This is a genomic window from Mucilaginibacter xinganensis, assembly GCF_002257585.1.
In the GTDB taxonomy this organism is placed as follows: domain Bacteria; phylum Bacteroidota; class Bacteroidia; order Sphingobacteriales; family Sphingobacteriaceae; genus Mucilaginibacter; species Mucilaginibacter xinganensis.
This window is the reverse complement of the sequence record NZ_CP022743.1, coordinates 1,326,445-1,787,817: the sequence shown is the minus strand read 5'-3', so window position 1 is coordinate 1,787,817 and position 461,373 is coordinate 1,326,445. Positions and strand designations below refer to the sequence as shown.

410 protein-coding genes and 4 tRNA genes (2 of these 414 cut by a window edge) are annotated in these 461,373 nt (G+C 43.1%); 185 read left to right on the top strand and 229 right to left on the bottom strand.

From position 1 onward, the window contains the following. The 4 genes from MuYL_RS07785 to bglX all read right to left on the bottom strand — a co-directional run. Window positions 1–3,332, bottom strand: the 5' portion of a protein-coding gene (locus MuYL_RS07785; protein ID WP_094569998.1) for a VCBS repeat-containing protein. 250 nt of this gene lie to the left of the window's left edge; only the first 3,332 of its 3,582 coding nucleotides appear in the window; its start codon is at window positions 3,330–3,332; its stop codon lies off the left edge, out of view. A gap of 79 nt (window positions 3,333–3,411) precedes the next feature. Next, the gene (locus MuYL_RS07780; protein ID WP_094569997.1) at window positions 3,412–5,271 is read right to left on the bottom strand and encodes a RagB/SusD family nutrient uptake outer membrane protein; all 1,860 of its coding nucleotides are present in this window, start codon (window positions 5,269–5,271) and stop codon (window positions 3,412–3,414) included. A gap of 19 nt (window positions 5,272–5,290) precedes the next feature. Then, window positions 5,291–8,506 (bottom strand): SusC/RagA family TonB-linked outer membrane protein, encoded by a 3,216-nt coding sequence (locus MuYL_RS07775; protein WP_157740685.1) that lies wholly within the window; start codon window positions 8,504–8,506, stop codon window positions 5,291–5,293. An 866-nt stretch (window positions 8,507–9,372) separates the two neighbouring features. Continuing rightward, window positions 9,373–11,682, bottom strand: a complete 2,310-nt coding sequence (bglX, locus tag MuYL_RS07765) for a beta-glucosidase BglX (protein WP_094569994.1) — start codon at window positions 11,680–11,682, stop codon at window positions 9,373–9,375. Between the two features lie 193 nt (window positions 11,683–11,875). Here bglX and MuYL_RS07760 point away from each other — a divergent pair, with 193 nt between their 5' ends. The 13 genes from MuYL_RS07760 (at window position 11,876) to MuYL_RS07700 (ending at window position 33,394) form a co-directional block, all read left to right on the top strand. Further along, a complete protein-coding gene (locus MuYL_RS07760; protein WP_094569993.1) occupies window positions 11,876–12,637 on the top strand; it encodes an NUDIX hydrolase in 762 nt (253 codons plus the stop codon). 33 nt (window positions 12,638–12,670) lie between these two features. Next, entirely contained in the window at window positions 12,671–13,897 is a 1,227-nt protein-coding gene (locus MuYL_RS07755; protein ID WP_094569992.1) for a dicarboxylate/amino acid:cation symporter, read from the top strand. Window positions 13,898–14,379: 482 nt separating this feature from the next. After that, window positions 14,380–15,366, top strand: a complete 987-nt coding sequence (locus tag MuYL_RS07750; protein ID WP_094569991.1) for an exonuclease/endonuclease/phosphatase family protein — start codon at window positions 14,380–14,382, stop codon at window positions 15,364–15,366. Window positions 15,367–15,378: 12 nt separating this feature from the next. Beyond that, a complete protein-coding gene (locus tag MuYL_RS07745) occupies window positions 15,379–16,545 on the top strand; it encodes a hypothetical protein (RefSeq protein WP_094569990.1) in 1,167 nt (388 codons plus the stop codon). Window positions 16,546–16,568: 23 nt separating this feature from the next. After that, window positions 16,569–17,054, top strand: coding sequence for a hypothetical protein (locus MuYL_RS07740; protein ID WP_094569989.1), 486 nt, complete (start codon window positions 16,569–16,571; stop codon window positions 17,052–17,054). A 12-nt stretch (window positions 17,055–17,066) separates the two neighbouring features. Next, entirely contained in the window at window positions 17,067–20,297 is a 3,231-nt protein-coding gene (locus MuYL_RS07735; protein ID WP_094569988.1) for a DUF6603 domain-containing protein, read from the top strand. A 27-nt stretch (window positions 20,298–20,324) separates the two neighbouring features. Beyond that, on the top strand, window positions 20,325–21,773 hold the full coding sequence (locus MuYL_RS07730) for a hypothetical protein (RefSeq protein WP_094569987.1): 1,449 nt from the start codon (window positions 20,325–20,327) through the stop codon (window positions 21,771–21,773). A gap of 2 nt (window positions 21,774–21,775) precedes the next feature. Then, the gene (locus MuYL_RS07725) at window positions 21,776–22,717 is read left to right on the top strand and encodes a hypothetical protein (RefSeq protein WP_094569986.1); all 942 of its coding nucleotides are present in this window, start codon (window positions 21,776–21,778) and stop codon (window positions 22,715–22,717) included. A gap of 4 nt (window positions 22,718–22,721) precedes the next feature. Continuing rightward, the gene (locus MuYL_RS07720) at window positions 22,722–27,056 is read left to right on the top strand and encodes a hypothetical protein (protein ID WP_094569985.1); all 4,335 of its coding nucleotides are present in this window, start codon (window positions 22,722–22,724) and stop codon (window positions 27,054–27,056) included. A gap of 56 nt (window positions 27,057–27,112) precedes the next feature. Further along, window positions 27,113–28,936 (top strand): FISUMP domain-containing protein, encoded by a 1,824-nt coding sequence (locus MuYL_RS07715; RefSeq protein ID WP_094569984.1) that lies wholly within the window; start codon window positions 27,113–27,115, stop codon window positions 28,934–28,936. Continuing rightward, window positions 28,920–30,800, top strand: a complete 1,881-nt coding sequence (locus tag MuYL_RS07710; protein WP_170309733.1) for a glycosyltransferase family 2 protein — start codon at window positions 28,920–28,922, stop codon at window positions 30,798–30,800. Before MuYL_RS07715 ends, MuYL_RS07710 begins: the two co-directional genes overlap by 17 nt. Further along, complete coding sequence (locus tag MuYL_RS07705) at window positions 30,797–32,116, top strand: hypothetical protein (protein WP_094569982.1); 1,320 nt, start codon at window positions 30,797–30,799, stop codon at window positions 32,114–32,116. Before MuYL_RS07710 ends, MuYL_RS07705 begins: the two co-directional genes overlap by 4 nt. 48 nt (window positions 32,117–32,164) lie before the next feature. Further along, a complete protein-coding gene (locus MuYL_RS07700; RefSeq protein WP_094569981.1) occupies window positions 32,165–33,394 on the top strand; it encodes a hypothetical protein in 1,230 nt (409 codons plus the stop codon). A gap of 93 nt (window positions 33,395–33,487) precedes the next feature. On the opposite strand, the gene MuYL_RS07695 is transcribed toward MuYL_RS07700, so the two are convergent. The 10 genes from MuYL_RS07695 to MuYL_RS07650 form a co-directional block, all read right to left on the bottom strand. Beyond that, window positions 33,488–34,213 (bottom strand): hypothetical protein, encoded by a 726-nt coding sequence (locus MuYL_RS07695; protein ID WP_094569980.1) that lies wholly within the window; start codon window positions 34,211–34,213, stop codon window positions 33,488–33,490. 188 nt (window positions 34,214–34,401) lie between these two features. Continuing rightward, a complete protein-coding gene (locus MuYL_RS07690) occupies window positions 34,402–36,195 on the bottom strand; it encodes a glycoside hydrolase family 2 protein (protein WP_211710253.1) in 1,794 nt (597 codons plus the stop codon). 11 nt (window positions 36,196–36,206) lie between these two features. Then, window positions 36,207–37,091: an alpha/beta hydrolase gene (locus tag MuYL_RS07685; RefSeq protein ID WP_094569979.1), complete on the bottom strand. Its 885-nt coding sequence runs from the start codon at window positions 37,089–37,091 to the stop codon at window positions 36,207–36,209. A 145-nt stretch (window positions 37,092–37,236) separates the two neighbouring features. Next, window positions 37,237–40,419, bottom strand: coding sequence for a glycoside hydrolase family 2 TIM barrel-domain containing protein (locus tag MuYL_RS07680; protein ID WP_094569978.1), 3,183 nt, complete (start codon window positions 40,417–40,419; stop codon window positions 37,237–37,239). Between the two features lie 112 nt (window positions 40,420–40,531). Beyond that, the gene (locus tag MuYL_RS07675) at window positions 40,532–41,866 is read right to left on the bottom strand and encodes a vanadium-dependent haloperoxidase (RefSeq protein WP_094569977.1); all 1,335 of its coding nucleotides are present in this window, start codon (window positions 41,864–41,866) and stop codon (window positions 40,532–40,534) included. A 4-nt stretch (window positions 41,867–41,870) separates the two neighbouring features. After that, window positions 41,871–45,206 (bottom strand): VCBS repeat-containing protein, encoded by a 3,336-nt coding sequence (locus MuYL_RS07670; RefSeq protein ID WP_211710251.1) that lies wholly within the window; start codon window positions 45,204–45,206, stop codon window positions 41,871–41,873. Between the two features lie 96 nt (window positions 45,207–45,302). Beyond that, a complete protein-coding gene (locus MuYL_RS07665; RefSeq protein ID WP_094569976.1) occupies window positions 45,303–47,150 on the bottom strand; it encodes a RagB/SusD family nutrient uptake outer membrane protein in 1,848 nt (615 codons plus the stop codon). 10 nt (window positions 47,151–47,160) lie between these two features. Continuing rightward, a complete protein-coding gene (locus MuYL_RS07660; RefSeq protein ID WP_211710249.1) occupies window positions 47,161–50,445 on the bottom strand; it encodes a SusC/RagA family TonB-linked outer membrane protein in 3,285 nt (1,094 codons plus the stop codon). 406 nt (window positions 50,446–50,851) lie between these two features. Beyond that, window positions 50,852–55,012: a hybrid sensor histidine kinase/response regulator transcription factor gene (locus tag MuYL_RS07655; RefSeq protein ID WP_094569975.1), complete on the bottom strand. Its 4,161-nt coding sequence runs from the start codon at window positions 55,010–55,012 to the stop codon at window positions 50,852–50,854. Window positions 55,013–55,343: 331 nt separating this feature from the next. Continuing rightward, window positions 55,344–56,864, bottom strand: coding sequence for a right-handed parallel beta-helix repeat-containing protein (locus tag MuYL_RS07650; RefSeq protein WP_094569974.1), 1,521 nt, complete (start codon window positions 56,862–56,864; stop codon window positions 55,344–55,346). A 362-nt stretch (window positions 56,865–57,226) separates the two neighbouring features. Here MuYL_RS07650 and MuYL_RS07645 point away from each other — a divergent pair, with 362 nt between their 5' ends. The 6 genes from MuYL_RS07645 (at window position 57,227) to MuYL_RS07620 (ending at window position 64,531) form a co-directional block, all read left to right on the top strand. Further along, window positions 57,227–57,934, top strand: coding sequence for an NUDIX hydrolase (locus MuYL_RS07645; protein ID WP_094569973.1), 708 nt, complete (start codon window positions 57,227–57,229; stop codon window positions 57,932–57,934). A gap of 90 nt (window positions 57,935–58,024) precedes the next feature. After that, the gene (locus MuYL_RS07640) at window positions 58,025–59,689 is read left to right on the top strand and encodes a ribulokinase (RefSeq protein ID WP_094569972.1); all 1,665 of its coding nucleotides are present in this window, start codon (window positions 58,025–58,027) and stop codon (window positions 59,687–59,689) included. Between the two features lie 99 nt (window positions 59,690–59,788). Then, on the top strand, window positions 59,789–60,487 hold the full coding sequence (locus MuYL_RS07635) for an L-ribulose-5-phosphate 4-epimerase (RefSeq protein ID WP_094569971.1): 699 nt from the start codon (window positions 59,789–59,791) through the stop codon (window positions 60,485–60,487). A gap of 143 nt (window positions 60,488–60,630) precedes the next feature. Next, on the top strand, window positions 60,631–62,121 hold the full coding sequence (gene araA / locus MuYL_RS07630) for an L-arabinose isomerase (RefSeq protein WP_094569970.1): 1,491 nt from the start codon (window positions 60,631–60,633) through the stop codon (window positions 62,119–62,121). Between the two features lie 84 nt (window positions 62,122–62,205). Then, window positions 62,206–63,912, top strand: coding sequence for a sodium:solute symporter family transporter (locus MuYL_RS07625; RefSeq protein ID WP_094569969.1), 1,707 nt, complete (start codon window positions 62,206–62,208; stop codon window positions 63,910–63,912). Between the two features lie 118 nt (window positions 63,913–64,030). After that, window positions 64,031–64,531: a hypothetical protein gene (locus MuYL_RS07620; protein ID WP_157740683.1), complete on the top strand. Its 501-nt coding sequence runs from the start codon at window positions 64,031–64,033 to the stop codon at window positions 64,529–64,531. A 237-nt stretch (window positions 64,532–64,768) separates the two neighbouring features. On the opposite strand, the gene MuYL_RS07615 is transcribed toward MuYL_RS07620, so the two are convergent. Next, window positions 64,769–65,002 (bottom strand): hypothetical protein, encoded by a 234-nt coding sequence (locus MuYL_RS07615; protein WP_094569967.1) that lies wholly within the window; start codon window positions 65,000–65,002, stop codon window positions 64,769–64,771. 228 nt (window positions 65,003–65,230) lie between these two features. Between MuYL_RS07615 and MuYL_RS07610 the strand changes: the two genes are divergently transcribed. From MuYL_RS07610 to MuYL_RS07585, 6 genes are all read left to right on the top strand, one after another. Then, window positions 65,231–66,007 (top strand): alpha/beta fold hydrolase, encoded by a 777-nt coding sequence (locus MuYL_RS07610; RefSeq protein WP_094569966.1) that lies wholly within the window; start codon window positions 65,231–65,233, stop codon window positions 66,005–66,007. Next, window positions 66,007–67,584: a Mur ligase family protein gene (locus tag MuYL_RS07605; protein WP_094569965.1), complete on the top strand. Its 1,578-nt coding sequence runs from the start codon at window positions 66,007–66,009 to the stop codon at window positions 67,582–67,584. Before MuYL_RS07610 ends, MuYL_RS07605 begins: the two co-directional genes overlap by 1 nt. Before the next feature lie 104 nt (window positions 67,585–67,688). Further along, window positions 67,689–68,861, top strand: coding sequence for a D-alanine--D-alanine ligase family protein (locus MuYL_RS07600; protein ID WP_094569964.1), 1,173 nt, complete (start codon window positions 67,689–67,691; stop codon window positions 68,859–68,861). A gap of 13 nt (window positions 68,862–68,874) precedes the next feature. Further along, window positions 68,875–69,702, top strand: coding sequence for an aminotransferase class IV (locus MuYL_RS07595; protein WP_094569963.1), 828 nt, complete (start codon window positions 68,875–68,877; stop codon window positions 69,700–69,702). A gap of 11 nt (window positions 69,703–69,713) precedes the next feature. After that, a complete protein-coding gene (locus tag MuYL_RS07590) occupies window positions 69,714–69,923 on the top strand; it encodes a hypothetical protein (protein WP_157740681.1) in 210 nt (69 codons plus the stop codon). Between the two features lie 276 nt (window positions 69,924–70,199). Then, complete coding sequence (locus MuYL_RS07585) at window positions 70,200–70,493, top strand: putative quinol monooxygenase (protein ID WP_094569961.1); 294 nt, start codon at window positions 70,200–70,202, stop codon at window positions 70,491–70,493. 622 nt (window positions 70,494–71,115) lie between these two features. Here the strand turns inward: MuYL_RS07585 and MuYL_RS07580 are convergent. From MuYL_RS07580 to MuYL_RS07570, 3 genes are all read right to left on the bottom strand, one after another. Continuing rightward, window positions 71,116–71,763 (bottom strand): ankyrin repeat domain-containing protein, encoded by a 648-nt coding sequence (locus tag MuYL_RS07580; RefSeq protein WP_094569960.1) that lies wholly within the window; start codon window positions 71,761–71,763, stop codon window positions 71,116–71,118. 224 nt (window positions 71,764–71,987) lie between these two features. Further along, complete coding sequence (locus tag MuYL_RS07575) at window positions 71,988–72,959, bottom strand: hypothetical protein (protein ID WP_094569959.1); 972 nt, start codon at window positions 72,957–72,959, stop codon at window positions 71,988–71,990. Next, window positions 72,959–74,386: an MBOAT family O-acyltransferase gene (locus MuYL_RS07570; RefSeq protein WP_094569958.1), complete on the bottom strand. Its 1,428-nt coding sequence runs from the start codon at window positions 74,384–74,386 to the stop codon at window positions 72,959–72,961. The genes MuYL_RS07575 and MuYL_RS07570 overlap by 1 nt, the downstream gene beginning before the upstream one ends. Before the next feature lie 204 nt (window positions 74,387–74,590). Here MuYL_RS07570 and MuYL_RS07565 point away from each other — a divergent pair, with 204 nt between their 5' ends. Further along, complete coding sequence (locus tag MuYL_RS07565) at window positions 74,591–77,158, top strand: FtsK/SpoIIIE family DNA translocase (RefSeq protein ID WP_094569957.1); 2,568 nt, start codon at window positions 74,591–74,593, stop codon at window positions 77,156–77,158. Window positions 77,159–77,286: 128 nt separating this feature from the next. Further along, window positions 77,287–77,967: a LolA family protein gene (locus MuYL_RS07560; protein ID WP_094569956.1), complete on the top strand. Its 681-nt coding sequence runs from the start codon at window positions 77,287–77,289 to the stop codon at window positions 77,965–77,967. 148 nt (window positions 77,968–78,115) lie between these two features. Here the strand turns inward: MuYL_RS07560 and MuYL_RS07555 are convergent, their stop codons facing one another. The 3 genes from MuYL_RS07555 to MuYL_RS07545 form a co-directional block, all read right to left on the bottom strand. Next, window positions 78,116–78,598 carry a DUF4265 domain-containing protein gene (locus tag MuYL_RS07555; protein WP_094569955.1) on the bottom strand — a complete coding sequence of 161 codons (483 nt, stop codon included), beginning with the start codon at window positions 78,596–78,598 and terminating at the stop codon, window positions 78,116–78,118. A gap of 26 nt (window positions 78,599–78,624) precedes the next feature. Continuing rightward, entirely contained in the window at window positions 78,625–79,689 is a 1,065-nt protein-coding gene (locus MuYL_RS07550; protein ID WP_094569954.1) for a polysaccharide deacetylase family protein, read from the bottom strand. Window positions 79,690–80,032: 343 nt separating this feature from the next. Then, window positions 80,033–81,175, bottom strand: a complete 1,143-nt coding sequence (locus MuYL_RS07545) for an acyltransferase family protein (RefSeq protein WP_094569953.1) — start codon at window positions 81,173–81,175, stop codon at window positions 80,033–80,035. 186 nt (window positions 81,176–81,361) lie between these two features. Between MuYL_RS07545 and MuYL_RS07540 the strand changes: the two genes are divergently transcribed. The 3 genes from MuYL_RS07540 to MuYL_RS07530 all read left to right on the top strand — a co-directional run bounded on the left by MuYL_RS07540 (window position 81,362) and on the right by MuYL_RS07530 (window position 82,922). Then, window positions 81,362–81,634, top strand: a complete 273-nt coding sequence (locus MuYL_RS07540) for a hypothetical protein (protein WP_094569952.1) — start codon at window positions 81,362–81,364, stop codon at window positions 81,632–81,634. After that, on the top strand, window positions 81,631–82,398 hold the full coding sequence (locus tag MuYL_RS07535; protein ID WP_094569951.1) for an MBL fold metallo-hydrolase: 768 nt from the start codon (window positions 81,631–81,633) through the stop codon (window positions 82,396–82,398). Before MuYL_RS07540 ends, MuYL_RS07535 begins: the two co-directional genes overlap by 4 nt. A gap of 101 nt (window positions 82,399–82,499) precedes the next feature. Next, window positions 82,500–82,922 (top strand): BLUF domain-containing protein, encoded by a 423-nt coding sequence (locus tag MuYL_RS07530; RefSeq protein ID WP_094569950.1) that lies wholly within the window; start codon window positions 82,500–82,502, stop codon window positions 82,920–82,922. A gap of 18 nt (window positions 82,923–82,940) precedes the next feature. Here MuYL_RS07530 and MuYL_RS07525 read toward each other — a convergent pair whose 3' ends face one another. Beyond that, window positions 82,941–83,426: a hypothetical protein gene (locus tag MuYL_RS07525; RefSeq protein ID WP_094569949.1), complete on the bottom strand. Its 486-nt coding sequence runs from the start codon at window positions 83,424–83,426 to the stop codon at window positions 82,941–82,943. 171 nt (window positions 83,427–83,597) lie between these two features. Between MuYL_RS07525 and MuYL_RS07520 the strand changes: the two genes are divergently transcribed. The 5 genes from MuYL_RS07520 (at window position 83,598) to MuYL_RS07500 (ending at window position 89,299) form a co-directional block, all read left to right on the top strand. Beyond that, window positions 83,598–84,281, top strand: a complete 684-nt coding sequence (locus MuYL_RS07520; protein ID WP_094569948.1) for an SGNH/GDSL hydrolase family protein — start codon at window positions 83,598–83,600, stop codon at window positions 84,279–84,281. A gap of 409 nt (window positions 84,282–84,690) precedes the next feature. Next, window positions 84,691–85,191 (top strand): cupin domain-containing protein, encoded by a 501-nt coding sequence (locus MuYL_RS07515; protein ID WP_094569947.1) that lies wholly within the window; start codon window positions 84,691–84,693, stop codon window positions 85,189–85,191. A gap of 138 nt (window positions 85,192–85,329) precedes the next feature. Continuing rightward, window positions 85,330–85,974 carry a hypothetical protein gene (locus tag MuYL_RS07510; protein ID WP_094569946.1) on the top strand — a complete coding sequence of 215 codons (645 nt, stop codon included), beginning with the start codon at window positions 85,330–85,332 and terminating at the stop codon, window positions 85,972–85,974. Window positions 85,975–86,516: 542 nt separating this feature from the next. Next, entirely contained in the window at window positions 86,517–88,955 is a 2,439-nt protein-coding gene (locus MuYL_RS07505) for a penicillin acylase family protein (RefSeq protein ID WP_094569945.1), read from the top strand. Between the two features lie 2 nt (window positions 88,956–88,957). Then, on the top strand, window positions 88,958–89,299 hold the full coding sequence (locus tag MuYL_RS07500; protein WP_094569944.1) for a hypothetical protein: 342 nt from the start codon (window positions 88,958–88,960) through the stop codon (window positions 89,297–89,299). A 35-nt stretch (window positions 89,300–89,334) separates the two neighbouring features. On the opposite strand, the gene MuYL_RS07495 is transcribed toward MuYL_RS07500, so the two are convergent. After that, window positions 89,335–90,072: a nuclear transport factor 2 family protein gene (locus tag MuYL_RS07495; protein ID WP_157740679.1), complete on the bottom strand. Its 738-nt coding sequence runs from the start codon at window positions 90,070–90,072 to the stop codon at window positions 89,335–89,337. Between the two features lie 332 nt (window positions 90,073–90,404). Here MuYL_RS07495 and MuYL_RS07490 point away from each other — a divergent pair, with 332 nt between their 5' ends. Together MuYL_RS07490 and MuYL_RS07485 are read left to right on the top strand one after the other, a co-directional pair. Beyond that, complete coding sequence (locus tag MuYL_RS07490) at window positions 90,405–92,318, top strand: AMP-dependent synthetase/ligase (protein ID WP_094569942.1); 1,914 nt, start codon at window positions 90,405–90,407, stop codon at window positions 92,316–92,318. 8 nt (window positions 92,319–92,326) lie between these two features. After that, the gene (locus MuYL_RS07485; RefSeq protein ID WP_094569941.1) at window positions 92,327–93,052 is read left to right on the top strand and encodes a CPBP family glutamic-type intramembrane protease; all 726 of its coding nucleotides are present in this window, start codon (window positions 92,327–92,329) and stop codon (window positions 93,050–93,052) included. Window positions 93,053–93,065: 13 nt separating this feature from the next. Here MuYL_RS07485 and MuYL_RS07480 read toward each other — a convergent pair whose 3' ends face one another. Next, the gene (locus MuYL_RS07480; RefSeq protein WP_094569940.1) at window positions 93,066–93,749 is read right to left on the bottom strand and encodes an HAD family hydrolase; all 684 of its coding nucleotides are present in this window, start codon (window positions 93,747–93,749) and stop codon (window positions 93,066–93,068) included. Between the two features lie 131 nt (window positions 93,750–93,880). On the opposite strand from MuYL_RS07480, the gene lysS reads away from it, so the two are divergent. Then, window positions 93,881–95,602 carry a lysine--tRNA ligase gene (lysS, locus tag MuYL_RS07475; protein WP_094569939.1) on the top strand — a complete coding sequence of 574 codons (1,722 nt, stop codon included), beginning with the start codon at window positions 93,881–93,883 and terminating at the stop codon, window positions 95,600–95,602. Between the two features lie 100 nt (window positions 95,603–95,702). On the opposite strand, the gene MuYL_RS07470 is transcribed toward lysS, so the two are convergent. Further along, complete coding sequence (locus MuYL_RS07470; protein WP_094569938.1) at window positions 95,703–96,377, bottom strand: lipid-binding SYLF domain-containing protein; 675 nt, start codon at window positions 96,375–96,377, stop codon at window positions 95,703–95,705. A gap of 177 nt (window positions 96,378–96,554) precedes the next feature. On the opposite strand from MuYL_RS07470, the gene MuYL_RS07465 reads away from it, so the two are divergent. Together MuYL_RS07465 and MuYL_RS07460 are read left to right on the top strand one after the other, a co-directional pair. Beyond that, a complete protein-coding gene (locus MuYL_RS07465) occupies window positions 96,555–97,532 on the top strand; it encodes a LuxE/PaaK family acyltransferase (protein ID WP_094569937.1) in 978 nt (325 codons plus the stop codon). Window positions 97,533–97,592: 60 nt separating this feature from the next. After that, the gene (locus tag MuYL_RS07460) at window positions 97,593–98,273 is read left to right on the top strand and encodes a PH domain-containing protein (protein WP_094569936.1); all 681 of its coding nucleotides are present in this window, start codon (window positions 97,593–97,595) and stop codon (window positions 98,271–98,273) included. Between the two features lie 58 nt (window positions 98,274–98,331). On the opposite strand, the gene MuYL_RS07455 is transcribed toward MuYL_RS07460, so the two are convergent. From MuYL_RS07455 to tyrS, 3 genes are read right to left on the bottom strand one after another with little or no spacing between them, the layout of a single operon-like run. Then, window positions 98,332–98,784: an RES family NAD+ phosphorylase gene (locus MuYL_RS07455; RefSeq protein ID WP_094569935.1), complete on the bottom strand. Its 453-nt coding sequence runs from the start codon at window positions 98,782–98,784 to the stop codon at window positions 98,332–98,334. Beyond that, on the bottom strand, window positions 98,784–99,302 hold the full coding sequence (gene parS, locus MuYL_RS07450; protein ID WP_245845805.1) for a type II RES/Xre toxin-antitoxin system antitoxin: 519 nt from the start codon (window positions 99,300–99,302) through the stop codon (window positions 98,784–98,786). The genes MuYL_RS07455 and parS overlap by 1 nt, the downstream gene beginning before the upstream one ends. A gap of 17 nt (window positions 99,303–99,319) precedes the next feature. Further along, window positions 99,320–100,603: a tyrosine--tRNA ligase gene (gene tyrS, locus MuYL_RS07445; RefSeq protein ID WP_094569934.1), complete on the bottom strand. Its 1,284-nt coding sequence runs from the start codon at window positions 100,601–100,603 to the stop codon at window positions 99,320–99,322. Between the two features lie 265 nt (window positions 100,604–100,868). On the opposite strand from tyrS, the gene MuYL_RS07440 reads away from it, so the two are divergent. The 4 genes from MuYL_RS07440 (at window position 100,869) to MuYL_RS07425 (ending at window position 104,510) form a co-directional block, all read left to right on the top strand. Then, window positions 100,869–101,540 carry a hypothetical protein gene (locus MuYL_RS07440; RefSeq protein WP_094569933.1) on the top strand — a complete coding sequence of 224 codons (672 nt, stop codon included), beginning with the start codon at window positions 100,869–100,871 and terminating at the stop codon, window positions 101,538–101,540. A 214-nt stretch (window positions 101,541–101,754) separates the two neighbouring features. Further along, window positions 101,755–103,728, top strand: coding sequence for a 30S ribosomal protein S1 (gene rpsA / locus MuYL_RS07435; protein WP_094569932.1), 1,974 nt, complete (start codon window positions 101,755–101,757; stop codon window positions 103,726–103,728). Between the two features lie 74 nt (window positions 103,729–103,802). Further along, window positions 103,803–104,111 (top strand): hypothetical protein, encoded by a 309-nt coding sequence (locus MuYL_RS07430; protein ID WP_094569931.1) that lies wholly within the window; start codon window positions 103,803–103,805, stop codon window positions 104,109–104,111. A gap of 3 nt (window positions 104,112–104,114) precedes the next feature. Further along, window positions 104,115–104,510 (top strand): ACT domain-containing protein, encoded by a 396-nt coding sequence (locus tag MuYL_RS07425; protein ID WP_094569930.1) that lies wholly within the window; start codon window positions 104,115–104,117, stop codon window positions 104,508–104,510. 17 nt (window positions 104,511–104,527) lie between these two features. On the opposite strand, the gene dapF is transcribed toward MuYL_RS07425, so the two are convergent. Next, a complete protein-coding gene (gene dapF / locus MuYL_RS07420; protein WP_094569929.1) occupies window positions 104,528–105,313 on the bottom strand; it encodes a diaminopimelate epimerase in 786 nt (261 codons plus the stop codon). A gap of 191 nt (window positions 105,314–105,504) precedes the next feature. On the opposite strand from dapF, the gene MuYL_RS07415 reads away from it, so the two are divergent. The 3 genes from MuYL_RS07415 to MuYL_RS07405 all read left to right on the top strand — a co-directional run bounded on the left by MuYL_RS07415 (window position 105,505) and on the right by MuYL_RS07405 (window position 109,136). After that, complete coding sequence (locus MuYL_RS07415; RefSeq protein WP_094569928.1) at window positions 105,505–107,052, top strand: Do family serine endopeptidase; 1,548 nt, start codon at window positions 105,505–105,507, stop codon at window positions 107,050–107,052. Window positions 107,053–107,258: 206 nt separating this feature from the next. Then, window positions 107,259–108,077, top strand: a complete 819-nt coding sequence (locus MuYL_RS07410) for an SDR family NAD(P)-dependent oxidoreductase (protein ID WP_094569927.1) — start codon at window positions 107,259–107,261, stop codon at window positions 108,075–108,077. A gap of 168 nt (window positions 108,078–108,245) precedes the next feature. Continuing rightward, window positions 108,246–109,136, top strand: coding sequence for a helix-turn-helix domain-containing protein (locus MuYL_RS07405; protein ID WP_094569926.1), 891 nt, complete (start codon window positions 108,246–108,248; stop codon window positions 109,134–109,136). 3 nt (window positions 109,137–109,139) lie between these two features. Here MuYL_RS07405 and MuYL_RS07400 read toward each other — a convergent pair whose 3' ends face one another. After that, window positions 109,140–110,309, bottom strand: a complete 1,170-nt coding sequence (locus tag MuYL_RS07400; protein ID WP_094569925.1) for a DUF418 domain-containing protein — start codon at window positions 110,307–110,309, stop codon at window positions 109,140–109,142. A gap of 100 nt (window positions 110,310–110,409) precedes the next feature. Here MuYL_RS07400 and pdeM point away from each other — a divergent pair, with 100 nt between their 5' ends. Continuing rightward, entirely contained in the window at window positions 110,410–111,075 is a 666-nt protein-coding gene (gene pdeM, locus MuYL_RS07395) for a ligase-associated DNA damage response endonuclease PdeM (RefSeq protein WP_094569924.1), read from the top strand. 20 nt (window positions 111,076–111,095) lie between these two features. On the opposite strand, the gene MuYL_RS07390 is transcribed toward pdeM, so the two are convergent. Beyond that, window positions 111,096–112,235: a TlpA family protein disulfide reductase gene (locus MuYL_RS07390; protein ID WP_094569923.1), complete on the bottom strand. Its 1,140-nt coding sequence runs from the start codon at window positions 112,233–112,235 to the stop codon at window positions 111,096–111,098. A gap of 285 nt (window positions 112,236–112,520) precedes the next feature. On the opposite strand from MuYL_RS07390, the gene MuYL_RS07385 reads away from it, so the two are divergent. The 5 genes from MuYL_RS07385 to MuYL_RS07360 all read left to right on the top strand — a co-directional run bounded on the left by MuYL_RS07385 (window position 112,521) and on the right by MuYL_RS07360 (window position 120,892). Next, the gene (locus MuYL_RS07385) at window positions 112,521–113,306 is read left to right on the top strand and encodes a succinate dehydrogenase cytochrome b subunit (RefSeq protein ID WP_094569922.1); all 786 of its coding nucleotides are present in this window, start codon (window positions 112,521–112,523) and stop codon (window positions 113,304–113,306) included. 72 nt (window positions 113,307–113,378) lie between these two features. Continuing rightward, on the top strand, window positions 113,379–115,313 hold the full coding sequence (locus MuYL_RS07380) for a fumarate reductase/succinate dehydrogenase flavoprotein subunit (RefSeq protein WP_094569921.1): 1,935 nt from the start codon (window positions 113,379–113,381) through the stop codon (window positions 115,311–115,313). Window positions 115,314–115,383: 70 nt separating this feature from the next. Continuing rightward, entirely contained in the window at window positions 115,384–116,175 is a 792-nt protein-coding gene (locus MuYL_RS07375) for a succinate dehydrogenase/fumarate reductase iron-sulfur subunit (protein WP_094569920.1), read from the top strand. A 237-nt stretch (window positions 116,176–116,412) separates the two neighbouring features. After that, window positions 116,413–117,843: a sensor histidine kinase gene (locus tag MuYL_RS07365; RefSeq protein ID WP_157740677.1), complete on the top strand. Its 1,431-nt coding sequence runs from the start codon at window positions 116,413–116,415 to the stop codon at window positions 117,841–117,843. Window positions 117,844–117,991: 148 nt separating this feature from the next. After that, window positions 117,992–120,892 (top strand): DEAD/DEAH box helicase, encoded by a 2,901-nt coding sequence (locus tag MuYL_RS07360; RefSeq protein WP_094569917.1) that lies wholly within the window; start codon window positions 117,992–117,994, stop codon window positions 120,890–120,892. Window positions 120,893–120,938: 46 nt separating this feature from the next. Here the strand turns inward: MuYL_RS07360 and MuYL_RS23125 are convergent, their stop codons facing one another. From MuYL_RS23125 to MuYL_RS07345, 3 genes are all read right to left on the bottom strand, one after another. Continuing rightward, window positions 120,939–121,106 carry a hypothetical protein gene (locus MuYL_RS23125; RefSeq protein ID WP_157740675.1) on the bottom strand — a complete coding sequence of 56 codons (168 nt, stop codon included), beginning with the start codon at window positions 121,104–121,106 and terminating at the stop codon, window positions 120,939–120,941. After that, window positions 121,103–121,633, bottom strand: a complete 531-nt coding sequence (locus MuYL_RS07355; RefSeq protein ID WP_094569916.1) for a hypothetical protein — start codon at window positions 121,631–121,633, stop codon at window positions 121,103–121,105. Before MuYL_RS07355 ends, MuYL_RS23125 begins: the two co-directional genes overlap by 4 nt. Before the next feature lie 389 nt (window positions 121,634–122,022). Beyond that, window positions 122,023–122,685 (bottom strand): hypothetical protein, encoded by a 663-nt coding sequence (locus tag MuYL_RS07345; RefSeq protein WP_094569914.1) that lies wholly within the window; start codon window positions 122,683–122,685, stop codon window positions 122,023–122,025. A gap of 260 nt (window positions 122,686–122,945) precedes the next feature. On the opposite strand from MuYL_RS07345, the gene MuYL_RS07340 reads away from it, so the two are divergent. From MuYL_RS07340 to MuYL_RS07310, 7 genes are all read left to right on the top strand, one after another. Then, entirely contained in the window at window positions 122,946–123,797 is an 852-nt protein-coding gene (locus MuYL_RS07340) for a dienelactone hydrolase family protein (RefSeq protein ID WP_094569913.1), read from the top strand. A gap of 168 nt (window positions 123,798–123,965) precedes the next feature. Then, entirely contained in the window at window positions 123,966–124,940 is a 975-nt protein-coding gene (locus MuYL_RS07335) for a hypothetical protein (RefSeq protein ID WP_094569912.1), read from the top strand. After that, on the top strand, window positions 124,924–126,054 hold the full coding sequence (locus tag MuYL_RS07330) for a glycosyltransferase family 2 protein (protein ID WP_094569911.1): 1,131 nt from the start codon (window positions 124,924–124,926) through the stop codon (window positions 126,052–126,054). The genes MuYL_RS07335 and MuYL_RS07330 overlap by 17 nt, the downstream gene beginning before the upstream one ends. Window positions 126,055–126,246: 192 nt before the next feature. Then, entirely contained in the window at window positions 126,247–127,350 is a 1,104-nt protein-coding gene (locus tag MuYL_RS07325; protein WP_094569910.1) for an ABC transporter permease, read from the top strand. A 41-nt stretch (window positions 127,351–127,391) separates the two neighbouring features. Further along, on the top strand, window positions 127,392–128,627 hold the full coding sequence (locus tag MuYL_RS07320; RefSeq protein ID WP_094569909.1) for a PP2C family protein-serine/threonine phosphatase: 1,236 nt from the start codon (window positions 127,392–127,394) through the stop codon (window positions 128,625–128,627). A 157-nt stretch (window positions 128,628–128,784) separates the two neighbouring features. Next, window positions 128,785–129,381 (top strand): ribonuclease HII, encoded by a 597-nt coding sequence (locus MuYL_RS07315; protein ID WP_094569908.1) that lies wholly within the window; start codon window positions 128,785–128,787, stop codon window positions 129,379–129,381. 188 nt (window positions 129,382–129,569) lie between these two features. After that, entirely contained in the window at window positions 129,570–130,769 is a 1,200-nt protein-coding gene (locus MuYL_RS07310; RefSeq protein WP_094569907.1) for a glycosyltransferase family 4 protein, read from the top strand. A gap of 12 nt (window positions 130,770–130,781) precedes the next feature. Here MuYL_RS07310 and MuYL_RS07305 read toward each other — a convergent pair whose 3' ends face one another. Beyond that, window positions 130,782–130,991, bottom strand: a complete 210-nt coding sequence (locus MuYL_RS07305; protein WP_094569906.1) for a tetratricopeptide repeat protein — start codon at window positions 130,989–130,991, stop codon at window positions 130,782–130,784. A gap of 20 nt (window positions 130,992–131,011) precedes the next feature. Next, window positions 131,012–132,172, bottom strand: coding sequence for a serine hydrolase domain-containing protein (locus MuYL_RS07300; RefSeq protein WP_094569905.1), 1,161 nt, complete (start codon window positions 132,170–132,172; stop codon window positions 131,012–131,014). Window positions 132,173–132,389: 217 nt separating this feature from the next. Between MuYL_RS07300 and gcvT the strand changes: the two genes are divergently transcribed. Both gcvT and MuYL_RS07290 read left to right on the top strand, forming a co-directional pair. After that, window positions 132,390–133,469: a glycine cleavage system aminomethyltransferase GcvT gene (gcvT, locus tag MuYL_RS07295; RefSeq protein WP_094569904.1), complete on the top strand. Its 1,080-nt coding sequence runs from the start codon at window positions 132,390–132,392 to the stop codon at window positions 133,467–133,469. Between the two features lie 71 nt (window positions 133,470–133,540). Continuing rightward, window positions 133,541–134,260 carry a 2-phosphosulfolactate phosphatase gene (locus tag MuYL_RS07290; RefSeq protein ID WP_094569903.1) on the top strand — a complete coding sequence of 240 codons (720 nt, stop codon included), beginning with the start codon at window positions 133,541–133,543 and terminating at the stop codon, window positions 134,258–134,260. A 52-nt stretch (window positions 134,261–134,312) separates the two neighbouring features. Here the strand turns inward: MuYL_RS07290 and MuYL_RS07285 are convergent, their stop codons facing one another. Together MuYL_RS07285 and dtd are read right to left on the bottom strand one after the other, a co-directional pair. Next, complete coding sequence (locus tag MuYL_RS07285) at window positions 134,313–134,639, bottom strand: nucleotide pyrophosphohydrolase (protein ID WP_094569902.1); 327 nt, start codon at window positions 134,637–134,639, stop codon at window positions 134,313–134,315. Between the two features lie 44 nt (window positions 134,640–134,683). Beyond that, window positions 134,684–135,142, bottom strand: a complete 459-nt coding sequence (dtd, locus tag MuYL_RS07280; protein ID WP_094569901.1) for a D-aminoacyl-tRNA deacylase — start codon at window positions 135,140–135,142, stop codon at window positions 134,684–134,686. 177 nt (window positions 135,143–135,319) lie between these two features. Here dtd and MuYL_RS07275 point away from each other — a divergent pair, with 177 nt between their 5' ends. Next, window positions 135,320–136,552 carry a cystathionine gamma-synthase family protein gene (locus MuYL_RS07275; RefSeq protein WP_094569900.1) on the top strand — a complete coding sequence of 411 codons (1,233 nt, stop codon included), beginning with the start codon at window positions 135,320–135,322 and terminating at the stop codon, window positions 136,550–136,552. A gap of 72 nt (window positions 136,553–136,624) precedes the next feature. Here the strand turns inward: MuYL_RS07275 and rsgA are convergent, their stop codons facing one another. After that, a complete protein-coding gene (gene rsgA / locus MuYL_RS07270) occupies window positions 136,625–137,545 on the bottom strand; it encodes a ribosome small subunit-dependent GTPase A (RefSeq protein ID WP_094569899.1) in 921 nt (306 codons plus the stop codon). A 37-nt stretch (window positions 137,546–137,582) separates the two neighbouring features. Then, the gene (locus MuYL_RS07265; protein ID WP_094569898.1) at window positions 137,583–138,164 is read right to left on the bottom strand and encodes a hypothetical protein; all 582 of its coding nucleotides are present in this window, start codon (window positions 138,162–138,164) and stop codon (window positions 137,583–137,585) included. A gap of 280 nt (window positions 138,165–138,444) precedes the next feature. Between MuYL_RS07265 and MuYL_RS07260 the strand changes: the two genes are divergently transcribed. The 6 genes from MuYL_RS07260 (at window position 138,445) to MuYL_RS07235 (ending at window position 145,238) form a co-directional block, all read left to right on the top strand. Further along, complete coding sequence (locus tag MuYL_RS07260; RefSeq protein ID WP_094569897.1) at window positions 138,445–139,008, top strand: hypothetical protein; 564 nt, start codon at window positions 138,445–138,447, stop codon at window positions 139,006–139,008. A 206-nt stretch (window positions 139,009–139,214) separates the two neighbouring features. After that, window positions 139,215–141,662, top strand: coding sequence for a bifunctional aspartate kinase/homoserine dehydrogenase I (thrA, locus tag MuYL_RS07255; RefSeq protein ID WP_094569896.1), 2,448 nt, complete (start codon window positions 139,215–139,217; stop codon window positions 141,660–141,662). 45 nt (window positions 141,663–141,707) lie between these two features. After that, on the top strand, window positions 141,708–142,709 hold the full coding sequence (locus MuYL_RS07250; RefSeq protein WP_094569895.1) for a homoserine kinase: 1,002 nt from the start codon (window positions 141,708–141,710) through the stop codon (window positions 142,707–142,709). A 103-nt stretch (window positions 142,710–142,812) separates the two neighbouring features. Next, the gene (thrC, locus tag MuYL_RS07245) at window positions 142,813–144,123 is read left to right on the top strand and encodes a threonine synthase (RefSeq protein WP_094569894.1); all 1,311 of its coding nucleotides are present in this window, start codon (window positions 142,813–142,815) and stop codon (window positions 144,121–144,123) included. An 11-nt stretch (window positions 144,124–144,134) separates the two neighbouring features. Further along, the gene (locus MuYL_RS07240; RefSeq protein ID WP_094569893.1) at window positions 144,135–144,611 is read left to right on the top strand and encodes a GNAT family N-acetyltransferase; all 477 of its coding nucleotides are present in this window, start codon (window positions 144,135–144,137) and stop codon (window positions 144,609–144,611) included. A 21-nt stretch (window positions 144,612–144,632) separates the two neighbouring features. Continuing rightward, window positions 144,633–145,238, top strand: a complete 606-nt coding sequence (locus MuYL_RS07235; RefSeq protein ID WP_094569892.1) for an HAD family hydrolase — start codon at window positions 144,633–144,635, stop codon at window positions 145,236–145,238. Between the two features lie 21 nt (window positions 145,239–145,259). Here the strand turns inward: MuYL_RS07235 and MuYL_RS07230 are convergent, their stop codons facing one another. After that, window positions 145,260–145,613, bottom strand: a complete 354-nt coding sequence (locus tag MuYL_RS07230; protein ID WP_094569891.1) for a winged helix-turn-helix transcriptional regulator — start codon at window positions 145,611–145,613, stop codon at window positions 145,260–145,262. A gap of 150 nt (window positions 145,614–145,763) precedes the next feature. On the opposite strand from MuYL_RS07230, the gene MuYL_RS07225 reads away from it, so the two are divergent. Continuing rightward, window positions 145,764–146,759, top strand: a complete 996-nt coding sequence (locus tag MuYL_RS07225) for an aldo/keto reductase (protein ID WP_094569890.1) — start codon at window positions 145,764–145,766, stop codon at window positions 146,757–146,759. A 66-nt stretch (window positions 146,760–146,825) separates the two neighbouring features. Here MuYL_RS07225 and MuYL_RS07220 read toward each other — a convergent pair whose 3' ends face one another. Beyond that, on the bottom strand, window positions 146,826–147,821 hold the full coding sequence (locus MuYL_RS07220; RefSeq protein WP_094569889.1) for a fumarylacetoacetate hydrolase family protein: 996 nt from the start codon (window positions 147,819–147,821) through the stop codon (window positions 146,826–146,828). 563 nt (window positions 147,822–148,384) lie between these two features. Here MuYL_RS07220 and MuYL_RS07215 point away from each other — a divergent pair. From MuYL_RS07215 to MuYL_RS07200, 4 genes are all read left to right on the top strand, one after another. After that, the gene (locus MuYL_RS07215) at window positions 148,385–149,542 is read left to right on the top strand and encodes a homogentisate 1,2-dioxygenase (RefSeq protein WP_094569888.1); all 1,158 of its coding nucleotides are present in this window, start codon (window positions 148,385–148,387) and stop codon (window positions 149,540–149,542) included. A 61-nt stretch (window positions 149,543–149,603) separates the two neighbouring features. Next, the gene (gene hppD, locus MuYL_RS07210) at window positions 149,604–150,728 is read left to right on the top strand and encodes a 4-hydroxyphenylpyruvate dioxygenase (protein WP_094569887.1); all 1,125 of its coding nucleotides are present in this window, start codon (window positions 149,604–149,606) and stop codon (window positions 150,726–150,728) included. 88 nt (window positions 150,729–150,816) lie between these two features. Further along, window positions 150,817–151,470 carry a DNA alkylation repair protein gene (locus tag MuYL_RS07205; protein ID WP_094569886.1) on the top strand — a complete coding sequence of 218 codons (654 nt, stop codon included), beginning with the start codon at window positions 150,817–150,819 and terminating at the stop codon, window positions 151,468–151,470. Between the two features lie 205 nt (window positions 151,471–151,675). Next, on the top strand, window positions 151,676–153,157 hold the full coding sequence (locus MuYL_RS07200; RefSeq protein ID WP_094569885.1) for a PAS domain-containing sensor histidine kinase: 1,482 nt from the start codon (window positions 151,676–151,678) through the stop codon (window positions 153,155–153,157). Window positions 153,158–153,200: 43 nt separating this feature from the next. Here MuYL_RS07200 and MuYL_RS07195 read toward each other — a convergent pair whose 3' ends face one another. The 6 genes from MuYL_RS07195 to MuYL_RS07180 form a co-directional block, all read right to left on the bottom strand. After that, entirely contained in the window at window positions 153,201–154,181 is a 981-nt protein-coding gene (locus tag MuYL_RS07195; protein ID WP_094569884.1) for a type I phosphomannose isomerase catalytic subunit, read from the bottom strand. Window positions 154,182–154,244: 63 nt separating this feature from the next. Beyond that, a complete protein-coding gene (locus tag MuYL_RS23840) occupies window positions 154,245–154,433 on the bottom strand; it encodes a type II toxin-antitoxin system HicA family toxin (protein WP_094569883.1) in 189 nt (62 codons plus the stop codon). Beyond that, the gene (locus tag MuYL_RS07185) at window positions 154,433–154,648 is read right to left on the bottom strand and encodes a type II toxin-antitoxin system HicB family antitoxin (protein WP_094569882.1); all 216 of its coding nucleotides are present in this window, start codon (window positions 154,646–154,648) and stop codon (window positions 154,433–154,435) included. The genes MuYL_RS23840 and MuYL_RS07185 overlap by 1 nt, the downstream gene beginning before the upstream one ends. Before the next feature lie 12 nt (window positions 154,649–154,660). Beyond that, a complete protein-coding gene (locus MuYL_RS23835; protein ID WP_394338997.1) occupies window positions 154,661–154,891 on the bottom strand; it encodes a hypothetical protein in 231 nt (76 codons plus the stop codon). A gap of 14 nt (window positions 154,892–154,905) precedes the next feature. Further along, the gene (locus MuYL_RS23730) at window positions 154,906–155,037 is read right to left on the bottom strand and encodes a hypothetical protein (RefSeq protein ID WP_262493667.1); all 132 of its coding nucleotides are present in this window, start codon (window positions 155,035–155,037) and stop codon (window positions 154,906–154,908) included. 110 nt (window positions 155,038–155,147) lie between these two features. Then, window positions 155,148–156,377, bottom strand: a complete 1,230-nt coding sequence (locus tag MuYL_RS07180; RefSeq protein WP_094569881.1) for an NADP-dependent isocitrate dehydrogenase — start codon at window positions 156,375–156,377, stop codon at window positions 155,148–155,150. Between the two features lie 270 nt (window positions 156,378–156,647). Between MuYL_RS07180 and MuYL_RS07175 the strand changes: the two genes are divergently transcribed. Continuing rightward, a complete protein-coding gene (locus MuYL_RS07175; RefSeq protein WP_094569880.1) occupies window positions 156,648–157,361 on the top strand; it encodes a hypothetical protein in 714 nt (237 codons plus the stop codon). A gap of 73 nt (window positions 157,362–157,434) precedes the next feature. Next, a complete protein-coding gene (locus MuYL_RS07170) occupies window positions 157,435–157,860 on the top strand; it encodes a hypothetical protein (protein WP_094569879.1) in 426 nt (141 codons plus the stop codon). A gap of 84 nt (window positions 157,861–157,944) precedes the next feature. On the opposite strand, the gene MuYL_RS07165 is transcribed toward MuYL_RS07170, so the two are convergent. Further along, window positions 157,945–158,781, bottom strand: coding sequence for a DUF2911 domain-containing protein (locus MuYL_RS07165; RefSeq protein ID WP_094569878.1), 837 nt, complete (start codon window positions 158,779–158,781; stop codon window positions 157,945–157,947). A gap of 144 nt (window positions 158,782–158,925) precedes the next feature. Between MuYL_RS07165 and pruA the strand changes: the two genes are divergently transcribed. Continuing rightward, window positions 158,926–160,563 carry an L-glutamate gamma-semialdehyde dehydrogenase gene (gene pruA, locus MuYL_RS07160; RefSeq protein ID WP_094569877.1) on the top strand — a complete coding sequence of 546 codons (1,638 nt, stop codon included), beginning with the start codon at window positions 158,926–158,928 and terminating at the stop codon, window positions 160,561–160,563. A 111-nt stretch (window positions 160,564–160,674) separates the two neighbouring features. Here pruA and can read toward each other — a convergent pair whose 3' ends face one another. The 9 genes from can to MuYL_RS07115 form a co-directional block, all read right to left on the bottom strand. Then, window positions 160,675–161,340 (bottom strand): carbonate dehydratase, encoded by a 666-nt coding sequence (can, locus tag MuYL_RS07155; protein WP_094569876.1) that lies wholly within the window; start codon window positions 161,338–161,340, stop codon window positions 160,675–160,677. Between the two features lie 106 nt (window positions 161,341–161,446). Then, window positions 161,447–162,187, bottom strand: a complete 741-nt coding sequence (locus MuYL_RS07150; protein ID WP_094569875.1) for a YoaK family protein — start codon at window positions 162,185–162,187, stop codon at window positions 161,447–161,449. 211 nt (window positions 162,188–162,398) lie between these two features. Then, complete coding sequence (locus MuYL_RS07145; RefSeq protein WP_094572884.1) at window positions 162,399–163,088, bottom strand: carbonic anhydrase; 690 nt, start codon at window positions 163,086–163,088, stop codon at window positions 162,399–162,401. Window positions 163,089–163,177: 89 nt separating this feature from the next. After that, window positions 163,178–164,782, bottom strand: a complete 1,605-nt coding sequence (locus tag MuYL_RS07140; RefSeq protein ID WP_094569874.1) for a SulP family inorganic anion transporter — start codon at window positions 164,780–164,782, stop codon at window positions 163,178–163,180. 66 nt (window positions 164,783–164,848) lie between these two features. Further along, window positions 164,849–165,181, bottom strand: coding sequence for a hypothetical protein (locus tag MuYL_RS07135; protein ID WP_094569873.1), 333 nt, complete (start codon window positions 165,179–165,181; stop codon window positions 164,849–164,851). A 159-nt stretch (window positions 165,182–165,340) separates the two neighbouring features. Next, window positions 165,341–166,540 (bottom strand): AGE family epimerase/isomerase, encoded by a 1,200-nt coding sequence (locus MuYL_RS07130; protein WP_094569872.1) that lies wholly within the window; start codon window positions 166,538–166,540, stop codon window positions 165,341–165,343. A 106-nt stretch (window positions 166,541–166,646) separates the two neighbouring features. Further along, on the bottom strand, window positions 166,647–167,828 hold the full coding sequence (locus MuYL_RS07125; RefSeq protein ID WP_094569871.1) for a glycoside hydrolase family 130 protein: 1,182 nt from the start codon (window positions 167,826–167,828) through the stop codon (window positions 166,647–166,649). Window positions 167,829–167,865: 37 nt separating this feature from the next. Further along, entirely contained in the window at window positions 167,866–169,698 is a 1,833-nt protein-coding gene (locus MuYL_RS07120) for a sodium:solute symporter family protein (RefSeq protein ID WP_094569870.1), read from the bottom strand. Between the two features lie 163 nt (window positions 169,699–169,861). Then, window positions 169,862–170,737, bottom strand: coding sequence for an AraC family transcriptional regulator (locus MuYL_RS07115; protein ID WP_094569869.1), 876 nt, complete (start codon window positions 170,735–170,737; stop codon window positions 169,862–169,864). 562 nt (window positions 170,738–171,299) lie between these two features. Here MuYL_RS07115 and MuYL_RS07110 point away from each other — a divergent pair. Genes MuYL_RS07110 through MuYL_RS07100 form a run of 3 tightly spaced genes read left to right on the top strand, consistent with a single transcriptional unit; the run spans window position 171,300 to window position 173,894 of the window. Next, window positions 171,300–172,109: an MlaE family ABC transporter permease gene (locus MuYL_RS07110; protein ID WP_094569868.1), complete on the top strand. Its 810-nt coding sequence runs from the start codon at window positions 171,300–171,302 to the stop codon at window positions 172,107–172,109. A 3-nt stretch (window positions 172,110–172,112) separates the two neighbouring features. After that, complete coding sequence (locus MuYL_RS07105) at window positions 172,113–172,886, top strand: ABC transporter ATP-binding protein (RefSeq protein ID WP_094569867.1); 774 nt, start codon at window positions 172,113–172,115, stop codon at window positions 172,884–172,886. An 18-nt stretch (window positions 172,887–172,904) separates the two neighbouring features. After that, complete coding sequence (locus tag MuYL_RS07100) at window positions 172,905–173,894, top strand: MlaD family protein (protein ID WP_094569866.1); 990 nt, start codon at window positions 172,905–172,907, stop codon at window positions 173,892–173,894. A gap of 76 nt (window positions 173,895–173,970) precedes the next feature. On the opposite strand, the gene MuYL_RS07095 is transcribed toward MuYL_RS07100, so the two are convergent. Beyond that, a complete protein-coding gene (locus MuYL_RS07095; protein WP_094569865.1) occupies window positions 173,971–174,702 on the bottom strand; it encodes a peptidase associated/transthyretin-like domain-containing protein in 732 nt (243 codons plus the stop codon). A gap of 183 nt (window positions 174,703–174,885) precedes the next feature. Further along, complete coding sequence (locus tag MuYL_RS07090; RefSeq protein WP_094569864.1) at window positions 174,886–176,796, bottom strand: SPFH domain-containing protein; 1,911 nt, start codon at window positions 176,794–176,796, stop codon at window positions 174,886–174,888. Between the two features lie 284 nt (window positions 176,797–177,080). On the opposite strand from MuYL_RS07090, the gene MuYL_RS23120 reads away from it, so the two are divergent. Then, on the top strand, window positions 177,081–177,239 hold the full coding sequence (locus tag MuYL_RS23120) for a hypothetical protein (protein WP_157740673.1): 159 nt from the start codon (window positions 177,081–177,083) through the stop codon (window positions 177,237–177,239). 37 nt (window positions 177,240–177,276) lie between these two features. Here MuYL_RS23120 and MuYL_RS07085 read toward each other — a convergent pair whose 3' ends face one another. Then, window positions 177,277–177,903 (bottom strand): chloramphenicol acetyltransferase, encoded by a 627-nt coding sequence (locus MuYL_RS07085; protein ID WP_094569863.1) that lies wholly within the window; start codon window positions 177,901–177,903, stop codon window positions 177,277–177,279. Window positions 177,904–178,037: 134 nt separating this feature from the next. After that, window positions 178,038–179,579, bottom strand: a complete 1,542-nt coding sequence (locus MuYL_RS07080) for an alpha-N-arabinofuranosidase (protein ID WP_211710247.1) — start codon at window positions 179,577–179,579, stop codon at window positions 178,038–178,040. 73 nt (window positions 179,580–179,652) lie between these two features. On the opposite strand from MuYL_RS07080, the gene MuYL_RS07075 reads away from it, so the two are divergent. The 4 genes from MuYL_RS07075 to MuYL_RS07060 all read left to right on the top strand — a co-directional run bounded on the left by MuYL_RS07075 (window position 179,653) and on the right by MuYL_RS07060 (window position 181,674). Beyond that, on the top strand, window positions 179,653–180,048 hold the full coding sequence (locus MuYL_RS07075; protein ID WP_157740671.1) for a hypothetical protein: 396 nt from the start codon (window positions 179,653–179,655) through the stop codon (window positions 180,046–180,048). 93 nt (window positions 180,049–180,141) lie between these two features. Continuing rightward, window positions 180,142–180,711: an RNA polymerase sigma factor gene (locus MuYL_RS07070; protein WP_245845802.1), complete on the top strand. Its 570-nt coding sequence runs from the start codon at window positions 180,142–180,144 to the stop codon at window positions 180,709–180,711. Then, entirely contained in the window at window positions 180,692–180,964 is a 273-nt protein-coding gene (locus tag MuYL_RS07065) for a hypothetical protein (protein WP_094569860.1), read from the top strand. The genes MuYL_RS07070 and MuYL_RS07065 overlap by 20 nt, the downstream gene beginning before the upstream one ends. An 11-nt stretch (window positions 180,965–180,975) precedes the next feature. Then, window positions 180,976–181,674, top strand: a complete 699-nt coding sequence (locus tag MuYL_RS07060) for an ATP-dependent Clp protease proteolytic subunit (protein ID WP_094569859.1) — start codon at window positions 180,976–180,978, stop codon at window positions 181,672–181,674. 64 nt (window positions 181,675–181,738) lie between these two features. Here MuYL_RS07060 and MuYL_RS07055 read toward each other — a convergent pair whose 3' ends face one another. Both MuYL_RS07055 and MuYL_RS07050 read right to left on the bottom strand, forming a co-directional pair. Then, window positions 181,739–182,965: a multidrug effflux MFS transporter gene (locus tag MuYL_RS07055; protein WP_094569858.1), complete on the bottom strand. Its 1,227-nt coding sequence runs from the start codon at window positions 182,963–182,965 to the stop codon at window positions 181,739–181,741. A gap of 112 nt (window positions 182,966–183,077) precedes the next feature. Then, window positions 183,078–183,476: a VOC family protein gene (locus MuYL_RS07050; RefSeq protein ID WP_094569857.1), complete on the bottom strand. Its 399-nt coding sequence runs from the start codon at window positions 183,474–183,476 to the stop codon at window positions 183,078–183,080. A gap of 150 nt (window positions 183,477–183,626) precedes the next feature. On the opposite strand from MuYL_RS07050, the gene MuYL_RS07045 reads away from it, so the two are divergent. After that, window positions 183,627–184,943, top strand: coding sequence for a gluconate:H+ symporter (locus MuYL_RS07045; RefSeq protein ID WP_094569856.1), 1,317 nt, complete (start codon window positions 183,627–183,629; stop codon window positions 184,941–184,943). A 29-nt stretch (window positions 184,944–184,972) separates the two neighbouring features. Here the strand turns inward: MuYL_RS07045 and MuYL_RS07040 are convergent, their stop codons facing one another. Further along, window positions 184,973–186,010 carry a sterol desaturase family protein gene (locus tag MuYL_RS07040; RefSeq protein WP_094569855.1) on the bottom strand — a complete coding sequence of 346 codons (1,038 nt, stop codon included), beginning with the start codon at window positions 186,008–186,010 and terminating at the stop codon, window positions 184,973–184,975. Window positions 186,011–186,077: 67 nt separating this feature from the next. Then, window positions 186,078–187,883 carry a DNA polymerase III subunit gamma/tau gene (locus MuYL_RS07035; RefSeq protein WP_094569854.1) on the bottom strand — a complete coding sequence of 602 codons (1,806 nt, stop codon included), beginning with the start codon at window positions 187,881–187,883 and terminating at the stop codon, window positions 186,078–186,080. 206 nt (window positions 187,884–188,089) lie between these two features. Here MuYL_RS07035 and MuYL_RS07030 point away from each other — a divergent pair, with 206 nt between their 5' ends. Together MuYL_RS07030 and MuYL_RS07025 are read left to right on the top strand one after the other, a co-directional pair. Continuing rightward, window positions 188,090–190,771 (top strand): alpha-L-rhamnosidase, encoded by a 2,682-nt coding sequence (locus MuYL_RS07030; RefSeq protein ID WP_094569853.1) that lies wholly within the window; start codon window positions 188,090–188,092, stop codon window positions 190,769–190,771. A gap of 267 nt (window positions 190,772–191,038) precedes the next feature. Beyond that, window positions 191,039–193,378, top strand: a complete 2,340-nt coding sequence (locus MuYL_RS07025; protein ID WP_094569852.1) for a S9 family peptidase — start codon at window positions 191,039–191,041, stop codon at window positions 193,376–193,378. A 145-nt stretch (window positions 193,379–193,523) separates the two neighbouring features. On the opposite strand, the gene MuYL_RS07020 is transcribed toward MuYL_RS07025, so the two are convergent. From MuYL_RS07020 to MuYL_RS06990, 7 genes are all read right to left on the bottom strand, one after another. Beyond that, window positions 193,524–196,865 carry a patatin-like phospholipase family protein gene (locus MuYL_RS07020; RefSeq protein ID WP_157740669.1) on the bottom strand — a complete coding sequence of 1,114 codons (3,342 nt, stop codon included), beginning with the start codon at window positions 196,863–196,865 and terminating at the stop codon, window positions 193,524–193,526. 282 nt (window positions 196,866–197,147) lie between these two features. Further along, on the bottom strand, window positions 197,148–198,620 hold the full coding sequence (locus MuYL_RS07015) for a SusD/RagB family nutrient-binding outer membrane lipoprotein (RefSeq protein ID WP_094569851.1): 1,473 nt from the start codon (window positions 198,618–198,620) through the stop codon (window positions 197,148–197,150). Between the two features lie 13 nt (window positions 198,621–198,633). Further along, the gene (locus tag MuYL_RS07010) at window positions 198,634–201,873 is read right to left on the bottom strand and encodes a SusC/RagA family TonB-linked outer membrane protein (RefSeq protein ID WP_094569850.1); all 3,240 of its coding nucleotides are present in this window, start codon (window positions 201,871–201,873) and stop codon (window positions 198,634–198,636) included. 497 nt (window positions 201,874–202,370) lie between these two features. Beyond that, the gene (locus MuYL_RS07005) at window positions 202,371–204,272 is read right to left on the bottom strand and encodes an AAA domain-containing protein (RefSeq protein WP_094569849.1); all 1,902 of its coding nucleotides are present in this window, start codon (window positions 204,270–204,272) and stop codon (window positions 202,371–202,373) included. An 84-nt stretch (window positions 204,273–204,356) separates the two neighbouring features. After that, entirely contained in the window at window positions 204,357–206,093 is a 1,737-nt protein-coding gene (locus MuYL_RS07000) for a phospho-sugar mutase (RefSeq protein ID WP_094572881.1), read from the bottom strand. Between the two features lie 196 nt (window positions 206,094–206,289). Then, on the bottom strand, window positions 206,290–206,748 hold the full coding sequence (locus MuYL_RS06995) for a PA2169 family four-helix-bundle protein (protein WP_094569848.1): 459 nt from the start codon (window positions 206,746–206,748) through the stop codon (window positions 206,290–206,292). A gap of 135 nt (window positions 206,749–206,883) precedes the next feature. Continuing rightward, window positions 206,884–208,194, bottom strand: coding sequence for a DUF6734 family protein (locus tag MuYL_RS06990; RefSeq protein WP_094569847.1), 1,311 nt, complete (start codon window positions 208,192–208,194; stop codon window positions 206,884–206,886). 163 nt (window positions 208,195–208,357) lie between these two features. On the opposite strand from MuYL_RS06990, the gene MuYL_RS06985 reads away from it, so the two are divergent. After that, window positions 208,358–209,251 carry a DUF6625 family protein gene (locus MuYL_RS06985; RefSeq protein WP_094569846.1) on the top strand — a complete coding sequence of 298 codons (894 nt, stop codon included), beginning with the start codon at window positions 208,358–208,360 and terminating at the stop codon, window positions 209,249–209,251. Between the two features lie 27 nt (window positions 209,252–209,278). Here the strand turns inward: MuYL_RS06985 and MuYL_RS06980 are convergent, their stop codons facing one another. From MuYL_RS06980 to MuYL_RS06850, 26 genes are all read right to left on the bottom strand, one after another. Then, window positions 209,279–209,527, bottom strand: coding sequence for a hypothetical protein (locus MuYL_RS06980; RefSeq protein WP_094569845.1), 249 nt, complete (start codon window positions 209,525–209,527; stop codon window positions 209,279–209,281). Window positions 209,528–209,675: 148 nt separating this feature from the next. Beyond that, entirely contained in the window at window positions 209,676–209,939 is a 264-nt protein-coding gene (locus MuYL_RS06975; protein WP_094569844.1) for a hypothetical protein, read from the bottom strand. Window positions 209,940–210,111: 172 nt separating this feature from the next. Beyond that, window positions 210,112–210,354, bottom strand: a complete 243-nt coding sequence (locus tag MuYL_RS06970) for a hypothetical protein (protein WP_094569843.1) — start codon at window positions 210,352–210,354, stop codon at window positions 210,112–210,114. A gap of 410 nt (window positions 210,355–210,764) precedes the next feature. Further along, a complete protein-coding gene (locus MuYL_RS06965) occupies window positions 210,765–212,333 on the bottom strand; it encodes a vitamin K epoxide reductase family protein (RefSeq protein ID WP_094569842.1) in 1,569 nt (522 codons plus the stop codon). A gap of 110 nt (window positions 212,334–212,443) precedes the next feature. Then, window positions 212,444–213,412 (bottom strand): HlyD family efflux transporter periplasmic adaptor subunit, encoded by a 969-nt coding sequence (locus MuYL_RS06960; RefSeq protein ID WP_094569841.1) that lies wholly within the window; start codon window positions 213,410–213,412, stop codon window positions 212,444–212,446. 2 nt (window positions 213,413–213,414) lie between these two features. Next, a complete protein-coding gene (locus tag MuYL_RS06955) occupies window positions 213,415–215,595 on the bottom strand; it encodes a peptidase domain-containing ABC transporter (protein WP_094569840.1) in 2,181 nt (726 codons plus the stop codon). Between the two features lie 159 nt (window positions 215,596–215,754). After that, window positions 215,755–216,513: a glycosyltransferase family 2 protein gene (locus MuYL_RS06950; protein WP_094569839.1), complete on the bottom strand. Its 759-nt coding sequence runs from the start codon at window positions 216,511–216,513 to the stop codon at window positions 215,755–215,757. Window positions 216,514–216,721: 208 nt separating this feature from the next. Further along, window positions 216,722–217,480, bottom strand: a complete 759-nt coding sequence (locus MuYL_RS06945; protein ID WP_094569838.1) for a 3-keto-disaccharide hydrolase — start codon at window positions 217,478–217,480, stop codon at window positions 216,722–216,724. Between the two features lie 251 nt (window positions 217,481–217,731). Beyond that, complete coding sequence (locus MuYL_RS06940) at window positions 217,732–219,054, bottom strand: vanadium-dependent haloperoxidase (protein ID WP_094569837.1); 1,323 nt, start codon at window positions 219,052–219,054, stop codon at window positions 217,732–217,734. Window positions 219,055–219,138: 84 nt separating this feature from the next. Next, window positions 219,139–221,172 carry a glycosyl hydrolase family 95 catalytic domain-containing protein gene (locus MuYL_RS06935; protein ID WP_094569836.1) on the bottom strand — a complete coding sequence of 678 codons (2,034 nt, stop codon included), beginning with the start codon at window positions 221,170–221,172 and terminating at the stop codon, window positions 219,139–219,141. A 6-nt stretch (window positions 221,173–221,178) separates the two neighbouring features. Beyond that, entirely contained in the window at window positions 221,179–224,439 is a 3,261-nt protein-coding gene (locus MuYL_RS06930) for a VCBS repeat-containing protein (protein ID WP_170309732.1), read from the bottom strand. Window positions 224,440–224,492: 53 nt separating this feature from the next. Then, window positions 224,493–225,401, bottom strand: coding sequence for a hypothetical protein (locus tag MuYL_RS06925; RefSeq protein WP_157740667.1), 909 nt, complete (start codon window positions 225,399–225,401; stop codon window positions 224,493–224,495). Window positions 225,402–225,516: 115 nt separating this feature from the next. After that, entirely contained in the window at window positions 225,517–227,061 is a 1,545-nt protein-coding gene (locus MuYL_RS06920) for a RagB/SusD family nutrient uptake outer membrane protein (RefSeq protein WP_094569833.1), read from the bottom strand. A 24-nt stretch (window positions 227,062–227,085) separates the two neighbouring features. Continuing rightward, window positions 227,086–230,028, bottom strand: coding sequence for a SusC/RagA family TonB-linked outer membrane protein (locus tag MuYL_RS06915; protein ID WP_094569832.1), 2,943 nt, complete (start codon window positions 230,026–230,028; stop codon window positions 227,086–227,088). A 576-nt stretch (window positions 230,029–230,604) separates the two neighbouring features. Beyond that, on the bottom strand, window positions 230,605–232,233 hold the full coding sequence (locus MuYL_RS06910) for a DUF6377 domain-containing protein (RefSeq protein ID WP_094569831.1): 1,629 nt from the start codon (window positions 232,231–232,233) through the stop codon (window positions 230,605–230,607). 271 nt (window positions 232,234–232,504) lie between these two features. Continuing rightward, window positions 232,505–233,362 (bottom strand): universal stress protein, encoded by an 858-nt coding sequence (locus tag MuYL_RS06905; protein ID WP_094569830.1) that lies wholly within the window; start codon window positions 233,360–233,362, stop codon window positions 232,505–232,507. Window positions 233,363–233,498: 136 nt separating this feature from the next. Next, window positions 233,499–236,009 (bottom strand): cation-translocating P-type ATPase, encoded by a 2,511-nt coding sequence (locus tag MuYL_RS06900; RefSeq protein ID WP_094569829.1) that lies wholly within the window; start codon window positions 236,007–236,009, stop codon window positions 233,499–233,501. Window positions 236,010–236,172: 163 nt separating this feature from the next. Beyond that, the gene (locus tag MuYL_RS06895) at window positions 236,173–236,523 is read right to left on the bottom strand and encodes a response regulator (RefSeq protein WP_157740665.1); all 351 of its coding nucleotides are present in this window, start codon (window positions 236,521–236,523) and stop codon (window positions 236,173–236,175) included. 49 nt (window positions 236,524–236,572) lie between these two features. Next, entirely contained in the window at window positions 236,573–240,616 is a 4,044-nt protein-coding gene (gene treY, locus MuYL_RS06890; RefSeq protein WP_094569827.1) for a malto-oligosyltrehalose synthase, read from the bottom strand. Then, on the bottom strand, window positions 240,609–242,429 hold the full coding sequence (treZ, locus tag MuYL_RS06885; RefSeq protein WP_094569826.1) for a malto-oligosyltrehalose trehalohydrolase: 1,821 nt from the start codon (window positions 242,427–242,429) through the stop codon (window positions 240,609–240,611). Before treZ ends, treY begins: the two co-directional genes overlap by 8 nt. Continuing rightward, a complete protein-coding gene (gene glgX, locus MuYL_RS06880; RefSeq protein WP_094569825.1) occupies window positions 242,410–244,551 on the bottom strand; it encodes a glycogen debranching protein GlgX in 2,142 nt (713 codons plus the stop codon). The genes treZ and glgX overlap by 20 nt, the downstream gene beginning before the upstream one ends. 255 nt (window positions 244,552–244,806) lie before the next feature. Then, window positions 244,807–245,376 (bottom strand): YceI family protein, encoded by a 570-nt coding sequence (locus MuYL_RS06875; RefSeq protein WP_094569824.1) that lies wholly within the window; start codon window positions 245,374–245,376, stop codon window positions 244,807–244,809. Between the two features lie 2 nt (window positions 245,377–245,378). Continuing rightward, entirely contained in the window at window positions 245,379–245,870 is a 492-nt protein-coding gene (locus MuYL_RS06870; protein ID WP_094569823.1) for a hypothetical protein, read from the bottom strand. Window positions 245,871–245,874: 4 nt separating this feature from the next. Then, on the bottom strand, window positions 245,875–246,396 hold the full coding sequence (locus MuYL_RS06865; protein ID WP_094569822.1) for a hypothetical protein: 522 nt from the start codon (window positions 246,394–246,396) through the stop codon (window positions 245,875–245,877). A gap of 95 nt (window positions 246,397–246,491) precedes the next feature. Continuing rightward, window positions 246,492–247,598: a helix-turn-helix domain-containing protein gene (locus MuYL_RS06860; RefSeq protein ID WP_157740663.1), complete on the bottom strand. Its 1,107-nt coding sequence runs from the start codon at window positions 247,596–247,598 to the stop codon at window positions 246,492–246,494. An 880-nt stretch (window positions 247,599–248,478) separates the two neighbouring features. Continuing rightward, window positions 248,479–249,219, bottom strand: a complete 741-nt coding sequence (locus MuYL_RS06850) for an SDR family oxidoreductase (protein WP_094569820.1) — start codon at window positions 249,217–249,219, stop codon at window positions 248,479–248,481. 141 nt (window positions 249,220–249,360) lie between these two features. On the opposite strand from MuYL_RS06850, the gene MuYL_RS06845 reads away from it, so the two are divergent. Further along, window positions 249,361–249,930: a Crp/Fnr family transcriptional regulator gene (locus MuYL_RS06845; protein ID WP_157740661.1), complete on the top strand. Its 570-nt coding sequence runs from the start codon at window positions 249,361–249,363 to the stop codon at window positions 249,928–249,930. Between the two features lie 290 nt (window positions 249,931–250,220). On the opposite strand, the gene MuYL_RS06840 is transcribed toward MuYL_RS06845, so the two are convergent. Beyond that, entirely contained in the window at window positions 250,221–250,559 is a 339-nt protein-coding gene (locus tag MuYL_RS06840) for a zinc ribbon domain-containing protein YjdM (RefSeq protein WP_094569818.1), read from the bottom strand. Between the two features lie 98 nt (window positions 250,560–250,657). Here MuYL_RS06840 and MuYL_RS06835 point away from each other — a divergent pair, with 98 nt between their 5' ends. Further along, entirely contained in the window at window positions 250,658–251,047 is a 390-nt protein-coding gene (locus MuYL_RS06835; protein ID WP_094569817.1) for a hypothetical protein, read from the top strand. A gap of 40 nt (window positions 251,048–251,087) precedes the next feature. Here MuYL_RS06835 and MuYL_RS06830 read toward each other — a convergent pair. Continuing rightward, window positions 251,088–251,160, bottom strand: a tRNA-Phe gene (locus MuYL_RS06830). 229 nt (window positions 251,161–251,389) lie between these two features. Between MuYL_RS06830 and MuYL_RS06825 the strand changes: the two genes are divergently transcribed. Both MuYL_RS06825 and MuYL_RS06820 read left to right on the top strand, forming a co-directional pair. After that, window positions 251,390–252,691, top strand: coding sequence for a (Fe-S)-binding protein (locus MuYL_RS06825; protein ID WP_094569816.1), 1,302 nt, complete (start codon window positions 251,390–251,392; stop codon window positions 252,689–252,691). A gap of 175 nt (window positions 252,692–252,866) precedes the next feature. Continuing rightward, window positions 252,867–253,634 (top strand): (Fe-S)-binding protein, encoded by a 768-nt coding sequence (locus MuYL_RS06820; protein WP_245845845.1) that lies wholly within the window; start codon window positions 252,867–252,869, stop codon window positions 253,632–253,634. 68 nt (window positions 253,635–253,702) lie between these two features. Here MuYL_RS06820 and MuYL_RS06815 read toward each other — a convergent pair whose 3' ends face one another. Further along, window positions 253,703–254,185, bottom strand: a complete 483-nt coding sequence (locus tag MuYL_RS06815) for a hypothetical protein (protein WP_157740659.1) — start codon at window positions 254,183–254,185, stop codon at window positions 253,703–253,705. Window positions 254,186–254,231: 46 nt separating this feature from the next. Here MuYL_RS06815 and MuYL_RS06810 point away from each other — a divergent pair, with 46 nt between their 5' ends. The 4 genes from MuYL_RS06810 (at window position 254,232) to MuYL_RS06795 (ending at window position 256,265) form a co-directional block, all read left to right on the top strand. Then, window positions 254,232–254,717, top strand: a complete 486-nt coding sequence (locus MuYL_RS06810) for an ABC transporter ATPase (RefSeq protein ID WP_094572880.1) — start codon at window positions 254,232–254,234, stop codon at window positions 254,715–254,717. Between the two features lie 78 nt (window positions 254,718–254,795). Then, entirely contained in the window at window positions 254,796–255,083 is a 288-nt protein-coding gene (locus MuYL_RS06805) for a YciI family protein (RefSeq protein ID WP_094569813.1), read from the top strand. Between the two features lie 21 nt (window positions 255,084–255,104). After that, window positions 255,105–255,716, top strand: a complete 612-nt coding sequence (locus MuYL_RS06800) for a DUF1801 domain-containing protein (protein ID WP_094569812.1) — start codon at window positions 255,105–255,107, stop codon at window positions 255,714–255,716. Between the two features lie 126 nt (window positions 255,717–255,842). After that, window positions 255,843–256,265 (top strand): hypothetical protein, encoded by a 423-nt coding sequence (locus MuYL_RS06795; RefSeq protein WP_157740657.1) that lies wholly within the window; start codon window positions 255,843–255,845, stop codon window positions 256,263–256,265. 206 nt (window positions 256,266–256,471) lie between these two features. On the opposite strand, the gene mtgA is transcribed toward MuYL_RS06795, so the two are convergent. The 4 genes from mtgA to rpsF form a co-directional block, all read right to left on the bottom strand. Beyond that, window positions 256,472–257,233, bottom strand: a complete 762-nt coding sequence (gene mtgA, locus MuYL_RS06790) for a monofunctional biosynthetic peptidoglycan transglycosylase (protein ID WP_094569810.1) — start codon at window positions 257,231–257,233, stop codon at window positions 256,472–256,474. A 237-nt stretch (window positions 257,234–257,470) separates the two neighbouring features. After that, window positions 257,471–257,914, bottom strand: coding sequence for a 50S ribosomal protein L9 (gene rplI, locus MuYL_RS06785; RefSeq protein ID WP_094569809.1), 444 nt, complete (start codon window positions 257,912–257,914; stop codon window positions 257,471–257,473). Between the two features lie 16 nt (window positions 257,915–257,930). Continuing rightward, complete coding sequence (gene rpsR, locus MuYL_RS06780) at window positions 257,931–258,194, bottom strand: 30S ribosomal protein S18 (protein ID WP_073402091.1); 264 nt, start codon at window positions 258,192–258,194, stop codon at window positions 257,931–257,933. After that, window positions 258,194–258,556, bottom strand: a complete 363-nt coding sequence (gene rpsF, locus MuYL_RS06775; protein WP_094569808.1) for a 30S ribosomal protein S6 — start codon at window positions 258,554–258,556, stop codon at window positions 258,194–258,196. Before rpsF ends, rpsR begins: the two co-directional genes overlap by 1 nt. A gap of 405 nt (window positions 258,557–258,961) precedes the next feature. Here rpsF and MuYL_RS06770 point away from each other — a divergent pair, with 405 nt between their 5' ends. The 3 genes from MuYL_RS06770 (at window position 258,962) to MuYL_RS06760 (ending at window position 261,630) form a co-directional block, all read left to right on the top strand. Beyond that, window positions 258,962–260,422 (top strand): capsule assembly Wzi family protein, encoded by a 1,461-nt coding sequence (locus MuYL_RS06770; RefSeq protein WP_094569807.1) that lies wholly within the window; start codon window positions 258,962–258,964, stop codon window positions 260,420–260,422. A 72-nt stretch (window positions 260,423–260,494) separates the two neighbouring features. Further along, complete coding sequence (locus MuYL_RS06765; protein WP_157740655.1) at window positions 260,495–260,719, top strand: hypothetical protein; 225 nt, start codon at window positions 260,495–260,497, stop codon at window positions 260,717–260,719. 623 nt (window positions 260,720–261,342) lie between these two features. Continuing rightward, on the top strand, window positions 261,343–261,630 hold the full coding sequence (locus tag MuYL_RS06760) for a helix-turn-helix domain-containing protein (RefSeq protein ID WP_094572879.1): 288 nt from the start codon (window positions 261,343–261,345) through the stop codon (window positions 261,628–261,630). Here the strand turns inward: MuYL_RS06760 and MuYL_RS06755 are convergent. Then, on the bottom strand, window positions 261,625–262,461 hold the full coding sequence (locus MuYL_RS06755) for an aminotransferase class IV (RefSeq protein ID WP_094569805.1): 837 nt from the start codon (window positions 262,459–262,461) through the stop codon (window positions 261,625–261,627). The genes MuYL_RS06760 and MuYL_RS06755 overlap by 6 nt on opposite strands. A gap of 156 nt (window positions 262,462–262,617) precedes the next feature. After that, window positions 262,618–263,655 (bottom strand): RluA family pseudouridine synthase, encoded by a 1,038-nt coding sequence (locus MuYL_RS06750; RefSeq protein ID WP_094569804.1) that lies wholly within the window; start codon window positions 263,653–263,655, stop codon window positions 262,618–262,620. 75 nt (window positions 263,656–263,730) lie between these two features. Between MuYL_RS06750 and MuYL_RS06745 the strand changes: the two genes are divergently transcribed. From MuYL_RS06745 to MuYL_RS06730, 4 genes are all read left to right on the top strand, one after another. After that, on the top strand, window positions 263,731–264,795 hold the full coding sequence (locus MuYL_RS06745; RefSeq protein WP_094569803.1) for a DUF6588 family protein: 1,065 nt from the start codon (window positions 263,731–263,733) through the stop codon (window positions 264,793–264,795). Between the two features lie 46 nt (window positions 264,796–264,841). Beyond that, complete coding sequence (locus MuYL_RS06740; protein WP_094569802.1) at window positions 264,842–265,738, top strand: 1-aminocyclopropane-1-carboxylate deaminase/D-cysteine desulfhydrase; 897 nt, start codon at window positions 264,842–264,844, stop codon at window positions 265,736–265,738. 887 nt (window positions 265,739–266,625) lie between these two features. After that, complete coding sequence (locus MuYL_RS06735) at window positions 266,626–268,596, top strand: amidohydrolase family protein (RefSeq protein WP_094569801.1); 1,971 nt, start codon at window positions 266,626–266,628, stop codon at window positions 268,594–268,596. Between the two features lie 156 nt (window positions 268,597–268,752). Beyond that, a complete protein-coding gene (locus MuYL_RS06730) occupies window positions 268,753–270,660 on the top strand; it encodes a class II glutamine amidotransferase (RefSeq protein WP_094569800.1) in 1,908 nt (635 codons plus the stop codon). Between the two features lie 109 nt (window positions 270,661–270,769). On the opposite strand, the gene MuYL_RS06725 is transcribed toward MuYL_RS06730, so the two are convergent. From MuYL_RS06725 to MuYL_RS06720, 3 genes are all read right to left on the bottom strand, one after another. Continuing rightward, window positions 270,770–271,093: a hypothetical protein gene (locus tag MuYL_RS06725; RefSeq protein ID WP_094569799.1), complete on the bottom strand. Its 324-nt coding sequence runs from the start codon at window positions 271,091–271,093 to the stop codon at window positions 270,770–270,772. A 9-nt stretch (window positions 271,094–271,102) separates the two neighbouring features. After that, the gene (locus MuYL_RS23725; protein WP_262493664.1) at window positions 271,103–271,228 is read right to left on the bottom strand and encodes a hypothetical protein; all 126 of its coding nucleotides are present in this window, start codon (window positions 271,226–271,228) and stop codon (window positions 271,103–271,105) included. 282 nt (window positions 271,229–271,510) lie between these two features. Further along, window positions 271,511–272,164 carry a LysE family translocator gene (locus MuYL_RS06720; protein ID WP_094569798.1) on the bottom strand — a complete coding sequence of 218 codons (654 nt, stop codon included), beginning with the start codon at window positions 272,162–272,164 and terminating at the stop codon, window positions 271,511–271,513. A gap of 176 nt (window positions 272,165–272,340) precedes the next feature. Here MuYL_RS06720 and MuYL_RS06715 point away from each other — a divergent pair, with 176 nt between their 5' ends. The 4 genes from MuYL_RS06715 (at window position 272,341) to MuYL_RS06700 (ending at window position 275,555) form a co-directional block, all read left to right on the top strand. Continuing rightward, window positions 272,341–273,975 (top strand): MFS transporter, encoded by a 1,635-nt coding sequence (locus tag MuYL_RS06715; RefSeq protein WP_094569797.1) that lies wholly within the window; start codon window positions 272,341–272,343, stop codon window positions 273,973–273,975. 74 nt (window positions 273,976–274,049) lie between these two features. Then, window positions 274,050–274,508 carry a deoxycytidylate deaminase gene (locus MuYL_RS06710; protein ID WP_094569796.1) on the top strand — a complete coding sequence of 153 codons (459 nt, stop codon included), beginning with the start codon at window positions 274,050–274,052 and terminating at the stop codon, window positions 274,506–274,508. A 55-nt stretch (window positions 274,509–274,563) separates the two neighbouring features. Beyond that, window positions 274,564–274,776, top strand: coding sequence for a hypothetical protein (locus MuYL_RS06705; RefSeq protein WP_094569795.1), 213 nt, complete (start codon window positions 274,564–274,566; stop codon window positions 274,774–274,776). 5 nt (window positions 274,777–274,781) lie between these two features. Beyond that, on the top strand, window positions 274,782–275,555 hold the full coding sequence (locus MuYL_RS06700; RefSeq protein WP_094569794.1) for a hypothetical protein: 774 nt from the start codon (window positions 274,782–274,784) through the stop codon (window positions 275,553–275,555). A 12-nt stretch (window positions 275,556–275,567) separates the two neighbouring features. Here the strand turns inward: MuYL_RS06700 and cmk are convergent, their stop codons facing one another. Then, entirely contained in the window at window positions 275,568–276,239 is a 672-nt protein-coding gene (gene cmk, locus MuYL_RS06695; protein ID WP_094569793.1) for a (d)CMP kinase, read from the bottom strand. Between the two features lie 111 nt (window positions 276,240–276,350). Between cmk and arfB the strand changes: the two genes are divergently transcribed. Beyond that, window positions 276,351–276,767: an alternative ribosome rescue aminoacyl-tRNA hydrolase ArfB gene (gene arfB, locus MuYL_RS06690; protein WP_094572878.1), complete on the top strand. Its 417-nt coding sequence runs from the start codon at window positions 276,351–276,353 to the stop codon at window positions 276,765–276,767. Window positions 276,768–276,831: 64 nt separating this feature from the next. Here arfB and MuYL_RS06685 read toward each other — a convergent pair whose 3' ends face one another. The 3 genes from MuYL_RS06685 to lon form a co-directional block, all read right to left on the bottom strand. Further along, complete coding sequence (locus MuYL_RS06685) at window positions 276,832–277,809, bottom strand: lipid A deacylase LpxR family protein (RefSeq protein ID WP_094569792.1); 978 nt, start codon at window positions 277,807–277,809, stop codon at window positions 276,832–276,834. Between the two features lie 78 nt (window positions 277,810–277,887). Next, complete coding sequence (locus MuYL_RS06680; RefSeq protein WP_157740653.1) at window positions 277,888–278,439, bottom strand: hypothetical protein; 552 nt, start codon at window positions 278,437–278,439, stop codon at window positions 277,888–277,890. A 182-nt stretch (window positions 278,440–278,621) separates the two neighbouring features. After that, on the bottom strand, window positions 278,622–281,096 hold the full coding sequence (lon, locus tag MuYL_RS06675) for an endopeptidase La (protein ID WP_094569790.1): 2,475 nt from the start codon (window positions 281,094–281,096) through the stop codon (window positions 278,622–278,624). Between the two features lie 369 nt (window positions 281,097–281,465). Here lon and MuYL_RS06670 point away from each other — a divergent pair, with 369 nt between their 5' ends. Further along, entirely contained in the window at window positions 281,466–282,095 is a 630-nt protein-coding gene (locus tag MuYL_RS06670) for a tetratricopeptide repeat protein (protein ID WP_094569789.1), read from the top strand. Between the two features lie 7 nt (window positions 282,096–282,102). Here MuYL_RS06670 and MuYL_RS06665 read toward each other — a convergent pair whose 3' ends face one another. After that, the gene (locus MuYL_RS06665) at window positions 282,103–282,603 is read right to left on the bottom strand and encodes a hypothetical protein (protein WP_094569788.1); all 501 of its coding nucleotides are present in this window, start codon (window positions 282,601–282,603) and stop codon (window positions 282,103–282,105) included. A 40-nt stretch (window positions 282,604–282,643) separates the two neighbouring features. Then, the gene (gene gpmI / locus MuYL_RS06660) at window positions 282,644–284,167 is read right to left on the bottom strand and encodes a 2,3-bisphosphoglycerate-independent phosphoglycerate mutase (protein WP_094569787.1); all 1,524 of its coding nucleotides are present in this window, start codon (window positions 284,165–284,167) and stop codon (window positions 282,644–282,646) included. A gap of 191 nt (window positions 284,168–284,358) precedes the next feature. On the opposite strand from gpmI, the gene MuYL_RS06655 reads away from it, so the two are divergent. The 5 genes from MuYL_RS06655 (at window position 284,359) to MuYL_RS06635 (ending at window position 288,197) form a co-directional block, all read left to right on the top strand. Continuing rightward, complete coding sequence (locus MuYL_RS06655; protein ID WP_094569786.1) at window positions 284,359–284,754, top strand: DUF4783 domain-containing protein; 396 nt, start codon at window positions 284,359–284,361, stop codon at window positions 284,752–284,754. 215 nt (window positions 284,755–284,969) lie between these two features. After that, window positions 284,970–285,815, top strand: coding sequence for a carboxylating nicotinate-nucleotide diphosphorylase (gene nadC, locus MuYL_RS06650; protein ID WP_094569785.1), 846 nt, complete (start codon window positions 284,970–284,972; stop codon window positions 285,813–285,815). A gap of 143 nt (window positions 285,816–285,958) precedes the next feature. Continuing rightward, on the top strand, window positions 285,959–286,609 hold the full coding sequence (plsY, locus tag MuYL_RS06645; RefSeq protein WP_094569784.1) for a glycerol-3-phosphate 1-O-acyltransferase PlsY: 651 nt from the start codon (window positions 285,959–285,961) through the stop codon (window positions 286,607–286,609). Beyond that, complete coding sequence (locus tag MuYL_RS06640) at window positions 286,606–287,403, top strand: M48 family metallopeptidase (RefSeq protein ID WP_094569783.1); 798 nt, start codon at window positions 286,606–286,608, stop codon at window positions 287,401–287,403. The genes plsY and MuYL_RS06640 overlap by 4 nt, the downstream gene beginning before the upstream one ends. Window positions 287,404–287,441: 38 nt before the next feature. Next, on the top strand, window positions 287,442–288,197 hold the full coding sequence (locus tag MuYL_RS06635; RefSeq protein WP_094569782.1) for a YqjF family protein: 756 nt from the start codon (window positions 287,442–287,444) through the stop codon (window positions 288,195–288,197). Here MuYL_RS06635 and MuYL_RS06630 read toward each other — a convergent pair. The 4 genes from MuYL_RS06630 to MuYL_RS06615 all read right to left on the bottom strand — a co-directional run bounded on the left by MuYL_RS06630 (window position 288,160) and on the right by MuYL_RS06615 (window position 293,701). Further along, entirely contained in the window at window positions 288,160–289,422 is a 1,263-nt protein-coding gene (locus MuYL_RS06630) for an anthranilate synthase component I family protein (protein ID WP_245845799.1), read from the bottom strand. The two genes, MuYL_RS06635 and MuYL_RS06630, sit on opposite strands and share 38 nt — an antisense overlap. An 81-nt stretch (window positions 289,423–289,503) precedes the next feature. After that, a complete protein-coding gene (locus MuYL_RS06625; RefSeq protein WP_094569781.1) occupies window positions 289,504–290,781 on the bottom strand; it encodes an adenylosuccinate synthase in 1,278 nt (425 codons plus the stop codon). 109 nt (window positions 290,782–290,890) lie between these two features. Next, on the bottom strand, window positions 290,891–291,361 hold the full coding sequence (locus MuYL_RS06620; protein WP_094569780.1) for a Fur family transcriptional regulator: 471 nt from the start codon (window positions 291,359–291,361) through the stop codon (window positions 290,891–290,893). Between the two features lie 117 nt (window positions 291,362–291,478). Continuing rightward, window positions 291,479–293,701 (bottom strand): RelA/SpoT family protein, encoded by a 2,223-nt coding sequence (locus tag MuYL_RS06615; RefSeq protein ID WP_094569779.1) that lies wholly within the window; start codon window positions 293,699–293,701, stop codon window positions 291,479–291,481. A 114-nt stretch (window positions 293,702–293,815) separates the two neighbouring features. On the opposite strand from MuYL_RS06615, the gene MuYL_RS06610 reads away from it, so the two are divergent. From MuYL_RS06610 to bshB1, 3 genes are read left to right on the top strand one after another with little or no spacing between them, the layout of a single operon-like run. Beyond that, the gene (locus MuYL_RS06610; RefSeq protein WP_094569778.1) at window positions 293,816–294,430 is read left to right on the top strand and encodes a DUF4294 domain-containing protein; all 615 of its coding nucleotides are present in this window, start codon (window positions 293,816–293,818) and stop codon (window positions 294,428–294,430) included. A gap of 2 nt (window positions 294,431–294,432) precedes the next feature. After that, window positions 294,433–294,933 carry a glutathione peroxidase gene (locus MuYL_RS06605; protein WP_094569777.1) on the top strand — a complete coding sequence of 167 codons (501 nt, stop codon included), beginning with the start codon at window positions 294,433–294,435 and terminating at the stop codon, window positions 294,931–294,933. A 12-nt stretch (window positions 294,934–294,945) separates the two neighbouring features. Next, window positions 294,946–295,671 carry a bacillithiol biosynthesis deacetylase BshB1 gene (bshB1, locus tag MuYL_RS06600; protein WP_094569776.1) on the top strand — a complete coding sequence of 242 codons (726 nt, stop codon included), beginning with the start codon at window positions 294,946–294,948 and terminating at the stop codon, window positions 295,669–295,671. A 112-nt stretch (window positions 295,672–295,783) separates the two neighbouring features. Here bshB1 and MuYL_RS06595 read toward each other — a convergent pair whose 3' ends face one another. Further along, window positions 295,784–296,227, bottom strand: coding sequence for a hypothetical protein (locus tag MuYL_RS06595; protein WP_094569775.1), 444 nt, complete (start codon window positions 296,225–296,227; stop codon window positions 295,784–295,786). Between the two features lie 210 nt (window positions 296,228–296,437). After that, window positions 296,438–297,769 (bottom strand): L-lysine 6-transaminase, encoded by a 1,332-nt coding sequence (lat, locus tag MuYL_RS06590; protein ID WP_094569774.1) that lies wholly within the window; start codon window positions 297,767–297,769, stop codon window positions 296,438–296,440. Between the two features lie 307 nt (window positions 297,770–298,076). Here lat and MuYL_RS06585 point away from each other — a divergent pair, with 307 nt between their 5' ends. Continuing rightward, window positions 298,077–299,414, top strand: a complete 1,338-nt coding sequence (locus MuYL_RS06585) for an ankyrin repeat domain-containing protein (RefSeq protein ID WP_094569773.1) — start codon at window positions 298,077–298,079, stop codon at window positions 299,412–299,414. An 8-nt stretch (window positions 299,415–299,422) separates the two neighbouring features. Here the strand turns inward: MuYL_RS06585 and MuYL_RS06580 are convergent, their stop codons facing one another. From MuYL_RS06580 to nuoH, 9 genes are all read right to left on the bottom strand, one after another. After that, window positions 299,423–300,730: an ammonium transporter gene (locus tag MuYL_RS06580; RefSeq protein ID WP_094569772.1), complete on the bottom strand. Its 1,308-nt coding sequence runs from the start codon at window positions 300,728–300,730 to the stop codon at window positions 299,423–299,425. Between the two features lie 475 nt (window positions 300,731–301,205). Further along, window positions 301,206–302,717 carry an NADH-quinone oxidoreductase subunit N gene (locus MuYL_RS06575; RefSeq protein WP_094569771.1) on the bottom strand — a complete coding sequence of 504 codons (1,512 nt, stop codon included), beginning with the start codon at window positions 302,715–302,717 and terminating at the stop codon, window positions 301,206–301,208. Between the two features lie 4 nt (window positions 302,718–302,721). Next, entirely contained in the window at window positions 302,722–304,320 is a 1,599-nt protein-coding gene (locus MuYL_RS06570; RefSeq protein ID WP_094569770.1) for a DUF4139 domain-containing protein, read from the bottom strand. Between the two features lie 103 nt (window positions 304,321–304,423). Then, window positions 304,424–306,031, bottom strand: coding sequence for a complex I subunit 4 family protein (locus MuYL_RS06565; RefSeq protein ID WP_094569769.1), 1,608 nt, complete (start codon window positions 306,029–306,031; stop codon window positions 304,424–304,426). Window positions 306,032–306,194: 163 nt separating this feature from the next. After that, entirely contained in the window at window positions 306,195–308,312 is a 2,118-nt protein-coding gene (gene nuoL / locus MuYL_RS06560) for an NADH-quinone oxidoreductase subunit L (RefSeq protein WP_170309731.1), read from the bottom strand. Between the two features lie 157 nt (window positions 308,313–308,469). Continuing rightward, window positions 308,470–308,775, bottom strand: coding sequence for an NADH-quinone oxidoreductase subunit NuoK (gene nuoK, locus MuYL_RS06555; protein WP_094569768.1), 306 nt, complete (start codon window positions 308,773–308,775; stop codon window positions 308,470–308,472). Next, the gene (locus MuYL_RS06550; RefSeq protein ID WP_245845796.1) at window positions 308,772–309,293 is read right to left on the bottom strand and encodes an NADH-quinone oxidoreductase subunit J family protein; all 522 of its coding nucleotides are present in this window, start codon (window positions 309,291–309,293) and stop codon (window positions 308,772–308,774) included. The genes nuoK and MuYL_RS06550 overlap by 4 nt, the downstream gene beginning before the upstream one ends. Window positions 309,294–309,316: 23 nt before the next feature. After that, the gene (locus MuYL_RS06545) at window positions 309,317–309,901 is read right to left on the bottom strand and encodes a NuoI/complex I 23 kDa subunit family protein (protein WP_094569766.1); all 585 of its coding nucleotides are present in this window, start codon (window positions 309,899–309,901) and stop codon (window positions 309,317–309,319) included. A gap of 54 nt (window positions 309,902–309,955) precedes the next feature. Continuing rightward, entirely contained in the window at window positions 309,956–311,026 is a 1,071-nt protein-coding gene (gene nuoH / locus MuYL_RS06540) for an NADH-quinone oxidoreductase subunit NuoH (RefSeq protein ID WP_170309730.1), read from the bottom strand. 195 nt (window positions 311,027–311,221) lie between these two features. Between nuoH and MuYL_RS06535 the strand changes: the two genes are divergently transcribed. Beyond that, entirely contained in the window at window positions 311,222–312,346 is a 1,125-nt protein-coding gene (locus MuYL_RS06535) for a DoxX family membrane protein (RefSeq protein WP_094569765.1), read from the top strand. A 3-nt stretch (window positions 312,347–312,349) separates the two neighbouring features. On the opposite strand, the gene murI is transcribed toward MuYL_RS06535, so the two are convergent. The 14 genes from murI to ubiE all read right to left on the bottom strand — a co-directional run bounded on the left by murI (window position 312,350) and on the right by ubiE (window position 325,179). Then, the gene (gene murI, locus MuYL_RS06530; protein WP_094572874.1) at window positions 312,350–313,183 is read right to left on the bottom strand and encodes a glutamate racemase; all 834 of its coding nucleotides are present in this window, start codon (window positions 313,181–313,183) and stop codon (window positions 312,350–312,352) included. A 66-nt stretch (window positions 313,184–313,249) separates the two neighbouring features. Then, window positions 313,250–313,762, bottom strand: coding sequence for an OmpH family outer membrane protein (locus MuYL_RS06525; RefSeq protein WP_094569764.1), 513 nt, complete (start codon window positions 313,760–313,762; stop codon window positions 313,250–313,252). 48 nt (window positions 313,763–313,810) lie between these two features. Next, window positions 313,811–314,344: an OmpH family outer membrane protein gene (locus MuYL_RS06520; protein ID WP_094569763.1), complete on the bottom strand. Its 534-nt coding sequence runs from the start codon at window positions 314,342–314,344 to the stop codon at window positions 313,811–313,813. Window positions 314,345–314,361: 17 nt separating this feature from the next. Then, window positions 314,362–316,920, bottom strand: coding sequence for an outer membrane protein assembly factor BamA (gene bamA / locus MuYL_RS06515; protein WP_094569762.1), 2,559 nt, complete (start codon window positions 316,918–316,920; stop codon window positions 314,362–314,364). Between the two features lie 63 nt (window positions 316,921–316,983). Beyond that, the gene (locus MuYL_RS06510) at window positions 316,984–317,724 is read right to left on the bottom strand and encodes an isoprenyl transferase (protein WP_094569761.1); all 741 of its coding nucleotides are present in this window, start codon (window positions 317,722–317,724) and stop codon (window positions 316,984–316,986) included. A gap of 353 nt (window positions 317,725–318,077) precedes the next feature. Then, window positions 318,078–318,593, bottom strand: coding sequence for an ExbD/TolR family protein (locus MuYL_RS06505; protein WP_094569760.1), 516 nt, complete (start codon window positions 318,591–318,593; stop codon window positions 318,078–318,080). 226 nt (window positions 318,594–318,819) lie between these two features. After that, window positions 318,820–319,602: a type IX secretion system protein PorG gene (gene porG / locus MuYL_RS06500; protein ID WP_094569759.1), complete on the bottom strand. Its 783-nt coding sequence runs from the start codon at window positions 319,600–319,602 to the stop codon at window positions 318,820–318,822. Between the two features lie 9 nt (window positions 319,603–319,611). After that, complete coding sequence (locus MuYL_RS06495; protein ID WP_094569758.1) at window positions 319,612–320,493, bottom strand: NAD kinase; 882 nt, start codon at window positions 320,491–320,493, stop codon at window positions 319,612–319,614. Window positions 320,494–320,599: 106 nt separating this feature from the next. Beyond that, on the bottom strand, window positions 320,600–321,262 hold the full coding sequence (locus tag MuYL_RS06490; protein ID WP_094569757.1) for a CBS domain-containing protein: 663 nt from the start codon (window positions 321,260–321,262) through the stop codon (window positions 320,600–320,602). A gap of 7 nt (window positions 321,263–321,269) precedes the next feature. Next, window positions 321,270–322,034 (bottom strand): alpha/beta fold hydrolase, encoded by a 765-nt coding sequence (locus tag MuYL_RS06485; protein ID WP_094569756.1) that lies wholly within the window; start codon window positions 322,032–322,034, stop codon window positions 321,270–321,272. A gap of 205 nt (window positions 322,035–322,239) precedes the next feature. After that, complete coding sequence (locus MuYL_RS06480; protein ID WP_094569755.1) at window positions 322,240–322,689, bottom strand: GatB/YqeY domain-containing protein; 450 nt, start codon at window positions 322,687–322,689, stop codon at window positions 322,240–322,242. 110 nt (window positions 322,690–322,799) lie between these two features. After that, a complete protein-coding gene (locus MuYL_RS06475; RefSeq protein WP_094569754.1) occupies window positions 322,800–323,558 on the bottom strand; it encodes an SDR family oxidoreductase in 759 nt (252 codons plus the stop codon). A gap of 158 nt (window positions 323,559–323,716) precedes the next feature. Then, window positions 323,717–324,451 carry a type IX secretion/gliding motility protein PorT/SprT gene (porT, locus tag MuYL_RS06470; protein ID WP_094569753.1) on the bottom strand — a complete coding sequence of 245 codons (735 nt, stop codon included), beginning with the start codon at window positions 324,449–324,451 and terminating at the stop codon, window positions 323,717–323,719. Next, window positions 324,448–325,179, bottom strand: coding sequence for a bifunctional demethylmenaquinone methyltransferase/2-methoxy-6-polyprenyl-1,4-benzoquinol methylase UbiE (gene ubiE / locus MuYL_RS06465; RefSeq protein WP_094569752.1), 732 nt, complete (start codon window positions 325,177–325,179; stop codon window positions 324,448–324,450). The genes porT and ubiE overlap by 4 nt, the downstream gene beginning before the upstream one ends. 188 nt (window positions 325,180–325,367) lie before the next feature. Between ubiE and MuYL_RS06460 the strand changes: the two genes are divergently transcribed. The 3 genes from MuYL_RS06460 to MuYL_RS06450 all read left to right on the top strand — a co-directional run bounded on the left by MuYL_RS06460 (window position 325,368) and on the right by MuYL_RS06450 (window position 328,119). Continuing rightward, window positions 325,368–325,778 (top strand): GNAT family N-acetyltransferase, encoded by a 411-nt coding sequence (locus MuYL_RS06460; protein ID WP_094569751.1) that lies wholly within the window; start codon window positions 325,368–325,370, stop codon window positions 325,776–325,778. 218 nt (window positions 325,779–325,996) lie between these two features. Further along, complete coding sequence (locus MuYL_RS06455) at window positions 325,997–327,364, top strand: Gfo/Idh/MocA family protein (RefSeq protein WP_094569750.1); 1,368 nt, start codon at window positions 325,997–325,999, stop codon at window positions 327,362–327,364. Window positions 327,365–327,441: 77 nt separating this feature from the next. Further along, window positions 327,442–328,119: a 3-keto-disaccharide hydrolase gene (locus MuYL_RS06450; RefSeq protein WP_094569749.1), complete on the top strand. Its 678-nt coding sequence runs from the start codon at window positions 327,442–327,444 to the stop codon at window positions 328,117–328,119. Between the two features lie 76 nt (window positions 328,120–328,195). Here the strand turns inward: MuYL_RS06450 and MuYL_RS06445 are convergent, their stop codons facing one another. Continuing rightward, window positions 328,196–328,681 (bottom strand): VOC family protein, encoded by a 486-nt coding sequence (locus MuYL_RS06445; protein WP_094569748.1) that lies wholly within the window; start codon window positions 328,679–328,681, stop codon window positions 328,196–328,198. Window positions 328,682–328,828: 147 nt separating this feature from the next. On the opposite strand from MuYL_RS06445, the gene yihA reads away from it, so the two are divergent. From yihA to MuYL_RS06410, 7 genes are all read left to right on the top strand, one after another. Further along, window positions 328,829–329,446, top strand: coding sequence for a ribosome biogenesis GTP-binding protein YihA/YsxC (gene yihA / locus MuYL_RS06440; RefSeq protein WP_094569747.1), 618 nt, complete (start codon window positions 328,829–328,831; stop codon window positions 329,444–329,446). A gap of 12 nt (window positions 329,447–329,458) precedes the next feature. Next, window positions 329,459–329,878: an OsmC family protein gene (locus tag MuYL_RS06435; protein ID WP_094569746.1), complete on the top strand. Its 420-nt coding sequence runs from the start codon at window positions 329,459–329,461 to the stop codon at window positions 329,876–329,878. A 254-nt stretch (window positions 329,879–330,132) separates the two neighbouring features. After that, window positions 330,133–330,600 (top strand): response regulator transcription factor, encoded by a 468-nt coding sequence (locus MuYL_RS06430; protein ID WP_094572873.1) that lies wholly within the window; start codon window positions 330,133–330,135, stop codon window positions 330,598–330,600. A gap of 110 nt (window positions 330,601–330,710) precedes the next feature. After that, window positions 330,711–331,253, top strand: coding sequence for a DUF4199 domain-containing protein (locus MuYL_RS06425; protein WP_094572872.1), 543 nt, complete (start codon window positions 330,711–330,713; stop codon window positions 331,251–331,253). An 87-nt stretch (window positions 331,254–331,340) separates the two neighbouring features. Continuing rightward, window positions 331,341–331,994 (top strand): DNA alkylation repair protein, encoded by a 654-nt coding sequence (locus tag MuYL_RS06420; protein ID WP_094569745.1) that lies wholly within the window; start codon window positions 331,341–331,343, stop codon window positions 331,992–331,994. Window positions 331,995–332,170: 176 nt separating this feature from the next. Next, the gene (locus MuYL_RS06415) at window positions 332,171–332,761 is read left to right on the top strand and encodes a DUF4230 domain-containing protein (protein ID WP_094569744.1); all 591 of its coding nucleotides are present in this window, start codon (window positions 332,171–332,173) and stop codon (window positions 332,759–332,761) included. 178 nt (window positions 332,762–332,939) lie between these two features. After that, window positions 332,940–333,458, top strand: coding sequence for a hypothetical protein (locus MuYL_RS06410; protein WP_094569743.1), 519 nt, complete (start codon window positions 332,940–332,942; stop codon window positions 333,456–333,458). A gap of 298 nt (window positions 333,459–333,756) precedes the next feature. Here MuYL_RS06410 and MuYL_RS06400 read toward each other — a convergent pair whose 3' ends face one another. Next, the gene (locus tag MuYL_RS06400; RefSeq protein WP_094569741.1) at window positions 333,757–334,398 is read right to left on the bottom strand and encodes an START domain-containing protein; all 642 of its coding nucleotides are present in this window, start codon (window positions 334,396–334,398) and stop codon (window positions 333,757–333,759) included. A 201-nt stretch (window positions 334,399–334,599) separates the two neighbouring features. Here MuYL_RS06400 and MuYL_RS06395 point away from each other — a divergent pair, with 201 nt between their 5' ends. The 6 genes from MuYL_RS06395 (at window position 334,600) to MuYL_RS06370 (ending at window position 341,202) form a co-directional block, all read left to right on the top strand. Beyond that, on the top strand, window positions 334,600–335,172 hold the full coding sequence (locus MuYL_RS06395; protein ID WP_094569740.1) for a hypothetical protein: 573 nt from the start codon (window positions 334,600–334,602) through the stop codon (window positions 335,170–335,172). A 102-nt stretch (window positions 335,173–335,274) separates the two neighbouring features. Then, window positions 335,275–337,680, top strand: a complete 2,406-nt coding sequence (gene gldG, locus MuYL_RS06390; RefSeq protein ID WP_094569739.1) for a gliding motility-associated ABC transporter substrate-binding protein GldG — start codon at window positions 335,275–335,277, stop codon at window positions 337,678–337,680. 33 nt (window positions 337,681–337,713) lie between these two features. Further along, the gene (gene dnaN / locus MuYL_RS06385) at window positions 337,714–338,838 is read left to right on the top strand and encodes a DNA polymerase III subunit beta (protein ID WP_094569738.1); all 1,125 of its coding nucleotides are present in this window, start codon (window positions 337,714–337,716) and stop codon (window positions 338,836–338,838) included. A gap of 151 nt (window positions 338,839–338,989) precedes the next feature. Continuing rightward, complete coding sequence (locus MuYL_RS06380; RefSeq protein WP_094569737.1) at window positions 338,990–339,667, top strand: DUF4397 domain-containing protein; 678 nt, start codon at window positions 338,990–338,992, stop codon at window positions 339,665–339,667. A 20-nt stretch (window positions 339,668–339,687) separates the two neighbouring features. Continuing rightward, window positions 339,688–340,410 carry a DUF4397 domain-containing protein gene (locus tag MuYL_RS06375; RefSeq protein ID WP_094569736.1) on the top strand — a complete coding sequence of 241 codons (723 nt, stop codon included), beginning with the start codon at window positions 339,688–339,690 and terminating at the stop codon, window positions 340,408–340,410. 144 nt (window positions 340,411–340,554) lie between these two features. After that, window positions 340,555–341,202, top strand: coding sequence for a DedA family protein (locus MuYL_RS06370; RefSeq protein WP_094569735.1), 648 nt, complete (start codon window positions 340,555–340,557; stop codon window positions 341,200–341,202). Here the strand turns inward: MuYL_RS06370 and MuYL_RS06365 are convergent. Next, the gene (locus MuYL_RS06365; protein WP_094572871.1) at window positions 341,197–342,165 is read right to left on the bottom strand and encodes a zinc dependent phospholipase C family protein; all 969 of its coding nucleotides are present in this window, start codon (window positions 342,163–342,165) and stop codon (window positions 341,197–341,199) included. The genes MuYL_RS06370 and MuYL_RS06365 overlap by 6 nt on opposite strands. Before the next feature lie 230 nt (window positions 342,166–342,395). On the opposite strand from MuYL_RS06365, the gene rpsT reads away from it, so the two are divergent. Together rpsT and MuYL_RS06355 are read left to right on the top strand one after the other, a co-directional pair. Continuing rightward, the gene (gene rpsT, locus MuYL_RS06360) at window positions 342,396–342,650 is read left to right on the top strand and encodes a 30S ribosomal protein S20 (protein WP_094569734.1); all 255 of its coding nucleotides are present in this window, start codon (window positions 342,396–342,398) and stop codon (window positions 342,648–342,650) included. A 201-nt stretch (window positions 342,651–342,851) separates the two neighbouring features. Continuing rightward, window positions 342,852–345,059 (top strand): tetratricopeptide repeat-containing sensor histidine kinase, encoded by a 2,208-nt coding sequence (locus tag MuYL_RS06355; RefSeq protein WP_094569733.1) that lies wholly within the window; start codon window positions 342,852–342,854, stop codon window positions 345,057–345,059. Window positions 345,060–345,131: 72 nt separating this feature from the next. On the opposite strand, the gene MuYL_RS06350 is transcribed toward MuYL_RS06355, so the two are convergent. Continuing rightward, entirely contained in the window at window positions 345,132–345,839 is a 708-nt protein-coding gene (locus tag MuYL_RS06350; protein WP_094569732.1) for an ATP-binding cassette domain-containing protein, read from the bottom strand. A 313-nt stretch (window positions 345,840–346,152) separates the two neighbouring features. On the opposite strand from MuYL_RS06350, the gene trxA reads away from it, so the two are divergent. Further along, a complete protein-coding gene (trxA, locus tag MuYL_RS06345) occupies window positions 346,153–346,473 on the top strand; it encodes a thioredoxin (RefSeq protein WP_073402323.1) in 321 nt (106 codons plus the stop codon). A gap of 122 nt (window positions 346,474–346,595) precedes the next feature. Then, window positions 346,596–347,510: a DUF58 domain-containing protein gene (locus MuYL_RS06340; protein ID WP_094569731.1), complete on the top strand. Its 915-nt coding sequence runs from the start codon at window positions 346,596–346,598 to the stop codon at window positions 347,508–347,510. Between the two features lie 103 nt (window positions 347,511–347,613). Here MuYL_RS06340 and MuYL_RS06335 read toward each other — a convergent pair whose 3' ends face one another. Together MuYL_RS06335 and MuYL_RS06330 are read right to left on the bottom strand one after the other, a co-directional pair. Beyond that, complete coding sequence (locus MuYL_RS06335) at window positions 347,614–348,930, bottom strand: sensor histidine kinase (RefSeq protein ID WP_094569730.1); 1,317 nt, start codon at window positions 348,928–348,930, stop codon at window positions 347,614–347,616. Between the two features lie 109 nt (window positions 348,931–349,039). Continuing rightward, window positions 349,040–349,717 carry a response regulator transcription factor gene (locus MuYL_RS06330; protein ID WP_094569729.1) on the bottom strand — a complete coding sequence of 226 codons (678 nt, stop codon included), beginning with the start codon at window positions 349,715–349,717 and terminating at the stop codon, window positions 349,040–349,042. Window positions 349,718–349,946: 229 nt separating this feature from the next. Between MuYL_RS06330 and MuYL_RS06325 the strand changes: the two genes are divergently transcribed. Next, on the top strand, window positions 349,947–351,464 hold the full coding sequence (locus MuYL_RS06325) for a glycoside hydrolase family 130 protein (protein ID WP_094569728.1): 1,518 nt from the start codon (window positions 349,947–349,949) through the stop codon (window positions 351,462–351,464). A gap of 59 nt (window positions 351,465–351,523) precedes the next feature. On the opposite strand, the gene MuYL_RS06320 is transcribed toward MuYL_RS06325, so the two are convergent. The 10 genes from MuYL_RS06320 to MuYL_RS06275 all read right to left on the bottom strand — a co-directional run bounded on the left by MuYL_RS06320 (window position 351,524) and on the right by MuYL_RS06275 (window position 361,947). After that, the gene (locus tag MuYL_RS06320) at window positions 351,524–352,531 is read right to left on the bottom strand and encodes a glycosyltransferase family 4 protein (RefSeq protein ID WP_094569727.1); all 1,008 of its coding nucleotides are present in this window, start codon (window positions 352,529–352,531) and stop codon (window positions 351,524–351,526) included. Then, window positions 352,532–354,811 carry a glycosyltransferase family 4 protein gene (locus MuYL_RS06315; protein WP_094572870.1) on the bottom strand — a complete coding sequence of 760 codons (2,280 nt, stop codon included), beginning with the start codon at window positions 354,809–354,811 and terminating at the stop codon, window positions 352,532–352,534. 414 nt (window positions 354,812–355,225) lie between these two features. Continuing rightward, window positions 355,226–356,413: an aspartate aminotransferase family protein gene (locus MuYL_RS06310; RefSeq protein ID WP_094569726.1), complete on the bottom strand. Its 1,188-nt coding sequence runs from the start codon at window positions 356,411–356,413 to the stop codon at window positions 355,226–355,228. A gap of 135 nt (window positions 356,414–356,548) precedes the next feature. Beyond that, entirely contained in the window at window positions 356,549–357,040 is a 492-nt protein-coding gene (locus tag MuYL_RS06305; RefSeq protein ID WP_094569725.1) for a hypothetical protein, read from the bottom strand. 9 nt (window positions 357,041–357,049) lie between these two features. Continuing rightward, window positions 357,050–357,799 carry a hypothetical protein gene (locus MuYL_RS06300; RefSeq protein ID WP_094569724.1) on the bottom strand — a complete coding sequence of 250 codons (750 nt, stop codon included), beginning with the start codon at window positions 357,797–357,799 and terminating at the stop codon, window positions 357,050–357,052. A gap of 51 nt (window positions 357,800–357,850) precedes the next feature. Then, window positions 357,851–358,405: an RNA polymerase sigma factor gene (locus MuYL_RS06295; RefSeq protein ID WP_094569723.1), complete on the bottom strand. Its 555-nt coding sequence runs from the start codon at window positions 358,403–358,405 to the stop codon at window positions 357,851–357,853. A 111-nt stretch (window positions 358,406–358,516) separates the two neighbouring features. Beyond that, the gene (bcp, locus tag MuYL_RS06290; RefSeq protein WP_094569722.1) at window positions 358,517–358,978 is read right to left on the bottom strand and encodes a thioredoxin-dependent thiol peroxidase; all 462 of its coding nucleotides are present in this window, start codon (window positions 358,976–358,978) and stop codon (window positions 358,517–358,519) included. Window positions 358,979–358,980: 2 nt separating this feature from the next. Continuing rightward, the gene (locus MuYL_RS06285; protein WP_094569721.1) at window positions 358,981–360,699 is read right to left on the bottom strand and encodes a M23 family metallopeptidase; all 1,719 of its coding nucleotides are present in this window, start codon (window positions 360,697–360,699) and stop codon (window positions 358,981–358,983) included. Window positions 360,700–360,775: 76 nt separating this feature from the next. Next, window positions 360,776–361,387 carry a fumarylacetoacetate hydrolase family protein gene (locus MuYL_RS06280; RefSeq protein ID WP_094569720.1) on the bottom strand — a complete coding sequence of 204 codons (612 nt, stop codon included), beginning with the start codon at window positions 361,385–361,387 and terminating at the stop codon, window positions 360,776–360,778. A gap of 116 nt (window positions 361,388–361,503) precedes the next feature. Continuing rightward, window positions 361,504–361,947, bottom strand: coding sequence for a T9SS type A sorting domain-containing protein (locus MuYL_RS06275; RefSeq protein WP_157740651.1), 444 nt, complete (start codon window positions 361,945–361,947; stop codon window positions 361,504–361,506). A gap of 254 nt (window positions 361,948–362,201) precedes the next feature. On the opposite strand from MuYL_RS06275, the gene MuYL_RS06270 reads away from it, so the two are divergent. Both MuYL_RS06270 and MuYL_RS06265 read left to right on the top strand, forming a co-directional pair. Further along, window positions 362,202–364,154, top strand: coding sequence for a KUP/HAK/KT family potassium transporter (locus tag MuYL_RS06270; protein WP_094569718.1), 1,953 nt, complete (start codon window positions 362,202–362,204; stop codon window positions 364,152–364,154). 253 nt (window positions 364,155–364,407) lie between these two features. After that, window positions 364,408–365,202, top strand: coding sequence for a phosphatase PAP2 family protein (locus MuYL_RS06265; RefSeq protein WP_245845794.1), 795 nt, complete (start codon window positions 364,408–364,410; stop codon window positions 365,200–365,202). A 72-nt stretch (window positions 365,203–365,274) separates the two neighbouring features. Here the strand turns inward: MuYL_RS06265 and MuYL_RS06260 are convergent, their stop codons facing one another. Both MuYL_RS06260 and MuYL_RS06255 read right to left on the bottom strand, forming a co-directional pair. After that, window positions 365,275–365,529: a SemiSWEET transporter gene (locus MuYL_RS06260; protein ID WP_094572868.1), complete on the bottom strand. Its 255-nt coding sequence runs from the start codon at window positions 365,527–365,529 to the stop codon at window positions 365,275–365,277. 48 nt (window positions 365,530–365,577) lie between these two features. After that, a complete protein-coding gene (locus MuYL_RS06255) occupies window positions 365,578–367,263 on the bottom strand; it encodes an amino acid permease (protein ID WP_094569717.1) in 1,686 nt (561 codons plus the stop codon). Window positions 367,264–367,340: 77 nt separating this feature from the next. Here MuYL_RS06255 and MuYL_RS06250 point away from each other — a divergent pair, with 77 nt between their 5' ends. Next, a complete protein-coding gene (locus MuYL_RS06250) occupies window positions 367,341–368,000 on the top strand; it encodes a phosphatase PAP2 family protein (RefSeq protein WP_094569716.1) in 660 nt (219 codons plus the stop codon). Between the two features lie 62 nt (window positions 368,001–368,062). Here the strand turns inward: MuYL_RS06250 and MuYL_RS06245 are convergent, their stop codons facing one another. After that, entirely contained in the window at window positions 368,063–368,722 is a 660-nt protein-coding gene (locus tag MuYL_RS06245) for a hypothetical protein (RefSeq protein WP_094569715.1), read from the bottom strand. Between the two features lie 278 nt (window positions 368,723–369,000). Between MuYL_RS06245 and MuYL_RS06240 the strand changes: the two genes are divergently transcribed. Beyond that, a complete protein-coding gene (locus MuYL_RS06240) occupies window positions 369,001–372,531 on the top strand; it encodes a TraB/GumN family protein (RefSeq protein WP_094569714.1) in 3,531 nt (1,176 codons plus the stop codon). A 62-nt stretch (window positions 372,532–372,593) separates the two neighbouring features. Here MuYL_RS06240 and MuYL_RS06235 read toward each other — a convergent pair whose 3' ends face one another. Continuing rightward, the gene (locus tag MuYL_RS06235) at window positions 372,594–374,294 is read right to left on the bottom strand and encodes a M3 family oligoendopeptidase (RefSeq protein ID WP_094569713.1); all 1,701 of its coding nucleotides are present in this window, start codon (window positions 374,292–374,294) and stop codon (window positions 372,594–372,596) included. 166 nt (window positions 374,295–374,460) lie between these two features. Beyond that, complete coding sequence (locus MuYL_RS06230) at window positions 374,461–375,390, bottom strand: NAD-dependent epimerase/dehydratase family protein (RefSeq protein WP_094569712.1); 930 nt, start codon at window positions 375,388–375,390, stop codon at window positions 374,461–374,463. Window positions 375,391–375,654: 264 nt separating this feature from the next. On the opposite strand from MuYL_RS06230, the gene MuYL_RS06225 reads away from it, so the two are divergent. Next, window positions 375,655–375,999, top strand: a complete 345-nt coding sequence (locus MuYL_RS06225) for a hypothetical protein (RefSeq protein WP_157740649.1) — start codon at window positions 375,655–375,657, stop codon at window positions 375,997–375,999. A 6-nt stretch (window positions 376,000–376,005) separates the two neighbouring features. Here MuYL_RS06225 and MuYL_RS06220 read toward each other — a convergent pair whose 3' ends face one another. The 3 genes from MuYL_RS06220 to namA all read right to left on the bottom strand — a co-directional run bounded on the left by MuYL_RS06220 (window position 376,006) and on the right by namA (window position 378,689). Next, on the bottom strand, window positions 376,006–376,611 hold the full coding sequence (locus tag MuYL_RS06220; RefSeq protein ID WP_094569710.1) for a Crp/Fnr family transcriptional regulator: 606 nt from the start codon (window positions 376,609–376,611) through the stop codon (window positions 376,006–376,008). Between the two features lie 77 nt (window positions 376,612–376,688). Continuing rightward, complete coding sequence (locus MuYL_RS06215; RefSeq protein WP_094569709.1) at window positions 376,689–377,543, bottom strand: UbiA-like polyprenyltransferase; 855 nt, start codon at window positions 377,541–377,543, stop codon at window positions 376,689–376,691. A 75-nt stretch (window positions 377,544–377,618) separates the two neighbouring features. Next, the gene (namA, locus tag MuYL_RS06210) at window positions 377,619–378,689 is read right to left on the bottom strand and encodes an NADPH dehydrogenase NamA (protein ID WP_094569708.1); all 1,071 of its coding nucleotides are present in this window, start codon (window positions 378,687–378,689) and stop codon (window positions 377,619–377,621) included. Window positions 378,690–378,710: 21 nt separating this feature from the next. Here namA and MuYL_RS06205 point away from each other — a divergent pair, with 21 nt between their 5' ends. Together MuYL_RS06205 and MuYL_RS06200 are read left to right on the top strand one after the other, a co-directional pair. Further along, window positions 378,711–378,929, top strand: coding sequence for a hypothetical protein (locus MuYL_RS06205; protein ID WP_157740647.1), 219 nt, complete (start codon window positions 378,711–378,713; stop codon window positions 378,927–378,929). Between the two features lie 252 nt (window positions 378,930–379,181). Further along, entirely contained in the window at window positions 379,182–379,754 is a 573-nt protein-coding gene (locus tag MuYL_RS06200) for a hypothetical protein (protein ID WP_094569706.1), read from the top strand. Between the two features lie 385 nt (window positions 379,755–380,139). Here the strand turns inward: MuYL_RS06200 and MuYL_RS06195 are convergent, their stop codons facing one another. The 5 genes from MuYL_RS06195 to MuYL_RS06175 all read right to left on the bottom strand — a co-directional run bounded on the left by MuYL_RS06195 (window position 380,140) and on the right by MuYL_RS06175 (window position 385,142). Next, window positions 380,140–380,886, bottom strand: a complete 747-nt coding sequence (locus MuYL_RS06195; protein WP_094569705.1) for a LytR/AlgR family response regulator transcription factor — start codon at window positions 380,884–380,886, stop codon at window positions 380,140–380,142. Window positions 380,887–380,888: 2 nt separating this feature from the next. Further along, window positions 380,889–381,926 (bottom strand): sensor histidine kinase, encoded by a 1,038-nt coding sequence (locus tag MuYL_RS06190; RefSeq protein WP_170309729.1) that lies wholly within the window; start codon window positions 381,924–381,926, stop codon window positions 380,889–380,891. 131 nt (window positions 381,927–382,057) lie between these two features. Beyond that, window positions 382,058–382,882 (bottom strand): LiaF transmembrane domain-containing protein, encoded by an 825-nt coding sequence (locus MuYL_RS06185; RefSeq protein ID WP_094569704.1) that lies wholly within the window; start codon window positions 382,880–382,882, stop codon window positions 382,058–382,060. A gap of 477 nt (window positions 382,883–383,359) precedes the next feature. Continuing rightward, window positions 383,360–383,719: an endonuclease domain-containing protein gene (locus tag MuYL_RS06180; RefSeq protein WP_094569703.1), complete on the bottom strand. Its 360-nt coding sequence runs from the start codon at window positions 383,717–383,719 to the stop codon at window positions 383,360–383,362. Window positions 383,720–384,236: 517 nt separating this feature from the next. Next, entirely contained in the window at window positions 384,237–385,142 is a 906-nt protein-coding gene (locus tag MuYL_RS06175) for an SAM hydrolase/SAM-dependent halogenase family protein (RefSeq protein WP_094569702.1), read from the bottom strand. Window positions 385,143–385,212: 70 nt separating this feature from the next. Between MuYL_RS06175 and MuYL_RS06170 the strand changes: the two genes are divergently transcribed. Next, the gene (locus MuYL_RS06170; RefSeq protein WP_094569701.1) at window positions 385,213–386,364 is read left to right on the top strand and encodes a hypothetical protein; all 1,152 of its coding nucleotides are present in this window, start codon (window positions 385,213–385,215) and stop codon (window positions 386,362–386,364) included. Window positions 386,365–386,425: 61 nt separating this feature from the next. Here MuYL_RS06170 and MuYL_RS06165 read toward each other — a convergent pair whose 3' ends face one another. Beyond that, window positions 386,426–386,794, bottom strand: a complete 369-nt coding sequence (locus MuYL_RS06165; protein WP_094569700.1) for a LiaF transmembrane domain-containing protein — start codon at window positions 386,792–386,794, stop codon at window positions 386,426–386,428. 79 nt (window positions 386,795–386,873) lie between these two features. Here MuYL_RS06165 and MuYL_RS23720 point away from each other — a divergent pair, with 79 nt between their 5' ends. Then, a complete protein-coding gene (locus MuYL_RS23720; protein ID WP_262493661.1) occupies window positions 386,874–386,996 on the top strand; it encodes a hypothetical protein in 123 nt (40 codons plus the stop codon). Window positions 386,997–387,024: 28 nt separating this feature from the next. Here MuYL_RS23720 and MuYL_RS06155 read toward each other — a convergent pair whose 3' ends face one another. The 5 genes from MuYL_RS06155 to MuYL_RS06135 form a co-directional block, all read right to left on the bottom strand. Then, window positions 387,025–388,047 (bottom strand): agmatine deiminase family protein, encoded by a 1,023-nt coding sequence (locus tag MuYL_RS06155; RefSeq protein ID WP_245845792.1) that lies wholly within the window; start codon window positions 388,045–388,047, stop codon window positions 387,025–387,027. A gap of 35 nt (window positions 388,048–388,082) precedes the next feature. Beyond that, entirely contained in the window at window positions 388,083–388,436 is a 354-nt protein-coding gene (locus MuYL_RS06150; protein WP_094569697.1) for a four helix bundle protein, read from the bottom strand. Between the two features lie 89 nt (window positions 388,437–388,525). Further along, a complete protein-coding gene (locus MuYL_RS06145) occupies window positions 388,526–389,395 on the bottom strand; it encodes a carbon-nitrogen hydrolase (RefSeq protein ID WP_094569696.1) in 870 nt (289 codons plus the stop codon). A 136-nt stretch (window positions 389,396–389,531) separates the two neighbouring features. Then, window positions 389,532–389,894 carry a response regulator transcription factor gene (locus MuYL_RS06140; protein WP_094569695.1) on the bottom strand — a complete coding sequence of 121 codons (363 nt, stop codon included), beginning with the start codon at window positions 389,892–389,894 and terminating at the stop codon, window positions 389,532–389,534. 264 nt (window positions 389,895–390,158) lie between these two features. Continuing rightward, window positions 390,159–390,677, bottom strand: coding sequence for a hypothetical protein (locus MuYL_RS06135; RefSeq protein WP_157740645.1), 519 nt, complete (start codon window positions 390,675–390,677; stop codon window positions 390,159–390,161). Between the two features lie 124 nt (window positions 390,678–390,801). Here MuYL_RS06135 and MuYL_RS06130 point away from each other — a divergent pair, with 124 nt between their 5' ends. Further along, window positions 390,802–391,713 (top strand): hypothetical protein, encoded by a 912-nt coding sequence (locus MuYL_RS06130; protein ID WP_094569693.1) that lies wholly within the window; start codon window positions 390,802–390,804, stop codon window positions 391,711–391,713. 80 nt (window positions 391,714–391,793) lie between these two features. Here the strand turns inward: MuYL_RS06130 and MuYL_RS06125 are convergent, their stop codons facing one another. Next, window positions 391,794–393,395 (bottom strand): gliding motility protein RemB, encoded by a 1,602-nt coding sequence (locus MuYL_RS06125; RefSeq protein WP_094569692.1) that lies wholly within the window; start codon window positions 393,393–393,395, stop codon window positions 391,794–391,796. Window positions 393,396–393,686: 291 nt separating this feature from the next. Between MuYL_RS06125 and MuYL_RS06120 the strand changes: the two genes are divergently transcribed. From MuYL_RS06120 to MuYL_RS23790, 3 genes are all read left to right on the top strand, one after another. Then, a complete protein-coding gene (locus tag MuYL_RS06120; RefSeq protein ID WP_094569691.1) occupies window positions 393,687–396,713 on the top strand; it encodes a glycosyltransferase family 117 protein in 3,027 nt (1,008 codons plus the stop codon). A gap of 151 nt (window positions 396,714–396,864) precedes the next feature. Next, entirely contained in the window at window positions 396,865–397,521 is a 657-nt protein-coding gene (locus tag MuYL_RS06115) for an NAD(P)-dependent oxidoreductase (protein ID WP_094569690.1), read from the top strand. 36 nt (window positions 397,522–397,557) lie between these two features. Then, entirely contained in the window at window positions 397,558–397,773 is a 216-nt protein-coding gene (locus MuYL_RS23790) for a GDCCVxC domain-containing (seleno)protein (RefSeq protein ID WP_094569689.1), read from the top strand. Between the two features lie 6 nt (window positions 397,774–397,779). Here the strand turns inward: MuYL_RS23790 and MuYL_RS06105 are convergent, their stop codons facing one another. Then, window positions 397,780–398,325 (bottom strand): ORF6N domain-containing protein, encoded by a 546-nt coding sequence (locus MuYL_RS06105; protein ID WP_094569688.1) that lies wholly within the window; start codon window positions 398,323–398,325, stop codon window positions 397,780–397,782. Between the two features lie 505 nt (window positions 398,326–398,830). On the opposite strand from MuYL_RS06105, the gene MuYL_RS06100 reads away from it, so the two are divergent. Genes MuYL_RS06100 through MuYL_RS06080 form a run of 5 tightly spaced genes read left to right on the top strand, consistent with a single transcriptional unit; the run spans window position 398,831 to window position 401,716 of the window. Beyond that, window positions 398,831–399,160: an ArsR/SmtB family transcription factor gene (locus MuYL_RS06100; RefSeq protein ID WP_094569687.1), complete on the top strand. Its 330-nt coding sequence runs from the start codon at window positions 398,831–398,833 to the stop codon at window positions 399,158–399,160. Between the two features lie 49 nt (window positions 399,161–399,209). Next, on the top strand, window positions 399,210–399,776 hold the full coding sequence (locus MuYL_RS06095) for a DUF6428 family protein (protein WP_094569686.1): 567 nt from the start codon (window positions 399,210–399,212) through the stop codon (window positions 399,774–399,776). Window positions 399,777–399,786: 10 nt separating this feature from the next. Then, entirely contained in the window at window positions 399,787–400,221 is a 435-nt protein-coding gene (arsN2, locus tag MuYL_RS06090; RefSeq protein ID WP_094569685.1) for an arsenic resistance N-acetyltransferase ArsN2, read from the top strand. Next, the gene (gene arsB, locus MuYL_RS06085) at window positions 400,221–401,306 is read left to right on the top strand and encodes an ACR3 family arsenite efflux transporter (RefSeq protein ID WP_094569684.1); all 1,086 of its coding nucleotides are present in this window, start codon (window positions 400,221–400,223) and stop codon (window positions 401,304–401,306) included. Before arsN2 ends, arsB begins: the two co-directional genes overlap by 1 nt. After that, window positions 401,303–401,716 (top strand): arsenate reductase ArsC, encoded by a 414-nt coding sequence (locus tag MuYL_RS06080; RefSeq protein WP_094569683.1) that lies wholly within the window; start codon window positions 401,303–401,305, stop codon window positions 401,714–401,716. Before arsB ends, MuYL_RS06080 begins: the two co-directional genes overlap by 4 nt. 41 nt (window positions 401,717–401,757) lie before the next feature. Here MuYL_RS06080 and MuYL_RS06075 read toward each other — a convergent pair whose 3' ends face one another. From MuYL_RS06075 to MuYL_RS06060, 3 genes are all read right to left on the bottom strand, one after another. After that, the gene (locus MuYL_RS06075; RefSeq protein WP_094569682.1) at window positions 401,758–402,177 is read right to left on the bottom strand and encodes a hypothetical protein; all 420 of its coding nucleotides are present in this window, start codon (window positions 402,175–402,177) and stop codon (window positions 401,758–401,760) included. Between the two features lie 349 nt (window positions 402,178–402,526). Next, window positions 402,527–402,931: a VOC family protein gene (locus tag MuYL_RS06065; RefSeq protein WP_094569680.1), complete on the bottom strand. Its 405-nt coding sequence runs from the start codon at window positions 402,929–402,931 to the stop codon at window positions 402,527–402,529. Window positions 402,932–403,113: 182 nt separating this feature from the next. Continuing rightward, a complete protein-coding gene (locus MuYL_RS06060) occupies window positions 403,114–405,834 on the bottom strand; it encodes a PAS domain-containing protein (protein WP_094569679.1) in 2,721 nt (906 codons plus the stop codon). A 241-nt stretch (window positions 405,835–406,075) separates the two neighbouring features. Here MuYL_RS06060 and MuYL_RS06055 point away from each other — a divergent pair, with 241 nt between their 5' ends. After that, entirely contained in the window at window positions 406,076–407,365 is a 1,290-nt protein-coding gene (locus MuYL_RS06055; RefSeq protein WP_094569678.1) for a hypothetical protein, read from the top strand. A gap of 116 nt (window positions 407,366–407,481) precedes the next feature. On the opposite strand, the gene phoU is transcribed toward MuYL_RS06055, so the two are convergent. From phoU to MuYL_RS06025, 6 genes are all read right to left on the bottom strand, one after another. After that, window positions 407,482–408,174 carry a phosphate signaling complex protein PhoU gene (gene phoU / locus MuYL_RS06050; RefSeq protein WP_094569677.1) on the bottom strand — a complete coding sequence of 231 codons (693 nt, stop codon included), beginning with the start codon at window positions 408,172–408,174 and terminating at the stop codon, window positions 407,482–407,484. 115 nt (window positions 408,175–408,289) lie between these two features. Continuing rightward, window positions 408,290–409,048 carry a phosphate ABC transporter ATP-binding protein PstB gene (gene pstB, locus MuYL_RS06045; protein WP_094569676.1) on the bottom strand — a complete coding sequence of 253 codons (759 nt, stop codon included), beginning with the start codon at window positions 409,046–409,048 and terminating at the stop codon, window positions 408,290–408,292. Beyond that, on the bottom strand, window positions 409,030–409,875 hold the full coding sequence (gene pstA, locus MuYL_RS06040; RefSeq protein WP_094569675.1) for a phosphate ABC transporter permease PstA: 846 nt from the start codon (window positions 409,873–409,875) through the stop codon (window positions 409,030–409,032). Before pstA ends, pstB begins: the two co-directional genes overlap by 19 nt. 4 nt (window positions 409,876–409,879) lie before the next feature. Beyond that, window positions 409,880–410,794, bottom strand: a complete 915-nt coding sequence (gene pstC / locus MuYL_RS06035) for a phosphate ABC transporter permease subunit PstC (RefSeq protein WP_211710243.1) — start codon at window positions 410,792–410,794, stop codon at window positions 409,880–409,882. A gap of 116 nt (window positions 410,795–410,910) precedes the next feature. Beyond that, a complete protein-coding gene (pstS, locus tag MuYL_RS06030) occupies window positions 410,911–411,960 on the bottom strand; it encodes a phosphate ABC transporter substrate-binding protein PstS (RefSeq protein ID WP_094569673.1) in 1,050 nt (349 codons plus the stop codon). 111 nt (window positions 411,961–412,071) lie between these two features. Then, the gene (locus tag MuYL_RS06025) at window positions 412,072–413,448 is read right to left on the bottom strand and encodes a hypothetical protein (protein ID WP_094569672.1); all 1,377 of its coding nucleotides are present in this window, start codon (window positions 413,446–413,448) and stop codon (window positions 412,072–412,074) included. A 300-nt stretch (window positions 413,449–413,748) separates the two neighbouring features. Here MuYL_RS06025 and MuYL_RS06020 point away from each other — a divergent pair, with 300 nt between their 5' ends. Continuing rightward, window positions 413,749–414,387, top strand: coding sequence for a DUF47 domain-containing protein (locus MuYL_RS06020; protein ID WP_094569671.1), 639 nt, complete (start codon window positions 413,749–413,751; stop codon window positions 414,385–414,387). A gap of 41 nt (window positions 414,388–414,428) precedes the next feature. Here MuYL_RS06020 and MuYL_RS06015 read toward each other — a convergent pair whose 3' ends face one another. The 7 genes from MuYL_RS06015 to MuYL_RS05985 all read right to left on the bottom strand — a co-directional run bounded on the left by MuYL_RS06015 (window position 414,429) and on the right by MuYL_RS05985 (window position 418,445). Then, window positions 414,429–414,791 carry a helix-turn-helix domain-containing protein gene (locus MuYL_RS06015; RefSeq protein ID WP_094569670.1) on the bottom strand — a complete coding sequence of 121 codons (363 nt, stop codon included), beginning with the start codon at window positions 414,789–414,791 and terminating at the stop codon, window positions 414,429–414,431. 161 nt (window positions 414,792–414,952) lie between these two features. Further along, window positions 414,953–415,351 (bottom strand): hypothetical protein, encoded by a 399-nt coding sequence (locus tag MuYL_RS06010; RefSeq protein ID WP_094569669.1) that lies wholly within the window; start codon window positions 415,349–415,351, stop codon window positions 414,953–414,955. 141 nt (window positions 415,352–415,492) lie between these two features. Further along, window positions 415,493–415,993, bottom strand: a complete 501-nt coding sequence (locus MuYL_RS06005) for a GNAT family N-acetyltransferase (protein WP_094569668.1) — start codon at window positions 415,991–415,993, stop codon at window positions 415,493–415,495. Window positions 415,994–416,064: 71 nt separating this feature from the next. Continuing rightward, on the bottom strand, window positions 416,065–416,673 hold the full coding sequence (locus MuYL_RS06000) for a hypothetical protein (protein ID WP_157740643.1): 609 nt from the start codon (window positions 416,671–416,673) through the stop codon (window positions 416,065–416,067). Window positions 416,674–416,720: 47 nt separating this feature from the next. Then, complete coding sequence (locus MuYL_RS05995) at window positions 416,721–417,494, bottom strand: DUF5995 family protein (protein ID WP_157740641.1); 774 nt, start codon at window positions 417,492–417,494, stop codon at window positions 416,721–416,723. 69 nt (window positions 417,495–417,563) lie between these two features. After that, window positions 417,564–418,022, bottom strand: a complete 459-nt coding sequence (locus MuYL_RS05990) for a hypothetical protein (protein ID WP_094569665.1) — start codon at window positions 418,020–418,022, stop codon at window positions 417,564–417,566. An 87-nt stretch (window positions 418,023–418,109) separates the two neighbouring features. Then, window positions 418,110–418,445, bottom strand: a complete 336-nt coding sequence (locus MuYL_RS05985) for a DUF6616 family protein (protein WP_094569664.1) — start codon at window positions 418,443–418,445, stop codon at window positions 418,110–418,112. A 415-nt stretch (window positions 418,446–418,860) separates the two neighbouring features. On the opposite strand from MuYL_RS05985, the gene MuYL_RS05980 reads away from it, so the two are divergent. The 3 genes from MuYL_RS05980 to MuYL_RS05970 are packed head-to-tail and all read left to right on the top strand — an operon-like array spanning window position 418,861 to window position 421,568. Then, on the top strand, window positions 418,861–420,192 hold the full coding sequence (locus MuYL_RS05980) for an ethylbenzene dehydrogenase-related protein (protein WP_094569663.1): 1,332 nt from the start codon (window positions 418,861–418,863) through the stop codon (window positions 420,190–420,192). A 39-nt stretch (window positions 420,193–420,231) separates the two neighbouring features. Next, window positions 420,232–420,630, top strand: a complete 399-nt coding sequence (locus tag MuYL_RS05975) for a hypothetical protein (RefSeq protein WP_094569662.1) — start codon at window positions 420,232–420,234, stop codon at window positions 420,628–420,630. An 11-nt stretch (window positions 420,631–420,641) separates the two neighbouring features. Beyond that, window positions 420,642–421,568 carry a DUF5777 family beta-barrel protein gene (locus MuYL_RS05970; RefSeq protein WP_094569661.1) on the top strand — a complete coding sequence of 309 codons (927 nt, stop codon included), beginning with the start codon at window positions 420,642–420,644 and terminating at the stop codon, window positions 421,566–421,568. Window positions 421,569–421,887: 319 nt separating this feature from the next. Here the strand turns inward: MuYL_RS05970 and MuYL_RS05965 are convergent, their stop codons facing one another. Continuing rightward, window positions 421,888–422,589 (bottom strand): S24 family peptidase, encoded by a 702-nt coding sequence (locus MuYL_RS05965; protein WP_157740639.1) that lies wholly within the window; start codon window positions 422,587–422,589, stop codon window positions 421,888–421,890. A 233-nt stretch (window positions 422,590–422,822) separates the two neighbouring features. On the opposite strand from MuYL_RS05965, the gene MuYL_RS05960 reads away from it, so the two are divergent. The 4 genes from MuYL_RS05960 (at window position 422,823) to MuYL_RS05945 (ending at window position 425,198) form a co-directional block, all read left to right on the top strand. Further along, window positions 422,823–423,011: a hypothetical protein gene (locus MuYL_RS05960; protein ID WP_094569659.1), complete on the top strand. Its 189-nt coding sequence runs from the start codon at window positions 422,823–422,825 to the stop codon at window positions 423,009–423,011. 106 nt (window positions 423,012–423,117) lie between these two features. Next, window positions 423,118–423,540, top strand: a complete 423-nt coding sequence (locus MuYL_RS05955) for a hypothetical protein (RefSeq protein WP_094569658.1) — start codon at window positions 423,118–423,120, stop codon at window positions 423,538–423,540. 72 nt (window positions 423,541–423,612) lie between these two features. After that, the gene (locus tag MuYL_RS05950; RefSeq protein ID WP_094569657.1) at window positions 423,613–424,356 is read left to right on the top strand and encodes a hypothetical protein; all 744 of its coding nucleotides are present in this window, start codon (window positions 423,613–423,615) and stop codon (window positions 424,354–424,356) included. Then, a complete protein-coding gene (locus tag MuYL_RS05945; RefSeq protein ID WP_094569656.1) occupies window positions 424,356–425,198 on the top strand; it encodes a hypothetical protein in 843 nt (280 codons plus the stop codon). Before MuYL_RS05950 ends, MuYL_RS05945 begins: the two co-directional genes overlap by 1 nt. 287 nt (window positions 425,199–425,485) lie before the next feature. On the opposite strand, the gene MuYL_RS05940 is transcribed toward MuYL_RS05945, so the two are convergent. The 6 genes from MuYL_RS05940 to MuYL_RS05915 all read right to left on the bottom strand — a co-directional run bounded on the left by MuYL_RS05940 (window position 425,486) and on the right by MuYL_RS05915 (window position 429,030). After that, on the bottom strand, window positions 425,486–426,058 hold the full coding sequence (locus tag MuYL_RS05940; RefSeq protein WP_094569655.1) for a pentapeptide repeat-containing protein: 573 nt from the start codon (window positions 426,056–426,058) through the stop codon (window positions 425,486–425,488). 216 nt (window positions 426,059–426,274) lie between these two features. After that, entirely contained in the window at window positions 426,275–426,490 is a 216-nt protein-coding gene (locus tag MuYL_RS05935; protein ID WP_094569654.1) for a hypothetical protein, read from the bottom strand. Between the two features lie 19 nt (window positions 426,491–426,509). Beyond that, complete coding sequence (locus tag MuYL_RS05930; RefSeq protein ID WP_094569653.1) at window positions 426,510–426,842, bottom strand: hypothetical protein; 333 nt, start codon at window positions 426,840–426,842, stop codon at window positions 426,510–426,512. A 45-nt stretch (window positions 426,843–426,887) separates the two neighbouring features. Continuing rightward, window positions 426,888–427,583 (bottom strand): CPBP family intramembrane glutamic endopeptidase, encoded by a 696-nt coding sequence (locus tag MuYL_RS05925; RefSeq protein WP_094569652.1) that lies wholly within the window; start codon window positions 427,581–427,583, stop codon window positions 426,888–426,890. A 270-nt stretch (window positions 427,584–427,853) separates the two neighbouring features. Beyond that, a complete protein-coding gene (locus MuYL_RS05920; RefSeq protein WP_094572866.1) occupies window positions 427,854–428,150 on the bottom strand; it encodes an RNA recognition motif domain-containing protein in 297 nt (98 codons plus the stop codon). A gap of 286 nt (window positions 428,151–428,436) precedes the next feature. Beyond that, complete coding sequence (locus MuYL_RS05915; RefSeq protein WP_094569651.1) at window positions 428,437–429,030, bottom strand: hypothetical protein; 594 nt, start codon at window positions 429,028–429,030, stop codon at window positions 428,437–428,439. Window positions 429,031–429,298: 268 nt separating this feature from the next. Between MuYL_RS05915 and MuYL_RS05910 the strand changes: the two genes are divergently transcribed. Further along, the gene (locus MuYL_RS05910; protein ID WP_157740637.1) at window positions 429,299–429,769 is read left to right on the top strand and encodes a terminase small subunit; all 471 of its coding nucleotides are present in this window, start codon (window positions 429,299–429,301) and stop codon (window positions 429,767–429,769) included. Here MuYL_RS05910 and MuYL_RS05905 read toward each other — a convergent pair. Next, window positions 429,764–430,219: a hypothetical protein gene (locus MuYL_RS05905; protein ID WP_157740635.1), complete on the bottom strand. Its 456-nt coding sequence runs from the start codon at window positions 430,217–430,219 to the stop codon at window positions 429,764–429,766. The two genes, MuYL_RS05910 and MuYL_RS05905, sit on opposite strands and share 6 nt — an antisense overlap. Window positions 430,220–430,284: 65 nt before the next feature. Then, window positions 430,285–430,839 (bottom strand): hypothetical protein, encoded by a 555-nt coding sequence (locus MuYL_RS05900; protein ID WP_094569648.1) that lies wholly within the window; start codon window positions 430,837–430,839, stop codon window positions 430,285–430,287. Window positions 430,840–430,888: 49 nt separating this feature from the next. Between MuYL_RS05900 and MuYL_RS05895 the strand changes: the two genes are divergently transcribed. From MuYL_RS05895 to MuYL_RS05860, 8 genes are all read left to right on the top strand, one after another. Next, entirely contained in the window at window positions 430,889–432,109 is a 1,221-nt protein-coding gene (locus MuYL_RS05895; RefSeq protein ID WP_094569647.1) for a PBSX family phage terminase large subunit, read from the top strand. 147 nt (window positions 432,110–432,256) lie between these two features. Further along, window positions 432,257–432,949: a hypothetical protein gene (locus MuYL_RS05890; protein ID WP_094569646.1), complete on the top strand. Its 693-nt coding sequence runs from the start codon at window positions 432,257–432,259 to the stop codon at window positions 432,947–432,949. A 229-nt stretch (window positions 432,950–433,178) separates the two neighbouring features. After that, window positions 433,179–433,583 carry a hypothetical protein gene (locus tag MuYL_RS05885; protein ID WP_094569645.1) on the top strand — a complete coding sequence of 135 codons (405 nt, stop codon included), beginning with the start codon at window positions 433,179–433,181 and terminating at the stop codon, window positions 433,581–433,583. A gap of 49 nt (window positions 433,584–433,632) precedes the next feature. Then, a complete protein-coding gene (locus MuYL_RS05880; RefSeq protein WP_094569644.1) occupies window positions 433,633–434,169 on the top strand; it encodes a hypothetical protein in 537 nt (178 codons plus the stop codon). An 85-nt stretch (window positions 434,170–434,254) separates the two neighbouring features. Then, window positions 434,255–434,872: a DUF6712 family protein gene (locus tag MuYL_RS05875; protein ID WP_094569643.1), complete on the top strand. Its 618-nt coding sequence runs from the start codon at window positions 434,255–434,257 to the stop codon at window positions 434,870–434,872. Between the two features lie 98 nt (window positions 434,873–434,970). Further along, the gene (locus MuYL_RS05870) at window positions 434,971–436,326 is read left to right on the top strand and encodes a hypothetical protein (RefSeq protein ID WP_094569642.1); all 1,356 of its coding nucleotides are present in this window, start codon (window positions 434,971–434,973) and stop codon (window positions 436,324–436,326) included. Beyond that, window positions 436,323–436,757 (top strand): hypothetical protein, encoded by a 435-nt coding sequence (locus MuYL_RS05865; RefSeq protein WP_094569641.1) that lies wholly within the window; start codon window positions 436,323–436,325, stop codon window positions 436,755–436,757. The genes MuYL_RS05870 and MuYL_RS05865 overlap by 4 nt, the downstream gene beginning before the upstream one ends. A gap of 2 nt (window positions 436,758–436,759) precedes the next feature. Continuing rightward, on the top strand, window positions 436,760–438,502 hold the full coding sequence (locus tag MuYL_RS05860) for a G8 domain-containing protein (protein ID WP_094569640.1): 1,743 nt from the start codon (window positions 436,760–436,762) through the stop codon (window positions 438,500–438,502). A 2-nt stretch (window positions 438,503–438,504) separates the two neighbouring features. On the opposite strand, the gene MuYL_RS05855 is transcribed toward MuYL_RS05860, so the two are convergent. Next, the gene (locus MuYL_RS05855) at window positions 438,505–439,245 is read right to left on the bottom strand and encodes an FkbM family methyltransferase (protein ID WP_157740633.1); all 741 of its coding nucleotides are present in this window, start codon (window positions 439,243–439,245) and stop codon (window positions 438,505–438,507) included. Window positions 439,246–439,334: 89 nt separating this feature from the next. Continuing rightward, complete coding sequence (locus tag MuYL_RS05850; protein WP_094569638.1) at window positions 439,335–440,432, bottom strand: acyltransferase family protein; 1,098 nt, start codon at window positions 440,430–440,432, stop codon at window positions 439,335–439,337. Between the two features lie 67 nt (window positions 440,433–440,499). Between MuYL_RS05850 and MuYL_RS05845 the strand changes: the two genes are divergently transcribed. From MuYL_RS05845 to MuYL_RS05835, 3 genes are read left to right on the top strand one after another with little or no spacing between them, the layout of a single operon-like run. Next, window positions 440,500–440,721, top strand: coding sequence for a hypothetical protein (locus tag MuYL_RS05845; RefSeq protein WP_094569637.1), 222 nt, complete (start codon window positions 440,500–440,502; stop codon window positions 440,719–440,721). Between the two features lie 54 nt (window positions 440,722–440,775). Beyond that, window positions 440,776–441,249: a lysozyme gene (locus MuYL_RS05840; RefSeq protein WP_094569636.1), complete on the top strand. Its 474-nt coding sequence runs from the start codon at window positions 440,776–440,778 to the stop codon at window positions 441,247–441,249. A gap of 2 nt (window positions 441,250–441,251) precedes the next feature. Beyond that, entirely contained in the window at window positions 441,252–441,566 is a 315-nt protein-coding gene (locus tag MuYL_RS05835) for a hypothetical protein (RefSeq protein ID WP_094569635.1), read from the top strand. Window positions 441,567–441,617: 51 nt separating this feature from the next. On the opposite strand, the gene MuYL_RS05830 is transcribed toward MuYL_RS05835, so the two are convergent. Continuing rightward, a tRNA-Leu gene (locus MuYL_RS05830) sits at window positions 441,618–441,701 on the bottom strand. A 90-nt stretch (window positions 441,702–441,791) separates the two neighbouring features. Continuing rightward, a tRNA-Leu gene (locus MuYL_RS05825) sits at window positions 441,792–441,875 on the bottom strand. A 204-nt stretch (window positions 441,876–442,079) separates the two neighbouring features. Here MuYL_RS05825 and MuYL_RS05820 point away from each other — a divergent pair. Together MuYL_RS05820 and MuYL_RS05815 are read left to right on the top strand one after the other, a co-directional pair. Beyond that, window positions 442,080–443,018, top strand: coding sequence for a WD40/YVTN/BNR-like repeat-containing protein (locus tag MuYL_RS05820; protein WP_094569634.1), 939 nt, complete (start codon window positions 442,080–442,082; stop codon window positions 443,016–443,018). A 113-nt stretch (window positions 443,019–443,131) separates the two neighbouring features. After that, window positions 443,132–443,204, top strand: a tRNA-Lys gene (locus MuYL_RS05815). A 323-nt stretch (window positions 443,205–443,527) separates the two neighbouring features. On the opposite strand, the gene MuYL_RS05810 is transcribed toward MuYL_RS05815, so the two are convergent. The 9 genes from MuYL_RS05810 to MuYL_RS05775 are packed head-to-tail and all read right to left on the bottom strand — an operon-like array spanning window position 443,528 to window position 452,991. Beyond that, window positions 443,528–444,268 carry a HoxN/HupN/NixA family nickel/cobalt transporter gene (locus tag MuYL_RS05810; protein ID WP_094569633.1) on the bottom strand — a complete coding sequence of 247 codons (741 nt, stop codon included), beginning with the start codon at window positions 444,266–444,268 and terminating at the stop codon, window positions 443,528–443,530. A 40-nt stretch (window positions 444,269–444,308) separates the two neighbouring features. After that, complete coding sequence (hypE, locus tag MuYL_RS05805; RefSeq protein ID WP_094572865.1) at window positions 444,309–445,346, bottom strand: hydrogenase expression/formation protein HypE; 1,038 nt, start codon at window positions 445,344–445,346, stop codon at window positions 444,309–444,311. A 31-nt stretch (window positions 445,347–445,377) separates the two neighbouring features. Then, complete coding sequence (hypD, locus tag MuYL_RS05800; RefSeq protein ID WP_094569632.1) at window positions 445,378–446,481, bottom strand: hydrogenase formation protein HypD; 1,104 nt, start codon at window positions 446,479–446,481, stop codon at window positions 445,378–445,380. Between the two features lie 11 nt (window positions 446,482–446,492). Continuing rightward, window positions 446,493–448,847 carry a carbamoyltransferase HypF gene (gene hypF / locus MuYL_RS05795; RefSeq protein WP_094569631.1) on the bottom strand — a complete coding sequence of 785 codons (2,355 nt, stop codon included), beginning with the start codon at window positions 448,845–448,847 and terminating at the stop codon, window positions 446,493–446,495. 1 nt (window position 448,848) lies between these two features. Beyond that, complete coding sequence (locus MuYL_RS05790) at window positions 448,849–449,358, bottom strand: hydrogenase maturation protease (RefSeq protein WP_094572864.1); 510 nt, start codon at window positions 449,356–449,358, stop codon at window positions 448,849–448,851. After that, on the bottom strand, window positions 449,345–449,854 hold the full coding sequence (locus MuYL_RS05785; RefSeq protein WP_394338996.1) for a cytochrome b/b6 domain-containing protein: 510 nt from the start codon (window positions 449,852–449,854) through the stop codon (window positions 449,345–449,347). The genes MuYL_RS05790 and MuYL_RS05785 overlap by 14 nt, the downstream gene beginning before the upstream one ends. Before the next feature lie 13 nt (window positions 449,855–449,867). Continuing rightward, the gene (locus MuYL_RS23830) at window positions 449,868–450,095 is read right to left on the bottom strand and encodes a cytochrome b/b6 domain-containing protein (protein WP_394338983.1); all 228 of its coding nucleotides are present in this window, start codon (window positions 450,093–450,095) and stop codon (window positions 449,868–449,870) included. Window positions 450,096–450,110: 15 nt separating this feature from the next. Further along, window positions 450,111–451,835, bottom strand: coding sequence for a nickel-dependent hydrogenase large subunit (locus tag MuYL_RS05780; RefSeq protein WP_094569630.1), 1,725 nt, complete (start codon window positions 451,833–451,835; stop codon window positions 450,111–450,113). A gap of 28 nt (window positions 451,836–451,863) precedes the next feature. Further along, window positions 451,864–452,991, bottom strand: a complete 1,128-nt coding sequence (locus MuYL_RS05775) for a hydrogenase small subunit (protein WP_094569629.1) — start codon at window positions 452,989–452,991, stop codon at window positions 451,864–451,866. Between the two features lie 229 nt (window positions 452,992–453,220). On the opposite strand from MuYL_RS05775, the gene hypA reads away from it, so the two are divergent. The 3 genes from hypA to MuYL_RS05755 are packed head-to-tail and all read left to right on the top strand — an operon-like array spanning window position 453,221 to window position 454,718. After that, the gene (gene hypA / locus MuYL_RS05765; RefSeq protein WP_094569627.1) at window positions 453,221–453,562 is read left to right on the top strand and encodes a hydrogenase maturation nickel metallochaperone HypA; all 342 of its coding nucleotides are present in this window, start codon (window positions 453,221–453,223) and stop codon (window positions 453,560–453,562) included. Window positions 453,563–453,598: 36 nt separating this feature from the next. After that, window positions 453,599–454,420 carry a hydrogenase nickel incorporation protein HypB gene (hypB, locus tag MuYL_RS05760; RefSeq protein WP_094569626.1) on the top strand — a complete coding sequence of 274 codons (822 nt, stop codon included), beginning with the start codon at window positions 453,599–453,601 and terminating at the stop codon, window positions 454,418–454,420. A 40-nt stretch (window positions 454,421–454,460) separates the two neighbouring features. Then, window positions 454,461–454,718: a HypC/HybG/HupF family hydrogenase formation chaperone gene (locus MuYL_RS05755; protein WP_094569625.1), complete on the top strand. Its 258-nt coding sequence runs from the start codon at window positions 454,461–454,463 to the stop codon at window positions 454,716–454,718. A 249-nt stretch (window positions 454,719–454,967) separates the two neighbouring features. Here the strand turns inward: MuYL_RS05755 and MuYL_RS05750 are convergent, their stop codons facing one another. From MuYL_RS05750 to MuYL_RS05715, 8 genes are all read right to left on the bottom strand, one after another. Further along, complete coding sequence (locus tag MuYL_RS05750; RefSeq protein ID WP_094569624.1) at window positions 454,968–455,789, bottom strand: alpha/beta fold hydrolase; 822 nt, start codon at window positions 455,787–455,789, stop codon at window positions 454,968–454,970. Between the two features lie 618 nt (window positions 455,790–456,407). Then, complete coding sequence (locus MuYL_RS05745) at window positions 456,408–456,584, bottom strand: histone H1 (protein ID WP_094569623.1); 177 nt, start codon at window positions 456,582–456,584, stop codon at window positions 456,408–456,410. 142 nt (window positions 456,585–456,726) lie between these two features. Beyond that, a complete protein-coding gene (locus MuYL_RS05740; protein WP_094569622.1) occupies window positions 456,727–457,200 on the bottom strand; it encodes a hypothetical protein in 474 nt (157 codons plus the stop codon). A gap of 73 nt (window positions 457,201–457,273) precedes the next feature. After that, window positions 457,274–457,633, bottom strand: coding sequence for a cupin domain-containing protein (locus tag MuYL_RS05735; protein WP_094569621.1), 360 nt, complete (start codon window positions 457,631–457,633; stop codon window positions 457,274–457,276). A gap of 30 nt (window positions 457,634–457,663) precedes the next feature. After that, a complete protein-coding gene (locus MuYL_RS05730) occupies window positions 457,664–458,308 on the bottom strand; it encodes an alpha/beta hydrolase (protein ID WP_094569620.1) in 645 nt (214 codons plus the stop codon). A 2-nt stretch (window positions 458,309–458,310) separates the two neighbouring features. Next, window positions 458,311–459,246, bottom strand: a complete 936-nt coding sequence (locus tag MuYL_RS05725) for a ring-cleaving dioxygenase (RefSeq protein ID WP_094569619.1) — start codon at window positions 459,244–459,246, stop codon at window positions 458,311–458,313. Window positions 459,247–459,512: 266 nt separating this feature from the next. Next, on the bottom strand, window positions 459,513–459,881 hold the full coding sequence (locus MuYL_RS05720; protein WP_094569618.1) for a response regulator: 369 nt from the start codon (window positions 459,879–459,881) through the stop codon (window positions 459,513–459,515). 42 nt (window positions 459,882–459,923) lie between these two features. Next, window positions 459,924–461,373 carry the 3' portion of a PAS domain S-box protein gene (locus tag MuYL_RS05715; RefSeq protein WP_094569617.1) on the bottom strand. The gene runs 1,166 nt beyond the window's last position, so 1,450 of the gene's 2,616 nt are visible here — the last part of the coding sequence; the start codon falls outside the window, past its right edge; the stop codon is at window positions 459,924–459,926.

Sequence of the window (461,373 nt, the reverse complement as noted above, 5' to 3'; positions counted from 1 at the left end):
ATTAAATAATTACCCTTTGCGCCTTTCAATTTTACCAGAGCTTTGCCGTCGCCGGGGATATAGATGCCACTTTGTAATATAGAAAGTGGCTTAAAGCCGCCCTTTCCGTCACCTTTAAGCATCAGCCCGTTAAAAGCATCGTATCTGCCGGTTGAAACCTCGGTACCATAATCATTACCGCTCAGCACTACATCAAGGTTACCATCTCCATCAAAATCATCTACAACAATGCCACTCAGCTGTGATGTTTGCGCCTCAATTGGCAGCGGAACCATGGTAAACTTACCATTACCATTGTTTTGCAGGTAGCACGACTGCAGGATATTTGCTTTTAACCTTATTGCGCCTTTACGCATTTCAGGCGTAATCACAGAATCCATAGTTGCAACGGCAAACGATTTATAATTCTGAAACTTTACACGCATACCAATCATTTGCTTCACAATATCGTCACGGGTTTGCGCCGGGAATTCCTTTAAAACCCCATCCTGATCTTTTAAATAAACCGACGGGAATGCATCATAACTACCGTTGTTGTCAAAATCTTTAGCGGTGATATAAACAGGGTATTTGTCTGATGCCTTATAAAAAGTATTTAAACCGGTGTTGCCCACTATATAATCAATTTTGCCGTCGTGATTGAAATCACCGGCAGCAATGGTATTCCACCAGCCAAGCTTATTGCTTATCCCGGTATTGACGGTTACGTTTTTAAATACGCCATGGTCATTTTTTAAAAATGTAACGGGCATCCATTCACCTGTCAGGATAAGATCGGGCCAGCCATCGTTATCAAAATCACTAAAAACAGCATCGCAAACCATACCAATATTTTTCAGGTCTTTAGCAACCGATGCACTTACATCCGTGAATTTTACATGCCCATCCTTACTGTCATTACGCAATATCATGCTCGAAACCGGTTTTGGATAGCTCCATGGCTCAACACGCCCCGAAACAAACAGGTCAAGCTTGCCATCCTTATTATAATCAACCGCTTTTACACATAATTTACTCGTATAATTACGGGGTAAAGCGTCCTCCTGCAGTTTAAAGTTGCCTTTACCGTCATTAATATAAATCCTATCCTGGTAAAGCGGCGAATTCGGCTCTTTTTCATATCCGCCACTGGCGACATAAAGGTCAAGGTCGCCATCGCCATCTGCGTCAAACAACAACATACCTTCATCTTTTACTATATTGGTATAAATAGGTTTTGGCGCAGCAGGTATAAGATTCCTCTGTATAAATTTACCGTTGGCCTGTTGTAAAAGTAACTGAGCCGGAAATTGCGTGGTACCGCCAACTACCATATCGTCGAAGCCATTGCCGTCAACGTCTCCCACTGCCACTGCCGGGGTGTATTGCGACAATTTATGCGGCAAAAGTTTTTGGATATTAAAGTCGGCCAGGTCGCTTTCTTTATGTGTATAAGTAACTCCTACAGCCGCTGTTACTTCGCGGAACAATGATTTGTTATTTATTGCTGGCTGGTTAAATGTGTAATTTTCAAGGGCATTGGCTATGTTAACCTTAAGCACCTGATTTGCCTTAACACTTTTGACAACCTGTTTTTTACCATTTTGCCACCTGATCACCACAGAGTCCAGCAATGAATCGCGCCCGAGGCCAAAGTGGGCTATGTTTTGGATGGTTGATAAATAGCCGCGGAAAGGTGTGTTCTCATATACCTGCTGCTTGTTATGCCCGTAATAAATATCGGCCCATGCCCCAATTCCATTCTTGTTTAAAGGGCCGCCCTGAAACTGGATCTGAAGATAGTTATTTGTTTTTTTGTCTGTTTCGCGCGAAGTATTTTTATACAGGAATGTTTCATCGTCAATATTATTGACCACCATATCCATATCACCATCATTATCAAGGTCGGCATATGCAGCACCATTTGAAAATGATGGCTCGCCTAGTCCCCAGCTTTTTGTTACGTCAGCAAACTCCAGGTGCCCCCCATTTTTAAATGCATAATTGGGGATTTTAACCGTTGGAATTTGATCAAGTATTTGTTTTTTGCTCGCTATTAAATAAGCCTCCGCCCTGAATGTGGTAAAGTCATGATCCGTAACATCCCTCGGGTAGCCATTTGTTATCACAATATCGCGATAGCCGTCATTATCAAAATCTGTTATTAAAGGGCACCAGCTCCAGTCGGTTTGCGCAACTCCGCTTAAAAACGAAGTTTCGCTAAAAACAGGGGCGCCAATGGAGTCGTTTTGCCCAACCCGCGGACCCTGGTTAACCTGCAGCGTATTCCGGTTATATTGATACTGGTAACCGAAATAGTCGAAATTCTGGTACACCTGGTAAGTATTTGAGCTCATAAACATCTTACGCCTGTAGTTATCTTCGGGGCTCATATCCAGTTCAAAGACGTCGGCAAGTCCATCGTTGTTAATATCCTCAACATCCTGGCCCATAGCGCTGTTAGCGGTATGCTTAAAATATTCCTTTGACCGGTCGGTAAATGTTCCGTCGTGGTTATTGATGTATAAAATATTATTGCTTAAAAAATCATTGGTCACATAAATATCTTTCCAGCCGTCGCGGTTAATATCCACAATACTGGTTGCATGGCCATATCCTTCAATTGTTGTCCCGGCCTGCTTTGAAACGTCGTGGTAAACCCCATGTTTTAATACCGGGTCCCAGTCGTTGCGATAAAGGCGCCCGGTGCTATTTTTTGTTCCATCCTTAATAATAGGCCTGAAACTGCTGGTATTTTCACTTGACGACGCCTCGTTAACCGTAAGATACATATCCAGGTCGCCATCATTATCATAATCAAAAAACGACGCCATGGTTGAATGTACTTTTACATCAAGTCCATATTCTTTCCCCATCTCTTTAAAGTGCGGAACGCCGTTTTTGTCAATCCCCTGGTTTACATACAACAGGTTACGTCGTTTCAGCGAATCGTTTAACAAGGTATAGCAAACGTAAATATCCATTAAGCCATCATTATTAATGTCAACAACGGCTACTCCCCTGCCCCAACCTTTTGACCCTGCTACGCCTGCCTTATCGGTAACATCATCAAATTTCATATCACCTTTGTTAAGGTACAGCTTATTTGAAACCGCATTTCCTACCAGGTAAATATCCTGTAAGCCATCATTGTTAAAATCGCCTATACCAACCCCGCCGCCGTTATAGATATTTAATTTATCCAGGGGGTTAATGGTGTCGGTTTCAACAATGGTGTTACTAAAATGGATGCCTGAGTGCGAGGAAGATACCTTTTCAAATAAGGTATGTTGTTTACATGAAAAAAGAATTACCGGTAAACAGGAAATAAAAAAATAGCGAAGAAGTTTCATTTTATAATTTACGCTAAATGTATAAAATAAAAAAGAGGCGAAGATACTATCCCCACCTCTTTTTTATAATAATTTACGATCAATTATAACCAGGATTTTGTTTGATTTTTCCGTGTGTTATATCAATTTGTGTTTGTGGAATAGGGAACAATTCGCTTCTTCCCTGTATAAAGTGTGCGCTGTTCAGCAACACAGACGGGAAGCCGGGAACTTTAATTTCATGAGCGAAATAATCGTTCAATTGTTTAGCCATAAAACCAGCACCCATTGGGCCGCCGTAAAGGCCATCCCAGCGCTGAAGGTCAAAGAAACGGTGTCCTTCCATACCTAACTCTATCCTGCGCTCAAACTGAACTGCCTTGCGGGCAAAATCTTTACCGTTAGCCGCAAAACCTGAAGCAGGGTTGCTTTGGCCGTTTGAACTGGCATAAGTTCCGTAAAAACCAACTTTGTAATTGGCAGCAGGCGTAGTTGTACGGCCTTTAGTTGGATCATTTGGATCAACATAAGTGTAAACCCAGCCGGTTTTATCGGCTGCGCGATCTCTAACCATGTTCACATATTTTTCAGCAGTTGCAAGGCTTCCAACTTCAATTTCGCATTCAGCAGCCCATAAAAGCACATCTGCAAAACGAATGGCGTTGTAGCTGTTAGCGTTTGACTGGTTTGTTGCCCAACCTTCGTAAGTATCAGCTGTAGTAGCCTGAGCGCCTTTATAGTAAACATTTTTGATCGGGATGTAAGGACCACCGTTTAGCTGGTCACGGGCCCATGATGCGCCCGGCATATTTCCCCAATCAAGGTATGGAATACCACGACGGCCAACTGACCAATCCAAACGTGGGTCAAGTGTACCTGTGTAAGGTGTATAGGCAGCATCAGCTGCAACACCCTGGTCATTTTTAACATCACTGTCATTAAAAGTATCTAACAAAGGCAAACCTGTTGTTGCGTCAACTTTAAATGCGTTAACAAAGCTGAATGAAGGTAAAAAGAAACCGCAGCATGAGGCAGGGCCACCGGCGGCATAGTTTAATGTATTACCTGAGTTACCGTTATCACCGTTTGATCCGTCATGTACAGATGCCTGAATAACGAATACACCTTCAGGGCCATTTTTAGTTGACGGATTGAAGTTATTGGCATATGGCTGCAGTGTATATTTAGCGCCGCTTGGTGTTACACCATTTGCAATCAAATCATTTAAAGCAGTAAGTGCTTCTGCATATTTGTGATCAAACATATACGCTTTAGCCAAAAATGCTTCGGCGGCATATTTGTTAGCACGGCCAACCTGTGGCTGGGTTGCAGGCAATACGGCCATAGCTGCCTGTAGGTCGGCCTCTATTTTGTCCCAAACCGGGCCAGGGTTACCAATGTTGTAGTTACCATTATCATAAGTAACGGTTTCATCAGCATAAGGTACATTCCGCCATAGTTTAGCCAGGTCCATTTCATAAAACGCACGTAAAAAACGGGCTTCAGCTGTCACTTCTTTAGCATAGTCAGCAGACACTGAACCATCTTTCACCAAAGGTAACTCACGCAGCACATCGTTTGCACGTTGTACACCGTTAAACATTACCCTCCATTTCGGGTCAAGGTAACCGTTACTTCCTGTTGCAATAAATGCTTCAATCTGGCCCAGGGGTGCCTGGTCATCAGGAGTTGAGCCTTTGTGCGCATCATCTGCCGCCACGCTACCATAACCCCAGTTGTCTGTACCTGTCATCCAGGTATTTCCAGGCTGGCCGCCATAGGTACCGTCAAGCAATGAATAAGCGCCGATCAATAATCCGTCAACCCCGGCCTTATTGGCGAGGATTACGGTGTTTAATGATCCGGCTGGCGTCCTGTTAAGATAGTCCTTGCAGGAGTATGACAATGCAAGCACCGCCATAACACCGGGAACAATTAGTTTACTATTAAATTTTTTCATAATTATATTTTTTTAACAATTAAAATGTCATATTAACACCAAAAATGTATTTCTTCTCGTTGTTTGGATATGCACCAATGTCAGTGCCTAAGCCATTTGAACCCGTTGCAAGCAACTCAGGATCAAGACCTTTGTATTTTGTTGCAGTAAAGACGTTTACACCCTGGGCAAAGATGTGAATATTATCAACGCCCCATGATTTAAGTGTTGAAGACTTAATTGTGTAACCTAAGGTTAGCGAACGCATTTTTAAGAATGAACCACTTTCAACATACCATGAGTTGGTAGTTGCATCAGATCCGAAACCACCCACAGGAGATGCCTTTGGTGTTTTTGCGTTTGGATTAGATGGTGTCCATGAGTTAAACAACAAATCGTTGCTCTTGTTACCTGCAAAAGTACTTAAAAAGTCAACCCAGTATTTGGTGTAGTTATAGATTTTTCCACCATATGAACCATACAGCACTGTACTAATATCAAAGCCTTTATAGCTCGCACCAAGGTTAATACCATAAGTAAATTTAGGATTAGGATTACCAATAGGGCCGCGGTCAGCATCATTAATAACGCCATCACCATTTATATCCTTATAGTGGAACTCACCTAAAGCAGGACCGCCGTTTGCTGAGTTACCTGTTTGGTAAACTGTACCTTTACCTTTAGCAACGGCTGCTGCATTGGCTGCATCAATTTGCGATTGGGTGTTCCAGTAACCATCTACTGTGTATCCAAAAAACTCACCTATCGGATGGCCTACCTGTTCTTTAACCAACGCGTCATTCTGACGTTGGTAGTTGGTAAAGAAAGAAGCATCTAATTTAGTGATGTTGCTATGGTAAGAGGTAATATTTGCGCCAGCGTTAAATTTAACCTCGCTGCCGATGTTACCATGATAATTAGCAGAAATATCAACACCACTGTTTTGAACTTCACCGATGTTAACATAAGGTGCAGCTGCACCACCCACGGTAGCAGGAAGGGCAACCTGGAATAATAAGTTACTGCTGGTTTTCTTGTAATACTCAGCGGTAACGTCTAAATGGTTAAATAAACTTACATCAAATCCTATGTTAGCTACCTTATCTTTTTCCCATGTTGTTTTCTTGTTACCTATCTGCGAAGCATAAAATCCAACTAAAGCTGAATTAAGTGCCCCGGTTAGTGCGTAAGATGAAGGCGAGAAACCTGTTCCAAATGAGTTATAAGCATTTCCGCCGCTAATGTTACCATTGTAACCTGATGCACCGTAACTTCCGCGAATTTTAAGATCATTTAACCAGCTTACACCTTTCAGGAAATCTTCCTGTGATATACGCCATGCCAATGATATAGATGGGAAAGTACCGTACTGCCTGCCCGGGAAAAATGCTGAGTAACCGTCGCGACGGATAGTAGCACCTAAAATATACCTATCGTTATAAGCATAATCCACGCGGCCAAAAACAGAAAGAGTTGAGTATTCCTGGTTGGCACCACCGTTAGCAATCAGTGTTTTAGAGTCACCCGCATTAATGTTTACGAATGCCGGATCTAATGAGAACAGGGTGTTGATTGTTGCATCAAGATACCTGCTAACATTATCCTTTGCTTCAAAAGCAGCAAACGCTTTAATGCTATGTTTTCCAAAAGTCTGGTTGTAATTCAGGCTATTTGTCCATGTGTAAGTGCTTCCGTAACCGGCACCTTCCTGGAAACCATTTTTGCCTGAGTGTGTTTCACTTCCGTAATACTGATTCTGTAGTGTATTGTCGTAAAAGTAGTTATAGAAATTGATACCAAATTGTGTACGTACATTAAAATGCTTCAGGAAATCAATCTCGCCATAGGTTGAACCTTCCACATTCCATGAGCGGCTGTGATCCAACAGGTTAGCATTTTGGGTAGCTACTGGGTTAATACCATTACCTAAAACGGTTAAGCCATCCCAGGTACCGCCATAATTCCCCTTAATATCATAAACCGGAATCTGCGGTTGCATACGGTAGCTAAAAGATATAGCGTTACCTTCTGCCTGGTTTCCTCCAGGGATACCGCCGCTGCCCTGTGGAGCTTCAGCGTAATAAACCTGCATGTTTTCACCAACACGAACGTGGTCGCTAATGCTGAAATTCGTATTTATACGAGCCTGGTATCTTTTATAAAAAGTACCAATTAATGATCCCTGCTGATTTAAGTAGCCTAATGAAAAGTAGTAATTGTTTTTTTCGTTAGCACCGCTTGCAGAAACAGTATGTGATTGGGTTGGGGCTGATTTAAATAATTCATGGAACCAATCAGTACCTGCTCCTTTTACAAACTTCTGGATCAAATAATCATTTTCCGGATTGTTAGGATCATAAACATACTTTGACGGATCAATTGCAGGGTTACCTGCATTGGCCAAACCTTTAGGCGAACCGGTAACATTAGTACCTGAGTTGTAACCATAATCGGTAAAGTGACCGTTATTGTCTTTTATTAACGCATTACTAGGATCAGCTGTTCTTAACAACGCTTCAAAATTATCAGCGCTTAATACGTTAAACGGATTACCGCCTAATGGCTGTGTAACACCATAAAAAGCATCATAAGTAAATTTAGTTTTACCTTGTTTACCTTTTTTAGTAGTAACAACAACTACACCGTTACCACCAGCTACACCATAGATAGCGGCAGCACCGGCATCCTTTAACACGCTGATAGATTCGATGTCATTCGGGTTAATAGAACCCATTCCGCTTTCCTGAACACCATCAATAACGTAAAGCGGAGAAGAGTTACCAAAGTTACTGATACCACGGATAAACACGTTACCAGAAGCACCCGGAGCGCCTGACTGTATCACTGTAACACCAGCTGCCTGGCCTTGTAGTAATGATTCAGAAGAAGAGGTTGGAATCACTTTCGCAGCGGCAATGTTAACCGTTGCTACTGAACCTGAGATGTCCTTTTTGCGCTGGGTTTGGTAACCTGTAACAACTACTTCGTTAAGTGAAGTGGTTGCCGGCGCTAAAGAAATAGTGAGATACTGATCGCCTTGAACAGTTACCTCTTTTGTTTGGTAAGTAAGATAACTTACAACCAAAACATTACCAGGAGCTAAGGAGAGGGTGAACTCGCCATTAACATCCGTTACAGCGCCGGTGTTGGTGCCTTTGATCCTTACGGATGCACCTACTACAGGTTGTTTGTCATCGCTGCCGATAACCTTACCTGAGTGTTTTGTTTGGGCTGTAACTACCAATGAAGAAATCATGCAGCATAATAGCAGGCATAATGTTCTTCCCTTTAGGAGTAAACTTTTAAACATGAGATTGAGATTTAGTTGATTAATTTATTTGATTTTAAGGCTGTTGTTCTATTGAAATATTATGAAGGAGCACGGGCGTTGCGCGCACCCAGGCAAAACGGGGTGAGATCCTTTTGGAAAGGACCCATGTTGCCGGGATAATTAAAATGGAAAAAATGTAAAAGTTTTATCATGTAAAGTACTTAGAAAATACAAACTGTTGCTACTTAGTTTTCCAAATGCAGCCCAAAAACCAGCGCATCTTTGTTTAATAAAATGTTATAATAATATTGGTTTCGTATAATTCTTTGATGAACCAAAAAATTAAATTGGTATTGACACTAATGTAAATAGAGTGTATTGTTTACACAAGTGAGTTTATAAGAATTACAAATTAATTATTTTAATATGCATACACTAACAAATAGTGATATTCAGGAATGATTTATGTTAACAAATTATTAACAAAATAACATATATTTTGAAAAAATAAAAATGTAACATTTCCGTTATACAACCTAATTATTTAATAATAAATCACTTTAAGGTTACACGGACGCTTAAATCTTTATTTAACCGTGATTTTTAATTCAAAAATATCGTTTCCGCACCCCCGTTTTTCCTGATTTATCAGTGTTAAAATTTCATCACTTTTCATTAAAAATGTCATTATAACACTTATTTTCAGGGGTTTTAAGCACTTTTCACATATTTTTCGTATCACATTGCTTAAATAATATCCTATTTTATTCAAGCAAAAAAGGCGTTCCATTTTGATGATGGAACGCCTTCGATAATGATCGTTTTTCTACCTTAATTGTTAAAAAAACGGGCTATTTTAACCATTGCACGGCGGCCGATTGCACATTGGCTGAATTGGTGCCAATTTGAACAACAAACTGGCCCGGTTCCCAGTCGTAAATAAGCTTGTCATTGTAAAATTTAAGATCGGCAGTGGTAATGTTAAACGATACCACTTTGCTTTCGCCGGGCTGCAAACTTATCTTCTGAAATCCTTTTAATTCCTTTACAGAACGGCTTATGCTGGCCACCGGATCGCTGATGTACAACTGTACCACTTCTTCGCCAGCATATTTGCCGGTGTTGGTAACTGTTACGGTTGCTTTAACCGTTGTGTTTCCTGCAGGATTGGTTTTGTCAAGCTGTACGCCGCTATAACTGAATGTAGTATAGCTTAATCCGTAACCAAAAGGGTAAAGCGGATCGTTTGAAATATCAAGGTAGTCTGATTTAAATTTAGCGCCACCGGTACCGTCAAAAGGCCTGCCGGTATTTTTATGGCTGTAGTATATAGGTATCTGTCCAACACTGCGCGGAAATGTTGCTGTTAACTTTCCGGCGGGGTTATAGTTACCAAACAGCACATCTGCAATGGCATTGCCCGCTTCGGTACCCGGTGCCCATGCGTCCAGTATTGCGCTGGCATGTTTATCTTCCCAGGTTAAGGTTAGCGGCCTGCCGTTGAACAATACAATTACCAATGGTTTACCCGTTTTTGAAAGTGCCTTTAACAGTTCTTTCTGGCTTTCCGGAATATCAATATCGGCACGGCTTGATGATTCGCCGGACATATTTGCCGACTCGCCTACAACAGCCACCACCACATCGGCTTTTTTCGCAGTTTCAACGGCTTCGTCAATCATTTCCTGCGGCGTACGTTTGTCTTTTACTTCGGGGCCGGTTAAGGCAAATGCACGGATGCTTAAAAGTGAGTCGTCCGTAATATTTGCCCCTTTAGCGTACAACACTTTAACGTTTTCACCCACAACATTTTTTATACCCTCGGCTACGCTTACCGATTTGTTCGGATCGCCTGCAATTACCCAGGTACCCAGCATTTCTGAATGGTTATCAGCAAGCGGGCCAACCAGCGCTATGGTTCCTGATTTTTTAAGCGGCAAGGTTTCGCCCTGGTTTTTCAGCAATACAAATGAATGCTCAGCTATCTGCCTTGCAAATTTGCGGTTATCATCGGTAAAAACATCCTGCTTCTCTTTTTCGGCATTAATTGATTTCGCAGGATTTTTAAATAAACCCAATTTATATTTTGCTTCCAGCACGCGGCGGCAAGCCAGGTCAATTTCCTGCGGTGTAACTTTTCCTTCTTTTAACGATTTTTTCAGGGTGGTTAAAAAGCCCTCACCCACCATATCCATATCAAGGCCTGCCTTTAGTGCCAGTGCTGATACTGTTTGCAGGTCGCCAAGTCCGTGATTGGTAACTTCATTTAACGCGGTATAATCAGAAACCACAAAACCTTTAAAGCCCCATTGCTTGCGCAGCAGATCAGTAAGTAACCATTTATTAACTGTCGCCGGCATTCCGTTTATCGTATTAAACGAACTCATGAAACTGCCTGCGCCTGCGTCAACAGCCGCTTTGTAGGGCGGCAGGTAGTCCTGGTACATTTTTATCAGGCTCATATCAACGGTATTATATTCCCGGCCGGCCTCTGCACCGCCATAAAGGGCAAAATGCTTAACACAGGCCATTACCGCATCGGCATCCATCAAATTATTACCCTGGTAACCTTTAACCATTGCTTTGGCAACCTTCGAGCCATACCATGGATCTTCGCCCGAGCCCTCTGAAATACGGCCCCAGCGCGGATCGCGCGCAATATCCACCATCGGCGAAAACACCCAGTTCAATCCTTCGGCCGTAGCTTCTTTAGCCGCTATTTTTGCCGACTGTTGTATTAAGCCCATATCCCAGGTAGCTGATACACCTAAAGGAATCGGAAATATGGTACGATGCCCGTGAATAACATCCAGCCCGAATATTAAAGGAATATGCAGACGTGACTGCTTAACTGCAAGGTCTTGCATTTTTGATACGTTTGCAGTACCATATAAACCAAATATGCCGCCAATTTCGCCCCTTTTCATCTTATCCTCAACCCCTTTGCTGATAACCGTGCCCGTTATCGCATTGCCCATTACTACAAGGTTAAGCTGACCGATCTTTTCATCCAGCGTCATTTTACCCATCAGTTTAGAAACAAACGCATTCATGTTTGCATCGCCGGATGTTGTTTGTGCCGATGCCTTATATATTGGCATAACTGAGGCAAAAAGCACGGCTGCTGCAAATGCAGATTTTACTATAGAGAATTTATTCATCGTTATGAATTATTAGGTTATTATTAAATGATGAAAAACACAGGCTAGCCTATTGAAAATAGCAATCGTTTTAGCTGCCTAATTTTTTTACACTGATTATAATTGGTTTAACACTAAAAAACAATAGTGTATTATTGACACAAGAGTAATATTATAATTTAAATAATCAAAGTATTTTTGTAGAATAGCACAAATGTTAACCAAAAAAGAACTTGAAGCGTATTGCGAAGACGCAAGGGAGAACTATCTGCCCCATATTTCTATTGATTGTGTAGTGTTTGGATTTCATGAAGGGTTATTGAAAGTTTTAATATTAAAGGTAAAAAACGGTGGTGAACACTATTTGCCGGGCGGGTTTTTACTTAAAACTGAACCTATTGAAACGGCAGCTAACCGCATATTGAAAGAGCGCACCGGCCTTGACGAGATTTTTTTAAAGCAGTTTCATGTGTTTGGTGATCCAGAACGGTCAAAGCAGCATTTTGAAACATACAAAGACATGCTGCCTGTTGAAGAAAACTGGTTCACCAACCGCTTTTTAACTATTGGGTACTATGCACTGGTCGACTTTTTTGATGTAACTCCTGCCCCCGACCAGTTTTCAGAAACTTGTTTATGGTGCGATTTAAATGATTTGCCGGAATTACAGCTGGATCACGCGTTGATCCTTAAAACTGCTTTAGATACTTTGCGCCTGCAGCTTAATTACCAGCCGATAGGCTATAATTTAATGCCAAAGGAATTTACAATGCCCGAACTGCAAAAACTTTATGAAACCATATTGGATAAAAAACTTGACCGCCGAAACTTTCAGCGGCGGATGCTTGCCTTTGGCATATTGACCCGGTTAGAAAAACCCCGTAAAGGCGGTGCGCACAAAGCCCCTTATCTTTATGCTTTCGATCTTGAAAATTATAAGGCGGCTTTAACCGAAGGTTTTAATGGCGGATGGTAATAAATTACACCTTTAATTTCGCAACACTGGCAAATGAACAACTGGATTAAAAATTATAGCGGGATGATCTGGCTGATTGCCGGCATTACAGCCGGCAGCTTAGCAGGAGTGATATTTGGCAAACAGGCAGAAATTGTAAAGCCGGTTGGCGATATTTTTTTGAACCTGCTTTTTGTTGCTGTTATTCCGCTGGTTTTCTTTGCACTGTCATCAGCTATTGCAAACCTGCATGGAACGCAAAAGCTGGGCCGTATAATGGGCATAATGGCAGCCACTTTCCTGGTTACGGTGCTCATTGCAGCGCTGGTGACCATTGCTGCGGTTTGGATCTTTCCCGTACACCAGCAGGTTGACCCCGCCGCTGCCAAAGCAGCCTACACCGGAAGCAAGCAACTATCAGGCGATCAGGTTACCCAACTTTTCACCACCGGTGAGTTTTTTGAACTCCTTTCCCGCAAAAACATGCTGGCCATGATAATTTTCGCCCTTCTGGTGGGGTTTGGAACCCTGCGCGCCGGTGAAAAAGGAAAAACATTCGCCGGGTTTTTAAACGCCGGGAACGAGGTTTTTAAACAGGTTTTCATCCTTATTATGAAGCCCGCCCCCATAGGGTTAGGCGCTTATTTTGCCTACCAGGTAGCGGTGTTCGGCCCTTCACTGTTTGGCACCTACGCGCACACCCTGGGTATTGGCTATGGTGTAAGTATTTTTTATTACCTGGTAATTTTCAGCCTTTACGCGTTTATAGCCGGTGGCGTGAACGGGATAAGGCGCTATTGGAAAAACAACATTATCCCGTCGGCAACGGCTGTGGGCACCTGCAGCAGTATTGCCACTATCCCGGCCAATCTGGATGCTGCGAAAAAAATGGGCGTTTCCAGTCTTATTGCGGGCATTGCTATTCCGCTGGGGGGCACCTTACATAAAGAGGGTTCAGGCGTATCATCCATTTTAAAATTCACAGTGGTGTTTGCCATGTTTGGCAGGAGCTTTGATAGCCCGGAAGTAATTTTACTGGCACTGGGCATGACTGTGCTGGTAAGCATTGTGGAAGGCGGCATCCCTAATGGTGGTTACGTTGGTGAAATATTGTTTATATCCGCTTACGGTTTTCCACCCGAAGCGCTGCCCCCAGCAATAATTATCGGCACATTAATTGATCCGGTTGCCACATTGCTTAATGCTACCGGCGATACCGTTGCGGCTATGATGATCAATAGGTTTGTTGAAGGAAAGCTCGTTGAAAACATAGACAATTAAAAAGAGCTGTTACATCTTTTTAATGCATTTTATTCAGGGAAATCAGCGTATCATTTAAAAGTTATTTTTACAAATCCGGTAAAGCCTGCAGGACTAAAGAAATCCTGGATATTGGTGAAAGTACTTTGTCCCAAACAGGCAGCCAAAACTCTCCAATAACTATATTTTTTACACTTCAAGTTAAAATAAATAACCTTTTCTTATTACTAAAATAATTTTAAAACATTGGTTAATTTAATTTGGATTTTAGGATAATTATCCCGAAAATTGATATCAAATCCTAAACGTTATGACAAATATTAACCACAACAACAACTACAGTTAAATTAAAACACAAACGCTATTGAATGCACTAGTGTGTTATTGGATATAATTTGTGTTTAAGATTCCCTCCCGGGATGTGCATTAGCTGAACATCAGTTCATAGTGAACTTTTTGTGCCTTTTTTTTAATAATTATTCAATTTTTTAATAATTACGGCTTTGAAAATAGTTTCGTGGAACCTCAGAAACATCAGCCTGAATAAGTTGGGCAACGCATTTTCTCCCACTTTTAATGCCTACGGATTAGGGAATAATGTGCTGGATTATATGGTTGGCCTGGTTATGGGCACAAACCGATGGAACGCCATTCCTAACCTGTCAACCAATCCTGCAGATGTTTTTGTAATGATTGAGCTAAAAACCGGGGGAAGCCAAAAAGGAAGGGCTGTAAGTGGTAACTGCCTGCCCGCATTAAACGCGGTAACTGCTGCGTTAAATACTTTAGTAGGGCTTCGTTATCCGGGCAACCCAAACCCGCCATACCAATATAATTATGCCGTACCCCTGGTGATAGGGCGCAACGAAACCGTCGGTATTATTTTTAATACGGTAAGCCTTGCGTTGGTAGCCACTAATGCGTTTAGAAACACAACCAATAATAACTGGATCAATCCGCGCTCGCCTTTTGGTGCACAGTTTCGCATTATTGCAAACAATGCAGTTTTCCAGGTGGTAGGGCTTCATGCGCCACCACCCAAGGGTGGTGCCGCGCTCAAATACCGCCCGCCAATTGATTATTGCCGCCTGTTACCTACTACTGCGCCTGCGGCCCTGGCGAACACTTTTTTTATGGGCGATTTTAACTGTAACCCGGGTTCAACCTATACAAATGGCGGCGGGGCGGCGGTTTCACCATTTACGGGGCTTGCCGGTTTCACCACGCAAATACCCAATGGTACCCTATCAAGTGTGCGCACCAAAGTGGCAAACGCCTATGCACCGCCTGCTAATTACCTCAGCGATGCCTACGATAACATCATCTACAACGATCCGATTCCGGTTGCAAATGTACATCAGCTGGTTGTGGATACTATTGGTGGTGCCCGGAATATGAATGTAGTCCCTATAGTATATGCAAATCTTACCGGCGTATTAAACGCTTATAACAAGGTAAGCGATCATTTACCTGTTGCAATGGAATGGTAAAAAAATAAAGATATGGCAAACTGGAAATTTACAGATCAATATGGAAGCACCTACCCGGCACTTCAAAATAGCATACTTAGCCTGCTGGTTTTTGATATAACGGGTACTACGCCTGTTAGTGGCACTACCTTTAACGCCAGTCTGGACCTTGCCGCTACCGGTGCCGCAATGAATGTATTGAGCATTATGACAGGTCTAACCACCATCCCGATGACGGGAGCGGTAACCGAAGCAAACAGCACCCTGAGCGTATCATTAACATCCACCAATGACACAGCGTTAACAAGCGCTATTGCGGCTATTATTCCTATTATAGGGGGCAGCATTTGTAAAAATGTAAGTGTAACCATAGAAAATGTTACACCGGCAAGTTTAACGGCTGATGACTCACCCACTACAGATGAGATCGATTTAAACATTACCATAGCTATTGGCAGCGGTACGGGGGTATTGACAGCGCAGATCCCGATGTCTGACGGTTTCTTTACCGTACAGGCAGAATTCACCAATGTAGGGATTGGCCTGAGCGATCTGGATTTCCTGATCCCGGGGCAAAGCGGGTTCAGTGAAAGTTTTCCGTCAACGCAACTGGGCCCCTATTATAATTCAGGAACATCGCTCAACCTGCTTTCGCTGGGCCTTACCTTTTATGTCAGCACAGCATCCGGTATATCTTTATCGGTAAGCGGGGTGTCTGTTAGCATTGGCATAGTTAATATACCATTATACGAAAAGGCACTTTACATGAACCCGCTTGCCGTATGGGTAAACGTAAGCAGCGTTACCACCAAACCTGTTACCACGTGGGGCCTTGAAGGCGCTATAGTGCTTTGCAATTATGCCACACCGGGCGACACAGCCAACCCCGACTTTGAATTTGATTTTAACATGGGCTTTCCCAACCCGCCGGACACCCCTGATTTTACAGTATCCGGAGAATTTGAAAACCCTTCATCAAAGCCGGTATCACTGATGATCCAGGACCTGCTGGGGCCGGGAACAGATACCGGGATAGGCGACACAATTACTGTTGAAAGCTTTGATTTTTATGCAGATGCCGACGTAACCACCGGGACTATAGTGGCATTTAGTACCGATATAACCATGAGCGGACAGTTTGGCCTTTTTGAAAACTTTACGCTAGAAGAATTTAGTATTTCAGTATCATACAGTTCATAACCATTTACTTATACCGATAAATTATGAGTAGTACAGCCTTCGGTTTTAAAGCAAAACTGCTTATTGGCGAGCAAACGGTGCCGCTTGCATCAGAAATTGCGATTGGCGACGACCAGTCGAGCAACGGCGTACAGAACGGCTTTATTTTTAAGCTGGACAGGCAGCCATCTGATCCGCCGGTTACGGTTTACCTCGGAGACGTGATCAGCTTTATTGAAACAGAGCTTGGCGCAGCCGACCTTTCAAGCAGCCCTGATATGGCGCTGATAACCCAGGCGTTCCCCTCGCTTACACCAGGCAACTTCAACTCCACCAACCAAACCATGATAAACGTTTATGAATTTTCAATAAACTCAAGCACCAGCGAGTTTCTTTTTTCATTTAACCTTGATGTGGAAGGTTCCGATCCGTCAACCGGGCTTATCCCGCTGCCTTCGCAGCTGGCAAGCTGGCTCAATATCCAGAGTTTATCAATAGCATTTTCAGCCACAACCAAATCATCTACCTAAACACTACAGTATATGTCAACAGAAGTAGATATAACGCTCGGCCTGAACCTGGAGATAGGTTCTGTTCCCGTTTCGCTATCGGCAGAACTGGCCACCAGCGCTGCGCAAACGGTATATACCTTTAACGGTTGTATGCAAACAGCGACAATAGATATAGGCTCGTTCATCAGCATGGTTGGTTCGGATTTTGGGGTAGATGTGCAGCTGCCGCCGGAACTTAACCTGGAGGCGATCATTGATTATGTGGCCGGGCAGGTTATTTACACATCGCCAACAACCGGCGCGGCAACAACAGAGCTTGGGGTTTCAGCAAAATTCGACCTGGTTTATAAAAACGGCACCGATACACAGGATTTTACCTTTACGTTTTACGCAGATACCATTATCTCCAGCCCTGCACCTGCAACTGGCAATCCTTATGTTGTGGGCGGATCGGTTGATACCGATTTAAAATTTGCCAACCTGCCGCTGGTGGGCAGCATTCCGGGTTTTAATGAATATACTTTAAAGCATCTTGGTTTTTCCTACACCAACACAGATCCGCAGGCAAACGGCAAACCGGTTAATTTTAACATCCCCAAGGTGGATACATCGGCAAACCCGCTGTTTACCCGCACCAATGCGCCCGATGCAAGAGATAAAAGTAGCTATGCCATCAGCAACCAGGGCGGCCAAACCACGTTTTCGCTGGCGCAAAAGGGATTTTCATTTACAGCAGGGCTAATGAAAGAAGGCTCAACGCAGCCAGAAAACAATTTCGCGCTGCCTATGTCGTTGCCTTCAGCCACGCCCGCCAATACACCTGCCTCCTATTATCAAAGCGGGGCTAAGGTTAATACCAGCCCGCCATCAAGCCCTATCCACTGGATAAACGTTAACAAAACATTTGGCCCCGTAAGTTTTCAAAAAATAGGGTTGAACTATAGCGGCGGCGAAGCCACTTTCGGCCTGTCGGCAGGGCTGGCCATGGGCGGCTTTTCGCTTGATGTGCAGGGCCTTGCCATTACCTTCCCGCTACCGCTGCCGGGTATGCCCGCAGGCGACCAGCTAAGCTTTAGTATTGATGGCCTTGGCATGGAGTTCCAGGAGCCGGGCCTAACCATAGGCGGTGCCTTTTTAAAGGCCCAGGCCGGTGGTTTTACCAACTACTTTGGCGAAGTGATAGTGCAGGTTGGCCCGTTTGGGTTTAAGGCTATCGGGGGATACTCGCCGGCTCAGAACAATGCCCCGGCTGCGTTTTTCCTATATGCAAACCTTGATGTTCCGCTTGGCGGGCTGCCGTTTTTATATGTAACGGGCCTTGCTTTTGGCTTCGGTGTTAATTATGGCCTGGTGTTGCCAACTATGGAAACGCTGCCAACCTATTTATTGCTGCCCAACAACGCGCCTCCCCAGGGTTCGGCACAGGATGCGCTAACAGGCGTTATTACACAATTGGTAAATGGCAGTGTAATTATAAATGAACCCGGTGAATATTGGGTAGCCGCCGGCATCCAGTTCACTTCATTTGATATGGTGACGGCCTTTGCCATGCTCACCTTCTCGTTCGGCGTTGAAATGCAGGTGGCCCTGATTGGCAGCTGCTCTATCGTCCTTCCGCAGGGCGACCCTTACCCTTTAGCCAGCATCCAGGTAAACCTGGTGGCATCTATTACCCCATCTACCGGGCAAATGGGCATTATGGGGGCCCTTACCCCTGCTTCGTATGTATTCGGGTCGTTTATAAAACTAAGCGGCGGATTCGCGTTCTGTTTATGGTTCTCGGGCGAACACCGCGGCGACTTCGTGGTTACCCTGGGTGGTTACTTCCCATCGTACACCAAACCCGCATGGTACCCTGCTGTACCAAGAGTGCAGGTAACTGCTAATCTGGGCCCGCTGCAATTTGCAGGTTCAGCCTATCTTGCGCTTACCCCATCCATGTTTATGGCAGGCTTGCAACTGGCTGCCACTTTTACCGCCGGGCCAATTAAGGCATGGTTTAGCGCCGGGGCCGATTTCATGATCAGCTGGGCGCCGTTCATGTACGAGGCGGATGCCTATGTTAACATTGGCTGTTCAATCAACCTTGGCTTGTTTACGCTGAACATTCATGTAGGGGCCGATGTACAGATCTGGGGCACTCCGTTTGGCGGGGTGGCGCATGTTGACCTTGATGTGGTAAGTTTTACCATCGGCTTCGGATCTGACGCTGTTGCACCGGCACCTGTTACCTGGCAAAACATTGAATTGAACTTCCTGCCGCCGCCAACCAGCTCAACCCCGCCGCAACAGCAGCAAAAGATGATGATGTTTGCCGCTGCGCCTGAGGCTGCAGCCGGGGATACCACAACCACAGCAAACGTAAGCGCATCGGTTGCCACCGGGCTTACCGCAACCAATGTGGTGAGCGAAGACGGGGAAAACTGGGACTGGATTGTTGACCCAAGCAATTTTGTGATTATCACTTCATCAACTGTGCCTTCAAATTATGCAAACTGGACTATTGCAGCAGGCACAACCACCGCACTTAGTAATGACCCAACCCAATACAACCTGCCCGATGTTGACGTAAGCACCGAACCTTATCTGCAGCTTGCTGCCGGAACCGTAAAATATTCGCCCACACAGGTATGGAACCCTACTTTGAACGTGAAGCCGATGAAACTGGCCAACGTAAAATCGCACCATACCATTACGCTGCTTAAACGTACCGATAGTGATAGTAAGGGCCAGTTTAGCGACTACCTTACCGCGGTAAGCATTGAACCTGTACTGGGCAGCAGCAATACCGCCTTATGGGGCGACCCTACAGCAGCCAAGGATGCCAATACGCCTGCGCTGCTGCCTGCCACATTGCTGGGCTTCCAGATCATCCCGCTGCCGCGCAACCCGGATACGGTAAATAATGTACCGCTGATAGACTTATTGTTTACGGCAGGCGAGCAAACCGATTTTAGCTATACCTCGGCGCAGCCCGATGACCAGTTTACCGTTACTTCATCATTTGATAAATCAACAGAAGACCTTTCGATCACAATAACCGGCGGCGTTTCGCAGCAGCTTACCAACAGCGATTATATTCTTTCGTCGCTGATTGACTCGCAGGTGGCAGGCAGGCGCAACCCTATTCTTGATGATATTGCAGCCAACGGCTTCCATACTTACACAGCTGCACAGGTAACCTTAACCATAATGGGAACAACAGAAGCCCTGACAGACTGGCCGGTAGTTGAAATTTTGGGTGACTTAACCGCGGCTTAATAAAGCTGCTATAAATAATTTAACAAGATGGCTAACAACGATAACGAACAATACCTGCTGAATGAACAAGTTTCATTCGTACAGCACTACCTGCCGGGGCTTGATGCCGGTGAATATAAGCTGCAGATAGACCAGCAGATTTTTGAAAGCGATGGTATTACCCCCGTAAGCGGCGATGCCTATACCAACAGTTATACTTTTGCCGTTACCGGCGACAGGTTCAGCATATCAAACCCGGCTACGCTTAATTCAACATTCCCGGCCAATAACGCATCGGGCGAGTATTCAAATGTGCTGCCGCATGTGGTTTTTTCACAGCAGACCTTCCCATGGATCAGGTACCCGAACCTTGACGAACCCTATACGCCGCCGCAGCCGGGCAGCGATGTTGATAGCGATGTACCCACCTGGCTTTGGGTGATGCTGCTTGACGAAGACGATATTGCGGCCTTCCCCAACCTGCAAACAAGCCCCAATAACTGTACTATAGGGGACCTCTACCCACCGTCGGTAGTGGCAGCAAGCACGCTTGGAAGCAATTATTCTTATTTTAATTCAGCTACCGACCTTTCAGGCCTTGAGCCGGGACAAAATACAACAGACAGCATCCAAACCATTGATGTGCCGCTGAGCCTTTTCTGGTCGCTGGCACCGTCACTTGCGGATATGTCATTACTTGCCCATGGCCGGGTGGTTAGTCTGGTAAACCAGCCAACCAGCGGATCGAGTATAGTTGGCGAAGCCACCGGATCATTTTCTATTGTTTTTGGTAACCGCCTGCCTAATACCCAAAAAAAGTGCTTTGCCTTTTTAGTATCGCTGGAAGAGTTGCAGGACTTTTTGCCCCAAACATGCGGGCTTCCGCCTGTTAACACAACTTACCCGGGCACCGCACTTTTGCGCCTGGCTATTTTAAAAAACTGGACGTTTTTCAGCACCGGCGAGAGTGCCACATTTGTTCACCAGCTGGAAAGCCTGAATGGCTGTGTTCCAAGAGGGGCACCGGCTTCAAACACCAATATCAGGATTCCTTACCACGGCAGTAACACCGTTGTAGAGGGCGCATTGGACATGGGCTATGTACCGCTGAACGAAACCATGCGCACCGCCGAAAATAATGTATCCTGGTACCGGGGGCCGCTTGTTCCATATTCCATCCCATCGTCAACAATAACCTTGCCGGTTCCCTCGCCAGATGCCGCCACCATATTTGACCCTACCACGGGCATGCTGGACACCTCCTATTCCGCAGCATGGACCATAGGACGAATGGTAGCCCTGCAGGACGTAGCTTTTTCGACCGGCTTATATAACTGGAAAAAAACACTGGATGCACAGGTGAATAATAATATTGAAAATGGCCTTTTTGACAACGCACTGGGCGTTACTGCGCCATCTGTTGAGCGAATGGCTGAAGTGGGCTTTCAGCCAAGATCACTTTTTAGCCAGGTTGCCTTAACCCTTAAAAAAGACTGACCATGAAAAATAGTTTATCAAGAAGCAGCCTGCAACAAAACCGGGTAGCAGTTTTTTCACAGCCATCGGCAATACTTAACACCATAATTGATCCGATTATACCTGATAACCTGGCTGCCTGGCTAAGCAAACTGGCATTATTGAGCGGCGTTCCGTTTAATTACCTGGTACCCGATGAAAGAATGCTTCCCCTGGAATCAATCCGTTTTTTTTACCTGGATCCCAATTGGATCTCGGCACTTACTGACGGGGCATTCAGCATAGGCCGCAACCTTACAGCCGATACTGAAAACGCTTCGCTAAACCTGGATACGGCTCTTGCACCGGGAAGCATGGCTAAGGTAAACGCATTTAAATCAAACATCAGGTCAACCATCCTCGGCACAGATACACCGCCCCCACCAACTGTTATTTCAGGTTTTTTACTGCGTTCAAAGGTGGTGCAGGACTACCCCGGCTTAGGTGTTAATGTTTACCCTTTAGGCGGCACGCCCGATGACCCTACGCCTAAAATGCTTGACCTTTTACGCCTGGAGAAACTGGCTGCCAATTCAGACACCATGATCTGCCTGATCTCGGGCGATGCCTATCGCGTGGATATCCATGAAGCGCCGCAGGGCCTGCATTACGGTATTGATTGCTATAATGATAACTGCACGGTAAATCAAAAGCCTGCTATGGCAGTAAAAAACCTGCACACATTTACAGTAAACACAACAACAGGGCCTACAGGAACCACTATACAAAGCGTTACCATGAGCCCCGATGTTACACACACAGATATAAGTACCAGTTTTCGCCCGAATAATACCCGGGTAATTGATATGACTACACTGGCGTCAACGATAGCGACTGTAAATTCAGTTAAAACTATCGATTCGGCCGAAATGGGTTTTGAAATGACAGAAGGGGTTGGTATGGTAAGTTTCTTTAAAACAACGTAAGGATATGAATGCAATTGTTCCGTTAAATGTAGCTGCAGCACGCGTAAATCAAAACGACAATAATAAGGTTGTTGGTAATTTCCAGGGCAAAACAACGATGTTTGAAAAAATGCCGTGGAATGATGGCACTGGGAGTTATTCAAAAAGCGCCAGTACCGGCGATAAAATATTCCGCCAGCTTGGCACCGCTCCGGGCGGCAACCCGTTATACAGCCCTTTAAACCAATTAGGTACCGGCATCCATTTACACTGGGAGCTGCCCGATTATTTTAAAAAGGGAAGCCAGACAGACGAAAGTTCGGCCTTTGTGTTTCCAAACGCCCCCAACCGCTGGCTGGTTACCCGGTACCTGAGCATTTACAATCAGCAAACCTCGGCCTATGACGCCGTAACCAGCAAAAGCTGGGTAGTGGAAAGCGACTATATCAGCAGCACCAAACCTGATAGCCGCCCCGCTGTTACCGTACCCCTGCCCGCCACACCATCACCGGGGCAACAACCTTATATGTATATGGGCCGCGTGGTTGATTTTGCCAGCTGGAACCCCGCAACAGAGCCTGCATCAAGCTACCTGCCTTATTACAATGGTATTGATGGGCAGCAGCTTTACCTTACCTCTATCGGCTTTGTTGGCGCTTATTTTAGTTCTTATTACCCGGAGTGCTGCAGTGTATTTGGCTTTTGGGATAATTTTAGCGATGTAAGCGATGTTTACACTGCCATTACTACCGAGCAATCGCCCATACAATTCAAGGCAACCTACCAGGTTATCGGCTGGCTGGATGATCCGTCTGCCGATCCTTTGGCAAGCATTACTGCACAAGTTACCACACAGTACAACCAATATGTTTCAAATTGTACCGCAAACAACACCGACCCTGTACTAACCCCTGTTGATTTTTTTAATACCATCACCACTCAGGATTTAAAGTGGACCTTTAACCTGGCCGATATTTCATACACGCTGGGTAATGATTACCAGGTAGAAACATTAAATGTGCCCACCCAAACGCTTTGCGCCGGCACGGTGCAGGAAGTGGTGTGGAACATGAATGCCAACCTGGGCACTACCTATTTTCTTTCGTCAGGCGACAGCAACCCCTCGGTATGGTCGGCACCAACGGAAGTTGCTATCGGTAATTCAACGGAAGAAGCACTTTCGGCCCTGCTTAAATATGATATGGGGCAAACCACCAATGACCCTGACATAACCGACAATTATGAACTATTACTGGATGCGCTGCAACTGGGCCTGCTGAACGACATTGAGAAGACGCCCAATAAACTGATAGAACTGGAAGAGGCGCTTCACCAAAACGGATTTTCGTCACTGGCGGGCGGTTATGTTTGGATGATAGCTGACATGAGCGAAAAGGACAGTACCTCGGCACAGGATGAAGAGATAACACTGCCACTTGAGCTGGCCGAACAGCTATACTTACTGAACAAGGCACAGAAAGACTACGACATGGGACGCGGCGGACTAAGCATTATGCGGAAGCAGCTATTTATGGACTGGATACGGTATGTTAAGCTTTACATGGGCGAAACCACGGAAAGCTATATCAGCTCATCGGCCATGTCAAGCTTTATATGGACCTCATCAGGCGGCGAACTTAACGCTGTTGTTAACTACGGCAACTCCGTTGGGCTGCTGCAATATACTTTAGATGATGTGAGCCAGGCCGTTAACGGCATTATGCAGCCAGGTAGCACTATAAGCACAAGCAGCCTGGCCTATGCGGTATGGACCAGCTACCAAACTGTGCTTAGTGCGGTAGTTCAGTACAATAATGCTAATCCAAAAGCCAACGTGGTGCTGCAATGCGGCAAGGCGCCTGATTTTTACCTTCCGCAAGAACCTGTTGTACTGATGGAAGGCGATATGATTGAACCACCGCAAAGGAACGGCGACGGCGATACTACCTACGCCCGGCTAAGCCAGGAACTGCTGTCGCAGCTGCAGTTCAGTTACAGCGCAGCCAGCTTTACCGTAAACGCCACCGACCTGGCAAATGTGCCGGTGCTGACTACCAATATGCCTGCTCCCCTGCAACCGGACGTACAAACCCTCATCGGCGAAGCATTTCTGATAACCCCGATGCTGGCTCCTTTTGTTACAACCGCACTGGCCGCAAAAGGCGGCAGCAATAACCCCGCAGTTGCTTCTGCCGGAGATTTTACTACTTCACTGATGTATGCACAGGGTGGATTGAGCCCGCTGGATATTACCCCTAACCCGGGAGGCATTCCGGCGCCGCCTGCCGCCAGTTTATTTGCCACGGTGTATGCAACCGGTTATACCCGGGCCTCGAATGTAAACATAGCGGTGACAGCCCCGCAGGCACTTCAGGTTACATTCACCAACGCAGCAAACGATGGTTGGGTGCCTGACAATATTGGCTGGAACACCCAGCTACTGTATCCCGAATTTACAAGCACCAGGGTTGACCCGTTCCTGCCTATCTTTATGATCTGGAACGTATCGCTTAACCCTTTGCTTTGGGAGGGCGACAATGCAAACCAGGTATATTCGCCCACCAACTTAACTGATTTCTTTTCGCTGGATGCCGACGGGGTTGACTACCTGTATAACATGAACGGCAGCACCGCAGTTGATTTTACTTCGCCTGATGCTGTTGATTACAGCGATGACGCCACCATGCGCACTGGGGCAACCAATGTGCTGTCATACCAGATCACCAATTTTATCAACAATAACCCTAACAGCCCCGATAAGGCAGCCCTGCAGCAAATCTCGGCCCTTTACAGCAACAGGAAAATACTTTCGCAGGGATTAAGCAGCTTTAACATTAACCAGATACTGGCAACCTTTATTCCGCAAATTGCGGTAGAAAACCTGGTTGCAGGCGCAAAAGACAGCATTACTTCAAAAGTAGCAGCGGCAGCTAAGGCCACCCTTAACGACAACTGGTACGATGATGCCTTCAGCAGCCTTGAGCCAATCTCATCGCAACTAAAAGCGCAGGGTAATTTTGGGCCGCTGCGTGCCGGATTTATGGATATCATAAGCATTGAACTTGTTGACGTTTTCGGACAACGGATGGACCTTACCAGCGGCAATGTTCCGGGAATGCTGAGCTGCATTACCTCGTATGCCATGAGTCCGCAGGTTACAGACACCGCCAACCAGGGCAAAATATACCTGGCCCCGCGCATTGAAACCCCTACCCGCCTTTGGTTTAAATGGCTATCGGCCCAGCATAACAGTTTGGTACCGGGCGTAACTGCAGACTTTGTGGAAATGAACAGCCATCCTTCCACCTCGCCGGTTTGCGGGTGGGTAATTCCCAACCACCTGGATAACGATCTTTTCTTTTATGATTTTAACGGAACCGCAATAGGCACCTTTGGCATTGAGCACGTAAATAACCCGGTAACAGTTTACCGTACCCGTGCCGGTAACCTGGCCAACCCTACCAATTCACTGGCGGCAGATATAGGCGAACCGGGAAGCCCCACCGTAAATGAGCATTTGGCTAACTACATGTGGTATATTAACAGCCAGCCCGCAGCTTTTCTGGAAGATATGATGACGGCGATTCAAAATGCTGCAAATTTTATCAGCCCATCAAATTTTGCGCAGGATGTTTCGCTATCTGTACTAATCGGTAGCCCGCTGGCCCTTACACGGTCGATAATTGGAATGGAAACCCTGGGTAACCTGCTGCCGCTGAGCCAGGCAGATACAGGCGCAAGCAGTCCGTTTCCGCAGGATGTGAACAATGCCCGGTACAACTATACCGACCGTATGCCTTACAGCAGCGCAAACCTGGGCAGCGTACAATTCCCGGTAAGGCTGGGCGACCTTGCCAATTTAGATGACGGACTGGTAGGCTTCCTTTTTGAAGGTACCGGCAGCAACCCCTATTCGGGACAGAGTTTTTATACCCCGGCAGCAAAATCAGGGTGGACAAACGGTGTTGAACAGCCAACGGCCACTACATTGCAGCTAACCCTTAATGAAACGCCTGTAAGCATTACTATGCTGATAGACCCGCGCGCCGCAGTACATGCCACCACGGGTGTGCTTGGGGTAAGTGAACTGGGCATCCCGGCTGATCAGTACGCTTCAATTATGAACAACCTGGCGGTAAATTTCACCACCAGGCCAATGCTGCAAATGTCATCAGGCCTGGTAGTGCCATTGCCTGCCGAGAACGGCTATTCATGGTCGTGGATAACGCCGGGAGCTTCGGCTGTCACTCCACTGGCGGCTAACGCTGCAAACCAGGCACCGGCCTACGGCTATTCGCCACAAAGGCTGCTGGAAGGCTGGCTGGCGCTTAATCCTGATGGTACAGGCGGTAACAGCTAATTATTAAGACATCAAAGACAAAGGAATTATTTAAAAAACCTAAACACTTACAAAAGATGGCCAATACACAATCGTCTGTAGATTATATGCCTTTCAGCGCATTAAATCCTGCTGATAGTAACCAACCGGTGGTTTTCATCGGCACAAGCGCTACATTGAATATTGTGATTAACAATGCAACGGGCGGTGATATCCAGGTGCAGCCAGGGACAAATGCATCCACCATGGAAATATTCATGCCTTCTTTTTTCACTCCCGCCGAGGTTCAGCAAATGGCTATAGCTAATTTATCGCAGACGGGCTGGGGCTGGGCTTATAACCAGACCGACAACAGCCTGATGCTTACGTTTACCGGCACGGCTATTACATGGGCAAGTACCTCCAGTTTTACGTTTGATATTACCGGCGCAATATCAAACGGCACCAGTACAATGGATACCATCCAAATCAACCTCAATAACCTGGAAGGCATCAATGTGCAGGCCTCCGTATCTCAAAATCTATCGTTAAACAACCCTGTAGTGATAACCAATAAGGATATCACTACGGTAATGCAATTAAACCTTGACAACCAGGGTTCTGTTTTTGTATCAGTTGCTTCTGATCCGCTTAACAACACCATCTATCTTAATTTAAAAAATACCGGTACTACCCCTTTGTATGATGATTCAAAGATGTGGACGGGCAACCCTATTGTGAATGTTAGCTTTGTGTATGGCAACACTGCCGGCGCACTGGCACCTGATACCAAGGGCCAGGCAAGTTCATTGGGCTCTGCCTGGCTGATCAGTGCAAGCTTATCAACAAACCAGGATTGGGGGTACCAGAACCCGGTAGATACCGGTCAGTCAAACAGTCCCGTATGGCAGTTGTACCCCAACCCTACCAACCAGGATATAATTGGCACCGGAGCTAATGCCAACGTTACGTTCGCCTTTAGCAATATTGCCTCATTTACGCCCACCGGGCATACGCAAATGTATGTGCAGTTCACCAACTTTCAGGCTAACAGCACCACTAATTATAACACGACGGTATATGTGATTGATATAATAAAACAAGACCCGCCGCCTACCCGCGGACTGCTGAATTTTTTCAGTACGGCTGGCTCCATCATACCCCTTACGGGCCCGCAAAACAATATCTCGATCCCGTTGCGATGGTCAATGTTTTATGTAGATAATATCAACATGATCTGTAACGTGCCGGGTGTGCAGTTAATGGCCAAGAATTATTACAGCGCTAACATGAGCCCATTGAATTACGATAGCTACGCGTTGGTGATCCCTATCGAAATATCGCAAAACACACCGGTATTTATCACGCTTCAAGCCTTTGACAATAACGGAGGCTACCTTAACGCTATGCAATTTACGGTGTTTATTTCGGCAAACTTTTTTACCGACCCGGCGGGCCAAACCTATCCCGTAGTATTTATCAATAACCAAAACTGGCTGGCGGCCAATTACAATTACGATTCGGGCGCTGGTTGCGTTTCATACAATAACAATGGCGGCAACCGGGTTCAGTACGGCCTCTTGTACAACGAGGCTACCGCGCAGGCCAATGCGCCCGACGGGTGGCGCCTGCCAACACAAACCGACTGGCAAAATTTATTTAACTTACTGGGCGCAAATGCCTACCAAAGCCTTATTACCGGTGGTACTACCAATTTTAATGCGCAGCTGGGCGGCTATGCCGATAACCAGCTTAACTTTAACAACCTGGCCGCCACCGGCTATTACTGGGCATCAACACAGGACGGTGGCACAGGGAACAATATCAGGGCCCAGTTTTATTCTGCAATGAGTTCTGTGAATGCTACAGGATCTTTTCCTCCGGCTTACTACTTATCAGCACGCTATGTTCAAAACTCATAAACCAACGCTGTGTCTTTGCATGATGGTGAAGAATGAGTCGCAGGTGATCCGCCGTGCGCTTGAATCGGCATTGCCGCATATTGACCACTGGGTGATTTGCGACACGGGCTCGACAGATGGCACACCCCAGATAATAGAGGAGTGCCTGACGGGGATAAACGGTAAACTGCATCATACGCAATGGGAAAATTTTGGCCATAACAGGGCCGAAGTTATCCGCCTTGCGGAGGGTAAAGGCGACTATATTTTGATAATGGACGCGGATATGATCCTGAACGTGAAGGCACCTTTTAAAGAAACACTGGCGCTTGACTTTTACGAGATCCGCTACGAAGGCAGCCTGGATTATACCCAGCCTATGCTGATCAGCAACCGGCACAACTGGAATTACGAGGGTGTAACCCACGAATTTATTCACGCAGAAACTGCCTCCAGCTGGGCATTTTTACCACAGGTAACGCTGACCCATTTTGGTGATGGTGGCAGCCGGCTTGATAAATTTGAACGTGATATAAAGTTGTTAACCGAAGCCCTGGAAGCTGAACCCGGAAACGCCCGGTATATGTTTTACCTGGCGCAGTCATACAAAGACACGGGTAAATGGGCAGAAGCGCTGCACTGGTATCAAAAACGAATGGAAGCCGGGAGCTGGGCCGAGGAAAGATGGTACGCTATGTACCAGGCTGCCGAAATGAAGCGCCAGCTAAATTTACCCTGGCCCGAAATAATGGGGGCTTACCAGGCAGCGTTTGACGAACGCCCTATCCGCCTTGAGCCGGTGTACGCCATTGCTAAACATTACCGGGAAACCTCGCAATTTTACCAGGGATACCTTTATTCGGCAGTTGCGCTGCAGGGTGTGCAATACCCCGAAAATGAAAAGCTGTTTATTGAGAAACCTGTTTACACACACCTGTTGCTTTTGGAGCATATTACCTGCGCCCTGGCCTGCGGCCGTGTATCAGAAGCAATAGAAGGTGCAAACCTGATTTTACGCCGGGAAGAATTACCTGCCGACGTATATGAACATGCCATTAATGCCCGTAGTATGGCTTATAACTTACTTAAAGGGAGTGGTATACAAACAAGCGGGCAGCACAATAAAATTGTAGTTATAGTTCCATTTTATAACGCATCGGTCTTTTTAAATAATTGTGTTAAGAGCCTGCAAATGCAAGACTATGATTGTTTCCGGGTGATATTTATTGACGATGCCTCTACCGATGAAAACCGCGGGTTTGCCTGTCCGCAGAACCTCGATTCTGTCATCATCCGTAATACCATGCAGAAAGGGAGCCTGTTCAATTTTAACTATGCCATAACTGAATATTGCGAGCCTGATGATATTGTGGTTTGCCTTGACGGCGATGACCTGCTGACCTGCCCCGAAGCCTTGAGTTACATCAACGATCGTTACCAGCAGCATGACTGCTGGGTAATGTACGGGCAATACGAAGCTTGTGACGGCACAAAAGGCATTTCGGCACCCTTTGCCTCGCCAAAAGATTTTGGCACTTTACGTACCATCTGGCGTACATCACACATTAAAACTTTCAGAGCCGGTTTGTTTCACTGCATTGCAGAACAGGACCCCGAACTGGCGTGCTTTAAAGATAAAAATGGCGACTGGCTTAACTCTGCGGCTGATGCGGCTATCATGTTCCCGCTAATTGAGATGGCTGGCTTTAACCGCGTACTTTTTAATCAAAAGGTTTTGTACAGCTACAACGCCGCTAATTTACTGAGCCATCACCATAAAGATATGGTTAAACAAACGGAAAATTTCGACTGGGTTAGCAGTATGCGTCCATTTGGCAGGGTTAAATATTATCAACCGGTAAACAATTTATTATTACACTCATGATAGCACAGATCCAACAAAAAATTGAGCATCAACTGTCTGCAGGTAACCTGGATGAATTTATCAGCAGGGCGGGTTTTATGAGCCATAGCAAAGAAAAGCTCATGAACAACGAAGAGATTACTACTTATTTTAAGCTTAACACCTTTGAAACCGCCCGCGCAGTTTTAAGCAGCGCCACGGACGAACAGCGGGAGATAAGGCTCGCCACTTTTTTTAACGAGTCGTTAATAAACCGCAGCAGGCTGGGCCAGGGCAAGCATGACCGCGGCGAGGCTGTTGTTTTTGCAAACGCACCTGTTTCGGACAAGGACAGTAAAGGCATCAACCGCCATTTCCCGGTAAGGGTAAAAGGTATTTCGGTGTTAAATAAAATAGTACCCAAAGGTGAAACATGGGATGTGAGCGTAACCGGTGAATTTTGGGGGATAGACGAAATGGAAGAGCTATACACCGTGCTGAACGTTGGTACGCTGGTGCTTGAAGAAGATGCAAAAGTAGTGATCAGGGGCAACGTATTTTCGATGCTCTGCCAGCAGCTTATCTGCCACGACAGTTCATGGGCATACAATTATCAAATAGGCGTTTTGCCCACTCCCTATTCGGTTGATTTTGGGCATGGCCCGCATAACGGCCCGCACGGGATAGACGGCAGATGGGGCCGCCCGGGCACGGCCGGCACACCCCTGCCTATGCAAAACAGCATTTTAGGGCAAATATTTTTGGATGAGGAAAATACCGGCGGGCTAAGCGGCACCAATGGCGAAGAAGGGCAACCGGGAACAAACGGTGTTAAGGGACGAAATGGCGGGATGTGCAAACTGGCTGAAATAACGATCCGGAACCTAAGCGGGAAACTGGTTGTTTTTTCGCAGGCAGGCGATGGCGGCGATGGCGGCAACGGCGGCAACGGTGGAAATGGGGGTAATGGCGGCGATGCTATGCCGGGGCAAAAATCATTCACTAAAACAGTATCCGGCGGCAACGCAGGCGACGGCGGAAATGCCGGTAACGGCGGCGATGCCGGCAACGCAGGGCATGGTGGCATCGCATCCAACATCTACCTCCGCATTCCGCAGGAGGCTATTTCAAATGTCACCATGCGGTCGTACCCTTCTTTGGGCGGGCTTGGCGGAAACGGTGGCAAAGCAGGAATAGCGGGCATGAGCGGAAATGCGCCATCGCCGGGGGATGAAGCGCTGAATTGCAAAGCAGGCAAAAACGGGATGGACGGTACCAATGGCAAAGATGGGCAGCATGGCAGATCACGCGCAGGCGCTAATTTATATCTCAATGACTTTCCATACCCGGGGGATTAGCGGCGCTGAAAAATTGAAACAAAATACTAAACATTTAAAACAATAATTATGAAAATTGCACAAACCTCTTTCCGTGAGCGGGCTCAACAGCTGGGCCACTCGCTTGAGCTGCTGGATATGGGCCTTTCCGTAACCAGCACAACTAAAGTACAGGACGTAGATCAGCTTAGAGATGTAACCCGCATCTTTAACCCTAATTATGGCCCTGCGCTTACCGAAAAGCTTTTCGGTAATATTCCGCTCACCGATGCTGAAACAGATGGATCAGCCTATGGGACATTGCGCCGGGTGAATGAATTTCTTTATGGGGATGCGCCTTTAGCTGCAAGCGACCGGAAACGGGTAGCGCCATCATTTCCAATACAAATGGAAACTACTTCAGCACAGGCTTATACCCTTACAGGACCAACAATTATAAGCCCTACACAGCCGGCTCCATGGGGAAATAATCAAAACATAGGCGTATTAACTATTAATGATGGCGCTTACCTGTCTGTATATCAAACCGCATTCAACCTGATTACCGACGGCCTTGTACGCATAGGCAGCAGCGGCAGCACAAATTTGGCCGACATCAATATTTTTGGAGCGACAGGCACCTATGGCGGCACCGGCAGCGGAGGTTCTGTTGGCGCAACCGGCTCCGTAGGCACCAACTCCAGCTGCACGGTATCGGGCTCTGAACCAGGCGATGCAGGTGGCCCCGGCGGCACAGGCGGTACAGGCGGAACAGGCGGGCCAGGTGGCCCCGGCGGAACCGGGCTGCCAAGTTACCAGGCTACGATAACCATTAACGGCACGGTTACCGTGGGTAATAACCCGCAGATAAGTATTTGGACCAGATCAGGCACGGGCGGCTCAGGCGGCGTAGGCGGCACGGGTGGCCAGGGCGGAACAGGCGGCAACGGAGCTAATGGCGCCAATTGCGAATGTACCGGCACAAACGGCGGCAACGCAGGCAATGGCGGTTCTGGCGGCACCGGCGGACTGGGCGGTAACGCAGGCGCTGCGACTAATGCATCAGGAAACATTGTAGTAAATGTGCCTTCAGCCTACGCGGGTTTATTTACTTCGGCATCATTTGTTGCGCCTCCGGGAAACTATGGCACAGGTGGCGGGGCAGGCTCGGGCGGCGTTGCGGGCAGTGCAGGTTCTTCCGGTAAACACAGCGACGGCGGTAACGGCGGCAGCAAGGGGGCAACAGGCTCAATTGGAAATAATGGTAATGCAAGTACCCAATCAGGTACCCCGGCTACCATTTCTATCAGCCCTTTCTAACCATATATATATTCCAAATCAGCCCTGCTTTACATAAAGTAAAGCGGGGTTTATTATTTTACAATGTAGCGTTGCAGTTTATTGAACAGCTAACTAAAGCTTTCTGTCCGCTTTTTTTGCCATTTTCGGAAGATCCTGTTGTAGTGCTAACATTAACTCATCAGCAGCACTTTCGCAAAGCGGCAGAATTTTTTCTGGCGTCATAAAAGGGATCCCGGCAACCCGGGCACCTGATTTTTTTGACATCGCATCCTTTTTTAAGGAAAATATTTTATCGCCATTTTTGTTGAAGATAACAATATTGGCGTGCGCATTAATTTTCACAAGGGACAGGTTACCAAAGCTTTTCGCTTCCATGTCGAAATTGAGATAAACCTTCATAATGCCATCGCACTGATCAAACAGAGCCAGTAATTTTTTCTCATTTGCACCTCCTTTTAAAGGCAGGATCACTTTATAGCCTTTGGCCGCCAGGTAACTGTTACCGTTTAAGATATCGTTAAATCCGGCATTTTCAGGCGCAAAATCTTTATAGGCTTCGTTACGGGTCACCTCTTCTTCGGGTAAAATACGAAACGGAAAACTGGCCGCATAACTTTCAAAAAACTGGTCGTGAAAATTTTTCAGCAACGGCCCCATATCAAATTTCGGATCGTCGGCGAGCTTCGCCATAGCTGTGCCGATGGAGCCCGGCGCATAACCGGGTACTTCAATTTGTTTAGCCACATAAAATGTAACAACAGCTACTTTTTTATCCTGAGCGTAGGTACAGGATACTAAAAGTGCCAGAAACAGGAAAGAAAGAATGAATTTTTTCATTAGTAACGGAAGGGGCATATTTCTTTTCAGCCGGCAAATTAATTAAATATTGCTGAACGTTCCGGCAATTGCCCTTTATAACCCCATAATCAGCGTATTGTTGACTTTCAAATTAAAAAAGTTTATTTACGGGCAGTATCTTTCGCATCCAGATCAATTTTCAACACTCAAAATAATATGAGATATCATCAGATTCCGTTCGTTTTTTTAAGCTGATCGTACCATTCTTTCATCACAAACCAGGCCTTCTTTTTATCGCCTTGCTCTGACAGCAGCCCTTTGCGATTCCATCCTTTTTGAAAAGTGGACTGCATTCTAACCGGCGACCTGAAATCAACCAGTACCCACGGACAAACACCCTGCAGGAAGGGAATCCCTTTGAACATTTTTATTTGATTGTTGTAGATGTTCACCACATAATCTTCGCTCCAGGCACTTGCCTTTACCGCCGTGTCTATTTTGTTGTTATAAACGGATTCGCCACCAAATTCAGAGATGATCATAGGTTTATTAAAGTCGGAGAGCCATTGTACCTTTTCAGGATCTTTGGCCCAGTCTGTGTACCAGCCCATGTATTCGTTAATACCTATTACATCTACATATTTCATTACCGAGTCCTTTAATTCCATTTTACCGTCGTGGTAACTAACATTATTAAAGGCGGCAGTTACTAAACGGTCCGGGTCGAGCATTTTGGCTTCTTTTGCCAGCTCAACCAGCGTCCTATCGCGGTCCTTTGAGGGCCCGGTTTCATTGGCAACGCTCCAAAAAATAACGTTACAGCGGTTTTTGTCGCGTTTAATTACTTCTCTCAGCATCAATGCCGCTTTGTTTTTAACGGTTGAATCCGGAAAATCAATCCCCTGGTAAACCGGAATTTCTTCCCAAACCATCAGGCCCTTTTCTTCGGCCTGTTTAATGGTGTATTCGTTATGCGGGTAATGAACCAGCCTTACAAAATTACATCCCAGTTCTTTCGCCCAGTTTATTAAAACCAGTGCGTCGGCATCAGAATAAGCCCTTGCCTTACGCTGCGGAATTTCTTCGTGAATATTAACCCCCCTTAAAAAAACCGGTTTCCCATTCAGCAATATTTGGGTGCCCTCAACCTTAATTGTGCGAAAGCCAATCCTGTCGCTAATGCTGTCTTGGTCAACGCTCAGTCTTGCGGTGTAAAGCCTGGGCTGGTCAGGCGTCCACAGCCGGATCTTTCTTTTCAGGCTGATAGCGGCGTAACCTTTACCATCGGTAGTAACTTTTACATCAATCTTTAACTCCGGCAGTTTTACCGATACCTGCTTCCCCGCTACAGCGCTGTTTAATTTTACGTACCCGGTAATGTGGCTGTTATCTGCGGGATCAAGCTGGAGTTTGTAATCGTCAATAAATACATCATGCGTTTTAATTAAATGTACATCCCTCGTAATTCCGCCGTAATTAAACCAATCGAAACCAAAACCGGGGATACCATTTTTAACGCGGCTGTTATTCACCCGCACCACAACGGCATTGTCTTTTTCCTTTACAAGGCCGGTTATTTCAAATTGAAAAGGCGTAAAGCCACCCTCGTGCCGGCCCAGTTTTTTGCCATTTAAAAACACATCAGCAATATAATTGGCTGCGCCAAAATGAATAAACAGGCGTTCATTTTTACCCGGCTGGTAATTAAATGCTTTTTTATACCATACTGAGCTTTCATAATAAGTTAGTTCCGGCATTTGGGAATTATAATCGCCGGGCACATTTAACGTGTTGTTCTCATCAAAGGAGTATTCTAAAAAATCATTTTTTCCGGTAGGTTTGGCATCCTTATAAATGGCGCGCCAGCCAATACCGGCGTCAAATGGGTCAATAATGGTTTCCCATTTGCCGTTCAACAGCGTACTGTTGCGGCCATATACATTTATCATACTGGTTTGCCCATAACTGAGCGCACCAGCCAGCATTAATAAAACAAAGCCAAGGGTTCCAATTGCTTTCATATAAGCCGGGATTAAAATTTATTATCGGTAAGCCACTTCTCTATAAGCTGCGTGTACACTGATGTTCCGCCTGTTTTGCTCCTTATGCCATAGCCATGGCCACCTGTTGGGTACAAGTGCATTTCTGCCGCAACTTTAGCTTTTTTTAGCGCCAGGTAATAAAACAATGCATTTTCAACCTTAACCGGGTCGTCTTCCGTTTGCATTATAAACGTTGGCGGCGTTTTTTCGGTAACCTTTATTTCGGGTGCCAGCTTTCCTTCTTCCTTTTCATCAGCTAAATAAGCGGGGTAGGTTAGTATGGTAAAATCGGGGCGGCAGCTAACCTCATCCGCCGCATCAACATGCAAGTAGGTTCTTTTATCATAAGTATTACTCACCAAAGCCGACAGGTGTCCGCCTGCCGAAAAGCCCATAATACCGATATGATCTGGATTAATACCCCATTTTTCAGCATTAAAACGCACCAGTCCCAAGGCCCTTTGTGCGTCCTGCAGCGGGGCTTCGTATCTTAACTTGCCAGGCAACGCCGGAACCCGGTATTTTAATAAAATGGCGGTAACGCCAATTGAATTAAACCATTCACACAGCTCGGTTCCCTCAAGATCAAGGGCTAAGATACTATATCCCCCACCCGGGCAAACTACCACTGCGGTACCGTTCGGTTTTTTTGGGGTAAATATCTTTATAGTAGGATTGGTAACATCGGCCAGCCTGATCACGCTCCTGCCGCCCACCAAATCCTGGCCGGGTTTACTAAGGTCGTGCTCAACCAATTTATGCCCGTTAGCAGTATCTATGATCCTGCTTTGCGGCCACAGGCTTATTTCTGCCGGCACTTGTGCTTTTGCTGTAATACTGATGATGGATGCAATAATCATTATATACTTCTTCATATTATTAGGTCAGGATTGGAAAAGGCAAGATACGAGAATAGGCCGGAAGAAAGGAAAAAACGTTTTAGTTGGAAGTCCCGTATCGGGATCAGGGAATTAAAAAACAGGGAAAAAGAAAATTTCCTTATCCCCTGTTTTAACGCGACTATTTTATATGGATAATGTAGCTGAACTTTTGCGACTCTGAAAAAGGAGTGCAGGTAGCCAGCGGCCTTGGCCCGCATGAGTTTGAACCTACGCCAAGCGTACGGGCATCCACACATAATATGGTTGCTGTGCTTTTGGGCAGGTCAATCCGGTACTCCACATGCTCCATTTCCTCATCGCTGTACGGTAATGCCGAAACCTGTAATAGTGAAGTGTCTTTTGCTACCGCAAATGACGACCCATTCCCCGAGCTTAATTTAGCCCAGCGCACATCCTCGTGATTACCGGCCTCCATCGGTTTTTCATAAGGGGTGAGCTGCTGCTTAACAGTACTTTGGTATTGGCCAATATCGAAACCAAGCTTACGATCAGCATAATTTTCCATTGGCCCCCGGCCGAAATAGCTAAACTGGCTGTAATCCTTATCCAGCATAAAACGCACCCCTACCCTTGCCAGCGGCACAGTTGTATTATTAAATAAAATTTCGTTCCCTGCTTTAATAGTTCCGTCACCGCTTATTTCATAATCCACTTTATGGGTTACCACAAATCCACTGCGGCCTTTACCTTCCAGCTCGGCGCGTACCACTACGGTGTTATCGTCTTTTTGCTTAAATGAGGCCTTTAACACGGTCCATTTCAAATTCTTCAAACCGTATTTATCCCACAGTTCATTGGCCCACATATCATCGTTACGGTGCGGCGCGCGCCATAAGTGCAGCATAGGCCCGCCATGATTGGTTAGCACATTACTATTATGACTCTTAATTTCGGTGAAGGTGCCTTTCGTTTTGCTGAAAACGAGGCTGAAATTTTTTCCGGCAACATAAATATTACTGTCGTTATAAGATGCTTTTAAAGGTGCTTCAGCAACCATGGAATTTGCGGGAACAGCCGTGTTTATAACCGGCAACGCAAGTTGCTGCGATGCAATTTCATACTCTTTTTTTGCCCACAGCTCGTCTTTAACAGTAGCGAATGAAATCTTTAAAAAGTATTCGGCTCCCGGTTTGGGTGTAAACTGGTAAGGTATTTTTACATCTGCTGATTTGCCCGCTTCAATATGCCCAACCGTAAAAGTCCCCTTGCTGATCTCAGCGCCATTTTCGGTTAAGCTCCAGCTTGCAGCAAAACCGTCAAGGCTGATGAACTGGTAACGGTTATGGATATTTACCGTACCCGTTGCAAGATCAGCCGGTTTAATACTGATCCACTGGTAAGCATGCTTTAGCTCGGGGAAGTGCGGTTTAGGCGTACGATCAGAAAAAACCACGCCTTTATGAATAAAGTAATGATCGTTTGGTGTTTCGCCAAAACCGCCGCCAAAAGCAATAATAGGATGTTTGGGATCAAATTTATTGTAAATGCCCTGATCCTGCCACTCCCAGATACAGCCACCCAATAAGTTAGGGTACTTGTCGAACAGGTCATTATAGTCGGCCACGCTGCCCATGGAGTTAAACATGGCATGCGCATATTCGCACAGGTAAAATGGCTTTGTAAGCTTCTCATCAGTAGCATATTTTTCAACCCATCCCAGCGAGGTGTACATTTCGCTATCCATATCGGCAGGATTTTTTTCTCCAACGCCAAAGCCCTGGTAATGTGTAGGGCGATCGGGGTCTATTTTCTTGATAATATCCAGCGCAGCCCTGAAATTTGTGCCGCCGCTGCCGCACTCATTGCCCAGCGACCAGATAATTACTGATGAATGGTTTTTAAAATTCTCAACATTAGCTACGTTCCGGTCAATAATTGCCGCTTTTATTCTTGGGTCCTCGTTAAACTCATCCCAGGCACCGTGGCACTCCAGGTTGGCTTCAGCAAGCAGGTAAATACCATACTCGTCGCACAACTCATACCATCGCGGATCGTCTGAATAATGGCAGGTACGTACATGGTTGCAGTTTGCCTGTTTTATCAGCACGATATCCTTTATCATCTGGTCCTCTGTAATGGCGTGGCCCACGTCCGGCCAATTCTCGTGCCGGTTTACGCCTTTCAGCTTAACAGGCACCCCGTTCACCATAAAAATGCGTCCTTTTATCTCTACCTTACGGAAGCCCGTACGCGTTGAAACGGCTTCAATAGTTTGGTCCTTATCCTTTATAGAAATAACAGTGGTATAAAGCGCAGGGGTTTCTGCGGTCCACTTGCGGGGACGCGCTACCGGAATATTTACGGTGAGTGCTACCTCTGCGCCAGGCTTTAACGCCGGGATCTCTGCTGTGCCTTTTGCATTGTCAACAAGCTTGTTTCCGTCGTACAGGTCAACCATTAAGCGGCGGGGCTTTGTTGCTACGGTTCCAAAGTTCTTTATTTTACCTACTACCTGTAAGGTGGCATTGGCGTAACCGGCATCGAAATTCGTTTTTACAAAAAAGTCGCGGACGTGCTGTTGCGGCGAACTCCATAAAGTAACATTCCTGAAAATGCCGCTCAACCGCCACATATCCTGGTCCTCCAGGTAGGTGCCTGTGGTAAAGCGGTAAACTTCGGCAGCAATAATGTTATTACCCGGTTTAACAAAGCTGGTTATATCAAATTCGGCAGCATTGCGGCTATTTACGCTGTAGCCTACCTTTTTACCATTAACCCAAAGGAAGAAACCGGCATCAACCCCATCAAACGTTACAAAAATGCGGCGACCGTTCCAACTGGCGGGCACTTCAAAATTACGCCGGTAGCTGCCTACCGGGTTACGTTCTTTATATGCGGTAAAACTAACCGGCGGGGTAGTCATCACCCGTGGAAAATCCTTTTGAAAAATATAATTATAGTTGCTATAATAAGGTGTTCCATAACCTTCTATCTGCCAGTTTGAAGGCACTTTTATAGTTGCCCATTTATCAACATTGTAGTTAGTTTTATAAAAGTTTACCGGGCGTTGCTGCGGCCAGCCAACCCAGTTAAACTTCCAGAGGCCGTTAAGCGACCGTGCATAGGTTGACGCACGGCGGTTTGCTTTTAAAGCCTCATTTAAATTAGCATAAGGCATTAAAGTAGCATGGGCAAGCTGTTTATTTATGCCAATGCATTCGGGGTCCTCAATCTCTTTTGGGATAAATGCCGTATCAGTTTTGGTGAGCCAGCTTGCTGATTTCATTTGAGCGAAAACAGCGCTGCTGCTAAATGCAAAAATTAAAACCAAAACTATTCCTGCAATTTGTTTTTTAAACATCACTTTGTTGGTTGTTTTTATTGATAATCAGATAGTGTAATGATCCTGGTTAAATGCGTCGCATAACAGCTGTCAACGCTAACTGCGCTTTTGGCTGCCGTGCGGCTGCTAATTATGATGATTTTTTGGGTGCGCTAACTTTATCAACTACCCAGTTACCAATTTTTACGCCCTGGGTAACGCCGTTGTCAATAGCATCCATAAAATGGATGCCGCCCCAGAACCTGGAAATTGCAGCCTCTTTAGCGGCCTGCATAAAAGAGCTAAAATGCCGTGCCGGTACGCCATACCCCACTTCCACATTATCAGTGTATTGAAAATTATCACCAAAGTAATGCGTAAGGATAACGGCTGATGTTGCAGAAACTATGGAGTGCCCACTGATATATTCAGGAAATGGCGGTGTTTGCAGTAAGGGTTTCCAGTTGATATCAATATACCTGCGGATAGCTGTTTCCGGGCGGATCCGGTTGGTGCGGTATTTGTCCTCCCAGCAGGAGATAAACGCGTCGAGCAAACCTGCGGCCACTACCGTGTGCACCTCCATAGCTTTTGAGAAATTTGCTTTTGCCTGTGCGCAGGCTATCCCTGTAATCCCCATCCAGTGTGCCCCGGGAGAAATCTTTTTTAAGCCGATGAGCATGTGCCCGTTATCCTGCAAAGCAAAAGGATTACAATCCCAAAAATTGGCAATTGTTTTTTGCTCCATGGTTAACGCATTGCCGCTTGCCTTATAATTCATGATCAAAAATTTATAAAAGGCAGAATTTTTATCTGTTGAAAAAGGGATAGGCGGACCAGGCAGAAACTGCGTGGACGACTTAATTGTTAATGGCCTTACAGTATTAAAATAAGGCTCAACCGGTGCCATATATGCTGGCGGCGTGGGGTCCCAGGTGCTGTCTGCACCGGCCGGCGAAAAACGTTTGTAATTGCTGATGCGGTTATATTTATCCTTTTTAGCATAGGCCAGTATTTGTTTGCTAATGGCCTGACCGTAATGTTTGGAGCTGTCGATCACTTCGTCAGAAAAACCAATTCTGCGGCACGAATCCAGCAGTTCCTGCTCATATTTTATCATTGAACTGCCGGTGGGCTGCATTTTACCGGCAGTTTCCATCATGGCTACCAGCGCACTTAGCCGGTAATCGTACCCATTTGCAAAGGCTGGTTTCTTAATATCAGGATATTCATTTAACACGCCGTGCATTCCTTTCACGCTTTTGTCATTCTCTGACACTACCTCGTATCCGGCAAGGCAGGTATAGACAAAAAAGCGGGCGGCCAGCGGCGGGTTGGTTACATCGTGCACCATTCCAAGCGTTACCTTATTTATTACTTTGGTAATGTCCAGACTTGTTAGTTCAGGTTGCTTTTTTTTGCTGCAACTGCTATGCAAAATGGTGCCAGCAAACAACAGAATTATTAAAAATACCTTAAATCTCATTTGTTTAGTTTTCTTTATAAGCTTTTACCCCAACCTGATTGATCCCGAATAACAGGGTTTTGTTTATCTCAACCACGCTTCTTACATCTCCCCAAATTTTAAAACCCGACTGGTTTTGCGGAATGTACTGAAAATGGCCTTTACCATCGCCTTTTAGCAAAATGCCATAATTAGCGTCAGATTTGCCCATGCGCAACCGTGCACGGTTGATATTGCCACACAACAGCAGGTCGGGGTTGCCATCATGATCATAATCTAATTTGGTTATGGTATATACCGGCGATGACTGCACCTGCAACGGCAAAGCAGATGCGTGCAGTTTTCCCTTTGCATCGCTTAAAAAGCAAGTTGTTAAAAGGTTATTAGCCGATAAATGCCCTGCTCCCTGCATTTCAAGCGTAGTGAATATATCGTTAAGCGAAGCATCTGAATAGCTTTTATAGTCAGCAAACCTGGACCGCATCATGCTCATTTGGTCAAACAATTCGTCGCGGGTTACGTACGGATAGCTTTTGTTTTGGATATAAAAACAGAAGATTGGGTCAACCGATCCGTTGTCGTCAAAATCCTTATAATACATCTCAGCGGGTTCCTGATCAGAAACCTTGCATTGTGTATTCAGGCCGGTGTTCCCGATGATCAGATCGGGGTGCCCGTCGTGATTAAAGTCATCAACCAGGATCTTGTTCCACCAGCCGCTCTGGGGCTTATCAAAGTAGGTAGTGGTACTGTTTACCAGTTTACCATTGGTATTAATTAAAACAGTAACCGGCATCCATTCGCCAACCAGAACAAGGTCGGGCTTTTTATCGCCGTTCATATCAACCCAGGCGGCATCGCTCACCATCCCTATATGCTGCAGCTGCGCATTGTATTTAACAGTTTCATCGGTAAAATGCCCCTTGCCATCATTTACCAGAATGTAGCTTTGCGGCATTTCCGGATATCTGCCGGGGATAACCCTGCCGCCAACAAACAGGTCGGGGAACCCATCGCCATTGATGTCGGCCACCTTTACACAGCTTTTACTGCTCAGCATTTTGGGCAGGTTACTTTTAGCGCGGGTAAAATTACCCTTGCCATCATTTAAATAAAGACGGTCCTGTAACAGCGGATCACCCGGTAAAAAGTCGCTGTAACCACCTGAGCATACGTACAGGTCAGGTTTACCGTCGCCATTAGCGTCAAAAAAAACACCGTCCGCATCATCGCTCTTTTTATCAGCTTCAAACGCAGGTTGCGGTTTCAGAACAAATACATTGCCCTTTTGCTGCAGGTATAAGCTGCCTGTTTTGCCGTCTTCGCCCCCTACATATACATCTTCCAAACCATCACCATTAACGTCGCCCTTAATTATACAGGGGCCCGAGAATGACAGCGGGTTCACCATCAGCGGCTGCCGTTTAAAATCGTTGGTTTTATTTTTTTCCTTTTTATTGTTAACCGGTGACGTTACTTCTGCAAAAAGCGTTTTAACCGGTGCAGGCGCTTTCCAGCTGCCGGTTGCATTTTTTTCGCTAAGGGTAAGCTGCTGATCGGCGTTTACGCGCGTTATTACCTGCTGCCTGCCGTCCTGCCATATAATGCGTAAGGAATCTACCTGCTTATCTTTGCCCAAACCAAAATGTAATATGGGCGATACGCTCGACTGAAAACCCCGGCTTGGCATTTGCTCCAGGTATTGCAGTTTGTTTTTTATGTAGATGGTAACCTTTGCCCCTATGCCCTGCGTATTTTTTGCAGTGCCTTCCAGCTTAAGTTGCAGGTAATGGTTATTTAATTGCTTATCCGCTTCATTTTGGTAGATGAATGCAGGCTGGTTAATGTTGTTTACTATCAAATCAAGGTCACCGTCATTGTCCAGATCGGCATAAGCCGCACCGTTACTGTTTGATGATTGGGTGACGCCCCATTGTGTGCTGGTATTACTAAAAGTAAGATCACCGTTATTTTTAAAAAAGTAGCTGCTTACCTGTGATGATGGCATTTGCTGCACCAGGTTATAAATATCCTTGCGCATCAGCTTCCTGTCTTTCAGATAATCGCCCATATATTTCATAAAGTCCATATTTGTAAAATCGCGGGTATAGCCGTTGGTTACAAAAAGGTCTTTCCATCCGTCGTTGTCATAATCAGCAAATAAAGGCGACCAGCTCCAGTCAGTATTTGAAATACCCGATAACTGGCCAACCTCGCTAAAGGTGCCATTGCCGTTGTTAATATGCAGCATATTGCGCATATATTGGTAGTAAAACCCGGTACGCAGGGTTAAGTCGAATTTTTCATAATTATCAGGCGCAAACAATAGTTTTTGCCTGTGGTTCCCTTCCGGAAGCATGTCAAGGGTAAAAATGTCGGGTAAACCATCATTGTTGATGTCCGAGATATTATCGCCCATAGAGAACTCGGAAGTATGCCCTAATGACGATTGCAGCTTATTGGTAAACGTGCCATTCCCGTTGTTGATATACATAAAATCGGGAATGCTGTAATCATTGGAGATATAAATATCGGGCAGGCCATCGCCGTTAATATCGGCTATTGCTGCACCCAGCCCGTAGGTAAGGTCCGAACTGCTGATACCGGCCTGCTCGGTTACATTCTTAAATACGCCGTTATCATTCCGGTATAGCCGTACGCCATTTGGCGAATTTGATTTTTTTAAGGCTGCAACGGTGTTCACCTCGTCCAAAACAGGTAGTTGGACTGGGCTGTGATTTAATAAAAACATATCCAGGTCGCCATCCCGGTCATAGTCAAAAAATACTGCCTGTGTACTGTATCCCGCATCGGCCAAACCATATTTACCGGCTTCTTCGGTAAAGGTGGGATTTCCATCCTTATCATTTCCCTGGTTAATAAACAGTTGATTTTCGCGGTGTTCGGCCCTTACGTTGCCTGAGTAACAAACATATATATCTAATTTACCGTCGCCGTTCACATCCACCATGGTAACGCCCGTTTTCCAGGGGCCGGGCCTTCCTGCTACGCCCGCTGTGGCGGTTACATCGGCAAACTGCATGTGTCCCTTGTTAAGGAACAGTTTATTATCCGTCATGTTACCGGTAAAGTACAGGTCCTGTAAACCATCGCCGTTTACATCGCCAACTGCTACCCCGCCGCCGTTGTAAAAGTATTCATACATCAACACGTTGGTATTTAAGCCTTCGGTTAAGGTATTACTAAAGTCAACGTGGGTTTGTTCGGGTGTTAACAGGGTAAATAACGGGGTTCCGTTGCTGTTGTCAGCCTCTTTGTTTTCCGCTTTGTGGCGGCAGCCCATTAATGTAATAATGCCGGCAAAAGCCAGTTGAATAAATATTCTATTGTAAATGTTCACCAAATTTGGGGCTTAATAATTGGATTAAAACTTAAAAGAATGCCGGGGCTTTACACCCGGCATTCTTCACTTTAAATATATAGAATTTATTTCTCTTTAATTAGTATAACCCGGGTTCTGAACTAACTTATTGTTTTTATTCATCTCATCCCTGGCAATTGGCGGGAAGTAAACTTTGTCGTTCCATGAACGGTTTTCAACTCCGGGATCAATTTCCTGAACAATGTAACTATAGCTATAATTATCAGTACTATACCTGTAGGTGTTCACTGTTTTTCCAGCCTTTAACGCACCGGTAATCTTCATTATTCTTACTTTATTTCCAAGTGTTTGCGGCGCAATCATCCAGCGGCGGGTGTCATAAAACCGTTGTTCTTCAAACAATAATTCCAAATTACGTTCGTTCCGGTAACGTTGTACCAGAGCATCGCCGGCATCGGTAATGGCGGGCATCCCCGAACGGAACCGGATCTTATTGAGCCAGGCCTTGGCCTCGCTTTCCTGACCTAAGGCCAGGCATGTTTCCACATAATTAAACACAACCTCGGTGTACCTTAGCAAAGGCGATGGCACTATTGAAGGCATATTATTGTCAACAATAGCCGGGTCTGGGTCCATAAACTTCCTGATGGCATAACCGGTACGGGTTCCGTTCCAGTTTTCCAGCGGTCCGTTCCTGGTGTCCAGGCCAAAATAAGGCGTCGGGCTGCCTGCACTGCCAATTTGATAGGTGCCAAACTGAATCTCGCCGTAAGGGTCAATACCGGCCCCATCAGGTGTACGCGGTTTCCAGGGGGCGCCGTCATACAGAATAGAGGCATAAAAGCGTGGGTCCCTGTTTTGATAAGGTGCTGCTGCTTCTGCCGAATTTTTCCAGTCGAATTTGCTGCCGTCCATCATCTCATAATCATCCACCAAATCCTGGGTGGGTTCGCTCGATGTCCAGCTGTGGTACCCGTTAGTACCATTGTTGCGCGAATAGAACTGCGCATCATCGTATCTGTCGGCATTCAAATAGTGACTGAATATAGATTCGGCTTCGCCACCATTTCTTGACAGATAAGAGTTTTGATAGTTTGTAAACCCATCCGCGGCAGATACGGGAGCTGATAAGGTAAGCTTATAACCATAAGGTAAAGCCAGTGCTGCTTTTGCTGCATCCTGAGCCTTTTGCCAACGGGCGGTGCGGTCACCATCTACATAACCCAACAACTCCGGATGAGCAAATTGAGATATAAGACTTGATTTACCTTTTGCAGTTGGAATGTCGTGCAAATCGCTGGCGGCATATAATAACACTCGGGCCTTTAGAGCCAAACAGGCGTCACTTGTAGCGCGTCCTTGTGCTAACGATTTACCTTTCAGCAGCGCGCTTGCTTTATCCAGGTCGCCTGTTATAAAATCAACACAATCTGAGTAACTGCTTCTTGCAATCGTAAGATCAGTTGAGTTAAGTGTATAAGACGATTTTACGAGCGGAACGCCACCGTAATAACGCAACAGGTTATTGTAAAAGTACGCACGCATAAACAAGGCTTCCCCCGTTAGTCTGTCCACCAATGTTTTATCAATTGGACTCTTAGCCAATTGCTCTAAAGCAATATTAGCAGACCGTATCCGTGCGTAAACGTGATTCCATTCGTATGGGTCATAAATATCGCCAGTATTAACCGGGGTTATATTTCCCTCCATTATCGGCTGTTTTCCAAAATTATAAAGTGCATTATCCGTCCGGACATCCTGATTTTCCTGAGCCATCACACCGGAAGCCAAGCCGTTGTACAGCTCGGTTACATAACTCTCAGAAAGATTAGGATCTGACCAGGTAAGCGCTGCCGTCGGCTGGTTCAATGGCGTTGTATTCAGAAAATCCTTCTTACATGAAGTAAGCAGCGCTCCCGATACAATTGTTATTATTGAGATATTTCTTATAAATGTTTTCATATCGTTCAAATTAAAATTTTACACTTGCTCCCAAATTAACTATTCTTTGTTGCGGATAGTAGTGCCCGTCTGAACTGGTTGATTCGGGATCATATATATGCTGCTTTGCTACTGTAGCGAGGTTAAGCCCGTTTGCATAGAAGCGTAAATTGCTCATCCCTATTTTTTTACCAATTGTAGATGGCAGGGTGTATCCCAACTCAACGTTTTTAAGCCTTATATAATTCATATTAAGCAACCAATAGGTGTTTCCATTTGAGAAATATTGATTATTCCGGTCAACAGTACGAGGGTAAACTGTGCTTGGGTTATCAACAGTCCAGCGGTGATCGTAACTGTACTGTGTAAAGTTACCTATAGTTCCCGACTCTGTTTGAAAATAAAGCTGCGCACCCGTTGCACCCTGGAGCAAAACAGTTAAATCGAAGTTTTTATACTGCACCCCAAAATTTAAACCACCCTGAAAAGTGGGCACGGCGCTTTTATCGTTCCTAACCTGGTCATCGCCGTTAATTTTACCATCACCGTTTACGTCTTTATACATCATGTCGCCCGGGCGAAGTACACTGGCGCCAACGCCGCTGTAGTCAACTTTATTGGCATCAATTTGGGCCTGGGTAGCAAATATACCTGTGTATATATAATACAGACTAGCTCCAATCGGGTGCCCGGTAGATAGTTGCCATGCCGGCGCTCCAGGCGCTTCATCCCATTTATCAATCCTGTTCTTGGTGTATCCGCCATTAGCGCCAATGCTATAGCGTACCTGGCCAACACTGTTGTGGTAGGTAAATGAAAACTCCCATCCTTTATTGGTTACCTTTCCGTAATTTACAGGTGGCAGTTGGTTACTTGGTATAGCAGTGGCAGGAACAGATGCGGTGGGCCGCCATAATATATTGGTACGTTTATTTAAAAACGCTTCCAGCACAAAATCTAAATGTCCATTCAGCGTTGTTCCTTCTAAAGCTACGTCGCTATTATTGGCCACTTCCCAGGTAATGTTCGGGTTCTGTGCTACGTTTTCGGCTAATGATTGAACCGGCACGCCGCCAATTATGTACGAACCAATATTATATAAGGAAAGATATTGATATTCAGCCGGCGTGTTGGTGCCTGGATAAACAATGGCGTCATTACCCAATTGTCCCCATGAACCACGCAGCTTTAAATTTTGAATAAACGTTACGTTGCCTTTGAAGAACTTTTCTTCAGAAATTACCCATCCGGCAGATACACCGGGGAAGAAACCAAAACGATGCGTTTGCGGGAACATATAAGAACCGTCAACACGCCATAAAAACTCAAGCAGGTATTTCTCTTTATAGTTATAATTAACCCTGCCGAAGTAATTTAAGCGAGCCCTTTCCCAGGCGCCGCCACCATCAAGTATCCCTGCATTACCGCCAGCCGATAGTTGATCGATAGCTACAGAAGGATAATATTGACGGCTTGCGTTAAAGTAACTGGCATTTGATTTCTCTTTGGTTATACCTGCAAGCACTGAAATGTTGTGGCTACCAAAACTATGGATATAGCTGGCTATACCTTCCAGCATACTGCTTTGCTCATCATCAGAGCCCTGGCCAAGCTTTGCCTGGGCCGGGCCACGGGCTACTTTTGTAAGCAGCGGGGTTTTACCATCGGCCTGGTAAGTTATATTGTCCCAGCTGTACACATACCATGGCTTTTGCCAGCTCTTTGTCTGCTGCATATATTTATCCAGGGCCACATTGCCGGTAAATTTCAATCCTTCTATACCCGGTACGGTGATCTCAATTTTTCCATTAGTCTGAAGATAGTAGCGTGTATCCTTGCTGTAACCGGTTTGGTCGGTGGTAATGATCACCGGTTGCTGGCCATTTTCAATATCGGGTCCCGGCAATCCATTTGGCCAGAAGGCAGGTTTGTTCGGGTAACCTCGCATCAGCATCCTGAAGATATCACTGGCACCGCCGCCGTTAGGGAAGGCGCGGTTTTCCTGACGGCCTGATACGCTAAACGTACTGGTTACATATTTATTAATTTTGGCATCAAGATTCATGCGAATATCATATTGCTTGTAGCCGGTAGCCGAATTTTTGTAGTCGCCATCCTGGTTTTCATAGCCAATGGAGGTTAAATATTTTACATTTTCGGTACCTCCTGATAATTGCACATTTTGACGCGATTGGGGCGACCATGTTTTTAAAGTGGCTTTAAACCAATCGGTGTTAGGATGCCCCCATGGGTCAGATCCATCAGCAAATTTCTTAAAGTCGGAAGGCTGAAATGAAGCGGTAGAAGTAGCCCCATTATCAGGCCTGGTAAAGCTTCCTGTTGCTTTAAACGCAGCAGAAGCAGCACTCCAGTATTGCGATGGCAGGTTATATAAGTCAATCTCATTATTCAAAGTGGCGTACTCGGTTGAATTAGCCATTTTAGGAAGAGAAGTTGGCTGCGCCCAACCGTGGTTATAAGTATAAGAGATCTCAGGTTTGCCTGTTTTACCGTGCTTTGTGGTAATCAGGATTACACCATTAGCTGCCCTGGCGCCATAAATAGCTGCCGATGCATCTTTCAAGATGGAGATACTTTCAACATCGGCGGGGTTTACACGGTCGATATTGTTTTGACCGGAAGGTGACGGAACCCCGTCAATTACCACAAGCGGATCGTTATTGCCCAACGTATTGGTACCACGGATCCGGATGGTTGAGCCGTCATAACCTGGTTCACCACCTGCGTTAGTGGCCACAACACCCGCCATACGACCGGCTATTGAATTGGACAGGTTAGTTGCCGGCGACTTTATCAATTCAGAACCCTTAACCGCCACTACAGAGCCGGTAACGGTTGCTTTCTTTTGTACACCGTAGCCCACAACCACAACCTCGCCAAGATTTTTTGATGATGGCTGTAAACTTATGGTTATAGCTGTTTTCCCTTCTACCGGAACTTCTTTAGTTTCATATCCAATATATGAAACTATCAGGGTGCCGTCATCAGGTACCGACGAAAGAGTAAAACTTCCGTTCGTATCGGTTACAGTGCCCATTGTTGAGTTTTTAACTTTAACAGATACCCCGATCAGGGTTTCGCCTGTTACTTTATCAACAACCTTTCCTTTTACGGTTATTGAGGCTGCATTCATTTTGTTAAGGCCCGAAGTATTTCCCTCCGTGGTTAACAAAATGCTTTTACCTGCTTTTGCATTTGCAAAGCCGGTAAGCAATAAGAACATTAAGATATGACCCAACCTTATCATTGAGATTTTTGATAAGCTGAGCACCTTTTTAGATAAAAAATGTTGCATAGTTGATTTGTTTGATAGGACAATTAATAGGTTCTAATTCAATGCAATTACTTTATTGCAGTACAATCACTTTTTATGATTACGGGTAGCGTTTCTTTTCCATAGTTTTAATTTTTAGGTGAGTAATTGGTTGGTTATTTATTGGTTTATAATTGCTTTCGTTTATAACCGTACAAATTACATTTATTATTATGTCGATAAACATTTCATCCCCCCCGCCGGCAAAACGATGAGGCAACTGCTTATAATAATTAATTAGTGTAAATAGTACAGGTATTATTGGTGATGCTAATCTGGTTATAATAGCGTATTTTGATGGGGGGCAAAATCGTAATTATAGGGGGTCTATTTCATAATAAAGGCCGTTTTAGCAACTTTTCGGATAGAATAATCAAGAAACTTCGTTTTACCGGCGGGGTTTTGTAACAAAGTGTTTACTTATCTGGTTAAACTGTTCCCGGTATTTTTTTATGTATTCCGAAGGATTAATGCCAAACAGTTTACTGAATTGCTCGCGGAAATATTTGGCATCGTTGATACCTACCTTGTAGGCAGCCTCGGCTACGGTACAATCAGTATTCAACATCATTTCGGCAGCCTTACGAAGCCTTATGTACCTGATAAACTCATTTGCCGATCCGCCGGAGATTGCCTTGATTTTTTTATAAAGATTGGAATGGCTCATTCCTATCTCATCAGACAAGTTTTTAATACTAAACTGCTCATCTTCCAAATGGCGCTCAACAATCGCCATACATTTGTCCAGAAACTCTTTGTATTCCGCCGAAATCTTCAGGTTGTTTGATTTTAGCGTTATTGCATTATAAAAATATTTATGGAGGTTTTCATGACTCTTTATCAATCCGTTAACCCTGGCTACCAGCACTTCCTTTTCAAACGGTTTGGTTATATAATCGTCAGCGCCGCATTCCAGCCCCTTCAGTTTAATTTCGGGCAGCGTGTTGGCTGTTAATAAAATAAACGGAATATGATTTAATGACGCGTCCTGTTTTACCTGGCTGCACAGGTCAATCCCGCTTAAGCCATTCATCATTACATCACTAATAACCAGATTTGGCATCAGCTTGCAGATCATATCATATCCGTCGCGGATATTATCAGCCTCAAATACCTCATACTCCTCTTTAAATATCTGCGTTACATATTGCCGTACCTGGTGGTTATCCTCAACAACCAGCAACACTTTTTTTGAACTAACCAGCGCATTGTAGGCATCGGCAGGGATTTGATTCAGGCTTTCTGCCTTGTTAATGATGGGTTCATCATCCATCAGCTCATCTAAAAACACTGATGGTTCTGCGGTGTCTTCATAAACCAGGCAATTAACCAGGTGCTTTTTACCTTTTAAAAGGGTAATGTTAAAAGCGCTCCCCTCTGCTTCGCGGCTTTCATAACTAATGCTACCCTGGTGCTTGTCAATAAAGGTTTTAACCAGGTAAAGCCCAATGCCGAAGCCACCGCCGTTTGATTGAGTTATATTCTGGATCTGGAAGAACCTGTCGAAAAGCTTTTCACCAACTTCCTTATTGATACCAAAGCCGGAATCCTCTATCGTAACAGTAACACTGCGGGCATTTTCTGTAATACAACCGCTTACTTTACCATTATCCGGCGTAAACTTCAGCGCGTTTGAAATAAGGTTAAAAAAAGCAATCTCCATTTTCTCCCGGTCGGCATATACTTCTATTTCTTCGTTAACACTGCTAAAGCTAAGCTGGATATGCTTCATCCTGGCCTGATGATCAAAGTATAAGAAAACATCTCGGCAAAGGGCCACAATGTTAAGCTTCACAATTTTTAACTGATCTTCACCGCTATCGGCTTTGCGAAACAGCAATAACTGGTCGGTGAGGCTTAACAAGCGCTTCGCATTTCGGTAAACTACTTGCAGGCTGTTCAAATTTTCCTCCGTTTGGCCCTTGCCGGATAAAAGTTCTTTTACAGGATTGATAATGAGGGTGAGCGGCGTACGGTACTCATGAGAGATATTTGTAAAAAACGACAGTTTTTTCTCGTTCAGCTCTTTTTCCTTTTCGGCGGTTATCTGCGCCAGCTTAATATTATACTTAAGTTTCGACTGGTTGCTTTTGTAACGCGAATAGGAATAAACCAGTGCACTAACACCTATTGCACAAAACAAATAGGCGTACCATGTTTTATACCATGGAGGTAAAATGCGGATATTAATGGTGGCATAATCGTTAAACCAAACCCCATCCTGGTTGGATGCTTTAACTTTAAACACATAATCACCGGGCTCCAGGTACCGATAGGTGGCCGATTTTTGTGTTTGCACATAGTTCCAGCCTTTATCGAGCCCTTTAAGCTGGTAAGCGAACTCGCTTTTTTCAGCAAAAGGATAATTCAATGCCGCGTACTGAATAGAAAACACCGACTGATCGGGTTGTAACACAATCTGGTCTGACCGGTTGATCACCTTACTTAAAATGTGATCTTTTTCGCCCACCTCAACATCTTTATTAAATAGCTGCAAGCCTGTTATGATAACTTTTGGCTTAAACGCGCTCCGTTTTACCTCATCCGGAAAAAAAGTATTGTAGCCTTCGGTTCCACCAAAACACATAAAGTTTTGCTTAGCGCAGTACATTGACGAGCCCGGGCTGAAATGACCGCTCTGCAAGCCGTTTGAAACATCGTAATTTAAAACACTTTGCAAACCGTTTTCAATTTTTGAAAGGCCCTTATTTGTACTCACCCAAATATTACCTTTTGCGTCCTGTTCAATTGAATTTATAGTACTATTTGCCAGGCCGTTGCTTTCAGTAAAAGTTTTGGTCTCCCTGTTATCGGTATTATAAATAATTAGCCCGTTGCTTTCGGTACCGATAAGTAATTTATTGCCGTAGTACTTAAGCGAATAAATTACTTTACTGGGTAAAATTTTGTCAATCTGGTTACTACTAAAACAGGTAGAAAATTTATGGCTGGCGCTGCTGTAGCATAATAAACCGGCGCCGTAAGTGCCTATATAAATATTACCATTTTTATCCCCGCAAAGCGCCCTGATATTGCTGGAAGGAAGCGTGCGGTTGTTTAGCGAATAGGTTACAAAGGTGCTTTTTCCTTTTGGCAGCATACTTATGCCGCCGCCGTTTGTACCAACCCATAAATTATTTTCAGGGTCTTCATAAATTGTTCGAACATCGTTTCCGCAAATACTTTTAGGATCACGCGGGTTATGTACATAATTAATAAAACGGTCGTTCTTTTTATCGTACTTAAACAATCCGTTAGCGTATGACCCAAACCACAAATCATTATTTTGCGCCTTGTATGCGGTAAGGATGGCCAAGTTTTTTAACCCTGCATTTTCCCCATCGGCATAATAATGGTGTACCACTTCGCCGTTCAGCTTTTTCTTATATATCCCGTCGCCATCGCTACCCATCCATAAGTAGCCTTCATCATCCATGCACATGCCGTAGTATCTTAAATATCCTGAGCTTGATTGTCCGGGTAATTTATTCTGAAATTTTTTGAACTTTTCCGGAACATTCCCCAGCAGATAGATCCCGTCGCCATAGGTACCGGCCCAAACATTTTTATCCTTATCCAGGTACAGCTTATTTACACTGCGCTCTGTAATGTTATAGTTATCATCAGTTTTTACAGCTTCAATACCCACATTGTTAAAATGTGAAGCTATTGCTTTTTCCAGGTCTAACCTATACAGGCCGCCATCCTGTAAGCCGATCAATAAATCATTATTGTCTTCCAAAAGAGAAGAAAATATATTGCTGCGCAGCTGAAATTGTGCACCGGTGAAGGTGTGAATTTTATTTTGCGCCCGCTCATACACGGAAAGCCCCTTACCGGTGGCAATCCAGATGTTTGCGTAACGATCTTCGATAATGGAATTTATCTTGCCTGCAGGTATTAAGTTTAGCGGAATTCGGCCGCTGATGTCATTTTTTATTACGCCGTTTTGCACTTCATAAACAGCGAGATCACCTTCGGTGCCCGCCCACAACAGGCCTTTCGAATCCTGGTAAATGCCGGCCATTAAGTTTACTGAAGGCTCTTGCCGGTTTTTGGGTTTGTATTTTTTTAACTGTTGTGTTAATTTATTGTAGGAGAATAAGCCGTCGCTGTAGGTAGCAAACCACACTATATTTTTACCGCCTGAGGCAATGCAGCTTACGTTATTTATTAAAGCATTGGCACCGGCCTCAAATTTGGAAAACCGTTCTGTATTGGCATCAAACTGGTAAACGCCACGGCGGGTTGACAGCCAAATATCACCCGACGCGTCTTTGTAAATCAGCTCAATATAATTACTGGGCAAGCCATACGGGTTGGAATTGTTGTGCTTAAAAACTTTAAAATTTATCCCGTCGAACCTGTTAAGTCCGTCTTCGGTGGCAAACCACATAAAGCCGTTATCGTCCTGGATAATATCAGTTAAAAACCCGTAGGAGAGGCCATTTTTAAAGGAATATTTTAAAACTTTTCTGCTGTATGACTGCTGTGCGCATGCAACAAAACCATATATTATGCAAAGTATAAAAAGTAAAACTTTTTTCATAGGCAAGTATAATTGGTTAAATACGCGGCGCGGCACCGCTATTAACTGAACACTAATAAATTATAATTAAGTACGGTTACACTAAATAATTGGAGCTTGTAATGTCGGAATTATTCCGCAAAGTTCTGCACTTAAACTTTTTGTTTTTTTTATCGGCAGGCTGTTCAAAACAAAAAAAGACACTGCTCTCCCCTTCTCCATCACAGTTAAGACTTCTAATATTTTATTTTAAGGCAAAATATAACTTGAAAAACTTAATACTATTTGCACTTAAAAGCAGCCAAAAAAAATGTTCAATAATATTTTTGCCTTTCTTTTTTTTCCAATTTTATTACAGGCTGATATTCTTTATCCCGACGCTACCAGTATATACAGGTGTAGTTCGTAAAATGGAGTTTGCAGGAAGTTGATAATTTATAAAACTTTTCAATTGTGATGCCGACGTAACAGTTGCCCGGCCGGGTTTTTTAAAGTCGGGCCGTATGTTTAAGCCCGTTAATTTCCCGTCCTGCTGCTCTTTACCCGTTTTAACAGACCAGGCACTAAGGCTGTTTATGCCATCAATGTTAAAGCCTTTGGCAATGCTCCACCAATTGTTATAATAGTATAACACATCGCCAATTTTGTCCCAGCCTTTTATGAGCGAGTCCCGGCCTACAAATATGTTATTGTAAAAACGCAATCCGCGGCTTTTGCTTACGTCCGAAAAACAGATAGCGGCCACCTTTGTGTTATAAATAATATTCCCGTACACGCTGCAGTCGTAAAATTGCTTTTCATCACCCGAACTGTTCCACACATATAAACCTGCCTGTGAATCAGATACGGCACCATCATCCTCGCTGATGTTATACCTGAAAATATTATGGTGCCATGGGCTTGCACCCCAATACTGAAAAAGGCAGTAACCGCTGCCCTGATTTTGATACGACAAACAATACTGAACTATTGAATTTGTAACGCCGCCATCCAGGTCAAATCCACCACCATCGGCACCACCTTCTGACGTTTTGTTTTTGTAGGATAAACAATGCTGAATAGTTATACTGTCAGCCTCATAGGCCCAGATACCCACCGGGCCGTTACCTTTACGGGGCATGTCCCAGCCATTGTTTGTTGCTGTGCAGTGATCGATCAGTACGTTTTTACAATTGCCCACCACTATGCCGTTACCGCTGTGATTAGTGAGGTTGGTTGGGTCGCCCGCGTTATTTTCGGCTCGGCAGTTCAGTATGTTGATGTTATTGCTTTCGCGCTTTTGATAAGGCCCTTCAACCGTTATGCCCGCAGCACCATTGTTATGCGCAAATACTTTATTTGTAATTATATTTTGTGAGGAATAAATGAGCAAACCTGATTTTTGAAAGCCTGAAATATCAAGGTCATCTACCCGGATGTTACTGCTGGCAATGATGGCGAGGCCGTGCTTTATATTCCCGCCTTTACGGCCGTGGCCGGTAAGCACCAGGCGCTGTAGCTTTACGTTTGTAGTTTTATAAACACTAATAGCTGAGCTGTCGCCTGCATTAATTATGGCGCGGCCTTTGCCAATAGAAGTTATTATAACCGGTTGTTGCTTAGTGCCGCTTATGTTTTGGGTTAGCAGCAGCGTGCCTTTAAATATTTGGCCCGCTTTAAAATAAATGATATCGCCGGCAGCTAAGTGGAGCCCGTTTATTTTGCCGATACTTTGAAAAGGATGAGTTAGCGTTCCCGGGTTATTGTCAGAACCTGCATTATTTATGTAGTACGCCCTGCCGGCGGCCTTATGCTGCGCAAAATTTTTGCGGGCGCTGCTTATATATAAAGCCAAAACAGCGCAACTTGCTATGGCGTATTTTTTAAGGTTCATTGTATTGGTTTACAGGAATAATAAAAGTACATCTTTTATCAGCACTATGCATGTGCGTAAATGAAATAGTAACCAAAAGAAGGATAGACCTGTATAACCTATTGAAAACCGGTAAAATTTGGCAGAAGGCTAAGCCGGTGTCAACCAATAACTGAAATTCAAAGCGCTAACTTTCAGTTAATCATCCCCGTTCTATTTAGTGGAAACTAAAATATAACATAAAAACCCAGGGCTTTAACGCCAAAAATGCTCCGGCTTTAAACAATTTAACTTGTTGGCACAATGCAAAGCGCAACAGGCACTTTTTTATCTATTAACAATACAATACATTTGCCGGAGTTCAAGGTAAACCATATTAACAAATGCACAAGTATTCGAAACAAACCCGCCATTTATTAGCAGTTGACTGCGTTGTTTTTGGATTTGACGGTGAAACGCTAAAAATACTTTTGATCCAGCGGGCTTTTCAGCCGGAGAAAGGAAACTGGAGCCTGATGGGTGGTTTTGTTGAAGCCAATGAGGGCCTTGATGAAGCATCAACCCGCATCCTGAAGCAGCTTACCGGGCTGGACGGTGTGTACCTGGAACAGCTGCACACCTACGGCGACACCAACCGTGATCCTATTGAGCGCACGGTATCAACTGCCTATTTTGCGTTGATAGATATTAATAAATACGAAACCCAGCTAAGCAATGATTACCACGCAGAATGGTTCCCGCTCACGGCTGCCCCAAAACTTATTTTTGACCATGCCGAAATGGTGGAAGCAGCTAAAAGGCGCATTCGCTACAAAGCTGCGCTGCACCCTATTTTATTTGAGCTATTACCAAAAAAATTCACCATTCCGCAACTGCAAACCCTTTATGAAAGTGTTTTTAATACCACCATTGATAAAAGGAATTTCAGCAAAAGGGTTTTAGCCACCGGACTGGTAATAAAACTTGCAGAGAAAGACAAAGCGGGCTCAAAACGGGGTGCCTATTATTACCAGTTGAACATGGACAATTACTATGCTAAGTTTCAGGCATTTTTAAATTTTATACCTAACCCGGATACCCTGCTGCTGTAATTTTTTATTGCGCTTTCCCGGCAATTTTTATCCAAAATTTCTTTTTATCAAAAAATAAGTGTTATTTCAACACTAAATTATAAACCAGTTATGATTACTGACCAATATGTGATCGGTGTGGACTATGGCACCGATTCTGTCCGCTCTGTTCTGATCAATGCGCTTAATGGCGAAGAAATTGCTTCATCTGTATTTAACTATCCCCGCTGGAAGCAGGGATTATACTGTAATGCCGCCGAAAATATGTTCAGGCAGCACCCGCTCGACTATATTGAGGGGCTTGAAACAACCATTAAAGACGTTTTAAATAAAGGTGGCGTTAATGCTGCAAATGCCGTTAAAGGGATAGCCGTGGACACCACCGGTTCAACCCCGGTTGCCGTGGATAAAACCGGAAAACCCCTTGCCCTAACCCCGGGATTTGAGCAAAACCCGCACGCCATGTTTGTATTGTGGAAAGACCATACCGGCGTAAGCGAAGCTGCACAGATCAATGAACATGCTGCAAAATTTGATACCAACTACCTTAAATATGTAGGTGGCATTTATTCGTCAGAATGGTTTTGGGCCAAGTTGCTGCGCACCCTGCGAACCGATGAGCAGGTTGCAAAAGCCTGTTACTCATGGGTGGAGCATTGCGACTGGATCCCCTTTTTGCTAACGGGTGGCACTGATGCCGCACAAATTAAGCGGGGGCGCTGTTCGGCCGGGCATAAAGCATTATGGGCCGAAGAATTTGGTGGATTACCGCCGGATGAGTTCTTCTCATCGCTCGATCCGCTTTTAAAAGGTTTTACTTCCAGGTTATTTAAAGAAACTTATACATCTGATGAGGCTGCCGGCACTCTGAGCGCTGAATGGGCCGAACGGCTGGGCCTGACTACCGATGTTGTGGTTGGGGTTGGCGCTTTTGATGCGCACATGGGCGCGGTAGGCGGGCAAATAGAGCCTTATCATTTAAGCAAGGTGATGGGCACATCTACCTGCGATATATTGGTTGCGCCCGCTGCTGAAATGGAAGGCAAGCTGATTCGCGGCATTTGCGGGCAGGTTAACGGCTCTGTTATTCCGGGCATGGTGGGGCTGGAAGCGGGGCAGTCTGCCTTTGGCGATACCTATGCGTGGTTCAAAAACCTGCTTGCCTGGCCACTGAGTGCATTATCGGCATCAACACTGATAGACCCAAAAACTGCCGAAGCTTTAAAAGACGAAATGCTGGCACAAATAATTCCGGAATTGAGCAGGCAGGCTGCGCTTTTACCCGTTGAACAAAACAGCGAGCTTGCTATAGACTGGCTGAATGGCCGTCGCACCCCCGATGCCAATCAAACGCTAAAAGGCGCAATAACAGGGCTGGGGTTGGGCAGCGATGCACCGCGCGTATTTAAAGCGCTGGCAGAAGCTACCTGCTTTGGCGCAAAAAGTATAGTTGACCGTTTTGTGCAGGAAGGAATCCCGGTTAAAGGATTGATAGGCATTGGCGGGGTGGCTAAAAAGTCGCCATATATCATGCAAATGATGGCCGATATATTGGGTATGCCGATCCGCATTCACCAGTTTGAACATACCTGCGCACTGGGAGCCGCGATGTTTGCCGCCGTTGTTGCCGGCATTTATCCAAAGGTTGAAGATGCTATGGCGGCTATGGGTCGTGGTTTTGACGCGGAATATCATCCAAACGAAAAATATAAGGCTATTTACCAGGAAAGGTATGAGCAGTATTTAAAACTGGGAGCGTTTATTGAATCGCACTAATTATCACAAATTATTTCGAATTTCACCATTTATGAGGCGCGAATTTTAGTGAATTACAGCGATTAGGAAAAGCGGAAGTTAATTTAGAATTTTAAAGAAATGAGTAAATACCAGCATATTAAACAAAGTGCTTACGAAGCCAACATGCAGCTGCCCAAACTGGGGCTGGTGCTTTTCACTTTTGGCAACGTGAGCGCTGCTGACAGGGAGCTTGGTGTCTTCGCCATAAAACCCAGCGGCGTTCCTTACAGCGACCTTTCGCCGGAAGAGATGGTGATTGTTGATTTTGAAGGGAACACGGTTGAAGGCAGCCTGCGGCCATCATCAGACACCAAAACGCACGCCGTGCTTTACAAGCACTGGAGCGACATTAACGGGATTGTGCACACCCACTCTACTTACGCAACCTCATGGGCGCAATCACAACGCTGCATTCCCATTTATGGTACCACACATGCCGATCATTTAACTGCCGATGTGCCTTGCGCGCCGCCGATGGATGATAAAATGATCAGGGGAAATTATGAATATGAAACGGGTTTCCAGATCATTAATCATTTTGAACAGGAAGGCCTTGATTATAAGGAAACCGAGATGGTGCTGGTAGGCAACCATGCGCCGTTTACCTGGGGCAAAACCGCTGAAAAAGCCGTGTATAACAGCGCTGTGCTGGAAGCAGTAGCGCAAATGGCTTATTTAACGGAACAGATCAACAGCAAAGCGCCCAGGCTAAAAGACTCGCTGATAAAAAAGCATTTTGAACGCAAGCACGGACCTGATTCTTATTACGGGCAATAGTTAGCCGGATGTATGGAAGGAAGTTGTTAAAACTTTGCCGGTTAAAAATAGCAGCAGCGGTAATAAAGCCATAAAAAAATTACCACAACAACAATTCAACAACTAAAAAAATCATTAAATAATTCAATTACCAATAAAAATATATGATCGATCTGAAAGCATTTGAAGTGTGGTTTATAACAGGAAGCCAGCACTTATATGGAGAAGAAACTTTAAAACTGGTTGCGGAACACTCACAGCAAATTGCAAAAGGCCTTGATGCCGACCCGCAAACCCCGGTGCGTATTGTTTACAAACCGGTTGTTAAAACCCCGGAAGAGATTTACGCCACCCTGCAGGAGGCTAATACCACCGAAAACTGTATTGGGATAATTACCTGGATGCATACCTTCTCCCCTGCTAAAATGTGGATCCGCGGGCTTGGCATTCTTCAAAAACCAATGTTGCACCTGCACACCCAGTTTAACCGCGATATTCCATGGAGCTCAATAGATATGGATTTTATGAACCTGAACCAAAGCGCCCACGGCGACAGGGAGTTTGGCTTTATTGTTTCGCGCATGCGAAAAAACCGCAAGGTAGTAGTTGGGCACTGGCAGGACCCTGAAGTTTTAGCACAAATTAATGCCTGGACCAGGGCAGCAGCCGGCTGGCACGACTGGCAGGGTGCCAAATTTGCGCGCATTGGAGATAACATGCGCTATGTTGCTGTTACCGAAGGCGATAAAGTTGAAGCTGAACTGAAATTTGGCTACTCAGTAAATACTTACGGTGTTGGTGATTTAGTGAAGATAATTGACAGCATCAGTGAAGAGGCTGTGGAAGCATTACTTGCCGAGTACGAAGCAACCTATACCATGGCTGCCGACCTGCTTAAAGGCGGGGCCAAACACCAATCTGTTTACGATGCTGCTAAAATAGAACTGGGCCTGAAGAAATTTTTAGAAGACGGCGGCTTTAAAGGCTTTACCGATACGTTTGAAGACCTGCATGGCATGATCCAACTACCGGGCATTGCTGCGCAGCGCCTGATGGCTGCGGGCTACGGCTTTGCCGGTGAGGGCGACTGGAAAACGGCTGCTTTGGTGCGCGCGTTTAAAGTGATGGGCAGCGGCTTAAAGGGCGGCAATGCTTTTATGGAAGATTATACCTATCATTTTGACCCAAACAACCAATTGGTTTTAGGATCGCACATGCTGGAGATTGATGCATCATTAGCCAACGGTAAAGCTGCGCTGGAAGTGCATCCGCTGGGGATAGGCGGCAAAGCTGACCCGGCCAGGCTGGTGTTTAATGTAGCCGGAGGTGCCGCGTTAAATGCATCAATTATAGATATGGGCAACCGTTTCCGCTTACTGATTAACGAGGTAGAGGCAGTTGAGCCACAAAACGACCTGCCTAACCTGCCGGTAGCAAGGGTGTTGTGGAAACCGTACCCGGATATGAAAACCGGCTGTGCCGCATGGATCTATGCCGGTGGCGCACACCATACCGCATACAGCCAGAATTTAACCGCCGAACATCTGCAGGATTTTGCTGATATTGCAGGGTTGGAGTTCATCCGTATTGGCAAAGATACGAGGCTTGACCAGCTGCGCAACGAGCTGCGCTGGAATGATGCCGCTTACAAATAAATAAGACACGAGATACCCGGCGGGCCAGGTGGGAACGGCTGCCGGGTTATAAAAACCTAACCAATTTAAACCAATTAATTTATTATGAATAAGTTTTCAACTATTGATTACATTGTATTCGTCATCTACTTTTTCCTGGTGTCGGGGTACGGGTATTGGGTGTACAGCCGTAAAAAATCGGCAAAAATCTCAGGCAGTCATGATTTTTTCCTTGCCGAGGGTTCACTTACCTGGTGGGCCATAGGGGCATCACTCATCGCATCCAATATTTCGGCCGAGCAGTTTATCGGCGCCAGCGGACAGGGTTTTACCGTAGGTATTGCCGTAGCCGCGTACGAATGGATAGCAGCCATTGCACTCATCATTGTTGCGGTTTGGTTCATCCCCATCTACCTAAAAAACAAGATCTTTACCATGCCGCAGTTTTTAGAAACGCGGTACAACCCAACGGTTAGCCTTATTATGGCCATTTTCTGGCTGTTTTTATATGTGTTTGTTAACCTCACCTCCATCCTTTACCTGGGCGCCATCTGTATCAACAGCCTCGCAGGTGGTGATTCCGCCATGTTTCACTGGATAATTATTGGCCTGGCCGCTTTTTCGCTGGTAATTGCATTTGGCGGGATGAAAGTTATTGGCTTTACCGATGTGATACAGGTACTGGTATTGGTAATAGGCGGTTTAGCTACTACTTATATTGCGTTAACATTGGTTAGCGAACGTTTTGGCCTGGGAAAAGACATCCTGGCCGGCTTTAATGCCATGCTGAAAGACTCGCCCGACCACTTTAAAATGATTCTTGCTAAGCCAGGCCAGAATGCATCGCAGGCAGACATTAACAAATACCTTGCGCTGCCGGGCATTGCCATGTACTTTGCCGGGCAATGGATAGTTAACCTTAACTACTGGGGCTGCAACCAATACATTACCCAGCGGGCGCTCGGCGCCGACCTGCAAACAGCCCGCAAAGGCATCCTGTTTGCAGGCCTGATGAAGCTGGCCATGCCTGTAATTGTAATTTTACCTGGCATTGCGGCTTACGTTTTATATAAGAATGGCGGCTTACAGCACGAAATGAATGCCGGCGGCAAATTTAACGGCGACAACGCTTATTCCGCCATATTGGGCTTTTTACCAAGCGGGCTCAAAGGCCTTTCTATCGCTGCATTAACCGCAGCCATAGTGGCCTCGCTGGCGGGCAAAGCCAACAGCATCTCCACCATATTTACCATGGATATTTACAAAAAGTACCTAAAAAAGGGTGCGGATGAAAAACAAATGGTGGGCATGGGGAAAATAATTATTCTGGTAGCCATGGTGTTGTCTATAATGCTTACCTGGAAAGATCTATTGGGTATTGGCGGCGAGGGCGGCTTTACCTATATTCAAAAATATACAGGTTACTTTAGTCCGGGTGTGTTTGCCATGTTTATTTTAGGGATGTTTTGGAAACGGACCACCGGCCCTGCCGCTATTGCGGGTGTGCTGTCGGGTTTTGCGCTTTCGATATTATTCAACGATTTTGCACCCCGGTTATTTGGTAACGAAACTTTCCTTTACACTGCGTTTCATAAAGCCAACGGCACTTATGAGATCCCGTTCCTGATCTGCATGGGGCTGTCATTCCTGTTCACTATGATCATTATGATTACCATCAGCCTGGCCGGACCTAAAATTAATCCAAAATCATTTGTGCTTGATAAAACCATGTTTAAGGTTGACCCTACCACACTTGCTTTAATTATAACCACACTGTTGTTGCTTGCTGCGCTATATGTGAAGTTTTGGTAAAGGTTTTTTTAAGTGCGGGCCCGGTTGATTTTTATTAACCGGGCCTTTTTATTTGGAAACATTTAAGCCGGAAAGGCTAAAACTTAAAACTTTTAATAATTATAACTGTCATACAGGAATGAAATCGATAAATCTATTGGGCATGGCGGCATTATTAATAGCCTCATGCTCATTAAACGATAAGAAACCGTTTAATGCAGACTCCGTTGCCGTACATACGGCAGATACCGTAAAAACTCAGCCAGCAGTAACTAATAACCCATCTGCGGTCAGTTCATTCTGTTTTTTACGAACCGAAGGAAAGAAAAATACAGACAGCACCGTAATTGAATTGGTGCTAAAGGACCAAAAAGTTTATGGACAAATGAACTGGATGCCATATCAAAAAGATAGCCGCAGAGGCGCTTTGGAAGGTACAGCCAAAGGCGATACAATTAATGCAGTGTGGAGTTTTATGCAGGAAGGCATGCAGGACACGTTGAATGTAAAGTTTGTGCTTAAAAACAATGCCCTTTTTCAAAAGCCACTGAAAATGAATGTGAAAACAGGTCGGGATCAAACTGATGAATCTGCGGGTTACACGGTTACTTACCGGCAAAGCGGCAAATTACCACGCTAAAAAATATTGAATTGTGTACAATAATGATAACGGCGGCATATGTCTATTTACATGCTTCGCCGTTATCATGTATAAATTACTGTTCGTATTATTTTTGCTGGCCTCCTGTCAAAGAACGCCCGTTTTTAAATTTAATAGCAAAGATGTTTGCTATACTTTCCGGAGGTAATTTTGCGGCAAACTAATTTGGGTAATTAATCAATCTTTTTTTTAGAGATACAGTAAGAGTTATGGTTTTTAATTTTCCATCTTCAAATTATATACATCGCAGGACGATATGAAATTGGTTCGATTTTCCTTTTCCATATAAAACTCGGCAGTTCCGTTTATTGCTTCACAATCACCATCGGCTATTACATTCTCCATGGTAAATTTGGTGTTTACCCCGCTAAAATATTTAGCTGTCCTGTTGCAAAAATCAATAAGGGCGGCATTGCCCGTTATCAATTCATTACCGGAGTGTTGAAACACATGTCTTCGGCCAAATGGGGATAACTGAATTCAAAATTTCCTCTGGTAAATTCCAAACTGATATGTTTGTTTAGCAACTGCGTAACTTCTTTTTATAATATTACCAATTATCCTTCTTTTTTTAACACCTTTAAGCGCCATTTTTGTTAGGGCTTTAGGTTAGCATAACCCGTTTCCAACTGTTATTGCTATCAGTTATTTATTATCTTTGCACAGCACAATATACTTATGGAGCAAACCCAACTTATTAAGGGCCTTAATATAAATTTTAACGAAAGCGGCGAAGGAAAACCACTTGTTTTGTTACATGGCTGGGGCTCAAACCTACAGGCATTTACAAAGGTGCAGGAATATTTTGAAACGGATTTTCATGTATTTGCAATTGACCTGCCGGGTTTTGGAAAAAGCCAGGAACCTGCTGAAGTTTGGGGTGTTGAAGAATACACGCAGTTTATTGAAGAATTTTGCCGGGTAAAAAACATCAGCAACCCCATATTGGCGGGACACTCTTATGGCGGGCGCATTTCTATACTTTTCGCATCGCGTAATCCTGTTTTAAAACTGGTGCTGCTGGATAGCGCCGGTATAAAACCCACCCGTTCGCTTGAATATTATATTAAAGTTTACTCCTACAAAGCGGCGAAAAAAACATTGCCGCTGTTTGTTGGCCGCAGCAAAGCCGAAGAAATAATGGAAGGCTACCGCAAAAAAGCCGGATCAAGCGATTATAACAATGCTTCGGGCGTTATGCGGAACATTTTGGTTAAGTCGGTTAATGAAGATCTTCAATCGGTGATGCCAAAAATAAAAGCACCCACTTTACTGGTTTGGGGCGAAAATGACACGGCAACCCCCGTTGGCGACGCCAAAATAATGGAAAAACTTATCCCCAATGCCGGTTTGGTGATCCTAAAAAACGCGGGGCACTTTGCCTTTGTTGAAAAACTGCATGAATTTTTAATTATATTAAATAACTTTCTTCAGGCCGATAAGAAAAACAATTAATGGAGAACCCACTATTTTTAGCTGCACTGGCAGTATTACTGGTTTATGCGTTCGCAAAATTAAGGTTCGAGCTGCACATGATGCAGTTAAACTCGTACCGTAACGACCGCTATTTTAAATGGCTTAAAACCAACGTGCTGCAGGGCACACGCGTATTTGAAGCCATTACTTTAGCAATTACCGGCATACTTTTATTAACTGCGGGCGCCGTTGTTACCGCTGCAGCATTTATATTGCTATATGGCCTTATGGCTTACCTGCTTTTTGTTAAAAAACAGAAAAAGCCTGTGGTATTTACCCAAAGGGCGCAAAGGTTATTCGGGCTCACGTTTGTATTATCAGCGGTAGCTGCGCTGGCATTTTACCTTGCAACCGGTAAAATTATGTGCACACTTTGGGTGGGAGGCTTTGCGTTGCTGCTGAGCTTTGTTTTAATTGCGTTGGCTACCATACTGATAGCACCCGTTGAAAAATCAATTAACAAGTGGTATTATAACGACGCTAAAAAGATCCTGGAGCAACGCCCTGATTTGATTATCATTGGAATAACCGGCAGTTACGGAAAAACCAGCACCAAACATTTTTTATACCGCATGCTGAGCGAAAAATACAATGTTTTGATGACACCCGGCAGCTACAATACGACCATGGGGGTTATTAAAACCGTGCGCGAAGAACTACAGGCAACCCACCAGGTTTTTATAGTGGAGATGGGTGCCAAGCAACCAAACGATATTAAGGAGATCTGCGACCTGGTACACCCGCAGATCGGCATCCTGACTGCGGTTGGAGAGCAGCATCTGGAAAGCTTTAAAACCATCCAGAACGTGCAAAAAACCAAGTTCGAACTGATAGATGCGTTACCTTCGGGCGGACTTGCCGTGTTGAATGCAGACTATGAATTTATTGCTAACCGCCCGGTTGCTGACCGGGAAACAGCATTGTATTCATCAGATAACGAAAAGGTTGATTTTTATATAAAAAACCTGAGCTATACGGCGAGGGGTTCCTCATTTTCGGTTTTTAATAAAGGCAAACACCTGGCTGATTTTGACACCAAGCTGTTAGGCAGCTACAACCTGTCGAATATACTGGCGGGTTATATTGTGGCCCGGCATTTGGAAGTTCCGGACAGCAGCGTTGCTTTTGCTATTAAAAAGCTGGAGCCTGTGCAGCACAGGCTGGAGGTTAAAGTACATGCCAACGGGGTTACCGTTATTGACGATGCATTTAACTCGAACCCGGTAGGTTCAAAAATGGCACTCGAAGTTTTAAAAGGTATTGAAGGCCAGCGAAAGATTATTATTACCCCCGGAATGATAGAGCTTGGCGAAAAACAGGAATATTACAATACGATTTTGGGCGAGCATATTGCAGATACCTGCGATTATGCTATACTTGTAGGGAAAAATATAACTTTACCTATTATGAAGGGGCTAAAAAATAAAAGCTATCCTGACAATAAAATATACGTGGCCCAAAATTTTAAGGATGCCGTAAACCATTTAGGCGGCATGACCCGTGCCGGCGACGTATTGTTATATGAAAACGATTTGCCTGACACTTACGAACTTTAGATAAAATTATTAGCGCATAACGATAAAACCATCATTAGCTGCTGCCTGTAACCGGGAATAAACATCGCCGATGATAGCTGTATCACCATTAAAAAATTAAGTAAATGAAAATTAGAATTGGAGTTATATTTGGAGGACGGTCTGTTGAGCATGAAATTTCTGTAATCTCCGCACAGCAGGCTATCAGTGCATTTGATAAAAACAGTTACGATATTACCCCGATCTATATCACCAAAACCGGTAAATGGTACACCGGCGACGCCCTTTTAAATGTAGATAATTATAAAAATACCGATTCGCTTTTGGCGCAATGCACAGAGATCTACATTTCACCAACTTTTGGTGATTTTACCATCAATGCGGTGCAGTCGTCCATCTGGAAGAGCAAAGAAATCGCAAAAATTGACATCGCCTTTCCTATTATCCACGGCACCAATTGCGAAGACGGATCATTACAGGGTTTACTTGAGCTAAAAGGCATCCCTTATGTTGGCTGCGATGTTTTATCGTCTGCGGTTGGAATGGATAAAATTATGATGAAGATGGTGCTGAAGGAAAGCGGACTGCCCGTAGTGGATTACACCTGGTTTACCGACCGCAGCTGGCACATGGATAAGCAGGCCATTATTGAAAAAATCAACAAAATAGGTTTCCCGGTTATTGTAAAACCATCAAATTTAGGTTCGAGCGTGGGCGTTTCAAAGGCTGCCGACGAAGCGCAGCTGATTGAGGCCGTTGAACTGGCCGGACGTTTCAGCAGCCGAATTTTAGTGGAACGCATGGTGGTTGACCTGAAAGAGATCAACTGTTCAGTACTGGGCGATGTGGCCAACCAAAATGCTTCGGTGTGTGAAGAACCGCTGGGCGCCGGCGACATTTTGAGCTATAAGGATAAATACATTACCAAAGGCAGTTCATCAAAAGGGATGACCAGCACCAAACGCCAGATCCCGGCAAATATCCCTAAGGAACAGGCAATGCTGATCCAGGATCTTGCTAAAGAAACGTTCAGGACGTTGTCCTGCTCAGGTGTATCGCGGATTGACTTTTTGGTGGATAAAAAAGACAACAAAGTGTATGTGAACGAGATAAACACCATCCCGGGTTCACTTTCATTTTACTTATGGGAGGCTACCGATAAGAATTTCGGACAGTTACTAAAAACCCTTATTGACGTTGCATTAAAACGCCAGCGCGAACGCGACAATTTAGTAGTGAGCTACGGCGAAAATATATTTAATATGAGCGCAGGGCTTTCAAAATCGGGTAAATCATAAAAATCGTAATGCTATGGCTGCCAAATATGTTTCTATAAATAATGAGCTGTTTTTAGAAGAAGACGCTAAGATAGGGGTATCTGATTTGGCCATGCACCGCGGCTATGGGATTTTTGATTACCTGAAGGTGATTGATAACCGCCCGATTTTTATCGAGGACCATTTTAACCGGTTTTATAACTCGGCTAAGGAAATGTACCTGGACGTGATGCTTGACCGCCAGCAACTTCGAAAAGCGGTTGAAGAACTGGTTGAAAAAAACGGCATCCCAACATCGGGCATCAAGCTGCTGCTAACGGGCGGCTATTCAGAAGACGGATACCGCATGGGTACCCCCAACCTGGTTATATTACAATACCCGCTAAACCTGCAGGAGGAAAACAAACCGGATACCGGCCTTAAACTGGTAACATATGACCACCAAAGGCAGCTGCCCTACATAAAAACCATTGACTACCTGATGGCGGTAAGGCTGCACCCTTTTATGAAGGAGAAAAACGCCGATGATGTACTATACCACAACACCGGGGTAATTACAGAATGCCCCCGGGCCAATTTTTTTGTGGTGATAGATAAAGAAATCATCACACCCAGGAACAATATTTTGCGGGGAATTACCCGCAGTAAGGTTTTAAATTTTAAAGTAAGCGGCTATACCATTGCCGAAGAAGATTTTAGCGTTGATGACCTGCCCAACGTAAAAGAAGCTTTTATAACCAGCACCACCCAATACGCTTACCCTGTTACAATGATAGACGGGAAAATGATAGGCGACGGCAAGACGGGACCAGCCACCAAACAGATCAGGGAGCAGTTGTTTAAGCTTACCTACGCCCAATAATATCGATTGCAATGCTATTTGATAGCCCCAGGATAATGAAGCCGGTAATCGCCTATAAATACATCGTCGCAATTGGCTTGCTGCTATTATCTGCCAGCCTGGTATTGAAACACTATTTTGTATTGCCTGATTTTGCAGACGGCTTTTTAAAAGGCACGGGCATAGGGGTTCTTTTATTAGCGCTGGTAAAAAAGCAGCGTGTGAAGCAGTCAAATAATTAAAAAAACATATTACAATCTTCTTTTCAATCAGCCGGTTAATCATGGCTAAAACCCTGTTTGCTCTATCCTTTTTTACCATTGGGTGAAGCCGACTTTACAGACAGCTGAGGTTATAACGCTCCGTCAGCTTTACTTCTTATTGGCATGCAACGCGTTACTTATATTATTGCCTATCTGGCCGGCAGCAAATCCTTAAACATCATGTGGAAAGTTTTGTAAAACGTAAGCGGTAAACATCTGTTAACTGTTTTAAAACGTATATAATTAAAAATATTTATGGAAAAGTTTGCATTGTTAGCCCGCGTAGAAGCGAAAGCCGGAAAAGAAAAAGAAGTACTTGAATTTTTAAAAAGCGCATTGCCGCTTGCCGAAGCAGAGCCCGACACCGTAAGATGGTACGCCCTGCAATTAGGTCCGTCAACATTTGGCATCTTCGATACTTTTGAAACAGAAGCCGGAAGAGCGGCCCATTTAAATGGAAAAATTGCCGAAGCCCTCATGGCAAACGCAGCTGAGTTACTAGCTACAGCCCCGGTAATTGAGCAGGTGGAGCTGCTAGCAATAAAGTAAAATAAATGCTGAGCCCGTACCTACTTTCTATCAATTGAAAGTATTGCCGTGGTGGTTTTTAAGAATCTTCAGGCGAATAAACGCGCCTGAAGACCTGACGACAGGTGAATAATCACATGGGATCCCGGACTCAGTCGACGGGATGACACTCCAATTTCAAGTTAAAATGCTCATCAACAGTCATTTTAAAAAAGATCAGCTCATTTTTAAAAATTTAAAAAAAACTGAAACCTTAGAAAATGAATGTCGTATAAGAACACTCATTGAGCGCCCTGCTCATCAATAATTTATCAAATCAAGAAGACTCCTGGCGCGAGGCCGGGAGCCTTTTATTGGATTAAATATAAAAATTAATTTTTATATAAACAATAGCGTATAAATTACAGGGCTTAAGTTTAAATTTAGGTAGTTTATTATAGGTATGGAGTTTTATAGCCGGAAAGTAATTTTCGGCTATTTTTTTGTCGCTTTTAACCGGCGAGCAATATTTAAAAAAATAAGATAATAATCTTTTGGCCTTGTTTCTTAGACTTTTACCATGAGAAATATATTTGAAAAAAGCCTAACATGAGCTCACCTTGGCTTATTTTATCGGCTCCATTCGCAAATTTACGCAGCCGGATCAGTTGAGGGCTTCGGCGATTTCGTTAAAGCCTTTTTCGCGGGCCAGGTCAGCAGCCAGTTTACCACCTTCCATACGGACGGTTACATCGGCGCCGTGTTCCAGCAGCGTAATCAGCAGATCGATATTGCCGTTTTGAGCGGCAGAGTGCAGCGCAGTTACACCGGCCTTTTGTTTTACGTTTACAAGCGCATTGTTTTCAATCAGCATGCGGGCTATCTGGGTAAAATTACCTGCAGCAGCAGAATGCAGCGGATAAACGCTGAATCCATTATTTGACGGCATATTAACATCAGCTCCCTTTAATACCAGGTATTGCGCAATTTCGTAATGGCCAAAATAACAGGCCAGGCCCAACGGCGTAAATCCATCTTCAGCATAAAAATTAACGGCATCGGGGTGTGCGTAAACAAGGTTGGCCACTACATCAAACCTCCCTGCCGCCGAGGCTTCGAAAAGATTGATCTCGTCCAGGTATTTTAAGATTAATGTGGTAACCTCAGGCTTTTTATAATAACAGGAAAGCATCAGCGGCGAAACCTGGTGACTGGTACGGGCCTTTGCCAACGCCGGGTTTTGCGCCAGCAGGCTATCAAGACTTTCCAGGTCGGCCGTGGTAATGTACAGTTCCAGTTTTTCGATGCTCATTCTTTTTACTTTAACAATAGGTAAGGTGTATATTAAGGGTAAATATAATAAATACCTGCTTTTTTTATATTAAGTAAAAAATTCAATAGCGCGGGGCTTTATTACCGTCACAAAAAACATTTACAGCAAATCAATTTGAATAACTTCCTGCCTGTTTTGTTGCGGAACAAGTTAAATTTACTTGACGACGCTCCGAAACAGCTGCTTAAGCCAGGTGTTTAACGCTACAGGTTTGCTTTAATATGTTGTGCTACAATTGCAGAAAACTCTTCTGATCCGCGCTTGTTAAGGTGAAATACGTCGTTAAATTTTTCGGGGTGATAATTAAACCGCGGATCAGTAGAAAAATCCAGGAGGGTAACATTAGGATATTCGCTTGTGATTTTTCCTATGAGGTCTCGCTCGATAGTTTGATTATCCAGGTAAAATGAGTTGTTCAATATGGTAGGCGAGATAATTACCATTGTTTTAATTTTATATTTAGCAGCGTCACTTAAAAACCGTTTAAAATAGTTGACAGCCTTAGTTTCGGGAATCTCAATTTTTTTACGAATTTTCTTTGCTCTATTATTCATTCTCTTAATGTAGTCATCCATCTCGGGCTTTGTCATAAAACCATGCAGTGGCAAATATCCATTATCATCCTTTTCAATAGATTTTGAGAATAAACTATTATTAGCCAAAATAAAGGCAGATGAGTTATAAGGGTACGTTTTGGAAAAAAGTTTTTCCGTTTCAAACTCACTAACCTCTTTAATATATTTTAAAAACTGCGGGTGTTCTTCGCAATAAGGCAATAAAATATCAAGTTTTTCATATTTAGATTTGTCAATACCCAATTCTCTCGGGGTTATATCCAGTATTATAAATTTAGGAAGATGCCTCGCCAACGACACCTCTTCAATAGCCGCTGAATACGGGATCATCAGCCCATCCCTGCCTGAATCATAACAACTTATCCCTGTACCTTTGGAGATGATGGTTGGTGAATAGTGACGGACAGCCCTTGAGCTGCCGAAGATCATAAGATCCTGGCAGGCACTATCAATAGCATAAGTAGTTTGACTAAACTGCCCCACATGCTGATTAAAATATATTTTTTTTAATGCGAAACCTGCTAAGCGGTCCGCTGCAATTAACACAACAGAAAATGCAGCTAACCTCACAAAAAATCTAATTATTACTTTGCTTTTCATCAAAATTGAAAGTATATGAACTGACTGCCATTAAACACACCGAAAACAATTATCCATAATATGGTAAAAACCAGCGCCCCCCATCTTACTACAATATTGGGCGAGCTAAAAAAATTAAATTGATCAGGGTGGTATTCAATTTTATACTCAAGGACAAACAAAAGCAGGATGCCCAGTACAGATTGTGCAAAGTTGCTAATCCCATCTCCTATAAACGGCGCAGCCCCAAAACTCTTCAAATTATGGATCAGCGTAAAAGCATCGTGAATAGTGGCGGCCCTGAAAAAAATCCAGGCAAAAGTTACAAATGAAAGCGTTAATGCAATATTACCCATGCGCATTAAGGTTGCAGCCACTTTATTTGAAGGCGTTTTACGTAAATAAGGCTTAATAACGATATAGATTACTGAGTATAAACCGTGCAGCATGCCCCAAATAACATAGGTGTAGTTAGCACCATGCCAAATGCCGCTCAGTAAAAAAATGACGAATAGATTGAAGCACGTGCGACTGCGGGATCCTTTACTACCTCCCAAAGGAAAATAAACATAATCACGAAACCAGGTTGACAGCGAGATATGCCATCTCCGCCAGAAATCCTGGATATTGGAGGCAAAATACGGTCGGTCGAAGTTTTTCATTAAATCAAAACCCATAGTTCTGGCACAACCTATGGCTATATCTGTATATCCTGAAAAATCACAATATATTTGGATAGCAAAAAAAAACGATGCAATAACAATGGTAGTTCCGTTATGCATATCAGGGTTGTTATAAACGGAGTTTACAAAAATGGAAAGCCTATCGGCAATTACCAGTTTTTTGAAAAAGCCCCATAACATCATTTTCAAGCCCGATTGCATTAAATCATAGTTAAACTCATGTTTTTTGTGCAATTGCGGTAAAATATTTTGCGGCCTTTCAATTGGCCCCGCAACCAGTTGCGGATAAAACATTACATATAAACTGTAGATCCCAAAGTGCTTCTCAGCTTTTTGCTTACCCCGGTACACCTCAATGGTATAACTCATTGCCTGGAAAGTATGAAAAGACAAGCCGATAGGTAACAGTATGCTTAAATAAGGGATTGGGTTATGATAGTTAAACTTATTGCAAAGGATATTAACATTAAGATTTAGGAAATTAAAGTATTTAAAAAAAATAAGAATTCCGACGTTGGCAGCCAGACTTGCCGCAAGCAGCATTTTGCGGCGACGGGGGTTGTGCTCATTCTCTATATAGATGCCGGCAAAATAATCAATAACAATAGTGAAACCCAGTATAAGAATATAAATGGGCACAAACGCCATGTAAAAATAGCAGCTTGCTGCCAGCAAAATTACCCATTTGAGTTTATGGGGAACTACAAAGTACAAGGTAGTTACTATGATGTAAAAAAATACAAAATCAATAGAATTGAATAGCATACTATCTTAAACGGGGTAAAAACAATCCCTAATACGAAAAAGCCTAACGAAAGTTAAACACTGTTCCCTATCATTTTCGTTACATAACTGTTAAAATAATTAGTATGGAAATGCCCCCGGCTATGATTTTAATTAAAAAATCCACCCAAATAAGTTGTTTAATCTATTAACTTTATATTTGCACAATAACAGGGTTACATCAGGATGCCGGTAAAAGGAAATCAGTTTAGGTCAAATAGTTTCAAGCAGGAAAATCAGCCCCGCCAGCCCAATCAAAAGATTGAGAAAGAAAGGCCCGTAAAACAAAGGGAAGAAAGGCTGCGTCCGTCGGACCTGCTCAACAGCAAAGTGATAAAAATATCGGGCTTATTTTTACTGCTTTTATCGGTGTATTTTTTGATAGCATTTACGGCCTACCTGTTTACCTGGCAGGAAGATCAGAGCTATGTATCGGCGGCTAATGGCGGCTGGCACAACCTGTTCCGCACCACGCAGGAACTGATGGAAAACGGCGTTAAAAACCCAATGGTTGATAACTGGGCCGGCAAATTAGGTGCCTTGCTCTCTAACCAGTTCATATTTGAATGGTTCGGCCTCGCATCTTTTGTATTTGTATTTGTATTTTTTATTGCCGGCTACCGCATGCTTTTCAAGGTTCGCCTGGTGCCTTTAAGCAAAACCCTTGCCTATAGTTTTTTCCTGCTGGTATTTATTTCCGTAGCCATGGGTTTTTTCCATGCATTTATAACGGAAACACCTAACTACCTGGAAGGGGGTTTCGGCTACTGGACCAACCGACTGCTGGATGCGCAGATAGGCCAGGCAGGCACTGCCGGGATCCTGGTGTTCCTGGCGTTAGCAATATTGGTGATTGCTTACAATATCGACTTCAAAATTCCTTCACGCAGCGCTAAAACGGTTCCCTCTGCCCCCGTTGACCATATTGTACCTGAACCTGTTGAACTGGAAGAAGAAGAGATCTCACTACCGGTTGAATGGCCGGGCCGCGCTAACCGGCAAAAAGAGAATACAGAAAAAATGGTTAACCCGGAGCCCGTTAAGCAACAGGCATTTGTACAAAACCCGGTGTTTCATGAGCCCGTAGTGTTAATGCCCGATCCGCCAAAAACCGATGAGGCTGAAGAAGAAAACGATATCCCGCTCACCGTTGGCGTTACCCGCCCTACCCCGGTTTTGAATATTGAAAAAACTGACGACGATAAAAAAGCGGAGAGCCTGCTGGAGCAGTTTGGCAAGTATGACCATACACTGGAGCTTTCAAGCTACAAATACCCAACACTGGACCTGCTGGAAAACTACGGATCGAACAAGATAAGCGTAAACTCTGATGAGCTGGAAGCCAACAAGAATAAGATTGTTGAAACGCTGAACCATTATAACATTGAGATTGATAAAATAAAGGCGACTATTGGCCCCACTGTTACCTTATATGAAATTATACCGGCACCTGGTGTGCGCATCTCCAAGATCAAAAACCTGGAGGATGATATTGCGCTGAGCCTGGCAGCATTGGGTATCCGTATTATTGCACCTATGCCGGGTAAAGGAACCATAGGTATAGAGGTGCCCAACCAGCATCCCGAAATGGTATCCATGCGGTCGGTACTGTCAACAGAAAAATACCAGAACACTACCATGGACCTGCCGATTGCGCTGGGCAAAACCATTAGCAACGAGGTATTTATTGCCGACCTTGCCAAAATGCCCCACCTGCTGGTGGCGGGTGCTACCGGGCAGGGTAAATCCGTTGGTATTAACGCCATATTGGTTTCGCTGCTGTTTAAAAAGCACCCCGCCGAGCTTAAGTTTGTGCTGGTTGACCCTAAAAAGGTGGAGTTAACTTTATTCCGTAAGATTGAAAGGCACTTTTTAGCCAAACTGCCGGATGAAGCCGATGCCATTATTACCGATACAAAAAAGGTGGTAAATACGCTTAACTCGCTTTGTATTGAAATGGATCAGCGTTACGACCTGTTGAAAGATGCCCAGGTGCGCAACCTGAAGGAGTACAATGAAAAATTTGTGCACCGCAAGATAGCCGACCCGGAGAAGCACCGCTACCTGCCGTTTATTGTGCTGGTTATTGATGAGTTTGCCGATTTGATGATGACTGCGGGCAAAGAAGTTGAAGTGCCTATTGCGCGGATTGCGCAGCTGGCCCGTGCGGTGGGTATCCACCTGGTAATTGCCACGCAGCGGCCTTCGGTAAATATTATAACAGGAACTATAAAAGCCAACTTCCCGTCGAGGCTGGCCTTCAGGGTGCTGTCAAAAATAGATTCGCGTACCATATTGGACAGCGGCGGCGCCGACCAGCTGATTGGCCGCGGGGATATGCTGCTGTCAACCGGCAGCGACCTGATCCGTTTACAGTGCGCATTTGTGGATACACACGAAGTAGAACGCATTTCGGATTTTATTGGGAACCAGCGCGGCTACGCATCGGCCATGTTACTGCCAGAGTATGTTGGCGAAGGCGAAACCAGCACCAGCAAGGAATATGACCCGGATAACCGCGACCCTATGTTTGAAGATGCGGCCCGCCTGATAGTTTTACACCAGCAGGGATCAACCTCGCTGATACAGCGTAAAATGAAGCTTGGCTATAACCGCGCAGGGAGGATAATTGACCAGCTGGAAGCAGCCGGCATAGTTGGCCCGTTTGAAGGCAGCAAGGCCCGCGACGTTTTATACCCCGACGAGTACAGCCTTGAACGCCACCTGGAAAGCCTTCAGAAAAATAGCAATTAAACCTTTGCCCAAACGTTTATTCTATAGTTTACCCAACACGGTAAACAATAGTTGGATGACTACGTTTATGGTGAAACAATTTTAAAAAAACGATCTACTAAAAACGGATTTATCCGGATAAACAACAAATGAAGAAACTACTTATATTATCCCTGCTAGGCATATTCAGCACCGGTTACACTTTTGCACAAAAGGATGCAGATGCCAAAGCTATTTTAAGCAAGGTAAGCGCCAAATACAAAATGTACGATGGCATTAAAACCGACTTTACCTTTACCCTTGATAACCCGCAGGCGGGCATAAAAGAAACGCAAACCGGCACGCTTGTAGCACGTTCAAAAGCCAATAAGTTCAGGGTTACGTTATACACTCCGCAGTCGGCAGGTAAGCAGGACGTGGCACAGGAGATCATCAGCGATGGCAAAACCCAGTGGACCTTTCTGAAAAAGGATAACGAAGTGCAGGTAAGCAACGTTGACAACAGCGGCGACGGACTTAACCCGGCCAAAATATTCACCATTTATGAACATGGCTATAAATACCTTTATACCGGTGAAAAAAAGATAAGCGGAAATATTTACCAGGAAATTGACCTGACCCCGGAAGACGATAAAAAAGGCTTTTTTAAAGTGCGCCTGGAGATTGACAAGGCAAAAAAACAGATCTACAGCGCATTGATATTTGACAAGAACGGTAACAGGTACACCTATACGATAAAACGCTTTGCACCTAATACTGCAGTAGCCGATAACACTTTCTCTTTTGATACCAAAGCACATAAGGGTGTTGAAGTGGTGGACTTGAGGTAGGGATTAGTGGTTAGCGGTTAGTTAAGTTGGGGGACTTTGCTGGATTGGAAGACAATTTCACGAACTACTGCTGGCGACGCTTATATAGCCCGGCGTTGTTTGATAAACTGAGGGGTTAATTGTTGCGTTCCACATTTACAAAATGTATTCAAAGCGGTAAGTGGAAGTCTTTATATTGATGATTTACCGACAGGCACGTTTCAGCATAGCCAATAACCTCATCCTTTTCCATTTGATCAAGCATGCGTTTAACCGGGATGTAATCAACATTAGCAGGGATTTCCAGGGCTAAATAGCGCTCATTAAAGCCTTCTGACGGGCAATCCATTTCTTCAAATAAGTTAATAAGCCGTTCCATTTCAAGCTCTTCATCCATTATAATGATATGAATGGTTGAATTGCCGGAATATTCAATGGTTTCCAGATAGGTAAGCATAGATTGAGCTTCGTCGTACTCAGCCAGAACAATATCGCCTGATGCTAACCGCGGTACATAAAATGGAATATTATCAATCTTATAAAGCCCTTTTTCTCCATCAATCACTTCGGCCCACATCGTTTCGTTGGTTTGCTCCTCCAAAATATCGCTGTAAAAGTTAAACAGAATCTTTACTAAATTATCGTTTGGCATAAAAAGAAAAATATGTACAAAGATAATTATTCCGCATTCCCAGCCTTCAACCTCCGCTCCATTACTTCGCGCCAGGTGGTTAAAATAAAGCCCTTATCCCTTAAAAACTTGCGCAGGCGCGGATCGGTCATAGCCAGCAGATCGCCTTTGCGTTTTTGGCCGGTATCTGAAATATATTTAAAGGCAGGCGATGGATTGGTGCAGTGCATAATTACCATGGTTAAACCGGGGCTCAGCCTCCCAATACTTTCGATGTAGTGATCGGTGTACCATTTTTGGATCTCGGCATCCGTTTTCTTATTGATACCGGGCATGTTCCAGTCATAGCTGGAGTTGTGGAGATCGTCCAGTACTGGCAGTCCGTTTTTCCAGAGCATCTCTCCTATTTCTTTTGCTTTACCCAATGCGGCAGCCTCAGGGATCGCCATTCCTGCCTGGTATTTTCCCTGCTTTTTTAATTCGGCAATTGCCGCAGCTTTTGCTTCGGAACGGTAAAAAATATCATCCCCGCCGGGAAACATCACCGGGATCTGTTTTTCAATACCCAGCTTTAAATATTTCTCCATGAACGATTCCTTTGCAAACAGGGTCCCCATGTGCGAATCGAGGTGCGTGGGCTTAAAACCCATGGTTAACGCTCGGTCAAGCTGTGCACGGATCTCTTTGTCAACTTCATCGGCCTTAGCTGCAAAGTAAACCGCTTCAACAGAAGGATATAAACACCCTTGTTTATCCGTTAAACCCGGCACTTCCGTTTTACCGGCGAGCGGGCCCCATCGATAGTTTTCCCACTCGGAAGTCAGCGTTAAATGCAGGCCGGCATCGGTATTTGGATTTTTGTCGAGGTATTTTTTAAAGTCGGACACCCAGGCGCAGGGCATCATCACACTGGTTGAGGTGGACACCCCTTTGCTTAAGGCAGTTTCCACGCCTTCGTTGGAGTCGTGCGACATCCCGGCATCGTCCACATGCAGGATAAGTACCCGGGCGCCTTTTGGCCAGCCGAGCCGCTCGGCAAAGGTTTTGGTTTGCTGGGCTGATGCGCCACAGGCAAACCCAATGAACAGGGAGAAGATGGTTAGTTTTTTCATCGCTAAACAGGTGATACCCTTTATAAAAACTATGTTAACGTATAAAATCGATCGCACAATCACACCCGGCGCAGGGTGCTCTGCTGGCACCCCTCAATGCTATTAAGTTGAGGTTACCCTCGTAATTTCGCCTCACCTAATCCTCTCCAAAGGAGAGGACTTGAACTTCGCGCTTTTTTTGCACCCTCTCCTTTGGAGAGGGCAGGGTGAGGCAACTAATATGTCCTTAATTGAATTGGAAAGCCCCTGCGGGGACAGGAACAATTAACAGGCCGATGCCCATATTTATCCTGCCTAAACGTCCCGCGAAGATTCTCCACTCTTTTCATAAGGACAAAGGGACTTACACCCTCAAATAGATCTTGTTCTTATCCAGGATCTTACCGAATGTCCAGCAGATGAGCATGTAAAAAATAGCGAACAGCAACGACCCTACAGCGCCGGGGGCAACAACCTGGAAAAATACCTGGTTGATCCAGCCTGCCGGATTGCCGCCTGGCGTTACCTTTATCATCCAAAGGGTAACTAAAAAAAGTTCTGAAAAAAGATAAACCGGCAGCGGGTTTTTACCCACGGTGGTAAAGAATGCGGTCCAGTTGGCTTTGTTCCATTCACGGATCTCAATGATATAGATCAGCGCTGAAATGATGAGCAGATCCAGGCCAACGGTTAAAAGCGTGAAAGGGCTCGACCATAATTTTTTAGAGATCGGGAACGCCATATTCCAGCAAAGTGCTATAAAGATGAACAGCCCGCCCCAAAGCATTAATTTTGCAATAGTTTCGTATCGCTTCCCTTTTTCCTGTACATACCGCCCTGCAAAATAACCGCAAATAACGTTTACTATGGCCGGCAGGGTACTCAAAATCCCCTCGGGATCAAAAGCCACGCCCTCGCCATGGTACAGGTGGTCGTCGCCCATTACAAATTTATCAAGATAAGTACCCGCGTTGGTCAGCATCCCGTATGGGTTAGCCGGATCGCCAAAGATGAGCAGCAGGAACCAGTAACCAAAAAGCAGCAATACGCTGATCACCACAATAGTTTTTACCGATTTTATAAAGTGCACCATCAGCGAAGCAAACATATAACATAAAGCTATGCGCTGTAAAACACCAAGGATGCGGGTATGGCTTATAGGCGTCAGCTGAAAATGCCAGCCATTTGCATCATGCAAAAAGAAAGGGAACCACGACATCAGGTACCCGAACAAAAAGATCAGCGCTGTACGCTTTACTATCTTCCATACCACGGTACCGTTACTTTGCCCCGCAAATTTTTTCATGGCAAAGCTCATGGCGTTGCCTACTGCAAATAAAAAGGAAGGGAAAACAAGGTCTGTTGGGGTAAAACCAAACCAGGCAGCGTGTTCAAGGGGGGCAAACGGCACTGCTCCGCTTCCGGGCGTGTTTACAATTATCATGAAACAAATTGTCATTCCGCGAAATACATCGAGCGAAAGAAAGCGATTAGGGCTTTGATCCATAGTTTAAATTAAATTGTTTTAGATTTATTGAGGTACAATATAGTTGGAAAGTAGGAAAAGTCAGTAAAGTCATGAAGATTTTTTTTGCCGGCAATGCTTCGTGTTTTTTATGTCTGCGCATTTTTCCGTCTTTCGGACTTTTCCAAGTTTCGGACTTCCCGACTTTTCTTCCTATTTTTGAGCCTCATGTTAACGGTAACCAACCATACGCTCGAAAAACTGGAAATGCTGCTGAAAACCAGCGGCTACCGTGTTAGGTATGAAAAAGGTAATTTTAAAACAGGTGCCTGTTTACTGCTCAACAGCAAAGTGATAGTGGTAAACAAATTTTCGGGGCTCGAAAGTAAAATACTGGCCATAAGCGAGCTGGCCCGCGATTTAGAAATGGACTATAACCTGCTTGATGAAAAACAAATTGCTTTTCACCAGCAGCTTAAACAAACTACACTGGAACTGTGACCATAACTTTTTTAGGAACCGGAACTTCGCAGGGCGTACCTGTTATTGCCTGCAACTGTGAGGTTTGTACATCGGCAGATTCGCGCGATTCGCGCTTGCGCACCTCTATTTTAATTGAAGACAAAGGCAAAGTTATTGTTGTTGATTCGGGGCCCGATTTCAGGTACCAGATGCTGAGGGCAAAGGTGCAACGACTGGATGCTATTGTTTTTACCCACGAACACAAGGACCATATTGCCGGGCTTGATGATATCCGCGCGTTTAACTACCGGCAAAATGCAGCTGTTGAGGTGTATGCCGACCTGCGGGTACAGGCGGCTTTAAAGCGCGAGTTCTATTATATTTTTGATGAATTTAAATACCCGGGCATTCCCCAGCTTAACCTGCATACCATTAACGGGGACCCGTTTGATATAGGCCACATTACCTTTACCCCAATTGAGGTACTGCATTATAAACTACCGGTAATGGGTTTCAGGGTGAATGATTTTACCTATATCACCGATGCCAAAACGGTTTCAGAACAGGAGATAGAAAAAATTAAAGGCAGCAAGGTACTGGTGATCAACGCGCTGCAGAAACAGGACCACATCAGCCATTTTACGCTTGAGGAAGCCCTTGCCTTTGCCGACCTGGTAGGCGCAGAAAAAACTTATTTAACCCACATCAGCCATCGCCTGGGGAGGCATCACGACATCAGCAAAGAGCTGCCCCGCGGCATTGAAATGGCGTATGATGGTTTACAATTACAGCTGCCCGGTTAGGCGATACATCCCCAAACACAAAACTTATTCCGCCAGTGTTTAACAATTTAGTTTAAAATAGCGCTATTTAGTTTTACTTTGCAGTAATATTTTTGCCTGGAATGAAACAAATAGTTTATATCAGCTCTGCTGTCCGATTGATGCAGGATAATGAATTGCTGGCGATCCTTAAATCCGCACAAAAAAACAACAAAGCTTACAACATTACCGGCGTATTGCTTTACAGCGGCGGAACATTTATACAGGCGATTGAGGGCGAGGCTAAAGATGTTGATAAACTATATGACATTGTGGACCTGGACCCGAGGCACAAAAGCCTGATTAAACTGCTGGACAAGTCCCTTACTGAAAGAAACTTCCCCGATTGGTCAATGGGCTTTGCTGCTGTGGACGAAGATAATACCAAAGAAATTGCAGGATTTTTAGGATCGACAGACGAGATCCTGAACAGTGAAAATAACAATGCCGCGGTAAACATTTTAAAAACCTTTATTACCACCAACAACCTGGTAATTACGCATTAATAAAATGTCCCGGAAATTTTACAGTTCAATAAAGCTAACCCTGTCAATTGAACCTTTGTACAAGCCATGGTAGCCGGTGTTGTGCAGGTCTATTTTGCCGCGGATCAGTACTTTTTTATTATTAATGGGCGTAAATCCGTCGTCATTAGCTTCAAAAAGACCGGTGCGGGTCCCTTTTAAATATAGCGGGCAATCCTGGCTAAAGTTGATCCAAAGGGCATGTTTATTGGAGTGGTCAACAAAAAGACTGTCGTTGTATAATGCAGATTGTTCTTTTGCCTCCTTATAGGTTCCCGATACCTCTACATATTGCTGATCGTAACTTTTAATGCTATCCAGCAGGTGGGTAAACGTTACTTTTTTAAAGGCAACATTCACGTCGCAATCGCTTTTGTAAATATTTTTATTGCTGTTGCACGATTGTAAGATGAGTGGGAGAAGGCATAAAAACGTTAAACGGTGAAAAAGTATAACAGAAGTTTTATTTGCATGGGTAGCTGCCATAGCCGGGGATAGTTACACTGTTTGTCAATAGCTTAAAGGCGTTTGACCATAGCCCCCGCAAATGGTTTAATTTTTTTATTATTATTTCCAATTCCGGCTTTATATATTGCAATGCCTTAGCATTTCGCTCAACAGGCAAAACTTTTACTTTTTGATTAATTAATACCAGCTATGAACAAACTACTTTTTATTGCTTTTGTACTTTTTTTTGCCGTTGATGCCCACGCACAGGACTGGGCCAACATTAAACGATATGAGGATGATAACAGCAAAGTACCCGCACCGGCCAAAGGCGAAAAACGGGTGGTTTATATGGGAGATTCCATCACCGACTTCTGGATAAAAAGCGACTCTGAATTTTTTGCCGGGAAACCTTATTATAACCGCGGCATAAGCGGGCAAACTACCGGGCAAATGCTGGTGCGCTTTCGCGAAGATGTGATTAGCCTTAAACCCAAAGTAGTGGTGATACTTGCCGGTATAAATGATGTGGCGCAAAACAATGGCCCCTCAAAGCTCGAAGATGTTTTTGGTAACATTGCTTCTATGGCTGAACTGGCCCGTGCAAACCATATTAAGGTGGTAATCTCCAGCATACTGCCCGCCAACGCCTTCCCGTGGCGGCCTGCCATTAACCCCGTAGCCGGTATAAAGGCAATTAACGATATGCTGAAAGCTTATGCAGCTAAAAACGGTTTTACCTACCTGGATTATTTTACCGCTATGGCCAATGATAAAAGCGGCCTGTCGCCAAACCTGGCCAAAGATGGTGTGCACCCTACCCTTGAGGGTTACCGCATCATGGAGCCGATGGTTGAAAAGGCCATTGCAGAAGCTTTGGTTAGCAGGAATTAGGGGTGGTGATGCCGTGGCTTAGGCGCCGGGCCTGAGTTATTTAAAAAATCCCCGCAGGGTGCCACCAAATTACAGCGGCTATTAAGTTAAGCGGAAATACATAATTAATTCTCCCCACAAACCTGGTTGCCTCACCCTGCCCTCTCCAAAGGAGAGGGTTCTAAAAAAGCGCGAAGTTCAAGTCCTCTCCTTTGGAGAGGATTTGGTGAGGCGAGATTCTGTCCCCGCAGGGTCTCTCGCAGAGGACCCTGCGCTGCAATGAGCTAAATGGCATGAAATATGCCGCTTAACCCCGCCAAATTACAAAATCTTATTATAAGGCACCTCAATCCCATTATTTCCCCCGCCCCATTATTTTATTCCGATTATTCCGCCGAAGTTTGTATTACAAACATTTAGCTGAAAAACTATGGAAAATTCAAAAGCGGCACCTGTTGCAATTGGGGCGAGCGAGGGGCAGAGCCTGTCGGTTGCCGGTGGTAATTACCGCATATTGGTATCGGGTAAAGAAACCGGTGGCGCATTTGCTACTATTGATATGCTGATTCCGCCGGGAGGTGGTCCGGGGCCACATGCACATCCTGATTTCCAGGAATCGTTTTACGTGGTTGATGGCGAGGTTGAAGTTAAAAGTGAAGCCGGTACGTACATAGCCCAAAAGGGCGCTTTTATCAGCATCCCCAAAGGCGGCATAGTACATTGCTTTAAAAACAAAACAGACAGTCTTGCGCATTTGCTTTGCATGGTTGTACCATCAGGCCTGGAAGAAATGTTTTTAGCAATTGGCAAGCCCGTGGAAACCGGCACCTTCCTGCCGCCACCGGTGATGGATGCCGAAGCCCTGCAGAAGGTACAGGCGCTAGCGGCAAAGTACGGACAAACGCTTTATCCGCCAGACTTTTTGGGTTAACCCTTCATTGGCTTTTTTGTGTTGCGTTTGATGTGCCTGCCATTGTGCTATTTTATTTTTAGGTGAACAGAACATTGAAATAGAAAAACTGTTATCAACAACAATTTTCTTATTGCTGCAATCATATACCCCTGTTCCATGAAAATAGTATTTATGCTGCTCTTAATGTTGTCCGCCGCTTTTGTATGGGGACAGGCAACACCGCCGAGGGTGCCGGCAGTTTCAAAAGCGGTGATTGCTGCCGGCCATCGCAGCAAGGCCGGCAAAGACACGGTAATTGAATCGGATACTTCCAAAGAAAACAAGGAGCCGAGGTATTATTACGTAACCGCAAGCGCCAATATTTTTGTGAACACCAAAGGAGGGGCGGCCAAACGGTTTTCGCCATCAGTTGAGTTTGGGAAAACATTTGGCATATTTGATATCGGACTGGCTACGGGCAGGGTAAACTCGCTGAGTTCCGGTGCCGATACTACCCGGTTCGTGGAGTTCAGGCCCACCATCAATATCTTCTCCAAAGGCAGGTTTGCCGAATCGTTGTGCCTGGGCGGGGGCTATATATTTAAAGCTAAACAGGGTTTAATGACCGAGATCTGCAACAGCATCAACTTCAATATCTCCGAAAAACTGGCTGTTGCCGTAGTGCAGGGCTATTATTTTTTTGATGGCACCAACAACAGCCGGAGCACCCAGTTTATGGGTTTTAATTTCACCTACAACCTGCTCAAGAACCACAGCGTAAATAAACAGCGAAAGAAAGCGGCGATCGTGAGCGACAATTAAGAAAATCCTGTTCCACTTGTTCCGTTTGTTCACACTTGTTCCGCGGAACAAGCATCGTTTTAGCTTCAAAAGCGTAAATCTATAGCCGGATTAGAGCACTGAATCTTTGTTCCACCTGTTCCACTTGTTCACACTGTTCCGCGGAACAGGAATCGTTTTAGCTTCAAAAGCGTAAATCCATTGCCGGATTAGGGAGTTGAATCTTGTTCCACCTGTTCCGCTTGTTCACACTGTTCCGCGGAACAATCATCATTTTACCTTCAAAAGCGTAAATCTATAGCCGGATTAGAGCACTGAACCTTTGTTCCACCTGTTCCACTTGTTCACACTGTTCCGCGGAACAGGAATCGTTTTACCTTCAAAAGCGTAAATCCATAGCCGGATTAGGGAGTTGAATCTTGTTCCACCTGTTCCACTTGTTCACACTGTTCCGCGGAACAAGCGTCTTTACGGCTTCGGGCCTTCCCCGGTTCCGATCTTTTTCTTCCTTCTTTACATTCTCCCTCCTATTCCTTATCTTGCCTCAATAAACTTGCCCCGCAATGAAGTTTGTTAAAGCTTTCCTTTCCATCATCATTACCGCATTACTCATCGTAGTACTCGAAATCAAGATCGGGCCTGTTCCGGCTATCGGCGTGTTCCTGAACCCTTCTACCGGTTTCTGGCAAAATGCGGAAAGCAAGAACATCCTGCCTGCGGAAAAGCTGAAGCTTACCGGCTTGCTGGATGAGGTGATCATCCGTTATGATGAGAACCGGATCCCGCATATCTTCGCCAAAAACGATCACGACCTTTACTATGCCCAGGGCTTTGTAACCGCCCGCGACCGACTGTGGCAAATGGATATTCAAACCCGCAGTGCCGCCGGCAGGCTGGCCGAAGTGGTTGGCCCCAAAGCACTTGATATTGACCGTTACCATCGCCGCATGGGCATGGTGTATGGCGCCGAAAACGGCCTTAAAGGCATCATGGCCAACCCGCAAACCCGCACCATGGTAACCGCTTACACCGACGGAGTGAACAACTACATCCACTCGCTGAGCCCCAAAAGCTACCCGCTGGAGTTTAAGCTGCTGAACTACGCCCCCGAGGAATGGAAGCCAATTAACTGTATCTTCTTACTGAAGCTGATGTCTGAAACACTGGCAGGCGGCTCGGACCAGTTCGCCATGACCAACAACCTGCGCCGCTTTGGCCCGCAGGCGGTAAACGACCTTTTCCCTGATTATCCTTTTCATGAATCGCCCATTATCCCCGTGGGTACCAAATGGAACTTTAAGCCGCTGCCTATCCCCAAACCATCAGCAGGGTACCTCGCGCAGATGACCGAAGGGATCAAAACCCGTGAAAAAGTAGATGGCATTGGCAGTAATAACTGGGCGATATCTGGCAGTAAGTCGGCCACCGGCTACCCTATTTTGGCTAACGACCCGCACCTCAACTTAACGTTCCCCGCTATCTGGTATCAAATACAGCTGTCGTCGCCCACGGGCAACGTGAACGGTGTATCGCTGCCGGGTGCTCCTTGTGTGATTATCGGCTACAACCAGAAGGTGAGCTGGGGTGTTACCAACGTTGATGCCGATGTGCTGGACTGGTACCAGGTAAAATTCAGGGATAAAACCAAAAGCGAGTACTGGTACAACAACAAGTGGAACCCTGTTAAAAAGCGGCTGGAGGTGATCAGCATCCTGGGGCAGCAAGCTGAAACAGATACCGTGCTGTACACGCACCATGGCCCCGTGGTTTATGAAACTACAGCCCAAAAACCGAAGGATGAGTTTGAGCATATCCCCGTTGGAGATGCTTTGCGGTGGATAGCACACGATGAGTCGAACGAGTTTTTGTGCTTTTATAACCTTAATCGCGCTAAAAACTACGCAGATTACCGCGAGGCCATCTCTCACTTTACCGCCCCGGCGCAGAACTTCATCTTCGCCAGTAATGATAACGATATTGCTATAACTCCCAACGGGAAATTCCCCCTCAAATACAAAGAGCAGGGTAAATACATAATGGATGGCAGCGACCCCGCCAATGACTGGCACGGCTGGATCCCAGCAGACCAAAACCCGACGGTGAAGAACCCGCCGAGGGGCTTTGTAAGCTCGGCTAATCAATCGTCAACTGACCCTACTTATCCGTATTACATCAACTGGCGCTATGAGCAATACTATCGCGGCAAACGCATAAACGACCGCCTTACCGCCATGCAAAAAGCCACCGTTGACAGCATGAGGCTGATGCAAAGCGACAATTACAGCATCCTGGCACAGGACGTATTGCCTGCCCTGATCAAATACATTGACCCCACAAAGCTCAGCGATGACCAGGCCAAAGCCTTCGGCATGATAAAACAATGGGATAAACACTACGCCGCCAATTCGGTTGGTGCAAGTATCTTTAACAGGTGGTGGGCTAACTTCTATAACCTGGTTTGGTCGGATGAGTTTGGCGCAAAAGGAACCTACCTTAAATTCCCCTCGTACGATCGTACTGAAAAGTTGTTGCTAACCGAGCCAAATTCCAAATGGTTTGATAATGTGCATACTCCGTTAAAAGAAAGTTGCGCCGATATGGTAAGTCATGCTTTTTACAATACCGTTGACGACCTGGTGCGCGGGCATGGCAAACCTGGTGATAAGTGGCAATGGGGAATGGTAAAAGAAACATTCATCAACCACATGGCCAACTTACCAGGCTTCGGCACAGGACTGTTCCCGGCAGGGGGCACAGGTGGGGTTATCAATGCCTTGCGCGGCAATAACGGGCCGTCATGGCGAATGGTAGTGCAAATGGGGCCAACAGTAAAAGGCTATGGGGTGTTCCCAGGAGGTGAGTCCGGCAACCCGGGCAGCTTCTTTTTCCGCAACATGTTTAACACCTGGAAAGATGGCGAGCTGAATGAACTGCTGTTCTTAAAGTCGGCCGATGAAAGTTCAGCCAGGATCAAGTCAACCTTAACGCTTAATAAAAAGTAATTATGCTATTTTTCATCATACTGATATTAACCTTTGGCAGCGGCTACTTTTTACCATGGTGGGTAATAGCCATAGCGTCATTCTTGCCGGCTTTATTTATAGGCAAAACAGCGGCAAAGTCATTTTGGTCTGGCTTTGCCGCTGTGTTTATAGTTTGGACGATACTGGCACTTTTTAAAACCATTCCTAACGATAACATCCTTGCCAAACATGTTGCCACCCTGTTTCAGCTGCCGAACTGGATCCTGCTGTTGCTGATAACCGCGTTAATTGGCGGCATCGTAGGCGGCATGTCGGCATTATCGGGCGTATTACTGAAGAAGGCTTTTAACAGGGAACAATAATGGGTAAGGCTAAAAAGCAGCGCAGTACGTCCGGATTAAAACATCCCGTTGCCGTGTGCCATGGTTTCCGGAACCTGCTGTTCAACGCTCCAGTGTTCCGCAACTTTTCCGCCGGCTACCCTGAACAGGTGCATTTGCGCAAACGATTGCCCTGAGGCCAAGCGTTCAACATGGGCAGCAACAAAATCGCCTTCACCAATAATTCTGTGTACTTTAAATTCACCATTTGTGCTATTCACCAGGCCGTTCGCAACATTGTGTTCTACATAATCATGCGCAAGGAATTTAGCAACTGCATCGTCCCGTTCTGATCTAAATAATTCCCCATAAAAATCCCTGATCATTGTTTTAGAGACTTGCTTATCGGCTGTTTCGTCAATTGCTGTGCGCCCGTTGGTCATTGTAATTGGTTCGTCACCGATTGGGGCAAGGGGTTGTCCTGCGTCCCAATGCTCGGCTATCTTTCCATTGCGCAGGCGAAAAAGGTCAATTACAGCTACATGTTGCGCCATAAATTCAATATCCAGGTGCACAGCTACCAGGTCGCCGTCAGCAATCACCCTTATTATTGGCGAAGGCCCCGGCACTGCCGGCTTTGGAAGCGTTTTAAGAAAGGCCAACATTTCGAGCAAACCGGCCCGGCCGTCTTTCACAGTTGGGCTGTGCTGAATGTAATCCTCATGCACATAGCTATCAACGAGAGAAAGGTCAAGATCGCGGATTATTTTTCGATAACACTCCAGTACTATTGTTTTATTGGATTTTGGTTCCATAAATATATATTTTGATAACGGGATACGGCATAAATTGGCCATAACCCAGATAATTGATCGGTTATTTAAATTAATTTGAAATATGTTTGTTGAAAAAACGGTAATAACAACTCCGTTGCTGCCTAATGAAGCAGCGGTTGACAACCGTTTAAAGGGCCGGATTTTTAACTATCCGTAATTGATATGGAGTGAAAGTAACTATGCCGTAAATGTAATAAAATTATTCGTTCACATCTGCTAAACAAAAGGGGCGTAATCATATTATTGCAATAGCTAAAAAATCAGGTTAATCTTTATAAATTTGTTTCAATTATAAACCTCTTAATAACTGAATGAACACGGCAGCTGAAAGATCAACCATTCCCGGCCTCATCCGCTATATCGTAAAAAACATCCATCCAGACACGCATACTTTTATGACCCATAAAGTAGGTGACGACTGGGTTGAGATCACCTATCGTAAGGCATTGGAAAACATTGATGCCATATCGTCGTGGTTGCTGGAAATCGGTATAAAAAAGGGAGACCGGCTGGCGCTGATCATTGAGAACGGGCCGGATTACGTTTATTACGACCAGGCGCTGCAGCAAATCGGGGCAATAAACACCTCCATTTATCCTACCTTGTCAGAAACCGAGATTGAATATATTTTGAATGATTCAGGCGCGAAAACCATTTTGGTAGGTAGCCCGTTCCTGTTACGCAAAATCGTAAAAATAGCCAATAACTGCCCGGCATTGGTTAGGATAATTCCGGCATTTGATGATTTTGAGAAATCCATAGCTAAATTAAGCCTGAATGCAGGCGTTGTAAGCCTTAAACAGGTGATAGACGAAGGCTTAAAAATGGATGATAAATACACGTCCGCCATTAAAAGTGCACGTGAAGCTATCTTGCCTTCTGATCTTTCCTGCTTGATTTATACTTCGGGCACTACAGGTACACCAAAAGGAGTTATGCTTACGCATTTCAATTTAACCGAAAATGCGCGGGTGAGTCTTATTCAAATCCCCATTATTGAAGCTACAGATATCTTCCTTTCGTTTTTGCCGCTGTCGCACGTATTTGAGCGCACGGCTACCTATCACATTTGCCTGTTCACGGGTGCCAAAATAGCTTTTGCACAAAGCCTGGACCTGCTGGCAAAAAACATGGCCGAAGTTAGGCCGACCGTTATGAACTGCGTACCCCGCCTTTTGGAGCGGATTCATGACCGGGCCATGAAAAATGGCACCAGCGCGGGTGGTATAAAATCAAACATATTTTTGTGGTCGCTTAAAATTGGCAAGGAAGTAAGGCTAGCGCATGAAGCGGGCAAAAAACCGGGCATCATACTTAGCCAGCAACATAAAATTGCCGAAAAGCTGGTATTTAGTAAAATAAAGGAAAAAACCGGCGGCAGGCTAAAGATCATGCTTTCCGGTGGGGGTGCGCTGCCCAAAAATATCGGTGAGTTTTTTGGCGACCTGGGCATAAAGATCCTGGAAGGATTTGGACTTACGGAAACGTCGCCCGTGATGGCCGTTACTGAAACCGACCGGATTATTTACGGAACCGTTGGCCGCATTATCCCGGGCATCGAGGTTGCCATACAAAATATTGATAACCAACACATTTATACCATACAAACCCACGATACTTTCAAAGAGGATTTTCAGTCGGAAGAAGGAGAGATCATCGTTCGCGGGCATTGTGTAATGAAAGGCTACTGGAACAAGCCCGAAGAAACAGCTTCAGTAATTGATGCCGAAGGATGGTTTCATACCGGCGATATCGGCAGATACTTTAAAGGTAACCTGCAAATAACCGACAGGCTAAAAAACATGCTGGTTAACGCTTATGGTAAAAACATCTATCCAACACCTGTTGAAAATACTTACCTCAAAAGCCCTAAAATTGAACAGATCTTTTTAATCGGCGATAAAAGGGAATACATAACAGCAATTGTCGTCCCGGCAAAAGAAACCCTGCAGGAGGCTTTTAATTTAAGCCAGGAGTTTTTCGAAAAACCTGATGTATTTATTGATGAGAAGGAAATTGCTGACTGGATAGGCCAGGATGTAAAGAAATATTCCAGTGAGCTTGCCAAGTTTGAGCGCGTGAAAAATTTCAGGGTAAAACGTAACCCATTCAGCATTGAAGACGGCGAAATAACACCCACCATGAAAGCTAAGCGAAAGGTGATTGAAAAAAAATACGCCAAAATTATTGATGAATTATATTTACAGGAAACCGAAGCAGATTAAATTAAATCGTGTTTAAAGAACTGCTGGCCGTAAACGAATATCCAAACCTTTTGCAGCAACCAAATGCCGCTTTTACAGCAAAGTTGTGGTTGCTGCTCAAAATTTACGGCGTGCTTTTTTTGGCCATTCTGTTTATAGCGCCGCTTATAATCGCTGCCGACAATTTTGTGGTGCATGTGCTGCACTTTAAAACTATAAATAAAGTCCAGCATGACAGTATGCGGCATTTCTTTCAAAAACTGGGCTATTGGAAGGCGTTTTTCTATGTGGGCCTGCTAGGCCCGTTACTGGAGGAAACTATTTTCAGGCTGCCATTGTCATTAAAAAAACGGGACATTGCTTTCGCATTTTCAGCAGCTGCGTTTTTGTTTGATAGTTTTCTATTTAAGCACATTAGCTCGCCGATGTTAAATATTGGCATACGCCTTTCCATATCAGCCATTATTTACCTGGCTTGTATATTTAACATTCCCAACGGACTTTCAATTGTTGACTATCGTTTCCGCAATCAGCTCATTATCCTGTCAATGTGCTTGTTTGGTTTAATGCATATAGCAAACTATTCTCCTATCCAATGGCCAGTCATCTGGATCTATCCGGTATATGTGCTGCCACAGCTTTTAATGGGCTGGGCAATTACCTTTGTCCGCTTTAAAAACGGCTTTTTCTGGGGATTTGCCCTTCACTGTATCATCAACATGGTTTCCGTGATGCTTTCAGCAGGGCGAATTTAACCTGGCTCGTCTGCTATAAAAATCCCAGCAGCTCTCTTATTTCAACCACACTTTTAAATTTTTCACTTTCAATGCTATGCTCAATTTGCTCATGGGCCCACGTGATATGGTAAGGCACATGTACCGCATTGCCGCCGATATTAAGCACAGGCATGATATCACTCTTCAAAGAGTTACCCACCATCAGCAGTTCCTGGGGTGCAATATCAAGGTGCCTGATCAGCTTCAGGTAATTGGCATCGTCTTTTTCAGACATGATCTCGATATGATGAAAATAATGACTGATGCCCGATTTCTTTAACTTGCGTTCCTGGTCAAGCAAATCACCTTTAGTAGCAACCACAAGGCGGTATTTACTTTTTAATGTCCCCAGCACGTCCTCAACGCCATCAAGCAGCTCAATCGGCTGGTTCAGCATTTGTTTTCCCAGGTCCAGTATCGCCCCAACCACTTCTGCGCTTATTGTATTATTTGAGATCCGCAAAGCAGTTTCAATCATCGAAAGCACAAAACCTTTTATGCCATAGCCGTAAAAAGTAAGGTTACCAATCTCCGTTTTCAGTAACTCTCGCTCCAGTTCATGTTGAGTTGAATACCCGCCCAGCAAATTATAAAATTGCTCCTCTGTTTGCCGGTAATAGGGCTCATTTACCCAAAGCGTATCATCGGCATCAAACGCAATTACTTTTAAATTCATATTCAAAGATATATGCTGCGTTCGAAGATTTGTAAACTTTTAAAAAGTTGGCAAATCTGTAACTCAACCTTTCTGCTTTTACCTTTCTCCTTTCACCTCAAAAACGCTATTTTTGCACCTTTATTAAAAATATGAGTACTGCACTATCTGAACAGGAAATTTTACGCCGCGAATCGTTACAACAACTGCGCGCTTTAGGTATTAACCCATATCCCGCCGAGGAATATAAGGTTACTGCTTTTGCACAGGACATTACTGACAATTTCAACCGATTTCCTGATCACTATAAACAGGTTACCCTTGCAGGCCGTATCATGACCCGCCGCATTATGGGCAGCGCATCTTTTGCTGAACTGCAGGATTCAACCGGTCGCATGCAGATCTACCTGAAACGCGATGATATTTGCCCGTGTGAAGACAAAACGCTTTACAATACCGTATTTAAGAAACTGCTTGATATTGGCGACTATATCGGGGTTAAAGGATTTGTATTTTTAACGCAAACCGGTGAAATTTCTGTGCATGTGCAGGAACTGGTTTTACTGGCAAAAGCGTTAAAACCGCTGCCCGTTGTAAAACGCGATGAAGAAGGAAATACGCACGATGCCTTCACTGATCCTGAACTTCGCTATCGCCAGCGTTATGTTGACCTTACCGTTAACCCGGAATTTAAACAGATTTTCCTGAAACGTTCAAAAGTAATCAGCAGCATGCGCGAATACTTTAACAAGCAGGGCTGGCTGGAAGTGGAAACCCCAATATTACAACCCGTGCATGGTGGTGCGGCTGCACGCCCTTTCGGCACACACCACAACACACTGGATATGCCGCTATTTTTACGCATAGCCAACGAGTTGTATTTAAAACGATTGATTGTAGCAGGTTTTGATGGCGTTTATGAGTTTGGTAAGATGTTCCGTAACGAGGGCATGGACCGTACCCACAACCCTGAATTTACCAGCATGGAAATCTACGTGGCCTACAAAGATTATAACTGGATGATGGCCATGGTGGAGGAGTGTTTGGAAATTGTTGCCCGCACCGTTCATGGTATTCCAGTGGTGCAGGTTGGCGCTAATGAAATTAATTTCGCAGGTCCATACGAGAAACTTTCTATGTATGATTCAATCTTGAAATATACCAACATTGATGTTTCAGCAATGGATGAAGCTGCCTTGCGCCAAACCTGCAAAGAACTTGGTATTGAAGTAAACCCTTCAATGGGTAAAGGCAAATTAATTGACGAGATCTTTGGTGCAAAAGTTGAAGCTAACCTGATCCAGCCAACCTATATTACAGACTACCCGATTGAGATGACACCGCTTGCTAAAAAGCACCGCACTAAAGAGGGGCTGGTTGAGCGTTTTGAGTTGTTTGTAAATGGAAAAGAGATCGCTAACGCCTACTCTGAGCTAAATGATGCTATCGACCAGCGCGAACGCCTGGAAGAGCAGCTGATACTGGCTGGCCGAGGTGATGATGAAGCAATGGCTATGGATGATGACTTTTTACGTGCTTTGGAATACGGGATGCCGCCAACATCAGGCTTAGGTATAGGTATTGACCGTTTGGTAATGCTGATGACCAATCAGAGTACCATCCAGGAAGTATTGTTCTTCCCGCAAATGCGCCCCGAGAAAAAAGCAAAAACGGTAACTGCAGACGATTTTATTCATGTGGGTGTACCTGCGGAGTGGGTGCCTGTATTAAATAAAATGGGTATTAACACGCTTGAGGATCTAAAAGCTGCAAACCCTAACAAGGTATTTAACGACCTGGGTGGGATGCGCAAAAAATTGAAACTTGATATCACCATGCCTGCAAAAGAAGTGGTAATGGCCTGGTTTGCCTGATCTGGCAATAAGCTCATGAACTTAAGTCTTCGCTATAACACAGAAGCCGCTTTGTAACTCGTTACAAAGCGGCTTCTTAATTCAATAACCCCGTTTAATTTTACAATGCGTTAAGCGAGGCTTTTAGTGTTTTAACAGCTTCCTTATCGCTTTTTGCAGTATCAAAAATCTCTTTAGAAGTCAGGTCATTCCCGTAAAAACGGGCGTTTGCTGTTTTATCAATTGCCAGGTTTGAACCGTTTATACTGATGCCGGCAAATAAACCGCGACTGCGCGAATAAGAATAAATTTCGGCATCCAGCTTATAATCAGTATTAGCCGAAGTACTTCTGCCAACCGGGCCTGCAGCTGCCGAAGCATCGCCACCAACAGTAAAATCTCCGTTTTTAACTTTGGCAAGCACCCCTTTATGACGGAACATCAAAACCAGGTCAACAGACTGTACGCCAATTTGCGCTCCTATGCTGCCACCTGTTAAGGTAACAAAAACAGGATCGCTCCATTTGCCATCATCCATTTTTACCATAGCCACGCCCCTGCCGCGTTTGCCACCAACAACAAAGCCTGCATTTATTAATTTAGGTATAATAACCACACCCTGGCATTCAGAAATCAGATCATGCGGGATAGATTCCTTCATTTTTCCGAAATCCTTTAACACGTTCGAAGCGGCATGCACACGTTCGGTTTCTTTGCTTCCATCTGTAGTGGCCGAAATCAGCACAAAAAAGATGCTTAACATAACCGGTAGCATCAATAATCTTAACTTTTTCATGAGTTGTTTTTTTAATAGATAGTAATAAAAATTACAAATATGTTAACCTTATAACCTTTAAAAAATTGCGTTGTTTCATAATTTCCGCATTTTTTATTGAGGCCGGTAAAGGTATCTTTTGTGCAACATTTTCAAATCTTCAAATTGTCAAATCTTCAATTCACTATCTTTGTACCAATGGATAAGCAGCAGGTATTTTCAATTAGCAATGAGGAGCAATTCAACGATGTTGCTTTGCAGATCTTCAGGCACCAGGCTAAAAACTGCAGGGTTTATCACGATTTTATATCGGGCTTAAATATCGATGCCGAAAATGTAGGTACTGTACAGCAGATCCCATTTTTGCCAATTGAATTTTTCAAATCGCATTTAGTGCTAAGCGCCGATGTCCCCGCAGAGGTAACTTTTACCAGTTCCGGCACTACAGGAATGATCACCAGTCGCCACCTGGTTACTGATGTCAGCTGGTACACGGAAAGCTTCCGGGCCGCTTTTCGCTTATTTTACGGCGATATTGAGGACTATACCATTTTAGCCCTGCTACCCTCCTACCTGGAGCGCGAAGGCTCGTCACTTATTTATATGGCCGATGACCTAATCAAACAATCAAACAATGCCGGCAGCGGCTTTTACCTGTATAACCATGCTGACCTTTACCTGCAATTAAAAAAAGAGCAGGCCGCGCAAAAACCGACCCTACTGATAGGGGTAACTTTTGCCCTGCTTGATTTTGTGGAGCAATACCCCATAAATTTCCCGGAGTTAATTGTAATGGAAACAGGTGGCATGAAGGGCCGCAGAAAAGAGATGATCCGCGAGGAATTGCATCAGCAGCTATGCGCCGGGTTTGGTGTTAGCGCCATCCATTCAGAATACGGGATGACCGAACTGCTGTCGCAAGCTTATTCAAAGGGCGAAGGTATTTTTGCCTGCCCGCCCTGGATGAAGGTCATTACCCGTGACACCAACGATCCGCTGGAGCTTTTGCAAAATAATAGAGCCGGTGGCATCAACGTTATTGACCTCTCAAACATCAACTCCTGCTCATTTATCGCCACGCAGGACCTGGGAAAGGTTTACCCGGATAACTCATTCGAAGTTTTAGGCCGTTTTGATAATTCTGATATCAGGGGTTGTAATTTGCTGATAGCTTAAAACTTAACTTACTACTAACATAATATTATTATTTTTGCACCTTATTAATAGCGTATTGCCATGATTGAGAAATTTTTGAACGAAGAACAAGACCCGAAAGCGGTTGAAAAAATATATTTCCGCCTTGCCGACCTGCTGACTACCGGCGAAGAGATATTATACATTGCGGTTCAAAAAAAACCAATAGTGAACCTTTTTCCTGATTGCGTTGCTTTAACCAATAAAAGGATCCTGTTTTTTACACCGGCTAACCTTGGTTTAACTATAAAGTTTGTTGATTTTGTTTGGAAAGACATTGTTGATGTTTACACCAAAGAAGAGATCATTGGTGCTATTTTTAGCGTAAAAACCACCAACGGCGCCGAGATGGGTGTTGATTACCTGCCCAAAGTACAGGCCCGTAAGCTTTATCAATACGCGCAGGAACGTAAAGAGTCTGAACGCGAAGCCCGCCGCCTGCGCGACCTGGAAGAAAAACGCGCAGAATCAGGTGCAATCCAGTTCGAAAATGCATCGCGTTTAGCATCGCAACAGCCGGTTACCCCGGTTGAGCTGATGCCTGTATCGGCTCCTGAGCCTGTTCGTACACCTGAGCCAGCCCCTGCTCCTGTTGTGCAGGAAGCTCCGAAACCAGATGAACTAACCGAAAAGTTAAAAAAATTAAGAATGCTGTTTGACAACGGATTGATTTCGCAGGAAGAATATAACCACAAGAAATTAGATTTACTGAGCGACTTGTAATTATTATTAGTCATTTTTTACAAACGGTTTTAATGACTAATGACACAATAACCAATGATTATACCAACCGGCTGTCAAAATCAAAAGGTTCTTTCTTTAATAGCTTAACTTTTTTCATGCCGGGATGTAAGGGGTTTAAAAGGTAATTAAATTCCATCGGCACTATAGATGAAGGCACCTTTAACAGCAAATGTTCACCCGTCTTCAGGAATTGATCACCAATTTGTTTTAATGCAGCCGGAGCAAAAACATCCTGCCAGTGGGGCGGCAGTTCATTAACAGCTACCTGAGTAATGCTGTTATCGGGCACTTCAATTCCAACCAGGCAAAAATCATCGGGAATCATTAACGGAGGCAGGTGTACCAGTACCTCTAATACCGCAAGTGACCTTGAAGAGGCCAGGTAGGTTACCGGCTTGCCTTTGCTGTTCCACCGGCCGCCGTATAATCGGGCCCCGGTGCCGCTCAGGTCGCCTGCGTATTCACACTTTGCGATGCGATATAATACCATCAGGCAAAAATTCCATGTTCAATACGGCCTAATTCGGTAAAAACCATATTAAAACCAGCAGAAGTATCAAGCATTGATACCGGTGCTTCACCGTTAAAAACAATGCTCGGCGCTTTTATCCAAACCTTAAATTTATCAACGGAGCCGAACACCTCCTCGCCGCGGGTGTACAAGCGTGCAAGCTCAACAGCTTTTTCAGCGTATTCAGTTTTTATAATAACATCATCATCATAACGCTGCAGGGTGCGCTCGCTAATGTGAAGTATATTAGCTAACTCCTGGATGTTTAACGAAACCTTTTTTGCCAATGCCAGCAAAGTACGTTTAGAGAACCCCTTACGTGCTATATGAATGAGATCAAAATCATTAGATGCCCTTAATGACTTTGTGGCTCCTAATAAATTATAAAATGAGTTGCCCATGCCTTGTACAGCATAGGCCACCATCGGCTCACTTACGATGTTCGGAGTGTCTTCATGTTTTGATTTATGCGACATACATACAAATATATGTACCATTTGTCGCATTTTAAAATTTATCCGGCAATTATTAAAAAATAATTCTTCTTTCCTTTTTGTGCTACTAAATATTTGCCGCTAATTAAGGTGTCTGTGTTGTAAACATCCTCAATAGAATTGATTTTCACTTTATTAATGGCGGCCCCGCCACCCTGGATCATTTTTTTTGCTTCTCCTTTAGAAGAGAAAACAGCAGTATGAGCGGCTAAAAGATCAACCACATTTATTCCCTGCTGCAATTCACTCTGGCTGATGTTAAAATTAGGCACGCCTTCAAACAAGGCCAACACTTCATCATCATTCAGTTCACTTAAAAACTCAATCCCAATATTGCCAAATAAAAATTCCGACGATTTAATTGCCTTTTCATAAGCCGCTTCACCATGTACCCTAATGGTAATATCTTTTGCCAAAGCTTTTTGTAATACCCTTAAATGCGGGGCGGCATCCTGTTCGGCTTCCAGCGCTTCTATTGTTTCCCTGTCAAATAAGGTAAAAATCCTGATATAAGTTTTAGCATCGGCATCGCTGGTATTTAACCAAAACTGGTAAAATTTATAAGGTGATGTTTTTTCAGCATCAAGCCAGATGTTGCCACCTTCGGTTTTGCCAAACTTGGTTCCGTCAGATTTTTTTATCAGTTGGGTAGTTAAGGCAAAGGCCTCTCCTACCCCTTTCCGGCGTACCAGTTCGGTACCAGTTACAATGTTGCCCCATTGGTCTGACCCGCCCATTTGTAAAGCACAGTTATGGTTTTTCCACAAATAGTAAAAATCATAGCCCTGTACCAATTGGTATGTAAATTCAGTAAATGACATGCCTGTTTCGCCTTCCAGTCGTTTTTTCACTGAATCTTTGGCCATCATATAATTAACGGTGATGTGTTTACCCACTTCGCGGATAAAATCAAGGAAGGTAAAATCCTTAAACCAATCGTAATTATTTACCATCTGAGCGCTGTTGGCTCCACAATCAAAATCCAGGAATTTCTCCAGCTGGCTTTTTATGCCAGCTAAGTTCAGCTGCAACACATCTTCCGAAAGCAAATTACGCTCCTGCGATTTGCCCGACGGATCGCCAACCATACCAGTAGCGCCGCCAACCAGCGCAAAAGGCTTATGCCCCGCGCGCTGAAAATGGATCATGGTCATGATCTGTGCCAGGCTGCCAACATGCAGCGAATCGGCAGTTGGGTCAAAACCTATATATCCTGATACCATACCTTTATTTAACAGGTCTTCCGTTCCGGGCATAATATCGTGCAGCATACCCCGCCAGCGTAGTTCTTCAACAAAATTCATTATATGTTCAATTCAAAAGTGGCAAATATAATAATTGATTTCGCCGATGGAGGAGGATTTTACCGATTATTAGTTTGCGACTACTCATACTATATAGATAATACAGCTATTGGATCTGGTGATTTATTAATATCTACACTGATAAAAACCTTTTCAATAATCAAAGTAACCCTTTTATAAAATCAGTGTAATCAAATTTATAAAATCATCTAAATCATAAAAAAATTGTATTTTGGGTTTAACACGACTTTTGAAAGGGCATTTTATGAATTTTCTCTCGCATTTTTATTTCGACCGGCGTTCTGATAGCTGTTACCATATATTAGGTACGGTGTTGCCCGATCTTTTAAAAAATGCTGATAAAACCATTATCCTCCACCCCGAAAAACTACACCATACCAATGATGCAGTTAATGCTATAATAACGGGCTGGAACAAACACCTGCTGGTTGACCGCTATTTTCATTCTTCTGAATTTTTTCTTCATCATTCGCACCAACTTAAAAAGGTGCTGCTGCCCGCCATGGCAGGCTCCCCTGTAAAGCCCTTCTTTTTGGGCCATATAGCTATTGAGTTGCTTTTAGATAACCTGCTGCTTACCACTAACAAAATTACTGTAGAAGGTTTTTATGATCACCTTAACGGCTGTGAAACCCAAGTAATAAATGAATTTTTAACCTTCGCCGGGTTAAATGACACGGCCAGGTTTTTTAAATTCTACGAAGAGTTCAAAAAAAGCCGTTATTTATCTACCTATACCGAAACGCATCAAATAGCCTATGCGCTTAAAAGAATTTGCATGCGCGTTTGGAAAGATCCTTTTACACCCGGGCACGAGGCTGCAATAAACCAGGTATTGGTGCGCTATCGCGAAAGTTTGTCAGATAATTTCATGTCAGTTTTTAATGAGATAGAGGATAAAATAAAAGCAGCTTAACGGCTGCCGACCTCAAAAACACAACCGCATTTCAACCTAAAACAGGTAGCAGGTCGCGGTATTTACCTGCACAAATTCCAAAAAACTATTGTTTTAGCTGCAAAAACACTTAAAAATCAGCATTTAACATTAAAATATTCTTTTCTAAATAAAATTAATATACCTACCTTTGCAGTCCCAATTAACAAATTGGGAAAAGGAGATAATTTATTTAATGGCAAAAAAACAGGAAGCAGAAAAAGAATTAAAAGCTAAAGAAGCTGAGCTGGACACAATTACATCGTCTGGCGAGAAAGAAACTATTGAATCAGAAGCTGATTCAAATTTCATCAATGAAATCAAATCAAAGATCACAGTAACCCCCGAAGATTTCGATTGGGATGCTGATGAGAAGAAATTTGGCAATTACAGCGACAGCGATCGTGAGAAATTCGAGAAAATGTATGATGGAACATTCAGTTCAATCACCAAAGGCGAAATCATCACCGGTACCGTTGTTAATGTAAACAACAAAGATGTGGTATTAAACATCGGATTTAAATCTGACGGTTTGGTATCAGTATCTGAATTCCGTGATACACCTGATCTGAAGATCGGTGACACAGTTGAAGTATTTGTTGAGTCGCAGGAAGATGCTAACGGTCAGTTAGTATTATCACGCAAGCGTGCAAAAACTCAAAAATCATGGGAACGTATTAATTCTGCATTAGACAATGATGAAATCATCACTGGTTTTGTTAAGAGCAGAACTAAAGGTGGTTTGATTGTAGATATTATGGGCGTTGAAGCCTTTTTACCTGGTTCACAAATTGACATAAAACCTATCAGGGATTATGACATTTATGTGGGTAAAACAATGGAATTCAAAGTTGTTAAGATCAACCACGAGTTTAAAAACGTAGTGGTATCGCACAAAGTGCTGATCGAAGACGATTTAGAAAACCAAAAAACTGAAATTGTTGCCCGCCTTGAAAAAGGACAGGTACTTGAAGGAACCGTTAAAAACATTACCGACTTTGGTGTATTCATTGACCTTGGTGGCGTTGACGGTTTACTGCACATTACCGACATTTCATGGGGCCGCATAGAGCATCCGCGCGAAATCCTTGCATTAGATCAGAAAATCAACGTTGTTGTTCTTGATTTTGATGACGAGAAAAAACGTATTGCTTTAGGCTTAAAACAACTTACACCACACCCTTGGCAGTCATTGGATGAAAACATTCAGATCGGTTCAAAGGTTAAAGGTAAAATTGTTACCGTTGCTGATTACGGCGCATTCCTTGAAATCATCCCTGGTGTTGAAGGTTTGATCCACGTATCAGAAATGTCATGGTCACAAAACTTACGTAACCCTCAGGAATTCCTGAAAGTTGGTGACGAAGTTGAAGCACAAGTGTTAACACTTGACCGCGACGAGCGCAAAATGAGCTTAGGTATTAAGCAATTAACTCCTGATCCATGGCAAAATGCTGCTGACCGTTACGCGGTTGGTACACAGCACATCGCTACAGTTAAAAACATGACCAACTTTGGTGTGTTTGTTGAACTGGAAGATGGAATTGACGGCTTGATCCACATCAGCGACCTTTCCTGGTCTAAAAAAGTAAATCACCCTAACGAGTTCACTAAAGTTGGTGAAAAATTAGACGTGGTTGTTTTAGAACTTGATGTTGAGAACCGTAAATTAAGCTTAGGCCACAAACAACTTGAAGAAAACCCTTGGGATACTTTTGAAACCATCTTCACTATTGACTCAATACATGAAGGTACCGTATTAAAAGTAACTGAAAAAGGCGCTATTGTTGCTTTACCTTATGGTGTTGAAGGCTTTGCGCCTACCAAACACCTGGTTAAAGAAGATGGCAAGAGCTTAAAAGCTGAAGAAGCTGCTGAGTTCAAGATCATTGAATTTAACAAGGAAAACAAACGTATCGTTATCTCTCACTCACGCATTTGGGAAGAAGCCCGTGCCGAGCAACGTGTTCAGGAATTTGAAAGCCGTAAAAAGGAAGCAAAATCTGCAAGCAACGCTGTGAAAAAAGTGAAAGAATCAGTTGAAAAATCAACTTTAGGCGATTTGAGCGTATTAGCACAATTGAAAGAGCAGATGGAAGGTGCTGAAAACAAAGCACGTAAAGCTACAACAACAACAAAGAAAACTTCTGAAGAAGAAGCTGCTGAATAAGCTTTAAATAAATTTAAATCCTTTAAGCCCTCCTGATTAGTCAGGAGGGCTTTTTTATTGCCGATATTTAAATTATGAAAAAAGCATTCAATATACCTCGAAATTATGCGCTGAGCATTATCTTTTGCTTACTGTTTACTATGGTAATGTTGGGCGTAAATTTTAATGAATTTAATATACCTTATCCTGTTTTCATATTCCTGCTGATTGTTTGCGCGATGATCAGTGTATTGAGTTACGCCGGCTATATTTATTGGAAAATACGCGATTGGAACAAATACATTTACAATGTTATTTATAATCTCATGGCGTTCTTTCTTTTAGGTTTGCTGGTGTCCGTTATAGTTGGATTTACTTTTTTGGTTATATTAAATAAAGATTAATTTATGTTTGGCGAAACAAATCTTGCAGCACTATTAGAAACCATGAGCCCAAAGCTTAACGAGGGCGACTATGTTTTTTGCACAGTAAGTACCTTAGATAATATTGACCCAAAAGAAATAATTGGCTTATTTAAAGAAGATGAAGGCTGGACAGTCATCATCAACAAAGAGCAGGCAGATGAGATTAATCTTAACTACACCTACGTAGCATCCTGGATCACGTTAACAGTTCATTCGGCTTTAGAAGCAGTGGGGCTTACCGCCGCATTTTCAAACGCCTTGGCTAAAGAAGGTATCAGTTGTAACGTGTTAGCTGCTTTTTATCACGATCATATTTTTGTAGCGAAACAGGATGCCGAAAAGGCAATGAACGCTTTGAGAAAGCTATCATCTCCTTAATTGACGAACAAACCAAATTACCAGATCTCCATATCACCCTCAAACACCTTTACCGCAGGGCCTTCTAAAAATATGCTGCTGAATTTTTGTCCGTTATAATCAAAGCGAATATTCAGGTTCCCGCCTAAAACTTTTATGGGGGTATTGAGATGGCCGGTTTGGTGGTTATGTTTGGCCATGGCCAACGCTACCGCTGTTACGCCGGTGCCACAGGCATAGGTTTCATCTTCAACGCCGCGTTCGAAGGTCCTAACAAAATAACCGTCGCCGGCGGGTTCAACAAAGTTAATATTGATGCCTTCCTTGCGGTAAGTATCATTATTACGGATGGCGGAGCCTTCGGCATAAACATCTTTATCTTTTAAATCTGCTGCCAGCGTTACATAATGTGGCGAGCCTGTGTTTAACACGTAGGCTTCAGCATCCCGGTTTACCGTTTCAACATCTGTCATTTGCAGGCTCACCCAATCGCCACTTTCTGAAATTTTGGCATAATGAGGCCCATCGACTGCCAAAAAGTTTGTCTCGGTGTCAATTACACCTATATGCTTGGCAAAAGCCACTATACAGCGGCCGCCGTTACCACACATACTGCTGGGCTGCCCGTCTGAATTATAGTAAACCATTTCAAAATCATAACCTTCCACGGCCTGCAAAAACATCATGCCATCCCCGCCAATCCCGAAGCGGCGGTCGCATAAACGGGCAATAAGCTGCGGATTATGATGATTTACAATGCCTTCACGGTTATCAACCAAAATAAAATCGTTCCCTGCTCCCTGGTATTTATAAAAATGGATCATCGCAATAGCTGAATAATATTTAGCAACTTTGTTAGTAATAACATCAGGATGAAATATTTACAAAGCTGCCGTGGTGTTATATTTAACAAATTTTAACAAAAATACATATAACTTACTGTAGGTAATAACGTCTATATGGTATTAAATTTGTTTTACAAGAAAATAACATAAACAGAAAAGTGAGAGATAAAATGAAAAAGTTTGGATTAACATTATTAACCGCCTTTGTTGGCGGGGCCATGGCGTTAGGGACTTATAAAGTGATTGAAAATAAGTACGCCAATAACATGAGTTTTGAAGACAAGCAAAAGGTGTATTATGCGACAAGCAATCATTTAACCCCTGCAACGTCTGCCATCGTATCGTCTGCCGGTGCAGTTGATTTCACGCAGGCCGCAGCTGCCGTTACCCCTGCTGTTGTTTATATCCGTACTACCTATTCAAATCAGTCGGACAACGACAAGCAAAGCCAGCTACAGCAAATGTTTGGTGATATGTTTGGCCAGCGCATGCGCCCTTCGGGCCCGCAAATGGCTTCAGGTTCGGGCGTTATCATTTCGCCCGACGGCTATATAGTAACAAATAACCACGTGGTTGAAAAAGCCGATAAAATAGAAATTGTTACCAACGACCACCGTAACTACAGCGCAAAAGTGGTAGGTACCGATCCCAGCACAGACCTGGCCCTCATAAAAATTGATGGACATGATTTGCCTATCGTAAAATTAGGTAACTCAGATGCTGTAAAAGTTGGCGAGTGGGTGCTTGCAGTGGGTAACCCGTTTAAATTAACCTCTACCGTTACGGCGGGGATTGTTAGTGCAAAGGGCCGCGGAATCGGCATAATTGGCAGTGAAGATCGGCAGGATGAAAACCCATTTGGCCGCACACAATACCAAAGCCAGCAGCCAAAATTGAACAAGGCGATTGAGTCCTTCATTCAAACAGATGCTGCTATTAACCCTGGTAACAGCGGTGGTGCTCTGGTAAACACCAATGGCGAACTGATTGGTATCAACTCTGCCATCGCATCGCATACCGGATCGTACGAAGGTTATGGTTTTGCCATACCTATTAACCTGGCAAAAAAGGTGCTTGATGACATTGAAAAATACGGCGCTGTAAAACGCGGGTATGTTGGGATCAGCTTTGCTGAACTTGACCAGGATAAAGCCAAAGAGCTTAAAGTTGACAGGACATACGGTTTATATGTAAGCAGTGTACTGCCGGGCGGTGGCGCTGAACAAGCCGGTTTAAAAGAGGGTGACATTATTACCAAGGTTGAAGGAAATACCGTTTATGAATCTTCAGACCTGCAAGAACGTGTAGGCCGGTTACGCCCCGGCGATAAAATAAACATAACTGCTTTACGCGGTAGCGACGAGAAAAATTTCGCTATTACCCTTAAAGCAGATGCACCAACACCAAAAATGGCCGTTTCAAAATCAGCTGAAGAAATGTTTAACAGGATAGGCGCTAGTTTTGTACCGCTTAATGCCGCGCAGAAGGCTAAGTTCCATGTTAACGGTGGTGTGCTGGTAACCCAGGTAAGGGAAGATGGCTTATTTGATAATACCGAAATCCCGGTTGGATCCGTTATTACTGAAGTAAACAGGCAGCCAATTTCAAGTGTTGGTGCCCTTGATAAAGCCTTAAGCAATCCACGTAACGGCGTATTGGTAATAGGCGGCCTTTACCCCGACGGATCAAGATTAAGAGTTGCTTTACAGGTTCAGTAATTGAAACTGTTATTAACAGATTAAATAGTTTAACCCGGCCATGTGCCGGGTTTTTTGTTAACCGGCAATTGCAATATTTGTCAGTACACTGTTCCTGATCTGCCGTTCACCAATCCGCCTAAATGTATCTGTTTTACCTACTTTTGTATAAATCTGTTTCCCTGCCCTGCTATAACTTTGTCGTATAAATTTTAACAATTAAAACAATGGCAAAAATAATTTTCATAACAGGCGCTTCACGCGGATTTGGAAAGATCTGGGCAGAAGCATTTTTAAAACGCGGCGACAAAGTAGTTGCTACCGCCCGTAATACAGATACCCTTAACGATTTGGTTACCGATTACGGTGATTCCATTCTTCCCCTGCAGCTGGACGTAAACAACCGCGATGCAGTTTTTGCGGCGGTTGAAAAAGCCAAACAGCATTTCGGTGCTATTGATGTATTGATAAATAATGCAGGTTTTGGTTTGTTTGGCACCATAGAAGAAACTACAGAAGAACAGGCGCGTGCGCAAATTGAAACCAACGTGTTTGGTTTGCTATGGGCAACACAGGCCGTATTGCCCGTGATGAGGGCACAGGGCCATGGGCATATCATCCAGGTATCGAGCGTTTTGGGAATTACCACCCTGCCGGTTTTAGGTCTTTACAACGCAAGTAAATTTGCGGTTGAAGGATTGAGTGAAACTTTGGCTGCCGAGGTTAAAGGCTTTGGAATAAACGTATCATTAATTGAACCAAACGGTTTCTCTACAGATTGGGCAGGCGCTTCGGCAACCAGCACTACACCGATGGAGGTTTATGAGCCAGTTCGTGCTGCATTCCAGGCAGGCTTAACAGATGAAAGCTTTGGCATTCCGGAAGCTACTACTGAAGCAGTTTTAAAACTGGTGGACAGTGAAAACCCACCTTTGAGGCTGTTTCTCGGTAAGGTTGCATTACCCTGGGTAAAACAGGTTTATGCAGGCAAACTGGCTGAATGGGAGCAATGGGCAGATGTTGCCGCTAAAGCACATGGAAAGTAATTAAATTCAATCCCATAAAAACCGCCATTGCCCAAAATACTTGCCCGCAGGTAGTGACCAGGCGGTGGCGGTTTTATTGATTTGAAACACATTCCCTTGTAACTATTACATCCAGATTACCATCTGCATTAACGCAACCCGTAATTTTGAATTAGAAAACTTCTTAAAATGAAACACTTTAAAACCCTGGCCGAAATGCACCGCGCGAATGGTTTTCCGCCACCGGAACATCCGATGCTCAGTTTGTTTATGTGTAAGAACAGCTGCTCGATAGGTGAAACCGAATTTACAGGCGATTTTTATGCCATCGGTTTTAAGAAGTTAAAGGCCGGGTTATTTTTGTATGGACGAACTACGTATGATCATGATTCCGGGTCAATGTCGTTTGTGAAGCCACGCCAGGTAATCCAGTTTAAAAACCTGGAGTTCGAGGAAAACGGTTTTATCATCTTCATTCACGAAGATTTTTTGAACGGGCATGTATTGCACAACGATATCAAAAAATATGGTTTTTTTGAATATGAATTAAGCGAGGCGCTGCATTTGTCTCCAAGAGAGGAAGAAATAGTTTGGGAGCTTTACCGGAAAATTGAAACAGAATATTACAATAACCAGGACGAGTATAGCCGCGAAATCATCCTTGGGCACATCGACTCGATTTTGAAATATTCGCAACGCTTTTATAAGCGCCAGTTTATGAACAGGATGGACCTGTCGGGCAAATTAGTCTCCAAATTTAACGATGCGCTCAACCTGTATTTTGGGTCGGGTTTGCTGGAGCAAAAAGGATTGCCTACCGTAAAAATGATGGCTGATCAATTGAACCTTTCAACCCGTTATTTAAGTGATCTGCTGAAACAGGAAACCGGCAAAACAGCTATTGAACTGATCCACATATTTTTAATTTCAGAAGCCAAGAACATTTTGAAAGGGTCAGACAGCAATATTGCCGAAACTGCTTATACCTTAGGCTTTGATAACCTGCCTTATTTTTCAAGGTTGTTCAAAAAAGAAGTAGGTATCAGCCCCAATCAATACCGCAAACAGGTGGTCAACTGATCTCTAATTCTTAATTTTTATTCCAAGTCGTTTACCGTAGCTTAGCTGCCGCCAAAGCCACTCAACCGGGCCATAGTAATTGTATTTCAGCCACCATTTGCTTAAATATACCTGCAACACATAAACAAGCAAGGCTATCAGGTAATACCAAACCGCAGCTATCCTCTGCGTTAGCGCCAACCCGAAACCAAAGCCCGAAAAAAGAAAAATGCTGATAACATTTTGCATAATATAATTGGTAAGTGTCATTTTACCGATGCTTTGCATAGCGGCAAAAAACGTTTTAAGCGCACCAGCGACATATAACCAGCATAGCGATGCAGTGGTAAACGTCATAGTGACCAGTACCACCCAATAGTCAGGGTTATAATATTTGGCAATTAAAGCCGGCTTGCGCAAGCTGAGGTTGAGTATGATGATTACAATTAACAATGCAAGGCTTACTGCCCATATTTTAATGACTGCCCTTTTGTTAACCATTATATTTTCAAAAAAAGCTGCTTTTTTTGCTGCAAGGCCCATCATAAAACAGCAAAACATTACCGTGTGCACGGTGCCGGTACAATTTAAATTAATAACCTGCCCCTTCCAGGTGCCCAGCAGGCCAAACCAAAATATTTGGAGCAGCGAATGGCTTTTGTACAACGGAAAGTATGGCGCAAGAATCCCGAAGCTTGCCGGCCCGGTAAAATTAATAACCAGCGATGTAACCAGTGGGATAAGCAAAAACAGGAGAGCTGCAATGTAAAGCGAAGTTTTTACTGAACATTTTTGAAACATCAGCAGGATGATACCCAAAAAAGCATAGTCCTTTAAAATATCACCAAAGAAAAACATGCTGTTAAAAAATGCAATTACAAAAAGCCAAAACATCCTTTTTAAAAAAAAACTATTGGTGTCAATCCCCTTGTTGGCCGTGTTCTGCATCAGTACAGCAAAACCATAACCAAATAAAAAGCTTAAAAGCGTCCATGATTTAGATGCAAACAAGATGCTGCCACCTGTAAGTAAAATATTGTTAAAAACATCCGGTTTATAATTATCCGGCGCGCCCATACTGAAAAAATCAGAATAGTTCATTAACACAACGCCCAACAATGCCCATCCGCGCAGCATATCAACTATAGGTACGCGCTTGTTGAATGACACGGGCGCAAAGTCAGTTAAAGTCATCAGGGGATTAATTACCTACGCTAAAATACCATATTAACGTATTAAATTATAGCTTTGGAAGGCGTTTTTTTTACTGATTTACCTTTATTACTTTTGCGCCATGACTACGGGCGGGGGTGTTTCTTTCAATTTATTAAACCAGGATTTATTATTGCTGCCGCAAAAGGCAATTTACTGGCAGCAAAAAAAAACATTGATTGCTGCTGATGTGCATTTGGGCAAGGTTGGTCATTTTCGAAAGGCTGGCATTGCCGTGCCGCGGGATATGGAGCAGAATGATTTGTCCGTTTTATCTGACCTGATTTTTGAGCACAAACCTGAAAAGATCATATTTCTGGGTGATTTTTTCCATAGCGACATGAATGCCGACTGGGATTGGTTTATCCTTTGGCGCAGCCAGTTCCCAAACCTGGAGATTATTTTAGTTAAAGGAAATCACGATATTATTGACGATAGCTACTATCAAAACCTTAACATCCAGCTACACGAGCATTTGCTGGTGGGGCCGTTTCTGATGCTGCATCATCCGCTGCCCGAAAGCAATTTGGCACTGGCCGAAGGTTACGTATTTTGCGGGCATATTCATCCTGGCATCAGGTTAACGGGCAAAGGGCGGCAAAGCCTTACCCTGCCCTGCTTTGCGTTTGGTGCCCGGCAGCTAGTATTGCCATCGTTTGGGCAGTTTACCGGCAGGGTGGCTATCCGCAGCAGCAAAGCCGACCGCATTTTTGCGATAACTAAAGATAAAGTGCTGGCTATAGATTAGGCGACCAGTCGCAGCTTTTATTAGCGGTGTTTTTTTAAATACTGCGACACCTCAAATTCAATACCTTTTGCCTCTACTTTTGGCGCTATAATGTTCCATTGACCATCCAGGATATAATAGGACGGAATTTCGGTGATGTTATAGTTTGCAGCGTTTGGCGAATCGTTTCCTTTAAGATCCGAGATCTGAGTCCAGTTCAGTTTGTCATCCTTCAGTGCACCAGTCCACCAGTCAGATTTTGAATCGAGCGATACGCTGATGAATGCAACGTTCTTTTGCACTTCTTCCTGCACCACCAGCGATTTGATCTGATCGTGATTTTTACGGCTCAATTCGTTGCCTGCTTTCCAAAAATCAACCACAATTACTTTTTTATTAATACTCTTAAGGTCAAATGGTTTACCATCAGGGGTATTGCCCTGTAAAGCTGGTGCCTTTTTGCCGGCTACCAAATTGATCAGGTGCGTTAATTTATCGTCGATATCTTTGCCTTCGTCGCTATTTTGAGCAGCCGGGGTAAGCGTTTTAAAAATAGCATAATAAGTAACCGGGTCGCCCTCATAATCTAATTTCGACATGATGTGTGCACTGATCTCGCTCTGTGGATATTGTTTTAAAAACTGTTTAAAGGCAATTGCATCAACATCGCGCATTTTGGCTTGGTTTTCCTGCAGTTTTGCCAGCAGGTTATTGTAAGCATCGGGCGATAGCTGTGCGTATTTATCGTTTAACTCCTTATTTATTTTTAAAACCTGTTGCCTGGCATCGGCGCTCATGTTACCGGCCAGCACATAAAACGCCGACAGTTGATCCTGGATTTTTGACGGTGAGGTTATCCTGGGGTATTTATCAAGTTTACCGGCCTCCGTTTCAATGTTGTACTTGCCATCGGCAAGGTAAACTTCAAAGGGGTTGTGTTCGTCTTTGTTATCAGCATCGGTAACGTCCAAAGTATAATACCCCGGGTGGTTCAATGTTTTTTGGGCAATGGAAAACTTTCCATCTTTTATGTTTTCGCCAAAAATGGCGCTGTCGCCGGTAGTTTTCACAATAAAAACACCATTTTTAACACCTGTTGCGGTTCCGGTAAATTCAATATGGGCCTTTTTATTGCAGCCGGTCAATAATATAGCAAGCAATACGGGATAAGGGAATTTCATATGATAAGTGTTTTTTTAGTATCGGGAGGCAAAACCGGTATATCAGCGCAAAATAAGTCGAGCGTAAAAAATTCCGGCAACAATTTCATCCTGGCTACCGGATCTTACAACCACGGTTCTGTGTTTTCATCGCTAATATAACAGAAGGATATTTATCTGCAAAAATAAAAGAAATACACTCTATTTTAGATTGTTTCTAAATAGTTAATTGATGCTTATTAAGCTGTTTACCTTTATATCTTTTGGTATATAATAAATACTTTTGCCAAATAAATCAGAATTATAATGAGCGAATTTAAGCAAACCTTTAACTCATCGTTGGGCAAAAAGCTAATCATGGCTTTAACGGGCTTGTTTCTGTGTACGTTTTTAATTGTACACCTGGGCGGTAACCTGTTATTGTTTAAAAATGATGAGGGTTACGGATTTAATTTGTATGCCAATTTCCTGACGCATTTTCCGCCGATAGAAGTAATTGCTTACCTGTTGTATCTTTCAATTTTGGTGCATGCCGTGTATGCATTGGTTTTAACTGTTAAAAACCGCAAAGCAAGGCCTGTGTCATACGCAACGATAAACAAATCACCGGCTACATGGTCATCAAAAAACATGGGCCTGCTGGGTTCAATTTTATTTTTGTTCATTGTTATTCACATGAGCGACTTTTGGTTTGCTTATAAATACAGCAACAAAGTAACTTATAAAGAGTACCGTACTGATCTATCAACCGGCAAAACTACCTCGGTTGATTACCAGCCGGTAACGCCCGAATTTGAAAAAAGCGTATCTGTTGAAAATAATACCGAAGTTATACGGGTGAAAGACCTGCATGCACGCGTGGCAAGCAGTTTTAGCAATTTGCTTTACGTAGCGTTTTACGTTATAGCCATGTTTGCTGTGTCGTTCCACTTGCTGCATGGTTTTCAGAGTGCATTCCGCACGCTGGGCTGGGTACACCGCAAGTACACCCCTATTGTTTATTTTATAGGTACATGGCTGTTTGCTGTAATTATCCCGATAGGCTTTGCAGCTATGCCGGTGGTATATTATTTACAAAGCATAAGCAAGTAGTTAATTAGGTTAGATTAAGTTAGAAGGAGTTGATTAAGTTCACTCAGTCACTCAAAATAAATACAACAAAACATGGGTTTAGATGCTAAAATTCCTGAGGGTCCATTAGCCGAAAAATGGAGCAAGCATAAATTTAACTTAAAGCTGGTTAACCCGGCCAATAAGCGTAAATACGACGTTATAGTTGTAGGTACCGGTTTGGCAGGCGCATCGGCAGCGGCGTCACTTGCTGAGCTGGGTTACAATGTGAAAGCATTTTGTTTCCAGGACAGCCCGCGCCGTGCGCACTCTATTGCTGCGCAGGGTGGTATAAATGCTGCAAAAAATTACCAGAACGACGGCGACAGCGTTTACCGCCTGTTTTATGATACCATTAAAGGTGGTGATTACCGGGCCCGCGAAGGAAACGTTTACCGCCTTGCCGAAGTATCTGTAAATATTATTGACCAGTGCGTTGCACAGGGTGTACCGTTTGCCCGCGAGTACGGCGGCTTGCTTGATAACCGCTCGTTCGGTGGCTCACAGGTATCGCGTACATTTTATGCAAGAGGCCAAACAGGACAGCAGCTATTATTAGGGGCTTACTCGGCGCTTAACCGCCAGATTCATTTAGGTAAGGTAAAAATGTACACCCGCACCGAAATGCTGGATGTAGTTACTATTGACGGACATGCTAAAGGTATTATTACCCGTAACCTGATCAATGGCGCTATTGAAGCCCACAGCGGCCATGCCGTATTGCTGGCAACAGGAGGGTACGGTAACGTATTTTACCTTTCAACCAATGCTATGGGTTCAAATGTTACTGCTGCATGGCGAGCACATAAACGCGGTGCATTTTTTGCTAACCCATGTTACACGCAGATCCACCCGACCTGCATCCCGGTAACCGGAGACCATCAGTCTAAATTAACGCTGATGTCTGAGTCGTTACGTAACGATGGCAGGGTTTGGGCACCAAAAACAAAAGAAATAGCTGAGAAGCTTCGTAAAAAGGAAATAACCGCTGCCCAGGTAAAAGAGGACGATCGCGACTACTTCCTGGAAAGAAAATACCCATCATTCGGTAACCTGGTTCCGCGTGACGTGGCTTCACGAAACGCTAAGGAAATGGTTGATGACGGCCGTGGTGTAGGCGGATCAGGCATTGCAGTATTCCTTGACTTTGCTGATGCAATAAACCGTTTGGGTAAAGATGCAGTGGCTGCCAAATATGGTAACCTGTTTGATATGTACTATCAAATTACTGATGAAGATCCTTACAAACAACCTATGCGTATTTACCCTGCTGTACACTACACTATGGGTGGCCTTTGGGTTGATTATAACCTAAGCACAAACGTACCGGGCCTTTATGCTTTGGGCGAATGTAACTTTAGCGATCACGGTGCCAACCGCCTCGGTGCTTCCGCATTAATGCAGGGGCTGGCCGACGGTTACTTTGTAATTCCATACACCCTTGGCGATTATCTGGCTACCATAGGCCCAAAACCGGTTGATGTTAAACACCCGGCCTTTGAAAAAACAAAACAGGATGTGCTGGCCTATATCAATAAACTACTAGCCTTAAAAGGCACTAAAACTGTAGATGAGTACCACCGTGAGCTTGGCCTTATTATGTGGGAATATTGCGGCATGGCGCGCACCGAAGCCGGCTTAACCAAAGCAAAAGGACTGATCAGCGCTTTAAAGGCTGACTTTTGGAAGAATGCAATAGTTTTAGGCGATAATGAAGAAGTAAACTCATCGCTTGAAAAAGCTGGTCGTGTGGCTGACTTTTTAGAACTTGGCGAGCTGATGGTTGATGATGCCCTGGCACGCAGAGAATCATGCGGCGGACACTTCCGTTTGGAATCGCAAACACCGGAAGGTGAGGCGTTGCGCGATGACGAGCATTTTGCTTACGTTGCTGCCTGGGAGTATAAAGGCGATAACCAGCCCGAAGTATTGAATAAAGAGGATTTGAATTTCGAATTTGTTCACCTTACACAAAGATCTTATAAATAAGTCCTGGGTTTGAAGTTTGAAGCCGCTGACCGGTTTTGAACTTTAAACTTAAGACTCCAGACTTAATAATATGAGTAACGGAAATATGAACCTGACGCTGAAAGTATGGCGTCAAAAGAATGCAAATACAAAGGGCGCGTTTGTAACCTATAAGGCCGAAGGTATTTCGCCTGATATGTCGTTCCTTGAAATGCTGGATGTGGTTAACGAAAGCCTGATCCACAAGGGTGAGGAGCCTATTAATTTTGACCATGATTGCCGCGAAGGCATTTGCGGTATGTGCTCGTTGTACATCAACGGCCAACCGCACGGGCCAAAGAACGCTATTACCACCTGCCAGCTACACATGCGTACTTTTCATGATGGCGAGATCATTGTGATTGAGCCATGGCGCGCCGCCGCTTTCCCGGTTGTTAAAGACCTGGCGGTTGATCGCTCAGCGTTCGACAGGATCCAGCAGGCCGGTGGTTTCGTTTCGGTTAATACCGGCGTTACCGTTGATGCCAACGAGATCCCTATTCCGAAGGTAATTGCCGATGAGGCGTTTAACTCAGCAACCTGTATTGGCTGTGGTGCCTGCGTTGCTGCCTGTAAAAATGCTTCGGCCATGCTGTTTGTGTCTGCTAAAGTTACCCAGCTGGGTATGTTACCGCAGGGGCAGCCTGAGCGTTACAGCCGCGTACAGGCCATGGTAGCTCAAATGGATGCCGAGGGCTTTGGTAACTGTACCAACACCGGCGCCTGCGAAGCAGAATGTCCTAAGGAAATTAAGATGACCAACATCAGCCACATGAATAACGATTATTTCAGCGCTAAACTTTTCCGCGAGGAAATGACGCATGATCACGCATCCGGCGAATAAGATTTAACATTGTTTAATCTGTAAAGGCTTAAGAATTAATTTTCTTGAGCTTTTTTTTTTGAATAAAATTTCGAGTCATATTGCCTCTATTAAGCACCGATGAATTTTAACCAATAATTTGAAGCCATTTTCTTTAAACGCAACCTAACTTATACGTAAAACGTATACCTTTTTAGCCATTTATCTTTTGCAGCTAAACCTGCTGTAAAGACTTTAGGATAGTTAAATTTTACAAATTTGAGAGAGATCCCTAAACCACCTGTATCCCGAATTAAGCTTTTGTTTAAAAAGACTTCCCTTACGCTATTGCTTATTGTGTTTATAGCATCAGCCATAATGATAGTGTTGAATTTTTATACCATCCGCACTTTATCTGCTGCCAGGGCTTACATCAATGGAGAATCGCAATATTCAAAGGGGCAAAAAGACGCTTCGGCCCACTTAATCAATTACATCACGCTGGAAAACAATGAGGATTATGCTGCTTTTGAGCGCGATATCAGTGTTCCTGCCGGCGATCACACAGCCAGGGTAGCTCTATCATCAAACCCCAATAAAGAACTGGCAAAAAAAGGGTTCTTACAGGGTAAAAACCACCCCGCAGATATTGACGACCTGGTTTGGCTTTTCAGTAACTTTCAGCATTTACCCATGTTTCAAAAGGTAATTGGTATCTGGACCGAAGGCGATGTAATGGTAAATAAATTACACCTGATAGGCAAACAGGCGCGCGAACAAATTACCGGTGGCAAAATGTCTGCTGCTGAAAAAAAACAACTCGTACTTGCTATTAATAACATCTCGGCCGATTTGACTATTAAGGAGCAGGCATTTTCTGACACCCTTGGTGTTATTTGCCGGAGTATTAATTTGTATGTATTTATCGGGAACGTTTTCATTACACTGGTGATTCTGGGCAGTTCGCTCTCTTATGCGGGCATAATGCTAAATAATCTGGTCCGGTCGCAGCAGAAGGTAGTGGAACAAAACGACAGCCTCCAGCTAATAAACTCTGGGCTGGATAAATTTGTATTTAATGTAACACATGACCTTAGGTCGCCATTGATTGCACTTATGGGGTTAATATCGCTGATAGATGATGAGTCGGACCCGGTGCAGGTTAAAGCGTATATCAACATGATGAAAGACAGCCTTGAAAAGCAGGATCGTTTTATTAATGAAATGCTGCTGTTTATTCAAAGTAAAAACTCCGGGCTAGTAAAAAAAGAATGCTACTTACTGTCAATTATTGATAACGTGATAGCACAGAATCATTACGGCGTAGGCGGAAAGAAAATTCAGATCTACAAAGAAGTGGAGAAGAACAGAATCGACAGCGATGCACTAAAGCTGCAGGTTATATTGAACAACCTGGTATCGAATGCTATAAAATACAGTGATCCGGATAAGGAACGGCAATGGGTAAAAGTAAAAACTTACGAGATGAACGGGAGCGCCGTAATAGAGGTAGAGGACAACGGTTTAGGGATCCGTAAAAATGACCAGGAACGCATTTTTGATAAATTTTATATGTCTGGCAGCAATAAAAAGAGCTCGGGAATCGGGTTGTACCTGGTTAAAGACGCAGTTACACAAATGGAGGGGAAGATAACAGTTCAATCAGAACCGGGGTTGTATAGTAAATTTATTATCAGTATTCCATTATAAAAGAGGAACAAGTAACTTCCAAAAGCAATGTCCATCCCCCACTGTTAACAACTATTTAACACAAAACATTTCCACTTCAAACAAATTCTGTTTAGGTTTGAATTTTTTGTTGATGTAGCTTCTATTAATTTTTTAATCATATAGAACTATGTTACGTGTCGACAGCAGTAAGCCTTGCCAGATAATTTATGCTATTGCAAAGCATGAATACCTGTCGTACGTTATTGAGCCACATATAGTACAGCTTAACCCAAACGGCGAATTTTCACTTACCTACCAGCGTTTATTTTCAAATACCGCAAAAGAATTTGCCGCATATATTGATGATGTTGATGTTAAGCTGATCAGGATGCTGGAAGAAATGGAGCAGGGCAACCTGATAAAAAAATTCTATAAAAAGCCAATTCGTCCCTTCGAGTTCTTTACCAAAATTTTTAACGAGCAGCTTTTCGATACGCTTCGCCCCAAAATAGAAAAACGGATGGCCGATGCTTTGGGCTTACTGAAAGATAAGCCGCTGTACCAGATGAGCAAAGAGGGCTACCCTGCAGAACGTAAGGTGCAAATAGCAGCCGAGGCGGCAACGGTATTGTTCCATTTCAGGCGCAACGAGGAAGAGATCAGGTACTTTCCCACCATCAAATACCAGGGGATGCGTATTGAGTTTATGTTTAAAAATGCCGAGGTTATTTGCAACCATCCGGCGTGGATGCTGCTTGATGATACCCTTTATCATTTTGAAAAAGAGATAGAAGGTAAAAAACTGGTACCGTTTTTAAATAAGCGATATATCGCTATCCCAAAATCGTCCGAACAATCCTACTTCGAAAGGTTTGTGGCGCCGCTTATTGAAAAGCACCACGTGTATGCCGAAGGCTTTACCATTAATACGGAGAAATATGATGCCCGGCCGGTTATAAAACCCATTTATGTGGAGGGTGGCACATCACAGCTGCAACTGTATTTTAAATATGCCGGTTATGTATTCCCTTATGGTGATGAACGGCTGATTTCGGTGCGGATGGAGCGCAGCGGCGATGATTACACTTTCCACCGCATTAAAAGATCGGTTACATGGGAAAAGAACAAGTTTAGCTACCTGGAAACATTGGGCCTTAAAACAGCATCGTCGCTGTTCAAAAACCTGGAAGTGGCTATAAATGATGAAGATGCCGACCAATCCTTCTCGGTATTTGAGTGGATCAACCAGCATTATGACCAATTGATTGAGCAGGGCTTTGAAATTGAACAGCCAGATTCCGGCAGCCAGAAACGCTATGTTTTTGGCACCAGCAAAATAGACCTCGCCGTAAAAGAAAATAATGACTGGTTTGATATCCACGCCATCGTATATTTCGGTTCCTACAGCATTCCGTTTATCCAGCTAAAAAATCATATCCTGAACCGTAAAAAGGAGTTTCTGCTGCCATCGGGCGAGATTGCCATTATTCCCGAAAAATGGTTCTCGCAATATGGCAACCTGCTGCACTTTACCGAGGGCGGCAACGAGCTGAAACTGCGACGCCACCACATTGGGCTGGTGAATGAACTTGCCGAAGGCGAAATGGCCAGCGTAACCATGACGCGCAAACTGCAAAAGCTTTTGGATTTTGAGGAACTGGAAGATATTGACCTGCCGCAAAATTTTGCCGGTAACTTAAGGCCTTATCAAAAAGCCGGTTATAACTGGTTCCACTTTTTAAAGAACTACCATTTTGGCGGCTGCCTGGCTGATGATATGGGTTTGGGTAAAACCATCCAGACACTGGCGCTGCTTCAAAAACATAAGGAAGATACCGAAGCCGCTGGCGGCAAGGCCACTTCGTTGGTTATTATGCCAACTTCCCTCATCTATAACTGGCTTGCGGAAGCTAAAAAGTTTACCCCGCAACTAAGGTTGATGGTGCATACCGGTACTTTCCGCTATAAATCGCCGGAGGTGTTTGCCAATTATGATGTAGTGATCACTACCTATGGCATCAGCCGCATTGATATTGAACTAATGAAGGCTTACTTTTTTGACTACGTGATATTAGACGAGAGCCAGAATATTAAAAACCCCTCTTCAAAGTCATTTCAGGCGGTAAAGCAGTTAAAATCGCGTTTTAAGCTGATATTGAGCGGTACCCCGGTAGAAAACTCTGTTAACGACCTGTGGACGCAGATGTCGTTCATCAACCCTGGCCTACTGGGCATTCAGCAGTTTTTCCAGAATGAGTTTGTTACGCCGATAGAAAAGAAAAAAGATGAAGACAAGGCGCGCAAACTGCAGGCCCTTATAAAACCCTTCGTGTTGCGCCGTACCAAAGAGCAGGTGGCCACCGAACTGCCACCAAAAATAGAGAACCTGTTCTATTGCCAGATGAGCGAAGAGCAATCGGCGGTTTATGAAAAGGTGAAATCCGAATACCGCAACGAACTGCTGAAAAGCCTGGAAGATGGCACCTATGCCAAAACGCAGATCCAGGTGTTGCAGGGGCTCATTAAGCTGCGCCAGATTGCCAACCACCCGGTAATGATAGACCAGGATTACGAGGGTGACTCAGGCAAATTTGAGAACGTGATCCATACCCTTGCCACCGTTTTGGAAGGAAACCACAAAGTATTGATCTTCTCGCAGTTTGTAAAGCAGCTGAATATTTATCGCGAATATTTCGACAGGGAAATGATTCCCTACGCCTACCTTGATGGCAGCACCCAAAACCGCGGCGACGTGGTAAAACAGTTTCAGGAGGATGAAAAAACAAGGGTATTTTTAATTTCGATAAAAGCCGGTGGTGTGGGACTAAATCTTACAGAAGCGGATTACGTTTTCATCCTCGATCCATGGTGGAACCCTGCCGTTGAACAACAGGCTATAGACCGTACCCACCGCATTGGCCAAACCAAAAATGTGTTCATCTATAAATTCATCACAAAAGATACTGTTGAAGAAAAGATCCTGGCACTTCAGCAACGCAAGCTCAGCCTTTCGCGCGCATTGATCACTACTGAAGAAAGCTTTATAAAGTCGCTTTCAGTAGATGATATTAGGGAGATATTGAAATAGTCCGAAAGTCGGTAAAGACTCGAAGAAAGTTGAATAAGTTTCTTTATTATTTGTCAGATGGCCTATTTGCCTTAGAACTATCTTTTTTTGCATTATTCCAAAAACCATATAACTCATCATTCATTACAAGTGTCAGCCGTAGTCTTTCCTGCAGTGGTTTCGAAAGCCAGATTTCTAACTGCTTTTGCTTTACATGTTCCGGCGTATCATTCATAGCTCAATCAGATTAAAAGTATTCAAATTTAGCTTTTTTATCCAATGGAGTATATATTCAAATTGTAAATCGGGAATTGCCGTCAGGTTTTTAATATCTTCCATTTGTACAGCTGATTCCCATTCCTGTATCCAAATTAATTTCGAAATCAGTAAATCTTCAGGCGAAACTATAGAAATTTCAATCCCATAAAAGTCTGCCGTTTGCTTGCGTTCAAATTCAGCAAGCCTATATTCGTTATTTTTCAGGACTACAAAATCTGCCTTAAAACCAGATGCATGATCTATTACATTAAATATACTTTGGCGATTTACAGCGTCTATAACGGCATCCTTGCTGCAATAATATGCTCCCTCAAAATGAGATACGAAACTATCAATATCCTTCATCTGTAGATGCACCACAAAGTCAATATCCTTAGTGGAACGCGGTTCAATATACACCCCCATTGCAATACTACCCGATAGCATATAAGGAATATGACGCGTGTTAAAATAGTCTATTATTTTTTTGAAAAAATCAAACATCGTTTAAATATATAAATTTACTTAGATACTTTTAATCGCTGATTTTCCTTGAATACGCTTTAATTAGCGTTGTTTTTTTAGATACCAACAACAATGTATTAAAAAGAATAAACCTATTTAAATCCTTCCCGAGTATCTTTTTTTACAGCCGTTTGATAATGACTTCCAAGTGGATTGATAACGAAGTTTTTCAATCATTTAACATTACAAAAGAGTTTAGCATTCAAGTAAAAATTAATGGCAATGTTTCAATTTTCTATACTCCCGCGGACAGGGACATTGATGGTATAAAAGAAGAAATCAGGTACCTAACTCAGGAAATATATTTTAAAATTTGACCCATATTTCAACCTCAGGCTTTAGCAAACTCCACCATGCCCGGTCTCCATTTAATTAATTTCCCAGGTCATTCGGTATATCAAACTAATGGTCAAAACTACTATTGAAATATAAAATATAACGGCACCATGCCACCTGTCCCGTTCCGAATACTCATAAATCCGTTCGCCATTAGGCAGCGTTTTTTTGGATGATTTTAAATACCAGCCAATAAACACGCCCAAAATCCCACCCAGAAGTGAAAATATATAGCCTATAACTATCCAGCCGGTTTGAGGGGGCTCTGCAACTTTCAGCTCCTCAATTCTTTTTTCCTCCAGGTTTTCCAGTTCCGCATCAGTTATTGCTTTGCCCTTATCTGCAAGCAACTTGCGGGCCATTTGCACATCAAAAGCACTCCATTCATCGGCTTTTGCAACAACATCCCGCAGTTCATCCGTACTAAAATCAAAAAGGTAGTAATCCTTTTCAACATCGCCAAGGTGTTCGCCGGCATCCTGCTTCAACAGCTCATTTACCCTGTCAAAATCGCCGGCGCTAATTTTTACCGCATACTGCTTTGAAAGCTCATCATTTAAGTTAAACGACGGATTAAACGTTAGTGCTTCCTCCTCAAACTGGTAATCAACCTTGTGTAGTTGCAGTAAATCAGTAAGTTGATAGGCTAAGGCGATATCATTAAATTTTTGATAAGTTATAAAATCGGCTTCCATTGGTTAATGTTCAGGATTTGAATTCATGACGAATTTACCTTTTATTCCTAAGGTTTCTCCCTCATCGGCAAAGTAAACCAAAAAGTACTGCCTTTTCCAATTTTACTTTACTGTTGGCCTTATTTATAATTTCGCCGGTAAAAATATAGATGCGTACCTGTATCTGCCGCAGCGAAATTTAATGACAGTTTTAAAACAAAACTATCCCGATATTGGTTGCCTGAAAATCTGTTTAGCAAAAATTAAACTAAATAATAACCATGAAAAAATTATTACTCTTAACCGCATTGCTTTTTTTTGGGGTCCTGGCTTTTAGCCAAACTAAAAACAGGGTGGTTTGCCATGGCCCGGCAACTGCCACACAACAATTTGCGATGCTGGCAACCAGCAAAAAATTTGTGTTGTCGCACAAAAGCCCCTTGCCTTTACACTTTCAAAGCAGTATTGGCAAAACTATCACCTACAAAACTGCTGATGGTAAAACTGCAACGGCCTACGAGCTGAAAGCTAAAAAAAACACCAACAATTACCTGCTGGTAATACATGAGTGGTGGGGATTAAATGACTGGGTTAAAAAAGAATCAGAAAAGATCTACAATGACCTGGGCGATGTAACAGTGATAGACCTTGACCTTTACGACGGCAAAATGGCAACAACACCTGCTGATGCAGGTAAACTAATGCAGGGGGTAAACGAATCAAGAGCAAAAGCTATTATAAACGGGGCATTAGCTTATGCCGGCCCAAAGGCACATATTGCTACTATAGGATGGTGCTTTGGCGGTGGCTGGAGCCTGCAAACCAGCCTGCTTGCGGGCAAACAGGCAGCAGGATGTGTAATGTACTACGGGATGCCTGAGCAGGATGTTAACAAACTTAAAACCCTTCATTGCGATGTAATAGGCAATTTTGCCAATAAAGACCAGTGGATAAATGCCAAAGTGGTGGACAAATTTGAGGCTGACATGAAAACTGCCGGCAAAAAGCTAACGGTCAACCGTTACGACGCTGACCATGGTTTTGCCAACCCAAGTAACCCGGCTTATAGCAGTGATGCTACCAAAGATGCTTATGATAAAACCATTACATTTTTAAAAGGAAAACTGAAGTAGTTCAGCGTTCATGGTTGCTGGTTGATAGTAAGAAATTGCAACTTTATACAATAAAGCTGTTATTATTGAATGGTTTACAGCCTTCTGATAAAATTCCCTTAAAGCTGCTATCAACTAAGAACCATCAACCATGAACTTTTTCGTAACATTGCACAAATTATCCTGCTTTTGACTGCCCGCGCTAAAAAATTATTTTCCTACCTGCTCAAACTTGGCATTTTAGTCCTCGCGTTCTGGTTTATTTATCACCGTATCATTAAAAATAATGATAACCTGCATAAATTCCGGGGCCTGGTAGCGCATGTTACCTACAACAAAGTGGTTTTCACCATGGTTTGCGTAGTGTTGCTGATGGCGCTTAACTGGGTGCTCGAGTCGTTAAAATGGTGGCACTTAACGCGCAGGTTATCCCCCATGTCTGTTTGGAAGGCTATTGAATCCGTATTTTGCGGTTTAACCTGGGCGGTATTTACCCCAAACCGAATTGGCGAGTATGGCGGCCGCGTAATGTTTTTGCCAAACCGCAAACGCATTCATGGCGTATTTGCTATGGCCGTGGGCTCTTTCGGGCAAAATGTGATCACCAACGTGTTAGGGGCAGCAGCTTCGGTGTGGTTCCTGTATATGTTTATTCATCCCGCCGACTGGATCATGCTGTGTGTAGTGGTGGTTGCCGCAGTATTTATGGCAACAATGCTTACCTTTTATTTCAATATTAAATGGATGGTGTCGCTGCTTAACAGGATCAGGTTCCTTCACAAGTATCATCGGTTTTTTGATATCATGGGCACCTATAAAACCAGCCAGCTGTTAAATATTATGTGGTTTTGCCTGGCCCGGTTTTGCACATTTACTTTTCAGTATTACCTAATCATACATTTGCTTATCCCGCAGATCCCGCTTTATGAGCTGTCGCTGGTGATGTTTGTCTTTTTCTTTATACAATCAGCAATTCCGTCCCTCGATGTGGTTGACATCGGCGTAAGAAGCATTACTGCCGACAAACTGTTTGGTTATATAACTGATCAGCAAATAGCCATAGTAGTAGCAGTATCGCTTATCTATATTATTAATTTGATTATTCCCGCCATTTTAGGGTCTATATTTGTCTTTAAATTGAAATTCTTTGATCGTAATTCTTAGTACCATATCCTTCCTGCTTACAGGCTTGTTCCTGTGCGTGGTGGCCTTCCTTATTATCGGGTGGAATAATATCAAACGCCCAACAATAAAACCTTCGGGCTTTACCACAAAAGTTACCGTGATGATAGCTGCACGTAACGAGGCAGAAAGTATCCACCTAACCATAAATGATATTTTAGCACAAGATTATCCCAAACACCTTTTAGAAATTATCATAGCAGATGATCACTCCACCGACAATACTTCGCAGATCATCAGCAGTTACGCCGGCAGCGGTGTAAAGCTACTACAGATGAACGAGGATCAGCCGCTCAACTCCTACAAAAAAAAGGCTATAGCCGAAGCCATCAAATTATCAACCGGCGAACTGATGGTGGCTACCGATGCCGATTGCCGCATGGGCAGCAAATGGCTTTCATCAATAGTAGGTTATTATGAAGCCGAACAGCCTTACATGATCTCCTCGCCGGTGAGCTATTTTGAAGAGCAGTCGTTATTTGAGCGCATGCAGGCGCTGGAGTTTTATTCACTTATTGCCACAGGCGGGGCCTTTATAGGCAATGGCCATGCATCTACCTGCAACGGTGCCAACCTGGCTTACCGCAAGGATATATTTTACGAAGTTGGCGGCTTTAAGGGCATTGATGACCTGGCCTCAGGCGATGATGAGTTATTGCTGCAAAAAGTAGCTGCACGCTATCCCGGTAAAATAGGCTTTTTAAAATGGTATGATGCTGTTGTATTTACCCACGCCAAACACAACCTGTCCAGCTTCTTACAGCAAAGGCGCCGCTGGGCCTCAAAATCTGTAAAATATAAAGACAAAAAAGTGGTAGCCCTGGTGGTAGGTTTATGGCTGTTCAATTTATCAGTACTGGCAAACCTGTGCTATGGCCTTTATGATAGTAATTACCTGGTTGTTTCAGCTATCCAGTATCTTATTGTGTTTTTAGCGGAGCTTGCGCTACTGGTACCCGTAACCCTATTTTTTAAGCGGCTCAAATTGATAATGGTGCTGCCTGTCTCTATTCCACTCTATTTTGTGTACTTTGTTTATATCGGAATGCTGGGCAATAAGGGCAAATATCACTGGAAGGGGAGGATGGTGCGTTAGGTATGGTTTGGGGTAATTAAGCTGGATTGGGTTGATTGAGTTAAGTGTGGAGTACACTTATTAATTATCATTTCTAAGTCAGATCTCATCATAAACCACCCAACACCTGCAATAAATTAACTTAATCAACCACTCACCTAATCAACTTAGTCAACTACTCACTATCTTTAGCCAAAGCAATATTAACTTTAATTGACTGATCTTAGCCCCTCACAGCGCACCTGGAAAATATTTAAACGCAATAAAATTGCCGTTGCAGGGCTCGCACTAATTATAATTACCCTGCTTGTTGCCATACTGGGCTATCTTATTATGCCCGATTCAACACCGAAAGCCAATAACATGATCATTCAGCTGAGCATCAAAAAGCCGGGCTCGGAGTTTATGATCCTGCGCCTGCGTAAAGATGAGCCTGTGGACACGGTTAATATTTTTACAAAAATGCTTTTCGGGCAGCCATCGTTTTACCGCGAGATCCCGATTACGGGTTACCGCTTTACTAAAGACTCGGTATTTGTAAATGAATATATTGGCGCCGAAGATAAACCGGAAAAAAAGGCCTATAAATTACCTCACGCCAAACATGGGCCCTCCGCTGCAATTATCCGCAAGAAATTTATTTTAGGTACAGATATTTACGGACGCGACCTGTTAAGCAGGCTTATTTTAGGCACCCGGGTATCGTTGGCGGTAGGTTTAATGTCGGTTATTATCAGTATGCTGCTTGGGGTAACGATTGGGGCCATAGCGGGCTATTTTGGCGGATGGATTGATGCCGCCTTAAGCTGGTTGATGAACATTCTGTGGGCGTTACCCGCCCTGTTGCTGGTAATAGCCATATCATTTGCCCTGGGTAAAGGCCTCTGGCAAATCTTCATAGCTGTGGGCCTCTCTATGTGGGTTGAGGTAGCCCGGCTGGTACGCGGACAGGTACTAAGTTTAAAACAGGTTGAATACATTGAGGCCGCCCGAGCCTTGGGTTTCAACAATACCCGAATTATCACCCGGCATATTTTACCAAACATAATTGGCCCGATATTGGTACTGGCTTCATCGAACTTTGCATCGGCTATCCTGCTCGAGGCAGGGTTAAGCTTCCTTGGTTTTGGAGCGCAGCCGCCAATGCCAACCTGGGGCAGCATGATCAAAGAGCACTATGGCTACATTGTGATGGACTCGGCGTATCTCGCGGTAATCCCGGGCCTGGCAATTATGTTTTTGGTTTATGCGTTCAACCTGGTAACTGTTGGTTTAAGAGACGCTTTTGATATAAAATCACAAAGTACCCGGTTTTAAAAAAAATATCTTTATTTTAGGCAGCCTTTCTAATTTAACTAATGCATAATATTGACGAAATTTCAGCTGAAGACGAATTAATACGATTATTGCTTAAAAGGCAAACGGAATTAAATGCCTTGCTTGAAGTAACCCAGGCTATCAATAAAGATACCGCTACCCCTACCCTAATTCAAATGTTGCAGGTAATTTTAAAAAGCTACCTGCAGGTTGGTAAACTCCGTTTTCTTATTGAAAGAGACGGAAGTTATATTTTAATTTCCAAATATGGGGGTGATATTGAGCCTGTTGGCACCCTGCATACAGCCTGTTTTAAATTAAAAAAATTCAAATGGCCCACTCCAATATCCAATCATGATGACGAGGTGCTGCGTAAGTACGACTACTTTATCCCCATTTACCATAAAAAGAAAGCACTTGCGTTTGCCCTTATAGGCGATTTTAATCCGTCAAGCGAATTGCTTAACAACGATCTCAACTTTATTCAAACGGTAATAAATGTTATTGTTGTTGCGCTTGAAAACAAAAGGCTTTTTAAAGAACGGCTACTATCAGAACGGTTTCAGCGCGAAATGGAATTGGCTGTGGAGGTGCAAAATATGCTGATCCCTATCAAAGCATATAAAGATACCAGCGTAGAAGTTAGCGCACGCTACATCCCTCATCAAAATATAGGTGGCGATTACTTTGATTTTATCCGCCTTAACGAACATGAGTTTTTATGGTGTATTGCCGATGTATCAGGTAAAGGAATTTCTGCTGCCCTGTTAATGGCCAACTTCCAGGCGAGTTTGCGCGCGTGGTCGGTTGTGGAAGATGATTTAACCACCATTGTGGACAGGCTAAACAAAGTTGTGATCAATAACACCAAAGGCGAGCGGTTTATTACCTTGTTCCTTGCTAAATACAATGAAAAAACCCGCAAACTTACTTACATTAACGCCGGCCATAACGCCACCGTATTATTCTCGCAAAACGAGGCCATAACACTAAAGCTGGGCAGCACCATGATAGGTGTTTTTGATGACCTTCCATTCATCAACCAGGGAGAGGTTGACATTGAGCCGGGCACCATGATAGTTAACTATACAGATGGCCTGATGGACCACCAGCAAAGCAACAAAAACTGGAAAGAAGAAAACCTGATCGAATTTATAAAGGCTCATGGCCACCAAACACCCAATGATTTTAATGAGCTGCTGATGGACCACATCAACAGGGTCATCAAAGGGAAACCCATTGATGACGTAACTCTGCTGAGTCTCAGGATTTTTTAGGCAAATGAAAATTAACTTTATAGCTAAAGTTGAGGTAATGCCCCGGTTCAGTTAAAAAAACGACCTCGCAAAGTTGGGCCAAACTTATATTTACATCGGATAATACTTTTATCAACACCCGCAACAACTACCACTAGTACAACGTTTTTAACACTAAATGCTTTTACCCCGCTATCAATTTGAATACCTGGAAGCCGGCTGTGATGAAGCCGGACGCGGTTGCCTTGCAGGGCCGGTTTTTGCTGCTGCTGTAATCCTGCCTGACGACTTTGAACACCACCTGCTCAACGACTCCAAACAGCTAACCGAAGAAATTAGGTACCAGCTCCGGATTGAAATTGAACAAAATGCCATTGCACATGCAGTAGGTATTGTTGATAATGTAGAAATTGATGCCATAAACATCCTGAATGCTTCTTTTTTAGCCATGCACCGGGCAATAGAAAAATTACATTTAAGCCCTCAGTTTTTAATTATTGACGGAAACCGGTTTAATAAATATCAGAATATTCCACATCAATGCATTGTGGAGGGCGACGCCAAATATTTCAGCATTGCCGCCGCATCCATCCTGGCTAAAACCTACCGCGACGACTACATGAAACAAATAGCTGCCGAGCACCCGGAATACGACTGGCATAAAAACAAAGGCTATCCCACTATAAAACACCGCGAAACAGTAATGAAGATTGGCTATACCCCCTACCACCGCCGTACCTTCAGGGTAACTGACCCGCAATTGCAGATATTTTAGCATATTGCATAACACTACACGTTAGTGCAACATACTTTTTGCGTTGGCCCGCTGTGAACCTGCCCCATGGCTCGCAAACACATTAAAATTCATTTATCGTAATTTTCTTCAAAAAAAGAACGCGCACGCTTTTTTCACCCTTTCCAATCCCTCAATTTTTATATTTTTGTTAAAAACCCGGTAAACCATTGAGAATCCTTATTTTAACATATCGCGTCCCGTTTCCTCAAAACGGTGGTTACTCCATTGTGGTGTGTAATACCATCCGCGGGTTGGTTAACCTTGGGCACGAGGTTTCATTGGTGGCGCTTAATGCAAAAAAATATCACCACGAAACTACCGATGATGATAAAGATCTGCTCTCAAAAATAAAGTACAGGGTATTTGACATTGATACCACCGTATCGGTATTTGATGTTGCCGTGAACCTTTTCAGCAAAACCTCTTTTAATATCGATAAATATTTTGACCAGGAATTTGAACGCCTGCTCATCCGCGAGTTGCTTATAAAGGATTATGACATTATCCAGTTCGAGGGGCTCATGGTTTCCCTTTACCTGTCTGCAGTACGCAAGGTTTCAAAGGCCAAACTGATCTACCGCTCGCACAATGTCGAAAACCAGATCTGGCAGCGGCTTTCTGAACAGAAATCTGATCCGTTTAAAAAATCTTACCTTAAGATGCACGCCAAACGGATTAAAAACTATGAGCTGCAGCAGCTTAATAACTTTGACGGCATTGCGGTATTTACCCAACAGGATAAAAGCACCTTGCTTGAATATGGAACCAAAATCCCAATTGAAATACTGCCTGTCGGGATAAACCTTGATCATTACAGCCCTGATTTTAACAAAACGGAATTTCCCAGCTTATTCTTTTTAGGATCACTGGACTGGCTGCCAAATCGCGAAGGGATTGAGTGGTTCCTCGACAATTTCAGTAAAGACCTTACTGACGGCGAACTGCGGGTTAAATTTTACGTAGCGGGTAACGATATTCCGGACCGATTTGATGACTACGATGTAATGGGTAAGATCTTTATCCAGGGCGAAGTTGACGATGCACTGGAATTTGTAAACAGCAAATCAATTATGATTGTGCCGCTGCTATCAAGCGGGGGCATGCGCGTAAAAATTGTTGAAGGTATGGCTATGCAAAAATGCATCATTTCAACTTCGCTGGGTGCCGAAGGCATCAACTATGAAGATGGCGTAAACATACTGATAGCCAACAACTACGATGAATTTTACGATGCCATTAAGCTTTGTATTACTGACGAAGATTATTGCAAAAATGTAGGTATTAATGCCCGAAAACTGATGGAAGAGCAGCACAATGTAAATCACGTCACTAAAAAACTGGTTGAATTTTACGAAAGCGTGGTTTGAATTTTACGTCCTTTACTTCTGCAATTCAGCAATAATATTCTTTGCATTGTCATTTGCCGGGTCCAGTTCTAATGAGCGTTTATAACTAAAAAGCGACCTTTGCTTGTCTCCCTGTTTATAATAGGCCTCACCCAAACTATCAAAAACGTTGCCCGAACCCGGAAACAAAAGGGTATTAAATTCAAAAACAGTTATAGCATCGTTCACCTTGTTTTTGTGCATTAAAAAATAGCCTATTTCGTTTAATGCCGATTCATTATCAAAGCCGTATTCATGTGCATGCCTGGTTTTAAATTGTTATAGAAAGAAATTATCTGCCCGCCGTTCAGTGTATCCAGTGCCTGCTGATAGTATTTCAAAATTGATTTTCTAAGCTGACAATATGGCTTTCCATCCAAAATAGCCTGTATCGCACGGTTTATGTCATATACATTACCTTGCTTGTTATTGGTCATCACTATAACCACCCTGCCTTTTAGCGCATTATCAGTTAGCAAAGCCTGATAATTACGGCTTGAGCCATCGTGTATATGGGTTGCCAGCTTATCACCATCCATACTCCCTCCGCCAAGCCCGGCCTGTTTGTTTGGCCCCACGGGATAAAGAATTTGCCTGGTAGATGCAGGTGTAATTAGTTTAAAGGTTGAGATACAATTGGCCCACTTGTAAAAGTCGGCAAGGGTAAGGCAGGTCCACCCGGATATTGGCACTGTTAAAGAATCCTGCTGGTAGGCATCGTTATATCCTTTAGCTATTAGAACGTCGGCATCCGTCGGATCGATTATAGCCGTGTCCATGCCGCATGGCTTTAGAATTTTTTGCTGCACAAACTGGTTAAATGTTAATCCGCTTACTTTCTCAATTATCCTCCGCTGCAAAAAAACATTGTTATTGTTATAATTATAATCGGTGCCCGGCTCAAAATTAAGCTTGTCCAGCTTTTTAAGATCGGCCATGTTATCCGCATCATTCTTAACGGTGGCCCATTTAACATCAGGTAGTCCACTTGTGTATTGCATCAGGTTTTTAATGCTGATCTTTCCGGCCCATTCCGGCAAGCCAGGCAGGTATTTTGATATCCTATCATCCAGGCTTAGCTTTCCTTGCTCTTGTAATATCATTATTCCGACAGCGTTAAATTCCTTAGCTATTGAGCCAATATGAAAACGATAACTTTCAGTCAGTCCTGTTTTTTTTGAAGCATCTGCAAAACCAATTGCTGTTTTATAAATAATATGATTGTTATCGGCTACTAAAACATTCCCGTTAAAAAGTCCCAGCCGGTTTGCACTTTTGATAAGGGAATCAATTTCAGCAACTTTATTTTCCTGAGCTTTAAGGTTATCTATGGTCGAAATAAGTATTGTACTTAATAAAAAGAATGTTTTAAAAGCCTGTTTCATATAGACTATGACGCATCATAACCATTTTGGTTACGTGCTCTGCAAATATTTCACTATGCATATTTGACTCCGAATAGAGGAAAGGGAATAAAAATCTCTAAAGTCCATAAATCGTGTTATTTTTGCCGCTTATTAATTGAGGAATGAAACCATCGCGAGCTACATACCGACACAGGCTTACATTAGCTTCATTGCCCTTTAAAAACAAATTGCTTTAATGAAAAATACCGCTTTAACCGAGATCCATATAAAAGAAGGCGCTAAAATGGTGCCGTTCGCTGGTTACAATATGCCTGTGCAATATGCCGGCATCAATGCTGAACACGAAACCGTGCGTAACGGAGTTGGCGTTTTTGATGTTAGCCACATGGGCGAATTTATTATTAAGGGCGACCACGCGCTGGCGCTGATCCAGCAGGTAACCAGTAATGATGCTTCAAAATTATACGATGGTAAAGTGCAGTACTCGTGCCTGCCTAACATGGATGGTGGTATAGTTGACGATCTTTTGGTTTACCGGATCGACGAAAAAACTTACATGCTGGTAGTTAACGCATCAAATATTGATAAAGACTGGGATTGGATCTCCAAGTTCAACACCATGGGTGCCGATATGAAAAACATTTCGGACCGCACCTCCCTGCTTGCTATCCAGGGTCCCAAAGCCTCGGCAGCATTGCAAAGCCTAACCGATATTGACCTGGCTTCAATGGAGTACTATACTTTTAAAAAGGGGACCTTCGCGGGTGTTCCCAATGTATTGATATCGGCAACCGGTTATACCGGTGCGGGTGGTTTCGAGATCTATTTTGAAAATGCTAACGCCGAACAAATCTGGAACGCAATTTTTGAAGCAGGCAAGCCGTTCGGCATCAAACCAATTGGGTTGGGTGCACGTGATACATTACGCCTGGAAATGGGCTTTTGCCTTTACGGGAATGACATTGACGATACCACTTCGCCATTGGAAGCGGGCTTAGGCTGGGTAACCAAATTCAGTAAAGAATTCAATAATTCGGCAGCATTACAACAGCAAAAGCAGGACGGCATAAAACGCAGGCTGGTTGGTTTTGAAATGATAGACCGCGGTATTCCCCGCCATGACTATGAAATTGTTGACGCCGATGGCAATAACATAGGCAAAGTAACTTCGGGCACGCAATCGCCGTCATTGCAAAAAGCAATTGGTATGGGTTATGTAAAAAACGAATTTGCTAAAGAAGGCACCGAGATCTTTATCAGCATCCGCGATAATAAAATAAAAGCAAAAATTGTAAAGCCGCCTTTTACAAAATAGTCATTGGGTATTTGTCATTAGTCATTTATGGCTAATGACAAACCCGTTATCCAATTACCTTATGACGCAAAATGACCAGTGATTTAAACGTTTGCCTTTCTCCATCTCTTATTCCCCTCTATAATGTAGCGGATCATATCGTTGTGATCATAGATATTTTCAGGGCAACATCGTCCATTTGCTTCGGTATTGAAAACGGCGCAGCTGCTATTATCCCCGTATCTGAAGTGGAAGAATGCGCTGCGTACCGCGAAATGGGATTTGATTATTTACTCGCTGCGGAACGTGATGGTAAAGTAGTTGACGGATTTGATTTTGGCAATTCGCCTTTTTCGTACACAAAGGAAAAAGTTAAGGGCAAAACCGTTGTACTAACAACAACAAACGGTACCCATGCATTACATTTATCGCGCAGTGCTAAAAAAATAGTTATCGGCTCATTTTTAAACCTTACGGCTTTATGTAACTGGCTAAAAACACAAGACGAAAACATCCTGCTGGTATGCGCCGGCTGGAAAAACAATTTCAACCTGGAAGATACCCTGTTTGCCGGTGCCGTGGTGGATCAGCTCAAAGAAACGGGCCTTAAACTCGATGACGCGGCCATTGCTGCCAACGATCTTTTCCAGGTTGGCAAAAACGACATTAATCAATATCTCAAAAAAACGTCCCACAGCGAACGGCTAAAAGCACTCGGCATTGAAAAAGATATTGAATTTTGTTTGCAGGTTGACATAACAACTGCCATCCCTGTACTTGATGGGGAGAGGTTGGTGAAATTGGTTGGTTAGCGGCAGGACTTAGTATCAGCGGCGGCTAAAACGCTTACTAAAACCGCCACTACTACTTTAGTTTCTCATTATTCCTGTGCCTGTCTTTATCTCTGATACTCTTCTTCTCCATATTCTTTTCCAGCGCATCAGTAAGGTCAATCCCGGTTTGGTTAGCCAGGCAGATCAGCACAAAAAGCACATCGGCCATTTCATCAGCCAGGTTAACTTCTGTATCCGATTTTTTGAACGATTGCTCGCCGTATTGTCTCGCCATAATACGGGCAACTTCCCCAACTTCTTCCATTAAAATGGCGGTATTGGTCAGTTCGTTAAAGTACCTGATCCCGGTTGTTTTTATCCAGTTATCTACCGTTTTTTGTGCCTCTTCAATAGTCATATCTCTTTGTTAAAAACTTACTGCCACTGCTATTATTTCTACCACTAATGATTGTCCTTATCCTTAGTATCCATAATAATAGTTACCGGTCCGTCATTCAGTAAGCTGATCTTCATATCCGCTCCAAAAATCCCGGTTTCAACTTTTTTACCTGTTAAATTTTCAAGTAATTTGATCATTTGCTCATACATGGGGATCGCTTTATCGGGCCGGGCCGCTTTTATAAACGACGGCCGGTTGCCCTTTTTGGTTTGGGCAAACAACGTAAATTGCGAGATCAGCAAAACACCGCCGTCAATATCCGCCAACGCCTTGTTCATCAGGCCGTTTTCATCCCCAAATACCCTTAGTCCGGAAATCTTTTGCGAAAGCCATTGCAGGTCATCATCCGTATCAGCATCCTCAATCCCGAGTAAAACCAGGAAACCCAATCCAATTGACCCGGTTACTTTATCTTCAACTTTGCAGGAAGCTTCCGAAACACGTTGTATTACAGCTCTCATTGAATAATTAGTTTATTATGTTGGATTTAGTGAGTTTTTGATTAAGTTGAATTCAAACATAATCAACTTAATGTAAATCTATCAAGCATTTAAACTGTTAATTTGAGATTTAATTAAAACTCCCTTTCAATTTTGTTAGTTTCGCAATCTGTTTGTTAATACTATTTTCTATACAACATGGCTTCCAGAGGATTTACAACCACTATTTTACATTCCGACCGTTTAGGCAAACCAGAACACGGCGCATTGCATAAACCTATCCATACTTCGGTAACGTACGGTTATGACGATGTGCAGGACCTGGTTGACATTTTCCAGAATAAGAAAAAAGGCTACGCTTACTCGCGCCAGGGCAACCCAACCGTTACAGCGCTCGAGCATAAAGTAACCAATATGGAAAATGGAATGTCCTCTATTGCCTTTTCTACCGGTATGGCAGCTATCTCTGCTACCATATTGGCGCTCATTAAACACGGCGACCACGTACTGGCAAGCTCTTTTTTGTTTGGCAATACCCGGAGTATCTTTCAGTCGTATATAGATATGGGCCTGGATATTACTTTTACCGATGCCACATCAATTGATAACATTAAGGCCGAAATAAAAGATAACACCCGTTTAATTTTTGTTGAAACCATTGCCAACCCGGCAACACAAATAGCAGATCTTAAAGCTATTGGCGAACTGTGCGGGCAAAAAGGCATCATCTATATGGTTGATAATACCATGACCTCACCCTACATTTTCAAACCTGTTAATGTAAGGGCAAGCCTGGTGATCAATTCATTAACTAAATATATTGGCGGCCACGGCAATGCGCTGGGAGGCAGCGTTACAGATACCGGCTTGTTTGATTGGAGCAATTTTCCCAACATCTTTCCGACATTTAAAACCCAGGTTAAACCCGAAGTTTTGGGAATGACGCAGATCCGCAAAAAAGGCCTTCGCGATGCCGGGGGCACGTTATCGCCCGAGGCAGCACACTCCATTTCTGTAGGCTCCGAAACGCTGGCACTGCGCCTTGATCGTGCGTGCAGTAATGCGATGGCTTTGGCCACGTTTTTTGAAGCACACCCGTTAATTAAAAAAGTTTATTACCCAGGCCTGGAATCGCATCCGCAGCATAAACTTGCCGGTGAGCTCTTTTACAAATTTGGCGGACTGATGAGTATTGAACTGGATAACAGCATTGATTGCTTTGCCTTTTTAAATAAACTGAAACTGGTGGTTAAATCCAGCAACCTGGGCGATACCCGCACACTGGCCATCCCGGTTGCACATACCATATTTAACGAATTAGGCGCTGCAAAAAGAGCCGAAATGGGGATCTCGGATTCAATGATAAGACTCTCAGTTGGAATTGAGGATTTAGAGGATTTGCTGGAGGATTTTAAGACTGCGTTAGCATAGAGATCAAAGACCGGAGATCAGAAATTACTTTCTTGCTTTTCTAACTAATTTCCGGTTTCTAACCGCTAATAGCTAAGCACGGGTATCATTTCCATTATAAATGCTCAAATAGCTTTCATAACGCGATAGCTCAATTTCTCCTTCCTGTACTGCTTCTAAAACGGCACAACCCGGCTCGTTGATATGGCGGCAATTGTTAAAGCGGCATTGGTTCATGCGCTGGCGCATTTCGGGGAAGAAATGACTTAGCTCCTGTTTCTCTATGTCGATAACGCCCAGCTCGCGGATGCCGGGAGTATCAATGATGAACCCGCCCTGCGGCAGCTCAAACATTTCGGCAAAGGTGGTGGTGTGCATGCCCTTATCGCTCCAGTCAGATACCTGGTTGGTACGCAGGTCGAGGTCGGGCAGCAAAGCGTTGATCAGGCTTGATTTACCCACGCCTGAATGGCCGGAGAACAAGGTAACTTTATCTTTTAAGATGTCCTGCACCTGGGTGATGTTAGTTCCTTCCAAAGCCGAAACCTCGTAGCATGGGTAGCCTATCTTTTCGTACACCGCTTTATAATCAGCGAGGATCTCTAAACCTTCATCGCTGAACAGATCAAGCTTGTTAAAAACAAGTTTTGCAGGGATATCATAAGCTTCGGCGGTTACTAAAAACCGGTCGATAAACCCTAATGAGGTTCGGGGTGATGCTAAAGTAACCACCAGTATGGCCTGGTCAAGGTTAGCAGCAATGATCTGCCCCTGTTTTGACAGGTTAATTGATTTGCGGATGATATAATTTTTACGCTGCTGTAAGTTGGTGATCACGCCGGTTTCCTGGTCGGGCTCCATTTCAAAGTCAACGATATCACCCACCGCCAGTGGATTGGTTGTAGTTATTCCTTTGATGCGGAACTTCCCCTTTATCCGGCAATCTATTCGTTGTCGGTCGGGCAGTTGCACCTGGTACCAGCTTCCTGTTGATTTTGTAATTAATCCCTGCATATTAACAAGCTTCAAAAGTAATAAATTACTTAGCTTATTAATTTTTCATCGCTTGATTTAATGATGCAATACAATTAATTATCGCTGTATTTACTGCGGACAAGTAGTATCTTATCGTGCTGCCATCAAAGTTGTGCATCAAGCCATAGTCTTTCTTTTTATAAATATCTATTAACCAATCAGCGCTGGTTGGGTGAACGACTACTTTATTAAAAAACCCGCTTTTAGGTCTGAAGTATGCTTCATAAATTTTATAGGTATAATAATCATCCTCACAACTAATTTTAATAGTTATCCGCATGTAATAATTATAGTATACCACTCTCATTGAATTTGGAGGTGCGCGAAATTCAAGAATAGCCCAGCTCAAAACACTACTCCTGACATCCTTATCTTTCGATAAGGTGTCGTTCCAATGATATTTGAAATTATTACTTATCCATTTTTTTGCAGCACTATCCAACACGGATTTATTATGGCCCTTTACCTGTATGCTATCGGCGTACATTAACTTCCCATTAACTACAGGCAATTTATATACAATGGTATCTTTTCCTTTTTGCGCAAGTCCGGTTTTTGCTATAATTAAAAACAAGATTAATATTACAGTTCTGCTCATATAATGAGTAATGATATTAAAAATCGTTGTAGTTACTGCCTGTTTTTATAAAAAATAAAATAACCCTCGTTTATTAAAAAAATATCTACTTACCTTTACGACATTATAATATGATTAACAACAACATCATCACAACATCTCAACAATCACTGGTTTCATTACCGGGGGACTGTGATCGTATGGTGTAAAAAACATAAAAAGCCAAATGAAAGCCTTCCTCCAAAACGGGGAAGGCTTTTTGTTTTAGCGATAATTAAAAAAATCCAAACAGTATAAAATCATGAAAAAAATATCAACCTTATTTAAAAAGGATCCGAATAATTTGGCGGGGGTTATCAATGAAGTTGACCCCGAGAACAATTGGGCTTTACACAGCGGAATCGCAACTAGGAAATTTGATGGTACAGCTTGCGCCGTAATAGAAGGTGAATTGTATAAACGATATGATGTTAAGAAAGGCCGGGAAATCCCAGCTAATGCAATACCCTGCCAAGAACCTGATGGGATAACCGGACATTGGCCACATTGGGTTAAATGTGACAGCAATGATAAGTCGGACAAATACCATTTCGAAGCTTTTGATAAATGCACTGAAAAAATTGATGGGACTTACGAATTAGTGGGGCCAAAAATACAAAGCAATCCCGAAGGATATAATGAACACCGTTTAATAGTTCATGGCGGCCACGAGATTAAATTGGAAGATAGGTCATTCGAAAGCATCCGGGACTTCTTAAGCGCATCACATAACGACATTGAAGGCATTGTGTTTCATGCCAATGATGGAACCGGCAGAATGTGTAAAATACGTAAAAGTGATTTTGATATAAAACGAAAAAAATAAAATAAACCTTGTTTATTAAAAAAATATCTACTTACTTTACAGGCATTAAAGAACATGACAATTAACAACACCACATCAATAACCATTACAACCACCGGCACAAATTCCGGAGGAAAGTAATCGTATGGTGTAAAAAATATAAAAACCAAATGAACGCCTTCCTCCGAAAAAGAGGAAGGCGTTTTTTGTTAATAGCGACCCAATAAATGAAAATTTTAAAATTTGGCGGTACTTCTGTAGGATCAGTTCAAAGTATCCAAACCCTTTTAAATATTTTAAGAGGCGAAGTTGAAAATGGTGAAAAGCCGGTGGTGGTGCTCTCAGCAATGAGCGGGGTAACCAACCTGCTGGTAGCAATGGCCGAAGGCGCAGCAAACGGCATTGAATTTACCGCGCAGCTGGCAGAACTTGAAAAACGCCACTTTGATGTGGTTAAAAGCCTGCTTACCGTTCAAAATCAAAACCCGGCCTTTACCCGCTTAAAGATTTTTTTTAATAACCTGGAAGACTTGTTACAGGGGGTACTTACCCTGCGCGAGCTTACACCTAAAACCCGCGACCAGGTATTAAGCTTCGGCGAACGCTGCTCAACCTTAATGATCTGTAAAATTGCGGCACAACATTTCCCTGAGGCACATTGCGTTGATGCATCGGACCTGATCAGAACCGACAGTTCTTTCGGGCAGGCAAAGGTTAACAGCGAACTGACGGAACAGCTCATCCGCGGTTTTCACAGCGAGCATAGGGATAAAATTTTGTTTGTTACCGGCTTTATAGCCGCAAATGATGCCGGGCAGCTTACTACGCTTGGCCGCGGTGGCAGCGATTACACTGCTGCAATATTTGGCTCGGCATTAAATGCACAGGAAATCCAGATCTGGACAGATGTTAACGGCATGATGACCGCCGATCCGCGTATGGTAAAGAAAGCATTCTCACTACCTGAGCTTACTTATACCGAAGCGATGGAACTTTCCTACTTCGGCGCAAAAGTCATCTATCCGCCAACCATGATCCCCGCATTTTTAAAGAAGATCCCCATCGTAATAAAGAACACCTTCGAGCCGGAATTTGAAGGAACCGTGATCCGTCATGACTGCAAGCCGTCAAACCTGCCCATAAAAGGAATTTCATCCATCAATAATATCAGCATCCTTAACCTGGAAGGCAGCGGCATGGTAGGCAAATCGGGCTTTAGCGGCCGGTTATTCTCTCTGCTGGCGCGCGAGCAGATCAACGTAATCCTGATCACCCAGTCATCCTCAGAACACAGCATTACTTTTGCCGTGCAGCCCGATGATACCGAGCGTGCGCGCGAGGTAATAGAACAGGAATTTGAGCTTGAGCTGCTGGCCAAAAAACTGGAACATGTTGTTATTGAAAAAAACCTCGCCATTATAGCCATAGTGGGCGAAAATATGAAACAAACCCCCGGCGTATCAGGCAAGCTGTTTCATGCACTGGGGCGTAACGGTATAAACGTAAGGGCGATAGCGCAGGGATCGTCAGAGTACAACATCTCGGTCATTATTTCGGCGCACGACCTGGCAAAGGCCCTTAACGCGGTACACGATGGCTTTTTTACCCAGCTTACCAAAACGCTGCATGCCTTTTGCCTGGGCACCGGCAACATCGGACAAACCCTGTTTAAGCAATTAAATGCCCACAGCTCATATTTACAGGAGCACAACGGCATCCAGGTAAAAATTGCAGGTATTGCCAACACCCGTAAAATGATGTTTAACAGCGATGGCATTTCACTGGATAGCTGGCAGGATGAATTACAGGCATCGCACCATACCGCCGACCTGCAGGAATTTGTTGCCCGTATGAAAAGCATGAACCTGCCCAACTGCGTGTTTATTGACAACACTGCCAGCCCCAAGCCGGTTGCATTTTATGAGGAAGTATTTAAATCGAACATTTCGGTTATCACCTGCAATAAAATAGGAAACTCGGCATCATATCAGCAATACAAAACCTTTCATGATGCCGCTCAACAGCATGGTGTGGACTTTTTTTACGAAACCAACGTGGGTGCCGGTCTGCCAATCATCCGTACCCTAAAGGACCTGATGAACAGCGGCGACCGGGTAGCAAAGATCGAGGCTATTTTATCGGGTACTATTTCTTTTATATTTAATAATTTTAAGGGCGACGCCAGCTTTCACGACGTAGTAAAAGAAGCACAGGAAAAAGGCTATACCGAGCCCGATCCGCGCGATGACTTAAGCGGAAAGGATTTTATGCGGAAGATTCTGATCCTGGCCCGCGATGCCGGGTATGCAATGGAAGAAGCAGATGTTAAGATAGAAAGCATGTTACCTCAGAGCTGCCTGGATGCCCAAACTGTTGATGATTTTTACGCGGCGCTTAAAGCCGAAGACGCATTTTTCAGCAACCTGAAAGCAAAAGCTGAAGCAGGTGGCAAAGTGTTGCGCTACATTGGCAAGCTTGATAATGGCAAAGCTGAGATCACGCTGCAAATGGTTGATGAAAGCCACCCGTTCTTCACCCTGTCCGGGAGCGATAACATCATATCCTTTACAACAGACAGGTACAAAGAACGGCCATTGGTAGTAAAAGGCCCCGGCGCAGGCGCCGAAGTAACCGCAGCAGGCGTATTTGCTGATTTAATAAATGTGGGAGCATAAGCCCCGCCCCATAACCCCGTAAAGGGCGAACAAAACTTAATAAAAATGGAAAACAATATCCAGGAAGAAAAAATCCCTTCAGCTATTTCTCCCCTTTCAGGAAATCAGGGAGCTTCGGGAACCATCCACGTCTTCGCCCCGGCAACCGTCGCCAACGTGGTATGCGGTTTTGACGTACTTGGCTTCGCCGTAAACGAACCCGGCGACGAGGTAATTATGCGGGTGACCAACAAACCCGGCATCACCATCAGTAAAATTACCGGCGATGATGGCCGTTTACCCCTCGATCCGGCTAAAAATACTGTAAGCGTAAGCGTTCAGCATTATTTACAAAGCGTTGGGCGTACCGATATCGGGCTGGATATTGAACTGCACAAAAAAATGCCTATCGGCAGCGGGTTGGGCTCAAGCTCGGCAAGCACCGTAGCGGGGTTGTTTGCCATTAAAACACTTTTGGGCGATGACGCCGATCCGGTTAACCTGCTCCCTTTTGCTATGAAGGGTGAGGAAATGGCATGCGGGCATGGCCATGCAGATAACGTGGCCCCTGCCCTGTTTGGCGGCTTTGTACTGGTAAGGAGCTATGAGCCTTTGGATATCATCAGGCTGCCGCATCCTAAAGATTTGTATTGCGCTATTATATTCCCGGATGTAGATGTGCCCACCCGCGAGGCCCGGCAGATCATCCGCAAAAATATCCAGATGAAAGATGCCGTAACCCAGTGGGGCAACATTGCGGGCCTGGTAAGCGGATTGTTTATGAACGATATTGACCTGATAGGCCGCAGCATGAAAGATATATTGGTTGAGCCCGTGCGCTCCATGCTGATCCCCGATTTTTATAAGATGCGAGAAATGGCGATGGAGTTAGGGGCAGTAAGCTTTGGCATCAGCGGCTCGGGCCCCTCCGTTTTCGCGTTTGCCCGCGATGAAGGCACCGCCCACCGCATCACCCAAAAGCTACAGCAGCATTTAACCGCCATCAATATTGGCAGTAATACCTACGTATCAACTATAAATGATAAAGGGCCGAAAGTAATAGGGTGAGTTGAAAGGTAAAAGCTGAAAGGCGAAAGGTAAAACAGCCAAAGCCACGCGCTATTGCGGGAGCAGCGCGTTTTTAAATAAATTAAAAAATCTAAAATCCGAAATGCAACTATACAGCACCAATAATCTATCCAGCCGCGTATCATTTAAAGACGCGGTTTTTAACAGTATGCCGCAGGACAAAGGCCTTTATATGCCTGTAACTATCCCGCGACTGGATGATAAATTCTTAAATAATCTGGACCAGTACACGCTGCCCGAAATTGCTTTTCATGTTGCCAAACACTTAATCGGCGATGACATCCCCGATGCTGATCTGAAAGCAATTGTGTATGATGCCATAAGTTTCCTGGCACCCGTAGTAAAACTGGAGGAAAACATTTATGTGTTGGAGTTGTGGCACGGCCCTTCGCTGGCTTTTAAAGATTTCGGCGCCCGCTTTATGAGCCGCGTGATGAGTTATTTTTTAGAAAAAGGCGAAAAACAACTTAATGTGCTGGTTGCCACTTCGGGCGATACGGGCGGCGCTGTTGCACTGGGGTTCTTAGGGGTGCCCGATACCCGGGTTACTATTCTTTATCCAAAAGATAAAGTGAGCGAGGTGCAGGAGTTACAGCTTACTACCAACGGCCAAAATATCCGTGCCGTTGAAATTGACGGCACTTTTGATGACTGCCAGGCGTTGGTGAAACAGGCTTTCACCGATAACGAACTGAACGAAAAGTTCAGGCTTACATCTGCCAACTCTATCAACATTGCAAGGCTTATCCCGCAAACTTTTTATTACTTTAACGCTTACGCACAGCTATTAAAACAGGGCGTAAGCAAGATCATATTCTCTGTGCCCAGCGGTAACTTCGGCAACATTGGTGCAGGGTTGCTGGCCTGGAAAATGGGCCTGCCCGTTGAACATTTTATAGCCGCAACCAACGTTAATGATACCGTACCGGAATATTTAAAATCGGGCGTGTACCAGCCTAAACCATCCATCGCTACCCTGAGCAATGCTATGGACGTTGGCGACCCGAGCAATTGGGTTCGCATTGCGGACTTGTTTAAAGATGACATGGGCGATTTAAAAGACCTGGTTACCGGCTATCGCTATGATGATGAAGAAACTTTGGCTGCAATAAAGTTTATTAATGATGACTATAACTATGTGGCTTGTCCGCATACGGCAATAGCATGGCAGGCACTGCGCGACTGGCAGCAGGATAACTATAAACCCGATAAAGCAGGTGTATTTTTATCAACCGCCCATCCCTGCAAATTCCCGGATGTATTCCCCAAAAACATCGCGGTAAAAATTGACGTGCCTGAACAGGTGGAAGAATTGGAGAAGAAGAAAAAACAGGCTACCGCATTGGGTAAAGATTTTGAAGGGTTTAAAAGGTATTTGTTAGAAAAAGGCTAAATACAGCCGTCATGAAAATAATAATCACCCCCACCCTTTCAGACCAACAAAAAGAACGCGTTTTACGCATCTGGAACGCAGAATACCCGGTGCGCTTGCAAATGCCGGGCATGGATGAGTTTGATACCTTTTTAAACACGCTGATTAACCCAAAACATTATTTAATGGTTAGTAATGACGATGTGATAATTGGCTGGGGTAATAAGTATTATATTGGTGATGTTACCTGCTTTTTTATTATGCTATCGGGCGAGATACATGGCAAAGGTTACGGAACAACTTTATTAAATGAATTAAAAAAAGGCGAAAACCAACTGTTTGGCTGGGCTATTGACCATGATACTGATGTAAAAGTAAATGGTGAGCCATATCCATCGCCCATACACTTTTACCGCAAAAACGGTTTTACAATAAATATTGATCTGCGTTTGGAAAACGAACAATTATCTGCTGTCAATATTTTGTGGAATGCGAAAACCGGTCAATAGCATTTTTATTATTTTTACCTCATGATCAAGACCATCATCTTCGACCTTGGCGCAGTTTTAATTGACTGGAACCCGCATTACATGTACCGCACCATCTTTTACGATGAAGATGAAATGAAGCACTTCCTGTCCACTGTCACCACTTCTGACTGGAACGAGGAACAAGATGCCGGCCGGTCGTTAGCTGAAGGCACTGAGATCCTGGTCAAACAGTACCCGGAACATGAGGAAAATATCCGCGCCTTTTATTCCCGCTGGGACGAAATGCTGGGTGATGCCTTACACGATACCGTGGAGATCTTTAAAAAGCTTAAACAAAGCGGTAAATACAAAATCTATGCGCTCACCAATTGGTCGGCAGAGACCTTCCCGGTTGCTTTGGAGCGCTTTGAGTTTTTAAACTGGTTTGACGGCATTGTAGTATCGGGTGCCGAAAAAATGCGCAAACCTGAACCGGCGTTCTACCAAATTCTTTTAGACCGCCACGAAGTAAACACAGAAGAGGCTCTGTTTATTGACGATAATTACCGTAACGTTTTAGCTGCTGAAAAAATGGGAATAACTTCCATCCATTTTACTTCGGCGCCGGCTTTAAAGGAAAAATTATTTGAACTAAACGTTCTTTAACTATCCGTTTTGCCGGCAGCATTAAAACGACATCTGAGTTTCTGCAAAATTGCACAGGCCGCCAAGCAGTGTACTTAATTCATCGCCTTTTTTGGTAAGTGAATATTCTGTACGCGGCGGGTTGCCGGGTAAATACAATTTATTGATCAGTTCCTGCTGCTCCAGCAATTTCAGCCGGTCGGCCAAAATATGGTCGCTAATATGTTCCAGGTCTTCTTTTAAAGCAGTAAAACGGGTGTTGCCTTCTTCAATACTGAACAATACTTCCGTCATCCATCTTTTGCTTAACAGGTTGATCAATTCAGTAAGCGCACATTTTTCTTCCAAAAACGATTGATTGTAATAATTAGTGGAACTAAGTTTTCTTTCCGGCATGACTAATTTTTTAATGAGCTACTAATAAAGCGATGAGTTATTGATCCAAAACACCATTAGCTGTTTATTTGTTACCCTAACAACGCGTTTTTTTTAACACGAGCATAACAATATAGGATTGCAGTAAAATTACATTAACAAAAACACAAAATGAAATACAGGAAAATAGCAAATACCGACTTATTATTATCAGAAGTTACCTTTGGTGCGTGGGCAGCCGGTGGCTGGATGTGGGGCGGAACAGAACGCAGCGAGGCAATTGCCGCCATCAGAAACTCTTATGACCTTGGCGTTACCTCAATTGATACCGCACCCATTTACGGGCAGGGCACCAGCGAAGAGATTGTGGGCGAGGCCATAAAAGATATTCCCCGGCAACAAGTTCAAATCCTCACCAAGTACGGCATGCGCTGGGATCTTAAAAAAGGAGATTTTGGTTTCAGCAGTAAACAGAACGATGGCAAGGCTATAGATATTTACAAGTATGCCGGTAAAGAAAGCATTATTAAAGAATGTGAAGACAGCCTGAAAAGATTAGGTACCGACTATATTGACCTGTACCAGATTCACTGGCCCGATTCAACAACCCCCATCTCCGAAAGCATGGAGGCAGTTGGCCGGCTTATTGATCAGGGGAAAGTACGGTATGCCGGCGTTTGTAATTACGATGCCGGGCAGCTGGCAGAAGCATCAAAATACGTAAACGTGGTAACAGACCAGGTGCCATACAGTATGGTAAAACGCGGTATTGAGGCTGAACTTATCCCGTACTGCCTTGAAAATAACAAATCAATTTTAGCTTACAGCCCGCTTGAGCGCGGCTTGCTGACCGGAAAAATGAAACCGGGACACCAGTTTGCGGATGGTGACCATCGTGCCTCCGTATCATTTTTTAAAGATGAGAACTTAAAACGCACCAACAATTTTCTTGATTTAATTAAACCCATTGCTGACGACAAAGGACTAACTATTGGTCAGCTGGTTATTTTATGGACGCTGCAACAGCCCGGGATCACTATTGCTTTGGTAGGTGCCAGGAATAGTGAACAAGCCTTAGCGAATGCAAAGGCTATCGACAGCAATTTAACCCCCGGAGAGGTACAAACAATTTCGGCGCACCTTGCAGCGCTTCAATTGATTTCCTAAGGTAAATTACCTTTCGCTTTTAACTTCTGCTAACCTGCGCCAGGTTACCCCTGGCGCAGGTATTTTTTATTTCTTCAGTGCAAGAATTGAAAAATCGCTGTGCGCCTTTTCTATAATATTTCCCAGCATACCCAGGGCCGTTACTTCCATTTCAACAAGGTCGCCGGGCTGAAGCCATTGGACTTTGTAATTGGGGTCGTTCAATAAGCCGGTTCCATTCAGCTCCAAAAAACAGCCGGTGCCTACCGTTCCTGATCCTATTACATCTCCCGGCAATACATCACAACCATAGGCACAGCGTTCAATAATTTCCGCAAACGTCCATTCCATATCGCTCATATTACCGGCCGAAACCTGCTTTCCATTCACTACGCACTTCATCTCCAGGTTATAAGCATTGCCGGTATGCCCGGGTTTAGGTGCGGTTTTATACTGTTCCAGCTCATCGGGCGTCACCAGCCATGGGCCTATCACTGTGCAAAAGTCTTTTCCCTTTGCCGGCCCAAGGTTCAATAGCATTTCTTCCATTTGCAGGGTACGGGCACTCATATCGTTCATGATCATAAAACCGGCAATTAAGCTATCCGCATCCGCGGCTTTAATGTTGCGGGCCTTTTTGTTAAGCACTACCGCAACTTCCAGCTCAAAATCAAGTTTTTCGAAATGATCAGGCATACACGCTATTTCACCTATTCCCTGTATAGCGTTGTGGTTGGTAAAATAAAACACCGGGTACTGGTCAAACTCCGCTATCATGGCTGCGCCGCGGTTGCGCCTTGCGGTCTCTACATGCTGCCTGAACGCATAGGCGTCTCTGCACGATGTTGGGTGCGGCACGGGCGCCATCATCTCAAAAAATAATTCTTCCTTAGCCTCCGTCTTCCCCGAAATAATATCGGCATTTATGCGCTGCGCACGTTCCATCAGCTCATCGCCGCCCCATAAAAATTCATTCATATTATCGGGGATCAGCTTATCGCACGAATTAAGGTTATAGATATGCCCCTTTATAAAAACGCCTAAATGCTCGTTGTCTTCGGTTTTATAGGATACTAATTTCATACGTTATAATGGTTGGTTATTTCAAAGCTACGTGTTTTTTCAGTTGATTGAGTTAGATCAGGCTGATTAAGTTGGATTAGATTTTCCGGCGTGCAAAGCGTTCCATTTTTAACACGGAACACCCGGAACAGAGTGAAACATACTCATTATCAGCGTATTAAATATTTAACACCAGGTAAGTAACTGATTATCAATTGTTACGCAGTTCGCTTTCGTTAACTCAACAGCCAATCACCCCGTCAGCTTAATTAACCAAACCCTCTCCCCACTTGCAAATCCCACATATTACCTCTAATTTTGAAGAACCAAATGATGAGCATACAAAAGCATTTTCTATTTTCCCTGGGCCTCACTTCAATGAGTGATGCTTCTTCTTTCAGGGATGCTGTGCTCGCTAAGATTGTACTGGCGCAATACTAATTTCAGTTGCAGTTCTTATAACTTTTATAGCAATTATCACGCTTAACAGATAATATCTACAAGGTTTATAACAACGCCCCTATAACTTCTTTAAAACTATTACAACCCCTGCAACGTTTTTAAATTATTAAAACCAATTAAAAATGCCTGTTTATCATTCACTAGGAGCTATCCCGCCTAAGCGGCATACGCAATTCCGTAAACCCGATGGTACACTTTATGCCGAAGAACTGGTATCAACCGAAGGTTTTAGCAGCCTGTATTCGCTGGTTTACCACTGCTATCCGCCCACGCTTGTAAAGGAGTTGGGCGAGCCGTATTCAGTTGAGCCAAAAATTGCACGTGAAAAACACTTGAAACATACCAGTCTTATTGGTTTTAAAATTGAGCCGGAGGACGACTATCTGCAAAGCCGTAAACCTGTGCTGGTAAACAGCGATTTGCATATTTCGCTGGCAGCTCCGCGCAAATCAATGACTGATTATTTTTACAAGAACAGCCAGGCCGATGAAGTGGTTTTTATCCATGAAGGATCAGGGACCTTAAAAACAGGATATGGCAATATTAAGTTTGTTTATGGCGATTACCTGGTGATTCCGCGAGGTACCATTTACCAGATGGAGTTTGATACACCAGACAACCGTTTGTTTATTGTAGAGAGCTTTAGCCCTATCAGGATCCCTAAACGCTACACCAATGGCTACGGACAGCTTACGGAGCAATCACCCTATTGCGAACGGGATATTAAACGGCCGGCCAACCTGGAAACCCATGATGAGAAAGGCGATTTTAAAATCCTCATTAAAAAGCAGGGACTCATTTATCCCTATATATACGGAACTCACCCTTTTGATTTTATCGGCTGGGATGGCTTCCATTATCCATGGGCCTTTTCTATTCATGATTTTGAGCCAATAACAGGCCGCCTGCATCAGCCGCCGCCGGTACATCAAACCTTTGAGGGCCATAACTTCGTGATCTGCTCTTTTGTGCCACGCAAGTTCGACTATCATCCGCTTGCGATACCCGCGCCATACAACCATAGCAACGTTGACAGCGACGAATTGCTTTATTATGTAGATGGCGACTTCATGAGCCGTAAAAGCGTGGTAAAAGGGCAGATTACCCTGCATCCCGGCGGCATCCCGCATGGACCGCACCCAGGCTCGGTAGAAAAATCAATAGGCAAGGAATCAACCGACGAACTAGCCGTTATGATAGACCCGTTTCGCCCGTTAATGTTAACAGATTACGCTATCCAGATAGAAGACGAAAATTATTACAAGAGTTGGGTGAGTTAAAGCTAAAAGCTGATTTTCAAACAGCTAATTCACTTCATCATAAATTTATTAATTGAAAAAAATGGAAACACTAACCATAGATAGAAAACAAAAGACTGCTGATTTTTTACCGCTTAACGGTACCGATCACGTTGAATTTTATGTAGGCAATGCCAAGCAGGCCGCCTTTTATTATAAAACAGCTTTCGGGTTCCAGGACCTGGCGTATGCGGGACCTGAAACTGGTATGCGCGACCGCGCATCGTATGTTTTACAGCAGGGCAAAATCCGCCTGGTTTTAACAACCCCGCTGCATTCAGATCATCCCATGGCAGAGCATATTAAAAAGCACGGCGATGGCGTAAAAATTCTTGCCCTTTCGGTTGATGATGCGTATGATGCTTTTTACCAGACCACCAGTCGCGGTGCCGAGCCGTACCAGGAGCCCAAAACAATAAAAGATGCGCATGGTGAAGTACGCACCAGCGGTATAAAGTTGTATGGGGAAACCGTTCACCTTTTTGTGGAGCGAAAAAACTATACCGGGGCATTTTTACCATGTTACGAACCATTGGATTCGCACTACCACCCAACTGATACAGGATTGTTACATATTGACCATTGTGTAGGCAATGTGGGCTGGCATAAAATGAACGAGTGGGTTAATTTTTATGAAGAGATCATGGGTTTTAAGAACATTTTGACTTTTGATGACAAAATGATCTCTACCGAATACTCTGCGCTGATGAGCAAGGTGATGAGCAACGGGAACGGGTACGTTAAGTTCCCCATCAATGAGCCGGCCGAGGGTAAAAAGAAATCGCAGATAGAGGAGTATCTGGAATTTTATGAGGGCGAGGGCGTACAGCACCTGGCACTGGCTACTGATGATATTGTTAAAACAGTTACCACGCTGCAAAGCCGCGGCATTGACTTTTTAACCGTGCCAACCACGTATTACGATGACCTTATAGACCGCGTTGGCCATATTGATGAAGACCTGGAACCACTGAAAAAGCTTGGCATCCTGGTTGACCGCGATGATGAGGGTTACCTGCTGCAGATCTTTACCAAACCGGTTGAAGACAGGCCTACCCTGTTTTTCGAGATCATCCAGCGCAAGGGTGCAAAATCCTTCGGTGCCGGTAATTTCAAGGCGCTTTTTGAGGCCATTGAAAGAGAACAGGAACTGAGAGGAAATTTGTAAAATTCAGGGAGCCGGATATTCGATAAAGGCTTTCCTAACACACAACTTTAACTACCTTTAAGCCGGGCATACGCCCGGCTTATTTATTATGACAACCGCCGAAGTTATCGACCTTCTTAAGCAAAAATCCAACCCTGCCAACCTTGCAGGAATGAAGCGTTTCGGAATTAATGATGACTTTGCGCTGGGTATCCGCATCCCCGATTTGAGGAAGATTGCGAGGACAATAAAAATTGATCATACGCTTGCACTGGCCCTGTGGAAAACTAAAATTCACGAGGCCCGCATCCTTGCTTCAATGATTGCCGACCCTTTGCAGTTTACCGAAGCACAAGCTGATGAATGGGTGCTGGGGCTTAACTCATGGGACGTTTGTGACCAGCTTTGCGGCAACCTGTTGGTTCGCAGTCCTTTCGTCATCAGAAAAGCATTTGAATACGCCAGCCGGGACGAAGAGTTTGTAAAGCGGGCAGGATTTGTACTGATGGCAGAATATGCCGTACACGGTAAAAAAGCCGCTAATGAGGTATTTTTGGCCTTTTTCCCTGTGATAGAACGCGAAGCCGTTGACGACCGCAACTTTGTAAAGAAGGCCGTTAACTGGGCCTTGCGGCAAATTGGTAAAAGAAACCCCGATTTAAGAATACATGCAATTGATAGTGCCAGACATATCTCACTGCAAATCAGCAGGTCAGCTAAATGGATTGCCGCTAATGCGCTACTTGAACTATCAGGCAAATAAGCTATAACTAATAATTAAGTTTTAGCGATTTTCTGCCCTTGATTTCTTACTGTATTAACATTTTGCATATAATTGCCAACCTATTCAAAGCCAATTTCGTAATAAGCAGGCTTACCGGTTTTAGACCACATCTGTTTTTGGCATAGAATTTTCTATTATAAACTCGTAGCTACTGATTAAATAAAAAAATGAGTCGGATAATAATATGAGCATTGTGGACGGGAACAATTTTTATTCTGATGATGCATCCCATCTTGCTCAAATAATTGATCAATTAAATGCGGGTATCTGGGAGTACAACGTTAACACGAAAGAGGTTAAGTGGTCTGCCGGATTTTATGCCATCCTGGGTTATAAACCCGGCGAAATAGAGTGTTCCTATAATTCCTTCCTGGAAGAGCTGCTTTACCACTACGATAAGCCTGTTTTTTTAAAGTCGCTTCATACCCGCAGTCCCAATCAAACCAATACCGTAGAGGTTAGGTTGCTCACAAAAAACACGGGCTACCAGTGGTTTGAAAGCACTACCAAAAAATGGGAAGATAACGGCGTACCCAAATTTACCGGATCGCTGGTTAATATCAATAAAGCAAAGATCCTGAGTTTACGCTCGGCCCAAAACGATTTTATATTTAACGAAACCGGCAACATAGCCAAAATAAGCGGCTTCGAAATCAATGTACCTACGATGAGCCTTTGGCTCTCAAAAGAGGCTTTCGATATTTATGAGCTGAACGATCAGCTTAAATTAAGCATTGAAGAAGCGGTTAGTTTTTTTGAGCCGCAGCACCGTCCACTGATGAGCCAGGCCATTGACAATGCCATTAAGTTTTGCAAGCCTTATGATCTTGAACTGCTGTTCAGGACGGCCAAAAACAATGTGATCTGGGTAAGGGCAAAAGGGCTCCCTATTATTGATGATTTTGGCAAATGCGTTACCATCAGGGGGATACTACAAGATATCGACAGCAATAAAAAGAAGGGCCTGGTACTACAAGAATCCATCAATTCATTGAACGACCAGAACAAGCGGCTGCAAAATTTCGCCTACATCGTATCGCATAACCTGCGCTCACATTCCGGTAACCTGCAGTTTATGGTAAACCTGCACCAGGAGAGTGATTCTGCCGAAGACAGGGCCGAATTGTTTGCACATATCAAATCAATAAGCCAGAGTTTAAGCACTACGGTTGAGCATTTGAACGAAATCGTAATGATCCACACAGATATAGATAAGGAACGTAAAACCTTATCATTCGAGGACGTATTTAAAAATGTGGTATCTGCGCTGCAAAGCAATGTGGCGGCCACCGATGCAAAAATTGACTATGATTTTACGGCTTGCCCTGTAATAGATTATATCCCGGCCTACCTGGAAAGCATTTTTCAGAACCTGCTTACCAACTCGCTTAAATACCGCCACATGGACAGGCAGCCTGTTATTACCTGCCGCACCATCAAAGATGACAACCATATCTACCTGTTGTTTGAAGATAATGGCATCGGCATTGATATGGATCGCTATGGCGATAAGGTATTCGGCATGTACAAAACCTTCCACCAAAATACAGATGCAAAAGGCATTGGCCTGTTCATTACCCGCAACCAGGTAGAATCAATGGGTGGAAGCATAAAATTAGACAGCACTGTAAATGTGGGTACTAAGTTTACGATCAAGTTGGTGTAGTTAAGTTTAGAGATCAGAGGCTGAAGACCAGAGATCAGTTATACTACTCGATATAGCTTTCCAAAATTTTGAAACCTGTTGTGGTTTCTAACTGAACGTTACTGACTGTCTTCGGTAACAAAATACAATCCCCCATTTTAACAGGATATTCCTCACCATTAGTTTTAACCGTAAACTCTCCTTCAACGCACACATAAATCACAAACGAATCAAGGTTATTATAATCCTTTGTCGTTCCGGTTGTAAAATCAAGCAGGTTGGTGGTAAAATAGGGGCAGCTTACCAAATGGACCGTTTCGTCCTTTTTAGGCTCATATTGAGTTTTATATTCAGGGTAATGTTTATAGTCGATAGCCGCAAGTGCTTCTTCGGTATGCAGTTCGCGTTTGTTGCCTTTGTCGTCAACACGGTCAAAGTCGTAAATCCGGTAGGTAATATCCGAGGTCTGCTGAATTTCGGCAATCAGCAATCCTTTACCTATGGTGTGTACCCGGCCTGCAGGCAAAAAGAAAACATCACCGGCTTTCACATCTTCTTTGTTTAAAATATCGGTTAAATGGCCGCTGTTAAACTTATCAAGGTATTCCTGCTGGGTAAGCTCCTTATTAAAGCCTGCAATTAATGTCGAACCGGGATCGGCCTCAATTACATACCACATTTCTGTTTTGCCAAATGAGTTATGGCGTTTTTTTGCCAGCTCATCATCAGGATGCACCTGGATAGAAAGATCCTCATTGGCATCTATAAATTTGATCAGCAACGGGAAAATATTACCAAAATGCGCATACACCTTCTCGCCTACCAACTCTCCCTTATACTGCTCCAACAGCCCAGCCAATGACTCACCCGCCAATTCTCCATTTTCAACTACCGAAACATCCGACTTTACACCCGAAATCTCCCAGGTTTCGCCGCAGTTCGGCAATGAGCCGAAATCTTTGTGCAGGTAAGTTTTTATTTTATTACCGCCCCAAATTTTGTCTTTATAAATGGTTTTGAATTTTAAAGGATATAATGCTGACATAAGAAAATTTTGAGGTGCTAAGTTAGCGCTTTACATAAGTATAAAAAAAGCACGAATGCACTTTTAGAAAAGAAATGGGATTTCGAGTTGTTTGCAAACCTTTTTACAAAGCATATTATCAAGTTCCTGATGTCTGCCTACTGCCGTTTGTTTTTGATTTACAGGATTGATATAGATAGCATGATTGCCGCCCTCGCGTAACAAGTAGCATCCGTGTTTCTCAAGGTGCTTGACTAAAGCAGAACGCTTCATCAGGTTAGTTCAAGTTCTTCAATAATAACATCTTTCCCGAAATACTCTTTTTCGGTAATTTCCTTATTGGTATCTAATATCAATCTTAGGGCATCCAATAAATTCGATTTCAATTCGTCGATAGTTTCACCTTGTGAAATGGCAGCCGGAACCTCTTCTATCTGCCCCACAAACCAACCGCTTTCTCCTTGTTCAATAATTGCCGTAAACTTCATATTCAAATATAATTAAAATTCTAAAACATCATTGTATGATTGAGTTATCAAATCTGATATGGAACTTATATTTGATTCTGAATTTACATCCACCAATTTATTTAAAGTCCATTTATGTGTTTCCGGCGCCTCTTTTATTATGATGTTGGTAATGTTTTTATACGCTATATTCCTTAGGTGAAGTTCTATTTTTATATTTTGAGGATGAACTTCGACGAATAGTCTTGGTCTCTTATTATCGATTTTATACTTATATCCTATGTAAGGATTAGTAACTTTTTCTTCGACTTTTCTAATTTTGATATTTTTGTTTCTGTTTTTTTAAAAAGATCAACTATCCATAAAGGTTTGTTAAACAGGTGATCCTCAACAGTTTTTTTCTTTATCATATTGTTATATAGGTCTTATTATAAATCTAACAAAAAAAGTCCACATATCTCTATGCAGACTTTCCTATTTTATAAGACGCGAAGCATCGCGTCTCTACGTCAGATTGAAATTACTTACATAATTTCACTTTTAAATTCTCGTCAATCGCTGCTAAAAACTCTTCAGTGTAAAGGTAATCTTTGCCGTGCTCCACTTTTGGTTTTATGGTAATGGCTAAGTCCTTTGTCATTTTACCGCTTTCAACAGTTTCAATACAAACCTCTTCAAGCGCTTTACAGAAGTTGATCAGTTCCTGGTTGTTATCCAGCAACCCACGGAACTCTAAGCCACGGGTCCATGCAAAAATTGATGCAATTGGGTTGGTAGAGGTTGGTTTGCCGGCCTGGTGCTCGCGGTAGTGGCGGGTTACGGTACCGTGTGCAGCTTCAGCTTCCATAACGGTACCATCAGGAGTAACCAGGGTTGAGGTCATTAAGCCTAATGATCCAAAGCCTTGTGCAACGGTGTCTGATTGTACGTCACCGTCATAGTTTTTACAGGCCCATACAAAGTTACCATGCCATTTTAATGCAGATGCAACCATGTCATCAATCAGGCGGTGCTCATAGGTTAACTGGTTAGCTTCAAATTCGGTTTTAAATTCGTTTTCGTAGATCTCCTGGAAAATATCCTTAAACCTGCCATCGTATTTTTTCAGGATGGTATTTTTGGTAGAAAGGTACAGCGGCCATTTTTTAAGCAAAGCCTGGTTAAAGCACGCACGCGCAAATCCTTTTATTGACTCATCCGTATTGTACATTGCCATTGCAACGCCGTCGCCCTGGAAATTGTAAACTTCGAATGATTGCTCTGCGCCGCCATCTTCAGGTGTAAACTTAATGGTTAATTTACCTTTTCCTTTGGTTACAAAGTCGGTTGCGCGGTACTGGTCGCCAAAGGCATGGCGGCCAATGCATATAGGGGCTGTCCAGTTTGGCACCAAACGCGGAACGTTAGCCATAACAATGGGCTCGCGAAAAACAGTACCATCCAATATATTACGGATAGTGCCGTTCGGCGATTTCCACATTTGTTTTAAATTAAATTCTTTTACACGCTCTTCATCAGGCGTAATGGTGGCACATTTAATACCAACACCATATTGTTTTATGGCATTTGCAGCATCAATGGTAACCTGGTCATTGGTTTCATCGCGGTATTCAATACCAAGGTCATAGTATTTGATATCCAGATCCAGGTAAGGAATTATCAACTTATCTTTAATAAATTTCCATATAATACGGGTCATTTCATCCCCGTCCAGTTCAACAACCGGGTTTTCTACTTTAATTTTCGACATCTTTGATACTATTATTTTTTTAATGGCTTCAAATATATAAAATAGTTGATTAAGTGGGTGATTGATTAAACGGGTAGTTAATTATCTTCGGATAATCTGAATGTCAAAATAACAATCCGGCTTTAAATAACGTATTAAAGACTACCGGGTAAAACAGCATTCAATTTTATTCATTGTGCATGCTGTTTTTATAAACTTAGATGCTATTTTTATAGCATCTATAAATCACCCACTGGTTAAACTTGTTTTAAAAGTGCCGCTGTTTACATTATGATAAAACCAATACTCAAAACAACACTGCTAACGTTTTTTATTTGTTGTACTGTGTTTTTGGCGAAAGCCCAGCTGGGTTACAATTATGCCCCTTATGATATAGGTACATCCATTGGAATTGCCAGGGTTTATGGCGACGCGGAAACGGTTAATGCAATGCCGTCTGTTAACTTCAATTTCACTTATAACGCTACACCTTTTACCAACTTTGTTTTCGAAGCACAGCTGGGGAAACTGCGGGGCGGCGACTCTGTGTTAACCAAATCGGGCAGATATTTTAATAATGACTTTGCAGCTTTTATATTTCGCGGGCAGTTGCAGCTTGGCGAGATCATTGATTATTCAAGAAGCCCTTTTAATAATGCTTTAAAGAACCTCTACGTTTCTATAGGGATGGGATTTATAAAAAATAACATCACGCAAATAAGCCGTTACTCTAAAAAAGTACCCGGATACTATACCGGTGGCGATGATAAAAGCAAAGAACCATTTATTCCCCTTCGTATTGGGTATGAATTTAAGTTATATAACACCTACTCGCAGCCGAGTGTTAAAATTGATGTTGGGTACGGGTACAATTATGTATTGGGCGATGGATTGGACGGCTTTACGGCAGGAAGCCAAAAGGATGTTTATTCACAATTTACACTCGGTGTAAAATTTGCCATCGGCTCATCAGATATATCTTACCGAAAACAAATTACATACTAGTTGGGTTGTAGTTGTAAGGAATAAATACGATTACAACCCGTACAATAATTACAACTTTTAAACTATTACAACTATGATTAATGAACCACTTGATCCTGTTTTTGACAGCGAAGGCGAAGACAGGGACCGCACATTGAAAGATGAACTGGGCGAAACCATTGATAAGGAAGACCTTAATTATAATGCCGAAGATAACAGCTTTGAATATGATGTAAAAAGCGACGATCCGGATTACCAGCATGCAGATCCCTACAACACATCGGTAAAGAACGGCGAGGATATGAACTCAACTTATGACGAGGCAAACCCTTACGATGCAGGCGAAGAATATATCCCCAATGAATCACTGGAGACAGACGTGGATAAATTAGCCATGCATATTGACGATGGCCATATTGTTGAGCTTGATGCCGCCGATAAAGCATTAAGCCACACCCCCGAAGATGACCGTACGGACCTGGACGAGGAAGGCTATCCAAAAAACGACAGGCCCAGATAATCACATTATCCCACACTAGAATATAAAGAAGGCCCGGTAACTGATTACCGGGCCTTCCTTTTATCAATAAATTCTAACAACCAGCTATTTGGTTGCTGCCTTTACTACTTCGCTGTTCAAACGAATATACTCATCGCTTTTTGCATCAGTAGCTAATTTTACGCCTTCTTTGGCAGTAGCAGCTGCGGCAGCCTTATCTCCCTTTTTTAACAATACGCGGGCTTTCCAAAGCTTGGCAACCATAGGTGGCATCCCAGGCGTTTTTTCCAGCTCGCCGGCCCACTCCAGGGCTTTGTTCATGTCCTTATTATTGTTCCAGTAGTATATTACCGCGTCATAATACGGCTTTTTAGCAGTATTCATAGCGGAATCTATCCTGGCCATTATTTTGGCGTCGATATCACAGGTCAGCTTTACGGTAACTAAGGTATTTTGCCACATCAATTGCATTTCTGCGCTGGTGGGGTACACGTTTGCAAACTGGATAGTAAAAGTTTCCGCAGCCTGCGCGGTAGTGGAAGGAGTTACGGTAAAACGTAAAAAATCTTCCGACTCTTTGTAGCTGTAGGCACCCCATTGTTTAGCGTTCTTACTTAAAATAATGGTCCATTGTTTTTCGCCTGGGATAGTAAACAAGCCGTACTCGCCGGCTGGCACTTTATGCCCTTCCATCATCACATCATCACTAAATTTCAATATAGTTGCCGCATTCGCGCCGGTACGCCAAACCTTATCAAAGGGTTCAATACCGCCAAGCATTTTGCGTCCTTTGGCATTAGGCCGCGAATAAGTAAGATTGATCCTGCCCAATCCAAAATCCTGGGTTACAGTTTGTGTAGAGCTAGGCTGCGGAGTAATCTGCGCATAGCTGTTAAGGGTAAAGAAAAAAATCCCGATAGTTAAAAGTCTTGATAGCTTCATGTGGTTAAATTTATAATAGTGTGCTAAAATAATAATTTAATCCGCACCTTTTTCCCCATCTGTCAACGTTATGCAATCTGCCTGCCCGCACATCAAAAATCTCCGCATCGTTTCTTATATTTGCCATGTAGTAACTGACAAATTATGCTAAAAGGATTTTTTAACGTTCCGCCACCGCAGAACGAACCCGTATTAAATTACGGTCCGCGCAGTGTGGAACGCGCAGCGCTTAAAGCGGCTTTAGATGAAGCACGCGCACAACAAATTGATATCCCAATGTACATTGGCGGCAAAGAAGTACGTACCGGCAAAAAGCTGGAGATCCGCCCGCCACATGATCATAAACATTTACTCGCCACATTTTCTGAAGGCGATGCCAGCCACGTAACGGCCGCCATTGATGCGGCCCTGGCTGCAAAGCCCCAATGGGAGGAACTGCCATGGGAACAGCGTGCGGCTATATTTTTAAAAGCTGCCGACTTAATTGCTGGCCCGTACCGATCAAAGGTGAACGCGGCAACCATGCTTGGCCAGTCGAAAAACGCCTACCAAGCCGAGATTGATGCTGCCTGCGAGCTGATCGACTTCCTGCGTTTTAACGTGGAATACATGACCGAGATCTACAAACAGCAACCACCGGTATCAGGCAAAGGCGTTTGGAATCGTGTTGAACAACGCCCGCTGGAAGGTTTTATATTTGCTTTAACGCCCTTTAACTTTACCGCAATTGCAGGTAATCTGCCTGCCTCTGCAGCCATGATGGGTAACGTTGTGGTTTGGAAGCCGGCCTACCCGCAAATTTTTGCTGCAAACGTATTGATGCAAATATTTAAAGAGGCCGGGGTTCCTGATGGCGTGATCAACCTTATTTATGTTGACGGGCCTGTTGCCGGCGAGGTGATCTTTAACCACCCCGATTTCGCAGGTATCCACTTTACCGGATCTACTAAAGTATTCCAGAACATCTGGCAAACCATAGGTACCAATATCCACAAATACAAAACTTACCCGCGTATTGTGGGCGAAACAGGCGGTAAAGACTTTGTACTGGCGCATCCCAGCGCTGATGCCGACGTAGTTAGCACGGCGCTTGTTCGCGGCGCGTTTGAATACCAGGGGCAAAAATGCTCTGCTGCATCAAGGGCATATATTCCCGCTTCATTATGGCCTGCGGTACAGGCAAATATGCAGCGCGACATTACTTCGTTTAAAATTGGGCCTGTTGAGGATTTTGAGAACTTTATAAACGCAGTAATTACCGAAGTATCTTTTGATAAGCTTGCCAAATATATTGATGCCGCTAAAGCCGATAAAGGCGTTGAAGTTGTTGCTGGCGGCAGCTACGATAAATCAAAAGGCTGGTTTATTGAACCAACCGTATTAAAGGTTGATGACCCTTATTACGTAACCATGTGCGAAGAGCTGTTTGGCCCGGTGCTAACTGTTTATGTTTATGAAGACGATAAATTTGATGAAGTGCTTGATATTGTTGATAAAACGTCCATATATGCGTTAACGGGTTCTATCATTTCGCAAGATCGTTACGCCATTGCCAAAGCAACTTATCACCTACGCAATGCAGCCGGTAATTTTTATATCAATGATAAACCTACCGGTGCGGTAGTTGGTCAGCAGCCATTTGGTGGCGCCAGAGGCTCCGGCACCAATGATAAAGCAGGTTCGATGATCAATTTACTGCGCTGGGTATCTCCGCGCACGATAAAAGAAACATTCGATCCGCCAAAAGATTACCGGTACCCATTTTTGGCTAAAGAGGTTTAAAAAGAAAGTTTATAGTCGATAGTCCATTGTTCATGGATTATCGACTATAATAATTTTAGGGTACCGCAGCTACCATGGACTATAGACCATGGACTATAGACTCCTCTTTCCCTATTTAAACCTAAATACGTTCTGCATATTGGCATTATCATAGGTACTCACCTTCATATCGGTAATGATACCCGTTTTAAGGCTGTACACCCAGCCGTGAACACCCACAGGCTGTCCGCTTTTCCAGGCGTTTTGCACAATAGATGTTTTGCAAAGGTTGTAAACGTTTTCAATTACATTGTATTCAACCAGTTTATCGCAGCGTTCATTAATGTCCGTTATGGTTTCCAACTTGCTGGCATGCAGGCGATAGACATCCTTTATATGCCTCAGCCAGTTATCAATTAAGCCGTACTGCTGGTTGGTTATAGCAGCCATAACGCCACCACAGCCATAATGCCCAGTTACAATTACGTGTTTCACTTTCAATACGTTAACTGCATAATCCAGTACCGAAAGCATGTTCATATCCGAGTGGATTACCATATTGGCAATGTTACGGTGCACAAAAATCTCCCCCGGCGGCATATTGGTGATCTGGTTGGCCGGAACCCGGCTGTCAGCACAACCTATCCACAACACCGGCGGCGACTGCCCGGCAGCAAGTTTTTTGAAATACTCAGGATCTAATTTTAAACTGTCGGAAACAAATTGTTTGTTGCCCACAAGCAGGCTATTGTACAATTCATCAACAAGAGGTTGGTTGTTTTCGTTGTTAGCGTCCATGTTTTTTATGAGGATGATTAGTTGTTACGGCAAAAATATAAAGATATAGATTAAATATACTACACAGATGTAAACGTAGCGTTAACCCATCGTAGTTTTTTGGTAATCAGCCACGCGCAGACTTTGAAAATATTTTAGCCAGTTTATGCAATGCCAATGGCGACAAGTCATAATATAAAATGGTTACCAATATCACCGGCACAAAATAAAATAAAGCAAAATCAAAAATATTAAACAGGAAACCGCCCAGCACCGCGCCCATTAAATAAAAACTTAGAATGGTAAGCCTGATATAAATCTTGTTTTTAACCGTTTCGGTTTTTTTTGCATTGGGATGGATCCATTCTGCGATGTCGCCGCCCAGGTCAGTAAACAAACCAGTTAGGTGCGATGATTTGATCAGCCCGCCCGAGATGGTAGATACCAGGCTGTTCTGCAGTCCCATTGAAAACAGGATGGCTCCTATCACTATTTCACGTTCAAATTGGGTTTCTTTATAAAAGTTATGCCCGTAAACCGCAACAAATAATAAAATAACAATTTCGATGATTACCGGAAGCGAATGCGCACGGTAATAGCTGGTATGATTATAGGAGCGTACAATAAAACTGGAGATAAAGGCACCCGCAAAAAACATCAGTAGCCAGACCACAAAAACGATTATCTCTCTGAAATTCTGATCAACAATGTGTTTCGCAAGATTAGCAACATGCCCGGTAATGTTGGATGTAAAAGCTAAAAATGCAACCATCCCCGCAATATTCGTCATACCCGAAACCATTGCGGTAGAGGATGCAAGCATTGCATTTTCCTTAAATGTCCTGTCGTCTTTTGATTGTCTTAACATATCCCTATAATTTTGCCTAAAGCATAATATGGGATAAAAATAGTGCAAAAATATCAGGTATAAAATCTTGAGTCCGAAGTCAGCGCTTACTTCAATCAAAAATATCAGCTCAAAAGTTAATATTCTTGAGCTGATAATATGAAGCCGGCGGCAACAAAAAGAAACTAAAAACTAAAAACCCGTCCGCCGGCTTCAAACTCAAAACTTAAAATTAACGAACAGAAACAGCTTCCACACTGTCAAGCTCATAAACATAGCCCAGGTTTGCAGGGCCGCTGCTGCTTACTTTAAGGTCCTTTACTAAACCGGTACCCAGGTCAATTACCCATCCGTGCACCTGCAGGTCAGTACGTTCTTTCCAGGCATTTTGAATAATGCTGGTTTTGCACAGGTTATAAACCTGCTCAATTGCATTCAGCTCAACCAGCCTGTTCAGTTTGGTTTTTTCGTCGGTTATGCGGTCAAGTTCATGACTGTGCAGGCGATATACATCTTTTATATTTCGCAGCCAGTTATCAATCAGCCCAAATTGCTTGTTGCTCATGGCTGCAGCCACGCCTCCGCAACCATAGTGCCCGGCAACAATAACATGTTTTACCTTTAAAACATTCACAGCATAATCAAGCACGCTCAGCATATTCATATCCGAGTGTACACAAACGTTGGCAATATTCCGGTGTACAAATATTTCGCCGGGTTGTGTGCCGGTAACATCATTTGCCGGTACCCGGCTGTCCGAGCATCCTATCCAAAGCACTTCAGGACTTTGTCCTGCAGCAAGCTTATTAAAATACTCGGGATCATCTTTCAGTTTATTGCTCACCCAGTCTGAGTTGCCTTTAAGCAGGGAGGCATAATTATCCCTGTCATTATCCGGCTGAACGGGTTTCAACTGTTTCATATCAATGGCCGGTTTTACAGCGTTACCGTTATTATTTATATGGCCGTTATTATTGGTGTTATTTTCTTTAACTAACATGATCTTAAAATTTAATTGGGGTTATACATTAATTGTTTCAGGGAAGGTACATCGTACTTTTCGCGCACCTCGTGCAGTTGTACAATTATGCCTTTGGTGTAAGCATTATGCTTAAAATTGTGGATTATCTCCAGTACATCCTGGTCAATATATCTCGAATTGGAGCCATCAATAATTACATCAGTGCCCTTTGGCAGGCTGGTAAGTGTAATTTGTATGGCGGCTTTATTTAAAAAAGAAACTTCCTCGGCAAGTTTAATCCTGATAGTTTTCTTATCGCCGTTTTTGTCGATATGATAAAAGTATGGGTTACGCATATTGGTGCGCAGGATGTAAAATACACCAACCAGCATACCAATACCTACGCCTATCAGCAGGTCGGTAAGCACAACAGCAACAATGGTAACTACGAAAGGGATAAACTGATCAAGCCCTTTGTGCCACATGTGTTTGAACAGGCTGATGCGTGCCAGTTTATAACCGGTTATCAGCAGGATTGCAGCCAGGCACGATAGCGGGATGTAATTAATAACCGTCGGAATTAACAGTAACGCCACCAGCAAAAGGCAACCATGAATAATGGTACTCATTTTTGTGCGGGCGCCTGCATTAACATTTGCCGATGAACGCACAATAACGGCCGTCATGGGCAATCCGCCTAACAATCCACTGATCAGGTTACCTGCACCCTGTGCTACCAGCTCGCGGTTAGTGGGCGAGATCCGTTTAATCGGGTCTATCTTATCGCAGGCTTCCAGGCTAAGCAGGGTTTCCAAACTTGCTACAACAGCAATGGTAAAGGCAGTTATCCAAATCTGCTTGTTACCTATAGCGCTAAAATTGGGGCTTTTAAATAAGCCCATAAACTCAGCGGTGCTATTTACAACAGGAATATGTACATACTGTTTTTCAAGCAGCGCTATACCACTATTGGCAAAAAGCAGGCTCAAACCTATTCCTGATAATACGACCATCAGCGGGGCAGGAATGGCAGCCACTTTTTTAATTTTAGGCCAGTAGAGCATTAGCCCGATGGATACCATGGTGATGATAACTGCACCGTAATTTATTTTTGCCAGCGCACCCAAAATTCCCGAAAAGGTATTGCTTTCATCTGCCTGGCTAAATCTTTCGTCGCCTTCATAGTCAGCATCATAGCCTACTGCATGCGGAAATTGTTTTAAAATAAGGATAATGCCAATAGCCGCCAGCATCCCCTCAATTACCGACGAGGGGAAATAATTGGCTATGGTACCGGCCTTTATCAGTCCAAAAATCATCTGCAATACACCGGCAATAACCAGGCTGAGCAAAAATGCTTCGTACGATCCAAGCGTTGTTATGGCAGTTAAAACTATCACTGTTAAACCTGCTGCGGGCCCTGCAACACTTAGCTGCGAGCCGCTTAACGTACCCACCACTATACCGCCGATGATACCGGTAAGTAAACCGGCAAATAACGGGGCACCGGAGGCTAAAGCGATACCTAAACAAAGTGGCAGCGCCACCAAAAAAACTACAATACTTGAAGGGATATCCTTTTTTAAATTTTTGGACAGAAAATATTTACGAAGGTTAAGACCGCCAATAGCGGGTCCACCATGCTCATTTTGCATAAAAGAAGAATTTGATTAAAATATAAATGAATTAAAAAAACTACCGCGTAGCCGCGGTTAAATCATTTATGCGTTTGGAGGGGGAGTGGGTACCACAGGGTGATACAACTGCGTGAATAACGAACTTTCTGAATTATGTAACACTTTTGTTTCTACAACAAAAGTTATGTATTCCACCGAATGCTGGTAATTTTCGTCGAAAAACTTTTTGTCTTTTACAGCGTCCTTTTCGGGATCATCTTTTTCAGTTTTCGACTCATGCTCCAGTTGCATGATCACAGCATTAACAACCTTGTTATCAAGACTCAGGAATATAGGTGCAACTGATATGGCCATCTTTATACAAAAGATGAACATAAAAAAAGCGCCTGTTAATACCCTGTATTTCCTGATCGTCATTGCTGCAAATATACAAAATCAACTATAAGCCGATTGTAAAATTATGTTAAAAAATCAACGTACTGTTTTACAACACAGCTTTTGAACGCCTTATCAGCGCATTTGTTTCACAAAATCACTTTAATAGTTTCCGGTATATCCCAGGTCAGTCAATCAAGCTTAAGCAATAATTCTCGTTATCAGCTGCAAACAAGCACGACTATTATGGTAAGGGCATTTCCACAGCCCTGCCTTATCTTCGCTCTGCATTATACGCCCGTTCTTGTTGATACCCCAAGACCATTCGCCGTTTTGTTTATCCAATATTTTCTCTTTTATAAATTCCCAGTTTTTTAGTGCAATATCCAGGTACTTGCTGTCGCCGCAAATCTGCCATGCGTTAAAAAAACCTACCATTGCCTCCGCCTGCACCCACCAGTGCTTTTCTTTTACCAAATGGCCTTCCTCATATTCATACCATAGTCCGCCGTCGGCATCAATGCCGGTAACAGTTGCGTCGGCCATAGCGATGGTTAATGCTTTAACCCGCTTAATACTATTTTTATCGCCGATGGCTTCGGCTGCTTCCAGCAAAAGCCAGCTTGCTTCAATATCATGCCCGTATGATACCAGGTCGCCCTTTGGGTTCCAGTCCCCGTCAAAAAAAAGTAACAAGTGATGGGTATGCGGATCAATAAAATGGTCAAAAAAATTATTTAACAGGCTGCTGATGTGTTCACCAAGCGCCTTATCCGGCCAAATGCTAAACAGGTTTGTATACCCTTCTAAAACATGCAGGTGCGTGTTCATCGTTTTCTTTTCATTAGCGTCTTTGGCGCTAAGGCGTAAGTCTTCAATCGGCTGCCAGTCTTTGGTAAAAGCTTCAAAGTAACCGGTTTTAACAGGATCATAGGCCCGTTCAGCCAGCACGTAAAAAAGATCTATTGCTGTTTGTTTAGCTGCTTCTATTTTGCTTGCACGATAATATTCACTTAACGCGTATATGGCAAACGACAGGGCATATACCTGTTTTTTGGTATCCAGCGGATTTCCCTTATTATCAACCGACCAGTAAACACCGCCCTGCTCATCATCCACAAATCGAGCTATAATATACCGATATGCCCGATCAGCCATTTCCAGGTATTCAGGCAAAGACTCATGGTTGTAAGCCGCAGAGAACGACCATAAGATCCGTGCATTTAATACCGAGCCTTTAGGCGCTTCTGCAATTACTTGATTGTCGTTATCTATTTTTCCATAAAAACCACCATCCGCAATGTCTGGAGCGTGTATTTCCCACCAGGTGAGGATATTTTTCAACTCAGCCGCCAGTTCTTTTTTATAGCCGAAAAGCTGTTCTTTTATCGTTTTCTCCATTAGTCCCTTTTTGTCATCCCGAATATGACGCGGGATTTTGTACCGTTGCCAGATCACTGTTATACCTCCCCGGGGTTAAGTTCGCCGTCCCTTAATACTAAATATTTTATGCGTTACGCAACGCATTATTAGCGGCAATTATCTTGTAGATTGTTTTTACCGATAATGCAGAACGCAAACCATCAGCAGGGGTGTTTATTACATAATCCAGCAGTTTATCAACTGTGCTGGTGGCAACGTGCATCCGTGTGTCTGACGATGCATAGTAGATAAACACCCTCCCGTCATCGTCCTTTATCCATCCATTACAAAATACAACGTTTGATACATCCCCTGTCCGCTCATCATCCTCAGGGGCCAGGAAATACCCCGCGGGTTTGTATATAACTTTGGTTAAGTCGCGCAGGTCTGTCATAAACATATATAACACATAGCGTAAACCTGCAGCGGTGTTGCGTACGCCGTGAGCCAGGTGCAGCCAGCCCTTTTCTGTTCTTAACGGTGCCGGCCCCTGCCCGTTCTTAGCTTCGTAAACCGTATGGTAATTTTTATTATCGACAATAGTTTCTTCGTCAACCCTGGCGTTCCCCATGCTGTTGCTTAAGCCAAAACCGATGCCACCTCCCTTTCCGGCACTTATAAAACCATCCTGTGGTCGGGTATATAAGGCATATTTGCCATGTACAAATTCAGGGTGCAGCACAACATTACGTTGCTGCGGCGAGTTGGTCACAAGGTCGGCCAGGCGTTCCCATTTCACCATGTCCCTGGTGCGGGCAATACCACAGGCGGCAACCGCCATACTTTGATCATGCGCGGGTGCTTCCAGGTCGCGCCGTTCTGTGCAGAATAAGCCATAGATCCAGCCATCTTCGTGTGCGGTTAATCGCATATCGTACACATTAACATCAGGTTCATCGGTTTCAGGCAGGTCAACAGGGTAATCCCAAAAAGTAAAATTGCTGATCCCGTCCTCACTTTCGGCCACCGCAAAAAACGATTTACGGTCCGCTCCCTCCACCCTTACTACCAGTAAGTATTTACCATTAAATTTAATGGCACCCGCATTAAATGCCGCATTAATACCAAAGCGCTCCATCAGGTACGGGTTGGTTATGTGGTTAAGGTCGTACCGCCAAAATAATGGCGCATGTGCCGCAGTTAAAACCGGGTTTTTATACCGGTTAAAAACGCCGTTCCCCAGGCCCAATATCTCATTAGGTTTATTAATCAGCTGCAGGTGTGCTATCTCCAGCAGGTTAAGGCGTTTTTCAAAATCTTTATTCATCTTCTTTAATAATATCCTGTTAATAGCTTTTCGCCTCTCAATACTCCTTCAATTTATCCCACCAGGTCTTTTTTAATATCACAACAATAACCGCCAGGACGCCAACCGTAACCAACAGCGGCATTTTTTGCCGCAGCACCAGGTACATAGGTAAAATAGTAAGGCAACATTGCGCCGCAGTTCCAATTACCACATTAAACATATTGATCTTAAAGTTTTTGTTTGATTGAAAAGAAGGGTCGTCCTCCAAAACCGCTTGTTTAACGGGCTCCCAGAAACCCCAGGGCCGAATGGTGGAATAAAACGATTTTAAAACCGCCATTTCTGTCGGCGGCACCGCATACGATCCAATGACAGAACCGGTCAGCGATAACCCAAACAGTACCGGGAACCAATATAAGAGCTCGCCATCCGGGATTAGTACCGAAAACACCATTGAAGTTACTATCCCGGTAAGCATTCCCCAGAAAAACCCATTGGCATTAAACCGCCACCAATGCCATTTCAGCACATTAGAGGCTACATAACCGCCGTATAGTGCTGATACGATCCACTGCAGCACACTATTTACGTCCTTTACAAAAAAACCAAGAAAAACGCCTACTGAAACAACGATTATCCCCACTAAATAATTCATAGTGATGATTTTTTTGGTAGAGGCCTGCGGGTTTACATATTTTATATAAATATCATTAACAATATATGCCTGTGCCGCATTCATCGTGCCGCTAAAGGTGCTCATAAAAGCGCCCAACAAACCCGCCAGCAGCAAGCCAACCAATCCGGCCGGTAAAAAATTATTTATAACCGCGGGCAATATCCGCTCAAAGTCAATGGCACCTGTTCCATCTTTTAAGTTCATTTGGTGATAAAATAAAAGGCCAAGAATAGTAAGGCTGATAATCAGCATATAACGAATGGGCAGCAATATAATATTTACAAAGCCGCTCATTTTGCTGGCCTCTTCGGGTGAACGGGTAGAAAGGATCTTTTGCATATCATAATTTGGCGCCGGACCGGCCAGTGCTGCAAAAAAGCCCTTGAAGGTCATCATCATAAAAAATAGCCCGAACAGCGAATAGCCGTCGCTCTTTATTTTGGTGTTCACTTCTGTGATAATGCCTGTCCAACTCAAGCCCAGGTGCTTCCCGAAAAACGGGCTATACCAGCCGTTGGGCACATGGAGCGGATTACCCTGCATGTGCATGGTGGCAATAATCCCGATCCAGATACAGGCTACGGTCATAATGCCGTATTTCACCATATCGCCAACCACAATGCTGTGCATACCGCCTAATATGGAATAAAACATGGCAAACAGCGTGAATATGATGCCATAAATATGCGGTACATACCGCGGCGAAACATCAAATGGTATATACCCTTTAACCAGGTCCCACGGTACAAAAATTTCGATAAACTTACCCAAACCGATAAAGCCGTAGGCTAAAAAGCCTAAACAGCTTAACAGTGCAAAAGCTATTACCACTAAGTTTGAACTGACTACTCCAGGCCCCGTTTTCCCAAACCGCGTAGCCAGCCATTCGGCCCCGGTAGCGGCATTTGAGCGACGTAGCCATCGCGAAAGGTACATCATCAAAAACACCTGGTTAAACACAGGCCACAGCCAGGGGATCCAAATGCTTTTCATACCATAAACAAAGCACAGGCTCACCATCCACATGGTACCGCTTATGTCGAACATATCCGACGCATCACTCAGCCCCAGTTTATACCACGGCAGCGATTTCCCCCCCAGCATATAGCTTTCCTTATTTTCCTTCGCTTTTTTGCGGTACCATAATCCTATAAATACGGTGCTTAATAGGTAAAGCACTATTATGACGATATCTATAAGATGAAGCTTCATTTTTTATTTGAAATTTTGACGACCGGCAATTTGAAAAACTGCACCATCTGCGTGTAAATAATTGGCTGTCCTAAATTAGTTTTATAAACAGCTTTTATATAATACTTTTTTAACCATAAGTTTGCTATATCTAATCCAATGGCATCCTTAAATCACCTTAGCGTCAAATAAAAATGCGATTGCCTGTGTAGGTTTCCCTAAATTCCTTCGGGATGCAAAGTTTCTTCCGTTTAAAAATCCTGTTGAAGTTTGAAATATTGTTAAACCCGCATTTGTAGGCTATTTCTGCCACCGTAGTGGTAGAGTCTATAAGCATCCTGGAAGCATGGCCAAGGCGAATCTCGTTTAAGCTATCAATAAAGGTTTTACCTGTACGTTTCTTTATAAAGCGACTGAATGAAGCCTCAGGCATATTAGCTATACGGGCAACCTCAGCAAGGGTAACCTGTTTATTGTAATTGGTATTCATGTGTTCAAACACTTTTTCAATCCGCCTGCTGTTGTAATTAAACTTTTCGTTAGTAAAACTCGGATCTGATAAAGTCTTCATATTCCTTGAGACAGAAAGGTCATGCAGGATAGATAACAACTCCAGCACCGAGTCGAACCCGCTTTTATTGGCAAGGGCCAACAACCGGTCTTTTAGCGCTACTATGGTTTCCGGCGGAAATACAATTCCTCTCTGCGAGCGCTCCAGCATGCTTTTTAAAAAGCTCAGCTGATTACGCTTTAGCAACTTATCATCAAATAAATCTTTATGAAACTGGATAGTGATCTCGGTAATGGATTCGCTTTGGCACTGGTTGGTAAACCAGGCATGGTAAAGATTTGGACCGATAAGCGCCAGTTCCAGATCTTCAATTACTTCAATATGGCCGCCTACCACCCGCTTTGCGCCTTTTGCATTTAAAATCAGGTTCAATTCATACTCGTCATGGTAATGAAGCGGAAAGTCGAACTTTTTCTTAACCCTCGAAAAAATAGTAAAGCAATCGCTGGGTGTCAGCGGGGTAATCTCGCGCATTACGTTGCTCGTCATCTCATAAAAATTTAGTGTACAAATAAGTCAAATTGGTGATACGAATTTAACAAATTAGTTGATATTATTAAATTATCTGTCTAAGAATTATAGCATCAACACTTGGAGTTTCTCCCAAAAAGCCCCAGTCCCGGGTTTTTCCTACCCCTGGTAAGCCTTTATAAAAACGCGCAAAAACGCTCAATAAGAAAATTTTACAATTAAAGGATGTAATTTTAATAGCCAAATCCATTTTTTGAAGCAATAAAACTTAGGTTTGCACCTGCAAAAGTTTTGGATATGCTTTACTGATAAAGCAGCACACTATACGTTATATTGAGCAGAACATTAAAAGCAGTTGCGATTAAATGAATGGTGGTATAATATTTCACATTTAGCAGTTGAAATTAACCCTCGTATTTTACTGAGTTTAGCACTTTTATTACAATTTAAAACGGCGATTTGTAAATATTAAGAAGGTTATATTCCCTGCTGATTTAAACAACAGGCGAGGCCCGCCAAACATCTGGCAAGGTTGTTTGTAGTTAAACAGGACAATTTGCATATATTTTTATCACAGTTAATGGATCCGGTAAACAGTACATCACCAGTTAAACGTAAAAAACGTTCGAAGTTTAGCCAAACGTTGCTGGATTTTTTCTCCAGCATATACAATATTCACCTTTTTATAATTCGTTTTTTCCGCGAGGCCTTCGTCCCCCCTTTTGAATTCAAGGAGATTATAAGGCAATGTTGGGAAGTTGGCGTACGGTCATTCACGCTGATTACCGTAACCGGATTTATAGTTGGTTTGATATTTACCAAGCAATCGCGCCCTTCGCTGCTTGAGTTTGGGGCCACATCATGGCTGCCTTCGCTGGTGTCAATAGCCATAATGCGGGCACTTGCGCCATTGGTTACTGCTTTAATAGCATCCGGAAAAGTGGGTTCCAGTATCGGGGCAGAACTGAGTTCCATGCGCGTAACAGAGCAAATCGACGCTATGGAAGTATCAGGCACTAAACCATTTAAGTTTTTGGTTTGCACCCGGGTTATTGCCACTACACTTACCATTCCCATATTGGCTACTTATACCGGTTTTATTGCCCTATTGGGCGGATATTTAAATGTAGCGCAAAACGAAGGTACCAGCTACAGCACTTTTATGCAGCAGGTGTTTCAGCCGTTACAGTTTCTTGATTTTACCGCATCGTTAATAAAATCAATTGTGTTTGGTTTTACCATAGGTATTGTGGGTTGTTACCAGGGTTATTATTCAAACTCCGGCACCGAAGGTGTGGGTAAAGCCGCAAACGGGGCAGTTGTAACAGCTATGTTCCTGGTGTTTATTGAAGAGATTATTATTGTGCAGATAACCAGTAACTTCCGCTAAGCTATGGAAAAGCCAAAAGCACAAATTGATTATAAAAACCCGGTTATCAGTATCCGTGGCGTGTCAAAAGCATTTGAAGACTATGCCGTGCTTAAAGGCATCGACCTTGATCTATACCAGGGCGAAAACCTGGTGGTGCTGGGCCGCTCAGGCACCGGCAAGTCGGTGTTAATCAAGTTGATCTCTGGTTTATTAAAACCCGATACCGGCACAATTCAAGTGTTGGGCCAGGAAATAACCACCATCAGCGAAAAGGAATTGCAGGAATTGCGAATCAGGATCGGCTTTTCTTTCCAGGCCAGTGCGTTGTATGATAGTATGACCGTTCGCAAAAACCTGGAGTTTCCGCTGGTTCGTAACCGCAAGGGCATTACCCGCGCTGAAATAGACAAAGCGGTTGAAGAAGTGCTTGATTCGGTGGGCCTTTCACAGGCCATTAACCAGATGCCTTCCGAGCTTTCTGGCGGTCAGCGAAAACGGATCGGCATCGCCCGCACGCTGATCCTCAATCCTGAGATCATGCTGTATGATGAACCGACGGCGGGTCTTGATCCCATTACCTGTACCGAGATCAACGAACTGATAAACCAGGTTCAGCAACAATACAATACATCATCAATAATCATAACGCATGACCTTACCTGTGCCAAAGAAACCGGCGACCGCATTGCTATGTTGCTGGAAGGGCAGTTTCAGCGGGTTGGAACATTTAACGAAGTTTTTGACACAGATGATAAAAGGGTAAAACCATTTTTTGACTACAACTTTATACAATAGATATTTAGAGCATATATTATGGCTACAATAGAAAATAGAAAAGCAATAACGGTGGGGGTATTTTTAACCCTCGGCCTTATCATATTTGTGCTTGGTGTTTTTACGCTGGGCGGCCAGCAAAAAAGTTTTGCAAAAACCATCCAGGTAAGTTCCGTTTTTGACGATGTTGCAGGGTTAAAAAAAGGCAATGATGTTTGGTTCTCCGGCGTAAAAGTTGGAAATATACTTAGCATCCGCTTTATCGGCACATCGCAGGTTGACGTGGTGATGAAGGTTGACCAAAGCGTACAACAATTTATTCACCGTAACGCCGGGGTGCGTATAAGTTCAGACGGACTTATCGGCAACAAAATTATTGTTATTGATGGCGGCAGCCCGCAGGCACCCGAAGTACAAAGCGGCGATGTATTGCAGGCCGAAAAATTAACATCCACCGACGACATGCTGAAAACATTGCAGCAAAACAACCAGAACCTGCTTTCTATAACTACTGATTTTAAACTTTTAAGCCATAAAATTTTACAGGGAAAAGGCACGGTTGGAACACTATTGGCCGACAGCCTGATGGGCGAGCAGTTACGCAGATCAATGGCTAACCTGCAGACTGCCACTACAAGTGCTGCAAAATTAGCCGGCCAGCTTGACCACTTTAGCGCTAAAATGAACACCAAAGGCGGCTTTGCCGATAAAGTGCTTACCGACACAGTTGCCTTTAGCCGGATAAAAGCGGCGGTTGCACAGTTGCAGCAGGCAGCGGCCAATGCGTCAACCTTAACCGATAACCTGAACAAAGCCAGCAATAAGCTGAACACTACAGACAATGCCCTGGGTGTGTTACTAAATGACCCTAAAGGCGCGGAACAGGTGCGCACTTCATTAAATAACCTGCAACAAAGCTCTGTGAAACTTAATGATGATCTGGAAGCCGTGCAACATAACTTTTTGCTGAAAGGATTTTTTAAAGACCGTGCTAAGGCAAAAGCGGATAGTTTGAAGAAAAAGAAGTAGCCCAGGTAACAGAGGTTAGAGATTAGTTAAAAGACAAAAACTAATCTCTGGTCTCTGGTTAACTAATCTGTAATCACTACTTCCCGAATATATCGCCGGCTTTACGCTGCTCAGGGGTAAGAGTTTGCCAGTTTACGTAACATGCGTTTAGGTAGGGCACCAATTCAAAGCGCTTATCGGTATATTCTTTTACGTCGGGCGTATATAACAGCAAAAAGTTATCCAGGTCCTCCCCTTTCAAAGGCACATAATTACCGATATTCATCGCGGTGAACACGCTGCTGATTTGTTCGCTTATTTCCCGCTCTTTCGCACTTTGAGCAGCTTTGCACTTTTTATGATCGTCCTTTGTCCAATAGTGCAGTCGAATGGCTATGCCCCCTTTGTAATAACCTTTAGCATCGCGCTGGTAAACAACCGTTTGCCCGTGAAAATCCGGATCGTAATGCTGTACTGCATTGGCGTTTGCCTTTGCGCGGCCGCTGGTGTCAGTAATGGTAACCTGGTTCAGCATAGTACTTTTAGGCTCCATAAATATTTCCCTGGCGTGCATATCGGTTATCAGCACGGTATCGGGCTGATATGAAAATGTATTAAAAACGATAAGGTCGCCTGTTTTGGCGGCTATGGCAAACTGGCCATCCTTTAGTGAAATTGTCTTTAACCCGTTACTTAGGTTTTGAATCCGGACAGATACCAGGGGAATCCTGGTTTTATGTTCCAGCACCCTTCCGCTAAAAACAGACTGGCCGCTCGCCGTTACGATCGCGAAAAAACAAAAGCAAATGACAAGTAAATTTCTAATCATGCGTAAATATAGTTTAAACGGCTTTTCCTTTTATGGCAATAACAATATTTAACATTTAGGGTTAGAGATTAATGAGTTGTTCATTAGCGTTTAGTGATGCAGTTGCAGAGTTTTTGGCGGCTTGTATAAAACAAAAAAGCCCTCCGGATTAAACTCCGGAGGGCGATGATTATTCAGTAAAAACTATTTATCATCTTCCGCTTTTATTGACGGCTTTCCACCGCTCACTTTCTCTTCATTGGCAACCTGGAGTTTTTTAAGCATTTCAGATCCAATTAAAGCATCAATCATTCCATTGCCACCACCATCTTTACCGCTCACCAGTATATCAGGTACTAATTTAATACCATGGCTCGCTAAAGCTTCGGCTACACGTACAATTGCGTATTGCTCAGTACCCATGGCCTCGGTTTTTTGTTTGGTCACTTCAGCTTCTGATAAACCTATCGCCTTAATTTTGGCGGCTTCGGCAATACCGTTTACTTCGGTAGCATTGGCATCAGCCTTGGCGTTAACCGTTTTGGCTTCAGCATCGGCTTTGGCTATGGTGATCCTTACCTCGGCATCGGCTTTGGCATTAATGGTTTTGGCTTCAGCCTCACCGCGTGAAGCGGCAACTTTTGAAGCGGCCATCTGGGTGTTGATTTCCACCTGGCGGGTTGATTTTACAACCTCGGGCTGCATATCTGCACCGGCTTTGGCGCTTTCAAATTCCTTACGCTCAATTTGCGCATGGCGCTGAATCTCGTAGGTTACTTTTTCCTGTTCAGCCAGCTTACGGTCAGTTAGTGTTTTCATTAGCGCTGGTGGAGGTACAATGTCACCTATCAGCGTATCAACGCCCACAACGTTATAGTCATTCAACACCTTACTGATGTGCATTTTTGCATCATCCTGCCTTTGGATCCTGTTGGCCAAAAACTCTATCACGTCGCTCTTTTGTGCCGAGTTACGGAAGTAGTTGGCAATAGTGGGCTCCAATACCTGCGATACCAGGTTCTTCATGTTACCGAAACGCGCAATAACTTTTGGCGCCTCGTTTCTTGGAATATGAATGATCTGCGACACATCAAGGTTAAACGTAAAACCATCAGACGAACGCACCGTGATAGTACATAGGTTCTTGTCCAGTTCATGCGCTTCGGTACGGCTATCGGCCCAGTTTAGCACGATGTTAGTGGTTGGTACTACTTCAACAGCATGGGTATAAATATTTACCGGGTGCTTACCTGGGTCAAGCGGTTGATCCCACACACCTTTTTCATTGCGTTTAACAATATTACCATGTTTAAATGCGTCGCCACTGGTATCTTTGCCCTCAGGACCCACGAAGGAGTTTACCACACCCACATAACCAATCGGGATGTAGATCATATCTACCTGTTCAACCACTACAAACCACGGGTTAAGGTAATAGGTACCTGCAAGTATCACGTCTTCCTGCAAACCTTTCATACCGCCCGCATTGATAAATGCCATAGGGTCCTGGAAGTTTTTATGGCCGGATACAGATACACCGGCAATCTCGCCCTTATCTAATGGTTCGCCATCCAGTGTGGTAACAATACCCACTTTATTTTCATGGATCTGGGTAATTGGCACCATCACTATCTCGAACAAAAAGGTATTGATACGATAGCTGCCGGGTGTTAAAAACGCGGCCTGCGGGCCTTTTTGTCCCTTATTATCCAAAAACGCCACAGCGTCCTGGAACTTATCGCAATCTACCGGGCGGCCCAACACGCGGCCCATATCCATTGGCGCACCGTCTTTGGCTTTAACCAGGCCTAGTTTGCCCTGTTCAATTATGGTAAAGTTCTCCATGGTAATGGTGTATTGCCATGGCCACATGCGCCAGTACAAGCCCGGTGCCAGCGCCCTGGCCTGCATACCGGCCTCGCCGTTTATGGCTATAATACGACCATCGGGCAGGCGCTTGCTGCCCGAAAGGGCATATTTTTTAACAACCAGGCCAATACGGTCATCGGGCACAATTACCATCCCGAAGAAAACACTCAAAACAAATTTGTACATAACAAGGATGACTACAACGGGCACTACCCACCATAGCGAAACAATTAATTGTTGGTTCATTTTTTTAGATTGAAAAATTTTTAGATGATTAAAAAAAACATGGCCCTGGAGGTGCGGGCTTTTACGAAAACTTAACGCATTAATTTTTTACACCTTAGCAGTTAAGCACTATTAAGATGACGCCATTTTCTGAATGTTACAGAAATTTCAATAATTTTTTAAAGCCGGATTTTTTCTTTTTGAAGTTTGACGTGAGAATTAAATCTTATAGGTAAACAATTCTTGTTTAAAACGGTTGAAACAATAGTCCCACTCTTATCACTAACATTTAAAACATACGTACCATGAAGAAGGCAGCAAACGAACCCAAATTGAAAGAAGGTGCAAAAATGAACACGCCTGTAAAAAGCCAGGAACTAAAAACTGATTCTCCGATCAGCGAAAAAGACGAGGTAAAACAGGCTGAAACCAATATGCGGGAAAGAAGAAAACATATTCTGTAATAATGTTATACAAACGCTTTGTGTTTAACATCATTCATTACTTACCCTCATCCATCAATTCCTGAAAACTATCAATGTATTGTCCGATATTTAAACCATCAACCAATGCATGGTGTACATGAACGGACATTGGCATTGATCGCTTCCCATCCTTTTCTGTCATTTTTCCAAACGAAATACTTGGGGCACTATCTTCGAACGAAAACATCCGCGCATGTGAAAGGGAGGTAAAATCTATCCATGGGAGGGACGAGAAACGGATCAGGTCCCAGCAAGTAGCTTTATCCAGCGTATTTGAGTTTTGAACCCGCTCCACTTCTTTGTTTGCCCGGGTTATAAATTCATTAAACTCCGGGCAGTAATCTATATAGCCAAATCCAAAGGTACCGTTGCTGCGTGCTATGGTTGAAGCTGCATGAATACGGTCATAAATAAAAACCTCATTATTCTCTATCCGCAACTTAAATGGCGTTATCATTTGCGCGGCAGCTAACGCCTTATGCAAAGTGTAAAGATAAAATGAACACTTATTTTGTTTGGCCAGCCGGTAAGCTAGAGTACAATCAACATTTACGCAAACCCCATAAAAAGGCTCATCAAATGTTTTAAAAAAGTTAAAGTGTTCCTTTCGCTCCCAGGTTTCTATATCAAGCCGCTGTTTCATGCGGCAAAATTAAAATAACTTTTCAGCATAGGTGTTACCCTAAGGCAAGTTCAACAACTGCTATAAAAAAACCGCAGGCCGCTCCTAAAGCAACCTGCGGTGATATAAATCCAAAAACAACCCGGCTTCCCGAATTAAAAAAGCTCCAGGGTAACAACAGATTTAGCCGGCAACACAACCACTAAATTATCACCATCTTTTTTAGCACCTTTAAAACTTTGTAAGCTTATTTTGTTTGGCTGATCAAAAGTGTTGATGTCAGTAATGTTTTTTGATGTAAGGATTTGCCCTGTTACGGTTTTCCATTTAATATCCTTAAGGCCGGTGCTGATACTGATATTTTTTGTAGGATCAAGGTTTACCAGTGAGATATGCACCTTACCTGCTGCATCCTGCGATGCTGAAACATTTACCGCCGGAATCTTTCTATCACCCGATACATAGTCAGGGGCAGTTAATTGCATCGGTAAGTATTTTGCATCCTGGTGCACTTTGTACATATCAAATATGTGGTAAGTTGGCGTGAGCAGCATTTTTTCCTTGTCGGTAAGGATTAATGATTGCAGCACGTTTATAGTTTGCGCCAAAGCAGCTCCCCTAACGCGGTCGCAATGGTTATTGAAAATATTAAGGTTAGTTGCGGCAATTAATGCATCGCGCATGCTGTTTTGCTGGTATAAAAAGCCCGGGTTGGTGCCTGGTTCCACATCTGTCCATACGCCCCATTCGTCAACCACTAAAGCAACATGTTTCTTTGGGTCATACTTGTCCATAATGGCAGCATGTTTAGTTACCAGCTCTTCCATTTTTAAACATTTCACCATGGTTTCAAAATACTCGGCCTCGGTAAACTTAGTGGCCGAACCTTTATGCCCCCAGTCGCCGGTAGGTACAGTATAATAGTGTAATGAGATTCCCCACATATCCCATTCAGGGATGTTCTTCATGATCACTTCTGTCCAGTTATAATCGTCAGAGTTCGGTCCGCTGGCTATCTTTTTTAGCGGTGCGCCCGGATAATTCTTTGCAAATGAAGCATAACGTTTAAACTCATCCGAATAAAATTCAGGCGTCATATTACCGCCGCAGCCCCAGCTCTCGTTGCCGATACCCCAAAAAGTAACTTTGTAAGGATCAGGATGCCCGTTTTGCTTGCGCAATTCGGCTATGGTGCTGGTACTGTTTGAGTTTACATATTCTATCCATTTTGACATTTCCTCAACCGTACCGCTGCCAACGTTTGCAGCAAAATAAGGCTCAGTGCCCAACAGGGTGCAAAGTTCAAGAAACTCATGGGTACCGAAGCTGTTATCCTCTGTTGTACCACCCCAGTTGGTATTTACCATTTTTGGTCTTTGCTCACGCGGACCAATACCGTCGCGCCAATGGTATTCATCGGCAAAACAACCGCCGGGCCAGCGCAGGCTGGGGATCTTTATTTTTTTTAGCGCATTTACAACATCCAAACGAATCCTGTCCTGCTTTTCTACCGGCAGCGATTTATCAACCCAAAATCCGCCATAAATACCATGGCCCAAATGTTCGGCAAACTGGCCGTAAATGTATTTGCTGATAGTGAGCTTTGAATCGTTGCTGATGGCAAGGCTCGCTGTTTCCTGCTGACTAAACGCTGCAAGCGTAAAGCAGGTAAAAAGTAGAGTAAGAAATTTCTTCACGATGAATTGGTTTATAATTGTAAAAATAACACTTAAAACAAATAAATGAAATTTTATTTAAATTAGATGAAATATGATGAAAATAAAATTTGTCGCCATTGCATTATTTACCTGCTTGTTAATAGGCTGCAAGCCTTCGTTAAATTCCGGTTGGCTGTATGGTAAATGGAATTACACCAACATTGAACACCCAAAAGGCGATTCGCCGGATATACCTGCAAATGAGCTTAAAAAACAAGGTGCATCCATTGAATTTTTAAAAGACAACACCTATGTAATTATGTGGGGAGGAAAGCCATTGTCGCACGGAAAGTTCATTGCCGGGGGCGACAAAATAATGATCAATGAAGAATTGCCGGACGGGACAACACGAAGCTTTCCGTTTTATATAACTAAAGCAAGTGAAAAAGAACTCGTATTTGAAACAAAATCGGGGAGCAATGCGGTGGTGACAGCAATAAAAGAGTAGTTGGCAATGAAAAAGTTGGCAGTGCTTCCATCTTATTGTGTTCTACCACCAACAGAAAATTTTTTTAATAAATAGTGATAGTTGGTTAAAAAAATGCACTTACCATTAAACAATAAAACTATGCCGGAGATGGACGTTTTAATCAGCACAGCGAAACAAAGGGAACAGCTTTTTATTGCACTATATAAAAGCGCGTTTCCGTCGGTTGCCAGGTATATCAGCAAAATGGGCGGCTCATTTGATGAAGCGAAGGACGTTTTCCAGGATGCTTTGGTTATTTATTACGAAAAGGAATTGGCTGCTGCACTGGCGATTAACACTAATGATAGCGCTTACCTGCTGGGCATAAGCAAATATTTATGGCTTCGGAAATTCAGGGAAAATAACGTTCATGTTCCGCTTGATGGGATTGAGGTTACCCTTGATATAAAAGCAGAAGCGCTGTCTGAATCAAAGTTGATGCACTTTTTAGAAACCACCGGTAAAAAATGCATGCAGCTGCTCCGCTCCTTTTATTACGATCAGCTGCCCCTTGCCGATGCAGCTAAATTGTTCGGGTTTTCAGGGGTGCGTTCAGCAACGGTTCAAAAGTATAAGTGCCTGGAAAAAGTAAGAGAAACCATTAAAGAAAGATCATTGACCTATGAGGACTTCCTTAACTGAAACCGAACAGATAGAGGCACACCTGCTAAAGCTTTCAGCACCGGGTGATTCATTGCTATATGAGGCAACGCTGATTTTAGATGATGAGCTGCGTGATAAGCTGCAATGGCAACAATCTGCCTATGATATGATTAAGCTATACGGCCGCAAACAGCTTAAACAGGAGATCGAAGCAGCGCACCAAAGCCTGTTCAGCGAGGTACGCCATAAAGGTTTCAGGGAAACAATAAGACAGATCTTTAAAAAAAGATAACCCAATAATTTATGAATATCGATAAAAATGAATTCCGCAAATTTGCGGCGGGGCATTGCTATGTCAAAACTCAGCCACTCGACAATTACATTTCTGCCGTTGAAAAAAGCGGCACGGTAATGTCGCTCACCCCTTACATTACAGAAGAGCGCGAACTGCGCGTTGCGCAAATGGATGTTTTTTCGCGCCTGATGATGGACAGGATCGTCTTCCTGGGCAGCGCCGTTGACGACAACGTTGCGAATATCATCCAGGCGCAGTTACTCTTTCTGCAATCCACCGATCCTAAAAAAGATATCCAGATGTATATCAATTCCCCCGGCGGATCAGTTTATGCAGGTTACGGAGTTTATGATACCATGCAGCTCATTAGTCCGGATGTAGCCACTATTTGTACCGGGCTGGCAGCCTCAATGGCATCGGTACTTTTATGTGCGGGTGCCGCGGGTAAGCGGGCGGCCTTAACCCATTCAAGGGTAATGCTCCACCAGCCACTGGGCGGGGTGCAGGGCCAGGCATCGGATATTGAAATAACCGCCCGCGAAGTATTAAAAGTTAAAAAGGAACTCTATACCATCCTGGCCAAACACAGCGGCCAGGATTACGAAAAGATCCATCAAGTATCAGACCGCGATTTTTGGATGGACGGTGGTGAAGCCAAAGAGTTTGGAATTATTGATGAGGTGTTGGGGGGGGTAATTAGTCAATAGTCCATGGACCATAGGTTAATTACATACACCCCAGCTTACATCTATGGACCATAGACTAAAAAACTCAATGTGCACCCACTCCAACCTGATCCGTAGCTTCAACCGGTTGAACTATATTTCTTCTGCCTATTATTAATATCAATAAGGCCAGCAATGCCGCAGTTGCCATTAAACCCGCCATCGGGATGGTGCTGCGGCTTTTAAACATACTAACCACTATTGATACCAGGGTACCAAATGCCATTTGTAAAGCGCCCATTAATGCTGCGGCCGTACCTGCATTTTTAGAGAATGGTGCAAGCGAAAGCGCCGAGGTATTGGGGTAAGTGATACCTACACAGCATAGTATCAAAAATATCATTAGAATGGTTCCGTAAATACCAAATACATTGAGGGCCGAGCCGGCAATAAATACTAAAGTTAACAATACCATTGCGGGCAGGGTTACGTTCACAATCTGCTCGCTTTTATAGCTGCGGGTAAGCATTCCGTTTACTTGGCTGGAGCCGATAAATCCCACGGAAAGCAGCGCAAAGATCCAACCATAAACCTTGCTGCTAACCCCGTAAACATCCATAAAAACAAATGGGGATGCAGCGAGGTAGGCGAACAATCCTGAGAAGCCTATTGCCCCGCAAATTGCATAAGTATAAAATTGCGGGTGTTTTATCACTGTCCAAAAGCTATTGATAATGGGCCTTGGCTTTAACGAATGTGAGGGATCGGGCTGGTGGCTTTCGGGCAGGAGAAATATCACCGCCATCAATACGATTACTGCAATGCCCGCCAGTATTACAAATATATATTGCCACTCAAAAGCCGCGGTTACATAACCGCCAACGGTTGGCGCTATCATGGGTGATACCCCCAATATCAATATCAGCAATGCAAATACCTTTGCGTTGTCTTTTACCGGGAAAATATCGCGTACCATGGCCATTGAAGCTACACCCGCCGCACAGCTCCCTACCGCCTGTATAAACCGTAACACAATTAGCTGCTCTATGGTGTTTACAAAAAAACAGCCTACCGATGCCGCTATGTAAAGAATTAATCCAACATACAACGGATTTTTTCGCCCAAACCTATCCAGCAAAGGCCCGTAAAGCAATTGCCCTGCAGAAATTCCTATAAAGAAACCGGACAGTGAAAGTGATACCCGCGCGGTGGTGGTATGCAGCGACTTTGCAATAGCCGGAAATCCCGGCAGGTACATGTCAATTGAAAAAGGGCCTATCGCCGTAAGTGCACCTAAAATAAGCACCAATAAAATATATCTTTTTCGCGTCATAGCAAATTGAGTTCATGGTCGCCCATGATATTTCGGGGAATGTTTTTATAACCGGTATTTTTAGCGGGAATTGAGACCCCTATGATCCATGAATCATACACTATGAACTAAACTACAGTTCGCAATTTATCATCCAGCTTACCCCATAACGGTCTGTAACCTGGCCGAATGAGGCACCCCAAAATTGCTTTTCCATCGGCATTGTAACATTGCCGCCTTCGGCAAGCTGATCAAAAACCGACCGGGCCTGCACTTCATCGGTAAGGCCAATACTCAGGTAAATGCCATTGCCATGGTCAACCGGTTGGCCCGGCATCCCATCGGAGAACATTAACATATTGTCATCAAAAGACAGGCGGGCATGCATAATTTTATCACTGTAATTAGCCTCTGCCGGCAAGCTCTCGCCAAAGCGGTTTAAATCGCTGATGGTGCCATTAAATACTTTCTGGTAATGGTTTAATACCTCTTCAGTATTGCCCGGAAAGTTTAAGTAAGGTATTACTTTCATGGTGATTTTAATTTCCACTAAAGTACAAAGATTTTTATTCCCGGGATTTCAATTCCGAATAATGTTACTATTTTAGACCTTTACAGGGTACGCACCGGTAAACATACCTGGCCGTTTATTACCCGACAACATATAAACCGATCATTGATAATGACATTATTAACCATCTTTTTTAGCATTATCCTGCTTATTTTATTGGTGAGCTGGGCCAAAGTAAACCCCTTTGTCGCATTCCTGCTGGTATCAATAACAGCAGGGCTATTATTGGGCATTCCGCTCGAAAAAGTAACAAAATCGGTGCAACACGGCCTCGGTGATACGCTTGGCGCCATATCCATAATTATTTGCCTGGGCGCTATGATAGGTAAGCTTGTGGCCACCAGTGGTGCCGCTCAAAAAATTGCCGAAGTACTGGTTAATGCCTTCGGTGTAAAATATATTCAATGGGCGCTGGTACTTGCCGGATTTATCATCGGGATCCCATTGTTTTATGAAACCGGCTTTGTATTAATGGTACCGCTGATATTTTCGGTGGTTTATAAGTACAAGCTACACGCTGTTTATATAGGCTTGCCTATGCTGGCAGCATTATCAGTAACCCATGGCTTTTTACCGCCACACCCCTCCCCTTCCGCACTTGTTTTAACATTCCATGCCGATATGGGCAAAACGTTAAAATACGGCCTGATCCTGGCCATCCCGGCAATTATATTGGCAGGACCGGTGTTTGCACGTACCCTAAAAAACATCCCGTCGAACCCATTGAAAACTTTTATGGCCGACGAGATTCCTGCTAACCAGCTGCCCAGTGCTTTTACCAGCTTTTTTACCGCTTTGTTACCGGTTGTACTCATCATGTCAACTACCTTATATTTAAACACCGACCACAGCGAAACTACGCTGCATAAGCTGATAGCCTTCATCGGCGAAACACCTATAGTAATGCTGATATCGCTGATTATGGCCACCTTTACTTTAGGATTAAAGCAGGGAAAAGACATGAAGTTCCTGGGAAGCATTTATACGCATGCTGTAAAAGATGTTTCTATGATCCTGCTTATTGTTGCAGGCTCAGGTGCCTTCAAAGCTGTGCTTACTGATAGTGGAGCCAACAAGGATATCGCAAATATTTTGCAAAGCTTCCACCTGCAGCCGCTTGTTTTAGGGTGGTTAATTGCAGCTATCATCCGCATTAGCCTGGGTTCGGCAACGGTTGCCGGATTAACGGCGGCGGGCATTATCTCAACGCTGGTTTTGCATGATCCTACTATAAACCCCAACCTCATGGTGCTGGCCATAGGCGCCGGGAGCCTCGCTTTTTCTCATTTAAACGATGGCGGGTTCTGGCTCTTTAAAGAATATTTTAATTTATCCATTAAAGACACCCTCCGCTCATGGACGGTTATGGAAACAATGGTTTCCTTTATCGGACTGGTGGGCGTTTTGATATTGAACCAGGTAGTATAGTGAAGTTCATGGCCGAATTTGCATGAACGCTATGCCTCAATAAATTGAGATCCGGCTTTTGATTGACTGTCCTTTTTTTCCTTCTCCAACTCTTCAAAGTATTGCTTACGCACTATGCTTGACATTTTGTGATCGCCGGTATGGCTCCATCCGGGTGGCATAAATATATAAAGGATCTTATTTTTAAGGCCGGGTGCTTTAGCTACATCTTTACCAAGCGCTACTATCTCGCCAAAATACGCATCCAGGAAACTATTCGGCTTCATTGGCCGCGATATGCCATAAGCTATAGGTATTGCCCTGTCCTCTTCTACATAGGTACCAAATACCTTATCCCAAATATTCAGCAGGTTACAAAAATTGGTATCCATATATAAGGGGTTTTTAGCATGATGAACGCGATGATGTGAAGGAGTAAGCACGATCTTGTTTAAAAACCCAAACCTGGCATCCTCAGCAATATTTTCGCCTATATGAATGAAAGCGCCCCAGGTACCGTCAATAAACATAATTACAAAAAGCATAGCGGGGTTAACGCCCAATAAAATACAAATGGTCGTACGGATCACATCCGCATAAGGCCCCTCTAAAAAGAAGTGTGCATACGTCACCGATAAATTCATATTGGACGGCGCATGATGTGTGGAATGCAGGCACCACAAGATCCGTACTTTGTGCGCCAAAAAGTGATAAATAAAATGCGAAAACTCCCAAATGATATAGGCATAAATAAACCAATACCAGGTGAAAGTAAGTTTTAAAATAGCGTATTTAGCAAAAAAGCCGATACATAACCCCACCATGGCAAAGGAAATTACCCTGCCGACGAATGCGTTTAACACGTAGGTAAAAAACGAAATTTTATAATCAATAACCTTAAAACGTTTGTAAAATGCAGCCCTTATAATTTCAACAACTAATATAAAAGGGATCAGCGGCCCTAACACCGAGGTAATGCCATGATAGGTAAGCAGCTCCTTATAATCGCCTGCTTTTATAATGTCAATTAAATTACCAAAGCCAAAAAAGCCGGTAATTTCAGCCCATATTGATTTTAAAAAGTCCATTTAAACAGTTATTACGCATTAGTTAACCGCAATGTACAAATAACCTCGTTTTAAAAAAATGGGGTTTTTAATCAAAATCAAGGTTAAACTTAGCTTTCAGGTCGGCAAGCGCGGGGTTTTTTGCGGCCATATACTGAAATTTCTCAGATGCTGTGTAAGGGCGCTTTACTACCGCGACTTCATCAATCCGCACGTTAACTTCAATGTTAAAGTTTTTTAAAGTGGTGCGTAAATAATTCAGCAGGTTTGGCCGTTCATCCCTGAACAGGTTTTCCTGCACCTTATTTTCCACCAGCACTTCGTATGTATCCGGGCCGGTTGGCTTTGGCGGGTTTGACGCGAAAATAGTAAGCAAATTCTTTTTTCCTTCCGATTTCATCCGGGCCGCATAATCGCTCCAGCATTTAAAAAGCTGATCGGTAGTATAGTCGTTTTTGGCGTCACCTTTTATATAGGGGTCGTCCTCTTCCGCCATAGTTTCCATGGTTTTTCCCACGTCTTTTAACGATGGTATTTTAACCGAACTGGCTGATGATTGTAAATTTGGAATAAAGATTTTCGGCTTTTCGGCGGGTGGTTCATTCGCCGGAATTTGCTTTGCCGCAGTCGGCGCAACCGGCTCCTCACGTAGCTGTGCAGGTTGCGGATTGCCCGCAGCCTGGGGTATTACAGCCGGCTTTTGTTCATTTTGGGGCGCTATTGCTGCGGAATCAGGTTTTTTTTTTAATTGCCCCTCTGCTGCGGGCATTGCACTTAGCGGGGTAACCGCCAAATTAAAAACGGAGGGCAGGTTACACATTTTTAGCAGCGCCAGTTCAACCTGCAGTCGCTGGTTTTTGCTCAGCTTATACCCTATATCGCACTGGTTGGCAATATTCATGGCTGATAGCAGGAATGACACTGTCGATGCCTGCGATTGCTGCAGGTATTTATTCCTGATGCCATCACTAACCTCCAGCAGTTTCACGGTAGCAGAGTCTTTGCTTACCAGCAGGTTCCTGAAGTGTTCAGACAAACCCGATATAAAATGTGCACCGTCAAATCCGCGCGACAAAATCTCATCAAACAATAACAATGTTTGGGCGTTGTCCTCGTTCAGCAGCCTGTCGGTTATATTAAAGTAATAATCGTAATCAAGAATATTCAGGTTATCAATTACCGAGCGGTAGGTTACGTTTCCGCCCGAAAAGCTAACAATCTGGTCAAACATCGAAAGCGCATCCCTTAAACCACCATCAGCCTTTTGGGCGATGATGTGAAGGCCGTCGGGCTCGTAGCTGATGTTTTCTTTTATTGCAATGGATGCCAGGTGGGCGGCCATATCCTCCACACGAATGCGGTTAAAATCAAAGATCTGGCAGCGCGAAAGTATCGTGGGCAGGATCTTGTGTTTTTCGGTAGTGGCAAGGATAAAAATGGCGTAGTGAGGCGGCTCTTCCAGCGTTTTTAAAAAAGCGTTAAAAGCTGCCTGCGACAGCATGTGCACCTCATCAATAATATAGATCTTGTAACGCACCGCTTGCGGCGGGATGCGAACCTGTTCAATCAGGCTGCGGATATCATCAACCGAGTTGTTGGATGCGGCATCGAGCTCATGGACATTAAAAGAGTTTCCGTTTTGAAACGACTGGCAGGATGCACAAACACCGCAGGCCTCGCCGTTTGGCTGTAAATTTTCGCAGTTTATCGTTTTTGCAAGGATACGCGCGCAGGTAGTTTTGCCCACGCCACGCGGACCGCAGAACAAAAATGCCTGTGCCAGCTGATTATTTTTAATGGCGTTTTTTAACGTATTGGTGATATGTTGCTGACCAACAACGCTTTCAAAAGTAACCGGGCGATATTTGCGTGCCGAAACAATAAAATTATCCACAGCTACTAAGGTAGCAACAATAAATTTATGTGCTATAAGATTTACGAAGTTTTTGAAACTTCATAAATCTGGAGGGCGGAAATCTTTATTTTGCAGACGGTACAGGATGGTCATCTATATTAATTCCATATTTTTGAACGATAAAGACAACTTCTGTCCTCTTATATACCTTATTGATTTAATACTATTTTTACTAACAGCTATTGATGACCACTTTACTGCCAAAACACTCGCCTTTCAACAGAATCCTGGTTTGTATCTTATTTATCCTGAATACTGCCTTTGCCAGCGCAGGAGCAAGAATTACAGGCCTAAAGTGTGAATATTTGGCTAACCCGATGGGCATGGATTCGCCCCACCCCCGTTTAATGTGGGTGATGGATGATGCGCGCCAGGGTGCAAAACAAACCGCTTACCAGCTTTCTGTAGGTACAGATTCCGTTGAATTGAACAAAGGCATTGCTAATACATGGCAAACCTTAAAAGTGGCGTCAGCTGTAACGCGGCTAAATTACAATGGTAAAGCCTTGCAGCCCTACACCAAATATTATTGGCGGGTTTCGGTTTGGGACAAAGATGGAAAAAGTAACACATCGGCCATAGCCAGCTTTGAAACCGGGCTAATGGATAAAAGCAAATGGAAGGGCACCTGGATCAGTGATAACAATGATATGAACGCCAAACCGGCACCCTATTTCCGCCACTCTTTTGATCTTACAAAAAAAATCAAATCGGCGCGTGCATACATTGCCGTTGCCGGTTTATATGAACTTTATATCAACGGCGAAAAGATTGGCAATCACCGGCTGGACCCGATGTACACCCGGTTTGACAGGCGCACACTATACGTTACTTATGATGTTACCTCACAACTTCAAAGTGGTGAAAATGCAATCGGTGTATTGTTAGGGAACGGCTGGTACAACCACCAGAGCACAGCAGTTTGGTTTTTTGATAAGTCGCCGTGGCGTAACAGGCCTGCCTTTTGCCTGGATGTACGGGTAACCTACGAAGATGGCACAACAGAAACTATATCCTCCGGCAAAAAATGGAAAACAGCTTTAAGCCCTATCGTTTTTAACAGCATTTACACCGCCGAGCATTACGATGCCCGCCTGGAACAACCGGGATGGAACAGACCTGGCTTTATTGATACCACCTGGAAAGGTGTCATCAACCGCCAGGCACCTTCTCTTAATATTGTTGCCCAAACCATGCAGCCCATCCGCGCTATTGAAAAAATCCCGGCAGAAAGCATTAAGAAACTGGATGCTAAGACTTACCTGTTTGATTTGGGCCGGAATATCTCCGGTGTGAGCAGCATTACCGTAAAAGGCGAAGCAGGTACCGCTATCCGTCTTAAACATGCTGAAAAGCTGGGCAAAAATGGCTACGCAGACCAATCAAACATCGATATTCACTACCGCCCTACAGATGATAAGGATCCTTTTCAAACGGACATATTTATTTTAAGCGGCAAAGGCGAAGAAACATTTATGCCCCGTTTTAATTACAAAGGGTTTCAATATGTTGAGGTAAGCAGCGACAAGCCTATTGAACTTAAAAAAGAAAACTTAAACGGTTATTTTATGCACAGCGATGTGGAGCCTGTTGGCAGCATAAATTCGTCCAGTAATACGCTGAACAAGATTTGGCAGGCCACCAACAACTCCTATCTGTCTAACTTTTTTGGTTACCCTACCGACTGCCCGCAGCGCGAAAAGAACGGCTGGACCGGCGACGCCCATATTGCCAGTGAAACCGGTTTGTTCAACTTTGATGGGATAACGATTTACGAAAAATGGATGGCTGATCACCGCGACGAGCAGCAGCCCAACGGTGTTTTGCCGTCAATTATCCCCTCAAACGGTTGGGGCTACGAATGGGGTAACGGGCCAGACTGGACCAGCACCGTTGCCATCATTCCATGGAACCTTTATATGTTTTATGGTGACAGCAAAACACTTGGTGATAATTACGAAGCAATAAAACGTTACGTAAACCACATCAACGACCTTTATCCTTCCGGCCTTACCACCTGGGGCCTGGGCGACTGGGTGCCGGTTAAAGCAGTGTCGCCTGTTGAATTCACTTCATCTGCCTATTACTTTACCGATGTTAATATATTAGCAAAAGCAGCAAAGTTATTTGGCAAAGCCGATGATCAGAAAACCTACGAAGCACTGGCCCTAAAGATCAAAAACGCCATTAACGCCAAATACCTAAACACTGCAACCGGCATATATGATAAAGGCTATCAAACAGAATTGAGTGTTCCGCTATATTGGGGCATAGTTCCGGATAGTTTAAAGCATAAGGTAGCTACCAGGCTTGCCGAACGGGTTAAACAGGATAACAACCATTTGGATGCAGGCATTTTGGGAGCCAAAGCCATATTAAGCGCATTAAGTGATAACGGCTACGCGGATGTTGCTTATTCAATTGCATCGCAGGAAACCTTTCCTTCATGGGGCTGGTGGATTGTTAACGGCGCTACCACACTGTATGAAAACTGGAACATCCAGGCAGACGACGCCCTGTCATTAAACCACATTATGTTTGGCGAAATAGGCGCATGGTATTATAAGGGTATTGGCGGCATTAACGTTGATCAGCAATCGCCCGGCTTCAAAAATATACTGTTAACGCCAAATTTTATTGAAAAACTGGACCATTTTGAATCAGAACATACCGGCCCTTACGGCACTATTAAATCTTCATGGAAAAGAAAAGGCAATACTGTTGAATTTGCCGTAACTGTTCCTGCTAATTCTACGGCTACACTTTCTTTCCCATCCGGTAAAAAGGTTTTCCAGGGTTCGAGACAGATAGTTACCACAAGCGGGTTAAAAGTCGCATCAGGAAGTTACGTTTATTTGGTGAAGTAAAACGTTCTTCGTTATTGGCAGCGAAGAATCTTGTGAAATTTATGGGGTGCTGCTCCGTTTGTACGGCTTCTCTGTTCTTTATACAAAATTCTTCGCTCTTGCCAATAAAAACAAATAATTTAACCGCTAAACCAAACACCCAATTGCCAAAAACGTCCCATTTTCAAGCACTTTCTTTGCCACAATAACATTACACATACACACAAATTTGTGAAAGCTGTTAATTTGCTGTAGCTTGGTTTCCTGTAACGTAACTGACTTATAGCAATGAATAAATTTTTACTCGCGGTGATACCCTGTGCATTCGTATTTTCCGCACATGCCCAGCAGGGCACTCCCTTAACTGCCAAAGATTATGAACGCGCAGAAAGCTTTTTAAGCTATGGCACCGAACCGCTTATTGACAACAACAACGTACGCCCCGAATGGCTGGACGGCGATCGTTTCTGGTACCGCAGCCTCACGGCGCAAGGCAGCGAATTTATCCTGGTCGATCCTGCAAAACATAGCCGCGTGGCGGCGTTTGACCAGCAAAAACTGGCGGCAGGACTATCAACCGCTACCGGCAAACAATATTCGGCAGCAATGCTGCCATTTACCAGCTTCACCTTTTCGGGTGATGGCAAATCAATAGTTTTCGAGGCAGCCGGCAAGCAGTGGGCCGCCGACCTTGCCAGCTACAAAGTTGCCGAAGATAATTCAGCAGCGGCAAATTCAGGCCGGAACCGTGCCGGACGACGCGGCAGGGGCAGCATTTATAACGTTTCGCCCGATGGAAAAAGAGAAGCCTTTATAAAGGATTGGAACCTTTGGGTACGCGATGTGGACACTAAAAAAGAAACTCAGCTCACTACAGATGGTGTAAAAGACTATGGCTATGCAACCGATAACGCCGGCTGGAAACATAGCGACAACGCTATCCTGATCTGGTCGTCAGATTCCAAAAAAATTGCCACCTTTAAACAGGACCAGCGCAATGTAAGCGACATGTACCTGGTTACCACCAATGTAGGCAAACCTAATCTTAAAGCATGGAAATATCCGTTGCCCGGCGACAAAGATGTAGCTATGATCCAACGTGTAATTATTGATGTTGATAACGCCAAAGTTGTAGTTACCAAAGTTGCTCCAGACCCGCACCGCGCTACCCTGAGCGACGATATCTCCAGCAGCGGAACTTTGGATGATGTTTACTTCAGCTCCGACAATTCAAAAGTTGCGTTCGTGTCAACTTCACGCGATCACAAAAACGAAAAAGTGCGCATAGCTGATGCAACAACGGGTGCGGTACGCGAAGTTTTTGAAGAAACTGTCCCTACGCAGTTTGAATCGGGCCAGGGCGCTATCAACTGGAAATATCTTGACAAAACCAACGAGATCATCTGGTACTCGGAACGCGATAACTGGGGCCATCTTTATCTGTACGATACCAATACTGGCAAGCTAAAAAACCAAATAACTAAGGGCGACTTTGTAGTTACCCGTCTGCTAAAGGTTGACGAAAAAAACCGGATGCTTTATTTTATTGCAGATGGCCGCCAAGCCGAAAATCCTTATTTTAGCCAGCTTTGCAAAATAGGTTTTGACGGCAAACACTTTGCAAACCTTACGCCTGAAGCAGGTAATCACCAGGTTACCTTATCACCTTCAGGCGCTTACTTTATCGACAGCTATTCAAAACCGGATGTTCCCGCAGTTACCGTGCTGCGCGACCTTAACGGTAAGATGATCAGCACACTGGAAAAAACAGATATCTCAAGATTGCAGTCTACCGGCTGGAAACCCGTTATTCCATTCTCTGTGAAGGCGCATGACGGCAAAACCGACATCTACGGCTTAATGATTACACCAACCAGGCTCGATCCTAATAAAAAGTACCCGGTGATTGATTATATCTACCCCGGCCCCCAGGGGGGAAGTGTTGGCAGTTGGTCGTTTGTTGCCTCAAGGGGCGACGGCCAGGCACTTGCTGAACTGGGCTTTATTGTGGTAGAAATTGAAGGCACCAGCAATCCGCTGCGTTCAAAAAGCTTCCATGATATGAGCTACGGCAACATGGCTGAAAACACCCTGCCCGACCAAATCACCGGCATCCGCCAGCTTGCCGCCAAATACGGTTATTTAGATACTGCACGGGTGGGTATCTGGGGCCATTCAGGCGGTGGTTTTGCTACAGCCGGGGCTATGTTCCGCTATCCTGATTTCTTTAAAGTTGGAATTTCTGAGTCAGGAAACCATGAGAATCTGAACTATGAGGACGACTGGGGCGAGCGCTACAACGGTTTAGTTGCCAATGCAGATTATGCCGCACAGGCTAATCAAAACCTGGCTAAAAATCTTAAAGGTAAACTGATGCTTGCGCATGGTTTACTTGATGATAACGTTCCGCCGTACAATACCCTGCTGGTTATTGAAGCATTGGAAAAAGCCAATAAAGATTATGACCTGGTGGTATTTCCTAACAGCCCGCATGGCTATGGCCCGTATTCGCCATACATGATGCGTCGCCGCTGGGATTATTTTGTAAAAAACCTGCTTGGTGTTGAGCCTCCGCACGAATACGTGCTTAAAGCTAAAACCGACCCAAGGAATGGTGGCGGAAGATAACATCAGATAAAATTGACCCATTTAAAAAGCCTGTTCCCTTCCTGAGGGCAGGCTTTTTAATTTAGAAAATCAGTATAAACTCAAGGAGTTCGGGAAGGATAACATTGCAAGATTGGCGTAAAACAGGGTTTCACGGGTAATATCGCTAAGGCAACCTCAACTGTTTAATATTTTGAATGGAGTGGTAGCCCAGCTTCCGGTAGCTTTCAAACTGCGCCTCGTCAAAAAACTGGTCGCCTGTTGATTGCTGTGGAAATTCAGGGTTATTTATGAAATACTCCCTGATATCTACTGACTCATTCCCTGTAAGCGAGGTTTTGATATAAATTATAGTGCCGGTTGCCTGTTTTTTGCCGGGGTATTTAATGGTTCCCTGCACAACGTGCGATTTGCTGTATCTTGTATCTTTATCCTTATTGGTTATCCTTGAAACATCCAGTTCAATTTCGGCGCCAAAATCTATCCGGCAGCGCCTTATAGCATTGGCAAGCCCTTCGCAGGTAGATTTTTCATCCTCTTCAGCATCACCCAGTAAAATATAATTACACTTGCGCCTCACCAGTTCGTAAAGGCCCATGTTATCAAAATGCCCCCCGTCTGAAAGACAAACGTAATTGGTGTTAATATCCGAATTACCGATCAGATCTTTTATCAGGTAGCCTAAACCCGCTACCGGGTCAGAACGCTTCCAGCAATCCAGCCTGGGGTTGCCTATCCAGCGACCCAGCCTTACGTTAAATACCGTCAGCAAAAAAGCGGTAGCCGGCGAAGAGTGGTAACCCATATTAGGGCTTACCGCGGCGCCGGATATGGCCATAGTGGTGCCTATCAGTGGCCCGGCGTCCCGCGAATATTGTAGCGTGGGCCGGTAACCATATTCATAAACCTGGTTTCGGCTATAAGCTGCAGAACGCGTAGGGCTAAAATCAAACCCGCAGTAAAGCGGCGAAAAAACAAATGACTCAGCTTTACGGTCCTGCCGGTCAAGCTCCGAAACGGTGGTGGCATTCAGCGCCGTGTTAATAATAGGATAAGGTCCGTAATACTGCTCCTTAGTAGTTAGTAGTGAAAGCGGAAAATCATCATCCTTATCAAAGCCGGTAAAGCTGTTGGCAGTGTTCATTCGGTCGGTACGCCGGCGCGTTGCACCAAGATATGCCCGTACCAGCCTGTTCCTGTAAAAATCATGTAGAGAGAATTCATTTACCCCAACACGCCAACTCAGTAAAAAGGTTAAAACGGCCAGCGCTAAAGTTAACGTGGCGCAGCACCAGATCCTGTTTTGCTGCGGAAAGTACCCCTGCACCGCTGAACGCAAAAAATCAATCATATAGGCGCCGATAAGCAAAAACCCGAGCATAAATAAATAAGGCGCAAAACGCACAAATATTTCCTGCGCCTGTTGTACGCCACCAACAGCCTTATCACCGGCTGTTTTTGATTGAAAAGCCAGCTTTACAGCATAGGCAATAATGGCCATCCATCCGCCAAAAACGGCAGGCAGCTTTTCAACATAGGTATAGGGAATTTTTTTAAAAAGATCAGGCAGCAATAACGACGAAAAAGTAACCAGCATCCAGATAATCATAAAACGATGCACCAATGCCCCCATTCTTCCCCACCACTCCCTGCGTTCATCCGGAAAAAAGTTGCCCATTAAAGCCATGCGAACAACAACACTGATGCTGATTGCCTCCAAAATAAATGGCACTCCAATAATGAGGATCAATTTAGATTGAAAATAAGAATTCTTAAAGGTACTAAGTGAAATGTATTCTATTAAGTGCCAGGCCGCAGCAAGCAGCGCCAGCCCGCAAGCCGATGCAATTACAGAAGTAAGCAGGATAGCCGACGCAAGCCTTACCCGGTAGAGCGGCTTCTCTCCAAACTTCTCTTCCTCAAACCTATGGTATCTTCCCATAGCAGCTATCATTATCATCCCCAAAAAAGCAAATATCACACCCGGCGCCAGCATCTGTAGCTTCATGATATAGGTATGCGAAGCAAGCGTTACTGTTGAAAACCAAATGGTAAGTAAAAAAGCGGCAGCAGTTGCCCATACAATAAGCAAATGGGCAAGCCAGGCGCTGCGCCCTAACACAAACCTGCGCTGCGGCGGATGGTTATTATTGTATGACCTCATCCCGCTGCCAGCAAGAAAGGAACCAGGCAAAAGGATTACCGCGCTCCACGCCAGAACTTTACCCGTTGTCATTTTTACCGAAAGGTTGCTGATATAATCCCAGCCACTAAACAAAGCGCCGATGGCAGATAGCGCAGTGAGCAGGATAAGCAGCAGTACAGTTTGATTTATAAGCGTATTCCTTAGCCATGTAATACCCATTGTCCAGGCATCGGTTGACATGATGCTGGCGTTGGGCGATAAAAAATTGCTGAACATCCGCAGCCACTTGATCGGCCGTACCTCGTCAGCCAACGGATCTGGCGAACTTTTGGTATCCAATCTTTCTACAACTTTGGATAATGATCCCGAACGTTTGATCCATGAACTGAACCATGTGCCAATGTACCCGCCGCCCGATACCGTGGAAAGGTAATCAAACCGTGCCAGCACGCCTAACTCCGCCAGCTTTTGCAGTACCCCCAGGTTAAAGGTGGCCGACCTGATGCCTCCGCCCGAGAATGCGAGCCCGGCCAAATGCAATTGTTCCGCTATCCGAACAGGGTCTTTTGAATTAATACTTTCCGGCGGCGGGAAGTGAAAAGATGCCGCCGGTTCCATGTCATCAAAACGCCTTCCTCTTGATTGACTGACTTCCAGCAGTTCCTGGTAAAAAAGGCTTTCAAAGGGTAAAGGCACCTCCTTTTTATTTAAGCTCTGTACCAGCGCAGTATCATCGGTTAATAAAAAAAATGCCCGTTCAGCAAATGCACCATCACCGTCCTTACTCTGCCAGAATTGATTTAACACCTTATGATCACGCCTGCTCAACAGTGATTCAAGCCTGGGATTGTAAACCTGGTAAAGCCGCTGCTTATAAGTTCCGGTTCTTTTTGAAGCCAGTGCGAGAATAATTTGCACAGGCATATATTGTAAAATAACAACCAATTGTTTACGCTCGGCGGGATAGGTATACAAAATATCCCTGATTAATTGGCGCCAAAAAAAGGGGCTGGAATACAAATTGCCGGTGGCGAGTTTTTCAGCTTCATCGCTGGCAGAAGCCCCCGGATCAACCTGAGATAAACGCTTCAACCAATTTAGCAGATCAGATGCTGTTAGCAGGAAACAATGAATCAAGTCATCACCAACTTCCAGTCCGGCGCTGGACCAAACAATTTCAGCTATTCTTCTTCTATGAATTTCGTGACAATGACCGGGTGTGTTACTTTCTCTAAACGCATCCCAAAGCGGGTAGTTTTTTGAACTTTCCCTTGACTCGCCGGGTATATTGGCTTTACAAATATCCTGGATAACGGTGAGGTAGGAAGCAGCCTCTGCAGTAAGGTCAGTAACAATGTCCATCTGATTTTAGTTAAATATGTTAACAATCGGTAGGGATAGTCACAGCAAATCAAGGCTAACTTGATTGCAATCTGGCTCACTTAGGGATGAATAAATTTATATATAACTATTTTAATTTCAAAGCATTAGTTAAATAATAGTTTATCACATATTTCATTTTATGCAAATAATCAACCTTAAAAGGTCATCATACAAGTTTTTAGCAGAAATAATACAAATAATTATATAACAAAAAACCCCGGCATTTTTACGGCCGGGGTTGTAATTGATAGCTGATAATAACTAGTGAATGTCAAAAAATAGCTTCGTGGTCACCAGGTCGCCACCTATTGCAGATGAAGCTGCATCATAATTTGGCTTGTTAATGTTTTGCTCGCTTATAGGATAGGTAAAACGTACCGGGAAATCACTGAATGCATTTGGCGGCGGAACCAGCTTTGGATAATCCAGTTTCCTGTTTACAATCCATGCATCCCAACCCCTGTTGTATAGGGCAATGTATTCCTGGCCGGCAATTTTTTCAAGCGGGGTAGTACCCGGAGCAGTTGCGTAGGCTACATTCGCCTGCGCTAAATAAGCCGGTGTTGGGTTGGCACCCGTCCAATAAGATACCGAAGCGCTAATTGCAGCAACGTAATGTGATTCAACAGTGCCACCAACAGCAAAGCCTCTTGCTACTGCCTCTGCAAGGTTAAATTCTGTTTCAGAATAATCCAGCAATAAAGCAGGGAAGTCAGGATTGGTTAATGTCCCTGTAGCATTCGGCGTTAACAAGGGGCCTCCCGGCAATGAATAATCTGAAAACGCAAGTGAACCGTCGCCTGTACCATTGTCAGCACCTTCATAAATACTGTTTGAAGCGCTTTTTGCGAAAAAGTACGGCAATCTTGGGTCCTGTGTAGCTTTGTTAGGATTCAGCAGATCAATGAACTGGCTTGTGCCAACAAAATCATGCCTGCCGCTTTGCACCAGGTTAACCCAGATAGGGTTGGTGTTTGGAGGGCTTGCTACGTACTGAAACGAAGCATTATCATCATTCGATTTAAAAACACCGGCAGCTACGGCTGCTTCAACTGTTGTTTTTGCAGTTGCGGGGTCTGAATCGGCAATGGTTATCCCCATTTTCAGCTTAAATGTATTTGCAAATAATTTCCATTTGGTAACATCGCCGCCATAAATGATATCAGCGCCGCCTATACTGCCGGCTCCCGGGTCCAAAGCTGCAATATCTGCATCAAGACGCGTTAAAAGAGCAGAATAAACAGTTTTTGCATCATCATACTTAGGGAAAGGTTTAGTTATGTCCAAAGCCTGTGTATATGGAATGTTTCCAAAGGTAGTAACCAGGTAGTAATAACTATAAACCTGCAGGATATCGGCAATAGCCGTTTCGTTTTTTAAAGTTCCTGCATCTTTTACATCAACTTTCATCGCCTGTTTCGACTTCTCGAAGTTTTGCAAAGTATTGGTATAAAATGCGGTCCAGATCCCGTCAGGTTGCTTACGGTAGCTTATCTGGTATTGGGTTTCATTTAAGTACTGCGTTTCTGTCCACTGCTGTTCAATTAAACGGAATATGTTCAGGTTCACGCTTGGCGAAGTTACAGTGTTGGTCAATAACCTTTCAGCCTCGGTAAATAACGAGTATGACGGCACTGAGGAAGGGTTTTTCGGATCGACATTTAAACTTGTCAGATCCTTTTTGCAAGCCGCCAGGGTTAGCAGGGATGCAAAAATTAATATTCTTTTTTTCATATCTATATATTGATTAGAAACGTAGTTTTAAGTTAAATGAAATGGTACGTACAGTTGGGTAAGCACCTTCCTGGATCCCCTGCAGGTTACCTGCTGATAAACCTTCTTCAGGGTCGGCATAAGGAAGGTTTTTGTGGATGATCCATAAGTTACGCCCAATAAGCTGGAAAGTAACTTCTTTTACAGGGCCAAGTTTTCCTAATGCACTTCCGGGTAACGTATAGCCCAAAATTGCTTCACGCAGTTTTATAAAGCTGGCGTCGTACACAAATGCTTTTAACGGTAACAAACCGGCACCGTCACCAAATGATCCGTAAGGGCCGCCAGGTACACGAACGGTATTAGGTTGTCCGTCGGCTGTAACGCCCGGGCGAATAAAACCACCGCTGTTTGAACCTGTTGTAAGCGGGCTGCGAACAGGGTTACCTAAATCATTGGTATATGCGGTTAACGGATAAATACCGTCGGCTAAGCCATAAGCAAGGTCATTTGAGAATACTGAACCGCCTTTACGGATGTCGATCAGGAAGCTCAGGTTGAAACCTTTGTAAGTAAAGTTGTTATTGATACCCCCCGTCCAATCAGGATTGGTATTTCCAATATCGTGGTTAGCAGTAGCTGTTAACACATATTGTCCGTCGGCGCCTACAATTGGCTGTCCGTTTTTATAATAAGTATAATCTGTTCCCCTGATTGTGCCCAACGATCCGTGAAGCGGAGCGTTTAAGGTTTCTCCGTTCTGGAAGCTTCCTAACTGAAGATTTTGTGCCTCGTTACCGGTTGCATCTTTAAACAGGGAAGTAACCTCGTTGCGGTTGCGGGTAAAATTCACATTAATTTTCCAGTTAAAATCTTTTGTTCTTACCGGGGTACCATTTACTGAAAGTTCAAAGCCTTTGTTACGAACATTACCTGCGTTTAAATACTCAGCAGTGTAGCCGGTAGCGCCTGATATGTTTACAGGTAAAATTTCATTAAATGTATTGGTTACGTAGTAACTGCCGTCAAAACCTAAACGGTTGTTGAAGAACGACAACTCCAGACCAATTTCCTTACTTTTGGTTTGCTCAGGTTTTAAGTTATTATTGTTTTTGGTAGCATTTGCAACCGTTTGCGGGTTTGAACCAAAAGGCGGAATGATGGTGTAGGTATCGTTAACGCTGTATATAGGCGCGTCAGCACCCACCTGAGCGTAGCTGGCCCTTAATTTTCCGTATGACAACCAGGTGTATTGTTTAAGCAGTTCCGAGAAAATAAAGCCTGCAGATACTGACGGATAGTAATATTTATTGTTAGCTGATGGCAAAGTTGATGACTCATCTCTTCTTATGGTTCCATCTATGGTTAATAAATTTTTCCAGGTAAGGGTAGCACCTCCAAAAACACCGTCAACTTCTCTTCTTTGGTAAATCTCAGTTGGCGACAGTGGTGAATTCAGCGTGTTTGAAAGGGAATACAAACCAGGGATAATTAAACCACCGTTGGTGCTGGCAAAAATGCTGTTAAAATTATTTTTCCTGATGTTAGTACCCAATACCGCCTTCAAATTAAAGTCGTTCCCTAAATTTTTGTCCACATTAGCCAACAAATCAAAATTTGTTTCGGAGTAGTTTTGATTGGTACGTGAATAATAAGGTAGTCCTATACTACCAACATCATAACGCTCTTCCTGCAATGCTGAATAAGTGTCTAATGACACCCTGCCGGTAAAGGTTAACCATGATGTAGCCTTGTAAGCAGCATTCACATTTCCTAAGTACCGGTTGCGCGAATCAGTTTCATAGTTATGATCAGTTACCCAATATGGGTTGTTCCAATAAGCCGGGGCAGTATTTCCATGCCTCGCGTCGGCCATATTCCAGGTAATATTTGATTTGGTACGCTCGTAAGCGGCTTTCAGTTCCTGAACGTCAACATTGGTTTCCCACCATTGCCTGAAACCCGATACTACGTTACGGTTATCAGAGTTAGTACCATCATAGCCGGTTCCGCCTCTGCCTGTACCGTTGGTGTTATAATAATTGATACTTGCACCTACGGTTAACTTTGGTGTGATATTGTAAGTAGCAGCAAAGTCAACCAGGTTTTTCTTTAAATTACTATTTGGCAATACGCCGTTTTCATCGCTGTTGGTATAACCCAATTTAAACGAACCATTTTCGCCACCATTAGTGATCATGATACTGTTATTGGTTGATACCGGTTTTTCAAAAAATGTGGTTGGGTCATTTTTTGCTGCAACCCATGGTGTAGCTTTTCCATAGTTTGCTGACGTTGGATCAAACGCATTCCATTGGTAAACCATTAAATTAGGGTCAAAAGCCGAACCATTAGATGCATCAGCATCTGTTTGTGCCACTTTAACCCCTGTTTGCCCAAAAATGTTACCGGTGTAAAATCCCGGGCCGTAACCGGCACCGTATTGTTTTTGATATTGTGCAAAAGTCGATTTATCTATCGAACCAAAGCTAACAGTAGAGTTAACAATAACTCCCAGTCCTTTTTTTGCTTTCTTGGTAGTGATCAGGATAACACCGTTGCTGCCACGAGACCCATACAGTGCTGTTGCACCTGCGCCTTTTAAAACAGTCACGTTTTCAATATCGTCAGGGTTAATATCTGACGCAGGGCTGCCGTAGTCATAACCACCACCACCTTGTTGCTGATTGCTTCCGTTTGAATTAGTGTTGTCAACCGGTACACCATCAATAACAAAAAGCGCCTGATTGTTGCCAAAAATTGATTTGGTACCACGAAGTACAACATTTGTTGAACCGCCCAATGCATTGTTTTGACGAATCTCCAAGCCTGATACTTTGCCTGACAAGCCGCTTATAAAGTTAGTTGAACGCTGTTTGCTTACTTCCTCACCATTAACCTGCTGCGCTGCGTAACTCTGCTGGTTGCGGGTGCGGGATATTCCTAATGCTCCGGTAACTACAACTTCACCCAACTGCTGGCTGGAAGCTACCAGCACAACATTAAGTGAATTGCCTGATATGGGTAACGTTTGTGACGAGTACCCTAAAAAGCTAAAAGTTAGTTGCGCACCCGAAGGGACCGCAAGCGAATATTTACCGTTTACGTCGGTTTGTGTACCGTTTGTTGTTCCTTTAATGCTTACCGACACCCCGGGTAGTGGCAAGCCGTCTTCCTTAGCCGTAACCTTCCCGGTTACGGTTTGAGTTTGCGCAAATAGCTGGGTAGTAGCTATAAGGAGTAAGCACAAATTCAGTAGTAGAATTTTTTTCATGAATAAATCAGATAAGTTAAATAGTTAAAAATGTACGTTTTTTTGACAACGTAAATAAGGCGATAAACCTACGGCAAGTTTTCGTTTTACTAAAATATATTTCTGTAACTTTTGCATTACAGATTATTAATTAACCGTAACGAATTATTTACAATGATTTTGTGAAACATAAGCGTTTCTTTGCCGTTTCAAGATCACTACTACCTGAATTATCGAGCTAACCAATATTGATAATAATAAGGCAGTTAATAAGTTAATTGTGGCCGGAAAATACGCGAGGTATTTTCCGGCTTCTTTTTTATAAGACCGTAATTATCACTGCTTATATGTGTGGGTATTTGCAGGTATTATAAAATATTGGGCGGAAGTAGCCACATTATTTATCGGGGATTTTAATTATTATTTGGGCCCAACAGGTATCACTAACGACTGTTTTCATGCCCTTAAAATTGCTTTTGAGTTACGGCCTTTTAAACAACAATTATTGAGGGATAAAATTATAAATTCATATACTCCCATGCACTTTTGTAACCTCCTGCAGCTTCGGCATAAGCAATAAAGTCTTTGTAGAAAGGAAAATTCCCCAGCGTTGAACTATCACCAATTACCACCAGCTTTTTCTTAGCACGCGTCATCGCAACGTTCATCCGGCGAATGTCTGCAAGAAAGCCAATATCACCGCTGGTATTGCTGCGCACCATACTAATGTAAACCACATCCCGTTCCTGTCCCTGAAAACTATCTATCGTATTAACAGTGATATTGTCACCGTAATACTGTAATTCTTCTGAGTTTGCGACCAACTCTTTTAACATCCGGATCTGTTCTTTATAGGGCGATATAACAGCTATCGTAGGGCTTATAGCAAAAAAAGATCCTAGCTCAACAGCAAGTAACTGCGTTAAATGTTTAACTAAAAACACCGCCTCTTCTGGATTAGTTGAGCTGGTACCTTCCTGCTTTTCATCAAAACCGCAACCAGCCGTATCAACAAAGGTTAAGGGCAAATCGGCCGGGAACAACAATTGATTTGCAACCGATTGATGCGCTTTTAAACGGTTACCATAAAATTCCTTTGACGAAAAACCCATAATGGTTTTGTTCATCCGGTATTGCACATCCAGTAAGGTAACCGCTTCGGGGTGCAGGCCCACAGATTTTTCAAGCAGGGTAGTACTTAACCCCTCCCTGGCAGCTTCGTTTGATTTTATGGTAGGTGCCAACTGGAAGTGATCACCGGCCATAACAACTTTTTGCGCTTTCAGGATCGGTATCCAGATGGCGGGTTCAAGCGCCTGCCCGGCTTCATCAATCACTACTGTGCCAAACTTCACATTGCGAACTGTGTAATGATTCGAGCCAACCAGGGTAGCAGTTACAACCTGCGCTTTTGCAACAAGATCGTCAATAATAAACTGTTCAATTTTGTCAACTTCGCGCATTATTTTGTGCGCCTCGTCAAACAAAGCTTTTCGCTGGTCGCGTTCTGCTTTGCCAAAGCTGCGCTTATATTTATGCGCCATATTTTTATATTCCGACGCTTGCTTCTTTAGTTTTTTAACATCCTTTACATAGCTATGTTCCGCCATTTTGCTGTCTAAAGTAAGCGACGTTAGTTTGGCCGATACCCTCGCCGGGTTGCCTATACGCAATACATTTAACCCTTCGTTGCTTAGCTTCTCACTCAACAGGTCAACGGCAGTATTACTTGGCGCTACAACTAATATTTGTTCTTTATTTTGAGCTATCAGCGCTTTGATTGCCTGCACCAGCGTAGTGGTTTTTCCCGTTCCCGGCGGGCCGTGAACCACCGCCAAATCCTGTGCACACAAAATTTTTCGCACTGCCGATTGTTGCGAGTCATTTAATCCGGTTAAACCCGGATATTCTTTATCATCGGTAAATAGTGGCGGGTTATCGCCTGTCAAAATGTTAATCAGTCGTCCTTCAGGCTTTTCTCTTAATAACGTAGCCTGTTTAAGGGCATTCTGCATCTCATCATAACTATTGTTATCAAAAAGCAGTTCTACACCCAATTTACCGGCATGCGCCCATTCAGGCAACTCGTCAGTAAACAAAGTTATTTTAAGACGATTTCCGCCCTGATAGGAAATGGTACCTTCCAGCCTGTCCTTTTTAGGATCATGGTTCGAGAACAATACTGCGGGTACGCCAAATCTAAACTGGTGAACAACATCCTGGTGCGTGGTACGCTCCACTTCAACACTTAAATAATCCCCGCGGCTGGGCTCCGTTCCACGTATAGCGATTGGATACCAGGTAATGCCGTTGGCCCGCCTGTCGGCAACAGATGATGTTTCAGTAAGCTTTAAATAGGAGTTGCGATCTTCATCCCGCTCAATTTTTAAAAGATCAAGCAGTTTTTTAAAATAGGACATCTGCAAAGATGAGGAATAGCCCAAATAAAAAAAACGCGATGCCGAAATAAAATCGAGATCGCGTTTTTAAGATTCGGGGTGGGGTTATACGCCCAAGTCCTTCATTATAGCGCTGATTTTTTCATCCAATTGCTTATCCGTTTCGTGGTAAGCCTCTTTACCGGCGAGCTTACCGTTTACGCTGCAATAGAACTTAATTTTAGGCTCCGTGCCTGATGGCCTGGCTGAGATAATACTGCCATCTTCAGTAATAAACTGCAATACATCGCTTGTTGGCAACTCCAGTTTTTTTGTAGTATTGGTAAGCAGATCAGTTTCAATGCCTTTTTCGTAGTCTTTAAGTGTTGTAACTTTTGAGCCGCCCAGCGTAACCGGCGGATTGGTGCGAAATTTCTCCATCATCTCCTTAATCTCCTCGGCACCTGTTTTACCTTTTTTGGTAAGCGAGATCAATTTCTCTTTGTAGAAACCATATTTTATGTAAGTATCAATCAACGCCTCAAATAAGCTGCTGCCTTTATCTTTGTAATAGGCTGTCATTTCTGCAATAAACGCGCTGCTCACCACCGCGTCTTTATCACGCACCAGTTCGCCAATTAAATAGCCATAGCTTTCTTCGCCGCCGCCAATAAAGGTCTGTTTCCCTTCAAATTTGGTCATCAGCTCGCCAATGTATTTAAAACCTGTTAAAGTATTATAAAACGTAACGTTTTTAGCTTTTGCTATTTGCTCAATCAGGTTAGTGGTAACAATGGTTTTAACAATGTACTCTTTACCCGTAAGCTTGCCTTTTTCTTCCCATGCGGTAAGCAGGTAGTTGATCAGCATGGCCCCTGTTTGATTGCCATTCAGCAATATAAATTCATTTTCGGTATTCTTAACCGCAATACCTACGCGGTCGGCATCGGGGTCAGTAGCCAGCACCAGGTCTGCATCAGTTTCCTGTGCCTTTTTAAGGGCAAGGGTCAGTGCTTCTTTTTCTTCCGGGTTTGGATAAACCACGGTAGGAAAATTACCGTCCGGGGTAGTTTGCTCATCAACCAAAATCACATTCTCAAAACCAAAAAGCTTCAAGGCCTGCGGCACTAAAGTTATCCCTGTTCCGTGAATAGGCGAATAAACAATTTTAAGATCCTTCTGCCGCTTAATAGCCTCCGGCGAAACCGAAAGTTTGGTTATTGCAGCCAAGTATTGCTCATCAATCTCCTCGCCTATCTCCTCGATATTGGCATCAACGCGGTTAAACTTTATCTCGTCCACGCTGCTGATTGCGGCAACCTCATCCATTACAGCCTTATCCTCTGGCGATACAAATTGCCCTCCATCCGCGCCATAGGCCTTGTAACCATTATATTCTTTAGGGTTATGTGATGCGGTGAGCATTACGCCACTTTTGCAACCCAATACCCGTACCGCGTATGAGAGTTCAGGCGTAGGGCGAAGCGCCTTAAAAAAGTATACGTAAATATCATTAGCTGAAAACACTTCCGCAGTAATGCGCGAAAAAAGATCAGCATTGTTACGGCTGTCGTGCGCTATGGCAACTTTAATTTTTTCGCCGGGATAACTCTTTTTAAGGTGATTGGCCAAACCCTGCGTTGCCGCCCCTATGGTATATTTGTTGATACGGTTGCTACCGGGGCCCATCGTTCCGCGCAACCCACCTGTACCAAATTCCAGGTCGCGGTAAAACGAATCGGTTAATTCTGTGTATGCTTTATTATCCAATAAAGTCTGAATTTGTTGCTTAACATCAGCGTCATAACTTCCCTGAAGCCATGCGTTGGCCTTCTGTAAAATAACTGGGTCTAACTCTTGCATATCAATATTTATAATCTCGGTTAATCGTTGGTTGTTGTACTTCAAATATGATAATAAAAAAGTATTTTAAACAGCTATTTGTTTACCCAAAGTTGAATTAATTATATCATGCAATTTACTGCCTGAAGCTAAAAACCCATAAAAAAAAGCGGGCAGCCATTATGCCGCCCGCTGTAATATAATCCCGGAAAAGGATTTAACTCTGAAAGTCGCGCAGGTTTTTAATTTTATCATGCGATACTTTTAAATCTTCCTTTTGCTTGCTGATCATCGTGCGGATGTAAGCAGGTAATTCTTCTTCGCGTAAAGCTGTGGTGTAGGCTTTTTGAGCCGCATCTTCACCAGCTTCACAATTCTCAAGTACAGTTTTACGGTCGTGCCCGGTAAAAACTGCTTTTACATCCATCCAGGCGCGGTAAATCTTTCCGCTGGTAGTGGTGCCTTGTTCAATATCGCCCCCGTTTGCAGCAACCTCGTTTGCCAGTTCCATCTTACATTGATGGCTCTCGGCTACCATGTCAGTAAAAAGCGCTCTCAGGTCGGCATCTTCTTCTTTTAATTCGCCGGCAGCTCTCTCGTAACCGGTTATACGGTCATTATTAATGGCTATCAGGTCGTTCAAAATTTCGGTTGTCATTTCTGTTGTAGTTTCCATAGTTTTATAGTTTTGCTATGAATTATACAATTACCGTTCCAGTATTTTGTTAAGCGAAATAAAATTAATTAAAATTACAAAATTATTTACACCCAGCTATTAATTCAGATTGACCGGTTGTTGTAATTGGTTTTATTATAAACAAACCTCATACAAATTACCATACAACCCTGCGCGTAGTTTAAGGCTAAGCAATTTACTAATATCCGCCCGGCCTTGTGTAGTATCGCCTTCATCAAAACATTCGGTTATAAAATTCAGCAATTCTGCAAATGTTCTTCCGATACGCATAAGGTCAATTAAAATTCCATCCAACTGATCTGCCTCAACCTGCTTAAATTCCATTCTGTAGCTTAACGGCACATGGTAACTAACAATACCGCTATCACTGTTAGCTATCTTTAAAAACTTATTTCTTTTAAATTTTGCATACTGCAACCTGTTGTTCCTAAACAAGTACTCAACATTTGCATACTGTTTTTTTTCATGCTCATATAAACGTAACCACGCCGCAGAATTTCCATTTATTTCATTATTATAACATGTTAAATACAAAGTGAACCCGGCTTTTTTACATTCATCAATAACGCGGTAATAATAACCCGGATAATCATGCCTTAAGCGACTGGCCAGCATAAAACAGCAATCGACATTTCTTTTAAATTCACCCATCAGGTGGATGTACTTTATATCACCTGCAACATTCATAAAATCGGCAAAGCCGGGATATGTCATATCAGTTACTTCATCCGGCAAATAACATGTTACCGCTATTTTGTTCTGTTCAGCAAGGCAATGAAACAGTACCTGCTCATAAATCATATTGATCTCCGGGATCTTTAACAGCTGCAACTTTTCATAGTTGGCAGTTACAAAACCAAAGGCCTCTTCTGCGTATTTTTTAAAAAAATCAATGTCATTACCGCCAATTATCCCGGCATTGTATGCGGCAAGTTTTTTACCATTATTTAAGCTATCGGTGATAGCCGCGGGAAAAACCAGTCCTAAATTTAAAAGGTGCTTTAAAATTGATTGATAGTAGGAATCGTTAGTCTCCATATTCTGTGCAATAAGCGGGCGCTGTAAGGTGGTATCATCCAACTTTTCCCAAAAAAAGGCATCGCCGTCCACATGTAAAAACGGCCCGTTTTGCAGACTGTATGTGTACAACTTTGGATAAGCCCACAGGTGGGCAGGGAAATCAAGATCGTTTAATACCAGGTGCACTGCGTCATAAGGAAGTTTAAGCCGGTTTATCAACACATCATACCCGGCACTATTGGTGTATAACTCAACCTGCGGGTAGTATTGTTTTAATTGTAGACAGCTTAACGCCCAACCCATCCAGTTAAACTCGGGCGAAAGAAACCCTAAGCTATTCTTCAACGGATCTGCGCCATTACCAGGCAGGTATAATGTTTGGATAATTTTTATGGTACTGTCCATTTAACGATAAATGGTTTATTATTGCTCAAAGGTTTATTTAAATAAATATACAATAAATAATTCTTTCTATATTTAGGTTCTGTTAAAAAGGAGAAAATTTAATATCCGGCATAAATTGCGCCGGGTTAATTTACTAAACAATCTCCCGCATAAAATTTCCAAAATGCCTGAACCTGTGAACAAGTATAAAATTGCATTGATCACCTGCTATTTCGGGCAGGCTCCCTGGTATTTTAAACTTTTTTTAAAATCATGTGCCTACAACCCCGGTGTTCATTTTTATGTCATTGGAGATCTCGAAATATCACACCCGCTCCCCGAAAATGTGTATCATGTGTCCATGAACATCAGCGAGTTTGAAACACTTGCATCCCAAAAACTGGCAATGCCTGTAAATGTTGCCAACCCATACAAATTATGCGATTTGAAGCCCGCCTACGGGGTCATATTTGATGATTTTTTAATGAATTATGATTTTTGGGGACATGGTGACCTGGATGTGATTTTTGGCGACATAAGGGGATTTATCACAAATAAAATCCTGGATAGCTATGAGGTGATATGTGTAAGAGAGGAATATATAACCGGCTTTTTTTCACTTTTCAAAAACATCCCGTTCGTTAACGAACTTTTTAAATTAAGTAAAGATCACCGCAAGGTTTTTACCAGCGCCGATCATTATTGTTTTGATGAATGTAATTTTGCCTGGATCCCGCTAATGGAGGGACTATCTATTTTTGACATTAAAACCCCCATTGAGAGTATGACGCATATTGTAAAAAAGCTTGCAGCCGAAGGAAAGATAAAGGCACATTTCAACTTTATGGTTATTGAAGGCCTTTGTGGCCAAATGGAATGGAACACCGGCAGCCTTTATTATGCCAACAAAGCCGAAGCAATATTATACCACCTTATTAAGTTCAAAAAACAGCCCGACCTTATTAAACCCCAATGGGATGTAATACCCGACATTTTTTTTATCGAAAGGAATTACTTCTTAAAAAACGATCCTGCATCCGCAGACGGGCTGCTGGAAACACAAAACTTATTAAAATAACAAGGAGCCCGAAGGCTCCTCGTTATTTTAGCTGCACTGTCCCCAGTGGTTACACAAACTGCTTGAATCCCATTGTGCACCAGTTGCACCATACCCTGCGCAATAAGAAGAGCAGTTGGTTTGCCCAATGCCCCCAGACCAGCTGTGGGTACAATCAAGGTTACCATACGTACCGCCAACGCAGCAACATACATTGTAACCACCGGCAATTTTTTTCATTTCTTCTTTAGTCAGCATTTCTTTTACGCTGCCTAATTTTAAACTTACTTTTTTCATAGTTTAAAAATTTATTTATTGGTTGTGCCTCTATTTTCGGGGTCGGCTTTCCTTATCCTGTTTTATGTTAAGACAGGCAACTTAATTGTTGGCCAAACAATATTTTAAACAGTACCGAAAAAAGCCCTTTGTGAAGGACTCCTTTTTATTAGCAATGCCCCCAATGGTTGCACAAGCTGCTCGAATCCCACAAAGCACCACCAGTACCCGGATTTTGAGAATTTGGATCTGTACATGTGTGGTAACAACTGCCTGTTGAATCAAGTGACCGCGACCAGCTATGGGTGCAGTCAAGGTTACCATACACGCCGCCTATACAGCAACACATAGCATAACCACCTGCAATTTTTTTCATTTCTTCTTTAGTCAGCATTTCCTTTACGCTGCCTAATTTTAAACTCACTTTTTTCATAATTATAAATTTAATATTGGTGTTACCTCTGTTTTCGGGTTGGGCATTTCCCTATCCTGTTTTACCAAGGCAGGCAACTTAATTGTTGGCCAAAACAATATTTTTCGCGCAAATAATTTCAATAGGTGAGTGCAATAGCTGAAGGGGAGATTTTCAACTCCCCTTTTTTAAATCAGCAAGGTTTATTCCAGTAGTTACATAAGCTGCTTGAATCCCATTGCGCACCACTTGCCCCATAGCCAGCGCAGTAAGAAGAGCAATTGGTGGACCCGCCAGACCAGCTGTGGTTACACTCAAGGTAACCGTAAGTGCCGCCAACGCAGCAGCATACGTTATAACCTCCAGAGATTTTTTTCATCTCTTCCTTAGTCAGCATTTCCTTTACGCTGCCTAATTTTAAGCCTACTTTCTTCATAATTGAAAATTTGTTATTGTGTTGCCTCTGTTTTCAGGGTCGGCTTTCCTTATCCTGTTTTACTAAGGCAGGCAACTTAATTATTGGCCAAAACAATACCATACAGGCTATTTTAAGCCCGTTCAAATACCATTAACTATTTTTAATTTTTAATTATAGCGTTAAAGTTTAGGAATTATCTCAGCAAAATCCCACCGGCAAAAAGGGCTTGCCAGCTGCTGTCATACCGGGCTACCCGGATCTTAACTTAACTTCTCCCATAATTTATTAATTCTATATTGGTTTTAATTTTTTTAAGGCCAGGCTTGCATTTATCCTGCGTAATACGGAATACAATCAGCCAGAAAAATATATTGATCGGTTAAAATCAGTAAAACTTATAATAGGGGGTTAACATCGAAACTGAGGAATCAGATCAGGTACTTCAGATCTTCTATAACATAACTCTCAGGCAATTGGTGCCCATTTAAAATCACCAGTGGTGTAAACCGTACATCGACAGATTCGCACCACTCGTTTTGCTTCCTCAATACGTTATCGCAGGCTACCGAATCTAAATCGGCGGGATATTTTTTTGCCCATGACGGATAGTCTTTTTTACTTTGCTTATACCAGTCGTGTAATGCCTGCTTAACAAGTTCGGCATCGCCGGTATTGTTCAAAGCCACAAGGTGCCGCGCAGCTTCGCTGCTTTGGGGGGTATTGGTCAACACAACCCTTACCTGCAGATCGTCAGAAACTGCAAGCCATTCATCAAGCGCTTTATGCGCTGTTGAACAAGGCCCGCAGTAGGGATTGGATACTATAGTTACGATGTTTTTCGAAGCGGGATTTCCCAGAACAATTGAAAAGTCCTGGTTTGGCTGGTTATAGGAAGGTTGCTCCGATAAAACCTTTTTAAATAATTCATCGTTATGTTTAAACTTAGCCAGCGTTTTCCTGGCTGCATTTAACTCTCCCGATCGTTTAAACAGCGGCTTCACAACTATCCAGGCCAACACCGGCATTAGCATACTGATGGTTATCCGGTAAAACCCCACTGTAGTAAGGTGGTTTAAAGGATTTGAAAAGTTTGAAAGATTTGCAAAAAACTCTGCTAAAAGCACGGCTTGTACCGTGGTACAAAGTACACACCACTTTTTTGCAATAAACGCCTGGTAGCTTAACGAATAAACAATATAGGGCAAACAGGCTGCGCTTAAAACGGCAAGTGTTTCGGGTACGCCGGGTGTTGTGTATGAGAACAGCAGCAGTAAAAATGTACCGCCAAAATAAAACCCCCCAATCTCTGACCATGATAACCACGACACCAGCTTTGCGGCCCTTGAGGTAAGAATCTCGTCGCAATCGGCATGTTTGCCCTTAAAGCAAAGTGTTTTTACATAAGGGTTATCTGACTGAATACTTTGTACCAGCAGCAAAACAGCTGTGGTAAGTCCTCCACTTTTTAATAAAAGCAATAAACAATTATACCAGCTAAAAGCGCGGTTTTGGATAAAAAAGCCCGAGAGCAACAAAACGGCACCTAATATAAAAAGCGGCACCTTTAAACTTTCTGCTATTTCTTTTTGCCGGTTGGCTTTGTAATTAATCTCACCCGCATTTTCCTCGGGTTCAACAACCAGCGCCGTATTGTTGTACAGCTTATTAAACTCACCTCGTTCAATTACTTTGTTTTTATAATTTTCATTACAAATGGTTACCTCTTTATCATCAATGGTTTTAACTACCACAAACTCATACTCCTTAATACCTTTACTGATATAGGCTATAAAGGGGCAAAAATCGTTATCCAGTTCGGCAGGACTTAAATGATATGCGGCGTTTGTAATGTTCCATTTGGATAATACCTCACTTATCCCAAATAAATTTTCATTATTAGGGTTTTCATTTACCTCGTTAATAATACTTGTTTTTGTAACCGGAATGTTTAAAATTGCGATAAGGCTGCGAATAGTTTCGACAACATTTTTTTCCATAAGATGATCAGGTTTAGTAATTGGTTATTTAAAATTATAATATTTAATTTGATAAACCAAGCAATTCCTGAAAGAAATTTTTTCGCCTGAAGAAAGCTATCGAAAGGAAATCATTGAGCCTGAACAGCTTTCTTTAAGCTATTAATTAATCTATTAATTAATGAAACATCTTTGGTAATAATATCTGATTCTGCTGATAAGCCGCTTTTTAAAATAATATTTCTATTAACAGGGTTTTTAAATATCACTTTTGACACGTAAACGCTGTCATTAAATGGCAATGCTCCAATAGTATCAATGGTACCTGTTATCACTCCAAAGTCCTCAAAACGGTAGCTTAATAGTTTTATCAATACCTTTTGCCCCTTCTTTACCTTACCAATATCATACTGCGAAATAGCCATCTCCCCATAAAACCCGGATCGACCATCACTTACATAAAATAAAGGCTGTCCAGCTTTTACTGGCTGCCCTTCAGTTATTAACCCAATGACTGATAGTTTCCCGGCACTTGAAGCGCTAACTATAAATTGGTTTTTCCACTTATCTACGTAAGTTATTATGGTATTTAGCTGGTTAATGAACGGTGCCCTGCAATTACTGCACATTGCTGTGTTTCCCGGCTCGGTTAATGGTGGTTCATGCCTGAAAATAACCCGAAAATGTTCCTTGATTCGCTTCATATCCCCCAACTGTTTTTCTGTAGGACCTGCCAGATCTGCAGTAATATTGGTTTTAAGCATTTTTAATTCATCAGAAAGCTGCAAAACATCATCGTGGCTTTGAGGCGATTCAACAAAGGCAAGCGGCTCGCCCTTAGTTACAGCCTGACTGTTTTTTACAAGCAACCTTATTAACCGCCCATCGGCATTAGCTGTTATTGGCCTGGAAGACCCCGATGCGTAAATTACCATCCGCGTTTTTACCAGGTCGGGATAATGGATCATAAACGAAAGCGCTCCCAGTATAAAAAGACAAATAACAAACAGCGTTATCCCCCATTTAATTATCCATGAGGGCGGTTTGGTAATAATTTCCTGTGTTTCGTCGCTGTGCAGCTGCTGATTATTTTCGTCCATGGCTATAGTCCAAATTCCAGTTGATTCTTAATCAAATTATAATACTCGCCTTTTTTCAGGGTTAACTCCTGGTGTGTGCCCTGCTCTATAATACTACCCTTATGCAGCACTACAATATTGTCTGCATTTTTCACAGTGCTTAACCTGTGCGCTACAATCACAACTGTCTTTCCTTTTAAAAATTCGCCCAGGTTCTCAACAATCACTTTCTCGTTATTGGCATCCAGCGCATTAGTGGCTTCATCAAAAAAAATATACGCCGGATTCTTATACACGGCCCGCGCAATCAGTATTCGTTGTTTTTGCCCCTGGCTTAATCCGCCGCCGCCGGCGCCTATCCTAGAATTTAATCCATAGGGCAATGATTCAATCACATCCTGGATGTTGGCTATCCTTATGGCATTATTTAATTTCTCCGGATCGGGTTCTTCATCGCTTATAGCAATATTATTTGCTATTGTGTCGGTAAACAAGTAGCCATCCTGCATTACAATACTGCACTGATCGCGCCACAGGCGATGCCTTATATCATTTAAACGCTCTGTTCCAACCCTTATATCACCTGCTTCTGGAAGGTAAAACCGCAGCAGTAATTTTAAGATAGTGGTTTTTCCGCTGCCGCTCATTCCCACTATCGCAGTAGTTTTACCTGCCGGGATATAAAGATTAATGCTATTTAACACCGGCTCATTACCCGCCCCCGGATACCTGAAAGTTACGTTGTGCAAGGCAATGCTCTTATTGTCCGGCATACGGTTGATATAGGTCTTCCCTTCAGGCTCCTCGTCATCTAACCTGTGGATCTCATTTAAACGTTCAACACTTATCCTGGCATCCTGGTAACTTTTAACAAAATTCAGAAACTGTTCCACCGGGCCGTTAAGCTGCCCTATTATGTATTGAATAGCCACCATGGCACCCAGGGTTAAATTACCGTCTATAACTGCTTTGGCGCTTAAATAGGTTATAAAAATGTTTTTACCCTGGTTAATAAAGGCGGCACCCGCCTGCTGGTACTGGTTTAATGCCAGCGACTTAATATTGAAGCGAAAAAGCCGCGCCTGAATATGTTCCCACGACCAGCGTTTCCTGATCTCGGAGTTATTCAGTTTGATCTCCTGCATCCCAAAAACAAGTTCTATTATGTTATCCTGATTTTTTGAGTTGTTTGAAAACTGTTTATAATCAAGCTCGCGCCTTTTCTTTAAAAAGATAAGTATCCAGGTAACATACAATATGGTGGACACTGCAAAAACAAAAAATATTACCGAATTATAAATAGCGATAACCACCGCGAAAACCACAAAATTGAATACCGAGAATACAATACTTAAGGTGGAACCAGTTAAAAACGATTCAATCCTTTTTTCATCAGTGATCCGCTGCATAATGTCGCCCGGCGTTTTGGTATCAAAAAAGCTCATGGGCAGCTTCATAAGTTTTATCAGCAAATCGGTAAGGATAGAGATATTTACGCGGGTACTTATGTGCAGCAGGATCCATGATTTAATAAAATCCATACTGGTGCTACCTATAAATATCATCACCTGTGCAATTAAGATCAGTTGGATAAAGCTCAGGTTATGGCTGTAGATCCCCAGGTCTACTATAGATTGGGTTAAAAACGGGGCGATCAACTGTAGCACGGTACCCATGGCCAGCGCCAAAACCATTTGCATCAATAGCTGCCTGTATTGGAAAAGATACCTCACAATGAATGCCCAGCTTAACTCTCCCGTCTTTTCATCTTCCTGCTCATAAAAGCGGGGGGTAGAATTGATAAACAAAGCAACTCCGTCATTATATTCAGCCGATGCTATCCAGTTGGTTGTAAACTCAGTTTCGGTAAGTCTCATTGGGCCGGCTGCCGGGTCGGCTATATAAAAAATCCCCTTCTTTATTTTATAAAGTATTACAAAGTGGTTTTGGCGCCAATGCAAAATACAGGGTAACTCCAGCTCCTTTAACTGCGCCACATCTACTTTAACCCCAACAGAATGCAATCCCAATTTTTCTGCTGCTTCGCTCATGTCCAAAAATGTAACCCCGCCGTGCGTGATTTGGCAAAGAGCCCTCAATTTTTGAATACTAAAGGTGCGGCCAAAATATTTGGTGATCATTTTCAGGCAGGTTGGACCACAGTCCATCGCATCCTGCTGTTTATAAATGGGGAATGTTTTCAAATTAGCAACGGTTTATTAAATTACTATTTGGCTTTCAGCAATCACTCAGTGTTATTGCTATTGATGATACAGGTTTATTTGATTCCCAATATAGTAAAGAAAAGCATTTAATCAGTAAACAATAATTGCATTAAAGTTAATTTTTGTAAAAACCGCCCTTCAACCGGATTGGCCGTTAAGCCCAAAGGCTATCTGTAACTTATACTTTATTACCTGCAGTTTATATTTGATGTACGACTGATGCTGCCATTTGTACCTGTAGTAAAACTCAGGCAGTTTAGTTAGTTTGTTGCTCTCTTTTTTATCAAGCGTTTTGGTTGATACACTGCCCAGGTGGGTTACAAATGAAGACGAAACGAGGCAATTTTTGATACCATGCTTTATCAGCGACCGGCAATAGTCTGCATCGCAGTACCAAAAAGTCAGGTTTTCATCCAGAGGACCTATCACATCAAAAATTGCTCTTTTTGTAAAAATACACCAGCCGCTGAGCACTCCCATATAACCCTCAAGGGGCGGCTGAAATTTGGAAAAACCTTCATCTTGATGAAACCTGTCGTCGTAAGGCGACGCGCTTAACAGCGCAGGATCTTTATCCATCTCCATTAAAATATTGGTGGCCCAGTGTTTATGGAAAACTAAATCGTTATTACAAAGACACACATAAGTACTGGCGCATGCTTTTAAGCCGATGTTCATGAACTTGTGATAACCGAAAACGGTATTCGGATAAATTGTTATGGCGCCCGGGTATTGGTAAGGCGAAAGTGATTGATCAGATTCAACAACAATAACATTCAACTTTATTTTTTCAGGTTCTTCTGAAGCCAATAAAGTTTCAATACCGTTTCGGGTAATACTTTGCAAAGCCGTTGTTTTACCATAGCTCAGTATAATAACATCAATATTAACTAACATTTCTGGTAACAGGTAAAGTGCTTTGTTGGCGTAGTAATTCAGGCTAAGCGCAATTTATTAAAAATTAATCAAAAACGAAATTTAATAAAAATGCCTTTACCAACTCCAACTTCCCTTATGGTAACAACTTAAAAACGCACCCAAAAACAAAAAGGTAGCCGACTCCTCAGCTACCTTAAAATCAACCAACTGTATATACTCAAATCAATTATAATTCTCTTATCCAAATGTTGCGGTAACTGATAGGTTCACTTTTATCGCCGTGTGCCTGTAACTTTAACGGTGCGGGGCCGTGCTTTTCATAAACAGGTTTACCTATGTAGCGGGTTGGTCCCAACAATTCCACGTTGTTTTCAACCAGTACACCGTTAAAAAATACGGTTGCTTTTGCAGGAGTTTTTACGCTGCCATCTTCTTTAAAGATAGGCGCCGTCCATACCACATCATAACACTGCCATTCGCCAGGTGGCCTCGCCGCATTTGCCAGTGGTACAAATTGCTTGTAAATACTGCCTGCCATGCCATTAACATAGGTTTTGTTTTTGTACGAGTCAAGCACCTGCAGTTCATACCCGGCATCGCCTTTACCTATCGAAGCTAAAAAGACACCGCTATTGCCACGGGCCTGGCCTTCGCCGGTTATAGTTGAAGGGATGCGCCATTCAATATGAAGCTGATAGTTTGTGAAAGACTGTTTAGTTTCAATATTTCCCGAGGTTTTATTCACGGTGAGGATATTGTCTTTAACTATCCAGTCGGCCGCTTTATCCCGATTATTGGTTATTACCCATTTATCAAGATTCTCGCCGTTAAACAATACGATAGCGTCTGACGGGGCATCGCTAAGTGTTTTTCCCGGTGTAACCACTTTGGGTACGGGTTCGTATATTTCGGTATCTTCAGGTTTTTGTGCTTTGGCCATTATAAAGCTGCCGGCTAATAACAAAGTCAATAATAGTCTGTTCATCGCGTGGATTTGGTTATAATTTATAGTTTTATAAACGGTTGTATTAATTGGTTTCGGCACGCACGCCAACTGCCAATTAAGTTGCGCACATACATAATTTAGATTGGTAGACAAATTAAAGTACCAGTTAATTTAAAACCTATTTATATAGTAAAAATTTCACAAAAAATAACAAATAAAAATATCAAGTTTCTATTTATCAACAAATTACGAAATTACACACGCTAAAAAATTTAACTATAATTTAAGCATTAGGGCCTTTTCATTACTAATTTCTCAACCACCGCATCTCCCACTTTTTGTCCGTACCCGCTTGATACGATACAGGAGTTATGAAAATGGATACCGCCGTAAAAACGGGACATCGCAGTTTCTGCCGCAGCCTGGTTAAATGACTTAAAGTTTCTGCTTTTAATCCCGAATTCAAGCTCTGTAGTATCTGTATAGGCAACATTTTCACCAAAAACACTGGTGAGCGCTTTTGCTGCCGATGCAGATATAGTGCAATGCCCGCAAGTATATTCCGGAAACGGCGGGGTTTGCAAATGCGGCCGCCAGGCGGCATCAAAATATTTATCAATTATGGTTTCGGGTCGTGCCGTATTGTAAACATACTTAGCGGCCCAACACTCAATAAAAGCGTCAAACAAGGCAATCCCGGTTTTTGCATAAGCGCAAACTGTAGTATTAAAATCAGCATTTGTTTTTTTTGCCGCAATCCCTGCTATGCTCATCCAGTGCCCAGCCGGCGAAAATTTCTTTTTAATGAACATCAAGTGCCCGTTAATGTTCAGTTTACCGGGGTTATCGTCCCAAAAATCAGCAATATGGGCTTCCTCGGCCGTTAAGTTGTCTCCCTTATTTTTTATGGCTATTACCTCCTGGTAGTACTTACTGTTCTTATCCTTCACATTAAAAACAGGCGGGGGTACTACGCTATATTGTTTCCCGTCCTTCATTACCATGGTCCTGATCTCGCTCCAGTGTGGTTCAACAGCTTCAGCATACATTGGCGGGGTGGGTACCCAGCGGCCTTCCTGGTCGGTCAGGGCATATTTTGATGCACTGCGTGTTTTTAAGTAATTATCAGTTTTGCTCCATTTCATGATGGATTTAAACATGTCTTCGGCAAATTTTTCCGACCCCTGTAAAACGTCGCCGGGCATGCCGGCACCGGCTGCTTTGGCCCGCAAATCGTCCACATACTGTTTCATGCTGCCGGCAGGAAAAGTAACCGCTTCACCTACTTTGCAAAACGCAAGGATGCTGGCATAATGAAAATCAATTTTTGCATCCTTTCCCGGCTTTGCCACTGCTGTTAATCCGTTTAGCTGGCCCGATAGCGATCGGTAGTGCGCCGGATCACCGGCTGCTATCACCTCATAAGCCGCAACAGTTGCATAAGCGTAATTTCTTGAGGCCACCACCGGCGAAAAGTTATTTCCCATTACCACCCGGTTCAGTTCGTGCACGGTATTGCTGAACAACGCAGGGTCGCTCATTACTTTTTGGTAATCAGGTTTTTTACAGGACAAGATGAGCAGGGCGATCCCGAAAACAAAAAGATGCTTCATAATAATTTATATAATTTAAGAGCTAAAAACCAACTATCAAGGCGCAACGATCAGATTGCTCCTTATAGCTCATTACCTTTTATCCTACTTAACAACATAAGTCTTTTTCCCGGGCCCAACGCCGGTTATCGTAACAGATTTCCAGTTGCCGGGCAGCTTGCTTTTTATTTGAACAATACCGTTCGGCGTAATATCCAGTCCGCCAAAACCCATTAACATAGCCTGGATGATCCCTCCGGCGCCTGTTGCAAAATAAGGATTGGTACCGCCCTTTGTTTCGGCAATTACCCTAAACGGCGGATTAAGATTTGGTTCATAAGCGTCTTTAAAAAAATGATATGCTTTATCGCCATTGCCCAACCGCGCATACAACAAGGCAATCACAGCCTGTGTCATAGCCGGTGTACCCTCGTTGGGGATGCGTGTTTCATAATATTCAAGGTCTTTTTTCACCTGGGCGGGATCCGCTATTGTTTTTAAGGGATAGGCCAACAGGTTTACATCAGCTTGCTTTATCCCTTCTCCGTTATAGGTGGCAAACTCCCGCGTTACCCCATCCGGAAATTTAAGCACAGGAATATTCTGTGCCACATTTTCCCAATCAGGATCAGCTTTAACACCCAGCAACTTAGCAGCTGCCGTTGCGGCTCGCAAATTAGCGCTTGCAGCAGCATTGGTAAAGGCATTGTTATCTACGTTTTCGGCCCATTCGTCAGCAGCAACCACATCCTTTATATCGTAATGGCCCGAGCCGTTGCGCTCAACCCTGCTTGCCCAAAAATCAGCCGTGGCCGAAAGGATAGGCCAGCCTTTTTCTTTAAGCCAGTCTTTGTCTTGCGTTACACAGTAATAGTTCCATGCAGCGAGGGCTACGTCGGCGGTAATATGGTGCTCAAACGGACCGCTCAAAGCCCAAACCGGCGTCTCTTCTACCCCGGTATCAGCACTTTCCCATGGGAACATCGCCCCTTTGTAGCCGTGGGCAAAGGCATTTCGTTTTGCCTCGGTTAACCTTTCAAAGCGGTATTCAACCAGCGAGTGTGCTATTTCCGGGTGTAACACCAGTAATGCCGGAAACATCCAAAGGTCGGCGTCCCAAAACACGTGCCCGTTATAACCTAAGCCCGAAAGCCCCATAGGCGAAGGTGAGTAGCTTGTTCCCGCACGCGAAAACGAATACAGGTGATACAACATGCTGTGCACATCCTGCTGTGCCTGTTCATCGCCCTCAATTTTTATGTCACTTTTCCAGAGTTCGTCCCATGCGTTGTTATGGTATTGTTTCAAGCGTGCAACCCCTTCCAGCTTGGCAAACATGGTAAGGCGCTCGGCTTCGTTTAACGGGTCGGCATTATGGGCCGATGTAATAGACGAGCCCGCCAACGCATAAGTATAGGATTGCCCCGCGGCTATGCTTTTGCTGAATTTCATCAGGTGCATATTGTTGTCCCACATCTCGTGGATCACCCTCGGCTCCTGCCCATGCATTTCATTAAACAAAAAGGTATTCGAGGCGCATAACTGCAATTTACCGGTAGGGCTTTTAGCGGTTGAGGTAAGCAGGCTTATGGTTACATGCGGCCTGTCAATTTCGTTATAGTAATTCTGAACATCTTTCAGCGCGTCAGGCGCTTCCATCACGCTTGCAGCCGTAATGGTGATTTGTTTTTTGGCGATGACAGCAACATCCATCAGCACGGTAAACGGAAGCTGTCGCAGCGAGTAATAGGTGTATTTTATCGAAGCTTCATCGCCGTAATCAAACGTGGTGGTAAAAGCGGCATGCTGCATATCAAGCTCCTGTTTAAAGTTACTAATGTTTTTTGCATCAATGCGCTTACCGTTAATTTCCAGGTACATATTAAGCAGGTTAAAGCTATTTAAAAAATTGCTTACCCTACCCCTTCCATACAGATCATAAGCGCCTGCCAGCACCACATTTTTTACCTTAAAAGGCTCGGGCGAAGACACAATACCTATCATCCCGTTGGCTACTGTAATGCCGTAATAATTAGCCGGGTCAATTTTATCAGCCTTAATAATCCATTTATCCTGCGCTGCCAATTGCCGGGTAAACAATAGGCACCCCGCCAATAAAACTATCATTATCCTTTTCATCGTTAATTAATTGTTCTGTTTAAAAAACCTTATTCCTTTGTTATTAATGGCTACCGCATAAATTTTGCCAGCTGCAGTTTTTATGGTTTTGATGTCCCGCACTTCGCCTCGCAGTAAGAAACCGCCCGATACCGAAGAGATGCTCCTGAGTACCTGCTGCTTGTCAACGGTTAAAATATCGCCGTAATCCGCATCGTAATTACCTTCATAAGGCAATACGCCGCTAAAGTTGCCCCCAGCAAGTATCCCGGTTAAATCCGGAGTACTAAATATACCAAAAGCAAACAGCGGCGCACACTGTGCACTTGCCGGAAATGCTTTAAACTGAAACACTCCATTCCCCTTATTGAAAAACACACCTGATTTAAATGATGTTGCTTTCAAAAACTTGTCTGTGTTTAGAGAGTCGCCAAAAATCTCCTTCACGGTTTTGCCGGCGTAATCATGGTAATAAAGAAATTTCTTTTTAATAAGCGGTACTTGTCTTTCAATCTCACCCTTTCCTAAAAAGGTATAGTCCTGCCCGGCTATGCTGTAAGTAAGCAAAGGATCCACCGTTCCATTCTTGTCCAGGTCAGAAAGAAAAAGCTTCACCGGATTTTCAGCGTTCGGTTTTAGTTTGGAGTTAGTGCCGTAATTACCCGCCAGAATATCCATCCGGCCATCGCCGTCCACATCGGCAATAACAACTTTTTGCCACCACCCGCTTAATTTATCCATTTCGGGCTGATGGCTTTGTTCCAGTTTGCCTTTTTTATTCATAAATATCTTCACCGGCATCCATTCGCCGGCAACCACCAGATCGGGCCAGCCGTCATTATCCAGGTCAGCAAACATGGCCGACCGGATCATCCCTGCATGTTTCAGGTTGTCGGGAATAGTGGTCTGTTTATAATAGCCTTTGCCGTCGTTCATCAGCAAATACGATTCAGGGATTGCACCAAACTTCCCGGCTTCAGGCGCTCCTGCAACAAAAAAATCAGGATAACCGTCATGGTTTATATCGGCAACCGCTACAGCCGCTTTATTAAACCGAAGGTCCGGGATGTTTGCCGAACGGGTAAAATGCCCCGTTCCATCGTTCATGTACAACCTGTCTGCCAGTTCTGGTGCGCCATTTGCACCTTCGTTACCGCCGCTTACTACGTACAGGTCAGGCGCTCCATCATTATTCACATCTGCAAATACGGCATCAACGTCTTCGCTTAAACTATCAGCAACAAAAGCCGGCTGCAAGGATGCTTTAAATCCCCCAGTTTTTGTTTGAATAAATAATGCGCCGGGCTGACCTTTTGCCCCGCAAACATAAAAATCATCCAGCCCGTCGTGATCCACATCGGCAACTGCTATCCGTGGCCCTTCAGCCGAAAGCATGTGCGGGATCAGCGGCTGCTGGTTAAAGTCGACAAAGTAGTCTTCCCTATGCTGCCAGTTAACCCGTACATCTTTAGTGATTTCCTTAAATGCCGGTTTTACCGGCGGAAAAAATACCTGGTATGAAAACTTGCCCCCGGCGTTAGCCTGCTCAAGTTTTAAAGCCTGGTTAATTTTCACATCCTTTAAAACCTGGTAAGTTTGGTTGGGCCAAACAACCAAAATACTATCTATTTTTTTACGCGTACCCAAACCAAAATGCAGCCGCGCATCAACTGATGATTGAAAGCCGCGGGTAAGCATCAGTTGTTCATATTGCATTTGCCCGCCACAAAATACGTATGCTTTAGCGCCAATGCCAAAATGGTTGTCCTGTTTCCCTGTAAAACTAAAAGTGATGTAATTACTGTTTTTTCCTGTGTTTTTATAGATGCCCGCTTCATGGTTAACATTGTTAACTACAAGGTCAAGCTTCCCATCGTTGTTGAGGTCGGCATAGGCGGCACCGTTTGCAAGGCCGGGCTCAACAAATCCCCATTCGGCGCTTTTGTCTTCAAATTTTTCGGCTTTTGTGCCTTTGTAAATATAGCTATGCACACTGCCGGTCGGCATCTTATCCAGCACGGCGCTGTCCGCTCCATTGTTGCTGTTTAATAAACCCTGGATCTGGTCGTTTGAAACAAAGCTCACGTAATCCATATCCAGCGCGCGGCGTTTAATGCCGTTGGCAATAAAAAGGTCCTTTATCCCGTCGTTATCAAAGTCAGCCAGCAAGGGGCTCCAGCTCCAGTCTGTTGCGGCAATGCCGCTCATTAACCCCAGCTCGCTAAACGCCTCGCCGTTCCCGGTATTTTTTTGCAGGCTGTTGCGCGAGTATTGGTTCTGGAATCCGTTTTTTACAATTTTATAGCGGTATTGATCGTATGATTCGTCGGCGCCATAGCTTTTCAGCGTCTTTTCATCCGCCGGCAGCATGTCAACCGTTACCAGGTCAAGCTGTCCGTCGTTATTAAAGTCGGCCAGGTCATTCCCCATACTAAACCGGCTGTAATGGTTAAAATGCTTTGCACCCGATTCTGTAAAAGTGCCGTTGTGGTTATTGATGTAGTAATAATCGTTTTCATGAAAATCGTTCCCTACATAAATATCGTCCCAGCCGTCATTATTAACATCGCCTATGGCAAGCCCAAGCCCGTAACCCAATGCACTGCTGTAGATGCCTGATTGGGTAGTAACATCAACAAATTTGCCTTTTTGGTTTAAAAAAAGTTTGTTTCCAGCCTGTTTATTAACTGTATGCCGCAATGAAGTATCGCCATACATGGATACGGAGTGGTCCGACTGGTTGAGCAGGAAACAATCCAGCAAACCGTCGTGATTGTAATCAAAAAATGCCGCCTGGGTAGAGAATCCTGAAAAATCCAGTCCATACGCAGCAGCACTTTCCGTAAAAGTGCCGTCATGGTTGTTAATGTACAACATATTGTGCCCTTTAAGCCCAAGCTTACCTGCAACAGCGCATACATAAATATCCAGATAGCCATCATTATTAACGTCGGCCATAGTTACCCCCGTGCTCCAGTCGGCAGTGCCGGCAACGCCCGCTTTCCGGGTAATGTCTTCAAACTGGTAATTTCCTTTATTGAGGTACAGTCTATTACCCCCCTTCTGATTGGCTGTAAAGAAAATATCGGGCAATCCGTCATTATTAATGTCACCAATGGCAACACCACCGCCATTGTAATAATAGAGGTAATCTAAAATGCCGGGCTTATCATTATCGCTGATCCGGTTTACAAAATGGATATTGGTTTGAGACGAAGGCAGCGACTGAAATAAAGGTGGAGGGATCGGTTTATTTTTTTTGCATGATGAAAACACTGCCAATAGCATGCAAAGCTTGATAAATAACTTACTCAAATGCCTAAACATCAATTTATATGAATTTATAGATATGGAACCACCAGTTGCATGTCAACTTTGTCATCATCATTTACGGGTAACTTGTTATGGGTGAATTTTTCAAGCGGCAAAGTTTGGGTATGCATAAAATGATCTGCCAGGTATAATTGCATGGCGCGGTATAGTTTTTTCCTATCGCTGTACTTACCTTTAAAATGGCCCACCAGCACTTTACCGCCTGGCATACCCATATTTTCCGCGTCGCCCTTTGTTGAAATTTTCTTATTCACCGGCAGTCCCATTATCATTGTAACAGAGTCACCAACGGCAGAAATATATTGCAGCTGCATAGCATCGGTAACCACTGCGCCGTTTTTTTTTGCAATTGAATCAAGTGATTTTAAGAACGCCTGGTTATTTTTATAAACGAGGTCCTTTAAAATGGTTCTCCGTTTAATAATCAATATTTTTTCGTGCGCAATTTGTTCTGTTATCTCGTAACCATAGTACAACCGTGGGTCTTCCATATATACCTTCAAATCATTTACAGGTGTACCTTTGTATGAATCACCAACCAGGAATGATTTGAGATAGCCCAACAGATTGGTTTTTTGCATTACGAAAACATCGGTCTTTAGCGTCGAAGAATCTGCAATCAGTATGTAATTATATTCACTATTGCCGGACCCGGACCTTGTTTTGAGGATATCAAAATCCGTCAAGCCGTTTTTCTTTACTTTAAATTTTATTCCTTTCCCGGTTATTTCAAACTGCGCATTTGCGCTTTCATTTTTAAAAGCGGTATTCCCGGCATGGTCCTTTAAATCAGGTTGCCATTTTACCCAGTTCTGGGGGTTATTTAAGCTTTGATAGACGTTTGAAAAATTAGCATTTATTACAAGTACCGAATGTTTTGTTACCGGCGCAAAGGCCATTAGTACTAAAAAAAACAATATTAAAAAAATGGCCCACCGCATCATTATTAGTTTCGCTGCTATTTAAAAATAAACGTGCTGCAATTTAAGTTTAAAACTTTTTGCAGCACGTTTAAATTATTACAAATGCGGTTTATTTACCTGTATATCCGGTATTTTGAACCAATTTCGGGTTAGTGATCAACTGTTGTTGCGGGATAGGGAAAATAAACGTGTGCTTATCCGCATCCTGTGGTTTTCCCGGAAGCCTTGCAGCGGTGAAATAAGGGATCCCATCCGCAGTTTCAAATCTGATCAGGTCATTCCGGCGCCAGCCTTCCCAGGCCATTTCCCTGCCGCGTTCGGCAAGTAAATTTGGAAGCGTAAGGTCGGCAGAGGTCCATGCAGGTACGCCTGCACGGGCTCTGATCGCGTTCACTAATGACAGTGCATCACCCGGAGCACCAGCTCTTATTTCAGCTTCCGCCTTCATTAAGTAAGCATCTGCCAAACGGAATATAACACCATCATTGCTGGTATTGCCGTTAGTACCCGGTTGTGGTGCATATTTAATACTTCTGGCACCTGCAAATTTAAACGTATCGGCAGGATTACTTAGTTCCTTAACATAAGGGCTTAACACTACATTCAGGTGCGTGGCAACGTCAACCAATGGTGCGCCGGCCGAGCTTAATTGCTGACCAATAGCCCACATCTTTTTCCTGGAATCGGCATCTGTAAAAGTGCGGAAAAATGCTGTTGGCGAGCAAAAACCGTTGTAGGGTGTATTGGTAAGGTTGTAAGTGTAGATATTGTTGTAATTTAAAGTAAACAACTCAATACTATTTCCAGCTATGTAAGTATTATCGTAAGGCACAACGAAGATATTTTCTGTCGAAGTTTCATTCAATACCGCGAAATTTGCAAAAAAATCACTCATCAGTGTATATTGTCCTGACTTGATCACCTGGTCTGCTGCGTCAGCTGCCTTTTGCCATTGTGCCGTACCTGTGTAAACCTGTGCGTTAAGGTATAACTTTGCTAAGAGCATGTACCCGCCTGCTTTGGTCATGTGCCCGTAAGTAGCGGCAGATTTATCAGCAAGTAAGGGTACATTGGTTGTAAGTTCTGTTTCCAAAAAAGCGTATAGATCCTTGCGGGCAGATTGTGTGATCTTGGTTGGATCAGTGTTGAAGTCTGTTACCAAAGGAACATTACCAAACATGTCCATAAACTCAAAATAGTAGTATGCGCGCAACACCTTTATCTCTGCAATAACCTGGTCAGAGTTCGCTGGCTTATTTGAGGCTGGCAACGTTGCCAAAGTGCTTAACACAAGGTTACACTTTCCTATACCGTTACTCAAATCACCCCAGGCACCATTTATGTTATCAATGTCGTACAGGAATGTGTGTGTCCATATCGATTGCCATTTGCCACCGTCATACCAGTCATTTCCCCTTGTAGGTACTACCATCTCGTCAGACGATACCTCGTTGTTCTGAAAAACGTTTCCTGTAGGAATAGCAGTCATCGGCGTATAAGCCTGTGCCAAAAATGCATTGGTTTGTTGTGGCGTTTTAAAGAAATTGCTTGGTAATACCTGGTTATAAACCTTGCTATCCAGTTTGGTACAACCCGGCAAGATCATTCCTGCCGCAAGTAATACCGGGATTATATTTGATAATTTTCTTTTCATCTTTATGATAATTAAAATCTCTTATTATTTAAATGACACATTAGCTCCTAACACGAATCCTCTTGATTTAGGGTATGACTGCAAGGAACCATTACCGTCTGTATAATGTGAATTCGGTGCAAATTCAGGATCAAGGCCTTTGTATTTAGTGATAACGAATAAGTTATTACCGGCTACGTAAATCCTCATATTTGATATTCCTTTGATGTTTTTAAAGGTATAACCCAATGAGGCATTGTCTAAACGCAGGTACGAAGCATTTTCAAGCCACAAATCTGAAACATGCAGACCATCTTTTATGCCATTGGTAAGCGCTGCCTTTGTAACATTGTTACTTGGCAGGCGGGTAATGGTTTCGTAGTCAAGCAAGGTATTGTTAAATATTTTTTGGCCATACACCCCTCTTAAGAAGAAACTAAGGTTCCAGTTTTTGTAGCCAAAGCTATTACTGATCCCGTAGTTGAATTTAGGGTTCGGATCAATGTAATATTTGTTCGGATTAGGATTTTGATCCAATGTTTTTCCGTCAAATAATTCGTTTCCATTGGCATCAACACCGGTGTAATGGGTAAGGTAAAAAACATCGGCAGGCTGACCTGGTTTCAGGTAGGTTATTGGCGACGAACTTAACCCGCGGCCGGATGCAGAGCCCGTAACGATTTGGTCAGATGCTACCGGAAATCCCTGGTAAGTACCTGAAAGATTTACAACTTTTGTCTTGTTGAAAGTTATCTGGCCGTTTGCAGTCCAGGTTAACCCACTTCCTCTTAATATTTGGCCGGTAAGTGCTACTTCTAAACCTTTGTTGGTTAATGCGCCAATGTTAGCATATATGGTATTAACAAAGAACGGAGGTGTAGGTACACCATACTGATAAATCATTTTGGAAGTTTTATCATTATAGTAGTTGATATCACCTGACAATCTGTTGTTAAACAAGGAGAAGTCTAAACCGATATTCTTACCCTGACGCTCTTCCCATTGCAAATCAGGATTGGCATTTTGGAGGTAAGTATAACTTACAGGGTATTGGTTAGATGCTGCGGAACCATCAAAATACCTTGTGCCTGTTCCGTAAAGGGTAACATTCTGGTAAACATTCAATGCGCTTGAGTTACCTACCACGCCGTAGCCTAAGCGTAACTTAAGATCGTCTACCCAATCAACATTTTGTAACAAGTCTCTTTTTAAACGGTAAGCTAAGTCAACCGCAGGGAATGTACCCCATTGATGGTTAGCGCCGAACTTGTCTGAACCGTCACGACGAATAGACGCGGTAACATAAAACCGGTTGTCATAATTGTAATTTACCCTGGCCAGGAATGAAATGATCTTATAATCATCCTTGCTTGAATTAATTACGTTTTTTGACTGGTCACCACTACCCAGGTTATTATCCAACAATTCAGGTGTGGTATAATTTTGCCCGGACGCTGAAAAAGACTCAGTATAAAAATCATTATACTCGTAAACAGCAGTAGCCGAAATGTTATGCTTCCCAAACGACTTATTGAAATCAATATGTGCATTTGCCTCGTAAGTGTTATTATTATAACTATTTTGAGCAGCATTGTTGATATTTCCCTCACCCGGGAAAGAAGGCTGGAAATAGTGGGTCAGTGTATTATCATGAATTAAAATACCTGTAACCCCAACTTTTAAACTTGGCAGCAAATTATAATTTACGGTAGTGTTAGCTAAAGTTTGGTAGCTGGTCTCCCTGCTGTATGTTTCAAGCAAGTGCTCCAGCGGGTTAGCCAGGTTAAAATCCACAAAAGTATTATATGATCCATCGGGGTTGTAAATAGGGTAAGTAGGCGGCGCATTAAAAATGTAATTTGCAATTACACCACCATCAGTAAGCTGATCACGATATACGGTTGTATTTGAAAAATTCAGGGTAATATCCAGTTTATCATCCAGTGCTTTCTGTTCCGCGTTAAAACGCAGGCCCAGCTGTTTTTTCTGGTTGTTAATGATGGTACCTTCCTGTAGCTGATAATTGACAGAACCGCGATAATTGAAACCATTTGAACCTCCCGAAATAGCGATATTATTGCTATGGGTGACAGCCGAGCGGCTTATTGCGCGCTGCCAGTCAACATTGCCGCCTTTTTCATAAGTAGAAGGCGTTACACCGGGGATAGCTTCAATAGCTTTTGAATAATCAGCAGCGTTAAGCAGGTCGTAATATTTGGCTTGGTTTGAAATGCCTACGTAACCACTGTAGTCAACCGTGGTGCGGCCTGTACGTCCTTTTTTTGTCGTTACAATGATTACACCGTTTGCACCGCGTGAACCGTAAATTGATGTTGCAGACGCGTCTTTCAGCACATCATACGATTCAATATCATCGGGCGACAGGTTTTGAAACTGTGAATTACCTGATGTGGCTACACCGTCAATTACAAAAAGTGGTGATTGATTACCGGTAATTGAAGTTTGCCCGCGGATAGAGATACCGGCATCCTGGCTGTTTGGATTGCCGCCCTGCTGGGTAATATTCAAACCGGCAACCTTGCCCTGGATCTGGCTCAAAGGGTTAATAACAATGCCCTGGTTAAAATCTTTTGAGCTAATGCTTTCAACAGCACCGGTAACGTCTTTTTTCCGCTGGCTTCCGTAACCTACGCCGACTACCACAACCTCGTTAAGCGAAGTAGAGGAAGATACCAGTTTAATATTTAATGGCGAACCTGTTATGGTAACCTCCTGTTTGGTATAACCCAGGAAAGCAGCCTCTAACGTAGTAGCTGATGCGGGAACAGAAAGACTGAATGCCCCGGCAGCGTCAGTATTGGTGCCGGTGGTTGTGCCTTTTAACGAAACAGTAACGCCCGGCAAAGGCGAACCATCTTTAGCGTCGGTTACTTTACCTGTTACAGTTTTGTTTTGAGCCATGGCCGGCAAAACAACAAAACATAACAGCACCAAACAGCTTAATTTAAGTAAATTTTTCAGCTTCATAAATGTTAGGTTTGAATAGATTATTGGTTGGTTAAATATAACTATTAATTAAATAAATAATAGCGTAAGATTTTATTTTCGTTTGTTATAATCGGATTAACAAACAAGTAAATATTTAAGGCGGGGCTATCAACGGTATGTAAGTTTTTATCATAGGTTAAGGATGTTGTCGTTATCGTCCGCTACAGAATTTTTTATGCATTATAATTGAGCCATCAACAACACATCATGCTAAAAAAATTAACATCTGCACTTCACGCTGATCGCAACATTTAAAAAAAACTGTTCGCCCGAAAAATATATATAATTGGTTTATTGTCTTAAAACTGGTAACACCAACGCCCAATGGATGCTAGCTATTTTAACGACTATGTAACAAAGTAATAGGTTGAAAAGTGCAAAACCAATTTTTTTACTTAAAATTTAAAATAATTTAAATTTATTTTTTTGTAACAAATTGATTATTAATATTTTAAAAATAAAAAACAACGAAATAACACAAATAAATTTAAACGTTTTTTAACCTTTAGCTATAAAAATCAACATTTTGTAATGCCCCTTAGTAGCCATTTAAGCTTAGTGGGGCATGGGTGGCGCAGCATCAAAAGCCTTGGAAGCCATTAGCCGCTGCTCAAACTGATCAGAAGGATAAATTGATTTTGCCTTGATCCTCATTTTATAAACATAGATTGTTTTAACAGAATATTCTAAAATACTAGCTATGGTTTCATTATCGCTAATGCCCATACGGTTCAATGCAAATATCCTGAGATCGGTATTTAAAACCTCGTTATCTTTTGGCCAGATCTGGTCTTCCTTTTTAAACAATGAATTAAATGTGGTAATAAAATTTGGGAATATTTTGAGGAAAGTATGGTCGAACGTATAAAACAGCGTTTCACGTTCCTTCTTTATATTGATCTCATCAATAACCAACTGAATATCGTCGTACTTTTTGGTAACAAGCTTCCTGTCTATGCTTCGCTTCAATTTTTCAAGCTTTAAAACATATCCGGATATTACGTTGAAAAAATAGCCGATGTATTCTTCTTTTATCCGCGCATCCTCGCCAAGCTTTTCGTTAATCAGTTCCAGCTGTACATTTTTTTCTTCGATGATCTTCTCCTTTGCTTTTAACCGCTTCAACTGGATGAAGATGATAAAAAATACCAGCAGCACCAACGCGGAAACCGCAGTAATTGACAGCAAATACACCAATACCTTATTCTTTTCCTTTTCCATCAAAATCAGCTTTTGCGCAGCAACAGTAGGTAAAACAGATCCGATTTTAATTTTACGCAGCCGTGCCCCATAGTATTCAGCATCATCCATCGCCTGCTGTATAAAGGTGTAAGCATCAACCATGTTGCCGTTTTTATAAAGCAGTTCACCCAACTTAAAAGCGGCCAGGGTTTCTTTGGTTGATGAGCGGATATCATTAATAGCCCCAATAGCTAAAAATTGTATCCGTTGGTCGCTTTGCGTGTTCACATTGTAGAAAAAGCTAATGCTGGTAGCAACCCTGGCACGTTGATGGTAAGTAAGCCTGAAGCTATAAAATAGCCGGTTAAGATATTTCGAAGGATTTTTTGTATCGCCCGTTCTTAACTGCTTGCTGCCGAGCTGCATGAGCTGATCAAACGAGTCCGGCTTACAAAGCATGATTGCTGAATCTAAATATTTAAGTGATTCAGCATTTTCAAAGGGGGTATAGTAGCTATCGTTATCGTAGTCAGCAAGGTCTGAATAAGCCCTTGCTTTTAATGAATAATATTCAGTTTTTGAATTATTATCCAATGCAGCTGCATTAATTTTATTTAAACAGTCAAATGTTTGCTTAAACATGCCCGCAGAGCATAAAATAAAACCAAGCTTTATTTTACTGTCGTACTCTTTCGACTGGTCTTTAAGGCGATGGCTGAGATCAAGCAATTTATTAGTGTACACGTAGGCCGAATCAAACTGGTAAACCTTATATTCCTCATAAAGGCCGCTGCATACTGTATAAAGCCTCTTATAATCTGTTTGTGGGGTGTTTAACAATGAGTTTCTGAGCTTTTCTATCCGCGCTTCCTTTTGGTCGTCATATACTTTTTTCTTATTCAGCTCGCTTTTCAATACCGTAAGCAAACTGTCAGTTTTTGAAGATGCAAAAACAGAACTACCGAAAAGCACGATGAATATAAATGATAAAAGAAATCTCATAATTAATTATTGGGCTTAAAAAGAAAATATAAATCACAAAAATGAAACTATTTTCAACTGGCATTATTACTTTTTAATAATACGGTTTTTAATTAAATATGAGGCTAATTTGATGAATTTTCCTCGGTTTTCGGGCATTTACGACAAGGTAATAGGAACATTACAAACTTGTGTACAGCTAAGCATACGTGTAGGTAATGCACCACGGCAAATTTTTTTATAAGCTTAACATTATAACTACCTGAACTGCAAAGCCGCTTAAGATGACTTATTACTCCAATGATGAAGGGAAGACCATTATGGGGATTTTTTGATTTAGAAGTGCCCGTTTGGTGGTGCTTTCATGAAGCAGCCTTACAAAAAAGGAATGCTGATGATGTACCATGGCCAATAGTTCAGAATTGGTGGTAGTGCACAGGCTGTTTAGTTTTTCAACTACATCCGTTCCGCTAATTTCTTTGTAAGTAATGTAGGGATATTCTAACTGCGAAAGCCAATGTGTAAAAGTTGATTTTTTTTCGTCTTTATTATCATCGCCGGGAGGTGTTATGTGGATAATCTCAAGTTTAAAGTGAAAAATTTCACCCAGGCCCTCAAGATACTGTAAAGCTTTTTTGTCAGCATCTTCAAAATCTGTAGCAAATACAACTTTAGTAATGTTTTGAATATCGGTTTTTGCAGGTACCACCAAAACCGGGCGGGTTGAATGCTGAATAACCGTGGCCGTATCGCTGCCCCAGAAAACATGTTCAATTGCGGTGCCGGTTCTGGCGCCCATTACAATCAGGTCTATATTTTTTTCCTTGATAATGTCCACAAGGTTATCCCCAAGGTTTCCCTCTGCCGAATGACAATGGATCATTGGTTTTTCTGTTGCAGCGGCATGCAGGGCTACCAGCTGTTCAAGGCTTTCGGCTAATTGATTTACATGGAGTTTGCTTTCTTCCCGCCAGCGTAATACATCATCGGCTACCCACGACCCGCCAGCGTACGAAAGCGCTTCCGAAAATTTTAGATAAGAGTTGAATATTACAATATTGGCATGTAGTTTACTCCCAAGGTAGGCACCAAACGTTGCAGCACCCGCCGCATTTTCAGAAAAATCGGTAAGGATCAGTATGTTTTTCATATTTATCTATTTAAAATGCCTAACAAATATTAAAGTTATCCTATCCAATTCAAATGATCTTAATCAGTTATTCAATTGATGTCAGGCGCTTTTAAATTTTTCACGTAAATCTTTAAGGAAACCAGATCTGCCCCACTCACTTCGCGGCTTTTTTTCGTTTGATGTATTTTACCAGCTCGTACCAAATTACGGACGAAAATCCGACAGCAGTGCAGGTTAGCAGTTCAACCGGTTTTAATGCCACAAACCCAAAGAATTTTGACAATAGCGGCACATATAATAACAAACCCAGCAGCGCAACTGTAATAGCAATCATTATTACAACCAAATTGTTCTTGTAATGCAGGGTTGTTAATACCGGATAGTAAAACGACCGGTTGACCAGTGTAAGAAATATATTACCGGCTATTAAGACAGTGAAAACCATTGTACGTGTATTGGCCTCATCAAAGCCCCGGTAAACGGCGTACTGATAAATAAACAAAGTGCTTGCAGTAATTACCAATCCCTGTATAATACTTGTAGTAAGTTCCCTTCGGTTAAAAAAAGTGGTGGTAAACGGCCTTGGCTTTTGCAGCATCGTGTTTTTTTCCATCGGTTCATTCTCATAAATAATAGAGCAAGTTGGCCCCATTATCAGTTCTAAAAAAATGATATGCACCGGCGAAAATATATTTGGGTAAATCCACCCGAGCGCCAGCGGAATAAACACTGTTAACACGATGGGGATATGAATAGAAATGATGTATTGGATAGCCTTCTTTAAATTGGTGTAAATGCGCCTGCCCATTGCAATGGCATCCACCATTTTCGAGAGATCATCCTCCAGCAGGATCAATGAGCCTGCCTGCCGGGCTACCTCGCTGCCTTTTTTACCCATGGCTATCCCTATATGGGCAGCTTTTAAGGCGGGCCCGTCGTTAACCCCGTCACCTGTCATAGCAACAATCTGGTGGTTTGCTTTTAAGGCATTAATGATTTTCAGTTTTGCCTCGGGGAACATCCGGGTGAATACATTTGTGGCTGCTACCTTTTTCTCCAGGTCGGCGTCTTTTAACGCCATCAATTCATCTCCGGTCAGGCTTTTATCGTAACCAGCAAAACCAATTTGCCTTGCAATGGCCATTGTAGTGGCAGCATTATCGCCGGTGATGATTTTTACAGCTATACCTGCTTTATAAAAATCCTGTAATACCTGCTGAATATTTTTCTTCGGCGGGTCGTAAAAGGCAACAATGCCCTTAAACTTAAATTTAAATTCCTGTTGTTTAGCCGGGAAGTTATTGCCCGTAAAATCTGTTTCGCCAACACCTAACAAGCGATAGCCATCGGTTGCCAATGTTTTTATTGCCGTCTCCACCTCTTCTTTTTCCGTTAAGCTAAGATTGCACAACGCCATCAGGGCTTCGGGGGCTCCTTTCGCAGCAATAATGCGCTGCCCCTTGCTGTTCTCAAAAAGATGCGTCATCATAGGGGGCTTCCCCCCTATAGGGTATTCATGGATCATTTTGTATTGAGGCCTTTCGTCATCAGCGGTTTGCTGTGTGTAGGCATTGTGAAGAGCTATCTCCATCGGGTCAAACGGAATAGGTTCGCTGGCCCACATGGCTGTTCTTATCAGGTCTTTTTCTTCGTCTGTTAATACATCATCAGCGCCAGCAATTTTTTGTGACGAAAGCACATACAATTTTGCCAGGCTCATTTTATTTTCGGTAATCGTCCCGGTTTTATCTGTACAGATCACTGTAGCACCGCCCAGCGTTTCAACGGTTTTCATCTGTTTTACCACAATGCCCATTTGCATTAACCGCCATGCACCAAGTGCCATAAAAGTAGTAAAAGCCACCGGAATCTCTTCTGGTAAAATACTCATCGCCAGGGTTAATGCCTTTAACAGACTATCCAGCACGTTGCCGGAATGGAAATAATTAATAACCCAAACTATAACAAAAACAATGGCACCCACAAAAACCATGTATTTTACAAAACTTCCTATCTGAAGTTCCAGTGGCGTCTTCTCTTCGTCTATTTCCTCCAGGCTTTTACCAATTTTGCCCAGTTTAGTTTCGTTGCCAATTGCGGTAACGGTAGCTATTGCAAGTCCGCTTGCCACGGTTGTGCCCCGATAAATATTGCGTCCATCATTTTCCTGTTGTTCGTCCTTGTAAACCGGCAATGATTCGCCTGTAAGAATAGACTCGTTTGCCGAAAAATCATTGGAATGCACAATCATACCATCGGCAGCAATCGAGATCCCCTCTTCTACCACCAGGCTATCACCTATAACAAGGTCGTCACTGCTTATTTCTACTATCCCGCCGTTGCGGACCACCTTACATTTGGGCTGCGTTAAGGTTTTTAATTTTTCGAGCGCATTCCTGCTCCTTGAATCCTGGTATAAAGAGATCCCAGCCACCAGTACAATTGCCGAAGCGAGAAAAATACCATCGCCGCTTTTTCCGCTGATAAAATAAATGGCCGAAGCAGCCAGCAGCAGCACAACCATGGGTTCTTTTGCCAGGCTTTTTACAGCATCAAAAAATCCGTTTTCTTTTTTGTAGCTGAGGCTATTGCTGCCATATTGATTACGGGCGTCTGTTACTTGCCGGTCTGTTAAACCGCTGATCCCAAAATTTTCTTGAGGCATAATTAACTGATTTTTTAGCTATGAAAAACTTATACTAAATTACCCAATTAAGGACAGCCACTGAGACCCAAAGTCATTTCAAAATATGATAAAGATCACATTTAAACGACTGGTTTTCAAACTTAAAAACAGGATTTGGATTTAATTATAACAATTGGGCAGTTTAAAGCAGCTGCTTAATGAGGGTATCCAGTTCGGTAAAATTAAAAGGCTTTTTTATCATAGCATCACTGCCGAATTTATTGGACATTTGCTCCGCTGAAAACTCCGACAAAATAATAACCGGCAAACTACGCCACCTGCTATCACTTTTTATTTGATGTACCGTTCCGCCACCATTAAGGTCATCAAGCATAAAATCAATGATAACCAAATCGGGGTTTAGCCTGTTCAATTGTGCGAAAAGCTGATCAGGGTGTTCGAAGGCTTCGGCGCAGGTAAAATTATAAGGTAATGCGCCGGTTAAGGTTTCTGCAAGGTTTGAGTCGGTACTAATCACAATTATGTTTTTCATAGAAATTATGCCGTTATTTATCAGCATAACGGGCTGCGCGGGCATTTGTTTAACGATTATAATAAAGCGCTATTTTTCTTAGCTTTTTTTCTATGCTTTTAGTAAGCGCGCCCTGTTTAAGCCGCCAGGTCCAGTTTCCTTCCGTCAACGATGGCGTGTTTATCCGGGAGCCTGCGCCAAGGCCCAGTACATCCTGCACCGGAACAATCACCGTCCTGGCTACCGACGCGTAAATTAGCTTTATCAGTTGTGCAGCTATCGTTTCGGAATTACTTTTAGTGTCAAGGTATTTATCAATCCGTTTCCTTTCTTTATCAGTGATATCATGTTCATACCAACCGGTTACTGTATTATTGTCATGCGTTCCGGTATAAGCGAAACAGTTTATGGTGTAATTATGCGGAATATGGCTTGAATAGGGGAGATTCTCATCAAACGCAAACTGTACTACACGCATACCGGGTAAATCGAAATGGTCCCTAAGCTCATAAACGCTTTTGGTGATATCGCCCAGGTCTTCTGCCACAAATGGAAGACAGCCAAGCTCTTTTTTAACAGCATTAAAAAAATCAATACCAGGTACCTTTTTCCACTCGCCGTTCACAGCAGTTTCTTCACCGGCAGGCACCTCCCAATATTCATCAAAGGCCCGAAAATGATCCAACCTGATCAAATCAAAATATTCCAGGTTCTTTTTTATTCGTTTTAACCACCATTCATAACCTGTTTTCTTTAACTCGCCCCACCTGTAAACAGGCATTCCCCAAAGCTGCCCCTCAACAGAAAAATAATCAGGCGGTACGCCTGCTATCCCGTCGGCATTAAAAATATGCGGATTTGCCCACACATCCACTGCACCGTAACCCACATAAAAGGGCATATCCCCAAAAAGGGTAATTCCCTTCAGCTTGCTGTAATCTCTTAAACCGGCCCATTGCTGTGCAAAAACAAACTGCAGCCATTTTATTTTATCAATTGCTTTGTTTTCCTGTTGTTGCCACTGTTTAATGGTTTTTTTATCCCGGTCCCTTAATGTTGCAGGCCATTGGTGCCAGGGTTTGTTTTCATGGCTTTCCTTTAGCACATCATACAAGGCAAAATCATCCAGCCAGCTGGCTTCCTTATTTTTAAAGTCTACAAAACGCTGCACCTCTTCCGCGCGATCCAAAAAATTTTGGTAAGCCAAGTCAAAAAGGTGGGATTTTAGTTGAATAACGGCCTTAAAATCTACCGCTGAACCTGTTTCACTGCTGTAGCTTTCCATAACGTGTTTTTCTAACAATCCACTTGCCGCTAAACGTTCCGGACTTATCAATAATATATTACCGGCCATACCCGAGCTGGAGCTGTACGGCGAAAAACCAGATAGTTTGTCAACCGGGTTAACCGGGAGCATTTGCCAATACTTTTGACGGCTTGCCGACAGAAAATCAATAAATTTAAACGCTTCAGGTCCCATGTCACCTATGCCGAAAGCCGATGGCAAAGAGGTTATATGCATCAATATGCCCGCCCTTCTGTCGCCATTTGCTGCGTCGAGTTTTAAAAACACCACCGGCAGCTGCCCAAATAACTCCTTTAAGCCAATCCCTTTATAACCAAATCCGGATGACCCGTTCAGCAGATCCGTCCATCCCATTGGTGCATCAGGCGGTAAAATAATACGCGTGTTGTCCCAATCAAAATCGAGCGGCTCCCCTCCGTTATGGAGTGCCGCCCAATGTAACGGAACCGCCATTACACGCCACTGAGTTTCAAACCTGCGGGCAAAAGCCAGCACGTTATTTTTGCATTTTCCTTTAACTTTTAAGGGAATATATGTACCGTTTAAAAATAATTCAGGATTACTGCTGCGTTCAATAAGCAGGCTTTGTATTAGTTTTTGCTTTATTTGCGCGTTGTACCGGTTGGCCCAAAGCTCTTTTGTGCTCCCGGCTGGCAACTGTTGCCTTAAGGCGTAATCAACCGGCCTGCGGTTATCAGGGTCAACCAGGCTCAGGTCCCATAGTTCCGTGCCCTGGTAAATGTCTGGCATACCCGGACTGGTATATTTCAGCAATACCTGCGCCATCGAATTCATTATTCCATAGTCTGCTATCTTCCTGTGAAAAGGTAAAAAGCTTTGCATAAACAAGCTTTCGGCCCTTAATATGTTCGCAATAAAATCTTTAACGTCAGTTTCGTAGGCGTTGTAAGGTTCGGCCCATCCAGAATTTTCTTTTCCCTCCCGCAATGCTTTTACCAGGTATTCCTGTACCCTGCTTACAAAATCGTCCATATCCTGCCCCGGCATAGGCAACGCACCGGTTATGGTTTGGTAAATAAAGTATTCATCGTTAGCATCGGGCATATTGTTATTGATGAGCGAAGCATTAATCTCCCGCCATTCTGCCACCATAGTCACCCATTCGCCGGCAAGGTCGGTCAGCACGTTTAGCCTTGCGCGAACGTCTTCGCCGCGCTTGGTGTCATGGGTTGAGGTGGCGTTCACAGAAAGCGGCCAATGGATTTGGCGTTCAGTCATCTGCCGGTGATAGCCATCTGTGCTTATGCCAAATGCCTGCGGAGAATCTCCAACTTCGTTATGGTCAATAAAGCGGTTATAAGTGTACATTAGGGTATCTTCCACACCTTTCGCCATTAACGGGCCTGTAAATTGCATGCACCGCTGGTAAAACTTCAGTACCCTTTGATTATGGGTATCGTCATTTTGGGTTGGTTGTTCAAGGATAACTTCTTTCAACAATTTAACTGCGGGCTTTAAATCGCTCTCATCTGCTTCCAACTGTTCCAGTATTTTCCTCACCGCATCTGATTCATCGGCCGGTAATGGCATAACATTCCCGTAATAGCGATAGACAGGAAACCTAATCAGCAACTCCGCAATGCAGGCTTTAATAAGCTCCGGTGGTGCGGCGTCCACCTGTTTTGATCCAGCAAGCTCCAGGCTAACAAATAAGCTGTACAGGTTATCGAGTTCCCCTGCCATTTGCTCGTGCAGGATCATGGATTTTTTTTGGCGGATCATCTTTTTGACCGACAATCCATCTCCGGTTAGTGATTTGTAAAATGCGGCAAAAACCGATTTGCTGCCCTGCTCCGTAAACAAGTTGTTCACCGTAGCTAAAAAATCATAACCGGTATTGCCCTGCACCGGCCAGTTTGCGGGAAAATCCTCGCCCGCCTCTAATATTTTTTCTACAATAATGTAGGTATCTTCCCCGGCAAGCGTCCTCAAACGGTCAAGGTATTGTTCCGGATCAAATAAACCATCGACGTGGTCAACGCGCAAACCCTGGAATACCCCTTTATCCAGCAATTGCTTTATCAGGCGGTGATAATCGTCAAATACTTCCTGGCGCTGCATGTTAAGGCAGATAAGGCCATTTACTGTAAAAAAACGCCGAAAGTTGATCTGCCTGTCGGTTTCCTGCCAATAACATAATTGGTAATATTGCTCACCGGCAATTTGATGCAAAAGGCGGCCATCTTTATTTATCTTTTTCAGTAACGTACCTGGAAATTTCTTTTGCTCTTCTTTTGTTTCACCGGCTATTTGCAGCAAAATTTGGTGCGCCGCCTGGTTTAGCGGGTAGTGATGTTCGCCGTATGAAAAGTGTAGCTTATTGTTTTTCAGGATAATTTGCAGCGCGCCGTCATTAATTACGTCTTCCAAAGGCGCGCCCAGGAACGGTACCATGATCTTGCCGTCACAAACCGGGCTATCCCATAAAATATCAAAATACTCACTGTAAGCCGAGTGCCGTCCATGCTCAAGCACATCCATAAGCCACCCGTTTCCGGGATGAAAAGCCATGTGGTTGGGAACAATATCCTGCAACCAGCCCATTCCAAACGCTTTTAGTTTCTTGCTAATCGCTATCAATTGTTTAAGGGTACCTATTTCAGGATTTACCTGGTTGGCATCAGTAATGTCATATCCATGCGTACTTCCCGGAGTGGCTTTAAATATGGGTGATGCGTAAATGGTTTTTATGCCCAATTGATGCAGGTAAGGTATAATGGCCTCAAAATCACTAAAGTTAAAATCCTTGTGAAACTGGATGCGGTATGTGCTAACAGGGTTATACATGTGATCGACAATAAATAATTACAGATTCGGGGCTGATCATCCCATTTGACGACACGCCGGGCCCGCTCCACTTAACATCCGCAGAATCCATGATCTTGTTCCATTCATGAACGATCCCCGGAAACACAACCTGTTTTTCTTCATTTGAAAAGTTCATCAGGCAAATGATTTCCTGCCCGTCACTCTGCCTTTGAAGAATAAGTGTATTATTCTCAATATCAGCAGTTGCTTTTACGTTGCTGCGGTCAGGCGTTTTCAAAGCGGGTTGCTTTTTTCTTAAATTGAGCAGATTTTTATAATAGGCCAGCATGGTTGTGTGTGGCTCCCGCTGCAACAGATCCCAATTAATTTTTGAGCTTTCAAAAGTCTGTTCCGATTGCGGATCAGGAGCTTCCCCCGCTGTATGAAAATCTTTAAACTCTTCGCGTCTGCCTTTGCGCACTGCCTCAATAAGCCCCGGCTCACCATGACTGACAAAATATAGAAAGGGATTAGGTTGGCTAAATTCCTCGCCCATAAACAGCATCGGCAAATATGGGCTCACCACTACGGCGGCGGCCATTAACTTTTGCATTTCGAAGCTAACCAGCTTACTTGTTCGCTTGCCCAACATGCGGTTTCCAACCTGGTCGTGGTTTTGGGAGAAAACAACAAATTGCCGTCCGGGGTTGTTTATGGCTCTGGCACCAAATTTTTTAAACCGCTGCTCAGCGTATTGCCCGTCGTACACATAAGCATCTGCATATGATTTGGCAAGGTCGGCTATTCCATTAAAATCAGTGTAATATCCTTCCCGTTTTTGCCCTCCACTCACTCTTAGGGCATGGTGAAACTCATCAACCCATTGTGCGTCCATCCCAAATCCTTCCTCGCTTAATGGATTGATAAAACGCGGATCATTAAGATCACATTCAACTACCAGGTGATGCAGCTTTCCTGTTGATTCGGAAAGGTCATCCACACGTTCCCTGATCTCCTGCAGGATATGTTTAGGGCTAAAATCTTTAATCGCGTGTACCGCATCCAACCGCAAGGCATCTATATGAAAATCCCTGAACCACATTAATACGTTTTGGATAAAAAATTCTCTTACGGCATCGCACCTGGCATCATCAAAGTTGATGGCACTGCCCCAGGGCGTTTTATATTTATCGGTAAAATATGGCCCGAATTCACCTAAATAGTTTCCTTCCGGCCCCACGTGATTATAAACTACATCAAGCACCACGGCTAAACCTTTGTTGTGGCAGGCATTCACCAGGTGTTGCAATGCTTCGGCACCGCCATAGCTATTTTGTACCGCGAATGGGAAAACGCCGTCGTAACCCCAATTTCTATCACCCGGAAACTGTGAAACGGGCATTATTTCAATAGCGGTAATACCTAAAGCCAAAAGGTAATCCAGCTTTCGCTCCATGGCATCAAAGGTTCCTTCGGGTGTAAATGTGCCGGTGTGCAGCTCATAAAAAATATATTCATGCATCGCAGGATTGCTCCAGGCATGATCGTCCCATTTAAAAGCAGCAAGGTCAACAAACTGCGAAGGTCCGTGCACCCCCTGCGGCTGGGCCAATGCAGCCGGATCAGCAAGCTCACGGTCATCATCCAACGCAAACTTATAACAATCACCCGGTTTAAGATTATGCGTGTTTGCCGTCCAATAGCCCCTGCTTTGTTTATTTAGCGCTATGGATTTTCCATTATCGATCTTTAAGCCAACTTTTTTAGCGAATGGCGCCCACAAACAAACCCGGGCTTCATCCTTATCAATAAAATAAACGCCAACCCGTTGATCACTGTTTTTTGTTGCCATTTTGGATGAGCTGATGCTGTAACAAGATAACCGACCTGCCATCTACAATTAATGACTCGCCGCTTTTTAATACCATTTGATCAACTTCCCCGGCTTTGGAGGTGTCAAAAACAAGCTCCCATTCCTTAGCGTAAGCTACATCCGGCAGTTTATAGGTAACCGGCTCGTGGTGTGCATTGAATACGATATAAAAACTATCGTCAACCACTTTTTCGCCCTCTGAATTTACGGCATGCAAGCCTTGGCCGTTTAAAAAAACAGCAACTGATTTTGCAAAATCCTGTTCCCAGTGTTCCTGCTCCATTTGCGAGCCATCCGGCAGAAACCAAGCTATATCTTCAATGCCGTTACCTTTAACAGATTCACCTTTAAACCAGTTCTTTCTTGAAAATGCAGCATGTTCACGCCTTAAGTGGATCAGTTTTTTGGTAAAATCCTGTAATTCCTTATCCGCAGCCTCCCAATTGATCCATGAAATTTCGTTATCCTGGCAGTACCCGTTATTGTTACCCTGCTGGGTTCTGCCCAATTCATCGCCTGCTACCAGCATAGGCACCCCTTGCGAAAGGAAAAGCGTGGCTAAAAAATTTCGTTTTTGGCGCGTTCTCAGTTCATTTACCAGCGGGTCGTCGGTTGGCCCCTCCGCTCCGCAATTCCATGAGCGGTTATTGCTTTCACCATCATTATTGCCTTCGCCGTTGGCGTCATTATGCTTGTCGTTGTATGAAACAAGGTCATGCAGGGTAAAACCGTCATGAGCGGTAACAAAGTTAATGCTCGAAGTAGGCCTGCGGTAGTCTTTATAAAGGTCAGAGCTGCCTGTTATCCGGTCTGCAAATTCAGCCAGCGTACTCTCTGTCCCGTTCCAGTATTCCCTTATATTATCACGGTATTTCCCGTTCCATTCGGCCCATCCCTGGGGGAACTTTCCTACCTGGTAACCTCCTTCACCCACATCCCATGGCTCTGCAATTAACTTAACCTGCGAGATCAGCGGGTCCTGGTGAATGATATCAAAAAAGGCGCTCAGCCGGTTCACCTCATGCAGTTCGCGGGCCAGTGTGGCTGCAAGGTCAAACCTGAAGCCATCCACATGCATTTCCATTATCCAGTAACGCAGGCTATCCATCATCAGCCGCAAAACATTGGGCAGATTGGCATTCAGCGTGTTGCCGGTACCGGTGTAGTCCATATAATATCTCTTATCTTCCGTAAGGCGATAATAAGATGCATTATCAATACCTTTAAAAGATAATGTCGGCCCCATTTGGTTGCCTTCGCCGGTATGGTTATATACAACATCAAGAATAACTTCAATGCCTGCTTTGTGAAGCTCCTTCACCATGGTTTTAAACTCAACTACCTGGTCGCCCGATTTGTCTTTGGCAGCGTAACGTTCATCAGGCGCAAAAAAACCGATGGTATTATATCCCCAGTAATTGGTTAATCCCTTTTCCTCCAGGTGCCTGTCCGTTAAAAAATAATGTACCGGCATCAGTTCAATGGCAGTAATGCCAAGTTCTTTTAAATAAGCTATACTGGCCGGATGAGCTATCCCTGCGTAAGTGCCTCTTAATTCCTCCGGAATGGCGGGATTCAATTTGGTGAAGCCTTTTACATGGGTTTCGTAAATAACCGTATTGTAATAAGCGGTATTGGGCGACTTGTCATCTTCCCAATCAAACGCGGAATCAATGACCACAGATTTTGGAACATAAGGTGCACTGTCAGTTTCGCTGAAGCTCAGGTCTTCCGCCGGGCTGCCAACTTCATATCCAAACAGCGAATTATCCCATTCTGTTTCGCCACAGATGGCCTTAGCGTAAGGGTCTATCAATAATTTATTGGGATTGAAACGATGGCCATTTTCCGGCTCAAACGGTCCGTGTACGCGGTAACCGTAATGCTGCCCCGGCTTAACATCGGGCAGGTAAACGTGCCATATAAAATTGGTTTGTTCGGTTACATTTATTTTAGTCGATTCAACTTCGTCTGCAGCAGTATTGAACAGGCAAAGTTCAACGGCTGTGGCGTTTTCCGAATATAGCGCGAAGTTAGTTCCCTCCCCGTCCCAGGTTGCGCCCAGCGGAAAAGCATTTCCTGGAAATGTAGTAATTTTCATAGATAGCTACAATCAATTTTTTAAACTCGGCTGACTGTAAATGGCTAATCAAAAAAAGCCGTAAATGTTTCAGGAATTTAAAAATTGATAAAAACACGTGGTTTAGATCTACATCAAACTTTAAAAAACGCCAGACTGTATTTATAAACAAAAATCCCGGCTGCTTTAAAACCGGGATTAGTTCAAATCTTTTTAGCTGTTTAAGAATTCTTAAAAATATGCTTCGAACCAGCGACAAAAGCAATTTATTCAAACTTAAGTATCGGTCTGGCGGTACACCATATTAATGTCCAGATCAAATTCGTTTTTGATAGCGTAGCTTCCCAAGTCCTGAAAATAAGACTTGGAGTTGTACTTGATGTTAAACTTGGTGCGGTCTATTTTAAGTGTTGCTTTTAAGATGATGTAATCGCCAGCTTTGGTGATGGTTATTGGCGTTGCGATCTTTTGACTGATGCCCTTTATCGTCAGGGTTCCGGCCACCGTATTACCGTTAGCCGCTGAAAGTGTAAAGGTAGCCTCCGGATAAGCGGCAACATCAAAAAAATCTTTGCCTTTTAAATGCGTTTCCATTTCGGAATTGGATTGGCTGAGTGTAGGCATATCGATGATCACCTTACCTGCAACCAGCAGTTCGCCATCAAGTGTCAGCGTTCCGGATTTTACTTTAACTGTGCCTGATGGCGAATAGCCCCCAGCCTCAGCGTGGCCGGTCCACTTAACCATACTTTTATTGGCATCAGCCGAATAGGTAAGCGGTGCGGCATAACGGAATGAAAACACTAACAGCAGTAAAGGCAGTATGAGTAGTTTTAGGTATTTCATGATCAATTGGCTTTAAGGTTTAAATCGTTTCGGGTGAACCAGACGGTACTGCCTGCATAACAAACCTCTTTTTTACGGGAGTAGCTGGATGTGCCGATTACGTAAGTGAACCTAAAGGACGCCTTTTTATTATTGTCGCTACCCTCTTTGGTGGTCACAAACCTGAGCGTTCCATCCTTCTGCAAAATTCTTTCTTTTAGGGTTTCTCCATCTATTTGAGTTCCGTCCCTGCTGATAACGATCTCGTCTGTACTGTTATGCGAAGCCTCTTTTGGGTACTCGGTAAGGAAGTTGTAAATTCCGGCACCTTTAACAGAACGAGTCACGGCAAGCCTGGTTTCTATCGGTTCAATCTTATTTGTCGAATAGTCCAGGTAAGTTAAAGTTCCGAACCATTTTTTACCGGTAAGTCTGTCCAGATCATTAGATTTCAGCATAGCTGTTGTTTGAAACAGCGCCAGCAGCACGCAAAAAGTAAAAAGTAGTGTTTTCATAATCCTAATTTTTATCAGCTGTTTTTAATTGTCCTTCAGTTTCAACAAGTGCGATGCCTTTGTATATTCGCCCGTTTTTATCTTTTGCCAAAACAAACCAGAGCGCATCCCCGGGATATAGGGCATCCCCATACCTGTAATTTTTCAGGAATGTATATGCCTTCCCCGTTTTCAGGATTCCGCCGGGGCAGTTAAAGAACTTGGCGAAGTCTTCCCTGTTAAGATCGATATTAGGCGTCCAGCCCTTATCTTTCCACCAGATATAACTTCCGGCGGCAATTACTTCTAGCTCGCCGGCTTCAGTAGCTATGCGGGTGGAATGTTTCCAGATATATTTACCGGGAAAGTCTACCGTATCGCTATTGAATTCCGGCCATACGGGAGTCGGACTGTGATAGATGTTGATACCTGCCGGGATGTTTCTGAGCCGGTCGGGCAAAAGCCTGGCATGGTCGGTCCAGGTCTGCTGTGCCACCAGGCGTGTGGCGCTGCATAGCAGCAGGAGTAGGATAAAACGTGTTCTCATTTGTGTTTCATTTAATGACAGCACAAAGATGAGCGCGCCATTTCAAAACAAAGTGCCGGGTCATGTTTTGGCACGTCCCGATTCCGGATTTGGGACTAATCAGCAATAAAATCAGATGGTGCCTTGCCTGTAAACGTTTTAAAAATACGATTGAACGTGGTTTTAGAATTGAAGCCTGACTCCATGGCCAACCCCATGATGGTTAGTTTGGCCAGGTCGCCCGACTTGAGGCGGCGCTTTACCTCCTCAACGCGGTAGGTGTTTACATAATCATTAAAGGATTTCTCAAAGCCGACATTGATATGGCGCGAAACCACTTTACTGTTGAGTTTGAGTGCATCCGCCAGTTCATCCAATGTAAGCGTTGGGTTAAGATAAAGCCGGTCGCTTTCCATGGCTGCACTAATTTGCTGCAGGATAACCGGGTCTGCCGAATACGTGGTTTTCAACTGACCAATGCCCCCAGGCTGTTCCCGTTGATAGTTAACCGCCGAAAGATTGGACTGCCGCCAGCCCGCTACACCTAATACCAACGCCACTACGCCAAGTATTTCTACAGAGTAATCATAGTTAAAATAAATACCGTAATAATCCCGCAGGATAATCTCAACAAACCATTGAAGGCACAACAGCAGCAACACACCTAAAATAGCCTTGAGCCAGTTCAGCCGGATCCTGGAAAGTTCTGAAAAATTATTAGCTACCCAAGCCTGGTAATTCCGGAGCAGCCGGAAGGACAGCAACAGGTAAACGGTCATAGAGATCCACGTACCGTCAAACTCAATGCGATAAGTGTATTGCCGGTGCACATTTTCCCAATACCATGACTTGACCGGATACGAACAGCAGGTGAGGAAAAGATACAGGCTTGCCTGCACCGCTACCGGTATAAAATGAAGCAGATCCACCCGCCGGAAGCGGAATTCTTGACTGATGAGGGACCTAACGTAAAACCAGATGAGCGGACCGAAACTGAAGGAATAAAAAATAGGCAAAAAATACAGGTTGGGCCGTTGCCGGTAAATACGTGCAATCCGCATAAAATCATCGGTTAACCATAATGCGATGACTATGATCAGAATCGCCAGGATGCGTCCTGAGCGTTTGTTATTGGGCGCAAACCATAATAAACCTGCCGCAAAAAGCGACTGGGAAATGACCACAGCGAGCAAAACAACGACAATGTTGAATGAGATTTGCACAGTACCAATATAATCAGATTATTTTTATGTACCGGTTACAAAACTGGAAATTGAAATCTGAATTGAGAAGTTACACAACTTCACTAAAGAAACAAATCTCCTGTTTCTTTAAATTACTTTGATTAATAAAACTAAATCGCGTAAGAATAATCCATGAATAGTTGAGTTTAAGCATAAAAAATCCCCTTAATTAACACTAAAGGGCTTTGTTGTGGTGGCGACTATGCAAATTCCGAACCATTTCCTGTCTGATTTACGTCTAATAGCGGATTTAGGCTTACAAATTTGCGGGTTCAGATCGGGTTTTAATCTTAGTTGAACGAATTCCGGTATTCCAATCCGTGTCGGATTTTATAAAAAAGGCCACAACGCCGTGATCAAATAGCAGCGTCCGGCTGTAATATTGCGCTGTCCATTTGCTTTGTTAAGGCTTTAATGGATCTATTAGCCGTTTGTAAACGTTTCTAACACCTCGTACATGCCAGGCTCAAAACTGGCAATTTCCATGGCTTGTTGTAAAATGGAGAGACATCCGGGTTACTTCGCATCACGTTGTAATTGCCCATGCTCCCCCATTGCGCATACATGGTCACCTTTTTGCCGACCAGGCTACGGTAATGACTTGATGAAATAAAGCCAGGCTGCTTTTTACCAGTTTGTGTAGCCTGTGTTAGCAGGCTAATCAGTTTTTGCTAATCAGCAGGATCAACTGTAAAAACATTGATGAATGTAAGGCAATTACTTCCTTTTGCTATGATTGCCATGTAAACTACTGATAATAAATGGTATAAGCAACTGATATACGTAAATTCGGATGATTTATTATGAAGATTTTCAATTTAGCGACGCTGTGGCCGTCTGAATATTAAATCATTATAACTTAAACCAACGCAGCCCCACCATCGGTAATAAGCGACTGCCCTGTAGTGTATGGTTGTTTCATCAGGTAAACAAAGGCCTGCGCTATGTCTTCTGCCTCGCCTACACGTTTTAATAGCAATGTACTTTGCAGATAATTGTAAAATCCCTCGCGGTCTGCTTCGGGCAAGTTATTCCATAGGTTTGTTTTTATAACACCCGCAGCAATGTTATTAACCCTGATGGGTGCAAGCTCAATTGCCATTGCGCGTGTAAAAGCATCCATCGCACCGCAAATGGTGGCGCCAAGACTATAGCCTTTACTTGGCCGCTGGCCAAAACTGCCGCTCATCAGCGTGATAGAGCCGCCTTCATTAATATGTGGCGCGCCATATTTAATGGCCGCAAACGCGCCCCAAAAGCGTATGGTAAAAAAGTCTTTTGCTTTTTCAATGTCAGTGTCGTGAACTATATCACTGGTAATGTTTTCTCCTGCGGTGTACACCATATGGTCAAAGTTGCCAACTTTTTCAAAAAAAGCACAAATATGCTGCACATTGCTAAAGTCAACAGCGTAACCTTCGCTCGCCGGCGGTAATTCAGTTAATGCCTTATCTATTCTGGCCCGATTGCTTGAAACTATCACCACGTTTGCTCCTTCATCGCCAGCTGCCTTTGCTGTAGCCAACCCTAAACCCGAACTGCCACCTAAAATTATCACCTTTTTTCCGGCCAATTGGTTTCTTTTACTTTGATTTTCCATGATCTTGATCTTTTTGTTTTTATTTTTGGAGCTACAAATGTCCTTGAAATTGAAATGATGGCAATTACCATATGGTAAAAACTTCACCCATTACAAATCGGGTATTTTTTAATTAGTTCCTTTACAAATACAATGGTACCCATGGAACCTCTTTTGGCTTTTCTTCGTTCGTTCAGGCCAATCAGCGCCGAAGAAGCGGCGATCATCATTGCGCATTTTGAGGCAAAACATTTTGAAGAAGGAGAATACCTGTTCAGGGCAGGCAGGGTATGTAAAGACTTTTTCTTCATAACTTCTGGGATCTTGCGAATTGTGACCACTAACGATAAAGGAGTGGATGTAACTCATTATTTTATTGGAGAAAATCAACTATGTACCATATTGAAAAGTTTTAACGAAGAAACGATAGCAAGAGACAGTATCCAGGCTTGCTGTGCTGTTCGTGTTTTATCCATAAATAAAAGAAGCTTGTCCGGATTATATCAGAAACTGCCTTTTATGGCCGATCTGGTCAATCAGGTGAACCAGGAGCGGATGCTGGAGAAAATACGAATCAAAAACGCCTATTCGGGGGAAGACGCTGCCCAAAGATATAAGGTTTTTATTGCCGAACAAGCGGATATAGCTTATCGTGTTCCGCTCAATTATATTGCCTCTTACTTAAACATAACACCGCAATCCTTAAGCAGGATCAGGAGAAACCGGGGATAGTTTAATAGTGATATTATAAATTTAATGTATAGGCTTTTACGCCAAATTGATTAAAAAAAGCCCTAAGAAATTAATCTGAGGGCTTTTTTTGTGGTATCAGCTGGGATCGAACCAGCGACACAGGGTTTTCAGCCACGATATTTCAAGCTTGTGATCGTCATGCAGCCCCCCATTAGCAACAGACAAAACGATTACAAAAAATATTATAACGCACTCTGATTCTGATAGGTAAGGGCCCCTTTTTGTTCTGAATTGCGGACCATTGAGTAGTCCAATTTCCGGAATGAGCGTCAGGCTTTTTTAACGAATTCTGATTTGAGCGCCATCGCGCCAAAACCCTCTATCTTACAATCGATATTGTGATCGCTGTCCACCAAACGGATGTTTTTGACCTTGGTGCCAGCTTTGACAGTTTGGGAGGTTCCCTTTACCGGCAGGTTTTTGATCGTCACTACCGTATCGCCGTCCACCAGGATATTGCCGTTGCTGTCCTTTACGACAAAACCTTCCTCAACTGTCGTCTCTTCCGCAGCTTTCCATTCATGCCCGCATTCCGGACAAACCAGCAAGTCTTCAAGTTCATAAGTATAAGGCGATTGGCAAATCGGGCATGGTGCAAGTTCAGTCATGGCAATAATTTATTGAGGCGCAAAGGTAATAAATCTTAATCCCTGAAAAAATTGAATAAGCACGGCGGGCTATTTTAATACAACAAAAACTTACGACCATGGAAACGACCGATCCCCAAGATTCAAAAGTGGTAAGTAATGAACAAACCAGCCCGGGTGTTTTTGAGCCTGGAAAGGATGCCGCTGACCAGGAGGATTATCCCGAAACCGGCGCGAAAACCTTGAGCAGTGCGGAAACTAACAGCAGCGATTTGGAAACCGAACCGCTGGACGATGAAGATAAAACACCTGTAAACTATTTGACCATGGCAAAAAATGAGATTGTGAGCCGTATAGACCGCAAGGGCAAGCCTCCGGGCAACGACCAAGGGAACGAGACGCTGCAGGAAGCAGCAGGCAAAACGGATGATATCGAAAACCTGAACACCCTCGCCATCCGAAGTTTCCAAACTTCGGATCAATATGCCCGTAGTCTCAAATTACCGTAAACAAAAAAGCCCTCAGAAATTAATCTGAAGGCTTTTATTGTGGTATCAGCTGGGATCGAACCAGCGACACAAGGATTTTCAGTCCTTTGCTCTACCGACTGAGCTATGATACCGACCGTTTAAGGACTGCAAATGTAGCGTTTTTTTTGTCTTTTGATATTTTTTTTTGAAAAAACTTATAACCCACTGGTTTCTTGGCAGATTAAGTTTAAAGCCACCCCTCCTTATTTAAAAAACTGGCTGCCTACAGCTAAATGATGACCTTATTCGCCGCAAACCACCAAAATCATTTGTCTGTTTCAACTTAAAAACTAACTTTGAAAAAATTACTATGCACGCATAATGATTACACAAATCCTGTTTATCATCATCCTGGCTGCCGCAGTTTACCTTTTCAGTAAAAACGCAGCTAAAGTAAGGCGTAACATTTTGCTGGGCCGCCCTGCCGACCGCTCGGACAACCCCGCCCTGCGCTGGAAGACTATGGCGAAGATTGCGCTGGGACAAACAAAAATGGTAAAACGCCCGTTTGCCGCGGTAATGCACTTTTTTATCTACGTTGGCTTTATCATCATTAACCTTGAGGTAATGGAGATCATGATCGACGGGATCTTCGGCTCGCACCGCATTTTCGCAAAACCTTTGGGCAGCCTGTATGGCCTGCTGATTGGTGGTTTCGAAATTCTTGCGCTTTTGGTGCTTACCGCCTGCGTAGTTTTCTTGTGCCGGCGTAACATCGCGCATTTAAAGCGGTTTAGCGGTGCAGAGATGACCAAATGGCCAAAATCCGATGCTAACTATATCCTTATTATTGAAATCCTGTTGATGACCGCATTTTTAACCATGAACGCGGCAGATCATAAATTACAGCTGTTAAACTTTGGGCATTATGTAAAAGCGGGCAGTTTCCCGGTAAGTTCTTTTCTTGATCCGCTATTGCCCAACAGTGCAGCTGCGCTCGAAATGATTGAACGCGGTTGCTGGTGGTTCCATATTATCGGCATCCTGGCGTTTTTAAATTACCTGCCCTATTCCAAGCATTTTCATATCCTGCTGGCTTTCCCAAACACTTATTATTCAAACCTGCACCTTAAAGGCGAATTTACCAATATGGCATCGGTAACCGGCGAGGTAAAGGCAATGCTTGACCCTTCGTTTGTACCGGAAATTACCGCGGAGCCTCAGCGTTTTGGGGCCAAAGACGTAACTGACCTTACCTGGAAAAACCTAATGGAGGCTTATACCTGTACAGAATGCGGCAGGTGTACGTCGGTTTGTCCGGCCAATATAACCGGCAAGCTGCTCTCGCCGCGTAAAATAATGATGGATACCCGCGACCGCATTACCGAGGTGGGTAACAACATTGACAAGCATGGCAAGGATTACAGCGATGATAAAACATTGCTGGATAATTATATCACCCGCGAGGAACTTTGGGCCTGTACCACCTGCAACGCTTGCGTGGATGCCTGCCCGGTAAACATTAACCCGCTTGAAATTATTACCGAAATGCGCCGATACGTAGTGATGGAAGAATCACAGGCTCCTGCAAGCCTCAACAACATGTTTGGCAACATGGAAAACAACGGCGCACCATGGAAATACAGCCCGGCGGATAGATTGAACTGGGTGAAAGAGTCTTGAGTTAATAGTCCATGGTCGATAGTCCATGGATTTGAAATTATAAAAAATACGTCCATGGTCTGTCGACCATGGACTAAATAATAAATCCGAAATGGAAAATTCAAACGGCGAAGCCCTCTTGAACACACTTGAAAAACAAGCAATAGTGAAAAAATCCGAAATCATCATCCCTACCATGGCCGAAATGGCTGCTGAAGGTAAACAACCTGAAATATTGTTTTGGGTGGGATGCGCAGGCAGCTTTGATGAACGGGCACAAAGGATAACACGTGCTATTTGTAAAATTCTGAACCATGTAGGCATCAGTTTTGCCGTTTTGGGCACCGAAGAAAGCTGCACCGGCGACCCGGCCAAACGGGCCGGTAACGAGTTTTTGTTCCAGATGCAGGCCATGGCCAACATACAGGTATTGGATGCTTATCAAATTAAGAAAATAGTAACCGGCTGCCCGCATTGTTTTAATACCATAAAAAATGAATACCCAGGCCTTGGGGGCAATTACGAGGTGATCCACCATTCGCAGCTCATCCAGCAATTAATTGACGAGGGCAAGTTAAAAGCCGAAGGTGGTGAAAGCTTTAAGGGTAAAAAGATAACCTACCACGACCCTTGTTACCTGGGCCGCGGCAACAACGTTTACGAAGCGCCGCGCAAAGCGCTGGAAATACTTGATGCTGATTTGGTTGAAATGAAACGCTGCAAAAGCAACGGACTGTGCTGTGGTGCGGGCGGTGCTCAAATGTTTAAAGAACCCGAAAAAGGCATTAAAGACATTAACCTGGAGCGAATGACCGACATATTGGAAAGCCAGGCAACTGTTGTAGCGGCTGCCTGCCCTTTTTGTATGACCATGCTGCGCGATGGCGTTAAACACGAGAACAAAGAGCAGGAGATAGAGGTATTGGATATAGCCGAAATTACGGTTAGGGCTAACGGGTTATGATGGGTTAAATTACCCCTGGCACACTTCACGTGCGAATGGTGAAGAAATCCGGCGCAGTAATAGCGTAATTACAATCCTTTCGACTTAAAATAATTCAAAGCTTCCTTTAAGCTGTCCAGTCTTTCCGGTTCCATGTTTTTAACAGGAATGTTGAGTACGGTAGTCATTGAATCTACATCGCCTTTCCGGTCGTTGCGGGTTTGCACTATTATATCGTCGGCTATAGTTCTTAATTGCAGCGTGCCTACAGCGGTATTGCCCACATAGTCAAGGTCATTAAGCTGGTGCAGGTTAAATGAGTAATATTCTTCCTTGCCTTTTGCATAGGTTTTGCGCAGGCGGATAAAAGCGTCAGTCGTGACAGAAAATTCAAACTTTTTAAGCTTGGGATCGGCAGAAGAATCGTACGACTGCATCAGGCATTTATTGGTCCATAGTTGCCAATCCGGGCCGGTCATCGCGCTTTTGAAGCAATAACTTGTACCCACCGCAAAAAAAATGGCTGCCAGCAATATTTTTTTCTTTATTCCGCACATATCTGATCTTAACATGACAACAAAATTAAACCCGAAGTTAATAAATTGCATAGCTTTGTACATGCAATTTTCAGAAAATTCAAGAGTTTGGGTTTACCAGGCCAACAGGAAACTAACTGATAACGAAGTTGAACAAATAAAAGTATTATTAAACAACTTTACTACCGGCTGGACCGCACATAACAACCAGTTGAAAGCTACTGCCGACGTAAAGTATAACCGCTTTTTAATATTGATTGTGGACGAAAGCCAGGCAGGCGCCAGCGGTTGCTCTATCGACAAATCTGTACATTTTATGCAGCAGATTGAGGCACAGTTCAACATCAACCTTTTCGACCGCTTTAACCTGGCTTACCGCGAAGAAAATGAGATACTTTCAGCCCCCCGCCACGATTTTGAAGAAAAGCTAAAACAGGGCAGCATAAATACCAATACCATTGTGTTTAACAACATGGTACAAAACCTTGCCGAACTGAACACCAAATGGGAAGTACCGTTTAAAGACAGCTGGCATATCCAGTTGTTCAGAGATTTGGTAACGGTATAGTTGTTCATAGTTTATGGTTCATAAATCATAGTAAATCCTGCGCCAGAGCTAATCTCCGGCCCCTAATAACTAACAAGAATGTTCATTATCAACCTTACCTACATCGTCCCACTAGAAGAGCTTGATCAGCACATGGCTGAGCATGTTTCCTATTTAGATAAATACTATGAAGAGGGCATTTTTGTGGCATCCGGTCGTAAAGTACCGCGGAACGGCGGCATAATACTGGCTTTGGCAGACAGCAAAGATACCATTGAACAAATAATTAAGGAAGATCCTTTCTACATACACGAACTTGCTGAATTTGACATCACCGAATTCCTGACTTCAAAATATCACCCTCATCTAAAAAATTTGCTGAGTTAATTTTTGTAGTTAACTTTAGGTATGGAACAATATGATGCCCGGGTTGACGCCTACATTGAAAAGGCTGCCCCATTTGCAAAACCAATTCTTGAACAGATCCGTGAAATAGTCCATAAAACGTCGCCGCTGATAACCGAAACCGTTAAATGGGGGATGCCGTTTTTTGAATACAAAGGCCCGGTTTGCATGATGGCGTCATTTAAACAGCACCTGGGTTTCGGATTTTGGAAGGCCTCGCGACTGAACGATCCTAAACGCCTGATAAGGGGAAGTGACGAAGAAGCTGCTGCCGGTAGTTTTGGCCGGATTGAAAAAATGGAGGACCTCCCGCCTGCCGAAGCCCTTGCCGATTTTATACGGCAGATAATGGCTATAAATGAAAGCGGCGTTAAGGAACCTAAAAAAACTGTGGCACCTAAGCCTGAAATAGCCATGCCCGCAGATTTCAATGACCTGCTAAGCGGCAACCCAAAAGCTCTGGAACACTTCTTTAATTTCAGTCCGTCAAAAAAGAAGGAATACCTGGAATGGATTGTAGAATCAAAAAGTGATGCAACCCGGCAAAAGCGTATGGAGCAAGCGCTGGAATGGATCAGTGAGGGTAAATCGAGGCATTGGAAGTACCAGAAGTAGTGAGTGATTGATTGGGTTAGATTAGGTTGATTAAGTTTAATAATTAGCTAAATTTTATTAAAAGCCATTTTATTTAAACTTTTTTTATGATTATATTAGACCTATTAACCTTAACCAATAAAAAATATGAAAAAACTCATTTTACTATGCAGTATGATGTTAATGTATTGCATTGCCGTTAAAGCACAAACCCTTACAGCGGATGCCAGAGCCAAAAATGTAACAACCGATGTGAAAACACCTGTTAATACGTCCACTCCTGCTATCTCAACCGTATCTGTAGCTTTACAAAACAACACCGGTTGTTGTACTTATCAAATACAGTTTATTCCATTAGATCCCGGTGGAACTGCTGCTTCTTATAACTTCTCCTCACCACAAAATGTAAACATAGTAACCGGCCATTATAATGTAGGTATGCGTGGCCCGGGTGGAACGCTACACTTTTCTTATTCAACATGTGCAACGTCAGGAAGTGCTACCGGGGCAAATGCACTGTTTTCTAACGTGTACATTTGTGCGAACGGCACTTTTTCAGTAAACCCATGATACTGCCGTGTCATTTTGGGAATCAATAAGCATGAGCTATCACTGTACTATGCTTCTTTTAATAAATGGCACCGGTGTTTAAACCAAATAATATTAATTACGCCTCCGCAAGATCTTTTAAAAGATCTGCGGGGCGTATTGTTAAACCAAGTTTTGTAATGTGTCCAGCAATAATTAACCTATATCCAAAAGCATAACCGCTCAAATTAAAACTCCAGCGGCCCCAACCTCCGCATATTCTTCATGATCAAATACTGCCTGTGCCTTAAATACCTGGTAGGGTGCGTTGCCGACCATTTTAGCGGGCTTGGAAATATTACTGCTATTGCCGCTGCTTCATGATTGCTCAGCTGCGACGCCGGTTTATGAAAGTAAGCCTGTGACGCCGCTTCAACCCCGTAAATACCGTCGCCCATTTCAATTACATTCAGGTAAACTTCCATAATGCGTTTTTTATTCCAAAAAACCTCCATCAGCAGGGTAAACCAGGCTTCAAACCCTTTGCGGATGATAGACCTGCCCGGCCAAAGGAAAACGTTCTTGGCTGTTTGCTGCGAAATGGTGCTCCCTCCTATCAGTTTTTTACTGTTTGCATTTTTTTTGATGGCTTTTTCAATAGCGTGGAAATCAAAGCCATGATTCTCTAAAAACGACTGGTCTTCAGCAGCTACGGCGGCGCGTTTCATAGATGGGGCAATCTCATCAAAGCTCTTCCATTGCTTATCTATCTTCCAATCTTTACCGGCTGCCTTGCGTTCAAATCCTCGCTGGATCATGAGCCAGGTTACCGGCGGGTTCACAACGCGGAACAGGATAACGAAAAACAAACTCCCGGCAACGAAAACTATAAATACAAGTTTTACAACACGAAAGATAAGCCGCCAAAGGCCGCCATTAAAAAAACCCTTTGATCTTCCACTAGCTGATTTATTGTTTGAAACGGGCTTTTTGCCGCGAGTAGTTTTCATTGTTTAAAAGTAGAAAATTTAGCTTGTTTAAAGGTATTTTTTGTCATTCTGGCCGAGAGCGAAGAATCTTATCGAATTGTTAGGTAACCATCACTCCTGTCCGCCCTCTTGTCCCGCGCAGAAGATCCTTCGCTCTCGCTCAGAATGACAACAGGCCAAAAAAAAGGTGTCAAGCTTTCGCTCAACACCTTTAGTTATATGCTTTTAAATCCAAAATCGAAATTCCGGAACCTGAAATTACTCAGCTACTACTTCAAAAGGCACCTGAACTTTAACCTCTTTGTGCAGGTTAACGTTAGCAATGTATTCGCCAACAAATTTAGGTTCAGTTTCAAAAGTGATCCTGCGACGGTCAACTTCAAAACCTTCTTTTTTCAATGCATCAGCAACCTGGATGGTATTGATAGCACCAAATATTTTACCGCTTTCGCCGGCTTTAGCACCGATAGTAAGTTTAACACCTTCTAAACGTGCGGCAATAGCATCAGCATCCTTACGGATCTTGTCTTGTTTAAACTGCGCCTGTTTAAGGTTTTCAGCTAACACTTTGCGGGCGCTTACTGTAGCTTGTATAGCATAACCTTTAGGGATAAGGTAGTTACGGCCATAACCTGGCTTTACTTTCACTACATCATCTTTATCACCTAAGTGTTTTACGTCTTGTTTTAAAATAACTTCCATTTCTTTTACCTCCTGATTATTTTAATGAGTCTGTAACATAAGGTAATAAACCGATGTGGCGTGCACGCTTAACAGCCTGGGCCACTTTACGCTGAAACTTTAATGAAGTTCCGGTTAAACGGCGAGGTAATACTTTACCCTGATCGTTAACAAACTTTAATAAAAAGTTAGCGTCTTTGTAATCAATATACTTGATCCCGTTCTTTTTAAAACGGCAGTATTTTTTACGTGTATCCTCTACTTTAGGGGCCGTTACGTATTTGATCTGATCATTTGCCATTAGTGTGCTGCCTCCTCTGTTTTAGGTTTTTTGTTAAAAGCACCACTGCGTTTCTTGTCGTTATAAGCAATAGCATGCTTATCTAAGGCAATGGTAAGGAAACGTAATACGCGCTCGTCACGACGTAGTTCAACTTCCAATTTGTTAATTAATTCACCTGGAGCCTTAAATTCAGTTAAGTGATAGTACCCTGTAGTCTTCTTTTGAATAGGGTACGCTAATTTTCTCAAACCCCAATTATCCTCCTGGACAATTTCGGCTCCGTTATCAGTAAGAATTTTGCTGTATTTGGCGATAGCCTCTGCAGCAACTTCTACTGTTAACAACGGGGTTAGAACGATCACAATTTCGTACTGTTGCATTGTTATACTTTGATTTTAAATAATTTACCCGCTATTACGGGGCTGCAAATGTACAAATTATTTTATAAAATACCCACAATACCTTTTCATATAATCTAATCTTTTAAAAGAATCACTGTGGCAAGCTATTTCTGCTTATAAATACCCGTAGCAGGCGAGTTCATTACCTTATATAATCTTAAGCATCACACCATATAGATTAATTATTAATTATTATTTATTGCGACTGTTGGTTAGTATTTTACCGAAAAAATTAATTTATGATAAATATTATTCATAATAATTAATTACCAAACGCGTTATTAGGCCAATATCATTTTGTTCTTTATTACAGCAATTCTCAATTAACAGTAAGTTATTCGATGGTTTGGATAAGTTATTTTATCTCTCATTTAAACTTTTAATATGCAGAAAACACTGACTCTTGTAGCCGCATTTGTGCTGCTCTTTTCCGGAATTGCCAAAGCGCAGGACAAAGATATTCATGTGAGCCTTGAGGCCCAGGGCGGATACACTTCCGGCAATACGGTACCTTTTTGGCTAAGGGCAAACCGGTTTGGTAATATTCCGCTTTCCGGCGGTTCCGGCAGTTTCCTCGCTAAATTCCGGAAAGACTATGATTCGACTAAAACTTTTGATTGGGGGGCTTCATTTGAAGGGCGCGGAAACTTTGGAAAAAGCAGCCAGTTTATCCTTATCGAAGGATTAATTAAGGCGCGGGCCGGCATTTTTGAGATCAAAGCGGGCCGCTCAAAAGATGTTGTTGGTATTGCTGATACTACTTTATCATCCGGTTCATTTTCGGTATCAGGTAATGCATTAGGTGTTCCCAAAATAAAGATCAGCATCCCAAATTACTACAGCATTCCGGCATTTGGAAAACTATTTGCCATTAAGGCGGGCATGGCCAATGGCTATATTGGCACCACCAATACAAATTTATGGGGCGAACGCAGAAGCTTTAAAAGTTATTACCTGGAAGAATACCTTTACGCCCGGATAGGCAAACCAGACTGGCGGTTTAAATTACAGGCAGGCTTTAATCACGAAGCAGTATGGGGAGATGAGAAACAGGTATTTGGTTCGTTTTATAAACTTAACGGCTTGCAAACTTATTGGTATGTACTTAGTGGAAAAGTGTATAACTCCTCGAAAGTAGGCAATCATCTCGGCTCAGCCGATATCGCTGCCGAATATAAATTTGATGCCCTCACCCTCTCTGTGTACCGTCAAAACTTTTACGATATCGGGGCTTTGATCCATTTTGCCAATATTGCGGATGGCTTAAACGGCATTAGCCTGGTTAACAATATGCCTAAGTCTGGTAGTTTTTATTGGAAGAAGCTGGTGTTCGAGTTTCTATATACCAAAAACCAAGCTGGGTACCCAAGTTCAAAGGCTACCAAATCAGGCGAGGAAGACTATTATAACAATTACGAGTATGTGCAGGGCTGGTCGTACAAAGGACTGGGGCTGGGAACTCCTTTTATTACTCCGGCTTATTATGCAAGGCAAAAATTCGCCCCTATTGACAGGCAGTTTTTTACCAACAACCGCGTATCTGCAGTACATTTAGCAGCTGAAGTATCTGCTTTTAACTGGTCTTATACCGGTAAAGTGTCTTATTCGCAAAATTATGGCACCTATGCCAACGGTTCAGAGGTTTATAGGGTACCGGGCGGGCAGCTGGCATTCCCATCAGCACCGGTGCCGTTTGTAACGGTACACCAAACATCATTGTACCTGGAAAGCAGCAGACCATTAAAGAATAACTATACAATAGGCTATGAAATTGGCTATGACCGCGGGGGCTTATTGTACAACTCATTTGGACTGATATTAAAAGTATCAAAATCGTTTTTATAAATATGACAATGAGTTTGCATAATTTAATATACTTTAGGCTTCCGTTTTACTGAAACGTTTTTAGTTATGATAATGCCATTAACAGAAAAAGAAGATAAAACCCGCACCATTGATATAGATGACACGTTTTCAGCATTTTCGCCGGCTGATGAAGACGATGATGATAACTGGGACGATGATGACGATGAGGTATTTGACGATCTTGCCGACGATCAAAATAACTTGCACGATATTATAGTTGAAGAAGATATCGATGATCCTGCTGATGATGACCACCTGCCGGACGACGACTTTTAATCATATTTAACGATTATTAAGAAATAAACATGTGTTTTTAAGCTTTGTTCCATGTGAACAGTGTGAACCGGTGGAACAACTAAAATACAGCAGGCAACCTGTTCATTTTGGCTGGGTACACTAGCTTAAATCATATTTCGGGTTATTGGATAGCCCTAAATATAGTCGTTATAAAAACACATCCTGCCTTTCGGCAGGATGCGCTCACAGGCAGGAGAATATACCCTAAATAATTCATTGCCTTTGGTATCAAATTTATAGATGCTTTTTTACGCCACAAATGACCGCCGTCAAGTATTTAAATATTTTTAATAATTAAATGACTGATAATACATACAATAATAAATTATATCCAGGGATTGCAACCTCGCCTTTATAAGCCATACTTTTACTTTTACGCTAAATCAGTTTCTCTTTAAGGCTTTTAAATGAATGGGGTTATTTTATCATATATATTTAATACTGAAAGAATATTTTACAACTCACCACGGGGTATAGATAGCGTAGCCCGCAACGGTAAACGGCATTGCAGCATTCCCTAATTAAAACCCAATAGTTAATTGCGCCTAAAAAAAACCGGGGCGCTATTTACTTCGTTTATACTGTTTTATAAATACTTTCGTATGGGATCAGTAAGCGAATTAAAAACCAAACAAATAGTTTCCAATATCAGGAAAATTAGGGAATTTAGAAATTACACACAAGATTACCTGGCGGCCAAACTACGGATCTCTCAAAATGCTTATAGCAAAATTGAGTTGGGTTACAGCAGTATTACATTAAACCGCCTGATTGAAATTGCAGGTATTCTTGAATTTGAGCTGGAAGACCTGATCCGCGCAGACCAGGGGAATATTGTTGAATTAAAACAGACCGAAAACAGGCTAAGACAAAGCGGCAGCTCTTTATAATTTATTCAGTTCCTCTATCAGTATTTTACTTAATCCGTTAAAATACCGCCTCACTCCAAAACCAATAACACTCTGTATGCCACGGCCGGCGTTTGTAATAAACACCTCATCGGCTTCGTATAAAATATCCGGACTGATCTGTGCTTCAGTAACCAGGATGTTATTGTTTTTAGCAATATTTATCACAACCTGGCGCATCACTCCTTCTACACAGCCCTCGCTTAATGCCGGGGTATAAAGGTGCTTTTGGTACCAGATAAATATATTACTGCTGCTTGCCTCGCATAAATTGCCCGTTTGGTTCAGCAAAAAAACATCATCAAGCTTATTATGCATCTTATAAAGGCCTGCCATTACATATATCAGGGAATTGCAGGTTTTAATGTTCGACAGGTAATTGGTAGGTTTGGGCAGTTCGGTATATAGATCAACTATCAGGCCCTTATCATTCAAAAAATAGCGGGGCTCATCCATAGGCTGCAGCTCAAGGCAGTAGCCCATTTTATTTTGCGATGGGGTATATAAACCATCAGAATCACGATAAACCGTTAACCGCAGGCGGCCATGTTTGGCTTTATTTCTGCGGGCCAGGTCGGCAGCTTTTTCTTTTAAAAACCAGGCGTCCATTTGCGAATACCCGTCAATTTTAAGCGCTTTCATTCCACGCTGCAAGCGGTCGGCATGCTGCTCGGCGAATTTAAGCTGGCCCTTCATTAAACGCATGCTTTCAAACAAGCCATCGCCATATTTAAAAGCGCGGTTGTTTAACCCTACCAGTTTGGTATCTGCCGGAAGTATTTCGCCATTAAAATTGATGAATGTTGGAACCATGTTTTATAGGTTAGAGAATAGAGATCAGCGATTAGTTGCTTTTCTTCACACCAATCAGTCGCTTCTATCCCTTATTATGTTTTTATTGACAGATCTATTGTTTTATTTTTACTTGTTGGCTCTCTTAAATAAGCTCTTATCTATAGCCTCCAACCACTATTCTTTAGCCTCTGCCCCCACATACTTTCTCCATTTTTGCAAAACCGAGCTAAAGTCTTCAGGTAACGGCGCTTCAAAGTACAGCTGCTTTTTTATGGTGGGGTGTAAAAACCCAAGCGATTGCGCATGAAGCGCCTGCCTCGGCATTAACTCAAAGCAATTTTCAACAAATTGTTTGTATTTACTGAAAACAGTTCCCTTTAATATTTTATCACCTCCATAGGTGGCATCGCTAAACAGCGGGTGGCCAATATGTTTCATGTGCGCACGGATCTGGTGCGTACGGCCGGTTTCCAGCTGGCACTCAATCAGCGTTACATAATCCATCCGCTCCAATACGCGGTAATGCGTAACCGACCATTTTCCCTTTTCCGGGTCGTCATAAATCGACATCACCCTCCTGTCATTCACACTGCGGCCTATGTAGCCAGTCACTGTGCCATCTTCGGGCAGGTCGCCCCAAACCAGGGCAATATATTTACGGGCAATGGTATGATCAAAAAACTGTTTTGCCAGCCAGGTCATGGAGCGTTCGTTTTTGCTGATCAGCAACAGGCCCGATGTATCTTTATCTATCCGGTGCACCAAGCCGGGGCGTCCATCATTACCCGGCAAAGTAGGCAACTGCTGAAAATGATATACCAGCCCGTTTACCAGCGTGCCAGTATAATTATTATACCCTGGATGCACCACAAGGCCCGCAGGCTTGTTAACCACCAGTACATCATCATCCTCATAAATAATATTAAGCGGGATATTCTCCGGGTAAACCTCCGTATCACGCGGTGGATGCGGCAATACTACCGAGATCACATCAAGCGGTTTTACCCTGTAGCTTGATTTAATGGCTTTATCGTTAACCAGTACATTGCCCAGTTCAATTGCGTTTTGAATACGGTTGCGCGATGCGTTTTCAACGCGGTACATTAAAAACTTATCAATCCGCAGCAAAGATTGCCCCTTATCAACAACTATGCGAAGGTGTTCATAAAGGTCCTGTTCTTCCTGCTCAATAAAACCGCTATCTTCAGTCATTGGGGCAAAAGTAGTCGTTTTTTCAGATATTGATTACTTGTAAAACATGTTACCTTATAATAGCGTTCAAATACTATGAGAAAACTTTACAGTCTTTTAATTGCCGTTGCTTTAATTGGTTTGGTTTCAGCAGCAAACGCGCAGGATGGTTTATCGGGGCTTATCAAATCAAGCCCGGCAGATGCCACAAAATTATTAAATGCCTATGCCATCCCATTGTTTAAAGGACTGGGGGTTGATCAGAACAGCGGCTGGAACAATACCGCCGAAACAAAAAAGACCCTGCATTTTGACGTGCGGGTTACCGCATCGGTGGCCTTTATTTCATCGGCCGATAAAACCTTTGATGTAACCAAAATAGGCCTGTCAAACCACGTAAGGCCCGCCGATGCCAGCCAAACCATAGCCCCAACATTTGGCGGACAAAAAAACGATGGGCCCCTGCTAAATATTTATGATGATAACGGGCAAAAAGTGAGCAGATTTAACATGCCCGCCGGCGTTATTTCGGTTATCCCGGCGCCACAGGTGCAGGTTACCGTAGGGCTACCCCAAAATACCGATGTAACCCTGCGCGTGCTGCCAAAAGTTACCGTAAGCAACGATGTGGGTAGCGTATCCATGATAGGCTTTGGCTTAAAACATGATATTATGCAGGATATTGCAGGCAAAACCGCCGGCAAACTCATCCCGTTTGACCTGGCCGTTGCTATTGGCTACAGCCATTTAAACCTGCGCAAGCCCTTAACCGTAACCCCCGACGCCGGTGCCCAGCCTAAAGACAGCCAGCAAAGTACCGATTTTAGCAACCAACACCTGGAAGGCAACTTTAACAGTTTTATGGGCCAGGTTATCATCTCAAAAAAACTATTGGTATTTACCCCGTTTTTAGCCGTTGGATACAACACCACCAGCGCCAGTGTTACCGCTGTTGGCAACTACCCGGTAACCACCGGCGGCACATTGCTCACCAGTACCTATACTTCGTTTAGCAACCCTGTTTCCATTAGTGAAAATGTGCTTAGCGGGGTACGTGCAGATATCGGCTTCCAGTTAAATGTTGGTTTTTTTCGCTTTTATACCTCTTATACCCAGGCGCAATACAAATCTGTTAACGCAGGCATTGGGTTTGGGATGTAGCCTTTTAACCATAGCCCTATGTTAAGCTTTTATTTACATTTGCTTAATGGATCTTAGCCTCGAAATTTTCAGCCCTGTTCATCAAATCAAAAGCCAGCTATTTGATGAACGCGGGATAATGGTTTTTTTAAAGCGGGATGACCTGATCCACCCCATCATTTCGGGTAATAAATGGCGCAAATTAAAATACATTTTAAAGCGGGCACAAGCCGTAAACAAAACCCACCTGGTAACCTTTGGCGGTGCCTACTCCAACCATTTACTTGCAACAGCAGCCGCAGCGGCTAAATTTGGTTTTAAGGCCACTGGGATAGTACGGGGCGAAGAGGTAAGCAATGACACGCTTTTTCTGTGTCGCCTGCACGGGATGAACCTGGTATTTACCGACCGTGAAAGCTATCGCGATAAGCCCGCGCTGTTTAATAAACATTTCAGTACTGATGACACTGCATTTTTTATTGACGAAGGCGGCTCATCTGCCGAAGGCGCAAAAGGATGCAGCGAACTGATTGATGAATTAACCGAAACCTACGATGATATTTTTTGTGCCTGCGGAACAGGTACTACCGCAGCCGGTATAATCAATGGCCTCCGTCAGCATCAGCTTAACACCCGGTTTAACGCGGTGCCGGTATTTAAAAATGGTGGTTTTATCAGGGATGAGATCGATAAGTTTTTAACAGGCGATGCCGGTTATCAGCTGCATACAGATTACCACTTTGGCGGATATGGTAAAACAGATGAGCGGCTGATTCAATTCATTAAAAAATTTGTAGCCGAAACCGGCATCCTGATAGAGCCCGTTTACACCGGCAAAATGCTGTACGCCATTTATGATCTTGCGGCAAAAAATTACTTTAGCCCCGGCAGTAAGGTGCTGGCTATCCATAGCGGTGGCATCTGGGGTTTGCTGGGCATGAAGGATAAGTTTGACCGGGATTAATGGATTTCAATGATTATCACGATACCTGCCGCGTTAAAAAATCGGAGCATCTGCCTGCAGAAAAGGGTTGAGGATGTGCGGATGTTTTGTCACATGTCACAGAGTTATAGGGTGTGACAAGTGTGACAGCAATAGCTTAACGGATGTATTCGGCAATTGCAAATCTGAATTCTATAATAGGTTTGTCACACCTGTCACAGTATTGTGGTGTGTGATAGTGTGACAGTTTAGCTTAACCGATATATTCAGGCAATTACAAATCTGAATTCTATAATAGGTTTGTCACACCTGTCACAGTATTGTGGTGTGTGATAGTGTGACAGTTTAGCTTAACGGATATATTCAGGCAATTACAAATCTGAAATCTATAATAGGTTTGTCACACCTGTCACAGTGTTATAGGGTGTGATAGTGTGACAAGCTGTAAATAGGTTAGTCTAATATTTATTTCAGTAAAGCATTGTTATACTGAGATCTTATATTATTTTTTTTATAGATTAATATATATTATACAACCAATTAAACCTTCAATTATATTTTCAACTGAGATATTAATGATCATTCAAATCTGAATTCTCCAGTTAATTGAGTTTATCGCTGAGGATGGTTTATCACGCTGTCACACATCACAACCCGTAACACCGTGACAGGTGTGACAAACAAAGGATGTGACAGTGGCTTTGGATGCGTCGGGCGATTAAATCCGGCAGATTTGAAATTTTGTTTAGTCCTAAAATAGGGTTCCCCGGCTTTGTCACACGTTATCACACTGTCACACAATTACGGGGTGTGATGGTGTGACAGTGTGATAACAAAGCGACAATTTGTATTATTAATTTCACTCAAAATCAATACCTTTAAACATCACAATATTCAATTCACTTGCCATGAAAAAAAGCCTCCTGATCCTTAGCTTTTCAATTATACTTTTCGCTGCAAACGCACAAACAAAACCTGATAGTGTTACCTTCCTGCTGCATAAGTTTGAGCAGCATATTGGTAAAGAGGTTTATCGCGTTAGCAAAACAGCACAGGAAATTACTTATACCAGTGATTTTAAGTTTGTTGACCGTGGCTCGCCGGTGCCGTTAAAGGCCGAGCTGAAATTAACAGCCGCCGGGGAACCCTTAAGCTTAAAGATAAAAGGCAACACCGCCCGCTCATCTACCATAAACGATACCATTACTATAACCGGTAAACAGGCACACATAAAGGTTAACGATTCCAGCTACACCCAAAACCTTAGCGGGATCACGTTCCCAATCGCCAGCTACGCACCCGGTATAGTACAACAGGTTTTATTGCAATACTGGAAAAGCCACAAGCAGCCAGCCAGCATCAATACCCTGCCCTACGGATCGGTACAGGTGCGTAAAGATGGCGAAGACGCGCTTACCTTTAATGGCAAACCCTTATTGCTTGACCGTTACACGGTAGGCGGGTTAATTTGGGGCAATGAAATTGTGTGGACCAACAAGGCGGGGCAACTGATCTGCCTGATCACCAACGATGCCGAGGCCGACAAGCTGGAAATGATGCTGGAGCCCTATGAGGCCCTGCTGCCTGATTTTATAGCCAAAGCCGCTGCCTATGGGATGCAGCTGTTCACCAAAAACGCCCCTAAAGCAGGCGCCGCTGATAAAATAATTGCCATAACAGGTGGCACTGTTGTGGATGTAGTGAACTTAAAACCAATCCCCAACGCAGTAGTAATTATTGAAAACGGCAAAATTAAAAGCGTGGGCAAAGCCGGTGAGGTGACCATTCCGGCAGGTGCTAAAGTTATTGATGCCAAAGGGAAAACCATATTGCCGGGCTTATGGGACATGCACGCCCACTTTGAGCAGGTAGAATGGGGACCGGCGTACCTGGCAGCGGGTGCCACCACCGTGCGCGACTGCGGCAATGAGTTTAGCTTTATAAATGCCGTGCAAAGCGCTATTGATAACGGCAAAGGCATTGGCCCTAAAATATTAAAGGCCGGCATTATTGACGGCAAGGGCCCCATGGCGCTCGGAATTATCCAGGCCGATACCAAAGAGGAAGCGATTAAAGAAGTTGACCGCTATAAGGAAAATGGTTTTGTGCAGATCAAGATCTATAGTTCGGTAAAACCGGCCATTGTAAAAGCCATTTGTGAGGAGGCGCACCGGCTGGGGCTTACCGTTACGGGCCATATCCCAAATGGAATGACCTTACAAGCCGGAGTAGATTCAGGTATGAATATGGTTAACCATGTGCAGTACGTTTACACCATCATGAAACGAAATAAGGACCGCTCCATAAACTTTGAGGATTCAACCAGCATTGCCGCCATAAAATTCATCAAACAGCACAACGTGGTTATTGACCCTACCGTGGGCGTATTCGAAATGTTTTTCAGGTCGACTAAAGATGATATCACCATAATGGAACCGGCTTTTTATTCCCTACCATTGCCTTTACAGGCCATATTTAAGAACACCGGTACCGAACCGGCAACCGCCCAAAAGCTAAAACCTATTTGGGACAGCTTTCAGAAAATAGTAAAAGTGCTTTATGACAACGGCGTAACCATTGTTGCCGGCACCGACCAGGGCTTCCCCGGTTACAGCCTTGACCGCGAACTGGAGTTGTACGTACAAGCCGGGCTAACCCCTATACAGGCCATTGGCACAGCAACCATTACCCCTGCCACCGTGATGAAAATGGATAAGCAAAGCGGATCAATTGAACCGGGTAAAGATGCTGACCTGGTAATTATTGATGGCGACCCGCTTACCAATATCCGCGACATCCGCAAGGTAACTACGGTGATTAAAGCCGGGAAAATCTATGATCCCGCAGCGTTGCACAAATTGGTTGGGTTTGGGAAGTAGGATCCTATTTGCATCTGGAAATAATAAAAATGAATAATTGATCAAATATTTACCCTAAATAACTCATTTAGCCACCCAAATATTAATGCAATTTAATGACATTGTTAATTCCGGGTTTTAACATTAAAATTATAACTTTGCCGCTCATTAACAATCATGAGTGATTCGATAAAACATGAATGCGGCGTTGCATTCATTCGACTGTTAAAGCCACTTTCTTTTTACCAGGAAAAATACGGCACGGCCCTTTACGGCCTAAACAAACTTTACCTCCTAATGGAAAAACAACATAACCGCGGCCAGGATGGCGCCGGTGTTGCTACCATTAAGCTGGATATTGAACCGGGCAAACGCTACATAAGCCGCCACCGGTCAATGGCCTCAAATGCTGTTGCTGATATTTTTGAGTACATCCAAAAGAAGTTTGCCGACATCCAAAAGGAAATGCCCGAAAAAATGTCTGACGCCGCATGGCTCAAAGAACACGTAAGCTTTACCGGCGAAGTGTTGCTGGGGCACCTGCGCTACGGCACCCACGGCAAAAACAGTATTGAAAACTGCCACCCCTTTTTAAGGCAAAACAACTGGATGACCCGTAACCTGGTTATTGCCGGCAACTTTAACATGACCAATGTTGATGAACTGCTGCAACAGTTGTATGACCTGGGCCAGCATCCAAAGGAAAAAGCCGATACCATTACTGTTCTTGAAAAAATAGGTCACTTTATTGACACGGAGAACCAGGGATTGTTTGACCAGTACAAACGCGAAGGATTGGATGATAACATCGAGATCAGCAAGCTGATTGCAAATGATATGGATGTTGCCAAAATTCTGCGTAAATCTGCAAAAAACTGGGATGGCGGTTATACCATAGCAGGCATACTGGGCCACGGCGATGCATTTGTAATGCGCGACCCGGCCGGCATTCGCCCTGCCTTTTATTATTATAATGATGAAATTGTGGTGGCAGCATCCGAAAGGCCTGCACTGCAAACCGCCTTTAACATCCCTATGGAGGATATTAAAGAGATAAAACCAGGCCATGCCCTGATTGTAAAGAAGAACGGCAAAATCACCGAGGATATGGTGAGTGAGCCTGCTGAGAAAAAAGCCTGCTCATTTGAGCGCATCTATTTCTCGCGCGGCAGCGATGCTTCCATTTACCGCGAGCGCAAGCAGCTGGGCCGTTTACTTTGCGACCAGATTTTGGATTATGTGGATCACGATGTGAAGAACACTGTTTTCTCCTACATCCCCAACACGGCTGAAGTCGCTTTTTACGGCATGGTTGAAGGTGTTCACAAATACATAAAAAAATACCAGCGCGATAAATTACTGAACCGTGCAGATAAGATCAGCGAGAAAGAATTAACCGAAGTGCTTTCAATGGCGCCAAGGGTTGAAAAAATTGCCATTAAGGACGTTAAGCTGCGTACTTTTATTACGCAGGACGCCGACCGCAGTGAAATGGTGGCACACGTTTATGATACCACTTACGGGTTAATAAACAGGGATAAAGACACGCTGGTAGTACTTGATGATTCAATTGTACGCGGAACAACGCTTAAACAAAGTATCCTCAAGATCCTCGACAGGCTGGGCCCTAAAAAAATTGTAGTGGTTTCATCGGCACCGCAGATCCGTTTCCCTGATTGTTATGGCATTGATATGTCGCGCATGGGCGAGTTTGTTGCTTTTGAAGCGGCTATAAGCTTATTGAAAGATGCAGGCAAGGATGATGTGATCCTGAAAGTATATAAGCAGTGTAAAGACAGTGCACAACTGCCTAAAGAAGAAGTTGAAAATTACGTAAAGGCCATTTATGAGCCATTTACCGATCAGCAGATCTCTGACCGCATTGCGCAGATCATTACACCTAAAGGGATAAAAGCCGAAGTGAAAGTATTGTATCAAACCCTTGATAACCTGCACAAGGCCATCCCTGATCATAAAGGCGACTGGTATTTCTCTGGCAATTACCCAACCCCGGGCGGCAACAAGGTGGTTAACAAAGCCTTTGCAAACTGGATGGAAGGTAAAAATGCCCGTGGTTATAATTGATTACCCGTAAAACCGAAAGTAAAATACAAAGCCCGATAGAAGTTAATTCTGTCGGGCTTTAATATTGCACGCCTGCGGGATTTTTGTCACCCTTAGGCGTTTTGAAAAACTATCCCCTGGGACGTTTTAAATTAACGGCAACCAGGTAATTGATGTTTTCGGTTAAAATACTTTTCGCATCAGGCAAATTATTTTCATTTGAAAATGACTGCTTTAAGCCTGTTTTAGCAGAATGAAAAACCTGTAAAAGCATCTCAGGAAGGATCTTTACCGAAACAACCGGGTAATAATCTTTTTGCAGTTTTGATCTGCCGCTGTCGGTAACCATGTTTAGTTCCCAGCTGTCTTCCGCCTTAAAGCCATGCTCTTTGGCCGCATTCATCAAATCGTACAGGTACATCCTGGTTTGGAGCTCTATCGTTTTTTCGTTCATGATTTTATTTTACTTTTTGCCTGTGGTAGATTCAGACTTTGAACCTTTTTCAGACTGGTAAGATGATACCTTTTTATTTGCGTTTACGGTAGCTACTTTTTTAACTTCTTTAACCGTTTTTCTGTCTTTGCTCATGTGTTAATGATTTAGTGAGTGATTTATTTTTTTAAATGTATAAAAACAGCAAATTGACCTAAGGCATAGTTGCCGTATAATTCCATTTTTACGGGAGTAACTGAGATTGATTACTACTATAACGTATTTACCGGGGTATTATTAGCTTGAGCAAAAAATATTGCCGGTAAAAAGCGGCAATGCTTAAGCGCAGCCAGCGCAGGTAAAACCAGAATTTCTTAAAGATAGCTTTAATTAAATTAAAAACCGGTGGAAATCATCAGGCGGATTAACAAAATAGCTTTATGATCCGGGGGCCGGGAAAATAAAGTGGGTAACCAATTTATCAAGCAAAACAAATGAAGCGATAATAAGGGCCGCGCCTGCAACCTCATTAAGGCGGTGAACAAACTTTACCGAAATCCGGTCGCGCAGTTTATCGGCGTAAAACGCTTTTGTAGTATCAAGGCCAAATTGCACCACAAGTATGGTTAAAAACATAATACCGATTTTTAACGACCTGTTGGGCACCCCTTCATGGTAAACGGTACTTGCAGCACCTATAACAAGCGTCCAGTGGAATAATATGGTGGGGTTAAAAATGCACATCACAAAGCCCTTTAAAAAGTAGCCGGCGCGGTGCAGCGTGGTAGGTACGGTATTGGTGTAATTTATCTCGGCCTTTTTAAACAGGTAATACAGGCCTATTGCAAACAGGATGGCGCTGCCAAAAATGCCCGCGTAGGTTTTATCATGCGCTGTAATATCAAAGTACTGCGAACCAAACAAAATGGCCCCTACAAAAACCATATCACTGCATACCACCCCCAGCGCAAGGGCAACGCCTGCATGAAAGCCTTTTTCAATACTGGTCTTTATCAATGCAAAAAAAACCGGGCCGGTCAAAAACGTCAACACTAATCCAAACCCTATACCCGAAATAACAGCTTCTATCATTAATTAAGGCTTACGTGCCGGTTAAAATAAAAAAATGCAGCACGAATATGCAATTTTATATGGTAAACAACCAAACTTAAATTTGTGATTTAATTAATTTAAAATATAGCAGAATTATAAAAAATAGTTATGTTTAGTGTTTTAAAATATACCTTTTGTATCAACCCAATTAAATAATGGAACAAAATAACGCAAAAAGTTACGGTACAGCATTGTACACTATCATTACTGTATTTTTCTTTTGGGGCTTTTTAGCTGCCTCCAATGGTATTTTCATACCCTTCTGTAAAACTCACTTTAGTTTAACTCAGTTCGAATCACAATTAATTGATTTTACCTTTTATGGCGGTTACTTTATTGGTTCTTTGATATTATACTTTGCATCTTCAGCATCAGGTGTAGATATCTTAAATAAGCTCGGTTATAAAAATGGCATCATATTAGGCCTTGTTTTATCGGCGTTCGGCGCTCTTTTAATGATTCCCGCTGTAAATTCGGGTTCGTTTGGTTTTATCCTGGGTTCCTTTTTTGTAATTGCCCTGGGCTTTTCATTACAGCAAACCGCTGCAAACCCTTTTGTAATTGTGCTGGGGCCGCCTGAAACCGGCTCAAACCGTTTAAACTTTGCCGGCAGTATCAATAATATAGGTGCCTTATTGGGTCCTGTTGTGGTAAGTGTTGTACTATTTGGTTCAGCCGGTGCACATACGGCAGCAGCTGATGTAAAAATATCCTCTATTAATAACCTGTATTACTTACTGGCTGGCTTATTTTTAGCTGTGGCCTTATTCTTTTGGGTATCAAAACTCCCTAAAGTTACCAGCGATGAGAAAATAGAATCGAGCAAAAAGGCAAACACACCGCTTTTGGTAATATTTGTGGCTTTCTTAATGATATTAGCAGCCGATCCTTTAAGCAAGGCAACAAGTGTTCCCAGCCAATATTTTGTTTATGCATCGTTAGCCATAATTTTGGTAACGCTTGTGAGTACAATTTTTGCAGCGCAAAAGAACAAAGAAGGTTGGGGTGCAATGCAATACCCTCAGTTAATCCTGGGCATGATCGCAATTTTCACCTATGTAGGTACCGAGGTTACTATCCAAAGTAACATGGGTTCATTATTAAAAACACCTGAATTTGGCTCATTCAATGAATCACAGATTGCGCCATACATTTCATTGTATTGGGGCAGCTTAATGATAGGCAGGTTTGCAGGCTCAATAGGTGCCTTTAACCTTTCAAAAACAACTAAATACGTCTTGTACGTTATTATACCGTTCTTGGCGTTTGGCGTTGTTTTAATGGTAAATTCACTGTCGGGTGTTGATGTAAGCAACCTTTATGTTTACGGTATTTGTGTTGCTGTATTGGTTGTTGCATTCTTTATCGGTCAGCAAAAGCCAACCCGTACCGTTTCTGTACTGGGCATATTAGGCGTTATTTTTATGCTGATTGGTTTATTCACCACAGGCAGGGTTGCAACATTTTCATTTATAAGCGGTGGCTTGTGCTGTTCAATTATGTGGCCTTCCATTTTCGCTTTATCAATTACCGGTCTTGGCAAATACACCAGCCAGGGTTCTGCTTTCCTGATTATGATGATCTTAGGCGGATCGATCATCCCGCCACTACAAGGTAAAATTGCAGATGGCAGTAATAATATAATTGCAGGCATGAGCGGGATCCATTTCTCTTACATCGTACCTGTATTGGGCTTTGCTTATCTGGCTTATTTCGCCTGGAAAGTTAGCAGGGAATTACTTAAACAAGGCATCGACCTTGATCATGTGCAAGCCTCTGGCGGCCATTAATATTTAGAGACCAGAGGTTAGAAATCAAAGATTAGTCGAGATTTCCAACCTCTGATCTCTTACCACTAATCACTATGACCAAATTAAGTTTCGACCATATTTTTATGAACCTGGCAACCGACCTGGCTAAGCGCTCACACTGCGTTAAAGCACAGGTCGGTGCTGTTTTAGCCAAAGACACCCGGATCATTTCTATTGGATACAACGGCCCTCCTGCGCACACCCACAACTGCGACGAGGAATGGCCAGGCACCGGCTGCCCGCGCGATTCAAAAGGAAGCTGCTCGCTGGCGCTGCACGCCGAAGAGAACGCCATCCTTTACGCCGTAAAAAATGGTGCAAACCTTGAAGGTGCCACGCTATACACCACCCTGTCGCCATGCCTTCCCTGTGCAAGGCTTATTTATTCAGCCGGTGTTAAGAAAGTGTTTTTCGATAAATCATACGCCGCCTATAAAGGCCTGGCAAGCGATGAAGGGGTTGATTTCCTGAACAGGTTTGGCGTAAGCGCCGAGAAGTTTAATGCAGAATAATTTCAGCAATAAACTGAAGAGATAACAATTTTTGAAAAAAATCGTATATTTATATATGAACTCACAAGAGGAATATTTAACCAAGAGGGTTGTTGTTCGTGCAACCAAAAAAGGCATGAAAATAGCCGCTAAGGAAACAATGGATATTATGGGGTACAATGTTATTGCGCTGAACGGATGGGTGGTTAAAAAATTTAAAGACGGAACAATTGAGCGCATTAAAGAGATCAAATCATCTTCCAATTTAGGGCCTTTGGCTCTTGATTAAAATAGATGGATACCGGACAACCGAAACTAAGGGTATTTGCAGGTCCAAACGGTTCAGGAAAAAGCACTGTAATTGACTTTATTAGAAAGTATAAAGTTAATGAGAAAAATGTCGAATTTGGATATTACATTAATGCTGATGACATCGCTAAAACTCTAGAAACAAGAAGCTATTCTTTTAACCAATTTGATCTCCAGGCAACATCCGAAGAATTCAATCAAATAGTTTCGGAATCGGGTTTACTAAACAAAGAATTTACCTTAGCTAATTTAATTGCAATCTATAGGATAAATAATAACTCCATTTATTGCCTCAAAAGGCCTCAAATTGAACGCCTGGCGCAAATCATTGCTGATTACCTCCGAAAAAAATTACTCAAAGAGCGAAAGAGATTTTCATTTGAAACTGTTTTTTCGCACAGATCAAAACTTAACATTATGCGCGAGGCAGTTGATGCAGGATATAAAGTTTATTTATATTTTGTTTGCACAGAATCTCCGGAGATAAATATTTTCCGCGTGGAAGCCCGTACTAAAAAAGGAGGACACGCTGTCCCAATAAATAAGATTGAAACCAGGTATTATCGCGCCCTGGATTTATTGCATGAAGCATCACAATTAGCTTATCAGGCATTCTTTTTTGATAATTCGGAAGAAGGAGGGGACTTCAAAATGTTTGCGCATTTCAAAATAATTGCCGGGAAAAAATCATGGGATGATATCAACGAAAAGGATATTCCTAACTGGTTCAAGATGTATTACTCCAGTAAAATAAGCTAATGTGTATCCTGCTTACAAAAACGGCTCAACCCGGCTTAATGCAAACAGCAGTTGCTCATCGGGGGTTAAATCGGTATTATCCAGTATGATGGCATCTTCGGCACGTACCAGCGGGCTCTCAGCGCGCGTGGTATCCTGGTAATCACGGTGGGCCAGGTTCTCAAAAATATCTTCCAGGGTTATATCCGGATTTTTAGGTGCAAGTTCCTTAAAACGTCTTTCGGCCCTTACTTTAGGGTCGGCCGTCATGAAAATTTTAACAGGCGCATCGGGGAATACCGCGGTTCCGATATCGCGGCCATCCATCACTATATTTTTTGATCTGCCCATGCGTTGCTGCTGCTTCACCATTTCCTTACGCACTGCGCGGATGGCCGACACGGCACTTACGGTTTCAGATACCGGCATCAGCCTGATCTCGTCAGATACCTCCTCGTCATTTAAAGTGATATGGGTCTGATAGTCGCGCGAGTGAAAGTTAAGGTGGATATTTTTCAGCGCTTCAGCAATTTGCTCAGGATCCTTAAGGTCTATATTATTTCTTAAAAAATACAATGCCACAGCCCGGTACATTGCACCACTGTCAACATATATAAAATGAAGTTTTTTGGCTAACGCCTTTGCTAAAGTGCTTTTTCCGCACGATGAATAGCCATCAATGGCAACTATGATGTTATTACCCATGGGTGGCTAAAATAGGAAAAAGTTGGCAGTTTGGCATCGGGCAACCGGCAGATTTATCAAGTCAACAGCAAATTGCTCGCCACCGGCAATAAACTTTCGCTAAATTCGGCCATGAATTTTTCTAAAGCCGACCTGCAAAAAGAAACCACTTATAAGGCCTCCCGCAGCGGCGGCAAAGGGGGCCAAAATGTAAATAAGGTATCCAGCAAGGTCGAACTATTGTTTTCAATCAGCAACTCCCTGCTGTTTACTGATGAGGAGAAGGAACTATTAAACCAAAAACTGCAATCGCGTTTTAATAAAGACGGGCTTGTACAGGTAATTTGCGATGAAGAGCGCAGCCAATACCTTAATAAGGAGAAAGCTATTGAAAGGCTAACCGTATTATTGACCAAAGCACTCCATAAACCTAAGGTACGCAAGGCAACCAAAGTAAGCAAAGCTGCAAAAGCAGCCCGCCTGCAGTCAAAAAAAATCCAGTCAACCAAAAAAGACAGCAGGAAGAAGGGGTTTGGCGAAGGTGATTGATGGTTAGCAACAGGAGATTTTAAGAACTAAATAACTAATCGCTAACCTTCAATCACTAATCTCTTTACTTAAATCTGTAAGCTGCCGTTACGCTCCCCCATTGTTCTGACCGTACCATCTCTTTAACCTCTTTGGTATGGAATATTGCTGCGGCATCAATTACAAAACGCCCGGTTGTAAAAGCTACGCCCAATTGATTGCTAAAGATAAATGGCTCCTTGTTACGGGTTATTTCAAGGCTGTTAGGATCATTATGTTTATTTAATAAACCGCCCTGTATAGTTGCATCATAAGCTACATAGTTAAAAAGTGGCTTATAGTAAAAAAATATCTCGTGTGCATGCAGGGGTGCAACCGTTGAGTTTGCAATTGCAGTACTTTGTGTACTCACTGAATTAAACAACTGGTTAAATGCGCCCATCCTTAGCATAGGCCCGACACCTGCGCCTGTAAAGCCGTTACCCAAATGCGCATAACTTGTTAATGAAACATCAATCCAGCTACCTCTCGCCAGCAGCATGTTGTATTCGGCACTGAGGTTTAGCTGCGCTTCGTTTTTAATCTGGTATTCCCAGCCGCTGGGATGGTAAAAGCCAAAGTTATCATGTACATACTCCTGCACCTGCTTTCCATATGCCCCCGGGCCAATAATACCTATCTGTGCCCCTATTTTTATGTTGCTTTCATCCTTGTATAAAAAGTTAAGGGTTGCACCTGCATAAAGGTAACCGGCAAACGGGCGGTCAACCAGTTCGGGTTGGTCTGCCTCTTTATAAAATACACTTCCGCTTTGAGGGTTATAGATCTTCTGTCCAATTTCCAACCCCAGTACTTTGTTAAGCAGCCGGGTGCTATCGCCGCTTTTTACGGTCAGGGCGCGTCTGAACTGAATAAAGATCCCGTCGGTATAATACCTGTCCGATCCCTGGCCCAGGTAGGAGTCATTATCGGTTTGAATTCCTATTTCATTGCGATGTGACTGTGCAAAAACGGTAACAGCGCAAAAAAGGCTGATCAGGAGGGTAACTAGTTTAATTTTCATCCGGGCTTTATAGCATTAACCGTCTAAAATAGCAAAAGCCCCGATAATTCAGGGCTTTTTAAATTATTTTATCAGCAGCTAAAAAGTATAACCGATACTAAAGCCACCTTCGGCAATAAAGCCGTCATCATAAAGGATAGGCACAAATGCCAGCCTGAAATTTATACCGCCGTTATCCTGTTGAAAACGATAGCCAATAGTGCCTGTGGCAATAAAGCCTGTAATGTTGTCAAATTGAAATGTAGTACCTCTTGAACTTCCCTGCGAGCGTACAAAGGTTGTGCCTGCACCAAGTTCTACAAAGCTGTTGCCTGCCCCTTTACCTATGCCATATAAATAATTTAACTGCAGCGGAACTGATGCAACCCAGTTGGCGCCAGTATTGTAGTACCCTGCCCCTACACGGTATCCCCATTTGTCTCTCTTGTCGCCAAAACGGGTATCGTAGTTTACGGTAAGTGCCAGCCCGGGGCCGCCCACTTCCAGGAATACGGTTCTCGGTTTTTTAACTTCAACAATAGTTGAGTCTCTTTTAATAGGGTTCTCTTCAAGGTTTTGAGCCTTCAGATAATGCGATGATGCGATAAGTAGTAATAAAAAAACAGCTTTCAGTGTAAAAGTTTTCTTCACTTTTTTAGATTTTGGGTTGTTAACTAATATCATAATTACTTTATAATTATGATAATCGGTAATACGCTACAGCGCCTAAAAAGGTTTCAGTTAGGGCCGTCAGAAAGCTATGGACGGCATAAAAATTCTTATTTAATGCAAAAAGCCGGTTTGAATAGCAAAACGGCTTTTTACGATATTGATTAAGCTGCGGGCTTTCCGGCCTCGGGCTTAATCGTAAGGTCGAGGGGATTTTTGACTTTTTCGTTCAACAATGCGAGATCGATTACTTCGCGCATTTGGGTTACATAGTTGAACTTAAGGTCTTTTATATAATCTTCCTTAATTTCCATGATATCCTTTTTATTTGATGCGCACAGGATGATCTCTGTTATATTGGCGCGCTTGGCCGCCAGTATTTTTTCTTTTATGCCACCAACGGGCAATACGCGCCCGCGCAGGGTAATCTCTCCGGTCATAGCCAGGTTAGGTTTAACCTTGCGCTGGGTAAATGCAGATGTTAAAGCAGTAAGCATGGTAATACCTGCCGACGGACCATCTTTTGGTGTAGCCCCTGCGGGTACGTGTACGTGAATATCCCAAAGGTCAAACAATCTCGGATCAATGTCAAAGTACGAAGCGTGCGCGCGTAAATAAGCCAATGCTATGGTTACTGACTCTTTCATTACATCGCCCAAACTTCCGGTTAGCGTTAGCTTACCCTTGCCGGGGCTTAAACTTGCTTCAATAAATAATATATCTCCGCCTACCGAGGTCCATGCCAAACCTGTAACCACACCGGCCTCATCATTGCCCTCATACAAATCTTTGTCAAATATTGGCGCACCCAATATCCGCTCTACATCCTTTTTATTTACTGCCGGATTATAAGGTTCTTCCAGGGCAATATTTTTTGCTACGCCACGTACCAGCGAACCTATTTTTTTCTCCAATGACCGCACACCGGATTCACGGGTATAGTCAACTATCAGTTTTTCTATAATTTCAGGCTTTAAAACAACATCCTTGGCTTTTAGACCGTGCGCATCCCTTTGTTTGGGGATCAGGTGTTGTTTAGCTATTTCAACCTTTTCTTCAATGGTATAGCCGTTCACCTCAATAATCTCCATACGGTCAAGCAAAGCTGGCTGTATGGAACTCAGTGAATTTGCTGTCGCGATAAACATTACGTTTGACAGGTCGAAGTCCATCTCTACATAATGATCATAAAAAGTGCTGTTTTGCTCCGGGTCAAGTACCTCCAGTAAAGCTGATGAAGGATCTCCGCGGAAATCATTGCCCACCTTATCAATCTCATCCAATATAAAAACCGGGTTTGCAGCGCCCGCTTTTTTAACAGACTGGATGATCCGGCCGGGCATTGCGCCAATGTAGGTTTTGCGGTGCCCGCGTATTTCGGCTTCATCCCTTATGCCCCCCAAAGCCATGCGCACATATTTACGGCCTAACGCTTTTGCAATTGACTTACCTAATGATGTTTTACCAACTCCCGGAGGGCCAACCAAACAAAGTATAGGGGCTTTCATATCGTGCTTTAACTTAAGCACCGCCAAATATTCAATAATGCGTTGCTTTACCTTGTCCAAACCAAAATGATCCTTATCCAGCACCTTTTGGGCACGTTTTAAATCAAAGTTGTCTTTGGTAAACTCGTTCCATGGCAAATCAAGCAACAGTTCAAGATAATTTATCTGTACCGAATAATCGGCGGCGGCCGGGTTAGTGCGAACCAGCTTTTCAAGCTCTTTGTTAAAATGATCTTTTACTTCTTTAGCCCACTTCTTTTTTGCCGCCCGCAGCTTTAAGCTATCAATCTCGAGGTCGGGAGATGACCCCCCAAGTTCTTCCTGGATAGTTTTTAACTGCTGATTTAAAAAGTAATCGCGCTGCTGCTTATCCAAATCAACCCTTACTTTACTCTGGATCTGGTTTTTAAGCTCCAGCATCTGCAAGTCAAGCGTTAAATGCTCCAGCACCAGGTTTGCCCTGTTTCGCAGGTTTGGCTCTTCAAGCAGTTGTTGCTTGGCAAGCATATCAGCATTCATGTTTGATGATATAAAATTGATCAAAAATGATGTGCTTTCAATATTGCGAATGGCAATTCCGGCCTCGCTCGGGATATTTGGCGACAACTGGATTATGCTCATGGCCATATCCTTTATAGACGATACCATCGCCTTAAACTCTTTGTCCTCTTTATGTTTTACCTCTTTAAAAGCTTCGATGGTAGCCTTTATGTAAGGTACACTCTGTACTTCGTCTTTTAAAATAAAGCGCTTTTTACCCTGCAATATAACCGTAGTATTACCGTCGGGCATTTGCAGCATTTTTACAATAAGCGCAATGGTTCCAATTTTGTTTAACTGCGAAAATGTAGGGTCTTCAATCCCCACATCCTGTTGAGAAACTACCCCAATCATCCGGTTTCCCTTGTTTGCATCACGAATCAGTTTAATAGATTTATCGCGGCCAACGGTGATAGGAATTACAACACCCGGAAAAAGCACTGTATTTCTAAGGGGTAATATAGATAACACTTCCGGCAACGCTTCGTTATTCATTTCCTCCTCGTCTTCTGTGGACATCAGTGGAAAAAATTCGGAATCTTCGTTTATAACCGGTAAAGCGCTTTTAAAATCAAATGGATCAAAATTCATTAACTACCTTTTATGTTTTTATAAAAAAACGTCATATTGTCAGCCTGCAAATTTACAGGCATTATTGAACAGGGCAAATACTAATTATGCCCGGGTAAATACTATGTTTCAAGACATGTGCCAAGATAGGATAATAATCAGCAACAATTACAGTTACCACATAACGCATTGATTATATGTAAATTATAAATTATCAGGGTTTTGAACAAAAAAACATAAAACCTTGATAAAGATGAAAAAAAGTCATATCATCGCATCCTGTTTGATAAATTATTTAAAATAGCCGGACAAAAAAAAGCCGGTTGGCATAATATTTTCTTATTATATAAGTTACTTATTATACTGTTGGTAAAACATTAGTATCCATTGATGAAGATTTCGGTAATAATATCTTTCCTGATAATTTCTTCTTTTGAAAACTCGTCTGCCCAAAACTCATACGTGAAGTTGGGTCAGCAGGCTTTAATGAATGGAGACTTTAAAGCAGCGGTAGCACAGCTTGAAAAAGCCTGCCTTATTGATTCAACCAACTCTACCGCCTTGCTAATGCTGGGTTATTCCTATTACCACAGCGAAAATTATAAAAAATCAATAGCTGCTTACACCAAAGAGATAGCCATTAACCCTACCGACGCAACAGCGTATTACTACAGGGCCAGGGCAAAAGGCTACATGGGCAAAGACAACGCACTGTCTGCCGCCGATAAAGAAAAATATCTGTTGGGGTCAATATTTGATCTCACAAAAGCCATAGCCATTGATCCGGACGATACCAAAAACAAATATTACCAGGTTAGAGGGATTGCCTACCGTGAGTACGGTATATTTAAAATGCAGGCCACGGGCCGATCATATGATAAACCCAGGGCTATAAATTCGTTAAAAGCATCTATAGCTGATTTGGAAAAAGTTTTAACAGATAACCCCGGCAGAACAGATATCTCCACCCTTATTGATCTTTCAAAGCAAAAGCTTGACGAGGCATTTGCGCATAAATAGAATCTGCTTAGCGCTCAATTACACCCTTTATCATATACCTGTTCCGGCCCATCAGCCTAACACGCTGGTCTTTTTCAATTAAATAAAGTGAGTCAGGATAATAGCTTAATTTTTCGGTAGTTTGGTATAGAATATTTTTGGTACGCGTGTAGATCACTATCCACTTCACTTTGCCGCTTTCACTTTTAATAATAATCTCTCGTACTTTAAGGTCGTCCTCTTTGGCCTTGTATAGTATCAAACTGTCGCCGGTCGCCACCGTGTAGCTATTTTTCCAGGCGGGGCGATTTATATCAGCAGCAGCAAACAGGTCCAGCTCACGTCCCCAGTTGTCTATTTTTACTTTTTGGGTTTCGGTAACACCGTTATGTGTTACCGTTTTAATTACCGGCTTATTCAGCTTATTTAGCCGGACAGTGTCAGCGTTAAAATATCCTTTGATATCAAAATATTTTAACGCTGCGCCGGTTTCCTTTATTTCCGGCTTGCAGCCCAAACCGCAAGCCATTATAACTGCGCATATAGCAATAATTGTAAATTGTTTTAATTTACACCAATACATTCCCGCCCATTTGTTCCGGAATTGCAACACCCATCATTTTCAATATAGTTGGCGCAATATCACCTAATTTACCATCCTTAACCTGCTTAACATCATCATCAATAACAATGCACGGAACCAGGTTAGTGGTATGTGCCGTATTTGGCGATCCGTCATCGTTTATCATGTAATCGGCATTGCCGTGGTCAGCAATTATAATAAACGAATAGCCGTTGGCAAGCCCGGCTTCCACAACGTCTCTGGTGCAGGCATCAGCTGTTTCAGCAGCTTTAACCACTGCGCTAAATACGCCGGTATGCCCAACCATATCGGTATTGGCAAAGTTTAAAACAATAAAATCAGGCCAGCCGCTTTTAAGCTCCGGAATAATCGCATCGCGGATTCCGGCGGCGCTCATCTCGGGCTGCAGGTCGTAAGTTGCAACTTTAGGCGACGGGACTAATAAACGTTTCTCATTAATAAATTCTTTTTCCCTGCCTCCTGAAAAGAAGAAGGTAACGTGCGGATATTTCTCCGTTTCGGCAATGCGAATCTGGTTTTTCCCGGCATCCTGTAAAACCTCGCCAAGTGTTTTTGTTAAATCCTCCTTATTAAACACAACCTTTACATTTTTAAAGGTTTCATCATAAGGCACCATAGTAATATAGTCCAGGTTTAACGGATGCATATTATATTCAGGGAAAGCCTTTTGCGTTAGCGCAACCGTAATTTCGCGCCCCCTGTCGGTTCTGAAATTGAAGCAAATTACCACATCACCTTCTTTAATAACCGCCAGCGGATTCCCGTTGCCATCAACCTTTACTATAGGTTTAATAAACTCATCTGTAACATCCTGCAGGTATGATTCTTTTATGGATTGCACAACATCGTTTGAAGCTGTGCCGGTACCGTTAACCATAAGGTCATAAGCCAGTTTAACGCGTTCCCAGCGGTTGTCCCTGTCCATGGCATAATACCTGCCAATTGCAGAAGCAATTTTTGCGCTGGTATTTTTAATATGATCTTCCAGATCGGTTATAAAGCCCGCACCCGATTTTGGGTCCGTATCGCGGCCATCTAAAAAAGCATGGATAAATACATTTTCAAGCGCAAAAGCAGCAGCGGCATCACATAAACCTTTTAAATGCCTAATGTGTGAGTGTACGCCGCCGTCGGATACCAGCCCGATAAAATGTACATCTTTATTATTTGCCTTAGCATATTCAAATGCCTCTTTTAATACAGCATTGGCAGGAAACTCATTATCTTCCACAGCCTTATGGATGCGGCCCAGTTCCTGGTAAACAACCCGGCCAGCGCCCAAATTCATGTGCCCCACTTCTGAGTTGCCCATTTGCCCCGAAGGCAAACCAACGGCGGTACCTGAAGCTTCCAGTTTAGAATTTGGATACTGTTTTAACATCGAATCAAAAAATGGCGTATTGGCTGCAACTATAGCGTTCGATGCATCATTACGGCCATATCCCCAGCCGTCAAGAATAATTAATGCAATTTTTTTTTGTCTTTCCACAATGCAAATATAAAGGCAACGTTGTTAAGTTATAAATTAAATGTTGATTAAGTTAATTAAGTGACTAATGCCGTTATTCGCCGGTACAGTTAATATCCGCCCAAAAAAATCAATCAACTAAGCTAACAAAATCAACGGCTAACTGTTAAGTTTTTGTAACGTTCATTTCCATCAATTGTCTGTTAGTTATTATGAAGCTACTGTACCTTCCATTCTTCATTATTTTTTATCTGCTACCTGCGCCCCCGGTTATTGATCCTATTGACAAGGTTGCCGAGCTGATTCGTCAGGGAAACATCCAGGAACTGTCAAAAATATTTGCGCCAAACGTCCAGATAACCATGGAGAATGAGGAAAACATCTATTCTAAAGTCCAGGCGACCCTCATATTGGATAAATTTTTCAGTCAGAATAAACCTGTGTCAGTCAAAATGCTGCACAAAGTAAATTCAAATCCTAATTACCTGTTTGGGGTACTTATAGCTAACACCCCAAAAGGACCTTTCCGTATAACTTATACTTTAAAAGATACCGGTGGAAATATGTCACTGATAGAATTGCGGATTGAGACAGAGAAGGTGAAATAGGTTTTAGTGTATAGTAAAAAACAACCCGGCTAGTTATTTTTTCCCAAATTTACCAAAACACCATTGGGCTATCGTTTATAAACTTTGCTATACATTCATTTTTTTCATGAACTATGAACCATCAATCATTGAAGTTCCTGTCAACTTTTTCCGGGAATCATGAACCACGAACCATGAACTATTATTACTTTTGGGTTCAAAAAACAGAATAGGTTTTGGACAAACAACTCGTTGATCAATTTATTTTAAATTCACTTACCGAAGATGTAGGCGATGGTGACCACACATCACTGGCGACAATTCCTGCCGGCACAAAAGGCAAAGCAAAACTTTTAGTAAAAGACGAAGGCATTTTAGCCGGGATTGAACTTGCTTTGGAAATATTTCGTATGGTTGATTCCTCACTTAAGGTAACCACCTTTTTGAACGACGGTGCGAAAGTAAAACCAAAGGATATTGCTTTTGAGGTTGAGGGTGATGCACAAAATATTTTAAAGGCAGAACGCCTTGTACTAAATTGCATGCAGCGGATGAGTGGAATTGCTACAAAAACCCGCGAGATAGTTGACATACTGCAAGGTACAAATACAAAAGTTCTGGACACCCGCAAAACAACGCCCGGCATGCGCTATCTCGAAAAATGGGCAGTGAGGATAGGCGGCGGCGTAAACCATCGTTTTGGCCTTTATGATATGATATTAATCAAAGACAACCATGTCGACTATTCAGGCGGAATAAGGCAGTCAATAGAAAATACACACCAGTATCTTAAAGATCAAAACAAAAAGCTTGCAATTGAAATTGAAGTAAGAAACCTGGAAGAACTGCAACAAGTTTTGCAAACAGGGGGCATAAACCGTATATTGCTGGATAACTTTAATTTTGATGATTTGCGTGAAGCAGTTAAGATCATTAACGGAAGGTTTATCACGGAAGCATCAGGCGGTATAACTATCGACAACATCAGGGATTATGCAGCCTGCGGGGTTGATTATATCTCAGTAGGTGCTTTAACACATTCAGTAAAAAGCTTAGATTTGAGCTTAAAGGCGATAAGTTAGCGGTTAAAGGCTGGTGATCAGAGATTAGTTGAACAACCCATTGGCTTAGAAAAATATGCTAAAAAACAATAACGGATTGTATTTTCTTTTGGACTTCCGGACGTTCCCGACTTTCGGACTTAATTTATTAATATTGCGGTGAAATGATAACTGCCTACTCAATTTCAGCGCTTATTTTGGCTTATTTCTGCGGCTCAATCCCCACTGCGGTTTGGATTGGCCAGGCATTTTACGGCGTCGACGTAAGGGAATATGGCAGCGGCAACGCGGGGGCTACCAATACATTCAGGGTATTGGGCAAAAAAGCGGGGATACCAGTTATGTTAATTGATATTCTAAAAGGCTGGACTGCTACTAACCTTGCCTATTTCATCGGTGTTTCAACCACCGGCGGCCTGCATTCAAATTACATCAGTTACCAGTTGGCTTTAGGTATAGCCGCTGTTATGGGCCATTTGTTCCCTGTATTTGCAGGTTTTAGGGGCGGCAAAGGAATTGCAACACTGTTTGGAATGGTTTTAGCTGTTAACCTCAATGCAGCTTTACTGTGCGTATCCGTATTCATCATTGTTCTGTTAATTACCAGGTACGTATCGCTAAGTTCAATTACTGCAGGCTTTACTTACCTTATTGGTGTAACTTTTTTTTACAACAAGTACACCAATAACCTTGTAGTTATTTTTGGAATGCTGATCTGTTTATTGATACTGGTTACGCACCAAAAAAATATTGAAAGGTTATTAAAAGGTAAAGAGTCGAGAATAAATTTATTCAAGAAAAAAACCGCAACATGAAAAAAATCTTTTCCCTGCTTACCGTATCCCTGGTTACCATTTACTCCTGTTCTACCGTTCCTTTAACCGGCCGTAAACAACTGTCATTGGTAGACGATACGCAGATTAACCAGTCGGCAGCGCAAAGTTACAGCCAGCTGCTTTCTGACCCAAAAACTGTTGTTGTAAGTTCCGGCACTGACGCACAGCGCGTAAAAAGAGTTGGCGCACAGCTTGCAGCCGCTATTGAAGGATATTTAAAAGCAAATGGTTTTAGTGATCAGTATAACTTTAAATGGGAATTTAACCTAATAAAAAGCAACGAGGTAAATGCCTGGTGTATGCCAGGCGGCAAAGTTGCCGTTTACAGCGGCATTATGCCACTTGCCAAAACTGATGCTATGCTGGCAACAGTTATGGGGCACGAAATTGGCCATGCTATAGCCCGACATTCTGCCGAAAGAGTTTCACAACAAATGGCAGTTCAGGGTATAGGCGGCGCTGTTGGTGCAGCGTCATCAACCAGCAGCAGCGCTACGCAAACCATTATTAACCAGCTATACGGCGTTGGTGGTAATTTGGTATTATTAAAATATTCACGCAGCCAGGAATCAGAGGCCGACAGGTTAGGCCTTACGTTTATGGCATTGGCCGGCTATGATCCGCATGCCGCTATCGCGTTCTGGCAGGTTATGGCAGCCCAAAATAAAGGCGGTGCACCGCCCGAACTGTTAAGCACCCACCCTGCCGATGCAACCCGTATTGCAGATATCCAGAACCGGATACCCGAAGCAATGAAATATTACAAGCACTAAAACTTAAATATATCCCGCTCCGGCGGGATTTCTTTATTATGGGCAAACACAAATTCCTGGAGGCACAATGGAACGATCTGCTGATGCTGAATTACGAAGTTGATCCGGAAATTCTCATACCTTATCTTCCGCCTGCAACCGTACTTGACTTATGGCAGGGAAAAGCTTTGGTAAGTATAGTTGGCTTTATGTTTAACCAAACCAGGGTATTGGGGGTAAAATGGCCATTTCATGTGAATTTTGAAGAGGTTAACCTGCGCTTTTATGTAAAACACTTTGATGGCGAAAAATGGAAGCGGGGCGCCGTTTTTGTTAGCGAAATTGTGCCCAAAAGCATAATCGCATTTATCGCCAACAATTTATATAAGGAACATTACCGCGCTATGCTGATGCGTCATTCAAAAACTAATGCTCCTGATAACCACACTAACTTTTTATACGAGTGGAAATGGAAGGGTAAATGGAACAAGCTTGGTGCCACCGTTAGCAATGCCTATACAAGCATCCCGCCCAACAGCCCGGAGGAATTTATTTTTGAACATTACTGGGGATACAATAAGTTAACCGATACCAAAACCATGCAATACCAGGTAGAACATGTTTCCTGGCAAATTGCTAAGGTTAAAGATTATGTCTTTGATGCCGATATAGCCACCCTTTACGGAAAAGAATTTGTTCCTTTTTTAAGTCAAAAACCTCATTCCGCTTTCTTTGCCAAAGGGTCTGATATCAGCGTGCGGATTGGTGAGAAACTGGTTATTGACCCAGAGCTTCCCGTATCGCCTGTGCTTTAAGTAAGCATTCCTCGTATTCTCTAGCTGCATCAGCGTGGTATGTTATTGCGCTGCCTGCATGGAATGACAGGTATTTGTTTTCAGCATTATATAACAGCGTACGGATTACCACATTGAAATCAAAATCTCCATCAGGGGCAAAATAGCCTATTGCACCGGAGTAAACACCCCTCCTGCTTTGCTCATAGGTTTCCATTAGCTGCATGGCGCTTATCTTAGGGGCGCCTGTCATGCTGCCCATAGGGAAGGTATTTTTAATCGCCTGCACGGAGTTTATTCCTTCTTCCAGCTCACAAACCACCGTCGAGATCATTTGATGAACTTGCCTGAAGCTATAGATCCCATATAATTCCTCTGTCTTAACCGTCCCCGGTTTGGCCGACCGGGTAAGGTCATTACGCACCAGGTCCACTATCATTACATTTTCCTGCAGCTCTTTCGTATGGCTTCTTAATGCCTGAATATTCTGCTCGTCCTCCGCTAAGGTATCACCCCGGCCGGCAGTCCCTTTTATAGGCTGCGAGATTAGTTTATTGCCGCGCCTGGCTAAGAAGCGCTCGGGTGTAGCACAAAGCACATACTTATCCTTTAGTTTAAAAAAAGCCGAAAATGGGTTAGGTGATATTTCATTCAGTTTCAGATAAACCTCCAGCGGATCGATGGCTGCATTTTCAGCAAAAAATTCCTGGCAAAAATTGGTCACATAAATATCGCCGCGATTAATATGATCTTTTATTTTTTCAATGGCTGCCAAATAAGCATTCTTACTTAAGCGCGACCGAATGTTTACTGCATGCATACCATTGCTTGCACGGTGCCCCTGCTGCTCAATAGCGTCAAAAACTACTTGCGGTTCATCAGCGTGGATCTCCACCCGGCTGCCCCTAATAACAATTAAAAACTGCGGAACAAAAAAATACAGGTCGGGAAATTGCAGTTGGTCACGGTTTCCGGAAGTTACGTTCTCTATTTCGTTCTTCAGGTCATAGCTAAAAAACCCGGTCATCCAACCCGGGTGCCGAACGCGAAATTCTTCCAGCTCATTAAAAGCGGTACCAGTTCCGGCTGTTATATCTGCCTTAACACCGGCGGCAATCAGCGCATCAAATTTGGTGTAAGGATCGGTAAAGTTGTTTGAATCGAGGTAACAGCAAACATCAAAGGCTGATGCCCATTGCAGGGCTTTAGCTTTAAATTTTTGCGGATCTTCCACTTGTATAATCACTGTACAAAAATAGTTATCTAAAAATCAAAAGGCCCCTTTAGATGGGGCCTTTGGTAATTTATTAAGTAAACCTGGTTATGCTTAGTGCAAAACCAAAGTTTGCTTCCTGTCAGGCCCTACTGATAAATATTTAATAGGTACGCCAAGTTCCTTTTCTAAATAATCAATATACCATTGCAGTTTAGCCGGGATCTGTGACAATTCGGTTATTCCTGTTAAATCCTCATTCCAGCCTTCAATTTCTTTTAAAACAGGTTTTGCCTCCACGCAGCAAATATCGTAAGGCATATAATCTATCTGCTGGCCCAGATAGGTGTAATGGGTACAAGCATAAATTTTGTCAAAACCGCTCAATACATCAGCTTTGGTCATCACCATTTGGGTAACGCCGTTGAGCATAATGGCATATTTTAATGCAGGCAGGTCAATCCAGCCTGTGCGGCGTGGCCTGCCGGTAGTTGCACCAAATTCATGGCCAATCCTGCGTAGTTCCTCGCCTGTTTCATTATCAAGTTCAGTTGGGAACGGACCGCTGCCAACCCGTGTACAATAGGCTTTAAAAATGCCTATAACTTCTCCTATCTTGTTTGGGGCAACCCCCAACCCGGTACAGGCACCTGCAGTAGTAGTATTTGATGAGGTTACAAAAGGATATGATCCAAAGTCAATGTCAAGCATGGTGCCTTGCGCACCTTCTGCCAATACCTTTTTACCCTGCTTTAAATAGTCGTTCACAAAATGTTCCGAGTCAACCAACTGGAATTTATTGATCAGTTCAACCGCTTCAAAAAACGCCTGTTCACGTTCAGAAAAATCAGCAACCTCTCCGTACAATGCAGTAAGCATGGATACATGCTTGTCCACAAGTTTTTGGTAACGCTCTTTAAAATCAGGCATAGCGGTGTCCCCAACACGCAGTCCGTTGCGGCCTGTTTTATCCATATAGGTCGGCCCGATACCTTTCAGGGTCGACCCAATTTTGCCATCGCCCATTTTCTTTTCAGAAGCAGCATCAAGCAATTGGTGCGTAGGTAAAATAAGGTGCGCCTTTTTTGCAATCACCAGGTTCTTTTTAGCTAAAAGATCATGCCCGGCATCTTTTAATTTATCTATCTCCTTTTTAAGGGTTATAGGGTCAATTACAACACCATTACCGATAAGGTTCATGGTATTTTCAAAAAATATGCCTGAAGGTATGGTGTTGAGTACAAACTTTTTACCGTCAAACTCAAGTGTGTGGCCGGCATTTGGCCCACCCTGGAAACGTGCAATCAGGTCGTAACCCGCGCTTAGTACATCAACTATTTTTCCTTTACCTTCATCGCCCCACTGGAGGCCTAATAATACGTCAACAGCCATTAATTTTTTATTTCTTTTTTATAATAATCGTCAAATGCTCAGCGAAATAAATGACCCCGCAAAGGTATCATCATAAGTATATTATCATGATAAAATCTTAAAACATTTTTTACTGGGCTTTTCTATCGCAAAAACCTGCACGCAGTTTCTCGCAGTTACCATACAGGTTTAATGAGTGGTGTTTTATCTCGAACTTTAGTAATGTACCCATCATGCTTTGGATTTGCTGAATTCGCGGATCGCAAAACTCAACCACTTTACCGCAGTCTATACAAATAATATGGTCGTGCTGTTTATACCCGTATGATTTTTCAAACTGCGCCATGTTCTTACCAAACTGGTGCTTGGTAACCAGGTCGCACGATACCAGCAGCTCAAGCGTGTTGTAAACAGTGGCACGGCTAACACGATACTTTTTATTTTTCATGTGGATATATAACGATTCCACATCGAAGTGATCACTCCGGGAGTATATTTCCTCAAGTATGGCAAAACGCTCGGGGGTTTTCCTAAGGTTCTTATTTTCAAGGTAGGCCTCGAAGATCTTTTTAACCATTGCTATGGTTTCCTGTTGAGACATGTTTTTTTATTAAAGGGCAAAGTTAAGAATTTAGTTTCGGAGTTGATTAAGTTTATTAGGTTGATTAAGTTAAAATATCAACCATTAACCCAGGCAACCCATCAACTAATCAACCCATTAAGATGCTTTTTCAATCACGGAATCAAACCTGCTGACGTCTGTTATACCCTTTACGGTTTTCAGCTTCCTGATTAGGTTTTCAAGGTGATCGGTGTCATTTACATACACCATTATTGATCCTTCAAATATCCCGTTATCACTGTCAACAGTAATTGAGCGGATGTTAACCTTAAAATCTTTTGATATTACCGTGGTTAGCTGGTTTATCAATCCAACTTCATCAATGCCTGTAATTCTTAACCCTGTTAAAAATGCCAGCTCCTGTTGGTTTGTCCACCTGGCTTTCACAATCCGGTAGCCATAATTAGCCATTAGTTTGGCGGCGTTAGGGCAGTTGGTACGGTGAATTTTTATGCCGTCGCTAACGGTTACAAAGCCAAATACATCATCACCGGGAATAGGGTTACAGCAATTTGCCAGCTTATAATCTATCTTCTGCATATCCTCGCCAATCAACAGCATGTCTGTATCTTTGGCCTTTATGCTCCGCAGCAGGCTTTGCACCTGTTCGGTTTCTATCTTATCCTGCGGCTTATTTTCAATTACTTTTTCTGATGCCTGGTATTCCTTCAGGTCTTTCATATCAATAGTGCCTTTGGCAATATTGTAAAACAGGTCCTGTGTTGAGGCCAGTTTAAAAAAGTAGCTCAGTTTATGTATATTTTCCGAATTGTAAGTGATCTTTAACGATTTCATCTTACGTTCCAGAATCTCTTTACCATCTTCCGCTATTTTGCGTTTTTCCTCTTTCAGCGCCGACTTGATCTTGGCCTTGGCTTTGGCGGTAACAACAATGTTCAGCCAGTCTTCTTTTGGCGATTGTTTGCTCGAGGTAATTATCTCTACCTGATCGCCGTTTTGAAGTTTATGGCTCAGCGGCACCAGTTTATGGTTAACCTTTGCGCCGATACAACTTGCGCCAACGTCAGTGTGAATTTCAAAAGCAAAGTCGAGCGCTGTTGCACCCAACGGGAGCTGGATCAGGGCACCTTTTGGCGTAAAAATAAAAATTTCGTCCGAGAACAGGTTCATTTTAAAATCATCCAAAAAGTCGAGTGCGTTGGAATCGGGATTTTTGAGCATATCCCGTACCTTTTGTACCCATTGGTCAAGCCCGCTGTCGGTTGATGACTCTTTATATTTCCAGTGCGCGGCAAAACCCTTTTCAGCAATTTCATTCATCCGTTTGGTGCGGATCTGCACCTCAACCCACTGCCCGCGGGGGCCCATAACCGTAGTATGTAATGACTCGTACCCGTTTGCTTTAGGCGACGAGATCCAGTCGCGCAGCCTGTCCGGATTGGGCCGGTAAAGATCTGTGACTATTGAGTATGCCTTCCAGCAATCTGATTTTTCAGTTTCCGGCGTACTGTCTAATATTATCCTGATGGCAAAAAGGTCATATACCTCTTCAAAAGGTATGGCCTTTTTCTTCATCTTATTCCAGATAGAATGGATGGATTTCGGCCGGCCAAATAAATCGGCATGTAAGCCCTGCCCTTCCAACACTTTTTTTACCGGTTCAATAAAGTCCCTGATAAACTTTTCCCTTTCAGCCTTCTTCTCGTTCAGCTTATTTTTAATAAACTGGTAAGTTTCACGCTCCATGTATTTCATGGAAAGATCTTCCAGTTCTGATTTTATAGCATATAAACCCAGGCGGTGTGCCAGCGGGGCATACAGGTAAATAGTTTCTGACGAAAGTTTAAGCTGCTTATCGCGCGGCATAAACTCCATTGTGCGCATGTTATGCAGGCGGTCGGCAAGTTTTATCAGGATCACCCTCACATCATCTGCTAGGGTCAGCAGCATTTTCCGGAAGTTTTCGGCCTGTAATGAACTGTTGGTATCAAACACGCCCGAAATTTTGGTTAAACCATCAATTATCATGGCCACCTTTTTACCAAACTCCCTTTCAATATCGTCAAGGGTCATATCGGTATCTTCCACCACATCGTGCAGCAGTGCGCAAACAATTGACGTTGTACCTAATCCAATTTCTTCAGCGGCTATCTGGGCAACGGCAATAGGATGATAAATATAAGGTTCGCCCGATTTTCGGCGCATATCTTTGTGGCTTTCCAGCGCCATTTCAAACGCCTTGCGAATCATCCGCTTATCTCCTTTTTGCAGGGTTGATTTTGACGCACGCAATAAAGCACGGTACCTTTTTAAGATCTCATTCTTTTCAGCTTCCAGGTCAATCACTAAGTCTTTCATTATCTTGCTTTATTCGTTAGTATGCTAAATATCATAAACTTGCAATAAAAATTATAATTGCATGTTATAATAATTACCCAAAAAAATTGCACTATTTTTGTATTAGGTAAAATTATGAAATTTATTGGCTTGTCGTTACTGTTTTGTTGCTTAATGGGTGCTGTTGAGGCCCAGACAAAAGCAGTTGCACCAATAATTTTAGGCAAAAATGATACCATCAAAACTTACCTTACTGTTGACAGTGGTAAAATGATCCCCTGGATAGTTTTAGCCGACATTAAAATTACCGATACCCGTATATTTAAAAGCCAGGCCGACCTGGATAATTACAGGCGATTGCGCTACAATGTAATGAAAGTATTGCCTTATGCCCGCTTTGCAAGCCAAAGATACAAACAGCTGCAGCGGGATCTTGCCCTGACAGGCGACAGGCACAAACAGAAACAATTAATAAACACCTGCGAATCTGAAATAAAGGGCTTATTCAATAAAGAGATCAAAGACCTGACAATTAGTCAGGGCGAAGTTTTAATTAAACTGATTGACCGCGAAACCGGGAATACCAGTTATGCTATGGTGAAGGAATTAAAGGGAGGCTTTAAAGCATTCCTGTTCCAGTCTGCAGCACGCATTTTTGGTCACGATCTGAAGGAAACCTATGACCCGGACGAGCAAAAAGATATCGAAGCAATCCTCAATCAGTCAGGGTATGTTTCATCTAACAATTAATAATGGTTGATAACAGCATTTACCAGTTTAATATCAAGCAGTTAAACGGCGAGGAATTAAACTTATCCGAATATAAAGATAAAGTACTTTTAATAGTTAACACCGCTTCCCAATGTGGTTTTACGCCACAATTGAGCGAGTTGGCCGCCCTTAAAAGCGAATTTGCAGGAAAAGACTTTGAAATACTGGCATTCCCTTCAAATGATTTTGGCGGACAGGAACCCCTTGATGGAAAAGAACTGGTTACCTTTTGCGAAAGGCAGAATGTGAATTACCCGGTCTTTGAAAAAATAAGGGTAAGAGGTCCGTATGCCGATCCACTTTACAAGTTTTTTGCTGACAAAAAGCAAAACGGCAAACTCAGCTCCGTACCGCGCTGGAACTTTCACAAATTTTTAATTAATAAATCAGGACAGGTTACTGATTTCTTTTACCCGTTTACCAAACCAAACGCTTCAAAAATAAAGAAGCAGATTGCCCGCTTGCTGGCACCCGGTAAATAATCCAATAGTATTATGCTTAAATTAGATATTTTAGTTTTATCTGTTCACCCGGACGATGCTGAGCTTGGCTGCGCCGGCACCCTTTTAAAACACCATGCGATGGGTAAAAAAACCGGTATTGTTGACCTTACCCGTGGCGAACTGGGCACCAGGGGGTCTGCCGAAATAAGAGACCAAGAAGCCGCCGAATCGGGCCGGATCCTTGGTCTTGCAGTTAGGGAAAATATTGGTATCCCCGATGGTTTTTTTGAAAATACGAAAGAATACCAGCTAAAAATAATTGAGGTTATCCGCAAATACCAACCCGAAATTTTAATTACAAATGCTTATCACGACCGCCACCCCGACCATGGCCGGGCAAACAAACTTGTTGAAGAATCTGCATTTTTAGCCGGGCTGCGAAAAATTGAGACCAGCTTTAACGGCGAGTTGCAGCACGCATGGCGCCCTAAACAAACCTTGCATTTTATACAGGACAACTATATAAGGCCCGACATATTGATTGATATCACCAATTTCTGGGATACCAAAGTGGAAAGTATCAAGGCGTTTGGTTCACAATTTTTCAACCCGGACTGGTCTGCCGACGAGCCGCAAACCTATATTTCATCACCAGATTTTATCCAGATAGTAGAAGCGCGTGCAAGGGAATTCGGCAAAAGTATTGGCGTTAAATACGCTGAGGGTTTTACTTCCCGCAAAATTTTAGGTGTAGATACTTTGTTTGATTTAAGGTAGCCCTTAAAATCATAAAAGCCCGAAGGACGGTATTAATTAAATACACATCTTTCGGGCTTTTTTAATTGCCTGTTTTTCATTCCCGGCTCTTTCGCATTTTTCGGACTTTAAACTACGCCTTTACGTACTCAAAACGGTTGTTCTCCTCACTTCTTTCTCTTCTCAGTTTATTTTCGTTGGCAAGCTTCAATAGAATACCCGATAATTCAGAAGTTTTAAATTCAGACTCGAAATTCTCTCTGCAATACTCAGCTATTGACGAAATAGAATGGCGCGTATCAAAAAAATCCGTTGATAATAATTGATTTAAAACCTTGGTGGCACCGGGCTTCTTCCCGCCTTTTACGTGTGTATAGCTCTCACCATTCTCTCCCCTTGACTTATAGTTCCGCTTAATAAAAATATCCGATGGGTCCGCCTCACCGCGTTCCATTTCTATCATAACGTCCAGTAAACGGTCAACAACCCTTACCTGAACGGCTTCCGATTGGAAGGAATTAACAACTTCAGAAATTTCTACGAGTTGCTTTTTTAATTTTTCAATGTGTTTACTCATGATGCAGTAGCCTGTTACTTTATTGCCGACGATCTAAAATTTTACCCGGCATAATAATGTTGAATATTGCCAATATTGGTAAAAAAATAGTAAATTTTACTGTTTTAATATTTAACTAACGTAAGTAAAATTATTTATTGCAGTAATAAGTGGAAATATGGCTAATTTCCATTATAAACAGGTTTCTGTATCAATTGTTTTACAAAGAATTTACAATTCAGCGCATATTTTTTTAAGTATTTCTAATCCGCTATCAATATGTTTTTTCTCAATAATAAGTGCAGGCCTAAAACGGATGCTTTGTTCGCCGCAACCCAGAAACATCACATCCATGTTCATTCCGCGGTTAACAAACTCATCTCTAATGTGTTTGTCCGGAAAATCAAAGGCAGTTAGCAAGCCCTTGCCGCGCACATTGGTAATAATGGAATGCTCTTCGGCAATGCTGATCAAACTATTTTGCAAATAATCACCCATTTCGGCCGCATTTTCGCAAAGGTTGTCCTCGGCAATAATTTCCATAATTTTTGACGAACGCACCATATCAACCAAACTGCCGCCCCAGGTAGAATTTATCCGCGACGAAACGTTAAATACATTATTTTCAATTTCATCAACTTTCCGGCCGGCCAGTATGCCGCACACCTGCATTTTTTTTCCAAAGGCCAGTATATCCGGGCGCGCATTTTCGCCAAAATGTTCATGGCACCAAAATTTGCCCGTAAGCCCCACGCCTGTTTGCACCTCATCATATATCAACATAGCTTCATTCTCATCGGCCAGCACCCTTAGTTTTTCCAAAAACTCTTTGCGCACGTGGTTATCGCCGCCTTCTGATTGTACCGGCTCAATAATTATTGCGCATACATCATCTTTGTTTTCTTCAAAGGCCTTTTTTATTTGTGCTATAGATAACTCCTCGCGCCTCAGCAGGTCCTCGTGACCGGCATCGGTGAAAGGGAAATTCATTTTAGGGAACGAAACCCGCGGCCAGTCGAATTTTGCGAACCATTTTGTTTTTACCGGTTGGGTATTGGTAAGGCTTAGCGTATAGCCGGAGCGGCCATGAAAAGCATTTTCAAAATGGATTACTTTAAAACCTATCTCTTTGGTATAGCCTTTGGCAAAGTTTTTTTGAACCTTCCAGTCCATAGCAACTTTAAGCGCGTTCTCAATTGCAAGAGAGCCACCTGCGATAAAAAAAGCATGGGGAAGGTATTCCGGAATACCCACTCTGTCAAAAGTCTCTACAAACTGCGCATATTGCGTTGTGTAAATATCAGAGTTTGACGGGTTGGTTAACGCCGCCAGCATCAGGTTTTTCTTAAAAGTTTCATCATTCACCATTTTAGGGTGATTATACCCTAACGGCACAGACGCAAAGCAGGTAAAAAAATCCAGCAGGGTGCGGTCATACTTAGCATCGTAAATATAAACCCCCTTACTTTTTTCCATGTCAAAAGTCAAATCGAAGCCATCGGCTAATACATGCTTCTGTAACGAAGCCTGTACATTCTGGGGTGAAACTAGCAGGTTGTACATATAATCGGGTTTGTAACAAATCTACTAAAAACCGCTCAAAAACAAAAATTAAGCGGTTTTTGAACCGATCGGGCAAAAAGTAACTTTAAATTGTTTAAAGTTACTTTTTGTACCAAACTCCATTTTGGTTTTACCATTTTATATTTATAAACCGCTGGGTAAGGCTCATAAAACGGCGCATAGCAGCTTATATATCACAATTCATTTAAGACAAGCCAGCCTCAATCCTATTTTTTATTTAGTTGAAAATCCGTTCCTTTATTAAAGTTTTTCTTTAGAAATGTCTCCATAATTTTAAAAAAGGTAAATGACAGCAATACAATTTTCATCAGTGTCAGAAGATCTGGTTGAGGCTTTCATTAAAGCCGCAACCTGGCATGGATCACTTGAAGAAGCAGAGGCCATGCTGGCCTCGCATCCTGAATTAGCAGTAAGCAATATCCACATCGCTGCTATACTAGGCAATGATGAGCTGGTGAAAAGCTTTCTTGACTTTGATAGCAGCAATGCCACGGCCACGGCCCCCCCTTACTCCTGCGATGCATTGGTTTATCTCTGCCTCTCAAAATATCTCAGGCTTGATAAAACAAGGACGGATGGTTTTTTAAAAGCTGCAACTGCCTTACTTGAAGCAGGTGCCGACCCCAATACCGGATTTTGGACCACGGGCGATTACCCCGAATTTGAAACAGCCCTATACGGTGCCGCCGGGGTCGCCCACAATGCGGTGGTAACCGGGCTGCTTCTTGACCATGGTGCTAACCCAAACGATGATGAAGCCGTTTACCATTCGCCCGAGAACCGGGATAACGACGCTATGAAATTACTGGTAGAGACCGGCAAGCTTACCAACGAAAACCTTTTGATGATGCTGATCCGTAAGCACGACTGGCATGACTATGAGGGTGCCAGGTATTTGCTGCAGCATGGCGCAAACCCCAATGGCGAAAAGACCAGGCAATGGTACCCTGTTCATCACGCGCTTGCCCGTTGCAATAGTATTGAAATGATTGGTTTACTGCTGGATTATGGAGCCGATCCGGCGGTGAAAAGCCAGGGTATTACGGCGGTTGCGTGCGCAGCGCGCGAAGGCCGCGGCGATGTACTTAAATTATTTCAACAACGGGGCTTTCCTGTCCAGCTAACCGGAATAGATGAACTTACAGCGGCATGTGCAATGGGAAATAACGACGCCGTCCAGGCAATACTGGTACAACAACCTCAACTCGCAGCAGAAGTTATTGCTATTGGCGGCACATTGCTCGCTAAGTTTACAGGAGCGGGTAACCTCCGGGGCGTAAAGCAATTGCTTGACCTGGGCGTAAGCGTAACAGCACCCTTCACAGAAGGTGACGGCTATTTTGCAATTCCAAAGAATAGCCTGCCAATTCATATAGCAGCGTGGCGCGCCAGGCACGATGTTGTAAAACTACTCATCGAACGTGGCTCGCCGGTTGACCTGCCCGATAGTAACGGACAAACGCCGCTGGCACTCGCCATTAAAGCTTGCGTAGATTCTTACTGGACAGACACGCGATCACCTGCCTCTGTTGCTTCCCTGCTTAACGCGGGCGCTTCAGCGACGGCAATACCCTTTCCTACTGGATACGCGGCTATTGATGAGCTATTGGAAAAACACCGTTAGTGAAAGTGTCACAACTTTTCGCCATGCTGGCTAATATCAAGCCCTATCTCTTCCTCTTCGGCTGATACACGCAGCGGCGAAATCATGTCGGTGATCTTCAGCAACAGTAACGATCCAAAGAATGCGAAAACAGAAACACCCACCAGGGCGATCAACTGCACAAAAAACAAGTGAGTTTGGCCAAAAAATAAACCATCGCCGGTAGTATTTGCCGCGTTTACTTTCTGGCTGGCAAATACGCCGGTAAGCAGCATCCCTACCATTCCGCCAACACCATGACAAGGGAATACATCAAGGGTGTCGTCAATTTGGGTACGCGTACGCCATTCAACCACCAGGTTACTGATCACCGCCGATATGATGCCTATGGCCAGTGAATGCGGGATGGTTACGTAACCTGCCGCAGGTGTTATGGCTACCAGGCCTACTACAGCACCAATGCAGGTACCCATTGCCGATGGTTTTTTACCGCGCAGCATATCAAAAAATATCCAGGTTAAACCACCTGCTGCTGATGCCGTGGTACTTGTAGCGAGCGCAATAACCGCTAAATGATTTGCACCAAATGCCGAGCCTGCGTTAAAACCAAACCAGCCGAACCACAACAGACCAGTACCGATCATTACATAAGTAATGCGCGCGGGTGCATGGTTTGCTTCATTTCGGCCTTTTAAATACAATGCGGAGGCTAACGCCGCCCATCCTGCCGACATGTGCACCACAGTACCGCCGGCAAAATCAAGAACGCCCAATTTGGCAAGGATACCGTCAGGGTGCCAGGTGATATGCGCCAGGGGCGAAAAGATAAAAATAGTAAACAGCACCACAAAGATGATATATGAATTAAAGCGGATGCGCTCTGCAAATGCCCCGGTAATCAGTGCCGGCGTTATAATAGCAAATTTAAGCTGGTACATGGCAAAAAGCAATAAAGGGATTGATGGCGCCAGTTTCCAGGTTGCATTGCCCAGCATGCCTTTCATCATAAAAAAAGTAGATGGATTACCGATAACTCCGCCAATGCTATCGCCAAAGGCAAGGCTAAACCCAAATATTCCCCACATAACGGTTATAATAACCATACAAACAATGCTTTGCAGCATGGTTGAGATCACATTCTTTTTATTAACCATGCCGCCGTAAAAAAAGGCAAGACCGGGTGTCATGATCAATACCAGTGCCGTTGACATCAGCATCCAGGCAATATCACCGGTATTAAAATGGGGATCGGGCCCTTTTTTGAATTCCTCAGAAGGGAAAATAAAAGTTAAAGCCAGAATAAACAGAATTAGTCCAAATGGAAAATATCTTTTCATGTAATTTAAAAAATCAATAAATATAATTAGCCGAAAACAGGTTTATATAGTTGTAAAGTTGGCAAAAAAGTCAATTAGATAAATAAAGCGAATAAAATTTAACATTATTTTATATTTATATGATTTAAATTATAAAATTGATACATTAATATTCAAAAAACATTTAATTAATAACAGATTGATAATTTAAATCTGAAAAATTCAGTAATATTGATCATCTATTGAGTTCTAATAGTACGTTTTTATTAAGATTTGCAGCAAATCAGTAAAAATTACGGAATTTTTTAAACAAAGAGAGCCCGGTTTTGGGAACCGGGCTCATCACAATATAGGTTTGGAAATGGTTGTGTTTTACAAGATCGCTTTTTATACCGCCGCAAGCATCCGGTTAAAAAGTTGCTGAAATTAGGATATTAATTATACAAAAACAAATAAAAATATAGTTTTATTTGGAAAATATCCCGAAAATCAACTTTTAAAGGATTTTGAACAGCAGATCAGGCCATACGCCCAGCAAAATCACCAAAACCGATATAATTACGCACAAAATCACAATATTTTGAGATTTTACGGCTGAATTTTTAACAATTTCTGTTCTTTTTAGGAACAAATTTAAAGGGATCTTTATGTAGTAAAACAGGGATACAACCGTGGTTAAAGCGCCGGTTATCATCAGCAACAGCATCCAGATGTTATGATCTTGCTGGTACACGCTGTAAACCGCCGAGAACACCAATACCTTACCATTAAACCCGGCACTCACCGGCAGACCCGTTAAAGATATCAGCACAATTACAAAACAAATGGATGCCACAGGGTATTTATGACCCAGTCCCTTATAACTATCCAGGTCATCGGCATCCAGCGCATTTGCAAAATAAGTGGCCAGCGCCAGTGCACCTATATTTGCCAGCCCATACACAGCGAGGTAATAAGTTAAAGCAGAAATACCCGCAGAACTGTAAGTAACAATAGCCATTAGCGCAAAGCCTGTGTGCCCTATGCTGGAGTAAGCCAGCATTCTTTTTACATTGCGCTGTAATACGGCAGCAAAATTACCGGCTATCATGGTAACAATACCTGCAATGCTTAAAATCAGCTTAAAATCAAAAGCGTGCCATTTTTCAAAATAAATAAAGGGCCGTAAAAAGTTAATAAGTAAAGCAAATGCCGCTATTTTCGGTAAGGTAGATAACCAGGCTGTCACCGGGGTAGGCGCTCCTTCGTACACATCGGGCACCCAAAAATGAACGGGCACAAATGACAGCTTAAAACCTATCCCTATAAGTACCAACACCAGCGCAAACGACACTGCTACCGGGTTGGCCTGCATTAAACCCGGCAGCAAGTTACCACTGAATAAATTAAGCGACCCGCTGAAGCCATATAACAGCGAAATACCATATAACATAATAGCTGATGACGCAGCGCCGAACAATACATATTTTAAGCCTGCTTCGGTACCAAAGGCGTTTTCAGACCTGTAAGCCACCATCAGGTATGATGCGATGGAAACCATTTCAATAGCCAGGTAAACAGACAGGAGGTTTACTGCCATTGCCATTAAATGCAGGCCGAGTAAGGAGCCCGTAACTATCGTATAAAGGTCAGACAGCCCTTTCCGGTGCGCCTTTAACCGGTTATCCCACTCAAAGTAAAGCAGCAGCACAATGGCCAGCGCATCAATAACAAATTTAAAATTGATAGCAATACGGTTAAGCAGCAGCATCTCGCCAAACAAAAACATTCCATTGCCCCTACCTGCGGCAAACAACAATTGAATTTGCTGGTAATCTTTATTGATCACCAGCAAAATTCCGGCACAGGCAACTATCCTGCACAATTTTTCGGAGTTACGGCCAAACAGCAGATCGGTAACCATCACCAGGATAAACAACACCGTTAAATAAATTTCAGGCAAAAAATAAGGGATACTGCCTAAAACAGTAGAAACAGCGCCTGGTATAAATGGGATCAGATCGTGCATTATGTTATTGAACTATTACTGACTGGCTTTTTGGATATTTAACCATGTATCTTAATTGCGTCTTTTTATCTTCCTGCGAATTTAGCAGGAAATTCCATGAAACCTTGCCTGTAAGCGCATCAGGTTTTACCCCGCCTGATTCCTGTACCTCAACCTCGATTGCTGAGTTTTGCGATATAGGCACCTGGTCTTCAACCAGCAGGTTTATTTTTTGGTTTTTACGGTTCTTCACCTCTATCAGCCAGCTTTTGGTTTCCTTTTTATTTGAGCCTAAAATTTGGTTTTGGGTTAGATTTTTTTCAAGAGTCCGCTTCACTAAAATACCCTTGTCATTCCCAAGCGAAAGATTCAAAGTATCGCTCATAGCCCGCATATCTATCCGCGATTTACCAATATAGGTTCCCTCAAAAAACACATTGGCATCGCCCGATAAAAGGTTGTATTTGTTTAAATCGGTTACCTGGGCGGTTAAAAACACATCGGTGCTAATTTTAGGAGCAGTGTAATATTGGTAAGTGGCATTTATATTTACCTGGTTAATTTCAACCTGGCAAGGTTTGCCATCATCTGTTACCGAGTATGGGTTATCAATATTAAATTCAACGCTGGTTTGCGCTTCTACCATGTTAACTGCAACAGGCATGGTTTCCCTACGCGTACCGTAACCTTCTGTTACTACAACTTCCGCTAAACTGGCGTTACTATATGATGCTGTTTTAAGGTCGTTATTCTCTCTTTTAAAAATATTAAGATAATAAGGATTAAGTTCTGGCTTTATACCGTTTCCTGTTGGGCTCCCTGTTGATAGGGTTAACTTTACATTTTTCCAATCTTCGCCGCTTCTCTGCAACACGTTGGCTTTATAAACAATAGTTAGCGGGCTATTTACATTTTTTGCCCTGATATCATAGCTTGGATACCAGCTTGCATTTCCTATAACATAAGTTACCGCAAATGTTGATTGTAATACCGCCTTTGATGAAACCGTTACGATGATATTACTTGTGACCGTGTTTTGAGAATTATTTACCTCCGCTATCTGGCTATCGTATTTTTGCAGTTCAGTGTTTAATGCGTTAACCTGGTTATTGGCGGCCTGTTCCTTTTGTTTCAAAGAGGTAAGTCTTTCGGTTTGAAAATCGAGCGCCTGTTTCAGCTTTAAAACATCAAGTGTAGTGTTTTCAGCCTTTACAAATTGATTTTTGGCGATAACAGTTTCCTCAGACTGGTAAATAGAAAGCATATTGTTTTGCATATCTATCCTATCCCGGATCAGCTTTGCCTGGGTCCGCAATTCCTGCAACTGCTTGCTTTTAGCATCACCATTACTTAAATAATTCATCTCGTGCTTAACAGAAAGTATAGTAAACTCACCATTGGCATGTACCTGAATACTCTGCGGATCGATATTCTGAGAAATATTGTCAAATACCAGGTCTGTTGTTCCTGCGCTTACATTTACCATTGCTGTACGTGTTACCTGTGCACCTTTTAAAAACACCACAACTTTTTGAACTTTTGATGTTACCTTTTGTCCTTCATCGGCTTTTGCTGCTATCGCTATAAAAAATACCGCTGCAGCCATTACTAATTTCTTAAACATGATCCTGTTAGGTTAAATAAATATTCCCTGTTAATTCAATTCCCTTTTTGAGATTGTATTTAAAGGATGCAAGTATGTGTATGTTTCCATAACACCTGCGCAATTATTTATTTATCTGCAGGAACTGTATTAATGTAACTACCGAATCGTTTATCTTATCAAACACCAGCGATGGCATTAAGCCCAGCGCTAGCACCACCAGCGCCAATGGCAGTAAAGTAATTTTCTCGCGAAGATTAAGGTCGGTTAGCGCTGTTTTCCATACGGTACCACCTTTTAAATTAACAGGACCAAAAAACATCCGCTGCAGTGTCCATAAAAAATAGGCTGCACTTAATAAGATCCCAACCGAGCCGCACACCGCCATCCAGTAAGGCAACATACCATTTACCGCTTGTGATTTAAAGGCCCCCGTCAATGAAAATGCCTCACCTATAAAAGCCGAAAAGCCGGGCAGCCCCAGTGAAGCAAAAAAAGCTACCACTACGAAAGCCGTATACTTAGGCATAATAGTAGCTAAGCCCCTGAAATGGGTAATGCCCCTGTCATGTACCCGGTTGTAAATAACACCCGCCAAAAAGAACAGCATGGTTGACAAAAACCCATGGCTTACCATTTGCATTACCGCACCGCTTAATCCTTCGGTAGTAAGCGAGGCAATCCCCAGCAAAACAAAACCCATGTGCGACACCGAGGAATAAGCGATCATCCGTTTCAGGTCCTGCTGGGCAAGGGCGTTTAACGCGCCGTATATGATGGATATAATCCCCAGCAAGCCCAGCCAGTAAGCATCGGCGTGCGCAATTTCCGGGAAAATCCCCACGCAGATCCGGATAATACCGTAGCCCCCAACCTTTAGTAAAATACCGGCCAGGATGATAGAAACCGGGGTAGGCGCCTCTACGTGCGCATCCGGCAGCCAGGTATGCAGCGGCACCACCGGTACCTTTATGGCAAACGCTATAAACAAGATCACAAAACCCACCGCACGCGCCGAAAGTCCAAAAATGGTTTGGTGGCTTAAAACCGCAAATATTGACCCCTGCTGATAGTTGGCCGGGTTCATCATCTGGATAATGTTAAAAGTATGGTTGCCTGTTGCAGGGTCGGTAACCGACAGGTAAAGCCCAATCATAACCAGCAGCATAAATACTGAACCAAACAAGGTGTACAGAAAAAACTTTATGGCCGCATATTCGCGCCGTGCACCACCCCACATGCCGATCAGGAAATACAGTGGCAGCAGCATCAGCTCATAAAAAATATAGAACAGGAAGAAATCCAGCGAGCAGAACACGCCGATAACAGCCATATCCAAAATAAGGAACAATACAAAAAAGCCTTTTAAATTGCTTTTGATCTCCCATGATGCCAGCGCCGCGATAACCAGCACCGCTGCGCTCATCACCAGCAGCGTAACCGATAACCCGTCAATCCCTACCAAATAATCTATCTGCATTTTACCTAAAGTACCCAGGTCCAGGTTGATCCATGGTACTTTTTGTAAAAACTGAAACTGCCCTTCGTGGTTAACGCCTGCAAATGATGCCCCGGTTTTAAAATGGCAATACACCCAAATACTCATCCCCAGCTGCACAAGGGTAGCCAGCAGCGTTATGTACTTAAAACTGCTGCGCCATGCCGACGGCAGCAGCGCAATAACAAGTGCAAATACAATGGGTGTAAATATGAGCAGGGTTAAAACATTCATTGCTTTAGATGTGAGATATGAGATTTAAGGGAGCCGGAGAAGCAAACAATACAAACGGGTAAACAGATGCAACAAAAAAATTAAAACAACCGGCGCTAGTAAAAAGCCTTAACCCTTTACCAACCAGCTTTAAACTTTTACCTAATACCACTTGCCTCATAGTTTAAACCTCGCTTTTTAATAAAAAAAATGCAAATATTGCCAAAATAACCACCAGCATGCTGTATAAGTAATACTGCACCTTACCGCCCTGAAAACGACGTGCAAAGTTACCTATGACCTTAACTATATCCGTCACCAAATATAAAAAGCCGTCAATAATATAATGGTCTATCCATACCGCCAGCCTGGCCAGTGCCATTACGCTGTAGGCAATAGCATGAATAAAGGTATCAATTACCCGCCTGTCGAACCTGAAGGTGGCACGCCCCACGGCAAGCACCGGTTTAACAATATAATTAGTGTATAACTTGTCAAAATACCACTCGTTAAATGACAGCCGCCAAAAGAGACCGGTTTGTAAAAACGGGCTTACCTTCCGTTTGGCATAAATAACATAAGCCCCGCAGATTACCAGCAGGCTAAAAATATTTACCCCTACCGGCACTATAACATGAAACAGGCTCTCCCCGTTACCGCCGCCTGCCGCCGAAAAAGCCTTAAATAACCACGACTGCCCATAGCTGAGCGGGTTTAACGAGAAAAAGGGGAACAAGCTACCCGCAGCCAGTATCACCAGCGGTAAAGTATATTGCCAGCCGCCGTCAGTTATGTGCAGCTTTAATTCCGGGTGCGCAGCAAGTAAACGCATGTCTCCAAAAAATACCTTCACTATCAAACGGATCACATAAAAAGCGGTGAGCCAGGTAGTAAGTACCGCAAAAACAGGGATCAGCATGTGGATAGCACTTTTCCCTGCCGACCATTGAAAAGCCTGGATCAGGATCCCGTCTTTTGACAAATAGCCCGAGGTGAAAGGCAAACCGATAAGCGCCAGTCCACCTATCAACGCGGTGATAAACGTGAGCGGCATTTTTTTGCGCAGGCCGCCCATGTTTAAAATATTTTGTGCGTCTATATTAAGCTTGTTATCATCCCTGATATGCGCCATCTGGTGGATCACTACACCGGCCACCAAAAATAACAGGCATTTAAAAAAGGCATGTGTAACCAGGTGAAACAATGATGATGAATAGGCACCTATCCCCATAGCCATTATCATATAGCCGAGCTGTGATATGGTAGAGTAGGCCAGGATACGTTTCAGATCGTTTTGGGTGAGTGCTATGGTAGCGGCCATAAACGCGGTAAAGCAGCCGGTAACCGCCAATATGGTTAATTCTGTACCGTTAAACATAGGGTAAACCCTGCCCAGCAAAAACACGCCGGCAGCAACCATGGTAGCTGCATGAATGAGCGCTGAAACGGATGTAGGCCCCTCCATGGCATCAGGCAGCCAGGTATGCAACGGGAACTGCGCCGATTTTGCAGCTACGGCCAAGAGAATACCCCCGAAAGCTACGTATTGCCATACAACCGGTAGTTGAATTACGTTACCCATAATCCACACGGATCCGAATTGATTAGTCAGGTTGGTGTTGAATGACCAGAGCCCCTCGTGCACGCTGGTAAACTTTCCAATATTTACAGAACCGAAAAGGGTGTCCAGGTCAAAAGTACGGAACTGGGTAAAGATGATGATGATAGCCGTCAACAAGCCAATATCACCTATCCGGTTCATAATAAAAGCTTTTTTATTGGCCTGCACCGCTTTATCACGGGTGAACCAAAATCCGATAAGCAGGTATGACGAAAAACCAACCAGCTCCCAGAAGATATAGAACAGCACCAGGTTATCTGCCACAACCAACGCTAGCATACTGAAGCAAAAAAGGCTCAGGTAAGCGAAATAGCGGTTGTAGCCTTCATCATCTTTCATGTATGCGGTAGAATAGATGTGCACCGGCAGGGCAATCAGGTTCACCAGCAGTAACATTAATACCGACAGGTTATTCAGCAAAATGCCCGCAAATACTTTGGTATTCCCTATAGTGAACCAGGTGATAGATTGGTGCACAAGATGACCATTCCAAACCTTTGAAAACACAAACACGGATAAAACCGAACTGGCCAATATGGCCCCGGTTGAGATAAGGCCTGTAATTTTATTTTTTTTACCGGGGATAGCCAGGTTAATTATAAAGGCAAGCAGGGGCAACAACACCGCTGCGAGCGTGAATTTAATGGTAAGGGTGTCTATCGCTTGTAAAAAGTTATCCAATGTTGTCTTCTTTTCCGCAGGAACACAAAGTATTGTGTCTCTGTTTTATGCATGTGTTTATAGGTTCATTACCTTTCAAATTACAATCCTTTCGGATACGCAAAGCATTGCGTCTATATGTATTGCATGTACTTGCAAATACAATATTAATTCATCGTTAATCCCCCAATTTATCAATCTTACCCGGATCAATTGTTTTATATTGCTTGTAAACGTTTAAAATAATGGCCAGTGCTACAGCAGTTGTTGCAGCAGCAAGCACAATAGCAAAAAGGGCAAGCATTTGCCCGCCATTATTAAAGCGGTCGTACTTGCTAAAGGCTACCAGGTTAAGTATGGCGGCATTCAGCATCAGCTCAATCCCTATCAGGATCTGGATAGCGTTCTGTTTGGATACTATCATATACAGCCCCACGCAAAACAAAACGGCGCTTACCAAAAGGAAATCGGTTAATGAGATCATACTCCCCTCCCCTTTCGCGACAGGTGCGCAGCACCTACCAGCGCCACCATCAATAAAATAGAGATCGCTTCAAACGGCAGCAGGTACTTTGTCATCAGGTTTATGCCGATATTTTCTGTCATTGATGAATTGGGCAGGATAATGTTCCTCGTGATGGCTGATTTTTTTATCCAGACAAGGTTATCCGCATCAACCTTAAATATCATGTTCGCCAGCACCACCAAAAAAAGCGCAGCCAGGAACATGGCGGGTACCTTGTTTATATTAATAAATTTATTTTTTTGTTCTTCTATTGCATTCAGGGTTTCTTTACCAGAAAGCATAAAGGCGAAAAGTATCAGTACTAAAATGCCGCCAACATATATCACAATTTGAGTAATGGCTACAAAGTCGGCCAGGGCCAGCACGTAAAGGCCGGCTAAAGCAAACAGCGTGATAAAAAACATAAAAACCGACCGTACCAGGTTTTTAGTAGCAGCAACAAACAACGCCGAAGCGATTGCAATAAAAGCCATCATATAAAACAAAAACTGCGCAAGGCTCATGCCCCCTCCTCCTTCTTCTGCAGGGCAGCTAATTTTGCGGCTTGCCTTTCGGCTTGCTGCAGGTCAAATTCCGCTCTCTTTTCGGCGGCCATTTCAGGCGACATGTCCGAGAACTGGTAAGTAAGGTCACTCAGCTGAAAAACACTTTTATCGTACTGGTTGGTCATTACTATACATTCTGTAGGGCAAACTATGGTGCACAGGCCGCAGTACATGCACTTGGCCATATCGATATCAAACTTAGCAGCATAAAGCCTTTTTGTTGTACCGTCTGATGTTTGGCCTATTGCTTCCGTTGCTTTGATGGATTCAATATCAATACAATTAACCGGGCAAACCTTGGCGCATAAATCGCAAACGATACAATCGTCCATCTCCACATCCAACTGGTACCGGCCAACCTCGGGGATAGGCAGTTTTTGATGCGGATATTGTATGGTGTTGGTACCCTCCAGTTGTTTAAAGTAGTTATTATCACTGGCAGGTAGCAGCTCCCGCTTTTTATGCGAAGCAAAAAGGTGCCTGAAGGTGATCGATAGTCCCTTTAGTGTTGTTGTAATACCTTTTATTATATTGTTCATTTGCTATTAATCATTGGGTCATCGGTCGCTTTATTAAATGACTAATGGCCAACCTTACATCAGCCACAATCTCCATATTCCCGAAATCAGCATACAGGCAAAAGCCAGCGGAGTTAACACTTTCCAGCATAACGTCATCAGCTGATCTACCCTAAAACGTGGCAGCGTCCACCTGATCCACATTTGCACGGCAACCAGGGCAAGCGTTTTCATAACGATCCATAGTATACCCCAGCCCGCACCTGTTGTCCACGTAGCCAGGTGTACCGGGCCAACATTTGGCAGCGGTGTGTTCCAGGCTCCTAAAAACAAAATAACACCCACCATTGATACCAAAAACATCATGGAATATTCTGCCAAAAAAACCAGCGCAAAACGCAGGCCGGTATATTCCGTATGAAAGCCCGCTACTAGCTCTGATTCTGCCTCAGGGATATCAAACGGTGCCCGGTTGCTTTCCGCAAGCGAAGCAATAAAATAAATTACAAAAGCTATCAATAAATGCGGTGCGCGGAAAACGTTCCAGGCAAAAAAGCCGCCTGTTGAAGTTACATCCCAAAAGCCCGAGAATTTTATGGTTTCAGTCGATAGGATTCCCTGCTGTGCCGAAATTTGCTGCAGGTTGAGTGTTTGCGCTATCATCACCACCGATATTATGGCGAACCCGGCCGGAATCTCATAAGATATGATCTGCGCAGCCGACCGCATGGCTCCCAAAATAGAATATTTGTTATTTGATCCCCAGCCGGCCATCAAAATACCCAGCGTTTCAATAGATATGATGGCGAAAACGTAATATAAACCCAGATTCAGGTTGGCAGGTACCAATCCCGGCCCCCATGGCAGTGCGGCAAACCCCATATAAACCGCAATAAAAATAATAGCAGGGGCCAGCATAAAAAGCAGCTTATCGGCAGCGGCAGGTGTTATCAGCTCTTTTTGCAGCATTTTTAATATGTCGGCAAAGGTTTGCAGCGAGCCGTATTTCCCAGTTTCGGTAGGCCCAAGCCTGTCCTGGATAAAAGCGGAAACCTTGCGCTCTGCGTAAACACCAAACAACGCAAACAAAGCCGAAAAACCGAACAGTCCTATCGCAATAATGAAATATGTGAGATAAAAATTCAACCTTTTTGCTTTAGCTGCAAACTTAATAAATTTTAGTTGATTGAGTTAGCATGTGTTTGATAGTTGATAAAACTGATAGGCTTAGTTGATAATTAAATTACCCGGTATTAACAGCCCATAACTCCTTTAAACAATTTACTTTTTGGCCAACGGTACAAATTGCCAAAAACGGGTTAAATTTATCCCATTATAATAATGGGCAGCGCAAACACACATTTTAGTTATGAGGGGATAAATAACCTGCTGCTTAAAATTACTTGTTTGTTTTGGCTGGCGGCCAAGTTAATCAGCTGGCGAATATGGACCACTTACAGGATATTGCCAACAGCTCCAATTTTTCAGTGGCTTGACCGCGTTCCGCCCCTAGCGCATACCCTGTTATTTGGCCTGTCGATTTTTTTGCTGTGCTGGCAGTTGTTTAATAAAAATAGGGGTGCTTTGCTTTGCCTGCTCGCGACCGAAATATTTTCATGCCTGCTCGATCAAAACCGCTGGCAACCCTGGGAATATCAGTGCCTTTTCATCGTGTTTATTTTCATCAGCAATAACAAAAGGCCAGCACTAATTATGAGCTGCTTCGTCTTCGTTTTAGCTTCAACATATATTTACAGCGGGCTTCATAAACTGAACTATGATTTTTTGCAGATAACATGGCGCCAAATGATCCTTCACTCGTTTTTTAAAGTCCCTTTTTATGTTTCGGCTCACCGTTTAATTTATTTCAGCGGGTATTTGTTGGGCCTGGCAGAACTACTGGCCGGGGTGGGTTTACTTTTTCATAAAACTAAAAAAGCGGCTTCCGCAGCATTGATACTAATGCACCTGTTTATCCTGATACTAATAGGCCCCGGCGGTTTGAATTATAACGCAGTGGTTTGGCCGTGGAACATCGCCATGATCTTTTACCTCTACTTTCTCTTTTTTAAGAATATTGAAGGCAAAGCTATTTTTACCGGAGTTTTCCACGGATGGAATAAATTGATCTTTATTTTTTGGGGGATGCTGCCTGCGCTTAGTTTCGCGGGAGCCTGGGACAGCTATCTTTCTTCAGGCCTCTATTCGGGTAAATCACCAAAAATGATAATCAGCGTTCGCGACACCAGTAAATGCCTGCCTTTACAACCGTTTTGCAAAACCGGTGGTGCAAAGCTTAGCTATGGCCAGGCAACTATCAATTTAAAGGATTGGTCAATTACCGAAACCAACGTAGTTGCTTATCCCGAAGTAAGGGTTTACAAAATAATGCAGCAGAAACTGGAAAAGCAATATGCTGAGGCCGGGTTAAAATGCACCATTTTTATAAGAGGTGCACAACCGTAGGCTTTAACACTTAATTTCTGCGTAGGCAGATTTTACCGGTTCTCCAAAAAACAGTTCAGCATAATGGTCAAAGTCTGCGGTATCATCTGTTGTGGTAAAAAAACGCTGTGTTTTATTTTTGCTGATAGCCGCCTCCATTTCAGGATGGCGCTGCAGGTAATGGGCAAGGCTTTTGGCAACAATGTCGCCCTGCGCCACCACCTTTATGCCTTCGGGCAGGTAAGCTTCTATTTTTTGCTGTATCAGGGGATAATGGGTGCAGGCTAACAGCAGCGTATCAATATTTGCCGACTGCGCCAAAACTTCGCCAATATATTTTTTTACAAAATAATCGGCGCCCGGTTTGTCGTATTCACCGTTCTCAATCAGCGGCACCCAAAGCGGGCAGGCCTGCTGGTGAACTTTCACATCCGGAAAGAAATTACCGATCTCTATCTGGTACGAGCCCGACTGCACTGTCCCTTTGGTGCCCAGTACACCGATCTCTTTGGTATGGGTGTAATCGCCTATCACTTCGGCAGTGGGCCGTATAACGCCTAATACACGCTTTGCCGGGCCTTCATTCTTCAGGTCTATCTGTTGAATATTGCGGAGCGCCTTGGCCGACGCCGTATTACAGGCTAATATAACCAATGGGCAACCTTGTTTAAACAACCATTGCACACACTCCCAGGTATATTGATGAATCGTTTGGAACGACCTGTTACCGTAAGGCGCGCGGGCAGTATCGCCTATATAAATGTAATCGTAATCCGGTAACTGCTTAAATATAGAACGGAATACGGTAAGGCCACCATAGCCTGAGTCAAAAATTCCGATCGGTTTGTTATTTACCATTAGTACAAAAATAAAAAAAGCGCCCCGTATCATGGAGGCGCTTTGTTAATGTTTACGTATAACTTACTATTTGATTCCTAATTTAGCTTTAACAGCTTCCATCAGGTCATCAGTAACAGGTGCAACAATAAATTGCGTTTGTGCCGAATTAACAACATAAGTATAACCTTTTTCTTTAGCTACGGCTTCAACTGCTGTGTGCGCTTTATCAGATAAAGGCTTGATCAGTTCATTTGATTTTTCTTCAAACTTCTGCTGAGCGTTGGTATTGTAATCCTGCATGCGTTTTTGGATATCCTGTAATTCAGCTTGTTTAGCAGAACGTACTGCATCAGTCATGCTGGCTTGTGTTTTTTGAAACTCCTGTCCTTTATTCTGAAGCTCAGTTTGCATAGCAGCAAGCTGATCGGTAAACTGCTTTGAGTAAATATCAAGCTGTGATTTTACAGTTTTTGCCTCTGGCATTTGTCCAATTAATCCGTCGAAATTAATATAACCAATTTTTGATTGTGCTTTGGCAAAGTTGCCTACCGATAAAAAGCATAACGCCACTAAAGCAACTTTAAGTAGTTTTTTCATTTTTTTTGTTCTGTGTTTAAAATTTAATGGGATTAATATATTAAAAATTTATTTTGCGGGTGTTGATCCTGACTTTAAGCCAAGCTTTGCTAAAACATCAGCGCTCTTATCATAACGCGGACTGGCGTATAACATAATTACTTCACTGTTTTTATCAAATATCATATCCAGGTTATCATTTTCGGCAACTGCCTGTATAGCTTTAGCCATTTTATCCTGTACTGGTTTTATTATTGAATTACTTTTTTGCGCAAGCTCTCCATCCGGTCCAAATTTTTGACGCTGAAAGTCTTTCGCTGTTTTTTCCTTATCGGCAATTTCCGCCTCGCGTCGCTTCTTCATGTCGGCAGTCATTAAAACCTGGTCTGCCTGGTATGCTTTGTACAAACGGTCAATTTCCTGGAAACGTGCATCAACTTCTTTTTGCCATTGTACAGACAACGCTTCTATCTGCTTTTGCGCCGATGCATATTCAGGCATACGTTTTAATATGTATTCCGAATCTACATAAGCAAACCGCTGCGCGAACGCACCGGTAACTGTTATTAACGTAAAAAGCAGTACTAAAATTGTCTTCTTCATTACAATTGCATTGCAAATTAATTAAATCCCCCGTTCAGGCTCTGTGAAATCGAGAAATGGAACTGACCTTTGTTTGCCGCCGGAATTCCAGGGATGGCGTCAAATCCATAACCATAATCCAGCCCAAGCAAGCCAAAAATAGGTAAAAATATCCTGGCTCCAACTCCCACTGAACGCTTAACGTTGAAAGGATCAAATTTATTAAAAGAATTCCAAACATTTCCACCTTCGGCAAAAGCTAATAAAAATATTGTTGCCGATTGCCCCTGGATAACCGGGTGGCGAAGCTCCATAGTGTATTTGTTATAAATGGTACTACCCGGATTGGTGTTTTCAGTGTAGTTTGTTCCTTCAGGAACAATCGAGAAGTTCTGATAACCTCTTAAACCAATAATCTCACTACCCTGTAAAAACTGGTAGCTCTGCATACCATCACCACCCAATTTAAACCGTTCGAAAGGCGAAGGGCCAACTTCCGTGTTATACTGTCCCAAAAATCCGAACCTTACCTGCGACATCAATACCAGCTTGCCTGTTATCCGGGTAAACCACTGTGCGTCATATTTAAACTTATAGTATTCTACAAAATGGTAGCGTTGCTCAGGCGTCGCAATTTTATAATTGATGTTATTGAACAATGAGTATGGCGGCGTAGCCTGTACCGTAAATTTAATGTTCGATCCCGACGTAGGATAAATTGGCGCATCAACCGAGTTTCGGCTTAACTCCTGTGTTAGCTTAATATTGTATGATGTTCCGTTCGAGAACAAGTAACCGGTATAGTTATCCAGGTTATAGTGGTCAAAGTTTAGGGAGTAATTTAACTGGAAGTAGTTATCAGGCCAGTTTAATTTTTTACCCAACGTTACGCCTATACCGTTTATGCGCAGTTTATTATAAAGCGGATTACTCTTTGCATAATAATCGCCGGTTGAGCTTAACTGGGTATAAGCCGACAATGCAAAGTAGATTGGCTTTTTACCGCCCAGCCATGGCTCAGAGAACGTGAACGAGAAGTTTTGATAGGTATGCCCGCTTGACTGTCCCCTTAAGCTTAGTTTCTGCCCATCACCCTTTGGCAATGGTTTGTAGGCTTTAAGGTTGAATATGTTCCTTAACGAGAAGTTATTAAAGGTAAGTCCTAAGGTACCAACTAACTGGCCGCCACCAAAACCACCTGACAGCTCTATCTGGTCTGACGGTTTTTCAACCACGTTATAAACAATATCTACCGTACCATCCTGCGGATTAATGTTGGTTGGTTTTGGTTCTGTTTTTTGCTCGTCAAAGTTACCCAACTGGCCAATTTCACGTGTGCTTCGTATTAAAAGCTCCTTATTAAATTTCTGGCCCGGTTTAGTCCTTATCTCACGCATCACCACCTTATCGTTGGTTACATCGTTACCCTTTAAAATAACCCTGTTAATGGTATATTGGGGCCCTTCATAAACCCGCAGGTCCATGTCAACCGTATCATTGTAAATTTTAGTTTGTACAGGGTCGGCATTGTAGGTAAGGTAACCATCATTTAAATAAAATGATGAAATATCATCATTAGCCGGGGTTGGCCCGGTTAACCTTTTATTTAATTCCTCCTCGCTGAAAACATCTCCCTTTTTAATTTTCAGGATCTTATTCAATATGTCTGACGAGTATTTAGCATTTCCCGACCATTTGATGTTACCAAAGTAATACTTGTGGCCTTCAAATACTTTTATTTTAACACCTACTGTATTTGGGCCGGTTTTATAAACCGTATCCTTTACAATCTCAGCATCTCTGTAACCTTTGCCCTGCATTTTTGTTACCAGGTTCAGTTTATCCTCGTCGTATTTATCCTGTTTAAACTTCTTTGATCCAAAGATATTGTAGAATTTCCTGGTGCGGGTTTTGCTCAGGTACCCCTTAAGCTTCTTTTGTGAAAAATCTTTATTCCCCTCAAATACAACCTCAGATATCATCACTTTTGAGTGCTTATCAATAGCTACGTCAAGTATAACGCTATTGGCATCACCCGGATCTTTACGTTGTTTAATGGTAACTGTAGTATTTAAAAACCCTTTTTCATTAAAATGCTTTTTTATGATAGCTGTAGTAGTGCTGATCAGGTTGGAGTTAACAATTTTGTAGGTTTTATCCGAAAGCTTTTTCTGAACGTCGTCAATCTCGCCTTTGCGGATACCCGTTAAGTGCAGACGCGACAAACGCGGAAGCTCTGTAACGGCAATTTCAAGATAGATGGTATCCAGAACAATTTTTGTAATATTCAATTGTACGTCCTCAAACAAACCCTGCGAATACATGTTTTTAATAACATTAGCATTCGCTTCGCCCGGCAGGTTGATATGGTCGCCCTTATTTAACTTTGATATGGTTAGCAATACATCTTTGTCAAGTGATTTTGTACCGGTGATGGTTATACCTCCAATAATAAAGTCTTTCGGTTCCAGGTAGCTCAAACTGTCAGCAGGCAATGTTGATTTTGGAAGCGAATATTTGGGTTGACTCCCCGGGATCTGGGCCAGGGCAGCGGTACTTATTACAGTAAAAAGAATAGCAAAAATATATTTATTCATTCGAATATTTTAGTGGGCTAAAAATAATTTATACAGTTGTTAAAAAGTGTTAAAGTTAAAAATTTAGTTGACCTGCTCGCTGGTCATACCAAAACGGCGTTCCCGTTTTTGATAATCAAGTATAGCTTCATACAGATCTTCTTTGCGGAAGTCGGGCCACAACTTTGTGGTGAAGTACAATTCGGCATACGCAATTTGCCACAGCAGGTAATTGCTGATGCGGTGTTCGCCGCTGGTTCTTATCAGCAGTTCGGGGTTAGGCATACCATTGGTATATAAGTTGTTTTCAAAAGTCTCCTCATCAATCTCGTCAATATTTAACTCCCCACTTTGCACTTTGGCGGCTAGATTCTTAGCCGCCTGCACAATTTCGCGGCGCGAACTGTAGCTTAAAGCAAGCGTTAGCACCAGCCCGGTATTACCGCTGGTTTTTTCAATTGCATTATTTAACTCCCTGTGGGCCTTATCCGGCAGCATATTTAAATCGCCAATGGCCTGCAAGCGCACATTTTTTTCCATAAAGTTTCTGATTTCTTTATGAATGGTGCTTACCATTAACTCCATAATGGCCATAACCTCCAGCTTCGGCCTGTTCCAGTTTTCAGATGAAAAGGTGTAAAGCGTTAAATATCCTATATTAAGTAACGTAGCGCCCTCCACTACATCCCTAACAGAAAGCACCCCGTTATGATGGCCGAATATTCTTAATTTGCCTTTTTCTTTTGCCCAACGGCCATTGCCATCCATAATAATAGCTATGTGCTTTGGCAATTTTAACAAATCAATCTGATCCTTATATCCCATTATACCGTTTATTAAAGGCGGCAGCCGACATCATCATGCATTTTATATTCAAAAAAACGCATTGCAATACCCATCCCCCGGCTAATAAATCATACTTATTCACCGGGGTTTAGCCCCATTTTCAACAACTTGTGCTGTTTTTTTCAGGGGACAAAGGTAAAAACTTAATTGTAGTTTTTTTATTATGAGGCAGGAAAAGAATAATTAAGGAAATTGATTAGGTGAATGGTTGATGATGTGAGTAGGTTTTGGGCATAAATTCTCTGAAAAATTGATTGAGCAGATTATTAACGGGGTCGTTATTTATTCTGGCCCGGTCAACTTAATCTAACTCAATCAACTAAGTACACCGATCAATAGATTCCCTTTTGCTTTAAAAGATCAACATCTTTCGGTGAAATGGCAGCAATGGAGTAGGATGGTACCCTGGTAATGTTCAACTCGTCAAGCGCGTCAACCAGGTTTTCATAGGCTGAATGTTCCGCCGGCTTAATTATTACCGTCATACTTTTACCGGTGCTGGTTAATACCTGCTTGCTCATTTCAACAATGGCCGTACGAATACCTAATCCATACCCGGTTAACTTGGGAGCGGATAACGGTTTATCTGCCATCCCCAGGTAATACATCGCCTGGTTTTTTGTGCCCAGACAAATGGTAAGGGTTGTTTTGTCAGATACTCCCGCTGAAGGCCCTTTAGCAGGCATAACGACACTCATTTCGCGCGGCTTTTGCAGCGATGTGGTCAGCATAAAAAATGTGATTAGTAAAAATGCGAGATCAACCATTGCAGTGAGATCTACGCGAAGAGGCATCCGCTTAACGTGTTTGCTGCCCGATTTTCCGGAGGATGGTGCTAATTCAGCCATGATGTTAAAGGATTAAGGTTAAATAATTGGTTACCAACAGCAAACAGATGCAGCTGATTTATCATTTAACGCTCCTGGTTTTACTTTATTGCAACAATGATGCATTTAAATTGCCAGTATAAGCTGTAGTGATCCTGTGACTATGGTTAGGGAAAATACATACCGTTACCGCGGGATAGGCTGTAAAAGTCAGTCCTTTATCTTAAAATCAAAATCGGTGGTTGGTTTATTGAAAATAACACTTTTGGGTAACAAAAGTGTATGAGATAGTAATTTGTGAGAAGAAATAGGTATCGTGGGGCCTCAAATCGCCGCGCTGTGTGCCCTGGCTGCCAATATAAACGCCGGTTTTTTCGCCGGAACGATCACCCAGCAATGCCGCCGTTAACGATTGCCTGCTTTTATCAGCATAGTTTCCGCTAACGTCGTCAAGGTAATCGGTATTGGTATTGCGGTAACCCAGTTCAGCGCCCAGTGTAAATTTGCCGGTAATGTTGTATTTAAAGCCCGCACCGTATAAGATAGAAATGGTAGAAGTTGGATAAATGGACTCTCCTTCAGTCTGCAGGCTTCGCAAATCATAAGTTTTACCTCTATATACCGTGCGCGGAACATAATGCGTATCGGCTATGCCCAAAAAAATGTAAGGGGAGTATTTATTTTTTCCGGCATCGGGAATGTAGTTCATAAAATTAAATTCAGCTACCAGGCTTACTTCTCTGAGGTCAGTAGTAAAGCTTAAATTCCTGTTCCTGAATTGCTGGCTGCCTGAGGTGCTGTCGGCTGCGCTTACCTGCCCAAAGTTAGCATTTAGCCTTGCTGACAAATAACCGTTAAAGTTCCGTTTTACAAATCCCCCAAAAACATAACCACTAATTTTAATTGGGTTGTTAGTGTTCAGGTCGCCCATATAGCCCGCACCACCGGCAGCCGCCCCAATTTCCCAGGTTTGCGCCCTTAAGGTAACAGTAGTGAAAACTAAAAATATCAGCAGTAAAAACTTCGGCATCCGGTAATCTTAATAGTTGCGAACGTCAAGCCCCCATAACAACTTGTTTCTTAACGTTGATAAATAACTTTCATTATTTAAGCGGATCAAATTTAAACTGAACCCAGCCTTGCTTACCTGGAAACGCATGGTTTTATCAATAATTGCCGTCCGCGAATCGCACGATACCAGGTAATTATTACTGCGGCACTCCACATCAAAGGCCAGGATGCTGGTGTCTGGCAGCACTATGGGCCTAACGTTTAAATTATGGGGTGCATTAGGGGTAAGTACAATACTGTTTGACTGGGGGAAGAGAATGGGGCCGCCGCAGCTTAATGAATAAGCCGTTGATCCGGTGGCTGTTGAAATAATAATCCCATCGCCCCAGTATGAATTCAGAAATTCCTGGTCTAAAAAAACGTGGGTGGTTATCATAGCCGCATCATCGCGCTTATGAATAGTAATATCATTAAGGGCAAAATTATCTTTCCCGAATATTTCCTGTTCCGAATCTATCCGGAGCAATTCCCTGCTGTCTAAAGTGAATTGTTTGTTTACTACAGCATAAATTGCTGCATCAATATCATTTTTATTAATGCTGGCTAAAAAGCCCAGTCTGCCAAAGTTTATTCCAATTACGGGGATGCCGGTATCACGGATCACGGTCACCATATCCAACAGCGTACCGTCGCCGCCTAGCGTTAAAAAAAGGTCTATAGGGGCTTTAAGCGTTTCTGTATTTTCCAGCAGCTGGTATTCGGTAGTTTTAATATTCTCCTGCAGAAAGTCGTGCAGCAAAGGATGGACAAAAATTTCCACGTTATGCTGAACCAAATTATTAAAAACCTGCTGGATAAAGGGGATAACTACCGGATCATTAAATTGCCTTCCGTAAACTGCGATCTTCATTTAGTTGGTGGTTTGTTGTCCATGGACCATGGTCGATAGTTTTTTTAATTCCCTTTAAAGATAAGAAATCAAAAAGCAGTGTGGCCTATCGACTATGGACCATCGACTATAAATTTAAGTAATTCATCAAAGAATTATACCTGTCCCTCGAGTTGTCGTTGTCGTCGCTATGATTAAAAGTAGCCTTTACATCGTACTCGTAACGCAAAAACGTAGCAATTATAGCTGATATGTCCTGCTTATTTACCTTAAGGGTAACTTCCATGCGTGTTGAATCGGGAAAGGTGCGCACGTATGAGCTCAGGATCTGGGCATTGTCAGACTCAACTATCTGCGCCATATGCGCCAGCGAATTGTTTTTATTATTGATCTCCAGCACAATTATCCCGCCCGGCTGCGAAACGGATGTAAGCCCGGCAAAATATTCAGTAAGCGCGTTAATAGTAATCAGTCCCGAATAGTTTTTAGCCGCGTCCAATACCGGAACTACGGTTAACTGGCGTTCATAAAACAGGCGGATAACATCATAAATATGCTGATCTTCCAGTACGTAAGGATTAACCAGCGAGAGCGCCAAAGCACCTACCGGGGTCTCCGGATCGGTTTCTGCAGCTATATCATTCTCTGAAAGCAGGCCTAAAAACTGTTCTTCGTTTACAATTGGCAAATGGCGGATGCGAAACTCAACCATACGGTCAACAGCTTTCTGAATGGTATCAGAAGTATGCACCGGCGGTATGGCATCAGCTATCATTTCAACTGCAAGCATGCGTAATTTATTTAGCTTTTATTTTATCTAAAAACAGCCTCAAATATTTATTAAACTCATCGGGCTGCTCCATCATAGGTGCGTGCCCGCATTTTTCTATCCAGTGCAGCTCCGAATCTGGCAACTGCTGGTTAAATTCAATAGCCACTTCCGGCGGCGTAATTTTATCATCCCTGCCCCATATTAACGATACAGGAATATGGATCTTATGCAGGTCCTTGTTCATATTATGACGAATAGCCGATTTAGCCATCGCAAGGATCCTGATCACCTTATGCCTGTCGTTTATAGTTTGATATACGTCATCAACCAGCTCTTTGGTTGCCGTAGCCGGGTCATAAAATGTATATTCTACTTTTTCCTTAACAAAATCGTAACTCTCGCGCCTCGGGAACGATCCGCCAAAAGCATTTTCGTATAAGCCTGAACTACCGGTGAGCACCAAAGCTTTAACCAGCGTTGGGTGCGAGAGTACATATATTAAACCCACATGCCCGCCTAATGAATTACCAAGCAGCGTTATATCAGTCAGCTTTTTATATTTTACAAATTTGTGTACATACTTAGCCATACTTTTTACCCCTGTAGTTAATAGCGGCAAATCATATATCGGCAAAATGGGGATTATTACCCGGTACTGCCCTCTAAATTCTTCAATTACTTTATCCCAGTTACTTAAAGCACCCATTAAGCCGTGCAACAATAACAAAACCTCGCCTTCGCCCTCATCGATATAACTAAAACCGTGTTCCTCTTTAAGCACGAAATCCATATAAATTTATATAATTAAAATTTCAAAAAGCCGGCGTCAAATAGCCGGAATGTAACATCAAATATTTTCGCTATAAAAATAGCTTATTGCTTGTTAGCTGCAAGTTTTATTGTTTATTTAGTTGATTAAGTTTAACTGGGTTGATTGAGTTAGATTAAGTTGTTTAATATTAAAACCTAATCAACCACTCACTTAATCAACCTAATCAACCCAAAAGTTGCTTCACCACTTCTGATATCGTGCGGCCATCGGCCTGGCCTGCCAGTTCCTTATTGGCTATGCCCATCACCCTGCCCATATCACTTACTGATGTTGCACCAATACGGCTTATTACCTCCTGTAGATATCCCTCTATTTCAAACCGGGACATTTGCGCCGGCAGGTAAGGTTCAATTACCTGCATCTCATCCATCTCTATCTGGTACAAATCCTCACGGTTTTGTGTTTTGTAGATCTCCGCCGATTCCTTGCGCTGCTTAACCAATTTTTGCAAAACTTTAATTTCAGCTTCAGGTGTTAATTCCTCCGCAGCACCCTTTTCGGTACGGGCCAAAAGCAAGGCAGACTTAATTGCACGCAGGCCTCTTAATCGGTCTGCTTGTTTAGCCAGCATTGCTTGTTTTATATCCTGGTCAATTTGAATAATGAGTGACATATATTTTTTATTTCGAATTTCTGATGGTTGAATTATTAAGTCTTTTTTTATTTCGGCTGTCCGGTCTCCTATTTCAGAAGCAAAGCTTCCTAATCTCTGATCACCGTTCTCTAACCTCTAAATATCGTTCCCGCGTTTGCCTGTGCGGTAGGCATTACAATCATATCGTTAATGTTAACATGTTTGGGGCGCGATACCACAAACCAGATAGTCTCCGCAATATCATCGGCAACCAAAGGTTCAAAACCATCATAAACCTTCTTTGCCCTTTCCTTATCACCCTTAAACCTAACTTCTGAAAACTCTGTTTCAACTGCTCCGGGGTGTATTGCCGTAACCTTTATGCCATACGGCAGCAAATCAATACGCATCCCTTTATTAAGGGCATCAACCGCATGTTTGGTTGCACAATATACGTTACCATTTGCATAAACCTCCTTACCCGCAATTGATCCGATATTAACAATGTGCCCCTTTTTGTTATCAATCATCCAGTTGGCAACTATTTTACTTACATACAGCAAGCCTTTAATATTGGTATCAATCATGGTATCCCAGTCGTCCAGGTCACCTTTTTGAATAGGATCAAGCCCCTGGCTCAGGCCGGCATTGTTTACCAGCACATCCACGTGTTTCCATTTGGCGGGCAGGTTTTCAAGGTTTTCAGCAACGTCTCCCCGATTCCTAACATCAAATTGCGAAACAGCAACTTCAACATTATACTTATCATTAAGCTTCTTTGCCAGTTTTTCAAGCCGATCAATTCTTCTGCCGGTGAGCACCAGGTTGTAGTTTTCCCGGGCAAACAAATGGGCGCAGGCCTCGCCTATCCCCGAGGTAGCTCCTGTTATTAATGCAATTTTAGTCATGTGTAGATTAACTATTGCAGCGAAATTATGTTTTTAACACCAATAAGTTGTCATTTATTGGCAATCAATTGGCATTTAAGCAATAGCCAATGCGTTATGACAAGGTACCGGCATTAATATGGCACACAGGATTGGGTGCATAAAACTCAGAAACGTGGTCATTCAAAATACAGGCTAAACATTAGGGTATGCACCCCCAACTTATTAATGGGGCTGGAATATGGGTGATTTTCCGGAACAAGCACATTACCCAGGGAGTTGGCAATCTTTATTTCGGGCGAAAGTTTAAAAAATTCAAAATAGATATCGCAGCCCAGCCCGGCTTCGTACGATCCGTAGCCGCCAACGTTTTTAACCAGCTTATCCAGCGGGTCTAGCCCGGCATCAGCATTTTTTTTTGAGCCTATGGCCAGCGAATATTTAGCCCCTCCCATTATATAAGCCCTGAAATTACCTATCCGGTCTGATTTTAGCTTAAACTCTAAAGGGAAATCTACCGTTGTGGTTTGTACCTGCTTGGTAACATTATCCTGCGCATTGGGATAGGTATAAGTTAATGATTTGTCGGCAAAAATCAGCGATGGGGTTATCCGGGCCTCAATATGATCTGTAAGCCTGTACCGGGTTATAAAACCAACTGCAAAACCAGGTGAGCTTTTTGAACCGATGCTTTTTAACGAATCTGTTATGTTGCGGTTTACGCCCGGGTCAAAAAAAGGACTGCGCCAGCCGGGCTTTTTATCAATTTTATAATAGCTGTTTACGTATGAAAAGGTGAAACCAAAACTAAGGTCGGTTAAATCTGCCCCGCCACCCCATGCCGGTACCTGCGCCAGTAACGTATTACTGCAAAATACCAACAAAAATATAATGAGGTAACGGTTTTTACTCATTTAATACCCGTGTAAATTGAACAAATACCAAACGCCAAAGGCCTGTGTTTGGTATGTTTAAAGCCTACTTTATCCATTAAGGCAGTAAAAGTTTTCCCATCAGGAAAAGCCGCTACCGATTCAGGCAAATAAGTGTAAGCCCTTGCATCTTTTGAAAATAATTTACCAATTCCGGGTGTAATATAGTTAAAATAGAAATTATAAAGCTGTTTTACAGGGAATGCTTTGGGTTTTGAAAACTCAAGCACTACCGCTTTACCGCCCGGTTTTAATACCCGGTGAATATCGGCCAGGCCGGTTTCAAGGTTCTCAAAATTACGTACGCCATACGCCACGGTAACGGCATCAAACCCGTCTGCATCAAAAGGAAGTTTTTCTGAGTCGCCCAGCTTTACTTCAAATTTATCGCCCAATTTACGTTTATCTATTTTTTGCTGCGCGATGCTGAGCATGCCCTTTGAAATATCAACCCCTATTATTTTTTCGGGCTTTAATATGGTTAGCGCCTCAAAAGCAAAATCGCCGGTACCGGTGGCTACATCCAGTATTAATTTAGGCTGATCCTTTTTCAATTCGTTTATCGCCTTTTTGCGCCAGATGATATCTATGCCCAGCGATAAAAAATGATTCAGGAAATCATAGGTTTTTGAAATGTTATTAAACATATCGGCTACCTGCTCTTTTTTGGTGCCTTGCTGATCGGTGTACGGAGTTATTATTTTGCTCATCGGGCAGCAAAGATAATTATTATTGGCTGATTGAATTAAGCGGGGTTATACAGATGATGGGGTCATAGTTAAATAATGACCGCTAAAAGACAGAAAACACTACCTAACACCATAATAAACTCAGGACGAGGTATTTATTTTAATATTTAAAAATATTGGACTAAATTGTACAGCAAACCTAAAGCAGCATGAAAACCAAAATTTACAATATGATGCACCCGTTGATCAACGACGGCAGTGGAACGTATGAGATGGCCGATTTAAACGCCTATATTGATAAAATAACTGACAAGGGATGCATTATAACCATTACCGAAAAGGGCGAATTGCAGGCTTTCCTGGCTGGCTATGCTAATGATTATGAAAGCAAAACCGGTTTCCTGTCAATGACAGTAGTCTCGCCATTGGTACGAAGAATGGGATACGGCCGAAGGCTGATGGAGTTTTTTTTAACTGATTTGGTGCATAAAGGGTTTGAAAGGTGCCTTACCGAGGTAAAAGAAAATAACACACCGGCAATAAATACATGCAGAAGAGCAGGTTTTCATGAACTGGACAGAAAGGGCAGTTATATTATTTTAGAAAAACGCCTGAAATAAAACAAGCTATATCACAAAAACCTAACGCAACTACCGGCTAATCAACTCTTCCATTTTAACAGATAGCCGGGGCTTTATTAAAACCTGTTAATGCTGCCTATTATAATTATTTTCAAATCTCCCATATAAATTATACCTTTCGCTATTGATGCATTTCCCCTTTAAAATGCACCAAAACCTATTATCATTACTTACTAACAAACCCTGTTACTTTTATTATGAAAGAAAAAGAAGAACCGTCCCGCAGAAGTTTTCTTAGAAAATTAGGCACGGCCACTGCGGCAGTTGCTGTAGGCCAAAGTGTATTTGCTGCTGAGAAAAAAAACGATGTATTTGCTTATTTAAAAAGACCGGCAGGTATCAGCGTCAACGATCAGATCAATATTGCCCTGATAGGTGCGGGCGGGCAAGGCAGTGAAGACACCAACGTAGCGCTGCAGATTCCCGGTGTTAAACTGATTGCCGTTTGCGATTTATACGACGGCAGGCTGGCCGACGCCAAAAAACGATGGGGCGCCGATATTTTCACAACTAAAATTTATAAAGAAGTACTTAACAGGAAAGATATTGATGCAGTAATAATAGGCACACCTGACCATTGGCACGAGCAGATCTCTGTTGATGCTATGCATGCAGGCAAACACGTATATTGTGAAAAACCAATGGTACACGCAATTACCGAAGGCCCTGCCGTTATCCAGGCACAAAAGGAAACCGGGAAAATTTTCCAGGTAGGCAGCCAGGGTGTATCATCATTAGGTAACGAAAAAGCCCGCGAGTTGCTGGCAGCCGGCGCAATTGGCCAGCTTAATTACGCCGAAGGTTTTTGGGCAAGGCGAGGCCCGGTTGAAGTATGGCAATATCCCATCCCTGCGGATGCATCGCCGCGAACGGTTGACTGGGATACTTACGTAAGCAATACCCACAAACGCCCGTTTGATGAAAAGCGTTTTTTTAGATGGAGAAATTACACCGATTACGGCACTGGTATGGCCGGCGATCTTTTTGTTCACCTGTTCAGCAGCCTGCATTTTGTAACCGGCTCACACGGGCCCGAGAAGATCTATGCCTCGGGAGGTTTGCGTTTCTGGAACGATGGCCGTGAAGTGCCTGACGTTTTGCTGGGAACTTTTGATTATGCCAAAAACGCTATGCACCCTGCATTTAACCTTTCATTGCGCTGCAACTTTGTTGATGGCACCAGCGGCACAACTTACCTGCGCCTGGTAGGCAGCGAAGGCGCTATGGACGTTACCTGGGATAAGGTAGTGCTGAAAAGAAATAAGGTTTTCGCTTCTGATGATCCCTTTTATCTTGAAAAATTAAGGCAAAGCGGCGACCGTAACCCTGAACGAAAAAAAATGATGCCGCCCGAAGAAATTGCATACGAAGCCGATAAAGGCTATTTAGGCGGTTCTTACGACCACATGAACAACTTTATTACCGCTATTCGCACCAATGGCAAAGTAACTGAGGATGCAACATTTGGCTACCGTGCCGCTGCGCCTGCGTTGTTGTGTAACGATAGCTATTTTAAAAACCAGCCCATGTTTTGGGATCCGGAAAAGATGATCAAAAAGGTTTAATGACCGGCTGCCAGGATATAGTTAGCTAAGCAAAAACAGCTATAACGCTTCGGCCTTACAACAACTTAAATAACAAAATGAAGAAATTAAGTATATTAATGATAGCTGCGGGCCTCATCGGCTCGCATGCTTTTGCTCAAACAAAAACCAGCTTGTTTGATGGCAAAAGCCTTAAAGGCTGGCACGGCTTTAACAAAACAGGCGAAGTAAAAAACTGGACCATTGTTGATGGCGCCTTGGTTTGCCAGGGCGCCGCCAATGGCGATACCGGCGGCGATATTGTTACCGATAAACAATACACCAATTTTGAACTGTCGTGGGATTGGAAAATTGATAAAGGCAGCAACAGCGGGGTTATTTACCATGTGGTTGAAGACCCGAAATACCATGCGACTTATGAAACCGGCCCCGAGTACCAACTGATAGACGATACCGGCTGGCCTGATAAACTGGAAGAATGGCAAAAAACCGGCTGCGACTACGCGATGCACCTGCCAAACGATCAGAAAATGTTAAAACCTGTGGGCGAATGGAACACCAGCAAAATTATTTTTAACAAAGGCCGTGTTGAACATTGGCTTAACGGCAAAAAGATTTTATACTTCCAGGCATGGGATGCCGACTGGAACAAGAAAAAAGCCGAAGGCAAATGGAAAGACTATCCCGACTACGGCGCCGCTAAAACCGGCCACATAGCTTTGCAGGATCATGGGCACAAAGCCTATTTTAAGAATATAACAATAAAAGAGCTGTAAAGGAATCATTCAACGTCATGCTGAAACATTAAGGCATGACGTTTTTTATTTCATAAATCCTAATTTACTTCTCTGCTTACTTCTCTGCCAGCAAACCTTCCATATCCAGCCGCCTCGTAAACATCGTTAAATCACCATTTTCATCAACCGGCCATTGTTCGCGGGGGCGGTCCCAGTACAGTTCAACACCATTGCCATCCGGATCATCCAAATAAATAGCTTCAGATACTCCATGATCAGACGCGCCGGTGATAGGGTATTTGGCGTCTATTAATCGTTGTAATATAACAGCCAGGTCTTTACGTTCAGGATACAAAATTGCGGTATGATATAAACCGGGTGCATATTCAGGCGCATGCGGAGCCCCTTTACTGTGCCAGGTGTTTAAGCCAATATGGTGATGGTATCCACCGGCGGAAATAAAAGCGGCCTGGTCGCCATAAAGCATCATCTTATCGAAACCCAGCAGTCCGCTGTAAAAATCAAGCGACTTTTGCAGATCGCTTACTTTTAAATGCACATGCCCTATGCGGGTTTGTGCCGGTATTTTATATGCTTCCATGTAATTATATGTTTAAACATCAAATTTACAAAATAGATGCGGCTGTTTTGTTTGATGATTGTAAAATGAACATTTACAGCTATAAATTGTTCTTGTGTTAAATCTCAATCCAAAATCTCTCAAACAAAAATCCCTACCTTTGCGCCTATGATCGTTAAATCAGCCGAGTTTATTTGCAGCAACACCCAGATCTCCAAGCTACCGCCGCCTGTAAAGGCTGAGTATGCTTTTATAGGCAGGTCAAACGTGGGTAAATCATCCCTCATTAATATGCTTGCCGGTAAAAAAGGCCTGGCTAAAACTTCGCAAACCCCTGGTAAAACGCAGCTCATTAACCATTTTTTAATAAATGACAACTGGTATATTGTGGATTTGCCGGGCTACGGTTATGCCCGTGCCTCAAAAAGCAAAAAAGCCGACTGGAGCAAATTCATTCATACCTATCTTGATAAGCGCGAAAGCCTGCAATGTGTAATGGTGCTGATTGACAGCCGCCTTGAGCCGCAAAAAATAGACATAGAGTTTTGTAACTGGCTTGGTGAAAAAGGCTTATCGTTTGTACTGGTATTTACCAAAGCAGATAAGCAATCGTCTATAAAAACAGATCAGAACATCGCCAAATTCCGCAAAGCGCTTTTAGAGACTTTTGAAGAAGTACCAAAGCATTTTTTAACATCTGCCGAAACGCAGCTTGGGCATGATGAAGTATTGGCTTTTATAAGCCAGATAAACCAGCAATTTACAATACCTGAAATAAACTTTTAAAAAACAAACACTATGAAACGTACAGCACATGCCCATTGGAATGGCACTTTAACCGAAGGTAAAGGTGAAATCACCACCCAAAGCACTACCCTTAACAACACCCAGTATTCATTTAAGACCCGTTTCCAGGACGGTATAGGTACCAACCCGGAAGAGCTGATTGCAGCCGCCCATGCAGGTTGCTTTACCATGGCAGTAGGTGCAGCGCTTAGCCAGGCTGGTTTTACCCCGGGTGACTTAACCACCGATGCAATTTTAGATCTGGATATGCAGGCACTCAGCATTACCGGCATTCACCTTGAATTAAAAGGCTCGCCAATTGAAGGTGTAAGCGAAGATAAATTCAAAGAAATTGCTGAAGGTGCAAAAGCAAATTGCATTATATCAAAAGCGTTAAGCGTTCCAATTACCTTAAATGTGGTTTACGCCTAATTAAATTGAGCTGTTTTAGTTGTTGTAAGGGTAATAATTTTGCCACTACAACAACTAAAACATTTATAACCTTCACAATTATTTCCACCGCCGCAGCTACCTTAAAAACCAGTTTGTCATATCAATACCGTCTGCTGCAATAAATGGTGAAATAGTTATCTTTACATGAACGATAATTGTGGGGAGCCATTATCTTTCCCAATGCATCGCCCGTCAAAATTTTATTGATTAACGAGCTTCTAAAATTTAGCACTTTGAGCATTACAGCGCGCAATAGGCAGATCACCATTTACGGCATTGCACTCGCTGCGCTTATAATATTGCTTAAATGGGCCGAGCTGCGTTACATATTGGTTGACCGGCAACTGGAGACATACGCAGGGATTATTGCAGTAATATTTACCTTACTTGGTGTTTGGCTTGCTTTAAAGCTCCGTAAGCCTAAAGTAGAAACCTTGATTGTTGAACGGCAAATTTTTGCGCCTGATGGCAGTGCTTTTGTTTTAAATGAGCGTGAACTGAAACGCATCAACATGAGTAAACGCGAACTGGAGGTACTTAAGCTGATGGCCGAAGGTTTAAGTAACCGGGAAATTGCTGAAAGTTTGTTCGTATCGCTTAATACCATTAAAACGCATACTGCTCAAATATTTGAAAAATTGGAAGTTAAAAGGCGAACGCAGGCGGTTGACATGGGTAAAAAACTGAGCCTTATCCCTTAAAATGCTTGTTATAAACTATTAAATGCGGGATTTTTATTTAAAAATCACCCTAAAGTATGACTAATAATATTTCCCGGTTCAGCAATTTTGAGGAAACTAAAACCAAAAAAATGAAAAGGACCATCATCGTCACCGGGTTTATTGCGGGCTTTATTGTAGCGGCGTTTATGCTGGCCTCAATGGCCAAAATTTTCAACCTTAATAATTACGAGGGAAGTATGTTGCTGGGCTACACCACTATGCTGGTAGCTTTCTCCCTCATATTTGTGGCCGTTAAAAACAACCGCGATAAATACGGCAACGGCGTTATAACATTTGGTAAAGCTTTTACAACAGGCCTCATGATCACGCTCATTGCGTCTACCATATATGTAATAGTGTGGATGATAGATTACTTTTACTTTATCCCCGACTTTTATGAAAAATACTCAGCACACGAGCTACTTCAATTGAAAGCTGCTGGTGGCACCCAGGCACAGCTGAGCGCCAAAGCGGCCGAGATACAACAATTTAGTAAGCTTTACAGAAATCCGTTTTTTAACGCGCTGGTTACCTATGCCGAAATATTACCAGTTGGATTAATCGTTTCATTACTGGCAGCAGTTATATTAAAACGGAAAGCCAATCACGACAAAGCCATAGTTAGCCAGTAACGTAAAAAATAATTTTACCATGATTTTTGAAAACACATATCCTTATTTTTAATTGTTTTTTTGATAGCCTGTTTAAATAAAATCATCATGACAGTATCTGAAATTATGGCCGAACTAAAATCGTTCGGAAACGAAAAAATCAAAAATATTTTATTGAAGCATGGGGTAAAAGAACCTTTTTTTGGGGTGAAGGTGGAGCATTTAAAAACTATCCAAAAAAAGATAAAAACTGACTATCAACTGGCGTTAGACCTTTATGCCACCGGTAATGCGGATGCAATGTACCTGGCCGGCTTAATTGCAGCAGATGATAAAATGACCAAAGCCGATTTACAAACCTGGGTAAAGCAGGCCGTGTCAACCAATATTTCCGAATATACGGTCCCCTGGGTGGCCGCAGGCAGCAACTACGGCTTTGAGCTGGCCCGCGAATGGATCAGTGCCGATGAAGACAATATTGCGGCCGCAGGGTGGGCAACACTAGGCAACCTTGTAGCCCTTAAGCCCGACGATGAGTTGGATTTGCCCGCATTAAAATTATTGCTGGACCGGGCTGAAAAAAACATTCGCCAGGCTGGCATCCGCACACAACGAAACATGAATACTTTTGTAGTAGCTGTAGCCACTTATGTAAGCCCATTGGCAAGCGCCGCCGCGGCAACCGCAGCTCAAATTGGCGCAGTTATAAAAAAACCTGGCAACAATGCTCCCGCAAAAAAGAAAAAGACGGTGAAGTGTTAAAGTGGATTGTTAACCAATTAACTTTAATTATAATTAAATGCAAGCCAACATCTGCTCTTTTTATTTGTTTACATCAGTGGTAAGAGATTAGTTGAAGATTGATTTTCTTTCTTATTTACTTATCCTATGCCCAAACAATTAATCTCTGGTCACTAATCTCTAATCACTATCCCGCAATGGCAAACCGCTTTGGCAACCGAATCCTGTTCATCCTTATCAGTTCAATAGTTATAACCTGTTTCCTTGTTTTTCTGTTCTTTTATATCAAACACCAGTTTACAGCAACGCGCACTGAAATTACTGAAACCGGCATGGTTCAAAAAATAACCAGCATGGGCAAACTGGAACTGGTTAAATACACCATGAAAGATATTGTTGAGCAAAAAGAGATCCACCCGATTTTGCCGGACAGTAAAGTTTTGTTTTTAGCAGTTGGCGAGGTTACCGCGTGTATTGATCTTACAAAAGTTAAAAAAACGGACATTATCCAGGGTGCGGATTCTGTAACAGTTTTTTTGCCGCAGCCCGAGATCTGTTACGCAGCCATTGACCATCAGAAATCAAGGATTTATGACATTAGTGGCACCTGGTTTAGGGATGATACAAAAAACATGGTGGAATCTGTTTACAAGATTGCCGAAAAAAAGATCTTCGACAACGCAAAACAAATGGATGTTTTGGGAACGGCCAGGCAAAATGCGCAGCTAATTTTCAAACCCCTGCTGGAAAGCATTTCGGGCAAAAAGGTAGTTTTGAGTTTTAGATGAAGATAAATCCTCCTGTAAAAGCTCTTCGGCAGGCGGCCTGGCTACGTTAACAATTTCGTTACAAACAGGTTATGAAATTATTCACATTATCTTTGCCGGCATAACAAAACCGCGTCCATTTTCGTATAAACGAATAAATGCACTGAGGCTTACTGCCCGCATACTTAAACAGTCACAAATGAAAAAAATCTTACTCTCATTAATTATTTCCGGTATTACAGCTGTTTCAGCTTTGGCACAAACAAAATCAGATGGAGGCAAATTTAGCGCCGGTTTCGAATCCGGCATCCTGTTTGGTTCAATTTCAGACATTTCTACAGTGGCCATAGGCGGATCAGTTAAATATGATTATCCTATTGCTGACAAAACTTTTTTAACCCTTACTGCAGGCTATACCAACTTAATTTACAAAAGCGATTATAAAGAAATACTAAAAGAACTGGGCGTTGATAAATCGGGCGAAGGCTATGTTCCGGTAAAACTGGGTATCAAATATTACCTTTCCGGTGGCTTTTTCGGCGAGGCACAGGGCGGCGTAGTATTTTCTACTGAAAGCGGGGGCGGCACAGCCATTGCTTACTCACCAGGCTTTGGCTATACATGGGATGACCGTGTAGAGTTAGGTGCGCGTTATGAAGCCTGGTCAAATAACGGTACAGTAAGCCAGGCGGCTTTGCGCATTGCATACAAGTTTTAATTAAAATACTTGGATTCGATATTCATATTAATGAAACATATTCATTATCAGTAACTTACATTTATTTACCCCTCAATATAAGTCGAAAGCACTGATAATCAGCATGTTTCATATTGTTCCGGGTGTTCCGTGTGCAAAAATGGAACACTTTGCCGGCGGCGCGGGCGCCGAAACTTGCCTCATCTAAAACTACCGTTGCATGCGGTTGCAGAGCGCTGCAAGTGTCAGGTTATGCCGAAAGCACGTTACTGCTGATTTTTATACCAGCCGGGAGAAATCCCGGCTTTCTTGTTTCCGTTTAATCCTTAATAAATGCCAGCGCGGCATTCTGGTAAACAGGTTTCTTTAATTGTAATTTTAACCCTTCGAAACTTTTTAAGGGACCCTCTCCTGCCAGCATATTAACCAGCCAGGCCGGCACGTCTCCACCCGGATCCACCTGCAGCGTGTACACCACTTTTACAACATTAGGGCCGGCGGGCGTTATGATCCATAAACTTTTTGACGAGTGAACCCTAACAACACCCTGCTTTACCGGTACCAGGCCTGAAACCGCCGGACCATCAACAGTAACCACCCGCGTGTCGGGGTTTTGACGTACCATCAGGTGTGCCACAAAATCACGGTTCTGCACCGGCCATGGAATATTCACTTCCGAATAATAGTATAGTTCTGAGGGCGACACTTGCTTAATCAGCCTGCATGATTTGGTATGATCAAGCCACTCGGGCCCGTTACTTACATCAAGTATCACCTTTATCATTTGCGACGCCGTAGTATTCAGCTCGCATTCTACTTTTATAGCCTTAAATTTTGACGTTGATACCGTGCTGGTATAAACCTTAATTCCGTCTTTTTCAGTCTTGAATTTCCAGTCGTTTTGGGCCGTTGCCCCTGTTATTTTAAAAAGAAGCAGTAAAACTGCAATTAGCCTGTACATTATTAAATGGTTATATTAATATCAAATTTAGGGTTCTGCATGCTACACAAGGCAACTATGATGCTTTATGACAGTAAACACGCAAAAAACAGGGAAACAAACCTGTGCGTGACAACTTGCGTGTGCCGACAGCTAAAAATGTTTAAATAAGTGCTTATATTTTTTTAGTTTTATAGCCTTACAGTGTTGTTTTTACTAAAAATGAAAAAAATTATACTACCACTGGTGGTGTTTATTATTTGGGGGATAAATGGTTTTGCCCAGGTGAGCATGAAACCCCACATTAGCATTGGCGGCGAATACGGTTTAACAACCGGCAATCTTTCTAATTATTACGGTTCGGTGGCAGGCGGCTCTGTCAAGGTTGAACTTCCTGTATCGTCCCCCTTATTTAACTTAACAGCTACGGTAGGTTTTACCGGTTATTTGGTACGGTTGGACTATGATGGCCCTTTAAGCCTTAACACTCAAAAATTCATCCCGATAGAATTGGGTGCCAGGTATTATTTTTCCAGAATATCCTATTTTGAAGCAGACGCCGGCATCTCCCAAAACATTAATAGTAATTATACCGGCTCGTCATCGGCATTTATTTACTCGCCTGTAATAGGTTTTTCGGCACCCACCAATAAACACAATGGTACAATTGATTTGGGCTTGAGGTTTGAAAGCCGGGTTCAAAGCGCAGGCAATAATAACCAGTTGGCTTTAAGACTTGCCTATCGTTTCGGACCTACATTCGCGGCCGATAATAAGAAAAAAGACGCCAAATAAATTTTCAATCTTTTAATTTACCGGCATATAACAAAACTGCATATAACCGTTTTGCTTTAGCGCATTATTGTGTAATTTCGGCGTTTATCACCACATATAAAAGTGCTTAGCATCCTCAAAAAAGAAATAACTTCTTACCTCAGCTCACTGGTGGCGTATGTTACCATAGGGGTATTTTTAATAGTATTGGGCTTGTTTTTATGGGTGTTCCCTGAGTCTGGTATTTTAGACTATGGTTACGCCACCCTCGACAGCCTTTTCAGCACCGCGCCATACTTGTTTATGTTCCTGGTTCCGGCAATAACCATGCGTTCATTAGCCGAGGAACGCAAGGAAGGCACCTTTGAACTGTTGCTTACCCGTCCCCTTGCCGACTGGCAAATTGTGCTGGGTAAATACTTTGCATGCGTGGTACTGGTATTGTTTGCATTGCTGCCAACCCTGGTTTATTATTACTCGGTTTACCAGCTCGGCTCGCCGCAGGGCAACATTGATACCGGCGGCGTTACAGGTTCATATATAGGGCTATTTTTATTGGGTGCCAGCTTTGCTGCGATAGGTTTATTTGCTTCTTCAGTAAGTAAAAACCAGATCATCGCTTTTACTATTGCTGTGTTTCTGTGTTTCTTTTTTTATAGCGGGTTTGATTCATTGAGCCAGTTGCTCTCGCTGCAAAGCCTCGATCTTCAAAACCTCGGGATCACCCAGCACTATCAGTCTGTAAGCCGCGGAGTTTTAGATACGCGGGACCTCGCTTATTTCATAATTTTAACCGGCTTATTTATTTGCCTAACGCTTTTTGTGCTTAACAGGCAAAGGCAAAAACCGTTAAAAGACCGGATATTGATAACATCGGCGGTTGTATTGATTGCTCTGGGCATCCTCTCAGGCGCTACCTTTACCCGTTTTGACTTTACCAAAGAAAAACGTTTTACCATATCGCCGGTAACCCGGAATATTATGAAACGGCTTAAAGGCCCGGTTAAGGTTACCGTTTATTTACAGGGCGATAATTTCCCTGCCGACCTAAAAAGGCTGCAACGCGCAACCCGCGATATGCTGATTGACCTTAGGGCCTACAGTAATGACCGCGTACAGTTTGAGTTTATTGACCCGCTAGCACAAATAAAAGGGCTGCCGGATGAGCAGCAAAAAAAGATGTACGACTCGCTGGAAGCGAAAGGGATAGTGGGCGAAAACAGGGCTGCAAAAACAGATAATGGTGTTTCGCAATTGCTGATATTTCCGGAAGCGCTGGTAAAATTTGGCGACCGGGAGATTGCCGTTAATTTACTGCAAACCCGCATCGGGCTATCTGACGAAGAGATCGCCAACAATTCTATCCAAAACCTTGAATACAGCTTTTCATCAGCTATAAAAAAAGTTAGCACCAATGGTAAGCCTATTATTGGCTTTACCGAGGGGCACCATGAACTTACAGACCTGCAACTGAACGACGCCATGAAATCCCTGTCAGACGGATATAATGTGGGCCGGATCAACCTGAAAACTATTCCGCTTACGGTTTTACTAAAGATGCAGCTTTTGGTGATCCCAAAACCGGATACAAAGTTCAGCGAAGTTGAAAAATTCAAAATAGATCAATATTTAATGCGTGGCGGCAGGGTGTTGTGGGCCATTGACCAGGTAAGCGCGGAGCTGGACAGCCTGCGCGGGCATGGCGGCGAACAAATGTCGTTCCCAAAACAGCTGGACCTTGATGACCAGCTGTTCACTTACGGCGTACGGATCAATTACGACCTGATTGCGGATATGAGCTGTGCACAGATTCCCCTGAGTACCGGGATGGTTGGCGGGCAGGCACAAATCCAGATGCTGCCATGGCTTTACTACCCGCTGTTCATTTCTGTATCAAAAAACCCGGTGGTGAAAAACCTGGATGCCATCCGCAGCGAGTTTGCAAGCACCATTGATACCCTGGCTACTAAAAACGTTAAAAAAACTATCCTGCTTACCTCATCGCCGTACAGCAAAAAGCTAAGCGCACCGCACCTATTATCGTTACAGGCCGTTGAGCAGGAACCCAATCCTAAAGATTTTTTAAGCACTCCAAAAACCGTTGCTGTGCTGCTGGAAGGGAAATTTAAATCTGATTTTCAAAACAGGCCATTGCCTGAAGGCTTAAACGAGAACGTACCCATATTACCGCAAAGCGTACCAACAAAAATGATTGTAATAAGTGATGGCGATGTTTTTAAAAGCCAGGTTGGTTCTGACGGTTCACCCTACCCGCTTGGTTACGACCACTACATGCAGCGTAACTTTGGCAACAAAACCCTTTTACTGAATATAGCCGATTATATGACCGACGATTCGGGGCTGATTGAACTGCGCGCCAGGGAAATCAAGATCCGCCTGCTTAACCGCGCCCGCATTCGCAGCGAAAAGCTGTACTGGCAGGTTGTTAATACCATTTCCCCATTGGGTTTGTTGGTAATATTCGCTATTTTTCAACATTATCTGCGTAAAAGAAAGTATGCACATTAAATTTTTTACTTTTGACAGATTAATTCCAATTATATGAGATTTATTGTTTCTACATCAACATTACTCAAGCAATTACAGTCCGTAAGCGGGGCTTTGAGCAATAGTACCGTATTGCCCATACTTGAAAACTTTTTGTTCGAGATAAAAGATGGAAACTTAACTATTTCGGCAACCGATCTGCAAACCAGCATGACAACTTCGTTATCGGTTGAAGCTAAAGAGAACGGGCGGATTGCTATACCATCGCGCATATTACTTGAAACACTGAAATCATTGCCTGAGCAACCTGTTAACTTTTCGGTTGATGACGCTACTTTTGCTATCGAAATAAATGCCGGCGACGGAAAATATAAGCTTAACGGCGAAAATGGCGAAGATTTCCCTAAGATTCCGGTTGTTGAAAATGCATCGTCAGTAAATCTGCCGGCATCAGTTTTAGCTGAAGCAATAAACAAAACAATTTTTGCCGTAAGTAACGATGAACTGCGCCCCGCAATGACAGGCGTTTACTGCCAGTTGTCAACTCAGTACTTAACTTTTGTGGCTACTGACGCACATAAATTGGTGCGTTACCGCCGCAAAGATGCAAAGGCTGCAAGTACCACATCATTTATATTACCTAAAAAGGCATTAACGCTTTTAAAATCGTCGTTACCGTCTGATGATGTGAACGTAGCTGTTGAATACAACAGCACCAGCGCTTTCTTTAAGTTTGGCAACATTAACCTGGTTTGCCGTTTAATTGATGAGCGTTACCCTGATTATGAAGCGGTTATACCGTTAAACAATCCAAATAAATTAAGTATCGACCGCCAGTCGTTCTTAGGTTCATTAAGCCGTGTGGCTATTTATGCTAATAAAACTACGCACCAGGTAAGGCTTAAAATAAACGGCAGCGAGCTGAATATCTCATCAGAGGATATTGATTTTGCTAACGAAGCTCATGAACGTTTAAGCTGCCAGTATGAAGGCGAAGATATGGAGATTGGCTTTAACGCCCGTTTCCTGATCGAGATGCTTAAAAATTTATCATGCGAAGAAGTTACCCTTGAAATGTCAACCCCGAACCGGGCCGGCATTTTGTTGCCCCAGGGCGGCGATGAAAACGAGGACGTACTGATGCTGGTAATGCCGGTAATGCTTAATAGTTATGCATAGTGCTTAAAAAGCACTAATTTTGAAGTGAATTTATTTTATTCTTGAATATCTTAAATTATAAATCCAAATTGGAGTCCGGTGTAAGAACCGGACTTTTTTATTCGCCCCAATAACAAAACTTACTATAAGTAGTTATAATAGCATTTACTGTATGAATACCAGGTTTATTATTTTACTATTAGTAGTTGCTGTTGCAGGATGGGCGTCGTGCAAAAACAATGACAACGTTTTTCCCAAGACAGCAACTGTAGGCTTGAATATCATTAACGCCTCAAACGATACCTTGAACTTGTTTATAAACGGAACGCGGCAAACTAATTTCAGCCTTACCAGCGGCGGGCAATCCTTTTATTTACCGGTAGCTGCGGGGTTGCAAAACTACCAGTTTAAAAAAAATGGCGGGGTTGACATCCTGTTCAGTGTGCCATTAAATTTAAAGGCAGACAGCATAAATAATTCCCTTTATATTACTGATGAAACAACTGCCAGTTCATTCAGTAAGTTTGATTTTCTGGATACAACAGGCATTAACACCACACCTAAAGCAAAAATAAGGTTTGTAAATGCATCGTCGGATGCCGGCAGTTTAAATGTCACTGTTGGCAGCAAGGTTAGCTTTAGTTCAATTGCGTTTAAACAAATAGGTGCGTTTACCATAATTGACACCGGCCTTATGGCAATGAAAGTAAAGGTAGCTGGTTCAGATATTGTTAAGGTTGATACCAGTATGACTTTGGCGGCCGGGCACATGTACACCCTGTTTTCAAAGGGATCGTTAACCGGGAAAGGAACCGCAAAGCTCAGTGTGGCGCTTGCGCGTAATTTTTAATACTACAGGTTATTTAAATTATGATTGTTAAAAATAAATGGAAAATAACAGGCTGGCTGTTCGCAGCTATTACCTGCCTGTGGCTTTGCTCATTCCTGTCGTCTTGTGGTAAAGCACCTATTTCAAACCCCAACGGGCTTAATGTTAAATATCAGATCTTAAACTTAAGCCCTGATGCTTTCCCTGTAGACCTGTATATCCGTTTCCTTAAAATAAATACCACTTCATATACCTTTAATGTTAACCAGGGGTATTTTTATTTACCCTATTTAGATACACCTTTTTTGATCAGGTCATCGCTAACCGTTGGTGGCGGGCCGGTACTGGTTTCAAGGCACGATGTATTAAAAACAGCAGCGGTTTACAGCCTTTTTATTACGGGTAACGTGGCGGATAATTCGCTTACTTCAATTTTTACGGTTGACACGTCAAGCGTACCGGCATTGGGGCGCGGTAAAGTGCGCTTTGTTAACGCCTCGCCAACCGGCACAGGCGGTATTGATGTTTACGCCAACGGGGTTAAAGCATTCAGCAAAGTAATTTATCCCAAATATTCTGACTTTATTGAATTACCAAACGGGTATTATGATTTCCAGATCAACACCACCGGCTCATCAACTATATTGCAAACGCTCCCCAAGGTGCAAATCCAGGACGGAAGGCTATATACATTATATTCCTATGGCTATACCAACCGCACCGATTCAGCCGCCTTTAACACAGGGCTAATAACAAACAGGTAAGTTGATTATACCGATATTGGCGGGTAACTAGGTTAATAAACCATGGCCGATTACCCGCTTCAAAAAATAAACTTAGTCAACAACGCCCTCCTTAACACTGGCAATCAAGTAATTTTTTTTTAAATTCGCTCAAAATTTAAAGCATTGGAAATAGTTAAAGGCCTGATTGATTTTATTTTACATATTGACAAGCACCTGGCTGATATTACAAGCCAGTACCATGCTTTAACTTATTTAATATTATTTGCCATAATATTTGCCGAAACCGGCTTTGTAGTTACCCCTTTTTTACCTGGTGATTCGCTTTTATTTGCCGCAGGTGCGCTAATTGCAGGTGGCGCTACAGGCTTAAATATTTTTCTTTTAGCTCTTATATTAATAGCGGCGGCATTTATCGGCAATACCGTTAACTATATGCTGGGCAGTTATCTAGGCCCCAGAGTTTTTAAAGAGGATAATAAGATCCTGAAGCTGGATTATTACCTGCAGACCAAGGCCTTTTTTGACAAGCATGGCGGCAAAGCAGTCATATTCAGCCGCTTTATGCCTATTATCCGAACCATTGCCCCATTTGTGGCCGGTGTGGGTAAAATGCCTTTTTTACGTTATAGCCTGTACAACATTATTGGCGGCGCAGCATGGATCATCCTTTTCCTTTTCGCTGGTTACGAACTTGGGACCGTTCCGTTTTTCAAGAAGAACTTTGCGCTTATAGGCGTTGCCATCATTTTAATTTCAATTATCCCGCCAATTTATGCAGCCATAAGGAGCAGAACCACTAAAAGATCATGAAGTTTTTTTAGCTAAAACTAATACTTCCCCGTTTTTAAACAAAGTTTCTTCTTTTTCAATCTGAAGCACTTCCTGTCGGCTCATCGTCTTTTTAATCAGTTTGTTTAGGTCAGGCTGCCCGGCATCCACCCAGGCCGAGTACCAGTAACTGCCAATTTCGAGTATAGACGAACGCATCCGGCGTTCAACCATACCCTTTAGCATTTTATGATAGGCCGCCGCGTAGGCTACAGAATAATCCTTTATTTCCTTTTGCCCGTGCACCACCATTTCATATTTTTTATCAGCAGGAAACCGTTTGTTCAATAGCCGCTCAAACATAAGGACAGTATCTGCGCTGTTGAATGCGCTGCGGCATATTTTGAAAGCCTCCGTCAACGGATTTTGGATGTAACGGGCTTTGCCCCCATAATAATTGTAACGATCACTAAATAATTCAGGCAGCCTGCTTTCCCATAGTGCGTGAATACCTGTTTGATTGGTTAGCTGCCCGTTATAGTTTTGTGTTAAATGCAACGGTACATGTGCATCGGCAATATAATGGCCCAAATTGGCAGAGGTGTTTAATATGGCGATGGTATCATGCGCCTTAAAAGCTTTTACCAGCCGGTAATAATTGTACTGAATAGTCCAGGGAACGGTGCCATATTTGTCGAGCGTATCTGCGGTATATTTGGCAGCTGCGTCATACCAGTTATGCGGGATCCGCTTAAACGGATCTTTTCCGTAATGGTCAGCATTTAAAAAATGATGCGGTGCCTCGGTGGAATCAACATACCGCCGCTTATCAGCGCTGATTGCGTGCTCTGTGAGGTATTCAATATTGCTTTTATAAAAACCTGCCATCGCCTTTGGCAAAGTAAAAACAGCCAGCCGCCCAATGCGATAATGTGCGTAAAACCCCCATGAGGTGCAGGTGAATGTAAGGCTTAAGCAGACAATAATTCTAAAAGCAGGTTTCACACCCAAATATAGTTTTAATGTTGATTGATATTTTACCCGCATATAAATTAAGAACAAACTCAAACGCCAGCCAGCCCTGTTTTAATTAATAAAAACCACTGCTTTACGCGCTTACAACAATCCAACTTACCCCCTATCACAAAAAAATAAAAAAGGTATTTGATTTTATAAATATTCATCCTATATTTGCAGTCCTTAAAATAAAAGAAAAAGAATAACAAAGCTATACAATGGCAAATCATAAATCATCATTAAAAAGGATCCGTTCAAACGCTGCGAAGCGCTTACGTAACAGGTATCAGGCTAAAACCACCAGGAACGCCATAAAAAAATTAAGAGGCTCAACTACTAAAGCTGATGCAAGTCAACTTTTAGTTAAAGTGATTTCAATGCTTGACCGTTTGGCTAAAAAGAATGTTATTCACAAAAATAAAGCTTCAAATAATAAGTCGAAACTTACAAAGTTTGTTAACGGCTTAAAATAATATATAAGGCATTTTTACAAAAAGCCTGTTTCCAATGCGGAGACAGGCTTTTTTGTTACCCGCTGTATTTGAGTTATACCTCTTGAAAATAATTTTAATTAATTAGAAAAAAGCATAACAAAGTATCTCGCTTTCTGCGTATAAGTGATTGTAAAACAGTTATTGACGGTAAATTATTACATCAACTAAAATACGTTCACATTGAAGATACACTTAACCTTATCTTTTTTATTTATATCAATTTCTGCATTTGCTTCAATAGACCGGGGCAGAGTTGACAGCTTAAAAATATTAATTGCAGGAGCAAATAAACAGACGCTACCTGATACTACCACCATAAAAAGGTTAAACAACCTTGCCGAAAACTATTTCGATTCCAACCCCGACAGCACCCTGTTTTACGGACGCAAAAGCATTGAACAGTCACGCAAAATTAATTACAGGCAGGGCCTGGCAAACGGCCTGGTATTAACCGGCCATGCAAACTTTTTTAAGGGCCGGTTTGCACAAGGCCAGCAAAATTTTGATGAAGCGCTTGATATCTATAAAAGTATAAACGATTTAAAGGGCCTTAGCAATTGCTACAAGCTTTACGGCCGCATGGATAATTTACTTGCCAAATACCAAACTGCTTTATACTACCTTAATTTAGCTTTGGATTTAAATACACAATTAAAGGACGATACCGAAATTGCCGATTGTTATAAAAACATAGGCATCGTATATTTTAGCGAAGGGCAAAATTCAACTGCGCTTGACTACTATTACAAAGCCTTGTATTTAACTATTAAAAATAACGACCACAACGCATCAGCATCTATATACAATGATATTGGCGTGGTGTTACAGGGCATGGAGGTTTATCCAAAAGCACTTGAACATTACCATAAAGCACTTAATCTTTTTAAGGGCACCAACAACCTTACCGGGGTTGGTACCATTAATGAAAACATAGGAGAAGTGTTGATAGCACATAAGGAGTATGACAGGGCAATTGTTCATTTATCAAAGGCAATTAAAATTGCCAAAAAGCAGGACGATAAGGACGGCATGAGTTCCGTATTCACCGACCTTGGCTTGTGTTATGCACATAAAGGACAATTTGCCTTAGCAAAAAGATACCTGGATACCTCCCTGCAAATTGCAAGCAAATTTAAAATTGTTTACAACCAGGCTTATGCATTAATTGGCATGGCTACCATGTACAACCTGCAAAAAGATTATAAAAACGCATATATCTATGCCACGCAGGGCCAGCACCTGGCGGCTACACTGCGTAATTTAACGGTACGATCAAGCGCTGCGCTGCAATTAAACAAAACCCTTGCAGGCCTGGGCAGGTATGACGATGCCTACAATATGCTAAAACGTTACAATGAGCTAAAGGACAGCCTGAACAACAACGAGAGCATTCAAAAGCTTACTTCCTATAACCTCGAACTTAATTTTGCATCAAAAGAGCGGCAACTTGCCCAGCAGCATAAAGAAAAAGATGATTCGTATAACCAGCGCATCAAACAGCAGCGCCTGATAAACCTGATCTTTTTAACCATCATTATCGGCATGCTTGCAGTGTCAATTGTTTACTACAGGCAAAAGCGCAAGCAGCAACAAATAAACGCAATGCTTGAAGACAAAAACAGGGAAGTATTACAGCAAAAGACCGACCTTGATGACCAGGCCAAAAAGTTAAACGACCTGAATGTTTTAAAAGACAGGCTAATATCCGTACTTGCGCATGATCTTAGGGCACCATTGAGCACGCTAAGGGGCTTGTTCAGTCTTTTAGAGGATGAAACTATTTCGCACGAACAAATGCTTGCGATGATTCCGGGGGTGCTTAAAAAGCTCGAATACACCTCTGATTTCCTCGACACCCTTTTATTTTGGATTAACAGCCAAATGGATAATTTCGACAGTTCTACCAAAAGCTTTTTTATAAAGGATATTGTTGCTTACGAAACTGAAAGCTACCTGGAACAGGCAAAATTAAAAGGTATTAACATTATTGACAGTGTTTCGCAGGACGCGGTAGCGTCTGCCGATCCTAATTCTATCCGCATCGTTATTCGTAATTTAATTACAAACGCTATAAAATTCTCGAGCGAAAACGACACCATCGAAATTACTTCTATTCAGCAGGACGATCACAACTATGTTATTTCTGTAAAAGATACAGGAATGGGTATGAGCGAAGAACAATTGGGTAAGCTATTTAAAAGCAAGGTTAACAGCAATACCGGCACCAACAACGAATCAGGAACAGGCATGGGAATGCTGTTTTGTAAGGACCTTGTTGAAAAGTGCAGCGGAAAAATCTGGGTTACCAGCAAGCAGGGCCAGGGAACCAAATTTTCGTTTACCGTGCCAATGGGTAAACTTACAGAAAGCCATCTTGAAGTAGCCTGATGTTAGCAGCGAAACCTTTAAACTTATTTCAGGCTCATTTACGGCCTTTTGTGGTATTAAACTTAATACGCACTAAACGTTGGTCAGTTCAATAAAGATATGCTCCAGTGTTTTGCGCTTATTTTTGTTCCTTAAGCCTTCAAGCGAATCATTAGCTACAATTTTGCCTTTGTTAATAATAATCACCTGGCTGCAAACCGCTTCCACCTCCTGCATAATATGTGTCGATAGAATCACCGTTTTTGTTTTACCAAGATCGAGGATAAGCTGGCGGATACCGATCAATTGGTTAGGATCAAGGCCCGAAGTCGGCTCATCCAATATAAGTACAGCCGGGTCATGAATAATGGCCTGTGCAAGGCCTACCCGTTGCCGGTAGCCCTTTGATAACTGTCCTACCTTTTTGTGTTGCTCAGGCCCTAATCCTGTCTGTTCAATTATATCCGCTATCCGCTTTTGGGGCGATTTCATTTGATGGATGCCCGCAATAAACGCCATCGATTCCTTAACATACATATCAAGGTAAAGCGGGTTACTTTCGGGCAGGTAGCCTATATTGCGTTTTACCTCAATAGCCTGGGTTTCCACATCAAACCCACAAACCGATGCCGTACCTGTAGTTTGCGGGATAAACCCAGTGAGTATCTTCATAGTGGTTGATTTGCCTGCACCGTTGGGGCCTAAAAAGCCAAGTACGCCCGGCTGCGCCGTAAAACTTATACCATCAAGCGCCCTTTGTGCCCCATAAACTTTGGTCAGTGCTTCAACAACAATACTCATGCTTCAAATGTAGGAGATAGATATGAGATATAACGAATTTCGGAATGTGGAATTTCGATTTCGGATTATTGCAGATCTTTTGTAGGATCTATTACCTTGTTGCTCATCCAGGTGATAATTCGCGGCAACGGACAAAAAAGCAGTTCATTATCATCCAAATGCAACCAAAAACTCATACTATTGTCAACCGAAAATCAAACAATACATTTAGGCATGCCGGCGATAATTTAATTGTCATATTGTCATATACACAATTGCGGCAAGCTATTTGAATAGTATATATTTGTAACACGAAAAATAAAATTTAGAAATCATGGCTTTAGAAATAACTGATGCAAACTTTGACGAACTTGTCCTTAAATCTGACAAACCCGTATTAATTGATTTTTGGGCAGAATGGTGCGGCCCTTGTCGCATGGTTGGACCGGTAGTTGAAGAAATTGCAAAAGAATATGAAGGCAAAGCGGTAGTAGGTAAAGTTAATGTTGACCATAACCCAGGCATATCAGTAAAATTTGGTATCCGTAATATCCCCGCTCTTTTATTCTTTAAAAACGGCGAAATTGTTGACAAACAAATTGGCGCTGTTCCAAAATCTGTATTAACTGAAAAATTAGCTAAGCAATTAGTATAAATTGATTTAACGATTACGAATAATTGCACCGATTGGGAAACCGACCGGTGCAATTGTTTTATAAATCAATCCATTTTTATACGCAGCAAGTCTTTTTTCACAATCGGCCAAATCAAGAAAGGATGTTAAATGATGATCAGCATATAAGGCAATTAGCTAACCTCGAGCTGCTGGCCCGCCAGGTAGTTGAAGGCTTTATAACCGGCTTGCATCAAAGTCCTTTCCACGGTTTTTCAGTTGAATTTGCCGAGCACCGCCTGTACAACAATGGCGAATCCGTAAAAAATATAGACTGGAAGCTGCTGGCCCGTACCGATAAGCTGTTTGTAAAACAGTTTGAAGAAGAAACCAACCTAAGGTGTTACCTCCTGTTGGATACCTCTTCATCCATGAATTTCCCGGATAAGGGGATCAATAAGCTGCAATTCTCCATTTATGCAATAGCATCGCTCATGTACCTGTTCAAAAAACAGCGCGATGCCTTTGGCTTATGCCTGTTTAGCGACAAGGTCCAAATAATAACGCAGGTAAAATCAACTACTTCGCACCTGTTTTATCTGTATGCCGAGTTGGAAAAAGCATACAATAATCCTAAAATAAATACAACAACCAATATTACGCAGGTGCTGCACCAGGTGGCAGGGCAAATTCATCAGCGCTCCATGATCATCCTGTTCAGCGACATGCTGGAAAATAGCCTTAACCCTGATAAAATGCAGGCGCTGTTTGCGGCTATCCAGCATTTAAAATACAACAAGCACGAGGTGATTATTTTTAATGTTAATGATAAACACAAGGAGCTTGATTTTAACTTCGCTAACCGCCCTCATCAATTTATTGATATCGAGAGCGGTGAGCAAGTGCGGGTGCATCCGAATAAAATTCGCGACTCCTACATCACATCATTGGCACACTATCGCCACCAGCTTGAATTAAAGTGCGCGCAGTACCATATTGATATGGTTGACGCCTACATTGAGGATGGTTATAACAATGTGCTTAAATCGTACCTCATCAAGCGGAATAAGATGATATAAAAAAAGCTGTCCTTTTTTCAAAGAACAGCTTTATAGGGGTAACAAGAAACTAAAACTCCACAGTCCAAAGAAACATAGTTAGTATGAAGATTATGTGAAGTTGTTAATTAAACATCAGTTTTATAGAAGTTCCTTCATTTGTCGCTGATATTATTTGAATTTTTATATCATGAAACGTAGCGATACTTTTCACGATAGCCAGTCCCAGGCCATAGCTCTCCTTCTCGTCGGTATCCAGCTTTTCAAAACGGTTAAACGCCTTTTCTACTTCCTGGCTGCTCATCCCTTTTCCTGTGTCTGCAATTTCAAGTTCGTACCCATTTGCGGTTAAATGGTCGTTAATATCAATACTACCGCCCTCTGGCCGGTTGTACTTTATCGAGTTATTAATAATGTTAAAAAGCACGGTATGCATGAGCGTGTGGTTACCCCGTATGGAGTAGTTATGCTTTATATTATTATTAAAGGTAATCTGTTTATCTTCCATGCGGTCTTCCAGTTCGCCGTAAACCTCATCAACTACATCGGCAATCCTAATCTTATCATTTTTGTTGAACTGCTTGTTTTCCACTTTTGATATCAAAAGCAGGCTGTTGATAATTGATTTTAACCTGTTTAAGGTTTTAAGCGATGCAAATATTTTATTTTCGCTATCTTCTTTTAAGTCCTCGTGCGACAGTACATTTTCCAGCCTTGAGCTGATGATGGAGATCGGCGTAAGCAGTTCATGCGATACATTGGCTATAAATTGTTTCTCAAGGCTAAACAGGTCGGCAATTTTTTTCATTAAGGTGCTGATACTCTCGTCAAGCAACCTAAAATCCTGTGTGCTGGTTTCAACCTTTGCATAGTCAAAGTTCATCGGATCGTTGACTTTGATCAACTTCCGGTCTATTATATGATAGAAAGGGGCCAGCAGGTATTTGGTAAAAATAAGGTCAATGATGAGGGTAAGCAGCAAAGCCACAACCAGCAACAGCAAGGTAAATTGTTTTATGGTTTGCTTCAGCTGTATAATGGTGTCAAGGGTGTCCCCTATCTCCAGCAGGTAACTGTGATTTTCGAAATTAAAACGGTAAGTAAGTACCAAATAATTGTCCGTATTTTTTTCGATGGTGCGCCGCTGGGTGCTAAAACTTTCCGTGGGTTTCCGCCCGGCCTCGTAAGGAATTGACTTAAGAAAAATGTATTCTTCCTTTAAAATATTGTAATTGGTAAAACTTTGCTGCTGGCTAAGGATCTGACTGATCTCTTTTGATGAAAGGTTATTGATGAATACATCTCTTTTATTGGTAAGCCGGGTTGATAAATGCGCATAGGTGATCTTCTCCAGCGAAAAAAACATCAGCACGCCGGTAAACACAATAATAGCCAGCTTGGTTAGGGTATTATATAAAGCCAGTTTTATTTGTAGTTTCATGTAAGGTAAGTTGATTAAGTTAAATTGGGTTGATTAAGTTGACTAAGTTATTTTCCAATTCTTTATAAACCAATCAACTACTTTCTTAATCAGCTCAATCAACCGTTCCTTAAATATTAACCCTGTATCCGATACTCCTCACCGTTTCAAACCATTCTATTGGTTCAAATTGCGAGAGCTTTTTCCTCAGGTTCTTAACATGCACATCAACAAAGTTCGAATCGGAGTTAATCTCCAGCACATCGCCCCAAACATGTTCCGTCAGGTTGGTGCGCGATATTACCCGGTTTTTATTCAACACCAGATAGTTAAGTATCTCAAATTCCTTTTTGGTTAAGTTTATCCGCTCTGTATTGTAATATATGGTGCGGTTCTGTATGTTCATTTTAAACTCCTTAATCACTATATCATTACTCTCCAGCTTATGCTTGCGCCGGGTAATGGCATGTATGCGCGCTAAAAGCTCATTTAACGAAAATGGTTTTGCCAGGTAATCATCAGCCCCCTGCTCAAGCCCATGTACCTTATCATCCACAGCACCGCGGGCAGTTAAAATAATTATGGCATCATCCCGGTCTTTTAAATCTTTAATCAATTGCAGCAAGCCAAAGCCATCGCCATCGGGCAGGTTGAGGTCAAGCAGTATAAAATCATAACTATTTACACATATTTTTTCTTCGGCCTTGCTTTTGGTATGGGCGTGTTCTATCGTAAAACCCTCATGGCTTAAAAACTCGCCTATCTCAAGGGCCAGCCCTTTTTCATCTTCTACAATCAATACGTTCATAAGCAGGCAAGATACTAATTTGGTTGATGAGAGATTGTTGTACACATTGAAATTATTGTAATGCTTGTAAACATTAATGAAGTTAGTTCAACAATACTAAAAACCTCATAACGTTTCAACAACTACAACGTTTAAAACCTTTAAATTATGGGCAGCCACTAAATTAATCGTAAAATTGCTGCAATCAATTTCAGCGCAATGCTGTTAAACAATAAATTCATTTTTTTATATGAGACTTTCCATTGAACGCAAGCCAATAAGAATAAATCCTGATCCCAAACGCGTAATTGCCAGATTCTTTTTTAATGGAAATGACCGGGCCAAAGAGGTAATTCAAAGGGTTATGGATATTAGCGAAGACAATGCATTTGGTATTGTATCGCCCTTATTGCAGGAATACTCCAAAAGACACCGTAATATTACCCGGGCGCTTAACCGCCATTGCAGCAAATTAAAGCCTCTTTTTGCCGAGCTTGATATTGATTATGATACGTTAACCGTTTATCGTAAGCTGCTGATAGGCTCGTATTTTACACATGAATACTCTATTGAATCGGCCGCTTTCTTTAACCCCTCAATTATTGAAGATCCGGATCAAACAGAACTGCAGGAAGGGCAGCGGAGGGTAATTATTAGTTTCCGGGCTGTGGGCGAAGGACATATCTCGTCCATAACATTCAGAAGGGCTTTAATTGACCAGGCAAATAATATTACCGTTTTACCGGCCGGCAGCTATATTGACGAAGCCGAAATTGTAAGGAACGCGGTTTATAACAAGAAACTCTTCTTTGAAAAAGCAGCCGTAACTCAAATAGATATTAATGTACTGAACGAACTGGAGTCAAAGCTGGATCATCATTTTGAATACGCAAACCTGCGCCGCATCATTATCGATTCGCAGAAAATGCAGGAAACCGATATCAAAAAGCTGGAGTATGACAAGATCCTTTGGCTGGCAGACTCCTATTACGAAATCGTTTTTTCGCTGGATACTGATATATCTGACCGGGTTATTTTTCCTATTTCGGAATATGAACGCAAAGGAATTGAGGATGCAAGGTTTGTACATTTTAAAAACGACGACGACAGCACCGTTTATTACGCCACTTATACGGCGTATGATGGCTCGCTGATTATGCCAAAGCTTTTGCAAACCAACGATTTTTACAACTTTAAAATAATGCCTTTGTACGGTGCAGGTGCGCAAAACAAAAACCTGGCCCTGTTTCCGCGAAAGATAAATGGCAAGTTTGCAATGATCTCCAGGATAGATGGTTGTAATAACTACATCATGTATTCTGATAAGATCAACATCTGGGAAAAGCCTATTATGTTGCAGCAGCCCAAATTCAGCTGGGAATTTATCCAGATCGGCAATTGCGGCTCGCCAATTGAAACCGAGCATGGATGGGTGGTTATTACGCACGGTGTAGGACCTATGCGCAGGTATGTGCTGGGTGCAAGCTTACTAAAGCTGGACGATCCCGAGGTTGAGATCGGTCGCTTAAAAGAACCGCTGCTGATCCCTAACAGCGATGAACGCGAGGGGTATGTACCCAATGTATTATACTCATGCGGCGCATTGGTGCACAATGGCAAACTTATTATTCCTTATGGCGTATCAGATTCTTCAACCGCCTTTGCCGAGGTTGACCTGAACGAATTGATCACTAAGCTTATTGACGATAAAAAAGAAACCAACAAAGTAGAAAAAGCTGCAAAGGTTAAAGATAAAGTAGAACATTGAGGCCGAACAAACGCCTGCTTACAGCCTTTGTTAAAGCAAGGGCTGTAAGCAAGCACCCTTTATTTAGCTAAGATCTGCTTGTATAATTTTAAGTAATCTTCCGCCATTTTATCGGCCGAGAATTGCGATTCGGCCCAGGTGCGGCAATCTTCGCGGCTTATATTTCCAACTTTGCCAACCGCATCAACAGCTTCATGAACATTGTCAACTAAGAAACCTGTCTTTGCGTCCTTAATCAATTCCGGCATCGAGCCTTTATTAAACGCTATTACCGGTGTACCGCAAAGCATTGCTTCAGCCACACTCATTCCAAAAGGTTCGTTAAAATTTATAGGATGCAAAAGCGCAAAAGCGTTTCGTAAAAGCTCGCTCCTTTTTGCCGGCTCAGCATTACCTACATATATGATATCAGCGCCAAGAAAGGGTTCTACTTTTTCTTTGAAATAATTGCTATCCTGTATCAACCCCGCAATTAGCAGCTTCCTTTTACATTTTTGCGCAATTGCTATCGCTTCGGCAGTACCCTTATCATGATGAATGCGGCCAAAATACAGCAGGTAATCACCGGGGGTATCATTAAACTCAAACTCCGCAACGTTTAAGCCGTTGTAAACAGTTGAAAGATAATTGAGTTCCGGACTACGGTCCGCATTGCTGATGGATACATAATGCCCCAAAGCATTGTACTTCTTATATACTGGGATTATCCGTGGCGACGAAAAACCATGAATGGTGGTAATAACCGGTGTTTTTACCAGGCCTGAATAGGTAAGCGGCAAAAAATCAAAGTTATTATGAATGATGTCAAACTCGCCGGCCCGCTCCATCAGGTTACTGATGTGCAGGCATTCCAGCACCTTTGCATCCTGGGTACGGTCTTCCTCATAGCCTGTGGCGCAAATGGAATATAATTTCCCGGCGGTAATGGAATCGCCTGTTGCAAACAATGAAACATCAACCCCAAGCTTCACCAGCCCTTCGGCAATGTTTGATGCCACCTGTTCCCACGGGCCATAGTGCCTGGGCGGTGTACGCCAGGCAACAGGTGCTAATATGGCTGCTTTCATTTAATAGGAGAATGAAGCATGTTCATCTAACTTGTTATACTCATACTCCAGCTCAAATGCCTTTAATACCGTAAGATGCGATATCAGGTAAGCCAGCGTACTTTCAGCGCCCTGGTTCCGGTTTATACCCGTTGGCAGCAAGCCATCACAACAGCCTTTCGTTTCGTGGTCATAGAGCGGCGCCCTTAGCGTATTTTCCCCTAGGAACCATTTATAACACAAAAACATCTTTTCAATATATTGTGGCTTGCGAAAAATGGTATAGGCCTGAAAATGCATCAGCACCATGGCCATGGTTTCAATAGCCTGCTGGTCATAAACAGGGCATGTACCGCCTTTGTGGTACCAGCCTTCGTTTCCAACAGGGCTTAAATAGCCGTTTGCCAGCGTTACCTCATCCAAAAATGCCATCGTTTTTAGCGCTACTTGTTTAACCGCTTCGTCACCTGTAATCTCGCACGAGTGTAAGAGCGCCAGCGGAAGTATCGCATTATCATAAGTCATTTTTTCTTCAAACCATTGCCAGCCGTCTGACTGGTGGCGCTCATAGGCAGCCATCAGCGGCGTGGTTAAGTTTACCATCTCAGCAATCATTCCATCATCACCGGGGAACACTTTCAAGTAAAGGCTGATACCGATGATTGTATTGGCCATTCCCCGCAAATGTTTCAGGGTTTTAAAATGGGGGAACGAACGGTGAAAAATCTCGGTAGCAAATTCCCGGTATGAGTTACTGGACGAACAGCCTATAAGGTAGCCAAGCGACCAGATGGTGCGCCCGAATGAATCTTCCGAGCCAACCTCATCCAGGTAACGGCGGTCGAAACTTAAAAAATTGCGGAAGTTACCATCCTCCGTTTGCATATAGTGAATATAGCTCAGGTAAATGGGCAGCAACTCAAACGCTTCCTTGCTTTTGCTGCGCTGGTAAGACATTAATGCCATAATGAGCGCACGCGCATTATCATCCAGGCAATAACCCTCCTTTAAATTAGGAATGCCATATTTGGCGTGTTGAACTATCCCGGTGTCATCAGTTAAGCGCAGCACATGTGTAAGGCTAAACTTAGGCATTATCTCGGGGTCAACAATACTGTTCTTTAATATCTTGTCACTAAAATCGTGGTCGGCACACGCTTCCTGCGCCACCCGTATAAACTCCGACCCTATCACCGGCCAGCGTAAATGCAGGCCATAATTATAGGCGTTTTGCTTCAATTCGTTCAGTACCCGTTCCTGGTCTAATAGCTCAATTACGTTTTCGGCCAGCGCGTCAGCATTTTTAAAATCGAACAAGCGGCCGCGGTTGTTGGCTAACAGCTCGGTTGCGTGCCAGTATGGTGTTGACACCACTGCTGCACCCGCGCCAACGGCGTATGACAAAGTTCCGCTGGTTATTTGAGCCTCGTTTAAGTATGGGGTAACGTATATATCGGTTGCTGCCAAATAATCCACCAGTTCTTCTTCTGATACGAACTTATTAATGAAACTTAAGTGCTTTGAAACGCCCAGTTGTGCAGCAAGGGTTTTCAGGTGGTCGCGGTACTCTTCGCCCGAACTTTTTATTACGCCGGGGTGGGTATTTCCTAAAACCACGTACATTACTTCAGGATGGTTCTCAACAATTTTAGGCAATGCCCTTACCACGGTTTCCAGCCCCTTGCCCCGGCTTATTAAGCCAAAGGTTAACAATACTTTATGATTTTTAAATTGGGTTAAACCTTTAACCGGGTTCGGCTGCGATGCTTCGACATCAGGCACCCCATGCTCTATGATCTGGATTTTCTCCGCGGGGATATCGTAAATGGTGGTTAAAAATTCAACCGCCCGTTTGCTCATTACAATTATTTTTGATGATTGATCGGCAATTTCGCGAATGATGATGCGCTGCACATAACTGGGATCTTTCAAAATAGTATGTAAAATGGAGATCAGTGGCTTCTCCAGCCTGTTCAATAGCGGAAGGATATAAATGCCGCTTTCGCCGCCGTAAATTCCAAACTCATGCTCCATAATACAAACATCGGCGCTGCTGGTATTAATGTAATTGGCCGCACGGATATAGTCCTTTTGATGATTTTGCCTGATCACATACTTAACCTCCTCCGGGTATTCATATTCCTGCATGCTTTCAGAATCATTCAGGGCAACAACAAAACCACCGTTCAATAATGATTTCCTGTCGGGGAAATTGGCATTCACTGCGCGCATCAAATTTTGGTTAAATGTTGCTATTCCGCATTCGCGGGGAGGATAGGTTGAGATGTATGCTATTTTCATTCTTTCATTTAATTTAAATGGCAACAAAGCCATCACAAGCTTACTTGTATATTTCGGCCGCTTGTTATGGCCTGGTTTTCTGTAAATAGATGTAACTTAATAACCCCGGTGTTAATTAATTGTTTAATGCGGTGACCAAAAAACGCTGCATTTTTATGCAACAATCAATCAATATGACCTTAAAATGGCCAATAACGAGGTATTCTGTATAGTTGTCACAAACCATACCAAGTTTAACTTGGAGGATAATTCAGGGATTGTAATAATATTGATAAGACATTATTACTGGTAATTATAAAAAAGGAAGGATCTTTAAATCTGGGCTGCGAGAACCCGATTAAAGATTTTAAAGACTATTTACCAATGTACGCTTTATTTGCGCCTTATATTCATCGGTCGAAATTAAAGCAAATATTAACTGTAATAAGTTATCGCCTCCATGATCACCCCGCAGGCCTTCTCAATTTCGTTAAGGGTTATAACCAGCGGCGGCGCTATGCGCATGGAGTTGCTGCAATGTAAAAACCAATCTGTTATTACACCGTTTTCAATACAGCGGTCAATAATTTTTTTGTTCAGCTCAAAGCTTTCAAACTCGGCAGCCAGCATTAGCCCCTTTCCGCGCACCTGCTTAATAGCCGGGTGAACAAGCAGCTTTTTAAACAGCGCCTCTTTTTCGGCAACTCCGGCAATAAGGTTCTCCTTCAGTAAAACTTCTAAAGCTGCAAGTCCGGCGGCGCAGCATACCGGGTGGCCGCCAAAGGTGGTAATATGCCCGAGGATTGGATTTTCCTTCAGCGCTTCCATTATTTTGTTCGATGAAACAAAGGCACCCACAGGCATTCCCCCGCCTAAAGCCTTTGCCAGCAATAAAATATCAGGCTCGATGCCAAAATGCTCAAATGCAAATAGCTTACCTGTGCGCCCAAACGCAGCCTGGATCTCATCCAGTATCAGCAATGTGCCAGTTTCATTACACCTGTTGCGCAAAGCCTGCATATAAGCGAAATCGGGCACTCTTATACCTGCCTCACCCTGCACGGTTTCAACGATTACACAGGCTGTTTTATCGGTTATTTTTTTAAGGCCGGCGGTATGGTTAAAGTTTATAAAGCTTATTCCCGGCAATAAGGGGCGGTAGGCCTGCTTAAAATCCTCGTTACCCATAACGCTCAGTGCGCCGTGTGTACTGCCGTGATATGAGTTTTTAAAGGCGACCACTTCATACCTGCCGGTATAACGCTTGGCCAGCTTTAAAGCTCCTTCCAGCGCTTCAGAACCTGAATTGGTGAAATAAACAGATTGCAGATGCGTGGGCAGCAGCGAAACTAATTTTTCGGCGAAGCGTACCTGCGGGGTTTGCACATATTCGCCGTACACCATCAGGTGCATATATTTGTCAACCTGATCTTTTATCGCTTTTACCACCGCGGGGTTGCTGTGGCCAAGGTTACTTACCCCAATGCCCGAGATCAGGTCAATGTACCCTTTCCCTTCCTTGTTGTACATATAGATACCTTCGGCACGCTCAAACTCCAGCAATAAAGGAAAATCAGTGGTTTGCGCGTTGTTGGCTAAAAAAAGTTGTCGGAGGGTGGGCATGCTGCAAAAATAAGGGAAAAGTCCGAAACTCTGGGAAGCTCATCATCATCCAAAAGACAAATTGTACTTTACGCAGTAATTGCGCATGCCGATTGCTGTAGGCTGTAGGGGTTCAACCCGGTTGAACTAAAAAGACTAGTCCCCTGCCCTAACGCTGCGTTCGGTAAGTTGTTTCAGCACTTCGTCATTAAACTCGCGTTCGCTTTTGTAAAGCACACTCACTTTTTCGGGTGGCAGTATTTTGTAGAACTCATCCTTATAGTGCTTTTTAATATCCACTATCTGCGATTCGTATTTCAAATCAAGATCAACCTGCTTTGGACCATCAGCCGTTGAGCTGGAGTTGTTTATTCTTTTCAAAATGCGCACAGCAGTAAGCTCCTCGTTATATTTACGGTAAACCGGCCAAAATGCTTTGGCTTCCTGCTGGGTAAGATCTAATTGCTTGCTTAAAAACCCTTCTTTAACGGCCTGCATTTTCCTTACAGCTTTAGGCTTTGCATTTCGTGCAGCGGGACGCGTTACCGGGTTAAAACGCTGCACAAGTATACGATGCTGCCCATAACCCTGGTATCCCAAAGCAGTTATAATTAATACCCCAAAAACAATTCTTACCAGCTTACCCATTTAAATTAATTACTGTGCGTTACTTATATCCTTTTGTAAAGCATTTTCCAAACTCACATCGTCAATTGATACGTCATCAGCGGCAACTTTTTGCTGAGTATCTGACGGGTCAAGATTCAATTCCAGGTAGCTCTTTATATCATCTACCGGCACACCTGATAACTCCTGGTGCAAAAAAGTACCCTTATGCTCAACAACAGAACCAGTAAGCTCGCTTAACAATATACCACCGCCCAAAGCCAGTGCAAAACAAGCTGCAGTAGCATATTTAAACGCGGTTGAAGTATATAACCTCCTGATGATCCCGCGGTTTTTAACAACTGGCTGGTTTTGCCCTTCGTTAACCGTTTTGTCTAAAATATTTGCAGTTAATTTATTAAAATAACCCTCCGGAACAGTAAACTGTTCGGCGGGTTCGCCTAACGCTTCTTCCACAAATATGCGGCTCTGAATCTGCTGCTGCAGGCCCTCAAAATATCCCTCGGGCACAGCAAAGCCAGGCTCATCTAAATTTACGGTACTTTCAACCGCTATCCTGCTTTGTATGTTACCGGTAAGTTCCTCAAAATAATTTTCCGGAACCGTAAAACCGTCTGAAAATCCCTTGTCTTTTAATTCATCTAAATTTCTGAATGCTACAATTCGATCTCCGAGGTCGTCAAAATAACCGGCCGGCACTGTAAACGGATTATCAGGATTAATCTGTTTAAGTGACATATATTCGTCTAGCCAATCTTTATTTTCCATATCACTCTTCATATCGTACTTATAGATAGAACTAATAGCAAAAGGTTTAAAATTTATTTAAAATTAATCTCTACCCAATAGATGTGCTTCAATTTTTTTTACCGCAAGGTGAAAAGAAGCCTTTAACGCGCCCACGCTGGTACCCAGCACCTGCGATATTTCTTCGTACTTCATATCTTCATAATACTTCATATTAAATACCAGCTTTTGCTTTTCGGGCAGCGTCAACAATGCTTCCTGTAACTTACGCTGGGCTGCGTCGCCATTAAAATAAGTCGAATCAGCCAGTGTGTCTGCCAGGTCGTAGGGCATATCGTCAATTGATACATTGTTTTTTTGCTTTTTCTTATTCAAAAAGGTAATGCATTCATTGGTTGCTATGCGGTACATCCAGGTGTACAACTGTGCATCGCTCCTGAAACCGGCTAAATTCTTCCAGATCTTTATAAAAACATCCTGCACCAGGTCATCCGCGTCATCATGGTCAATTACCATGCGGCGCACGTGCCAGTATATTTTTTGCTGATATTTTTTAAGCAGCATGTTAAATGCCTCGTTCCGGGTTTTCTCATCCTGAAACTTGCTTAATATCTCTGCGTCGTCAACCTCTTTAGGCATGTAACAATAATTAAACTTATATTTTATTTGTTATTTATTATTATCAAACAATAATAATATTTTTCTTATGCAATTCGCGTACCTGTTTCTGCTCTTTAGCAACAAATAACGCTATTGCAAAAGGTCAAGCACCTGCTGCGATGAATTTTTGGTATCAACCTTATCAATTATCTTTTTAATGGTGCCATCGGCGCTTATTAAAAAGGTTTTACGTGCGGTACCCATGTACTTTTTGCCGTACATGTTTTTTTCAACCCAAACCCCATAGGCTTCGTTAATGGTTTTATCGGTATCTGCAATCAAAGGAAATGGCAGGCTATACTTGGTTTCGAACTTTTTGTGCGATTTTTCATCATCGGTGCTTACACCAATAACTTCAAATCCCTGGCCCAGCATTGACTGGTAATTATCCCTGAAACTGCAGGCTTCGGCCGTGCAGCCCGGGGTATCGTCTTTCGGATAAAAATAAAGGATCACATTTTTTCCTTTAAAATCTGTTAAGGAAACTGTTTTGCCATTTTGATCTTTAGCGGTAAAATCAGGGGCTTTATCGCCTTCTTTAAGTGTTGCCATTGTTATCTGTTAAAAGCTGCTGTAAAGTATTTACTATTATTTTTATTATCGCTAACAGTTAATTCAAATATATGTTTACCCGGTGCAATATCGGTATTAAAGCTATAACCCAGAACTTTACTTTTAAAATCCCATTCCATAAGCACCCATTTGCCGTCAATTTTACCTGTATATGATCTTATGCCCGATAGGTTATCACTCATCCTGAAAAATATCCCTTTAGCCGCAGCCATGTTAGCATTGGGTTTAATATTTAACGGAATAATAACCGGCGCAACGGTATCCAGCTTAATAAAAAAATCACCAAAGGTATGCGGCTGCGCTTTAATATAGCCATCCTGGTAAGTGCCACCCGCCATGGCCCCGTCGGTACTAACTATCACAGCCTTATCGGCATATTTACCAATATTGCTGTCGGGCTTTATCCAGAGTTCATAACTGTCATGTACGGGGGTAAACTTGTTATGGATGCTGTGCGTTGCCGAAAAAGCTCCCTGCCTTTTGGGCAATATTTTGTAGGTAAACAGCAAATCATCGTAAAGGTTGCCGGGCATAATCACCACCTTAACTTTATCGTTGCCAAACTCGTTTTTCTGATCGTAGTGAAATAAGTTTCCACCAGTTTTAATAATGGAAAGCGTATTATCTGCACTCCCGGCCTTAACTTTTAAATTTAAGGTTGATGTATTGCCGGCTACGTCCTTAACCACATACTGTACATCATGCGTCCCGCCATCATTAAAATCAATTAGTCCCCTGTTTACCGATTGCGGGTAAAGCGAGATTTTACTGCCCGGTAACAGGAAGCACTTCTGAATCCACCGGTGGGTTTTCATCAGCTCGGGATAGTCGATATAAGCGTTTATGGCATGGGTTTGATCAAATGCGAAGCGTTCAACTGCAAAAGTATAAACGGTTTTACCGTCAAGCTTTAACTCGCACGAATAAATGCCATTATGGTTTGGCGATACGCTGGTCATATCATTGGTACTGATGCCGAAACCAATTTGCCCGGTTAAATTAACTACCTGCGGACTGATTAAATGATAATTGCCATTGCTGCCGGTAACCCCAAAAAACTGCCGCCGGGTATTTTCGCTAAACGGATTCCCGTCAAGGTGGTATATGCCGATAGCCGTAATTGACGGCGGCACCCTGTCAGGAATAGTTAAGCCAAACAACTGCGGGTTAATTGTTTCTTCCGTTTGCGTGTCCCTGATCTCAAAATGCAGGTGCGGACCAGCTGAGGCCCCCTCATTGCCCGACATGGCAATAACTTCGCCCTGGCAAACCATTAGCTGTAATGGGTCAAGTTTTATATCAACCTCAAAGCTGTGCTGTCTGTATTGTTCATCCCTGATGATTTTAGCCATGGCCGGGGTAAACGTTTTAACATGCCCGTAAACAGTGGTAAAGCCGTTAGGATGGGTGATATAAATAGCATGACCGAAACCGCCAAACTGGATGCGCAAACGGGATACGTACCCATCATAAGCAGCATGTACCGGGTAGCCGGTTTGCTGGTTGGTTTTAAAATCGAGCCCCGAGTGAAAGTGTGCCCCCCTTAGCTCACCAAAAGAGCCGGCAGTTGACGGCGGCAGATCAAGCGGGTATCGGAAAAAGTTTTGCGGGTATTGCCTGCTTTGAATGGGCCCCTGTGCAAACAGGTTAAAACAACAGCAGGATATAATAAAAAAAGCACTAAAATATTTTTTACTCATACTTATCTTCAACGCTATTTTGTTGAAAGGTGGTAAGATTGCAAAGTTTAAACGTTTTGATTAATGATAGTCCCTGTTACTTCACCAGGAAATCGAGCATTTTTACATCCTCAAGATATCCTTCCAGTCTGTCGCCAACATTTACCTTAGCTACCCCTTGAGGTGTACCTGTAAAAATGAGGTCTCCCTTTTTAAGGGTGATGTATTTGGAAACAAATGCAATAATGTACTGGAACGAAAAAAGCATGTTCGAAGTATTGCCCGTCTGTCGTTCCCCGCCATTAACATCCAGTTTAAAGTTGATGTTCTTCAGGTCGGCAAATTGTGCCTTAGGCACAAAAGCACTTATCGGGGCCGAGTTATCAAAGGCTTTGGCAAGCTCCCAGGGCAATCCTTTTTCTTTATGCCGCGATTGGATGTCGCGGGCGGTAAAGTCAACTCCCAGGGCAATTTCTTCAAAATAGTTATTGGCAAATTGCTCGCTGATGTGCTTCCCCTCTTTGCTGATCTTTATTACGATCTCAATCTCATGGTGAATATCTTCCGAAAAATCAGGATGATAAAAAGGCTTGTTATCTTTCAGCAAGGCCGTATCGGGCTTCATAAAAATAACCGGAACGCCCGGAACGGGGTTATTCAGCTCTTTAGCATGCTCTGCGTAATTGCGGCCAATGGCTATTATCTTCATAAAGCCGAAATTAAACTAAGATTTATAGGATTAAAAGATTTCAGGATATTTTTTTTGAAATTAAAGCTCAAAAAGTTTGAGCCGGCTTGATGGGTAACTATGCGTACAGATCAGGCCTAAAGTACCGAGATCCGTTTAATTACCGATTCTGTACCGGCAACAACCCTTAAAAAATAAAAGCCCCGGGCAAGTTTGCTGTTAAGCGGATAGGTAAAATTTTTCTCACCGGGTTCAACGCGTTGGTTGTAAAGTGTTATGATCTCATTGCCCAAAACATCCACTACCTTTATGGTAACGTTTGATGAACGCGATATTTCGTATTTTAAATTAATTTGATCGGTAACCGGGTTGGGATATACCGATACGTTGCTCAACAGCTTGTCGTCAGGTTTTGCAACGCTAACCTTGGTAGTTGATATAACAGCCGGCCTTATAGGAGGCAACACTAAGTGCAAACTATTTTTAAATGCAGAACCTTTGGTAGCTTTTGGCTTCAGGTAGCGAAGGATACTGGTATCAGTCCGCTGGTAACTCATAGCACTGGAAAAGGCGAAATTCATAAATATCGCTATCGCAATTATTATGAACCATGATTTATTATAAGTAGAATTTCGCCTCATGCTGTATATTATTTACAAAAGTATAAATAAACCCGTCATCCGTTTCAATATACATGACATTTATCATTCTTTTTAACAAAATTTAACAGTAAAAGGTTTAATACTGCCATAAATTTAGTTTTTCTTTCGTTAATATTTATTATTTAATCACTTAATTGTAATTTTTAATACTTTTGGGCTTTTGAAAGTATATAGTGTCGAATCATAAAGATCTGCAGAAACTAACCGCCGCCGGGCTGTTAATAAGCTTAGGAATAATTTACGGAGATATCGGTACCTCTCCGCTGTATGTGTTCAAAGCCATTGTAGGTGAACGAACTATAACAGAAACATTAATTTTAGGCGGCGTTTCGCTCATTTTCTGGACGCTTACCCTGCAAACCACACTAAAATATGTAGTTATAACTCTTCGCGCTGATAACAAAGGCGAAGGTGGTATATTCTCGCTGTTCTCGCTGGTGCGGCGCCGTGCTAAATGGCTCATTATACCGGCTGTTATTGGCGGCTGTGCGCTGCTGGCCGATGGCATTATAACCCCTCCCATCACCATATCATCAGCAATTGAAGGTTTGCAAAGCAAGTTTCCGCACCTGGAAACCATGCCCATAGTTATAGCCATTATCATTTCACTTTTCATTATACAGCAATTTGGCACCTCGCTGGTGGGTAAGGCTTTTGGGCCGATGATGTTCATCTGGTTTACGATGATGGGGGTTTTAGGCGTCAGTTTTATTATCCAGTCGCCTGCTATTTTTAAGGCTTTAAACCCTTATTACGCTTTTAAATTACTTACCAGCCATGAACCGGGCGCGCACCCGCTGATAATTATTGGCGCTGTGTTTTTGTGTACCACAGGTGCCGAAGCTTTGTATTCAGACCTTGGGCATTGCGGACGTAAAAATATCCAGATCAGCTGGATTTACGTAAAAACCTGCCTCATCCTTAATTATCTGGGCCAGGCAGTTTGGCTGTTACAGCATGAAGGCACCAAAATGGATCTTAATTTAAGTAATCCATTTTATAAAATTATGCCCCAATGGTTCCTGATCTATGGCATTGGGATAGCCACCGTTGCTGCGGTAATTGCAAGCCAGGCCTTGATATCAGGTTCATTTACGCTGATTGCCGAAGCCGTGAGGTTAAACTTGTGGCCAAAGGTGCGCATCAATTATCCATCTGAACAAAAAGGGCAACTGTATGTACCCAGTGTGAACTGGCTATTGTGTGCAGGCTGCGTAGGTGTGGTACTGTTATTCCAGGAGTCGGCCAATATGGAAGCGGCCTACGGTTTAAGTATCACTGTGGCTATGTTAATGACTACCCTGCTGGTAGCAAACTTTTTAAGGCGAAAGAAACTGCCAACCTATATAGTGGGCATATTTTTAACCGTCTATTTACTTATCGAAGGCACGTTCCTAGCCGGTAACCTGGTTAAGTTTGTTCACGGCGGCTGGTTTACGCTTTCAGTTGGCTTGTTTCTTTTCACCATCATGTGGTCATGGCATACGGCCCGTAAAATACGGAACCGCTACGTTAAATTCATTGAGATTGAGGATTACTTCAGCATTCTTAAAGAGTTAAGTGATGATGAAACGGTGCCTAAATACGCCTCGCAGCTGGTTTATTTAACCAGTGCCAACTTCAATTCAGAGGTAGAATCAAAGATCATTTATTCCATATTGCAGAAACAGCCAAAGCGGGCAGATGTTTATTGGCTGGTGCACGTTGACGTAGTGGATGAACCTTATAAAAGAGAATACGAGGTGGATTTTTTGGTACCCAACAAATTGATCAGGATTGATTTTAAACTGGGTTTTAGGGTTGAACAGCAGATAAACCTGTTGTTTAGAAAAGTGGTAGAGGATCTTGTAAAAAAAGGCGAGGTTGATATTACCAGTACTTACAAATCATTACACCGCCATAAAATTGTCGGCGATTTCAGGTTTGTTGTGATTGAGAAAGTACTTTCACGTTCACATAACCTCTCTTTTTATGAAAGCTTTATTATGGGTTACTATAAGATCCTGAAAAAGATTAGCTTATCAGAAGAGCGCGGCTTTGGGCTCGACCTGAGCTTTGTTACGGTTGAGAAAGTGCCGCTAATGCTTGCCGCGCCGGAGAACGTGGAAATCCACCGGATCATTTAAATTAAAATCAACATTGAAGAATCATTACGCCAGCCGGTTGTAAGACTTTAACGGTTATTTTATTGTGATAATTTTACTTTTATTAACCTAAACTTCATAATGGGTTAACTCCACCCAATTCAGAATTACTACAGAATTAAACAATATTTTTATTTTTTTTAGGTTTTAGTGAAATCTATTTTAATATTATTGGTGTATATATTTTAAAAAACATACCCATCAATAAATTGTTAAGTACTAAAAAATATAGCCATTGAGAAAGATATTATTTGCGTTATTGTGTATTATTTCATTTAATGCCACAGCCCAGGATACCGATACAGCCAAAAAGAAACTTGCCGATACATTAAAAAAAGATCTTTTAACGGCTCCGGATACTGTAAAAAAGCTGCATAGCAAAACAGCTGCTTTAATCCCTCCTGCTATTTTTGTTGTTTATGGAATTTCCAGTTTCATTATTCACCCGGTGCGGCGGTTTGATTATTACGTTAACAATAACTTCAACAAATATTATCCGCGCTACAGCGGAAGCCTTGAAAATTACTTTCAGTTTGCGCCTGTTGCGCTGGTTTACGGTCTAAACCTGGTTGGCGTATCAGGCAAAAACACATTTATTGACAGAACGGCATTGCTTGGCCTTTCTGCAGGCATAGCCGGTATTTCTGTTTACGGCTTAAAAAACACAACCCATCGTTTACGTCCCAACAGGGGAGATTATTTGTCCTTCCCTTCAGGGCATACGGCCAATGCGTTTATGGGGGCGGAGTTTTTAGCGCAAGAGTATTCAGGGAAATCACCGGTATATGGAATAGTGGGCTATGCTTTTGCAGTTACAACTGGTGTTTTCAGAATGTATCATCGCGACCATTGGTTCAGCGACGTTATTGCAGGTGCCGGCTTCGGCATCCTTTCTACAAAAGCTGCTTATTTGGTATATCCTTACCTTCGTAATAAACTAACTCATACGGACAAGACCGGGAAACATACCATGGTTATGCCAATGTATCAGGACGGTGTAAAAGGGCTGTCCTTTGCAATGGAGTTGTAGAGAGTTCTGCTAAAGAGTACCATTATTGTAAGTTTTGCAGATGTTAATACACTTACGACCAATTATAACATCTTACTTATAAATCATTTTGTATATCAGTATAATACTGGCAAAAATAAAGGTGATGGCATTGGCAATGGTAACAGGGAGGCTTCCGCTCATTAATCCATAGATGAGCCATAACAAGGTACCTGTAGTAAAAAGCCCGTACATTGCCAGTGATATACCAGAGGTGTTTTTTGTTTGGATAGTTTTAACAGCCTGTGGTAAAAAGGATACTGTGGTACCGAACGCTGCCAGCAGGCCAATTATGGTAGTTATATTCATAATATCCTTTTTAGCATTAAGCAAACAATCAATCAGATAGCAAAACAACTATGCCGCCTTTTCTTTACCGAGCAAACTGTGTTTGTATCCGTAAGTAAAATATATCACCAGGCCAATAACCAGCCAGATCAAAAACCGCAGCCAGTTGGTATATCCCAATTCCGTCATTAAGTAAAAGCAGCTTAACAAACCTAGTACAGGTATTAGTGAAAGATTCTTAACAAATGACATTACCGCAAGCACCGCCGACAGAATAATGAACAGGAAGAATGGGAAATTTTGATGTGCATCTTTACCGGTAAACATGTTTACTACATGATCCTTTAAAAAATAGGCTCCAACTATAAATACCACCGGGATAATCCATTTTGAATTGATATACGGCAAGTGGAAACGGCCCTTCCGCGAAGCTTCGCGAGGTAACAGCAATACACCGCCGCAAACTAAAACAAAAGCAAAAAGGGTGCCTATACTGGTTAAATCTGTAACCTCGGTAAGGTTCATGAACAAAGCCGGTATGGCAACCACAAAACCGGTTACTATGGTGGCAAATGATGGGGTGTGATATTTTGGATGGATCCGTGAAAATGCTTTTGGCAATAAACCATCACGGCTCATACTCATCCAGATGCGGGGCTGCCCCAACTGAAATATCAGTAACACACTGGCCGTTGCAATAACGGCACTGAAAGATATAATACCACTCAGTGCGTTTAAATGTAGTTTGGTAAATACATAAGCTAAAGGATCGCCAACTGCAAGTTCCTTATAACTTACCATACCGGTAAGCACCAGGGCAATCAATATGTAAAGTACAGTACAAATAATAAGGGAATAGATCATCCCGCGCGGCAGATCGCGTTGTGGATTCTGGCATTCTTCGGCCGTGGTTGAGATGGCATCAAACCCGATATAAGCAAAAAACACACCCGATACCCCCTTCATTACCCCACCAAAACCATTTGGCATAAAAGGATGCCAGTTTGCAGGGGTAACGTAAAAAAAGCCAACAGCAATTACTACAATCACAATGGCTATCTTTAAAAACACCATCGCGTTGGTAGCTTTCTTGGTTTCGCGAATACCGATGTAAACCAGGTAAGTAATAATAACTACAATTAGCAGCGCGGGAACATTGGCAATTAATTTAACGCCGCCAAAACCCGGTGCCCGGCTCCAGGCCAAAGCTCCCTGCTTTATAGTATCGGTAATTTCAGCGGTGTGATTTTGAATAGCCTGATGTGCCTTAAATGCGGTAAAATAGTCCATGGTCAGGTATTCCGGGATATGAATATGAAAACCTTCCATCAGGTTCACAAAATAGGTACTCCAGGAAATGGCCACTGCAATATTACCTATAGCGTACTCCATCAGCAGGTCCCAACCTATTATCCAGGCTATCAGCTCGCCAAATGATGCGTATGCATAAGTGTAGGCGCTGCCCGCAACCGGGATACGCGATGCAAATTCCGCATAGCATAAGGCCGAAAAGCCACAGGTAATAGCTGTTAGTACAAACAAGATGGTTACGCCGGGGCCGCCGTTAAATGAGGCCAGGCCTATGGTCGAAAAGATCCCTGCCCCTACTACAGCGGCAATCCCCATCAGGGTAAGGTCCTTTACGTTTAGTTCTTTTTTAAGATGTGAGCCTGAATGTTCGGCATCACTGAAGCCGCTGGCAACGTCAGCTAATATTTTATGAATATTTTTTTTTCGGAATATACTCTTAGACATTCGTTTGAATAATTTGATCAGCAATTGTAAACATAACCATTTTTTTGGATTCAGTAAGTATATGCTTATTTTGCACGATGAATATAGGAATAAATGATGTTTTAAAACAAATAAGGCTATTTTTTATCATTTATCTTATCCTGCTTTGCGGCTGTTTGCTGGTTAAAGTACTGTTTACCAAAGAGGCGATTTACTTTGCAGTAAATGCCTGCTACTCCCCCTTTCTGGACTATATTGCCCCCTACGTAACTGATATTGGTGACGGTATTACTATTATCATTTTATCGGCTATCTTATCGCTTTTCAATTACCGCGCCTCGTTTTTAATGATCACCAGCTATGCGCTAACATCGTTAACGGCGCAGGCAGTAAAGTATATTTTTGATGCCCCAAGGCCCATACTGCTTTACAAAGATAAAGCAAGCCTGATGCACCTGGTAAAAGGCGTTTACATGATCCAGTATCACAGTTTTCCGTCGGGCCATACGGTAACCGCGTTTTCCGCAGCGGTAGTAACCGTATATCTGGCAAAAAATAAAAATTGGAGCATCCTGTTATTACTGGTTGCCATAGCGGTAGGTTACTCACGCATGTACCTGAGCGAACACTTTTTTGAAGATGTTGTAGCGGGATCAGTTATCGGCGTATTGGTTACGGGTTGCTGGCTAAGTTTTATTGACCGCAAGCAATTTTTAAATAAACCTTCATGGAACAGGGGCTTGTTGAAAAGGTATTAAAATAAATAGTCCCCGGCAAAAAGAATTTACCCGGGACTATTTTCAGGAAACTTTAACAAATATTAGCTCAAAGCCAATCTCTTCTTTCTTCTGATCATCGCAATCACGATGAACACGATAACAAGGGCGCTGCCGCCAATTAAGGCTACCTTGGCAACAGGGAAGCTCTTTGCGTTTGACAGGTACTGGTCATTACGCTGCAATTGCGGCGAAAGGCGGATAGATGAAGCAAATGCCATGTACTCCGGCTTTATAAAATCCTTTCTTTCGCCCGGATACACATATTCAAAAGTGTAAGTTACATCTTTGGTGTAAAGCAGTGTAAAGTTAATTAACTGGATAGCGCCATTTCCGTCATCATTTCTTAAAGTAAATACTTTTGCCTTTAATGCGCCAATGGTAGTATCCCTAACATGTTGTGCGCTGCTGCTGGCACCCGATTGATTTTCAATACTGGTGATATACTTCTTTAACACATTGTTAAGGTCGTTCTCCTTTTTTAACGGCGTATTGTTTTTTTCGTTAGGAGCCACTATCACGGTCATAAAACCATATAATGCATTAGCAGAATATATGTGCTGACCCAGTGTGTCTTTCTTTTGAAAGCCCTGTGGTAAAGAAACTGTTACTAAGCTATCTATCTTCACGGGCTTAAGTGCTGTTTGGCTGAACGCCGTTATAACGTATAGTATAAGGGCGAAACTTAATAATATCTTTTTCATACTTTATTAAACTGTTAAAACAGCAATTGGTTTTAATTTAAAGCGTTTTAACTGCTATGAAATGATATTTTTATGACATATTTGGTTATTTTACAACTAATTACGAAAATAAACCACCCTTATCACTCCTATTAATTTTGTTCATAAGAACATTAATATACAGCAGGCATCATTGTAGTTTGCATAAATTTTATATATTGGATGTGTAATTAATTAACTTAAAATAATTACCTGCTACCTGGTTTAAATTTATTTTATAACACCCTAATACCTCATTCGTGACTAATAACCTATCACCTTTTCGTACAGTTATTGCCGTGCTTGCAATTTCCCTTTTTGCGTTAAATGTTAACGCGCAGCAAAAAAACGCGATAAAGCAAAAACCAAACTACAGCCTGCTCTGGAAAATAACCGGCAAAGGCCTTACCCAGCCGTCATACCTTTTTGGCACCATGCATGTTAAGGACAGGCGCGTGTTTAATTTCAGCGACTCTGTTATGCTGGCTCTGCAAAGCAGCTCCAGGTTCGCTATGGAGGTGCACCCTGATACCCTGCTGATAAAAATGTTCGCTGTAATGCAAAACGGCGACAGCACCCGTAACGTTGATAAACTTTTGAGCAAGGAGCAGTATGCCATGCTTACCAAAAAGTTCAAGACAAAAAACGGTTACGAAATGGATAAAACTGACCCTATGGTGCTGGAATCAATGATGGAACCGGATGACCATAAGGCCGACGACCAGGTTTCATTTATTGATGCTTACCTGTATGGCATTGCCCGCACGCTGAATAAAAACATATCGGGCCTGGAAGATGCAGCTGCCCAGTTTGATGAATATTACGGCTCAAAAGATGCAATTAAGGAACGGATTCTTGAACTGCTTGACGATGATGTTACTGAAGCGAAGGACGAAAGCAAGGAGGAAATGATAAATATTTACAGCACCGGAAACCTTGACGAGATCTATAACTATGCACTACGCGTGGGGATGATTGATTCATCCATAATAGCCCGCAACAAGGTTATGGCAGGCAGTATGATCAAATTTATGGCCGATGGAACATTGTTTACCGCAGTGGGTGCCGCCCATTTGCCCGGGCCCGACGGTGTAATTGCATTGCTGAGGAAGGCAGGTTACATGGTAACCAAAGTGAAAGCTTCATTTACAGGCGTTTCAGATAGTTATCATATTGACTATATGAAAATGAACTGGCCGGCACACCGCGATGAAAATGCCGGCTATGCAATCAATTTCCCCGGTACGCCTATCAAATACAATACTGGGGGAGTAACTACACTTATTTATCCCGACATGGCGAATGATGTTTATTACGGCATCTATGCCGTTCAACGCGGAACACAGGATAAAGCCGCGAACAGGGAGCAGGTAGTCAATAAGTTTGTAAGCAATATAACAGCTGGTAACAAAACCCAGGTAATAAGCCGCAAAAGCTTTGACTTTAACAAATTACCTTGTACCGAAATATCGCTGAAAACCGCCACTGGTTATTCGCGGATGCGCCTGATATTGATTGAAAACCGGTTTTATGTTTTTTATGCCGGTGCAAAAATTAACCGCTTAAACCTGCCTTATATAAACCGGTTCCTGAACTCGTTTATAAGCTTTCCGGTTGTACCCAAGGCGCCTGCATCATGGATAACTTTCACCAACCCGGCTGCGGCATTTTCTGTTAAATTACCCGGACAGCCACAGGTAATAACCAAAGAACTACCTACCCAGATACAAACGCATAAATACACGATGTCACTTAATATGTATGTAAGCACAGACAGCCTTAATTCAAAATCGTACCTGGTTAGGTATAACGACTATCCGGCGGGCACTTATCTTAAAGACAAGACTGCTTTATTCAACAGCATTTTTACGGATTTTAAAAACAAAGGAAAAGTTATCAGCGGCCCTGTTGATATCTCCAAAGGCGATTACGACGGACGGGAATACCGGGTTATATTGACAGGAGGGTTTTATACTACTATAAGGCTTTATGCAAGGGGGAACCGGATTTACCTGCTGCTGAAAGAAATTACCCAGCCCGATCAAAAAGACTTCGGCAAGGATGCATTTTTTGATTCGTTTAAGTACCTGCCCTATGCTGACCCTTCCTATTATAGCTTTAAGGACGACAGCAACAAGTACCAGTTGCAGATGCTGGCCAACCCAAGGATTTTGATAGATACCGCCAGTATTACAAAATACACCAGCTATCTGACCAACATCGTTACTTATTATTCTACCGATGCAAACTCAGGCGGCCTGTATGGTTTTGAGCATTCAACAATCCGCCCCTACTTCCGCATCAGCAGCACTGATTCTTTATACACCAGCATGATCAAGAGCCTGATAGGTTACCAGGATACTCTGCTAAAGGTTGATACCATTACGGTTGATGGTGTAAAAGGCCGCGAACTGCTTACCCAAATAAAGGGAAGCAATGATAAAAGCCGCGTAAGGATGCTGGTTAATGGCAGCGATGTTTATTATTTTGTGTGCCATTTGGACAACTCAGAATTGTTTAGCAAAACCAGCAACACTTTCTACAATTCCTTAAAGATTACCAATCCAAACCGCTCCAATAATTACCTTGCTACTTCAAAAGCCACACAAATATTTAAAGCGCTTCAATCAAGCGATACTAGCGTTTATGCAACCGCATTGGGGGCGCTTTCCTATTATGATTTTAAGCCGGATGAGTATCCCGCTGTTTATGAAGCGCTGCAAAAAAGCTATCCCGATGATTCATCAGCAACCGGCGTAAGGGCAAAACTCATCAAAATATTCAGGGACGTGAGCAATGATACAACGGCAACTTTCCTGGTAAACTTATACCCTAAGCTAAAAGGGAAAGACATCCTGAAAGGCGCTGTTTTAAGTATAATAACCACCGTTGATAAAAAGAACGGCTATGACAATTACTTAAGGCTGCTCACAACCGATCCGCCGGTAACTGTTAAAGAGGGATATCAAATTTTTAGTCCTTTGAATGATTCGCTGGAATTTGCGGCAGCCCATTTTGACCAATTACTGCCGCTTACCAAGTACGACAACCTGCGCAGTTACGTTTTGCGTACTGCACAGCAAATGGCAAACAAAAAGGACGCGCCGTATGCAAACCAGTTAAAAGCCAGCTACAACGCCATTATGACCTACGCACAGGCAGATTTTGACAATTATATCAGCCATCGCGATAGCAGCAATAATTTGTACAATACCGAAATGTATAATTATATGCAGCTGATAGGGCAAATAAAAACCGGCGAGTTTAACGACAAATTAACCGCCAGCTATTTAAAACGGGACCCGAACGGCATATATGCACCCGACGCCATAATTGCACGCATCAAAAACCGCTTGCCAAACAACCAGCAGCTGGTTAACAAATACCTGGATAGCATTGGCACCCGTTATGATGTGATGGAAGCCTTCAGCAAGCAAAATCAGCTCACAATGATCCCGCTAAAATACAGGAGCCAATCTGAATATGCCAGGCTGTGCCTTTACCAGTATGTTTCGCAGGATGATTATGGCAGCCCCAAAAAAATGGTTTTATTGGGCAGCGTTATAAAAAATGGCTCGGTTTATTATGCGTTTAAATTTTCATTGCCAGATAGGGACGATAAAAATGCGCTCATCGCCTTAACCGGGCCTTATAAACCGGGCGCAACAAAATTGAATTTTGAAAAATACTATGTCTATACCGATTATGAAGCTGTGAATACCAACTGGCGCTTACAGGCTATAAAATTGATAGCGCCGCTGATAGATGCCTATAAAGAAATCGCTAAGTAAGTTCATAAAAAAGCGGGCAGTGTTTTAATACTCCCGCTTTTAAATTCTTATTTAAATTCTTATTACAACTTATCCATCTCCGTCTTCACAAAGGCAGCAAGTTCCTTTACATAAGCAGCACTAAAATCAAACTTGATCCCGGCTGTTTCGTAAATCTCTTTAATGGTTTTGGTATAGCCAAGCTTTAAAGCCTCAAGATATTGCTTTAAACCTTTCTCCGGGTTTTCCTTATAGTTTTTCCAAACGGCTATTGCACCAAGCTGGGCCATTCCATATTCAATATAGTAAAAAGGCACCTCAAAAATGTGCAGCTGTTTTTGCCAAAGGTTTTCTTCAGCTTCTTTGTGATCGCTCCAGTCAACAAAGCCGGCGCCAAAGGGCTCGTAGATCTCTATCCAGGCCTCCGTACGCTGCGCATCGGTATGGCCAGGATTGGTATAGATCCAGTGCTGAAACTGATCAACCACGGCTACCCATGGCAGGGTTTTCAATACATCAAAAAGCTGGTCGCGTTTGGCGCGTTTCAAATCTTCCTCGTTATCAAAATAAACATCCCAGTTATCCATCGAGATCAGCTCCATACTCATGGAAGCCAGCTCAGCAACTTCGCTTGGGCAATGTTTAAAATCGTTCAGCTCCAGGTCGGCAGTTAAAAAGGTATGTACCGCATGGCCGCCCTCGTGAACCATGGTAGTCAAATCGCGGAAGGTATTGGCCGAGTTCATGAAGATGAACGGCGCACCTGTTTCTGACAGCGGATAATTATAACCGCCCGGTGCTTTGCCTTTACGGCTTTCCACATCAAACAAGTTGTTATCCTTCATTATCTCCAAACGCTCACCTAAATAGCGGTTGATATTGCTAAAGCACTGGATAGACTTCTCTATCAGCTCATCACCACCGTTAAAGGGCTTTAATGCCGGCTTGCCTGATACATCTACGTCCATATCCCATGGCTTCAGCGCGTCGAGCTTTAAGGCCGCTTTGCGTTTTTCGGCCTGCTCACGCAATATAGGTACAATCTCCTTTTCAATAGCTTCGTGAAAAGCGTAACAGTCCTGTGGCGTATAATCAAAACGGCCCAGCGCCTGGAACATATAGTCCCTAAAGTTTTCAAACTCGGCATTCAATGCTACCTTGTGTCTTAATTCCCGCAGGTGATCAAACAATTTATCCAGCTGGCCTTTGTCCTGCAGGCGGCGCGCGGTTATTTTCTCCCAAACTTCCTGTCTTTTGGCGCGGTCAGTATCCTTTAAAAATACAGATGCCTGCTCCAAAGTAAATTCCTTATCGCCAATATGAACCGACATAGCACCTGTTATAGACTGGTATTTTTGCTGCTCAACCTGGATCTCGGTTTGCAGCGGAATATTCTCATCCCTGAACAACTCCAGTGATTTTTTTATCCCGCGCAGGTAGATGAAATATTTTTGATGATCCAGTTGATCAACCCAGGGGCTGTCAACCAGCTTTTTATTTAAATCGTTGCTAAAAGGGGCAATTTTGGGTTCAATTTCAGTAGCAAAATATTGAAAATTTTGCAGCAACTCTTCGCTGGCGGTATCGCAGGTCATGCGGATATAGCGCCAGGCAAAATCCTCTTCCAAAGCGGCTTCAACCTCGCTGCGATCGTGCAGCCATTTTTCAAGTTCGGCAACGGAGTTGATGCTGCGGTCGCGTAATTCTACATAAAGCGGTTCCAGGCTTTCCCATTTAATTTCGAACCCGGCAGGTATATATGTTCTTGTTTTTTTGTGGATCATTTTTATGATGTCTTATATGCAAATATGCAGAATTAGTCCGAAAGACCGGGAGCCGGAAAGTGTGAATGATTTTAAGTATTACTTCAAAATGAAAAATCTGATGCTGTTTTAATAAAACTCTTTTCTTTCGGTCTTTACTAACTCTCCCGACTTTCGGACTTCCTCACTACTTCTTCGCATACAACGTTTCCGACATCAGTTTCAACCCGTCTTCATAACTTGTAGGTTTAAAATTAAAAGCCTTCTCAAATTTCGACGAATCAAAAATATAATCGTGGTTGTACTGGTAATACATCTCTACCGCTCCCATCACTACTTTGTTAAATAAGCCGTAGGCCCACAGCATAAACTTATTCACCGCAAAATAGCCAGGTTTTACACCATAAACCCGGGAGGCAATTTCCATAAACTTTTTGCCGGTAATGGCGGGCGCAGTAGGCATGTGCCAAATTTGGTTATCACTTTCGGGGTGTTGCCCCAGCAGAAACATTCCCTTCCCCATATCCGGGATATAGCTAAAGTTGTGGAGTTTGTTGGGGTTGCCTATCCATTGCGCCTTTTGTTTTTTGGCATAGTTGGTTAAAACCATCATATCAACAAAACTATTATTGTTGTCGGTTCCGTAAAAATCAGCTCCGCGGGCTATGCTGGCACGGATAGTTCCTGCCTTTGCCTCATCCATCAGCATGTTTGCAATTTTAGCGCGGATGCCGCCCTTTACACTTGACGGTTTGTAAGGCGTATCTTCTTTCATGGGGCCATCAACCAGGCCATACATATAAACGTTATCAAAAAATATAAGCCGGGCGCCCGTTGCTTTGCCCAAGTTAATAAAGTTTTGCATAATAACGGGCCATTGCGCTGCCCAGATATTTTTATCATAAACCAGCCCTGCGGTAAGATAAATTACAGTTGAGCCCTGTACGGCTTCCAGCACCTCTGCATAGTTTAGCAGATCGGCCTTTTTCCAGCTTACATTTTTGTTGGCGCTTACAATGGGTTTACGGCTAACCAGGCGGATGGTTTCATTGTTGTTTTCAAGTTCGCGGGTTAGTGCATTTGCTACTGCGCCGCCGGCTCCTAATATAGTGTGCATAATGTTTCGTTTTTGATTTAATCAAAGGTACAGGCATCCTCACATTCAAAACGTTAACAAAAGATAAGAATTTGGGGGTTAGCGGCTGGAGATTAGAGACTAGGCCTGCATTGCTTGGATAGGCGGCCAATTAGGCAAAACCACCCTGCTCTAAAACTTAAATTTTGTAATCAGATATTGATATGTAACTCTAATACAATTCTAATACCTGTTATGTTTTTTTAATAAGATTTGGGGGTAACTTTATAACATCAAACTTAAATCATGAACAAGCATCTCTTCCTTTTAACGGTAATGTTTTTCACTTCAGGTTACTTTGCATTTGCCCAAAACAAAGTTGACAAATATTGCAGAGTTTCAGTTTCCAAAAAAGCTAAGATTTCCTTTGGCTTAAAAAAGGAGCTCTTTGCACCGAAAGATACCACAGTTATTCAAAAATTAAATTATGTAAATCAGTTAACTACAGAAACCGATGTATTAAATTACATGACAGGCTTAGGATGGAAGCTGGTTGATATTCACGCGGGAGGGTTGTACACCGCAACAGAAGTAATTTATTTCAAAAAAGAATTTGACATTTCAGAACTGGATCAGCAGGTTTCAAAGTAAATTTACCTATTTCGTTTCAACCAGTATCCTCCTCCGGATCCGCGAGAGTGACACCGGGGTTATTCCTAAAAAATGGGCAATGTAATGCTGGGGCATGCGCTGCAATATTTCGCGGCCGGTACTCAGCAAATCAACATAGCGTTCTTCGGGTGTTTTGGTTACAAAGGATGCTACCCTGTCTTCGTAGCAGATCAGGTAATGTTCAGCTACTAACCTGCCAAACCGTTCCATCTTGTAGGCAAGCATCGGGTTGGCCAGCATTAACTGCATGTTTTTATGGGTGATGGTAATCAGGTCGGTATCCTCCAGCGCCTGGATGAAGCTTAAAGCCGGTGTTTGGGTAAGATAGCTTTTATAGGAGCTTACATATTCATTTTCAAAGCTGAAATATCCGGTAATTTCCTCGCCATCCTTAATATGATAATAACGGACCGCCCCTTTAGCAATAAAGCCGATATCCTTACAAACAACGCCAGGCTCTGCAAAGTGTTTCTTCTTTTTCAGCGTGCGAAAGTCAAGATGCTGTGCAAAAACTATCCATTCCGCCTCGTTAAACTCAACGTACTTTTTAAGCTGCTCCCTGAAAATGCCCTGCACTTTTAATTGGTCCATTTTATTGATGTGCGACTGTTTTAATAAGTAAATATACAAAATCCCACCTTCTGTACTTTACTAACTTTGGGATTTCCTTACCTGATCCAAAGCCTGTCCAGCAAGAAGAAAACGGCAAACACTACGCTGGCAATGCCATTGGTGGTCATAAAAGCAAAGTTTACCCGGCTCAGGTCGTTTGGTTTTACCAGCAGGTGCTGGTAAATCAGCATCCCGCAAAAAAACAGGATCCCAACATAATAAAGCACACCCACCTGTGTAAAAAACACCGGCATTACCACAAATGCTGCCGACAGCACATGTAAAAAGGTAGATAACCTTAACGCATTTACTTTACCTAACCACGCAGGGATAGAATGCAGGTTTTCGCCGCGGTCAAAGTCCTCATCCTGCAGGGCGTATATAATATCAAAACCACTCACCCAGCACAGTACCGCCAACGAGAAAAACAGCGGGGTTAAGGCAAACTGACCGGTTACCGCAAGGTATGCTCCTATTGGCGCCAGCGAAAGGCCAAGACCCAGCACCATGTGACAAAGAGCCGTAAATCTTTTAGTTGCGCTGTAACCCAGCACCACCAGCAATGCCACCGGCGAAAGGTAAAAGCAAAGATTATTTAAACACCATGCCGTTGCAACAAACAGCAGGCAGTTAGCGATAGTAAATGTAAGGGCCGACGCAGGGCTGATCCTGCCTGATGGAATGTCGCGCTGTTTGGTACGCGGATTTTTTGAATCGATGTGCCTGTCAAGGTACCTGTTAAATGCCATAGCGGCGTTACGTGCAAACACCATGCACAGCACCATTAGCACCAGCTTTACCCAGTCGAAACGGTAATCGGTAGTAGTAACTGCCAGGAAGAAGCCTATAAAGGCAAACGGCATGGCGAAAATGGTATGCGCAAAGGTTACTAACGAAAGGTACTTTTTCATTTACAATTTATATAAAACCCAATTTGTGATTGTGAGATATGAAGCAATCGCAAATTAACAGTGTAAAATTAATAATTATTTACTCCACTTTGCCCGTTCATATTGCACCGGCCATTTTACTTCATGCCCTAATTCAAATGCAGCACGCAACGGGAAATGCGGATCGCGTAAAAACTCGCGGGCCATAATTACCAGGTCGGCCTGGCCGGTTTGGATGATCTCGTCGGCCTGCTTCGGCTCGGTGATCAAACCTACGGCTCCGGTTAACATTCCGGTTTCCTTCTTCACCTTTTCGGCAAACTCAACCTGGTAGCCCGGCTTCAATGGAATTCGGGCCAGCACGTTACCGCCAGAAGAGCAATCAACCAGGTCGATGCCTTTGTTAAGCAGCACTTTTGCAAGGGCTGATGAGTCATCTGCTGTCCAGCCGCCTTCGGTCCAGTCGCTCGCCGAGATGCGCACAAACAAAGGGTGCTGCGCCGGCCATACTTCTTTCACCGTTTCAATTATTTCCAGTAAAAACCGGATGCGGTTTTCAAACGACCCTCCATATTCATCGGTACGGTGGTTACTTAACGGCGATAAAAACTCATGGATCAGATAGCCGTGTGCGCCATGCAGCTCAATTACCTTAAAACCGGCAGCCAATGCACGTGCCGCAGCATCTTTAAAATCTGCTTTTATCTTTTCAATCCCGGCTTTATCCAGTTCAACGGGTGCTTCTTCTTCCGGGACAAATGGAATTGCACTTGGCGCAAATGATTTCCATCCGTTTGGGTGGTCAGACGCGATCTGTGCGTTGCCCTTCCACGGCAGCTCATGGCTGGCCTTGCGCCCGGCGTGTGCCAGCTGCATGCCCGCAACAGAACCGTTCGCATGGATAAAATCAGTTATTTCTTTCAGCTTTTCAATGTGTTCGTCTTTGTAAATGCCGAGGTCACCATACGAAATCCTTCCTTCGGGAGATACCGCTGTAGCTTCGGTAATGATCAGCGCAGCACCGCCAACGGCACGGCTGCCCAAATGTACCAGGTGCCAGTTATTGGCAAAACCATCTTCGGCGCTGTATTCGCACATCGGCGATACTACCAAACGGTTCTTAAACTCAATGTCTTTTATTTTTATAGGAGAAAAAAGATGTGGCATAACAAATTTGTTTTCGCAAAGATGCGGAGGAACAGATTAGCTTTTATAGTTTATGGTGATTTTTACCGGGGGATGATGAGCCGCACGCTACTCCACAAAATACCTTTTGTAACAGACGGGGTTATTGTTTTCATCAATCCTCCCGCTTGTTCCGCGGAACAACGTGCACACTGGAAACAAATGGAACAAAAAAAACAGTTTGAAACAACATGGAACAAGTGGAACAGGTGGAACAAATGAAACAAGATTTTAAGTCCCTTTATTCAAAATGTAAATATTGTTGCAACAGCCAGACCACAAGTATGGGACGTATGCGGCAGCATAAGCAGTTGGTTATGGTCAAATAAATTATCAATCCAAAATCGGATAAATAAATATTCTGATGGCTTTCATCGGTTCAAAAAGAAAAATCAATTAGCAGGTTACGTCCTGGTATCCAATGTTTACTAAATAATATTAAAACATATTTATTAAACTTAAAATAACAAAAAAATGAAACCAGGACTTAAACTTGCATTATTAACAGTGCTATCATCAACATTCTTCTTCGCTTGCCAAAAGGATCTCAACTTAAAACCGACAGCGTCATCCAATCCGTTGTCAGGGAGTGTAAATTCTAAATCAGGCGGCGGTTCATCAAGTTCACCTACTAACCCGGTTACCAGCATTCCACCTACCGATACCGTTACCTCTCATCTGGCAATTGGCCAGATCATTTCGGTAGGTACATGGAAAGTTACTTCTTATCTGGAAGGCACCTCAAGCGCAACAGATAAATTTTCTACCTATACATTTGTTTTTGACCAGTCAGGTAAAGTAACGGCCAATCAAAATGGGAAATTAACAGTTGGCTCATGGCTGTATCAAAATGCCATATTTTATTATGGAATCCCAATTTATGGATCAAGCCCTGATGGCTTTGACATTAGTTTTGGCGTAACAAAGCCATTAGGCTTATTAAGCAAAAAATTATTTATCAGTAAAAAAACCACAACTAATTTTTTCTTGTCGAGCATTAACCCTGCGGAAAATGCGCATGTTACGTTTACCAAAATAGCTAACTAACAAAAACCAGTGATGACGCAAGTACAATCATTGCGATTTATCAAATGGCTTTGATCCGACACTGTTATTTATGTCGCAACGCTTCTCGTGAAAATGAGAAGCGTTTTCAGTTTAGGCTGGTGCCTAATACACTGGCCAAAGTTTAATAGCCATAGACGGCGTTAATTTAGTGGTAATGGAGCTCATTTTTGCATATTCCAGATCATTTGGCTTCCATAATTCGACATTAATGCCCCTCCGCTGCCGCAAGCATCACCGGCTTATTGCCGCGTGCTATGTAGCCAATTGACGAGTAACCGATGGAAAAGCTTTTTGTAAGGTTCACTTTTAAAAAGTACAAAAACCGAGCGTACTGAAAATAGAACATCCAAATTCCGAAATCCCCCTATATCCCCAGCACCTGCTTCAGCTTCACATAACCCGTTTTACTAACCGGCACTTTAGCGCCTGATTTAAGGATAGCGAGGTGGGCATCTTTTTCGTAAGGGTCAATCCGGGTTATTTGCTGGATAGCTATGATGTATGAGCGGTGTACCCTTACAAACTGCCTTGGGTCCAGCATTTGCTCAAAAAAGTTCATGGTCTTATTTTTCAGGAACGATCCCTCGGCGGTATAAACGCTAACGTAGTCGTCATCTGCGGCAAGGTACTGCACATCCTGCACAGGGATTATTTTCACTTTAGTTCCTGTTTTCACCACAATCCGCTCATGCTGGGCAGGCGAATGTGAGGCGGTTTCCAACAGATCTTCCGTATGCTTTTTAGCAGCCGGGGCTTCGGGCGCCTGGGCCAGGTATTTTTCAATAGCCTTGTTAAACCTGTCTTTATTAAAAGGTTTTAACAGGTAATCAACCGCATGGGCCTCAAAAGCTTTAATGGCATATTCGTCAAAGGCGGTGGTAAAGATAACCGCAGGCGGGCTTTCAACCAGCTCCAGCATTTCAAAACCGTTGATTTTGGGCATCTGCACATCCAAAAAAAGAAGGTCGGGCTGGTACTGCTGAATAGCCTTGAGGCCTTCAAAACCATCATTGCATTCCTGCATTACTTCTATCTGCGGAAAAGCCTGCAGATACTCCAATACAACCATCCGGGCCAAAGGCTCATCGTCAATAATTAAGGCACGTTTCATATTTATAACTGCGGTACTTTAATAATAGTTGTAAATATATTATCATTTGCATGAGTTTCCATCAAATCATTACGTGCAAAAAGTAAATATAATCTGCGTTGTACCCCTCTAAGCCCAAAACCAGTACCCTTTTTAGGCCTTGATGTTTGCGGATCGTAGGGGTTTTGCACCATTATTATCAGGTAGTTACCCTCCATTTCGGCGCGAATGCTTACCACTACATCGCCTATGGTATCGTACAAACCAAATTTTATAGCATTTTCAACAAGGGGCTGCAATAACATGGATGGCAGCACCGCCTGTCCAGATCTTTCATCGCAACTGATCTCCGTTTGCAAGCGGTGCCCGAAGCGTACCTTTTCAATATCAAGGTAAAGGTTAAGGTGTGCCAGCTCTTCAGTTAACGGCACCTGCTGCTGGTCATCCTTCTTTAAGGTACCGCGTAAAAAGTCCGACAGCTGGTGGATCATCCGCCGGGCCTCATCGGGCTTAAAGCCTATCAGGGCGTTTATAGAGTTAAGGCTATTGAATAAAAAGTGCGGCTGCAGCTGTTGCCTTAAGTTGTAAAGCTCGGCATCGCGGGCCAGCTGCTCGGCTTCGGCCTTGCGTTTTTCGTTATCTTTCTGGTCCAGCTGCGAGTAGTAGATCATACTGATCATAGCCATCCACCCTATCGCCAAAAAGCTGGTAAAAAACCTAATGGTTAATGAGTTCACCAGGAACCTGGTATAGGTGGGGCCGGTAGCCAAAAAAGGAAGGATCCACCTGCTGCCGAAAGTACAAATGGCAGCCAGCGCACCTATCCAGATCAGGATATTCAGGTAATTGCCTTTTTCGGGCTGGTAATAACGTAAATTATTGTTGATGAGCCAGCATGCCGAAGCCAGCAAAATTGAACAAATCAACCCATCAGTAAAGGCAATGTACCAATTAAAGTCAAAACTATGCACTACATAGCTTTGCAAGCCGGTCCAGGCCAGCCCGCATGCTATAAAAGCTGCGTACAGTTTTGATGAGGTGTGGTTTAATGGTAAGGCCATTTCTTTAAGTCCGGAAAGTCGGGAAAGGCCGAAAGTCCGGAAGATGTTTTTAGTGTTGTTGAGTTTTGAATGTAGTGCAGGGTAATCTTCGTATAGCTAAAATCCCCTGGCGTTGTTTATACAGATCAATCTTAGAAACTCCGTACGTCCACTCCTGCAAAAATTGAAACTCCTTTTAAAACCAGGATCTTTTCACTTCCCACAGCAGCGGTGCTTTTCATTCTTTTATCTTCAATACCCGCAAATACTGCGGCGATGTCGGGCACTACCTGCCAGTGCGGCGGAACAATCATTTTCACCCCGCCGAAGATCTGGGTAATATCAATAATCACTTTCCCCTGGATGTCGGCCTGGGTAAAATCCAGCTCGGCACCACCAAAAATATTTACAATTTCGCCGCCCTTAAAGTGTTTGGAAAGCACGGTTTTCTTTACCGAGCCAAAAACCGAAACAGTATCAAGGTAATCATCACCGGTTGGTTTGTACGATGCCGAAGGATTTACCGGCTCTTTCATATTGGTATAATCCTGGGTAATAGTGTAATCAACTACCGGCTCTTCAGTTACCGGCGGCGTATAAGCGGCGCTGCCCCATTTGTTATCTTTATTCCACTGGGTTTTGTCAAAATGACTGTGACGCCTTAATATCAACCACAAACCAAGGCCTATAATCGCTATTGGCCATACTATCCTGTCGGCGCGGTCAAAGTTTTCATTTATTAAAAACACAATACCTAACAGGATCAGCAAAAATGAGGAAGGTTTATGAAAATTGGTTTTGGCTCCTATAAAAAGCCCCCAACCAACAAGCCACATTGGCCAGCTGAACAACCATCCCGGCACAAAAAAGAAATCAAACTGCTTCACCAGCAGTATGGCGCCTATCGCCAGCAAAACTATCCCGGCCAGGGCCTTACCATTGCGGGGATTATTAGGGTGTACTATATCGTTGTTCATTATATTATCAGCATTTTAATCTTATCCAAAACTAAGGTAACATTATAAGTGTGCCAAACAAAAACTGGCAGTATATTTAAAGAAGTCGGTAAGATAATATAAAGTGTCGGTGAAAAAGTTGGATGCCTGATCTAAGTTTTTCTTTTTTCACAGTTTGGTCGGGGCTGAGTTAGTGACAAGTGCAGAATAGCCATGCAATATCGCTAGCAGAGTTTACTCACCCGGTCTTTGCTTCGCCCGACCTGCCCTCTCTTCCGCAAGCGGGAAAGAGGGCTCAAGAAATTCATTTAATCTTTTTTCCCTCACCTCTTTCCGCCGCAGGCGAAGAAAGGTCGACCAGCGAAGCGTAGTCGGGTGAGTTAACTGTACGCCATGCAACCACCGGTAATATCGCTTGCAGAGTTTACTCACCCCGTCTTCGCTGCGCCCGACCTGCCCTCTCTTCCGCAAGCGGTAAAGAGGGCGTGGAAAATGTTTTTATGATAAACTTTCCCTGATCTTTTCTAATACTGCTGGCATATTATTAAGTATTCCTGAATTATCAAACCGGAGTATTTTTAAGCCTAAAGAAATTAATACATCCTCCCTGTTTTTATCATATTCTTTTTTAAAATCATGAATAGGACCGTCAGCCTCAATGACCAATTTCCCTTTATGACAATAAAAATCGGGAATATAATATAGTCTCTTGCCAAACCCAGACTCAACACAAATTGGATATTGCCTCAAGAATTTATGCTCAAATAATTTTCTATTCCTGAGATGATACCATAAGGCCTTTTCAGCGGCTGTTTCACGTTGCCGTAATTCGCGACATAATTCAATTATAGAAGGCATGACTAAAGATAAAAATAAAACCTTTCCCCAACCTCTTTCCGCCGCAGGCGAAGAAGGTCGACCAGCGTAGCGTAGTCGGGTGAGTTAATTATACGTCATGCAACGCCGCCGGTAATATCGCTAGCAGAGTTTACTCACCCCGTCTTCGCTGCGCCCGACCTGCCCTCTCTTCCGCAAGCGGTAAAGAGGGCTCAAGAAATTCATTTAATCTTTTATTTGTTTCCCTCACCTCTTTCCGCCGCAGGCGAAGAGAGGTCGACCAGCGTAGCGTAGTCGGGTGAGTTAATTATACGCCATGCAACCACCGGTGATATCGCTCGCAGAGTTTACTCACCCGGTCTTCGCTTCGCCAAACCTGCCCTATCTTCCGCAAGCGGGAAAGAGGGCCCAAGAAATCCCATTTATCTTTCCCCCTCACCTCTTTCCGCCGCAGGCGAAGAGAGGGTCGGCGAGCGAAGCGATATCGGGGTGAGTTAACTGTACGCCATGCAATCGTTGAAAGCCAATTGCAGCTTTCCTAATTAACACTTACTTCCACGCTCCATTCGCCACCACTAGCCACGTCGTACGTTTTGGCAAAGTCACCCATATTCAGGGCAAATGAAACCTGTAAAAGGCTGTTCAAATAGGCCAGTGGCTTCCCTTCCGCAACAGCGCCAAAAGTTTGGGTGTAGGGCATATCGCCTTTGTAAACCTGTTTATTTTTATGAAAAATGCTAACGTGAACAACATCTCCATATTTGGGGCCAAGCTGCTTAAATAAAGTATCGGGTATGTTTGTCCACACGTTGCCGTATTGCACATCAAGCACGGGGATGTTGCCCTTTAGTATCTTGCCGTCCATCACTGCTTGCTGGTAGGGAATGCTTACCACCTGCTTGGGCAGCAGCGGCCCTACCTGCTCAAAGGTAATGGCCCCGGCAGCCAGGCGTGCGGCCGTATAGGCATACACGTCCCTGCCATGAAAGGTGTAAGATTTTTGCGAATCCTTACGGCGGTTCACCGCCTCGTTAATTTCCCTGATCTCATCAATACCTAATGATTGCGCCACCAGCGTTAAGGTGCCGTTATTGGGTGTCACAATGTATTGGCCCGATTTTGTTTTAAGCACCACCGATTTGCGCGTGGTACCCACACCCGGGTCAACTACCGAAACAAACACGGTGCCGGCGGGCCAATACCTCACAGTTTGCTCCAGGCGATAAGAGGCCTCCCAAATATTGTAAGCCGGAATTTCATGTGTAAGGTCGTAAAGCTTTAAATCGGTCGATACGCCCATGGCTACACCTTTCATTGCTGAAACAGCCCCATCTTTCAACCCAAAATCCGACTGGAAGACAACTATTTTATTTTGTGCCGATGAGAGTTTTGCTGATAACAACAGCAAGAACAGAAATGTAAGTGTTCGTAAAGTCTTGTTCATAAGGGGATAAATTTAATAACTGCTGTAAATTAATGCATTTTTATATATTTAATGCATCACAATTATATAAATGGAGACAGAGTATACAATATCAACGGGCTCAAAAATATTTAATTCAATTTTAGGAACTTTAATGATTTTCTTTTCATTATTTCTTTTTAAAATTTCTAATCTGCAGGCCGGGGCTCAACAACTAATATTCATACTTCCTATTTTATTGCTGGTTGGTGGAATATTAATTCTTATCAATCAGTTTAAAGCTAAAATAGTTATTTACGATGACCGTATTAGAAAAGTGAACGTCTTTACAAACAAGGAGTTGCTATTCAGTGATGTAAAAGGCATTAGAGTCGGAAGCAAATTGATCTTAATTGAATCCTTTACAGAATATAAACTCAGTATAAAAAACTATAGCGAGTTTGCAGGTTCTGAACAAGTAGTTGACTGGCTAATAGAAAATTTTACGAATTTAGATAAGGCAGATCTCGCGGAAGAAAAGTTGCTATTCCTGAAAGACCCTGATTTTGGATCAACAGAGAATGAACACGATGAGAAATTGAAAAGAGCTCGGCAAGTAGCTATAATTTACAATGTGGCAGGTGCTGTAATTGGCCTTCCAATGATTATTTTTGAAAGCCCTGTGTTAACAGCTTTATCGTTGATATATCCACTGCTGGGTATTGTTGTTATGAAGTTCAGCGGCGGACTGATAAAATTCATCTCTAACAAGAAAAGAAGCGTATATCCTTGGGTAATGTTTGGCTTTTATATTCCTGCGTTAACATTGTTTATTAAAGGGTTATTAGAGTTCGATATTTTAAGATATGGGCATGTTTGGATAATTGCTGTTCCAATTGGAGTGATTGTTTTTTTTCTGTTGTATGCAACCGGTTTCAACAAAAATACGGATGCGGTAAAAGGTCAGGTAATTTTTATGATAGTATTATCCTGCTTTTATGGTTATGGCAGCACCATACAAGTAAATTGCGAAATGGATAAAGCGCCGCCAACCTTAATTCATACCAAAGTTTATAATAAGTACACTGAATACAATAAACGTACCCATTATCATTTCAAACTGGTGTCATGGGATGATGATCCCGCACCAAAAGATATTGAAGTTTCACAAGCCAGATTTAACAGGTATTTGGAAGGCGATGGAATAGAGGTTTATTTAAGAAAAGGATTCCTAAATATTCCATGGTACACCCTTTCACGCTAAACAAAGAAAGCCACCCCGGATAACCAGGGCAGCTCTCAACCGCTATGAAAAATGTATTGAATTAGATCTCTTTATAAGAGGCGTCCTGTGCATGGGCTTCGTCATGTTTGGTATGTTTCATTACCATCCAGGCGCCTGTTCCAATAATGGCTATCGGCCAAACCATGCGGTCGGCATTGTCAATATTATCGGTTAGCAAAAAGGCTGTTCCAATAACCAGTAACCAGATATAAACCGGTTTTTTGAAATTATATTTGGCACCCATATAAAGGCCATACGCTATAATTGCCATTGGCCAGCTCAATAACCAATTTGGAACAAAGAACAGGTCGAGTTGATCGATAAGTAACAAACCACCTATAATGACAATGATGATTCCGGCCATTGTTTTGCCGCTGATTTTGCCGGGGGTATTTATGATAGTTTCCATTGTTTTTAGTTTTAAATCTTACCTAAAAGTACGGCAGTATTTAAGGCCCGGCAATGGAATATTGGCAAGGTGTTTACAGATGTCGGTAAGGAGGGAAAAAGTGTCGGTGAAAAAGTGGGGCAGAAAAGAAAAAGATGGAAGCGTAGAGGATGTTATAGCGAAATTTGGGTCGGCCTGTCATGGTGAGCTGGTCGAACCATGACAGGCCCGTTTTTCTTACATCCTTCTTCCTACACCTCCGGTTCCTGCTGACTTAAGCAGTGAAAGCTGCCCAGCCCCCATATAATATCGGTTGAATCAATACCCACAACCTTTCTGTCGGGGAAACAATTCTGTAAAATATCAAGTGCCTTATCGTCACTGGCACAGCGGTAAGTAGGCACAACAACAGCGGCATTGGCAACATAAAAATTAGCGTACGACGCCGGCAAACGCTGATCCTCATATACCACAGCATCAGGCATTGGCAGCTCAACAACGTTAAGCTGTTTGCCATTCAGCAGGCGCATGGTTTTTAACTCGTTAAGATTTTCCTGCAACAGGCGATAGTTTTCGTCGTTCTTGTTTTCTTCAACTACAGTAACTACAGTGTCCTCATTCACAAAGCGGGTAATATCATCAATATGTCCATCGGTATCGTCACCCACAATGCCATCGCCCAACCATAAAACCTGCTCAACCCCATAGTAGTTTTGCAGGTATTCTTCTATTTGCTGCTGGTTTAAATGCGGGTTGCGGTTTTTGTTCAGCAGGCAGGCAGTAGTGGTTATTAAAGTACCCTTACCGTTAAAATCAACCGATCCGCCTTCCATCACAATACCGGGATGGTACACCTGCAAGCCAAAATGCGCTCCTATTTTTGTGGGGATCACATCGTCCAGGTCAAACGGCGGATATTTGCCGCCCCAGGCATTATAACCCCAGTCAACAATGGCCTTCTGCTTAGCATCAGGGTTTATCAAAAACGCCGGACCATGATCCCGGCACCAGGCATCATTAGTTTCAAACTCAAAAAACTCAATACGCTTCAGATCAACACCGGCAACCATTAGCTGTTGTTTGGCAAAGGCGGCCATTTCCTCGTCCTTTACATTAATGCGCACCAGCTCGCCCGTGCTCACCACTTTAATAAACTCGCAGTACTTAGGGTATATCAGGTCTATCTTACCGGGCCATGAAGCCTCCTTATGCGGCCAGCTTAACCAGGTAGCAGTATGTCTTGCCCATTCGGCGGGGAAGTAAAAATTGTCCATAGTCGATGGTCGATGGTCCATAGTAGTTTTTGGGGCTATAGTGTATTTCTTAATGCAGTAATCATTTTCGTTAGGGATTGATATTCATCATATAGCTTTTGAAAATCATCATTGTTGATTATGTCTCTTCTTTTAGCAATAAATAAGCAAGCAACTACCTCAATTGCAGATCTTAATGCATAACTAAGAAAATTTTTGAAAACCAAATTGGTTTGACCAGTACATCCCTCGGCTATATTAAGCACCACTGAATCTGCAGCTCTTTTTATTTGAGCTGTTAAAATGAATAGCTCATCCTTCGGGAAATTATTTTTGGTTAACAGGTTAATTTCATCCGTTAGGTCCAATGCTTTTTGCCACACCTGAAGGTTTTCAAATTTAAAAGCCATTATTCGGTTTTCTTTCTATTGACTATCAACATGGACTCATTTTTGCTTTTTCCTGTCATGGTCTATGGACCATCGACCATGGACTAAAATTATTCCTCGTCCAAAAATCTCTTGGTAATCGGCTGGTATGAATCTATTCTCCTGTCGCGCATAAACGGCCAGTGGCTGCGGTAATAATCTGATTTTGCCAAATCCAATTCCTGCACCACCACTTCTTCATCATCAGTTGAAGTTTGGTGGATCAATGCCCCGAACGGATTGGCAAAGAACGATCCGCCCCAAAACTTAACGCCGGCTTCTTCGCCTACCCTGTTCACACTTACCACGTGCACACCATTAGCTACCGCGTGGGAACGCTGGATAGTTTGCCAGGCGTTATATTGTTCAACATTAGTTGCTTCATCCTGCGTGGTAGCCCAGCCAATAGCAGTTGGGTAAAACAAGATCTCGGCACCCATTAGCGCAGTAATGCGCGATGCTTCGGGATACCACTGATCCCAGCAGATGAGTACACCTATGGTAGCAAATTTGGTTTTAAATACCTTATAGCCAAGATCGCCGGGGGTAAAATAAAATTTTTCGTAAAAACCCGGATCGTCAGGAATGTGCATTTTGCGATACTTACCTAAATAAGCACCATCAGCATCCAGTACAGCGGTTGTATTATGGTAAAGGCCCTGGGCACGTTTTTCAAAAAGGGATGCTATGATCACTACGCCCAACTCTTTTGCCACTGCAGACAGCGCATCGGTTGACGGCCCGGGAATAGCCTCGGCCAGCTTAAAGTTGTCGTAATCTTCAACATCGCAAAAATAAAGCGAGGTAAATAGTTCCTGTAAGCAAACTATCTGCGCACCCCTTTTGGCTGCTTCCCTAACTTTAACAATTGCCTTATCTAAATTTTCCTGTTTGTTGGCCGTACAGGTCATTTGTACAATACCTACGTTTACTTTACTCATCCCGCTAAAAATTTGCGCAAAAATACGGTTTTAGTCCGAAATTGAGGAGACACCGCAACAGTGAAAACCGAATATTACAATAAACAAATGTTAGGATGATAAAAAAGCAGTCAACACTAGTCGCACTTTTGCCTTGTTATTGGCAGTACACCAGCCCTTTCACTGTGTCCACCAATTCGTCTAAACCAAAGGGCTTGGTAATAATGGCATCGCAGCCGCAGGCTAGCAAATCATCTTTATTTAAGTAAGCAGAGCAAATAATTACCGGGATGTTATTGAGCTGGGGGTGGGCTTTAATGCGGCGGCAGATCTCATCGCCCCGCGTGCCTGCCATTTTATAGTCAAGCATTACCAGGTCGGCCTTGTAAGCCTGTATGGCCTCAATAATATTTTCAGTTTCCGAGGTTATGGTAACCTCAAACCGCTCATATAAAAGGGCCTCTTTAACAACATCCAGTATATCCTGGTTATCGTCAAGCATTAAGATCCGCTTAAGCATAGTTAAATCAGTTAGGTTTTGTAAAAATACTATTCAAAATTGGATTGATTTTATTGATGAAAAAACTGACCCTCGACGTTTTTAAAACGCCGGGTATTGCTTTTTATTTGATTTAAAAGCCATTATTTAGCATTTTGCCGCTTTTGGTAAAAAAGCCATGTTGATAAATAATCCGAAAAAAAACTCGCTTTATTTACCTGAAACATAGTTGGCCAGGCAGCAAAAAAAGGGACGCCCATTAAAGGCGCCCCATTAATAACATTATTATCTAATCCTGTGCGCGTGGCGGGCTACACCATCGCGGCGTGCAGCGCGGATATCCTTTTTCAAGTCTTTCCGGTCCGCTTTCAAATCTTTGTTATCGGCTTTAACCGCTGCAATATCACCGGCTTTAACCGCATTTTCTTTTGCAACCTTGTCTGCCTTAATATCCTTCACATCTGTTTTCACCGCTTCAACATCAAGTTTTTTCACTTGTTTATCGGCCAGTTTAACAGGATGATCAACGCCTTCTGATTTTAATACTTTAGCATCGGCTTTAATATCCTGTTTATCGGTTTTGGCAACAGCCAGCTCAGTCTTTGCCGCAGCTATATCGCCTTTGTTAATATCGTGTTTGGCTTCGGCTTTGCTTTTGTCGTAAGCGCGAATATCCTTACGCAGGTCCTTCATTTGTGTTTTAACTTCAGGCGCGGGTGCGGTTGCGGCGGCAGGAGTGGCAGTTTGCGCAAATGTTACTGCTGCAAAGAGCATTAAAAATGGGGTAATTGCTAATTTCTTCATGTTTTTTTGATTGTTTTTTTTGATAGACTTACTTTTCAATAAATGGTTTAACAGTAATTATTATTTTAACAGATTAAATTATAATATTGCCTTTTAAATATTATAATTTATCACACCCCCTTAAATGATAAAAAACATACTTCAGCACGGCTTAGCATTGCTGCTAATCCTTGCATCTTACGCGGCTTTTGCGCAATCGGGTACAATGCCCGGCGCCACAGACAAAACCAAGCCCGACAATAAAACCAACGACGGAACATCATCATTTAAGTTTGGCGTAAACTATTCCAGCAACAATGTTTTTATGGGCCGCTCAGATACGGTGCGCACGCCGGCTATTATCCCTCAAATAAAATATACGTTAAAATCAGGCATCTACTTTTCAGGCAGCCTGGATCTCATCCCCGGCAAAAAGAAGAAAAAGCTGGACGGTGGCGATCTGTCTGCCGGTTATGATATGGACATAACGGACGACCTTTCTGCAGGTGCGTCGTACTCCAAACTGTTTTATAATTCAAACAGTACACAAATTGCATCGTCAGTAACCAGCACTTTTAACGTGAACCTGAACTACGATCTTGGTGATATCATCAGCGCTTTACTAAATGCAGATTATAACCTTAACAAAAAAGGGATTAATAACGATGTTTTTTTGAATGCAGGCATTACCCATGATTTTTCTATAACCGGGGTATTTGGCGACGATGACATTTTTCTTATTTCGCCAACGGTAGCGGGCAATGCCGGAAGTCAGAATTTTTACGACGGCTATTTAATAAAGAAAAACTTTAAAAGCGCGAAGCGTACAGCCGCACAAAATGCCCTGGTGGCGCAATACAGTGCAACGCTTGGGCGGTTCAGTTTACTGGACTATGAGCTATCCGCACCGCTGGAGTATAAAACCGGGCACTTTATATTCCAGTTTACCCCAACTTACGCCATTGTTGAAAACCAGCTACCTAAACAAATAGCTGCCGCCCTATCAACGCACACGTCCGTATTCTACTTTGAAACAGGGGTATTTTTGAAGTTTTGATTAAAGAAGGAAAAGATAAAAACACACTAACTAACCCGTCGCCGCGGAATGGTTGTAGCATTCTGACGCTGCCTCCGAAATTAAAAATCGTGGTAAAGGCTTCTGAATGTGCTGCGCAGGCCAAACGTAACTAATGCCGTTTCCCGGTTACCCAGGTTGCTAACCTTTTCATTGCGGTACACCGCCCCAAGTTCAAACCTAAGGTTGTATTTCGGGTTTATGAGGTAGGCTACTGTTCCTTCTACATAATGCAAACTGGTTGTAATGCCCTGCCCTATACTTGTTGTTGATGCGGATGCTGAGCTGGTAGCCTTAAACGGATCGTGGCCAAAATTCATAAAATCAGGATCAGAACCATATTTGGAATAACTGGCCTGCCCCATAAAATCAAAATTACCGATTGAATAATTCAGGATGCCCATAAACTCCCTGAAGTTTGCCCCCAGCGGGTGGGCCAGCGGCAGGCTGTAATCGGTATAGCTGGTAATGGCTTGCGGGCTTGCATAAGTGTATGGCTTAACGCTGTTATATTCAAACAGGTAGTTAAAACCGGTAACCTTAAAAAGGTCGGCACCGCGGATCCCCAGTTGAACCCCATTGGTATTGTCTGTATTGTTACTGCCCGAAAAGAAATCGCTGGCTTTAAAATCATCCAGCACCAACTGTCCGTAAACCGCTGTTTTATCAAATATTTTGTACTTACCGGTAAAGCCCACCAGCACATTATCTGGCTGCCCTTTTGGCCCCAGCGCACTCGAAAAGAATAACGGGTTTACATAATTTACATCAAAGCCATGATAATTTCCGTTATCGTCAGCCTCCTGCGCTATTAGGGCGTTAAAAAAGCCTAATGACAGCCGGTTATTTATGTTCCAGTCCAGGTAATGAAAAGCCGCCCACTTGCGGCGGTTGTTAACAAACGTGTCAAACTTGTGCTGGTTAATATCTTCCAGGTAAGCCCACATCATCATATACTGCACTTTTCCCAAATTAGCGGTTAGGCGCAGCAAGGGATAGTTTGCAGAAAAATCTGACAGCAGCAATGAACGGTAACCATCGCCTATAAATGTTTTATCGGTACCCAGGGTTATGTTTAGCTGTTTAATAGGTGTGTATGATATAATTGCCGTTGCGTACGACCAATCTTGTGTGCCTGTAGGCTGCCCGTGGTAACTGCGGTTATAAGCCTGGCCAGGTATAAAAGCATACCTGTTCACAATATCATTGTAATAGCCTGGAAACCTGGCCGAATTTTCAAAACCGCTGCTGTAAAACGAAAACTTGCTGCCAATGGTACCGCCCAGCTGGTAACCGCGGGTATTAAGGTTGGTAGTTATTTTATCGTTAAAATCACGGCCTATCTGCAAATCGGGTAAATAATCAGCATAAAATGTGTACTCTTTGGTTTTAACGTCAAACACATGCTCATTAAATATTTTGCGCACTATCCAGGTATGGCGGCTGCTGTCAACGCCGCGGTTCATCACGGCGTTATAAGTGGGCATTAAGCTGCTATCCAGCAAAAATGGCTTGAGCGAAGTATGGATATTGTTTTGTATGGAGTAAACGCTTGAGTTAAACTTTTGATCAAGCTGGTAAGAATATGGGATGTAAACAGACTGTGCTTTGCTTAAACCGACCGAAAACGTTATGAATGTAATAAGAAGTATTAGTTTCCTCATAGGTAAACGGTCAATATTTTTTGTGCCAACAAATTAACCATTATTTGCGATGAAATAAAAATTTGATTTTTGCGAACATATTTTTCGTGAGCGCCATCTCCCGTCGTTCTTCTTTAGCACTTTACAGTATTGCGCACCATACGTACTTTCCCGACTTTTTTACCATATTTGCACCTTTTAAGGCAACACCGTTTATTATTATGTTAAAAGATGTTAAGCTGAACTTGTTTTAGTAAAAAAAGTGTTAAAAAACCTGATATTTACCCTGCAATAAACCATTATTTGTAATCCATGCAATACAAAAAAATAAATAATCTTTTAGGCTGGCTTTGTTTTGCCATAGCATCACTTACCTACATACTAACGTTAGAGCCTTCTGTAAGCTTTTGGGACTGCGGCGAGTTCATTTCATGCGCCTACCGGTTACAGGTTGCACACCAGCCGGGCTATCCTATGTTTGCAATGCTGGGTAAAATGTTTTCACTTTTATCATTCGGCGATAATACCAAGGTGCCTTACTTTACCAACATGGGTTCGGCAATTGCCAGCGGCGCAACCATTATGTTCCTGTTTTGGAGCATTACTGCCATTGCTAAAAAAATGCTGGCAGGCAAACCCGGCGAGCCCGAAGATCAAAACCGTACCATACTGATTATGGGTGCAGGTTTGGTTGGCGCGCTTGCGTTTACTTATACTGATACCTTCTGGTTTTCGGCTGTTGAAACCATTGTATTCGCATTATCAATGCTTTGCACCGCCATAGTTTTTTGGGCAATATTAAAATGGGACGCCCATGCTGATGAGCCCGGCGCAGATAAATGGATTGTATTTATAGCGTATGTAATAGGCCTGTCCATCGGCATCCACCTGTTAAACCTGTTAACTATCCCTGCCATTGCCATGGTTTATTATTTCCGCCGTGGCAAAAACATCAGCGTTAGTGGCGCCATTGGTACATTTTTAATAGGTGTGCTTATATTGGTGTTTGTACAATACGGAATTAGGGGCTACACTATAAAAATTGCAGCTTATTTTGACCTTTTCTTTGTAAACTCACTGGGTACAGGTTTCTGGAGCGGCGCTTTTGTTTGGTTCCTTATTATAGCAGCAGTATTGGTTGGTGGCATTATCTACAGCATCCGCAATAGAAAGCCTTTAATGAACCTGGCGTTCCTTTGTATCTCTTTTATTTATTTAGGTTACAGCTCATTTGCTTATATCCCTATCAGGGCAACAGCTAATCCCGATCTCAATAACTCGCACCCTGATAATGCATTTACCCTTTACGGCTATTTAAACCGGATTCAGTATGGCGAAAACCCGCTGCTGTTTGGCCAGTACTTTGATGCCAAGGTGATTGATCAAACCGAAGGCAACACCCTTTACCGCAAAGGCAAAAACAGCTATGAAAATGCCGGTAAAAAAACAAACTATGTGTATGACCATACTACCTTTTTGCCGCGTATGTACAGCGCAGAGGGGCAGGACCCGCAATTTTACCGCCAATGGCTGCAAATGAGCGATGGCGCCGCACCAACATTTTCCGATAACCTTAAATGGCTGGGCAGCTGGCAGATTTACCAGATGTATGTGCGTTACTTTTTATGGAACTTTGTTGGCCGCTACAATGATGCCGACGGACAACAGAGCACTGCCTCTATTGATGGTAACTGGACCAGCGGTATTTTAGATGGCGGTAAACACCTCCCTAAATCTGTTGTTGACGGTACTACTTATACCCCATTATATGCGCTGCCGTTAATCATCGGTTTATTGGGCGCCATTTACCATTTTCAGCGTAAAAAACGCGATGCCCTGGTTGTATTGCTGCTATTCTTTTTTACCGGTATAGCCATTGTATTATACGTTAACCAGCCAAGCATTCAACCGCGCGAGCGTGATTACTCGTACGTTGGTTCCTTTTATGCCTTTGCCATTTGGATAGGACTGGGGGTTATTGCCCTGGCTGAACTTATCCGCGTTAAGCTGAGCCCTAAAGTTGCCGCTATTTTGGCAACCGGCGTTTGCCTGTTGGCCGCCCCGGTAATTATGGCGAAACAAGAGTGGAAAGCACATGACCGCTCAACTAAAATGACGCCGCATGATATGGCTTATAATTACCTGATCTCGTGCCCGCCCAATGCTATTTTGTTCACTTACGGCGATAATGATACTTATTCTTTGTGGTATGACCAGGAAGTTGAAGGCATCCGCCCTGATGTGCGTATTGTTAACCTGAGCTTGTTTACAGGTGATTGGTACATCCGCCAGATGCAGGGTAAAATGAATGCTTCTGAACCATTGCCCATTACTATGCCTTATGATAAATATAAAGAAGGCGTGCGCGACGTGATCTATTTTGATGATAAAAAGATCCCCGGATCAGTAGATATTAAAGAAGTTTTTGATTTCATTTCATCTGACGATAAAGCTGCACAAGTGCAATACCAGAGCGGTGATTTCGGAAATTATTTGCCTACTAAAAACTTTAAGATCACCATTAATGCTGATGATGTATTAAAGAACCACGTAATAACCCCTGATCAGAAAGATAGACTGGCATCTGTTATGGAGTGGAAATACACCTCGAATTATGTGACCAAGGAAAACCTTGCACTGTTTGATATATTGGCCCACAATAACTGGAAAAGGCCTATTTGCTTTACCACCACCATTGGTAACGAAAACCTTGTGGGCTTGCAGCCTTACCTTTATAAAGAAGGGTTTACTTACCACCTGATTCCGTTTAAACCTGACACCGCCACCCACGATCAGTTAGGCAAAATTAACAGCCTGGTGATGTATGATAACATGATGAACAAGTTTAAATACGGCAACTTTAAAACTGCCAAATTTTTAGATCATGAATCAACCACTATGTTTTACCCGGTAATGGTTACTACTTTCCTTGATTTAGCTGATGGTTTAGTAAAAGACGGTCATCCTGACCTGGCTATAAAAGCCCTGCATAAATTTGATGATGTAATGCCTGATATTAACCCGGGCCTTGAGGTTGCCGACCGTAAAATCTTTATGGCGCAAACTGCCTACGGCCTGCACGATAATGTTTTGGCAAACAAGTTTATTAACAGCGTAAACAATTATATTGTTGATCAGCTTGATTACAATTACTATTTACTGAAAGACAACAATAGTGCGCTCGATCTGCGGAATGTACAGTACGGTGTATCGTTCATTAACGCAATGGTTGGTATCACTGCCGATAATCATCAAACAGCCTTAAGCGCCAAGCTTAGCGCCGAGTTAAAGGATTACAGCAATAAGTTTGCTCCTGTTTTACAACGGCAGCAGCAATAAGCCGAAAACTGAAAAGCTGTTAAATATTATAAAACCAATCCTTAGGGGTTGGTTTTTTTGTTTTATGATAATGTCCTTTTAAAATTAGCGCTAATTATAAGTAACTTAACGCCGCTGATGTAAAGGTAGTTACCGGCTAAAAAAAGCAACCATGCGAATTTTAATATTAGGCGCAACAGGCAGAACCGGGAGGCTTTTAGTGGAAGAAGCTATCAAGCGCGGGTATGACATTAATGTATTGCTGCGCGATGAGGGTAAGCTAATGGTTAGGTCTGCCGCAATTAAAATATTCAACGGCAACCCCGCTGATGCTGGCGATTTAACCAAAGCCATGCAGGGCTGCGGGGCCGTGCTTAGCGCTTTAAATATTTCCCGCACGTCTGATTTTCCATGGGCACCATTGCGCACGCCCCGGAATTTTCTTTCCCTGGTGATGGGGCATATAATTAATGTTGCAGAACAGCTTAAAATAAAACGCGTTATTATTACCAGCGCCTGGGGCGTAAACGAAACTAAAAAGGATCTGCCCTGGTGGTTTAGCTGGATCATTGATCACAGCAATATCAGTTACGCCTACAAAGATCACCAAATACAGGAGGACCAACTCAAAAACTCAGCCTTGAACTGGACGGCAGTACGGCCCGTCGGCCTAACAAATGCTTTAAACCACAAAGCAGTAGCGGTGAGCTTTAATAACATACCCAAACCCCGCCTAACCATCAGCAGGCAAAATACAGCAAGGTTTATGCTGGATATATTGAAAAACGACTTGTACGTTAAACAAACCCCCACTATTTTTGAGAAATAACAAAGCGATTTAAATTGTAATAAACACCGGTAATATATGGCGAAAGAAATTCAGCTGCAGTCAACAATTACCTGCCCTTTATGTGGCTATCAGAAAGCCGAAACAATGCCGGTTGATGCCTGCTCGTATTTTTATGTTTGTGAAAGCTGCCAGGCGCATTTAAAACCGTTGGCCGGTCACTGTTGTGTGTTTTGCAGTTACGGCACGGTTAAATGCCCACCGATACAAGCCGGCACCTCATGTTGCGGATAATAGTAATTAATCGCTGTCAGGCTTGTAGCCTATTCGTTTTCTGGGTGGTTCAGGTTGGTCTTTTTTCTCGAGCAGCTCATCAAGGTAATGGAAAACCAATTCAATATTTTTATCGTGATTATCTACTTTCTTTTTAATGTATTCTATTTCTAAACGGAGTTCGGTGTTATTTAAAAGCATTTGCCGAAGAGCTATAAAAGCACGCATAATTGCAATATTCATTTCCTTTGCTCTTTTACTTTTCAATACGCTGGAGAGCATAGCTACGCCCGCTTCGGTAAATGCAAAAGGTGCAGAGCCCCCTAAGTATTGTTTCGAAGGTATCACATTTTGTGACACCACCGTTTCTATTTCCATGGCGTTTAATTCAAACATAAAATCATCCGGAAATAAGTCGATGTTCCTACGCACAGCTTGCTTTAGTGCCCGCGTTTCTACTCCATAAATTTCCGCAAGGTGAAGATCAAGCATTACTTTTTCCCGGCGTAATATCACTATTTTGTGGATGATGCTTTCCTGGGGTATTAGCGTGTTTATTTCCTTTTTAGCCATATATGTGTATTATGTTGTAACGATAGGTCTTGCAGCAATATTTAAAGGTATCACAAATTGTGATACCTAACTCCACCAAATAAAATCGTCAGAAATCGGATATCCCAAATTGTGATCTTAAAAATTAAAGCGGTCGCAATTTGCGACTACCTAAAAGTATAAAACAGTAAATTATTTACTATGTGACAAAAATTAGCTACAATCCATCATTTCCACTGGTACAAGCAGAGAACCCCTGCTTCGGCTTGGTTAATACCTCTTTGTTTTGCAGAAGCTATACATAATTTATACATCGGCTTTGTTGTGATATCCCGCCGTTGCCTTTTATATATTATTGGCGGGTATCACAAATTATGACACCTCAATTCATTTCGTTAAGCTTATAATATTAAAAAACAAATTTTAATTAACACTATAGACTTAAAACTACCATAATAAATCCAGTAATTATTTATCACTGAACGCTTGCTAATCTCAGCAATCCATCGTAATATTGCAATATAATATGGGCTTAACTAAAACAGAAATATTTACCGACGAGCAAAACAGGCTGGCCATTATGCTAAAGGCCCTGGCGCACCCGGCCCGCATTGCTATTTTACAGCAAATAATGGCTGCTAATGCCTGTATCTGCGGTGATCTTTCTATTGAACTTGGACTGGCACAGGCCACTATATCACAGCATTTAAAAGAGTTAAAGTCTGCAGGGCTCATCCAGGGAACTATTGAAGGGGTAAGTGTTTGTTATTGTATTGAACCCAAAGCATGGGGCCTGCTAAAAACACAGTTGAACAACTTTTTAAATTTAGCTGATACCAAACCTAACTGCTGTTAAAAAAATTTGAAACCATTCATCGTAATATTACAATTAAACAGTAAATATCATGAACAATACATCATCACTAACCTGGGGAACTTTCAAAGCAGCCCTGGTACAAAATCCCGGACTGGAGCTGCAATTTCAGTATGCCGAAAATAAATGGGTTGATGCCTCCTACCATATCACCGAAATTAAACTAGCCCCCATTACTTCAGTTGATTGCGGCGGCGTTATGAATAAATGGACCGAAGTAATTGTGCAGCTTTGGGAACCGGCCGGCGGCCAGCAGGACCGGGCAATGCAGGTTGATAAAGCATTGTCTATAATTAACGTGGTTGAAAAAATGTTGCCGCTGGATACAAACGCCACTGTAAAAATTGAATTCGGCAACTCAGAATTTGATACCCGCCAAATGTATCCTAATGAAATTACCGTTAGTGGCAATAACCTGCTGGTTGATCTTCGCCCGGATACGGTACAATGCAAAGCCATTGAGCGCGGTGGCAGCTGCGGCACAACCGCCAGCGGAGACGAATGCTGTACCCCCGCTGTTGAGAAACCTAAAGTTCAGTTAAAGAACCTTGCCTCGGCGGCAGAAAGTTGCTGCACGCCAGGTGGTGGCTGCTGCTAATAATAAAATAATGAAAACAGAACAAGCTGAAAACTACCGCGGGCATATCATTGCATTATTAACTGCAGAAAAGCTACCGGTTGCGGATCTGCCCCACTCATTGGAGAACTTTGTCGTTTCCACGCAGAACGGTAACCTGACAGGCGTGGCCGGACTTGAAATTTATGGCGATTATGGCTTGCTGCGCTCGCTTGCTGTAGATAAGGCATTCCGAAACCGTGGTATTGCAGATGATTTGCTGAAACAGGCAGAAGCCCTTGCGGCTTCAAAAAACATAAAGGCCATTTACCTGCTTACAGAAACCGCTCCCGCATACTTTGCCCGTAAAGGTTATGAGGCCATTACCCGTGCAGGTGTGCCGGCAGCAATACAACAATCATCAGAGTTTAGCCATGTATGCCCGCAGTCGGCTATCGTGATGCAGAAATTAGTTAACAAACAATAATGAGTGCAAACAACTGTGCCCCCGTGGCCGAACGTAAAAAGTTAGGGTTTCTGGATCGATATTTAACCCTTTGGATCTTTCTGGCCATGGCCATTGGCGTAGCCGTGGGGTACTTTATCCCGGCTTCATCGGCCTTTATAAATTCTTATTCAAGTGGCACTACCAATATCCCGCTGGCAATAGGCCTCATCCTGATGATGTACCCGCCACTGGCCAAAGTTAAGTACGAAAATATGCACGAAGTATTTAAAGACACCAAAGTATTAAGTGCATCACTGGTATTAAACTGGGTGGTCGGTCCCATCCTGATGTTCTTTTTAGCGCTTATTTTCCTGCATGCCTATCCCGCTTACATGGTGGGGCTTATTTTAATTGGGCTGGCAAGGTGTATTGCAATGGTAGTGGTTTGGAATGAGCTTGCCGAAGGAAACCGGGAGTATGCGGCAGGCTTAATTGCACTGAACAGCATTTTCCAGGTACTGCTATACAGCGTTTATGCTTACGTATTTATCACCGTATTGCCGCCGTTCTTCGGGTTTAAGGGCCTGGTGGTAAATATTACCATATTGGAAATAGCAAAAAGCGTAGGCATTTATTTAGGCATTCCGTTTGCAGCGGGAATCATCAGCCGTTATACGCTGATAAAACTTAAAGGCGAAGAATGGTTCCAAAATAAATATGTTCCGTTCATTTCCCCAATTACCCTTGTCGCCCTGTTGTTTACTATTGTGGTAATGTTTAGCCTTAAGGGAAACCTGATCGTTCACATTCCTTTGGATGTGGTACGAATTGCAATTCCGTTAGTGGTGTACTTTACCATTATGTTCCTGCTCAGCTTTTTCATCGGTAAATCATTCGGTGCCGACTATTCGCGCAGCACTTCCATTGCATTTACAGCCACAGGTAATAATTTTGAACTGGCCATCGCGGTCGCCATCGGGGTATTCGGCATTAACTCTGGTGAGGCTTTTGCGGGGGTGATAGGCCCGCTGGTAGAAGTGCCCGCACTAATAGCATTGGTGAATGTGGCTTTTTGGCTGCGTAAAAAATATTATCCAACAAAAACAAAAACAGCTATTTCATGAAAAACGTACTGGTATTATGCACCGGCAACAGTTGCCGCAGCCAGATTGCAGAAGGATATTTGAGACATTTTGCAGCCAATAAAGCAAACATTTACAGCGCCGGTATTGAAACACACGGCGTAAACCCCAAAGCTATACAGGTAATGGCCGAAGACGGGATAGATATTAGCCTGCATACCTCAAACCATGTTGACGAATACATCGATATTCCCTTTGATTATGTAATAACTGTGTGCGATAATGCGAATGAAGCCTGCCCGTTTTTCCCAGGCAATGTTAAGCGGTTTCACCACAACTTTCCAGATCCGGCAAAGGCAACTGGCAGCGCCGAACAGGTTTTAGACGAATTCAGGTGGGTACGCGAGCTGATAAAAACCTATGCCCATGCTTTTGTAATCGCTAATTTATAAAGTATCAACTAATGCCTTGTGATTACGGTGCTTTGTTATTGCTAACGCGTTAAATTCACCTCCCTGCCGAACTGCCCGCCGGGAGTAAGAAAACTGGGAGCAATAATACTTGCAGTATGCGCCGTAAGCAAAAAACTACTCACTGGGGGTACACCGTTGGACACAATACCAAATTTACTGATGATAATTTGGCCCGGCGTTTTAACAGTGTAGCTTAAAGTATCTAAAACCGCGCCTTCTTTGGTATAAACATTCCCATTGGTTCTAAAATCAAAGTAGTCGCCTGGTTGCCCGTTGTAAACAACCAGTTGGTTTGAAGTACCGACACCAACATAAGTTGAATCTTTTACAATGTTCCATTTACCGGTAATTTGATTATTGCCGCCATTATTATCCTTTTTACAGGCATTTAAAAAAGCAATAAAGCTGCCTATTATGATGATGCGGATTAGGGTTTTCATTTGATGATAATTTAGATCCGGTTGTGTTTATTATCAATACGGAAGCACTAAACATTTCGCTACAGTGCTTTATCATTCAGCCAGATAATCATTACCCCCTATTTAATGGCGCCTTATTCGCTTACTTAACTTTAAATTCCTGGTTGTTAAAAGGTGGGGTATCGGGCACCCTGATCACATTAAACTGGTGATGTGTAGTTTGGTGGCAGGCATTACAGGCTTTGGTTAAAAGCAGGAAAGTATCATTGAAACGCGGAAGTTTATTTAAACTATATCCCCGCAGGGCGTTCCCGCAACGCAACTGGTATTATCCCATAGCAGGTAAATTTAATACGATGGCAGCCCTGTTCTATCCTGCTGCGTCCGCCTCATCCGACTCATCCGCCGGCTCCCAAAGCTCAATAACGTTTCCTTCCGGATCAAGCACATGCACAAATTTGCCATAATCATATTCCGCAATCTCGTCAACAATGGTCACGTTTTCTTTTTTTAGTTCTTCCAGCAACTCAACAATGTTTTCTACCCGGTAATTAATCATAAACGGCTTGGCCGATGGATCAAAATATTTGGTATCCTTCGGAAACGTGCACCACGATGTAGATCCTTTTTTTGACGGATCATCATCCTGCCGCCACTCAAACGTTGTTCCGTATTCGCTGGTTCCCAATCCCAGGTTTTTGGCATACCATTCGTTCATGCCTTTAGGGTCATCGCATTTAAAAAATACGCCGCCAAGGCCGGTTACTTTTTTCATATTTAAAGGTATAGCTTGATAAAAAAATCGACTTAAAAATAGATAAAAAATTACGTATTATACTTATAATCAATACAATATTAATACGGGTTAAACACATCATTGTGCAGCGCGTTTTCAGTAATTTCCTATCATGGGGGGGGGCGCTTATCAAACCTGTAAAACGTCTCCGCTTTGCAGTATTACACAGGCAGGCTAAAATAGAATGTTGAACCTTTATCCGGCTCGCTCTCCAGCCAGATGTTACCGTTATGCCGGTTTATTATTTCGGCACATACATACAAACCAATGCCAAATCCTGAAATAGTTGCCGGCTGGTCTTTCACCCGGTAATAACGCTCAAACAGTTTTTGCTGATCTTCAGGCGAAATCCCTCTTCCTTCGTCCTGTACCGATACCTGTACCGAACCGTCACCAGATAGGCAGGCAATATGGATGGTAGAGCCCATCGGTGAATATTTTACTGCATTACTTATGAAATTATTGATAACCTGTCCAATCTTATCACGATCCGCGTAAACCGGGGTTTCTTCAACCGGCGCAAATATTACATTGTGGCTGGTGATGGTAACAGCAGATTCTTCCTCAATCTCTTTCACCAGCCCGGCCATGTCAAAACGCTGGCTGTCGATATGGATCTTCCCGGATTCGAGCCTTGACACATTCAGAAATCCGTTGATCATCGTCGTCATTTTTTTCACCTGCTTATTGGCCATATCTAAAGCGCCCGAGGCAAAATTGTCGCTATTTTTCCTGGCTTTCGCCTGCAGTATCTGCATATATGCGGTTAACGAGGTTAATGGGGTTTTCAACTCATGGCTCACCATCCCAATAAAATCATTTTTGCGTTGTTCATCTGCCTTGGCCTCTGTTATATCTGAAATGATACCCACCATTTTTATCGCATTACCATTGTTATCGTAGCGGGCCCTGCCATGCGCGCTGATCCAATGGATAGATCCGTCCGGCCACGCAACTTCGTATTGAGATTCGTAAAGGCTATTTTTTTCGATAGCAGTGGCAACCAGCGCTTTTACCTTTTTTCGATATTGCGGCAGCATGGCTTCAAAAAGGTCGGTATATGTAAACGGCTGATCACTGGTACGGCCAAAGTATTTTTTAAATTGTTCGTTGCATTCCATTTTACCGGTAGCCAGATCTACTTCTGTTGATCCGAGCCCCCCTGCTTCAATGGCTATATTAAGCCGGGTATTTACTTCGGCAATTTCCCGTTTGGAATTAACCTGGTCGGTAACCTCGGTAACTACCTGTAAAACACTGCCAACGCTGCCGTCTTTTTCAGCTATCGGCTGATAAATGAAATTAAAATAACGGTCTTCGGGTATGCCGTCTTTAATAATAACGGCTTTATTTTCCAATCCGTAATAAGGTTCACCTGTTTCAAATACTGCTCTTAAAATTTCAATAAAGGGCTGGTTAGCAATTTCGGGTAAAGCTTCGGTAAAGGTCTTGCCCTCCACCCCGTCCGTTTTTCCCCATATTTCCAGCATTTTGTCATTAACGCTTTCTATAATCAGTTCCCGGGTGCGGAACACATTAATGGCCACAGGGGCCTTTTTGATCAGGGTACGGAATTTTCGCTCGCTTGCTGACAGCTCATTGATGAGTTCATGTTGTTCGTCCTGGCTTATTTTTAGCTTTTCATAAAGTAATTTCAGTTCAAGATTAACCGCCACCTGTTCTTCATTGGATGCGGTCAGTTCCTCATTTAAACTTGCCAGTTCATAAGCATACTTTTCCAGCTGCTGTTTAGCTACTACCACATCTGTTACATCCGCGGCTGTATTCATCACCCCATAAACCTCTCCAGCCTCGTTGCGCAGGGCGGTAAAATTGTAATTGAAATAAAAAGTTTTTAATTCGCCTTCTACTGCCAGATCAATACGCTGGTTGCGCGCCTCGAAAGAAATCCCGCTTGTATATACGTCATCCAGCTGTTTAAAAACTTCCTGGTTATCAAGTTCAGGCAACACTTCCGCATATAGCCGGCCCGTCAGGTTATCTCCCTTTCCCCAAACATCGGTAATAGCCTTGTTGACAAAAGTAATCCGCATTTCCCTGCCGGTATAAACACCAATAGGGAACGGTGCAGCCTCTATAATGCTCCTTGTTCTATTTTCGCTGCCCGCCAGTTCAACCACCAGTTTTTCCAGGCTTTCCCTGCTCACAGATAATTCTTCGTTGGCGTTCACGAGTTCCTCGTTTGAGGCACGGAGTTCCTTGTTAAGGGTTTCCAATTCCTGGTATAGATCTTCAACTTTTTTTGTTCGTTCTGCTACCCTGCGTTCCAATTCGTCATTCAATGCCTGAAGACTGTCCTTTGTTAGCTGAAGCTCGTCATTGGTTGCGCTTAATTCCTCCATAGCGGCTGCCAGTTCTTCGTTGGCGGCGCTCAATTCTTCGTTTGATGTGCCCAACTCTTGATTTAGTACCTGCTCGCGCTCCAAAGCCTCCTGCTGCTCCTTAGCATGGGCAACCAGGTTGCGCCCCAGGTTTAATTCTGTAACATCCGTTGCCGTATGTAAAATACAATCAATTTCGCCTGCCTCATTATTGATCGCCCGGTAAACAAAATCAAAGTAAAAAGTTTGAAGCTTTCCATCAACCAGCAATAAAGCTTCAGCGTCTTTGGCTTCGTAAGTAATGCCGGTGCGCCATACCTCTCTCAGTATGTCCAGGAAAGGCTGGCCAACCAGTTCAGGTACCGCCTCTGCCAGGGGTTTGCCAATCACGCTGCGGTCCTTGCCCCAAAAACCTATCATCACATTGTTGGCGGCTTGTATAGTGATTTCTTCACCGGTATAAATAGCGGTCGCATTTTGAGATAGGGCGAGTATTTCTAATAGCTTTTCGTTGCTGAAACGATGCGATTGCGTATTCATTAAATAAATATATTTATAATTAGTAAAGATAAACACACCTAAACTAATTACAAACTTATGCGGTGAAAGATGGTATCTTGTTAGCGTCAAAAACTGGGCTCAAACCCAAAAAAACAAGACGTTTGTTTCTCATTATTTTTTTTAATTTCTATTATAAATATATGCTACACCATTCACTATTAAATGGTAATTCACTATTTTAGAGGCGGATAATCACAAGTCAACCGCCTTAACAACCCATATGACAACCTTAACCGCCGAATCACCGTATTGGTCTGCCCTGCAAAAAATTGCTTTTCGCTTTTTCTTTTTATTCTTTATCCTTTTCATATTTTTCAATCCCAACGGGGTCATTCCTTTTTACGATGGCATTTATAATTTATATATCGAGCCGTTTCACAAGCTTATCCCCTGGCTTGGCGCACATGTGCTGCACCTGGCTAAGCCTATAACAGAATTTACCGGCGGCAGCGGCGATACCACTTATGATTATGTGATCATCCTTTTTATGACGGTAATATCAGTTGTGGTAACTGTTATATGGTCAATAACCGGCCGCAACACCCGCAATTATAACAAACTGCTTTATTGGCTCACCGTGGTAATAAGGTATTATGTGGCAATTACCATGGTATTGTACGGCAGTATCAAAATAATTAAGTTGCAGTTTCCGGCGCCGGGCCCGGGCAGGCTCATCCAGCCGCTGGGCACCATGTCGCCAATGGGTTTAGCGTGGACGTATATGGGTTACTCCACCGGGTTTAATATATTTACGGGCATGGCCGAACTTACCTGCGGCCTGTTGCTGTTTTTCCGTAAAACAACCACGCTGGGCGCCATAGTGGGGCTGGTGGTTGCCGGCAATATTATGGCCATAAATTATTGCTTTGATGTACCGGTAAAGCTGCTTTCAACCTTTTTGGTTTTAATGAGTCTTTTTATCCTGGTGCGTGATTTTAGGCGACTGGTCAACTTTTTCTTTTTGAACAGGGATGCACAGCCATCAAACCTGTCGCCGCACAGGTTTAAGGCCAGGTGGAAAAATATTTCCCTCATCACCGTAAAATACCTTATAGTAGCCTACGTGGTTATTGGGTACATGATCAGCGCGGTGCAGGCCGGTGCGCAATATGGCGATAACGCCAAAAAACCACCTTTATATGGCCTTTATAATGTAGAAAGCTTTGTAAAAAACAATGATACCCTGCCACCGCTTACCACCGATACCACCCGCTGGAACAAACTGGTGATCGGCAATCGCTATTCGCAGGTTAAATACATGAACGATACTATGAAGAATTACAACTTCGCCCTTGACACCATCAAGCATAAAATCACCTTGAATACCTTTAAAGATACACTGCATAAATTTGTGTTTGACTACACACTGCAAAAACCAGACGTTATGCTGCTTAAGGGCAATTGGAAAAAAGATTCTGTACAGATCCGCCTGCACAAGGTGGATCTTGGCAACTTCCTGCTTTTAAAACGTGGTTTTCATTTTATTAACGAGGAGCCGTTTAACAGGTAATGTTTGATTTTAGCTTAAAACAACAAAGGCGGATATCACTATCCGCCTTGCCCTCAATTTATTAATCAATCAACCTAATTAATCTCTTTAAATTTCGAAATCGACATCTAAATTCCCTAATCCTCTTCTTCGCCTTCAAATCTCTTTTGGCTGCTTTCCAGGTGCTTCATAATTTTAGCCTCCACATAAAATATAATCTCTTCGGCTATATTTTTTGACTGATCGCCCACGCGCTCCAGCTTGCGGATAACCGACAGCATGTAAAGTGCTTCAGGTATGGTGTTCGGGTTGGCACGAATCACTTCGCCTATAACAATCGGTGCATTTTCGTTAATAGCATCAAGCACATCATCTCTTTTAAAGATACTGCGGGCCAGTACGGTGTCTTCTTTTTCAAAAGCGGTGCGGGCATCAATTAATATATTTATTGCCTCTTCGTACATGCGCAGCAGCGAAGTGCTTTCCATTACGCTTACTTCAAAATTTACTGACGACTCTACAATGTACAGTGCAATACCAGCAGCAATATCGCCAATCCGCTCCAGGTTGGTATTTATTTTAAGTGCGGCAAGCAAAAAACGCAGGTCTACCGCCACGGGGCAGTATAATGCAAAAATATTCTCGCAGTCCCTGTCAATTTTAAGCTCAAAGGAGTTTACCCTTTTTTCTTTGATCAAAACCTCGCGGGCAAGGTCCTTATCAAAGCGGACCATCGCGTCCTTAGCTTTGTTCAGCTGCGACTGAACCAATATCCACATGCTAACAAGCTCTTTCTTTAGCGCGGTAATTTCGTTTTCTAATGGTGTCATTTCTGTTTTAGTTTAAAATGTTGTAATTGTTGTAACAGTTGTAGGTGTTGCAGGAGTTGGAAAGCTTTTAACTTTTACAACAACCACAACTTTTTTAAACCGCTTCAACCTAACCTTAACTGAACCTTCCAGTAATATAATTTTGTGTCCTTACATCGCTTGGTGCGGTAAACATTTGCTTGGTTTCGTCAAACTCCACCAGCTCGCCCATGTAAAAAAAGGCTGTTTTATCGCTTACGCGGGCCGCCTGCTGCATATTGTGTGTTACAATAATAAGCGTGTAATTTTCCTTAAGCTCATGAAACAGCTGCTCAACGCTCGAAGTAGAGATCGGGTCAAGCGCCGAGGTAGGCTCATCAAACAAAATCACTTCAGGCTCCATGGCAATGGCACGTGCAATACACAAGCGCTGCTGCTGGCCACCAGAAAGGAAGGTCCCTTTTTTGTGCAGTGAATCTTTAACCTCTTTCCACAACGCGGCTGATGTTAATGATTTTTCTACAATGTTATCCATATCCGCTTTGGCCATTTTAAGCCCGTTAAGCTTGTAGCCGGCTACCACGTTATCATAGATACTAAGGTTTGGGAAAGGGTTTGGCCTTTGAAAAACCATCCCGATCTTATACCTTACATAAATAGGGTTCATGGTGTAAACCTCATCGTCATACAACTTTAAACTTCCTTTGGCTGTAGCACCGGGTATTAACTCGTGCATGCGGTTTATGCAGCGCAAAAAGGTTGTTTTACCGCAGCCCGACGGACCCATCACTGCGATAACCTGGTTTTTTTCAATCCCTATGGTTACATCTTTTACCACATGATTATCGCCAAACCAGGCATTAAATTTATTAGCGCTTACAACTGTATGTTCCATTTTCTTGTAATCAGTTTTGTAACTATGTTTAAAATTAATACAAACATTAATAATATAAATGATGCGCCCCAGGCCAGGTTGTGCCATTCGTCATACGGGCTGGTAGCATAAGTAAATATCAGGTGCGGCAAGCTTTCCATCGGCTTGGTAACTGACACCGATAAATAAGGGTTACCAAAGGCGGTGAACAATAAAGGCGCAGTTTCGCCAATAATACGCGCTATTGAAAGCATGATACCTGATAAGATCCCTGCAAAGCCGCAGGGCACAATAACTTTTAAAATTACCCGGTGATAAGGCACACCTAATGAAAGCGCAGCTTCTTTTAACGATGCCGGCAGCAACCGCAGCGTTTGTTCTGTTGACCGGATCACGATGGGCAGCATCATAATTGCAAGGGCCACACTACCCGATAGGGCACTGAAGGTACCCAGCGGTTTTACCAGCCAGAAGTATATTACTATACCTACTACAATTGATGGCACCCCCTGCAAAATATCAACACACAAACCGCTGTAATAAGCAAGCTTGGTAGTTGGGTTCTCGCTCAGGTAAATCCCTGCAAACATACCAACCGGGATAGCCAGTACAGAAGACATCAGCACCATTAAAAAGCTGCCTATCAGCGCATTGCTGATACCGCCACCGCTCTCGCCCACGGGCGCAGGCACATGGGTTAAAAAATGCCAGTTTACCTGTGTAACCCCTTGTTTTATTATATAAAGTAAAACTATAATAAGCGGGATAGTAATTAAGAAAGCAAAAAAGACGATAACACCTTTAAATAAAATACTCTTGGTATTTCTAATTCCTATACGTACGTCCATATCGTTAATTGTTAGTGAATTTTGTAATTATCCTTTTACCTATCAGGTTAATGATCACGGTAACAAAAAACAGCACCAGGCCCAGCTCAATCAATGCCGAAAGGTAAACAGTATGGTCGGCCTCGGTAAACTCATTGGCTATAACGCTGGCCATGGTATTGCTCGGGCCAAAAATTGCATCCTTAAAGGTATGGGCAAGCGAGCTGGTATTACCTATCAGCATGGTTACAGCCATGGTTTCGCCCAGGGCGCGGCCCAGCGACAAAAGTACGCCTGCAAATAAACCTGACCGTGTAAATGGCATAATTACACTGCGGATAACCTCATAACGGGTAGCGCCTAAAGCATAGGCTCCTTCTTTTAAGGGCGAAGGCACCATGCGGATAAGTGTGATACCCAGTGATGCAGCATAAGGAATTATCATTACAGCCAGTACCAATGATGCCGTGAAAACACCAATGCCGTAAGGGGCAACCCCAATTTTTGCTTCAAACGTGCGGATAACCGGCACTAAAACAAATAGCCCCCAAAAACCATAAATAATTGAAGGAACGGCAGCAATAAGCTCAATAGCGTTTTTCAGCAGGTTTGAAAGCCAGCCTTTAGGATTATACTCGCCCAGGTAAATAGAGATGGCGTATGAAAAAGGTACTGAAAGGATAAGCGCAATAAATGAGGTAAGCAGGGTACCTATTAAAAACGGATACGCTCCGTAAATATTTGATACCGGGTCCCATACCTTGCCCCATAAATATCCTATCCCTAATGATTTGATGGAAGGCATTGATTCTTTTATAAGCGTTATTAGTATGCCGATAACTATCAGCACCAAAATAACACTCATACAGATCAGGATCCGCCTGAAAATGGTTTCCCATTTCATTTGGCTGTAAGAAAGGTCTAATCTTTTATTTTTCACAAAATTCGGGTTTTGTTATTCTTTATTCATGAGTAAAGAGCCAGCATGCAAGATAAAGATTTAGCTCTCCTTTTCTTGCATCCTGACTCTTATATCGTGATTCTTAAATCTATAACTTATAAAATGGCTTTACCATCATAAGTAGCTGATTTTAATATCTTTTCAGCAACCTTTACGGCTGATTTTGAAAGCGGCGCATAATTTAACGGCGCACAATTTTTCTGTCCGTCGTGAATATTGAACCATAATAACTTCAAAAGCTCTTTAGCTCTTGCAGCGCTGCGGTCGCTATATTTTTGCTCTTTGTAAATTAAAGCCCAGGTAAAGCTGGTAATAGGGTAACCTTTAGGGTTATCAGTATTGGTTAATGACACTTCTGCATTTGCAGGCAGCTCAACGTTGCTTGACAATGTAGTTGATTCAAGCGTTGGGGTAATAAATTTACCTGTCTTGTTAGCGATATCAGCATAAGCCATTTTGTTTTGGATAGCGTAAGCTAACTCATTGTAGCCAATAGCACCCGGAGTTTGTTTAACCAAACCGGCAACACCTTCGTTACCTTTACCGCCTAAACCGGCAGGCCAGTTAACTGCTGATGCTTTACCAACTTTTGCAGCCCAGTCAGCATTTACTTTTGTTAAATAATCAGTAAAGATGAAAGAGGTACCGCTACCGTCTGAACGGTGGATAACTACTATCGGTGTTTCAGGCAATTTGGTGCCTTTGTTCAGTGCAGCAATTTTAGGATCGTTCCAGCTGGTGATTTTACCTAAGTAGATATCACCCAAAACAGCACCATTTAAATTTAAACCTGTAGTAAGGCCCGGTACGTTATAAGTAACTACAACTGCGCCTGAAGCCATTGGAATATGCAAAACCGGTGCACCTATCTTTTTAGCCTGGTCAGCGTTTAAAGGAGCATCTGATCCGCCAAAGTCAACAGTTTTATTGGTTAGCTGTAAAATACCACCGCCTGAACCAATTGACTGGTAATTAACTTTAACATTGGTTTTTGTAGCATACTCGGCAAATATTTTTGAGAACAGCGGGTACACAAATGTACTGCCTGCGCCCAGCAGGGTGTTATCCTGCGCCGATGCTGATAATGATAGTGCGCTTGCAGCAATGGCTACTGCGGCTACCTTTAAACTTTTAATTACTTTCATTTTTTTGTTTTGTGTGAGTTTTTAGCTTGTTTCCTGTTAACGTTTATTACCTGTTTTGCTATGCTTACCTGCCCCTATCAGCAAATGAGCATAGCAATTCAGGATATATTATTATTTACCAAAAGTAAAGTAGAAGGTAGCACGATAAACCACGTCATGGTCTTTCAATGCAGTACCGGTTAAAGTTGTATTTTGTGATTTGTATGAGTTATACCAGATGTTTGGCATAAAGTGGATGTTTTTAGTTGGCTGGTAATCTAAACCTGCAGTAATAAACTGCTCTTTTGTGTTTGGATCATAGTTGCCAACCTGTCCTTTATAAGTACCGTTGTTCAGGTTAAATTTGGTATCAGGATTGTAAGTATCAAAACGGGCGAAGAAACCTAACAGGTCGCCTTTTGAGTTTGGATCTTTAATTAAACGGCCGTGTGCATAAAGAGAGATCGCCTGTGCGGTTTGATCTTCAAAATGTACTACAGATGCGTTGGTTACAGCAGCGCCATTTTTAAGTTTGTTTGTAAATGCCTCAACACCAAAAGTAAACTCAGGAGTGGTGTAAGCAATGTAACCTTTTAACATGTTACGTGATACCATTGGTGTAGCGCCAACATTAGGGCTTAATTGCTCATAATCAGCATACAGGTCAAATACTAACTTCTTGTCGAAGAATTTTGCCCAGATATCGCCATAAAACCATTTGTAAATATCGGTTTCAGGTTTTGCGCTGGTACCGTTACCAACCATAACATCATAACCAAAGTTTTTGGTAGCCGGGTCAAATGAACCTTGTAATGTAGCACCCAAATCAAATGAAGGCGTACGACGGATATCAGCTACAGTTCTTTCGATTGAGCGGTAACCCCAAACTTTTTCTGATAATAAAGGGAACGCAGGTGTAGATACCTGACCAATTACCAGGTCAGTACCTTTCCAAAGGTCATGGATCCTTAAGTTCATTAACTTAATGTAGAAAGTTAACTTGTTATCAGCCAAAAGATCGCCTGTTGTAGTTGAAGTTGATCCGTTGATGATGCTTGAAGTTTCATTGTCTTCAGCAGCTAACAATACTTCGGCCGAGAATTTTTTGTTGATATCATAATCATAGCCTAAGTAAATACGGCGCATTTGAAAACCGTTACGGTTTTGAGCAATGCCGGTGTACTGGTTTGATCCGCCGCGGTTTAACGCATCGCCATGGCTTTTGTAATATAAGTCGCCAAAAGCGTAACCCCATAACCTTCTAACAGGTTTAAATGAAGTATCTTCTGCAGCTTTTACCGGGGCTTTTGCTTCGGCTTTAGTATCGGCAGCCGCTTTTGTTTCAGCTTTCGCTTCAGCCTGGGTTGTAGCTGCCTGGGTAGTATTAGTTTTTGCAACCGGTGCATTGGCATCAACTAATGAAGTTGTTTGCGCATTTACCGCCAAACCAGTCAGCGTTATTGCTATTAATAAAGCAGTACTGAAAAGTTTTGTAATGGTTTTTTTCATGTTGTTAAAGATTAATAAATTTTGGTTCAAAGGTGCGTTGCCATCATTATCTTAACATTAAGAAATAATTAATTTTTAATAATAAATACGCTATATATGGTTATAAAAAATAACTATCCGGAATAATCAGGAGCCTTGTTTCGACGCCAAAAAAGGCACATTTAGCTATAAAAACAGTTTTTTTAATAAAAACCCGGACATGCGAAATTGATAACATAAACTTAACATTACTCAAAACATGATTAATGTTGGCTTAACATGCCGACGCTATTTTTGGGCGTCCCCTATTAAAAACCGAATATGAAGGCGTTATTCCAGGATTTCTTTACCAACAAAGCATTATTCTTCAATCAGTTTGACCATGCGGCCCGAAATATGACTGATATGGCAGGTTTACTTACCCGGATTACGGGCGATGGTATTACCGCCGAAAGCGGTGAGCTGTTTAAACAAATTGATAAAATGGAACATACGGGCGACGGAATTACCCACAAAATATACCTGGCGCTTGACAAGATTATGTTTACCCCCTTAAACCGCAATGATATCCACTCATTGGCAGGCGCTATTGATGATGTTGCCGACATGATTAAAGAAGCAGCCAGCCGGATTAACCTTTATAATATAAGCATCTTCATAAGCCCGCTTATAGAACTTGCCCTATTAATAAAAAAGGCTTGTGCCGAAATACAAACAGCCGTTGGCCTGCTAAAGGTACACCGCCAGGAAGATGCCATACTAATAGCCTGCCGCAAGATAAAGGAATATGAGCGCCATGCAGACCGCCTTTACTATAACGCCTTAGCCGATCTTTTTTTAACCGATAAGGACCCTATAAACCTGATCAAGTACCGCGAGATCCTGCAATCGTTAGAAAGTACGTTAAATAAATGCAAAAGCACTGCAGATGTGCTGGAAGTTATCCTGATTAACAGGTAGCCGGCCGCGGGTGCTCAACATTACAGCGCTGCCTTAAAATATCAACCTGTTTTTCGCTCGCCCAGCAGTAATTGGTCTTTCAATTCCTTAATTTCCATTTCATAGGCTCGCATACGGGCGTGCAGAATGTCCATTTCGGTACGCATCATCTGGATTTCGGTAATCAGCTTGGCCGATTCAGGCTTGTTGATCTTTTTGTCGCCGGTGCCCAGTATCAGCCACTCTGGCGAGTATTTGAGTTGAAAACACAGCTTGCGGATAAGGTAATAGCTAACGTCCTGCTTCTTGTTAATTACCTTGCTGATGAACCCCTGGTCTACACCAATGGCACCTGCAAGTGCAAGCTGGCCGCCATGCTCCTTAACAATTACTTTTAACCGTTTTACTAATGCTTCGTCTGACATTTTCGATTGCAATATTAAGCAAAGTAGCGGGATTGTCAATAGTTAGTTTTTAAGAGCATGGCAAAGGCAGTCGTCTGCATAAAATGCAAAAAAAAAGGTTATAAAAGTTATGCCCAACCTTTACAACCCATTACAACCAACTATAAACTAACTAAAAAAACTTAACTGGCCAGCACAAATTCATTGCTGTGCTGCTGTACCTGATCCATCAGTTCATCAAGCCTTACATTGTAAGCCTCGATAGACATCTGGCCATTATTATATTTTGACGAAAGTAATTTAAGCTCCTGCACTTTTGAAAGCCTTAAATTTTCGCTTTTATTATTGTAAAGTCCCGCCATGGTTGCTGCAGCTGCCATATTTTGCGGCGCATCATCAAAGCGCAGCATACTTTTAAGCGTGGCTATTTTTTGCTCTGTTGATTTCAATAAAAACATCGGAGGCGTTTGCCTGCTTTCTTTTAAAACTGAATTAACCTTTACCGTCTGCTTTTTATCAAACTTTAATATCAATACTATGATGGTTACCCCGGCTACCAAAAAGAAAAAGAAAACATCCATCGTTTTAAAGATTACCAATACCTAAATCAAACATTTATGATTATTGATATACTTTTACGTTAGTGGTTGCTAAGTAGTTACGTTATTTTTAGATTTTTTTTGCCGGTGAAGCATTTAAGATCCCGGCCATCAACCGGTTAACTACAAAACCTTCTGATAGCACAAAAACCGCATCCCGGGCCTGAAACCGAGGCCAATCTCGCCCGAATATTGGTAACCCAGCTTAGGGAAAAGCTTTTGTGTGGCCTGGTTATTGGTATTGGTATCAACCCTTAATATTTTAATGCCGCGGTTAATGGCTACCACCTCTGCCTGCACCAGCAACGCTGCGGCAACTCCCCTGCCCTGGCATTTGGGGCTAACGGCCAGCCGGTGGGTAACAATTGCAGGTTCGGTAATATCCCAGCCAACTTCGGCGTATTCCGGTTCCTGATCTGTAGTAATGGCGGTGATACCCGCAACGCTGCCTTCCAGTTCGGCAACCCAAAGCTGTTTAAGGGCAATATCTTTTTCAAAAACTTCGGCATTGGGGTAGGTATCGTCCCATTGCATATTACCGGCAGCATTCATAACAGGCACTACGCCGGCAATAAGTTTCAGGATCTGGGGAATATCGGCAAGTTGAGCCAGGCGGATGATCATAGCGCCAAAAATAGTTACTTATTTTAAAATTAAACCCAATTACGTTTGATAAGAAGCCGGGTATTGCCGCCTTACTTTACCGCTACTTCTGGAAAATCTACTTTAGTAATGTCCTTTGTAATATTATGCCGTTCGTTATTCAAATTTTTTAAAAACGGCATTACATCATCCCCGTAAGCCCTTCTGCTTAACGCAAACAACAGCACACCCTTATGCCCGGCTTTGTCTGTATAGTTTTTATAACGATAAGCATTCAACTCCACTACAGACACTTTATCACCGCTGCCGGCGCTTAATATAAAGTCAAGTAAATACTCACCTGTTTCAGGTTTCTGCCGCAACATAAAGTTAGCCACCGCGTCGGTTTTCTTTCGTGTAACTATTTCAATGGCTTTTAAATTCACTATATTTTTTGCAGGCGTATCTATCAATAAAAATTCAACCAGCACCATGTTCTTATATTGATCCGGCTTCTCGCTAACGGGAATATACTCTTGCTTATAATAATTATCCACCGGGTGCGCGCTCCATGATAACTTATACTCCAGCTTATTAATGGTTATTATTTCACCTGTGCCAAGGTAATTTACTACTGTATCAGCAGTTTTTTGCCCGAAGCCCGTAGTTAATGTCAGCATAAATGGCAATAGGCAAAACATCCACTTTTTTATCCAATTCATTTTGTGTAATTAATATTTAATAACCCTTTTCTTAATGCGGAATCAATTTAGCGCACCACAATTTTCGCCTTGCCATCTTCGTGCAATGCCCTGGTAATTCTCGAAGGGCTTTTCCACTCAAACAGGTGGATCACCCAAACAGTAAAGCGCATAAAACCCTGCATGTGGATCAGTCCGTCGGCAAGTTTTCTTATGGTTTGGTCGCGCTGGCCAATACAGGCTGCGTAAGCTGCACCTTGCCTGGTGATCAGGTCTTCGGCAAAGCACCAGGCGCCGTCGCGTGCGTTATCAATACTGAATTGGATCAGGATAGAAGTTTGGTTGTTGTAGTGCAGCCCCAGTAATGATAGCAGGGGCGACATCCGGTCAATGTCATTCATCACCTGGTAAGTTAAGGCCGAGATGATGGTATTTATGGCGTCGAAATCTTTTTTTACGCCGTCCATCTGCCCGCCCGAAACCTCTGCCGCGGCAATGCCCAGGTCAAGGTTAATGTGCGCATTCATACCCAGCAGCAGTTGCTGCAACAACAGCGCCGACGAACTTTCAGTAGCCTGGAACGCCACCTGCCACGACAGCGACAGCGGCTGCTTGTTTTTCCAGGCGCTTAAAGCATCCAGGTAACGGCTGGCAAACACCACATCAAACTGCTCCATGCGGGCGCCGTCTTCAAACTGCCCCTTTGCAATCCCATCCTTTACGCTGGCGGTTACCTTATAATACAGGGCCGCAAAATACCCCATCCGGCTGTTGGTTTTTATGCTTTCGGCAATAACGCTTTCCAGTTGGGTAAGTACATCATCAATTGTGCTGGCTGCCATAACAGGTGTTTTAAGGTACAGGTAACTATTGAGCTGCAGCAAATTACCGTCGCCCAACCAAAAATAATATTATAAAACGATATCGCCAGCTGCCCTGTTAAAATAAGCGTTTACGGTATTATAAATATCGTTATCGTTCCCTTTAACAAAGCGTAGTGGAATGGTTATTTCGCTGCCATGATCCGACACCCATTTCAGGCTGACCCTGATCTGTGCCGAGCTTCTGCCATGCACCATACTGATCTGGCTGATATCTTTCCAGTCGATAGTGATGTTGCGGATGTAGTCAATAATGCAGGTTTCGTTCAGCTCCAGCGCCGTGTTGCCTTTAATGGCCGGTACAATGCGTTTTACAATCAGCAAAGCGCCCACCAAAATAAAAACTATTACAAACAGGCCGTAAACCAGCCAGCCGGCCTTACTGCTACTGCCTAACACGTTGGTAAGCAACAATAGCATTAATGCCAGCATCACCAAAAAACTGGCGAGGCTAAAACTCAGGCTGTATGGGTATTTGGTCGGGATCATATCCTGGCGGGTAAAGTCAGCAAGTCCGAAAGATAAGTAATTAGCGGCTGAAAGCCTATATTTCCCATTTTTCTTCCGGACTTCTACCTACATACTAATAAGCTTCCCTATAATGTCCTGCGGACTGGCCGGGTCACCTTTCAGGTTTTGCTGTTCAAAATAATTGTGCCAGCCGGCGGCGCCAACCATCGCTTCAAAGCCTTTGGCCACCTCGTCAGACGGGAACTTCCAGATGGCAAAAAAATCATAGTTCAGCCGCTTATCTGTATCGGCATCATTGGCACCCCAGCTTATTATTTCCACTCCTTGGTCAATGAGTTGTTGTATTGCCGGGGCAAGCTGCGCCATGTAAGCGCCTCTTTCTTCCTGTGCCAGATCCAGCCACAACTGCCGGGCGCTCCATGCCTCAATGTAGTATTTCATAACAAACGTGATTTAGATAATTGGTTTACCAATACTACTGATAATTAACGAAATAAGTGGAGCGGGAGCTGGAAAAGTTGGGAAGATTATTTTTGCTGTTAAGGTTGGGGTTGACAAATAAATTTAACCAGTTTCGAAAGCTCATTTGGCTCAATGTTAAAGAATTCGTTTATGGAATTTAAATCAAAAAGAGTATTTTATATTATTTCTCCCCCTAATCTCAAGGCAAATTAAAAATACCGGATTATCCCCCAAAAGCCTGCGTTCCGCCAAAAAAACATTTAAAAACGCATCCACTGTGCTTTTATTACATAGGGTCATTTTTATAAGTGACAAGTGTCATATTTATGTCAAAAATACAGTTGTAGCTTGCGGCAGTTAACGGACTATCTAAGTCACCTAATAAAAAGCAATTATGAAATTTCTACAAAGCAGAAAATTTTGGGTAGTAGCTACACTAACCTGTGTAATGGGCTACTTGGTAAGCTGTACCAAAAAGGACCAGGTAATTATACCTACCTCCGGAGCCAGCACAACTACCCTTGTATCAGTTAAAACCTCAACAGCGCCTAATATCGACGGCAGTATTGAGTCGGCGTGGAACAGTGCGCCTAAATTGAATTTCACGCCCGCGGTTCCGTACCCGGGTAATGGATTGTTCACGGGTTATAACGGGCAGCAATACCCGGCAACCTTACGGTCAATGTACGATGATAAATATGTTTACTTTTTAGCAGAATGGGCCGATGCCGACAAAAGCGTTTTTGTTGCTACCTGGTATTTTGACCCCGCAACACAGCTTTGGGCACAGGAACCTACCAGCAAAAAATTCGACTCGAACGGTAACGTTACCAGAGACGGTTTTGGCGAAGATAAATTTGCCATGTTATGGAACATTGACAATTCAACACCATTGTTTTTAACGCAAACCTGCTATGCAAGCTGCCACATATTTACCCCTTATACCAATTATTCTGTTAACCCCGCTGTTCAAGTATCAAATGCAGGCGAGGGCAACCACTATACCAATGGCGCAAGCGAAAAAATTGATATGTGGTGGGGGCATTTATCCCGCGACATTGTTTTTAAACAAATTGATGATGATTATCAGGATTGGGCCGGCGGACCAGGCGTAACCGGTTTGGTGGGTGGTTCAGGAAATGGCCGCCATGTTGACGGGCTTGTGGTAACAGGTACCTCAGCAAATTTCCCTTATGCCCCAACCTATACAGTGGCCCCGGCACAAGGCGCTTTAAATAACAAACAAACTTTAAAATTAGACGGTACCGGCAGTAAAGTAAGCGTACCTATGTGGATACTGCCCAATGGCGATAACTATTATTATGTATTGGCTACTGATACCCTTGCAGGCGGCAAAGCTGTAAAAATTACCGGCGTAAGTTCAACCGGGGTATTAACTTATAACGGTGGTTCAATTGACCCTAACTCAGGTACTGATTACCAGCGTACCGGCGACGCCGTTTTAGGTGGCGATGGCCCTAAATGTTTCCCAAGTTATATTGCCTCACCACTTTTGGGCGCCAGGGCTGATATTACAGGCGCCGCAATTTACACCGGCACGGGCTGGATTGTAGAATACAAACGCCTGTTAAAAACAAGTGATGGCCTGAAACAAGACGTTGACATGTCTGGCTTAAAAGATCAGCAATTTGGGTTTGCTATATGGAACAAATCAAACAATCAACACGGTATTCAACCAAATCTTACTTTAACCTTTAAGAAGTAATACCTGGCAGTTCTTTTCATAAGCTAAAAAATAAAGATCATGTCAAAAAAAATAAAAATAATAGGGTTTATAGTGGCTGCGCAATTAACGTTCACCATATATAGCTGTACTAAAACTACAACTGTACTTGAAGACAATTCGCCCGCAATAACCACGCCCGTAAGTTTTTCAAAAGACATTCAGCCTATACTAACCAGCAGCTGTGCAATAAGCGGATGCCATAGCGGTCCGGTGGCCCCTAATTTATCTGCGGCAACAGCTTACACTGTTTTAACCGGCGGCAGCCTGATCAATACCAGCACGCCCGAAAAAAGTGATGTGTATTTATGGATCACGGGTAAAAAGGCAGTTTCCATGCCACTTGGCAGTGCAAATAATCCATCAAATTTAAACGCCAAAATGCTTGCATGGATCAAACAGGGCGCTAAAAACAATTAAAAACCCAACTCATGAAAAAACAATATATATGTCCTTCATCAATTACCCGTTTGGCAACGATATGCCTGGTGATTGTGCTTTGCGGCAGTTTTGGCCGCTTAATGGCGCAGGATTCAACAGCCGTATCAACTGCTGTTAAAAAGAAATCATACGTAAAAAACACTTTTGAAGGTAACTTACTGATAGATAACCAAAGTGTAATGGTGCCCATAAAAGGAACGTTTGAGTTTGATATTCAGCACAGGTTCGGTACCATAAAAAAGGGGATTTCAAACCTGTACGGTTTGTTTGGAGGCGCTACCATGCGGCTTGGATTTAGTTACACGCCAATAAATAACCTGCAGGTAGGTTTCGGCGTTACTAATGAAAACATGATAGTTGACGGGAACCTTAAATACGCCATCATAAAGCAAACAAAAGATGGTGCCATACCCGTTAGTATTACCTATTACGGCAATGCAGCCATGGATACCCGCGCAAAAGATGCTACCACGCTGTTTGTAAACGCGTCGGACAGGTTTAGCTTTTTCAACCAGATCATTATTGCCCGAAAGGTTAATGAAAAGTTTTCGGTACAGGTAAGCCCGAGCATGTCGCACTTCAACAACCTGGAAGGGTACCTGGACGATGCCGGAAAAGTGCAGCCGAAATGGAAAAATGACCACTTTGCTGTTTCGGTGGCAGGCCGGTATAAAATATCTGACGGCAGCGCAATTATTGTAAACTACGACCAGCCCCTTACCCAACACCCCGCCGACAACCCGCACCCGGGTATCAGCTTCGGGATTGAGATGAAGACCAGCGGTCACGATTTTGAAATATTCTTTGGCAACTACAGCTCATTAATACCGCAAAACAACAACCTGTATAACCAGAACGATTACAAAAGAGGGCAGTTTTTAATTGGCTTTAATATTTCAAGGCTATGGAATTTTTAGGTCTGCAATAATGGATTAATAATTCGCCTATTTTGGCGTTTTAACTAATTGCAGAGCAAATAAAAACTCCACTTACAAATTAAAAATACTGCCCGGCAGGTTATCTGCCGGGCAGTATTTTTTTTTAATTATATGGGGATATTGCTTTTGAGTAGTTGAACTTTAGGTGTTGTAGCTTTGGGGCAGGGCTGCTCTACTGTCCTCCGCTGCCGCAAGTGTCCCTGGCTTGTGGCCCATGTGCTTATTGAATTTATAAATGAGGCTAATGATTAAAATGTAATGTTTTAGGTTGTAATTATCCCCAGCCGCTAATCCTTTCCTAATGATTATGTTTCTTGTGAATGTCCTTCACCAGGCACAGCTTTTTAATTTCTTCAATTTTAATAACGAAGGGCGCGTATTTAAGGCGGCTGCCTACCATTTCGGTAACATTGTCTGAATGGGCAATCACCTCGTCGTCATTATCGCCAACCAGCAGGCGCTTGTACATGCGGTAGTCGCCCCATTCAATATAATACACCTCGCCGGGCAGGATCTTTTTATCATGAATTATTTTGAGCGCCACCCAGCAGCCATTCTCCAGGTAAGGGTACATAGAGTGGCCCCACACCGGCAGCGCAAAGTCGCATTCCTCAATACCCGGAAAGTTCATGTGCCCAACCGGCCGCGTGTCATTAATATCGTTATAAACCTCAACACCCGATGCGGTAGCAATTATTTCATACATCGGGATGCCCTCAAATACCCGTTTTGCTACCGAAGTCTCAGAATAAGCTGTATTTTTCTTAGCGAGCAAGAAATCACTGTATTTTTCTTTAAATATCTTTAATTTTTCTGGATCAATGTTTTGCCGGCTCTTTATTATCTCCGTAATTGAACTCGGCGAGTTAAACCCCAGCGCCTCGGCAAGTTCCGCATTGCCATTGAACGCCTTACCACGAAGCTGGTTATAAAGTATAATAAACTCCAGCGTTTCGGGCCTTATGGTTTTAATTTTATTGGGTTTTGCCTGCTCATCCATAACAATAAAAAATATTTTTATTTTTTCTTTATTTAAATACAGATATTTCTTTATATTTGTATCACAATATTTCACTAAGATATTTTAAATTTATTAAAAATCCAAACAATGCATAAAGAATATACAGAATATAAACCAAGGCCGCCGGCGGTATAACCCGGCACAAAAAAAATTACGCTTTTAAATATTTTAATTTAACAGGTGCTCCCGGGCATCGCAAACTACTTCAGCTTATGCACCTCGCCTACTCCGCTATCGCTAAAACCCATACCAACCCTCAGCAAAGCCGCTCGCACCAGCAGGAACCCGAAAACGAGGCGCTGCTGCGCTACCGGGCCTACCAGCAAGTGTGCATTAATTTTAGCCATGAAATTGAAGCCATTCAAAAGTACCTGCCCGGCTGGATGCCGAAGTTTCGTTGAAGAGACGATAGTCGACGGACCATAGTCCATAGCTTAAATATGCATAACTAAATTCAATAACATACCATGGTCTATTGACCATCGACCATGGACTAACCCAACAACAATGATAAAGATCTCTCAAAAACTGAAAGACAAACTGTGGTGGCTCATCATCTCGGTTGATTACGATTACAACCGCATCACCATTGCCGACCACGACCTTACTGAAGAAACACTAACCCTTTGGCTGGAAGACAAGCACGATTTTAAGAACACGCTTGACGAATGCCTGCAGGTGGACATCCCGGCAAAACAATTCGCTAAAATTATAAAAGAGGAACAGCTAAACAGCTACGAGGGCTCACAAATGCACCCAACAAAAAACTATGTGTATAAAGACAGGATAGAGATCAATTCCCCTATCCGCTGGTACCAGGACGATGCCTCGCTATACGAACAGCAGCATACCCGCGATACCGTGCTCAGGCTGTTGCTTACCCAGTTAATTGAAAGCCAAACCCTGGGCGATGATATGGTTTTACATTGATCCATATATGCCAATTAGCATAAAAAACATAATACATAAATCCGAATTAGAAAATCTGACATCCCAAATCAAATGAACTACATTGCACAAATAAAAGGCTTTTGGCTGCTGCACAATAAGCACGCCTTAAACAGTACCGATACAGCCCTGTACTTTTACCTGCTGGAAGTTTGTAACAGCACCAACTGGATAAACCCCTTTAAACGGAATAACGCCAAAGTAATGGCTGATCTGCACCTTTCGAGGGCTACTTTTTTCAGATCGCGCAGCAAACTTAAAAAGGCCGGAATCCTTAATTTCAGGTCGGTAAACGGCACACCAAACGTAACCTATAACCTAACCGATCTTGAGCTTATCTATCGCGATAGAAATCAACCGGTTACAGGCAACAACAGTACAGGTTGCGAGCCGGGTGGTGATCCGGGTTTTGTTACAGGTAATGATACACTAAATAAAAACAGTAAACCAAAACCAAAACAAGCAGTAGTAATAAGCTGCGCCCAGGCTTTTGTTTTTTACGTGGAGACAAAGAATAATCGCCTGCTTAAAGACAGGTTTGGCCTTGATAACAATGCCATGCGCCTTTTTTTTGAAACTTTTTATAATTCAAAAATTGATCTTGGCGACCTTAACAACAAAACCATTGAAGAAATAGCGCGCAACTTTTACTATTGGTTGCCTAAACACCTGGCTGCGGTACAAAAAGAAAAAAGTTGCGCCAAAAAAGAAAGCTACAGTCGCCCGGCCGGTGTGCAGCCGTTACGCGGTGTTGCTGCAGCCCTTAAATTTGCTAACGTTGAAATGAGGGAGGAGTAATGGAGGGGGGAAAGAGATTAGAGATTAGTGATCAGCGGTTAGGGAAAAGCAATAAGAACACTGCCGGCTGGGCTATTTTAAAGCGGGACATGATTAAAAACCTGCCTAAACGCGACTTGTTCGATACCGTACGAATTAACGTTGCCAAAGCATTTGCCGATACCAACACCAAAGAAATAAGCGATGAGGACCGCAACTACCTGGTGAATGAGCTTACCGACAATATTTTAAAGTATCATCCGGCTATCCGCTTAAATGAGATTCCGGAAGCTATAGCGCAGGGGGTGAGGGGCAGGTTTGGCGAGTTTTACGGCCTTAGCGTGGTAACCTTCCTGAAATTTATTGAGCAATACCTGTTTTCGGAAAAGCGGACCAACATTGTTAAAGAAAGTGTAATTGACGATGTACCCAGGCCGGTGCCCGATCTTCAAACGCAATTTGAAACAGCTAAACAAAACGCCCTTTATGCCCTGCAACGCAAAAAAGACAAAAAGGACAATTCGGCCATAGCAACGGTAGTTTATGATTTTTTAGACCGGATAAAACTCATCCAATTCACGATTGCCGAAAAGCAGGACATGATGGCCGACGCCGTCCGCGAGCTGATAGCAGAATTGAAGTACAAGCTAATGATCTCGCCCTATATAGAGCGTGCAGCTATTAAAATGGATATTGAAGCCTATACAGCTGTGATGACTGCGCATGCCGGTATTAACGACCGCCTGTTTACCCTCGCCAAAATGCGCGCAAAAAAACTGGCGCTGGATGCTTTTTTGAATGGCGTTATTTTGGACGAGGCTGATTTAGATAAAATGATAGAGAAAAAGCGGGAATGTTTTTAGCTGGCAAAAGCCTTTGTCATCCTGAACGCAGCGGAGGAACTTATACGATTGATAAGCAGTCACTGTCCTTGTCTGGCGTTCATGTCCGGCGCTGAAGATTCTTCGCTCCCGCTCAGAATGACAAAGCCCCCATAACAAATCTCTTATCAGTATTTCGCAATATCAACATCAATAAAACTCACCAACATGAACTTAATTAAACAACCCAACCCTTGGCTTGCAATGGCCTTACTTGCATCGCTGCTTGTAGCGATGCTTATCATAATAAAACATTACGATGCCGTAAACTAAACAATCTTCAACTGGTACTTGCTCAACAACCCATGGATCCCCTGTGCCGAAAAGCTGGCTTTTTTAACGGAGTTTATTTCGGGGTCGATGTCGTAGTTGTAGGCAGTGATGAAGTTGGCGCTGCTGATGTCGGTTCGGTTAAATACGGCGCCGTTCAAATCGCAATCGCTAAATACCGAGCCGGCCAGATTGGCCTGGGTAAAGGTTACCTCCTTTAAAGTGCATTTGCTAAATTTGGTCTTCAGCATCTTTTTAAGCATAAACGACGAGTAATCCAATATGCAACCATCAAACCCAACGCTGAACAAAAAGTCAGCACAGTCGGTAAAGTTTACACCGAGGATCTTACAGTTTTTAAACTCAACGCTGCTTAAGGTGCATTTGGCCAGCTTCATTAGCGACAGGTTACAGCCATCAAATACACAATCGATAAACTTATTGCCGGAAAAATTACCGCTGCTGAAATCGCACTTTTTAAAGGTGCAGTTATTAAACTCCCTGCCGCTTACAGTGGTGCCGGCATAGCTTTCATCTTCAAAGGTTTTATCGTCTTGTACAAGGGCATTCATTGTGATTGGTTATTTGTTGTCCATAGTGGATGGACCATGGTAAAAAGATTGGATATTGTTGTCCATAGCCCATAGGAAAAGTTAAGATTATTGCTTTAAATTAAGGATAAGGAATATATAAACAAGTCCCTGATTTCCCTCTATGGTCTATGGACTATCGACCATGGTCTATGCACTATCGTCTTTGGTCTATGCACTATTGACCATGCACTTCCCCTACCCCTCTACTTCATCAATAAAAAGCAGCAGGTCCTGGTGAAAAGTTTCGCGTTTAAATTCCGAGCCATCGTAGTAAACCACATTAACCAGTTCATCGCTTTCGGTAAGTGTGCCGGTTTTGGTGTCTTCGTTTAAAAAGTAGCCTTCAACAGCCATTTTGGGGCCGTCGGCAATCATTACCACTACGTCGCCTAAAACAAATTTCTTTTCCATGGGGGATGTTTCTAATTGTTTATCGTTCAATTTTAATAAGCTCTTCTGCCTGTTTAACCAGCTCTTCCACTTCACTTTCAGCTTCGGCAGGGCTGCTGGCATATTGCAGCTTACGGAAACGCCATATAGCAAAGGCAGGCTCCTGGTAACGGTTAATCAGCTTAAAAAACTTGGGGAAGTTATGCACCTCGTCCAGCAGTACGCCGGTAACTATGCCACCGTTGTCAAGAATCTCGCGGATAGTATATTCTTTATCCCGCGTTATCCAGATCTCAAAATCCTGGCGGATCTCCGCACTTTTATCAGGATCTATCTTATCGTTTATACAAATTACCTTATCTCCGGGTTTCATAGTACAAATTTAAGCACATAAACCCGGAATTGTTTCAGTTGGGGGTTATTTTATTGGCAGGTGATAATGCATGGCAAGCCGAAAGACCAGAAAAGAAACCAGATCTACACAGGCATGGGTGAATATTAAAACCCTGATATTACGGTACCATTGGTAATGGATAGCAAACACCACACCGAACAAAGTGGCAAATATTACCTCGATATAACTTTGATACCTGAAATGAATAAGCCCAAACATTAACGACGAGATAATTACCGGCATGTACTTGTTTTTGAAAAGCAATTCGAGCCTCGGCAGCAGATACCCCCTAAAGATCATTTCTTCGGTAAACCCGGCGGTTACGGCACTAAAAATAAGCAGCGGCCAGCTTTTATTAACCACCGACAGCATGTAGAGCATTATTTGCCGGTTGTCATGCAGCCCAAATAACATGGGTATTTTTGAAATAATGCCTGCACCAATCGTTAACAGGTAAAGCGCGCCAAACGAAGCCGGGTAGAACCAGAAAGCTTGCTTAGTATCCGGCCAAAGCAAAAAGTTTTCCTTTTCGACCAGCCGGGCATAAAAATAAAGCAGTGCAACTTCCAGCCAGATAAATAACCTGGAGATAAAAAGCGTATTTACAGTGTAGCCGGCCCCTTTAAAGGTTACAAAACCAACCGATGGATAGTACAAAAACGCAATGAGTACGCCGATTATTAAAATTGTGTTACTGCGTTTAAGGCTGATGGTTTCCATTTATAATGGTGGAGGTTTGGATTGTTTAGGCTAAATGTATGCATAAATTTTGCAGAAAAGATGTACCCTTAAACCACAAAAATCATTCTATCTCCGGGGGGCCAGCGGATAATATCATTAAGGAAGAAATCCAGTTCTCCCTCTTTCTGCGAAGCAAACAGAGGGTCAGCGGGCGAAGCAATGCCGGGGTGAGTCCATGCAGCGCAAAAAAAAAGCTCTCCGATCCATCGGGGAGCCTTTTCCAATAAAAAAGAATATTGTTATGGGCAATTAATTGCGCCTAAAACCACCTTTATTACCACCGCCACCGCCGGTAAAACCAGGACCTTTGTCCTCGGCAACGTTAACCGTGATACGGCGGCCATAATAACTCGCTCCATTCATGCACCTAATCGCTTCCTTCGCCTCGTCATCATTAGCCATTTCTACAAAACCAAAACCTTTACTCTCTTTTGTTTCGCGGTCTTTAATAATCCTGAGCGATCTAACCGGCCCAAAATCACCAAATACAGCAGTTAATTCGGCCTCATCCACCTCAAGTGGCAAGCCTGCAATAAATACTTTCATCAATGTTTTTAAATTTGAACAAATGTACGCATAAAACGCCGCATTTCGGGTACGCATTTGCCGAAAGGTTAAAGCCCGGAGGTTTTATTACGTTGGGATGATGCTAATAGAAGCCTCAAAAGTGAGCCGTGCATGAAACACGGTAAGGCCGCAGGTAAAAAAGCAGTTGCAGCAGGTAAGGGTAAAAAAATAAATCAAAAGGGAATATGATATGATAAAATACCGGTCAGTTCTACGCACCACCTTTCACACGCTGATGACTACCCTACTTTACCGACTACCCAACTTACTTCAGCTTCAGATCAAAGCTGCCTTCAACTTTGTAAACGGGAGCGCTTGCTTTATCGCCTGCCGCTAAAAAGGCGTGAAAAGTACCTTTGGCAAGCACACTATCCTGGTTATATTTATCAACATGAATATTTCCAAAATCCTTTTGCCCTGCATATTTACTTAGTGAGTACTGAAAGCCAGGCTCCTTATACCCCGGACTCAGCAAAAATTGGCTGCCGGCTATGTCGCCATTTTTATTATCATGTACCAGGCCTGACGAGCTGATGCCAAAACTCATGTTATGATCTTTATTAATGGCGGTAATGCCAAAGTAACGTTTGCTGTCATCGATCTCATCGCGCACGTTAATAAAGGCAATTGAGTCTTTCGATGCATCAAATACGTAGGTGGAATCCTGGATCTTTAAGGTTAATGTGCCGGCCGCGGCCAAAAAATTACCGGGCGACGAGGTAGCTATGCTATCCGCTGCTATACTTGCTTTTAGTGCGCTGTTATCTTTTACGTCACTATCCTTCTGGCATGACGAAAGCATGGCCAAAAGCACAATGGTGACAGAAAAAATAAAGTGAGTGAAACTCCTTTGGCGCATATTTAAATTATTAATTAAATCTACTAAATAATTAACGAATATAAAACATAAATGGTTGCCGGTATACCAAATTAATTAACTTTTTAACATTTTTTAACGATAAAATATCCGCACCGGCAAAATATTATTTGTTAACCCCGGCATCCGGGTTTTCCTTAAAAGAAAAATTGAAAATATCACCAATAAATTGCTAAAAATATTTGCATTTTAAATTTAAATTACCTACCTTTATATCTGTATTATGCCGATAGGCATTTTAATCATAAATATGTTATTTCAACCTTATTTTACTGACGAGGCAGCATTGCTGTCCAAAGTCGACGCTTATTTTAATTTTATTGAAGGCGAGTATCACCTGGAGTGTAAACCCGGAAAAGAAAAGGAACATAAAGAGCTGCACTCCCCTTCCATAAAGGTTTGGGACCGCGACCCCGAACCGGCCACCTTTGCCGGCCTGGCGCTATTTTTGGGATTTAGCAGCATAAACGCGCTGGATGATTATACCGACACAGGTGAATATCCCGAAGCGCTAAAATGGGGACGCCTGCGCGTAGAGGCATCGTACGAAAAAAAGCTGCACGCACAATCGGCAACGGGCGCCATATTTGCACTGAAAGCTATGGGCTGGAGTGACCGCGGCGAAGGTAAGTCCGGTGCACAGGGGCCTAAAACTATCAAAGTAGAAGTGCTGGAATCAGGCCCCGAACCTGCCGAAAGTGAAAAGGAAGTGGTATTATAACGCCTGCCTTATAAATTCATAATCGTCAACCTCGGTGGCCGGCTGGCCTGGGTTGTTCGGGTCAGCTATCTCTGTTTCGTAATGTACGGCAAACTCGGTAGCGGTTAGTTTGGTAACCTTTTCAACAACGGCCGGGCTGGCATTAATATAAATAGTTAAGGTGCTGTCTTTAAATGTATAATGAAAGGTGTTTAAGCTGGGCGAATTATTGTTACCCCGCGCCGACTGGTAGCCTGTGCCATCATCAAAAAACTGGTCAAAATCGTCGCTGGTATAGTCGGTTCTTATGGTTTGGCCCACCTGCACGCCACCTTTTAGTAATTTAAGATCGTGTTTGGTGATAAACCAGCGGCCGGTAAGCGTTATAGCTTTAGACTGGGCAGCTTTTTTACATGCATATAAACACAGCAACAATGCAGGCAAAATAAGCAACAGGTATTTGTGTTTCATAAACATATAATTGGTAAGTTAAATGTAGCAATAGTTTTGCCACATTTACAACGCAGGTAACCAATTTAACGCGCGTAATAATAGTCTATAGCCACTTTATAGTTTTTGGTAGCCGCATTTACGGTTTGTGTGGTGGCGTATTCCAAATGCAGTGTTAGTGCCGTTTTAGTTAACTGCGTTATTTGCGCAGATTGCGATACCAAATGAATAACGGCCACAGACCCGGTACTGAAAATTGCGGTGCCAACATCAAAACCACCCAGGCTGGCCGCCGAAAGTTTAAATTCAGGCCCGGCAAAACTAAACGTACCGCGTACGGTATCAGCTGCTATAACAACATTTGGCGAGGTGCTGCCTATCCCGCCCGAGTTATAATAACTTATGGATGAAAAGGTATTATCAGCATCAAACTGGGCATAGCTCAAGGTTTTGTTTGATGCCTGCATAGCGGTATCTGTTTTTATAGTCCCGTCAACAAGTACGGTATAACCCTCTGTTTGCAGGGTCCATTTACCCACTAACAGCGCTTGCTGTGCATTTGAATGTGTGCTGTCGCTTTTACTGCAGGCGTAAAGCAGGCAGGTAAGGGCGGTAAACAATAAAAAGTAAATACGTTGCATAGGCAGGGTTTATAAACGCTTAACAAATATAAATAATCTGATATTAAAAATGATCCCTCAAAAAGCTTCAGTACTGTTCAGTAAAAATTATTATACGGATAAACACGTAGCCGTAAACCAGGGCGGAACCAGCTCGGGCAAAACCGTAGCCATCCTGCAGGTTTTGTTCAGCCTGGCTTGCCAAACCGAAGGCCTGGTAATTACCGTGGTTGGGCAGGATATCCCGAACCTTAAATCAGGCGCACTGCGAGATGCGCTGAATATATTTTACGGCTGGCCCGAGTTGCAGCTGATGGTGAAAAGTTATAACCGCACCGACAGGATCTTTGAGTTTTATAACGGAACAATTGTAGAATTCAAGAGTTACGAAAATGCGCAGGATGCGAAATCAGGCAAAAGGGATTACCTTTTTGTAAACGAAGCCAATGGCATTTCATTTGATGTTTACACCGAGCTTGCCCTGCGTACCCGGCTAAAGATCTTTATTGACTATAACCCCAACAGCGCGTTTTGGGTGCATGACAGGCTGATAGGCAACCCGGGCATACAGCTCATTATCTCCGACCACCGCCACAACCCTTTTTTATCCTCCCAAACAAAAGAAAAAATTGAAGCCCTGCAACAACAGGACCCTGAACAATGGCGGGTGTATGCCCGCGGGCTCACCGGCAAAATAACGGGGCTGATTTTTAATAACTGGTTTATTTGTGAAGAGATTCCCGCCGAAGCAAAGCTGGTAGCCGCCGGGTTGGATTTTGGCTTTACAAATGATGAAACCGGCTTTTTAATGGTTTATAAGCAAAATGGCCAGCTTTGGGTGGATGAAGTTATATACGAAACCGGCCTCACCAATACCGACATTTCGGCCCGTTTAAACGCCGCGGGTATAAGCAGGCATGTTGATATTATAGCTGACAGTGCCGAGCCAAAATCAATTGAAGAGCTGCGCCGCCTGGGCTGGAAAATTACCGGGGCAAAAAAAGGGGCCGACAGTGTAAACAACTCCATTGATATCTTAAAGCGGTACCCTATAAATGTCACCCGCCAAAGCGTAAACCTGCGTAATGAGCTTGGCCGCTACAAATGGCGAACCGACCGCACTGGCCGTACCCTGAATGAACCGGTGGACTCCTGGAACCATTTGATTGATCCTTTACGTTACGTTGCGCTCAATAAATTACGATCGCCGGGCCGCGTAAAAAGAAACAGCTGGCTGGCCCCAGTGCCCGCCAAAGGGGGAGTTATAACGGGTATGAACTTACTGGTTTAACGCCTTTGTCATCCTGAACATAAAGTCGGCATTATACCTATCCCGCGTTTAGGTCTCGCTCAGCGTGACAAATTATCTTAAATCTGAACTTAAACCCTATATCTCAAATCCGAAATCGAACATCTGAAATCCACCATTAAAACATCCATGATACAAAAAACACTAAAAACCACCACCGGCAAGCTAAAGGTGCAAATCCCCGATAAGCTGGATGAAATTACGCTGGGGCAACTGATAGCCCTGCAGCAAAGCCCCGACCTAAACGACCTGGAAGCCATCAGCATCCTCTCGGCCATTCCGGTAAAAGAATTACAAAACGTACAAAGCCCGGCTGATTTTGCCCTGTTGGGCGGGGGGATGTTATCCTTATCGCACCAGATAGAACATTTGTATAACAGCGACGCCATCCCCAAACGGGTAACCTTCACCACAGGCAAAACGGTTAATATAACGGGCAACCTGGCCGTTGAGCCCGTTGGCGCATTCATGGCGGCCCGTGAAATTATCAGCGATGAAATAAGTGTACATGTTGCCCGCTATGGCGATGAAGGCTGGCAGCAAACCTTCAAACCGTCGTTGAATGCTTGCTGCCAGGTGCTTGCCCACTACTTTTACTGCAAAGCCACCGGCAAACCTTATAACGAATATGAGGCCGAAGAATTTACCAGCGAAATAAAACAACTGAGGGTAACGGAGGCGCTGCCCATAGCCAAACATTTTTTTACCTATTATCCCGGCTCATCGAGGATGAAAACCGGCTCCTTTCGTCGGCTGTTACAGCACTTGAGCGCCGCGCTGGTATCCAAACGTTCCAAAAGTTTAAATACATCAACACTGTAAACTCCCTTGCCGGCGGCGACATTACCAAATGGGCGTTAATTTTAAACATGCCCTATGAACGCGTGCTAACCAAGCTGCTATTGAATAAAACGGAAGCGGAGTATCAGAAAAAGTATTCGGAACTCTTGCAGGCGCAATAACTGATAAAATTTACGAGGAATCTGATACAAGCTGCTTCGTCTTTCGGACTAACAAAACTGATCTCTAATCAACTAATCTCTACCCCAAAATGCCCATCCGTAACCAAATTGAAGCCGTGGTACAAACACTCACGGGTTCACCAACTTTTATTTATGGCACTGCCAACGAGCTTAACCAGCTGGCAGATGATGCCGCCTTCCCTTGCGTATTTATGTACCCTTTGCAGCCCATTGATATATCGCCGCAGGTGAATGGCTCGGTTAATAATACCTTCTCCATTTATTTGGAGTTTCTGTTCAAAACAGATTTTGACGAATACACATCAGCCAACGAGACTTATGTGAATCAGGCCCTGGCACTTGCTAACGAATTCATAGTTAAAGCATCGAAATACCGCGAAGGCCAGGGCCGTTACTTCCGCATAAAAGCCGGCGATAAAGCCAAATGCCTGCCTGTGTATAATAAGTTTAGCCCGGAGAGAGGAGGCAGATAACAACGGCCCCAATAGTGATGACCTGGCTTACAGCAATACACCCTCGCAATTGGAAAAAGATCTTGGTTCATTTCAGGGAGCAAAAAGCGCGCAAAAGATCATTGTTATTGAATATGAGGATGAGAGTTCCAAACCGGAGTTTAAGCCATATTCGATCCAAAATAACGACAAGCTTTTTGAAGCCACCGAAAAATCAGTTGAGGCCAGGATCATCAAAGGCTTCTCAATTCCAAAAGAACTGATCAACGCCGAGAAATCATCAGGCTTGAGCAATGGCGGCGAAAAGAAACAGGCCATCTGCGAGTTTAACGATAACACTGCGCCTGACAGGCTGGAGTTATCCGAAGCTTTTGAAGAGATCTTCAGTCACTTTTATACCAACATCAACCCAAAAAATAACTGGAAAATATTACCCGTGCCCGCTAATGTTGCCGACGATACCGCCGGCATAAAGGCAGGCAACAGCATCAACCAATTGCTGCTGTCAAATCTCCCGCCCGAAAATAAAACAGCCGTCCTGGTTTATGCCTATGGCTTTAAACAGGCGGAGGCCCAGGCGATGGCGGGGGTTGAGTTGAATGGTTGATTAGGTTAAACTACTGACAACGCGCACGCTAACTTATCACTCAACTTATCCAACTCAATTAACCTAAACTAACTTAATCAACCAAATGCAACTAATCAACCAAACAACATTCCAGCGATACGAGGATATCTCTGTAAACATAAAACCGGAACGCTTAAACGTTTTCATCAAAAAAGCGCAGGACCTTGACCTGAAACCATTTTTAGGCCATGCGTTGTATTACGATTTTATTCAGCATTTTAACGATGACGGCTCCCTGAAAGATGATGCCCCACAGGCTTACAAAGACTTGCTTAATGGCAGCGAATACCTGGATAAATACGGACACATTGTTTTGTACGAAGGTATGGCGCCTACCCTGGTTTACTTCACCTTTGCCCGCTTTATTGAGGCCGATGCCATACACTATACCCCAACGGGCCCGGTAATAAAACATCATGACAACGGCGATGCCGTGGCACCAAAAGACATTGTAAAGCTGGTGCAACAGCAACGCAGCGTAGCCAATGCCCATGCCAATGAGATTGAAAAATTTCTTTGGGACCACCGTGATGACTTCCCGCTTTGGCGCTATGACGGCAAAAATAAAAGCGCCAGGCAGGCAGGTCCGCGAATAAGAAGCGTTGATAGAACTGACTTTTGCAAAGCCTACGGCGTTGAAACTACCGATGGCATTGTGCCGCTTTACAATTTCATGAACTAGACACGGTTTAGGGATTTAAGAGATTTACAGAATAATTATGACTAGATAATCCTGTAAATGCTACCTAAATCCTGTAATCGCGTTAAAAATTAATACTTATGCCAACAGATAAAAAAATAACCGAATTACCTATTGCCACGTCCGTAAATGCCTCCGACGCTTCGGTACTGGTTAACGGGGATATCGACTACCAGTACAACTTCACGCTGCTGCTACAATTTTTGCAGGCGAACCTGACCACTGGCGCCAAAGTTTCCTTCGGTACAGTTATCCCTCAAAATACTAATGGCAGTAATGGCGACGTATTTGTAAATACCGCAGCCGGCTCATTTGCGCAGAAGGTTTCCGGCAGCTGGACCGTTGTTTACACATTGCCAGCCGCTAGTGCTGCTGATGGTGCTTTGCTTTACGGCCCTGGCTTACCGGGTTCCGGAACAGGTAAAAACCTCGATAGCTACATCAATACTTTAACCGGCGTCTTTTATAAAAAATCAACTGGTACCTGGTCGCAGGTATTCTCGATGGCGACAGGGCCACAGGGCCCACAGGGAATTCCAGGAACAAACGGAACGCCGGGATCTGACGGCAATACCATACTTTTCGGATCAATCAACCCGTCCAATAGTACCATTGGGATTAACGGGAACTTTTATATTAACACATCCAACTATACCCTGTTTGGCCCTAAGACTGCCGGAATTTGGGGCGAGGGTGTATCGCTGTTAGGTGCAGGTTTAACAAATGGTGGTACAGCCGGGCAGATATTGGTAAAGGTTGATGGCACCGACTTCAATACTGATTGGCAGGATAACTCATTCGCAAACCTTTCCGGCAACCCCGCAGACAATGCTAACCTGTCAACCGCTTTATCAGCCAAACAAAACAACTTAGGCTACACCCCGGAGAACGCAGCAATTAAAAACCAGCCAAACGGCTACGCAGGCCTCGACGGCTCCGGCAAAGTGGCCGCAGCACAACTACCAGGCTATGTTGACGATGTTTTAGAATTTACCAATTACGCTACGCTGCCATCTACAGGAGAAACCGGCAAGATCTATGTAACATTGGATAATAATGCCGAGTACCGTTGGAGCGGATCAACTTATATTCAGTTGGTGGCCTCACCCGGCAGTACCGATGCGGTGCCGGAAGGCACCATCAATCTTTATTATACTGCGGCGAGAGCTTTATCGGCAGTTTTAACCGGTATTGGCTTTAGCAGCGCAACAGCCATTACCGCCGCTGATACTATTTTAGGCGCATTGGGAAAACTGCAGGCACAGGTTACTGCTTTAATAACCAAAGCTCTTCCACCGGGAGGAGCAACCGGACAAGTGTTAGCCAAAAACTCCGGCACAAACTTCGATGCCGCGTGGATAGATCCACCTGCGGGAGGCGGTAGTGGTAGCAGCACATCAAACTTCTCTTATAATTTTTTTCAATCCATATTATGAATAGCAGTTCAAATACCACATCTTTTGCAACATTAACCGGAACATATCCGGCTGTAAAACTGGCTTCCGGCCTGGCAGCAAATACCGACACATTAATAGTTAGCGGTGCTACAAATGCCAGTATAGTGCTGGATGTTTTATTCAGAAACCTGGATGGAAGCAATGCCAGGAATTTTGACATAATAATTTGTCCTACAAGCTCCAATGCTACCGATTATTATAATCGGGCGCAAATTTCGGTACCGGCAAATTCAGGAAACAACGGCAGTGCAGCACTAGCTTCACTGGCTTCATTAATGCCAACCTTTTTTGATCTCGATTTGGCTGGAAATCGCGTTTTAACACTTGAAGGAGGTATTTCTATATACGTTAGAAACAAAGCCGCATTAACTGCCGATATTTATGTAATGGTAAAGTTAAGGAGTTTTTAATAATGATAGCAGTTTCAACTTCGCCACCTAATTTATCAATGTTAAGGAAGTTTAACGTATGGTATTCTGTAGCCGATGGCAATTTTAATGATCCCAGCATTTGGATCAGCAACGGCAAAAAAAAACATAATTATCCACAGGCTGGGGATGATGTATATATTAATTTTAATCACAAAGTAACGATCGATACCAATACATACAGTGTAAAAAACATCTATGTATATGGGTATTTAATATTTAGCTACTCAGTTAACTCTGCTTTAAGTGTAATGGGAAACATCTACGCTCCAGGTGTCGTAGATATGGGGGGTACAACGCAAGCAACACTAAAACTATATGGCTTTTCTAATTATATTAATAAATATAACTTTATTAATCCTGGGATTTCAACGATTATCGAATACAGCGGTTTAAATGACCAAGATATACTGGACTTGCCATACGTCGGATTGACAGTAAGTGGAGCTGGATATAAAAATGTAAATTACAGTTTAACAGTTTCCGGCCCATTTCAGCTAGAAGGATCAGTCAATTTTTTTAATAAATATATATCAAATACACTGATTTTTAATGGTAACATTAGTTTAAACGGCTCAGACGCTAAATTCGCATCTTTTGATAACACAGTAAATGCGACGATTGAAATTAGAGGTAATATAGAAAGCGACCTTAGGCACAATAAAATACTATTTGGAACTGGTATTTTATATTGGACTGGTAATAACTATTGCCATATTGGTGGCGGAACGCCTTACTACAACTATAATACTATGATAATTAAATCGGGTAAAACATTTACTATATACCCGGATCCATCACCTTTCGTTTGTTATGGCAGTATAAATGGAGAGGATCCAACAAGCACGTTTAACGTTAGTGGGGGGTTTTATCAAGCAACAAATATCGAACCAATGGCTACTGCTGGAGTATATAATTATAATTACGGAGGGACATCCAATTTGGGCTATATATTCAATGGAGATTATACTTTGCCTCATACAAATTATCACAGATTGGAGATACAAGGTACAGGAACAAAAAGTTTATCTGGAGATACTATTATAGGAGAAATACTCAATCTAAATGGCGATTCTTTAGATTTAGGAAACTACGCTATAACTGTCACATCTACAGCAAATATAAGTGGCATTATCAAAAAGGAAACAAGCTCAACTGGTTTGATACTATTCAAAGGTCAACTTGTTGGTAATGCTGGAAGTGCTCGATTTACGGTTCCTGGTACATTGATAGAATTTCAGAATGGCGCAACTTGGGATATTCGCAATTTTAGTCTTATTGCCGTAGGAGGAACTACTTTTAAATTTACAACGAGAAGCCAGACATTAGAGGTAGGCGGTGGTACGGGTCTGAGAATTGGAGCTGACATATTAATTAGTGGGCCTATAACTATTACAAACCAGAATCAAGGTTTTGGGATATTAGGGGTATTAAATGGTGATAACATTTTATCGAAATTCCTGAATACAAAATTTTTTGATTATCAAAACCTACAAGCCCCTATGTTGACAGGAATATTGGATAGTGGCAGCACAGACACAACCAGTTGTTTATTTCAATATAGTTTAAATGGTAATCAAAATATCACTGCGGGCATTTATTCTAATTTAACGTTATCAAATGGCGGATCGAAAAAGCTATTAGGCGACGTCAGTGTCCTAAATACCTATAACCTTAATTCGCCTGCAACATTAGATACAAATGGTTATAGCATAACCAACCCTTGATTTTACAAAAAAACATTATTGATGAAAAGCGCATCTCCTTGAACTATTTCTCCATTTTTTAATTTATAAGCTGTCGAAATATTAACCATCCTGAAATTGTTGTCGGCTAATATATTAAAAACATCAAAGAATGTTGATGAGCTATCATACATTGGCTTGTAAGAAAACTCCGTATATACCATTTTCGTCGACTTCAATATATTCAACCCAGAGTTTAATACTAAATGCTCCGCACCTTGTACGTCAATTTTTATCAAATCCACGATATCTAACATGCTATTTTTTGCAATATTATCAAGTGTTTCAGTATTGACAATTATTTTAATGGGCGCCGAAATTGCAAATGGACTTAGGTGATCATCCTTTATTTTAAACAAAGAGCTTAGTACATCAAAATCTTCAGATAAAAAAAATTCTGATTGCCCTGTTTTGTCAGATACCGCCACGTTAATGATGTCAAATTTACTGGTATCGTTGAACTTTTCTTTTAATTTATCAATGTTATGAATGATTGGTTCAATTAAAACCCCTTTCTTTACATCATAGAATTTGCATAGCGCAGTTGAAAACTCACCTTTAGATGCCCCGATGTCAATAAAAGTAATGGGGCTATTTACACCCAACCATTGCGCTATATCAATTGGTAAACCAACTCTATTATAGGGTATTTTTAGAATAGAGTATAGTAAATATTTCCCTTCTTGCTTGATATTATTTGGAATTATCCGCTTAAGTATGCTCATCGATTTTTTACGTATAACATATTTAAAGAACATTTACTAATGTGTAGTAATATCCTGTTCTAACATAATCAAAAGTATAATTTTTAATCTTAATTGTTTACTATTCTCAGCAATCGCTTACCAACCCGTTGCATAGGCTCTTCAACGGTATAATACAAAACAGTTGACACTGCAACACTTAAACTTAAAACTATTATATAGTTCAGCATGTAATTTAAAGGTGCCGTTGCTGGATTATCAATTCGTATAAAATTGGCCAAATTAAACCTGGTTAAAAGGAATACAACAGCAAAATGAGTTAAATAAAGCGTGTAACTTACTTTACCAACGTACAAAAAAAACCTGTTAAACAACACTACAGGATGATACCTGTGCAAGGCATAGGCAAGCAATAAAAACCCGGCACCGAAGTAAAAAGCCTCGAAAACAAACAGATCCGGTTTAACTGCCAGTGCTGTAATTGTGCATACAGCTATGACAAACAAGAACTTAAATGAGAATTTTATTTTTTGGTTATCATAAATAATGAAATACAAGATAATCCCTAAACCGAATATTGGCAGCTGATTAGGAAGAAACAAAAACAAATAATTGCTCCACAAGTCTTTGTCGGCAATAAGCGGGTAGTGAAATAAAAAACGCACCATCACTATCCGCAAAACCAGCGCAATTATTGTGAAAATACACGCCTGCTGAATGTTTTTTATCCTGGTGAAAAGAAAAGGCAATAAGCTATAAAATAGAACTTCAACAGCAACAGACCAACCACCCGGCACCACACTATTGATCCAGTACGGGCTAAATCCGTGGACGAACAAAAAATTGCTTGCAATATTGGCTGTCGAAATCCCTTTGGCATCGCCCAACCAGTACCGCGGTCCCGTTCCATCCTGCCACAGGTAATATAATATCGCAACATAATACAATGGTGCTATCCTGAAAAAACGTCTTATAAAATAGTTTCTAATTGGCTTTTTCTCGGTAGCGCTTCTATTATTGAACGACAGGAACAGGGTAAAAGCACTTAACAGATAAAACAGCTGTACCCCACGGGCACCATTACTGATCAACAATTCAAAAGTTGGGCCAAGACTTTGTCCTCTCGGGGTAAGTAGGTTTACGTGTACAGTTAAAACAGCAAGTATTGCAATTGCTCTTAAAACCGTAATGTATTCCAATTTTCTCATTTAAAACAAATTAAGCGCTTTAAACTCGCATTTCTAAAAAATAAAATTCACTAAATCCAATAAAATCATGCAAACATCTCCCCTATTCTCTCTCAATTTCAAAGACGCTGTAAAAGGCCTTTTAGTGGCCGCAGGCAGCGCAGTAATTGCCGCCATTGAAGCCACAGCACAGGCTGGTTCATTTACTTTTAACTATAAAAGCATTGGCGGCGTTGCCCTGGCTGCAGGCTTATCTTATCTGGGTAAAAACTTCTTTACTCCGGCAAAAACCTTCACCTCCCTGCACTAGCATATTCCTTTTCCTACAGTTCTTAACATCTTTATTTAACAACTAAAAAACTACATGCAACTAAGTGAACAAGGATTAAAGCTTATTAAAAGCTTTGAAGGGATGCGGCTTAACGCTTACAGGGATACCGCCGGTGTGTGGACCATTGGCTATGGTTCTACCCGCTACAATGATGCCAAGCGGGTAAAACCCGGTGATAAACTGGCCAATGAATCAGTTGCCGACACCCTTTTCAGAAAAACATTGGGCGACTACCAAAATGCCGTTAACAAATTTGTAACGGTGCCTTTAACTCAGAATCAATTTGATGCACTGGTATCATTTGCCTATAATACAGGCACCGGCGCCTTAAAAGCCTCTACATTGCTGACTAAGCTCAACGAAACAGATTACGCAGGCGCGGCCGCGCAGTTTTTAATCTGGAATAAGATCACAGACCCCAAAAGCAAAAAAAAAATAGTAAGCGATGCGCTGGTAACACGTAGAAAAAAAGAAAGTCAATTATTCCTATCAACTACAAAAACATAAATATGACAGCTTTAGAACAACGGCAAATAAAAGGCATTACCGTTAAGAATATTGTATTAACCGTATTAAGCACCGCCAGTATTGTTACATCAGTGGTAACCACCTATTTCGGCCTAAAATCAGAGATCCAATCCATTAAATCATCGGGCGAGACCGAAGTCAGGATTAATAACATCCGAATAAAAATACTCGAAGACCAAACCGCATTACTTCAAAAAGAAATCAATGATATCCAATTGGCCGGCAAAGCAAGCCACGGGGCTCCGGAGAGGGCAAAAACAACCGATCCGGCTATGCTGAGCGCCATTGAAAAATAATAGCCCGGCTAATGAACCGGCAGCGTAAATAAATTATCAATTTTTAGGGTGTGCCCAGGAGCGGATTCGAACCGCCACATCCTTACGAATGCCACCCCCTCAAGATGGTGCGTCTACCAATTTCGCCACCTGGGCTTTTACAAGTACAAAGTCTTAAATCGATCGCTCTCAGCCGTGTAAATCTGACCTTAAACTCCCGACTTAAGACGTTCGACTTAATGGATGTGCCCGAAGAGAGACTCGAACTCTCAAGAGACAATTCTCAACGGCTTCTGAGACCGCAACGTTTACCAATTTCGCCATCCGGGCAGGGCTGCAAATATAATTGTTTAAAGCAAAAACCATCTAATAAATATAAAAAACAATAATTGGTTGTAACTTAACGATGTAAAAATTAATTTCGGGTGAACTATTCAATTCTTATCCCGCTAAAAATGAAAATTACACGCCTGTTGCCATATGTCTTTTTATTGCTTCTTATGCTTTTTACCCTCCTTGTAAAAGCGCAAAAAATTGAACAGCTGCAACAGGGCAAACCAACCAGCATCAGGGGGGCTTTCTGTTGTTGATGACAGTGTTGCGTGGGTGAGCGGCAGCCGCGGCTATATTGCCATCACCCGGGATGGCGGCAAGAACTGGGCGTGGCAACAGGTGAAAGGTTTTGAAAAAGCCGACTTTAGGGATATAGAAGCCTTTTCAGATAAAAGCGCCGTGATCATGAGTTCGGGAACACCTGCCCTGGTTTTAAAAACAACCGATGGCGGAGCAAACTGGAAGGTAAAATATAAAAATACAGACACCACCTACTTTTTAGATGCCATGGATTTTGATAAGCCAAAGCACGGTTTAATCCTGGGCGATCCGATCGGTAACAAATTCCTGCTGCTGGAAACAAACGATAGCGGCGAAACCTGGAACCCATTTAAAAGTCAGCCAACTGCCCTTAAAGGGGAAGCTGCCTTTGCGGCCAGCGGCACCTGCCTGCGGGTTATCGACGGAAAGATCTTAATAGCCTCTGGCGGAACCAATTCGCGGTTGTTATCCTGGTCGGATAAAAAAGGGTGGAATTACATAAACTTTCCGATTACACATGGCAAGCCCAGCCAGGGATCATTTTCTGTTGCACAGGGCAGAAAAAGCGGTATTTTAATTGGTGGAGACTATGCCAATGATAAAAAAACAGACTCAATTGCGGTTAGGTACTTATCCAAGCCTCTTAAATTATTAACACCACCAGCCAAACAACCCGCTGGTTTTCAATCATGTGTAGAGTTTATTATGGAAGATACTTTCCTTTCTACAGGCACACCAGGCAGCAATATTACAACCGATGGCGGTAAAACATGGTCAAAAATTGATGATACCAGTTTCAATGTTTGCCGCAAGGCGAAGCGTGGGAAATTAGTTATTCTGGCGGGAAACAGTGGCAAAATAGGTGTTTTAAAAATGTAGCAAGCTGGCAATGAAGCGCTTAAAATTATTAAAAAATAAATTAAAATAACACTTGCACACATAGCCTAATACTCCTATATTTGCACCACTTTAAAACTAAGGGCTTAAAGTTTGATTCCGTAGCTCAGCTGGTAGAGCATAACACTTTTAATGTTGGGGTCCTGGGTTCGAATCCCAGCGGGATCACAAGGGAGTAACTAAGGTTACTCCCTTTTTTTTGTTTCTACATATTTCCTTCATAAGGATAAAAAGGGGCTCAAGCAGAATACTTATTGGGAAAGAATTTGCTGTTAGTCCGCGTTTGCGCGAGGGTCGTAGAATCAGGAAACAGCCCCACGCCGGCGGCTTATCTCTGATTCTTCCCACCCGAAAGACGTTTGGCTGCGCATTCCATCTATTTAGCCGTGGACTATTTCGCCATATTAATTGGCTTTTATTGGGCGGATATTTGAACCAGCACCATGGATGGCGAACGATATTTTCTGGCCCACATATCTGATTATGGGATTTTAAGAAATTAAAAGTAGCAGTAAATTGTCATACATAACCTTGCCGCCATAAATAATACAAAGCACAGATGTGGCAATAATAAGCAAGGTTTGCAAAACAGGCGCCTGGATCAGTTTTTTTGAGAATGGCACACTAAACAGTCCCGCAGCAACCAGCATCCCGCCAATACAACCGGCGCTGAATATCAAAAGATAACTCAACCCGTCAAAGGGATTTTTGATTTGTGCCATCACCAGAACAACCAAAGCGCCACTGCCGGCCAAGCCATGTACCAAGCCTACACCGAAGGCCAGTTTGTGCGAATGATCGTGGGTGTGTACTTGCAATTGGGTATGATTGAAGTTCTGTTTGGGTGCAAAATGCACGTGCAAGTGTTTGTGTCCCTCATCTGCGGTGCGGTGCGGGTGGCTGTGTGTATGCCCATGTGTATGAATGACAAGCTTTTTGCAGCGAAAGAATTTTTGCAGCCTGTAAACGGCGAGGGCGATCAGCATTAACCCTACGCCTGCTTCGAAATAGTGAAAGCTATGTTCGGAAATACCAACTTTAAACAATATCATCAGTACTCCAATCAATAAGATGGTGGAAGAATGGCCCAATCCCCAAAAAATACCATCCTTCACCGATAGCCAGATGTGGTCACGTCGCGATACAATATTGGTTACCGCCAATAAATGGTCGGCTTCAAAAGCATGGGTGAACCCGGCGTAAATGGTAAGCAAAAGCGGAAAGGTGAACATATTTAGCTGGTTAGTTTAATTTGGTTATGAATTTAATTTATCAGCAGATCCTTGGCAATTGTTCGCCCGGCAGCATATTTACTACCCTTCGGCCGCCGATTAAACTTTTCATGATCACCTGGCGGGGATGATCGGTTGTTATTTCACCCACAATACTTGCCATTTTGCCATACTCCCATTCTTTCAACCTGCTTAACACCGCATCGGCAACCGTGGGATCAACCACGGTAACAAATAAGCCCTCGTTGGCAACGTACAACGGGTCAAGGCCCAGCATTTCGCAGGCACCGATGACTTCTTCTTCAACGCTCACATTTTTCTGGATGATATCGATACCGAATCGGGCATCTGTAGCAATTTCGTTCAAAACAGTTGCCAGGCCACCCCTCGTCGGGTCGCGCAAAAAGTGGATCTTTTCACCAAATTCATCTAACAAGGACAGGACTATTTTATTCAATGGCCGGGTATCGCTGCTAATGGTACTTTCAAACTGCAAGCCCTGCCGGTGGCTCATGATGGTGATACCGTGCCTGGCCAACGGGCCGCTTAAAATCACTTTATCGCCCGTTTTGATATTTTCAGCATCAATATTTGCTTTCGGGTGCATTATACCGATGCCGGTGGTATTAATAAAAATCTTGTCGCCTTTGCCCCTTTCAACAACTTTGGTATCGCCGGTAACAATATTTACCCCGGCTACATCACAGGCTGCTTTTATGCTGAGCAAAACCTCCCAAAACTCGGTCATTTTAAGGCCCTCCTCCAGCACAAAACCAAGTGTAAGGTACTTTGCAGAAGCACCACACATGGCCAGGTCGTTTACTGTGCCGTTAATGGAAAGGTCGCCAATATTGCCGCCCTCGAAAAATATGGGAGACACCACATAGGTATCAGTGCTTAAAGCTACCTTCCCGCTGAGGTTAAAAATGGCACCGTCGTGTTTTTTGTTAAGCAAATCGTTTTCAAGCAATTTGAATACGCCAGCATCCAGCAACTGGCTGGTTAAGGTGCCCCCGCTGCCATGCCCAAGGTTAATGGTATCAAAATCAAGTTTAGGTAAGGGACAAGAGAGTTTCATATTGGCAAATAATGGATAAGAATTAAAACTATTAAATGACATCCTCAACGGTTACCATGTTAAAATAATAGTAAGCCGCACAAGCCCCCTCACTGCTCACCATTGGCGCGCCTAAAGGTTGTACAGGTGTACACCTGGTGCCAAAGTTAGGGCATTGATTAGGCTTGATCTTTCCTTTCATGATATCGCCTGACCTACAGGTTGGGTCTTCGTGCGATTCTTCCATATCAAACGTAAACTTTTTAATGGCATCATAAGCGCTGTAGGCATCGTTAACGCCATAGCCACTAGCGGCTATTTCGCCAATGCCGCGCCATTCGCGATTAGTAACTTCAAATACCCGGCCAATGGCGTCCTTTGCGCTGGCATTACCTGCGGCCTCTACAACGCGGGTGTATTGGTTCTCCAGTTTGTATTCGCCTTTTTCAAGTTGTTTTACGGCAGCTAAGATACCTTTCAATAAATCAACCGGCTCAAAGCCGGTGATGACGATGGGGATCTTATATTTTTCAACTATCGGATAATATTCGCTCATGCCCATGATGGCACATACATGACCGGCACCTAAAAATGCATCAACCTCACATTCCTGATCGCTCATTACCGCTTCTATTGCCGGTGGTACCAGCACATGCGAAGTTAGGATAGCATAATTTTTAACGCCTGATTGAAAGGCCTGGATAACCGAGAGCGCGTTGGCCGGCGCGGTAGTTTCAAACCCAACTGCAAAAAAAACCACTTCCCTGCCAGGGTTTTCTTTAGCAATGTTGACTGCTTCGAGCGGCGAATATAAAATTCGTACATCCGCGCCTTTTGATTTCGCTTCCAGCAGGCTCATTCCGCTTCCGGGAACACGGATCATATCGCCATAGGAACAGAGGATAACCTCATGCTGCACCGCCAGGTAAACTGCCTTATCAATCAGGTTTACTGGTGTAACGCAAACCGGGCAGCCGGGACCGTGTAACATTTGGATATTGGAGGGCAGCATATTCAAAATGCCATTTTTAACCAGCGAGTGGGTTTGCCCGCCACAAACTTCCATAATATTCCAGTTTCCTTTTACGGTCCCTCTGATCTCTTTCAACAGGGCCGCCACAATTTCGGGTGAGCGGAATTCTGATAAATATTTCATAGCGCTAAGTCTTACAAATTGTTAATAACTTCATTATTTATTTTCACCCTGCTTAACGTATTCTGCGAAGCTGGTTTACTTTTCATACCGCTTTCGTGATATACTAATTGGCCAAAAGAAATATTTTCATCGCCGGGCGACAAGTTGATATGAAAATACAACTGGTACTTGTTAGCATACTTAGTTTTGATCCAATCAACCAGCAGGGCATTCTGGAATACACCGCCGCTAAAGCAAATATGATTTATGCTGAGCCTTTCGGCAATGCCGCCTATCAAACAAACCATGGAATAATGGAATTTGGCAGCTATATAATAAGTGGACTTCCCACTGGCAACATCCGCCAGTATATTACGGATCATTATCGCGGTGGGTACCGGGCCATCTGCTTCCCATTCTTTGATATAGGACCCGTCCATATTGAAGGCATTTTCATCAACGTATAAGGCAGCAGCTCTTTGCAGGTACATGGCAGCCTCGCCTTCATAGCTTTGCTTATCGCAAAGCCCCAACAGGGAGGCTACAGCATCGAAGATCCTGCCTGCAGATGACGTAAAAAGGTTAGCGTTCTTGATTAAGGCGTGGTAATTATTAAATTCAGCAATGGTAAATTTTTCTTTCAGTCCTGACGGTTGATGCTCCGATTCAGCTAATATGCATAAAGCCGCGATGCGTGGCTCAAGCGCCGTTTTATCACCGGCAATGGTTGGGAAATAATTAAAATGATTAACCCGATCCATTTGGTTATTTTCGTATTTAAAAAACTCGCCGCCCCATATATTCCGGTCTGTGCCTAAACCTGTACCGTCCCAAATTATTCCTAAAACGGGCTCCTCTTTTTTAATGAGTTTATTTTCGGCTAATACCGCGGCGAAATGCGCCTCGTGATGCTGTATCAGTTTTACTTTTGCGTCAAATTTTTCAGCAAATTCAAACGCGTATTTGTGCGAAAAATAGCCCGGGTGCATATCAGTAACAATAATTTTCGGCTTAGCCTCATACATATCAAGCCAGTATTTAAGTGTCTGCCTGTACATTTGCTGCGACTCAAAGCTTTCGGCACTGCCCAAAAACTGACTTACAAATACATTTCCGTTTACGGACAGTGTAAAACTGCTTTTTAAAAAGGCGCCCGTTGACAGGATACACTGGTTTGTTTTAGGCCGATAATCCAAAAATGAAGGAGCATATCCCCTCGATCGCCGGAAAATTAGTTGCTGATGTGTATATTTTGAAACCTGCACCACGCTGTCATCCTGCGGAATAATTACCTCACGGTTGTTGCTTACAACGAAATCAGCGATATCAAATAAGTAGTTTAGGGCGTCGTCATCATCATAAACAATTGGCGAACCAGAAATATTTGCGCTGGTGGCGATCAACGGCTTGCCGAAATCATTACCTATCAGCTCCAAAAGCGGATTATTGGGGACCATCACCCCAAGTTGTTGCAAACCCGGTGCAATCTCTTTTACAGCGAGTTCATTCAATGCCCAAGGTTTAGGTACTAATAAAACAATTGGCGCGGCCGGGCTTTTCAACAATTCCTTTTCCTGATCATTTAATTCAAAACTACGCTGAACACTTTTAATGCCCGGATATAAAATAGCAAAAGGTTTTGTGGCCCTGTATTTTCGAGCGCGAAGGGTGCGAATGGCTTGGGCGTTATTGGCATCGCAAAACAGCAAATATCCGCCTATACCCTTTACAGCAATAATTTCACCCTGCTGCAGGTTATTTTTTATGCGGGATAAAATCGTTTCGGTATCGGTTGAAATTATTGTGGTGGCATCATTGTAAAGCATAAGCTTCATGCCGCAATCGGTACACGAATTTGTTTGCGAAAAAAACCTGCGGCTATTAATATCTTTATATTCATCGCGGCAGCTTTTGCACATGGTAAAAGCCTGCATGGCGGTATTATGCCTTTCATAGGGCAGGCTATTCATGATGGAATAACGCGGGCCGCACTCGGTACAGGTAATAAATGGATAACGATACCTTCGGTTTTTTGCGTCGTTCAGTTCGGCCAGGCAATTAGGGCAAGTAGCCGTATCCGGTGACAATAGTACCTGTTTTCCACTGGCCTTATTGTCTTCAACCCGAATTGTAAAATCAAAATAAATTTGGTCTGGTACTCTAAAAAGCTCGGCTGCAATGATCTTCGATTTTGCCGGAGCCGCCAGTTTTATTCTCTTTAAAAATCCAATTGCTTCGCTTGCTGAGGCATTGAAAAAAATATTAACACCATTACTATCGTTTTTAACATATCCTTTAAGGTTCAGTTTTTTTGCCAAATGATAAATCATTGGCCTGAAACCAACTCCCTGCACTATTCCGTTGACATGGATATGAAAGGTTTCCATACTAAGGTGTATCTATCAGGTTGTGGACTGGAGGCTTTGTCAATAGCACATCATTTCGCTTAAGCAGGCATTTGATCTCATTAATTATGTCAGGCACTATGCCTGCAATTTTTGAAGTAAGCGTAATGCCCTGTTGCTGTATTGAATCAATGCTTACCACGAACAGATCAATTTCGGGCATTTTATCCAATACCTGCAATGCGCTTACCAGATCCTTTAAGCCAATATCATGCGTACTCATCGCCGGTGGAAAATCAGCGGCAAACCTGGGTTTTATTAAGCGGATAGTGCCAGGAGTATTGCCATCCAGCGTGGCATCAACCAAAATAACATGTTTGTAAATTTCGAAATACTCCAACAGGTAAAACCCGCCGGTGCCACCATCCAGCACATCAACATCATCGGGTAATTGTTCCTTTTCAAGCATGTTGGCAGTATGCACCCCGATTCCCTCATCACCCATCAGGTAATTACCTACTCCCAATATCAATGTGCCCTTATTCCTTTTCATTTCTCTTTTCAGGATTTGGCGTAGCAGGCGCATTCTTTTCAAACATTTCTTCCTCAATAAACTTAAAACCGCCCACAATACTGCTTGTTTCACCACGTCCTTCTACATAATCATGATAGAAAACAAGATAAACATGGATCACAGCAAAAAGGATAAAAAACCACATAGACCAATGATGGATCTGCCGGGTAAGGATATCGCCGCCAAACATGGCCGGAACCCATGCAAATAATTTAGGGAGCCACCATGATGACATACCTGCATATAAGCCAAAGCCCGTTAAACACTGCACCAAAAAGGCAATGAAGGTTAAAAAATAAATAAACCCCGCCATAGCGTTATGGCCGATACTTAAATGATCCTGCTCTTTGCCACCTTTTTTGAGCATCAGGATATCGATTTTAAATACTGTCCACATTTCCTTAAAAAACCTTCTCGAGGTAGGGATAAATTGCTTCCAGTTGGCAAATTTGTTGCCCACAAAACCCCAGTACAGGCGGAATAAAAAGTTAAAAAAGAAAATGTAGGCTGCCGCAAAATGCAGACCTGAACCAGCCCATTATATATTGGTGCGAAGCATCGTTGTGACTTAATAAACCAAGCGGGTTAGATATATAAAACCCCGTTATGATTAAAACAATGATTACCAGCGCATTCAACCAGTGATAGAACCTTACTGGCAGTTCCCACACATAAACCCTCCTCAGGCGGGGGATATGTAAATATTTATTTGCCATAATATCGTTTTTAAATCAATCGCCTAACACACTCACCCTATTGATTGTATTTCCATTTTCGTCATATAAATGCACTGCGCACGCCATACAAGGATCAAAACTGTGAATAGTCCTTAATATTTCCAGCGGCTGAGACTCGTCAGCAACGGGGGTACCTATAAGCGCAGCCTCATAAGCCGATAAACCTCCTTTACTGTCTCGTGGTGACGCATTCCAGGTAGTTGGAACAACCAGCTGGTAATTTGCTATCTTTTGGTCCTGTATATTGATCCAGTGCGCCAGAGCACCGCGTGGCGCTTCTGTATGCCCAACGCCAAAAGCCGATTTTGGCCATGTTGCCGGGTCAAACTTGCTCATTTCGGCCATGCGGGTATCCCCAGCCTTGATATTAGCCAATAACTTGTTGAAAAAATCGAGGCCCCACTGTGCTGTTAAACCGGTTTCCAGACCACGGGCGGCAGTTCTGCCCAGAGTAGAGAATAATGCGGTGATTGGAACATCCAAATCCTTCAGTGCTTTGTCCACCACTTCTTTAAATTCCGGTCTTCCGCGTCCGTAACCAACCAATATCCTCGCCAAAGGCCCCACTTCCATTGCATTGCCTTTCCATCTTGGTGTTTTCAGATAGCTGTATTTATGGTCAGTATCGAGGTGATCAAAAGGAGGTTTCGGGCCGCTGTATTTTACCTTGCTTTCGCCCTTCCATGGGTGCAAACCGTCATCATTCCCGCCGGTATATTCATACCATGAGTGACTGATAAATTCCTGCACTTCATCATCTTTTCTTAAATCAACGTCATAAATCTTGCTTAAATCCTTGTTCAGGATAGCGCCCCCCGGGAATTTATAGGCTGATGTATCGCGATAGCCATTGGTTGGCAAATCGCCATAAACCATATAATTGCCCAAACCACCCCCAATAGCGCCCCAATCTTTATAAAACGAAGCGATAGTCATCAGGTCCGGAATGTAAACCTGTTCTATGAAATCTTTGCCATCCTGCAATAACTGGCCAACATAGGCAAGGCGTTCTGCGTTGATCATGCTCACATCATCCAGATTTATTGCACAGGCCATGCCACCAACCAAATAGTTAGGGTGCGGGTTTTTTCCGCCGAATATGGCATGAACTTTAACTATTTCTTTTTGCCATTCAAGCGCCTCAAGATAGTGCGCCAGGCCAATCAGGTTGACTTCGGCAGGCAGTTTATAGGCTTTATGGCCCCAGTATCCATTAGAGAAAATTCCCAGCTGCCCGCTTGCAACAAATTTTTTTATACGGGTTTGAATGTCGCTGAAATATCCAGCCGAGCTTTTGGGCCAGTGCGAAATGCTTTGTGCCAGTTCCGAGGTTTTTTTCGGGTCAGCCTTCAGCGCGTTTACTACATCAACCCAATCCATGGCGTGCAGATGATAAAAATGCACCACATGATCGTGCATATATTGTGTACAAAACATAATGTTGCGCACCAGTTCGGCGTTAGGCGGGATAGTGATATCCAGCGCGTCTTCCACGCACCGCACAGATGTTAGGGAGTGGATAGAGGTACACACGCCGCAAACCCTTCCTACAAATGCCCAGGCATCGCGCGGATCGCGGCCCTGTAATATTTCTTCAAGCAGGCGCACCATCGTGCCGCTGCTATAAGCGTCTTTTATTTTCCCGTTCTCAATATCAGCTTCTATACGTAAGTGACCTTCAATCCTGGTGATAGGGTCAACAACAATTCTCTTACTCATGATTAAATTTTATTACGATGTGAGTTGATTAAGATTCCAGTTCATGTTCGCTCTCATTTCCTTCGGCCTGATGTTCATGGATGGTTTTGCCCTTGCCAAAATTGGTAGCTACTGCATGCACAGCGATTGCACTAATGGTCAGACCCAGGGCAACTTCGCCCAGCTTGTCGGCGTCAGCTTCAATACCAAAACCGGCAAATGAAGATCCCCGTTCATATAGTCTTCCATTATCCCAGAAATTCTCTTCGCTGCAGCCAATGCATGGGTGCCCTGCCTGGATGGGAAAGCTAGTTCCGCCGTTCCATTTAGTAACCGCACAGGCATTATAGGTAGTGGGCCCCTTACAGCCCACTTTATATAAGCAATAGCCTTTTTTGGCGTTTTCATCGTCAAAGCTTTCCACAAATAAACCGGCATCATAAAACGGACGGCGATAACACGTATCGTGAACCCGTTTGTTATAAAATGCCTTTGGCCTGCCGAGCCTGTCTAACTCAGGGATAACGCCGAAGGTTAAATAATGAACGATAACCCCGGCCATTACTTCACCAATCGGCGGGCAGCCCGGCACTTTAATAATTGGTTTGTTAGTAATGATTTTATGAATGGGAGTTGCTCCGGTTGGGTTTGGTTTGGCCGCTTGCACACAGCCATTGCTGGCGCAACTGCCCCATGCAATGATTGCTGCGGCTCCCTCTGATACTTCATTTAAAATCTGTAACGATGTTTTACCGCCTATCATACAATAAACGCCGTCTGCGCCCATCGGTACGCTGCCTTCAACACACAAAATGTACTGGCCCTTGTATTTGGTCATTGTATTTTTTAGTGCGGCCTCGGCCTGTGTGCCAGATGCAGCCATCAGTGTTTCACTATAATCCAGAGATATTTTATCGAGCAGGATATCCGCGACAATAGGATGAGATGAACGGATGAAACTCTCACTACAGCAGGTACATTCCTGAAAATGCAGCCAAATCACCGGCATTCTTGGTTTGGCCTCTAAGGCTTTCGCGACCTGCCCTATCGCGGATTGATCAAGGCCGATAAAGGCGGTCATTAAACTTACAAACTTCACAAAATCGCGGCGGGAATATCCTTTTCGCTGCACCTCCTCGTAGTAAGTAGGCTGAATTGGTATAGTCTCATTATTCATGATGGCAATGATTTTAATAATTAGTTAAATTCAGAACGAGTAGCAAAATCATACCAAACCTACCCCGATGGTTTTTAGATACTTATAACCAAAGTCATTTTTAAAGATGATCCTTATCACATAGTTATCGGTTGCATCCGGATAAATTTGAACTAAAGGCTTAACAATGATTTGCTCAAAAATCAAAGCAGAAAAGGCAGGGAGGGTAGTTGAAGTTAACAAATAAATTATGCACGAGCTTTCAATTGTAATGGGGATCATCAAGATCGCTGAAGATCATGCAAAAGCTGCGGGTGCGCATAGTGTCGACGAAATTGAATTGGACATTGGTACACTAAGCGGAGTTGATATGGAAAGCATGGAGTTTGCCTGGACACAGGCTAAAAAAGGCACCATGTTAAATAATAGTTTAAAAAAGGTAAACAGTATTTCGGCAAAAGCGAAATGCCTGGATTGTGACACCGAATTTGATATAAAAAATTACTACGACGCTTGCCCGGTATGCGGCGAGCATTTGATAAGTATACTGCGGGGGAAAGAATTAAAAGTAAAATCCCTCCTGGTTTCGTGAAATAAATATTGAACTTAACTTTTAAAATCTAAAACAATGTGCGCTACATGCGGCTGCGGCTCCGACGGTAAAACTACTTTTTTCCTGATTGATAAAGATCAACAGCATAACCATTCGCATGATCATGTTCACACCCATAACCACGGGTACGTACATGATCACGGGCATACGCATGACCATCAGCACATCAATGAAAAAAAGATCATTGATGTGGAGCAGGACGTATTGCACCAAAACAACCTGCTGGCAGAGCGTAACCGCGGTTATTTTGACGCGAAGCATATATTGGCCTTGAACCTGGTAAGCTCGCCCGGCTCGGGAAAGACATCGTTACTGGAAAGATCACTAAGAGACCTGAAAGGTGAACTGGAGTTTGCTGTAATTGAAGGCGACCAACAAACCAATAACGATGCCGATCGCATTTTTGCCACAGGCACCAAAGTTACACAGATAAACACCGGTAAAGGCTGTCACCTGGACGCGCACATGATAACGCATGCCATTCAAGATTTAAAGCCCGCAGACTATTCTGTTCTGTTTATTGAAAACGTAGGCAATTTGGTTTGCCCGGCGATGTTTGATCTGGGCGAAAAAGAAAGAGTAGTGATCATGAGTGTTACTGAAGGCGATGATAAGCCGCTTAAATACCCGGATATGTTCCACTCTTCTACGCTTTGTATCATCAATAAAACCGACCTGCTGCCCTATGTCCCTTTTGATATTGAAAAAGCAAAAGCTAATGCCAAAAAAGTTAACCATTACTTGGAGATTATAGAGGTAAGTTGTACCTCGGGCGATGGATTACCACTTTGGTATAATTGGTTACGATCAAAGGTGTTGCAAGCGGAAACAATTTGAAAAACACTACCAATTTAAAACCAGCTAAAAAAATTAAGATATGTGCCTTGCAATACCCGGTAAAATATTAGAAATAGACGCCGAACTGGATGCCCTGTTCCGGACTGCCAAAGTATCCTTCGGCGGCATTCAAAAATCAATAAACCTGTGTATGGTGCCAACTGCGCAAGTGGGCGACTATGTGCTTGTGCATGTAGGTGTAGCTATCAGTAAAATTGACGAAGAAGAAGCTACTAGGGTGTTTAACTATTTGAAAGCAATGGGAGAAGTTGAGGAACTTGAGATCAATAACCCTTAGGTTGCCCATGCCCAAAATAAGGTTGGTTTTATTTAACTACGACAATACTATTTTATAATATTTTACTTTATTATACCGCGATTAATTTTTGGCCCAAAATATATAATCCCAGCGGGGCACAGAGTAATCACAAAATATCAGAATTTCATTTGTTTTTGAACTAAAAAGCCGTCTCATAAGTAAAATTATGAAACGGCCTTTTGTTTCGTCCTATCCCGATTTTGCACGGAAAATTAAACGGTGACCTATTTAGGACTGGATAAAAGCCAAAAGATCTTTATTAATGGTCGCAGCTTCAGTAGCCGGCATGCCATGAGGGAAACCCGGATAGGAAATTAATGTCCCATTTTTCAATAGCTTGATGGCTTTTGCTCCCGAAATAGGAAATGGAACGATCTGGTCATCTTCGCCATGCAAAACCAGCACCGGGATATCCACACTTTTAAGATCTTCGGTAAAATCCGTTTCGGAAAATGCCTTAATACCGTCATGGTGCGCTTTCACGCTGCCCATCATTCCCTGGCGCCACCAATTATCCCTGATGCCCTGGGATATTTTAGCACCCTCACGGTTATAACCGTAAAAAGGAATGGTAAAATCCTCAAAATATTGCGCCCTGTTAAATGCCGTGCCCTGACGTATTTCGTCAAATATGGCCATCGGAACACCGTCCGGATTGTTTTCAGTTTGGACCATCAATGGGGTTACCGCGCTAATAAGCACAACTTTGGCCACACGGCCTTTTCCAAGATTGGCAGCGTAATGAATGGCTTCGCCGCCACCGGTGGAGTGACCAATATGAATCGCATCTTTCAGGTCAAGCGCCTCGGTAAGGGCCGCCACGTCGGCTGCATAGGTATCCATATTATGTCCGCCGGAAACCTGGCTTGATCTTCCATGACCTCTCCTGTCATGGGCGATAACCCTATAGCCTTTTTCAAGGAAAAACATCATCTGCGCGTCCCAATCATCGCCAGATAATGGCCAGCCGTGATGAAAAACCAATGGTTGTCCTGTTCCCCAATCTTTGTAATAAATTTCGGTTCCGTCTTTTGTGGTGATAGTGCTCATGATTTTAATTTTTTAAGTTAAGAAATTCGTATGGTGTTTATGTTTTTGTTGTTGATACAAAGCTCTGATTTTTTTCTGCAGGTGAACTTGATTTAGGTTAAGAAATCAACGCTTTGTTTTTTATTATAGGTACTAACCACAGATACGTAGCAAAGTTGACGACAAGTTAACAATTAAGGACTACCTTCGCCATTGCCAATAATTTATCTTTAAAGAGGGAAGAATTTTTCTAATTACTGCCGATTATTTAAATTTATGGATACCCCTGACAACAAAAAAACAACTCAAGCCTGCCCTTGCCGAAGTGGCACTACAACAACTTTGAAAAGAATACGCAGAACCATTCTGATGCGGACACTACTTTTTTGGCTACCCTTAAAACGCTACCGCTGTATGCGTTGCATGAAAATAAAATGGGTGATCGGTGCTTATTAACAATGAGGAGTATGTTTTACAGACCGATTTTAGCGGGTGCAATCAGAGTAGTTTTTAAAAAAAATGAATTATAAATTTAAGGGCCGCTTTAAAAGGGGCCCTTAAATTACTGTTTTATTTTCCCGCACATGTTCAGTCAATTGATATAACGAAACGCTAACCTGTCCGGAAAGTGTAGCTTGATCAGTTAGCGTTTTTTCTTTCTGTAACTTCCTTACGGATATCAGTAGCTACAGTTTTCAATTGTTGCATAGCGTTGCGCAAGCGGGTTCCAGCCGCTTTGTTACCTTTTTCGTAAAACGCAGATGCGTCATTTTCAGCTGTCGCGATCAATTCTTTTAGTGCTGTGAATTTTTCCATTTTTTTTGTTTTAAATTAAGGCGGCGAAAATAAAAAAATATCCTTAGCTGGTAACCCTTGAATGTTACTTTTAATAAAAGGCCTTATCTGTTTATTCCCGGCATGTTAATTAAAATATATTACCGGGATGCGGGAAGCTTTTTTAACGGTGACCTAAAAGATATCCGGCAATTAGGGCAACTATGATAAGCACAAACCAGATATATTGACGGGTTTGCAAGTTATTAACCGCTTTACGAAGATCACGAACCTGCGATTCTCCAGAAAGTTTTTCATTTTGCAGCCGCATATTCTGTTGCTGCAATTTGGCAAGTGTTCCGCCTGCCACAACGGGCTTTTGCTGCTCCTGCCGGTAGCGGCCAACAAAACCACCTTCCTTCAGGAATTTTTCTCCTTTGGGCTTTAAAATAAGTTTCTCCGGCAACTCATAATCGCCGTGTTTGCCTGATTCAGCAACCAGCCCCTCCCTGTGCAATGCCTGTACCATGGCAAAAGCCATAGCTTCATCCTGGTCAAAAAGCTCAAGTAACTGCCGCCGCGTTAAACTATCCGGAATACCAAATGCTTCCAGCACAGCGTCCAGCATTTCACATTCATACTCATTCAGGTCCGTCATGTGCGCAAATTTCGTTATAATTCAAGAACGAGGCAAGCTATAGCACATTATACCGGCAACTACTTTTTTAACTTCAGTCTGTTAAAGTGATGAACAAAGAGTTCCGGGCGGCCTTCTTCAAATTGCGGCTTCGGTGGCCTTTGCCTGTTACATCTTCCATTAACAGGATCTCTCCTGCGGCAAACATCCGTTTTTCGCCCAGGGAGTTTTCTATTTCTACTCCCCCATCCAATAAAACCACATATTGTCTTTCAGGGGCGTTATGAAAATCGTCGTAAGCTGGCGAGACCCTCCGGAATATCAGTTCTTTTACTTTAACGCCGCCAGACAAATAGCCAATCGGGCCGCCATTAATCAAGGGATAAATAATATCCTCAAACTGACTGTCGCCATTTTTGTCTGCAAATACACGGGTAACCTTAAATGTTTCCATATCAATGATTTAAACCACCATACTTTATGATCATAAAACCGGCGGCTGTGCGCCGAAAACCCACTCATCGGCCAGTTTCAATTCGTCGCGCAATATAGTGTGCGGGCGGCCTTTATAAACCTGCAGTTTAACATTGGCATTCTGCTCTTGCAACTGCTGAACGCTGGCCTCCACACGGGCAAGCGGCACATGCGGATCAGGATCGCCGGTTGTGATGAGCACTGGCGTACCCGCAAAGCTACCCCGGTAATTACTTTTATTTAATTCTTCTCCAATAAGCCCACCTGTAAATGCAACTGCGCCACCGTACCGCATTGCGTTGCGCGCAATGTATTCCAGCGTTAAGCAGGCTCCCTGTGAAAACCCCAGGAAAAAGATCCTTTCGGCCGGAATGCCAGCCGCAAGGATCTCTTCTACTACCTTCCCGATAACTTCCAGCGCACTGTTAAGCGCCGGTTGATTACTTGCATCCGGGGCCATAAAGCTGTGGGGATACCAGCTGTTTTTGCTGGCCTGTGGGGCGTAAACAGCAAATTCGTTCACATTTTTCAGTTCACCTGCCAGGCCTAGGATATCTGCTGCGCTTCCACCACGGCCATGCAGCATAATCAACGCGCCTGTGGCTTTACCGGCAGGCGCACCTGCCGATATATAATTTTTTTGATGAGTGTACATACTTAAACTAATTTAGGCAATGAAGATTCCAGTTTCGCGCGGTACTGTTCATACTGTGGTGGCAGCATCAAATGGGTACCCAACTGATCTGCCGGTTCATCTACTGCAAACCCCGGATTATCTGTAGCCAGTTCAAACAATACACCACCCGGTTCGCGAAAATAAAGCGAATAGAAATAGTTACGGTCTATTTTATCGGTAATATGTAATCCCAAAGCGGCTATCTTATCCCTGTATTGCATTAATACTTCTTCATTCTTAACCCTGAAGGCCACGTGGTGAACAGAGCCCCCGGCAACATGCCCTGCAACTTCTCCGGCTACTTCAACCAGGTCAACAATAGCGGCATTTTCAACAGTATCGGTTATAAAACGGTATCGGTTAACGTGTTGCTCCAACAGGCGATAGCCGAACACCCCAGTCAGGATATCAGCTGTAGGCTGCATCTTGTTGGTGGTAATGGTAATATTATGAAAGCCTTTGGTAGCATTTATCGCTTTCACCTCATCTGTTTCCCAGGGAAGGCGGTTATCTGCCGTTTTTGAAGCGGTTAGTTCAAGTTTCAACCCATCCGGATCAAGCACCGTAAGATAAGGTTCACCAAATTTTTCAGAAACTTTGTTATAGATCACATTGTTGGCCTCAAAACGTTTCAGCCAAAAATCAAAGCTGCCTTCAGGAACTGAATAACCGATCTCTGTGGCCTGCCGGGCACCTCTTCTGCCTGCGGCAATCTCGCCCCATGGAAAAAAAGTAAGAATGGTACCGGGTGTACCCTGTTTATCACCGTAATATAAGTGATAGGTATCCGGATCATCAAAGTTTACCGTTTTTTTAACCAGGTGTAAACCTAATACCCGGGTGTAAAAATCATAATTCTTTTTGGCATTGCCGGCAATGGCTGTGATGTGATGGATGCCGTTAATTGTATTTTCCATGATGCTTGTATTTATTCCTCGTTTTAAATTTATAGTACAAAATTAGCATACCAAATGCCTGAAAAACTTGATGTAGAACAAGAAATAAAACGGGAAAGATCCCTTATCATGGTAAACTTAAATGGAACTATATATTTATGAGGTTAAAATAAACGCAAATTATTCAAATCCGATTTTTAAGGATTTGAGTAGCAATAATACCTGCAACTACGCCAGGCAGGGATTAGAATCTGACGAACTTTAAAATAAAATACTAAGGGCTATATTTAAACACCGATAAGGCTGACCACTTTATTAACAAGTGTATCCATTTCAAATGGTTTTTCTAAAAAATCGTCAGCCCCGCTATCCAGGGCAGATTGCCTGACATCGCGACTGGCTGAGATCATCAATACGGGAATATCTTTTGTTAACGGGTCGCTTTTCATCTGCCTGCAAATATCACGGCCGTCTATGCCTGACATCCAGATATCCAGCAGCAGCAGATCGGGCCTGTTTTGTATGGCATCGGGTACCTGTTTACCGTCCCGCGTTTTGCTTACTTCATAGCCCATCACTTCCAGCATAAGTGAGGTGGCATCTACAATGGCTTCGTCGTCGTCGGCTATTAATATTTTCTTTAGGGTATCTGGCATAACGGCTTATTGTACAATTATCGGAACTTTTTTTTGATGAATTTAAATACTTAATTGTTTTACCGGCAAAGAAAAACAGAAAGTGGAGCCCTTTCCCTCTACAGAGGTTACCCAAATCTTACCGCCCAACCGGTTGATGATCTCGGAAGAAATGTACAGACCCAACCCCAATCCCGGAAAGGTGTATTCCTGCGTACCGCTTACCCGGTAAAATTGTTCAAACACTTTATCCTTTTTTTCGCTGCTTATCCCAATACCAAAATCCTGCACGCAAAGCTTAGCTTCGCCATTATAGTCTTCAGTGTAAATTATAATCTCATTAGCTTCAGGCGAGTATTTAATGGCATTGGTGAGCAGGTTAGTGATTACCTGGCTGATACGGTCACGATCACCGGTTAATTCTTTTTTAAAACTTAATGCCTTTTTTATCAGGTGCTTGGTGGTGGTTGGTTGTACATCCTCTATCACTTCTTCAACCAACTGGTTAAAATCAAAGGTCTCGTAGTTAAACTGAAGCCGGCCGGCGCTGATCTTGGTTACATCCAGCAGGTCACCAACAAGGCTGTTCAGGCGATTTATTTGCCGGTTCATCTTGCCCACCAAGTCGGCATTCCTGTTATCGCCCGAGCGGAGAAACAATTTTTGCATTACCTGGGCATAAGCTTTTATGCTGGTTATGGGCGTCTTCAATTCATGGCTGGCTATTCCAAGAAAATCATCTTTCTGTCTCTGCAGTTCCTTTTGCTCGGTAATATCTGTGTTTGTTCCGTACCATTTAACAATTTCGCCTGCTTCATTTCTAAGCGGCAAGGCCCTTACCAGCCACCAGCGGTACTCTCCTTTTTTATCTTTTATCCTAAATTCTATCTGGTAAGGATTACCTGTTTGCAACGATTCGCTCCATGCAGCCAGTGCCGCAGGCAGATCATCCGGGTGCAATCCGTTCGCCCAGCCCGTCCCCAGGCTATCTTCAAGGGCTGTTCCGCCACGCTCATTCCAGCGCTGGTTAATATAGTCCAGGTTGCCGTCGGGCTTACTGGTCCAAACAACAGAAGGTACCGAATCAGCCAGGAAATTGAGTTCCTGCACTGTATTTTGCAATTCGGAATTCCGTTCATCCAGTGCTTTGCGAAACGTCAGCTCCGGTCGCAAGTCACGGGCTATCCCTGCAAAAGCCACAGGTTTCCCGGTAAATTCATCACAAATAATAAAAAGTTGCTTATGAATCGGGATAATCTCGCCCGTTTGTTGATGAACCAATTCCAACGGTCCGGACCATCGGCCATCCGTTAGCAGTTGCGGCAAAATCACTTCGTGGATCACGCGGCTTGAATCGGCTGAATGGTAGGCAAACATATTGCTTCCTTTTATATCCTGCTCCTTAAGGCCAATCAATTGCCTGCCGGCGGCGTTCATATATAACGTTCCGCCATCCAGGTCGCAGTAGTTACAGAAATCTTCGCTTATGTCAACAATGGTAGCCAATAACTTT

What these genes read in the sequence shown, in the direction of transcription:
- MuYL_RS07780 (WP_094569997.1), bottom strand. Translation starts at nt 5,271, where the DNA reads ATGAAAAAATTTAATAGTAAACTAATTGTTCCCGGTGTTATGGCGGTG.
- MuYL_RS07775 (WP_157740685.1), bottom strand. Translation starts at nt 8,506, where the DNA reads ATGATTTCTTCATTGGTAGTTACAGCCCAAACAAAACACTCAGGTAAG.
- bglX (WP_094569994.1), bottom strand. Translation starts at nt 11,682, where the DNA reads ATGAATAAATTCTCTATAGTAAAATCTGCATTTGCAGCAGCCGTGCTT.
- MuYL_RS07760 (WP_094569993.1), top strand. Translation starts at nt 11,876, where the DNA reads ATGTTAACCAAAAAAGAACTTGAAGCGTATTGCGAAGACGCAAGGGAG.
- MuYL_RS07755 (WP_094569992.1), top strand. Translation starts at nt 12,671, where the DNA reads ATGAACAACTGGATTAAAAATTATAGCGGGATGATCTGGCTGATTGCC.
- MuYL_RS07745 (WP_094569990.1), top strand. Translation starts at nt 15,379, where the DNA reads ATGGCAAACTGGAAATTTACAGATCAATATGGAAGCACCTACCCGGCA.
- MuYL_RS07740 (WP_094569989.1), top strand. Translation starts at nt 16,569, where the DNA reads ATGAGTAGTACAGCCTTCGGTTTTAAAGCAAAACTGCTTATTGGCGAG.
- MuYL_RS07735 (WP_094569988.1), top strand. Translation starts at nt 17,067, where the DNA reads ATGTCAACAGAAGTAGATATAACGCTCGGCCTGAACCTGGAGATAGGT.
- MuYL_RS07730 (WP_094569987.1), top strand. Translation starts at nt 20,325, where the DNA reads ATGGCTAACAACGATAACGAACAATACCTGCTGAATGAACAAGTTTCA.
- MuYL_RS07725 (WP_094569986.1), top strand. Translation starts at nt 21,776, where the DNA reads ATGAAAAATAGTTTATCAAGAAGCAGCCTGCAACAAAACCGGGTAGCA.
- MuYL_RS07720 (WP_094569985.1), top strand. Translation starts at nt 22,722, where the DNA reads ATGAATGCAATTGTTCCGTTAAATGTAGCTGCAGCACGCGTAAATCAA.
- MuYL_RS07715 (WP_094569984.1), top strand. Translation starts at nt 27,113, where the DNA reads ATGGCCAATACACAATCGTCTGTAGATTATATGCCTTTCAGCGCATTA.
- MuYL_RS07710 (WP_170309733.1), top strand. Translation starts at nt 28,920, where the DNA reads ATGTTCAAAACTCATAAACCAACGCTGTGTCTTTGCATGATGGTGAAG.
- MuYL_RS07705 (WP_094569982.1), top strand. Translation starts at nt 30,797, where the DNA reads ATGATAGCACAGATCCAACAAAAAATTGAGCATCAACTGTCTGCAGGT.
- MuYL_RS07700 (WP_094569981.1), top strand. Translation starts at nt 32,165, where the DNA reads ATGAAAATTGCACAAACCTCTTTCCGTGAGCGGGCTCAACAGCTGGGC.
- MuYL_RS07695 (WP_094569980.1), bottom strand. Translation starts at nt 34,213, where the DNA reads ATGAAAAAATTCATTCTTTCTTTCCTGTTTCTGGCACTTTTAGTATCC.
- MuYL_RS07690 (WP_211710253.1), bottom strand. Translation starts at nt 36,195, where the DNA reads ATGAAAGCAATTGGAACCCTTGGCTTTGTTTTATTAATGCTGGCTGGT.
- MuYL_RS07685 (WP_094569979.1), bottom strand. Translation starts at nt 37,091, where the DNA reads ATGAAGAAGTATATAATGATTATTGCATCCATCATCAGTATTACAGCA.
- MuYL_RS07680 (WP_094569978.1), bottom strand. Translation starts at nt 40,419, where the DNA reads ATGTTTAAAAAACAAATTGCAGGAATAGTTTTGGTTTTAATTTTTGCA.
- MuYL_RS07675 (WP_094569977.1), bottom strand. Translation starts at nt 41,866, where the DNA reads ATGAGATTTAAGGTATTTTTAATAATTCTGTTGTTTGCTGGCACCATT.
- MuYL_RS07665 (WP_094569976.1), bottom strand. Translation starts at nt 47,150, where the DNA reads ATGAAAACATTTATAAGAAATATCTCAATAATAACAATTGTATCGGGA.
- MuYL_RS07660 (WP_211710249.1), bottom strand. Translation starts at nt 50,445, where the DNA reads ATGCAACATTTTTTATCTAAAAAGGTGCTCAGCTTATCAAAAATCTCA.
- MuYL_RS07655 (WP_094569975.1), bottom strand. Translation starts at nt 55,012, where the DNA reads ATGAAAAAAGTTTTACTTTTTATACTTTGCATAATATATGGTTTTGTT.
- MuYL_RS07650 (WP_094569974.1), bottom strand. Translation starts at nt 56,864, where the DNA reads ATGAACCTTAAAAAATACGCCATAGCAAGTTGCGCTGTTTTGGCTTTA.
- MuYL_RS07645 (WP_094569973.1), top strand. Translation starts at nt 57,227, where the DNA reads ATGCACAAGTATTCGAAACAAACCCGCCATTTATTAGCAGTTGACTGC.
- MuYL_RS07640 (WP_094569972.1), top strand. Translation starts at nt 58,025, where the DNA reads ATGATTACTGACCAATATGTGATCGGTGTGGACTATGGCACCGATTCT.
- MuYL_RS07635 (WP_094569971.1), top strand. Translation starts at nt 59,789, where the DNA reads ATGAGTAAATACCAGCATATTAAACAAAGTGCTTACGAAGCCAACATG.
- araA (WP_094569970.1), top strand. Translation starts at nt 60,631, where the DNA reads ATGATCGATCTGAAAGCATTTGAAGTGTGGTTTATAACAGGAAGCCAG.
- MuYL_RS07625 (WP_094569969.1), top strand. Translation starts at nt 62,206, where the DNA reads ATGAATAAGTTTTCAACTATTGATTACATTGTATTCGTCATCTACTTT.
- MuYL_RS07620 (WP_157740683.1), top strand. Translation starts at nt 64,031, where the DNA reads ATGAAATCGATAAATCTATTGGGCATGGCGGCATTATTAATAGCCTCA.
- MuYL_RS07610 (WP_094569966.1), top strand. Translation starts at nt 65,231, where the DNA reads ATGGAGCAAACCCAACTTATTAAGGGCCTTAATATAAATTTTAACGAA.
- MuYL_RS07605 (WP_094569965.1), top strand. Translation starts at nt 66,007, where the DNA reads ATGGAGAACCCACTATTTTTAGCTGCACTGGCAGTATTACTGGTTTAT.
- MuYL_RS07600 (WP_094569964.1), top strand. Translation starts at nt 67,689, where the DNA reads ATGAAAATTAGAATTGGAGTTATATTTGGAGGACGGTCTGTTGAGCAT.
- MuYL_RS07595 (WP_094569963.1), top strand. Translation starts at nt 68,875, where the DNA reads ATGGCTGCCAAATATGTTTCTATAAATAATGAGCTGTTTTTAGAAGAA.
- MuYL_RS07590 (WP_157740681.1), top strand. Translation starts at nt 69,714, where the DNA reads ATGCTATTTGATAGCCCCAGGATAATGAAGCCGGTAATCGCCTATAAA.
- MuYL_RS07585 (WP_094569961.1), top strand. Translation starts at nt 70,200, where the DNA reads ATGGAAAAGTTTGCATTGTTAGCCCGCGTAGAAGCGAAAGCCGGAAAA.
- MuYL_RS07580 (WP_094569960.1), bottom strand. Translation starts at nt 71,763, where the DNA reads ATGAGCATCGAAAAACTGGAACTGTACATTACCACGGCCGACCTGGAA.
- MuYL_RS07575 (WP_094569959.1), bottom strand. Translation starts at nt 72,959, where the DNA reads ATGAAAAGCAAAGTAATAATTAGATTTTTTGTGAGGTTAGCTGCATTT.
- MuYL_RS07570 (WP_094569958.1), bottom strand. Translation starts at nt 74,386, where the DNA reads ATGCTATTCAATTCTATTGATTTTGTATTTTTTTACATCATAGTAACT.
- MuYL_RS07565 (WP_094569957.1), top strand. Translation starts at nt 74,591, where the DNA reads ATGCCGGTAAAAGGAAATCAGTTTAGGTCAAATAGTTTCAAGCAGGAA.
- MuYL_RS07560 (WP_094569956.1), top strand. Translation starts at nt 77,287, where the DNA reads ATGAAGAAACTACTTATATTATCCCTGCTAGGCATATTCAGCACCGGT.
- MuYL_RS07555 (WP_094569955.1), bottom strand. Translation starts at nt 78,598, where the DNA reads ATGCCAAACGATAATTTAGTAAAGATTCTGTTTAACTTTTACAGCGAT.
- MuYL_RS07550 (WP_094569954.1), bottom strand. Translation starts at nt 79,689, where the DNA reads ATGAAAAAACTAACCATCTTCTCCCTGTTCATTGGGTTTGCCTGTGGC.
- MuYL_RS07545 (WP_094569953.1), bottom strand. Translation starts at nt 81,175, where the DNA reads ATGGATCAAAGCCCTAATCGCTTTCTTTCGCTCGATGTATTTCGCGGA.
- MuYL_RS07540 (WP_094569952.1), top strand. Translation starts at nt 81,362, where the DNA reads ATGTTAACGGTAACCAACCATACGCTCGAAAAACTGGAAATGCTGCTG.
- MuYL_RS07530 (WP_094569950.1), top strand. Translation starts at nt 82,500, where the DNA reads ATGAAACAAATAGTTTATATCAGCTCTGCTGTCCGATTGATGCAGGAT.
- MuYL_RS07525 (WP_094569949.1), bottom strand. Translation starts at nt 83,426, where the DNA reads ATGGCAGCTACCCATGCAAATAAAACTTCTGTTATACTTTTTCACCGT.
- MuYL_RS07520 (WP_094569948.1), top strand. Translation starts at nt 83,598, where the DNA reads ATGAACAAACTACTTTTTATTGCTTTTGTACTTTTTTTTGCCGTTGAT.
- MuYL_RS07515 (WP_094569947.1), top strand. Translation starts at nt 84,691, where the DNA reads ATGGAAAATTCAAAAGCGGCACCTGTTGCAATTGGGGCGAGCGAGGGG.
- MuYL_RS07510 (WP_094569946.1), top strand. Translation starts at nt 85,330, where the DNA reads ATGAAAATAGTATTTATGCTGCTCTTAATGTTGTCCGCCGCTTTTGTA.
- MuYL_RS07505 (WP_094569945.1), top strand. Translation starts at nt 86,517, where the DNA reads ATGAAGTTTGTTAAAGCTTTCCTTTCCATCATCATTACCGCATTACTC.
- MuYL_RS07500 (WP_094569944.1), top strand. Translation starts at nt 88,958, where the DNA reads ATGCTATTTTTCATCATACTGATATTAACCTTTGGCAGCGGCTACTTT.
- MuYL_RS07495 (WP_157740679.1), bottom strand. Translation starts at nt 90,072, where the DNA reads ATGGAACCAAAATCCAATAAAACAATAGTACTGGAGTGTTATCGAAAA.
- MuYL_RS07490 (WP_094569942.1), top strand. Translation starts at nt 90,405, where the DNA reads ATGAACACGGCAGCTGAAAGATCAACCATTCCCGGCCTCATCCGCTAT.
- MuYL_RS07480 (WP_094569940.1), bottom strand. Translation starts at nt 93,749, where the DNA reads ATGAATTTAAAAGTAATTGCGTTTGATGCCGATGATACGCTTTGGGTA.
- lysS (WP_094569939.1), top strand. Translation starts at nt 93,881, where the DNA reads ATGAGTACTGCACTATCTGAACAGGAAATTTTACGCCGCGAATCGTTA.
- MuYL_RS07470 (WP_094569938.1), bottom strand. Translation starts at nt 96,377, where the DNA reads ATGAAAAAGTTAAGATTATTGATGCTACCGGTTATGTTAAGCATCTTT.
- MuYL_RS07465 (WP_094569937.1), top strand. Translation starts at nt 96,555, where the DNA reads ATGGATAAGCAGCAGGTATTTTCAATTAGCAATGAGGAGCAATTCAAC.
- MuYL_RS07460 (WP_094569936.1), top strand. Translation starts at nt 97,593, where the DNA reads ATGATTGAGAAATTTTTGAACGAAGAACAAGACCCGAAAGCGGTTGAA.
- MuYL_RS07455 (WP_094569935.1), bottom strand. Translation starts at nt 98,784, where the DNA reads ATGGTATTATATCGCATCGCAAAGTGTGAATACGCAGGCGACCTGAGC.
- parS (WP_245845805.1), bottom strand. Translation starts at nt 99,302, where the DNA reads ATGGTACATATATTTGTATGTATGTCGCATAAATCAAAACATGAAGAC.
- tyrS (WP_094569934.1), bottom strand. Translation starts at nt 100,603, where the DNA reads ATGAATTTTGTTGAAGAACTACGCTGGCGGGGTATGCTGCACGATATT.
- MuYL_RS07440 (WP_094569933.1), top strand. Translation starts at nt 100,869, where the DNA reads ATGAATTTTCTCTCGCATTTTTATTTCGACCGGCGTTCTGATAGCTGT.
- rpsA (WP_094569932.1), top strand. Translation starts at nt 101,755, where the DNA reads ATGGCAAAAAAACAGGAAGCAGAAAAAGAATTAAAAGCTAAAGAAGCT.
- MuYL_RS07430 (WP_094569931.1), top strand. Translation starts at nt 103,803, where the DNA reads ATGAAAAAAGCATTCAATATACCTCGAAATTATGCGCTGAGCATTATC.
- MuYL_RS07425 (WP_094569930.1), top strand. Translation starts at nt 104,115, where the DNA reads ATGTTTGGCGAAACAAATCTTGCAGCACTATTAGAAACCATGAGCCCA.
- dapF (WP_094569929.1), bottom strand. Translation starts at nt 105,313, where the DNA reads ATGATCCATTTTTATAAATACCAGGGAGCAGGGAACGATTTTATTTTG.
- MuYL_RS07415 (WP_094569928.1), top strand. Translation starts at nt 105,505, where the DNA reads ATGAAAAAGTTTGGATTAACATTATTAACCGCCTTTGTTGGCGGGGCC.
- MuYL_RS07410 (WP_094569927.1), top strand. Translation starts at nt 107,259, where the DNA reads ATGGCAAAAATAATTTTCATAACAGGCGCTTCACGCGGATTTGGAAAG.
- MuYL_RS07405 (WP_094569926.1), top strand. Translation starts at nt 108,246, where the DNA reads ATGAAACACTTTAAAACCCTGGCCGAAATGCACCGCGCGAATGGTTTT.
- MuYL_RS07400 (WP_094569925.1), bottom strand. Translation starts at nt 110,309, where the DNA reads ATGACTTTAACTGACTTTGCGCCCGTGTCATTCAACAAGCGCGTACCT.
- pdeM (WP_094569924.1), top strand. Translation starts at nt 110,410, where the DNA reads ATGACTACGGGCGGGGGTGTTTCTTTCAATTTATTAAACCAGGATTTA.
- MuYL_RS07390 (WP_094569923.1), bottom strand. Translation starts at nt 112,235, where the DNA reads ATGAAATTCCCTTATCCCGTATTGCTTGCTATATTATTGACCGGCTGC.
- MuYL_RS07385 (WP_094569922.1), top strand. Translation starts at nt 112,521, where the DNA reads ATGAGCGAATTTAAGCAAACCTTTAACTCATCGTTGGGCAAAAAGCTA.
- MuYL_RS07380 (WP_094569921.1), top strand. Translation starts at nt 113,379, where the DNA reads ATGGGTTTAGATGCTAAAATTCCTGAGGGTCCATTAGCCGAAAAATGG.
- MuYL_RS07375 (WP_094569920.1), top strand. Translation starts at nt 115,384, where the DNA reads ATGAGTAACGGAAATATGAACCTGACGCTGAAAGTATGGCGTCAAAAG.
- MuYL_RS07360 (WP_094569917.1), top strand. Translation starts at nt 117,992, where the DNA reads ATGTTACGTGTCGACAGCAGTAAGCCTTGCCAGATAATTTATGCTATT.
- MuYL_RS23125 (WP_157740675.1), bottom strand. Translation starts at nt 121,106, where the DNA reads ATGAATGATACGCCGGAACATGTAAAGCAAAAGCAGTTAGAAATCTGG.
- MuYL_RS07355 (WP_094569916.1), bottom strand. Translation starts at nt 121,633, where the DNA reads ATGTTTGATTTTTTCAAAAAAATAATAGACTATTTTAACACGCGTCAT.
- MuYL_RS07345 (WP_094569914.1), bottom strand. Translation starts at nt 122,685, where the DNA reads ATGGAAGCCGATTTTATAACTTATCAAAAATTTAATGATATCGCCTTA.
- MuYL_RS07340 (WP_094569913.1), top strand. Translation starts at nt 122,946, where the DNA reads ATGAAAAAATTATTACTCTTAACCGCATTGCTTTTTTTTGGGGTCCTG.
- MuYL_RS07320 (WP_094569909.1), top strand. Translation starts at nt 127,392, where the DNA reads ATGCATAATATTGACGAAATTTCAGCTGAAGACGAATTAATACGATTA.
- MuYL_RS07315 (WP_094569908.1), top strand. Translation starts at nt 128,785, where the DNA reads ATGCTTTTACCCCGCTATCAATTTGAATACCTGGAAGCCGGCTGTGAT.
- MuYL_RS07305 (WP_094569906.1), bottom strand. Translation starts at nt 130,991, where the DNA reads ATGCACAAAAACAAGGTGAACGATGCTATAACTGTTTTTGAATTTAAT.
- MuYL_RS07300 (WP_094569905.1), bottom strand. Translation starts at nt 132,172, where the DNA reads ATGAAACAGGCTTTTAAAACATTCTTTTTATTAAGTACAATACTTATT.
- gcvT (WP_094569904.1), top strand. Translation starts at nt 132,390, where the DNA reads ATGAAAAATACCGCTTTAACCGAGATCCATATAAAAGAAGGCGCTAAA.
- MuYL_RS07290 (WP_094569903.1), top strand. Translation starts at nt 133,541, where the DNA reads ATGACCAGTGATTTAAACGTTTGCCTTTCTCCATCTCTTATTCCCCTC.
- MuYL_RS07285 (WP_094569902.1), bottom strand. Translation starts at nt 134,639, where the DNA reads ATGACTATTGAAGAGGCACAAAAAACGGTAGATAACTGGATAAAAACA.
- dtd (WP_094569901.1), bottom strand. Translation starts at nt 135,142, where the DNA reads ATGAGAGCTGTAATACAACGTGTTTCGGAAGCTTCCTGCAAAGTTGAA.
- MuYL_RS07275 (WP_094569900.1), top strand. Translation starts at nt 135,320, where the DNA reads ATGGCTTCCAGAGGATTTACAACCACTATTTTACATTCCGACCGTTTA.
- rsgA (WP_094569899.1), bottom strand. Translation starts at nt 137,545, where the DNA reads ATGCAGGGATTAATTACAAAATCAACAGGAAGCTGGTACCAGGTGCAA.
- MuYL_RS07265 (WP_094569898.1), bottom strand. Translation starts at nt 138,164, where the DNA reads ATGAGCAGAACTGTAATATTAATCTTGTTTTTAATTATAGCAAAAACC.
- MuYL_RS07260 (WP_094569897.1), top strand. Translation starts at nt 138,445, where the DNA reads ATGAAAAAAATATCAACCTTATTTAAAAAGGATCCGAATAATTTGGCG.
- thrA (WP_094569896.1), top strand. Translation starts at nt 139,215, where the DNA reads ATGAAAATTTTAAAATTTGGCGGTACTTCTGTAGGATCAGTTCAAAGT.
- MuYL_RS07250 (WP_094569895.1), top strand. Translation starts at nt 141,708, where the DNA reads ATGGAAAACAATATCCAGGAAGAAAAAATCCCTTCAGCTATTTCTCCC.
- thrC (WP_094569894.1), top strand. Translation starts at nt 142,813, where the DNA reads ATGCAACTATACAGCACCAATAATCTATCCAGCCGCGTATCATTTAAA.
- MuYL_RS07240 (WP_094569893.1), top strand. Translation starts at nt 144,135, where the DNA reads ATGAAAATAATAATCACCCCCACCCTTTCAGACCAACAAAAAGAACGC.
- MuYL_RS07235 (WP_094569892.1), top strand. Translation starts at nt 144,633, where the DNA reads ATGATCAAGACCATCATCTTCGACCTTGGCGCAGTTTTAATTGACTGG.
- MuYL_RS07230 (WP_094569891.1), bottom strand. Translation starts at nt 145,613, where the DNA reads ATGCCGGAAAGAAAACTTAGTTCCACTAATTATTACAATCAATCGTTT.
- MuYL_RS07225 (WP_094569890.1), top strand. Translation starts at nt 145,764, where the DNA reads ATGAAATACAGGAAAATAGCAAATACCGACTTATTATTATCAGAAGTT.
- MuYL_RS07220 (WP_094569889.1), bottom strand. Translation starts at nt 147,821, where the DNA reads ATGAAATTAGTATCCTATAAAACCGAAGACAACGAGCATTTAGGCGTT.
- MuYL_RS07215 (WP_094569888.1), top strand. Translation starts at nt 148,385, where the DNA reads ATGCCTGTTTATCATTCACTAGGAGCTATCCCGCCTAAGCGGCATACG.
- hppD (WP_094569887.1), top strand. Translation starts at nt 149,604, where the DNA reads ATGGAAACACTAACCATAGATAGAAAACAAAAGACTGCTGATTTTTTA.
- MuYL_RS07205 (WP_094569886.1), top strand. Translation starts at nt 150,817, where the DNA reads ATGACAACCGCCGAAGTTATCGACCTTCTTAAGCAAAAATCCAACCCT.
- MuYL_RS07200 (WP_094569885.1), top strand. Translation starts at nt 151,676, where the DNA reads ATGAGCATTGTGGACGGGAACAATTTTTATTCTGATGATGCATCCCAT.
- MuYL_RS07195 (WP_094569884.1), bottom strand. Translation starts at nt 154,181, where the DNA reads ATGTCAGCATTATATCCTTTAAAATTCAAAACCATTTATAAAGACAAA.
- MuYL_RS23840 (WP_094569883.1), bottom strand. Translation starts at nt 154,433, where the DNA reads ATGAAGCGTTCTGCTTTAGTCAAGCACCTTGAGAAACACGGATGCTAC.
- MuYL_RS07185 (WP_094569882.1), bottom strand. Translation starts at nt 154,648, where the DNA reads ATGAAGTTTACGGCAATTATTGAACAAGGAGAAAGCGGTTGGTTTGTG.
- MuYL_RS23730 (WP_262493667.1), bottom strand. Translation starts at nt 155,037, where the DNA reads ATGATAAAGAAAAAAACTGTTGAGGATCACCTGTTTAACAAACCTTTA.
- MuYL_RS07180 (WP_094569881.1), bottom strand. Translation starts at nt 156,377, where the DNA reads ATGTCGAAAATTAAAGTAGAAAACCCGGTTGTTGAACTGGACGGGGAT.
- MuYL_RS07175 (WP_094569880.1), top strand. Translation starts at nt 156,648, where the DNA reads ATGATAAAACCAATACTCAAAACAACACTGCTAACGTTTTTTATTTGT.
- MuYL_RS07170 (WP_094569879.1), top strand. Translation starts at nt 157,435, where the DNA reads ATGATTAATGAACCACTTGATCCTGTTTTTGACAGCGAAGGCGAAGAC.
- MuYL_RS07165 (WP_094569878.1), bottom strand. Translation starts at nt 158,781, where the DNA reads ATGAAGCTATCAAGACTTTTAACTATCGGGATTTTTTTCTTTACCCTT.
- pruA (WP_094569877.1), top strand. Translation starts at nt 158,926, where the DNA reads ATGCTAAAAGGATTTTTTAACGTTCCGCCACCGCAGAACGAACCCGTA.
- can (WP_094569876.1), bottom strand. Translation starts at nt 161,340, where the DNA reads ATGGACGCTAACAACGAAAACAACCAACCTCTTGTTGATGAATTGTAC.
- MuYL_RS07150 (WP_094569875.1), bottom strand. Translation starts at nt 162,187, where the DNA reads ATGTTAAGACAATCAAAAGACGACAGGACATTTAAGGAAAATGCAATG.
- MuYL_RS07145 (WP_094572884.1), bottom strand. Translation starts at nt 163,088, where the DNA reads ATGAAACAGTTGAAACCCGTTCAGCCGGATAATGACAGGGATAATTAT.
- MuYL_RS07140 (WP_094569874.1), bottom strand. Translation starts at nt 164,782, where the DNA reads ATGCAAAATGAGCATGGTGGACCCGCTATTGGCGGTCTTAACCTTCGT.
- MuYL_RS07135 (WP_094569873.1), bottom strand. Translation starts at nt 165,181, where the DNA reads ATGACGATCAGGAAATACAGGGTATTAACAGGCGCTTTTTTTATGTTC.
- MuYL_RS07130 (WP_094569872.1), bottom strand. Translation starts at nt 166,540, where the DNA reads ATGGAGAAAACGATAAAAGAACAGCTTTTCGGCTATAAAAAAGAACTG.
- MuYL_RS07125 (WP_094569871.1), bottom strand. Translation starts at nt 167,828, where the DNA reads ATGAATAAAGATTTTGAAAAACGCCTTAACCTGCTGGAGATAGCACAC.
- MuYL_RS07120 (WP_094569870.1), bottom strand. Translation starts at nt 169,698, where the DNA reads ATGAAGCTTCATCTTATAGATATCGTCATAATAGTGCTTTACCTATTA.
- MuYL_RS07115 (WP_094569869.1), bottom strand. Translation starts at nt 170,737, where the DNA reads ATGACGAGCAACGTAATGCGCGAGATTACCCCGCTGACACCCAGCGAT.
- MuYL_RS07110 (WP_094569868.1), top strand. Translation starts at nt 171,300, where the DNA reads ATGGATCCGGTAAACAGTACATCACCAGTTAAACGTAAAAAACGTTCG.
- MuYL_RS07105 (WP_094569867.1), top strand. Translation starts at nt 172,113, where the DNA reads ATGGAAAAGCCAAAAGCACAAATTGATTATAAAAACCCGGTTATCAGT.
- MuYL_RS07100 (WP_094569866.1), top strand. Translation starts at nt 172,905, where the DNA reads ATGGCTACAATAGAAAATAGAAAAGCAATAACGGTGGGGGTATTTTTA.
- MuYL_RS07095 (WP_094569865.1), bottom strand. Translation starts at nt 174,702, where the DNA reads ATGATTAGAAATTTACTTGTCATTTGCTTTTGTTTTTTCGCGATCGTA.
- MuYL_RS07090 (WP_094569864.1), bottom strand. Translation starts at nt 176,796, where the DNA reads ATGAACCAACAATTAATTGTTTCGCTATGGTGGGTAGTGCCCGTTGTA.
- MuYL_RS23120 (WP_157740673.1), top strand. Translation starts at nt 177,081, where the DNA reads ATGAAGAAGGCAGCAAACGAACCCAAATTGAAAGAAGGTGCAAAAATG.
- MuYL_RS07085 (WP_094569863.1), bottom strand. Translation starts at nt 177,903, where the DNA reads ATGAAACAGCGGCTTGATATAGAAACCTGGGAGCGAAAGGAACACTTT.
- MuYL_RS07075 (WP_157740671.1), top strand. Translation starts at nt 179,653, where the DNA reads ATGATGAAAATAAAATTTGTCGCCATTGCATTATTTACCTGCTTGTTA.
- MuYL_RS07070 (WP_245845802.1), top strand. Translation starts at nt 180,142, where the DNA reads ATGCACTTACCATTAAACAATAAAACTATGCCGGAGATGGACGTTTTA.
- MuYL_RS07065 (WP_094569860.1), top strand. Translation starts at nt 180,692, where the DNA reads ATGAGGACTTCCTTAACTGAAACCGAACAGATAGAGGCACACCTGCTA.
- MuYL_RS07060 (WP_094569859.1), top strand. Translation starts at nt 180,976, where the DNA reads ATGAATATCGATAAAAATGAATTCCGCAAATTTGCGGCGGGGCATTGC.
- MuYL_RS07055 (WP_094569858.1), bottom strand. Translation starts at nt 182,965, where the DNA reads ATGACGCGAAAAAGATATATTTTATTGGTGCTTATTTTAGGTGCACTT.
- MuYL_RS07050 (WP_094569857.1), bottom strand. Translation starts at nt 183,476, where the DNA reads ATGAAAGTAATACCTTACTTAAACTTTCCGGGCAATACTGAAGAGGTA.
- MuYL_RS07045 (WP_094569856.1), top strand. Translation starts at nt 183,627, where the DNA reads ATGACATTATTAACCATCTTTTTTAGCATTATCCTGCTTATTTTATTG.
- MuYL_RS07040 (WP_094569855.1), bottom strand. Translation starts at nt 186,010, where the DNA reads ATGGACTTTTTAAAATCAATATGGGCTGAAATTACCGGCTTTTTTGGC.
- MuYL_RS07030 (WP_094569853.1), top strand. Translation starts at nt 188,090, where the DNA reads ATGACCACTTTACTGCCAAAACACTCGCCTTTCAACAGAATCCTGGTT.
- MuYL_RS07025 (WP_094569852.1), top strand. Translation starts at nt 191,039, where the DNA reads ATGAATAAATTTTTACTCGCGGTGATACCCTGTGCATTCGTATTTTCC.
- MuYL_RS07020 (WP_157740669.1), bottom strand. Translation starts at nt 196,865, where the DNA reads ATGGACATTGTTACTGACCTTACTGCAGAGGCTGCTTCCTACCTCACC.
- MuYL_RS07015 (WP_094569851.1), bottom strand. Translation starts at nt 198,620, where the DNA reads ATGAAAAAAAGAATATTAATTTTTGCATCCCTGCTAACCCTGGCGGCT.
- MuYL_RS07010 (WP_094569850.1), bottom strand. Translation starts at nt 201,873, where the DNA reads ATGAAAAAAATTCTACTACTGAATTTGTGCTTACTCCTTATAGCTACT.
- MuYL_RS07005 (WP_094569849.1), bottom strand. Translation starts at nt 204,272, where the DNA reads ATGTCCTATTTTAAAAAACTGCTTGATCTTTTAAAAATTGAGCGGGAT.
- MuYL_RS07000 (WP_094572881.1), bottom strand. Translation starts at nt 206,093, where the DNA reads ATGCAAGAGTTAGACCCAGTTATTTTACAGAAGGCCAACGCATGGCTT.
- MuYL_RS06995 (WP_094569848.1), bottom strand. Translation starts at nt 206,748, where the DNA reads ATGGAAACTACAACAGAAATGACAACCGAAATTTTGAACGACCTGATA.
- MuYL_RS06990 (WP_094569847.1), bottom strand. Translation starts at nt 208,194, where the DNA reads ATGGACAGTACCATAAAAATTATCCAAACATTATACCTGCCTGGTAAT.
- MuYL_RS06985 (WP_094569846.1), top strand. Translation starts at nt 208,358, where the DNA reads ATGCCTGAACCTGTGAACAAGTATAAAATTGCATTGATCACCTGCTAT.
- MuYL_RS06980 (WP_094569845.1), bottom strand. Translation starts at nt 209,527, where the DNA reads ATGAAAAAAGTAAGTTTAAAATTAGGCAGCGTAAAAGAAATGCTGACT.
- MuYL_RS06975 (WP_094569844.1), bottom strand. Translation starts at nt 209,939, where the DNA reads ATGAAAAAAGTGAGTTTAAAATTAGGCAGCGTAAAGGAAATGCTGACT.
- MuYL_RS06970 (WP_094569843.1), bottom strand. Translation starts at nt 210,354, where the DNA reads ATGAAGAAAGTAGGCTTAAAATTAGGCAGCGTAAAGGAAATGCTGACT.
- MuYL_RS06965 (WP_094569842.1), bottom strand. Translation starts at nt 212,333, where the DNA reads ATGGAAAAAAATGTTGTCGAAACTATTCGCAGCCTTATCGCAATTTTA.
- MuYL_RS06960 (WP_094569841.1), bottom strand. Translation starts at nt 213,412, where the DNA reads ATGGACGAAAATAATCAGCAGCTGCACAGCGACGAAACACAGGAAATT.
- MuYL_RS06950 (WP_094569839.1), bottom strand. Translation starts at nt 216,513, where the DNA reads ATGTTAGTTAATATTGATGTTATTATACTGAGCTATGGTAAAACAACG.
- MuYL_RS06945 (WP_094569838.1), bottom strand. Translation starts at nt 217,480, where the DNA reads ATGAACAGACTATTATTGACTTTGTTATTAGCCGGCAGCTTTATAATG.
- MuYL_RS06940 (WP_094569837.1), bottom strand. Translation starts at nt 219,054, where the DNA reads ATGAAGCATCTTTTTGTTTTCGGGATCGCCCTGCTCATCTTGTCCTGT.
- MuYL_RS06935 (WP_094569836.1), bottom strand. Translation starts at nt 221,172, where the DNA reads ATGAAAAGGATAATGATAGTTTTATTGGCGGGGTGCCTATTGTTTACC.
- MuYL_RS06930 (WP_170309732.1), bottom strand. Translation starts at nt 224,439, where the DNA reads ATGCTATTGGCAGTGTTTTCATCATGCAAAAAAAATAAACCGATCCCT.
- MuYL_RS06920 (WP_094569833.1), bottom strand. Translation starts at nt 227,061, where the DNA reads ATGAAAAGAAAATTATCAAATATAATCCCGGTATTACTTGCGGCAGGA.
- MuYL_RS06915 (WP_094569832.1), bottom strand. Translation starts at nt 230,028, where the DNA reads ATGAAGCTGAAAAATTTACTTAAATTAAGCTGTTTGGTGCTGTTATGT.
- MuYL_RS06910 (WP_094569831.1), bottom strand. Translation starts at nt 232,233, where the DNA reads ATGAGATTTCTTTTATCATTTATATTCATCGTGCTTTTCGGTAGTTCT.
- MuYL_RS06905 (WP_094569830.1), bottom strand. Translation starts at nt 233,362, where the DNA reads ATGAAAAACATACTGATCCTTACCGATTTTTCTGAAAATGCGGCGGGT.
- MuYL_RS06900 (WP_094569829.1), bottom strand. Translation starts at nt 236,009, where the DNA reads ATGCCTCAAGAAAATTTTGGGATCAGCGGTTTAACAGACCGGCAAGTA.
- MuYL_RS06895 (WP_157740665.1), bottom strand. Translation starts at nt 236,523, where the DNA reads ATGAAAAACATAATTGTGATTAGTACCGACTCAAACCTTGCAGAAACC.
- treY (WP_094569827.1), bottom strand. Translation starts at nt 240,616, where the DNA reads ATGTATAACCCTGTTAGCACATACCGCATCCAGTTTCACAAGGATTTT.
- treZ (WP_094569826.1), bottom strand. Translation starts at nt 242,429, where the DNA reads ATGGCAACAAAAAACAGTGATCAACGGGTTGGCGTTTATTTTATTGAT.
- glgX (WP_094569825.1), bottom strand. Translation starts at nt 244,551, where the DNA reads ATGAAAATTACTACATTTCCAGGAAATGCTTTTCCGCTGGGCGCAACC.
- MuYL_RS06875 (WP_094569824.1), bottom strand. Translation starts at nt 245,376, where the DNA reads ATGAAATACCTAAAACTACTCATACTGCCTTTACTGCTGTTAGTGTTT.
- MuYL_RS06870 (WP_094569823.1), bottom strand. Translation starts at nt 245,870, where the DNA reads ATGAAAACACTACTTTTTACTTTTTGCGTGCTGCTGGCGCTGTTTCAA.
- MuYL_RS06865 (WP_094569822.1), bottom strand. Translation starts at nt 246,396, where the DNA reads ATGAGAACACGTTTTATCCTACTCCTGCTGCTATGCAGCGCCACACGC.
- MuYL_RS06850 (WP_094569820.1), bottom strand. Translation starts at nt 249,219, where the DNA reads ATGGAAAATCAAAGTAAAAGAAACCAATTGGCCGGAAAAAAGGTGATA.
- MuYL_RS06845 (WP_157740661.1), top strand. Translation starts at nt 249,361, where the DNA reads ATGGAACCTCTTTTGGCTTTTCTTCGTTCGTTCAGGCCAATCAGCGCC.
- MuYL_RS06840 (WP_094569818.1), bottom strand. Translation starts at nt 250,559, where the DNA reads ATGACTGAACTTGCACCATGCCCGATTTGCCAATCGCCTTATACTTAT.
- MuYL_RS06835 (WP_094569817.1), top strand. Translation starts at nt 250,658, where the DNA reads ATGGAAACGACCGATCCCCAAGATTCAAAAGTGGTAAGTAATGAACAA.
- MuYL_RS06825 (WP_094569816.1), top strand. Translation starts at nt 251,390, where the DNA reads ATGATTACACAAATCCTGTTTATCATCATCCTGGCTGCCGCAGTTTAC.
- MuYL_RS06820 (WP_245845845.1), top strand. Translation starts at nt 252,867, where the DNA reads ATGGCCGAAATGGCTGCTGAAGGTAAACAACCTGAAATATTGTTTTGG.
- MuYL_RS06815 (WP_157740659.1), bottom strand. Translation starts at nt 254,185, where the DNA reads ATGTTAAGATCAGATATGTGCGGAATAAAGAAAAAAATATTGCTGGCA.
- MuYL_RS06810 (WP_094572880.1), top strand. Translation starts at nt 254,232, where the DNA reads ATGCAATTTTCAGAAAATTCAAGAGTTTGGGTTTACCAGGCCAACAGG.
- MuYL_RS06805 (WP_094569813.1), top strand. Translation starts at nt 254,796, where the DNA reads ATGTTCATTATCAACCTTACCTACATCGTCCCACTAGAAGAGCTTGAT.
- MuYL_RS06800 (WP_094569812.1), top strand. Translation starts at nt 255,105, where the DNA reads ATGGAACAATATGATGCCCGGGTTGACGCCTACATTGAAAAGGCTGCC.
- MuYL_RS06795 (WP_157740657.1), top strand. Translation starts at nt 255,843, where the DNA reads ATGAAAAAACTCATTTTACTATGCAGTATGATGTTAATGTATTGCATT.
- mtgA (WP_094569810.1), bottom strand. Translation starts at nt 257,233, where the DNA reads ATGAAAACTACTCGCGGCAAAAAGCCCGTTTCAAACAATAAATCAGCT.
- rplI (WP_094569809.1), bottom strand. Translation starts at nt 257,914, where the DNA reads ATGGAAGTTATTTTAAAACAAGACGTAAAACACTTAGGTGATAAAGAT.
- rpsR (WP_073402091.1), bottom strand. Translation starts at nt 258,194, where the DNA reads ATGGCAAATGATCAGATCAAATACGTAACGGCCCCTAAAGTAGAGGAT.
- rpsF (WP_094569808.1), bottom strand. Translation starts at nt 258,556, where the DNA reads ATGCAACAGTACGAAATTGTGATCGTTCTAACCCCGTTGTTAACAGTA.
- MuYL_RS06770 (WP_094569807.1), top strand. Translation starts at nt 258,962, where the DNA reads ATGCAGAAAACACTGACTCTTGTAGCCGCATTTGTGCTGCTCTTTTCC.
- MuYL_RS06765 (WP_157740655.1), top strand. Translation starts at nt 260,495, where the DNA reads ATGCCATTAACAGAAAAAGAAGATAAAACCCGCACCATTGATATAGAT.
- MuYL_RS06760 (WP_094572879.1), top strand. Translation starts at nt 261,343, where the DNA reads ATGGGATCAGTAAGCGAATTAAAAACCAAACAAATAGTTTCCAATATC.
- MuYL_RS06755 (WP_094569805.1), bottom strand. Translation starts at nt 262,461, where the DNA reads ATGGTTCCAACATTCATCAATTTTAATGGCGAAATACTTCCGGCAGAT.
- MuYL_RS06750 (WP_094569804.1), bottom strand. Translation starts at nt 263,655, where the DNA reads ATGACTGAAGATAGCGGTTTTATTGAGCAGGAAGAACAGGACCTTTAT.
- MuYL_RS06745 (WP_094569803.1), top strand. Translation starts at nt 263,731, where the DNA reads ATGAGAAAACTTTACAGTCTTTTAATTGCCGTTGCTTTAATTGGTTTG.
- MuYL_RS06740 (WP_094569802.1), top strand. Translation starts at nt 264,842, where the DNA reads ATGGATCTTAGCCTCGAAATTTTCAGCCCTGTTCATCAAATCAAAAGC.
- MuYL_RS06735 (WP_094569801.1), top strand. Translation starts at nt 266,626, where the DNA reads ATGAAAAAAAGCCTCCTGATCCTTAGCTTTTCAATTATACTTTTCGCT.
- MuYL_RS06730 (WP_094569800.1), top strand. Translation starts at nt 268,753, where the DNA reads ATGAGTGATTCGATAAAACATGAATGCGGCGTTGCATTCATTCGACTG.
- MuYL_RS06725 (WP_094569799.1), bottom strand. Translation starts at nt 271,093, where the DNA reads ATGAACGAAAAAACGATAGAGCTCCAAACCAGGATGTACCTGTACGAT.
- MuYL_RS23725 (WP_262493664.1), bottom strand. Translation starts at nt 271,228, where the DNA reads ATGAGCAAAGACAGAAAAACGGTTAAAGAAGTTAAAAAAGTAGCTACC.
- MuYL_RS06720 (WP_094569798.1), bottom strand. Translation starts at nt 272,164, where the DNA reads ATGATAGAAGCTGTTATTTCGGGTATAGGGTTTGGATTAGTGTTGACG.
- MuYL_RS06715 (WP_094569797.1), top strand. Translation starts at nt 272,341, where the DNA reads ATGGAACAAAATAACGCAAAAAGTTACGGTACAGCATTGTACACTATC.
- MuYL_RS06710 (WP_094569796.1), top strand. Translation starts at nt 274,050, where the DNA reads ATGACCAAATTAAGTTTCGACCATATTTTTATGAACCTGGCAACCGAC.
- MuYL_RS06705 (WP_094569795.1), top strand. Translation starts at nt 274,564, where the DNA reads ATGAACTCACAAGAGGAATATTTAACCAAGAGGGTTGTTGTTCGTGCA.
- MuYL_RS06700 (WP_094569794.1), top strand. Translation starts at nt 274,782, where the DNA reads ATGGATACCGGACAACCGAAACTAAGGGTATTTGCAGGTCCAAACGGT.
- cmk (WP_094569793.1), bottom strand. Translation starts at nt 276,239, where the DNA reads ATGGGTAATAACATCATAGTTGCCATTGATGGCTATTCATCGTGCGGA.
- arfB (WP_094572878.1), top strand. Translation starts at nt 276,351, where the DNA reads ATGAATTTTTCTAAAGCCGACCTGCAAAAAGAAACCACTTATAAGGCC.
- MuYL_RS06685 (WP_094569792.1), bottom strand. Translation starts at nt 277,809, where the DNA reads ATGAAAATTAAACTAGTTACCCTCCTGATCAGCCTTTTTTGCGCTGTT.
- lon (WP_094569790.1), bottom strand. Translation starts at nt 281,096, where the DNA reads ATGAATTTTGATCCATTTGATTTTAAAAGCGCTTTACCGGTTATAAAC.
- MuYL_RS06670 (WP_094569789.1), top strand. Translation starts at nt 281,466, where the DNA reads ATGAAGATTTCGGTAATAATATCTTTCCTGATAATTTCTTCTTTTGAA.
- MuYL_RS06665 (WP_094569788.1), bottom strand. Translation starts at nt 282,603, where the DNA reads ATGGCTTGCGGTTTGGGCTGCAAGCCGGAAATAAAGGAAACCGGCGCA.
- MuYL_RS06655 (WP_094569786.1), top strand. Translation starts at nt 284,359, where the DNA reads ATGAAGCTACTGTACCTTCCATTCTTCATTATTTTTTATCTGCTACCT.
- plsY (WP_094569784.1), top strand. Translation starts at nt 285,959, where the DNA reads ATGATAACTGCCTACTCAATTTCAGCGCTTATTTTGGCTTATTTCTGC.
- MuYL_RS06640 (WP_094569783.1), top strand. Translation starts at nt 286,606, where the DNA reads ATGAAAAAAATCTTTTCCCTGCTTACCGTATCCCTGGTTACCATTTAC.
- MuYL_RS06635 (WP_094569782.1), top strand. Translation starts at nt 287,442, where the DNA reads ATGGGCAAACACAAATTCCTGGAGGCACAATGGAACGATCTGCTGATG.
- MuYL_RS06625 (WP_094569781.1), bottom strand. Translation starts at nt 290,781, where the DNA reads ATGGCTGTTGACGTATTATTAGGCCTCCAGTGGGGCGATGAAGGTAAA.
- MuYL_RS06620 (WP_094569780.1), bottom strand. Translation starts at nt 291,361, where the DNA reads ATGTCTCAACAGGAAACCATAGCAATGGTTAAAAAGATCTTCGAGGCC.
- MuYL_RS06615 (WP_094569779.1), bottom strand. Translation starts at nt 293,701, where the DNA reads ATGAAAGACTTAGTGATTGACCTGGAAGCTGAAAAGAATGAGATCTTA.
- MuYL_RS06610 (WP_094569778.1), top strand. Translation starts at nt 293,816, where the DNA reads ATGAAATTTATTGGCTTGTCGTTACTGTTTTGTTGCTTAATGGGTGCT.
- MuYL_RS06605 (WP_094569777.1), top strand. Translation starts at nt 294,433, where the DNA reads ATGGTTGATAACAGCATTTACCAGTTTAATATCAAGCAGTTAAACGGC.
- bshB1 (WP_094569776.1), top strand. Translation starts at nt 294,946, where the DNA reads ATGCTTAAATTAGATATTTTAGTTTTATCTGTTCACCCGGACGATGCT.
- MuYL_RS06595 (WP_094569775.1), bottom strand. Translation starts at nt 296,227, where the DNA reads ATGAGTAAACACATTGAAAAATTAAAAAAGCAACTCGTAGAAATTTCT.
- lat (WP_094569774.1), bottom strand. Translation starts at nt 297,769, where the DNA reads ATGTACAACCTGCTAGTTTCACCCCAGAATGTACAGGCTTCGTTACAG.
- MuYL_RS06585 (WP_094569773.1), top strand. Translation starts at nt 298,077, where the DNA reads ATGACAGCAATACAATTTTCATCAGTGTCAGAAGATCTGGTTGAGGCT.
- MuYL_RS06580 (WP_094569772.1), bottom strand. Translation starts at nt 300,730, where the DNA reads ATGAAAAGATATTTTCCATTTGGACTAATTCTGTTTATTCTGGCTTTA.
- MuYL_RS06575 (WP_094569771.1), bottom strand. Translation starts at nt 302,717, where the DNA reads ATGCACGATCTGATCCCATTTATACCAGGCGCTGTTTCTACTGTTTTA.
- MuYL_RS06570 (WP_094569770.1), bottom strand. Translation starts at nt 304,320, where the DNA reads ATGTTTAAGAAATTAGTAATGGCTGCAGCGGTATTTTTTATAGCGATA.
- MuYL_RS06565 (WP_094569769.1), bottom strand. Translation starts at nt 306,031, where the DNA reads ATGAATGTTTTAACCCTGCTCATATTTACACCCATTGTATTTGCACTT.
- nuoK (WP_094569768.1), bottom strand. Translation starts at nt 308,775, where the DNA reads ATGATCTCATTAACCGATTTCCTTTTGGTAAGCGCCGTTTTGTTTTGC.
- MuYL_RS06550 (WP_245845796.1), bottom strand. Translation starts at nt 309,293, where the DNA reads ATGATGGCTTTTATTGCAATCGCTTCGGCGTTGTTTGTTGCTGCTACT.
- MuYL_RS06545 (WP_094569766.1), bottom strand. Translation starts at nt 309,901, where the DNA reads ATGAACAATATAATAAAAGGTATTACAACAACACTAAAGGGACTATCG.
- MuYL_RS06535 (WP_094569765.1), top strand. Translation starts at nt 311,222, where the DNA reads ATGGGCAGCGCAAACACACATTTTAGTTATGAGGGGATAAATAACCTG.
- murI (WP_094572874.1), bottom strand. Translation starts at nt 313,183, where the DNA reads ATGGTAAATAACAAACCGATCGGAATTTTTGACTCAGGCTATGGTGGC.
- MuYL_RS06525 (WP_094569764.1), bottom strand. Translation starts at nt 313,762, where the DNA reads ATGAAAAAACTACTTAAAGTTGCTTTAGTGGCGTTATGCTTTTTATCG.
- MuYL_RS06520 (WP_094569763.1), bottom strand. Translation starts at nt 314,344, where the DNA reads ATGAAGAAGACAATTTTAGTACTGCTTTTTACGTTAATAACAGTTACC.
- bamA (WP_094569762.1), bottom strand. Translation starts at nt 316,920, where the DNA reads ATGAATAAATATATTTTTGCTATTCTTTTTACTGTAATAAGTACCGCT.
- MuYL_RS06510 (WP_094569761.1), bottom strand. Translation starts at nt 317,724, where the DNA reads ATGGGATATAAGGATCAGATTGATTTGTTAAAATTGCCAAAGCACATA.
- MuYL_RS06505 (WP_094569760.1), bottom strand. Translation starts at nt 318,593, where the DNA reads ATGGCTGAATTAGCACCATCCTCCGGAAAATCGGGCAGCAAACACGTT.
- porG (WP_094569759.1), bottom strand. Translation starts at nt 319,602, where the DNA reads ATGCCGAAGTTTTTACTGCTGATATTTTTAGTTTTCACTACTGTTACC.
- MuYL_RS06495 (WP_094569758.1), bottom strand. Translation starts at nt 320,493, where the DNA reads ATGAAGATCGCAGTTTACGGAAGGCAATTTAATGATCCGGTAGTTATC.
- MuYL_RS06490 (WP_094569757.1), bottom strand. Translation starts at nt 321,262, where the DNA reads ATGCTTGCAGTTGAAATGATAGCTGATGCCATACCGCCGGTGCATACT.
- MuYL_RS06485 (WP_094569756.1), bottom strand. Translation starts at nt 322,034, where the DNA reads ATGGATTTCGTGCTTAAAGAGGAACACGGTTTTAGTTATATCGATGAG.
- MuYL_RS06480 (WP_094569755.1), bottom strand. Translation starts at nt 322,689, where the DNA reads ATGTCACTCATTATTCAAATTGACCAGGATATAAAACAAGCAATGCTG.
- MuYL_RS06475 (WP_094569754.1), bottom strand. Translation starts at nt 323,558, where the DNA reads ATGACTAAAATTGCATTAATAACAGGAGCTACCTCGGGGATAGGCGAG.
- porT (WP_094569753.1), bottom strand. Translation starts at nt 324,451, where the DNA reads ATGAGTAAAAACCGTTACCTCATTATATTTTTGTTGGTATTTTGCAGT.
- ubiE (WP_094569752.1), bottom strand. Translation starts at nt 325,179, where the DNA reads ATGAGCAAAATAATAACTCCGTACACCGATCAGCAAGGCACCAAAAAA.
- MuYL_RS06460 (WP_094569751.1), top strand. Translation starts at nt 325,368, where the DNA reads ATGAAAACCAAAATTTACAATATGATGCACCCGTTGATCAACGACGGC.
- MuYL_RS06455 (WP_094569750.1), top strand. Translation starts at nt 325,997, where the DNA reads ATGAAAGAAAAAGAAGAACCGTCCCGCAGAAGTTTTCTTAGAAAATTA.
- MuYL_RS06450 (WP_094569749.1), top strand. Translation starts at nt 327,442, where the DNA reads ATGAAGAAATTAAGTATATTAATGATAGCTGCGGGCCTCATCGGCTCG.
- MuYL_RS06445 (WP_094569748.1), bottom strand. Translation starts at nt 328,681, where the DNA reads ATGGAAGCATATAAAATACCGGCACAAACCCGCATAGGGCATGTGCAT.
- yihA (WP_094569747.1), top strand. Translation starts at nt 328,829, where the DNA reads ATGATCGTTAAATCAGCCGAGTTTATTTGCAGCAACACCCAGATCTCC.
- MuYL_RS06435 (WP_094569746.1), top strand. Translation starts at nt 329,459, where the DNA reads ATGAAACGTACAGCACATGCCCATTGGAATGGCACTTTAACCGAAGGT.
- MuYL_RS06425 (WP_094572872.1), top strand. Translation starts at nt 330,711, where the DNA reads ATGAAAAGGACCATCATCGTCACCGGGTTTATTGCGGGCTTTATTGTA.
- MuYL_RS06420 (WP_094569745.1), top strand. Translation starts at nt 331,341, where the DNA reads ATGACAGTATCTGAAATTATGGCCGAACTAAAATCGTTCGGAAACGAA.
- MuYL_RS06415 (WP_094569744.1), top strand. Translation starts at nt 332,171, where the DNA reads ATGGCAAACCGCTTTGGCAACCGAATCCTGTTCATCCTTATCAGTTCA.
- MuYL_RS06410 (WP_094569743.1), top strand. Translation starts at nt 332,940, where the DNA reads ATGAAAAAAATCTTACTCTCATTAATTATTTCCGGTATTACAGCTGTT.
- MuYL_RS06400 (WP_094569741.1), bottom strand. Translation starts at nt 334,398, where the DNA reads ATGTACAGGCTAATTGCAGTTTTACTGCTTCTTTTTAAAATAACAGGG.
- MuYL_RS06395 (WP_094569740.1), top strand. Translation starts at nt 334,600, where the DNA reads ATGAAAAAAATTATACTACCACTGGTGGTGTTTATTATTTGGGGGATA.
- dnaN (WP_094569738.1), top strand. Translation starts at nt 337,714, where the DNA reads ATGAGATTTATTGTTTCTACATCAACATTACTCAAGCAATTACAGTCC.
- MuYL_RS06380 (WP_094569737.1), top strand. Translation starts at nt 338,990, where the DNA reads ATGAATACCAGGTTTATTATTTTACTATTAGTAGTTGCTGTTGCAGGA.
- MuYL_RS06375 (WP_094569736.1), top strand. Translation starts at nt 339,688, where the DNA reads ATGATTGTTAAAAATAAATGGAAAATAACAGGCTGGCTGTTCGCAGCT.
- rpsT (WP_094569734.1), top strand. Translation starts at nt 342,396, where the DNA reads ATGGCAAATCATAAATCATCATTAAAAAGGATCCGTTCAAACGCTGCG.
- MuYL_RS06350 (WP_094569732.1), bottom strand. Translation starts at nt 345,839, where the DNA reads ATGAGTATTGTTGTTGAAGCACTGACCAAAGTTTATGGGGCACAAAGG.
- trxA (WP_073402323.1), top strand. Translation starts at nt 346,153, where the DNA reads ATGGCTTTAGAAATAACTGATGCAAACTTTGACGAACTTGTCCTTAAA.
- MuYL_RS06340 (WP_094569731.1), top strand. Translation starts at nt 346,596, where the DNA reads ATGTTAAATGATGATCAGCATATAAGGCAATTAGCTAACCTCGAGCTG.
- MuYL_RS06335 (WP_094569730.1), bottom strand. Translation starts at nt 348,930, where the DNA reads ATGAAACTACAAATAAAACTGGCTTTATATAATACCCTAACCAAGCTG.
- MuYL_RS06330 (WP_094569729.1), bottom strand. Translation starts at nt 349,717, where the DNA reads ATGAACGTATTGATTGTAGAAGATGAAAAAGGGCTGGCCCTTGAGATA.
- MuYL_RS06325 (WP_094569728.1), top strand. Translation starts at nt 349,947, where the DNA reads ATGAGACTTTCCATTGAACGCAAGCCAATAAGAATAAATCCTGATCCC.
- MuYL_RS06320 (WP_094569727.1), bottom strand. Translation starts at nt 352,531, where the DNA reads ATGAAAGCAGCCATATTAGCACCTGTTGCCTGGCGTACACCGCCCAGG.
- MuYL_RS06315 (WP_094572870.1), bottom strand. Translation starts at nt 354,811, where the DNA reads ATGAAAATAGCATACATCTCAACCTATCCTCCCCGCGAATGCGGAATA.
- MuYL_RS06310 (WP_094569726.1), bottom strand. Translation starts at nt 356,413, where the DNA reads ATGCCCACCCTCCGACAACTTTTTTTAGCCAACAACGCGCAAACCACT.
- MuYL_RS06305 (WP_094569725.1), bottom strand. Translation starts at nt 357,040, where the DNA reads ATGGGTAAGCTGGTAAGAATTGTTTTTGGGGTATTAATTATAACTGCT.
- MuYL_RS06300 (WP_094569724.1), bottom strand. Translation starts at nt 357,799, where the DNA reads ATGAAGAGTGATATGGAAAATAAAGATTGGCTAGACGAATATATGTCA.
- MuYL_RS06295 (WP_094569723.1), bottom strand. Translation starts at nt 358,405, where the DNA reads ATGCCTAAAGAGGTTGACGACGCAGAGATATTAAGCAAGTTTCAGGAT.
- bcp (WP_094569722.1), bottom strand. Translation starts at nt 358,978, where the DNA reads ATGGCAACACTTAAAGAAGGCGATAAAGCCCCTGATTTTACCGCTAAA.
- MuYL_RS06285 (WP_094569721.1), bottom strand. Translation starts at nt 360,699, where the DNA reads ATGAGTAAAAAATATTTTAGTGCTTTTTTTATTATATCCTGCTGTTGT.
- MuYL_RS06280 (WP_094569720.1), bottom strand. Translation starts at nt 361,387, where the DNA reads ATGAAGATAATAGCCATTGGCCGCAATTACGCAGAGCATGCTAAAGAG.
- MuYL_RS06275 (WP_157740651.1), bottom strand. Translation starts at nt 361,947, where the DNA reads ATGAATTTCGCCTTTTCCAGTGCTATGAGTTACCAGCGGACTGATACC.
- MuYL_RS06260 (WP_094572868.1), bottom strand. Translation starts at nt 365,529, where the DNA reads ATGAATATAACTACCATAATTGGCCTGCTGGCAGCGTTCGGTACCACA.
- MuYL_RS06255 (WP_094569717.1), bottom strand. Translation starts at nt 367,263, where the DNA reads ATGTCTAAGAGTATATTCCGAAAAAAAAATATTCATAAAATATTAGCT.
- MuYL_RS06250 (WP_094569716.1), top strand. Translation starts at nt 367,341, where the DNA reads ATGAATATAGGAATAAATGATGTTTTAAAACAAATAAGGCTATTTTTT.
- MuYL_RS06245 (WP_094569715.1), bottom strand. Translation starts at nt 368,722, where the DNA reads ATGAAAAAGATATTATTAAGTTTCGCCCTTATACTATACGTTATAACG.
- MuYL_RS06235 (WP_094569713.1), bottom strand. Translation starts at nt 374,294, where the DNA reads ATGATCCACAAAAAAACAAGAACATATATACCTGCCGGGTTCGAAATT.
- MuYL_RS06230 (WP_094569712.1), bottom strand. Translation starts at nt 375,390, where the DNA reads ATGCACACTATATTAGGAGCCGGCGGCGCAGTAGCAAATGCACTAACC.
- MuYL_RS06225 (WP_157740649.1), top strand. Translation starts at nt 375,655, where the DNA reads ATGAACAAGCATCTCTTCCTTTTAACGGTAATGTTTTTCACTTCAGGT.
- MuYL_RS06220 (WP_094569710.1), bottom strand. Translation starts at nt 376,611, where the DNA reads ATGGACCAATTAAAAGTGCAGGGCATTTTCAGGGAGCAGCTTAAAAAG.
- MuYL_RS06215 (WP_094569709.1), bottom strand. Translation starts at nt 377,543, where the DNA reads ATGAAAAAGTACCTTTCGTTAGTAACCTTTGCGCATACCATTTTCGCC.
- namA (WP_094569708.1), bottom strand. Translation starts at nt 378,689, where the DNA reads ATGCCACATCTTTTTTCTCCTATAAAAATAAAAGACATTGAGTTTAAG.
- MuYL_RS06205 (WP_157740647.1), top strand. Translation starts at nt 378,711, where the DNA reads ATGCGGAGGAACAGATTAGCTTTTATAGTTTATGGTGATTTTTACCGG.
- MuYL_RS06200 (WP_094569706.1), top strand. Translation starts at nt 379,182, where the DNA reads ATGAAACCAGGACTTAAACTTGCATTATTAACAGTGCTATCATCAACA.
- MuYL_RS06195 (WP_094569705.1), bottom strand. Translation starts at nt 380,886, where the DNA reads ATGAAACGTGCCTTAATTATTGACGATGAGCCTTTGGCCCGGATGGTT.
- MuYL_RS06190 (WP_170309729.1), bottom strand. Translation starts at nt 381,926, where the DNA reads ATGGCCTTACCATTAAACCACACCTCATCAAAACTGTACGCAGCTTTT.
- MuYL_RS06185 (WP_094569704.1), bottom strand. Translation starts at nt 382,882, where the DNA reads ATGAACAACGATATAGTACACCCTAATAATCCCCGCAATGGTAAGGCC.
- MuYL_RS06180 (WP_094569703.1), bottom strand. Translation starts at nt 383,719, where the DNA reads ATGCCTTCTATAATTGAATTATGTCGCGAATTACGGCAACGTGAAACA.
- MuYL_RS06175 (WP_094569702.1), bottom strand. Translation starts at nt 385,142, where the DNA reads ATGAACAAGACTTTACGAACACTTACATTTCTGTTCTTGCTGTTGTTA.
- MuYL_RS06170 (WP_094569701.1), top strand. Translation starts at nt 385,213, where the DNA reads ATGGAGACAGAGTATACAATATCAACGGGCTCAAAAATATTTAATTCA.
- MuYL_RS06165 (WP_094569700.1), bottom strand. Translation starts at nt 386,794, where the DNA reads ATGGAAACTATCATAAATACCCCCGGCAAAATCAGCGGCAAAACAATG.
- MuYL_RS23720 (WP_262493661.1), top strand. Translation starts at nt 386,874, where the DNA reads ATGTCGGTAAGGAGGGAAAAAGTGTCGGTGAAAAAGTGGGGCAGAAAA.
- MuYL_RS06155 (WP_245845792.1), bottom strand. Translation starts at nt 388,047, where the DNA reads ATGGACAATTTTTACTTCCCCGCCGAATGGGCAAGACATACTGCTACC.
- MuYL_RS06150 (WP_094569697.1), bottom strand. Translation starts at nt 388,436, where the DNA reads ATGGCTTTTAAATTTGAAAACCTTCAGGTGTGGCAAAAAGCATTGGAC.
- MuYL_RS06145 (WP_094569696.1), bottom strand. Translation starts at nt 389,395, where the DNA reads ATGAGTAAAGTAAACGTAGGTATTGTACAAATGACCTGTACGGCCAAC.
- MuYL_RS06140 (WP_094569695.1), bottom strand. Translation starts at nt 389,894, where the DNA reads ATGCTTAAGCGGATCTTAATGCTTGACGATAACCAGGATATACTGGAT.
- MuYL_RS06135 (WP_157740645.1), bottom strand. Translation starts at nt 390,677, where the DNA reads ATGAAGAAATTAGCAATTACCCCATTTTTAATGCTCTTTGCAGCAGTA.
- MuYL_RS06130 (WP_094569693.1), top strand. Translation starts at nt 390,802, where the DNA reads ATGATAAAAAACATACTTCAGCACGGCTTAGCATTGCTGCTAATCCTT.
- MuYL_RS06125 (WP_094569692.1), bottom strand. Translation starts at nt 393,395, where the DNA reads ATGAGGAAACTAATACTTCTTATTACATTCATAACGTTTTCGGTCGGT.
- MuYL_RS06120 (WP_094569691.1), top strand. Translation starts at nt 393,687, where the DNA reads ATGCAATACAAAAAAATAAATAATCTTTTAGGCTGGCTTTGTTTTGCC.
- MuYL_RS06115 (WP_094569690.1), top strand. Translation starts at nt 396,865, where the DNA reads ATGCGAATTTTAATATTAGGCGCAACAGGCAGAACCGGGAGGCTTTTA.
- MuYL_RS23790 (WP_094569689.1), top strand. Translation starts at nt 397,558, where the DNA reads ATGGCGAAAGAAATTCAGCTGCAGTCAACAATTACCTGCCCTTTATGT.
- MuYL_RS06105 (WP_094569688.1), bottom strand. Translation starts at nt 398,325, where the DNA reads ATGGCTAAAAAGGAAATAAACACGCTAATACCCCAGGAAAGCATCATC.
- MuYL_RS06100 (WP_094569687.1), top strand. Translation starts at nt 398,831, where the DNA reads ATGGGCTTAACTAAAACAGAAATATTTACCGACGAGCAAAACAGGCTG.
- MuYL_RS06095 (WP_094569686.1), top strand. Translation starts at nt 399,210, where the DNA reads ATGAACAATACATCATCACTAACCTGGGGAACTTTCAAAGCAGCCCTG.
- arsN2 (WP_094569685.1), top strand. Translation starts at nt 399,787, where the DNA reads ATGAAAACAGAACAAGCTGAAAACTACCGCGGGCATATCATTGCATTA.
- arsB (WP_094569684.1), top strand. Translation starts at nt 400,221, where the DNA reads ATGAGTGCAAACAACTGTGCCCCCGTGGCCGAACGTAAAAAGTTAGGG.
- MuYL_RS06080 (WP_094569683.1), top strand. Translation starts at nt 401,303, where the DNA reads ATGAAAAACGTACTGGTATTATGCACCGGCAACAGTTGCCGCAGCCAG.
- MuYL_RS06075 (WP_094569682.1), bottom strand. Translation starts at nt 402,177, where the DNA reads ATGAAAACCCTAATCCGCATCATCATAATAGGCAGCTTTATTGCTTTT.
- MuYL_RS06065 (WP_094569680.1), bottom strand. Translation starts at nt 402,931, where the DNA reads ATGAAAAAAGTAACCGGCCTTGGCGGCGTATTTTTTAAATGCGATGAC.
- MuYL_RS06060 (WP_094569679.1), bottom strand. Translation starts at nt 405,834, where the DNA reads ATGAATACGCAATCGCATCGTTTCAGCAACGAAAAGCTATTAGAAATA.
- MuYL_RS06055 (WP_094569678.1), top strand. Translation starts at nt 406,076, where the DNA reads ATGACAACCTTAACCGCCGAATCACCGTATTGGTCTGCCCTGCAAAAA.
- phoU (WP_094569677.1), bottom strand. Translation starts at nt 408,174, where the DNA reads ATGACACCATTAGAAAACGAAATTACCGCGCTAAAGAAAGAGCTTGTT.
- pstB (WP_094569676.1), bottom strand. Translation starts at nt 409,048, where the DNA reads ATGGAACATACAGTTGTAAGCGCTAATAAATTTAATGCCTGGTTTGGC.
- pstA (WP_094569675.1), bottom strand. Translation starts at nt 409,875, where the DNA reads ATGGACGTACGTATAGGAATTAGAAATACCAAGAGTATTTTATTTAAA.
- pstS (WP_094569673.1), bottom strand. Translation starts at nt 411,960, where the DNA reads ATGAAAGTAATTAAAAGTTTAAAGGTAGCCGCAGTAGCCATTGCTGCA.
- MuYL_RS06025 (WP_094569672.1), bottom strand. Translation starts at nt 413,448, where the DNA reads ATGAAAAAAACCATTACAAAACTTTTCAGTACTGCTTTATTAATAGCA.
- MuYL_RS06020 (WP_094569671.1), top strand. Translation starts at nt 413,749, where the DNA reads ATGAAGGCGTTATTCCAGGATTTCTTTACCAACAAAGCATTATTCTTC.
- MuYL_RS06015 (WP_094569670.1), bottom strand. Translation starts at nt 414,791, where the DNA reads ATGTCAGACGAAGCATTAGTAAAACGGTTAAAAGTAATTGTTAAGGAG.
- MuYL_RS06010 (WP_094569669.1), bottom strand. Translation starts at nt 415,351, where the DNA reads ATGGATGTTTTCTTTTTCTTTTTGGTAGCCGGGGTAACCATCATAGTA.
- MuYL_RS06005 (WP_094569668.1), bottom strand. Translation starts at nt 415,993, where the DNA reads ATGATCATCCGCCTGGCTCAACTTGCCGATATTCCCCAGATCCTGAAA.
- MuYL_RS06000 (WP_157740643.1), bottom strand. Translation starts at nt 416,673, where the DNA reads ATGAATTGGATAAAAAAGTGGATGTTTTGCCTATTGCCATTTATGCTG.
- MuYL_RS05995 (WP_157740641.1), bottom strand. Translation starts at nt 417,494, where the DNA reads ATGGCAGCCAGCACAATTGATGATGTACTTACCCAACTGGAAAGCGTT.
- MuYL_RS05990 (WP_094569665.1), bottom strand. Translation starts at nt 418,022, where the DNA reads ATGATCCCGACCAAATACCCATACAGCCTGAGTTTTAGCCTCGCCAGT.
- MuYL_RS05985 (WP_094569664.1), bottom strand. Translation starts at nt 418,445, where the DNA reads ATGAAATACTACATTGAGGCATGGAGCGCCCGGCAGTTGTGGCTGGAT.
- MuYL_RS05980 (WP_094569663.1), top strand. Translation starts at nt 418,861, where the DNA reads ATGAAATTTCTACAAAGCAGAAAATTTTGGGTAGTAGCTACACTAACC.
- MuYL_RS05975 (WP_094569662.1), top strand. Translation starts at nt 420,232, where the DNA reads ATGTCAAAAAAAATAAAAATAATAGGGTTTATAGTGGCTGCGCAATTA.
- MuYL_RS05970 (WP_094569661.1), top strand. Translation starts at nt 420,642, where the DNA reads ATGAAAAAACAATATATATGTCCTTCATCAATTACCCGTTTGGCAACG.
- MuYL_RS05965 (WP_157740639.1), bottom strand. Translation starts at nt 422,589, where the DNA reads ATGGATGAGCAGGCAAAACCCAATAAAATTAAAACCATAAGGCCCGAA.
- MuYL_RS05960 (WP_094569659.1), top strand. Translation starts at nt 422,823, where the DNA reads ATGCACCTCGCCTACTCCGCTATCGCTAAAACCCATACCAACCCTCAG.
- MuYL_RS05955 (WP_094569658.1), top strand. Translation starts at nt 423,118, where the DNA reads ATGATAAAGATCTCTCAAAAACTGAAAGACAAACTGTGGTGGCTCATC.
- MuYL_RS05950 (WP_094569657.1), top strand. Translation starts at nt 423,613, where the DNA reads ATGAACTACATTGCACAAATAAAAGGCTTTTGGCTGCTGCACAATAAG.
- MuYL_RS05945 (WP_094569656.1), top strand. Translation starts at nt 424,356, where the DNA reads ATGGAGGGGGGAAAGAGATTAGAGATTAGTGATCAGCGGTTAGGGAAA.
- MuYL_RS05940 (WP_094569655.1), bottom strand. Translation starts at nt 426,058, where the DNA reads ATGAATGCCCTTGTACAAGACGATAAAACCTTTGAAGATGAAAGCTAT.
- MuYL_RS05935 (WP_094569654.1), bottom strand. Translation starts at nt 426,490, where the DNA reads ATGGAAAAGAAATTTGTTTTAGGCGACGTAGTGGTAATGATTGCCGAC.
- MuYL_RS05930 (WP_094569653.1), bottom strand. Translation starts at nt 426,842, where the DNA reads ATGAAACCCGGAGATAAGGTAATTTGTATAAACGATAAGATAGATCCT.
- MuYL_RS05925 (WP_094569652.1), bottom strand. Translation starts at nt 427,583, where the DNA reads ATGGAAACCATCAGCCTTAAACGCAGTAACACAATTTTAATAATCGGC.
- MuYL_RS05920 (WP_094572866.1), bottom strand. Translation starts at nt 428,150, where the DNA reads ATGAAAGTATTTATTGCAGGCTTGCCACTTGAGGTGGATGAGGCCGAA.
- MuYL_RS05915 (WP_094569651.1), bottom strand. Translation starts at nt 429,030, where the DNA reads ATGCGCCAAAGGAGTTTCACTCACTTTATTTTTTCTGTCACCATTGTG.
- MuYL_RS05910 (WP_157740637.1), top strand. Translation starts at nt 429,299, where the DNA reads ATGTTATTTCAACCTTATTTTACTGACGAGGCAGCATTGCTGTCCAAA.
- MuYL_RS05905 (WP_157740635.1), bottom strand. Translation starts at nt 430,219, where the DNA reads ATGAAACACAAATACCTGTTGCTTATTTTGCCTGCATTGTTGCTGTGT.
- MuYL_RS05900 (WP_094569648.1), bottom strand. Translation starts at nt 430,839, where the DNA reads ATGCAACGTATTTACTTTTTATTGTTTACCGCCCTTACCTGCCTGCTT.
- MuYL_RS05895 (WP_094569647.1), top strand. Translation starts at nt 430,889, where the DNA reads ATGATCCCTCAAAAAGCTTCAGTACTGTTCAGTAAAAATTATTATACG.
- MuYL_RS05890 (WP_094569646.1), top strand. Translation starts at nt 432,257, where the DNA reads ATGATACAAAAAACACTAAAAACCACCACCGGCAAGCTAAAGGTGCAA.
- MuYL_RS05885 (WP_094569645.1), top strand. Translation starts at nt 433,179, where the DNA reads ATGCCCATCCGTAACCAAATTGAAGCCGTGGTACAAACACTCACGGGT.
- MuYL_RS05875 (WP_094569643.1), top strand. Translation starts at nt 434,255, where the DNA reads ATGCAACTAATCAACCAAACAACATTCCAGCGATACGAGGATATCTCT.
- MuYL_RS05870 (WP_094569642.1), top strand. Translation starts at nt 434,971, where the DNA reads ATGCCAACAGATAAAAAAATAACCGAATTACCTATTGCCACGTCCGTA.
- MuYL_RS05865 (WP_094569641.1), top strand. Translation starts at nt 436,323, where the DNA reads ATGAATAGCAGTTCAAATACCACATCTTTTGCAACATTAACCGGAACA.
- MuYL_RS05860 (WP_094569640.1), top strand. Translation starts at nt 436,760, where the DNA reads ATGATAGCAGTTTCAACTTCGCCACCTAATTTATCAATGTTAAGGAAG.
- MuYL_RS05855 (WP_157740633.1), bottom strand. Translation starts at nt 439,245, where the DNA reads ATGAGCATACTTAAGCGGATAATTCCAAATAATATCAAGCAAGAAGGG.
- MuYL_RS05850 (WP_094569638.1), bottom strand. Translation starts at nt 440,432, where the DNA reads ATGAGAAAATTGGAATACATTACGGTTTTAAGAGCAATTGCAATACTT.
- MuYL_RS05845 (WP_094569637.1), top strand. Translation starts at nt 440,500, where the DNA reads ATGCAAACATCTCCCCTATTCTCTCTCAATTTCAAAGACGCTGTAAAA.
- MuYL_RS05840 (WP_094569636.1), top strand. Translation starts at nt 440,776, where the DNA reads ATGCAACTAAGTGAACAAGGATTAAAGCTTATTAAAAGCTTTGAAGGG.
- MuYL_RS05835 (WP_094569635.1), top strand. Translation starts at nt 441,252, where the DNA reads ATGACAGCTTTAGAACAACGGCAAATAAAAGGCATTACCGTTAAGAAT.
- MuYL_RS05810 (WP_094569633.1), bottom strand. Translation starts at nt 444,268, where the DNA reads ATGTTCACCTTTCCGCTTTTGCTTACCATTTACGCCGGGTTCACCCAT.
- hypE (WP_094572865.1), bottom strand. Translation starts at nt 445,346, where the DNA reads ATGAAACTCTCTTGTCCCTTACCTAAACTTGATTTTGATACCATTAAC.
- hypD (WP_094569632.1), bottom strand. Translation starts at nt 446,481, where the DNA reads ATGAAATATTTATCAGAATTCCGCTCACCCGAAATTGTGGCGGCCCTG.
- hypF (WP_094569631.1), bottom strand. Translation starts at nt 448,847, where the DNA reads ATGGAAACCTTTCATATCCATGTCAACGGAATAGTGCAGGGAGTTGGT.
- MuYL_RS05790 (WP_094572864.1), bottom strand. Translation starts at nt 449,358, where the DNA reads ATGAAAAGGAATAAGGGCACATTGATATTGGGAGTAGGTAATTACCTG.
- MuYL_RS23830 (WP_394338983.1), bottom strand. Translation starts at nt 450,095, where the DNA reads ATGGCAAATAAATATTTACATATCCCCCGCCTGAGGAGGGTTTATGTG.
- MuYL_RS05780 (WP_094569630.1), bottom strand. Translation starts at nt 451,835, where the DNA reads ATGAGTAAGAGAATTGTTGTTGACCCTATCACCAGGATTGAAGGTCAC.
- MuYL_RS05775 (WP_094569629.1), bottom strand. Translation starts at nt 452,991, where the DNA reads ATGAATAATGAGACTATACCAATTCAGCCTACTTACTACGAGGAGGTG.
- hypA (WP_094569627.1), top strand. Translation starts at nt 453,221, where the DNA reads ATGCACGAGCTTTCAATTGTAATGGGGATCATCAAGATCGCTGAAGAT.
- hypB (WP_094569626.1), top strand. Translation starts at nt 453,599, where the DNA reads ATGTGCGCTACATGCGGCTGCGGCTCCGACGGTAAAACTACTTTTTTC.
- MuYL_RS05755 (WP_094569625.1), top strand. Translation starts at nt 454,461, where the DNA reads ATGTGCCTTGCAATACCCGGTAAAATATTAGAAATAGACGCCGAACTG.
- MuYL_RS05750 (WP_094569624.1), bottom strand. Translation starts at nt 455,789, where the DNA reads ATGAGCACTATCACCACAAAAGACGGAACCGAAATTTATTACAAAGAT.
- MuYL_RS05745 (WP_094569623.1), bottom strand. Translation starts at nt 456,584, where the DNA reads ATGGAAAAATTCACAGCACTAAAAGAATTGATCGCGACAGCTGAAAAT.
- MuYL_RS05740 (WP_094569622.1), bottom strand. Translation starts at nt 457,200, where the DNA reads ATGACGGACCTGAATGAGTATGAATGTGAAATGCTGGACGCTGTGCTG.
- MuYL_RS05735 (WP_094569621.1), bottom strand. Translation starts at nt 457,633, where the DNA reads ATGGAAACATTTAAGGTTACCCGTGTATTTGCAGACAAAAATGGCGAC.
- MuYL_RS05730 (WP_094569620.1), bottom strand. Translation starts at nt 458,308, where the DNA reads ATGTACACTCATCAAAAAAATTATATATCGGCAGGTGCGCCTGCCGGT.
- MuYL_RS05725 (WP_094569619.1), bottom strand. Translation starts at nt 459,246, where the DNA reads ATGGAAAATACAATTAACGGCATCCATCACATCACAGCCATTGCCGGC.
- MuYL_RS05720 (WP_094569618.1), bottom strand. Translation starts at nt 459,881, where the DNA reads ATGCCAGATACCCTAAAGAAAATATTAATAGCCGACGACGACGAAGCC.